The following is a 461,373-nucleotide window of genomic DNA, read 5'->3' as shown; positions in this document are numbered from 1 at the left end:
GGGGCAACTAATTTTAAATTAATGAAGACCCCTATATCGGATACTTCAATTGATAATTGGATTGAAGTAATACCACACAATGAGGAAATTTTATTGGAGGGTTTTGAGCTATTTAAAAATTATTTAGTAACCGAAGAACGAGAAAAAGGGTTGACTCATATAAAAATTAAGAGTTGGGATAATTCAATTAAATATGAGATACCTTTCGAAGAAGAAGTTTATACAGTAGGAACTTCTGTAAACAGAGATTTCGATACGGATACTATCAGATATCGTTATACTTCAATGACCACCCCATGGAGCGATATTGATTTTAATATGCGCACCAAAGAAAAAAAGGTTTTAAAAGAGCAAGAAGTATTGGGTAATTTTAATAAAGATAACTATGTTACTAAAAGAATTTGGGCTCAAGCACGAGACGGAGTACAAATCCCTTTATCTTTAGTAATGAAGAAAGACACTCAGCCATCTAAAAATACCCCTTTGTTATTGTATGCTTATGGATCCTATGGATATTCAATGGATGCAACATTTAGCTCCATACGGTTATCCTTGTTAGATCGAGGCTTTATTTATGTAATTGCCCACGTGAGAGGAGGAGAAGACTTAGGAAGGCCTTGGTATGAAAATGGAAAAATGTTAAAAAAGAAAAATACATTTTTCGATTTTATAGACTGTGCTGAATATTTAATCAAAAAGGAATATACATCGTCTAAACATTTATATGCCAATGGAGGTAGTGCCGGTGGATTATTAATAGGAGCAGTTATTAACTATGCCCCCAAACTATTTCATGGTGTAGTGGCAGATGTACCGTTTGTAGATGTAGTTACAACTATGTTAGATGACAGTATTCCTTTAACGACGGGAGAATACGATGAATGGGGTAATCCGAATCAATTAGAATACTATAATTATATGAAATCGTATTCACCCTATGATAATGTTGAAAATAAAGAATATCCCAATATGTTGGTAACAACCGGCTTACATGATTCTCAGGTACAATACTGGGAACCGGCCAAATGGGTGGCTAAACTCAGGGATATGAAAACAGATTCTAACCTTTTATTACTTCAAACTAATATGGATGCAGGGCATGGAGGATCTAGCGGACGTTTTGAATCCTTAAAAGAAGTAGCCTTGGAATATGCCTTTTATTTATATTTAGAAAATAAATTAAACTAGTAAATGACTTTAGGAAATTTGAAAAATGATTTAATTATTTTTTAAATTTCCTTAGCTTAATACCAATATAATTTTTTATAGATATTTATATTTATATATTGGCGAGTGGTAAATATAAGTTTACTTATAGGTTAAAAATAAATAATAAATAATTTTTTGGATTTTACTAATATGAAAATAATTGCAAATTGTAGAAATAAGTTGAGGTAATTTAGTGTTTTCTTTCAATAACGTATTTAAGCATCAATTCCAACGAATCTCTATTTTCATTTTTTGGAAAATTAACTAAAATATCGAGCGCTTTTTGCTTATACTCATTCATCTTATCAATCGTATAATTAATCCCCCCGTTTTCCTTTACAAATTTGATTATTTCAGCAACTCTTTTTTTATCTTTATTGTGATTTTTAATGGAATTTATCAACCATTTTTTATTCTCTTTACTTGCGTTGTTAAGCACATAAATTAATGGAAGCGTCATTTTTCTTTCTTGAATATCAATACCGACCGGTTTCCCGATTAAATTAGTACTTGTATAATCAAACAAATCATCTTTTATTTGAAATGCAATTCCGGTATATTCTCCAAAAAGGCGAAGTTTTTCGGCATTTTCATCCGAAGCATAGGTAGAACGTGCTCCGGATTCACAACACGCAGATATTAATACAGCTGTTTTTTGACGTATAATTTCGAAATAGACCTCTTCCGTAATATCAAGTTTTCTACTTTTTTCCAATTGCAGCAGCTCTCCCTCAGACATTTCTCGTATAGTTCTGGAAATAATAGATAATAAATCAAAATCTTGATTATCAGTAGCTAATAATACACTTTTAGATAGAAGATAATCGCCTACTAAAACAGCAATTTTATTTTTCCATAAAGCATTTATTGAAAAAAAACCTCGTCTCATGTAGCTTTCATCTACTACATCGTCATGAACAAGTGTGGCAGTATGGATAAGTTCGATCAATGAAGCTGCTCGATATGTTTTATCCGTTACAGTACCGGTAAGCTTAGCAGTTAAAAAAACAAACATAGGGCGCATTTGCTTACCTTTTCTTCTAACTATAAATTGGGTGATTCTATCCAATAAGGGAACTTTACTTTTCATGGATTCATAGAACCTTTTTTCGAAAAGCTTCATTTCATCAGCTATTGGAATTTTAATTTGTTCAGTAACTTTGGACATTAGGTTTCAAAAATAATCAAATTTTACATATTTTAATTTGAAATTTCCATTTTATTTTATAAAGAAGAGGTAAAAAGATAATTAAAATAAAGGTTATATACTAAAAATAAGTTAATAACAAAATAAAGAGTATAAACATAAAAAGAATTATTATCTTTGTTGCTTGAGAAGATACATAATATTGCAGAGGATAATGCAACAAAATGACTTTATTTCACGTTTAAAGCAATTATGCAATTACGTGAAATAATATTAAATTAAAATGAAAAAAGTTTTCTTACTGGTTATTCTGATTAGTACTTGTTGTTTAATGCATATAAAAGCTCAACGTAATGAAGTAGGAATATCTATTGGAAGAGCCAATATAATTGGTGATATAGGTAAAACTGATTATATTGAAATATTTCCTATGGATAGGTATAGAATTCCAATTTCTCTAGGAGTACTTTATAGGTATAATTTAGATAATAGACAAAGTTTACGTTTAAATTTAATTTATAACAGAGTCTATTTTGACGATGAGAAAGCAAGTGAAGATTATAGATTTAAAAGGAAAATATCAGGAAGTAATACCATTTTTGAAACCTCAGTTTTATTTGAATATTATTTCTTTGATATAAATGATATAAAATATTCAGGTTCTTCTCCATATATATTTGCCGGAGTTGGCGGATATGGGTTTTATGACAGGAAATATACAATCAATCATACGAGAGCTAAAAATTATGATGGTTCTTACAGGGATCCTTTAAATTTTCAGGATTTTGTAACAGAAGAAAATTATAAGAAATCTATGAAATTCGATTTTAATATTCCTTTTGGCGTGGGATATAAATTTAAAATTAAATACGATTGGTTATTATCTCTTGAAATAGGAGCAAGATATACATTCCAGGATAATCTTGATTATAGTTCTATAAAAAACAAAAATATAACTATAAACATAGATCCTCAATTAAACAATATAAGTACTGTAGACCCTAAACTTAAGGATGAGATAAATAGAAGAAATGCTAAAATCATAGGAAAACATCAAACAGGTAATACATATAAAAGTAACGATTGGTATTTAATATGGGGGATAAATCTTACTTACACATTTGGAAGACCTCCATGTTATTGTTATTAAATTATAATTATTAATGTCTAAAAAAGATATATTTATAGAAGAAAATAAAATGCCTAAACACGTTGCCATCATTATGGATGGTAATGGAAGATGGGCTAAAAAAAGAGGTATGATTCGTAGTCTTGGCCATCAAAATGCTATTAAAGCAGTTCGAGAGGCGATTGAATTTTGTGATGATGCAAATATTCCCTATCTTACCTTATATGCTTTTTCAACAGAAAATTGGAATAGACCTATTTTAGAAGTGAATTCTTTGATGAGTCTATTGATTAACACTATAAAAAAAGAAACAAAAAAATTAAAAGAAAAAGGTATTAGAGTTAAAGTTATCGGCAATATTGATAAATTTCCAACTAACGTCCGAGAGGAATTAATCCTGCTTACCAAAGATACATGCAATAATCAAAGGGGCACATTGACATTGGCATTAAGTTATGGTGCTAAAAATGAAATTCTCGATGCTGCCAAAAAAATTGCTCTGGATTATTCAAATAACGAAATATCTTTGGAACAATTAAATGAAGATACCTTTAATCAATATTTATATACAAACGATCTACCGGATGTAGATCTTCTCATTAGAACGAGTGGAGAGCAAAGAATAAGTAATTTTTTACTTTGGCAAATAGCATATGCGGAATTATATTTTACAGATACATTATGGCCTGATTTTAATAAAGAAGAATTTTTAAAAGCATTAGATTTTTATCAGAGCAGAGAAAGAAGATTCGGGAAAATAAGTGAACAATTAAAAGTAAAGTAAAAGAAGTAAAAAGTGTACATGAAGAAATTATTAGCGGCCGTTTTATTCTCAGTAAACATATTTATATTTGGTCAGGTTGCAGACAGTGTTCAAATATCACCACAAGAACCAAAGGCTGATGTTCAAAAAGATATAGACCCTATTAAAAAAGACGATTCTGCTTTACGTATTAAAGAAATCAAAATTACCGGAACCGATAAATATTCTAAGAATCAAATCATGAGGTATACGGGGTTGTATGAAGGAGATTTTGTGGAAATACCGGGTATGCAAATTAACACGGCAGTCAAAAAACTTTGGGATTCTAAGCTTTTCGCTAACGTAGAAATTTTTTTAACTAAAGTAATCAACAATGAGGTGTACCTTCGTATAAATTTGGTAGCACTTCCGGATTTAGGTACTGTAAAATTTCATGGAATCAGTAAATCTAAAGGCGAAAAGTTAATAAAAGACAATGGTCTTAAAACAAAGGCTAAAATTACCGATGATCTGCGTTCTAAACTTCAAAACTCCATAAGAAATGAATATACAGATAAAGGATTTCCGGATGCCAAAGCAATAATTAAAGAATCGACCAATCCAACAGATCCTAACTTAGTCAATTGGAATGTAACTATAGATAAAGGTCCTAGAGTTAAAGTTAAAACAATTAAAATAGAAGGAACTAAAGTATTAAAAGCTTCAACCGTCAGATCACGAGCTTTCAAAAATACTAAACAAAAAAGATTTTATCGCTTTTGGAAGAAATCAAAATATGTTCCTGAAAAATACCTGGAAGATTTAAATAGAGTTGTTGAAACTTTTCAATCGTATGGTTTTAGAGATGCAAAAATAACTTCAGATACTGTGCTCAGAGCCAATAAAAAGAATTTTGATATAGATGTTCATGTATCAGAAGGAAAAAGATATTATCTGGGAAATGTAACTTTCTCAGGAAATTCTGCATATTCTAGTGAGACACTTTCAAAAGTTATCGGATATAAAAAAGGAGAACCCTATGATGCGGTAGGTTTCAATAAAAAAGTATCAGGATCAGAAAAAAACGATGATATTTCAACACTATATTATAATAACGGGTATGTTTTTGCCAATGTAGTTCCCATTGAAAAAGCAGTTAGAAATGATACGATAGATATTGAAATTAAAATAAGAGAAGGAGAACAAGCTTATTGGGACAAAGTTACTTTCTCAGGAAATACCAAAACCCATGATCACGTGATCCAACGATCATTAAGCACAAGACCCGGAGATCTTTTCTCAAAAGAAGATATACAAAGGACCATTATGGAATTAGCCCAAATGGGATACTTTGAAGCACAGACTTTGCGCCCTGATATTACACCGAATGTTGAAACTCGTACGGTAGACGTTAATTATAAATTAGAAGAAAAGGGAACAAACAGTCAAATAGAATTACAAGGAGGTTATGGAGGAAATCGTTTTATTGGAACTTTAGGTTTAACTTTTGGAAATTTCTCATTTAATGATTTTTTCAAGAAAAAAGCTTGGAAACCTATTCCTTCCGGTGATGGACAAAGTATATCTTTAAGAGCTCAAGCAGGAAGTAATTATCAGAATTACAGTATTTCATTCACAGAGCCATGGATTACAGGTAAAAGGCCTACTTCCATGACTGTTTCTCTTTACAGCACCATATTGAATTACAATAACTATTATGCAGAAGGAAGAAACAAACTAAATATATATGGAGGTCAAGTGGGATTAACCACTCGTTTAAATTGGCCGGATAATTATTTCAGGCTTTCCTATGGTATCAATTATCAATTATACTCTTTTAGAAATTATCCGTTTAATATAGCTGATGAAAATGCCTTAGGATATACAACATGGGATAATGGAGAAAGTAACAATTTCAGTTTTTATGCAAGTTTAGGTAGATATTCAGCAGGATTTGATCCTATATTCCCTACAATGGGTTCTGAATTTGAGCTTTCAGTGAAATTTACTCCCCCATATTCCGCATTTAACAATGAAGATTACAGCAAAAAAACCGATAAGGAAAAATACAAATGGCTGGAATATTATAAAATAAAGATGAAAGCCTATTGGTATCAGGAATTAGTAGGTAAATTTGTTTTAAAAGCAGGTGGAGAATTCGGATTTTTAAGTAATTATAATTCCAAAGTAGGAATTCCTCCTTTTGAAAGATTCTATTTAGGAGGAACCGGGCTATATGGAAATAGATTTGATGGTAGAGAAATTATCCCTTTACGTGGGTATAGAGATGCTACATCCTTCGGAGGAGTTTCCGGTGAAGACATTACTCCATTAGGAGGGGGTACCTCATATTCAAGGTTTATGTTGGAATTGCGTTATCCGGTTTTATTAGGAGGAGCTACAAAAATTTATGCATTAACATTTGCGGAAGGAGGAAATACTTGGAGCAATAATAAATCATTTAATCCGTTTGAGCTAAAAAGATCTGCCGGTTTTGGTATTAGAATTTTTATGCCACAATTCGGAATGTTAGGTTTTGATTTTGCTAAAGGATTTGATTCAACCATTAATTCAAACAGTGCCAACGGATGGGAAACCCATTTCATATTTGGTCAACAATTTTAGATGATTTTTGCTTATATTGAATTATAATAATATATTTATAGCAAAATAAAGTTTATAAAAACTTGGTATGATTTTAGAAAAGCCTTATATATAGTTACCATGAAGAAAACATTGACATATGCTCTGCTCTTGCTTTTTAGTTTTGGCATTGCTCAAAAAATGGCTTACGTAGATACGCAGTATATTTTAAAACAATTGCCGCAATATCAACAATCAGAACAAAGACTTGACCATGAAGTTAAAAAATGGCAGGAAGAGATTGTTAATAGACAATCCATGTTAGAAAAACTTCGTATTGAGTATGAGAATGAAAAGGTTTTATTAACAGAGGATCAGCAAAAGTCAAGGTTGATGTCAATTGATAGCACAGATAAGGCGCTTCATGAATTTATTGAAAAAAAATTCGGATCAAAAGGAGAATCAGTCAATCTAAGAATTAATTTGGTTAAACCTATACAAGATCAAATTTGGAATGCAATAAATGCCATAGCTATAAAAGATAAATATAATTTAATCTTAGACAAATCGTCAGATTTAATTATGGTTTATACAGATTCCAAATATGACATCACAGATAAAGTGTTGAAACAATTAGGAATTGCAACCAAAAAGAAAGAGGATAAAAATGGTAAATCATCTTCTATGATATCCAATTCAGATGAAGTTGATGACAAAGAAGTTAAAATTAAAAATGCTAAGAATTCTGATGAATCTGCAATAGATAAAAAAGATAAAGAGTCTACTAAAAAGCAACAAAAATCAGGATGGGGAAGAAAGTATGTTCCTAAAAACAAACAAACTAAAAAGGAACAAATTAAAAAAGAGGAAGTAAATGAAGTTTCTTCTGAAAAAGTAGATGAAGTTTCAGAGGAAAAAAATATAAATAACTTAAAAAGTATAGATTATCCTAAGGAGGAAGATGTGCATGAAATAATTGCACCGGCTCCTAAGAATAAAGAAAGTAAAACAGTAAATAATAAAGAGTCTAAAACTACCATTAAATCGCAACCAAAATCAGGATATGGTAGTAAATATATACCTAAGAAAAAAACTCAAAATAATAATCAAACTAATGATAAAACAAGTAAATAATAAAATTAGAATAAAAATGAAGAAAATCACATTAGTATTCCTCTTAACTGCATTTGTTGGAGCTTTTCAATTAGTTAAAGCTCAGAATATAGCTCATGTTAATTCAATGGAATTATTAAGCCTGATGCCTGAAAAAAAAGCAGCTGATGATCAATTAAAAACATTAGCAGATCAAAAAAAGGCAGAAATTAAAAAACAAGAAGACAGTTTTTCTGCTAAGTATGAAAAAATTCAAAAAGATTTGCAAGGAAAATCACAAGCTGATCTTGAAAAAATGAAAGATCAACTTCAAAAATACGAAGAAGATTTCCAAAAAGATCAACAAAGTCTAGTAGCTTTACGAGAAGAAGCAGCAAAAGCTTTAGATAAAAAACAAGCAGATTTATATGAGCCTATCATGAAAAAAGCACAAGATGCAATTGATAGTGTTGCTAAATCTAAAGGTTACCTTTATGTTTTTGATACTTCTCAACCTTCTCTTTTATATGCTGAAGGACCAAATATTCTAAATGATGTTAAAGCTAAATTAGGAATAAAATAAGAATTAAGATAGAACAAAATAAAAGAGGCTTAATAGCCTCTTTTTTTATATATAAAAACAAAAAATTAGATTAAAACTTTAACATTTATGGTAAAGAATTTATGATGTAATAAACACCTTATATGATAATAATTTACCCAAGAAATTACACCTAAATAATTTTAAGGTAAAAAATCGATGAGTCTTTCTAAAGCCATGGCGCGAGAACCTTTCAATAAAATATTTTGCGTTGGTAGGGTATGGTTTTTAAGATATTCTCTCATGTCATTAGTTGTATGAAATTTTTGAACTCTGGTAGTCTTCGTGTTGGTAGAATAAAAATTTTCACCAACTAAATAAATAAAATCAAAATTTAACTTTTCTGCAAGATTTACAATCTTTTGATGTTCTAAAACCGATTCGCTGCCCAATTCATACATATCTCCAATAATTATAGATTTAGTTCCTTTGAAATGAGAAAAATTTTCTAAGGAGACTTCCATACTGCTCGGATTAGCGTTATAGGTGTCTAATACTAAAACTACATTTTCCTTTTCTACAACTTGTGAACGTTGATTTTGAGGGGAATAATTTTCTATTCCTTTTTTAATCGTATTTATATCTATACCAAAATAAAGCCCTAAGGAAAAAGCGGCGCAAATATTTGTAAAATTGTATTGACCGGTAAGTTGAGAATTAATTACAAGGTCTTTATATTGAATGCTAACCCGATGGTTATTTTCTAATAAAGAGAATGTATATGAGCCATGAGAACCGAAAGTTATTTTTTCTATTCCTTGACTCAAAGAAACTTGTAAAGGATCGTCGGTATTTATCAGAGCTGTTTTTTTATACTCTCTCAAGAAAGCATAAAGTTCTGATTTTCCTTTAATTACTCCTTCTTTGCCTCCAAAGCCTTCTAAATGAGCTTTACCAAAATTTGTTATATAGCCAATTGTTGGCTGTGAAATACCGCTTAATAATTCAATTTCTTTAAGATGATTGGCCCCCATTTCAATGATAGCAATTTCATGCTCAGTATTTATAGATAAGATGGTAAGCGGCACTCCAATATGGTTATTTAGATTACCCTGTGTGTATAAAACCTTAAATTTTTCATTTAAAACGGAAGCTATTAGTTCTTTAGAAGTAGTTTTACCATTACTTCCGGTTAAACCAATAACAGGAATGTTTATTTGATTTCTGTGATATCTTGCTAAATTTTGTAAAGCAACTAAAGAATTTTCAAAATAGAAAATGCCTTTTTCAGGATTTGATATATCAATATCATCTACAACGGCAGCAAAAGCGCCATTCTTTATTGCTTGTTCAGCAAATCTATTTCCATCAAAATTATTTCCTTTTAAAGCAAAAAATAAATTGCCATTTTCAATTTTTCTGGTGTCCGTTGCAATTCCTGAAGATTGCAAAAAAATGGAATATAATTCAATAATTGTCATATATAATCTTCCTGGTTTACTTTGAAATTTACTATACAAAAATAAATAATTGTTAGCTACATAGATCAATAATCAATCTTTAATAATTCAATCATATAAATATAGTCAGAACAAATAAAAGTCGTTTTTGATATATGTTTTATTTAAAAAAAATCAAAAATTTCAAATAAATAAATTTATGAAGTTAACGAACGGTTAATTAGATTGAAATTATTTCTTCTGATTTGTAGTAGAGAAACTGATTATAATATAGATGTTAAATTTATATGAAAAAAAAACAGCTTACTAATAAGCTGTTTTAAATTTATTTAGTTTTTACAACTTTATAGAACCTTCATTTCGTATAAAACATTATTCATATTCCTTACCGCATCAGCTGAAGCTTTAAATTTAGCTTTTTCAGTGTCATTGAGTTCCAGTTCAACAATTTTTTCAATACCGTTTTTACCTAAAACTACAGGTACTCCAATACAAATATCGGTTTCACCATATTCACCGTCTAGGTAAACGGAACAAGGAATTACTTTTTTCTCGTCTCTAATAATAGATTCAACCACTGCAGCTCCGGCAGCTCCGGGAGCATACCATGCTGAAGTTCCTAATAGTTTAGTTAATGTAGCACCACCAACCATTGTATCGGAAGCAACTTTTTCTAATTTATCTGCAGATAATATTTTTGAAAAAGGTACCCCTTGGCAAGAAGCAAAACGAGTTAAAGGAATCATCGTTGTATCTCCGTGTCCTCCTATAACAGTAGCTTGAATATCGTTTTGAGAAGCTCCACTAGCTAAAGATAAGTAGGTTTTGAATCGAGATGAATCCAATGCCCCTCCCATACCAATAACTCTAGATTTAGGTAATCCTAAAGATTTAAGAGCTAAATAGGTCATAGTATCCATAGGATTCGAAATAATTACCAATATAGCTTCCGGAGAATATTTTAATATGTTAGTTGCAACGTCTTTAACAATTCCTGCATTAGTACCAATAAGATCTTCACGACTCATTCCCGGTTTTCTGGGAATACCTGAAGTAATCACGGCAACGTGAGATCCGGCAGTTTTAGAATAATCGTTAGTACTTCCCGTAATAGTAGTGTCAAATCCTAAAAGTGATGTGGTTTGTGTTAAATCTAAAGCTTTACCTTCGGCAAAACCTTCTTTTATATCAACGATTACTAGTTCGTCAACTATTTCTTTCCTTGCAATGTTATCAGCACAAGTAGCCCCTACGGCTCCGGCGCCTACTACAGTTACTTTCATATTTTTATACTTAATTTATTGTTAATAATCTTCTCAAAGGTATAATAAGTTTAATTATAATAAAATGTCGTTTATCATCTTTTAAAACATAACTCTCCAATTTTAAATTCACTATTTTTTTAATAAATTTGATAATTATTTTACATCCCACATACATGGAATATGAATTAACGGTAATCATACCGGTTTTTAATGAAGAAGATAATCTTGAACGAGTTAAAGAAGAAATGTTAGCATTTCTACATGCTGCTAAGAAAAAGTCAAAAGTACTTTTTGTTAATGACGGTTCTAAAGATTCAAGTCTTTCGGTAATTCAAAAAATTTGCAACGAAAATCAAGAATTCTTTTATATATCATTCGATAAAAATTATGGGTTAAGTGCCGCAATTAAGGCAGGATTTGATTATGCCGATACACAATGGGTTGGATATATTGATGCAGATCTTCAAACATCTCCCATGGATTTCAACATTCTTTTAGATTATGCGGATCAATACCAATTGGTTACAGGAGTTCGATCCAACAGGAAAGACAGTAAAGTTAAGAATCTTTCATCGAAAATTGCGAATGGAATCCGACGTGCTTTTACTCATGACGGGATGGATGATACGGGGTGTCCTTTAAAAATTATTCAAACTGAATATGCGAAAAAAATTCCGATGTTTAAAGGATTGCATCGTTTTCTACCGGCAATGATATTACTTCAAAACGGGAAAATTAAACAACTTCCGGTTCAGCATTTCGAAAGAATAGCCGGTAAATCCAAATTTCATTTATGGAATCGTCTGATTGGGCCTCTAAGTGATTGCTTTGCTTACATTTGGATGAAAAATAAATATATCAATTATAAAGTAGCTGAGAAAAAAATATGAAAAATATCTTAGCTGAGAATCTTTTTTTTAATGATCTATTTGCAAAGTATTTTACCTTAAGTTTAGGTTTTCTTGCACAAATACTTTTTTCAAGTAGGATGATAATTCAATGGATTTCAGCAGAAAAAAATAAAAAGGTTACTTCTGATCTCATCTTTTGGCAGGTAAGTCTAGTTGCTTCATTCTTTTTATTCGTTTACGGATATTTGAGACATGATTTTTCAATCATGTTAGGGCAATTGATAACTTATTACATTTACATAAGGAATATTCAGCTTCATGATGCCTGGATGAAATATCATGTAGTTTTTAGATATATCTTATATTTATTTCCTGTTGTGGCAATTATATTTAGCCTTTGGAACAGTGCTTTTGATTTACATAAACTTTTTAGCAGGGAAAATATACCCTTATGGTTACTTATATGGGGAAGCCTCGGACAAGTTTTATTTACCATGCGATTTATCTATCAATGGATTTATTCGGAAAAAATTAAGAAATCTGAATTGCCTATGGGCTTTTGGATTTTAAGCCTTACCGGATCATTGATGATCTTTATTTATTCAATTATCAGAAAAGACCCTGTATTATTTGCCGGGCATATTATAGGAATTATTGTTTATACTAGAAACATAATTATCTTGAAGAAAAGTGATAGTTAAATAAAAGATAGTTAATAAAATATATTTGACTATTTTTCGATTATATAGTAATGAAAATTTTTTATTTAAAAATATCATTTTAAATAAAATAAAATATGCATGAAAAATAATAACACTAAGCATATAATAGTATTGTTTTGCACTTCTCTGATTATATTAGGGGTAAACTTAGGAGTTATGCCGGTTAATATAATGGAGGCACGAAACTTTATCACTGCAAGAGAAATGGTGCAAGACGGACATTGGTTTTTGACTACATTAAACGGAGAACCTAGGTATGAAAAACCGCCTCTTCCAACTTGGATGACTGCTTTTTTTGGGTATTTATTCGGATTTCATTCTGTGGCTATTTTACGTATATCCGTAGTTCTTGTGACTATGCTCCTCGTATTTTATATCTATAAATTTTCACTGAAATTAGGGCTTACGGGGCAAACCGGTTTTCAAAACGGATTGATTCTATTAACTTCTTTTTACGTTTATTTTGCGGGTAGAGATAATCAATGGGATATTTACTGTCACAGTTTTATGATTGTTTCCATATTTTATCTATGGAATTTATTACGTTTGAAAAACGGTGCAATAAAAAATTCAATACTGGGAGGAATTTTTCTTGCTTTTTCTATGCTTAGTAAAGGTCCTGTTTCATTATATGCATTGCTGCTTCCGTTTTTAATTTCTTACGGTTGTATTTATAAATTTAATTTTAAAAATAAAAAGATTCTAAAACCACTATGCATTTATATACTTATTGGTCTTATAGGAGGCCTTTCTTGGTCGGCTTATGTACATTGGATGGATCCGGAACATTTGAATTCAATGGCAAAAAAAGAAACGGCCCGATGGATTAATGATTATAACTCGAAATCCTTTTTTTATTATTGGAGTTTTTTTACTCAATCCGGAGTATGGACGATATCTTCCTTAGTAGCTCTCTTTTATCCTTATATGAAAAATAAGGTTTCCAACCTTAAAGCCTATCAATTTACCTTACTGTGGACACTATTTTCCTTGCTTTTACTCAGTTTTATTCCGGAAAAAAAAGTACGGTATATTTTGCCCACCTTAATTCCTCTTGCTTTGAATACAGGATTCTATATAGAATTCATTCTTAAGGGAATTAAAAATAAAAAAGATTCTGTATTGATTAAGATAAACTTTGGGTTATTAGGTTTAGTAGGAATTGTTTATCCTTTGGTACTATATTTATTTTTTAAAGAAAAAATTACGCGACAATCCGATTGGGCTTTATACTCATCCCTGGTTTTATTTATAGTAGGAATTAGTATTATGTATTTCCTTATTAAAAAATCTTGGCACCGTGTATTTAATTCAATTATACTATTACAATGTGTGGTTATCATTTTTGTTTTCCCTCTAGCCAAGAGTTTTTTATATAATCCTAATTATAAGTCTGTAAAAGATTTGCATAGATTTACTACGAATAAAATGACCTTGTATGATTATAAATACATGTCACCCGAAATTGTTTGGGATTATGAAGATAAGATTCCACCTATTGACAAGGTAGGAATTAGAGATCAATTGGAATTAAAAAATAAAAATTATGTCGGAGTCCTTTGCTTTCAAAAAGATACGGAAAATTTAATTAAAGAATTAAGCTCAATTTACAACGTTAAAAAAGTTTCGTATGTTGATTTAAATACTGTGGCTCCTTCCGGCAAATCATACAAAGAGAGATTAGCTCGTGACTTCCTAATTATTTATAAAAAATCAAGTTCAAATCAAAAATAAATGATAGCTACTTAAATATTTTTTTTAAAAAACGTTTAAATTTTGCTTTCGATTCAATTTTACGATTAAATTCTTTTTGATAATGAGCAATTTTAGATTTTACTTCATGTAAAGGATATCCGGAAACCTTAGAATATTCTTCAATTAATAGGTCTAAATAGGGTTGCTCTTTAATATTATTTGATAAACTTTTCATCTTAATATCAAAAGATAATTCTTCATGAAATTCCATTCTGTTTAAATCTACCAAATACATTTCGTAATCGTTATTTTTACGGATAATAAGAGTATTTCCGGGTGTATTATCTTTAATATAAACCCCTTTAGTATGAACATAGTAGGAAAACCGAGCAAAGGCTTTCACACATTCAAAACCATCCGGTTGATCATATAATTCACGCAAGGTAAAATCATAGGAAACATATTTTGATATGTAATAACTGGAAGTTAAACCCATGATATCAAAATTTTCAATATAAGCCAAAGGTTCAGGATTTAATATATCTAATTCCAAAAGTTTTGTTCCGTGCTCAAAAGATCTTCTAGCTTTGGATTTTCTAAAATATCGGTATACAAATTTATTTATTAAGTGAGGTTTTTTAAAACTTTTAATTGTAATATAATCTCCCTTAAAAGGAACTTTTTTTATAACATTTCTTTCCGGGTTTCCAAGTATTTCATCATAACTATCAAAATTATTGATAATCTTTAATAATTCATCTTTGCTATCCAGATATTTTTCGTTTAAAATGTATTTGCGCATTTAATATAAAAATTATAATTATTTTTAATAACAAATTTAGCTTATATTTAAGGTTTTATAAGATAAGAGATAATAAGTGAAATAGTAGGCTTTTAAAAACAACAAATTTAATAAATTTTCGTTTTTTTATTAGCTTTGTCAATTATAAGAAATAAATGAAGAAAATTATATATTCAATTCTGATTTTAAGCCTTTTGGGTGGCTGCTCAACCAAAAAAAACGGGATAACTCATCGTACATATCATCGGATTACTACTTGGAACAATACTTTATTCAACGGCCAAGAAGCATTAAATGAAGAATTGAAATCAAGAAACTCAAGATATAGAGATAATTTTTCTGCCATTTTGCCGGTAGAACCAGGTAATCCTTTTGTGGAGGAAAAAGAAAATTCTCTTGATAATTTCTTAGCAAGTTCAGATAATAACACTGCAAATCTATCAGGAGAACTTAAAGATAATCTAAAAAATTTAGATGCCCAAGGAGCCATAAATTCCTTATCTGACGCTTTTGGGAAGATGTTAGGTGCGGGTAATGATTCAAAAGCGCAAGGTTATGACAAAGCTATAGAAAAAGGAAAGAAAGCCATTGAAAAACATTCAATGCTTATAAAAGGAAAAGAATATAATTCCATGATGAGTGAGGCTTATCTTTTATTAGCCAGAGCTTATTATTATAAAAGAGATCCGTTTGAATCTCTTAACTATTTGAATTATATGAATTCAACCTTAGTAAAAAATACTAAAAAAGCTCAAGTTGAAGGTTATATGGCTTTAGCACAAGCACAATCAGGAAATTCTTTTCAAGCGAATGAGATTTATGAAAAACTCATCAATCAAAAATTAAAAAAAAGAGATGCAAAATTTATCTCTAAAATATATTCTCAATTTTTAATTGATGAAAAAAGATATTCTGAAGCTGTAAAAGCTTTAGACGTTGCAAAAAAATATAATAAATGCAATACAAACCAAGCTCGTTTTAGTTTTATTCAAGGTCAATTATCAGAAAAATTGAACGAAAAGGATTTGGCAAGAAACTATTATAATTTAGCTTTTAAGAAAAAATCTACTCCCGAGTTGGAGATCAAATCACAAATTGCTTTATCTAGATTGTATAAAAAAGAGGATAGCTTAGCCTATACGAATAGAATTAAATTTTTAAAAGCGTTAACCAAAAAAGGATTATACCAATCCAGAAAAAATGAAATATACTATGCAATGGGTCTAACTTCCCTAAAAGAAGAAAGAAATAAAGATGCGATGTACTATTTTTTTGCTTCTTTAAAAGAGGAAGAGAGTGATCCTCAAATACGAGCATTAGTTTATCAAGAAATAGGAGATAATTATTTTTCAAAACCTGACTATGTCTATGCAAGTGCCTATTATGATAGCGCAATTTCAAGATTTGTTGATCCGGCAATGAAAAGAAAATTAACAGCTAAAAATAAAGTTTTAGAAGAAGTAACCAAAAAATATTACTTAGTAAAAAAGAATGATAGTATTATAACGGTTGCTAAAATGTTACCTGAGCAAAGAAATAATTATTTTCAAAAATATATAAATCAACTAAAAGAAAAAGAAGAAAAAGAAAGATTACAACAAGAAAAGAATCAAAGAAAAGAAAATAATACCGAGTTTGCTACCGAATCTTTTGAAAATACAACATCTGCATTTACGATGATTACACCCAATACCAAAGGAAAATGGTATTTTTATAATAATAACCTGAAACAAGTAGGTCAATCAGAATTTAGAAAACAATGGGGAGATAGAATGTTGGAGGATAACTGGCGAATAAGCAATAAGATTTCTAATTTAGATGATGTTAAAACGCAATTATCGGGTCAATCGGATTCTAAGAATCCTAGACGATTTGAGGTTGAATATTATACAGAAAATTTACCTAAAAGTCAATCAGAAATAGATGTTTTAAAAAATCAGAGAGATTCTGTGGAATTATCATTAGGAATTTTATATTACGATCAGTTACATGATGTAAAATCAGCTACCTCCACTTTAGAACATTTATTATCAACTCAACCTTACAATGAGGAAATAAAAGTTTTGGCAATGTATAACTTGTATCGATTTAATCAAGGAGAAAATCAAGTGTTAGCAAAAAAATACTCAGATATAATAACTACCCTATATCCTGATACTAAATATGCTTACGCTATTTTGCATCCTCAAGTTAATGAGTTAAAAACTAATTCTTCAGATGCAATCTTGTTTTATGAAAATGCCTATCAAAAATATAAAAACGGTAACTATTCAGAAGTAAAAGACATGGCAAGTCAGGCACTTTCCAAATATCCCAAAGATGAGATAATAGCTAAATTTGCCTTACTTTCCGCTTTTTGTGATGCAAAATTAGGAAATAAAGAAGAGTTTGAACAATCGTTAGAACATATTGCTGTCTTATATAAAGATAAAGAAGAGGGAAAGAAGGCTGCAGATTTATTAAAATTCTTTAAAGATAAAGAAAAGGAAAACAACAATAAATCTGTAATAACCAATGATCCTGAAATCAAAGCTAATTTCCCGGTATTAGAAACAAACTCAATGAATTTGCCTACATTAGAAAATTGGCAAAACAATGACGTGGATATCGATAGTATAGATTAAACGGATTCGCTAAACTTAGTATGTATAACTTTTAAAAAGATGTATTTAGCTAACTAAATGCTATCTATTAGATTATATGATTTAAATCATATAATTATTTAAAATCATTCTAAATAAAAAACATAACTTTGAATTGATAAATGAAAAATTTACTTTATATAAATAAAGTAAAGGAGTAATTTTCACTGTGTGTTCTCACAAAATTGGTTTTATTTTATTTAGTTTATAAAGCAAAATTTTTGGTTACAAAAATTTTGCTTTTTATTTTTACTAGGGATATTATAAGAATTGATTTATTCTTTGGTTATTTTTAAGTTTAATTCCTCTAGTTGTTGCTCATGAATATAGGAAGGAGCATCTATCATAACATCTCTTCCCGAATTATTTTTGGGAAAAGCAATATAATCTCGGATTACTTCTTGTCCTCCTAAAATAGCTACAAAACGATCAAAGCCAAAAGCTATACCGCCATGAGGAGGAGCACCAAATTTAAAAGCATTCATTAAAAAACCAAATTGAGCTTCGGCCTCTTCTTGAGAAAATCCTAATAAAGAAAGCATTTTTCCTTGTAATTCTTTATTATAGATACGAACAGAACCTCCTCCAATTTCATTACCGTTTAAAACGAGGTCATAAGCATTGGCTCTAACTTCTCCGGGGTGGGTATCCAAAAGAGGAATATCTTCAGGTTTTGGAGAGGTAAACGGATGATGCATGGCAACATACCTGTTTTCTTCCTCATCCCATTCAAGTAACGGAAAATCGACAACCCATAAAGGAGCATAAACCTCAGGATCTCGTAAGCCTAAACGTTCAGCCAATTCCATACGTAGCGCGCTTAATTGAGGGCGCACTTTATGAGCTTGCCCCGATAAAATTAAGATCAAATCACCGGGTTGAGCATTTGCTTTTTGTATGACAATTTTTAGTTTTTCTTCAGAATAAAACTTATCTACAGAAGATTTAATACTTCCGTCTTCATTGTAACGTATATAAACCAATCCCGAAGCACCTATTTGAGGCCTTTTTACCCAATCGGTCAATTCGTCCAGCTGTTTTCTAGTATAAACAGCACATTTTTCAACGTTAATACCAACCACTAATTCCGCTTCATCAAATACTTTAAAACCGCTGTTCTGTAATTCTTCATTGAATTCAATAAATTCCATTCCGAATCGAATGTCCGGCTTATCATTACCGTATTTCTTCATTGCTTCCGCATAAGTCATTCTAGGAAATTTATCAAAAGAAAGATTTTTCAGCTCTTTTAAAAGATGTTTAGTCAAACCTTCAAATGTTCTGAGAATATCTTCTTGTTCAACAAAAGACATTTCGCAATCAATTTGAGTGAATTCGGGTTGGCGGTCTGCACGTAAATCTTCATCACGAAAACACTTAACTAATTGAAAATATTTATCTAGACCCCCAACCATAAGTAATTGTTTAAAAGTTTGAGGCGATTGAGGTAAGGCATAAAATTGTCCGGGATTCATACGAGACGGAACCACGAAGTCTCTTGCTCCTTCAGGTGTAGACTTTATTAAGACAGGGGTTTCCACTTCAATAAAACCTTCTTGAGATAAATAATTTCTTACCAGTTGAGCAACCTTACTTCTGAAAATTAATTTTTCTTTAACCGGATTACGTCTTATATCCAAATATCTGTATTTCATACGTAATTCTTCGCCTCCGTCCGTCTCATCTTCAATTGTAAATGGAGGAACCAACGATGGATTAAGTATGGATAATTCTTCAACTAAAATTTCAATAGCACCTGTAGGCAAATTAGGATTTTTGCTGGATCTTTCAATTACTGTTCCTGAGGCTTGAATAACAAATTCACGACCTAATTTTTTTGCTTTATCAATTAAATTCTTATCGGTTCGTTGTTCATCAAAAACAAGTTGAGTGATTCCATATCGATCGCGTAAATCTATCCAGGTAAGGAATCCTTTATCACGAATAGTTTGGATCCATCCGGCAAGAATTACTTTTTGTCCTATATTTGATTCATTAAGTTCTCCGCAGGTGTTGGTTCTATACATGTTGACAATTTTTATACAAAAATAATTATAATCTATTGAATAGGAATTAGAAATTTTACGTTAATGTAAATTTTAAAAGGTACTAGATTTCTCAACAATTATTTTTTGATTCAGTAGTTTTTTCAATTATTTACTAGGAAAAATAATTAGTTTAGATTTAACCTATAGAAAATTAAAAGAATAACTAATCATAGTTATTTGAGTCGTCAGCAATAAAAATCCTCTTGTATTATTTTATCTTATAGATAAAAAAATATTTAAAAACCTTAAATGATTATAAAAAAAGAGTTAAAAGTAAAATATCACGAATTGAAAATTGGTTTGAAATCGTAGTACTTAAGTCAAATTAATTGAAATTTTTTGAAAAAGTTTTAAAGCCATTTTTTTTTCTTCAACCAATAATAAATAATCAGGGTAATAATAAACATAATCAATAATATGATCGGATACCCCAATTTAAATTCCAGTTCAGGCATATAATGAAAATTCATCCCGTAAATACCCGCAATAAATGTCAAGGGCATAAAGAATATTGAGAAAATGGTAAGAGTTTTCATTATCTCATTGGTCTTTTGTGAAGATAGGGAAATATATAAATTGAGTAAATTATTGAGGTCGTCTATAACTTGCTCATAAAGAGTTGTTAACTTTAGATATAAATCTTTAGCATCTTGATGGGCAGCCTTTTCTTGCTTAGAGGGTTTAATAGAGTTAATCACCTCATCCGAAAGAATTAAAAGTTTAGTACAAAGATTGGTTTTTCTTTTTAAAGAATAAATGCTTTGCAAAACTTTGGAAGAGGGATCTTTTAAAAAAAGTTTATTTTCATAAGATTCCAATCTATTAATAATGTGTAATATGGAATCATTATAAGTTTGTAATACGCTTTTTAAAATTTTTATAATAACCATATTTGTTGAGAAAGTCTGTCCCATACTTTGACATTTGTTGGCAATATCATCGATAAAGGGCATTTCAATACGGTGTATAGTAATGAGTAAAGAATCATTAAAAAAAACGGCAATTTTGTTGGAAAGACTTTCAATATTGGTGTCTTTTTTATCGCCTTTATGTACTACTCTTAATATTAGGAAGTTAATGCCATTTTCAGTTTCAAATTTTGGTAAATGATTAGGCTCTAAACTATCTGCAAGATTATAGAAATTAAGATTGCATTTTTCCGCAATTTTTTGCATTTCTTCTTTCGTAGGATTGAGTAGGTCTATCCATTCATAATTGGACTGATTAATTATTTTTACTGCCATTAAATACCTTTTTTGTAAAAGTACTACTTTTAGAAATAAGAATATTCAAAAAATAAATTAAATCATTGCAATTTTAAAAGAATTTTATAAAATAAATTACTAAATAGATAAAACTAAAATACATTATTTACATTTATCTTAATTTTTGATAATTTGAAAAACAGATTTATATGGAATTTATTACGTATTTGTGGACAATAGATTTGTTTTAATAAATCATTGGTCTAGTAAAGTACTTGCGTAGCAAAACGTATATTAAATAATTTCCAATTCATATTTTTGTGCATGCCTAAGGAATGCTTCTTCAGATCTTGCAGAAAAATAAATATCCTCGATTCTTACATTCTCTTTATTGTAAACATACCAAAGTAAACAATCCGGTTTCCAATAAATTTGTAAACCGTTATACCTTACCACATCTTCCCATTCCGTATGGATGAAAATTTCAAAATCTTCTTCTGAAATGTTGGAAATTCCTAAATATTCATATCCACCTTGAGCGCATTGATAATACAACATTACTTTTAAAAATTCAACCAGCGGAATTTGTTCCTCATACCATTCATTTTCATTTAACAGTTGATATACTTTTGGATTAGTATTTTCCGGATCAATTTCAAATCCCCAATAGCATATATTTTGATTTTCTTCTAAAAAAACTATTTTATTATCATCTCTTTGAAGTTGCGTGGGTAAAGCAAAACGATTGAATGATTCCATCAACATTCCATTTTTTCCGGTCATCAAATAAAAATCACGTATAATATCAGGCAGTGCGAAACCCAATTTACTTTCAACTTTATCGAGTTCCGAAGGCTTAACTCCGTCACTTTTAGTTAATTTTCTACCCAATAATCGCTCTGCCAAAGAATTAATAGTATTCATTTAAATAATTTTTTTCAAAATTATATATAAAATTAAATTGATAAAATGATATTTGTAATTGACGGTTTGAAAAAACTAACGAATTGAAATAACCATCTTCTACTTCAAATTTATTTATTCAATTCATAAAATGGAATTTGAGTTAATTTCTAGTTATATTTGACTTTAAAATGTAACAATTTATTACTTGAATTATAACATTAATATAGCTAATAACGTTCTCATAATGATTTATTTTAAGTAATAAATAAAGAAAAATTATTTATTTTAATAATGATTGATAATAGTAAAAAAATGAAGCTTTTATTACTCAGTAATTCCACAAATGTTGGAGAAAAATATCTTGAATTTTCAAAAAAACAAGTACAATCATTCCTGGGTACTGAAAAAATAACTATTATATTTATACCTTTTGCAGCAGTAACTTTCTCGTATGAGGAATACGAAAATAAAGTTAATGAAGCCTGGAAAGAAATAGGTATAGAAGTGAAAAGTATACATCATTTTTCAGATACTAAAGAAGCGATAGAAAGGGCAGATGCAATTGTCGTAGGAGGGGGAAATACCTGGAATTTGGTAAAAAAATTACAACAAGAAAAATTACTTTCGCTTATCCAAGAAAGAGTTAAAGAAGGAATACCTTATATAGGTTGGAGTGCAGGATCCAATATTGCATGTCCCAGCTTAAGAACAACTAATGATATGCCAATAATCGAACCGGAAAATTTCCAAACCTTAAATTTGATCCCTTTTCAAATTAATCCCCATTATATAGATACACATTCTGACGATTTTGGTGGAGAAACCCGTGAACAAAGAATTAGAGAGTTTATAACCTTAAATCATAATTTATATGTAGTAGGATTAAGAGAAGGTACTATGTTGCATTATGAAAATGAAAAGTTAAAGTTGATAGGAGAAAAAACGGCAAGAATTTTTAAATACAATCAACCCATTAAAGAACTGGGCTCTGAAGAAGATTTTGACTTTCTATTTTCGTAAAGGTAAATTAAAAATAAGATAAATACAATTTTAAAATTGTATTTTTGCATATAAATTAACATAAGTATGTCACTATATCCATTGGTATTTCAACCTTCCTACCATTACAGAATATGGGGGGGAAATAAACTAAAACAATTCGGTAAAGAAAGTAAGGAAGAAAAACTGGGAGAAAGCTGGGAAATTTCAACAGTTCCGGGATATGTTAGTATAGTAAATAACGGAAGCCTAAAGGGAAAAAATTTAGACGATTTAATTAAAGAGTATAAAGACCGTTTAGTAGGGAAAAAAGTATATAAGAATTATGGAGATAAATTTCCCTTACTCATTAAATTCTTAGATGCAGCTCAACCCTTATCTGTTCAAGTTCATCCCAATGATGAGTATGCAGCAGCTCACCATCATTCTTTCGGGAAAACGGAAATGTGGTATGTATTGGATTCAGAGCCCAATTCAGAGATTATACTAGGATTTGAAAAAGGTACAAATAAGACTATTTTCACGGAAAATATTGAAAAAAATACTTTAGATACAATCCTCAGAAAAATACACCCTGACAACGGAAGTGTTATATATATACCGTCCGGTAGAGTTCATGCCTTGGGAAAAGGAATTTCAGTAGTTGAAATCCAACAAAATTCAGATGTTACGTATAGAATCTACGATTATGATCGTATTGATAAGGACGGAAAAAAAAGAGAATTACACCTCGATCAAGCGAAAGAGGTAATGGATTATACTTTTGTTGAAGATCCATTTTCACATTATGATAAAGATGCAAGAGAGACAACACTATTAGCATCTCCATATTTTACGGTTTCATCGATGGAAGTTACAGAAAATAAAATTTTAAATAACTTGTCCAATTCATTTCGTATACTGATTTGCTTAGAAGGAGAATGCACCCTATTGAATAAGACCTTACCCGTAACCCTTAAAAAAGGGGATACGGTGTTGCTTCCTGCGGAAGTTGAGAATGTTGAAGTAAAACCCCTTGTACAAACAAAACTCTTAGAAGTTCATATAGATTAAATATGAAATATCTTAGGACTGTAGCTACCATACTTTGGAGAATCTGGTTTTATATTTTAGCTGCCCTTTGCACACTTACCATTGGTGTGGTAATTTATCTGATGACTTATCAGAAAAATAATAAGCTAACCTACTTCTTTATGCGAATGTGGGGATGGGTGCTTTTCTATGGATCAGGATTTACCTATTCATTGCTATCGGAAGTAAATTTAGATCCTAAAGAAAATTACATATTTATTGCCAATCACACTTCCTTAATTGACGTGGTCTTAATGTATGTACTTCACCCTCATCATCCAATTATATTTGTAGGAAAAAAAGAGTTGGAAAAATATCCCGTATTCGGAAGAATTTATAAGAAAGTATCCATCCTGGTAGATAGATCCAGTAGACAAAGCAAACAAGCAGTTTTTTCTGCCGTAAAAAAAGAATTAACCCAACAAAATAAAAATGTGGTTATCTTTCCGGAAGGAGGAGTTCCCAAGAGAAAAATAAAATTGGAAAAATTTAAAGATGGAGCATTTATAGCTTCAATTTATTGTAATAGTCCTATTGTTGTATATGCATTTCATAATTTAAAAAATATGTTTCCATTTGTATTTAATTTAGGATATCCGGGTAAAGTTAAAGTAGAGCGTGTAGAAATATTGTATCCGAATGGAGAAACGAAAGAATCACTTAAAGAAAAAGCCTATCACCTAATTTATGAAAGGATAAAAGATGATAAGATAGATTTTATGAATGTAAAATAAGTAATTTTATATGTTAGACGGATTAGTAGACTATGGATATATAGGATTATTTATTGCTTCTTATCTCGCAGCAACCATTTTACCCTTTAGCTCCGAAGCTGTTCTTACAGGAATACTCATTATGGGCGGGAATCCATGGTTAAGTATTCTGATAGCTACCATTGGAAACTGGTTAGGAGGAATGACCGGTTACTACCTGGGAAGGCTGGGTAAAATTGAATGGATTGAAAAATATTTAAAAATAAATAAAACAAAAATTGATAAAGCCACTCAAAAATTAAATAAAAAAGGAGCATATATTTCCTTTTTTTCTTTTTTACCCATTATTGGAGATATCATACCTGTAGCCTTAGGATATATGAGATCCAATGTCTATATCGTATCCCTGTCTATGTTAGCCGGTAAACTATTTCGTTACCTTTTAATTATGTATGCTTATAAAGGTTTTGCAAATTTCATTAAATAGAAAAATCCCTTTTAGAATCTTTCCACTCCTGAAAATTATTAAGCTTATTTATATAGGAATAAATTTGCTGTGATAAAAGATTAATTTCCCGAAGCTGGTAAGAAATTAATGATTGATCATCTGCTAAAACATTTAATTCTTCCTCTTTTTCTTGACATTCCGTATCACAATCAAAGGAAGACCCTTTGATATTTAATAAACATTTATTTAAAGTATTTTCAATAGATGAGATCAACTGTTTATCTATATCTGATGCTTTACTGTTTTCATTAATATAGGATCTAAGGGATGATATTCTTGTAGAAAGTAGGTTTATAAAAGTTTGAATATTATATATATCGGATTTGTAATTTTTTGAAATTTTAGGTTCTGATACAATTCTTTGAAAAGTACTTGATAAATTGGAAGTTCCCAACAAAACGTCCTTTCTGGACAGTTTTATATCGGTATCAGAAAGCTTATCATCATTCAATAAATTATAAGTTATTTTTGTAAAATAATCTAAATTATATTTCAATAACTTTTCAATCAATACAGGAAGATTTTTATATTCCCAAGTAGGAAGAAAAGAAAAACTTAAAATAAAACTGATCACAACGGCAATCGTTGTTCCTCCCAAACGATGATAAATATTTGTCCAACCATCGCTTCCGCTGTGTTCCAGAAAAATCAGTAGTATAACAAATATGGTAACAAAAGCAACCCCCGTTCTATAACTGATAGGTATAAAACTATAAGCGCCCACAATACAAATAAAAGTTACTATAGAAATCACATAAATGTTATGTGTAACAAGAAGGAGACCCAACGTTAATACTCCTCCGATTAGAGTACCTTGCAACCTTTGAATAGAAGAGTTTTTCGTATTTCCATAAAAAGGTTTTAAAATTAAAATGATGGTTAAATAAACCCAAGCAAAATACTCAATTTTAAGTAAAGTACAAATTATATAAGAAACCGATATGGCGACACTTACTCGTAAAGCATGTTTAAAAATGTTGGATTTAAGATTTAAATTAGCTTTAAATGTAGAAAAGCTATAATTATATTGTCTGGTGAACTTTTCCAAATCCAAATCCTCATATTGTTTTCTCTCCGATCTAAACTCTCCGTTGATAAGTGATTTAATAAAACCGGTTTGTTTATAAAATGATTTAAAAATAAAACGAACATGTTTTAAAGCATTGATATCAATAACGGATTTCTCATTATTTTTTTCCTTTTCTTCAATCGAAAGTATTTTTTCTTTAAAACGATCCAGTGGAGCGGTATCAATAGTTACAGTGACCTTTTTATGAAAGTTTATAGACCAACTTAATTCATAGAGGATTTTTTCCATATTGGATAAATGAAACTCAAAATCCCTTTTTAGCCCACTTTTAACCAGAGATTGAATCAACTTGTCATCTTGACAATTTAATGATAAAAGTTGTTCATACAGATCGATTAATGCGCTGAAAATTAAAGTCATTTTTCTGCCCTTTGCAGAAAAACTTTTAGCATTAATCCGCAGTTTAAAAAGATTTTCTCGGATATCCTCGTGAGTACTGTGTATTTTTGTTTGTTTTTCAAAAAGCTTATTTAAAATCTCTGTTTGTTTTTGACTATTAGCAGGATTTTTAATTTTTAACAAAAAGTACTCATGTATTAGCTCAGTATACTCATTTAAAAGTTTAATATTTTCACTAATTTTTTGTTCAATCACCCTATACGGTTGAATTCTCCATAAAACCAAAGAAATAAATCCATACCATACAATACCCATCATCATTCCCAACGTATTAGTTATGATATGGTTAGCTTCAAAACTACATGCATAGACCACACATAATAAAGAAGAGGTGCTTACACTAACCGCACGGGAACCGTAAATAAAAAACATGGAAAAGAAAAAGCCGCACAAAGTAATCCAAATACCGAAAATAATTTCATGCGATATCAACAACTGACACACAAAAACCACTAAAAAGTAAAATAAAGCGGCAATAGATTGAGTATAAAATTTAACACGAATAGATCCGGGATTATCTCCCAGTCCGGCTACAAGAGCTCCGGAAGAAGCAACTATACCAATATCGGGTCTCTTAAAAAACCATCCGGCGAGTAGGGGGATTACAATAGCAAGAGCAATACGTAAGCCACGACTAAAATAAAAACCAAAAATAAAAAAGGTACTTTCGGAGACTATATGTTTAATTTTTTGCTGCATGAAAATCTGTAAGCAGTGATTAGTAAATTAGAATTTTCGGTTAGTTTTTATCCTTCCAAACCAAAAATCATATTTGATAAGATAATAGCTAAAACAATACAGGTTATAACAATATACATTCGATCTTTTTCAATAGCAAAAGCCACTATTGAAAAAGCAACCCGTAGAATAGGAGTGGCGATCAAAACGGCAACTCCCAGCTGTATGATTGCTAACCCGTCCAATTTTAAAACAGCGGGTAATAAAGTAGATAATTCCCTCAAATAATTTGGGGCCCCTACAAACGTTTTAAAATTGAGTTGTTGATCCGGATGTTGAGATATATAAATTACTCCGCCGGTAATAGTAATAATAGAAGAAAGAATTACTCCGTAGCGCAGCAATTTACCAATATAAAGCTCTACATCACGTTCTTCCCAAAATTTTCTCGAAAATAAATTACTCATAACACACTCAGCTTAAAGTTTAGGAAAATTAATATGTGGAAACCATTTAATCAATGAAGGTTCCAATCCTCTATAGATCATTTGAATTGCAAGAATAGCAATAACCAAACTGAAAATTTTACGTAACAACTGAACGTTTATAGCCATCAATATTTTTGAACCAAGAAAAGCTCCAAACAAAACCCCTACCACTATAGGCATGGCAAGAAAGGGATCAATTTGACCTCTTTGAAAGTAAATAACTGCACTGGCGGCTGCAGTAACCCCAACCATAAAATTAGAAGTAGTAGTTGAAACTTTAAAAGGTATTTTCATAGCCGTGTCCATAGCTAATACTTTAAGCGCTCCCGATCCAATACCTAAGATACCGGAAAGCACACCGGCTATCGTCATTAGAGAAAAACCCGCACCAATATTTCGAACATTATATTTTTTAATTCCGTCAGGAGTAGGATACGTTCCGTTTAATTTCAATGTAGTAGCTAATTTACTCCCCGGAGCAGTATAATCTATAGATGCATTTTTCTTTCTTAAAGTCATGACAGATGAAAAGATAAGAGTGAAACCTAAAATTATATAAATTGCGGAAGTAGGTAAAAAAACAGCAAGTAAGGCACCTAAAACCGCCCCAAGGGTGGTTGCAATTTCAAGAAACATTCCAATACGCACATTAGTCATTCCTTCTTTAATATAAGCAGCTGCAGCCCCCGAAGAAGTAGCTATCGAAGTAACCAATGCGGTTCCAACAGCATATTTAATATCAACACCAAAACCCAGAGTTAATAGAGGAATTATGACTACTCCGCCACCAAGTCCGGTAAGAGAACCCAGAGTACCCGCTGCAATTGCTCCAAAAAATAGAATAATTGTAAAAGTTATTATAGTCAAAATGAATTAAAATTAAGAAATTAAGTAACAAATTTAAAGATTCCTACTTTAATCTGTTACTATTAATTTAAATTTAATTCTATAGTCCAATAATTGAAAAATTAGGGTAAAAAAACAGCCTTTCGAATAGAGTTTTATTATACTGATGATCAAAGGGTTAATGGTAATATGTAATTACTTTCATTTATAATAGGTTACTATCCTTTAAAAGGAAATCATACCATACCTATCCGTTTAATTGAGAAAACATGTTCTCCCATTCATGAGTAATTTGGGCAAGCTTTTCCTTTAATTCAGAATACTCCTTAATATCTTCCTCTTTTGGGTTTTCTTTACTAAATAAATCTTCAAAAGCAGAAATTTTTTGTTCTGTTTTTTCAATGTCATTTTCAAGTTTAGACAATTTATTTTCTAACGATTTTTGTTCTTTCGATTTAAATTGCTTTTCCTGAGAAGCTTTATTAGGTGTATTTTCTGAAGTCACTTTACGGGTAGTTGATTTTTCGATATCAACTTCTCTCATATTTTCTTTTTTACGATACTCTAAATATTCATTGATATTACCTAAAAATTCTTTTACTTCTCCATTTCTGAATTCAAAAATCTTGTCGGCTAAGTCATCTAAGAATTCACGATCATGAGATACTAAAATCAGTGTCCCCGTAAAATTCTTTAAGGCGTTTTTTAATATCGCTTTAGATTGTATATCCAAGTGATTTGTAGGCTCGTCCATTATCAACGTATTGAAAGGTCGAAGAAGTAATTTACATAAAGCCAATCGATTTCGTTCCCCTCCGGAAAGTACAGACACTTTTTTATGAACATCATCTCCTTGAAAAAGAAATGAACCTAACAAGTCTCGAACTTTAGGACGAGATTCTTCTGTAGCCGAATCTTCAGCTTCTTCTAAGATAGTTTTAGAAGCATTTAGCTCTTCAGATTGATTTTGAGCAAAATATCCAATTTGAACGTTGTGGCCTATTTCAAGTTTACCCTGATAAGATAATAAGCCATCCATAATTCTAGCCATAGTAGTTTTCCCCTGACCGTTTTGACCGATGAAAGCTATTTTCTCTCCACGTTCGATGTAAAAATTGGCATTTTCAAAGATAGTATGAGTATCGAAAGATTTACCTAAATTTTCTGCTTTAAAAATTATTTTTCCGGGAGTAATACTCGGTTCGAAACGAATATTAAAACGAGTTATGTCTTCATCTTCCACCTCAATGCGTTCTACCTTATCTAATTTCTTCATAAGAGATTGAGCAAAAGAAGCTTTACTAGCTTTTGCACGGAACTTATTGATTAATTGTTCTGTACGCTTAATCTCTTGTTCTTGATTTTTTTGTTGCTGAAGAAGTTTTTCCTTTCTTTCTTGCCTTAAAATAAGGTATTTGGTATAATTAGCCTTATAGTCTTGAATGGATTTATTGGAAATTTCAATGGTTCGATTGGTAACATTGGTTAAAAATTGTTTATCGTGTGATACCAGCACCACCGCTCCGCTATAAGTAATTAAAAAACTTTCCAACCAAATGATGGATTCAATATCTAAATGGTTGGTAGGCTCGTCAAGAAGCAGCACATCATTTTCTTCCAATAAGAGTTTAGCTAACTCAATTCTCATTCTCCATCCTCCTGAAAAATCATCAGTAAGCCTATTAAAATCGGATTCTTTAAAACCTAACCCTTTTAAAATTTTTTCAATTTCTCCATCAATATTGTAGCCGCCTAAATGAGAAAATCGATCGGTTAGATCGGTTAAATCATGAATAAGCTTGTGATATTCCTCAGATTCATAGTCGGTCCTTGTAGCAAGAGCATGATTGATTGTATCAATTTTTTCATTGATTATATTTAATTCTTTGAAAGCCAGTTTTGCCTCATCCCATACGGTTCTTCCTTTCTCAAAATCTAAATCTTGTTTTAAGAATCCAATGCGAACTTCTCCTTCTTTTTCAACATTTCCTTCAGTTGAAGGTTGCTCACCGGACAAAATTTTTAATAAAGTTGATTTACCTGCACCATTTTTACCCGCTAATCCAATACGATCATTTTTATTAATTCTAAAATTTACATTTTCAAATAGATAAGATCCTGCAAAATGTAAACCTAGATTCTGGACTAATATCATTTTCTTGTTAAATTTTGAACATGCAAAGATACGATTTTAAACTTAATTCCTTCATTTTTGTCTTTGTTATAAGAAAAATATGTAAATTAGTTTTTTAATATAATTTTATGAAAAAAATAGTATCAATAGTAGTACTAACATTATGCTTTACTGTATTTTTAACTAGTTGCAGTGACGATGATGACAAAGGAAGTGTTGTAGTTAACACGGATACAATTTCAAGAGTATTTGAAATTGAAAGTTCTTTTAGATTTGACAGTCAATTGGGTTGGGTGATCAACGGAGAGCTTAGACCGGCCATAATAAACGGAGATCATTTATTAATATATAGGCTTTCTGCTGAAAATGCTTCCGGTAAAGATGTATGGCAACTTATACCTCGAACTTTTTATGTTGATTTGAATAATGATGGGATTACTGAAAGCGAATTTTCTTATGATTATGATTTTAGTATTGAAGATTTTAATATTTATGCCGGTGGAAGTTATGATTTGACTTTAACTCCTGGATTAATTAATAAACAAGTTTTTAGAATTGTTATTATTCCGGGAAGCTCTTCCGGTAATGCATTTAGTAGTAAAATGCCTATTGATTACAAAGATTATAACGCTGTAATTAAATACTATCATATTAATGATGACCAAGTAATTAAATTACAACCGAAACTGAAATAAAAGTATTTCTATAAAAAAGAGGCCTTAAAATAAGCCTCTTTTTTTTATAGAATTTTATTAACCAATTATTTTTCAAAACGTTTCATAACTCTTTCACTAACTCCAACATTGGAGAAGCCTCCATCATGGAAAAGATTTTGAAGAGTTACTTTTCTGGTTAGGTCGGAAAATAACGTAATGCAATAATTTGCACATTCCTCAGCGGTAGCATTACCAAGCGGAGAAATTTCTTCAGCAAATTCAATAAATCCACCAAAACCTTTTACACCGTTTCCTGCAGTAGTAGGAGTAGGCGATTGAGAAATTGTATTAACTCTAACTTTGTTACGGATTCCCCATTCGTAACCGAAACTTCTTGCAATACTTTCCAAATAAGCTTTATTATCAGCCATATCATTATAGCCGGGAAAAGTTCTTTGAGCGGCAATATAAGAAAGAGCTAAAATACTACCCCATTCATTCATAGCGTCTTTATCCCAAGCAGTTTTCATAACTTTATGGAAAGAAACAGCAGAAATATCCCAGCCTTTAGTTAACCATTCATAATTTATATCAGTATAATCTTTATTTTTTCTGACATTAATAGACATTCCTATAGAATGTAAAATAAAATCAAGCTTTCCGAATTTTTCAAGAGCATGATCGAAAAGTTTATTCAAATCTTCCATTGAAGTGGCATCAGCAGGAACCGTATCAGAGCCGGTTTTTTCAGCCAATGCGTTAAGTTCCCCTTTTCTAAGAGCGACTGGGGAATTAGTAAGGATAAATTCAGCTCCTTCTGCATGAGCTTGTTCTGCAACTTTCCATGCAATGGAGTTAGAATCTAGCGCCCCGAAAATAATTCCCTTTTTCCCCTTTAATAATCCGTGAGACATAGTATTTATTTAAAAATGTTAACAGAACAAATTTATGTAAATATTTTTATATGTAACCGAAAAGTTTAGTATCTAACCCGATTAATAAATCATTTCATAAAAACTAAAGAAATTATACGATGTATTTTGCATAATCCCTTATAAATGAAAATTGAGCATGATTTGTGTATTTTGGTATAATTTAATCTAAAATGCATCGATTTTTATTAAAATATAGATAAAAAATACTTAGTATACTAAATAGTATCCATTAGTATTTAACATATCAACCATTGTTTATAAATTTGAATAAATATTCTAAATATGAGTAATACTAAAGACAGAATTGAATTTTTAAGGAAGGAACTAACGGATTTAAATTACAAATACTATGTATTAGATCAATCTGATGTTTCGGATTATGAGTTTGATCAGATGATGAATGAGCTGAAGCAATTAGAAAAAGAAAATCCGGAATTAGACAGTCCCGGTTCACCTACCCATAGAGTAGGAGGGCAAATAACTAAGATTTTTCCTACCGTAAGACATGAAAGACGGATGTATTCGCTCGATAATAGTTACTCATTTGACGATATCAAAGATTGGGCAACAAGAGTAGCCAAATCTATAGATGAAAAAGTAGAATATGTATGTGAATTAAAATACGACGGATTATCCATCAGTATATTATATGAAAACGGACAGCTAGTTCAAGCAGTTACCCGAGGTGACGGTTTTCAAGGGGATGATGTTACCCATAATGTGAGAACTATTCGATCTGTTCCGCTTCATCTCAGAGGTAAATATCCGCAACGTTTTTATATAAGAGGAGAGATAATCATGCCCAAAAAATCTTTGGATAAACTCAATGTAGAAAGAAAAAAAGAAGGATTAGAACCCTATGCCAATCCAAGAAATACGGCTAGTGGAAGTTTAAAGCTTCAGGATAGCGAGGCGGTGGCAAAAAGAGGCCTCGATTGCTATTTGTATTATGTACTTACTGATGAAAGAGGATACAGTACCCAATGGGACTCTTTGCAACATGCTAAAGACATGGGATTTAAAGTAGGGAATTATGCCCGATTGTGTACCAATCTAGAAGAGGTAACGGCTTTTATTGAACATTGGAATACGGAAAGATATCATCTTCCCTTTGAGATTGACGGAGTCGTAATAAAAGTAAATTCCATTTCAGAACAAGAAGAACTAGGTTATACGGCTAAATCTCCTCGATGGGCCATCGCTTATAAATTCAAGGCCGAAAAAGTAGAAACACAATTATTAAGTGTTGACTATCAAGTAGGAAGAACGGGAGCAATAACTCCGGTAGCCAATTTGAAACCGGTGTTAGTTGCAGGAACCACAGTAAAAAGAGCCTCTCTTCACAATCAAGATTTTATCGCTAATATGGATTTACGAATCAATGATATGGTTTTTGTAGAAAAAGGGGGAGAAATTATCCCCAAGATTGTGGATGTGAATTACGATAAAAGAGAACCGGGCACGATTAAGCTGGAATTTATTAAGAATTGTCCGGCTTGTGGTACTCCTTTAGTTCGGGAACCGGGAGAAGCTGCTCATTTTTGCCCCAATGAAAAGTCTTGTCCGCCACAAGTGATGGGAAGAATGGAACATTTTGTTTCCAGAAGGGCCATGAACATAGACAGCGTAGGAGCAGAGACGGTTTCAATGCTTTATGAAAATGGGTTGATCAAAGATATCTCGGATTTCTATACCTTAAAAAAAGAACAATTAATCGGACTGGATAGAATGGCTGATAAATCGGCTCAAAATATAATTGACGGTATCGAAAATTCAAAACAAATCCCTTTTGAAAAAGTTTTATATGCGTTGGGAATTCGTCATATAGGAGAAACCATGGCCAAGAAACTGGCTAAAAGATTTAAATCAATAGAGGGATTACAAAATGCGACGTTAGAAGAACTGGAAAATACGGCTGATGTAGGAAATAAAATAGCCATAAGCATACAAGAATATTTTGCCAAACCCGAACATTTGGCACTCATTGACAGATTAAAAAAAGCAGGTTTACATTTCGAAACAGAAGATTCTCAAGAAGAAATCTCCCATATTTTAGAAGGAAAAACCTTTTTATTTACAGGGAAATTAACCGCTTTCACACGAGACCATGCCGAAGAATTGGTAGAAAAAAATGGAGGAAGAAATATTTCATCCGTAAGTAAAAATTTAGATTATTTGGTAGTAGGAGAAAAAGCCGGATCGAAACTTAAAAAGGCTGAACAATTGGGAACAGTAAATATATTGGATGAATATCAATTTTTAGACTTATTTGAAAAAGAAGGCATAAACCCGAAAGAAAATGAGTCAACGCGTTAAAAACAAATAGAAAAAATTAGAGTATGAACTGCAATTTTTAATTGCAGTTCATATATTTAATGGTTTCGATCAAATAATACTTTTTCAATATCTTCCAATTGAAAACCCTTTGCTTTCAAAAGGATAAGGTAATGGTATAGAAGATCTGCTGCTTCATTCTTAAACAAAACATCATCCGTATCCTTTGCTTCAATAACAACTTCAACAGCCTCTTCACCTACCTTTTGTGCTACTTTGTTAATTCCTTTTTGATAAAGTTGATAAGTATACGACCCATTTACTTTTTCGTCAATTCGTTGACTGATTATATTTTGTAATTTATATACAAATCCTTTTACATTTTGTTCCTCAAAACAAGAATAACTTCCCGTATGACAAGTAGGTCCTTCAGGAGAAACTTTAATTAAAAGAGTATCGTGATCACAATCTATATCAATTTTTTTTACCCATAAATAATTATGGGAGGTTTCTCCTTTCGTCCATAATCGATTTTTGGAGCGGCTGAAAAAAGTCACTTTTCCTTCCCTTTTTGTTTTTTCAAAGGCTTCTTCATTCATATAACCCAGCATGAGTACTTGCAGGGTAAGTTCATCCTGAATAATTACAGGAATCAATCCGTTACTTTTATCAAAATCTAATTTCATCGTATAGGAATATTTTTAGTTTTTAAAAATCTTTTTAATTCGGGAATGGGAATCTCATTAAAATGAAATACACTGGCAGCCAGAGCCGCCGATGCTTTAGTGTTTAAAAATACATCCGAAAAATGCTCTTTAGTACCGGCTCCTCCTGAAGCAATAACGGGAATATTTACGCTAGATGCAACATCATGCGTAATATCAAGAGAAAATCCGTTTTTTGTGCCGTCACTACTCATGGAAGTAAGTAAAATTTCACCAGCTCCCAGTTGTTCCGCCTTTTTTACCCAATCTAATGTTAAAATCGTAGTCGGGGTTCTTCCCCCATGAGTATACACTTTCCAACCTGTATTTTCTTTTTTGGTATCCACAGCAACTACCACGCATTGACTTCCGAAACGGGAAGCAATTTCTGAAATCAATTCCGGTCTTTTTACAGCTGAAGAATTTATGCTTACTTTATCTGCACCGGCTTGAGTTAAAGAAAATACATCTTCCACGGAATTTATTCCTCCTCCTACCGTAAATGGAATGTTAATTTCATTAGCAATTTTTTCTACTAAGTGAAGTAAGGTGGAACGGTTTTCAATAGTTGCGGTTATATCCAGAAAAACTAATTCATCCGCTCCTTGTTGCACATAAGCTTTAGCCAATTCTACCGGATCTCCGGCATCGGTGAGGCTCACAAAATTTACTCCTTTAACAGTTCTGCCGTTTTTTATATCCAAACAAGGAATTATACGTTTTTTTAGCACTTCTTTTTATATTTTTTTTAAAAAATTAAAATTTACATGGAAAGTGTAAAGCGATTGTTTAGTTATTATACAAAGTTTCTATAAAATTGCTTTACCCGTTATTTAAAAATTGTTTAAGTTCCTTCAATTTGATTTTTCCTTCATAAATAGCCTTTCCGATAATAGCGCCTTCACAACCCAGTTCTTTTAATTTAAGTAAATCTTCCAGGGAAGACATCCCCCCACTGGCTATTAAATGTATGGAAGCCGATTGAAGGATTTCTTCATACAATTCATTTGATGGGCCTTCTAAAGTTCCGTCTTTGGAAATATCTGTGCAAATTACATAACGAATGCCTTTTTTCTCATATTCTTTAATAAAATCAACTACATCTAAAGAGGAAGATTCTGTCCAACCTTGGGTGGCTATCATTCGATGATTACAATCTGCCCCTAAAATAATTTTATCATTTCCAAAAGTTGAAAGCCAAGAAAGAAATAATTCAGGATTTTTTACGGCAATACTTCCGCCCGTAATTTGTGAAGCTCCATTTTCAAATGCAATTTTCAAATCATCATCGCTTTTTAAGCCCCCTCCAAAATCAATTTTTAAATTAGTTTGGGAAGCTATTTTATAGAGTGTTTTATAATTGATGATTCGGTTGGATTTTGCGCCGTCTAAATCAACCACATGCAAATATTGAATTCCGATATCCTCAAATTCTTTAGCGGCATCCAAAGGATCTTCTCGATAAATTTTTTCCGTAGAATAATCTCCTTTAGTTAAACGTACACATTTTCCGTTAATAATATCTATGGCGGGTATAATTCTCATTTTTTTATTTCAGCTTTATTATTTTTTATTAAAGTTACGAGGGTTTTCTCGTAACATACCGTTGATTGAATGATAACTTTTTATCTGAATAGGAAATTACAGTTCAATAAAACTTTTTAATATTTGATCTCCCACATCTGCCGATTTTTCGGGATGAAATTGAGTAGTAAAAAAATTGTCTTTTTGTAAAGCGGCACTAAACGGTAAAATATAAGTACAGGTAGCAGAAGTATCTGCACATAAATCTGCATAGTAACTATGCAAAAAGTATACATCATCATGTTCAGTATTTTTTTTAAAAATTTCTCCCTTTAAATCATAGATTGTATTCCAACCCATATGAGGTACAATATCGGTAGAAGGAAATTTTCGAACGTTAACATCGAAAATATTCAGACAATGGGTGTTGCCTTCTTCCGAATGAGAACACATTAACTGCTGTCCTAAACAAATCCCCAAAAAAGGACGTGTAATCGATTTTATTAAAACATCCATACCTCTTTCCTGCAAATATGACATAGCACTTCCGGCTTCGCCTACTCCCGGAAAAATTACTTTATCGGCATGTATTATCGTGTTGGGATCATCGGTCACAACAGATTCAACCCCCAAGCGTGTTAGTGCGTTTTGTACTGATTTAATATTACCTGCATTGTATTTTATAATTGCTATCATTTTTCACAAGCCTTTTTATATTTTTTGAAAGTATGAATTTTTCTTAAATGTTTAAATTACTTAATTATTTAAAACTTTAAAAATAAACGGTAAAAAGTAAAAAATAAGTTTTTGTATTATAAACTGCCTTTTGTGCTTGGAATGGCAAAATTATCATCAGTTTGTTTAACAGCCATTTTGATAGCTTTTGCAAAGGCCTTAAAAATAGCTTCTATTTTATGATGTTCATTATTTCCTTCCGCTTTTATATTTAAGTTAGATTTAGAATTATCGCTAAAAGATTTAAAAAAATGATAAAACATTTCGGTTGGCATTTCTCCGATCTTTTCTCTTTTAAATTCTGCCTCCCAAACGATCCACGGACGTCCCCCAAAATCGATGCCTACTTGAGCCAAACAATCATCCATCGGCAACAGAAATCCATATCTTTCAATTCCTTTTTTACTTCCAAGTGCTTGTAAAATAGCTTCACCTAAAACAATTCCTGTATCTTCTATTGTGTGATGTTCATCTACATTCAAATCTCCGTCTACTTTAATATATAAATCCATAGAACCATGTTTAGCTATTTGTTCCAACATATGATCAAAAAAGCCTAAGCCTGTGGATATGGAGCTTTTTCCCGAACCGTCTAAATTTATTTCCACGGAAATTTTGGTTTCTTTAGTATTACGAATCACTTTAGCTTTTCGGGGTTGCTTTTTTAAATAGTGATAAATTTCGTCCCAGCTTTGCGTTTGTAATTCTGCACCGGAATTTTCTTCCGTTCCCATATATATAGAACGACAGCCTAAATTTTTTGCTAATTGTACATCGGTTAATCGATCACCAATTACATACGAATGGGAGAGATCATACTTTCCTTTTATATAATGAGTTAACATTCCCGTTCCGGGTTTTCGTGTAGGGAGATTTTCATGTTCAAAACTTCTGTCTATCAGAATTTCAGAAAACGTTATTCCTTCATTTTCAAAAGCTTTGATGATTTTATTTTGTGAAGGCCAAAAAGTTTCTTCAGGAAAGGATTCGGTACCCAATCCATCTTGATTGGTTACCATAACCAATTCGTAATCCATTTCACGGGATATTTTGGAAAGGCTTTGGAAAACCAGGGGATAAAATTCCAATTTTTCCAAGCTGTCCAATTGGTAATCTATCGGAGGCTCTTTAATTAAAGTGCCGTCACGGTCTATAAATAATACTTTTTTCATAAGGTATCGTTTAGCCTAGATAATGAATTAATTAATTTTAAATTTTCTTCCGGAGAGCCAACCGTAATACGAAGGCTGTTTTTAATTTTGGAAGATTGATCTCGTACAATGATACCTTCTTGCATTAATTGTTTGAAAACTTGATTGGAATCGGAGAATTCAACGAGCAAGAAGTTCGTATCGGAAGGGTAAATTTTAGTTACTAGCGATAGCTTTTCCAAAGCAGAACGCAATTTTTCTTTTTCTTCAAGAATAATTTTTTTTCTTTTTTCAAATTCACTGCTTTGATTCAGCGCTTCCAAAGCTGCCTTTTGATTCAATTCGCTGATGTTATATGGATGCTTTACTTTGTTAAGTAAATGAATAATTTCAGGTTGAGCATAGGCCATACCAATACGTACGCCCGCAATACCCCAAGCCTTACTGAGCGTTTGGAATAGTACAAGATGTGGGTACTGATCCATTTTTTCCAGATAGGAAGGTTGGTCGGTAAATTCTATATATGCTTCATCTATTGCAACAATTCCGTTAAAATTTTTTAGTATAAAATCAATATCTTTTGGATTAATTGCATTGCCGGTCGGATTGTTGGGAGTACAAATAACAATTACTTTTAGATTTTCATCGTTGAAATATTTTTGAGCTTCTTCGATATTGATTTGAAAATCGGATGTTAGAGGAATATCAACAATCGTAACATCGTTCAACTCTGCTGCTACCTGGTACATTCCGAAAGTTGGACTGAAAAACATAACTTTGTCTTTACCGGGATTGCAAAATACCCGATAAATATGATCTATTATTTCATCACTTCCGTTCCCAATAAAAATTTTTTCCGTGGCAATATTTTTAATTTCACTTAATTTTTGTTTTAAATCTTTTTGGTAGGGATCCGGATAACGGTTATTGTTTCCAAAAGGGTTTTCGTTGGCGTCTAAAAAAATACCTTCTATTCCTCCGGATTCATCTCTTGCGGAAGAATACGGATGCATGGCAAGCACATTGGGACGGGCCAGTTGATTTATATTTTTCATGGTTATTATTTTTATTGAATTAAAAGCGTTCATTCTACCCTATTTGTTTTTAAATAAAATATATAAATTAGTTTAATTGGATCGTAAACGTATGCTCACCGCATTTTTATGAGCTTGCAGCTCTTCAGCTTCAGCCATTAATTCTATAGTATTTCCGATCTTTTGCAATCCCTCTTTGGTTAGTTCTTGAAAAGTGATTTTTTTGTAAAAACTATCCAGAGAAACCCCGCTGTAATTTCGTGCATAGCCATTAGTAGGCAATGTGTGGTTCGTTCCGCTTGCATAATCTCCGGCACTTTCACAGCTGTAATTGCCTAGAAATACAGATCCTGCATTTTCAATAGAGTGTGTATAGTTTTTAGCATGATCAATAGCCAAGATCAGATGTTCCGGAGCATAAAGATTACTCAATTGAAAACATTCTTCTAAGGAATTCAATAAAACACCTAGACTATTTCGTAAAGCTTTTTTAGCAATTTCTTTTCGAGGAAGACTTTCAAGTTGAGTATTGATCTCGGCTAGGGTCTGATTTAAAATTTCTGAATCCGTGGTTAGGAAAACAACTTGACTGTCAGGGCCATGCTCTGCTTGTGAGAGCAAATCGGAAGCAACATACGCAGGATTAGCGGACGAATCGGCCACTACTAATACCTCACTGGGCCCTGCAGGTAAATCTATGCTGACTTTAAATTCTTGGGCGTATTGTTTAGCCGCGGTTACATATTGGTTTCCCGGACCGAAAATTTTATAGACAGGTGAAATGGATTCTGTACCTACAGTCATCGCTGCGATGGCTTGAACACCTCCTACCTTGTATATATTTTTGATGCCTATTGTTTTTGCTGCATATAAAATAGCCGGATGTATTTTGCCTTCTTTATTGGGAGGGGTGCATAATACAATTTCTTTACATTCTGCAATGGTAGCGGGTACTCCCAACATTAAAACGGTCGAAAAAAGCGGTGCAGACCCTCCGGGAATATATAATCCAACTTTTTCTATAGCTCTGGATTCCCTCCAACATTCGATACCGGGTTGTATTTCAATAATTTTTTTCTTTTCTTTTTGAGAAAAATGAAATTTTTCAATGTTGGATTTAGCTTGTATGATGGCTTGTTTCAATTCATCGGAAACTAATGATTCCGCCTCAAAAAGTTCTTGTTCGGAGACAGTAAAGCTAGTTAAAGACACATCATCAAATTGAAGAGTATATTTTTTTAAGGCTGCGTCGCCTTCATTTTTTACATCGGTAAATACATTTTTTACGGTTTCATATAACGAAACTTTTTCATTTTCAGGTCTTTTGACTATATGGTGCCAATCATTTACCGGAGGATATTTTATAATGTTCATTTTTGAGCTCTATTAATAGATAAAATGGTTGATTGTTAAGTAAACTGAATGGGTTATTCCTTTTATTATAAAAATTTAAAGAATCATTTTTTGTATAGGAATGACTAAAATTCCTTGCGCTCCAAATTCTTTTAATTGTTCAATGATGTCCCAAAACTTATCTTCTTTAATTACAGAATGTATGCTGCTCCATCCTTCTTTTGCCAGGGGTAAAATAGTAGGACTTTTAACTCCGGGTAATAAAGAAATAATATCTTTCAGGTTTTCATTAGGAGCATTTAACAAGATGTATTTATTTTCTCGTGAATATAGTACCGATTGAATTCTGAACAATAATTTATCTAGAATTTCTTGTTTGTCTTGAGAGAGTTTTTTTGATTTTATAAGGGCTGCTTCGCTTTTAGTAACGGTTTCCACTTCTTTTAGTCCGTTCATGAGAAGTGTACTTCCGGTGCTGACAATATCGAAAATGCAATTAGCCAAACCTATTCCCGGAGCTATTTCAACGCTTCCGCCGATTTCTTCAATTTCAACCTTTACATTGTTTTTTTTGCAAAATTTTTTTAAAATTTTAGGATAACTAGTTGCAATTCTTTTATTATTAAAATAAGCAATTCCGGTATATGTTTCTTCTTTAGGTATAGCTAAACACATTCGGCAATTACCGAAACCTAATTTCTTTATGATTTCAACATTTCGGTCTTTTTCCCAAACTTCGTTTTCACCTAAGATTCCAATATCGGCAACATTTTGTTCTACATATTGTGGAATATCATCATCTCTAAGAAATAAGATTTCAATAGGAAAATTGGTTGATACAGTTTTCAATTTTTGATTACCATTTGGAATTTTTATTCCGCATTCACTCAATAATTCCAGTGATTTTTGACTTAGCCGTCCGTTTTTTTGGATAGCAATTTTCAGTTTACTCATTAGCCATAGTTTTTAAATTTCTTTACTATTGAAGTGATCCTAAAAAAAAACCGCCCGAAAACTCAGGCGGCTATTATTTATTTTGACATTTTGCATAACAAAATTACTTACCTCACCTGATTGTAAGTGTGTAAATAATAATGATGATGTATATGTGTTTGAATCATTTTTGTTTATATTGATTGGTACAAATTTATAAAAAATATAATAAAGCACTAATAATAAATTACAATTATATTATCTATATAAATGAAGGGGTTACTATATAAATTAATAACATAATCTTATATGTCTAGTAAATTTGTTTGATGACATCAATATCTAACTCATCATATTTGCCATCAATGAATTTTATAAAATCTTTAAATAGCTTGGTATTATTATGAATATTAATAGCCTCTTGGGATTTCCATACTTCAATTATAGAAAGTTTTAAAGGATCTTTTATGCTTTCGTGTAAATCGTAAGATATATTACCTTCTTCTTTGCGGGAGCCATCTGCTAAGGAATACACTATTTTTTTTACATCATCAAGATAGTCAGGTTTTACTTGTATGGTTGCAATTATTTTTAATTCTGACATGGTATAAATAATTTAATACGTCAAAAGTAATTAATATAATTAAAACCCTATATATGTTGTTTAAATAAATTTTAATAGTATGTAATGAATATGTTTTGATTAATGAAGTATTTTATATAACATTTCCATTAAAATGTCTTTTGAAGTTGCATGAGATGACACATCCACTCCTTTGGATTTCATGTCTGCATCTCGCAAATAAGCAATACATGCAGTAGTTTTTTTTAAAGAATAATTTTTAATGGCGGTTAAATACTCATTAGCAAAGAAAGGGTTAATACGAAGTTCTTTAGCTATATTTTGTGGAGTTTTTATCGGTAAAGTGTGTACGATAAGAATATTGGAAAATAAACTTATTAATGTTCCAAAAGTCAAAACAATAGGATTTGCTTTTGGGTTTTTTTCAAAATAGTCAATTATTTTATAAGCCTGTTTCATATTTTTCTCAACGATGGCCTTTCTTAATTCGAAATTGTTGTACTCTTTACTAATTCCAATATTTCGTTCAATGATTTCAGGAGTTATCTTTTTGGAATTACCTACAATTAATTTAAGTTTTTGAATTTCGTTATCAATACGGGAGAGTTCAGTGCCTAAAAATTCGGCAAGTAAAATCCTGGATTTTTCGTCAATTTCCAAACCGTTAGACTGACATAATGAACCGATCCAAGTGGGTACTTGGTTGTCATATAGCTTTTCGCTTGTAAAAATATATCCTTGTTTACTGAGTAATTTAGTCACCGACTTTCTTTTATCTAAAGATTTGTATTTATAATTGATGACCAATACAGTCGAAGGCTGAGGATTTTTTATATAATTATCAAAGGCTTCGGATTTGTCAAAAGGCAATCCCTTTGCTTCTTTAATTATTATAAGCTGCTTATCGGCTCCCATTGGAAATTGCTTTGCCAAAGATATAATTTGATCCAAATCAGATTCTGTACCGTAAATAATATTTTGGTTAAAAGCCTTTTCTTCTTCCTTTAGGACATTTTCTTCCAGTAATTCGGTAAGTTTATCGATGTAAAAAGGCTCATCACCCTGTAAAAAATATACAGGCAGAAACTTTTTATTTTTAATATCTTTGACTAAATTATTATATTCTTTCATAATTAGAATAATGGAACTTCCGGTTTTAAATTTCCCAAAAAAATATAATTTTCATATAAAGGAGGAAAAATCTCTTTGGTATATTTTTGACGAAGTTAGAAAAAAATGGTTAATTCTAACACCTGAAGAATGGGTAAGGCAACATATTATTTTTTATTTAAAAACCGAAAAAAAAATTCCTCAATCAGCGTTTACAATAGAAAAAAAAATAAACCTCAATCAACAAACTAAACGTATGGATATCTTACTGTATAAAAAATCAGAACCCAGATTATTGGTTGAATGCAAAGCTCCTGAAATACCTATTACTCAAACTACCTTTGAACAGGCCGCTCGATATAATACGCAAATTAAATCCAAATATATTTTATTAACCAATGGATTTAAACACTTGTATTTCAGTTACGACCCTGTTTATAATCAGTATAAAATTGTTGCCGATTTTGATTGGTCCTAATAATTTTAACAACCTTAACACAAAAAACAATTAAATTAAATATTTGGAGCTTATTTATTTCTTTTCTTAGTTTCGGGTAGAAAAGATGCTACCAATCCCAATAAAGGCAAAAAAGAACAAAGATAGTATACGTATTGAATACCCGTCTTATCGGCAATTTTACCTAGAATAGCTGAAGCTATTCCGGCTATTCCAAAAGCCAAACCAAAAAAAAGTCCACTTATAAGTCCCACCTTTCCGGGTACTAATTCTTGAGCATAGATAAGAATGGCCGAAAAGGCTGATGACAAAATCAATCCTATGAAAATACTTAAAATGCATGTCCAAGTAAGATTCGCATAAGGCATTAAGAGAGCAAAAGGAGCAGTTCCGAGAATGGAAATCCAAATTACATATTTTCGACCTATTCGATCGCCAACAGGGCCACCAATAATTGTACCAGCTGCAATAGCAAATAAAAAAGCGAAAAGATAGATTTGAGCTTCATCAATACTAACACCAAATTTATTAATAAGATAAAAAGTATAATAACTGGTAAGACTTGCCATATAAACATATTTTGAAAAAACCAGTAGTAATAAAATACCTATAGCTAAAACTACCTTAGGTCGAGGCAATGAAGTATTATTTATGGAATTTTGATCTCCGATATTTTTTTCGGATTCTTTTTTGGTTTTTAAAAGAACTAAATTTTTTTTGTACCATTTGCTGATTACAAGCATTATTCCAATACCCAATAAAGCGATGATGGCTAGCCATCCCACATTTTTTTGTCCATAAGGAGTTATGATCCATAACGCAATTAAAGGACCTATGGAACTTCCGAAATTTCCGCCCACTTGAAAGATGGATTGAGCCAGACCGTGCTTACCTCCCGAAGCCAGATAGGCAAGACGAGAAGCTTCCGGATGAAATATGGACGATCCTAATCCTGTAAAAAAAACAGCTAATAGCACATGAGTGAAATTAGTGGCAAGGGCCAGGGATATAACGCCCATCATGCTGAAAGTCATTCCAACGGGTAAAGAATAGGGTTGAGGATGCTTATCGGTATAAATTCCGATTATGGGTTGGAATAAGGAGGAGGACATTTGATAAACAAGGGTTATCAAACCTATTTGAGTAAAAGTTAGAGCCAATGAATTTTTTAAAAGCGGATATATGGCAGGTATAACCGATTGCAATGTGTCATTAAACATATGAGATAGTGCTAATAACGACAACAAGGTGAATGCGGTACCGGTTGGTTGAGATGATTTTTCCATAGTTACAGGTATGGTGAAAAAAATAACTGCAAATATATTACTAATTGTACGAATTGGAATAAATTTGGATTATAAAAAGTTGACAAACTAACTTTTACGATGATTATAAGTATCGAACTATGGTAATTCACTTAATGGGACAAAAAAGAAAATGAATACAATTAATTCAGAAAAATACATAAGTTCGATATGGAAAATAAATCATGTTCATGGAAAAAAACAATAATAATCCTATTCTTAATTATCAGCGTTTTAGGGGTTGCAATATTTTATGTGTATTATTATGTGCCATACGGAGACAGCAGCGTAAAGTCCGGGCAATTAAATTATATCATGCATAAAGGGATTATTTTTAAAACTTATGAAGGAAAATTAATTCAAACCGGATTCAAATCAAGAACCACCGGAGGTATGCAATCCAATGAATTTGAATTTTCTGTGGATAATGAAGAATTGGCACATCAATTAATGAAGCTTACCGGAAAGGATGTTATCTTGCACTATAAGGAATATTTCGGAGCATTACCTTGGAGAGGATATACTAAATATATTGTTGACAGTATAATTTCTTCACAAAACCATGCGGAAACCATACCGTAAAAGTTGATTTAAAATCTGTTTTTTCAAATGTTCACATTATTTTTTCGGCTAAATCCTCAAAACGATTAAAGATTTTTTTAATTTAAATCCGGTATTTTTGCAGGCTTAAAAGAAATAATAAAATAATGCGATTTTATTCCTTACATGTACAAAAAGTGATACCGCTTACTTCAGGAAGTGTTCGATTAGACTTGTCAATTCCTGAAGAATTAAAATCTATATTCCGTTGGAAAGCGGGACAGTTTATTCGCTTTCAATTTGAGATCAATGGAGAAATCTTTGAAAGAGAATATTCGATATGCACTGCACCGTATGAAGGATATCTGTCTTTTGCTGTAAAAAAGGCTAAAAATGCGTTTGTATCTGAATTTGTGCAAAACCATGTGAAGGAAGGAGATCTTGTATCTATTTCTGCTCCCATGGGAACTTTCGGAATTCCCTCGCGACCCAATGAAAAAAGAACTTTGGCAGCATTTGCCTCCGGTAGCGGTATAGCTCCGATTATAAGCATTATCAAAGATACCTTATATCATGAGCCTAACGTTCAATTCTATCTTTTTTATGGTAATACGAATGAAAATGAAGCAATTTTTAAAGATGAATTGACTGAATTACAAAAACAAAATCCTACTAATTTTTTTCCTTATTTTTTTTATACCCGCCAAGAAATGCAAGATAAATTTTTTGAGGGAAAATTGGATGCTCACAAAATTAAATTAATCATCAATCAAATTATGGATTGGGATGAATTGGACGAAGCGCTAATTTGCGGTCCAAAAGATATGATTGTTACCCTGGCTAATGCTATTTATGAGCAAGGTATCCCTAAAAAAAATATACATTACGAATTGTATGAGCCGGTTGAAAAAGTTTTTTTTGATGATAAAGTCAAACGTTCTACTGTAAAAGAAGTAAAAGTGACCTATACATTTCGGAAAAACACAAAAACGATGAATTGGATAAATAACGGTTCTTCCTTACTTACTGCTTTACTGGATAGTGGAGTAGAGGCTCCTTATTCTTGTAAAGGAGGAGTTTGTGGAGCATGTATTTGTACTAAAACAGAAGGGGAAGTATATTTAGATGAAAACTTAGTTTTAACAGAAAATGATCTGAACAAAGGTAAAATACTGACCTGTATGGCTCATCCTAAAACAAAAACATTGACCATTAATTTAGACGAAGCATAAAAATTTTTTAAAACATTCTTGTGTGTACTATATTAATTTTCATCTTTCTTTAATGATAGGAATAGTAGCAAAATACCGTATGATAAAGTAAAAATAAGTATATTTACCACAAGTCAACAGTAAAAAATTAAAGATTAAAAATATACTACCATTAAAAAATGAAAGAACTAGTTATTGTTTCTGCTGCGAGAACACCCATAGGAAGTTTTTTAGGCAGTCTATCAAGCCTTTCAGCGGTGCAATTAGGATCAGCAGCCATTGAAGGGGCACTGAATAAAATTAAATTGGAAAAAACTTTGATCAATGAGGTTTTTATGGGTAATGTTTTACAGGCCAATGTAGGACAGGCACCGGCTAAACAAGCTTCATTGGGAGCCGGAATACCGAATAACGTCCCTTGTACTACCATAAACAAAGTATGTGCTTCAGGAATGAAAGCGGTAATTATTGGCGCACAATCCATTCAAGCAGGAGATAATGAAATAGTAGTGGCAGGAGGAATGGAATCCATGTCGCAAGTACCTTATTATCTAACAAAAGGAAGAATTGGAAACAAGTTGGGAGATCAAAAGTTAGTTGATGGTTTACTAAAAGACGGGTTGATAAATGTTTACGATCGCAATCACATGGGAATATGCGCAGATGCTTGTGCAGAAGAGTATAATATTTCCAGAGAAGAGCAAGATGCTTTCGCCATACAATCGTATACACGTTCGGAATTAGCATGGAAATCCGGTAAATTTAAAGATGAAGTTGTGCCTGTGACTGTTCCTCAAAGAAAAAAAGATCCGATAGTCATTTCAGAAGATGAAGAATTTAAAAATGTAAATTTCGATAAGCTGAAACAATTATCCCCTGTTTTCCAGAAAGAAGGAACTGTAACTGCAGCCAATGCATCCACTTTAAATGATGGAGCATCAGCACTAATACTAATGACAGCTGAGAAAGCTAAAGAATTAGGTTTACAACCGTTAGTAAAAATTATTTCCTATGCAGATGCTGCTTGTGAGCCTGAAAAATTTACCATAGCACCTTCCTTAGCTCTTCCCAAAGCCCTAAAAAAAGCAAATTTATCTTTAGATGATATTGATTTTTTTGAGTTCAATGAAGCATTTTCCGTAGTTGGATTAGCGAATGCTAAAATACTAAACATAGATAGTTCAAAAGTAAATGTAAATGGTGGCGCTGTTTCTTTAGGGCATCCTTTAGGTAATAGCGGTTCGAGAATTATAGTTACTTTAATCCATGTGTTGAAACAAAATAATGCAAAGTATGGAGCGGCAGCAATCTGTAATGGAGGAGGAGGAGCTAGTGCAATTATACTTGAAAATATATAAACTTTTATAAAATATAATAAAAAAGGCAGATTTGAAAAATCTGCCTTTTTTATTATCAATTCAATTAATAAGTTTGAAGAGTCTGTAAACTATTTAATATAATATGAATTTAAATTATATTAATATCCTAATAATATTTAATTGATTTATATATATTTGTTAGGTAAACAAAAATTATATTTTGAATTAAATAATATTAGAAATTATGAAGAATACATTAAATATTATCTTGCTTTCGTCAGCTTTTAATGGCTTGACTCAAAGGGTCTGGCTTTCATTGAAAGAAGCAGGATATCAGGTTAGTTTTTTACTTTTTACCACAGAACAAGAGGTTATAGGTTCAATTGAAACTGCCCATCCGGACCTTGTTATTTGTCCTTTTTTGAAAGATAGAGTGCCTGAAGTTCTTTGGAAAAATGAGACAAGACCTATCATAATTATCCATCCGGGTATTAGAGGAGATAGAGGAGCCTCTTCTTTAGACTGGGCAATTTTAAAAAATCTTGACACATGGGGAGTAACTGCATTACAAGCCGTAGAAGAAATGGACGCCGGACCTATTTGGGCAAGTCATGAATTTAAAAAACCTGCTTTAATAAGAAAATCAGAGCTTTATAACAATTTTGTAAGTGATGCCGCTATACAATGTATTTTTGAGGTTATTGATAAATTTATAAATAAAGAAAAACCCATCCCATTAGATTATAATAACGAAAACGTAAAGGGAAGGCTAGAACCTAATATGAAACAATCGGATCGTCATTTTGAATGGACTAGTTCGGCAAAAGATATTTTAAATATAGTAAATTCAGCAGAAGGAATACCCGGTGTATTAGCAGAAATAGAAGGTGAAAAATTTTATATATATGATGCATATTTGGATCATCGTGAAGGTGAAGCGGGAAAACTTTTAGCCCGCCGTGAAGATGCAGTTTTAATTGGAACAGGAGAAAAAAGCCTATGGATTGGTTCGTTAAAAAGAGCAGCTAAAGACCAATTGCCCTTTAAACTACCGGCTGTACAAGTTTTAAAAGAAAAAGCAGAAAGTCTAAAAGATTTAACCCTTTCATTGTACGATACGGTTTTATCTAATGAGGAATACAGTACAATACATTATTCCCAAAAAGGAAAAATAGGAGAGTTAACCTTTAATTTTTATAATGGTGCCATGAGTACCCAACAATGTGAAAGGATGATAAAAGCTATTCAATTTGCTAAAGAACAGGAAACGAATGTGTTGATAATTAAAGGAGGATACAATGCTTTTTCCAATGGTGTACACCTTAATACGATAGAAGCAGCAGAAAATCCGGCAGAAGAGGCCTGGAAAAATATACATGCTATAGACGATGTATGTTTAGAACTTTTAGATACGAAACAATGGGTAATTGCCGGTGTGACAGGTAGTGCCGGAGCGGGAGGAGTAATGTTAGCTTTAACAGCTGATTTTGTAGCTGCCAGAGATGGAATAATACTTAATCCTCATTATGCCACGATGGGATTATACGGTTCAGAATATTGGACATATACTTTACCTAAACGAGTGGGAGAGCAACAAGCTAGAAAATTAACCGAAGAATGTTTACCCGTAAGTGTAACCCGGGCATTGGAGATCGGATTAATTGATTCTATAGGTCCCAGAGAAATAAACAATTTCAATGAATGGTTATGGGTGCAAGCAAAAAAAGCAGAAGAAGTAAATAAAAAAGCCTCGAAAAAACCTTTTAATCCGGAAAAAGCAGCTGAGTGTAGAAAGAAAGAATTAGAAGAGATGAAAGAAGATATGCTTTACGACCGAAATTCTTTTTCTTTAAAAAGAAATTGTTTTGTGCTTAAAAAAAGAGCTTGTAAGACTCCGGATCGATTGATCGCCAAATGGGCGAGAGTTAAACAAAATAAGGAATAATAAAAAAACCATCTCATTTGAGATGGTTTTTATTGAGGCTTCGAGCGGATTCGAACCGCTGTACAAGGTTTTGCAGACCTCTGCCTAGCCACTCGGCCACGAAGCCGTTTTGTTGGATTGCAAATCTACAATTTTTTTTGAATTAAAATTAAAATCTAATAAAATTTCTTTTTAAAAGTTACTTTTACCTGATCTAAATTTACATGTACAGGAGGGTTTACCTTTGCAACAGAGACTTTTACAGCTTTTACCTTTTTACATTGAAATTTTATTTCTCTTATAATTCGATAGGCAACATGTTCTAAAAGATTGGAGCGAATAGCCATTTGATCTTTAACTATTTGTGCAACAATTCCGTAATTAACAGTGTCATTAAGCTCATCAGATCTTCCGGATTTTTCTAAGTTTAACCGTATTGTCACATTAACTATATAAAAAGAACCAATTTTAGCTTCTTCTTCTAAGCATCCATGATAGGCGTAAATTTTTATATTTTTTAATTTTATTTTTTGCATTTAAAAAAGTTGTTTAGCAATTTTTCTTATATTTTCAGATCTTCCCATAGAATAAAAATGAAGTACAGGAACTCCTTGCTTCATTAATTCCTTGCATTGATTAACCGTCCATTCTATTCCCACCTCATACACTGCTTTGTTATCCTTACATTTTTCTACGGCCATAACTAACTCTTGAGGCATATCTATGTGAAAAATGTTTGGAAGAATAGTGAGATGTTTTTTTATAGATACAGGCTTTATGCCGGGTATGATCGGTACAGTAATTCCGATATTCCTACACTTCTTTACAAACTCAAAATATTTAGTATTATCATAAAACAGTTGAGTAACAATGTAATCAGCTCCGGCATCAATTTTTTGCTTTAAATAATTTAAATCCGTATCTAAATTAGGGCTTTCAAAATGTTTTTCAGGATATCCGGCTATGCCAATACAAAAATCAGTAGCTCCATGAGCGTATTCTTCATGAAGATATTTACCTGAATTCATGTTTTGAACTTGAGACACCAGTTCATTAGCATATGAATGTCCTTGAGAGTGTGGTTTAAATATACCCTCACTTTTAATGGGGTCTCCTCGTAAAACTAAAATATTATCAATACCTAGAAAATTAAAATCGATAAGAATATTTTCAGTTTCTTCTTTATTAAACCCACCACATATTAAATGAGGCACTGCATCAACTTTATACTTTTGTTGAATTGCAGCACATATACCCACTGTACCGGGACGTTTTCTTGTAACAATTTTTTGTATCAATCCATTAGGTAACTCTCTATATTCGTATTCTTCTCTATGATAGGTTACATCAATGAAAGGAGGATTAAATTCCATTAAAGGATCAATATTGGAAAATATATTTTGTAAATCTTCTCCTTTTTTAGGCGGTAGTATTTCGAAGGAAAATAAAGTTTTTCCCTTTGCATTGGAAATATGTTCTGTAACTTTCATATTAATTATTTTTGTTCAAAACAGGCCATTTTATTGGGAGATGAAAAATATTTTTAGTTGTTATTATTATCATTTATAGTTTATTCATTATAATTATAAAGCACTTTCATTAAAAGAAAAGGGTAGTAAATCAGCACATTGGTTAAATTTAATTACTTTTCCTTTCAAACCGGTAAAAAGAAATTCAATAGGCATTTTTTGTCTGAATTCATATTCAATAAGTACTTGTCTACAGGCTCCGCAAGGAGAGACAGGAATGGAACTGTTATCATCTTTTCCGGCAACTACAGCCATTTTTATTATTTTAGCAGACGGATAATTTGCTATAGTATAAAAAATAGCGGTCCTTTCTGCACATAAACCACTGGGATAAGCGGCATTCTCTTGATTGTTACCTGTTAAGATTTTACCATTATCTAATAATAAGGCGGCTCCAACTTTAAAATTAGAATAATTGGCATAAGCAGAATTACGGGCTTCTTTAGCCTTATTAATTACTACTAAGTCTTGGTCGGAAAGATCTTCCCATTGGGAGTACTCTTCATATTTTAGATCTAAGACTTTAATCATGTTTAATACTTATTAAGTGCACCTAAGTTACTAATAAATTATAAAAACGGTTAAAATAATTATCCTGTATGATCTATTTGCTAAAACAAAAATTATTTATAAGAAAGAATAGATTTCTCTTTCTGCAAAATGAAAATGAGCTTCAATCGCTGCATTTTCGTCGCTGTCTGATCCATGAATAGCATTTCGTTGTGTGCTTTCAGCATATTTTTTGCGGATAGTACCTTCTTCTGCCTGATCGGGATTGGTAGCACCGATTAACTTTCTAAAATTTTCCACAGCATTTTCCTTTTTTAAAACAGCTGCAATTATAGGTCCGGAGGTCATAAAATTCACTAAGTCCTCAAAAAAAGGTTTGCCCTGATGTACTGAATAGAATCTTTGGGCATCTGCTAAGGTGAGGGAGGTTAGTTTTAAAGCAATGATACTAAAACCGGCTTCAGTAATATCTTTTAAAATAGTTCCCGTTAGCCCTTTAGAAACAGCATCGGGTTTTATCATAGTAAGAGTAAAATTAGACATAGGTTTATATATTAAAAAATTAAGCTAAGTAATAATAAAATAAAGTTAAAAAAAAACACTCAATTCTGTAAAGAATTGAGTGTTTTTTAATTAAATATTTTAATCTCTTAAGCCAATAATGAAACCGGATTCTCAAGATACATTTTAAGAGTTTGTAAAAACTGAGCTCCGGTAGCACCATCTACTACACGGTGATCACATGCCAATGATATTTGCATTGTGTTACCAACCACAATTTGTCCGTTTTTAACTACCGGTTTTTGTATGATAGCTCCTACGGATAAAATACATGAATTCGGTTGATTAATAATAGAATTGAAAGATTCCACTCCAAACATTCCTAAGTTAGAAATAGTGAAAGTAGATCCGTCCATTTCATTAGCTTTTAATTTTTTATCTCTAGCTCTTCCGGCTAAGTCTTTTACTGCTGATGAAATTTGAGTTAAAGATAAATAATCGGTGTTTTTAATTACCGGAACTACTAATCCATCTTCAACTGCTACGGCAACTCCTACATTTATGTTTCCACGGTGGATAATTTTAGTATCGGACCAAGTACTATTAATTTGCGGATGTTTTCTTAAAGCAATTGCAACGGCTTTAATTACAATATCGTTAAAAGATACTTTGGTATCAGGAAGGCTATTGATAGCTTTTCTAGCTTCCATAGCATTATCCATATTGATTTCAAATACCAAATTGTAATGAGGAGCAGTAAATAAACTGTGGCTAAGACTTTTAGCAATAGCATTTCTCATGGAAGAGTTTGGAGTTTCAGTGTCTACACCCGGAGTTATTTGCGGAGCAACCGGTGCAGATTTAGCTGAAGAGGAAGAAGCTGTAGTTGTGGAAGCTGTTGGAACAAAATTTTCAACATCTTTTCTAATAATTCTTCCGTTGTCTCCACTTCCTTTAATTTGATCTAGGCTAATTCCTTTTTCTTTAGCAATTTTCTTTGCTAAAGGAGAAGCGAATATTTTACCGTTGCCGGATGAAACTGTATTAACTTCAGAAGAAGGTTTAAAGTCATTGGATGCGACAGCTGTCGGCTCAGAAGCAGCAGGTTTAGAAGTTGTAGTAGAAGCAGCAGTGCCTCCGGCAATAATTCCGCTAACATCCGTACCTGCAGGTCCTACGATAGCCAATAAAGATTCAATCGGAGCAGAATCTCCTTCTTTTACTCCTTGGTATAATAAAACTCCGCCGTTACCATCGTATTCAAAATCTTGAACCGCTTTATCTGTTTCTATTTCAGCAATAACATCGCCTTCTTTAATGGTATCACCAACCTTAACATTCCATTTAGAAACTTTACCTTCAGTCATGGTATCACTAAGTCTAGGAACTTTGATAATTTCCACATCTTTAGGGATTTCTACAGAAGCAGAAGGGGTAGAAGTTGTATTCGTATTGCTAGAGTCGTTATTAGTTGTTGGTTCAGAAGATGAAGAATTGCTGTTAGCACCTCCAATTAATGCGCTGATGTCTTCCCCTGCTTTTCCGATAATAGCTAACAGAGAATCCACCGGTGCAGCATCACCTTCTTTAACTCCTTGATATAAAAGGATACCATCATCACCATCATAATCAAAATCCTGAACAGCTTTATCTGTTTCAATTTCTGCTAAGATATCGCCTTCTTTTACAGGATCTCCTACTTTTAGGTTCCATTTAGATACTTTTCCCTCAGTCATGGTATCACTCAGACGAGGCATTTTTATAACTTCAGCCATAATTTGGTTTTGATTCGTGTTTTTATTGGTTTTCTAATTTATCTAAAAAAGGATAATTCGGCTCAGAGTATATATATTTATATAATACGTCATCATCAGCGTAAGGAGCATCTTCTGCAAACTTACCAACTTCATTCATTTCATCCTTTATTCTTTTATCTATTGCATCTAATTCTTCGATGCTTGCCCAATTATTAGACAAAATTTTATGTTTTACGAATAGAATCGGGTCTTCTTTTTTGTGTTCTTCCACCTCTTCTTTCGTTCTGTAAGGCTCAGCATCAGACATAGAGTGTCCTCTAAAACGATATGTTCTTGCTTCAAGGAACGTAGGACCATCTCCTCTTCTTGCTCTTTCAATAGCTTCGTAAGCTGCTTCTGCAACTGTCTCAGGATTCATTGCATCCACCGGAGCGCATGGCATTTCATAACCTAGTCCTAATTGGTAAATATCCAAATTATTAGTAGTTCTTTCAACCGATGTACCCATAGCATATTGATTGTTTTCACAAACAAATACTACCGGTAATTTCCAGTTCATAGCCATATTGAAAGTTTCATGTAGAGTACCTTGTCTTACTGCACCGTCACCCATGTAGCAAATAGTAACCGCGTCGCGTTCAAAATATTTATCTGCGAAGGCTATACCGGCACCTAACGGGATATGACCACCTACAATACCATGTCCACCGTATACATTGTGCTCACGGCTGAAAAGGTGCATAGATCCACCCAATCCTTGAGACGAACCGGTGGCTTTACCGCATAATTCAGACATGGCTACTTTAGGATCCAGCCCCATGGCTAATGCATGAGCATGACAACGATAAGAGGTTATAATCTTGTCTTTGGTTATATCCATTGCATGAGTAAAACCTGCTGCAATTGCCTCTTGGCCATTATATAAATGCAAAAAACCTCTGATTTTATCTTTTAAATATAGAGAACGAGCTTTGTCCTCAAATCTTCTCCACATAGTCATATCCTCAAACCACTTGAGGTATACTTCTTTACTAAATTCTTTCATCCTTGTACAATTTGACACGCAAATTTACATCAAATACTATGAACTAACAAAATTTAGATTTTATAAGTTTAAATACTTATAACATGATTATTTATATTAAATTATTTATATAAGTAATTATTTATTTTTATTTAATGCTGATTTAATAATCGAGTATAATAATTTACTCATATTATTGTTTGTTTTATTTTTATTTGGTAGAAATATTATTTGTCTAATTTTTCAATTCATTAAATTTCATTTCGATATATATCTGATCATTTAAAAGAATTATTATAGAAGTTATAGTTATGAAAAAACTATTCATTAAATAAAATTTAATCATTTGATTAAATCAAAAATTTAAATATATTTGCATTAAAATATATTTAGTGGTATAAAAAATGCAATACGATTGCAATGAATAAGTTATAAAATTGGAAATGAAAATCAGGATATGGTCAGAGATGTGTCAACAGAGCAAAAAATTAAGGAGGCTGCAAAGCGCGTTTTTCAAAAAAAAGGTTTTGGTTTAACTCGTACCCGAGATATAGCAAAAGAGGCGGGTATCAATTTGGCTCTGCTAAATTATTATTACAGAAGTAAAGAAAATTTATTTGAAATAGTGATGCAGGAGAGCATAGAAGAAATGTTTTTTTATCTGGAACATATAATGAATAATAAGCAAACAACCTTGACCGAGAAAATAGATGCAGGAGTTTTAAGATACATAGAAGGAATGTCCAAAAATTCAAATTTGCCTCTTTTTTTATTCAGTGAATTACAGGCTAATCCTCAACATCTTTTTGATAGGGTTAAAATTCCTGAAGGTTTTATCCAAAAGACTTATATGTTCAAACAGATCAATGAGCAAATAAATAAAGAAAAGTTGAATTTTACAGCTATACATTTTTTTATAAATCTAGTTTCCATGTCTATTTTTCCGATAATAGGACAACCCTTTATAAAATATGTAACTAAAATGGATGAAAAAAGTTTTACAGATTTCATCGAACAACGAAAAACTTTAGTTCCAATCTGGTTAAAGTCAATGTTAAAGCTAGTATAATAATGAGATTATGAAAACTAAAACGTATATTTTTTTACAATTATGTTTACTTCCTTGTCTGTTGTTTTCACAGTTATCGGTAATAAACCTGGAAGAATGTCAGGAAAAAGCAAGAGAAAATTATCCGTTAATTAAACAATATGATTTAATTTCTCTAGCCGAAGACTATACTTTGGATAATTTGGCAAAAAATTACTTGCCGCAAATTTCTCTCGGTGGACAGGCTTCTTATCAAACTCAAGTAACTAAAATACCCATAAAGATTCCGGGTTACAATATTCCTGAAATGGACAAAGATCAATACAAAATAACTTTAGATGTTACACAATTGCTATGGGATGGAGGAGCAACACGATCTCAAAAAAAAATTACCCAAGCCAATTCAGATTTTGAAAAGCAAAAGCTTGAAGTAAACTTATATACTGTAAGGGAAAAAATTAATCAATTGTATTTTGGAATTCTAACGATTGACAAGCAATTGAATCAATTGGATGTTTTAACTTCCGATTTACAAACCAATTATAACCTGGTTAGTGCCATGCTAAAAAATGGTGTTGCCATGGTATCTGATTTAGATTTGGTTAAAGTGGAATTATTAAATACCGATCAAAAAAGAATTGAGCTTACCACTTTACGAATGGCTTATATAAAAATGCTTTCTTTATTTATACATGAAGAAATAAGTCAAGGAGTTGAATTGAAATTACCGGACAATAGTATCAATTTTGATCAAGAGATTTCTCGTCCGGAATTAAGGATGTATGATAAGCAAAATTTAGTATATGAAGCCAAAGAGAGTACGATAAAAGCTAAAAATATGCCTAAATTTTCACTTTTTGCTCAAGGAGGGTATGGAAAACCCGGTTTAAATATGTTGAACTCAGATTTTAAAACGTATGCTATTGGCGGGGTGCGTTTAAGTTGGAATTTTGGAAACTTATACACAAAGAAAAACGAATATCGATTACTAAAAAATGACAGGAATTCACTTCAATCTCAAAAAGAAACCTTTTTATTTAACACCCATGTTCAGCTAACCCAAATCCAGAATGAAATAAATAAATATGAACAATTGATGGTAAAAGATGATGAAATTATTCGGTTGAGGAATAGTGTTAAAAAGGCTGGAGAGAGTAAGTATAAAAATGGAATTTACAATATGAATGATTTAATCGGAGATATTAATGCAGAAAATCAGGCACGAGTAACACAGTCTATACATGAAATGCAATATTTACAAAGTATCTATAATTATAAATATACACAAGGAAATTAGAACTATGAGACAGTTAATAATATTTACCCTGGGAACGTTTATGTTCCTGTTATCTTGTAATCGAAATAAATTTGAGCATGATGCGTCGGGAACGTTTGAAGCAACTGAAGTAATTGTTTCATCGGAAGCTAACGGTAAATTGGAATCTTTTCAATTAACGGAAGGAGATCAATTGGCCAAAGGACAATACGTTGGATATGTTGACAGCATCCAGCTGTATTTAAAGAAAAGACAATTATTAGCTACCAATAAAGCCATACAGGTAAAAAGACCGGACATATCCGTCCAAGTTTCTTCCATAAAAGAACAGATTGCGAAAGCTGAATTTGAAAAAAGAAGAATTCAAAGATTATTGGCAGATAATGCAGCTACTCAAAAACAACTGGATGATGCGAATTCACAAATTGAAGTTCTTAAAAAATCTTTAAATGCGCAAGTAAATTCACTTTCAACATCGGTTAACAGTCTCAATGAAGAAAGTAACACCAATACAGTTCAAGTATCCCAAATAGAAGATCAATTAAAAAAATGTAAAATTATTAATCCAATTCAGGGTACTGTTTTAAACAAATTTGTAGAAGAAAAAGAAGTTGTTACCCAAGGTAAAGCACTCTATAAAATTGCAGATACTAAAAATTTATTTTTACGAGCATATATAGTTTCAGAACAATTAGAAAAAATTAAAATAGGACAGAAAGTAAAAGTATTTATAAATATTTCAGAAAATAAACAAAAATCCTATCCGGGCACTATTACATGGATATCCGATAAAGCCGAGTTTACTCCAAAAACTATTCAGACCCAAGATGAGCGTCAAAATTTAGTGTATGCGGTAAAAATCGCAGTAACAAATACTGACGGGCTTATTAAAATAGGTATGTATGGTGATGTAGATTTATGATAAGTTCTAGATTCATTTTCTAAAAGGAAACAAGAATAAATTCTAGTGAAGATATAATAAAGATAATGAGTGTTATTTCCATACAAAATATTTCAAAAACCTATACGGGTAAAGTTCCGGTTGAAGCTTTACAAGATATATCTATTGAAATTAATAAAGGAGAATTATTTGGTTTAATAGGTCCCGATGGAGCAGGAAAGACCACTCTATTTAGAATATTAACCACTTTGTTGTTGGCGGATAAAGGAGAGGCATTTGTAGATGGGTTTGATGTAAAGAAAAACTTTTTACAAATACGGGAAAGAGTCGGGTATATGCCCGGTAAATTTTCGCTTTATCAAGATTTAAGTATTGAAGAGAATCTTAATTTTTTTGCTCGGGTATTCAATACAACGGTAGAAAAAAATTATGATTTAATTAAAGATATATATGTTCAAATCGAACCCTTCAAGAAGAGAAGAGCAGGTAAACTTTCGGGAGGAATGAAACAAAAACTAGCCCTATGTTGTGCCTTAATACATAAGCCTTCGGTTTTATTTTTAGATGAGCCGACCACAGGAGTAGATCCCGTATCCAGGAAAGAATTTTGGGATATGTTAACCCGACTTAAACAACAGGGAATTACTATAATGGTTTCTACGCCTTATATGGATGAAGCAAGTTTATGTGATAAGATTGCGCTAATTCAAGAAGGAAAAATACTTTCTGTCAATACTCCTAAGCAGATTACGCAAGAATATCCGTATAAATTATATTCGGTGCGATCTGATAATAATTATAAACTTCTTCAGCAATTACGCAAACAAAAAGAAATAAACAGCTGTTATATATTCGGAGAATATTTACACGTGACATTTAAAAATGAAAAGGTTACGATAGAGGGAGCTGAAGTAAAAGAAATTGAACCGGGAATCGAAGATTGTTTTATTTATTTAATGAATAAAAATGAAAACCATAGTAACGAAAGGGTTAACTAAAAAATTTGGCGATTTTATTGCAGTCAATCATATAAGCTTTGAAGTATCCAAAGGTGAAATTTTTGGTTTTTTGGGAGCAAACGGTGCAGGAAAAACAACAGCCATACGAATGCTTTGTGGATTGTTATCTCCCACCTCAGGGGAAGGAATTGTTGCAGGATACGATATTTACAAAGAGTCGGATAAGATTAAAAAAAATATCGGATATATGAGCCAAAAATTTTCGTTATATGAAGATTTAACCATTAAAGAAAATATGCGATTATTTGGTGGTATTTATGGAATGAACACTAAAGATATTAAAGTAAAAACGGAACAATGTTTAGAGGAACTTTCCTTAGAAACAGAAAGGGATGTTTTGGTTAAATCCTTACCCTTGGGAATTAAGCAAAAAGTTTCTTTTGCAGTGTCAACCTTTCATTCTCCTGAAATTGTTTTTTTGGATGAACCCACCGGAGGAGTAGACCCCATAGCAAGACGTACTTTTTGGGAAATGATTTATCAGGCATCCAATAACGGGATAACAATTTTTGTTACAACTCACTATATGGATGAAGCAGAATATTGTAATCGGGTTTCAATTATGGTGGATGGTAAAATTGAAGCATTGGATACGCCTGCGGGACTTCGTCATAAATATCATGCGGAAACTATGGATGAAGTTTTTCAAATATTGGCAAGAGGAGCAAAAAGAGAATAGATTTTAACTAAATAAAGGAAAAAATAAGAATAGGGCATGAATCAATTTTTTAGTTTTATAAAGAAAGAAATCTTTCACATCACCCGTGATTTTAGAACTATGCTTATGCTTTTAATTATGCCTATAGCGCTTCTTATGATATTTGGGTTTGCTATTACGACAGAAATTAAAAATACCTCTTTCATTGTATTAGATAATTCTAAAACCATCCAATCCATACAACTTATAGAACAAATAAATGCCAGTAAATATTTTGACCTTACAGGCTACCTGGATAAATTAGAACAAGTTGAACAACGTTTTCGCCTAGGAAAAGCTAAATTGGCGGTGGTTATTCCTCAAGGATTTGATAAAGACTTGTATCATCAAGGAACTAGTGAAGTTCAACTTATTGTAGATGCATCAGATCCTAATGAAGCATCTACCATAGTTAGCTACTTGCAACAAATTATAGCGGAATATCAAAAACAACAAATGAATAAAGCGGGTTCAGGATCTTATGTAATTAAAAGTCAGGTTAAAATGCTCTATAATCCACAATTAAAAAGTGCGTATAATTTTGTGCCGGGAATTATGGGATTGGTTCTTATGTTAATTTGTTCAATGATGACATCTATTTCCATTGTAAAAGAAAAAGAACAAGGAACTATGGAAATATTATTAGTTTCTCCGCTAAAACCCATAAGCATTGTATTAGCGAAAGTGGTTCCTTATTTCCTGATCTCCATTATTGACGTTTTTTCTATATTAATTATATCTGTTACCATCTTGGAAGTGCCAATTGAAGGAAATTTACTTTTACTTCTTTTTCTATGTACAATTTTCATTCTATCAACCTTATCGTTAGGTATTTTAATTTCATCCATAACGGAAACCCAACAAGCTGCCATGTTAATTTCGGGTATGGGATTATTGCTTCCCACATTGTTGCTTTCAGGGTTAATATTTCCCGTAGAAAATATGCCCTTGCCGCTTAGAATAATATCAACCATTTTACCCGCTACCTGGTTTATTACTGCCGTTAAAGATGTAATGATTAAAGGGCTTGGTTTTTTTGCTATCTGGCAAGAGTGTCTGATACTTATTGGTATGACTCTTTTCTTATTAGTGGTAAGTATCAAAATGTTTAAAAACAGGTTATGAGAACATTAAAATTTTTATTAGAAAAAGAATTTCTTCAGATATTCAGGAATAAAACTATTTTGAGATTGGTATTTTTTATGCCTGTTTTTCAATTATTAGTATTGCCATGGGCAGCCACTTTTGAACAGAAAAATATCTTATTAAGCATAATAGATAACGATCACAGTTCGGCTTCCAGAGAATTGATACAAAAGGTAATTTCATCCGGATATTTTAAATTGGCCAATTATTCAACGTCTTATTCAGATGCATTGAAGATCGTCGAAAAAAATGAAGCAGACTTGATTTTAGAAATTCCCCATAATTTTGAAAATACCTTTATAAGAGAAAAATCAACCGATGTTATGCTATCGGTAAATGCCATAAACGGACAAAAAGCAGGATTGGGATCTTCGTATTTAGGACAAATCTTAGCAGCTTACAATCGGGAACTGGTTAGTCAGTCTCAAAGTTCGGGACAAATTATTGTTAAGCCCTATTATATGTATAATACAGAAATGAATTATCGAAATTTTATGGTGCCCGGTATTTTGGTTATGCTACTCAGTATTATAGGCGGGGCGCTTTCTTCCTTGAATATTGTTAAAGAAAAAGAAGCAGGAACCATTGAGCAAATCAATGTTACTCCTATTCCAAAATATATTTTTATTATAGGAAAATTGATTCCTTTCTGGGTTATGGGAATGTTTATACTAACTGTTGGTATGCTAATAGCCTGGTTGGTATACGGGTTAGTTCCGGCCGGTCATGCTCTAATAATTTATATATTTTGTTTTTTCTACCTTATTGCATTTACCGGATTTGGGTTAATAATTTCAAATTTTTCATCTACGCAACAACAGGCCATGTTTGTGTTGTTTTTTATTATAATTATATTTTTCTTATTGGGCGGACTTTATACTCCGATTAGCAGTATGCCCAGATGGGCGCAAATCGTTACCATGTTTAATCCGGTACGTTACTTTATTGAAGTGATGAGGCTGGTTTATATGAAAGGAAGTACCTTGGCTGATATCTCTCATCAATTATATATAATTATTATCTTTGCTGTAGTGTTAAATGTAGGTGCAATTGTAAGCTACAAAAAAACAAATTGAGAGTCTGAAAGAGTTATTTAAAGGCATAGAACATGTTCTTTATAAGTTTCTTAAGCATTATTTTTGACATTAATAAATTAATGAAACAACATATACTTTAAACTAAAAGTAATGAAATCTAAAATCATAAATTCTTTTTTTTGGGGAAATTCGGTTGCTCTTTCCTGGTTGTGGGGATTAGGACTGTTTTTTTCCGTGCAAATAACTTATTTATTCGGTTTAACAGGTCTATTGGGTTTTGCTTTGTTAAACTCAATCGGATTATTTTTATTTGGTTACGGTACTCAAAAGATTGCCAATCGGGATAAAGGACAAGAATCTTTAGAACGTTTTTATAAAAAATGGTATAAGCCGTTTCGCCTCAGTTTATATTTATATCAGTTATTGGCAATTACATTAACCGTTTTTGCGACTGTAAAATATTTATTCATTCCTTTGCTTACTTCTTATTGGCCGGGCTGGGATGATGGGGGAAGTATATTACAAATTTTTTCTTTATTACTTGTGGTATCATTGGTTATTTCGGCTTCCTGTTTACTGGGTGAAGAATTTTCGATTAAATCTATTAAATACTGGCATCTACTAATTGGAGCAGTTTTATTAATAATAATTGTTTCCTTATTATCTTATTTACAACCTAAAGAAATATACAATTATGAGGCATGGGTGAAAAGTGAAACTCAAAAACCTATTTTCATAGGCTATATGGTTGCCATTTTCGTAGGTTTTTTTGTAGGGCCTTGGCTGGATTTACAACAATGGCAGCGCGCTATACAAATGAGAAAAGAAGAAACCAATATATGTACCGGATATTTTTTCGGATCCGTTATATTTTTTTTCCTGCTTATTTTTCATGGATTACTGGCAAGTTTTGTATTCAACAGTAATTGGTTTAATCCGAATATGGCATCGGTTGGATTGGGAGGTATAAAATACGGTCATGAGCAAATTGTTAATTATATGATCCACTTTCGATCTACGCTTCCCGAATGGGTTCCGCTTTCCTATTATTTATTTTTAGTATTCGCAGTATTAACAACTTTAGATAGCGGATATGTTTCTACTCGGTGGTTTGTGAAAGAAGTTTCCAAATCCAGTAATAGTCCTGTATTATCCATAATACCTAAAGGAATTGCAGATTCTCCCATCCCTACCTATATTTTGGCGGGTTTAATTACGATATTCTCTGTATTGGCAAATTTTGAATTGGAATATTTTATGGTATTTTATGCCACTTTTTTTGTGGCTTATGCCTCATTAGGTATAGCGCGTTGTTTTGTACCCAATTCACAGCATTCTTTACCTCAAGTGAAACTTTTTTCGATTGGAGCACTTTCATTAGTAGTATTTGCCGGAGGTTATTTTATGCAAATGGCCGTATTGATGATAATAGGCTCAATACTTCCAATACTCTATGTGTTTTGGTTGGTTTTAAATACTGACTTACTACGAGTCGTGAAAGAGAAAGTTGAAGAAGTGATAGATGCTGCGTCCGAAATTCCTGTATTAAAAAATTTATCTAAAGCAACTCATACAGCTATTAACGGGAAAACCTTGGAAGTTAGCACGGGAAGTCATTTTGAAGGTAAATGGTTTGTGCATTCCTTTATGGCAACCTATGCAGACACCAACTCAGTTGGAAATGTTTATTTTGGAGTTTATGCTCTTTGGGTTGGAAAGACGCGCGAATTATTTTTTAATTACGTATTACCCGATTTTAATTTAAAAGATACTACCTATTTAATATTAACACGATCTTTTGAACATAAATACATTACTGAAACTCGAGAATTCGAACGGATAAGCGTAAAAATACGAGCTTCGGAATATAATCGAAAGATTGCCACTTTGGAACATCAAGTTTTCGATTCCGCCGGAAATTTATTGGGTAAAGGAAAACAACAATTAATATTTGTTTCTCCTAAAGATTACCGATTATTGGATATTCCTCCCGAAGTTATAAAAGCTTTTATGCCTTATATGTAATTTAATATTTCCAAGAATTTCTAAACTATTACAAGGTTGTGACTTATTTTAATTCGATCTTCAAAAGAATATAAATTAATTACTTAAAACAGTAGGACCTAAAAATACTGTAATAAAAAATGGTAAGTTAATATTAAAAAAAATTCACTCATCCTTATGCCGAAAATGTCTTTTTCAGTATTTACAAAATTTATCCTACATTCATTGAAAATGGATAATAATATTTAATATATTACAAGTTAATGAGACATTAATCGGTTGATTGTCAAAAACTAAATTTATATATTTAACGTTTTTGATAAATTTAAATGAAAATAATAGGTTATAGCAAAATTGTTTACTTAGGCTTTCTGAACATTTTCTTCTTCCAACAACTTTTTTTCTGCTCCTTCAGGATCAAACTCTCCTTCCCATCGGGCAATTACAGCAGTAGCTAAACAATTTCCAATAACATTTACCGTAGCACGAGCCATATCCATTAACGTATCAATTCCTAATATCATTAAAATGGGCCATTCTTGCAGATTAAAAGTACTTGCCGTACCCATTAAGATAACTAAAGAAGCACGAGGCACTCCGGCTACACCTTTGCTGGTTACGATTAAGGTAAGTATCATAATTAATTGGGTAGTAAAGGATACATGAACTCCCGTTGCTTGTGCTACAAATATAATAGCTAAAGATAAATATAAAGTAGTTCCATCTAAATTAAAGCTATACCCGGTCGGCATTACAAAAGCAATCACTTTTCGAGGAACGCCGAGTCTTTCCATCGCAATCATGGCTTTGGGTAGAGCAGCTTCTGAACTAGCCGTTGAAAAAGCTAAAAATGCCACATCTTTGATTTCTTTAATGAATCGTTTTATAGGCATTTTTATAAGTAAAGCTATCGGAAGGAATACGATGAGAACAAATACGATGAGAGCACCATATAGAGTTAATAACAACTTAATAAGTGGGATTAAGGCATCCAGTCCCATATGTGCAATAGTATAAGCCATAGCGCCCAAGACACCGAAAGGAGCAAAATACATGATGATATTAGTAAATTTAAACATCGTATCGGCAAGACTGTCTGTAAAATTTACTAAATACATTCGCTTTTCTTTGGTTACCATTATAAGGGCTACTCCAAATAAGATACTAAATATGACGATTTGTAATACTTGCCCTTCTGCGACAGACTTTGCTATATTTTCAGGGAAAATATGCAGTACAATATCCTCCCAAGATTGGGATGCTACTTGTGGTAATTGTTCATGGGCTATATTTATTTTTTTCGTTCCTACTCCTGCTTGAGTGAGGTTGATGGCTGCTAGTCCGATAAAAAGCGCAAAGGTAGTAACGATTTCAAAATAAACCAGAGATTTCCAACCCATTCTACCTACTTGTTTAATATCTGAATGACTGGCTATACCATGAACTAGGGTTGCAAAAATCAAAGGAGCAATAATCGTTTTTATCAGCTTAAGAAATACTTTACTTAATATATCGAGTTTTCCGCTAACTCCCGGAAAATCATACCCTAAACAAGCACCAACTAGTAACGCTACAAAAATCCATATGGTTAAATTTTTCTTTTTAAATGCAAAGATGATTATTGAAATCATAAATAACCAACGACAAGCGAAAAAAAGATTTTCCGGAATAACTCCAAAAAAGTAGTTAACCAGATACAGTGCGCCTGTAATAGTAATAAAAATAAAAGGGAGTATATTAAAAAAACGAGATATATTCATGTAAGTTTATGATTTTTTATAAAATTTTACGAAATTATTACCCATTTATAGATAATAATTTAACAAATATATTAAAATAAAATTTTTTATAAAAACTCTTACATGAATATTAGCATTTTATTTATCCTTTTTAACAATAAATTTATTACGTAAAATTTCTAAAATGGCAGGCAAAATAGATACTACAATAATTAAAATCATTAACAGAGGTAAATTATTTTTAACCCATCCAATGTTGCCTACAAAATATCCCAAGAATAAGAAAATAAACACCCATACAACCCCTCCAATAATATTATAAGAAATAAAATATTTATAACTCATACGTCCCATTCCGGCAACAAAAGGAGCAAAGGTTCTAACAATAGGAACAAAACGAGCTAATATAATGGTTTTGCCTCCGTGTTTTTCATAAAATTCATGAGTCTTTTGAAGATAGCTTTGCTTAAATATTTTAGAATTGGGATTACTGAATAGTTTATGTCCAAAATATTTTCCTATCTCAAAATTGACCGTATCTCCAATAATAGCTCCAACCACAAATAATAGGGCTAATAAATAGATGCTAAATTCATCACTGGAAGCAGCAAGAGCTCCAGCGGAAAATAATAAAGAATCACCGGGTAAGAAAGGGGTAATTACTAATCCGGTTTCACAAAAAATTATTAAAAAAAGAATGGCATAAACCCAATTTCCGTAGTTGCGCATTAATTCATCTAAATGAACATTTATATGAAGAATAAAATCAACTAAATAGTGTAAAGTTTCCATGAATAATATTGATACTGGTTATTTTAATAAAAACTAATAAAAAATAGTAAAATTTTTAAATTAAGATTGCAAATATAGTAAAAACGATCAGGGAAGTTAAATGAAATAAAAAATAAAACACTTTATCATAATTCTTTTTGTGTAATGACAAAATGTCGTTAATAAATATTATTTAATTCAAAAATAAGACAAAATGACGTTATTTAAAAATTTGCTTTTTATCTAAAAGGTTTTGTTTTAATAAATTACAATTTTTTTTAAGTATTTGGTCTGTAATTTGAAAATCATAAAACATAAAAATCTTAAAAAAATAAATAAAAGTTATGGCAGATTTAATTAAAAGCAACAACAAAAGTTTTGGAAATTTATTAGATGAATTTTTTACAAATGCTCCTGCATGGAATAGAGCAGAAGTAAAATTTCCACCTGTAAATATTTCTGAAGATAAAGCCAATTTTGAAGTGGATTTATACGCTCCGGGATTGAAAAAAGAAGATTTTAAAGTTAATTTAGAAAAAGGATTACTAACGATTAGTTATGATAAAAAAGCTGAAACGCATAATAAAAAATCTCACAGAACTGAATATTACCAGTCCAGCTTTAAACGTAGTTTTACTTTAGATGACAGTAATATAGATGCAGCCAAAATACATGCTACCTATCATGATGGAGTTTTAAAATTAGTTTTACCTAAGAAAGAACAAACAGAAATTGCACCTAAACAAATTGAAGTAAAATAAAATTTTACTTATATATTTACCTATCAATATTTATAGTTAGTTAAAGGGGTTAAAGTTTTATGCTTTAGCTCCTTTTTTATGGGTTATAGCACGGAAATAAATCTATATAAATAACACTCATAAAAACCCATTATTTGGTAAAAGATATTGTTCGAGGAGTATAGTTTGAAGCCAATTCACTAAAAAGCTTAATATGTTCAGGAGTCGTTCCACAACATCCACCCAAAATATTCACCAGTTGATTTTCCAAATATAATTGAACTTTTTCAGCCATCATTTCCGGCGTTTCATCATATCCGCCTAAAGGATTGGGTAATCCGGCATTAGGATAGGCGCTAAGGTAAAAAGGTGCTTTATCAGCCAATATTTCCAAATATTGAAAAAGTTGTTCAGCACCCAAAGCACAGTTTAATCCAATGGACAATAAAGGTAAATGTGATAAAGAAACTAAAAAGGCTTCCGTCGTTTGTCCGGATAATGTCCTTCCCGCCGCATCAGTAATTGTTCCTGAAGCCATTAGGGGAAGTTTTTTGCCGATTTTATCAAAAGCTTCCTCAATACCATAAAATGCAGCCTTAGCATTTAAAGTATCAAAGATAGTTTCAACTAAAAGAATATCGGCTCCGGCTTGAATAAGAGATACTGCTTGTTCTTTATAAATTTCCGCTAAATAATCAAAATCTACTTCACGGTAAGCAGGGTCATTAACATCAGGAGAAATAGAAGCGGTTTTTGAGGTCGGGCCCATGGAACCGGCAATAAAAAGAGGTTTTGTGCCATTTTTGTTCCAATATTCCTCTCGGGCCTGTTTAGCCACTTGAACAGAAGCAAAATTAAGCTCATGTACCCAATCCTGCATATCATAGTCAGTCATGGAAATTCGGTTCGAATTAAATGTATTCGTTTCGATAATATCAGCTCCCGCCTCAAAATATTCTAAATGAATATTTTTAATAATATTCGGTTGTGTAATGGACAACAAATCATTATTTCCCTTTAAATCTGTGTTCCAATCCCTAAATCTAGTGCCTCTATAATCTTCTTCATTTAATTTAAAACGTTGAATCATGGTTCCCATGGCTCCGTCCAAGATCAGAATCTTATGTTTAATTAGTTCTTCTATATTCATGTTACAAGTTACCTTCATACAAAAGTACATAAAACATTATAAGTTTCTTAAAATTAGAATTCTTATAAACTATTTGTGTGTACACTTGTAATTAAAACAGATAAATACAATTGAACAAATAAAAAGGATCGAAATGAGAAAATCAAGAGTAGTTTATGAGCAAAAAAAACAGACTGAATTTAAATTCAGTCTGTTTTTTACTATTATATTATTTATTGAGCGATAAACTCTAAATTTATTTGCAATTTAACTTCATTGCTCACTACCAAACCTCCGGCTTCAGTCATCTGGCTCCAGTTTAAACCGAAATCTTTACGATTTAATTTTCCGGTAAATTCAAATCCGGCTCGTTGATTATTCCATGGATCTTTGATGATTCCCCCAAAATCTGCATCTAAGGTAATTTCTTTACTAACGTCTCTGATAGTAAGGATGCCCGTGATTTTATTGTCTTTAATACCGGAATTGCTGGTAAAAGTCAGTTTAGGATAGTGAGAAACGTCAAAGAAATCTTCCGATTTTAAATGTGTATCTCGATCAGCAATTTTTGTATTGATAGAATCAACATCGATGGAAAAATCAAATTTTGCATTTGAGAAATCATCACTTTCAGATTCTATGGAACCTTGAAATTTGGTAAATTCTCCGGTTACGGTTGATATTACCATGTGCTTTACTTTAAAGAAGATCTCGGAGTGAGCGGGATCAGTTAACCATTTTGTTTTCATGTTACCTTTTTTTATTAGTAATGAATAATCTTTTAACTATTGATACTTATAGATCAGATATATTTAAAACATATACTGTACCATATATAAATAAATGATAAGGATAATGGTTATTATTTTTTAATCGATTTCTTGAAAAGAAATTAGTAGAAATTTTTTATCATTTTTCCAAAGTAGTTGTTTAGGATGTAATAAATAAATAATTTAAGATTCCGAAAACATTTACAATGATAATAAGTGATTAGACCTTATTTTCTCTTTTGATTTTTTTTTAAATTTTTCGGGGATGGGCACTATTTATTACTGATATTTTTATAAATAAGTAGGAGATCAAAGTAAAGAAAAATATTTTCCGGGTAGGGTTTCAATGATGTTTTTAAGTTCTAATTGTAACAAAATCGGCATGAGTTGAAACGTAGGTAAATTTAATTCTAAAGATAGAGCATCAATTTGCAATTTCCCTTTACGTTTTAACAATTCAATAATTTTTAATTCTTGATCTGTGAGATCTATCCATAATTCTTGTTGTAAATTTTTTATAGGAGCTTCTCCAAATAAGGATACCACATCTTCAGGTCGGGTGAGTATTTGAGCTTCCAAGTTTCTGATAAGCTGGTTGCATCCCTGGCTGCAAGTATCCGTAACTTTTCCGGGCAAAGCAAATACCTCACGATGATACGAATTAGCAAATTTCACAGTGGAAATGGCACCGCCTCCGTATCCTGATTCTACAATGACCGTTACAGAAGACAACCCGGCAATGATACGATTACGCTGTATAAAATTAGCTCTTTCGGGTTTAGTATTAGGTGCAAATTCGCTTAGGATACCCCCGTTTAGTATCATTCTTTCTGCTAATCCTTTGTGTTGTGGTGGGTAAAGAGTAGATAGGCCGTGAGCAAGTACTCCCAGAGTGGGAATGGCAAGTTCATTAGCTTTCTTATGAGCGCATCCATCCACTCCTAAAGCCAATCCGCTGACAATATTGATTTTTTTGTTTTGAAAGCATTCAACTAATTTTTTAGTAAAATTTTCGCCGTAAGAGGTCATTTTACGAGTCCCTACTATGCTTACTGCGGGTAGCTTCCAATTTATAGCACCTTTATAATAGAGCATTACAGGAGCGTCCGAACATTCCTTTAATAAGTTAGGATAGGAATCATCCCATAGATGCACTATCTGAATATTATTAGTAATGCAATAACCAAACTCTTTATAAGCTTGATCTAAAAGCGATTGATTACCTAAATGTTGAATGGTTTTATGACCTATATGATACACAGAAAGCAATTCTTGAGAAGTTGCAGACCAGACATTTTGTGCGCTTCCGAAATGGCTTATTAATTTCTTGATTGTCATATCGCCGATATGAGGACACATTCGTAAGGCAATAAGATGTACAATTTCCTGATTCATTAGTAGATAGCTTTATCAATAGTCTTGATAAAGATAAAGAAAAAATATCGATGAATAAGAATTTATGGAAAATGTGACGGCTATATTTTTATAAATCAGATTAAAAATTCAACCTTATCAACAGATTTTATAAATAGTAAATATTTACACAATCAGGTAAACCATCAATTCAAATAGGAATTTAAATTGCTTGATCAGCAAGGAGGTTGTCAAATATTTGGTTCAATTCTTCTAACGTTAAAGCAGAAAGCAATTGAGTTTTATAGATTTTAAAATTAGGAATTCCCCTAAAATAATTAGAATAATGTTGACGCATTTCTAAAAGGCCGGTGCGTTCGCCTTTCCATTCCACTGACCAAGTAGCATGATTTTTAACAGCTTCAATACGTTGTTGCAAATCGGGCGGTGGAAGCTCTTCTCCGTTTTTCAGATAATGTTTAATTTGGCTGAATATCCAAGGATTTCCAATAGCAGCTCTTCCAATCATGATACCGTCAACTCCATAGGTCTCTTTATATACCTTCGCTTTTTTAGCAGAGTTGATATCACCATTGCCAAAAATAGGAATTTTAATTCTTGGATTATTTTTAACCCGCGCAATATGAGACCAATCGGAGTGCCCTTTATACATTTGAGATCGTGTTCGGGCATGGATGGTCAGTGCTTGTATTCCTTCGTCTTGCAAACGTTCAGCAATTTCATCAATGGTAATGGAAGATTCATCCCATCCTAAACGGGTTTTTACGGTTACCGGAAGATGAGTGCTTCGTACAACAGCTCGAGTTAAACGAACCATCAAATCAATATCTTTCAGTACTCCCGCACCTGCTCCTTTGCAGGCTACTTTTTTAACCGGGCATCCAAAATTAATGTCAACTAAATCAGGTTGTACGGTTTCAACTATTTTGGAAGATAGAGACATAGCCTCTTCATCTCCGCCAAATATTTGTATTCCTATAGGACGTTCGTAATCAAATATATCAAGCTTTTTCTTACTTTTTATGGCATCTCGTATCAGACCCTCTGAGGAAATAAATTCGGAATACATGAGATCTGCTCCATGCATTTTACACAAACGACGGAAGGGTGGGTCACTCACATCTTCCATAGGTGCCAAAATAAAGGGAAAGTCTGGTAATTCTATGTTTCCTATTTTAACCAATTATTTAAAATTTTTGCAAAGATATAATCTACCATTTAAAATACCTAAGTTCTGTAAAAAATACAAGGATATTAAAAGATTATGGGTTGAAAATTAAAAATTTATATCCCAAATGCCTACAGTTCTTTCCAATCTTACTAATGCAGAACAGAAATTATATAAGGTTTGATAATAATTTTCCTGTACATCATTATACGTTCTTTGTGCGTCTAAGACTTCAAGAAGCGACGTATTACCTCTCTTATAGGAGTAGATTTTACCCTCAAGAATAGACTTGGACTCGGAAAGCAAACCATTGGAAAACTGCTGCATTTGTTTTTTGGTATTTACATAATTTTGATACGCCTGAGTAACTTCAGTTTGAATTTGAAGTTCCACTTGCTTATATTCTAAATCTGCTTGTTGAATGGTATAATGTGCTGTTTGCACTTCCCCTTTTCGGTTGTTTAAAAAACGAAGAGGTATGGAAAGTCCGGCTGTTACACCCGTATGATACGGAGAAGGCGCTTCTTCATTGGTAGCTTTTCCGTTAAATTGCATTCCGGCATTAATTCCTAAATCCATTACCCGATTGGCTTTCGCTAACTTCAGCATTTTTTGTGAAACTTCTTTATTTTGTAAAGCAGCTTGTAGATCGGCACGATTATTTTGTGCGGTTGTTATCAAATCAGCTAAATCAAAATCTCTGTTAAAGTCGGTAAAATTGCTGTTAGCCGTATATAAAGTATCTTTTTGAGATTTACCCATTACTAAATTTAAGGCATATAAAGAGTTTTTCCATTCCGACTCGGCTTTAAAGACTTCATTGAGCATGAATTGAGCTTCCAACTTACTTTGTTTAGAATCTGTTAGAGTAATATCTCCTAATTTATATCGAATGCTGTCGGATGCGGCTAAATTGGATAATGTTTTATAAGAATTGAATTGTACATCCAACAGGTTTTTATTTTGAATACATTCCAAAAACTGCAAAGAAGCATCCGCATATAAATTTCGCAAATAATCTTGTAACAAATAGCGATTTAAATCAACTTGACTTTTAGCTAAGTCGATACGGGCTTTTCGTTTTCCTCCCAGCTCGATAGTCCATCCTAAGCCGGTTTCCAAATTGTTACCCATATGTTTTTGGTTGCTGTTTCCTTCTATATTCCATTCAATATCAGGAATAATTTTTGCATTTTCAACCTCGGCTTCAGCGAGATTTACCGTATATTTTTGTGCTGCGTATTCCAAATTGTTATTCTTAACCTGCTGAATAAAATCAATATAGTTCAGTTGTTTTTTAGCAAAGGTGGTATCAACAACTTGAGCCGGTACTATTAACGGTCTAAACAGGAGGCATATGAATATCGATAGGATCTTATACATTGATTTCATAAATTTCAGGTTTTAAATTTCTTCTGTTTGTTCATCTTTTCCCCATTTGTTTTCAATAATATAATATAGAGCCGGTAAGGCAAACAGGGTAATAACAGTTGAAAATAATAGTCCATAAACAATTACGGTAGCCAAAGGTCGTTGTACATCCGAACCAATACCCGTAGCTAAAGAAGCCGGGAGCAAACCTAAAATAGCCACTGTTGCGGTCATTAGTACCGGTCTGAATCGATCTTTTGCACCCAATAGTACCGCCCGGAGAAGTGTTTGTCCTTGTTTTCGTAAAAAGTTTATATGCGAAATCATAATTACGCCATTTTGTATAGCTACTCCCGATAAAGCAATAAATCCAACTGCTGAAGAAACATTTAAAGTCATGCCCCTTACATTTAATGCTAACATTCCGCCAAATAAAGCCAGGGGAACAATGCTCATCAGCAAACCGGCTTGTCTGAAATTTCCGAAGGCGCTGTATAATAAGATAAACATAATTCCCAAAGACAAAGGAATGATAAAAGCCAAACGAGCATAAGCTCTGTTTTGGTTTTCAAATTGTCCTCCCCATTTAATATGGTATTTTTCGTGATTATATTTTACTTCTTTTTCTATTTTATGTTGTGCTTCTACTAAGAATTTACCTAAGTCTCGATCTCGCAAATTAAGTTTTACCGTTAAATGCCTTTTATTCATTTCTCTCGTAATAGTACTTTCTCCGGTACTTAACTTGATATCACAAACTTGTGATAATGGTATTTTGGCTCCTGTTTCAGAGGTAAGCATCAAATTTGAAATTTTATCAGGCGTATTTCTGCTGTTTTCATCGTAACGACAGATAATATCGTAAACTTTATTTCCTATAAAAATTTGAGAAATGGCTTTCCCGCCAATAGCTACTTCAATAAGTTCTGCAACATCTGCTACATTTAAACCATATTGAGCAATTTTGTCCCTGTTTGCAATTATTTGAAGTTGAGGTAAGGGCGGTTCTTGATCGATAGCTAAATCTACTGCTCCTTTAACGGTTTTTAAAGTTTTCATAACATCCTCGGCAATTCTACGGGTTTCCCCGAAATCATCTCCGTAAATTTTTACTACCAGCTCACTATGAGCTCCGGATATTTTATCCATTACCCCATCAATCATAGGTTGAGAAAACCCGACGGTAAAACCGGGAAGTTTTGAATATTCTTTTTCGAGTTCAGCGATAAGGTCGTATTTGGTTTTTCCTTTTTTCCATTCCTTGTAAGGCTTTAATCCAATAGAAACCTCAAAATGAGATGCCGTCCATGGGTCGGTACCGTCGTCATTTCTACCAGCTTGCACCGTGATATAAGTTACTTCATCATATTTCATGGTACGTGCGCGTAGCGTGTCGCTTAATTCTTTAGACTTTTCAACAGAAATACCCGGAGGAAGCTGAACTTGAAGCCATATGGATCCCTCATCCAAAGGAGGCAGAAAATCTTTTCCAACATAAAAAGCCAGTAGAAAAGTAACTCCCAGTAAAATTCCTAAAGGAAGAAATATTTTTTTTGGAGCTTTCATAATCCTTTGTATGTTTATAAAATAGCGATCGGTCAGTTTTTCCAGCCATTTATTATGATAGAGTTTTTGAGGCTTTTTGTATATAAAATAGGCCAATCCGGGAATCAGTAATAAGGCAACGAGCAGGGCACCGAATAAGGCATAGCTGACTGTAAATGCCATCGGAGTAAATAATTTTTTTTCAACTCTTTCGAATGCAAAAAGAGGCAGATAAGCAGTAATAATGATGATGGTGGAAAATAAAATAGGTTTTGCAACTTCGGCCGCCCTTTGTGCAATGGTTTTTTCTTGCAATTCTTCATTAGGTTCTTCTTCTCGTTTCCGCAATATGGTTTCCATCATAACGATGGCACCGTCTACAATGATGCCGAAATCTATAGCTCCCAAAGAAAGCAAATTTGCCGGAATATGTGTGAAGTACATCAAGATAAAAGCAATAAGAAGAGAAAGAGGAATGGTTACGGCAACCAATAAAGCACCTCTCCAACTTCCTAAAAAAACAATTAGTACAACAATAACCAGAGACATCCCTTCAAACAGGGTGTGCGAAACAGTATTCAAGGTGGTGTTCACCAATTCGGTTCTGTCTAAAAACGGATGTATTTTTACGCCTTCCGGTAAGATTTGAGTATTCAAATCGTTTACCGCTTCATGAACTCCTTCTAAAACCTTAGATGGATTTTGTCCTTTTAATAAAAGTACGATTCCTTCAATACTCTCAGAATAGTTTCTTATTTTATCTGTATAACCTAAAATTCCTTTTCGTTCAATGTTTCCGTATTTAAGCTTTCCTATGTCATTTAATAAAATAGGAACTCCATTTTCCGATTTGACTACTATTTTACCGATATCTTCCAGGTTTTTAACTAATCCGATTCCACGAATAACATATCCTAAATCTCCATGAGGCAAAATACTTCCACCTGCATTAACATTGTTATTTTCAATGGTTTTAATGACTTCTCCTAACGATAATTGATACTGATCGAGTTTTTTGGGATCCAGCTCAATTTGAAACTGGGTAGTAATTCCTCCGAAATTTGTTACATCGGCAACTCCTGCTACTTGCTTAATTCGTGGAATAATTACGAAATTTTGCAGATCGGTCAATTCGCGTAAATCGTGCGTTTTACTTTCTATAATGTATCGATAAATTTCTCCTATAGGAGAAGTTAAAGGGTCTAATTCGGGAGTTGCCTCATAAGGTAATTCTACATCATTTAATCGTTCCTGTATTCTCATCCTTGCCCAATAATCATCTACACCGTCTTCAAATACGATGGTAATAATGGAAAGTCCGAAGGTGCTTTTACTGCGCATTACATGCATTCCCGGAAGACCGTTTAGGGCCCGTTCCACCGGAATGGTTATTTGTTGTTCAATTTCTTCCGCCGCTAATCCGGGAACTTGGGTAACCACTTGAGACGTTACATCTGCGATATCCGGATAGGCTTCAATGGAAAGGTGTTTCCAGGAATAATATCCGAATAGGGCAAGCATAACAAAAAGGGCAACCAGTACCCAACGTTTGTGTATAGTTGTTTGAATAAGTTTATTCATGTTTTTCTTTTTGTTTTATTGGGCTTCCAGTAAATATATTCCTCCTTCGGTCACTATATTTTCTCCTGCTTTAATTCCCTTTTTTATTTCGGTTTTGTCTTTTGAAATATCTTTGGTTTCAACCTTTTTCTTGATGAATTTATTTTTATCTACTTGTACAAATACAAATTGATCATCGTTTACTTGATAGATTGCCCGGGTAGGTACTGTTAAAGTTTCTTCCGGTTCATTTTTAAAATGAACGTTTACATACATTCCCGGTTTCAGGGATCTGTCCGAATTGTCGCATTCTACCAAAACTTCAACACTTCGGGTGTCTTCATCCACCATTTCATTGACGTGAAATATTTTGCCGGTTATATTTTTATCGGGAAAAGCATCTGCCTGTATGGTAACTTCTTTTAGTTTATTAATGAATCCTAAGTCTTTTTCTTTTATTTGTCCGGCAATCCATACTTTATTTAATTCTGCTATGGTGGCTATAGGTTCAGCTTCTTCTTTGATATATTGACCGATAACTATTTTGCTGGTAATAATTTCCCCTTTGATTGGAGAGGTAACAACTAAGGGTTGCCCTAATTTTAAACTGCCGGGATTTATATTAAAAACTTTTAACGCAGCTTTTGCGTTTTCAAGTGCGGATCTTTTGGTTTCGTAATCGGTTTTAGCTTCTTCTACCACTCGTTGTATTCCTACTCCGTGCTCTAATAAGTCTTTTTGTCTTTTAAGATTTAAATTTGATAAGGAATATTCTTGTTGTGCTTCAAAATAATCTTTTTGTGCATTGAAATATTCGGGAGAGCTGATGGCGAAAAGAGGAGAACCCACGTCTACCTTTTGTCCAAGCTTTACAAAGGATTGGGTAATTCTGCCTGCAAACGGAGGTACTATTTCCGCATAACCGGTTGGTATGGCTCTGACGACTCCTACGGTCGCTAAGTCGGGGCTTAACCATTCACTTTTTACGGGTTCTATTTTTAAGTGATTATTTATGTTAGAATTATCCGGTAAAATAATTGTGTTTCCACTAACAGTAAATTCCGGTCTTTCTTCTTCTGTATTTTGTTTATGGCATGAAAAAGTTATAAAGCATAATCCTAAAATTAGTAAGTTGATGTTTCGGATTTTTATAGTTTTCATATTTTCCGCCTTTTTTAAAAATTCTTAATTTTTTTTGTATACAAAAATAAGGTAACTAATTGTTAATGAATATTAAAAAAGATTTAAAAAAAAATTAGAATTTTATTAGAAAAGAATGCAATACAAAGGTTATAATAGAATGGTAAGGGTAGTACCTTGATGCAATTGACTGGTTATGTTGATAGTTCCGGAATGCAGTTCAATAATTTTTTTAGTAAGAGAAAGGCCGATTCCGTTTCCGTAGCTAAAGCTTTTATTTTTTCCTCTGAAAAAAGGAGTGAAAATTTTGGGAATGTCTTCCGTTGGAATTCCAATTCCACTGTCTGAAAATTTCAGTTGAAGTTTTGAATTACTAGTTGAAATGGATATATGGCACAGGTGATCTTCGGAAAACTTACATCCGTTTTCAATAAGATTGATAAAGGCTACTTTTAACAAATATTCGTTGCCCATTAGTACTGTTTCATTATCGAGAATGAAATCATCTTCAAAAAATAATTTTGTTTGATAGGCAGCATTTGCTTGTTGTATTTGACTGCAGGCATCTATAAGGATTTCATCGATCCTTGTTGGCTTAAATGTTATTTTAGAGGGATCATAACTGGCTTTTGCCAGATCAAGCAAATTATTAGATAATTTGGTAATTTTTTTAGCATCTGATAAGGCGTTTTTCAAAATCCTTTGATATTCTTCCGATGTTTTTTGATGATGTAAAGAAAGTTCCAGTTCAGCAATAATGGCTGCTAACGGGGTTCGTAATTCATGGGAAATATTGGAAACAAAATGTTTTTGCGTTTCAAAAGAATTTTCCAACCGATTCAGCATTTGATTAAATGTAATTGCCAATTCGGAAAGCTCATCCTTATCAGGTTTGGTTTTCAATCTAACCGTTAAATGATTGGCTGATATTTTTTTCATTTCCGTGGTTAGATTTTTAATTGGTTGGAATACTTTTTTAGAAAAATAAAATCCGACAAGGATGATAAAAAGTATGGAAAATATAAAGATAATACATGAATTTCTTAATAAGGACTTGAGTTCATTGTATCCGTATTGGTCATAGGCAGCCGCAGTGATGATGTATTTATTGTTTTTATAGGAATAGATAAGTCCAATTACTTGCCAATCGCCCTGATGAAATTTGATCTCTCCTTTGGAATAAATTTCATGAATCATGTCAGGAGTTTCTTTCACAAAATCAATATCTACCGCATCATGATAGAGAAGATGAAATTCTTTATCGTATACAGCTACTTCAACTTCTTGAATTGTTTGATAATTGTTATGATAAATTTGTTGAAGAGTTTGTGAGGGTACTTTCGCTTTAAAATAAAGATTTGCTTTGGTTATGGCTTCTTTTTTTAATAAAGAATAAAATTCTTTGTCTCTGTTTTGTTTGGCTGAAATATAAATGATAGTGGCAAATATCAGCAATATGGATGCTGTAATCAAAGAAAACAATAGAGTGATCTGAGTACGAATTTTCATGTATCGGATTTTAATATAAATCCCATACCGGAGCGAGTATGAATAAGTTTTTTTTCAAAATCTTTATCTACTTTTTTTCGTAAGTAGTTAATATACACATCTATAAAATTAGTTCCCGTATCAAAATGAGTATTCCAGACTTTTTCGGCAATTTCCGTTCTGGAAATAATTCTGCCTTGATTTTGCAATAAAAATTCCAGGAGTTTAAATTCTTTTAGGGTAAGATTTAATTCTTTATTGCTTCTCTTCACAATTTTCGTCTGCAAATTCATTTCCAGATCACAAAATTTTAAGATAAATCCTAATTTATTTTTGGATGATCTTTTTAACAGAGCTTTTATTCTTGCAGTCAACTCTCTCATTTCAAAAGGCTTGACTAGATAATCGTCTGCTCCGGCATCAAAACCGTCAATTTTATCGTCGGTAGTTCCCAATGCGGTTAACATGATAATGGGAAGTTCCGGTTTTAACATTCTTATTTCTTTACAAAGAGCTATTCCATTAATTTCAGGCAATATAATATCCGTAATTATCAGGTCAAAATCATGGCAGAGAAACAAATTTTTTACCGATAAACCGTCATAAGCTAAGGTTACAGTAAATCCTTGTTCCTGAAGCCCCTTTTTTATCAGTTCCGAAACTCTTAAATCATCTTCAACTAATAGAATATTCATAATTGCAAATGTACCTTTTCTTTTTATATTAGATAAAGAATTATTGGCTTAGTAATGTTCTCTATAAAGAAAAGTAGTCTCTTGTTTAGCTTTTATAAATATTTAATTCATTCCTTTTTAAAACAAGAATAAAAGTGAAATAGTAAGATTCTTAGGCTAAATTAGGTTTAAGCCAATATTGTGCATCTTCAAGTTTTATTTCTTTACGTTTAGCATAATCTTTAACTTGTTCTTGCGTAATTTTCCCTAATCCGAAATAGTTAGATTGTGGATTGGCAAAATAATATCCCGTAATTGAAGAAGCCGGATACATTGCAAGACTCTCAGTTAATTGTACTCCAATACGATCCGTAACATCCAACAATTCCCAAATAGTGAGCTTTTCCAAATGATCCGGACAAGCAGGATAACCGGGAGCGGGACGTATGCCTTGATATTTTTCTTTAAATAGTGATTGTTTGTCCAAGATTTCATCGGGAGCATATCCCCAAATTTCTTTTCTTACCTTATGATGCATGTATTCAGCCAAGGCTTCCACAAATCTATCCGAAACAGCTTTTATCATAATAGCCGAATAATCGTCATGGTTTGTTTCGTAATGTTTGGCTAAGGCTTCTGCTCCAAAAATAGAAACAGCGAAACATCCTATATAGTCGTGTAAATTTTCTTTGTTTTTAGGTAAAATAAAGTCGGATAGGGCTAAATTCGGTTTGCCTTCGGACTTTACAGATTGCTGCCGTAAGGTTCGAAATGTATGAATTAGTTTATTGTCATTCGAGTAAATTTCAATATCGTCTTGTTCATTGGAATTGGCTTTAAATAATCCAATTACGGCTTTGGGTTGCAATAGTTTTTCAGCAATTACTTTTTCAATCATTTGTAACGCATCATGATATAATTTTGTGGCTTCTTCCCCGGTTACTTCATCTGAAAGCAAATCGGGATATTTTCCTGTCAGTTGCCAAGTTCTAAAAAAGGGTTGCCAATCGATATATTCCGTTAGATCTTCCAGGAGTATGGAAGAAAAAACCTGTACACCTAGCTGTTTGGGTTTACAGGGAATGTATTGATTCCAATCAATAGTTAGTTTATTTTTACGAGCTTGTTCTAGCGTAAGATATTCTTTTTCAGTACTTCTATTTAAATAGCCTTCTCTTAAATGGGCATATTCTTCTGATATTTTTTTCTTAAAATCCTCGCTTTGTGAAGAGAGTAAAGAAGATGCAACGGTAACAGATTTAGAGGCATCTAAGACATGAACAACTGTATGACTATATTTAGGGGCAATTTTTAAGGCGGTATGGATTTTTGAAGTAGTAGCTCCTCCAATCATTACCGGAAATGAAAGATTTCTTCTTTCGAGTTCTTCAACCACGTGGATCATTTCATCTAAAGAAGGAGTAATTAAACCGCTAAGTCCAATCAAATCCACCTTCTCACGGATGGCGGTTTCGATAATCGTTTCTTTAGGAACCATAACTCCTAAATCTATAATTTCATAGTTATTACAAGCCAATACGACTCCGACTATATTTTTACCGATATCATGAACATCACCTTTAACGGTAGCCATTAGTATTTTACCGTTAGATTGAGATTCTCCGTTTTTTTCTGCTTCAATGAAAGGTTGCAAGTATGCAACAGCCTTTTTCATTACTCGAGCAGTTTTAACCACTTGAGGAAGAAACATTTTACCTGCTCCAAATAACTCGCCAACCGTATTCATTCCATCCATTAAAGGGCCTTCAATTACATCCAAAGGTTTATTGGCTTGTAAACGGACTTCTTCAACATCTTGTTCAATGTAGTCCGCATTGCCCTTTATCAAAGCAAATTCCAATCTTTTTTCAATCGGCCACGACCTCCATTCTTCTATTTTTTGCTCTTTTGTATCTTTATTTTCAACAATAGTTTCTGCATATTCTATAAGCCTTTCGGTAGCCTCTTCATCTCTATCAAATAAGACGTCTTCAATCTTTTTTAGTAATTGCGGTTCAATCTCTTGATAAATGGCCAGTTGAGTGGGATTGACAATTCCCATATCCAATCCGTATTGGATGGCATGATATAGAAATGCTGCATTAATCGATTCCCGAACTTTATTATTCCCTCTAAACGAAAAGGATACATTACTTACTCCTCCCGAAACGAAACACCCCGGAAGATTTTCTTTCACCCATTGAGTTCCTTCAAAAAAATCAAGCGCATTTCTTCGGTGTTCTTTCATTCCGGTACCTACCGGGAAAATATTTAGGTCGAAGATGATATCAGAGGGGTTAATGTTTAATTGATGAACCAAAATATTATAGGAACGTTGGGATATAATTTTTCGTTTTTCCAAATTATCGGCTTGTCCTTCTTCATCAAATGCCATAACAATCATAGCCGCTCCGTATCGTTTGATAATTTTGGCTTTTTTTATAAATTCTTCTTCACCTTCTTTAAGGCTGATGGAATTAACTATTCCTTTTCCTTGAATGTTTTTTAATCCGGCTTCAATGACTTCCCAATTTGATGAATCGATAACGATAGGAACTCGTGCTATATCGGGTTCAGAAGCAATCAAACGTAAAAAGGTAGTCATAGCTTTCACGCCGTCAATTAAGCCTTCATCCATGCAAATATCAATGATCTGAGCTCCTCCTTCCACTTGATCTCGGGCAATTGAAAGAGCTTCATCGAATTTTTCATTTTTTATCAGATTTAAAAATTTACGCGATCCGGTAACATTGGTCCTTTCACCGATGTTTATAAAATTGCTTCCAGGATAAACAGTAAAAACTTCTAATCCTGATAATTTTAATGTATTCTGCATTGGGTAATTCAAAGAATAAACAAAGTTACGATTTTTGTAACTTATCTTGTTGAATGTTTTATGCTATTCGTTATTACTTATATTATGAAGAAAGTATTGTTTAATTTAATGTATGTTATTCTTGTAAATCTTATTTTTTATTAAAAAATCAATAAAGTTTCTTTAAGTCCACTGAATGTGAGTTTCCATAGAAAATTAAAAAATGATTTGTCTTTAGTTCTTTCTACTTTTTTAATTTTCGACATTTTTAGGGAGTCTTTTGAATTTTTTATTAAGGCAAGATTTGCAAGAGAAGAAAGGAATTTTTTTTCTCTTTCACCATCCTTTTTATATAGGGTAATTTTTAAATTTTTATAATTCATACCGAATGTACCGTTTCCAACTGTATTATCGCCATCAAAATTAAATGAAACTTTTTGGATATTTCCGTTTGCCGATATATGTAAATAAGGTTTTATAAATGGATTCAATTTATCGGCAGGAAGTCCGTATAAATTTCCTTTAACGGTAAAATTATCCGATTTATTTAATGTATTAAATTTCCAACTGGCAGATAGTTTTCCGGATTTCATGAAAGTACTTTTAAAATCTATGACTACATCGGGTAAATGAGAAACATTATATCCACCGGAAATATTTTTGATTTTTGCATTGATGTTGGTAAAGAAAATTTTTCCAATATTGTTAGTAAGGGATTCTTCTTCATACGTTAAGGAAGAATTATAAAAATGGACTTCTTTAATATTTAACTTAAATTTTAATTTTCTAAGTTTTTCGCTGAAAAAAGGTTTGTAAACTGGTTTGTAAACATTGTCAGGAATGTCGTATTGATGGATAGTGGTTTGCATATTTTCAACGATGACTTTAGGAGCAATAAAATCTATTTGATTATCTAATGAACCCCAATTTAATTTGGGTATTGTAATTTTGGAAAGATTCACCGTATAAGCATCAATACCCTTTTTTTTCATAAAATTCAATTGACTTTTTTTGGGCCGTATATTTATTGTGTTTGCATATAGGGAAGTATGGGTGAGTAACAGATGGTTCATTTGTAACGTATGAGATCCCATATCATGGAAAATATTTTTACCTGTTATATTGAATTTTGAAAAAGAAAAAGGGAAACCGAAGGTATGGGTATCGGATGAGTCTTTTACCTTAATGTCGTATAGTGAAAGCTTTAAATCTTTTATTGATGTAGTGAGTGTTGTATTAGCCGCATTATATTGATGGATGGAGGATTTGCCGATTAAAAATGTATCTAAACGAATTTCTGTATCCAGGTCGTACGTGTTGAAATGTATATTTTTTGATTTGACTTTAACTTTTGGATTTTGAAATATTGAAGCTTTCATTTCATTTATAATCAGAGAAGAAGCTTGTAAACTGAATTTATTGTTATTCAAATCCCACTTTATTTTCGGGAGTAGTATATGATCCATATGGATTTTATAGAGGTTTTTGCTTACTTTTTGTGCTGCAAATTTTTGTGGAGATATAGTAGGAATAATGTTTAAATTCTTTGCTTCAAATTTATTGTCAGATAAAATCATTTTATCTATTTTGAAATTATAAAATTTAAATCCTGTATAAAATATATGGTTTGCTTCCAATTGAAAATTTGAGTAGGAGAAAGGAATATATTTTTTTGTATTAGTAAATATCGTATTGATATTAATATCATGAATCGAATAATTAATGTTTCCCATTTCCAATAATGAGTTATTAGCCCGATTGAAATATTGTATATGTGAATTAGCTATGATGAAATTTTTTATTTCAAGAACATCGTCGAATAAATAGGTAAATTTACCTCCATTGTTTTTAGCTGATTTAGTTTCATAAGGTTGTTTTATAATTAAAGAATTATCATATAATTTTAAACGTTCCAGGGTGATTTTATCATTAACTTTGTTGATTATTTTTAGAATTTCGATATTAACATTATTGCTTGTTAAATGATTATTGAAATTTAATTTCGATTTAAGTATTTGGAAAGTATCAATACTCAAATTAAAAGGGATTATACGGTCTATATGCTCCGTAATGTTTTTAGGTTTTGAATTTGAATTTTTTTCAATGATTGAGATATGAGTGGAATCAACTTCAATTTTAGAGGTTTTAAGATAAAAGTAACCGTTTTTATCATATCCCCAATCTAAATTTTTGACCTTTGCGGTCGGGACCTCTATAGAAAGTAAGGTTTTTTGAAAATAATTTCCGGTTTTAAAATACTCTTCGGATATATTCGGATATAAAAGTATTTGATTGGTTTCAAGAAATCCGTTGGTAAACTTAAACTTTTTTAATTGTAAATGATGAATTTCATCGAGCTGATAAAATATATCTGACACATCCAATTTTACTTTATCGTAAGTAAGCGGTATACGTTTTTCATTATCCACCATATCCCATAATACCCCGGAAAGGTGAAGGTTTAGATTTCGTAAAGAAGCTCTTTTAGCTCCGTCTGCCTTGTCGTAAAGAGCTAAATTTCCTTTATTAATTTCAAATTTTCCAATTTGAATTGAATTTCCCAGCTTGTATTTTACTAAATCATTTTTGTGATTTAATGAATCGGCATATTGTTTACAAATGATATCCGGTTGGTCAATTTCGATGAGATCTGCCGCTAAATCTTTAAATAGTAAAAATCGTATAAATTTTACCCCGTGTATTACTATTTTCTTTACTTTGATGGTATAAATGCCCTTTTTGTTGGACTTGGGAGCAATATTGATATCACTTATGTTCATTTCTCCCTGGAGTAGCGAATAAGTAACATCAGAATAATTAAATTTATATGGTGTATCATTTCTTTTAGAAATGAAATCAGGTAAACTGTTTTTAATCCAACTATTAATTCCGAAGTTAAGTACAACTCCTAGAATAAAGAGAAAAATTAATCCTAATGAAATTTTTTTCCATTTCATACAATTGGATTCTTTTTTATCAAATATATATAAAAAATAAATCCAAGAATAATAAAATAAAAATAAAAGTGAATTATTGGGTTGGAAAAGTAAATGATAAGAGAATTTTAATTTTGAAAAAATTTAAATCCTAGATAATATTTTATCCAATATTACTATCTTTAACCCATTAATAATTAAAAAGATGATCTATGAAAAAAATTTTATTAGTTTTATGGGTAAGTGTTCTTACTTTACAAAATTTTAATGCGCAAAATTCAAAAGCAGTTTGGGAGAAAAAATTAGATGAGGGAAATCTTTGTTATCCTGGCATTAATGATATGGCCAAAACCCGATCTAGGGGAGTTGCGCTAATTGGAGATTGTTCATTAAGATTAGGGATATTATCTAAAATATTTTTTCTAAACCCAAACGGTGAATTAATCAAGGAAAATTTCTTAGATACTGATTTAAATGGTGGAATTAGAATAGCTAATAAGATAATTCCCAATTCTGACGGTTATGTTATTTTTGGTATAGATGAAAAGAAATTTTCAGATAAATCAAAAAATAAATTGGATAATTTATGGATGATGCAGACCGATTGCAATGGTGGTGTAATAGAAACAAAAATTATTTGGAGTAAGAAATCTTTTGATAAGAATAATAGTGGATATGGAACGATTGAAATTCTATCTGTTAAAACAATTAGTGACGGCTACTTACTTACAGCAAAAATATACGATGAAAACAATCAATTTGTTAAAGTTGTTTACAAACTTGATAAGAATGGTCAAGTTTTATGGGAAATTAATTTTGATGAAAAGTTAAGTTTTGAAAATCTTGAGGTACTAAAAGAAACTGTTCATAACGAGTACTGTATAATAGGGTATATTAAAGAAAGTTATAGATCATCCAATAAAAATTTTTATGTCAAGTTAGACAAGGAAGGAAAGATTTTGACTCAACATGAAATAGTTGAGTTGGGTGATTTTAAAATGAAACCCATCACAAATAAAAAAAATAAGCTCTTATTTTCAGTTAAAAATGAAGAAAATAAATTTATGGTAGTTGAGCTAAATGAAGATGGAAAAGTGATATCTAAGATTATCTATGATAAGGTTATGGAAAATGATTCCACTTGGATGGAAACTGATGATGATTGCTATCTTATCGGAGGAAATGAATTTGTTAAAATAAATAAAAAAGGAGAAATCTTATGGAAAGAAAAAGTAAATAATAATTACGGTTATAATAATCTATTTAATTTAGGAAATAATGAATATATAGCTTTTAATAATTTTAATATTTTAAAACTTAAGGATCAGCAGCCATTCTTAGGAATAGATGATGTTACTGAAAAAAGAGAGAACGTATTTTTATATCCTAATCCGGTTGACAGCTATTTATATATAAATGTTCCAAAAGGAGAAAAAATCAAAAAAATATTGGTAACCGATATTAGTGGGAAAAAGGTGTTTGAACACAATACATATCAGGATAAATTAGATGTTTCAATGTGTCTGCCTGGTGTATACTTTTTAAAAATTGAAACCGAATATAAAGTATATGTTCAAAAAATACTTAAAAAGTAAAAAATTATTTTTTATTTAATAATTCACCAAAAAATAGAGACAATGAAAAATATAATTATACTACTAAGCATATTATCTTTTACAACTGTATATGCGCAAAACCCTAAGATTAATACCTTAAATACTTTTGAAGGTCCGAGTCAAGTAAAAACTATTATAAAGAATACGAAAGGCAATTATGTGCTATTAGAAAATATATGGTGTTTTGAGCCTGAATTTGGGAATGTTTATTCCATAATAATAAATGAATTAAATGATGAAGGCAAGGTTATATGGTCAAGAAATTTAGAAAAAGTAAATTCAGATGAAAAAGGTATTTTTTTAATAGAGAATGATAAAGGGTATTCAATTTTTACAGAGGATGGTCAATTGATCAAAATTGATAATTCAGGAATTATTTATTTTAGAAAGAAAACAGGTTTTATGATGCCTCGAAATATATTGGCATCAAATAAAGGAGGTTTTTTTATTTCAAACACTTTTAATAAAGAGGATATATGGATATCAAAGCTAAATTCACAAGGTGAAATAGAATGGGAAATAACTAAAGAACAGTATAAGGCAGTATATGTTTCAATCAGACAAAAATCTGTAAACGGAAATTATTTGGCGTTAGTAAAAAAGAAAGATAAATCAGATGTTTCAAATTTCTATATAATGGAATTTACTGATTATGGTGAAATAATATCAGAAAAACAAATACCTAATCATATCATTTATCAATCTAATAAAAATCTAGGTTTTTATCAAGACAGGTCCGGTAATTATTTAGTTTCCAGTACAGAAGATACTTCTGATCATGAAGTCAAATATGATTTTAGTTCAGAAGATATCAGATTAGTGAAATTAGATAAAGATTTTAATGTAATATTTAATAAATTATATGGTTATGCAATAGGTAATGACTTTTATTCAACCTATTTAGGAAAAATTATTGAATCGGAAGAAGGAGGATATCTTTTTAGCTGTAGGGAAACATTTAATACAACAACTTATTTTGAAAGTAGTATATTTAAGATTGATGAGAATGGAAATTTACAATGGTATGAATCTTTTAATCTTAATAAGGCTACTTTTATCGGATCTTTAATTCCAATGGGTAAAAATACCTATATGGTTTCTGTCTACTCAGAGTTTAATCCAATGGATTATTTTTCAGAAACAAATATTTTTAAAATTACAGATAATTTAAATTCTAACTTTAATCCGTTGTTATGTCCGGCAGAAGATTAAAGATTAAAAAAAGTGATTTAAAATTTTATTAATTATAAAGCTAGATTATTTGAAAAATAATCTAGTTTTTTTATGAAATATAAAAATTAATGAAAAATTTATTATACCAAACAACATAGTTTCCATTTGTTCATACTCGGGTAATACTTTTTTAAAATAAATATTAAAATCCCGTAGAGTATTTTATCCAAGATTACTACTTTTATGCACTAAAAAATAAAAGTGATTTATGAAAAAAATTTTACTAGTTCTATGGGCAAGTGTTCTTACCTTGCAAGAAAGCAATGCGCAAAGTGCAGAGGTACTTTGGGAAAATAATTTAAACTATTCTATTGCTGATGTCGCTAAAACATTATCCGGGTATGCTTTAGCTGTTAATGAAGAAATATACTTTTATGGAAGGAATAGAACAAGTTCAAAGTTAATTTTTACTGATATAGATGGAAAAGTTGGTAAAGAAATGCATTTAAGTGAAGATATTTATGGAGTAGACAGAGAAGTATATCGGTTAATGGGAGAAAAAGACGGTTATATTATTTTTGGAATAGACAAATATGATTATTTTGATTTTCCTAAAAAAGGAGAAAATGGTGTATGGATAATGAAAACCGATTGTAACGGATATGAGATTTCAACAAAATTTATAGATTTTAATCAGAGATTGGATAGAAGAAATAAATTAATTTCTTACAGTTTCAAAGATTTGCAAATTATGTCTGTACTACCAGTTAGTGATGGTTATCTTATTACGGTAAAAAAAACAGACCCACACATAGATAAATATGAAGGAATAATAATTAAAGTTAATAAATCCGGAGAAGAACAATGGCGTACTATTTTAGATAAATCATTGGGTGGGTATTGTATAGCTATTAGGGAAGATCTCGATCAAAACTATATTTTTATAACACAATATGAGGAATATATGTCAGGCAAATTCGGTAGTTCCTATTTATTGAAGGTAAATAAAGACGGCATTAACATTGAAAATAAAGAAATCAAGGAAATGTATAATGCTTTATCTGAAATAAATTATGTAAGAAATAAAAGTAAAAAATTATTATTTTCCTATAAAATTGCAAATAATAAGTTGAATATAATTGAAATAAATGAAGAGGGGGAAAAGATTTCTAATTTAACTATTATTGGTGAAAATAACGATAAATCGATTTTAAATTCACTTGAAACAGCAGACGGTTTTTATTTATTGTCGGAAAACACAACTTTAACTAAAATTAATAAGCAAAAGAAAATTATTTGGAAAAAAACTTTTACTAATGATGATAATAATACAATCTCATTCATTAAAGATTTGGGAAGTAATGAATATATATTAGTAAATAAATATAAAATTAGTAAAATAAAAGATAGTAAATTTTTAGGAATAGAAAATCAGACTAATAAAGAAGAGCAAATTATTTTATATCCAAATCCGGTAGATGCTTATCTAAATATAAAAATACCTACTGATCAAAAAGTAAAGAAAATATTTATTACAGATATCACAGGAAAAATTATTTTACAAGAATACAAATATCTGGATAAAATAGATATGTCTATGTTTATACCGGGAATTTATATACTAAAAATAGAGAGTGAGTCAGATGTATATGTTCAAAAAATACTTAAAAACTAAGTAAAAATATTTTTAGTTAATTAATTCATAAATATAATAAATAGATAATGAAAAATATAATTATATTAATAGGAATTTTGATTTATGCAACCCTGTCTGCACAAGATCCAACTGTGGAATTGAAAAAAACTTTAAATACTTATCAAATGTCATCTATGATAAAAACTAAGGATGGAAATTTTATGTTTACAGGCTATTCTAAAGATTTATATCTGAAAGATTCTTTGACTGGGGTTATTTTCATGCCATGTAAAGCAGTTTATATAACGAAATTAGATAAAGAAGGTGATCTTTTATGGACAAAATTTTTATCAGATGGAAAGTCTGAACAATCCGGACAATTCATTGCGGAAGGTGATTCAGGTTTTTTAATTCTGATCAATGGATCCCAATTGATTAAAGTTGACTATTTTGGAAACAAAATTTGGGAAAAAAATGTGGGTGAAGTATCAAAATTAATATCATCAGACGATGGAGGTTATATAGTCAGTGGAAGTTTTGAAGGGGGTAAAGTATGGCTTTATAAATTGTCAGATGCAGGAGAAATCCAATGGAAGATTTCTCAAGATCAATATAAAATAAAAAATATAACTAATCTCATAAGGACAATTGATAATCAATTTATTTTGTTAGATAACAGAAAAGATGATAAGGGAAATAATAAATTTTACCTCGTTAAATTTAAAGATGGAGGTAGTATAACATGGGAAAAAGAACTATCTCCCGAGATTTTTTCAAAGTCAAGATATAATCAGATACTTATTCAGGATAAATTTGGAAATTATATTATAGCAAGTGATGAAACATATGAAACAAGTTCTGATTATAGAATAACTAAATGGGATGAACAAGGGAATTTAGTTTTTAGTAAGATATATGGATTAATGAAAGGAGATTACTATTCTAAATCAATAAAGTTGTATGAAATAGTAAATACACTTATTGAAGCAGAAAATGGAGGATATATTATTGGAGGAAAATTTTTTAAAATCGGAACTAGAGGTTTAAGCTATGGATACTTATTTAGAATTGATGATCAAGGTAGATTTTTATGGAGTACGCAATTAGACATAGATAAATTTACAAGTTTAGATATATTAAAACCTATTGAAAAAAATAAATTTTTAATAGGAATAAATAATAATCATTCAAAAAGTCAAGAGAATATATCAATACTTACGATAACAGATAATTTTGATGCTAAATACGATCCAATGCTTTGTCCATTAGTCGAATAATTAGTTAATCGGCATTTGATGTCTAAAAAAATTAAAACATATGTAAACTAGATTATTTTTTGAATAATCTAGTTTTTTTTGTGAAATATAAGAAATACATTTGCAGCAAATTTTGCACTAAAAATGAGGGCAGCAAGGTATATATTATTACGCTTACCAAGAAAGTCAAAAGCACTGGTTGGAAAATATGGAAAAGGATCCTTTTTTAAAGGATCATTGAGCGCAATTATTTCATCCATGACCTATGGATTAATTCCTTTATTTAGCATTCCTTTAATGAAAAAAGGATTGAATTTTGATACTGTTTTGTTTTATCGATTTTTATTGGCGTGTATTGCTGTCGCAATACTGATGAAAATAAAAAAAGTACATTTTTCAGTTTCCTTGAAAGAATTTAAAGCATTAACAGTTCTAAGTTTACTTTGCAATACTTGTTCACTCTTTTTCTTTCTATCCTATACGTATTTAGGAGGAGGAGTTACCACTACCGTCCATTTTTTATATCCTGTTTTTGTTACCATCATTATGGGAATCTTTTTTCGTGAAAAAATTTCCGTTAAAGGTTTTATATCAATACTATTGGCTGTTGTTGGTGTTGCCCTTTTATCTTTGGGGGAAGGAATAGGTCACATCAATTTCAAAGGAATAGTGTTTGCTCTTTCAGCTGCAATATTTTATGCATTTTTTCTGGTATTATCCGTTAAATCAACCGTAAAAGATATGCCAGTGCTTAGATATACCTTTTATATTCAAGTTATTGGCGTGGTTTATCTTCTTATATTTTGTTTATTGACCGGTTCTTTTCAATGGTTTCCGGTAAAAGATACTTCATGTGTTCTAAATATAACATTATTAGCTTTAATTCCAACCATAGTATCAATTATAACTTTAGTTGAGGCGGTTAGAAGAATAGGATCTACTCTCACCTCAGTTTTAGGCGCATTTGAGCCCATTACCGCTGTTATTATAGGAGTAGTAGTGTTTTCAGAACCCTTTTCTTCAATGATGTTAGTTGGTATTCTCCTCATAATAGTGGGTGTTTTTGGGATTATAGTATCCCAAAAAAAGTAATGATATGATTTAATTTATTCTTACTATATTAAACAATACAAGTAGCAAGCTTCAATTTTATTTAGCATTTGTCTGTTAAATTTAATATAAAAATCTATTTTCTGTAATCATCATATAAAAGAATCCAATCGGAATGTTTAAAATAGTCCCAGCTTACTTCTGCTAAATCAATTTTTGGGTCAATAAATCTCTTATAGGGATGATCATTTACGGATACTTGAGTATCGGCATAAATTTCTACATCTTTATGACGCAATTTGGAATCCTCTTTTATATATTGAGCCGCTTGCCATATAAAGTCAGGGTAACAATTGATTCTAAGTATTTGTTTATCAGTAAATATATCCTGCATACGAAACGGCAGAATTTTTTTAGTTTTTTTATCAATAACAGTAAAATGTGTAGACCCATTACGCTGTCTCAGCATCATTCTCCAACTTAACCGATGCCCCTCTTCAGTCCAAAATACATTTCCTTTAATGAAATAATGACGTATAGGTAAAATCAATTGAATGGTGAAATAAATTACTAAAAGAAAATACACTGTTTTTTTATTAGAGTAATTATATTTATTTTCTTCAAAAGAAATATGTGGACGCTTTTTGAAAAATATTTTACGGATAGTTTCCGGAGGATAGAAAAAAACGGTAAAGCTTAAGGCAAAATAGGGGAAAATTCCTACGTTTAGAATAAACGAATTAGCAAGATGAAATATTAAACAGGCAAGTAAGGCTAACGTTCGAGTTTTTTTCCAAAGCATTAAAGGAACAACCAATCCGTCAAATATAATTCCAAGATAAGCTATAGAAATATAAAACCATTTTTGGGTGAAAAATTGACCGATTAAAGGGATATTAGTTTTATTGGAATATAATAAACGCGTAAAAGTTCCATCTAACCAATCAGGATAAAGTTTAGCAATACATGCAAAAAAATATAAAATGGATATTTGAAATAATAAAACGAATGAGCACCATTGAGGCATGGTCAAAGATCTTATATTTTTATTTCTTTTTGAGTCCAAAGAATAATAAGCATTCGCAGGTAAAAAGAGCATAATAATGCATATTAGAATTAAAAAATAATAATGATTATTATAAGCTGTTTTTTGCATTAAATATTGAGCCGTCCATAATATAGTAAAACATAAAAGACTTAAACGATATCTATAACCCATCATAACCAAAAGTCCCAATATACCTAAACAAATAAAATAAATATACATACCATATCCCGGTAGAGGGTGGAGCCATGTAAAACCAATAAACGGGAAAAAGACTTTAGGAGTAATTAAATTGATGTTTACCCAACCTGTTAAAATTGCCCCCCAAGTTTCCGCCAATAGCAAAAATCCAAATAGTATACGGAATACAATCAATGGTGAATTATCTATTTTGCGAAATAAACTTTGTCTTGATAGTACCATGCTATATTTATTTGTTATACAATAAAGATAATAAATAAAAAATAATTCATAATAAATGATTTCGGGTAAATTGAATAATGATATAAGTTCTATTGCTGAATGGATTTTTAAAATAAGAAAACATATTTAGGATTAATTCCCTTTGAATTTCCAAATATTGATGATCAAGTAAGACTATTAGTACAAAGAAAAAATTTAACTGTTACCATTGATGACCTGGTAAGGAAATTTAATTTTGATTAGATCTTATTATAATACACATAATTTATTACAATTGAGTACAGCATTAAACTTTTTAAAAATTTAAAGCGGCCATACAATGACCGCTTTATTTGTTTTCACAGCATAAATAAGAATATCTATCTGTGAATGCTCAAAATTATAATTATAAGATAAAATAAATATTAATGCAAATATAGTAAATTTATTTTAATATGCTATTATAAATATTTATTTATATATTTAATTATTATAATTAATAGAATAAATAAATATATTTATTTAAATATTCTATGGTTAAAGTACGTTAAACAAGCGGTTAAACAATAAATGTAAATTATATATTTATTTTATAAAATTTTAATTATCAATCATAATGATATAAAATAATAAAATTGAATTTTTTAATTTAAAATTGTTTGTCTTTTAAAAAAGTATCATTAACAATCAAGGTTGTTCTTGGTTATATGTAAGAGATAGTAGGGCTATAGATTGATAAATGTTTAATAACGAAGATATCTATTATGATAGAAAAAAATTGAATGTAGTAAATACTACTGGAAATTAGTTCTTTTTGTGTTTTTTCAGTTGTACGAGTTTTTTTCTAAAAATTTGGACATCCTTATATTCAATTTTTAATGTCAGGTATAAGAAAATAAAAAATAAAATATTACCAACCCCAATTCTCACGGCTATTCGATTGCTGCAATAATAGGCAATAAAGCTTAACAAAGAACTTCCTCCTATATAAAAAATCAGTTTTCGGTAATTGTAGGGTATAGGATATTCTTTTTGTCCCCAAAAATAGGATATAAGCATCATGGTTAAATATGACACAAAAGTTGCAATCGCACACGCCCAATAGCCAAGGTCTGTATATTTCAATCCAATAAAATTTAAAACAACAGTTATGAATGCGCCAATTCCTGATATAATAGCACCATAATGAGTATTGTCAGATAATTTATACCAAATGGATAAATTGAGATATATTCCCAGAAACGTAGAGCCTATTAATAAAACAGGCACAACCTGGAAGCCGCTCCAGTAGTCGGTGTTTCTAATATAAAGACGACCGATCCAATCTAAGTTGGCTACTAAAAATAATAAAATGAAGGCACTAAATATAGCATAATACTTCATTAAAGTAGCATACGTTTTTCCTGAATTTTTGTCGTCAGCGTGAGAAAAAAAGAAAGGCTCAACACCCAACAGGTAAGCAGTCTTAAACAGCGTTATAAAAGTAGCAATTTTGTATACAGCGCTGTAAATACCCATTTGAACTTCGGCAATACCTTCCGGAAGGAGATATTTAATAAATTGTCGATCCATGGTTTCATTAACAATCCCGGCTAGACCGGCAATGGTAATTGGCCACGCATATTTTAACATCTTTTTCCATAAAGAAAATTCAAAAGCATATTTACCATCAAGCATGGTAGGAATTAAAGCAAGGAATGTAATAATACTTGCAAATAAGTTTGCAGCAAAAGCATAACCTATTCCATAATCAAAATTGTAAATCTTACTAAAAAAAACAGCGCCAATTCCACCATTTTCAATTTGTTTAGGAATCCAAAATATTAATATAATTGTGGAAAAGAACATGGTTACTGAATTCAGTATTTTTAAAGAAGCAAAATATAAAGATCTGTTTTGAATCCTGAGTTTTGCAAAAGGAACAGCTGAAATAGCATCAGCAGCAAGAATAAATAGAAACCATACTAAAAAAATTACCTCATCAGGGTGCTTAAATGCTGAGGCTAAGGGGTGTCTGGCAAGTATGCCAAACACTAAGAATAAGAGAGAAACAATGCAAACAGAGGTAAATGAAGTAAAATAAACTGCATTCTGTCTTTTTTCGTGGTCTTTAAATTTTTGAAAAAAACGAAAGAAAGTAGTTTCCATTCCATGGGTAAGTAAAACAGAAAGTATACCCGCGGCTGAATAAAAATCAGCATATATTGAATATTTAGACGGACCGAAAGCTCGCACTAACATTGGAGTAAGGATAAATGGAAATACTCGGACTAAAACATTGCTTAATCCATATATTAATGTCTGACTAAATAACTTCTTATACAATGAGTTCTTTTTAAATTATTTCTGTTTCAGTTACGATAAATGTAATAATATAATTTTTAATTTTATATTATTGACAAATTTAATAATTTTGATTAGGTTTACAGATGTCAATTTTAAAATAGGGTAAAAGCTTAATGAAATTTATAATGAACTAACAGAGAGGTTTATAAGATTATTAAGTTCGCAATTGATATTGCATAGGCCTATATAAATATAATTATCTAAATAGCTACTAGGCAAGCTAAAATTACAAATGAAAAAAATATATTTTCTTCACGGATATCAAACTTCAGGAAAAAAATTCAATTGCTTACAAAATTTTTATCGCAATAGTAAAGAATTTAGCCTTATATATTGGGAATGGGATGAATTTATGGACATTCCCAAATTTTTAGAAGAAAAAGCAAAAATTTTCGAGGAAGATAAAGGGGATAAAATTATTATGGCAGACAGTATGGGGGCAAATCTTGCTTGGAATTTGGTAAATTTCTTCAAAGATATTCATTATGTTATGACTAATCCTGTTTTCTCTTCGGAACAAATTAAAGATCAAAAACGAATTCCTCCCGAAATGAAAGAAAAAATATTTTCGGCTACTTCTGAAAATATTTTAAACAAAAATATACATCTTATTATCTCTAAAAATGATGAGGTTCTTTATCCGGAATATTATAAAAAAGTATTTGGTGAGTCATTAAAGGTGTTGGAGTTGGATGATTTACATGCCATTTCTCATATGGCTGAGTATATGCCTTTAATTCATCAAGTAATTTGTGAAGCATTTGAAAAATTCAAACAGTAAAAATTAATATTTATACTAGCTTCATAGAATTTTATTAAAAATAAATATTTGCATTATCGTCCAATAAAGATCTTGTTTAAAATTTATCAATATTAGTATGCTATTTAATTGAAAATACACATATAAATGTTAACTGTCTTTTATAAAAGTATACATATGATTAGTTAATCTTACTTATGAAGTAGTTAACAAAAGATAATTATTTAAAATCTATAAAATGATCTCTATAAGTTTTGTAAATCTTTTAGCATGATTACTAAAAGTTTCTAAAACGGATTTATAAACTACATTATGTTTAATATAGATATGTGTTTTAAAATTATTTCTTACTAGAATTCATAGAGCTATTTATTAATAAAGAACACCACTTTAAAATTATAAAAAACAATACCTGGCTATACAATAATTAACATTTTGTATAGTTAAAAATTAGCAAAATAAAATTTTAAGAATGTATTATAATACATTCTGAATAAACAAGATATTAAAATTTTATGATTCTTATAGCAATGAAATTTGAAATGGTAAGAACTTAAAATTAATATCAGTTAGTTTTTAATTAAATTTAATTAAGCATGTACCGCAAGAATAGCCGCCTCCAAAAACGGAAAGACATACAAGATCACCTTCTTTAAAAATATCATAATTCTGAGCAAAAACCAAAGGGGCACTTGCACACCCTGTATTGCCTAATTCTTCCACATTTGTAAGCGATTTATTTTCAGCTAACCCTAATTCATGACATACATTATTTAAAATTCTTTTATTTGCTTGATGACCGATAAAATAAGTTAGATCAGATATCGTATAACCATTTTTCTTGATTATAGCATCTGTTAGCTTTGTTAAATATATACACGCTTGAGTAAATACATCTTTACCATAAGGCATATGTAAACCATTTTTAGGCTCCATAGTAACCGCTTTAGGTCCATAGCCTATATTACCAAGACCAAGTGTATTAATATCTAAAACTTCAGCTTCATTTGGACGCATAGGTTCTGAGGAAAAAAATAGAGCAACGGCAGCATCCCCCCATAAATGTCCGGATTGAATGTCTTTGTCATCTGAATAGCTGGAGTTTCTATCAGCGCTTATTAATAATGCTTTTGAAGATATTTTGCTTTTAAAAAAAGAATTAATAATTTCCATACCATTGATGGCAGAAGAACAAGCAGAAGATATATAAAAAGCTTTGGCATTGTTGATGTTAAACTCTTTTTGAATAATATGAGCTGTAGTCCCCACCGTATCATTGGGTGTATAAGAAGCAAATACAATTAAATCTACTTCACTAATGTCGTAAGGTAAATTTTTAACAGCATCTTCAACGGCTTTAATGCTCATGTAGTCTATAGTTTCTTCTTCTGAAGCTCTGGCTCGGGTCAAAATCCCGGTCCTCTTAAAATACCAATCTTCTGATAAATCATTAAGTTTTGCAAAATAACTATTAGTAACTCTCTTAGTAGGTATATAACATCCTTTAGAATTTATAAACATTTTAAAATATTTAATTATTAAAATTTTTGCAAATATAGTCTTCTAATAAGTTATTTTTTAATTTATTTAGCTGAGTTTTATTAAAAGAACGCATATATTAACATATTATTAAGGGTAATTTAACATCAAATTTTATGCCATTGCAAATTATTTGTAAAAAAAATTCAAAAAAAATAATTATAATTTAACTAATTGGTTAAATTTATATTTATAATGTATTTTTTGTTTTTAAGAAAATATTGAATCATATGCGAATATTTTTTTTAATAATAAGATTAAATTATCTTTATTATTGCGAAAAAATATGGGTTTATATCCTATATATATTCGGAAAAATTATTATAATTGTAGCCTAAAATACCTAATAATAGTATAATTATTTGTGAGTCAATACCTAACTACAAATTTTAACATATAAATGAAATATTTAGACTTGTTTAATTATTTAAAGAAAATTGAAAATTATACAACGGATGAAATTGAAATAGACGAGAATTTGGTTATAAGAAATTTTTCATTTAAATCAAATTATCGATTTATACTTCCAGGTGGTTTAGGTAATAATGATGATTATGAGTTCTTAAGTAATCCAATTAACGATCTTGATCCGGATGTCATACAAAAGATGCTTAATAAAAAAGATGCAGATATATCCGAGAATATTGAGTTTCGTTATCATATAATAATGCCTAAAAAAGAAAAAAAGGCAAAAGAAATAATTATTCTATTTCATGGGTTTAATGAAAAGTATTGGAGTAAGTATTTACCCTGGGCAACCTATTTAGCAGAAAAAACCGGAAAAGCTATTGTTTTATTTCCAATGGCATTTCATATGAATAGGGCTCCCTTGTTGTGGAGTAATTCCAGAGAAATGTATCGGGTAAGTGAGGAACGAAAAAAAAGAATTCCCATACTTATATGTTCCAGCCTTTCAAATGTAGCAATAAGTACACGTATAAATAATAAACCTCAACGGTTTATTTGGTCGGGTTTACAATCCTATTACGATGTTATTGATTTTGTTGAAGATATTAAAGAAGATCTACATCCGGCAATTGATAAAGATGCTAAAATTGACTTTTTTGCCTATTCCATTGGTGCTTTTTTAGCTGAAGTTTTAAAAATGAGCAACAGAAATGGTTATTTTTCAGATACCAAATGTGCTATTTTTTGTGGAGGTGCCGTATTTAACCGATTAACACCCGTTTCTAAATTTATTTTGGATAGTGAAGCCGGAGTTGGGTTATATTCCTTTATTGTTGAACATATGGAAAGTCATATGAAAAGAGACGAGATTCTTCGACACTATATGTATACTGAACCGGAGGGGCCTAATTTCAGAAGTATGCTTTGTTATAAAAACCTAATTAAAGAAAGGGAAGAAACATTTAGAAAAATCAGCGATCAATTTTATGTAATCACTTTGGCTAAAGATGAAGTGATTCCTTCCTACGAAATTATGAATACATTGCAAGGAACGGCTAGAGATATTCCTGTAAAAATTGAATTAATGGATTATCCATACACATATATTCACGAAGACCCATTTCCTTGTGGAAAAGAAATCTCAGATGAAGTTGATGAATGTTTTACCTATACATTTGATAAAATTTGTAATTTCTTAATGGAAAAATAAATTATTGTTCTTCCATCTGTTTAAAAATATCCTTTTTACTTGGTATAAAAAATACAAACTATTTTAAATTTAGTAGCAGATTATCCGGGTTTAGCTTGATGTATACTAAATTAGAATTTTGAATTTTTTATATTAAATCATATAATGCTTAAAAAACATAATATATTCTGCAAATTGAAATCAATAGATGATAAGTTTTAAAAATTTTCTGACTAAATCTAATAGTTTATTATATATAGAGTAGATTTAAAAAAATTCATCAATTTTAAATAACCGATAAATAGTCTATTGATTATTAATTACACATTTTTGTTCTTTTTTGTTCTTTATAAATTTTAATTACATAAATTATTTTATGGTTCTTATTTAAATATTTAACGTTTTAGCTATCAAGAAGTAAAGGGTAAAAATTTTTACGAACCTAATTAATAATTTATAATTTTTATATAAGAATTTTAATAAATATTCAAAATTTTATGTATAAAAGGCTAATTAATTGTGAAAAATTTTATAATTTTAAAAAATACAATTAATAATAATACTATAACTACTAAAATTTGATTATGAGCAAGCCTAACTATTTGATTATTTTCTTATTATTTATTTACACACTTAATGCGCAAGTAGGAATTGGAAATGAATTTCCGGATCCACAAACGATGTTAGATATCTCTTCCCCTGAAAATAACAAGGGAATTTTAATACCAAGACTAAGTCAGAAACAAAGAGATTCTATTGAAACCACTGTTAGCAAAAATGGTTTGTTGATATTTAATACAACTGAAAACTGCTTTAATTACTGGAATAAGATCGAAGCGAGATGGATTAGTATTTGCGGTAATAAGTTAAGTGCTGATTTCAGCATAGATTGTTCCACTATTAAAGTATTAGGAAATTATGTTAACGATGAAGCTCTTACCGTGGAAAATAAAATCGCTGTAACGGTGCATGTTACTAAACCGGGGCCCTATACAATTAATGCTGTTTCTTCTCCGGATAACAGGTATTTTTTTTCTAAATCAGGAGAATTTCTTTCAACAGGGACTTACACAATTGAAATTCCGGGATATGGTACTCCTATAGATTTTACCCCTGAAAATAATTCAGGAGATGAATTTACTTTAACAACTCAGGAAATAAATGAAGTTAATTCATGTAAATTTAATGTCATTGTAAAACAGCGGGTAATGAAATCGGCATATAATTTAGATTGTTCTTCTATATCCGTTAAGGGATCTTATACAAGTGGATCTCAATTATCGCCAAATAATTATATTGAAGTAACCATAAGTTTTAATCCGATTAACATTGGAGCTCCATTATCTTTATATACAAATATTGTTGATGGTATTGGTTTTAAGACTGAAAATTTAACATTAGAAGGAGATCAGCAGAACAATAATAATATAATAACTCAAACGGTAAAGCTGCAAGGATATGGAATTCCGGAAGGTTATTCACCCAAAGAGTTAACTATATATTCTAACAGTGAATTATCAACCAGTTGTTCAGCATCGGTACCCATGACTTATTATTATGATTATGTGAAATTATATGCTACCGGTGCGGGAGTATATAATGCTTTGTCAACCGGTCCATATGGTGGTAATTTATCTTTAATGGTAAACAGTTCCGAAAATTTTGGTCCTTCACCAAACAGTATAGTTAAATTTAAAGGATGGATTGATAATAAAAATATATTAGATTCTCCCAAAGAAACAGAGTTAGAAAATTTGTTGCTGGGGGATAATCCACCGGATATACTTATTACCGGGCAAACATCTGAAATCACGCTTAAATCAGCTCCAATTTATGTAGAGTATCTTAAAAGAAAAGGGATTGTGCTTCTTTTTATAGAAGATCAAAATCGTGTAGAACGTTTTTTTAAAGCTTTATATCCTGATTTGCCGATCAAAGGCTCATTGTATACTGATCAAAAAGGAAATGGTATTGTATGGGATTTTACAGATGCGGATAGTTCTGTTTTAAATGGTCCTTTTGGAGACATACGAGGAAAAAAATGGGGAGATGATACTAGTCAAACAGCAGTTTTAGAATCATTGCCTATAGAAGATCTTGAAATATTTTCAGGAACTGAAGATGGAAGAATTTCTGCATTTAAACATAAAAAATATAATTTAATCTTTGTTGGAGATGGAGGATTTAATTCGTCACTTACTAATTATCCTAATAAAATGAATGGAAATGATGCAAGTTCTTATAAATATCCTATGTTAATAGATAAAGTTACAATTAACGATTATACATATCCTTATTATCCAATACCCAAGCCTAATTATGGAAATGTTAATATAGGAGGGCCTATTCATGCTATATATAATTCAATTTTTACCGCAAATGCAATTGCTTGGGCTATTGAAACAGCTCAAACCAACGGAATTAATTCTCAGTCGAGAAAATAAATTGTTTGAAACCATGTAAAACATTATAGTTTTTTAAGTTTCCGTTTGATTAACTAAAATAATATTTTTAGTAAAAGGTTACTGAATTATTGTAATAGCTTTATGTATTCAAACTTAATAAAAAATTAAAATTTAGAAAGAAATTCTGATTTAAAAGAAAATTAATATAATTCTTAAATTAGATAATTACTCTTTAGGGTACTTTTACTTTTGATTCTAAGTTTGCAATTTCAACAATTTTAAGAGTAGTTTTTAATCACATCTGATGTTTCCATAGATGTTCACTAGGAATCGTGCGATAATGTGTGATATTAATAATATTAACATATATTAGATCAATATTTATATTTATTATTTAATAAATTTCACTTGATGATAATAATTAATTATATATTCAGTTAATTAAAAGTAATTATAATTACACATTTTATTTTATTTGTAATTTTGAGTAAGTTTATAGGTTAAGATTAAGCTGTTAGCTTTTTATTTTGTTATCTGAATTCTACCAAATTTAAATATATATGATAATAAGTAGAAACGATGGCAAATATCCAATGGAGGAAAAATACTTGTTCATTTATTTTAGGTTCTTTCAGATTGCAATTAAGAGACTACAAACTCACAGCTTATTTTTATTAAAAAAATTGACTTTTGAGTTTGAAGTCCTTAAATAATTATAATCATGAAAAAATTATTAATTATTACATCTTTTACTTTAACAGCTGTGAGCTTTCTAACTTCATTTACAAATTCAGAAAAGGTATCACAAGAAAGAAATTGCCAGTACGGTCAATGTATTAAAATAAAAAAAAGACGGGTACCAATGCCGAAATTGTGCACAACAAGGAAGCTATTATTGTTGGTCACACCGTTAAGATATTTACATTGGAAAAATAAGAAATCAATAGATTAATAAGAAAATTTTTATTGTGATATTTCCAAATCTAAAATTATAAAAAAGGTACTTGATTTTTAAATCTCAATATTTTTATATTTTAAAATTTGAATTAAATAAGTTTAGATATAAATGTATTGAGATTTTTTTAATTAAATAATTATCAATTCAAAGAAAATAAAATGAATGATAAATATATATTCGATTTATACATTTATTTAAATGGTCCCCAAAAAGGTTATGATTTAAAAAGATTTAGGAAACAAATCTCAACTGATCCGGAGTATAATAAACGTGTTTATAAATATATTGGAGGTAAAAAAGCAGGAATTGATTACGATGCCTTTGCTGCTGCTACCGGGCTAACCGATTATTTGAAAAGAAAAAAAAATAAATTCAAAGAAAGTTATCAACCCGATGATCCTAATGACTCCGCTGATCAAATTTATGAGGCAGATTATGCATATGTCGAAAAAAGTAAACCAATAAAAGAAACTAAAGTTAAACAGGTTAATTCACAACGAGGGGAACATATACAATATGTATTCTCAAATTATGGAATAATTATATCTATATTAGTTATTGTAATAGGTTTTACATGTAAAAGACTACTGTTGAATAAGAAAATAAATAAGAAAAATCAAGAATAAACATATCAATAGTATATATTTTTAATTTCATTTAAAATTAATATAACGATTGTTTTATGATGGAATAATCTTATGCATTAAAATAATTTATTTAAAAATATATTTTATTGTAAAATAAACCCGTAAAATTTAGATAATAATATACTTTTGGTTGAAAATCTTACTAGTATAAAGCTAATATATTTAAGGATTTATGACTGACTTTAATAGTGTTAATAAATGTATAGATATAGTTTTTAGCGCTTTAAAAGGAAAATATAACTCTGTAAATGACATTTTTTTGTAACTAATATGAGTTAAATCTATTTTATATTCAAAAAGTATCAAAAGATTTGATACTTTCTTTAAAAAAGGTATCAAAAAATTGGCAGAATATGGCACAGGTAAAAAAACGTAAAAAAGGGCTATAAACCGCGTAAAAACAAGAAAACCCGCTATTTAAGCGGGTTTATTAGCGGAGAGAGAGGGATTCGAACCCCCGGACCTGTTACAGTCAACGGTTTTCAAGACCGCCGCAATCGACCACTCTGCCATCTCTCCGGCTACCTTATAGGTAGGTTATTTTTAACGGTTGCAAATATACAAACCTTTTTTCTTTTTCCAAATTTTTTAAATAGAAATTTCCTCCGTAGTAGTTAATAAATCGTCTAAATTTTCTCTTCGTCTGATTAAGTGAGGTTTACCGTTTATTAATAAAACCTCAGCAGGTTTCAATCTTGAGTTATAATTGGAGGACATGGAGAAACAATAAGCCCCTGCATTTTGAAAACAAAGCAAATCACCTTCGTGTATTTCGCTTATCTTTCGATTCGTTCCAAAAGTATCGGTTTCACAAATATAGCCTACCACAGTATAAAATCGGTGTCTTCCTTCAGGATTGGAAAGATTAGTTATGGTATGGTGAGCATTATAAAACATAGGGCGTATCAAATGATTAAACCCGCTGTCAACTTCAGCAAAAACAGTTGAAGTAGTTTGCTTGATTACATTTACTGAAACAATAAAAAATCCGGATTGACTAACTAAAAATTTACCCGGCTCAAACATAAGGGTCAATTCATGCGGATATGTTTTTTGAAACTCATTAAAACGCTCTCCCAATTTTTTACCCAAATAATTAATATCGGTTTCATGATCTCCTTCCTTATAAGCAACTTTAAATCCGCTTCCGAAATCAATATAATCTAGATCATGAAATTCCTTAGCAACATTAAAAAGTATTTCAGCTCCTTTAAGAAAAACTTCCACATCAAGTATATCGGAACCTGTGTGCATGTGTACTCCTTCCACTTTGATTCCCGTATTATTTACGATTCGCAAAACATGAGGAAGCTGATGAATAGAAATTCCAAATTTCGAATCAATATGGCCGGTTGAAATTTTAGTGTTGCCACCTGCCATAATGTGAGGATTAATTCGAATGCAAACAGGATAATTTTTTATTTCATGACCAAAAGTTTCTAAAATCGAAAGATTATCAATATTGATACGAACGCCTAACTGAACGGCTTGTTTAATCTCTTGAAAAGAAACCCCGTTGGGAGTGTAAATAATTTCTTTTGGTTCGAATCCGGCTCTTAAACCCAACTGAACTTCTTGTATGGATACAGTGTCCAATCCGGAACCAATACTTTTAATGAATTTTAAAATATTAAGATTGGTATTAGCTTTACACGCATAATTTAACTTGACTTTTTTAACGCTTTTAAATGCTTTAACTAGCCTGTTATATTGATTTTTAATTATATCGGCATCATAAACATAAAGAGGAGTGCCAAATTCTTTGGCTAAATTTTCAAGTTGTTGTATTCTTGCTAATTCCATAGTTTTATAAATATAAACAGTTTGTAAAGTTATAAAAAAGTAGATAGCTAAATAAATTAATAAGAATTTATTTTAAGCGCGTGTATGTATTCCTTTTTTCAACAAAGTATTGAAATATAATGTATTTTTTGTTATAATATTTTTTAATTCCGGCTTTACGTTTTTTTAAAAATTTAGGCAACATTCGATAAACAGCAAAATGAGCCCGAACGATGGCCCAACAATGTTTCCAACCATTTGAAAAAAGAAATCTAATTCCTGCCAATCCATCTAATAACAACCGGAATAAAATAATCCATACTACTTGATCGGACGGTAAATTCTTAATAAGCATCAAAAGATTATTCCTGAAATTAAGATAAGTCTTTTCAGGATTGTAAACATCCAAAGTGCCACCTCCCACATGATATACCGTAGACTCTGAACAATAATAAATAATTTTACCTTTATTTTTTAATCTCCAGCAAAGATCAATCTCTTCCATATGAGCAAAAAAATCGGAATCGAATCCTTCATTTTCCCAAAAATCCACCTTTCTTATAAATAAACAAGCTCCGGTTGCCCAAAATATTTCGCAGTTGTCATTATATTGTCCCGTATCTTTTTCGAGACTGAAAAAAACTCTACCGCGACAAAACAGATAACCTAAATTATCTATAAAACCACCTGCAGCTCCTGCAAATTCAAAATAATCTTTTTCCTTATAACTTCTAATTTTAGGCTGAATAGCTGAAATATTCGAATTGTCTTGAAATAATTTTAAAATGGGTACTGTCCAGTTTTCAGTAACTTGCACATCAGAATTTAATAAACAATAAATATCTTCCGAAATAAATTTTAAACCTTCATTATATCCACCCGCATAACCATAATTTTTATTGTTTTGTATGATTTTTACCGAAGGAAAATTTTTTTGCAAGTAATATATAGAATCATCCGTTGAGGCATTATCAATTACATATATAGATGAGCCCGGACTGTAATCGATTACCTTTTGTAAAAATTTCTCAAACCAGCCAATTCCGTTATAGTTAAGTATAGCAATTGCTAAAGTTGATAATCTATTCCGCTTGTGTATTTCCATCTTTTATGAGACCAAAGCCAAAGACTTGGATTGGATTTTATATTTTGTTCTAATTCAGAGTAAAATTTTTCGACAATTTCGTTTTCCCTGAATTGGTCGCCATCAGGAAGAATACGTTTCAAATGAGCTTCATATTTTCCTCTTTTCACCTTAACCATATCAACATACACAATCGCATAATCTTTTTTTCGAGCAATTTTATCATATCCATTAAAAGCGGGAGTTATTCGATTAAAAAAATTTAATTCATAATGAATTCTACTTTTAAATGGGCTTTGATCCGCAACAAACAAAAATACATGAGAACCGTCATTAGGCAATTTAATCATGGATCTTACCACCTCTTTAACCGAAAGAGGAACAGTTCCAAACCTGGCGCGAGATTCATGTACTTCCTGATCAAAAAAATTATTTGCCACTTTTTTATATACAGCATATGAATGCTTCTGACTTAAATCCATGGAAATTCCTGTTAACCATTCCCAATTGAACATATGTCCGATAAGCATAATGATATCTTTTTTTTCTTTATGGCATTGTTGCGAAACTTCCAAATTTACAAATTTGATTCTCTCATCATAATCTTCTTCCTTCATCGAAAATGTTTTAATCAGTTCAACCATAAAATCCATAAAATTTCTGTAAAACTGTTTTTGAATTTTCAATCTTTCCTCCTTGGTTTTATCAGGAAAAGCAATTAAGAGATTATTTCTGACAATTTTTTTTCTATAACCAATGATATAATATATAATAAAATACAAAAAAGTTGAGATACCATATAGAACGGGAAAAGATACTTTGGATATCTGAAGTAATATATTCTTTATTAACCTTTTCAAAACAATTGAATATTAAAACAAAAGTAATAAAGAATTTTATAATTTAAATTTTCTGTTGGATAAACCATTAACTAAGATTGATATAAATAAGTATTAATTTTTTCTTGTAACCAGTTTATCCAATTCTCATCTTCATTCAGGCATTTTATATAATGAAATTCTTTGCCTCCGCAATCCATAAATAATTTTTTGTCCGTTATCGCAAGTTCTTCCAAAGTTTCAAGACAATCGGATACAAAAGCAGGTGCCACAACCGCTATTTTAGATACCCCTTCAGAAGGAAGAGATTCCAAAGTTTTATCAGTATAAGGTTTTAACCAGGGATCTCTGCCTAATCTGGATTGAAAGGTTTGCCTGATTTTAGATGTATCTAAACCTAATTTTTGGCGAACTTTTTCGGTAACGTAATAGCATTGATGTCGGTAGCAGTAGGGATGAGATGCCAATCCTTTTTCAAAACAACAAGTATCGTCAATTCGACATTGCTTAGTCGGATCGGTTTTGTAAATATGACGTTCAGGTAGACCGTGATAACTGAATAAAATCAAATCGTAGGATTCGGGCAGCTGTTTTTTTATAGAATTGCTTAAAACCTCTAAATATTCTTCATCATTATAAAAAGGAGGTAGAAAGCTTATTGATATATCCGGGTAATACTTTTTTTGAATTTCTTTAGTCTTTTCTACTACAGTTTCAGTTGTGCTCATTGCATATTGAGGGTATAATGGAATAACCAAAACTTCTGAAACTCCTTGATTTTTTAATTCGAGCAGACCATTTTGAATGGAAGGTTCTTGATATCTCATCGCTAATGCAATGGGATATTTTAACTTTTTTTGCAATAGTTGAGTAATTCTTTTTGAAATTACAACTAAAGGAGAGCCTTCCTTCCACCAAATATTTTGATAGGCATGAGCAGATTCTTTAGGTCTTTTAGGTAAGATCATGCATTCCACAATGAATTTACGAATTAACCACGGCGCATCAATTACCCGTTTGTCCATTAGGAACTCACGCAAATAAACTCGAACATCTTGTTCTGATGGAGTTTTTGGTGATCCCAGATTGACCAAAAGTATCCCTTTCATCTTTTTTTAGTATATATAATTACAAAAATAAGAATCTATTGGTAAAAAATTTCTTTTTCTCATAATAAGAACTGATTATATTATAAAATAATTAATTAATTCATAATACACACCTTATAGAAAAATAGAATGATATACTTTTTTAAAAAAAATGTTTAAATTGAATTTAACTGAAGAGGTTGGGTTCTGAAATAATAATTTTTTGTAACTTATTTGAAATGAAAAATTTATTACGTATTTGAAGTAAAATTTCAGCATTTATGGTGGATTGAACCATTATTTTTTTTATCTGTTCTACATTTTTTATTTGTGTGTGCAGGGAATAAAAACCGTATCCTTTAAAATGACCGTTTTCAAAAAACAAAAAAGATTTTTCACCGAATGTTCTTCCCTTATCTGTTAATAAAATATATGGATCTGTTTGAAAATTTATTTCTGAAAGTATATTTACACCATTGTCTATTTTTTTTTGTAAAGAAAGTAATGCATCTTCAGCTTTATCTAAGGTTTCAAAAGCGAATAAAGCATATTTTTTATTTTTAGAATTGATAAAATCAATGCTTAAAGTGGGTGGCGTAAAGAAAATACCGAATATAGTAGTATAATTTTCTTTAGTAGGCTTATAAAGGGGGCGATTAATTTTAATTTCATTTAAAGCCTTTATGTTCGCAATAATTTCATTTCCGGTAAGCTCAAAACTGATTTCTTTGGTTTTAACTTGTAAAATTCTTGACCTTTTACTTTTTGAAGTTAAAATCTGTCTGGCTTTAGTAGAAATATCTAAACCTTTATCGATGTATATAATTTTGTCATTTTCATCATGAAAATAAAAAACTCCGGTTTCAAGGGGAAGCTTTTCTAAAAAAGAAAGTATTTTTTTATTTAAAGATTGGTAGTTGCTATGTTTTATGGATGATCCAATAATATTTTTATGTAAATCTTTAGCTAATAAAAGCTGAAACAATTTAACGGTAGCGCGAGCATCTCCATGAGCTCTATGTCTATCACTTACAGGAATTCCCAGCGAATCACAAAGTTTACCTAAAGAATAGGAGGTCATACCCGGAATTAGATTTCGGCTTAATGTGATAGTATCCAGGGTGGGTCGTTGATAATCATATCCTAAACGAGAGAATTCACTGCGTATTACACGATAATCGAAACTAATATTATGTCCAACAAGAATGGCATCATCCGTGATTTCAACAATTCGCTTTGCCAATTCATAAAATTTGGGTGAAGTTTTTACCATTTTTTGCGTAATGCCCGTGAGCTTTTGAACATAAAAATGTATATCCTTTTCAGGGTTGACTAAAGAGCTAAAAGAATCTGTAATTTTTTCTCCATCGAATCTATATATGGCGATTTCAATTAAACTTTCTTCATTAAATTTACCACCGCTGGTTTCCACATCTAAAATTGCATAGTCCATATAAAAATATCTATACTCGTCAAAAATTAATTTTTTCTTCTTGTATTTTTTTTAACCCCTAAAGCTCCGAAAAACATTTTTGACCCTTCTCGTACAAATGTTCTTCCAATATCTCTAACAAATGGTGAATTCATTATTTTTTCAAATAAAGAGGGTTCGGATTTTTGAGTAGTTGTGTTTCCTTTTTTGTTCGTTTGAGTTTCTGTAGTTGTAGAATTTTTATCATTAGAAACGGCATTCATTCTTTCACTAAGAATTTCATAAGCACTTTCTTTATTAATATCTTCCGCATATTTTTTAACCAAGTCAGAATTATTTACAATCTCATCAATTTCATCGGAAGTAAGTACATCCATACGAGAACTTGGTGAGATCATGAATGTATCTGCCAAAGGAGTAGGGATTCCTTTTTCATCTAATGAAGTTACAAATGCTTCTCCTATACCTAATTGTTGTATCAGATCATTAGCCTTATAATATGTAGAAGTCGGATAATTTTCAACCGCTTTGTTTATCTCTTTTTTGTCCTTTGCGGTAAAGCCTCGCAATGCATGTTGTATCTTTAATCCTAACTGACTTAAAACACCTTCGGGAACATCTCCCGGAACCTGGGTGCAGAAATATAATCCAATACCTTTGGAACGTATAAGCTTAACCATAGTTTCAATCTGATTAAGTAAAGCTTTAGAAGCCTCATTAAATATAAGATGGGCCTCGTCTATAAAAATGGCAAGTTTGGGTTTATCAAGATCACCTACCTCAGGAAAGGTCTGATATATTTCAGACAATAAGCTCAACATAAAAGTTGAAAAAAATTGGGGTTGATTTTGAATATCTGTTAAACGAATAATACTCACAACTCCCAACCCGTTTCTAACTTCCAATAAATCGTCTGTATTAAAGCTGGGTTCTCCAAAAAAACGACCGGCGCCTTGTTGTTCCAAAGAAACAATCTTTCTTAAAATTGAACCTAAAGAGCTGGGAGCAATTGAACCGTAGTTTTGAGCCAATTCCGATTTGCCTTGATCATTGTCGGTTACAAATTGTAAAACATTTCGTAAATCGTCAAGATCAAGTAAGGGAAGTTTCTTATCATCACAATATTTAAAAAGTATTGACATGATACTGGTTTGAACATCATTAAGTTCAAGGATTTTACTTAATAATATAGGTCCAAATTCAGTAATCGTAGCTCTGAGTCTGACTCCCTTTTCTTGTGAAATAGTTAATAATTCCACCGGGAATCCTTGTGTATGGTAAGATAAATCTAATTTTTTATAACGTTCCAGTATTTTGGGGTTATTAGGATCACCGGCTTTTGCAATTCCACTTAAATCACCTTTGATATCCATTAATAAGGTTGGAACACCTTTAAGGGAAAGTTGCTCGGCCAATACCTGAAGAGTTTTGGTTTTTCCGGTACCCGTAGCACCCGCAATTAAACCGTGTCTGTTTATCATTTTTAAAGGAACCGATATTTCAACTTCCGGTACTATTTGGCCATCTAACATAGCTTTTCCAAGCATTATTTTTTCTCCCTTATAGTTATAACGAGAAGTAAGGTCTTTAATAAACATTTCTTTCATTATAAGAAAATTATAATTATTATAAAGTTGTAAAGTTAGTATTTTTAAATAGTATGTAAGAGGATATCTTCGCTAAATGTATATTATTATATTACATTTTTATATGTAAATTTAAAATGGCTATCCTTTAAATAAGTAATTAGATAATTTAAGTTATTTTTTGTAATTTGTGAATTTTATTATTATTTTGTAAAGTAATAAAAATAGGGATAATTATAATGAAAATTAAAGTTATAAATAAATCAAAGCATGAGCTTCCCGAATACAAAACGGCCTTTTCCGCAGGAATGGATCTAAGAGCAAACTTGGAAGCTTCTGTATTATTAAAGCCTTTGGAAAGAAAAATAATACCTACAGGACTATATATTGAAATACCTCCCGGATATGAAGGGCAAATCCGTCCAAGAAGTGGATTAGCCATTAAACACGGAATAGGTTGTCCTAATTCTCCGGGAACTATAGATGCTGATTATAGAGGTGAATTAGGGGTAATTTTAGTAAATCTTTCTAAAGAAGATTTTACTATAAATGATGGAGAGAGGATAGCGCAATTAGTGATAGCAAAACATGAAACAATAGTTTGGGAAGAAGTGGAAGAATTGAGTGAAACGGTGAGAGGTACAGGGGGATATGGAAGTTCAGGTATCAAATAAAATTAGTAATACTAAAAAAACTTTTTAAGAACATTTTAATTAGATAAATTATGAGAATTATTGTTCCAATGGCTGGTAAAGGGTCAAGGTTGAGGCCGCATACATTGACTATTCCAAAACCGTTGATACCTATTGCAGGAAAACCCATCGTTCAAAGATTAGTTGAAGACATCGCTAAAGTAGTGGATGATAAAATAGAAGAAATAGCATTTATAATAGGCGATTTTGGACAAGAAACGGAAAATCAATTAATTGATATTGCTGAAAAACTAGGAGCTAAAGGTACTATCTATCATCAATTATGTCCCTTAGGTACGGCACATGCCATTCATTGTGCTAAAGAAAGTATGAAAGGCCCCATTATAATTGCATTTGCGGATACGTTATTTAAAGCAGATTTTCAATTAGATAAAAATTCAGATGGAGTAATTTGGGTTAAAAAAGTGGAAGATCCGAGTGCTTTTGGAGTGGTGAAATTAGATGAATACGGTATTATAAAAGGAATCGTTGAAAAACCCAAAGAGTTTGTCTCTGATTTAGCAATTATTGGTATTTATTATTTCAAGGATGCAGATAAATTAATGAATGAAATAAATTATCTGATTGATAATGATATTAAAGTAGCTAATGAATATCAGCTGACCAATGCTTTAGATATTCTAAGAGATAAAGGTGCTAAATTTACACTTGGAAAAGTAGATGACTGGATGGATTGTGGAAACAAGGATGTAACGGTAGAAACTAATTCTAAAATTTTAAATTATGAAAAAGATGAATTAGCTTTATATCCTGAAAGTGCTAAAATTGAAAACAGTTTAATTATTCCACCGTGTTTCATCGGTGAAAATGTAGAAATAATTAACTCAAAAATAGGTCCCAATGTTTCTTTAGGCAATGGAACTAAAATTAATAAAAGTAATATAGAAAATTCGTTGATACAAGAAAACACTCAGATAAGTCACGGAAATCTTACCAATTCAATGATTGGTAATTCTGCTAAGTATATTGGGGTCTCTCGATCATTAAGCTTAGGTGACTTTAGTGTATTGGAAACTAAATAAAAGATATGAAAAAATTACTGATTCTATTCTTGGCTTCTGCATTGATATTTTCATGTAAAACCCAAAAAGGAATATCCATCAATGAAAAAGAAATTAAGTATGAAAATGCAAGTGTTGAAAATTTAGTTAAAACTATTGCTCAACCTGTCGATTTTACTACTTTAAAGATAAAAGCCAATGCAGATATAGAATCGGGGAATTCATATCCTTCGGTAGCCTTAACCCTATATATTGATAAAGGAAATCAAATTTGGGCTAACGCATCTTTAATTCTTCCTTTAGCAAGAGCTTCTATTTATCCGGGAGGATTTAAGATGTACGAAAGATTAGGAAAAACATATGTTGATTCAAATTTTGATTATCTAAATAATCTCTTAAAAGTAGATTTTTTAACCTATAAAAATATTGAAGATTTATTGATAGGTAAATTATTTTTTCCTCTAGATATCAACGATTTTAATTTTTCAATTGAGAATAATTACTACATACTTACTTCCAAAAAAACTATGAAAGTAGGCAGTGGTAAAGATGCAAGAAATTTTTCAAGAAGACTTACCTTCGATTCCAATTCTAATTTAAGACAGATACGTATGGATGATCCATCAAAAAATACGTATTTACAGATAGATTATGATGATTATATAAATATTGAGAATAAAATTTTGCCAAGAAATATTAAAATTTTCATAAAAGGAGAAAAAGAGATTAAAATTACATTGAATTATAATAAATTTGAGTTCGTTAATATGGAAACGCCTTTTGAAATTCCAAAGGGATATTCGCAAAGAAAAATTAATTAATGGCTATTAATAAAAAAATATATACATTTTTCTTTCTTTTACTAACTATATTTATCTATAGTCAGTTACCCTATAAGAAAGAAGACCTTCAAAAACAGAGTGCTCAGTTAAAACAAGAGATTGCCGAACTAAACAAGGCTTTGATTTCAAGTAAAAATGAATCGAAAACATCTATTACATATATTGCGAATCTTAATAAAAAAATCAGCGTACGGGCAAAATTGATCAACACCACACGGAAAGAAGCCAGAGTATTAGATGAAGAAATATATTTAAATCAATTAGCAGTTAATAAATTACGAAGAGAATTAAAAAAGCTCAGAGAAGATTATGCAGATGTATTGATACGATCCTATAAAAATAAATCCGTTCAAAATAAGATTTTATTCATATTATCGTCAGAAAACATATCCCAAGCTTTTCGACGTATAAAATATTTACAGAAATATTCGGAATTTCAAGATGAAAAAGTTGCTGAAATTAATGAAAAACAACAGCAAATTTTGCATACCATCGAATTGAGAGAAGCCGCAAAAAAAGAAAAATTAGAGGTTTTGGCTCAACAACAAGCCCAAATCAATCAACTAAACACAGAAAAGAAAGAAAAAGAAATTTTAGTTGAGCGATATATGAAGGAGCAAGGTGATTTAGCTGAAAAAATAAAGCAAAAACAATCACAAAGAAAGGCATTGGAAAGACAGGTTCAAGCGATTATTGCAGAAGAGCTTAGAGTTGTTAAGGCGAAAGAGGCAGAAGAAAGAAGAAAGGCAGAAGAAGCGGAAAGATTACGAAAAAAAACAATAGAAGAAGAACGAGCTAAAAAAGCAATGGAGGCTCATATGGCGGCAGAAAAAATGGCTGCGCAAAAAGCGGCTGCAGCTAAAAAAGCAGCAGAACAAGCCTTAGCCGCTAAATTAGCCGCTGAAAAAGAGGCTAATGATAAAGCAGCAGCAAAAAGGGCGGATGACGCTAGAAAAGCTGCTGAAAAGGCAGCTGCTGAAAAGTCGGCAGCCGAAAAATTAGCATCCCAAAAAGCACAAGATGCAAAAATTGCAGAAGAAAAAGCAGTTGCAAAGAAGAAGTCCTTAGATATTCCTAACATAAATACGAGTGCTTCAGAAACACTTTCTAGAAATTTTGAAGCCAATAAAAACTCACTTCCTTGGCCGGTTGCAGGAACAGTGGTTTCGGGATTTGGTAGAACGCCACATCCGGTAGTACCGAATATTTATGTAGAGCATCAAGGCGTTGAGATAGCTGCTGCACCGGGTAGTTTGGCTAAATCCGTATTTAACGGATCAGTAAGCAGAATTTTGATAGTTCCCGGAGGAGGGAAAGCAGTATTGATTAGTCATGGAAATTATTTTACCTTATATTCTAACCTTTCAACCGTTATTGTTTCCGTAGGAGACAAAGTAAAAACAGGTCAAGCGTTAGGTAAAATTTACACAGACGATACGAATACCACCCTTTTAGGGTTCCAGGTATGGAAAGGTACTGTTCCTCAAAATCCATCCAACTGGTTATCCGGTATGTAAGTTATTTATAGAAAATGTATTATTGAAGTTAAGAATTTTCAAAAATTCATTAACTTTGAAACAAATCAAAAAAATTATGAGATTATTTGAACATCCTATGTCTATAGTAATAATATTGATTGTAGTATTATTATTGTTTGGTGGGAAAAAAATTCCTGAATTGATGAGAGGTTTGGGAACAGGTTTGAAGGAGTTTAAAGATGCTACTAAGTCAGATGATGAAAAGAAAAAAGATTCTCAATCATCATCCAATTCTAAAGACGAAAACTAATCACAAATTAATTATTAGTAAAATAATAAATAACAACATGAAATTTACAGAAAAAGCCTGGGAAATATTTAACCAAAGTATTCAGGATTATCATGTAAAAGATGATGTAAACCAGAGAATTAACAACCCATATCCTCAAGATAGCCTTGAACATTTATTGTATTTAAAAAATTGGATTGATACCGTTCAATGGCATTTGGAAGACCTAATTAGAGATGAAAATATTGATCCGATTGAAGCCTTACGATTAAAAAGGTGGATTGACAAATCTAATCAAGAAAGGACTGATCGGGTAGAAAATTTGGATAGCTGGTTTTTAAATAAATATAAGGACGTTCAAATTCTTCCCGATGCAAAAATAAATACGGAAAGTCCGGCTTGGGCTATAGATCGTTTATCGATTTTATCTTTAAAGATTTATCATATGAAAGCTGAGGTTGAACGTCCGGATGCAGGCCAAGAACACAAAGAAAGCTGTCAGAAAAAATTAGATGTTTTACAACAACAGTATGTGGATCTGTCTACTGCAATAGAAGAACTTTTAGAAGACTACTCAGCCGGGAAAAAGTATATGAAAGTATATAAACAAATGAAGATGTACAATGATGACGAATTAAATCCGGTTCTTTATAAAAGCAAAAAATAAAATTTATCTTTTAGTTAATATAAATTAGTTACATCATATATAGCTGAATAATAACAACAGCTATATATGATATTGCTCTTATAGTTATTTTTATTTTTTTTGCATTCATGTTCATTTTGATTTTACCTCACTATAAAACACTCTCCATTTATATTTCTATGAAGTATTTTGCGACCAATAAATAATTAAAAATTCTCATTTTTTAATAAATAATTAGTAAGGTTATCAACAATACGCATATTTAATTTTGAATTTAGATAATATACGAATATATTCGTATATTATTTATTTCATTAAACAAGAAACTTACATAACACAAGAAAAACAATATCAATTCAATCCTTTAATTGATAAATAAAAGTAAACTAATGCGTAAATTGAATACTTGCTATATTTAACTTTTTTTTAAAACCAATAAATCGATCAAGAATGATGAAGAAAATTTTATTATTTTTATTTGTATCCATCCTTTCACATTTTATTTATGCTCAACAATTAGGTACAGAAAATCCTGTTACAGATACGGTAACCGTTCCCAAGAAAACTAAAAATTGGAAAATTAGTGGAGACCATTCACTTATAGTAAATCAAAGTTCATTTTCACATTGGATAGCCGGAGGAACAAATTCTTTTGGAGGATCAGCAAGAATAAAATATTCCTTAGATTACAAAAAAGGAAAAAATATTTTTAAAAATACAATAACTATCGGTTATGGTCAAGTTAACAACAAAAACGATAAGATGAGAAAAACAGATGATATTTTGTTACTTGAGTCGATGTATGGACGGAGCATATCTAAGAATTGGTATGCAAGTATAGATATGTCTTTTAAAACACAAATGTTTAACGGATATGATTATTCTGCCCATCCTGATTACACTTCCAAAGACAGAATTTCCTCTTTTATGTCTCCGGGCTATTTAACGTTGGGGGTTGGTTTTGATTATAAGCCGGATGGAAATTTTCAATTATCATTATTACCTATAACCTCTAAAAATACATTTGTTCTGGACAGAAAGTTGCAGAAAAAAGATAATTACGGATTAAAACATGACGGAGACTGTATGTTTATGGAACTTGGGGCAATGGTTACCGCTAAATATAAAGTTGAAATCATGAAAAATGTTGTTTGGGATAATGCTTTGTCTTTATTTACCAATTACTTATCTCATACCGAAAGGGTTGATGTGAATTTTGGAAGTGTTATAGATATGAAAGTCAATAACCACATATCCACGAAACTAACCTTTGACTTAATTTATGATCACGATCAAATAGAAAGAGTTCAAACAAGACAAACATTTGGTATAGGCTTATCCTACGGATTTAAGTCAAAAAATAAATAGCCGTAAGGAGAATAGAATTAGTTGTCGAAAATAAAAATCAACCTGAATGAATTTAAATATATATTTAATAAATATTGAAGTATAGGTATTTAAGTAAAAAATTTTTTATAAAACAGGTTATATTTTTCGGTAAAACTTTTCTTATCTTTTACAATAGGTTTATCTTTGTAGACACACAATTTTAATTAAAATAAATGAAATTACTAGCAGTGGGTACCGTAGCATACGATGCCATAGAAACCCCATTTGGGAAAACTGATAAAATTTTAGGTGGAGCTGCCACTTATATAGGTTTGGCTGCTTCCAAGCTGGGAGCAGAAGTTAACCTTGTTTCTGTAATAGGCGGTGATTTTAAACCTGAATATATAGAGGTATTTCATAAAAATTCCATAGGTATTGAAGGAATAAAAAAAATAGAAGACGGAAAAACTTTTTTTTGGTCAGGAAAATATCATATAGATATGAATAATCGAGATACATTAATCACCGAATTAAATGCGTTGGAAAATTTTGAGCCCAAAATACCCGAATCTCAGAAAAATTCTGAAATTGTAATGTTAGGAAATTTACATCCCGCCATACAATTATCTGTTTTAGAACAAATGACTGATAAACCAAAATTGGTAATCTTAGATACTATGGATTTCTGGATGAATACCGCTTGGGATTCATTGCTTCAAATTATTTCCAAAGTAGATGTATTAACAGTAAACGATGCAGAAGCCCGACAATTATCGGGGGAATTCAGCTTAGTTAAAGCAGCAAAAAAAATTCAAAGCATGGGTCCTAAGGTAGTGATTATAAAAAAAGGTGAACATGGTGCCTTATTGTTTAATGAAAATAAAATATTTTTTGCTCCCGCTCTGCCTTTAGAAGATGTTTTTGATCCAACGGGTGCCGGAGATACTTTTGCCGGGGGATTTGCAGGCTATATAACCCAAACGGCAGATTTATCCTATGAAAACATGAAAAAAGCTATTATCGTGGGAAGTGCATTAGCTTCTTTCACGGTTGAAAAATTCGGTACAGAGAAATTGCAAGAGTTATCTTCCTTGGAGTATGAAAATAGACTTAATGAATTCAAAAATTTGACCGAATATAATTACAGCTTTTAATATTTTTAACATCCATAATTTTATCTAACCTTTAATTTGTTAATTAAAGGTTTTTTTTAATTTTATAATTATTAATTAGTTTTTATGATAAAACCAAAAATAATTACGTTAAGTTTAGTCTCATGCTTAACCGTAAATGCACAACACATGAAATATCCTAGTACAGAAAAACAATCGGTGTTTGACGAATATTTTGGAGAAAAAGTTCCGGCTCCTTATAGATGGTTGGAAGATGATCAATCTCCTAAAACTCAACAATGGATAAAAACTCAAAATGAGTTGACATTTGAGTATTTACAAAACATACCGTTTAGAAATCAACTAAAAGACCAGCTTAAAAAGCTGTGGAATTATGAAAGAATTTCAGCACCTTTTGAGGAAGGAAACTATACCTATTATTATAAGAATAATGGTTTGCAATCTCAATCGGTGCTTTATAGAAAATTAACTTCCGGAGGAAAAGAAGAGGTATTTTTAGATCCCAATACCTTTTCTAAAGACGGTACATCTTCTTTAGGTGATATTTCTTTCAGTAAAGACGGAAGCCTAGCCGCTTATCAAATATCGGAAGGTGGTTCAGATTGGAGGAAAGTAGTAGTAATAGAAACCCAAACTAAAAAACAGATTGGAGATACATTAACTCACGTTAAATTTTCAAACATAGCTTGGAAATCCAATGAAGGATTTTATTATTCGAGTTATCAAAAGCCGAAAGAAGGAAGTCAATTATCGGGGAAAACAGAGCATCATATCTTGTATTTTCATTCCTTAAAGGAATCTCAATCCAAAGACCCGATAATTTTCGGGGGAGAAGAAACACCAAGAAGATATATCAATGCAAAGGTTTCCGAAGATCAACGATATATAATAATCACGGCAGCAAATTCAACATCGGGTAATGAACTATATATTCTGGACACCCAAAATAAAAATAAAATACAACCCATCGTAACCGGTTTTACCAATAATTACGAAGTAATCACTACCGATGGAGATTGGTTATATATTGAAACCAATGAACAGGCACCCAATAAAAAATTGGTAAGATTGAATGTAACACAATTAGGGCAGAAAGAGCCGAAATGGGAAACGATCATACCGGAGTCTGAATCAGTCTTACATGTGACCGGTGCTAATAAATATTTTTTTGCTAACTATATTGTTGATGTACATTCTGAAGTGAAGCAATTCGATTTAAATGGTAACTTAATACGAACCTTACCATTACCCGGATTAGGTCAGGCAACAGGCTTTACAGGAAAATCTCATCAAAAAGAAATATATTATTCCTTTACCAGCTACATATATCCATCAACCGTTTTTAAGTTAGATACGGAAAACGGAAAATCAGAGCTGTACAAAAAACCTGAGATAAACTTTGATCCGAATCAATTTGAGAGTAAACAAATTTTTTATACTTCATCAGACGGAACGAAAATACCGATGACAATTACTTATAAAAAAGGGACACAGTTCAATGGGAAAAATCCAACCCTTTTATATGGATATGGAGGATTCGAAATTAGTCTGCTTCCCGTATTTTCTGTAGCGACTGCCGTGTGGTTACAAAATGGAGGAGTCTATGCAGTTGCTAACCTTCGAGGAGGAGGGGAATACGGTAGAAAGTGGCATGACGCTGGAACTCAATTAAAGAAAAAAAATGTCTTTGAAGATTTTATAGCCGCCGGTGAATATTTAATATCCAACAAATATACATCTTCAGAATACTTAGCCTTATCGGGAGGATCCAATGGGGGATTGTTAGTAGGAGCAGTAATGACCATGCGGCCAAATTTAGCCAAAGTTGCCTTACCGGCTGTGGGTGTTCTTGATATGTTACGATATCATACGTTTACCGCCGGAGCCGGGTGGGCGTATGATTATGGAACAGCAGAAGATAATGAAGAAATGTTTACTTATCTTAAATCCTATTCTCCGGTACATAATGTTAATAAAGGAATTTGCTATCCTGCAACATTAATTACAACCGGAGATCATGATGACCGAGTAGTTCCTTCTCATTCCTATAAATTTGCTGCAGAATTACAAGATAAACAAAATTGCAAAAATCCGGTTTTAATAAGAATTGAAACCAGGGCCGGACATGGAGCCGGAAAACCTATTGATTTACTTATTGAAGAAACTGCAGATAAATTTGCTTTTGCTTTTAAAAATTTCGGAATTAAAGAGTTAAAATAGATAAAAAAAACCAAAAATAACCCCGAGGGATTGCTTTATTTTATAGCAATCCCTTATTTTTTTAAATAAAAATATAATTACATAGTATTGACTTAATTTTATTTTATATCTTTGGGGGATAATAACTATTTTAAATTCATTACTATGAAATATTTTTTCTTATTTTTATTCTGTTTGTTGACAGGAATAATCTCTTTAACTGCCCAGAGTCTTTACTTTGATTATGATATTTCCGGAAATCAAGAGTTAAGAATATTGCAATATGATGATGATTCGCAGTCCATTCCCTTGCCGCTAAATCCTGAGCCAGTCATTATTATTCCCGTTCCTGATGGACCTATAATGTATACTGCCACAAATGGATTAGAGATATATCCTAATCCGGTGGAAACTGAATTAATCATCAAGTGGGATACTCAAATAGCTAACTTACTAGTTAAGATAGAATTGTCTGCTTATAATGCTAAACTGATAGAAGAAGTTAAATTTAGGGCTTCGGATCAAAAAGCAGTTCTTTCAATGAGTCAAAGGCCTTCAGGAGTATATTATGTTAAAATATATTGTTCAGATGGAAGAATAATTAATCACTCCATTATTAAAAAATAAGCCACAACCCTCAAACTAATTACATAAAAATGAAATTTATATATACCCTAGGTATGTCTGTCTTTCTCTCTATGACACTACCGATGACAGCCCAATCGCTTTTATCTGAAAATAATGATTTAGATAAAAACGTAAATGGAATTAAAAATAAAATGGATAAGAAAGATCTAGAGAACCCTGATAACCCTTTGCTTCGTGTAATAGGTGATTTCATCGAAGAAGATCGCAACGAATTGTACCCTCCGGAAAAAGGACCATTATCTCATTTTGCAGATTCTAAAGGAGAATTAAATGTTTCCACTTTCGGGTCAACTAATTATAAAGTTCCCATAGCTTTACCGCCCGGAATAAAAAATGTTGCACCCCAAATAGCATTAACTTACAACAGCTCTTCAGATAATGGAATAGCCGGGTATGGGTGGAATATAGCCGGAATTTCTTCTATTTCATTAGTTTCTACCCGAATAGATATTGATGGATTTGTGGATGGAGTTAATTTTAATGAAAATGATAAGTATTCCTTAGATGGACAACGTTTAGTTATTAGAGAAGGAGACTACGGAAAAGAAAATACAGTATATCAAACTGAAATTTATTCGAATCTTTATATTGTGTCTGTGGGTATGGTATCAATGCCGGGAATAGATGGGAAAAGGCCAAAATATTTTAAAGTACTTTTTCCGGATGGGACCATGGCTTTATACGGTTCATCAGACGATTCCCGAGGTGTAACCGAATGGCTTATAAAAAAATGGGTTGATTTACAAGGTAATTATATTGAGTACTTTTATGACAGGAATCAAAATACAACCTATATTAATAAAATAGTATGGGGAAAAAATGAAAAGAAAGATACCGGATACAGTAACACTATTCAATTTTATTATAAAAAAAGAGAGCGTCCGGAGTTTGCTTATGTACATGGAATAAAAATGGTCAATAACCGTATATTGGATAAAATAGAGGTAACTGCAGGTAATCAATTATTTAGAAAATATCAAATTAATCATAAGGCAATCACAGGCAATTACCAACGAGTGGTTTCAGTACAAGAATTTAATGGAAATGGAGACCCGTCCAATCCAATTAATTTTTCTTATAATACAACCAATAATACATTTGATTCATATATAAAAGATAAATCCGATGCTTTATGGGATTTAAAGTATATAAATATGATCGGAGATTTCAGTGGAAACGGACAAGTAGATGTAATAGCCGGAGGGAAGTTGTATAAAGATTTATTTCAAAATCTTGGAAAAGAAAGTGGTAGTGTAATTCAGATAAATACAGAAAAGCTTTTAAATTATCCAATTTCAACCTTAACTCGGGGTAAAATGAATAATTTTCAATCTATAGTAACTTATAAGAATAACGATTTGAGTTATTTGGCACCTTCAGATTTCAAAAATCATACAGATAATGAATTAATTTTGACTGTATCTAACTTTAATAAGGAACAAAATAAATTTGAACAAAACTATACTAGAAAAATTAAGTATCCGCACGGAGGTTTCCATGCAGATGAATGTGCCGGTGATCCGAGTAAAAAATTTACTTACACCAATAAAGTATATTATGATTTCATCGAAGGCGATTTTAATGGAGACGGAATATCTGAGATCATAGTTTTGGGGAGTGCTGATAAAAGTATAAAAAGATTACGTGATATAGACGGTACAGATTACTGGAGAAATGGAGACTATCTACATTCAAGAAGGCCGAACCTCCATTGTATAACCAGCCCAAGTAAAGAATATATTTTACCGTATTATGTTGATATGAATCCCTTATTGCCTGATAAGGAAAGTTATCGAGTTTTAAATAAAGCTGATTTTTTAATGTATACAAACAATTATGTGATTGATTTTGATGGAGACGGAAAATCAGATATTATCAGTTTTAATAAAAAAGCCGGTTATGGAAAAGTTGGCGATTTTAGTATTTCGACACTAACCAAAGACAAAGAGTTGAAAATTATAGTAAGTGGTAATATACCGGAATATGATGGTATAAAACCCGTTCTTTTTGGCGATTTCAATGGAGACGGAAAAACAGACCTTTTGATTCCTGAAAAGGAAGGATCTTCTAACTGGTATTTATATTTATCCAAAGGAAACGATTTTGAAAAAGTCTTTTATCAAAATTTAGCAGAATATCTTCCCTTATGGAAAGGTAAAAGTCACACCAAAAGAAGAAGATATAAAACCTATAGGGTAGCAGATCTCAATAAAGACGGTAAATCGGATTTTATAATTTCAATATATGAATCATATGGAAACGGATGGGACGGATCGAGAAACGGAAAAGCAAGTTTGCAATACTATGAGAATTTGGGAGGAGAACAAAAACCGATGTTTGCCTCACCCATTGATACCGGCATATGGTCTAAATATGGATATAGTGATCCAATTACCTTGCTTCTTGCGGATTATAGTAATAATCAAAAAACAGGAAATTTAGTTTTTGTACAAGGAAACGAAATTTGGAAAGGCGCTTTTAATAAAGATTTGAGAAAAGATATATTATTGACAGGCATTTCAGAATCTGATGGAAATATTGTTACTCAAATTGAATATGCTCCTTTGGAATCTAATTCAAAAAATAACGGATTAGGAAATATAGAAGGAGTTTATCATTCTTCTTTAACAGAAAAATATCCCTTTAAAGAAATTTCACAAGCATCTAATTTGGATGTTGTCAAAAAACTCTCTATAACAGCCGGAGGAAAAAAACGCGAAAAAGAGTACAAATATTTCGGGTTAGTATCTCATGCTCAAGGATTGGGATTACTAGGTTTTAAAAAAGTTGCAGAATCAAGTTGGAAATCTCAAAATATTTCTTCAATTAACTGGAATGTTACTCAATATTCACCTCAATATCGTGGTCTCCCGCTATCCAACTGGATAACTCGAGGAAATAATCTTAATTTGATTATGAATGAGCAGAAAGAAGACTATTTAATAAGTAAAAAAGATTTTAAATATTCAATCATGAGATCGAGTGATAAAAAGTGGACAAAATTACTTGATGAACAAAATGAAAAAGATTACTTAACAGGTGTTGAAACTAAAACAATATATAGTTATGATGGATTTTATAATATAAAAGAAAAAACCATCGATAACGGAGTAGAAATAAAAACTATAAATTATACGTACGATGATTTTCCGTATGCCTATGATACCAGATATTATGTAGGAAGATTAATTCAAACCAATAGCCAAATATCAGCATATGGAGATGAATATACTTCGGAAGAGAAATATTCCTATTCAGGTAACTTAGTTTCCAAGGTAATGAAAAAAGGGCACCGTACCGATTATATAACCGAGGATATGAAGTATGATGTTTTTGGCAATTTGATTGAAAAAACAGTATCTGCTCCGGGAGTATCTCCTCGAACAACTAAAGAAGAATATGATTCTACCGGAAGATTTGTTGTTAAAAAAACAGATATAAATAATCTAACCGAATATTTCACTTATAATAATTTGGGGCAGGTATTGAGTCATACCAGTCCACAGGGTGTACTTACAGAATCACGATATGATAATTGGGGGAAAGTTGAAGATGTAAGAATAATAGGTTCTACAATTGATCCACTATTTAATATTACCCTATATGAAAGAACAGAAGGGGGAGGGATAAAAATAACCACTTTCAATGAAGATACCCATGAATATTCCCGGATACATAAAGATATATTTGGAAATGAAATAAAATCCACGATCAAAGGAGATCAACCTGAAATGTATATATCCAAACAAACCGTATATGATGAATTAGGAAGAAAAATAAAAGAAAGTGAACCATACATTGAAGGGCAAGGACCCTTAAGATGGAATACCATAGAATACGACGAATTCAGCCGACCTGTAAAACAAAAACTTTTTACAGGTAAAACCATAACGACTACTTATAAAGGATTGTCCGTTACTACTGATGATGAAGTTAAAAAACAAACATTAACTCGAGATGCAAATGGAAATATACGTATGCTTGACGATAATGGTGAGATAATTCACTATACCTACTTTGCCAACGGAAATCAAAAAACAGCTAAATATGGTGACCACACTCTGTCTTATTTATATGACGGATGGGGTAGAAGAATATCTTTTAAGGATCCTTCGGTCAGCACCAAACCTTATACTCAAGAATATAATAATTATGGAGAATTGTTGAAAGGATCCACTCCGGAAGGAACTACTACTTATACTTATTCACCCACCGGAAGACTACTCTCTAAAAAAATGGATGATATAGGTAATTATCTAAATGTTAATTATGAATATTCCAACACAGGTTTATTGAAAAAAGAATACGGATGTTATAACAATCAACGTTTTACGTATAATTATACTTATAACAACAATAACCTATTGGCAGGAACAGAAGAAATTACGCAGGATGTGACATATTTAAATAAATATAAATATGATTTTTATGGAAAAATAGTAAACGAAGAAAAAATAGTTTACTATGGTAATTTATATTCTTCTGTTATAGTTACTTACGGCTATAATGAAAACAACGGAATGTTGGAAAAAATAGATCGTTTAGAAAATGGAAAATATGTACCTGTTTGGCAAATAACAGGAGTCAATGAAAGAATGCAAGCCCTTTCGATTAAGTTGGGTAATGGTATAAATATTCATAATACTATTGATAAGGCTGGATATATAACAAGAATGAGGCATTCATCAAGACGGTCTCATCTCCTTGATATTGAATATGAATTTAATTGGAGAAACGGGAACTTAAATACTCGAATCAATAATTACTCCAATTGGAATGAAGAGTTTGATTATGACCGATTTGAGCGATTAGTTACCTGGTACGATGCCAATGGAATTCATACACTTCGCTATGCAAACGATGGGAGAATTACCGATAATTCGCATGTAGGAGAATATCAATATCAAACATTGGCACATTATAAAAAATCCGATATATATCTTAATTCAAAGGGTAGAAATTATTACGAAACTGCCCCACTTCAACAAATCAGATATAACGCATTTAAAAAACCATCATCAATTAAAGCAGTAGAAAAATTATCTTATGGCTCTAATAAGGAATTTAAGAATATTCATGACTTAAAATTTATCTACAATATACATGGTAACCGCAGTTCGGTTTCCTTTCAATTAAATTCAAAGGAAGTACAAAAAAAATATTATTCAAATGCCCAAGATGTAGAAATTGTTACCGATAAGAATTCAACCACAATTATAACCTATATAGGGGGGAATCCCTACGAATCACCGGCTGCCAATATCACTAATTTCAAAAAAGGGAATTATCAGAAAACGGATGAATCTTTAGTTTATTTTCATAGAGATTATCAAGGTTCCATACTGGCTATAACAAATGAAAAAGGAGGTATTATTGAAAAAAGATTGTATGATCCTTGGGGGAAACTTATTCAAGTAACCGATAGACAAGGAAATATAGAAACTAAAAATCCGAAACTTATATTTATGGACCGCGGATATACCGGTCATGAACATTTTAGCCAAGTAGGGTTGATTCATATGAACGGACGTATGTACGATCCGGTTTTAAAACAATTTTTATCTCCCGATAATAATATCCAAGATCCTTACAATTCACAGAATTACAATCGCTATGGATATGTATTGAATAATCCTTTAAAATATACTGACCCGAGCGGAGAGTTATTTACTCTAGCAGGATCAGCCTGGTTAGGTGCGACAGTATTAGGAGCTGCTATAGGAACCGTAACTTATACCACTTATGCATTATGCACCGACTCTTTTCTATGGGGAGGCTTTTTAAAAGGTTTAGCCTTGGGCAGTGCCGGTGGAGTTGCTGCTTATGGTGTAGGAAGTCTGGCGGGTGTAATACGAACCGGAATATGCACTTCTACGCAAACCTTGACAAATTTACAGGTTGATATTTTAGCCTCAGGCATAGAGGGAGTTATGAATGGATTGACACAAGGAATTATACAGGGAATAAGCGGGGGAGATATACAACAAGGGATAAGCAGCGGAGGCATAAGTAGTCTGGTATCTTCAACAGTAGGAATTGGAGGTATGCTTGCAGGAATGGACGAAAATACAATAGGCGGAACCCTATTTTTTGGAACTTTAAGCGGAGGCTTTGGAGCGGTATTGTCCGACGGAAATTTCTGGCAAGGTGCGGCTACAGGATTAATTGTAAGTGGATTAAATCATGTGGCACATAAAATGCAGGATCCTAAGCGAGGAGAGCTGTATATATTTGAAAATACAAAATCTGTTAATGGATATGGTCATTCAGCAATAGGAGGAAAATTAAAAGATTCCGGAGAAGAATCTTATCGCTTTATATCTAAAGATGGGCGTAATCAATTGGATGGAGATGAAATAATTGGGGGGAAATCAAGGTTCACCAATGAATATTTTTCTTCATATGAATCCATGATGAATTATGAAAAAATAACCAAAGAATATAATAAGATGATGACTATAAAAAAATTAAGTTATAGGGAAGTTGCCCAAGCATTGAATGTAGCGTTTCAGAGTGCCACGTCCAAATATCATTTTATATTATCCAACTGTTTTCATGTAGTTAAAAATGCGTTAAACTCTATAGGAATCTATGGAGGAGGAGTAGGAACCTTTATTCCTAATAATGGATTTTACAATATATATTATCATTATAACCCAAAAAAATGGTATGAATAAAAAGATACAAATAGCTTTTAGTAGTTTTTTCCTAATAATTATAATAGGATGTGGTATAGATGCTGAAGATAAAACAAGAGTAATTCAGATAAGTGAGACGATAGAAGAATCGAAGGCAAGAGGAGTTTTTTTGTCCGAATATAGACCGAACAGAGAACTAATAAAAAAAGCATGGGCAGAAATCCCTTGGGTATATGATACTCTTGGAAATACAGTAAAATATGAAGGACAAATACTATATATAAATGCAAAAGACAGTATAGGTCTCTCACGAACATGGGAAAGATGCATGAATGGTGATACTTCCAATGGTTCTATGCGCAGGAATATGGATTATCTTACCTTTAGAATAACAGAAGAAGAATTATCTAAAGACACTTTAATTTATTATATATACGGAGGAAAAAAAAGAAAATGTATGGGAGAATTGTTGTTGATAAAGAAGAAATAGTTTTTTATACGGATCCGAAGAATAGCATGAATAAAAAAACACGAAATATTTTAGCATATGTATTCCTATTAGGTATGGTAGGGTGCAATATCGATGTTGCCGACAGAACATTATTTACCCAGATAAGTGAGACAATAGAGGAATCGAAGGCCAATGGAGTTTTTTTGGCTGAATATAGATCGAACAGAGAACTAATAAAGAAAGCATGGGTAGAAATCCACTGGGTATATGATACCCTTGGAAATATCAAAAAACAAAAAGGACATGAGTTATACATAGAAGCCAAAGACAGTATAGGTCTTAGCGATAGTTAGTCAGAATGCGAACAAGGAGATACTTCCAATGGAAATATGGTTGATGGGGCGAGATATCTTACTTATAGATTAACAGAAGAAGAATTATCCAAAGACACTTTAATTTATTATATATACGGAGGAAAAAAGAGAAAATGTATGGGAGAATTGTTATTGATAAAGAAGAAATAGTTTTTTTTATACGGATCAGAATAATGGTATGAATAAAAAAATACAAATAGTTTTAACAAGTGTATCTCTATTAAGTATGATAGGGTGCGATTTCGATGTACCCGATAGAACAAAGATTACACAAATAAGTGAGACAATAGAAGAATCGAAGGCTAATGGAGTTTTTTTGGCTGAATATAGGCCAAATAGAAAAATAATAAAAAAAGCATGGGTAGAAATCCCCTGGGTATATGATACTCTTGGAAATATCAAAAAACAAGGAGGAAATGAGTTATACATAGAAGCCATAGATAGTATAGGTCTTAGCGATAGTTGGTCAGAATGCGAACAAGGAGATACTTCCAATGGTAATATGGGTGTTAAGGGGAAATATCTTACCTATGAATTAACAGAAGAAGAATTATCCAAAGACACTTTAATTTATTATATATACGGAGGAAAAAAAAGAAAATGTATGGGAGAATTGTTATTGATCAAGAAGAAATAGTTTTTTTATACGGATCCGAAGAATGGTATGAATAAAAAAATACAAATAGTTTTAACAAGTGTATCCCTACTAAGTATGATAGGATGCAATATCGATGTACCCGATAGAACATTATTTACCCAGATAAGTGAGACAATAGAGGAATCGAAGGCTAATGGAGTTTTTTTGGCCGAATATAGGCCAAATAGAGAAATAATAAAAAAAGCATGGGCAGAAATCCACTGGGTATATGATACCCTTGGAAATATCAAAAAACAAAGAGGACATGAGTTATACATAGAAGCCATAGATAGTATAGGTCTCTCCCGAACATGGGAAAGATGCATGAATGGAGATACTTCCAATGGTAATATGGGTGTTAAGGGGAAATATCTTACCTTTATATTAACAGAAGAAGAATTATCCAAAGACACTTTAATTTATTATATATACGGAGGAAAAAAGAGAAAATGTATGGGAGAATTGCAATTGATAAAGAAGAAATAGTTTTTTTATACGGATCCGAAGAATGGTATGAATAAAAAAACACAAATAGTTTTAATAGGTGTATCTCTACTAAGTATGATAGGATGCGGTTTCGATGTACCCGATAGAACAAAGATTACACAAATAAGTGAGACAATAGAGGAATCGAAGGCCAAAGGAGTTTTTTTGGCCGAATATAAGCCGAATAGAGAAATAATAAAAAAAGCATGGGCAGAAAACCCCTGGGTATATGATACTCTTGGAAATATCAAAAGACAAAGAGGAAACGAGTTATACATAGAAGCCAAAGACAGTATAGGTCTCTCGCGAACATGGGAAAGATGTATGAATGGAGATACTTCCAATAATAATATTAGTATGGGAGCCGAGTATTTATTTTTTGATTTAACAGAAGAAGAATTATCTAAAGACACTTTAATTTATTATATATATGGAGGAAAAAAGAGAAAATGTATGGGAGAGTTGTTATTGATAAAGAAGAGATAGTTTTTTTTATACGGATCAGAATAATCGTATGAATAAAAAAACACGAAATATTTTAGCATGTGTATTCCTATTAGGTATGGTAGGGTGCAATATCGATATTCCCGACAGGACTTTATCTACCCAGATAAGTGAGACAATAGAAGAATCGAAGGCTAATGGAGTTTTTTTGGCTGAATATAGGCCAAATAGAGAAATAATAAAAAAAGCATGGGTAGAAATCCCCTGGGTATATGATACTCTTGGAAATATCAAAAAACAAGGAGGAAACGAGTTATACATAGAAGCCATAGATAGTATAGGTCTCTCCCGAACATGGGAAAGATGCATGAATGGTGATACTTCCAATGGTAATTTTAGTATGGGAGCCGACTATTTAATTTTTGAATTAACAGAAGAAGAATTATCCAAAGACACTTTAATTTATTATATATACGGAGGAAAAAAGAGAAAATGTATGGGAGAATTGCAATTGATTAAGAAGAAATAGTTTTTTTTTATACGGATCAGAATATGGTATGAATAAAAAAATACAAATAGTTTTAATAGGTGTATCCCTACTAAGTATGATAGGATGCAATATCGATATTCCAGATAAGACAAGCTCTGTTCAGGTAAGTGAGACGATAGAAGAATCGAAGGCAAGAGGAGTTTTTTTGGCCGAATATAAGCCGAATAGAGAAATAATAAAAAAAGCATGGGCAGAAAACCCCTGGGTATATGATACACTTGTAAATATAAGAAAATCAAAGGGGTTTAGATTATATATTCTATCAAAAGACAGTATAGGTCTTAGCGATAGTTGGTTAGAATGCGAACAAGGAGATACTTCCAATGGTACTATTAGTATGGGAATTGAGTATTTAATTTTTGAATTAACAGAAGAAGAATTATCCAAAGACACTTTAATTTATTATATATACGGAGGAAAAAAGAGAAAATGTATGGGAGAATTGCAATTGATAAAAAAGAAATAGTTTTTTTTTATACGGATCCGAAGAATGGTATGAATAAAAAAATACAAATAGTTTTAACAAGTGTATTCCTACTAAGTTTGATGGGATGCAATATCGATGTACCTGATAGAACATTATTTACTCAGATAAGTGAGACAATAGAGGAATCGAAGGCTAATGGAGTTTTTTTGGCTGAATATAGGCCAAATAGAAAAATAATAAAAAAAGCATGGGTAGAAATTCCCTGGGTATATGATACTCTTGGAAATATCAAAAAACGAGGAGGAAATGAGTTATACATAGAAGTCGAAGACAGTATAGGTCTCTCCCGAACAAGGGAAAGATGCATGAATGGAGATACTTCCAATGGTACTATGATTGTTGGGGCGAAATATCTTACCTTTAGATTAACAGAAGAAGAATTATCCAAAGACACTTTAATTTATTATATATACGGAGGAAAAAAAAGAAAATGGATGGGAGAGTTGCAATTGATAAAGAAGAAATAGTTTTTTTATAACCACCCTTTAAATGTCTTTATAAAGATTAAAAAAATGGTATGAATAAAAAAATACAAATAGTTTTAACAAGTGTATCTCTATTAAGTATGATAGGGTGCGGTTTCGATGTACCCGATAGAACAAAGATTACACAAATAAGTGAGACAATAGAAGAATCGAAGGCTAATGGAGTTTTTTTGGCCGAATATAGGCCGAATAGAGAAATAATAAAAAAAGCATGGGCAGAAATCCACTGGGTATATGATACCCTTGGAAATATCAAAAAACAAAGAGGACATGAGTTATACATAGAAGCCAAAGACAGTATAGGTCTTAGCGATAGTTGGTCAGAATGCGAACAAGGAGATACTTCCAATGGTAATGTGGGTGTTAAGGGGAAATATCTTACATTTATATTAACAGAAGAAGAATTATCTAAAGACACTTTAATTTATTATATATATGGAGGAAAAAAAAGAAAATGTATGGGAGAGTTGTTATTGATAAAGAAGAGATAGTTTTTTTTATACGGATCAGAATAATCGTATGAATAAAAAAACACGAAATATTTTAGCATGTGTATTCCTATTAGGTATGGTAGGGTGCAATATCGATATTCCCGACAGGACTTTATCTACCCAGATAAGTGAGACAATAGAGGAATCGAAGGCTAATGGAGTTTTTTTGGCTGAATATAGGCCGAACAGAGAACTAATAAAAAAAGCATGGGTAGAAATCCCCTGGGTATATGATACTCTTGGAAATATCAAAAAACAAAGAGGAAACGAGTTATACATAGAAGCCATAGATAGTATAGGTCTCTCCCGAACATGGGAAAGATGCATGAATGGTGATACTTCCAATGGTAATATGGGTGTTAAGGGGAAATATCTTATTTTTACATTAACAGAAGAAGAATTATCCAAAGACACTTTAATTTATTATATATACGGAGGAAAAAAAAGAAAATGTATGGGAGAGTTGCAATTGATAAAGAAGAAATAGTTTTTTTATATAAAAAACCGGAAATATAACTTTAGATATGCTAAAGATTATTTGATAAAAAAAACTGAATTATGAAGTGAAGTATAACAAATAGTAAAAAGATAAGAATATAAGTAATTTGTTCTAAATAGATTTACCAAAAATTGGATGGAATAATGATAAATTTTAAATTAAAATTTTAATCAAGTTAAAACCATTGAAATCAAAATAAAAACTAATTATAAAAAATTTTGAATCAGAATGTTAAATTGTGAAAAAAATTTTTTAATTTTGCAGTCCGAAAAAATATATAAATAGAACAAATGTCAGGTATTATTGGAAAAAAAATTGGCATGACCAGCTTGTTTGACGAGGAAGGTAAAAACATTCCTTGTACTGTTATAGAAGCGGGTCCATGTACAGTTTTACAGGTCAGAACCGAAGAAAAGGACGGCTATTATGCGGTTCAACTAGGTTTCGATGACAGAAGTGAAAAAAATGTCGGCAAAGCCCTTTTAGGTCACTTCAAAAAAGCAGGTTCAACACCAAAAAGAAAAATGGTGGAGTTTCGTCATGGATTTGACGGATTGAAAATTGGAGAAGAAGTAAAAGTTGATTTATTTTCAGAAGGAGAATATGTTGACGTTACCGGAACTTCAAAAGGTAAAGGATTCCAAGGGGTGGTTAAAAGACACGGCTTTGGAGGGGTTATGCAAGCAACACATGGTCAGCATAACAGATTAAGAGCTCCGGGTTCTATTGGAGCAGGATCAGATCCATCCAGAGTATTTAAAGGAATGAGAATGGCTGGAAGAATGGGTGGAAATCAAGTGACAGTGCAAAATTTACAGGTTATAAAAGTGGACAATGAAAAAAATCTTTTAATTGTAAAAGGTGCAGTTCCGGGTCCTAAAAATTCATATGTAATTGTAAGAAGATGGAATTAGTAGTACTAGATAGAAGCGGAAAAGAAACCGGAAGAAAGGTTGCTTTAGACGAAACAATATTTGGAGTTGAACCAAATACACATGCTGTTTACTTAGAAGTAAAGCAATATTTGGCATCACAGAGACAAGGAACTCATAAATCTAAAGAAAGATCCGAATTAAGTGGGTCAACTCGTAAACTTCATCGTCAAAAAGGAACAGGAGGTTCTCGAAAAGGGGATATCAACAACCCTTTGTTCAGAGGTGGAGCAAGAGTATTTGGACCTAGACCAAGAGATTACAGGTTCAAATTAAATAAATCATTAAAAAGAATAGCAAAAAAATCAGTTTTTAGCCAAAAATTAAAAGAAAACAACTTAAAAGTAGTTGAAGACTTAAATTTTGAAGCACCAAAAACAAAAGATTTTACTAAAGTTTTACAAGATTTAGGACTAGCTAACAAAAAAGCTTTGTTTATTTTAGGGCAGTCTAATAAAAATGTATACTTGTCATCACGAAATTTACAAGACGCTAAAGTATTAGGATATAACGAGATAAGTAGTTATGATGTCTTAAAAGCGAATGAAGTGGTTTTGTTTGAAAGCTCAGTAGAAAAAATACAAGAAAATTTAAGAAAATAGAATTATGTCTGTACTCATAAAACCTATTATATCAGAAAAAGCTAACGAAATCGCTGAAAAAAGAAATCGTTATACTTTTTTAGTAAATACTAAAGCGAATAAGTCAGAGATTAGATATGCTGTAGAACAAGCTTACGGAGTTAATGTAGTTGCAGTAAGAACATTAATTTCTGCACCTGTTGTTAAATCAAAATATACAAAAACAGGTCTTCAAGTTGGAAAAACTAATAAATTGAAAAAAGCAATGGTTGACATAAAAGAAGGTCAAACCATTGATGTATTTGGAAATATATAATTTATAAAGAATCATGTCGGTAAGAAAATTAAAACCTATCACCCCCGGACAAAGATTCAGAATTGTTAACAATTTTGAAGAAATCACTACTTCAAAACCGGAAAAATCCTTACTAAGAGGAATTTCTAAATCAGGAGGTAGAAATAATTCCGGAAAAATGACCATGCGTTATACCGGAGGTGGACACAAGAAACGATACAGAGAGATCGATTTCAAGAGAAATAAGTTTGGCATTCCGGCTACTGTAAAATCAGTAGAATATGATCCAAACAGAACTGCATTTATCGCATTATTGGTTTATGCAGACGGTGAAAAACGCTACATTGTGTCTCCTCACGGTATTAAGGTAGGACAAAAAGTCGTTTCAGGAGAGAGTGTTGCTCCTGAAATTGGAAACGCAATGAAATTAAAAAGCATACCTTTAGGTACTGTTATTTCATGTATTGAGTTACGTCCCGGACAAGGAGCGAAAATGGCAAGAAGTGCCGGAACCAGCGCACAACTTATAGCCAGAGACGGTAAATATGCCGTTCTTAAAATGCCTTCCGGAGAAACTCGTATGATTTTAGTTGAATGTATGGCAACAATTGGTTCAGTTTCCAATTCAGATCATCAGCTAATCGTATCTGGTAAAGCAGGTAGAAGCAGATGGTTAGGAAGAAGACCAAGAACAAGGCCGGTAGCAATGAACCCTGTAGATCACCCAATGGGAGGTGGTGAAGGTAGATCAACCGGAGGACATCCAAGATCTAGAAAAGGTATGCCTGCAAAAGGATACAAGACTCGTTCAAAGAAGAAAGAATCGAATCGTTATATTTTACAAAAAAGAAAATAATCTAGTATGGCACGTTCGTTAAAAAAAGGACCTTATATTCACTATAAATTAAACAAGAAAGTTCAAGCAAATATAGAGTCAGGAAAAAAAGTCGTGATTAAAACATGGTCTAGAGCATCAATGATATCTCCGGATTTCGTTGGTCAAACGTTTGCAGTACATAACGGAAAACAATTTGTACCGGTATATGTAACTGAAAATATGGTTGGACATAAGCTAGGAGAATTTTCACCTACTCGTGTGTTTAGAGGTCATGCAGGAAATAAAAATAAAGGTAACAGATAATAAGCAATGGGTAACAGAAAACAAAATAGTGCAACAGCACGTAAAGAAGCTAAGAAAAATTTAGCAATTGCTCGCTTGAATAATTGTCCTACCTCGCCTAGAAAGATGAGATTAGTAGCAGATATCATTAGAGGCGTTGATGTTGATAAAGCATTATACATATTAAAATATTCAAAAAAAGAAGCTTCAATCAGATTAGAAAAACTTTTATTAAGTGCCATAGCTAATTGGCAAGTTAAAAATGAAGGTAAAGACATCGAAGAAGCTAAACTTTATGTAAAAGAAATTTTTGTTGACGGTGGATCTATGTTAAAAAGATTACGTCCTGCTCCTCAAGGGAGAGGATATAGGATTAGAAAAAGATCTAATCATGTAACAATTATTCTAGGAAACAAAAACGAAGTAAATTAAGTATGGGACAGAAAACAAATCCAATAGGTAATAGATTAGGAATCATTCGAGGATGGGATTCTAATTGGTATGGTGGAAAAAACTTTGGAGATAAAATAGCAGAAGATTACAAAATCAGAAGATATTTAGAAGCAAGATTATCCAAAGCAGGTGTTTCCAGAATTTACATCGAAAGAACTTTGAAATTAGTTACTATTACCATCACCACAGCAAGACCTGGAATTATCATAGGAAAAGGTGGTCAGGAAGTAGATAAATTAAAAGAAGAGTTAAAAAAGATTACTAAAAAGGAAATTCAAATAAATATTTTTGAAATTAAAAGACCTGAACTGGATGCAAAATTAGTTGCAGAAAGTGTAGCTCGTCAAATTGAAAGCCGTATCTCATATAGAAGAGCTGTTAAAATGGCTATCGCATCTACAATGAGAATGAACGCTGAAGGAATTAAAATTATGATTTCCGGACGTTTAAACGGTGCTGAAATGGCAAGATCAGAGTCTTTTAAAGAAGGAAGAATTCCTTTGTCAACTTTCCGTGCTGATATCGATTATTATATTGCTGAAGCTCATACAACTTATGGTCGCTTAGGGGTAAAAGTATGGATTATGAAAGGCGAAGTGTATGGTAAAAGAGAGTTATCTCCGTTAGTAGGTCTTCAGAAAAAGACTCAGAAAAGAAAAGTTAAAGAAAGAAGATAAAAAAATATCTTAGGTAATTATGTTACAACCAAAAAGAACAAAATTCCGTAAACAGCAAAAAGGACGTATGAAAGGTCTTTCTTACAGAGGAAGTAAATTAGCATACGGTACTTTTGGAATTAAAGCGTTAGATTCAGTATTTATTACTGCAAGACAGATAGAAGCTGCACGTATTGCTGCCACTCGATATATGAAAAGAGAAGGACAATTATGGATTAAAATATTCCCGGATAAGCCTATTACCAAAAAACCTGCTGAGGTTCGTATGGGTAAAGGAAAAGGTGCTGTGGAATATTGGGTAGCAAGAGTATCACCAGGAAGAATTTTATTTGAAATAGGGGGAGTTCCTTATGATGTTGCAAAAGAAGCATTACGACTTGCAGCTCAAAAATTACCGGTGAAAACTAAATTTGTTGTTGCTAACGATTTTGTGCAATCATAAATAATAAAATCGATGAAAGCAGTTGATATAAGAAATTTAAGTCAAGAAGAAGTTAAAGCAAAATTAGCTGAAACAAAAGCTGAGTATGCTAAACTAAGATTATCACATAAAGTGTCTCCAATTGGAAATCCGATTCAATTAAGAGAGATGAGAAAAACAATAGCAAGGTTGTTAACAGCCTTAAAGTAATTTAAAATCCGAAAAAGAATTTAATTTCAATTATGGAAAGAAATTTAAGAAAAGAAAGAATCGGAGTAGTATCTAGCAATAAGATGGATAAAACTATCGTTGTTAGTGAGACAAGCAGAATGAAACATCCCATGTATGGGAAATTCGTTTTAAAAACTAAAAAATATACTGCTCACGATGAGAAAAACGAATGCAATGAAGGAGATACCGTTCGCATTATGGAAACTCGTCCATTGAGTAAGAGTAAAAGATGGAGATTAGTAGAAATATTAGAAAGAGCTAAATAATTTAGAGATGCTACAAACAGAATCAAGATTAAAAGTTGCAGATAATACTGGAGCAAAAGAGGCTTTAGTTATCAGAGTGTTAGGAGGTTCAAAAAGAAGATATGCATCTGTAGGTGATAAAATAGTTGTTACTATTAAAGATGCTACTCCATCAGGAAACGCTAAAAAAGGTCAAGTATCTAAAGCAGTAGTGGTTAGAACTAAAAAACCTGTAAGAAGGAAAGACGGTTCTTATATTAGTTTTGAAGATAATGCATGTGTATTGTTAAATGCAGCAGGAGAAATGAGAGGAACTCGTGTTTTTGGACCGGTAGCCAGAGAATTACGTGATAAAGAGTATATGAAAATTATATCATTAGCTCCTGAGGTATTATAAGGTAAATTAAAAAAAATGGCAAAAGTTAAAATAAAAAAAGGAGATAAAGTTCAAGTTCTTGCCGGATCTTACAGAGGAAAGCAAGGACAAGTTTTAGTAATTTATCCTGAAAAAAACAGAGCGATAGTTGAAGGAGTTAATATAGTTAAAAAACATAGAAAACCTTCAGCAGAAAATCCTCAAGGAAGTATTATTGAAAAAGAAGCTTCTATACATATTTCTAACTTAGCTCTATTGGATCCAAAATCTGGAAAACCAACAAGAGTAAGTTATAAAATGGATGGTGAGAAAAAAGTTAGAGTTGCAACCAAATCAGGAGAAGTGATTTAATTAAATTTGAAAGATTATGCAATACATAGCAAGACCGAAACAATTATATAAAGATAAAATCATCTCTGCTCTAAAAGAGGAATTTGGTTATACATCTGTGATGCAAGTTCCAAAACTAGAAAAGATTGTGATAAGCCAAGGATTAGGGGCAGCAACAGCAGATAAAAAAATTGTTGATTATGCAGTTGAAGAAATTTCTTTAATTGCAGGACAAAAAGCAATACCATGTCTATCTAAAAAAGATGAAGCCGGTTTCAAACTAAGAAAAGGAATGCCAATCGGCGCAATGGTTACCTTACGTGGTGATAGAATGTATGAGTTTTTAGATAGATTAATTACTGCTGCTCTACCTCGTGTTAGAGATTTTAATGGAATAAAATCAGATGGTTTTGACGGTAGAGGTAACTATACATTAGGAATTACTGAACAAATCATATTTCCAGAAATAAATATTGATAAAGTGAAGAAAATTCAAGGTATGGATATTACCTTTGTAACTAATGCAAAAACCGATAAGGAAGCAAAAGCATTATTAACCCACTTTGGATTACCATTTAAAAAGAATTAATTAATAGTATGGCTAAAGAATCAATGAAAGCGCGTGAGCGCAAAAGAGAAGCACTTTCAGCTAAATATGCCGCTAAAAGAAAAGCTTTAAAAGAAGCCGGAGACTACGAAGCACTTCAAAAGCTTCCTAAAAACTCTTCTCCGGTAAGATTACACAATAGATGTAAGCTTACAGGAAGACCAAGAGGATATATGAGAGTTTTTGGAATTTCCAGAGTAACTTTTAGAGAAATGGCTAACGAAGGATTAATACCGGGAGTTAAAAAAGCTAGTTGGTAAAAATTAAAAAATAACAGATTTTAAAAGTAGAATTTAAATTCTATACTCTAAAATTAAATAAATATGGTTACAGACCCAATTGCAGATTACTTAACAAGAGTAAGAAATGCCATGAGAGCAGGACACAAAGTTGTTGAAATTCCTGCATCAAAAATTAAAAAAGAGATTACTAAAATTCTCTTCGATCAAGGATATATCCTTAACTACAAATTTGAAGAAGGTAGTGTACAAGGAGTTATTAAAATTGCTTTAAAATACGATAAAGTAACTAATCTTCCGGCTATCAAAAAAATTCAAAGAGCATCTAAACCGGGCTTAAGAAAATATTCCGGTTGTAAAGAACTTCCAAGAGTTTTAAATGGATTAGGTATCGCTATTATCTCAACTTCAAAAGGAGTAATGACAGATAAGAAAGCTAGACAAGAAAATGTTGGTGGAGAGGTAATTTGTTATGTTTATTAAAAAATTGAAGAAATGTCAAGAATAGGAAAAGCAATAATAAATATTCCAACAGGTACTACCATTGATTATAAAGATAATGTAGTTACAGTTAAAGGAAAAAACGGTGAGTTAAAACAAGAACTTACCGGAGGAATAACTATAAATATTGAAAATTCTGAATTAGCAGTTCAACGTCCATCCGACAGTAAAGAACATAAATCTTTGCATGGATTATACAGAGCCCTTATTAATAACATGATAGTTGGTGTATCTGAAGGATTCACCAAAAAATTGGAATTAGCGGGGGTAGGTTATAGAGCATCTAATCAAGGCCAAAAATTAGAATTGGCTTTAGGATTTTCGCATTTAGTAGTTATAGAGTTACCTCAAGAGGTAAAAGTGGAAACTTTAACTGAAAAAGGTAAAAATCCAATAATTACTTTATCTTCGTATGATAAACATTTATTAGGGATGGTTTGTGCAAAAATAAGATCACTTCGTAAACCTGAACCTTATAAAGGTAAAGGAGTTAAATTTGTAGGAGAACAAATCAGAAGAAAAGCAGGTAAATCTGCATAAAAAATTAAGTTATGGCATTAACTAAAAGAGAAAAAAGAATAAGAGTTAAAAGGAGAGTACGTAAAAATATATTCGGTACAGCTGAAAAACCTCGTTTGTCAGTTTTTAGAAGTAATAAAGAAATTTACGCTCAACTTATAGATGATAATTCTGGCAAAACTTTAGCTTACGCATCTTCGCGTCAAAAAGAAATTGCCGGAGAAAAAGGAACAAAAACTGAAATTTCTGCTTTAGTAGGTAAAAAATTAGCTGAAAATGCTAAAGTAGCCGGTATTGAAACTGTGGTTTTTGATAGAAATGGCTTCATATATCACGGAAGAGTGAAAGCCTTAGCTGATGGTGCTAGAGAAGGAGGTTTAAAATTTTAATACATTAAAAAATTATGTTAGGAATAAATAATATTGAAAGAGTAAAACCAGGTGGGTTAGAACTTGTAGATCGTTTAGTAGGTGTACAAAGAGTAACAAAAGTAACCAAAGGTGGTAGAGCATTCGGATTTTCAGCTATTGTGGTTGTAGGTGATGAAAAAGGAGTTGTAGGATTTGGTTTAGGTAAATCAAAAGAAGTAGCTAGCGCTATTTCAAAAGCTGTAGAAGATGCTAAGAAAAATTTAGTTAGAGTACCGATATTAAACGGTTCACTTCCACATGAACAATCTGCAAAATATGGCGGTGCTGATGTATTTATACGTCCGGCATCTCATGGTACAGGTTTGATTGCTGGGGGAGCAGTTCGTGCCGTATTGGAATCTGCAGGAGTTAAAGATGTACTTTCAAAATCTAAAGGATCTTCAAATCCACATAACGTAGTAAAAGCAACAGTAAAAGCACTATTAAACTTAAGAAGTGCTGAAACTATTGCACAACAAAGAGGAGTTTCACTTTCTAAAGTATTTAAAGGATAAGAACATGGCAACGATAAAAATAACTTTAAAAAGAAGTTCAATTAAAAGACCGAAAAATCAAAAGCTTACTTTAGAAGCATTAGGTTTAACTAAATTGAATAAGACCGTTGAACATGAAGCAACCCCACAAATATTAGGTATGGTTGCAGTAGTAAAACATTTAGTAACTGTTGAAGAATAATAAGATATGAATTTACATACTTTAAAACCTGCACAAGGTTCAACACATAATAGCAAGAGACTAGGTAGAGGTCAAGGAAGTGGTAAAGGAGGTACTTCTACTAAAGGTCACAAAGGAGATAAATCTCGTTCAGGACATAAAGATAAAGTAGGATTTGAAGGAGGTCAAATGCCTTTACAAAGAAGGATTCCTAAATTTGGCTTTAAGAATATCAATAGAAAAGAATATGTGGGTATTAATTTAGACACAATTCAAGGTTTAATTGATAGTAATAAAATTTCTACTGAAATCACCAAAGAAACTTTAATCCAAAATGGATTAATTTCTAAAAATGATTTAGTTAAAATTCTTGGTAGAGGAGAATTAAAATCAACCGTTAATATAACTGTTGATAAATATACTAAATCAGCAAAAGAGGCTATAGAAAAAGCCGGAGGGAAAGCTAACATCTTATAAAATAGCATGAAAGGATTTATACAGACATTAAAGAATATCTGGAGTATAAAAGAGTTAAGAGATAAACTTATTTTCACTTTTGTTCTAGTATTGGTATACAGATTTGGTACGCATGTTTCACTTCCTGCTATCAATATGGTAGAAGTAGATAATATTCTTGAAATCTACAAAAACAATGGTGGAAACCAACAGGCTACCGGTCTGTTAGGGTTATTATCTTCATTTACGGGAGGTGCATTCAGTAAAGCATCAATTTTTGCTTTAGGTATTATGCCGTATATATCTGCTTCTATTGTGGTGCAATTAATGGGATTAGCTATACCTTATATACAAAAACTACAAAAAGAGGGAGAAAGCGGTCGTAAGACGGTTAATCAGATTACTAGGTGGTTGACAATTTTAATATGTTTAATACAAGCTCCTGCCTATTTGACATCTATTACACAAGTCTTTCTACCTATTGAGCAATTTAGAACAGCCTATTTAGTAGATCCCAATAATATTTTCTTATTTTGGGTGCCAAGTATTATAATCTTAATTTCAGGCACAATTTTTGCTATGTGGATGGGGGAAAAGATAACTGACAAAGGAATCGGTAATGGGATATCTATTTTAATTATGGTTGGTATTTTAGCAGGTTTTCCAACAGCATTTGTTCAAGAAGTTGGTGTACAAATGGGAGATACCGGAAAAGGACTTATCATGATGTTTATAGAAGTAATTGCTTGGTTGTTAGTTATCATATTATGTATTATGTTGACTGTAGCCGTAAGAAAAGTTCCTGTACAATACGTGAGTAGAACAAAATCTGGATCATTACGTTCCATAACAAATGCGGCTAGGCAATATATACCATTAAAAGTTAATGCAGCCGGTGTAATGCCTATCATTTTTGCACAAGCACTAATGTTCATACCGGGTTTATTGGTACGTTCTGAAACAACTACTAATACTTTTTGGGCAGGATTTAGTCAAGTATTTAGTTGGCAATATAATTTATTATTTGCCCTGTTAATAATAGTCTTTACCTTTTTCTACACAGCTATTACAATTCCTATAAATCAAATGGCTGATGATTTAAAAAGAAATGGAGGATTAATTCCACGTGTAAAACCAGGTAAAGAAACAGCTGATTATTTAGATGATGTTTTATCTAAAATTACACTACCTGGAGCTATTTATTTAGCTCTTATAGCAGTTCTTCCTGCAATAGTTAAAATTATCGGTCTCACCGCAACCGATAAATTTGCTTTATTTTTTGGTGGAACTTCTTTATTAATTATGGTAGGTGTATTATTAGATACTGTACAACAAATTAATACTTATTTATTAAACCACCATTATGATGGTTTAATGCAGTCAAGATTAAGTAGAAATCCGAATTAATATATGGCAAAACAAAAACATATAGAACAAGACGGAACTATTATTGAAGCATTGTCTAATGCAATGTTCAGAGTAGAATTAGAAAATGGCCACATTTTAACCGCACATATTTCTGGTAAAATGAGGATGCATTATATTAAACTATTACCTGGAGATAAAGTACGGTTGGAAATGTCACCCTATGATTTATCAAAAGGAAGAATAACTTTCAGATATTAAAATAGAAAGAAAAATGAAAATTAGAGCATCACTTAAAAAAAGAAGTTCAGATGATATTGTTGTAAGACGTAAAGGTCGTCTATACATTATAAACAAAAAAAATCCTAAATTTAAACAAAGACAAGGTTAATACTATGGCTAGAATTTCCGGTGTAGATTTACCAAAAAATAAAAGAGGAGTTATAGGCCTTACCTATATTTACGGTGTTGGTAAAAGTACTGCAGCTAAAGTTTTAAAAGATGCAGGAATTAGTGAGGATAAAAAAGTTTCTGAATGGAATGACGATGAAGTTAATGCTATCAGAAAATTCATTTCCGAAAACGTTAAAGTAGAAGGAGAATTACGTTCTGAAATTCAATTAAATATTAAACGTTTAATGGATATTGGATGTCAGAGAGGTATCAGACATCGTCTAGGTTTACCACTTAGAGGTCAAAGAACCAAAAATAATTCTCGTACAAGAAAAGGTAAAAGAAAAACTGTAGCTAATAAGAAAAAAGCCACTAAATAATAAATAGAAACATGGCAAAAACAGCATCAAAAACAGCTAAAAAAAGAAAAGTTAAAATTGAAGCAGTAGGAGAAGCTCATATCCAAGCCTCATTTAATAATATTATTATCTCTTTAACAAATAAAAACGGAGAAGTAATATCATGGGCATCTGCTGGAAAAATGGGTTTTAAAGGCTCTAAAAAAAATACCCCTTATGCAGCACAAATGGCAGCTGAAAATTGTGCGCAAGTTGCGTATGAATTAGGATTAAGAAGGGTAAAAGTTTTTGTGAAAGGTCCGGGAGCTGGAAGAGAATCCGCTATTCGAACTATTCATAATGCTGGTATTGAAGTTAGTGAAATCATTGATGTAACTCCTATACCACATAATGGATGTAGACCACCAAAAAGAAGAAGAGTTTAATACTATTAATATCATTCAAATTTTATAATGGCAAGATATATTGGTCCAAAAACGAAAATAGCTAGAAAATTCGGACAAGCTATTTATGGGGAAGATAAGTATTTTGAAAGAAGAAAATACCCTCCAGGACAACACGGTCCGAACAAGAGAAGAGGTGCTAAAAAATCTGAATATGCAGTTCAGTTGGCTGAAAAACAAAAAGCAAAATATACTTACGGTATATTAGAAAGACAATTTGCAAATTTGTTTGACAAGGCACAAAGAAGTAAAGGGATTACCGGTGAAGTATTATTACAATTATGTGAATCTAGACTAGATAACGTAGTTTATAGATTCGGTTTGTCTAATACTAGAGCAGGATCTCGTCAATTAGTATCACACAAACATATCACAGTTAATGGAGAGATTGTAAATATACCTTCTTATCTATTAAAACCGGGTGATGTGATTGGAGTTAGAGAAAAATCTAAATCATTACAAGTAATTAAAGATGCTTTAGCTAATAATTCTCATAAAACTTATGAATGGTTAGTATGGAATGATGAAAAACTATCAGGAGATTTTAAAGTAGTTCCTGAAAGAATTCAAATTCCAGAAGATATCAAAGAACAATTGATAGTCGAATTATATTCTAAATAAAACAAAAAATTAGCTAAGATTTATATGGCAATTTTAAACTTTATAAAACCTGATAAGGTAATTTTAGTTGAATCAGATGATTTTAAAGGTCAATTTGAATTCAGACCCTTAGAGCCTGGATTTGGATTAACCGTTGGAAATGCTTTAAGAAGAGTTTTATTATCTTCGTTGGAAGGGTATGCTATTACATCAATAAGAATTGAAGGAGTTGAACATGAATTTTCAACTATTCCGGGTGTAATAGAAGATGTGACTGAAATCATATTGAATCTTAAAAAAGTTAGATTTAATAATCAAATCAATAAAGGTGGAAATGAAATTGTAACAGCTCAAATATCCGGAAAATCAGAATTGACAGCCGGAGATTTAGGTAAATTTATTTCTTCTTATCAAGTTTTAAATCCTGATTTAGTGATTTGTCATATGGATAAATCAGTTAAATTTAATATAACTTTTAATATAGATAAAGGAAGAGGGTACGTACCTGCAGAACAAAATAAATCTAATCACGCTCCAATAGGAACTATAGCAATTGACTCTATTTATACTCCAATTAGAAATGTTAGTTATAGTATTGAAGATTATCGTGTAGAACAGAGAACTGATTATGAAAAGCTTATTTTAGATATTCAAACAGATGGTTCAATAACTCCTCAAGAAGCTTTAACAGAAGCAGCTAAAATATTAATTCATCATTTTATGTTATTTTCTGATGAGAGAATAACATTAGAAGCAGATGTTGTTTCATCCGCAGACACTTATGACGAGGAAGCTCTTCATATGAGACAGTTATTAAAAACTAAACTAGTTGATATGGATTTATCTGTTAGAGCTCTTAATTGTCTTAAGGCTGCAGAAGTTGAAACTTTGGGAGAATTAGTTTCCTTTACAAAATCAGATTTAATGAAGTTTAGGAATTTTGGTAAAAAATCTCTGACCGAATTGGAAGATTTAGTTTATTCTAAGAATCTGACTTTTGGTTTGGATGTTTCAAAGTATAAATTAGAAGCAGAATAATAAGAAATCATGAGACACGGAAAAAAGTTTAATCATTTAGGGAGAACTGCATCACATCGTAAAGCTATGCTTTCCAATATGGCTACTTCCCTTATTCTTCATAAAAGAATTAACACAACTGTTGCTAAGGCTAAAGCATTAAGAACGTATATAGAACCATTATTAACTAAATCTAAAGAAGACACTACTCATAATAGAAGAACGGTTTTTAGTTATCTTCAGAGTAAAGAGGCGGTTACTGAATTATTTAGAACAGTAGCAACCAAAATTTCTTCTAGAAATGGTGGGTATTGTAGAATAATTAAAACTGGTTTTAGGCTAGGAGATGGTGCAGATACAGCTCTTATTGAATTAGTGGATTTTAATGAAACCTATAATTCAGGAGAATCTAATAAAAAAGTAACTAGAAGAAGTCGTCGTTCAACTAAAAAGGCGGATTCTGCAGAATCAACATCTGAAGCTGTAGTTAATGAAACTAGTGAAGTTGAATCTGAGAATAAATCAGATGAAACAAAAGAATAAAAAATAAATTCAATTTAAAAAAAAGCAGGTTTTTAAACCTGCTTTTTTATTTTATACTTATCGCTTTTTACTTACATAGATTTACAAATCGATTAATTATAGATCAACATATTAGTATCTATTCATTAAAGACTTATATATAATAGATAAAATAATTAATTGAAACTATATTATTATTTATAAACGTTTAAATATGACAGTATTTCAATAAAATAGATTAAAAGGTCTTTTACATTAATAATAAATTAAATTTTATTAAAATAAAATACTCTATGCAGGTCCAAACTGAATGTTTAATGTAATATTTTTATTTATTTAAATAATTTCACTTATAAATAATAAAATCATGCTTTATATGTGGTTTTTAAAGTTTTAAAAATTGTTTTAAAAATTGTTTTAAAAATTGTTTTAAATACTTAAAAACAACTAATTATTTTATATAAATAGTAAATAAATATAACTTTGAAGTAGTAGGTTTTAAATATTATTAAATAAAAAAAGCCTCTTATATAAGAGGCTTTTTTTATATCATTAGTTTTTTTATTCTGCAGAATCAAGTAATTTGAAAACCACTCTTCTGTTTTCTTTATTTTTCCATTCAGGACATTTAGAAGCAGGTTTACATTCAGGATATTTAGGGTTAGTGAATCCCATACCTTTACCTGTTAATTGATAAGGAGGCACACCTTTAGAAACTAAATATTTAATCACAGAAGTTACTCTTCTTTTTGATAGATTAAGATTGTAAGCATCTGTTCCTCTAGCATCAGTGTGTCCTTCAACTAAAAATCTTGTACCTTGACCGTATTTAATTATAATATCTGCTACTTGATCTAAAATAGGTTGCGATTCTAAGAGAATTTTGTCTGAATCAAGATTAAATTGGATACCTCCCATTGTAGCAATTAATGGATTAATAGCATCCTCAGCAAGTTTTTGCGGTTCAGGACATCCATCGTTTGATGCAGGACCAGGGAAAGTAGGACATTTATCATATAAGTCTATAATGCCATCCATATCTACGTCTAATGCTCTACCGGAACCATCAACACGAGCACCTTTAGGAGTGTCTAATTCTCTATCCCAATCATCACAAACACCGTCATCATCTTTATCACCAAATACGCAAACTTCTAATTGTTGTTGACTTGCTACATCATTGATTTTTGTAAACATTTCACGTAATGGATCAACCCAACCTAAATATTCATTATGTTTTCCTATTTTATAGGTAACACCTAAAGATGTTGTTAAAAAATTATCGGATTTACCACCTTTATGCAATTCGGCATAGTGTCCGTTATTACCGGACCCATCAAATAGTTCATCACCGGTGATTACATACATAGCTCTTAAAGATGCATCCCATCTTTTATTAATTTTATATGTTAATCCGGTACCTACCTGAGCAAATATAGACTTAAGTCCCATATCTTCATCAGCCATAGTTTCATAAACGGTTGAACCTTTTTCAATAAATTTAGTTTTAGCTTTATATTGTATTGTTCCTAAACCGGCATATGTATGTAGTGCCCATCTGTAAGGAGATCTGTTATCAATTCTTCTAAATAAAGAAGAAACGTTTAAATCTCCTAAAACGCTTAATGCGAAATAATTAGTTTTAGCATCTACTTTATTTGAACCATATCCTTGCTTAGTTTCACCAAACTGACCTAATAAACTTAATCCAAAGACATGTGAAATTTGTTTATTTATCGAAGCTTGAAAATCATATCCAACTCTCCATTTGCTAGATGCCCCGTTATCTATAGAGGTAAAGTCAGATGTAATTAACCACGGAACACCTCCATATATAGATACAGACCAGTCATTAAATTGCTTTTGATCATTAGTAAATTTTACATAATCATCAGTGAAATTACTACTATCTACATTTTGAGCTTGTACATTTAAGCATGTACAAATAACTGCAAGTAAAAATAGAATACATTTTTTATTCATAACTATAATTAATTAGTAAGTATATTAAGTCTTCTCCTATACAAAATGATTGAAGGTTGTAAAATTATCAAAATTTTTTAAATAAAAAAATATATTAAACCAGTTCATATAAAATTTTTTTAGAAAAATTTCTTTTTGAAATATGATTAATATGAGGTATATTTAAAGAAGTGGAGTAATATGTTATAGAATTAAAATATATTATATCAATATCTATAGTTCTATCCTCATATTTTCCGCTAAAATAACTGTCATTAATTCTACCTAATGATCTTTCAATTTCTTTAATAGATTTTAAAAGTTTAATAGGGGACAAATCGGTACTAACGATAATTCCAATATTTAGATAAGTATTTGACGAATAATAATCTTCAGGTTCAGATTCAATTAATTTGGTTTTTTTCAAAATTGAACCAATTTTGGAATCTATTAAATTTATAGCTGATGATATATTATTTTTTTTATTTCCTAAATTGCTGCCTAGTAACAAAGTAACCTTATTCATCTACTAATTAATTATTTGTTAATAGAAAGAAATGAAAAAATTTATCATTCAAGTATTGGCAACCGTTGTTGGTATTGTGTTGTTAACCAGTATAGTTGTATTTAGCTTGATTTTAATAAATATTATAGCATTTATTCCATCTAAATTTGTTGTTAAAGATAAATCAATTTTAGAAATAAATCTAAGCAATTCCATTTTGGAATCCTCAAATGATCGAGAAGTACCAATTTCACTATTAAATAATGTTAAGCATGTTTATTTAAAAGATATTTTAGATGTAATAAATCATGCTAAAACAGATGATAAAATAGAAGGAATAAGTCTTAAATTATCCAATATAAATGCCGGATACTCTCAAATAGCAGAAATTCGTCAAGCCTTGCTAAATTTTAAAGAAAGTAAAAAGTTTATATACTCATATAGTAATGAATGTGATCAAAGATCATATTATTTATCTTCTGTGGCCGATTCTCTATACGTTAATCCAAATGCAAGTATAGAATTGGCAGGTTTATCTGCAGAAGTTTTATTTTATAAAAATTTAGGACAAAAGTTTGGAGTAAATTTTGAAGTTATAAGACACGGTAAATATAAATCAGCCGTTGAACCGTATCTTAGAGATAATCTTTCAGAAGAAAATAGATATCAGTTAAAAAATTTGTTACAGAATTTTTGGAATAAAATATCATCTGATATAATCTCTTCAAGAAAAATTACTAACGAGAGTTTAAATAATTCTGTAGATAGTTTATATGGTTTTATTCCGGAATTAGCATATAAAAATAGATTAGTAGATAGGTTGATCTATGAATCCCAATATGATAATTTAATTAAGAAGAGATTAGGTTTGACAGATGAGGATTCCATTAATAAAATATCTTTGGAACAATATAAAGAATTTACCGAAGATGTTTCATTTATTAATGATAAAATAGCCATATTATATGCATCAGGACAAATATATACAGGTAAAGGAGACACAGAGGTTTACTCCAAAACGTTTATCAATCTTATTAATGAAATAAAAAATGATGATGATATTAAAGCAGTAGTTTTACGAGTAAATTCACCTGGTGGAAGCGCTAATGCTTCTGCTGAAATTTTGTATGAATTATATGAGCTAAAAAAGAAAAAAGCTTTAATAGTATCATTTAGTGATATAGCAGCCTCTGGAGGATATTATATTTCTATGGCTGCTGATAAAATTTATGCCCAAGATAACACACTAACAGGATCCATAGGCGTTTTAGGCATGATCCCGGATGTTAAAAAATTAGCCAATACTATTGGCATTACTTCAGACTATGTTTCCACAAATACAAACTCAAAATATTACTCAATTACTCAGGGAACATCTCAAGGATTTAAAGAAATAATGAATAAGGGGATTAATATAACATATAATAAATTTGTTAATGAAGTAATGAAGGGTAGACATATGACCTATGCTCAAGTAGATTCGGTGGGACAAGGTAGAATATGGAGCGGAAGGGATGCATTAGAAAAGGGTTTGGTAGATGAAATTGGCGGATTCAATGAGGCAATTGAATATGCTGCAAAAAAAGCAGGGGTCACATCCTATAATTTAGTTTCCTATCCCGAAGAAAAAACCAATTGGGATCTTATAGTAAATATGTTTACCTCTGATGACAATGATTTGAATCAATCGGGTATAATAGAAAACCTTATTAAATATGAATTAGGTAAGGATCATTATAAATTATATCAAAAAATAAAAAATATAGAAAGTAATCAAGGAATAATGTACTTAATGCCGTATGATGTAGAAATTAAATAACGGATAAAAAGTCTTGAATAAAAATATTCTAACTAATATATCATTTTCAATAAAGATGTTATATCTTTGCAAAACTTAAAAGTTTGAGAAAAGTATTTTTATAATTTTTTCGAGAATTTATTCAACCAAATAGTACAATTATTTAAAAGTTAAATGGGATTATTTGATTTTCTTACACAAGAAATAGCAATTGATTTGGGTACAGCAAATACCCTAATCATTCATAATAATAAAGTAGTAGTAGACAGTCCTTCTATAGTAGCTATAGATAGAAGGACCATGAAGCCTATTGCAGTCGGAGAGATAGCTAAGCAAATGCAGGGGAAAACGCATGATGATATAAAAACTATTAGGCCTCTAAAAGATGGTGTAATAGCTGATTTTGGCGCGTCCGAGCATATGATCAGGGAATTTATAAAACAAATTCCGGGAATAAAAGGAAAAATTTTTAATCCTTCATTGAGGATGGTTATTTGTATTCCTTCAGGTATTACAGAAGTTGAAAAAAGAGCAGTAAAAGATTCTGCAGCTAAAGTAAATGCTAAGGATGTAAAATTAATTTATGAGCCTATGGCTGCAGCCATAGGGGTTGGTATTGATGTTACACAGCCTAAAGGTAATATGATTATAGACATAGGGGGAGGAACTACTGAAATAGCAGTTATAGCTTTGGGAGGAATTGTTTGTGATAACTCTATTAAAATTGCAGGAGACGTATTTAATAATGATATCTTATATTATTTAAGAACTCATCATAATTTGTTTATCGGAGAAAAAACAGCAGAACACATTAAAATGGAGGTAGGTTCAGGACTTGAAGAACTGGATAATCCGCCTGAAGATCTACCAGTTCAAGGTAGAGATTTAATTACCGGTAAACCTAAAGAAATTATGGTTAATTATAAAGAAATGGCCAGAGCTCTAGATAAATCAATTTTAAGAATCGAAGATGCTATCATGGAAACTTTATCAAGAACACCTCCTGAATTGTCTGCAGATATCTATAATACCGGTATATATTTAGCAGGAGGAGGGGCTTTACTTAGAGGTCTCGATCAAAGAATAGGAAGGAAAACAGGATTACCTGTTTTCATAGCTGACGATCCATTGAGAGCAGTTGTGAGAGGTACTGGAATTGCACTAAAAAATATTGAAAAATTTGAGAATTTTTTAATCAAATAATAAATTATTCTTAAGATAAAACTTATTAATGTCTGTATTGATAAATTTTCTATCAAAAAATAGTAGATTTCTGCTATTTCTATTTTTGCAGATATTAGCTCTTTTTTTTACGTTTAACAGAAATGTTTATCATAATTCGATACTAGAAGAAAAAATAATTTCATTCACCGGTTATGTAGATTCTAAAATATCTTATTTAACGTACTATATAAATCTCAAAAAGGAAAATGAACGTCTAATAGAAGAGAATAAAGAATATAGAAATAAATTTCTAGGAAAAACGGGAAAAATTAAGCCTGAGTTTTTTGCTATGTTAGATTCTACAAAATATAAGCAAAAATATTATTATACAACTGCTGATATAATATCAAACTCAATTACAAGGTCAAATAATTATTTAATTATAGATCGAGGGACAGATCAAGGTGTGAGTCCGGAAATGGGCGTTGTTACCTCAACCGGAGTTGTAGGAATGATTATCAATTGTACGAAAAATTATTCCAAAGTTATTTCCATTCTTAATAGGAATACCAGGATAAATGCCAGATTAAAATCAAGTAAATATTACGGTACATTATTATGGCAGGGAGAAGATCCCAGAATCATGCATTTATCAGATATACCTAAATATGTAGGTGTAAAGATAGGAGATACTATTGAAACGGATGGAAAATCTAAAATATATCCGGAAGGTATATTAATTGGAAGAGTGAGCAGTAAATCCATAGATGAGGAGACCGGTAATTGGAATATTTCAGTTGAATTATTTCAAGATATGGGAAATATACAAAAAGTATATGTAGTGGATAAACTGGATAGAGAAGAAATTAAAAGTTTGAAAGATTCTATAAATTAATAATGCTTAACAGATACACATTAATAAATCTCATCTTAATTCCCACCTTACTATTATTGCAAGTTTTTGTATTTAATAACATCTATTTTTTCCATAAATATAATCCTATCATATATATTATTTGGATCATTTTTTATCCATATGACAAATCTTTTAATTATCTGTTTCTAATTTTTTCATTCCTTTTGGGATTTGGAATTGATTGTTTTATGGACACCGGAGGCGTTAATGCTTTCTCATCCGTATTAATTTCTTTTATAAGAAATACAGTACTTCGATATATCTCAGATTTAGATCGAGAAATGAAAATATTAAACTTTTCAGATTTAAATTTCCTTCAATTACTATCGTATATAATAATAATTATATTAATTCACCATTTAAGTCTTTTTATTTTAGAAAGTTTTAAAATATCTATGATATTAGATGTAGTAGAAGACGCTCTTATAACATCAGTATTTTCATTTTTATTTATCATTATAATTTACGCTTTCTTTAAAAATAAGATTGGATAGTGAAAAAATTTCAGATTATAATAGGGGTGTTGATTTTCTTAGCGTTACTGTTTATCGCGCGTATATCCTACCTACAATTATTTACAGAAAAATATAAGCTTAACGCAGCAAATACTTCAATAAAAGCAGAATATCAAATTCCATTACGGGGATATATAATGGACAGAAACGGTAAAATATTAGTAGGAAATACTCCTTCCTATGAGTTGACTTTTACCCAATCCCAGATGGAAAAAAATTTTGATACTTTAGGTTTTTGCAAATTAGTTAATATTTCGAAAGCTGATTTTATAAAAAAAATCAAAAGTATTAAATCAAATAAGAAAATTTACAATAACCTGGTTCCTATGACCTTTATGAAAGGTCTGACTAGTGAAGATTTAGCCAGAATACAAGAAAAACTTTTTAAATATAATGCATTTTCAATTGTTCGAACTCCTGAAAGAAATTACTTGGTCCATTCTGCAGGAAACATATTGGGTTATATTAATGAAGTTAATGAAAAGTATATAAAATCTGATTCATCCTATTACATGCCCGGTAATTTAGCTGGTATGACAGGAGTAGAAAAATCGTATGAAAAATATTTACGAGGAATAAAAGGAATTAAATATATACAAAAAGACAGAAGATTAAGAAGTATAGGCTCATATAAGGATGGAGAGTATGACCAGCAAATGCATAGTGGTAAAGATATAACACTCTCAATTGACTATGATTTACAAAATCTGGCAGAAAAATTGTTAGTTAATAAAAGAGGCGGTATAGTAGCTTTGGATCCCAATAATGGAGAAATATTGGTTATGGCCTCAGCTCCTGTTATTGATCCGTCAGTATTTGTAGGAAGAGATAAGAATAAACATATATATGCTCTTCAAATGGATTCAATGAATAAGCCAATGTTTGATCGAGCGGCTCAAGCAGCATATCCTCCAGGATCTACTTTTAAATTGATAAATGGTTTAGCTGCTTTACAAATGGGAGTAATAGATGAAAAAACAACCTTTATATGTAAACATGGTTTTCATTATGGAAACAGGAAGATAGGTTGCCACTGTGGGTATTTTTACACTCCTATTGCTATGGATAAAGCTATTCAAAAATCATGTAATAATTTCTTTGCAGAGGCTTACGTAAGAATACTTAACAAGTATCCGGGTAACATTGAAAAAAGTATTGATGAATGGAGTGATATAGTTAAAAGTTTTGCCGTCGGCGAATTTATGCATAATGATTTAGCAGTGGGAAGTAAAGGAAATATTCCGGATGCTAATTATTATAATAGACGTTACGGAAAGGATAAATGGAATATCTATACTATAATTTCGAATTCAATAGGGCAAGGTGAAGTTTTGGCCACTCCATTACAAATCGCAAATTATACGGCTGTTATTGCCAACAGAGGATTTTTTTACACCCCTCATATTGTAAAAGCTATAGATGGAAAACCGATAACAGACCCTCAATTTACTGTACCCAAACAAGTAAAAGTCGAGAAAAAATATTTCGATATTGTTAATAAGGGAATGAGTATGGTAGTTTTGTCGGGTACGGGTCATAGGATTTTTACCAATACATTTAGTCAGGAAGGAAAAACAGGTACTTCGCAAAATCCTCATGGAAAAGATCATTCCATATTTGTCTTAATAGCTCCCGTAGATAAACCAAAAATAGCAATTGCTGTAGTCGTTGAAAATGGAGGTTTTGGAGCAACTTATGCCGGACCCATGGCCTCTCTACTTGCAGAAAAATATCTTACCGGAACCATTGAAAGAAAATCAATGGAGGAAAGCATCATAAAATCTGATTTCAGTAATGAATATTTGAGACAATGGAACGATTATTTAAAAAGAACAGGAAAATATGTTCCAAATAATTTACCTCAAGCTTTAAAAGATAGTATAAATAAGATTAATTCGAATAAAAAACTATCCTTAAAAGAAAAGCAACGATTAATACAACATATAATTAATCAGGGAGAAGCAGCAAAAAAATTAGATAATTTTATTGGTGATTAAAAATGAATAAAATTTTTAGGGGAGTAGATGGTTTAATGTTATTTTTATATTTGCTTATAGCCTTATTTGGTATCGCAAATATATACAGCGTTGATAGTTCTAGTGGTACTAAACAATTCATCTGGCTGTTAATATCTTTAACAGTAGGAACTTCAACCTTTCTTGTTCGTCCTAAATTTTTTGAGAATTTTGCGGGCTTATTTTACTTATTTGGCTTATGTCTACTTACCGGTGTTTTATTGTTTGGAAGCTATGTTAACGGAGCTAAAGCCTGGTATCGAATTGGAGGTTTCAGTTTACAACCGGTAGAATTAGCTAAAATTTCTACAGCATTAATGTTAGCTAATTACGTAGATTCTCCTAATTTTAATATTAAAAATAATCAATCATTAGGAATTGCATTTCTAATTATATTTATTCCCATAGTATTAATTTTGCTGCAACCCGATGTTGGATCCATTTTAGTGTTTACTGCTTATTTTATCGCATTATATAGAGAAGGAATGACGGGCTGGTTGTTTATCATTGGTTTTTATTTTGCTATTTTATTTCTGACTTCCATCTGGATTCCATCATGGATCGTTATTTTAATATTAACACTTTTACTGTTTCTATTATTATTCTTGCTTAGAAAGAAAATTAAATGGAATCAACACTTTAACATTCTATTTATCATAGTATTTGTTCTAATATCAAGTGTTATAAGCATATCCTCACCGTTTATATTCGAGCATTTACCAAAGCATCAAAAAGAAAGAATATTAGTACTATACGAAGGAGAAAAAAAATACAGAGATACCGCAGGATATAATTTGCTTTATTCTAAAACAGCCATAGGATCGGGAGGTTTCTGGGGTAAAGGATATAAACAAGGTAGTGTTACAGCAGGTAAATTTGTACCGGAGCAACAGACTGACTATATATTTTGTACAGTGGGCGAAGAATGGGGATTTGTAGGATGTACCCTATTGATCGGGCTTTATACTTGTTTAATAGCAAGAATATATTATTTGGCAGAAACACAGAAAAGCGCATTCTCCAGAGTTATGGGATATTCATTAGCGTCCATATTATTTATGCATTTTTTAATTAATATAGGAATGGTAATCGGATTGTTTCCAACCGTAGGAATCCCATTACCTTTCTTTAGTTATGGGGGCAGTTCACTATTAGGATTTTCTTTATTTATTTTTATATTCTTGCGCTTGAATTATTCTGACAAAAATAGTCTTATCTAGATATCCAGTAGTATTAACTAATTTTTGACCATTTAATTTTATTCTTATGATATTTTAAGAAGAATTTTCTTATAGCTTGATTTTTTTCCTTTGTAAGATCAGGATCATCTTGTAATAAATGATCTACACAGGATTTAGATAATGATACTATTACCTTATCATGAATCAAATCTGTTTTTTTAAAATCAATGGTACCGCTTTGCTGAGTTCCTAAAATATTACCGGGCCCTCTTAATTCCAAATCCACTTCAGATATTCTAAATCCGTCGTTTGTTTCACACATTGTTTTAATCCTTTTCTGTGCATCATTCGATAGCTCTGATTTGGTCATCAAAATGCAATATGATTGTTCAGCACCTCTACCCACTCTTCCTCTTAATTGATGCAATTGAGATAATCCGAATTTCTCTGCACTTTCAATAACCATGACACTTGCATTCGGAACATTTACGCCCACCTCAATAACAGTAGTGGCAATCATAATTTGCGTCTGATTATTGACAAATCGTTGCATCTCATATTCTTTATCCGCTGCTTTCATTTTCCCGTGTACGATGCTTATTTGATAATCAGGCATTGGGAAATCTCTGACTATACTTTCATATCCATCCATAAGATCTTTATAATCAAGACTTTCACTTTCTTCTATAAGGGGATATACAATATATACTTGTCTGCCTTTTTTAATTTCATTTTTAAGAAAACCAAAAACGGATAGCCTGTTTGAATCTGTTCTATGATAGGTTTTAATTTCTTTCCTTCCACTTGGTAATTCATCAATTATAGATACATCCAAATCACTATAATAACTCATGGCCAATGTTCTCGGTATAGGAGTAGCTGTCATCACTAATATATGAGGAGGTATCGAATTTTTTCCCCACAATCGAGAGCGTTGTTCAACTCCAAACCGATGTTGTTCATCAATTATAGCTAAACCTAAATTTTTAAATTGTACTTTTTCTTCAAGTAAAGCATGTGTACCCACCAATATATTTATTTTTCCCGACAGTAATTCTTGATGAATTAGTTTTCTTTCCGAGGTTGAAGTTGATCCCGTTAATAGATGGACAGAAATATTCATTTCATCAACCAATTCACAAATGCTTTTATAATGTTGAACGGCTAAAATTTCGGTGGGAGCAATCATACAAGCTTGAAATCCATTATCAATAGCTAAAAGCATGGATAAGAGAGCGACCATCGTCTTTCCACTGCCTACATCACCTTGCAATAACCTATTCATTTGAATATTTCGGCTAAGGTCTTTACGAATTTCTTTAATTACTTTTTTTTGAGCATTTGTTAATTGGAACGGAAGATGAAAATTATAAAATTCATTAAAATGATGTCCGACATTAGAAAAAGGATTTCCTAAATTTATACGTTGTCTATGAATTTTTTGTAATCCAAAACCAAGTTGAAAAAAAAACATTTCTTCAAATTTCAACCTGTATTCGGCCTGTTGTAATTCAACGTAAGAATTTGGAAAATGAATTTGTTGATAAGCTTTTTTACGAGAAATTAATTTATAATTTACTAAAATTTCTTGCGATAAGTTTTCCTCTATTTGATCATCAATAGCGACTAAAATTTCCCTAATTGATTTTTTAAAAAAACGTTGATTGATCCCTCTTTTTTGTAATTTTTCCGAGTTTGAATAAATTGGTTCTAAAACTATAGGAGCTAGTTTTGCATCATTCATTTTTTCAATTTCCGGATGCGCAAGGGTTAATTTTCCATTAAAAGCATTTACTTTACCAAATATTAAAACTTCTTCATGTAAGGGAATGCTTTTTACTAACCAATTCGTTACATTGAACCAAATAAGTTCTAATTTTCCGGTACTATCTTCAAATATACCGGACAATCTGCTTTTCTTATTTAAAGTTGTTTCTTTTAAAGATATTATTTTACCTCTTAATTGAATTTCAGCTGAAGAAGAGCCTAGTTGATTTACTTTATAAATTTTACTTTTATCTACATATCTAAAAGGAAAATAATTAAGTAAATCCTCGCATGAGTGAATATTAAGCTGCTTTTTTAATAAGTTCGCTTTTTCAGTTCCTATACCTTTAACATATTCAATAGAAGATTGAAGATATAATGCACTCATATTACAAAATTAAGAAACTGATCTTACTATAACTAGCAATAGAGATATAAATTAAATGAAATTTACTATTTAAAGAAAACACATAAGAAGGGAATTATTCCCTTCTTACGTGAAAGAATATATTTGAGTATCTTATTTAATTAAATTATTGATATCAGATATTTTAGAAGTAATTTTTAAAATTTTATTTTTTTGATCTACTAAAATTAGAGTAGGGGTACCGGTTATATTTAGTTCTTTTACAAATTTACTATCCCAGTATATTAAATCTGAATCGTTTAACCATGAAGTTTCTTTAATAGCATTTTGCCAATCCTCTTTGTTATAATCAACAGAAAGGGCTATAATTTCTCCACCCGATTTTTTAAAATTTTCGTAAAACTGTTTAACATATGGCATTTCTTGTTGGCAATGACTACACCAAGAAGCCCATACCATAATTAATTTATATTTAGTTTTAATGTCATATAAATACGTATACTTATCGTTTAATTTATGCGTAAATTTTATGTTTGGAATTATTTTTCCTTCCTTTATAGAATTATTGTCTTGAATTGTTTTTTTAAGTTCCGCACTTATTTCGCATGTTAGTGATTCAGCTCTTTTCATATATTTATCAGTAAGATTTACTAAACCATATCCATTTAGAAAATTGATAGTTGCGGATAATATCTCTTGTCCCCTGCTTGTTTCTTCACCAACTTCATCCAATAAAACTTCTATAGCTTTATCAATTTTATTTTCCCAATCTTTTTGAGAAGTGGCTCCCATTGCAGACAGTTTAAAATAATTATATAAAAGAGATTTACCTACACCGGAAGTTTCAAATTGTTGTCCGGCATTTTTAAAATGATCTAAAATTAAATTTTTATTAGAAATAGCATCGCCGTTTCCTATTTCAGTGTTTTTAATTAGATCTGAAGTTTTTAAATAATAGGATAAAAATGGAAATTCTGAAATATCAGGTTCATTCATTTCAGATATTCTTTGAATTTCATTATTTAAGGGTAAATAAAAATCGTCTTTAGAATTATAATAAAAATTTATATTTTGTAATTGAGGAAGAATAGAATTTTTTTTAATGTCATAGTTTAAATAATTTTGATAACGTTCATTAATTTGATTACCCGGTATATTTATAATAAATTCATCATTTGTAGTAATTGATGCGCTAAAATCTATATCGGTATTATCAGAAATGAATATGTAATTCTTCTTGGCATCCAGTAATGAAATTTCAATTATACCGGTATAATTATCTTTAACAGGAATTGAAAAAGATCCATTTGAATTTGTAGTTATGTTTCCTATTAAAATATCATCAAATGCTCTATCTATTTTTACTAATATTCTTTTATTAGAATAATTGGCAATAGTACCTTTAAAAGTAAATTGAGCTTGAGCTATTAAGCTTATTAGAGCTAATAAGAATGTAATTGAAATTTTTTTCATAAAAAAAGCCTTGTTATTTATTTAACAAGGCTAATTTATGAAATTTAAATCTTTATATAGATTTAATTCTTTTCTTTTTAAAGATATAAAACATTATAAAAATAGCACTTATTAATAAAAAAGGCACTATAAAATTAATTGGAGTTGAGTTTGGTTCCATTATACCTATCCCACCACCATAAGCGACTACCTCACCTTCGGCGTTTGGAATCGGAGGTACTTCTTCCGTTTCAACTACAACTTGCAAAATATTGTAAGCAAAAGATTGACTATAAACTAAAGCTATAAATATTATGGAAAACAATTTTTTCATTTCAATTTTACTTTATTATTTAACTATTTTTTTAGTTACTTTCTCACCAGTAATTTGATTAGTCACTACTATAACGTACAAAGATGACGATGTAGTATGAACGGGTAGCAAATAATCATTTTGGGTATCGATATTTGTTTCTGTGGAAATTAACTGACCTAAAACGTTAAATATAGTTACTTCTGCTTTTTTCCAATTTTGATCAAAGTGAATTTTATATTCATTTCCGGTCTTATAAATAGTTGTTAAACCATTTAAAGTAGTAATGTCTTCATTTCCTAAAGTTCCAGGCTCTTTCCAGAAAATTTCAAATCTGTCGTTAGTTGATTCATTAAGAGTTACAGAATAGGAAAAATTGGAATCTATTTCTTTAATAACTTTTAATTGTTTATCATGAAAATAAAATTTTGCATTAGGATTATCAAAGTTAGATTTTCCTTCTTCTTTTATAGGATTCATGTTATACTTAAGTTCTGATTTAAAGGTAAATTCTTTTCCTTTATCCATAGTATTAACAGTTACTCCTACTGGAACAGCAACTTTAGAAGAATTATCCGAGTTAATTACATTAATATATAATTCAGTATCTTCATATCCGGGGTATTTTCCACCATTTATAGATTCCGGTATGGTATAGATATTGGTAGTTACATCATTATCATTTTCTGTATTGGATTTGATTTTGGCTTCAAATTCATTTAATTCTCCGGTGATCAAATTTGGACCGGCTGCAAGATATGTATTACCATAGAAAGTTTTACCGGAAACTAATTCAAGATTTAATTGATATAGATCTTGTGAATTAGATTTTGATCGTGTACCCCATACTTTCCCCTTATTAAATTCATATTTGGATTGTTCAAATGTTTGAGGTTTACTATCTTTATATAAATCAACTTTTACGTAGTCACTTTTCGCTTTGATGAAAAAATTAGTCATTGGAGGGATAATTCTTATATCATCACCAATTAATTTTCCATCATTATCAAATGTAAACATTTGTGTTTTTCCTTCATATCGGGTAGTTCCATCTACAATTTTATTAGTGATTGGTCCATCACTTGCGCCTCCTATTATATTTGGAATTTGATCTTTAAGTAATATAGTTAAGTCAATATTCGAAGTATAAGGATTTACCATACGTAACATCCTATCCCAATATCGGTTTGAATTTAACACTTCATTGGTAGTAGTTTTAGTAAATTTAATAGTGGCAGCAAATGGATCATCCAAATAAGTCCAGTAATATAATCCATAACCATTTTTGGCATTATTCCCAATATTATAGCCTGAAGCAACTCTACTACCTACAGGTATAGATAAGTCTGCTACAGACGCTGTACTTCCGTCAGTAGGTTTAGTGCCCGCAACATAAGGAGTTCCTTGAAATGAAATTATACCATCAAAATTTGATCCGGTATTATACATTTCTTTTCTGAAAGAGTAATATTTTCCGGGAACAAAATTTTCATTTTTTTGAAATGGATCGTATCTAAATCGATCTTCTCTCCATGTAAATAATGGATGACGATTCCATCTAGAGCTATTTCTACAATTATTACCTTCTGAAAATAGAGTACAAATAAGCTCTGGTCTTAGTCTATTGCTAGTTAAATCACCTGAGAAATTATCATAAGTATATTTGATAAAAGGCACACCAAAAAGAACCTCTCCGGAACCATAATCATATAGATGTTTTTGCATAGTAACACCTCCAACAGTACTTTTATTGTTTACGATTATTAATTGACCATAGTTTTTTTCATCGTCATAAGTTATAACAAACTTATTTGGACTTCCATTATTTTTTAGAGTACCTTCTGATATTTTAACATTACCTTTATTAGTAAATACATCAGAACTGTTGTCTATGGTTATATCTCCAGTACTAAATAAAGTCGTACCTGGACTCACAAAGAACTTAGCACCGTTAGTGGTGGTTATTTGTGAATTGCTTGCAATACAACCCAGTACAAAAAGCAAGGGTATAAATTTCATTTTCATTTATTAAGCATTTATTAGTTAAATTTATTTATTAAATATAATATATACTAGTAGTGCAAATATAAATAAAAATATTATTCGCAAGTCTTTTTTTTTTATTTTATTGATTTGTGTTTCGTTAACGCAACAAATTTATCCATATCTATAAGTAAATCTCCGTTATAATTGTCAATATCATAACTAATTTTAGAAAATATGTTTTCTGAGATACTTCGCAACCCTCTTGCCCCTAAACCTAAAATTCTGGTTTCTTTTACAATTTCTTTTAATACTTCATCGGTAATGGAAAGATTGATTCCATCTAATTTAAATAGTGCCTGATATTGTTTGATTATTGCATTTTTAGGCTTAGTAAGAATTTGTAACATAGCCTCATCATCCAATGGCTCTAAATTAGTTATTACAGGGAATCTTCCTAATAGTTCGGGAATAAGTCCGAAAGTTTTTAAATCGGTAACATTTACCTGAGATAAAATGTGTTCTTCTTCAAGTGTCTTTTCATCCGTTTTGCTGAAACCTATCGTGTTTTTATTTAGTCTGTTTGAAATAATTTTATCAATACCTGAAAAAGCTCCTCCTGCAATAAATAAAATATTTTGTGTATTTACTTGAATGTATTTTTGATCGGGGTGTTTTCTGCCGCCTTGAGGAGGAACATTAATAATACTTCCTTCTAAAAGTTTTAATAAAGCTTGTTGCACTCCTTCCCCGGAAACGTCGCGGGTTATACTTGGATTATCGCTTTTTCGACTAATTTTATCTATTTCATCTATAAAGACTATACCTTGTTCAGCCTTTTCAACGTTATAATCAGCAGCTTGTAATAATCGACTTAATATACTTTCAACATCTTCACCCACGTATCCGGCTTCTGTTAAAACAGTTGCATCAACTATAGTAAAAGGAACATCCAAAAGTTTAGCAATTGATTTGGCAATTAGAGTTTTTCCGGTTCCTGTTTCACCAACCATCAATATGTTGGATTTTTCAATTTCAACCTCCCTGTCAACTTCTAAAGAATGTGCTAACCTTTTATAATGATTGTAAACAGCAACAGATAACGTTTTTTTTGCGTTTTCTTGACCTATTACGTATTGATCTAAAAATTCTTTTATTTCTTTAGGTTTTTTTACTTGCAATTCAAAATTGCTGTCGTCTTTAAAATTTTCTTCCTGTACAACAATGTTATGTGCTTGTTCAATACAATCATTGCATATATGTCCGTGAAGTCCGGCAATTAATAGTTGAACTTCAGATTTTTTTCTTCCGCAAAAAGTACATTTTTGTTCCATAAGCTTTAATAAAGCTGATATTAATTTAAAATTCAGGTTTCAAAATTAATTTATTAATTAAAATTGAAACCTGAAAAAATATTTTTTAGTTTATATTATTAAAGAAAATAACTACGATTACTTTTTATATAAAGTATTTTTAACTGCGGTTATTACTTGGTTCACATTCGGATACCATTTAGAAAATAAAGAAGAAGAATAAGGGGCTGAAGTATCAGCAGTTGTAATTCTTTTTATAGGTGCATCCAAATAATCAAAAGCTTTTTGTTGTACCATATAAGCAATTTCACTAGCAACAGATGCAAAAGGCCATTCTTCAATTAATAATACCAAACGATTGGTTTTCTTAACGGAATTAATAACAGTGTCATAATCTAAAGGTCGAACAGTTCTTAAATCAATAACTTCTGCATTTATGCCTTCTTTTTCAAGTTCAGCAGCAGCTTGTAAAGCAACTTTCATTATTTTACCAAAAGAGACAATAGTAACATCGGATCCTGGTTTCTTGATGTCTGCAACACCTATAGGGATAAGATATTCATCTTCAGGAATCTCCATTTTGTCGCCATACATTTGCTCAGATTCCATGAAAATAACAGGGTCATTATCTCTAATAGCGGATTTCAATAATCCTTTGGCATCATAAGGATTAGAAGGTACGATAACCTTTAATCCGGGACAATTCGCAAACCAACTTTCAAATGCCTGAGAGTGAGTAGCTCCTAATTGTCCGGCTGAAGCGGTTGGACCACGAAATACGATTGGTACATTCCATTGACCACCGGTCATTTGATAAATTTTAGCTGCATTATTTATGATTTGGTCGATTGCAACCAAGGAAAAATTAAATGTCATAAATTCTACAATAGGACGGCATCCATTCATGGCTGCGCCAACACTAATTCCGGTAAAACCACTTTCTGCAATAGGGGAATCAATGACTCTTTTGGCACCGAATTCGTCTACCATTCCTTTGGAAGCTTTATAAGCTCCATTATAATTAGCAACTTCTTCGCCAATCAGATAAATGGAAGGATCTCTTCTCATTTCTTCGCTCATAGCTTCACAAATTGCTTGTCTAAATTGAACTTCCTTCATTGTACTTAAAATTATTACGGCAAAAGTACAAATTTTTTGAACAATCAAATTCTTTTATGTTTAAAAAGAAAAGAAAATTTGTATAAAAATTAAGAAATAATTTTATATAAAATAAATTGACTATAGGTTTTGGTAGTATTTTATATTGTTAATATGTTAATTTATCGAACGTTATCAATTTTTGATATACTGTAAGTTTTTAATCTAAGTAATTAGAGATGTTGTGATTATGAAGTAATTTTAGGTATATAGACAGTATAAAAATACTAATTATAAAATAGTTTGACTTTTTATTTTATTTAAGATATAGGAACATTCCAAATTTCTTGTACATGCCCAATCATTTCTATAACAAGGTTTATTTCCAAAAATCGAGCAAGGTCGACAAGGAAGATCATTTATTTGTATCACATCATTTAATTGTTGACCATAACCTAAAAAACCGGCGAAAGGATGAGTAGCTCCCCAAATGGAAATAACTTTGGTTCCCACTAAAGAAGATATGTGCATATTGGCAGAATCCATAGTTATCATTAAAGGCAATTGGCTAATTAAGTTCATTTGTTCCTTTAAGGTAATTTGCCCTGATAAAGAATGAATATTTGGATGCATTTTCTGCCAAGAATCAAGAATTTCAGTTTCTTCCTTTCCGCCTCCAAATAAATATATTTGATAATCATCTTTTGCAAGATGTATGCAAATATCTTTCATTTTATCTAAAGGTAGCATTTTTTCCTTGTAATTTGCAAAAGGTGCTACGCCTATGGAGTTTTTCTTCTTTATAGGGTTTGATGATAATTTATGAGATAATTTTAAATCAAATCCCAATCTTCTGAAAACATCGGCGTAATATTCGGATACAGGGCGAAGTGGATAAAGTTTTTTATTTTTTCTTCGAGTTAATAATTTTTTTTCTTTACGATTTTTATCGAGGGTAGCAATTTTTTTTACATGTTTAGATAAAAATAATTTTAAAATTTTAGTTCTTAAGACATTGTGTAAATCAGCTACCATAGTAGGTTCGTAAACCTTTAATTCATCGGCAAGTTTTTTTAAACCTAAAATTCCATTATAGTTTTCTATATCCACTCCTATAAAGGTTATATTAGGAATTGATTGAAAAAAGGGAGCAAAAAAATGGCGGGTAACTATCAGCAACTCAACATCTTTATTTTGCTCGATAAATTCTCTTATAACGGGTACAGTCATTGCGACATCTCCCATTGCAGAAAAACGAAAGACTAAAATTTTTTCTTTGATCTTACTCACTTTTTTTACTAATTATTTTTTTGCAGAGTAAGCAATTGCGTAATATTTAATTTGTTTAATCATTGCCAATAACCCATTAGCTCGAGTAGGAGTTAAAAATTCTTGAAGACCTATTTCTTCAATAAAATTTTCATCCGATTTTAAAATGTCTTCAATGGGTTGTCCTGAATAGATGCGTACTAACATGGCTGCTATTCCTCTCGGTAAAATGGCATCAGAATCTGCTTCAAAAAATAATTTACCATTTTCCGAACGAGTAGTAAGCCAAACCTGTGACTGACATCCTTTGATTAATTTATCTTGAGTTTTGTCTTTTTCAGGCATTTCGGGCAGAGATTTACCTAATTCAATAACATATTCATACCGTTGTTCCCAAGAATCAAATAAATTAAATTCATTTATAAGTCCTTGTTGTATTTCAGAAATTGTCATGGAAAAAATATTTAATTAATTAAGTCGAAACCGGTATAAGGAACTAATACCTTCGGAATTTTAATTCCTTCTTCTGATTGGTGATTTTCAAGTAGAGCAGCTAAAACTCTAGGTAATGCAAGAGATGAACCATTAAGTGTATGGCAAAGCTGATTTTTTCCTTCTGATTTATATCGTAATTTTAATCGGTTTGCTTGAAAGGTTTCAAAATTTGATACTGAGCTAACTTCCAACCATCTTTCTTGTGCAGCCGACCAAACTTCAAAATCATAAGTAATTGCTGAGGTAAAGCCTAAATCCCCGCCACATAGTCGTAGTATTCGGTAAGTGAGTTGTAGTGACTCCAATAAAGATTTTACATGTTCAACCATTTCATCCAATGCCTCATAAGAATTTTCTGATCTTTCGATTCGAACGATTTCAACTTTTTCAAATTGATGTAATCTGTTAAGCCCTCTAACATCTTTACCATAAGAACCAGCTTCTCTTCTAAAACAAGGAGAATAAGCAGTTAATTTAATTGGTAGTTGATTTTCGTTTAGCAATACATCCCTGTACATATTGGTTACCGGAACTTCTGAGGTAGGAATCAAATATAATTTGTCTTCATTAATATAATACATTTGACCTTCTTTGTCAGGAAGTTGTCCGGTGCCGTATCCGGAAGCTTCATTTACTACAAATGGCGGAACAATTTCCATATAACCGGCTTCAGCATTTTTATCTAAAAAATATTGAACCAAAGAGCGTTGTAATCGAGCTCCTTTTCCTTTATAAACGGGAAAACCGGCACCGGTTATTTTTACTCCTAATTCAAAATCTATTAAATCGTATTTTTTAGTAAGTTCCCAATGAGGTAAAGCATCATTTATGATATTTTCATGTGCAGTATGCTTAAATACCTCTAGATTATCCTCTTCATTTGTTCCTACAGGAACTAAATCGTTTGGAATATTGGGTACTTCATATAAAGTTAATTTTAACTTTTCCTCTGTTTCAGATAAATTTTGTTGCAATTTTTTAGTGGATTCTTTTAAAGAAAGAGTTTGTGATTTAGCTTTTTCGGCTTCATCTTTTTTACCTTCTTTCATTAGAATTCCAATATCTTTTGAAATTTTATTCATTTCCGAAAGCTGGGAGTCCAAATCAAATTGAATCTTTTTTCTGGATTCATCCAGTGAAATAATTTCATCGATAAGCTCTAATTTGCCGAAATTTCTTTTTTTTAATCCGGCTAAGACCTTTTCTTTATTATCTTTAATATATGCAACCTGTAACATATCAATGTAAACTTTAAATGGCAAATTTAGTGTAAAAAAATAAATATCTAATAAGGAATAGAAAAGCTCAGTTAAATATACGTTCAGACATTAAAAAATATCTGATGAATAAAAATCATTTAAAGAATTAATAAGATGGAAAAAGAACGAAAAATCTTTTCAAATAAGAAACGATCGATTTATTTAAAGTCTAAAGTGACTCATCTAGTATGTATTGTTTAGGTGTTTTTCCAAACATTTTTTTGAAGGAGGTTATAAAATGAGAAGTGCTTTTATAACCTGTTGCCAATGCAATTTCGTTTATTGGGTAATGGTTATTCAACATTTGAAGTGCCTTTTTCATGCGTAATTGTATAATATAATAATGAATGGTACAACTATAAGCCTGTTTAAATCCCGTTTTTAATTTTAGTTCATTTAAATGAATAATTTTAGATAGCTGGTTAATGGTAGGCGGTTCTTCGTAATGGGTAGTTAGATAGGCATTAGCTTGTTCAATTTTTTTGAAATCTTCCTCTTTTATAGACTTTATTTCTTTCTTGTTGGTTGATAATTTTATAAAGATTTTTAAAAATAACTCTTTTAACTTAATTTGATAATAACTGTGACCGAATACTCCCGTATCTTTAATTTCAATTAATTCATTTATAACGGTAAGCATATTGAAATCTATCGGTAAAACTATATTGTTGAAATCAGAATAAGTATTCCGTTGAATATCTTTACAAAAAATACTATCCAAAAACCATTTTTCATTTTTTAAGATTGAAAAAATAAAAGGTTTAGATATGAAAATACTAATAGAATAAAATGTCTTTTCATAAGAATCTATCTTAATTTTTATATTATTTTTATTTTGATAAGTCATTTGTAAAATACCGGGCTTAATACCATAAATGGTTTTATTTTTAGAAGATTCAATAGTTGCTTTTCCTTGTAATAATAATGATACTTGAATGTAATCCTTTTCAATATTTAATGTTTGAATACAATTATGCGCTACAGTAAATTTTTGAATAAGAATACATAAGCCACCGGTATATATACTTTTTTGAATACCACTGGCAAAATGTCTTTTAAAATGGTTTTTCTTAGTAATTATAGGTGAATTAATATTTAATCTGTCTTCCAATTCAATAGTCAGTAAAAGATCTTGATTTATTTCCGAATAAATATTCATGATACTGTTTATATTATTTTTTATACCAAATATGATATTATTATATGGTTCTAAAATTATACTTTCGCAAATAATATTTATTTAGTCTAAACAAAAATAAGAAATAAAAAATTGTTGTGGTCTTAAACTTACTGCTCCATGAAAGTAATTATCAATATTCTAATTATATGCTCATTTTCAACCTGTTTATATTCTCAAATGGCAGTAGTAGAAGGAATAGTTACCTCTAATAATCAAGTGTTGGAAAATTGTTCTGTTCATGTAGACAATATAGATTATATAACTAAAACCGATCAAAAAGGATATTATAAGATAATTCTTCCTGAGGGAAGCTATGGGTTAACGTTTTCAAATCCTAAATTTGAAACCCAACGTATTCCTGTTTATTTAAAAAAAGGAGAAAAGAAAAATATATCCATTAAACTTAAACCTATCACTTATACCGATATCGATAATGTTGTAATTATCGGAAAATCAGCCTTACAAAAAACTAAAGAAACTCCGTATAATGTAACAGTTTTAGATGCTAAATCATTTTATAATAGCTCATTAGATTTAGCTCATATGCTTGAGAAAGCACCCGGAGTAAAAATAAGAGAAGCCGGAGGTGTAGGTTCGGATCTGTCAATTTCTTTAAATGGTTTTACGGGAAAACATGTTAAAATATTCATGGATGGTGTTCCTATGCAGGGTTTCGGTTCTGCTTTTCAATTAAATAATATTCCGGTAAATATAGCGGATCGAATCGAGATATATAAAGGAGTGGTGCCTATTGAATTTGGCACTGATGCAATAGGTGGAGTGATCAACATTGTGACGGCTCAAAGTACTAAAACCTATATGGATTTATCGTATTCTTCCGGCTCATTTAATACCTACCGAACCGATTTAAATATGGGCCATACCTCAAAATCAGGATTTACGATTCAACTTAATGCTTTTCAAAATTATTCAGATAATAATTACAAAGTAAAGACTTCTATATTGGATTTGAAAACAAATGTCTTTTCATCCGAAAAATTTTGGGTCAAAAGATTTCATGGAAAATATCACAATGAAACAGGTATTTTAAAATTAGGCTTTATTAAGAAACGATGGGCAGATAAATTTCTAATTGGGATTACATTTGGACAAGAATTTTCCGATATACAAAATGCCAATTTAATGGAAATTGTTTACGGAATGAAAAAAAGAATGGGTACAACTGTTATGCCTTCTTTAGTTTACGGAAAAAATAATTTTTTGATCAATAAATTAAATCTTAAACTTACAGCAAATTATAATAGAAATTATAATAAAAATACGGATACGGCAGCCAGACAATACAATTGGTTAGGAGACTATGTACCCAAAAAAACCAGAGGTGAAGGCATTTATTCTCTTTCAAAATTTTATAATGATAACTATTCATCAACAGCAAATTTAACGTATCGATGGAATGATATGCATTCCTTTGCTATAAATGATGTTCTATCCGGCTACAAAAGAAAGAAATCCGATCGAGTTTCTATAGTGGAAATCGGTTCCGTGCGCGATACTATGAGAAGAACCAATTTGAAAAATATTTTGGGAGGTTCTTATAGTTTTAATTATAAAAATATATTGAATGCGAATGTTTTTGGTAAATATTACTATCAAAAAGTGAGAGGTCCTAAAAATATTTCTACCATAACCAATAGTACAAAATATATTGAGAACACGGAAAAATTTAACACCAACGGGTATGGCTTAGCCGTCACTTATTTTTTGAAAGATTTTCAGTTTAAGGGATCATTAGAAAAGGCATACCGTCTACCCACAGATAATGAACTCTTTGGGGATGAAGTATTAGAATTGGGAAATTCAGTTTTAAAAGCAGAAAATTCCATGAATTACAATTTAGGAATCCTTTTAAATAAACAATTTAAAAATAATAATGTTATCTATTTTGATGTCAATGGTTATATAAGAGATACTAAAGATTATATCCGAAGAATTATTGAACAACATTATGGAACAGCAACATATGTCAACCACGGAAAAGTAAAAAATATTGGAATAGATGCTGAAATAAAATTCTATTACAGAAATAAATTTTCGTTAGGAGGAAATGTAACTTACCAAAATTTAAGGAATAAAGAGCGATATTCTTCCGTAAGTGGAAATAGGAAAGATATCACCTATAATGACAGAATACCCAATGTACCTTATTTTTTCGGAGCAATTGATGCAGCATATTTTATTAACGATCGGGTAAAAAGAAGAAATAATTTAAGTATTGGTTATACATTCAACTTTATTGAGAAATTTTATCTTAATTGGGAAAGTTTGGGAAATAAAAAGTCGAAATACACTTTACCCCAACAACTATCACATGATCTAATTATAAATTACACTCTCAACGAAAGTGCATTGAGTGTTTCATTGGAACTTAAAAATATCACCAATGAATTTCTTTATGACAACTACAGTTTACAAAAGCCCGGTAGGGCTTACTATATCAAGCTAAGATATTCATTTTCAAAATCACATAAAAAGTAAATTAAATCAATAATATGAGAAATAGATCATTTAAAAGAAAATTCCTTTTAATAGCAGCACTATCAGTTTTCATAATCGGATGTGGAAGCGATGACAATAATAACCTATCAGAAAATCCGGGAACAGATTCTGCTACACAAAAATTTGTTATAGCTGCAACTATGGGCAGTTCCAGCTATATGTTAACTTCCGATAATCTGGATATAGGCAGAACCTCGCTATCGGGAAATGGCGTGGAAGTAGGAAGAGTATTTACACATTTTATAAATAACCACTATAAATCATTAGTGGGGCTGGTATACGGACAAGGAGGGGCATACGTTGGATATTGTTTCATTTTGACTCCAAACGGCAAAATTCAAAAATTAAAAGGAGATCAGGATATGGGATTTCAAGTAAACAGTTATAATACCGTTGGAAATTTCGGAAATTATATGATTTCTGCACGAGGATCACAGGCTTTAGCAGACGGAACGACAGGAGCCATCTTCAGTTTTATTGAACAAGAAGGAACAACTATGTCTATAACTCAAAAAACATTACATACCGATAATATAGTTGGAAACGGTTATAATCCAACGATTAGCGGAATTGTTGATACCGAAAATGGAGAATTTCTTACCTCAGCCGTTAGTCCCAATGATCCCGATAAAGTGCATGTGTTAGCTTTAGACGCAAATTTAAATGTTAAACGAATTTATTCGGATGATAGAATCAGTTATTCTGCAGGAAGATGGAGATCTGCCATGTATTCTCAAATAGGAAAAGATGATAACGGAAATACCTATGTATTTTCAGGTTCATACGAAAGCGCTACCACAAAACCAGCGGGTGCGTTATGTATAAAAAAAGGAAGTACTGCCTTCGATAAAGATTACTATTTTAATATTGAACAAGCATCAGGGGGCTACCGATTTCGTAAAGTATTTCATATAACGGAAGACTATTTTCTGTTAGAATTTTATAACGAATTGGACTATAACATTATAAGCCCTGCCTCTCAATATGCAATTCTAAAAATGAGCACCAAAAATTTTAATTGGTTAAGAGATGGTTTCCCATCTAAAGAACAAATTACGGCAACGGGATGGCCATTAAGTTATGACGGTAAAATATATATGCCGGTTACCACTTCTAATGAGCAGCCTACCGTATACGTGATCGATCCTAAAACTACTTCAGCTAAAGCAGGATTAGTGGTTGAAGCAGATGGCATTACGGGATTATCCCTGTTAAAAAAACAATAAAATTCAATAAACTCTTAAATAAAATATAGTATGAAAAAAACAAATTTTATCCAAAAAGTATTAGTAAGCTTTTTGGCCGGATGCATGACTATATCATGTAGTAGCGATGATGATAATACGATAGCCACACAACCCATTCCTACTAAAGCAGATAAGTTTGTAATAGCTGCTGCTCCCGGGAGTGGAAAATTAGGTACAGGAACTTATTTTTTGACTGTCAATCATTTAGACAGCGGTAGAGATAGTATTTCAGGAAATTCTAATTCAGTGAAAACAACCAGTTCATTTACACAGATCGTAGTAAACAATGCAAGCACATTGGTTGGATTTATTTATCCCAACGGATCAGATTTAGGGCAAGGAAAATCGGGCTGTAGAGCATTTAAATATGACACAGATGATAAAATGAAAGAATTACAAGGAAGTCCGATAATTATTGGTAGATTTTCAGTAACAGGAAATTTTGGAAAATATATTTATGCCATATCCAATAAAGACAACAGCTTCCTGTATGAAAGAAATGGAGATAATATTTCCATGATAGATAAACCTATCGATTTAAGTTCGCATATGATTGATGACAAAAAACCAACCATTACAGGAATTGCAGATAGAGGAAATAATGAAATAGCTGCTGCATTTAAATATACAAATTCAGATAATGTTTATGTAGCCTTGATGGATTATAATATGACTATTAAATCAGTCATTAACGATTCGCGTCTAAGCTTTTCAGGAGGCCAATGGAAAGGTGCTGTATATTCTCAAATTTGGCCGGATGGATCAGGAAACGTATACGTATTTTCAGGAGCTGGATCCGGAAATACCACTGCTAAAAAAGCAGGAGCTTTAAAAATTAATAAAGGTTCTCAAACATTCGATTCAAATTATTATTTTGATATTGAAACTGCTTCAGGAGGATATAAATTCAGAAAAGTTTTTCCGATTACTAAAGATTACTATTTACTTGAATTTTACAATGAAACAACAAGTTCCGGAAACGGTTCCAAAGCAACACGTTTTGCAGTCGTTAAAATGGAATCTAAATCTTTTAAATGGGTAGAAGGAATTCCGGACTATACCCAAGTGTCAAGTAACGGATGGCCGTTAGCACATAAAGGTAAAATATATTTACCTTTAAATCCGGTTAGCGGAAATTCAGCAATATATGCCATAGATCCGGTAACGGCAACAGCCAATAAAGGATTTGAACTTTCCAATGATAAGGAGCATATTAGAGCAGTCACTTTCTTGAAAAATTAATTAATTTTACTCAGATAATTTTTTAATAAAAGCAGTTGATTTATTCAACTGCTTTAAACTATTTTGTTTTTATTTAGTCTATATAAGTATTATTGAAAAAAAATTACTATTATAGTACTCTCATTTAAATTATAAAAAAAATGAAAAGAAGTTTCGTAACTCTCCTTTGCATGGCATCCATTTGGATGAATGCTCAAATAAATAATACCTTGTTAGATAATAACTTTTGGAAAAATAAACCCGATTTACAAGCAGTTGAAACAGAAATTAAAAAAGGTAACAGTCCGAATGAGTTTAATGATAACAAATTTGACGCAGTTACAGTTGCCATACTAAATGAAGCCCCTTTAGAAACCATTAAATACCTGTTAATACAAAAAGGAAATGACATAAATAAATTAACTCATGATAACAGAATTTATTTACATTGGGCAGCTTTAAAAGGAAATACTGAATTAATAAAATATTTAATCGATAAAAAGAGTAATATCAATTTAGAAGATTCCCACGGGCTCACTCCTTTAGTATTTGCAGCAAATGCAGGACAAACCAATGTTGAAATCTATCGCTTGTTTTTTGATGCCGGATTAAATCCTAAGCAAAAATATAAAAACGGGACAACCATTTTGCTTTTAGCTATTCCCTATGATTCTGATCTTCACCTTACCGAATATTTACAATCCAAAGGTCTTTCATTATCGGACACAGACGATAAAGGAAGCACAGCATTTGATTATGCGGCCAGAAAAGGCGATATAGAATTATTAAAAAAATTGAAAACAAGAGGAGTAAAAAGCACCAACAATGCTCTTTTACTGGCAGCTGAAGCTACACGGAGAACAGCCAATACCTTAGATGTTTTTAAATATTTGGTAGAGGATATAAAATTAAATCCTTTAGTTGTCAATGACGATCAACAAACCGTACTTCATATAGTCGCAACAAAACCGGATCAGGCAGAAATTATCAACTATTTTATTTCTAAAAAGGTTGATCCACAAAAAAAAGATAAAGAAGGAAATACAGCATTTATAAAAAGTGCTTCAGGAAAAGATATTAAAAATACACAAGTATTTTTACCTTTAGTTAAAAATATCAATGAAGTTAACAACAAGGGAGAAAGTGTTCTAATGTTAGCAGTAAAATCTAGTACACCGGAAATGATTGCTTTGTTACTTGCTAATGGAGCTAATATAAATCAGAAAGATAACAAAGGAAACAGTTTGGTTTATTATCTTATCCAATCCTATCATCCTAGAAATAAAGATTTTGATGCAAATTTAGAATTACTAAAAGATAAAGGAGTTGATTTTAATACAAAACAAGAAGAAGGCAATACCCTCTATCATTTAGCAGTCGGTAAAAATGATATCAATTTGATTAAAAAAATTTCAGGATTAAAAGTAGACGTTAATACAGCTAATAACGAGGGTATAACTCCTTTACAAAGAGCCGCAATGATTGCTAAAGACGATACTATTTTGAAATATCTGCTATCTTTAGGTGCAAAAAAAGACCTAAAAACAGAGTTTGGAGAAACAGCCTATGATTTAGCAAAAGAAAACAAAATCTTAACTCAAAATAAAGTATCCATTGATTTCTTAAAATAATCTATTATGAAGATGAATATTAAAATAGCAGCTTACAGTTTACTTCTAATGTTATTGCCTTTTATGGGCCATGCACAGACTCATAAATATAAATGTTTACTTCAAATGAATAATTATATAGGAGAAGGTGCCTACATAGTAGTATCATTAATTTCTCCGCAAGGTCAGTATGAAAAGACATTATACATAATGGGAGAAGATAAAAGATGGTATAATACCTTAAAAGAGTGGCATAAATACAATTCAAAAAAGAAAACTATAGATGCTAAAACCGGAGCATCCGTAACTGGCGGAGACCGTAGCATAACCACGTTGGAAATTGAAGATTCTAAAATTGATAAGGGATATAAACTCCGATTTGAAACCGCTGTTGAAGATCAAAATTATTATGTAAAAGATCTGGAAATCCCTTTAAATTCTCAAGCCTTTACGGGTAAAATATCCGGAACGGGATATATAAATTATGTGAGACTAAGTAAGATTCAATAATTCAATGACGCTTTCCATTTGGAGATATGCTCACTTAACTTTAGCATTAGTTTCTTTCATATTTTTGAGTATGGCTTCCATAACGGGATCCATACTTGCTTTTTATGCCATTGAAGAAAATACGTCACCATATTGCATTCATGATTTAAATCGTATTAGTATCGCGCAGACTCTTTCAGCATTACAATCTACTGTTCAGGAAATTTCTGAATTGGAAATTAATGAAAAATCGTTTGTAAAATTACAAGGTACCGATACGAGTGGGGAGGAGGTAGTAGGATATATAAACCCTAAAACGGGAACTATCATAGGAAAACCACAAAAAAACAATTCTTTTATCTTGTGGGTTACCTCATTACATAGATCCCTGTTTATGCATGAAACCGGACGCATACTTGTGGGTATCAATTCATTTTTACTTTTTTTAATAGCAACTTCGGGAAGCATGCTTATAATAAAAAGACAGAAAAAATTCAGCAACTTTTTTTCAAAAATAAAAAAAGCATCTTTTTCTCAATATTATCATACTTTGTTTGGACGTATACTGCTTATACCTATTGGTATAATTTCATTAACCGGAAGTTATCTATGTTTAGAAAGGTTTCATTTTTTTTCCAAAGAAGGTGAGAAAATTATTTTTCATTCCCCTCAAGATCAAACTACAACAAAGAAACTATTATATAAAGATATCCCTCTTTTTTCACGAATTAAACTTTCAGAAGTTCGTAAAATAGAATTTCCGTTTTCCGATGATCCCGACGAATATTTTATTTTAAAATTAAAAGATAAAGAATTAACCGTCAGTCCTTTAACAGGTGAGGTTGTCTCTCAAGTTAATGATCCGATTTCAAAAAAGTTAGCAACTCTAAGTTTAGACCTTCATACCGGCAGAACTCATGTAGTTTGGGCTGTCATACTTTTTATAGCCGGGGTATATATATTGTTTTTTATAGTTTCAGGATTTACCATAACATGGAAAAGAGGAAAACGTAATTTTAAAAATAAATACCTACCTGAAGATAGTCAAATTATACTATTGGTAGGATCAGAAAATGGAAGTACGTTCAACTTGGCTCATTCAATTCATCAACAAATGGTTTCGCAAAATTATCGATCCTATTTAACAGAGCTTAATAAGTACCAAATATATCCAAAAGCGGAATATATACTAGTTTTAACTTCAACCTATGGACTGGGAGAAGCTCCTTCAAATGCGCGTAAATTCGGAACACTTCTAAAAGAAAATCCACAAAACCAAAACGTTAAGTTCAGTGTAGTTGGGTTTGGATCAAAATCCTATGAAGATTACTGTTTGTTTGCTAAAACTGTAGACGAACAAATCAAAAAAGAGGCATGGAGCGAATCGATAGTAGATTTACACACAGTAAACGACCAATCAATAGATGAGTTTACAACATGGATAAAAGAATGGAATAATAAAACGGGTATCAAACTATATGCTGATGCCAAATTTTATACAAGTAAACCCAAAAATCGTATAAAAATGAAGATAGAGGAGGTTTACATACCTAATGATTCTAAAGAAACTTTTATAGTACAAATACATCCCGGTAAACAAAAATTTACTTCAGGAGATATCCTTGCTGTTTATCCCTGTAAAGACAATAAGGAAAGATATTATTCCATAGCTAAAGTCAATCATAACATACAGTTATCAATAAAATATTATCCGAGCGGCTTGGCGTCAGAATATTTAATAAATCGGAAAAAAGGAGATACCATATACGGGAAAATCTTAACTAACACTCCTTTTCATTTTCCCGAAAAAGCAAATAAAGTAGTTATGATTGCCAATGGAACAGGAATAGGTCCCTTTTTAGGAATGATCGATCAAAATTTAAGCAAAGTTAAAACTTATTTGTATTGCGGATTCAGACAGCGAAGTGAAATGGTAGATCAATATATTTGTTTTTTGAAGGAACAAATGAATAAAGGATATTTAGAACAATATAATTTTTCGTATTCATCAGATACAGAAAATAAATATGTGATGGATTTAATTCAAAATGACAGAAATTTTTTTGTTAATTTATTGGAAGAGGGAGGAGTAATCATGATTTGTGGAGCCTTGCAAATGCAACTGGAGGTAGAAAAAGTCTTGGATGAGGTAGTTTTTGTAGATAGCCTAAAAAAATGTAATGATTACAAAAGAAAAGGACTAATTGTAACCGATTGTTATTAATGAATTTCAAGAAAAATAGTAAATATATGAGAGGGAAATATGTACTATTGGCAGCATTATTTGTATTATCTTACATAAACATTAATTCGCAAGTACAACGAAACCGCACAGCAACATTAATGGGTTGTAAATTTGACTTTTCAATACTAGCAGAAGATTCCCTACAAGCAGAAAAATACATAGATAAGGCTATCGATGAAATAGTACGGATTGAAAATTTAATATCGGATTGGAAGCCTGATTCGCAAGTATCAAAGGTTAACCAAAATGCGGGTATACAACCCGTAAAAGTAGATCGAGAAGTATTGGAACTTACCCGAAGAGCAATTAAAATTTCAGAGATTACAGAAGGAGCATTTGATATAAGTTTTGCAGCTATGGATAAAATTTGGAAATTTGACGGTTCTATGAAAAAAGTGCCCTCAGAGGAGCAAATCAAAGAATCCATAAAGAAAATAAGCTATAAAAATATCATTATAGATACTTTAAACTCTACTCTCTTTTTAAAGCTCCCCGGAATGAAAATAGGATTTGGATCCATTGGAAAAGGATATGCAGCTGATAAAGCAAAAGAACTAATGGTAAAAAATAATGTAAAAGCGGGAATAATCAATGCATCAGGAGATATAAGTGTTTGGGGGCATAAAATTAATGGAGAATATTGGAACATTGGAATAATTAATCCCTTTGAGCCTTCGGATATTACAGGTTTTTTTACACTTAAAGATGAATGCGTTACAACATCCGGTTCCTATGAAAAATATGTCGAATTAGAAGGTAAAAAATATTCTCATATTATCGATCCCCGCACGGGATATCCCGTAAAAGGAATTAAAAGTGTCAGTGTGATAGGTCCGAATGCAGAAACGGCCAATGGATTCAGTACCTCAATAATGGTACTCGGAGTAAAAGCCGGACGCAAACTCATTAACCACTATCCGGATTATAGTTGCCTCATTATTACAGATGCGGGGAAAATTCGTAAATCAAAGTATTTTAAAACAAAAGTAGAATTTTATAATAAAAAGATAAAGTCTGCACCCCGACTTTAACTTTCTACTAATCGCTGAAACAAATTCATCCATTTTTGCATGATTATATCCTGTGAATAACGCAGAATATTTTCAGAAGCCGCTTTTCCCATTTGTTTTCTTATAGTTTCATTTTCTATTAAGTAGGAGAGTTTTTGAGCAAAAATTTCTTTATCATTAAAAGGAACTAATAATCCGTCTACTTCATCATGGATAATTTCTTTAGGTCCGCATTTGCAGGTATAGGAAACAGGAGGGACCCCATGAACCATAGATTCAATTAATGTCAATGGAAATCCTTCATATTTTGAAGTCATAGCATAAATGGAACTATTTAGCAAAACTGAACTTATATCTGAAGTCGCCGGATGTAATTCAATGTTGGAATTTAAATTTAATCGATCAATCATTTCTTCTAGCTCTCTTTTTTTCTCACCATTACCATATAGTAACAATTTCCAATCCGGATGTTTTTGAACAATAGTGTTCCATATTTCAATAAGATGATCAAACTGTTTTTGCTGGTTTAATCGGCCTAAGCTAATTACTATTTTATTTTCAAGAGATGCATGAGTTTTAGGTAATATAGTAAGTGGATTTTCAATTACCTCAAGGTTGGGAAGAGTATTTCCCCAGGATTCTCTATCTTCATTCGTTAAAACTATAAATCGGTCAAAATTCTTACCAATATCATAATCTGTTTTACGGTATAAATACGTTATGATTCTTCCTAGAAAATAATTATCCAATTTTGAATAATATTGCGCACGTTTGTATTTAGCGAAATGTCGTTCAATAATTTTTTTACTTCCATCATTTAACTCAAAAATATATTTCGAGTACTTACAAAAAGTGGAAATAGCTATATCGGGCTTAATTTCCTGAAAAAGATTTCCGATTGTTTGAAGAAAAATTTTTTTATTTTTTTTAAAATTAATATGTTTTTTCAATCCCCTATCTTTTTCAAAATCCAAATTCAAATAATGAAATTTAATACGGGAATCAAAGTTGAAAAAAGGCTTTTGAGAAGATGGGTAAATAACGACAATATGAACTTCATAGCCTTTGTCAACTAAATAATTGGCCTTAATTGAAATCACACGTTCTATTCCTCCGGAATTATGAATGTTACCTATACAGTATGCAATTTTCATTTAGGAATTGGTTTTTAATTACGATAACGTCTAAAAAATTTTTACAATATTATGTAAATATTTTTTAGCTGTAACTAGTTGAATTTTAACTTAGGAAAGTTTACTCTTACATTAAGTATATACTTTTTGTCTATAAAGCAAATTCAAAGTTATATGAAATAGTATTTATAAAAAAGAATTAATAAATATTTCAATATGTATAATTAAATTCCAAAAAAATGATATATTTTTTTGAATTTAAATGAATCGTTCTTTAAAAAATGAGTTATATGATAGTTGGATTATTTGATTCCCTTTTTAGCAAAATATTCCAAAAAATGATCGGGATGAGCTCCGGTTCGATCATTGGAATCTAAAGAATCTATTTTTTTTACATCTTCATCACTTAATTGAAAATCGAAAACATCTGCATTAGAAATAATTCTTTCTTTTTTTGTACTTTTTGGAATAGTAACTACCCCTTTTTGCAAATCCCATCGAATAATAATTTGTGCTACATTTTTATTATACTTATGAGCTAATTCTAAAAGTAAAGGATCGTTAAACAAAGCCCCTCTTTTTAAAGGAGACCAAGCTTCGTATTGAATTTGATTTTTTTTGCAAAAATCCAATAAATCCTGTTGCACTAAATTGGGGTGGAATTCCATTTGATTAACCATAGGAACGGTTTGTCCCAAATCTTTAATTTTTTGGATATGATGCTGCAAAGAATTACATAAACCTATTGCACGTATTCTACCCGCCTTATATAATTCTTCCATTGCTTTCCATGCTTCCAAATAGAAATCCGGATGAGGCCAATGGATTAAATATAGATCAAGATAATCAAGACCAAGTTTTTCCATAGATTCATCAAATGCTTTAAAAGTGTCCTCATATCTTTGTCTGCTGAACCATATTTTGGTAGTTACAAAAATTTCTTCACGAGGAATTGAAGCAGATTGGATGGCTTTTCCAACTCCTTCTTCATTATAATAATAAGCAGCCGTATCAATATGACGATATCCTGCATCTAAGGCATCATGTATAGCAGTGATTACTTCTTGTCCTCCGTCAGCTTTATACACGCCTAAACCCAAATAAGGCATTTTTACACCGTTGGAAAGAGTAGTTGTTCCTGAAATATCTGTTATATTCATGATTCCTGTATTATAATTTAATCAAATATACGATAAATATTTTTTTGCCGGAAACTGCGGAATAAGGAATAATTTCCTATAATTTTGTTTAGTAAACAGGCAGTTAAAAAATATGAAAAAATCTACCATAGCGTTAGCTTTAGGTACTTTAGGATTAGGAATGTCTGAATTTGGCATGATGGGCATACTTCCGGATATTGCAAGAGATATGTCTATAAGCATACCAAAAGCAGGGCATTTTATATCGGCATATGCTCTCGGGGTAGCTATCGGAGCCCCCTTACTGGTTTTAATATCCGGTAAACTTCCCTTAAAAAGAATATTGTTGATTCTTATTTTAATCTTCATATTAGGTAATTTATTTTTTTCTTTGACTTCGTATTATGAATTGAATGTATTGTTCAGATTTATTTCAGGTCTTCCACACGGCGCTTATTTTGGTGTCGGTTCCATTGTTGCCAGTAAACTGGCACCTAAGGGAAAAGGAACTTCTGCCGTTTCGGGAATGATTTCAGGAATGACGATTGCTAACCTCTTAGGGGTTCCCTTAGGTACATTCATAAGCCATCATTTTTCGTGGAAAATTACATACTTTCTTATAGCTTTATTAGGAATCATAATTTTCATATCCATTAAAAAATTTGTTCCTGAATTGAAACCGCTTCCCTATACTAGATTTAAAGATCAATTTCATTTTTTGAAGAACTTGAATCCATGGCTGATTGTCGTAACAACCATTGTAGGAAATGGAGGTATATTTTGTTGGTATAGTTATATAAATCCAATTATGACCCATTCGGTTGGCTTTTCAGAAGAATCTATGACAGGAGTAATGATGTTTGCAGGTTTGGGAATGGTAGTTGGAAATCTGTTGAGTGGGAAATTGTCGGATAAATATTCTCCGGAAAAGGTAGCTACAGTTACCCAAGGGTTGGCAATGCTATCTTTATTATTTTTCTTTTTTTTTAGCAAATCTCAAATCCTTTCGTTACTACTTATGTTCCTTTGCACGGGTTGTCTTTTTGCCGTATCAGCTCCTCAACAAATTTTATTGTTGCATAACTCAAGAGGAGGAGAGATGTTAGGTTCTGCAATGGCACAGGTAGCTTTTAACATAGGAAATGCTTTAGGCGCTTATTTAGGAGGTATTCCTATCAGTAAAAATTATCCCTATGAATATAGTGCTTTGCCGGGTGTTGTATTAACATTCATTGGGTTTCTAGTGTTTATATATTACACCCATTTCAGAGCCAAGCTGAGTAACTGAGTAATTGTACTATTATCTAATTGATTCAAAAATCAACTTAAAAACTTCAAATTTTACTTATAGACTGTCGGTTTTAAAATTTCAAAACGAAAAGTAGTAACGTTGAAAAATGTCGTTACGATCTAATATAATTTTTATAAATATTTTAATAAATGATTGATTAATTGTGGATAATGGATCTATTTTTTTTCTAAACGTGATAAAGCTGATTTGATTTTATAGATGATTTCCTCCATTTCTTCTGTGGTAAAACTTCCAAATCCCAATCTCATAGCAGATAAATTGTGCGTTTGATAAAGCAAGGACTTAGGAATGAGCAAATCTTCCTTTAGACAATACTCTCGTAATTTCATCAAATTTACCGATGAATTCCATTGTGTCCAAAAAGCCAATCCACCGGTTGGCAAAGAAAAATTTAAATAATTCTTCAAATGAGTGTTTAATAAAGATGCCAGAAAATTTCTTCTTTCTTTATAAATAGCAGAGGTTCGTCTTAGGTGTCTGTTAAATTCACCTTCTTCAATAAGTTCGCCCAAAGCATATTCCATAAAAATATCTCCTTGCCTGTCAAGCATATTCGATAATTTTTGCATTTCTAAAATTAAATCCTCAGGTGCGATCACAAAGCCTTTACGGAATCCCGGGGCTAAAGATCTTCCAAACGAACCGATATAAACGACCATTCCCGAGGTATCTGCACTGGCAAGAGGCAGAATCCGATTGTTTTCGTAATGAAAATCATAATCATAATCATCCTCTAAAATAATGAATCCGTACTGTTGAGATAATTCCAACAATTCCATGCGACGTTTTACACTTAATGAAACCGTTGTTGGGTAATGATGGTGTGGAGTTATATATAACATACGAATCTTTCTTTTTTGACAAATTTTTTTAACAGCATCCGGAGAAATGCCTTCTTCATCAACCGGGATGGTTATTATATCTGCACCGACTTTTTGCAGAATCATATTGATCAGAAAATAACTAGGTTCTCCGACCAATACAATATCTTTTGGGGTAATAAGTAATTCTGCCGCGATATAACCTCCCATTTCGATGCTTCGCGTGATAAGAAGATTTTTTGGTGAAATATGTAACCCCCGAGATAGATTTAAAAAATTAGATAAGTTTTTTTTTAGATATTCACTTTTTTCAGGAACTTCATTATTTCCTTTGGTAAAATGTCTTTTTCTTTTAAGGTTTGATGAATAGAGGCTCGATAAGGTATTCATTTGTAAAAGTCGAGTATCGGGTCCACCATCGTTTAACATCCATGAGCAAGTTGAAGATTCAAAAGGGTTATCCAATAAATTGGAAGTTCTATATGAAAATCCCGTTTTAGAAGGATAATGAGTCAGAGAATCTTTAGATATGGATTTAATTTTTTTATTAGTCACATTTTCTTTTTGAATGATAAAACTGCCCTTATTGGGATGTACTTCAATCCATCCTTGTGCATGCAATTCATCATATACTTTAACGATCGTGTTGCGATTTACTTGAATAAGATTACTTAAAATACGCGTTCCGGGAAGTTTCGTACCTATACTTAAATAACCTCTTTGAATAGCATTGATGATCTGAGTGGTAATTTGAAGATATACAGAAACTTTAGCGTTTCGGTCGATATGTATCAAGCTATAATAAGGTAGTAAATCCGGACTAGTCATAATAATAAAACTGGTATAGTTTAATCATCCGGAAAGTTACTACTTTTGTATAAACTAACTAGTATAAAAATAAATTTTAACTAATTACTGCGAAAATTTGCTGTGAACAATAGATTATGAAACTATTTTATTCAATTATTGCCTTGTTTATATGTTTAGTACTGGTTGCGCAGGAGAGTAAAGAACTTGAAGGAGTTGTAATTCAAGGGAAAACACTTTCCTTACCTTTTAACAAAACTTCACAAAATGTTCAGATAATTACGAAAGAACAAATCAAAGCTATGCCTGCCTCCAGTATTGAAGAAGTTCTTTCTTATTATTCAGGAATAGATATAAGACAAAAGGGAGCGCATGGAGTACAAGCCGATGTTAGTATAAGAGGAAGTTCTTTTGAACAAGTATTAATTCTTATCAATGGAATACGCATGAATGATAGCCAAACCGGACATAATACCATGAATCTTCCGGTAGATTTAGCTTCCATTGAACGAATTGAAATAGTTAAAGGTCCTGCAGCTCGTCGTTTTGGACAAAATGCATATGCCGGTGCTATTAATATTGTTACTCGTCCGTCTACCAAGAATGATATAACAATTTCAGGATCTTTAGGTGATTTTAATACGACATCTTTAGGTGCTTCATTAAATGTTTCAGGAAAAAAGTTTTCTCACTTTATTCAAGCAGAAACTTCACAATCTGATGGATATCGTTACAATACAGACTATCAAGTTAAAAATGTATGGTATCAGAATCAGTATAAATTAAACGGGGGAGAACTTCGTTTACAAGGAGGATTTATTGATAAAAAATTTGGAGCTAACGGATTTTATTCCTCCCCTTTAGCAAAAGATCAGTATGAAGCAATTCAAACTTCTTTGGTTAGCATTGGTTGGAATCAAAAATCAGGTAAATTCAAATGGGAATCCAATGCATATTGGAGAAGGTCTCAAGACGAATATATTTTCGAAAGACATAATCCCTCAAAATATAGAAACCTTCATATAGGTAATAATGCAGGAATCGAAGCCAATACAAACTATTCATCTTCTTTAGGAATCACCGGCGTTGGATTGGACTTTAGAAAGGAATATTTATCTTCCAATAATTTAGGAAAAAATCATCGGACGGTTTATTTTGCATTTTTGGAACATCGATTTATGTTTTTTAAAAACAGATTGGATATTACTCCGGGAATTAGCTTTTCCGACTATTCGGATTTTGGGAATTTTTGGTATCCGGGAATTGATATTGGATACAGTATAAACCAACAAAATAAATTATTTGCTAATTTAGGAAAAACCTATAGAGTTCCTACGTATACAGATCTTAATTATACAGACCCGGTCACCGAAGGAAATTCCAATTTAAAACCGGAGAATGCTTTGTCTTATGAATTGGGATATCGATTGAATCATAAAAACATAAAAACTACCATCAGCTTTTTTAGAAGGGAATCAAGAAAAAGTATAGATTGGACAAAAGATAGTGAAGAAGGTAAATGGAAACCCGAAAATATTTCAAGAATAAATACGGATGGTGTAGAAGTTGATTTTAATTATTCTTTTACGGCACTCTTCATAAAATCAATCAATTTAGGTTATACCTATTTGGATAAAAATTTAAAATATTCTGACCGATCGTACTCTAGATATTCATTAGATAATTTAAGACATCAGTTGGTTGTAAAAGTAGAGCATAAACTTCTCAAGAATATATCCAATCAAATAATTTATAGATACAATGACAGAGTAAACTTAGATGATTACCATTTATTGGATGATCGTCTTATGTATCAAACCAATCATTTGCAGTTATACATCCAAATGACCAATATTCTAAATACTAAATATACAGAATCAAATTTGGTACCCATGCCGGGTAGATGGATACAAGGAGGAGTAATTTTTAAGAATTTTTTATAAAGTTTGTACATATATGTTAATAGCCATACATTTTTAAAATGTATGGCTATTATATTACTAAAGCTAAATTAAATTTTTAAATAACAGAATATTTTTATTTATTCATAAAATTCAAGCCTGTTTTTAAGTTCGGTCATTTCAAGTTGGAGTTTACGTATTTTAAAAAGTAAATTTTTTACAGCATCAATTCCTGCAAGGTTTATATCCATGTCATAAAACATTCTGGAATAAGATTCCAAATCGGAAAGAGTATCAAAAGGAATGTATTTTATTTCCTCCTTTTGAACGGTATGGATAATACCCAAATTTTCTAAATCCTCAATAAATGATACATCTACATTATAATGTATGGAATATTCTTCTATAGTTATCAAATCATTTTTCATGTATCAGATAATTTTATGATTCTGCTAATTGTTTAAATAAATTTTTTTGCTTTTCAGAAAGGTGAGTAGGTATTTTTACTTGGTAAATCACGAATAAATCTCCATGTTCTCCTTCTTTTTTATACACAGGAAATCCTTTACCTTTCAATCGCACTTTAGTTCCATTTTGAGTACCCGGACTCACTTTGAGTTTAACTTTGCCATCCAGAGTATCAACGGTTATTTCTCCCCCTAAAACAGCTGTATAAAGGTCTACTTCTGCAGTAGTGGTTAAATCATTATGTAATCTTTTAAATTTAGGATCTTCCAAAAGAGTAAAAGTAATATATAAATCTCCGTTAGGCCCTCCGTTTGCACCCGGGCCCCCTTGACCTTTCAATTTTATTTGCTGACCATTAGAGATGCCTGCAGGAATGGTAATACGTATTTGTTTACCGTTGACGTTAAGAGTCTGTTTATGTGTGGTTGCTGCGTCTCGCAAGGAAAGACGTAATTCTGTGGTATAATCTTGCCCTTTAAATTGAGAACTTCTTCGATGAGTTCTACCGGTTCTTCCACCAAAAAGATCACTAAAAAAATCAGAAAAACCTTCCGTACCAAAACCTTGGGAAAAACCTTCAAAAGGGTTACCGGAATTGTCATAATAGTATTGACCGCCACCGCCTCCTTGTTGTTGACGTGCTTGTTCAAATTGTTCTGCATGTTTCCAATTTTCGCCGTATTGATCATACTTCTTACGTTTTTCGGGATCGCCCAAAACTTCATTAGCTTCATTAATCTGCTGAAATTTTACATTAGCTTCTTTATCATTAGGATTTAAATCCGGATGATATTTTCGGGCTAATTTTCGGTATGCCTTTTTGATATCATCCTGAGAAGCATTTTTACTTAATCCTAAAACTTTATAATAATCAATATATGCCATATAGTGTAAGTCAAATTTTTTATATTCGTGGATATTTCGTGTATAATGTATCGGTACAAATTCTAAACCAAAGTACACTTTGTCATATATTTATCTGATATATGCAGTTTAACTTCACTATTGAAAACTTTTACTAAACTTATTATAAATCTAACAGAATAAAAAATATTGTTAACTAAAACGGAGTCCCGCATTTGAAAAGATAAATAAGAAGTAAGAGGAAATGATCGATTAATGATATAAATTTTTAAATGTATGAATTTCCCTTTTTAATAAAGCTTAGCATATTAAAAAAAAATAAAACCATCTATACGAAGATAGATGGTTCCATTTTATAAAATAATTGATATTATAAGATAAAAAACCTCAAATTAGCTTAATCTTGAAGATTTACCACTCTTTATAACAGAGTCAATCAAATTGTCATTTGATTTAGTATCCTTGGTAGCTACAACAGAGTCGATAGATAGGGCATATAAAGCATCAATGGTTGATAGAGTACCTAAAGCTGAATTTTTTCTACCGTTAAAAGGAAGCGTATCAGGTCCACGTTGACATTGAGCATTAATATTGATTCTACCTACTTGACAACATAGGGCATCAACAAGATAAGATACAGTATCTTCATCATTACTGAAGATGGCTGCTTGTTGTCCTTTAGTTGAATTGGTAATATAGCTAATCGGAGATTCAAGATCGTCAAAAGGAACTATCGGAATGATAGGAGCAAATTGCTCATTATTATATAATAGATTCATTTTCTCATTAGCCGGATAAATTACAGTTGGGCTAACTAATGAATTTAAAATTTGTCCTCCTCCATTTTCTTTATTGATAATTTCACCGTTGTTTTCTAAAGCTTCATCAATACATTTTTGAACATATTGAGGTTTGTCCGGTTCAGCTAACGGAGTAATGGTTACATTATCTTCCCATGGCATTCCCACTTTCAATTTAGATATTTCCTCAGTGAATTTTTTATTGAATTCATCAGCAATTGAAGAATGTACAAATAGTATTTTTAAAGCCGTACATCTTTGTCCGTTGAAAGAAAAAGTACCCAAAATAGCTTCTTTAACTGCCAAATCGATATCAGCAGTTTTGTCGATAATAGCCGCATTTTTGGCGTCTAATCCTAATACGGAATGAAGACTGTTTGCATTAGGATGTTCTTTAATCATTCCATTTACTACCTTACTGGATCCGATAAATGCTAATACATTAATTTTACCTGATTGCATTAAAGTAGGAATAACATCTTTACCTCTGCCGTATAAAGTATTGATAACCCCTGCAGGAAAACATTCTTTAAATGCATTTAATAAAGGTTCAAACAATAATGTCCCACGACGCGGTGGTTTGAACAATACGGTGTTACCCATTAATAAAGCAGGTATCAAAGTCGCAAAAGTCTCATTTAAAGGATAATTGTAAGGGCCCATACAAAGGACAACTCCGTAAGGAGATTTTTTAACCTGAGCAACCACCCCTTCATCTGTTTTTGTACGAGATGAATTTATATCTAATTCTTTCAGAGCTTCAATAGAACATTTTATCGCATCAACCGTTCTGTCGAATTCTTTTTCGGAGTCTTTATAGCTTTTACAAATTTCCCAAACTAGTAATTTTACTACTTTTTCTCTTTGCTCAACCATTTTAACGATGAAATTTTCCATCGCAGAGATTCTTTGAGAAACAGACATAGACGGCCATTCTCCTCTTCCTCCGTTAAAAGCTTTTAAAGCAGCCTGTAAGGCTTTTTCAGCTTCTTTAGAAGTACAGATTGGATAGCTCCCTAATTTAGTTTGTACTAACTCATCTGTAGAGTTTGAACGGGTATAAATAGGAGAATAAACTTCTTGAAATGGACCTTCCCATTCAATAAATTCTCCATCGATCAATACTCTTTTCTGAGAGATTTCGTTTTGAAGTCGAAAATGTTCAGGAATTTCATTTTCTTTTGGAAAAAAATTTATTAAGTTCTGATTCATAATACTTAATTATATTTATTGAGCAAGAAAAAATTTACTTTCAAGCTAATTAGCGTTTGCAAAGATAATAAGTTTATTTTTTTTCGTCATGATTATTTTTAGATTCATATGAAAGAAATAAAATAAATATTGAAATTAAAAGAAACTTTATTTTCTAAAGTATTGATGGATAATTATATATAGTTAATTGTAACAAAAATATCTTTTAGCATATTTTAATTGTTTGTATCCAAAATTTATATTGGAAAGACGCAAAATTTTATGAAAGTGAAAATATTTAAGATTAATGTAATTTATTTAATACAAAATTATTTGAAGATAAAATTACTATAGTATAAATAATTTAAAATAATTAATGATTATGAGAAGTTTGAATTAATTTTTCGAGTTTACTGTTTTTCCTTCCATATAAGAAGTAAATTGATAATCCGATCAATAGCCATAATATAAACATTCCCCAATTAGACCATCCTAATTCCGTCATTAAATATAAATTAAACAAAATACCGAGAATAGGTATTAGCGAAAATTTATATTTGAATGCACCTAAAGATAAACCGAACCAGATAATCCAAAAAATAGCTAATAAAGGTTTATCTGCAAGGATTTCCTTATAATTGGTTTGGGTTAAGAACAAAATGATAGCCATACAAAAAGACAAAGGAATTAAATATTGACCGTTGATATAAATTAATTTAAATTTGGCTTGATGAGAAAGACCTTTGTTATCTAAATATAAAACTCCGGAACAAACTAAAATAAAAGCAAAAAAAGTTCCCACACTTGTCAAATCCACAACCAACTGCATATCCAGGAACATAGCAGGTATTCCCACAAAGAAACCGGCAATAATAGTTGCAAATCCGGGGGTATGATATTTTTTATGAATAGTACCAAAAGGCTTCCATAATAAACCGTCTCGACTCATGGTCATCCATATTCTCGGTTGTCCGATCTGGTAAACAAGAATGGCTCCTGTCATGGCGATTACTGCACTCACGGAAATGATTCCGGCTATAAAATTTATTCCTATTTTATTGAAAACATACGCCAACGGGTCATCAACACGTAATTCTTTATAATTAACCATACCGGTCAATATTAATGCAATTGAAGCATATAAAACGGTACAAATTATAATACAATATAGCATGGCGCGAGGCAAATCCCTTTGTGGATTTTTAGCTTCTTCAGCTGTAGTCGATATAGAATCAAACCCGATAAAAGAAAAAAATACGGCAGCCACTCCTCCCATAACTCCTCCTAAACCATTAGGAAAGAAAGGCGACCAATTATCCGGTTTTATATAAAATACACCAATTAAAATAATGCCTATGATTACAGATAATTTAATCCAAACTAAAGCATTACTTACACGGGTAGATTCTTTAATTCCTACGTACGCCAGGGTGGTAACTAATAAGGTAATTAATCCCGCCGGTAAATTAAATATTATTTTTATGTTGGCAATTTCCGGAGCAGATTGATATATTTCCGATAATCTAAGATCATTTTGGGATAGACTTTGAGGATGTGCAAGATATTCAAGATAAGCTCTGTGAGCATTCCAATAATCAATGGAAAGCCAATCAGGCCAATGAATGCCAAAACCTTGCAACATAGAGACAAAATATCCCGACCAAGAGATTGCGATCACCATGTTTGATACAGCATATTCAAGTATTAAAGCCCACCCGATAGTCCAAGCAAATATTTCACCTAAAGAAACATAAGCATAAGTATAAGCGCTGCCGCTCACCGGAATCATAGAAGCAAATTGCGCATAACATAATGCGGTAAAAATACAAGCAACAGCCACTAAGATAAAAAGTAATGAAATGGCGGGTCCTCCTTCATAAGAGGCTCTTCCGATGGTACTGAAAATGCCGGCGCCTATAATCGCAGCAATTCCAAAAAAAGTTAAATCCTTTACAGTTAATACTCTGCTTAATTCAGATTTTTGTGTTGTATCCTGTAAATCAGAAATATTTTTTTTACGAAAAAATGTGTTAAAATTCATTCCGGCTTTTTTGAATTTTTAAATAAGGGAAATGATATCAAGTGCAAAAGTATAAATATCTTTTAATTCTTGTTTAAATATTGAAAAGTTTTTACAAATGTTCATAAAAAAATAATGATTTAGCTAGTTTAAAATTATCTCATTTATTATTAAAATAAATAGTAAATGAAACACATAGTAAATCCTCAGAAGTATATTTTTTTTAAAGAAATTATGAACAAATAATGAGTCGATACTTTGGAAGAAGTCTTACAATTGTTACCGTAAAGCATCAATATTGTACTAAATTTTGTGGCAAAAAGAGTAGCGTTCTTACTTATAGTGAGAGGTTTTCATATCCCTATTGACTTAGATAAACCCTTTTTTATTCATTATGTCACTTTGGCAGATAGGGTAAATATTTAAAAACTTGAAAAGAGTAAAGATTTTTTGGGAAATTTATTTGGGTACTTAATTTCCTACAAAAGTTTTATGGATTAAATTACTAAAAAGTCTCATTAATAAATTTAGAAGAAAAATTTTTTTGCAACAGATTTAAGAGGTTGATCTCATTTAGCAATGAGACGTTAATATCTAGATAATAGATATCATAAAACATAAATTATTAGTAAAAAAAAAGTTTAGATTAGATAAATTAAAACCTCAAAATTTAAATTTTGAGGCTTTAGATGTGTTTATTTTTTTAATAATATGAGTTATTTTTCTTTTTAGGCGGATAATAATTAAATATTTTTTGAATGGCTTTATTTATTTGTTCCTCTTTATTTTTGATATTACCAACATCAAAACCATCAACCATACCCTCCCAAACTAGAATATTTTTTTTAGAATCCACTAAATGAAACGTTAGTTTTCCTTCACGAGTTTCATAAACTGTGCTGGAAGGAGCCCAATAATATCCCCATCCCCACGGGCCGTTCCAATATGGATCATTATCAACATTAATTACTTTTTTTGATGAAGCAAGAACATTTACGATCAAATCTCCGTCGGCACTTTCGGTTAATCCCTTGCTTTTTAATTGATTCTCTAAAGCACGGATGATACGACTTTTGTCAATATCATTCAATTTTAATTTATCGATACCCTGCTGATAAATGGTAAAAGATTTATAATTTGAAAAATCAACCGTTTTGTCAAAATCATAGGAAGTAGTTAATGCACAGCTGGAAAGTAAGATGCAAAAAGCAGTCATAACTAAAAGTTTTAATTTCATAGACCTTTATTTTTTTAATTAATATTTCAGAACTAAAAATTTTCTCATCTAATATTATACCAAAAATTATAAAAATTATAACCGAATTTGATATAAAAGATTTCTTAAATTATTTCAGGCTAATATCCAAGTGGATAACAAAAAATTTATTGATTAAAAACTTGTAAATTTGGAAAATTAATGACAATTTAGAACACTAATTTGAACACTAAACTTAAAAGAGTAAACAGAACTAACTTGTAGTATATTTATATGAATAATAAGATAATAGCTATTGATTTTGATGGGACAATTGTAGAAGATAAATATCCGGAAATTGGTAAACCGATGATTTTTGCTTTTGAAACTATGAAAAGACTTCAGAGCAGAGGTTTTCGTTTAATCCTTTGGACTTATAGACATGGTAAGAGATTAGAAGAAGCCGTAGAATTTTGTTATAAAAACGGAATTGAATTTTATGCAGTGAATTCAAGTTTTGAAGGGGAAATATTTGATAGAGAGACCCAAAGTAGAAAAATAAATGCCGATTATTTCATTGATGACAGGAATTTAGGTGGATTTCCCGGATGGGGAGAAGTTTATGAAATTATAAAAGAAAAGATAGAATTTGGCGTAGAGGGAAGACAAGTGTTGGCTTATTCAAAAAGAAAACATAAAAATAAGAGAGGTTTTTTTTCAAGAATTTTTAAATTATGATACAATTAAAAACAAAAGAAGAAATTGAATTGATGTACGAAAGCGCTCAATTGGTTTCTAAAACTTTGGGAGTACTGGCTAAAGAAGTTAAACCCGGAGTGACTACCTTACATTTAGATAAAATTGCTGAAGAATATATACGAGATCACGGTGCTATTCCCGGTTTTTTAGGATTGTATGACTTTCCTAATACTTTATGTATGTCTCCTAATGAACAAGTGGTTCACGGTATACCTAATAATAAACCGCTCGAAGATGGAGATATAATTTCCATTGATTGTGGAGCATTAAAAAATGGATTTTACGGAGATCAAGCGTATACATTTTCTGTAGGAAGCATTGATCCTGAAGTTGATAAAATGATGCGAATTACTAAACAAAGCTTATATGCAGGAATAAAAAAATGCAAAGCAGGAAATAGAATAGGGGACATAAGTTTTGCGATACAATTAATTTGTGAAAATGCAGGATATGGAGTAGTACGCGAATTAGTAGGTCATGGTTTGGGTAAAGAAATGCATGAAGATCCGCATGTTCCTAATTATGGAAGAAAAGGCAATGGTCCAAAAATAGAAGAAGGATTAGTAATAGCAATTGAACCGATGGTCAATTTAGGTACATATAAAGTTAAATTCCATAACGACGGATGGACTGTAACCACGCGGGATAACAAACCCTCTTGTCATTTTGAACATGATGTTGCAGTAGTAAATGGAGAGCCAAAACTACTTTCTACTTATAAATACATATATGATGCTTTAGGCATTACTTCCAATGAAGAAGATGAATTTTTATACCAACCCGCGCAGGATTAATTTAGTTAATGAAGCAAGTATTTAAGTTTTTTTTGAATTTAATACCCAGACCGATTCTTATTAAATTCAGCTATTTCTTTGCTCCTTTTTTTGCGTGGTTTTACAAAGGAGATCAATTTGTAGACCCAATAGACGGTAAAAAATACCGAAAATTTTTGCCGTATGGTTACGGTAAACCTAGAAATAATGCTTTAGCACCGGGGACATTATCTCTTGAAAGACATAGGTTAATGTGGTTGTATTTGCTAAAAGATACTGATTTTTTTTCAGCTAATTTAAAAGTTTTAAGTATTGCTCCGGAGCAATGCTTCCTAAAAAGGTTTAAAAAATTAAAAAATTTAGAGTATATAACCGCTGATCTTTATTCTCCTATTGTAGATGTTAAAGCGGATATTTTGAACCTGCCTTTTAAAGATAATGAATTTGATGTGATTTTTTGCAATCATGTATTGGAACATATAGAAGATGATCGTAAAGGAATGTCAGAATTATACAGGGTGATGAAACCTGGAGGATGGGGAATTTTTCAAGTACCCATGAGATATGGATCTAACAAAACATACGAAGATTTCTCCATCACAGACAAAGAAGAAAGAAAAAAACATTTCGGACAATATGATCATGTGAGATGGTATGGGTTGGATTATTTTGAACGTTTAGAAAACGCAGGGTTTCAAGTAGAGCAAGTAAAGTATTATGAAACTTTACCCGAAAGTGAAATGGAAAAATACGCATTATCGAAAAATGAAATTTTACCGGTAGTAAGGAAAAGGTAAAAAAATATATGTAACTCCTAAAAATCAATCAACATTACTGAAAATATGCAGCAACAGGAAAAAGTAGAGAAATTAAAATTAGAATCGTTAAACAGAAAATCCCTTGAAGATTATAAAGAAAGTGAGAAAATTCCCGTGATAGTATTGCTGGATCAAGTTCGTTCCATGCATAATGTAGGATCAGTTTTCAGAACCTCAGATGCTTTTGCTATAGAGAAAATTTATTTATGCGGAATTACGCCGTGCCCTCCTCATCGTGAAATCCAAAAAACAGCCTTGGGAGCTACGGAAAGCGTTGAATGGGAGCATCAGGAAAATATAAGTGAATTAATAATTAACTTAAAAAACGAAGGGTATATTATTGTAGGAGTAGAACAAGTGAAAGGAAGCATTTTATTACAAGATTATCCAATAAACAAGGAACAAAAGTATGTCTTAATTTTCGGAAATGAAGTTGAAGGGATCAGTGATTCAATTCTCCATTTAATTGATATTTTTATTGAGATCCCTCAATCTGGAACAAAACACTCTTTAAACGTAAGCGTTTGTGCCGGAATAGTTCTTTGGGAATGGTATCGTAATCTTTTAAGATAGTATTAAAAAAAGTTCGGAACTAAAATTCCGAACTTTTTTATAGTATAAATTAATAATTTTATCTTACTACATTTCTAGAATATAAGCAAAGACTAACGGAGCTACAATAGTTGCATCACTCTCAATAATAAATTTAGGAGTATCAATATCTAACTTTCCCCAGGTTATTTTTTCATTGGGAACAGCCCCCGAATAAGAGCCATAGCTGGTGGTTGAGTCGGATATCTGACAGAAATAGCTCCAGAATGGAACATCTTCCCATTCTAAATCTTGATACATCATAGGAACTACACAAATAGGAAAATCTCCGGATATTCCTCCGGCTATTTGGAAAAATCCTACACCTTTACCTTCCGAATTGTTTCGATACCATTCGGTTAAATATATCATATATTCAATACCGCTTTTCATGGTTGAAGCTTTCAAATTTCCTTTAATCACATTAGCAGCAAAAATATTTCCCATAGTACTGTCTTCCCAACCCGGAACTACAATAGGTAAATTTTTTTCAGCAGCGGCCAACATCCAACTGTCTTTAGGGTCTATTTCGTAATATTGTTCCAATACTCCCGAACGAAGCATTTGATACATATATTCATGAGGGAAATATCTTTCACCTTTATCGTCTGCATCTTTCCATATTTTTTCAATATGTTGTTGGATACGTCGAAAAGCTTCTTCTTCCGGAATACACGTATCTGTAACGCGATTTAAATGATTTTCAAGTAATTCCCATTCTTGTTGAGGAGTCAGGTCGCGATATTCAGGAATTCTCTTGTAGTGGGAATGAGCCACCAAATTCATGATGTCTTCCTCTAAATTAGCTCCCGTACAAGAAATAATGGATACCTTATCTTGGCGAATCATCTCAGCCAAAATTTTTCCTAATTCAGCGGTACTCATGGCACCTCCCATAGTAATCATCATCTTACCCCCATCTTTAAGATGAGCTACATAACCTTTAGCAGCATCTACTAAGGTTGCAGAATTGAAATGTAAAAAATATTTTTCAATAAATTCCGAAATAGGTTTATTCATTGTAAATTCTAATTTTTATTTTAAATTATTAAACATTTTTTTCTTTTTTTTCAGGAAAAGTTAATGAAAGCAATACTGAAATTACAAGTACTCCTGCCACAACTCCTAAAGAAACTATAGATGAAATATGTATAAAAGGAGCTACCAACATTTTAACTCCTATAAAACTTAAGATCACAGCCAATCCATATTTTAATTTACTGAACATATACATAAAATTAGCCAGTAAAAAGTAAAGAGATCGCAAACCTAAAATGGCAAATATATTAGAGGTATATAATATAAACGGGTCATTAGGTGCAATAGCGAAGATAGCAGGTATGGAGTCCACGGCAAAAATTAAATCAGTAAATTCAATGATAACTAGAGCAGTAAATAAAGGGGTTGCCATTTTAATCCCATTTTTGACTGTAAAAAATTTACTTCCGTCTAATTCATCAGATACTTTAAAAAATCGTTTTACAAAACGAGCACCGAAACTCTCATTTAGATTTTTTTTGTCGGAGTTGTCATCATCTTTGGATGTCCAAGAATGGATACCGGCATAAATAAGGAAGAATCCAAAAATAGTTAAAATTATATTAGGCCTGAAAAACAGCATTTGACTATAATCGGCATGTTCCGCACTTTGTTGGTCTAAAATAAAATGAAAATTTCCGATGGAAAAAGGAGGAAGATAGGTTTTATTAATCATTTCTACACCTAAGAAAATAAATACGGCGCGGAAAGCCAAGGCACCAATAATACCCCAAAATAAAATTTTATGTTGATATTCTTTCGGGATTTTAAAAAATCCAAAAACCATTATAAATACAAAAAGATTGTCAACGGATAGTGCTTTTTCTATCCAATAAGCAGATTGAAATTGAGAGAATTTTTCAAGGGCGAATTTTGATCCATCAGCCCCTTTAAAAACAAAATAAATAATCCCACTGAAAATCATGGCTAATGATATCCAAACTACCGACCATATCGCAGCTTCCTTATTAGAAACAGCATGAGATTTTTTATTGAGAATTCCTAAGTCAAGAAGTAGCATAATAATAATCGAAACCGCGAATATGGTAATTAATCCGGGATGATTAAGCATATTGTCCTGCATGTACAGCTATTTAAAATTATTAATCCCAAAGGTACTTATTTTTAAATACAAGGGCAAAAAGTAAAAATAATTTAAATCTTGTAGAAATTGTTAAAAATATAAAAGATAAAATATAAAATTGTATAATATTAATTTAGTATTTGTAATTTTACCGAAAAATGAGAATATCAGATATACATACAGTAGAATTAGACGGTATCGATAAAATCATTTTAAAAGCATTAATGGAGAATTCGAAAATACCGGTTTCAACAATAGCAAAACAGGTAGGAGTTTCATCCACAGCAATTCATCAACGAATTAAGAAACTGGAAGCAGCAAAAATCATAGAAGATCCGGTTACCCCTTTGAATTATAAATTATTAGGATATAAAACTACCGCTTATGTGGGTATTTTTCTTGAAAAATCGGCCCAGTACAAAGAAGCCATTAAAAGCATGTTGCAAATTCCTGAAATTATCGAAGCACATTTTACAACAGGAAATTATGCAATTTTCATCAAAATATTATGTAAAGATAATGATCATCTCATGTCGGTTTTAAGAAATGAGATACAAAATATCAAGGGAATTGAAAGGACTGAAACCATTATTTCTTTAGAACAAAGTATTTCACGACAGATTATACCCTAAAAACACAATTAAAAATTATAAGATAAATGGATATAACAAAGTATTTAGATTCAACTTACCTTAAGCTACCTTCTCAAAGTGGATTAACCGAAGAACAAACTTGGGAAGAAGTTAAAAAACTTACTGAAGAAGCAATTGAAAATCATTTTTATTTAGTAATGATTCGTCCCGAATACATTAAAAAAGTGAAAGAAATGATTCAAAAAGTTGATTCTGAGGTAAAAGTAGGTACCGTCATTGGGTTTCATGAAGGTACCTATTCATTAACTGAAAAAATCGCAGAGGCACAGAAAGCTATTGAAGATGGAGTGGATGAGTTGGATTATGTAATCAACTACGAGGCTTTTAAAAAGGGAGATATCGATTTAATTAAACAAGAATTTATTACCGGAACGTCATTAGGTTTAAAAGCATCCAAAGTAGTTAAATGGATTATTGAGATTGCGGCATTAACTGACGAACAAATCCAATCCATTTGCTCTTATTTTTCCACCTGGGCTCAAGAAAACTTTGAAAAGAATGAATTTGGTAACATTTTTGTGAAATCTTCCACCGGTTTTTACCAAGCAGAAGAGGGAAAACCAAATGGAGCGACGTTCCATGCAATGGAAATTATGCTTAAATATTCTCAACCCTTGCCGGTAAAAGCAGCTGGTGGAGTTAGAACCTACGATGAAGCAGTGAAAATGATTGAAATGGGAGTAAAAAGAATAGGAACTTCTTCGGCAAAAGCCTTATCTCAAAAAGGTAATACAAATGATTCATACTAATGAAAAAACTAATTAATATAGCGCTAAAAGCTGCTATAGAAGCTTCTCAAGAAGTCCATAAAATATATGAGGATGGCTTTTCAGTTTCCTTAAAAAAAGACCAATCACCCGTAACAACGGGTGATCTTAAGTCAAATGAAATTATTACCACTTATTTAAAACAAACATCAATTCCTATTTTAAGTGAAGAAACCGAGCACGAATCGGAAAAGGTAATGGAAAATTGGGAAAAATATTGGTGTGTAGATCCAATTGACGGAACTAAAGAATATGTGAATAAAACCGGAGAATATTGTATTTCAATTGGCTTACTGACTCCCGAAACTTCTTTGCTCGGAGTTTTAGCTGCTCCCTCTATGGGATTGTTTTATTTTGCTGCGGAAGGATTAGGTAGTTATAAATGGAATGGAAAGTATGAAAATTTATATGCGTTACTGAATGAAGATGATCTTACGGACAAACTACTGGAACAATCCGTTACATTACCTTTTAAACCCGATTTAAAAAAATATACCGTTTTAACAAGTCGTTCCCACTATAGTCATGTGGATGAAGAATATATAAAAAACTTAAAATTACAACATTCAGAAATTGTTGTTTTACAGATGGGCAGCGCCATTAAAATCGGCCTGGTAGCAGAAGGAAAAGCAAACGAATATGCACGATTAAGTCCCATTAATTTTTGGGATATTGCCGGTGGACACGCCATTGCTAAATATGCCGGATTGAATATCATAGATTATGAAACCAAAGCACTAATTACTTATAAAAATCTTTCATCATTAAAAATATCGGGGTATATCGTTAAAAATAATTAATGTATTTTTACCTGTGACAAACATACTTTTATGAGAAAAATATTTTTGATAGGGTTAACCTTTATTTTCTTATGTTCTTCTTGTGAAAAAGAATATAAGGTAATTGACGGGACATCAAAGGAAACCTTTACTAAAAGTGTAAAATCTATATCGTCCAAATTGACTATCCTACAACAGGATAAAATTCAAGAAGCGGTTAAACTGATTTATAAGTTTAAAACAGAAGGATCCGATGAAAATAAGAGATGGGAACAACTCTATACATTACTTAATGGTAAAAATGCCGAACAAATTTTCGATATTGCAGAGGATATAGCAAAGAAAAACAAGATTCCTTGGTCCAGCACTTCCATGAACTCAGTAGATCCTTCTGTTTTCGATAATGATTTAAAACCATTAACTGAAGCTGAGCAAAAACTAAAACAAATAGAAAAAGCAACACGGATCAATATTCGTTATTCTGCGATTAGCAAAGATGAAACCATCAATGATGGATTTTATTTATACCCCGAATTAATTGATGATTCAGGATCAGAAATTTTTTATGCTGATTTACCATTGACTTTATCCATATCATTTATAAACAATGGTACCATAGTATATGTAATCCAAAGAGAAATTAATTCTTCGGCAGTGGGAGATCCCTCATTAAATAAAGGTATTAAAATTCCTTTTTTCATGTTTGATAACAAAAAATTGGCGACATCCTCCCTGGATGTTGAAATAAAGATTAATGCCGAAGATAAATATCTATACGGTAAACTGTCGGGTATTCCTATTGATTTATCCAAAACAAGAGATGCATCCACACCTATAGAGGATGAAATAAATAAACAAGTTGCGTTGGACAATGTTAAAAAATTTATACAATTAATTGGTGATAAGCAATATTCTGAAGCTTATAATTTAGCACAGAATCCTAAATGGACTTCTTTAGATCAATTTTCGTCTACTACCAATGGATTTGGAACTATTGCTGCTACTAACTTAATAAACGCACAATTAGAAGAAAAGAATGATGATAAACAAACTGTTAATGTACAATATCAGATCAAAGACATTAATGGAAAAATAAAAACTTTAACTCAAAATTTTATACTAAAAAAAGTTAAAGATAATTGGTTAATAACAAATACAGAAACTAAAGAAATAAAAGAAGATACTTGGAAATAAGATATTTTAAGTAAAATTAAAAATGAATTGAATGAAAGAATTAAGTTTAAGCCAAGAAATAGATTTACATATTGATAGAGTTCAAGATTTTCCAAAAGAAGGCATTCAATATAAAGATATTTCTCCCATATTTTTAAATGCAGATTTGTGTACCAAAATTGTAAAAGCTTTTGCTGATTTAAGTAGAGGTAAAATTGATGCAGTTTGTGGTATTGAGAGTAGGGGGTATTTATTTGGAGTTCAAATTGCCAGGGAGCTTGGTTTGCCGTTTATATTGGTACGTAAAGCAGGAAAATTGCCTCCTCCGATAATTTCCCAAGAATATGATTTAGAATATGGTTCAGCAATTATTGAAGTTAAAAAAGGACACATTAAGCCGGGACAAAGAATTTTAATTCATGATGACGTTCTAGCAACAGGAGGAACAGCTTCTGCATGTGCTAAATTGGTACAAAATTGTGATGCAGTAGTCTCTCAATTCAGCTTTATATTGGGACTTTCCTTTTTAGGAGGTCTAGATGAGTTAAAAAAGTATACACAGGATATTGAATTACTGGTAGAATATTAAATTTAAAAAATCGCTTTATAAATATAACAACGCTCTGTTTATAATTAAACAGAGCGTTATTTATATATGAAATTTTAACTAAGTATCAATTTACATCCCAAACTAATTTTGTTTTCATATCATCAGGTCCTCCCAATCCTTTAACAGCTTCATAATAATTTTTTGAATTCTGTGTAGAAAGATGAGAAGGATAAGGAATACGAGTCGGTAGATCAGTCATATTATTGACTAAAGGCATAAAAGTATACGTAGTTCCTTCGGGAGTTTTATTATACGCCGGAAGAGTATGCGATTGATTAGGTAATAATAAAGTTTTAGGAAACCCTGTTCTTCTATATTCTGCCCATGCCTCATGGGGTTGCATATAAAGTGCAATATATTTCTGTGTTAGTACATTTTCTTCATTTGCCGGCGGTAAAGTGCTTAAAAAGGCTGTTTGTTCTGCAGCAGATACATTCCACTTATCAAACGAAGCTTTTACACCACTTTCATAATGTGCTTGATCCCAATTATTTAATTCGGATAATATAAATTCAATTTCAGCGTATTCCATAAGTACTTCACCTCTGTTAATATGTAAAACGTCATAACTAGGGAAAGAAATAGTGCTGGAGGTGAACACTTCAGATGCCATTTCGCTTTTAACACCATAAGGCATCCCCTCATAATCATCTAAATTAGTGGATGATATATACGTATTATTTTTTACATCGTCTATACTTGCTTTTTTAGGAGAAGAGAATTTATAAAGTCTTGGATCAGCAGAAAAATTACCTGTTTTTCCTTTTAATAATTCAATAAAAGTATTGGTTACTGCAAAATCAGTTCTATTTTTAACAAAATAAGCCATCCACATTGGATTAGCATCTGATGTAGTATTTCCATACGCAAATACTGCATTATCATCATTAGATGTAAATACACCCATTGAAATCGCATCATTAGCTTCGGCTAATGCTTCAGGTAAAACGCTTTTTAAACGATTAGCTAATCTTAGACGTAAAGAATTGGCAAATTTTTTCCATTTTATCGCATTACCTTCATACATGTGATCTCCTGTAGTGACTTTTTCAGAAAGATCAAGTTGGCCGGAAGCTTCTTTTAATTCTTTTAAAATGTCTTTATATATGGTTATTTGTGAAGCAAATTTTGGAGTTTTATATTTTTCAACCTGTAAAGCCTGAAAATCCGGATTGGATTGCCCTCCGTAAGACCAATAAGGAACATTTCCGTAGGTATCTGTAAGTTGCATAAATAAATAACTTAACATTATTCTTGCGACAGCTATTTGATTACTTATAGCACCAAATTGCACATTGCTTATCGGATCGGCTTCTACTAATTCAATGGAGGTTTTAAGATTTTCTGCAGCGCGATAATAATCTTTCCATAAGTTTTGATTAGCTCCGTCTCTATACTGATATCGATCTTCTTCCGTATAATTTACCTGACACCAATACTGTATCCAAGGAAGAACCATTCTTCCGGATCCCCATTCATCTCGAGTGTTATCAATAAAATATCGGCTACCGTATCTAAAAGTAGTATAACCGGGAACCTTCTCCGGATTGTTGGGATTGGTATTGATGTTTTCAAAATCATTGTCGCAAGAAACGGTGGCAGATAGAAAAATTAGAGAAGCTATATAAATGGTTATTTTTTTCATATTGAATATTTTAATTTAGAACTTAACTTGCACATTAACTCCAAATGATCTGGTAGTAGGCATCGATCCCCCTTCAATTCCTGAAGCATTTCCACTACCATAATTAGCAACCTCAGGATCCATGGATTTCCAATCTAATCCCCATACAAATAAATTTCTTGCAAAGGCAGAAAATGTTATGGAATTAATAAAATCTCCTAAATATTGAGAGGGAAGAGAATAAGCTATTGACAATTCGCGCAGTTTGATGTAATCCGCGTCGAATACATTTTGTGCACTAGGTCCACTAAAAAAATGCTTAGAATATTCTGTTGCCGAAACTCTAATATCATTAGGTTTTCCATTTTCTTTAACGCCGTCTACGATAATACCGTTTTCTCTAATTCCATTTGCAGCAGTTTCAGGTAATATTCCGGAGCTCATACCCCACATATGAGTAGTTGAAAAATATTTACCGCCTTTTTGCCAATCAATTTGAAATCCTAAATTCCAATTTTTGTAAGTGAAGGAATTTCTAAAGCTCATGTTAAAATCGGGAAGTATTGATCCTAAGGGTACGTTTTTATCGGTTTTCAGATATAACCCATTACTACCCACTACTTTTTTTCCATCTTTATAAATAAAATCTGTCCCGTATATTTGTCCGTATCTATACCCGGGTAGTGCAACGACAAAAGCATTAAATGGAGCTTTAGCTATGGTTAGTGAACTTAAATCCTCACTCAAAGATTTGATTTCATTATCAGATTTTGAAAAATTATAATTAAAATCCCATCTAAAATTCTCTTGTCTAATTGGAACTATATTCAATGAAACTTCTATTCCTTTATTAACTAATTTTCCGGCATTCATCATTGCATATTTGAAACCAGCAGAACCGTCTAAAGGTACTTTAGTTATTAAGTCTTTGGTGGTAGTTTGATATAATGAAATATCCCCATTTAATCTTCTTTGGAACATTTGAAACTCAACCCCTAATTCAAAAGATTCCAATTTTTCGGGTTTTAATTTATCTGTTTTAGCAACAGTTGTTAACCAAAACCAAGGATCTTTTAAATACAAGCTGCCATAATTCGGATCCTCATCCTCATCTATATTGTAAAATGTATTGATGAGTTGATAAGGATCAGTATCATTTCTAACTTCAGAATATCCCCCTCTAATTTTTAAAAATTCCAACCAATTGCTGGTAAGATATCTAGTAACTACAAAACTGGTTGCTACTGATGGATAGAAAAAAGAATTGTTTTTAGAAGGTAATGAAGAAGACCAGTCATTTCTACCGGTAGTTTCTAAGAATACAAAATTGTCATATCCTAAGCTAAATGAATAAAACAAACTGTTTACTCTTTTCTTCTCTTTTTCATTCATAACTAAAGACGGCTCTAATGAATTATTTAGATTATACCAGTCTCTTATAATTAGCCCTCCTTTAGTTTTTCCATTCATTCTTCTATATGTATATTCCCTTCGGTTAGTTCCGGCAAAAGAGTTAAGTGAAAAGTTCCCTATATTTTTGTCATAATGTAAAGTTGCTTCATAATTTAGATCAGTATATTTTCTCTCTGAAATTTTAAATTGAGAAAGAGCATGTGATCCAACAGCTGTTCTGTTTTCTGTATGAAGAGTATAGGTATCAAGCATTACCTTTCCATTAACATACATATCTTTTGTTATGTTATAAATTAATCCGGCAGTACCATATAAACGATCTCTATTGTCTTTATTGGTATTTTTGTTTATTGTCCAATAGGGATTATCTGAATAAGCGGGTTTTGGATTATCCCAAGATTCTCTATTCCAAGTTCTTTGAGTACCGTCTGCTAACTCATATTTTTGTAGATCATTATAGTCTAATGAGGTTTGACCAAAATGAAACATTTTTTGAATAATGTTGTTATTGTCATATCCCACTTCAGGTCTGTTGAAACCTCTTGTAGAAGTATAAGCTGCAGAAGCATTTATTTTTAAATCATCAGATAATTTAGAATTCAGATTCATGGATAATGAATTTTTGGTTAAGTCTGAATTTGGGGTTATTCCGGATGATTTAGTATTATTATATCCCACTCTGATATTAGTATTTTCAACACTTCTGCTAAAAGAAATACCATTATTGTATGTTACACCGGTTTTGAAAAATTTCTTGTAATCATTTTTAGGATATATCCACGGTTTTGCAACTAAATAATCATTTGGAAATTCTGGATCGAATGCATTCCAATGTAAGACTTTAACATTCGGATCGTATTTTGGCCCCCAAGATTCATCGGTTCTATAGTCAACCACCAGATAATCCACACCATTAATATTTTTTGTTGCAAATGTTTTGCTTCCGCCACCACCATATAATTTTTGCTGATGAGGCATTTTATAAACTTTGTCAAATACAACACCTGAATTAAAGACAATCTCAGTTTTACCTCTTTTTGCTTTTTTTGTGGTAATCATTATAGCTCCATTCATGGCTCTGGATCCGTATAATGCCGCGGCAGTAGCTCCTTTAAGTACGGAAATATTTGCTATATCGTCGGGATTAATGTCACCGAATGAATCACCATAATCAATACCACCGGCTCCTCGTTCAGTGTTTTTATCATTGATATTTTGATCAATTAAAGGAATACCGTCTACAACAATAAGAGGTTTGTTGGATTGAGATAGAGACCTCATTCCTCTTAATCTGATTTGTGTTGAACCTCCCATGGTCCCACTATTATTAACGATTTGCAATCCCGATACTTTTCCCGAAAGTGAATTAATTGGATTACTTTCCCTGGTAACGGAAAGATCGTCGCCATTTACTGATTGAGTCGCATAACCCAACGACTTTTTTTCTCTTGTGATACCTAAAGCAGTTACTACGACTCCTTCAATTACTGTTTCCTTTTTTTCAGCAGGTTCTTTGCTTTCTGTAACTGGAGACTGTAGAACCACATCATAGAAACTTTGATCATTAACAATAAAACTTGCAGTTTCGTCATCAAATGATAAAATTTCGATGGTTTGTCCGGGTTCAGCATCAATTGAAAAATTTCCTGAGTCGTCAGTATACGTTTTTTTGGTAGATCCTTGTATCGTAACAGAAACATCAGCTTGTGGCTGACCGTCACTCCCAAGAACTTTCCCGCTAATCGTTTTCATCTGAGCCCAGGCAAAAGCCGAACCCAAGAAGATAAACGAAAATCCTAAGAAAATTCGGTTTACTCTCATATCTAATACATTAATTTATCGTTTCAAATATATAATATATTTTTTAATTATCGTAAAATAATTGTTAAATAATTACATAATTCACAAATTAATTCCTTTATTTAGTTGTCTATATTATAAAAATATCGGCCTTTTATGATGTAAACTATTAAACCATTAATAAAAAAAGCCGAGGGTTTACCTCGGCTTCATTATTATTATAAATAATTTGTTGACTTTTAGACTATTTAAGCTTGACCTTTAGGACCAAAATTTAAATGGTAGGTATCATCTTTAACTGCACCAAATTGTTGTTCGAATTTTTGAATATTATCAGTTAAAGCTGTTAATAATCGTTTCGCATGTTCAGGAGTTAAAATGATTCTTGATTTAACTTTAGCCTTAGGGACCCCCGGCATTATTTGTATAAAATCTACTACGAACTCAGTCGGAGAATGATTTATTAATGCCAAATTTGAAAATACCCCGGAAGCTACTTCATCCGTCAATTCAATATTTAAGTCTTGTTGATTCTGATTTTGATTTTCCATTTCGAATTAGTTTTTGGTTAAATTTTTTCGGTTATCATTTCCTCAAATTCCTTATTCGAACCTACAACTACGTGTTGATATTCAGTTAAACCGGTACCGGCAGGGATTCTGTGTCCTACGATAACATTTTCTTTCAATCCGTTTAGATAATCAACTTTACCGGCAACAGCAGCTTCATTTAAAACTTTAGTTGTTTCTTGGAAAGATGCTGCAGAGATAAATGATTTGGTTTGTAAAGAGGCTCTTGTAATACCTTGTAGTACAGGACTGGCAGTAGCCGGAAGCGCTTCTCTAGCTTCAACCAATTTCTTATCTTCACGTTTCAATTTAGAATTTTCATCTCGAAGTTCCCTTGAAGTAATAATTTGTCCGGCTTTTAATTCCAAACTGTCTCCGGGATCAGTAATAACTTTCATTCCGAAAATACGATCATTTTCCTCAATAAAGTCAATTTTATGTTCAAGATTACCTTCTAAGAATTTAGTATCACCGCAATCAACAATTTCTACTTTAGTCATCATTTGACGAACAATAATTTCGAAATGTTTATCATCGATTTTTACCCCTTGTAATCGGTATACTTCTTGAATTTCATTTACTAAATATTCCTGAACGGCAGTAGGCCCTTTGATGTTAAGAATATCGTTAGGAGTTATAGCACCGTCAGATAAGGCATCTCCAGCATGAACGAAGTCATTTTCCTGTACAAGAATCTGATTAGATAATTTAACCAAATATCTTTTAATTTCACCGGTTTTAGACTCAATAACTATTTCTCGATTACCTCTCTTAATTTTACCGTAACTAACTACACCGTCAATTTCTGAAACAACAGCCGGGTTGGAAGGATTTCGTGCTTCAAACAGCTCGGTAACACGTGGTAAACCACCTGTAATATCCCCGGCTTTAGCTGATCTTCTTGGTATCTTTACTAAGATTCTTCCTGCCTTAATTTTTTCACCATCATTTACGATAAGGTGTGCACCAACCGGTAAGTTAATTGATTTTAACTCATTCCCTTTAGTATCTAATATTTTTAAGGTAGGAATTAATTTTTTATTTCTAGATTCTGAAATTACTTTTTCTTCAAATCCGGTTTGTTCGTCTATTTCTAGTTGATAAGTGGAACCTTGCTCAATTTGTTCGTATTCGATCTTACCGGCAGTTTCAGAAAGTATAATTGCGTTATACGGATCCCATTTACAAATGATATCTCCTTTCTTAACTTCATCACCTGATTCAACTAATAAAGTAGAACCATACGGGATGTTGGTAAGCATTTGAATGTTACCTTCCGCATTCAATAATTTAAATTCTGTGGAACGAGAAACAACGATTGAAACTTTATTTCCGTTTTCGTCTTCACTTTCAACAGTCCTAATATCATCAAATTCAACTTTTCCGTCTCTTTTAGCAACAATGCTGCTAACTTCTGCAACGTTTCCTGCAGTACCTCCCACGTGGAAGGTTCTTAAGGTAAGCTGTGTACCCGGTTCACCGATAGATTGAGCTGCAATAACTCCAACCGCTTCCCCTTTGTTGATTAATTTATTGGTTGAAAGGTTTACACCATAACATTTAGCACAAATACCTTTTTTAGATTCACAAGTTAAAGGCGAACGAACTTCTACTGATTCAATTCCGGATTGTTGAATTAATTTAGCTATTTCGGAAGTTATCATTTGATCTGCTTCAATTAATAGCTCATCTGTATCAGGATGGTATACATCATGAAGAGATACACGTCCTAAAATTCTTTCAGATAATGGTTCAACAATTTCGTCATTTTTCTTCAACGGAGAAATTTCGATACCTCTTAAAGTTCCACAATCTTGTTCATTAATAATAACATCTTGTGCCACATCCACTAAACGACGAGTCAAATAACCTGCGTCAGCGGTTTTTAATGCGGTATCTGCAAGACCCTTACGAGCCCCGTGAGTAGAAATAAAGTACTCAAGGATGGAAAGTCCTTCACGGAAATTAGAGATAATAGGGTTTTCAATAATTTCACCTCCGGAAGATCCCGCTTTTTGAGGTTTTGCCATCAATCCACGCATACCTGCTAACTGACGAATCTGTTCTTTAGATCCCCGTGCACCGGAGTCAAGCATCATATATACAGAGTTGAATCCACCTTTGTCGGTTTTCATTCGTTGCATGATTAAATCTGTTAATCGTGCATTGGTATTAGTCCAAACATCAATTACCTGATTATATCTTTCATTATTGGTAATTAATCCCATATTATAGTTAGCTCTGATCCCATCCACTTGTTCATTCGCTTCCTGAATCATAATTTTCTTTTCTTCAGGAGTTTTAATATCACCTAAGCTAAATGATAATCCACCTTTAAATGCAGTTGCATAACCTAAAGTTTTCATATCATCCAAAAACTTAGCTGTGGTAGGGAAATCGGTTCTTTGTAATATGGTACCGATAATGTTACGTAATGATTTTTTAGTCAATACTTCATTGATGAAACCTACTTTTTTAGGTACGATTTTGTTAAATAACACGCGCCCTACAGTAGTTTCAATCATTTTTTCAACTAATTCTTCACCTTCTACAACTGTTGCTTTTACTTTAATGATAGCATTTAAATCTACTGCTTTTTCATTATAAGCAATATCTACCTCTTCAGAAGAATAGAAAATAGATCCGTGTCCTTTAACTTTAATTTCGTCCGTAGGTGTTAATGGTTTAGTCATATAATATAAACCTAAAACCATGTCTTGTGAAGGTACTTGAATAGGAGATCCGTTAGCCGGATTTAAAATGTTTTGAGAAGCCAACATCAATAATTGAGCTTCCAAAATAGCTTCCGGTCCTAAAGGTAAATGCACCGCCATTTGGTCACCGTCAAAGTCTGCATTAAACGCAGTACAAACTAACGGGTGAAGACGAATAGCTTTTCCTTCAATCATTCTAGGTTGAAATGCTTGAATACCTAAACGGTGAAGAGTAGGGGCACGGTTCAACAATACCGGATGTCCTTTCATTACATTTTCCAGGATATCGTAAACTACCGGTTCTTTTCTTTCAATAATTCTCTTGGCGGATTTTACAGTTTTTACAATTCCTCTTTCAATTAATTTACGAATGATAAAAGGCTTATAAAGTTCTGCAGCCATATCTTTAGGAAGTCCGCACTCATGAAGTTGAAGGGAAGGACCTACAACAATTACCGAACGAGCAGAATAATCCACACGTTTACCTAATAAGTTTTGACGGAAACGTCCTTGTTTTCCTTTTAAGGAATCAGACAGAGATTTTAAAGGTCTGTTAGATTCAGATTTAACCGCAGATGATTTTCTTGTATTATCAAATAAAGAATCAACAGCTTCCTGAAGCATACGCTTCTCATTACGTAAAATTACTTCAGGGGCTTTAATTTCAATTAATCGTTTTAAACGATTGTTTCTGATAATAACCCTACGATATAAATCATTTAAGTCAGAAGTAGCAAAACGCCCTCCATCTAAGGGAACTAACGGACGTAAGTCCGGAGGAATTACAGGTATTACTCTCATGATCATCCATTCCGGTCTGTTAATACGACCATTGGAATTAGCATCTCTGAAAGATTCAACTACTTGTAATCGTTTTAACGCTTCTGTTCTTCTTTGTTTGGAAGATTCATTATTGGCTTTATGTCTTAATTCATAAGATAAAGCATCTAAATCTGTTCTCTTTAAAAGTTCTTCCAAACATTCTGCTCCCATTTTGGCAACAAATTTATTCGGATCAGAATCATCTAAATATTGATTTTCAATAGGAAGAGTTTCTAATATATCTAAATATTCTTCTTCCGTTAAAAATTCAAGATGTTCTAATTCTTCACCATTTAATTTTTTAGCTATTCCGGCTTGAATTACTACAAAACGTTCGTTGTAGATAATCATATCCAGTTTTTTGGATGGAATACCTAATAAATATCCAATTTTATTGGGTAAAGAACGGAAATACCAGATATGTGCCACAGGCACTACCAAGTTGATATGTCCGATTCTTTCACGTCTAACTTTTTTTTCCGTTACTTCAACTCCACATCGATCACAAACAATTCCTTTGTAACGTATTCTTTTATATTTCCCACAAGCACATTCGTAGTCCTTTACCGGACCGAATATTCTTTCACAAAACAAACCGTCTCGTTCAGGTTTATGAGTCCGATAATTGATTGTTTCAGGTTTTAAAACCTCTCCTCTAGATTGTTGTAATATACTTTCCGGAGAAGCTAATCCGATTATAATTTTACTAAATTTGCTAGTTCTTTGTTTAACTGCCATTATTTTGTAATCAATTAAATTGAAAAAAATTTAAATTTATTAAGAGTTAAGAAAGAAATATTTATTCTTCCAATCTTACATCCAACCCTAAACCTTGTAATTCATGTAAGAATACATTAAATGATTCAGGTATACCCGGTTCAGGCATTGGTTCACCTTTAACAATTGATTCATAGGCTTTAGCTCTACCTATTACATCATCAGATTTAATTGTTATAATTTCTCTTAGAATGTTTGATGCTCCGAAAGCTTCTAAAGCCCAAACCTCCATTTCTCCGAATCTCTGACCTCCAAATTGAGCTTTACCTCCTAATGGTTGTTGAGTAATTAATGAGTATGGTCCGATTGAACGTGCGTGCATTTTGTCATCAACCATATGTCCTAATTTCAACATATAGATAACTCCCACAGTTGCTTTTTGCTCAAAACGTTCTCCGGTTCCTCCATCATATAAATAAGTAGTTCCCCATTGAGGTACTCCTGCTTCTTTTGTAAGTTCATCGATTTGCTCGGAAGTAGCTCCATCGAAGATAGGAGTTGCGAATTTTTTACCTAATTTTTTACCGCACCATCCTAAAATTGTTTCGTAAATCTGTCCAATGTTCATACGGGAAGGTACCCCTAATGGGTTAAGGACAATATCTACCGGTGTTCCGTCTTCTAGGAATGGCATATCTTCATCACGTACTATTCTAGCAACAATACCTTTGTTACCGTGACGACCTGCCATTTTATCTCCAACATTTAGTTTACGTTTTTTAGCAATATAAACTTTTGCCAATTTAACGATACCGGCCGGTAATTCATCTCCAACAGAAATAGTATGTCTTTCTCTATTTAGAGAACCTAGTAAATCGTTATGTTTTATTTTATAGTTGTGAAGCAATTCTTTAATAGAATTGTTTTTATTATCATCTAAAGTCCAATTTTCTCCGGCTAAATTAAAATAGTCATCAATACTAGATAAAAGCTTTTGAGTGAATTTAACTCCTTTTGGTATTACTTCTTCATTTAAATCATTATAGATTCCTTGAGAAGTTTTACCATTTAGAAGGACATATAATTTCTCTAATAGTTGATTTTTTAAATCATTAAGCTTTACTTTAAATTCAGCTTCTAATTGTTCAATTTTTAATTTTTCGTCTCCTCTTTTACGTTTGTCTTTAATGTTACGTGTAAATAATTTTTTATTAATTACCACACCTTTTAAAGAAGGTTCTGCTTTTAGAGAAGCATCTTTTACATCTCCGGCTTTATCCCCGAATATGGCACGAAGTAATTTTTCTTCTGAAGTTGGGTCAGATTCTCCTTTAGGAGTAATTTTTCCTACTAAAATATCTCCGGGTTTAACTTCTGCTCCAATACGGATCATCCCATTTTCATCAAGGTCTTTAGTAGCTTCTTCACTTACGTTTGGAATATCCGGTGTAAGTTCTTCCATACCTAATTTGGTATCACGAACTTCTAAAGAATATTCGTCTACGTGAATAGAAGTAAACCAGTCTTCGCTAACTGCTCTTTGATTAATAACAATCGCATCCTCAAAGTTATATCCTTTCCAAGGCATAAAAGCTACTAGAAGGTTTCTACCTAAAGCAAGTTCTCCATCTTCGGTAGCATAACCTTCAGTTAAAACTTGACCTTTAGAAACTCTATCACCTGCTTTAACGATTGGTTTAAGCGTTATAGAAGTACTTTGATTGGTTTTTCTGAATTTCGTTAATTTATATGTTTTACTTGCAGAATCAAAGCTAACTAATTCTTCTTCTTCGGTTCTGTCGTATTTAATAGTAATAATGTTAGCATCCACATATTCTACTACTCCTTCACCTTCTGCATTAATTAAGATACGCGAATCTTTAGCTACTTGAAATTCTAAACCGGTTCCGACAATTGGAGCTTGAGGTTTCAATAAGGGTACTGCTTGACGCATCATGTTTGAACCCATCAAAGCACGGTTCGCATCATCGTGCTCAAGGAAAGGAATTAATGAAGCGGAAATACCTGTAATTTGATTAGGTGCAACATCCATCAGATCCACCTTATCAGGCTCAACAACCGGATAATCAGCTTCCTCTCTGGCAACGATTCTCTCATCAAGAATTTTACCGTCGCTGTCCATATTGATGTTCGCTTGAGCAATAATTTTTCCTTCTTCCTCTTCCGCAGTTAAATATTGAGGCTCGGATTCTAAATCTACTTTACCGTCAACAACCTTTCTGTATGGGGTTTCCATAAATCCTAAGTCATTGATTCTAGCGTAACAGCCTAAAGAAGATATCAAACCGATGTTCGGTCCTTCCGGAGTTTCGATAGGACAAATTCTACCGTAGTGAGTGTAGTGAACGTCTCGCACTTCAAATCCGGCTCTTTCTCTTGATAAACCACCGGGACCTAATGCAGACATACGTCTTTTATGGGTAACCTCAGATAGTGGATTGGTTTGATCCATGAATTGAGATAACTGATTAGTTCCAAAGAAAGAGTTGATAACTGAAGTTAAGGTTTTAGCATTGATCAAGTCAATAGGAGTGAACACTTCGTTATCACGGACGTTCATTCTTTCTTTAATGGTTCGAGCCATACGAGCTAAACCTACACCAAATTGACCGGCTAATTGTTCACCAACAGTTTTAACACGACGGTTAGATAAGTGATCGATGTCATCAACTTCAGCTTTTGAGTTGATTAGTTCAATTAAATATTTAACAATTGCGATAATATCGTCTTTTGTTAAAACTTGAATATCTTCTGATATATTTAATCCTAACTTTTTATTAATACGATAACGACCTACTTCACCTAAAGAGTATCGAGCATCAGAGAAGAATAATTTATCGATAATTCCTCTAGCCGTTTCTTCATCAGGTGGTTCAGCATTACGTAATTGACGATAGATATATTCTACAGCTTCTTTTTCAGAATTGGTAGAGTCTTTTTGTAATGTGTTGTGAATTATTGAGAATTCATTACTGTTTTCTTTATGAACTAAAATAGTTTTAATTCCGGAATCTATGATTAAATCAAGATGTTCCTTTTCTAAAACAGTTTCACGGTCAAGGATAATTTCATTTCTTTCAATAGAAACCACCTCACCGGTGTCTTCATCAACAAAGTCCTCGAACCAAGTATTTAAAACCCTTGCAGCTAGAGTCCTTCCTAACATCTTTTTTAGGTTGGATTTATTAACTTTTACTTCTTCTGCAAGATCAAATATTTCTAATATATCTTTATCACTTTGATAACCGATTGCACGAAGCAAGGTTGTCATCGGAAGTTTTTTCTTTCTGTCAATGTAAGCATACATCACGCCATTGATATCGGTAGCAAATTCCATCCAAGATCCTTTAAATGGAATAATTCTGGAAGAATATAATTTAGCACCGTTGGCATGATAAGATTGTCCAAAAAATACACCAGGTGAACGATGTAATTGGGATACCATAACTCTTTCAGCACCGTTTATAATAAACGAACCGCTTGGTGTCATATAAGGAATAGGCCCTAAATATACATCTTGAACTACTGTTTCAAAATCTTCATGTTCGGGGTCGGTACAATATAATTTAAGACGTGCTTTAAGTGGTACACTATAAGTTAATCCTCTTTCAATGCATTCTTCAATAGAGTATTTTGGAGGATCAACAAAATAATCTAAAAATTCTAAAACGAACTGATTCCTAGTATCGGAAATAGGGAAATTTTCAGTAAACGTTTTAAAAAGTCCTTCGTTTTTTCTTTGATCAGGACGAGTTTCTAATTGAAAAAAATCCTGAAATGATTTAACCTGTATATCCAGGAAATCAGGAAATTCAATTTGTCCTTTAGAGTGAGAGAAACTAAATCTCTTAGGGTTTTGAGTTTTTGACGCCAATGATTTACTCATATGATATATTAAAATCTTTAAAACACAAATAGGCTTAGACCTTACCAATGTTAAATTGGAGGCCTAAACCTTTATTTTTAGGTAGAATGAATTATTTCAATTCAACTTCAGCTCCAGCTTCTTCAAGCTGTTTTTTAAGACTTTCTGCTTCGTCTTTAGCTACTCCTTCTTTAATTGGAGTAGGAGCTCCATCTACAGCATCTTTAGCTTCTTTTAGACCTTTACCTGTAAGATCTTTAACTAATTTAACAACAGCTAATTTGTTAGCTCCTGCAGCTTTAAGAATAACATCGAATTCTGTTTTTTCTTCAGCAGCACCGGCATCAGCACCAGCAACAGGTGCAGCCATAGCTACAGCAGCAGCAGCAGGTTCAATACCGTATTCTTCTTTTAATATTTCAGCTAATTCATTAACTTCTTTTACTGTTAAATTTACTAGAGTTTCAGCTAATTGTTTTAAATCTGCCATTTTTAATTTTGTTTTAATTTTTGTTTAACAACTATTTATTATGAGTGTGAAATTATTCTTCTTTTTCAGATAAGGTTTTAACCAAACCGGCAATGGTATTCCCACCGGATTTAAGGGCAGAAACAACATTTTTAATTGGAGATTGAAGTAATCCAATAATTTCTCCAATAAGCTCTTCTCTGGATTTAAGATTTGCCAATGTTTCTAATTGAGCATCTCCTACAAATACTGCAGAATCAATCCAAGCAGCTTTTAATAATGGTTTTTCGGTTTTCTTTCTGAAATTTTGTATTAATTTAGCCGGAGCATTTCCTTTTTCTGAAATGAAAATAGTAGAGTTTCCTTTTAGACTTTCAAAAACACCTGAAAAATCTTTATCTTCTACATTTTCCATTGCTTTTCTAAGAAGGGTGTTTTTAACAACTTTCATTGAAATTTCACCTTTGAAACAAGCTCTTCTTAGTTCTGAAGTTTGTTGTGCATTTAATCCATCAGTATCAGCTATATATAATACATTTGTACTTTCAAGTACTTCCTGTAATTCTTTAATTACCTCTGTTTTTTCTTGTTTTGTCATGTTTTGGTAAAATTAAAATTAGTTAATACCTTTAGGATCAATAGCAATACCCGGACTCATAGTAGAGGATAGGTATATACTTTTCACATAAACTCCTTTTGCTGCCTGAGGTTTTAATTTTATTAAAGTAGAAATAATTTCTTGTGCATTCTCTTGAATGTTTTTTGCATCGAAAGATACTTTACCTATTGCAGCATGTACAATTCCGTATTTATCTACTTTAAAATCTATTTTACCTGCTTTCACTTCTGAAATTGCTTTTCCTATTTCAGTGGTAACTGTTCCGGTTTTAGGATTGGGCATTAATCCACGAGGACCTAAAACTCTTCCTAAAGGACCTAATTTACCCATTACTTGAGGTTGAGTAACAATTACATCAACATCTGTCCATCCATCTTTTATTTTTTGTAGATAATCATCCAAACCTACATAATCAGCACCTGCGTTTTTAGCTTCTTCTTCCTTATCGGGAGTAACTAAAGCTAAAACACGAGTTTCTTTACCTGTACCATGAGGTAAAGATACAACTCCACGCACCATTTGATTAGCCTTACGTGGATCTACTCCTAAACGTACAGCTATATCAACGGATGCATCAAATTTAGTGTAATTAACTTCTTTAACTAAATTGGAAGCTTCCTCTAATGTATAAAGTTTTGATTTATCTACTTTAGCAACTACTGCTTTTTGTTTTTTCGTTAAAACTGCCATGATTCCTACAATTAATTATTAAAGGGATTTTGCCCAGTTACTCTAATACCCATAGATCTTGCTGTACCTGCAACCATGCTAACTGCTGATTCTATAGTAAAGCAATTTAAATCTACCATTTTATCTTCAGCAATTTGTTGTACTTGGCTCCAAGTAACGGATGCTACCTTATCTCTGTTTGGTTCGCCGGAACCTTTTTTAGCTTTAGAAGCTGCTAAAAGTTGAACGGTTACAGGAGGAGTTTTAACTACAAAGTCAAAAGATTTATCCTCATATACAGTAATGATAACCGGTAATACTTGTCCTTGCTTTTCTTGTGTTCGGGCATTAAATTGTTTACAAAACTCCATAATGTTAACCCCGGCAGCACCTAATGCAGGTCCTACTGGTGGTGAAGGATTTGCTTGACCTCCTTTCACCTGGAGTTTTACCATTTTAAAAATTTTTTTTGCCATTTTAATTTTTACTTAAAAATGTTTTATTTATATCTGTGGAAGCAGCCTATATTTTTTCTACTTGAGAGAAACTTAATTCAATGGGGGTTTTTCTTCCGAAAATCAACACCATCACATCTAATTTTCTTTTCTCTTCATTTATTTTTTCGATGGTTCCATTAAAACCATTAAATGGTCCATCAATAACTTTCACGGTTTCACCAAATACAAAAGGAATGTTTACGGTATCTTCAGATTCTGATAATTCATCCATTTTACCGAACATTCTACTCACTTCGCTTCGTCTCATTGGAAGTGGATCTCCTCCTTTAGTAGCACTTAAAAAACTAATTACGCCGGGTATATTCTTTATAGTATGTGGTAATTCGCCAATTAAATTAGCTTCAACCATAACATAGCCGGGATAATAGACTTTTTCTTTACGAATTTTTTTTCCGTTTCTAATTTGTACTACTTTTTCCATAGGTACAACTACTTGGCCAAGATTTTTTTTAAGATGTTCGTATCTTAAAACTTCATTTTCAATATACATTTTCACCTTAGATTCTTGCCCACTGATCGTTTTCAGTACATACCATTTCATTTCATCCATCGCTTCCTAATATTAAGATTTTAATCCTATTAATATAGAATAAATATTCTGAAGCGCTTTAGCAAAAATCCAATCTACACCAAAGCAGAACATAGCCAAAATGATCGATGTAATCGCTACAACAGTTGTTGAGGATTGCAGATCGGACCATTTAGGCCACTCGACGTGATCTTTAAATTCTTCTATTGCGCCCTTTAAATACTTAATGAGTCCGTTCATTTATTATTATTTTGCGCGGGCGGAAAGATTCGAACTCACGACCTTTGGTTTTGGAGACCACTGCTCTACCAGCTGAGCTACACCCGCTTAAAAAAGAAAGAACTTTAAGTTCTTTCTTTTGTTATGATTTTATTTAAATTAATCTAAAATCTCAGTTACCTGACCTGCACCAACAGTTCTACCACCTTCACGGATAGCGAATCTTAAACCGTTGTTAAGTGCGATTGGTTGGTGTAATTCAACTGTAATAGTTAAGTTATCACCAGGCATTACCATTTCAGTTCCTTCCGGTAAAGTAATTGTACCGGTTACGTCAGTAGTTCTAACGTAGAATTGAGGACGGTAGTTATTGTGGAATGGAGTGTGACGTCCACCTTCTTCTTTAGTTAAGATATAAACCTCTGCTTTGAATTTTTTGTGAGGAGTGATTGAACCCGGTTTAGCGATAACCATACCACGACGGATATCAGTTTTTTCAATACCTCTTAATAATAATCCAACATTATCTCCGGCTTCACCTCTATCTAATATTTTTCTAAACATTTCAACTCCGGTTACAGTAGATGTTAATTTTTCATCTCCCATACCAACGATATCTACAGCTTCACCTGAGTTAATAACTCCGGCTTCAATACGTCCTGTAGCTACAGTTCCACGACCTGTAATAGAGAAAACGTCTTCGATTGGCATTAAGAATGGTTTATCTTGATCACGAACCGGTAAATCAATCCAGTTATCAACTGCTGCCATTAATTCATCAACAGTAGCAACCCATTTTGGATCTCCGTTAAGTGCACCTAAAGCAGAACCTTGGATAACAGGAGTGTTATCTCCGTCATAATCGTAAGAAGATAATAATTCTCTTACTTCCATTTCAACTAAGTCTAATAATTCAGGATCGTCAACCATATCCACTTTGTTCATGAATACAACGATTTTAGGTACGTTTACCTGACGACATAACAAGATGTGCTCTCTTGTTTGAGGCATAGGTCCATCTGTTGCAGCAACTACTAGAATAGCTCCGTCCATTTGAGCAGCACCGGTAACCATGTTTTTTACATAGTCAGCATGCCCCGGACAGTCAACGTGTGCATAGTGACGGTTTTCTGTTTGATATTCTACGTGTGCAGTATTGATTGTGATCCCTCTTTCTTTTTCTTCAGGAGCTGCATCAATTTGAGAGAAATCTCTTTTTTCTGCTAACCCTTTTTCTGCTAATACTTTTGTAATAGCAGCTGTTAAAGTCGTTTTTCCGTGGTCTACGTGACCGATTGTACCTATATTAAGATGTGGTTTGGTACGCTGAAAAGTTTCTTTTGCCATGATAAATATGTTTGTTTATATTTCCAAAAATGAGTGCAAATATACTCAATTTTTTTTAAATAACAATAGCTTATAAAAAATAAATACTTTTTTATAAACAACTGTTTTGTAAATATGTCTTTAAGAAAGTTTAGGCTTATTAATAAAATTTGTGATTGTATGTTTGGGTAATTGAGAGCCAATGACGGGAATTGAACCCGTGACCTCGTCCTTACCAAGGAAGCGCTCTACCCCTGAGCTACATCGGCTGTTAAAAAATTGAGCGGAAGACGAGGGTCGAACTCGCGACATTCAGCTTGGAAGGCTGACGCTCTACCAACTGAGCTACTTCCGCTTATTTTTTGATTACCTTTGTAATTCGGTTGCAAAGGTAGAAATTTTTTTTGAATTACAAAAATTTTTTTTAATTTTTTTGTGGGGAGAGGAGGATTCGAACCTCCGAAGGTAAAAACCAACAGATTTACAGTCTGTCCTCGTTGGCCGCTTGAGTATCTCCCCTTCAAAAACGAGCCGGTAGAGGGATTCGAACCCACGACCCCGAGATTACAAATCACGTGCTCTGGCCAACTGAGCTATACCGGCGTTAAATTTTTTATTTCAAAGAAAATATTTCGTTATTTTTCTAAGATCATTATCTTCGTCTAACGGATTGCAAAGGTAGATAAATTTTTAATATTTCCAAATTTTTATGAAAAAAAAATATGATTTTTTACCTACATTTTTTCTTTCCTTTTGAGTATCATCTTTTTAGCGGCTTCACAGGCTAAGTCAATACTTTCTTCAAATGTAGGGGACGTTTTTTTAGCTACTAATTCATCACCGGGAACTTCTAAAACGATTTCCGTAGTTTTATTTTCTTTATTTCCAACGTTTTCCAATTTTAGGAATATATTAGCATTGATTATTTTGTCATAATATTGATCTAATTTTAAAACTTTTTTATTTAAAAATGCCAATAGGGTGTCTTGTGCATTAAAATTTACTGCTTGTACGTTAATTTTCATCTTTTTTATTTTTAAGCCCAAAAGGATGGGACCGGTTGAATACTTTTTTTAAATCTTCTATAGTATTATGAGTATATACTTGTGTAGCTGCTAAACTACTGTGACCCAGTAATTCTTTTATGGAATTGATTTCGGCTCCGTTGTGTAAGAGATGACTTGCAAAGGTATGACGGAGCATATGCGGACTTTTTTTATCCTTAGTAGTTACCATGCTAACATATCTATGAATCAGGTTATATACATACTTTTCACTTAAAATTTTACCGTTTTTATTGGTAAATAGATATTCATAAGGTATACCAAAATTGATTTTATAGGCTAGAAATGCATTTATTTGCTCTGATAATTTTTGAGTTATAGGAATTAATCTTTCTTTATTTCTTTTTCCTGTAATTCTAATCGTGTGATTCTTTAAATCGATTGTTGAAGTTTTAAGTTGCAGAAGCTCCATTCTTCTGATACCTGTTTGATAAAATATCTCAAATATGAGATGGTTTCTAAGAGTATCAAAGGAATCCGAGTTATCTTTTCCTGCCTCACAAGAATTTATATAAGTTTCGATGGAATAAATTTCATCTTCAGTGTAAGGAAGTAAAACTTTTTTCTTTTGTTTAAGATTTTTTAAGTAGATGGTTGGATTTATATCCAAATAATCAATTTTAAGCAAAAATTTAAAAAAGCTTCTTATAGAAGAAATTTTTCTATTGATGGATTTTTCCGATAAATTTTTATTGGATAGATAAATAATAAAATTCCTTAGTTGTTTGGCAGTAGCATGTTCTGCATCAGAAATGCTTTCAGATTCTAAAAGAAAGCTTTGAAGATCCAGCAAATCTCTTTCATAACTTTGTATGGTAAGAGGAGAATAATGTTTCTCTAAGGTAAGGTATTCAAGAAATTTTTGTAACATATAAAAAGCCTACTTTTCAAAATTAAAAATAATTTCGAAAAATAGGCTAATATTTTATAGAAAAAGTTTCTTATGCTTCTTCTTGACTTTGCAATCTTTGTTTGTAAGCTGCTCTAATAACCTGTTGTCTTTTAGTAACAGAAGGCTTAATAAACTGTTGTCTTTTTCTTAATTCTTTAACAACACCGGTTTTATCGTATTTTCTTTTATATTTTTTTAGAGCTTTATCAATAGACTCTCCATCTTTTACTGGAATAATTAACATAATAACATCTCTTTTTTGTTCTTCATTTATTTTCGAAGTGCAAATATATGAAGATAATTTGCAAACGCAAATTTATTTTTAATATCAACGAAAGATTCGGTTGAATTATAAGATATATTTTGTTTTCCCTGATAGAGGTATATAACAGTTATAGGGTAATATCTCATTTTTTATAGTAAATTTGAACGTTGAATATAAATATCTAACCAAGTATATATATGAAATCTCAAGAAGATGTTTTAAAAAAGGTAGTTGCCCATGCCAAGGAATATGGGTTTGTTTTTCCTTCCAGTGAAGTTTATGACGGATTATCAGCCATTTACGATTACGGTCAAAATGGTGTTGAATTAAAAAACAATATTAAACAGTATTGGTGGAAAGCAATGGTGCAGTTGAATGAAAATATTTTGGGATTGGATTCTGCTATATTTATGCATCCTACTATCTGGAAGGCTTCCGGGCATGTTGATGCGTTTAATGATCCGTTAATTGACAATAAAGACAGTAAAAAGAGATTTCGTGCGGATGTTTTAGTGGAAGATTTTGCGGAGAAATTTGAAGATAAAGCTAAAAAAGAAGTTGAAAAAGCAAGAAAACGATTTGGAAAAGCTTTTGATTTGGAACAGTTTGAGACTACTAATCCTAAAGTTTTAGAATATAGAAAGCAAAAAGCAGATATCTTACAAAGATTAGCTAAGTCTTTGGAAACTAATTTAGCAGATACTAAAGCTTTAATCGAAGAACTGGAAATTGGTGATCCCGAAACAGGTTCTAAAAACTGGACAGAAGTTCGTCAGTTTAATTTAATGTTTGGGACAAAATTAGGCTCTACTGCTGATTCTGCTACCGATTTATATTTAAGACCTGAAACGGCACAAGGAATTTTTGTAAATTACTTAAATGTCCAAAAGACAGGAAGAAAAAAATTACCTTTTGGAATTGCACAAATTGGTAAAGCGTTTAGAAATGAAATTGTGGCAAGACAATTCATTTTTAGGATGAGAGAGTTTGAACAGATGGAAATGCAATTTTTTGTTCCTCCGGGCACAGAATTGTCTTATTTTAAAGAATGGAAAGAAAAACGTTTAAATTGGCATTTAGCTTTAGGATTGGGTAAAGATAACTATAGATTTCACGATCATGAAAAGTTAGCCCATTATGCAAACGCTGCCACCGATATTGAATTTAATTTTCCATTCGGATTTAAAGAATTGGAAGGTATCCATTCCAGAACTGATTTTGATTTATCGGCACATGAAAAATATTCCGGTAAAAAACTTCAATATTTCGATCCGGAACAAAATAAAAGTTATGTTCCTTATGTAGTGGAAACATCTATTGGATTAGACCGAATGTTTTTAGCTCTTTTATCTAAATGTTTAAAAGACGAAACATTGGAAGATGGGTCATCAAGAGTTGTTTTAAGTTTGCCTCCTGCTTTAGCGCCTAATAAAGTTGCTATATTTCCATTACTTAAAAAAGATGGATTGCCGGAATATGCAGAAAAGATTTTCAATGATTTGAAATTTGATTATAATGTAATGTATGAAGATAAAGATGCCATTGGTAAACGATATAGAAGACAAGATGCTATCGGTACTCCTTACTGTATTACCGTTGACCATGACACGCTTTCCGATCATACTGTTACTATAAGAAACAGAGATACTATGAAACAGGAAAGAGTTTCAGTAGATTCCTTACGCACTATTTTAGGAGAGAATGTTGAATTAAAATCTCTTTTAAAGAAAATATAACCAAAATATGCTTCCGTTACTAACGGGGCATATACTTATTCCTATCTTTACTAGTTACAATTATAAATTAATTTTATAATATAGGGAGATAGGAATATTTATTTATACATATCTAATTCTTACTTATTAAATCACTAACATAAATTCGACGGATTTCATACATTTACAATTATGAAAGATTATACATATACTTATAAAATTTCAGCAGATGATTATCTTACTCATCAGCTTTTTAGTGCTTCGATGAATGAAATAGTAAAACAACAAAGGAAAAAAGGGCTACTTTTATGGACCTTTGCCTTTTTTGTACTTGCTGTAATTTTTGTTTTTTTAAAAAACTATGCATTAGCTGCTTATTTTGGAGTATTTGGAATTGGTTTTATATTTATTTATCCGATTTATTCCCGTTGGATATATAAAAGATTTTATAAACGTTTTGTTTATCGAAATTTTAATAAAACGCAATTAGAAACCATTGGACTTACTTTTTCAACGGATGATATAATCCTTTCCAACGGTGAAAATGAAGGAAAAATTCCTATTTCCAATATAGAACTAATCTATGAAATTCCCTCGCATTTTTTTATAAAATTAGACAGGGGAAGAAATATTATTATTCCTAAATCTCAAATTGAAGCTATAGACTCACTTACTAAAACTCTTACTGATTTAGCAGAATCAAAATCGATTCCGTATAAAAGAATGTTGGATTGGAAATGGAAATAATTTCGATTAAGACCTTTTACTGTTTAACTATATTTAATACATTATGTAAAGATATAGGCTAAGTAATTTTAAATTTATAAAATTGTTTAGGTGAGATGTATAAATTGAACGTATATTTTTTATCTTTGAATTCCAACCTAGTAGAAAAATAAATCATGAGTAATTTCGATATAGTAATCATTGGATCGGGGCCCGGGGGGTATGTCTCAGCCATTCGTTGTGCACAATTAGGATTTAAAACCGCATTGGTAGAAAAATATTCCCATTTAGGAGGCACCTGTTTACATGTGGGATGTATTCCTTCCAAATCCTTGTTAGATGCTTCCGAGCTTTATGATAAAGCTTTACACCAATTTAAAGACTTCGGAATTGAAATTACTAAGCCAACGATTGATTTTAGCAGAATGATTCAACGGAAAAATGAAGTCGTTGAACAAACAAGTAAGGGAATCGATTATTTAATGGATAAAAATAAGATTACGGTTTTTCATGGTATGGGTACTTTTAAGTCTTCCAATCAATTGGAAGTTAAAGATGAGAAAGGAAATATAAAAAACCTGGAAGCTAGATATTTCATCATAGCCACCGGTTCCAAACCTGCAAACCTTCCGTTTGCTCCCGCAGATAAAGAACGTTTGATCACTTCGACAGAGGCATTAAATCTTAAAGAAATACCTAAGCATTTATTAGTTATCGGGGGAGGAGTTATCGGATTAGAACTAGGATCTGTATATAAAAGGTTAGGAGCAGAAGTGACCGTCATAGAATTTTTAGACCGGTTAATTCCTACTATGGATGGCGGTTTATCTAAGGAATTACTGAAAGTGTTAAAAAAACAAGGAATGAAATTTTCTTTATCCACTAAAGTTACCAAGATAGAACGTAAGGGAGATAAAATATTTGTTCAAGCTGTGGAAAAGAACGGCAAGGAAATCACGTTTGAGGGTGATTATTGTTTAGTTGCTGTCGGAAGAAAACCCTATACTGAAAATCTTGGATTGGAAAAGGCAGGTATTGAATTGGATGATCAAGGAAGAATAAAAGTAAATGAACATTTGCAAACGAATATTCCAAATATATATGCTATAGGAGATGTGGTTCGTGGACCTATGTTGGCACATAAGGCGGAAGAAGAAGGAGTTTTAGTTGCCGAACAGTTAGCAGGACAAAAACCTCATATAGATTATAATCTTATACCCGCTGTGGTATATACCTGGCCGGAAGTTGCGGGAGTTGGAAAAACAGAAGAACAATTATTAGAGGAGGGGCGTAGTTTCAAAATAGGACAATTTCCCATTCGAGCTTTAGGAAGGGCTCGAGCCAGTGGCGATACGGACGGATTTGTAAAAATATTGGCTGATGAGGCAACCGATGAAGTATTGGGAATTCATATGATAGCCGCTCGTGCCGCCGATTTAATTGCGGATGCCGTGACTTTATTAGAATATCGAGCATCTGCTGAAGATATCGCTAGAATGAGCCATGCACATCCTACCTATGCTGAAGCCATAAAAGAGGCTGCTTTAGAAGCTACCGAAAAAAGAGCAATTCACAGTTAAAATAGTTATAACATTAGATTAAAAAAACACTTTCAATATTTGAGAGTGTTTTTTTATTTTTTATCAATTCAGTTAAATAAAACAAATGATTTGAATAAAATCAGTAAAATAAAAAAAGAGATTTTAACACTAAAACCTCTTTAAACTTTTATCTAAATTGAAATCCTTTATTTATTCAATAACTTTTCCAATAATTCATCTTTTTCTTTCAGCATGCGCTCATATAAAGCCTCCTTTTCGTTATAGAGCTCTACAATTTTATCAATAGGATTGAAAGTACAATTTATTGGATTATTTAAAAATGAACTTTCTACTTTATCATTAAAAGTGTTGATATAATTAAAAGTAGCTTCATCATTCATGTTTTTAATAGCATCAATCGGAACATTAAGAGTTTTGGCTACTTTTTTTAGTGTAGAATCATCGATAAATTCTTTTTGCTCAAGTTCAGAAACGGATTGTTGGGTAATATCCAAATCAATAGCGATCGCCTCTTGTTTTATTCCTAACATTTCGCGCAATCGTTTGATATTTCTACCATGATGTGTTTTTTGAGGAGCAATATCTAATTTCATTCTGTGTTACTATTTATTTATGTATACAAAAATACTAAAAATACGGCTAAAAGCGACGAATTTGTGAAATACATCTCAATAATTGTATTATACAAGTAAGTACTTGTAAAATACCATCTCAATAATGAGCTAATTTTGACAATATAATAACAAATGAGAATGACAAATACTAAAGATTTTTGGCTTGATAAAGCGCGTCATTATTTACAATCTTCTCGGGCAACAGAGGATCTTGAATCGGGATTTGTGTTTGAAAATTATGTGCAGTTGGGAGCTTTGCTTTACTCCATTATTCATATTTCACAAAAATCGTTGTTTTTTAAAGAAGAAAAATTAGAAGAAGAGGTGCGTACAGATATATATAATCTATTGGATATAGCTAAAAAATTAATTCCACGTTCCGAATTGGAATTTTTGGATGAAATTAGAAAGGAAATAGCGTAATATCTAGTTATTGTTAGTTTTAAAAAACCGGAATGATTTTTAAAATCATTCCGGTTTGATATATGTAACATTTCAAAATGAAAAATTATTTATTTTTATAAAAGTTATATACTACCTGAGAAATATCGGCAATCATTCGAGCATTGGTTTTGTCGTCTTCTTTGGAATCTTTAATAAATACTGCAATAGAATATTGTTTCCCATTGGGTAAATAAACAAAACCGATGTCGTTATCGGCGGCTTTTAAACCTTCCAAATTTCGGGAAGAACTGCCGGATTTATGTCCAATTAAAACTTTTTTAGGTAAAAGAGCTTTTAACTTATCCGAACCTGTTTCAGATTCTGTCATTGCTTGGAATAAGAAATCTTTATAGTTTTTACAAAAGATATCTTTATTTATAAAAATATCCAATAAACGGGCAGCTTCTAACGGAGTCGTCCAATTTATATATTGGTTATTAAAATCTTTGCTCATTTCCTCTTCAGTTGCTTGAATGGAAAAATTTTTACTTCCTAGTGTACGTAAATACAGATCTGTCATTTTAGTACCGTTCATATAATAATATAAAGCATCAGAGGCGTTGTTGTCACTTTTGGAAACCGTATAATTTAACAAATCGCCAATAGGAATAGTAAAATTACCTTCCGGGTACTCTTTTGCTAAAGGACTGTAAGTATCTTTTTTTATGTCTGATTTTTTCAGATATAAATTAGATTCCAAAGAAAGTAAATTTTTGTTCATGTAGTCCAACAAAGCAAGTGCTTGATGAAATTTAAAAACGCTCATCGCCGGATACTCCATATCGTTATTGACTGTTAAGGTATCTTTTCCGTCGAAAATTACGGCCACTCCCACAGTGGCTTTCTTATTCTTAGTAATGGAATGAATTTTTTTTTCTAAACTTTGCATTTGCGCTTGTAGAACACAAAAAGGCATTGAAAGAAAAAATAGTAATTTAAAATATTTCATAAGATAAAGTTAAATGCAATTTTTTAAATAAAGAAATTATTTTTTATTTCATTAATAAAATTTATTTCTTAATTGCTTTCTTTTCTCTAACTAATGCATTTTTTTTATCTTTATATGTTCTTTCAAGTTCGTTTTTTTGAATTTTTATTTCATTTTTGCTTAATTGACGGTTATTTTCAATTCTTTCTTTATCTCTTTTATATCTTTCTTCTAATTGATCAATTTGAGCGTCTAATTCTTTTTTCTTTTTGTCGGCAAGCTCTGAGTGGTGATCGTATGCATGATCATGAGAGTTCGAGTAATTTAAATTATCTTGTTTTTGTTTAAGTGAAAGTTCACGTTTTTTTTGTGCTTTTTCATATCCGGATAAATTTTGATTTTTGCCTATCTCTTTATATTGTCTGCCGTATTCTTTATTCATTTCTTTTCTTCCGGTTTGAGCAAAGGCAGAAGTAGACAGCATTAATAGAAATGCTAAGGTTAAAAACTTGTTCATTATTATTTTGGTTTTATTAAATTAATTAACAAAGAAAAACCAATCTAAAAATATGCCAATTTTAAAAGCTTTTATGTGATTAATTACTAGTTACATAACTGTAATTTCGTGAATCATTTGAGATAAAATCCATTAAAGTTAAGATAAAAATTCTTCAATTTCATCAATAGATAAATTTTTCTGATCGCCTGTTTTTATATTTTTAAGTGTTACTGTATTCGTATTAATTTCATCTTCTCCATAAAAGGCTACGAAAGATATTTCCTTTTTTTCTGCGTAGGTAAATTGTTTTTGAAGTTTAGATTTTTCAGGATATAAATCACAAGCAATGTTTTTACTTCTAAGTTCTTTAATTAGTTTCAATGCTTGAAGACATTCATTCTCACCGAAATTGAAAAAGAGAATTTGTTTTTGATGTAATGTAGCCTCAGGGAAAAGATTAAGTTCTTCCATAACCAAATATATTCGGTCTAATCCGAAAGAAATACCTACTCCCGGCATGTTTTTAACGCCGAATATTTCGGTGAGGTTGTCATATCGTCCACCTCCGCCAATTGATCCCATGGAGATATTTTTAGCTTTCACCTCATAAATAGTTCCGGTATAATAATCCAAACCTCGCGCAAGGGTGAGGTTGAAGATCAGTTCTGCAGAGGTAAGACCAATTTCTTTTACCCGATTGTAGATAAATTCCATTTCTTGTATACCTTCTTGCCCTATTTCAATATCTGTGAGTATATCTTTAAGTTGAGAAATTTTTTCTTCAAAAGTTCCTGAAAGTTCAATAATCGGAATAAGTTTTTGTAAAGAATCTTGTCCAATACCTTTAGTTGACATTTCTTCTAAAACTTTATCCAAACCAATTTTGTCCAATTTATCCAAAGCAACGGTAAAATCGATTAATTGATTTTCGATAGATGCATATTGAGCAATAGCTGCCAATAACTTTCGGTTGTTTATATGAATTTCAATAGGGATATGTAAATCCGAAAAAGCCGAATCGTATAATAAAGTAAGATTTACTTCATGCCATAAACTGGCTGAACCAACGATATCGGCATCGCACTGATAAAATTCACGATATCGTCCTTTTTGAGGTCGATCTGCTCTCCACACCGGTTGAATTTGATATCGTTTGAAAGGTAGGGGAAGTTGCCCGTGATTCATAGCGACGTAACGCGCAAAAGGTACGGTAAGATCATACCGCAAAGCTTTTTCTGAAATAGAACCGATTATATTTTTGGAACTCCATTGAGACATATCCGGATTCTTTTTTTTCGCTTCAGCTAGAAAATCACCGCTGTTTAATATTTTAAAAATTAAACGATCTCCTTCTTCTCCATATTTACCGGTTAATGTATCTAAATTTTCAAAAGAAGGAGTTTCCAACGGTTGAAAGCAAAATTTTTCAAAATTGGATTGTAACTTAGTAATTATGTATCTTCTCTTTTGTAATTCTTTAGCGGTAAAATCTCTGGTGCCTTTAGGAATTCCGGGTTTCATTTCTTTATGTCTTATTTTGAAAACAAAGGTATAGAAATGTTTTGATTTTTTTTTAGGTAAATAAGGTAAAAAAAGAGCATAAAACATATGCTCCTTTTTACATGTATGTTGAAATATAAAATTTTTATCTGAAAGGAGAAGTAAGAGGGATTTCGGAATCCGGTTGTTTCGTAATTCGGTTTCGTAAATCTCTACGCGTAATTTCAATTATCCAGGTCCAGAACGCATGTCCGAAAAATTCAGAGAAATGTTCTGCAAAAGGCTGATCCCACGGGGCAGGTACCGTTCCCAGTATTGGCATTATAATAATATGGAACATTATGTAAATAAATATTCCATAGGCAGTTCCCTGCCATAATTTAATTTTAGGATAATATTCTGCAACTAAGCAATAGATTATTGCACAGATAATTGAGAAGGAAAAATGAATAATAAAGCTCATGATCGGTCGCGGATTATCATTAAAATAATACATGAGATGAGAGAGGTCATGAGACATTCCCAGTTGTTCCAGGAGGTGTTGTGGTGGATTGGTCATATCTCTTTCAGGAGTACGGGGAGGAAATGGAACTTCCCAACCGAATTTGATAAAACCTGAAATGATTCCTGAAATGATTCCTACCCATACGGCAACATTTTTCTTAGGATGTAAAGCATTTTTCATAAACAGAATTATATAAATGATTGATTAATTGAAATAATAACACAATTTTTTAATACTAATGTATGCTATCTAAATACATATGTTTAAAGTTATTTTCAAAAAAAATGCCTAAAATTTTACATTTATTCAGTATAATGCTAATTTTATTACAATTTTATTTGTAAAATTGATAGGATGGTTAAGCAATATTTACTTATTTTTTTATTACCAAAAGTTATATCAATTATTCAAATATTCAAAGAACTATAATTTTAGCTTAAATATATATGGTGTGTATATATAACCTGTTCACAGGGTTATATATTAAAGTATTGATAATATTAAATTTATTAAATTCGCATTCAAAATTGATTGTATAATGCATATTCCTGATATTCCCAGTTATTTTGCCTTAAAAGCGATTCACATTATTTTTATGGTAAGCTATTTTGCGGGGATTTTTTACTTAATACGTTTATTTGTTTATTTTATAGATACCAATGAAAAACCGGAGCTTGAGCGTGAGATTCTTAGAAAGCAATACATATATATGATTTCTCGTTTATGGGATATCATAACGGTTCCGGCAGGAATTATAATGCTTATTACCGGAACATTAATGATGATTAATACTCGCGGGGATATTACTTTTTACATTTTAAGAGAACCTTGGTTCCATATTAAGCTGGTATTTGTTGGAGCGTTGGCTCTATATCATTACTGGAGTTGGAGGTGTATTAGGAGAATAAAGGCCGGAAAATTCAATACAACTTCTATTAAGCTCCGTATGATGAATGAAGTTGCTACTATTATTTTATTTGCCGTAATATTTATAGTTATTTTCAAACAATATTTTATGGGAATGTGGCTAAGCTTATTGATCAGTTTTATTGTTCTAGTTCTTGTAATTATGTTGGTTGTAAAATTAGTTAACAGAAAAAAGAAAAAGTAAGAATCGTATGTTTTCAATTTTTAAAAAAGAACTTTGGGCATATTTTGGAACATTAGGCGCATATATTGTTTCGGCTGCTTTCTTGTTAATCTGTTCTTTATTTTTATGGTTTTTCGATAATGATTTTAATGTTTTCAATGTAGGATTGGCTACATTAAATAACTTTTTTATACTTGCTCCCTGGGTATTGATGTTCCTATTACCTGCCTTGACAATGAAAAGCATTGCGGAAGAAGAGCAAAACGGTACTTTGGTCTGGTTATTTTCTCAACCATTGTCTGTTTCATCTATTGTTTTAGGTAAATATTGGGCGATTCTAGTTCTAGTCTTATTTTCTTTACTTCCTACTTTTACCTATGTTTATACGATTAATTATTTAAGTTTACCGAAAGGAAATATAGATTCAGGAATCATTGTTAGCGGATATATCGGATTACTCTTTTTGTCCATGACCTTTGCTTCAATTGGTATTTTTTGTTCTTCCTTAGTAAAAAATCAGGTATTAGCGTTTGTAACGGGTGTCTTTTTTTGTTTTATTTGTTTTTATGGATTTGAAAATTTGGCATCGTATAATCTGCTAGGAAATTTAGATTATACCTTGCAAAAAATAGGATTTTTTCAACATTATACCAGTTTTACAAAAGGGATCGTTGATACAAGAGATATAGGTTATTTTATCTTTGTAATAGTTGGATTTCTTTTATTATCGATTCGAATAATCAACAGCAAAAAGTAATGAGATATTTAAAAAAGATAAATATTAGCTTAGTATTACTACTTATTGCAGGGCTTATATTGGCTAGTGGTTTTTTTTATAAAAGGTTTGACTTAACTTCGGATAAACGATATACGTTAACTGAAAGTACTCGTCAAATATTAAAAAAAATTGATGAGCCGATGCAGATTGATGTATATTTAGAAGGAGATTTTCCTGCAGATTTTAAACAACTGCAGTCTGAAACTCTCAGTCTGCTGGATGAATTTAAAAGGTTAAATTCCAATATTAATTTTCAATTAATAGATCCAATAAAGGAAAAATTATCACAAGAGACATTAGAAGCTATGGGTATGGCTCCTTCGGCTTTACGGGTTGAAAAAGATGGAGCATCATCTCAACTAATTTTATTTCCTTATTCAACTATAAAATATAAAGGCAATGGGCAAACAGTACCGTTAATAATTTCACAAGCAGGAATAACAGGAGATGAGCAAATGGCTAAATCTATCGAAAATTTGGAATACGGTTTTATAAGTGCTATTGATAAGTTATCCAATAAACGTTTGAAAAGTGTAGGCATTTTAGTAAATCAAAAAGAACTGAACCGATTGGAAATGTTCAGCCTGGCTAATAGGATTCATCAAAGTTATAACTTCGGACCTATTTTTCCTAAAGATAGTCAGACACTGTCACTTCATGATTTACCAACTCTTAAGAAATTTGACGCCATACTGATTGCTAAACCAAGAAAGGCTTTTACTGATAAGGAAAAATTAACAATTGACCAATATATCATGAGTGGAGGTAAAACACTATGGGCAATTGATCAAGTTAATGCCGAAATGGATACTTTGCTTAAGTCCAGTAAAATATTGGCTTATCCGTATGATCTTAATTTAACTGATTTATTATTTTCTTACGGAGTAAGGATAAATTCCGGAATTGTTAAGGATATAAAAAATCCTACTTATATAAATTTACAGGTTGGAGAAATACAAGGAAATGTACAAAATGCAAGAGTACCTTGGGTATATTTTCCTATGGGATTTTCCTTGAATAATCATCCGATAACCAAAAATATTAATCCGGTATCCTTTCAGTTTCCTACTTCCATTGATACTTTAGATACTCCCGGAGTTAAAAAAACAATTCTCTATCAAAGTTCTTCCTATACCGCGCTTCAAGGAGTACCCTCCTATATATCACTTGAGGAAGCAAAGTTATTTGAAAGAGACAACGTAAATTGGAACGAATATAATAAAGGGCCTAAAATATTGGGAGTTTTGCTTGAAGGGAAATTTACCTCTGCATACAAGGATAGGATAGAGTCTAGTGGAATTAAAAATTTTGTGGACCGGTCAAACAATAATAAGATGATCGTTATATCCGATGGTGACATAGCAAGAAATCAGGTGATAAAAGGTCAACCTTTGCCTTTAGGTTTTGATTATTCAACAGGTATTACTTATGGAAACGAAGAATTTTTAATAAACGCCCTGGACTATTTATTAGATGATCACGGTTTAATGCTTTTAAGAAACAGGACGGTACAAATGAGAATGTTGAATAAGCCTCTAATTGTTCAGGAAAAATCGTATTGGCAATGGTTAAATTTAGGGGTTCCTATCGTTTTAGTCAGTATCGTAGGAGGTTCTTTTATATTTGTAAGAAGAAAAAAGTTTAGTAAAAAATAATTATGGCTGTATTATATTTACTTCCTGCCTATTTAGGTGAAACTTCACCCAAAGATATATTTTCTCCGAGAGAAATCGAATTATTACATACGTTAAAATTTTTTGTTGCTGAAAATCAAAAATCGGCCAGAAAATTTATTAAATTTTTATGTCCGGATATAACTCAAAGCGAATTAAGTATTTCAATATTGGATAAAAGAACCACGGAAGAGGAATTGGAATATCTTTCACAGCCTTTGAAAAACGGGGAGGATGTTGGATTAATTTCAGAAGCGGGATTACCTTGCATAGCAGATCCGGGTAATATTTTAGTTTCTTGGTGTCACAGACACGATATTCGAGTAGTTCCTATTACAGGTCCTTCTTCCATTATATTGGCGTTAATAGCCAGTGGCTTAAATGGTCAAAATTTTGCTTTTAACGGTTATCTTCCCATAGATTCTAATGAAAGGAAAAAGACAATAGTAAATCTTGAAAAGGTGAGCAGAAATCAAGGATCAGCGCAAATATTTATGGAAACTCCGTATCGAAATCAAGCGTTATTTGATGACTTGATTAAATACTTAAATCCAAAAACTTCTTTATGTATTGCCACGAATGTTACTCTTCCCAACGAATCTATTAAAACTTTATATTGCAAAGATTGGAAAGCTAAAAAACCAAATTTTCACAAAGAACCCACCATTTTTATAGTACAAGCTTAAATTTTATTTTACACTTTAGCGTGTTTATCTATCTAAAATTGAGGGGTAATAAAAAACGTACTATTTACACTATAAAATAATTTTATTGATAAAACCCTTTATAGAACCATAATTAGATTATTTTTGCATCAAGAAAGTAAGAGATATCTTTAAAAAGATTTTTAATGATCTTTCAAGACATGATTACTTAAATGTAATCGCTTTCTCATTTTTTTGTGGTTTTAGTTTGAGGTCGCTTATGCGACCTTTTTTTATTTAAAACAAAAACAGATGTTTTGAGTTACCAACTATTCTAAAGAATAACCGATAAATTTTTTTGTCAATAAACGAGTTTGATCTTTTTTAAAAACTTTTTTTCTCAACCGGGTAACGGGCAGTAATCCATTTTCATCACTAAGTATAAAAAATTCATCTGCAGATTGAGCTTCGAAAGGAGATATTGGTGCTTCTTTAAAGATGTAATTTGTTTTTTCTCGTAGAAAAAGGATGTAATTTTTCTTTAAAACAGATTGGATGGCACCTTCCGTAGTGGGAGGGGAAACTATCATATTATCTTGAATTAAAAATATATTACCTAATACAGATCTAGCTATTCTTTTTTCACTATTCAGTAAAATAACGTCCTGTAACTCATTTTCTCTTGCATATTGTTCTGCTATGCTATTAAGAGGCTGATAAATTAATAAATCTGACAATAAATTGGGATATATAAGAATTTCTTTATAAACATCAACTTCATTTTCAGTAGTTACAAAGAAATTTTTATGGGGTAAAATTTGTATTATAAATGAAGGGGGATGATTTTGGATATTTCTATAGATTGTTATTTTTACTCTACCTTCTGTGGTGTTTAATTTCTCAGAGAGTATTTTAATTTGATCTTCAAATAATTCCGGAGTAAAAGCTAGAGGTATATCTATCCTCATTTTTCTCATGGATGCCATCAATTGGAAATATACATATTCCCAATAGAGGAGTTTATTTTGAAATAGCCAACAGAAACCATTTACAAAATCCCCGGAAAAATAATTGTTTTCAGTGTAATTAATTACTAATTGATTTTCTTCAATACATTTTTGATTGAAAATAATTTTCATACTAAATCATTAGTATTTTTTGTGTTAGTGGTTTTTTTTATTGGCCCTAATACGGGGAGTAATTATATTATTTAAGAACCTATAATCTTTTTTAGGTCTTCAATTAAATTTTCCCAATATAATTTTGAGTGTTCTAAGTCGCTTTCTTCGGCAAAATCAGTAATTACAAGAGCAACGTCACTGGTTACATCATCAACATGTATGGCAAGTTCCCAAAAATATTTCGTTCCTTCATCTTCTTCCCATCTGAAACGCACAAAAGATTCTTCTTTATATCGTATTAAGTTGGCTGATTCTTCTTGATCACCCCAAACAAAAGTAAATTTATCTCCTCTTTCAATTACGTCATCTGCTAACCACTCACTCATACCTGAAGAAGTTCCAATATATTCAAACAAAAGAGTAGTGGAACATTTCATAGCAAATTCTAATTGGTATTTTATCTTATTCATATTAATATTTAGATTTCAAGTTGCAATATATAAATTTGTTCTATATTTTAAAAATTATATTGCTTAATGAAAAAGTTTTGATTTTATTTCATGGTATTTAAGTTTTGATAGTAATAGTAGAATTTTGAAGTATAAATAAGAAAAAAATAAATCAATTTTATGTTGCATGAATAAAATATTATAATTTCATTAACATTTTTTAGGTTTTTTTAAAATTTTATATATACATTTGTTCCCTAAGAAGTTGTCTTGTTAGAAAATTGAAATTATTAGATATATAGAATAAAATTTTACTCTATTAACTAACAAATATCATAAGTAATGATAAAAAGAACTGACTGTGAATTAGTTCATTCTTATATTAATGGAAATGAAAATGCTCTTAAAACATTGTTGGATAGGCATAAGTTAAAGATATATAATTATATCAATCGAAAGGTTAATAACCCGGAGTTAGCTGAAGATCTATTTCAAGATGTTTTTATAAAAGTTATATTAACTCTTAAGGAGAAAAAATATAACGAAGAAGGGAAGTTTCTACCATGGGTTTTGAGAATTTCACATAATTTAATTATCGATCATTTTAGGGTTTCGAATAAAACGAAAATAATTAATGAATCCAGTGGGCAGAATGAGGATTATAATATATTTGATTTTGTAAAAGTATCCGAACTATCCATAGAGGATTTAATAATAAATGAGCAAATTAACCTGGATCTTAAAAGACTTATAAATGAGCTGTCTGAAGATCAAAAAGAAGTTTTAGAATTACGCTTTTATAAAGGTTTAAGCTTCAAAGAAATTGCAGAAGAAACAAATGTCGGAATTAATACGGCATTAGGTAGAATGAGATATGCAATTTTAAATCTAAGAAAACTAATTGAGACCAAAAATTTAACATTCATTTATAATAATAAAATTTAATTTAATATCGTTATCTATACTATAATAACTAGTAAAGAACAATATTCAATGTATAAAAAATCTATTAATTTGTCAAATGAAAGGAGAGGTCCTTCCGAATATACTATAAATTTAATTCTAAACTTTTCAAAAAGTATAAAAATTATTGAATTAAGTAAAATTAAACAGTCAATAATTTATTGCAATTAAAAGCAGCTGGTAGATATATATAATTTCAAAAATTATATATATCTATTAGTTTTTTACATTAATTTTCTGAAATATCATTATTTTTTTGGAAAAATAACTTAACTACAACAGGAGCGGTGGTTACTATTACCATTACTAATACAATAGTTTCAATATGACGTTTCAAATCAAAATTAAATTCCTTAAGGAATATTTGATAAAGGTAATGTCCTGCAAATAATAAGGAAAAAGACCAAGCCGTTGATCCTAAAACATTATAAAATAAGTATTTACCCTTGTTCATTTGAACAATTCCGGCAATTATAGGTGCAAATGTCCTTAAAATAGGTAAAAACCGAGCAAGAATAATTGCTCTTCCCCCATGTTTTTCATAAAATTCTTTTGCTTGGAAAAGATATTTTTTTTTGAATAAAAAGGTATCTTTTTTATTATAAAGATAAGTTCCGCTTTTTTTTCCAAACCAATAACCTATTTCGTTACCAATTATACCGGCAATTGAAATTAAGCACGATAATAAAAAAACACTTAAAAAATCTGATTCAATATAAAAAATTTCTCGTATTAATTCCTTACTGTATATACCTGAGAGGAATAATAAACTATCTCCGGGAAGGAAAAATCCGGCAAAGAGACCTGTTTCAGCAAAAACTATAAATAAAACTAAATAAATACCGCCTAACTTTATATAAAACTCCGGATTAACTAATTGGCCCCAACTAAAATCATTCATAGGAACAAAGAAAAATTAAATATTAACAGGTGCAAAGATATTAATATTTAATTAAGAAAAATATTGTTATAGGAGTTCGATGATGTGTTAAAAAAATTAACATATTTATAGTTAATGGCTACCCAAAAAAATAATAGGTAATAAAAATGGCTGTGATTACGCCTAATAAATCGGTCAGCAAACCTGCAGAAAGAGAATATCTAATTCTTTTAATACCAACACTTCCAAAATAAAGAGCAACTATATAGAAAGTAGTATCTGCACTTCCCTGAAATATACAAGTAAGTCTTCCTACAAAAGAATCAGCACCATAATTTTGCATGGCCTCAATCATTAATGCACGGCTACCACTCCCACTAAGGGGCTTCATTAAAGCAGTAGGCAGTGCAGGTAAAAAATCGGTATTGATATGTAACGAGGATAAGCAATAAGAAATAGAATTAATTAGATAATCCATTATCCCGCTGGTTCTCAATAAACTGATAGCAGCCAACATGGCAACTAAATAAGGAATTATTTTTACAGATACTCCGAAACCTTCTTTAGCACCATCAATAAAACTATCAAAAACATTTATTTTTTTTATAAAAGCGCCTGTAATAAATACAATGGGAATTAGTAATAAAAGTACGTTGCTAATCACTCGAGAGGCTGTACCACGCTCAAAATTTATATATTCTTGGTTAGTTTTACTGATCAACTCAGGAGTTATTTTTTTATCTTTTATGTTAATCTCTTTCTGAAATGAATCAGGATATAATTTAACGAAATCTTCTACAGTTACATTTTTACCAGATACAGTTTGAGGGGTGATATGAGATACATACTCGACAGCATATTTTGTCCGAGAATCTGTGGAATATTTTATGAAATAGGAAAGCCCAAAAATCATTACTAGAGCCCCTAGTAGACCGATCAATATTTGGCGACTAAATAAGTTTAAGCGTTGTTTAATTCCTACTATAATTATACCGAATAAAGTTGTGCAAAAAGTTCCAACAATACACGGTACGAATATATCGGTAGGATCTTGTGCACCATTTAAATAACGGTAGAGCATAATGGAAGTCGGGATTAAAGTTAGTCCAGAAGTATGCAAAACTAAAAACATGATCTGTGCATCCGTTGCAGTATCTTTTTTAGTATTCAGCGTTTGCAAACTGTCCATTGCTTTTAATCCTAAAGGAGTGGCGGCATTATCTAATCCAAGAAGATTTGCACTAAAATTCATCATCATATTTCCTATTGCAGGATGACCTTTGGGAATGGAAGGAAATAATTTGGAAAAAAAAGGAGAAACCAGTTTAGAGAGAAAACGTATAGCACCTGCATTTTCACCAATTTTCATGATTCCTAACCAGAAAGTCATCATTCCTGCCAAAGGCAAAGCTATATCCATTACTGCAACTTTGGTAGTACTAAACAACCCGTCAACCATATGTTTAAAGATTACCGTATCTCCTAAAAACAGGAACTTAAGAATACCTACAAAAAAAGATAAGATAATAAAGGCAATCCAAATATAATTAAGGGTCATTTATTTGAGGAGATTATAAATTTTTAGGTAATGGATTAAAAAAAGAAAAGCTAATAATTATTAGCTTTTTCTTTGTTTTTTATATTTTATTTAACTTCTTTATTCATTAACATGTCAACACAATGTGAAATGGTATTTTTTAAATCTTTTCTGTGTGCGATAATGTCTATAAAGCCTTTTTCTAATAGAAATTCAGAAGATTGGAAACCAGGAGGTAAATCTTTTCCGATTGTTTCTTTAATTACTCTTGGTCCTGCAAATCCGATTAATGCGCCGGGTTCAGCAATTATAATATCACCGGTAGAACCATATGAAGCGGTTATCCCTCCAAAGGTTGGATCTGTTAATACAGATATATAAGGAAGTCCGGCATCACTTAATTGAGCTAATTTAGCTTCAACCTTTGCCAATTGCATCAAAGATAGCCCTGCTTCTTGCATTCTAGCACCTCCGGATTGACTTATAATTACATATGGTAATTTATTTTTAATACAGTAATCGATGGCTCTTCTAATTTTTTCTCCAACCGCAGATCCCACAGACCCTCCGATGAAACTAAAGTCCATACAAGAAATATAAATTTCTTTTCCATTTACTTTACCTACGGCATTTCTTATGGCTTCAGTTAAATTAGTTTTAGATTGTGCTTCCTTTAATCGATCTTTATACGGTTTGGAATCGACGAAATTTAATGAATCTTTGCTGTGAACTTTTACATCAAGTTCTTTAAATTTACCATTATCAAATAAAATCTGGAAATATTGGGAACTACCAATTCTAACATGAAAATCATCTTCCGGACTTACATAGAAATTAGCTGTTAATTGATCAGTTTCAATAATTTTCCCGGATGGAGTTTTATAGTATAATCCCTCAGGAACCTCCCTCTTTTCGCTAATGTCAGTACTGATGTTTTTTTTCTGTCTAGTAAACCATCTCATATATTCTGTTTTACATTTAGATTGTAAATATAGGAAAAAATTGTACAAACGGAATTTTATGTTAAAAAATCCTTAATAGGATTAATCAATCGTGTTTATGACTACCGTGTCTTTGCATTTAGTAAATGTAACTTTTAAGCTTTCATAATGAAGGACATAATGAGGACAAGGCAATGCTTGAGCATTACTCATCTTAAAATTTATTTTACCTTTACTAAGAACTGTATCTTTTATAAAATTGAGAGATATATTTTTTAGTTTAAGACTTTCCAGACTTTGATTTGAAAATTTTAAAGGTTTGGTTTGTATTTCAGCTAAAACCCTGTCATTGGGCAAATATGACCAAGAAAATACCTTATTACCAAATACAAATAATATAAATATAAGACCCATAAAAAAACCCGTAAGATAGAGTCTTAATCTTTTAGAAAATGACATGCTTAAATAATTAGTAAATGAATGTCTTGATACGGCAGGTCATACCAAGAAGCTATCTGTCTATTAGTAATTCTGCCTTTGTACATATAAATGCCCTGACAAATTCCACGGTTTTTTCTAAACATAGCTTCAAATCCACCTTGATTGTTCAGATTAAGAAAATAACTTAAAAAGAAATTACTTAAAGCTTTAGAAGCGGTTCTTGCAAATTTAGAAGTGATGTTGGGAACACAATAATGTAGGACTTCATGTTTAATAAAAGCTTCATTTTTAGCATTTATTTCTGAGGTTTCAAAAACTCCTCCGTTATCAATGCTTATATCAATGACAACAGATCCCGGTTTCATTCTTTTAACAGTATTTTCAGGTACAATAATCGGCGCCCTAAGTTCTCCCTTTAAACAACCAATGGCAACATCGCAGCGAATTAACGCTTTGCTGAGCTCTTTCGGGTCTATCGTAGATGTATACAACCGTCGTCCCAGTAATTCTTGAAATCTTCTAAGTCGAGTAATAGAATTGTCAAACACTTTTACGGTGGCTCCTAAACCTAAAGCCGAACGTGCGGCGCTTTCTCCCACATTTCCTGCTCCTATAATTACTACGTTGGACGGTCTAACACCGGTTATTCCTCCTAGTAAAAGACCATTTCCCCCATGAGTAGAAGACAGTAATTCAGCGGCAATAAGTATGCTGGAAACTCCGGCTATTTCACCAATAAGTCGTACAATGGATAATTCATTATGGCTGTCTCGTATATATTCAAATCCTAAAGCCGTAATCTTTTTTTTAGAAAGTTCTTCGAAATATTCTTTGCATTGAGTATTTATTTGTACAGCAGAAATCAAATAGGAATTTGGCTGCAAGTGCTTTATTTGATCTATGGATAAAGGTTCAACTTTTAAAATGATGGGTTGAGACAGAACCTCTTTAGGGTCGTATGAAATTGTTGCCCCTGCTTCGGAATATAAAGCATCGGAATAATGAGCCCCTAAACCGGCTCCACTTTCCATTATGATATCAATACCATTAGAGCTTAGAACCGATACAGCATCGGGAGTGAGAGCAATCCTGCTTTCAATCAAATGATCTTCTTTAGGAATACCAATACTGCATTTTCCTCCTTTTTTTATCACTTCAATTCGTTCCTCCAGGGGAATCAGCTCTTCTTCGGAAAAAGGTGTATAAATACCCATATTAGTTAAATGTTAAGTGCCTGGTTTGATCCATCAAATTTAATAAAATTTTATGATGTTCAGGTAATTCATTTTCACATATATCCGGCCATTCTATAAAACAATAATTATCGGAATCTATGTATTCATAAAAACCAATATTTATTAATTCTTCCATATATTTAATTCGATATAAATCAAAATGATAAATTCTACCTGCAGGACACAGGTATTCATTTACTAATGAAAAAGTTGGACTGGTTATGGTATCATGGCATTCAAGTGTTTTGCATAAATATTTTACTAAAGTGGTTTTTCCGGCACCTAGATTTCCCTTAAGTGTAAAAATTTTATATTTTGAATTTGAAATTATTTCTTTAGCAACATCTTCTAAGTCTGAAAATGTATTGATAACATAATCCATATAATTTATTTTTTAAAAAGATTATAAGAATAGTAACTGCAAAAATAAGTAAATAAATATTTTTATATTTGTTATTTAGAATTCTTCAAAAAAAGAAGTATGAAGCTAAGTTATAAATCACTTTCCATATTTATTGGAATTGGGTATTTTATAATAGGAATATTAATTATTGTTTATAAAAAGTTTTTTATTGAATTAGAACCTGAATACTCTTGGATTTTAGGGGGATTATTAATAGTTTACGGATTTTTTAGAGCTTATCGAGCGACTAAATATATTAGACAAAATGAACAATAGATTAATAATCAGCCCCATAGTATTTTTAGCTTTTTTAATTATATGTATTTCGTGCCAAGAAGATATAAAAAAGAAACAAGCGTATAGGCAAGGGAATATAACTTTAGCTATTGATCCGTCACTTATGAATTTAGGCTCTGCTTTAGTTGAAGTTTTTCAATCCTCTTATCCCGAAACAAAAATTTTATTCAAGCCGGAAGTTGAAGATTTAGTGATCGCTGATCTTTTGAACGGTAAGGTTTCCTTAGCAATGACTACCAGAGATTTATCTTCAGAAGAAGCCGGAATTTTATACAATCATACCAACGTTACTTATATTTCAACACAAATAGCATGTGATGCAACCATTTTTGTTGTGTCAAAAGAAAGTTCCATTAAAGAAATTGACCAAACTTCTTTAAAATCAAATATTATTTCAAATGATAGTAAATTTGTATTTGATGGAGGAAATTCAAGTAATTTTAATAATTTAAAAAAAAAATTAGGGTTTAAACTTACTAAAAATCAAAAAATTAACTCATTTTCAAATGGAAAAGAGGTAATCCAATTTATTAGTAAAAATAGCTCTCATATAGGAATTATTGGTTTGGATGTATTAAGTGAAGAAAATAGTAATGAAGTTAAGGAGTTCCTTTCAAAAGTGAGAATTTTGCCTATAAGAAGAGCGGATGGTAAATTAATAGATCCAACGGTGCCAAATTTACGTGAAGGAATATATCCTTTCACCAAAAGAGTTTTTCTATTAAATGCTGAAAACAGTTTTAAAATAGGGAGCAGTTTTTCAAGATTCTGTGGATCTCAGAGAGGACAGCTTATTGTTAAAAGGGCAGGACTTCAACCCTATTATTTGTATGAAAGAAGGATTGAGCTTCATGGAAGATAAATTTTAAAAAATAAATAATTTTAATACTATTAGAATACAAATAATAGATAAAAATAAAATAAAAAGAAAAATAAATAAAAATTTAGAATGAATTACGCGAAAAAAGAAATAGGTGCAACATTTGTAATCTCTGCTATGATGTTATCAGGATTTATGAATGCACAAAGTATTCAAGAGGGTATTAAGTATTTAGGAAATGATCAATATAGCAAGGCCAAAAATACTTTTGAAAAATTAGCAGCTCAATCACCATCAGCAGACAATTATTATTATTTAGGGGCATATTATTTATCAATTTCTAAACCTGATCTAGAAATGGCTTCACAATATTTTAATAAAGGTTTGGCTTTAGATCCAAAATCTGATTTAAACAAAATTGGATTGGCGACAATAAAATTATATCAAGGAAAAAAATCGGAAGTAAATGCAGATTTTGAATCCATCGCCAAAGGATCTAAGTACAAAAATGCGGATGTATTATTTCAAATATCAAAAGCCTATCAATTATTTACTAATAAGCCGGAAAGTACAGATTATGATAAAAGTATCGAATATGGCCAAAAGCTATTAGACTTGGTTAAAAATAAAGATAAGTCCGAATACTATATAGTTTTAGGAAATGCCTATTTTGAAAAAAAAGATCCGGGTAAGGCGGTTTCCAATTATACCAAAGCCTTAGGAATTGCCGAAGATAAATCCATACCTTATGCATTAATAGGAAACATATGGGGGCGAACCAATGGGCAAGGGAAATTAGCTGCAGAAAATTTTGACAAGGCCATAGCAGCTAATCCTAATTATCCATTAACATACAAATATTTGTCAGACTTTAATGTGAGAAGTGGTAATTATAATGAAGCTTTTAAAAACTTACAAAAATATATTTCTTTGTCAGGGAACAATGATGCCGAGACTCAATTTGAATTAGCTAAAGTTTTCTATTTTATTAAAGATTATGCAAAGTCTTTAGATTTACTGACTAAAAATTGGAATGATATATCCGATCCGTTAAAATTTAAGCTAAAAGCATTGGATTTAATTGAAAATTCTGATTTTTCCGAAGCCTATAAAAATATAAATCAATATTTACAAACCATTCCAGAATCAAAAAGAGAAGGTTCGGATTATGGAGTTTTAGGAAAAATACAATCCTCATTAATTAAAACTGCGAGCGGTCAAGAAAAAGAGGAATTAACTAAAACCGCGATATTAAATCTAACCAAAGCCATCGGTCAAGGAGATAAAACCTATGATTATCAATCTATTCTTTTATCCTTACAACCGGGAGCTAAAACAGAAGCATCTATAACTAATCCTAAAATTGAGGCTTTGAAAAAATCGGTTGCCGCTGATGCTAACGATACAACTTCTTGGTATAATTTAGCTTTAGAACAATACGAGGCTAAAGATTACTTAGGCTCTGTTGCTTCATGGGATCAATTGATTTCTCTAATTCCTACCTGGGAAGTAGCTTATGCCGGAAAAGGTATGGCATTATACGCGTATGATTCGAGTGATAAAAGCGGTATTACAGCTCAAGCCTTCCAAAAATATATTGATATGGTTGAACCGAAGAAAGAATATTCAGCCAATGAAAAAGCATATTTAGCTATTGCCTATACATTTTTCGCTTATAAAGAATATCATGAAGGAAATAAAGATAAAGCAGAAACTTATTTGAACAAAACATTATCTGTGGATCCTCAAAATGCAGATGCTTTAAATCTACAAAAACTTTTACAATAATTTTTACAATTAATAAGATTAAACAGCTATTTCATTTAAATGGAATAGCTTTTTTTATTGCTAAACTTTATAAGTTGTAAAGTTTAAAAAAATTAGAAAATATAAGATTAGAATTAATATCTGAAAAGTAGAGTTTGAATACTTGGTTAGGGTTTAAAATTGACGAATATGAATTAATATTTAATTAAAAAATTCTAACTCAATCTGAGTTAGAATTTAAATATTTTAAAATTATACTAGATTATACTAGTTATAATTGAGTGATTTTCTCGTAATTATCTTCAGGTAAATTCCATGAACAGGATGTAGCCTTATCATTTAAGATGGCTATTTTTCTATTTTCAATATCAAAAATTCTAACACCTTTTAAAGAAGTTTGAGGAGTGTGATAGATATGTAAGCTAACAGATATTTCCGAAGAATTATTAACTACCGAATGAATACCTCCTAAATCTTCAGGAAAAATAGCACCTTCAGGAGCTACGCCTTCTCCTTCGTATACTATGAAATTTTTATCTTCAATGTAACTAACTTCTGTAAGATTCCCTTTTAAAACTTTTATTAATCCGTCATAGTTTAAGTGGTCATGAATGGCAGTTTTATTATTTATTCCCCAAAGCATTAAAATCGCACAACATTTATTAGCATAAATAGGTAAACGAACATAACTGCCTTCCGGAACATTTACTTTATTAATAGAAAAAGCTGCATCGTAATCATTAAAATTATATTTAAATAATTCTGATGCAACTTGTTCGTAATCAGAATTACTTAATTTTAGATTTTCAATACTGCTAAGTAATTCTTGACTTTTATTTTTAAATATGGTTTCCATAATCATTTATTTATTTTGATTTTAAACAAAGATAATAAATATGAATTTAATATCATCCAATCCCTATAGATTTAGTAGATAATAAAAACATTTTTTTAATTCATTTTTAAATTTAATTTTAATTTAAAAAGGCTATCTAAAAAAGATAGCCTTAAATATTGTATTTTTTAAAAATTTTATTTTAAGAAATTAATTCAACTGTTTTATTTTCATTTGTAACAGTAACAGTAATCAATGAATGTTTAGAAAGCGATTTCATGGCTTTGTCCCATTTTTTTCCACTTAGTCCGGCCAAAGATTTTAATTCACATAATTCCATAGAAGAATTATTATCTTGTAATAATTTGATGATAATCTTTTCTTCCTCAGAATGTTCAATAGAAAATGCTTTTTGCTCGGGTTTCATTTGCGGGAAAAATAATACTTCTTGTATAGACGGATTATTAGTAAGGAACATGATTAATCGATCCATTCCTATACCTAAACCTGCAGTAGGAGGCATACCGAACTCCAATGCACGTAAAAAATCCTGATCAATAAACATCGCTTCATCATCTCCTTTTTCAGACAATTTTAATTGTTCTTCAAAACGTTCTCTTTGATCTATGGGATCATTTAATTCTGAATAAGAATTAGCAATTTCTTTTCCGCAAACCATTAATTCAAAACGTTCGGTTAATTCAGGATTATCTCGGTGCTGTTTAGTTAATGGAGACATTTCTTTGGGATAATCAGTAATAAAGGTTGGTTGTATAAAATTACCTTCACATTTTTCTCCGAATATTTCATCGATGATTTTTCCTTTACCCATAGTTTCATCCACCTCAACACCCATTTCTTTTGCTGCATTTCTCAATTCCTCCTCAGATTTTCCTGTTATATCAAAACCCGTAAATTTTTTAATGGCGTCAGTCATGGAAATTCGGGCATATGGAGCTTTAAAATCAATTTCATGCTCGCCAAATGTTGCTCGGGTTGTTCCATTAACTGCTAGGGCGCAATGTTCCAATAATTGTTCAGTAAACTTCATCATCCAATTATAATCCTTATAAGCAACGTAAATTTCCATTGCAGTAAATTCAGGATTATGCGTTCTGTCCATTCCTTCATTTCTGAAGTTTTTAGAGAATTCGTAAACACCTTCAAAACCGGCAACAATAAGACGTTTTAAATATAACTCATTTGCAATTCGTAAATATAATGGAATATTTAAGGCGTTATGATGGGTTATAAACGGTCGAGCCGCAGCTCCTCCGGGAATGGATTGAAGTATAGGGGTTTCAACCTCAAAATATCCTTTATCATTAAAAAAGGATCTCATAGCATTAAACAGACGAGTCCGTTTAATAAAAATTTCTTTTATATGAGGATTGACTACTAAGTCAACATATCTCATTCTATATCTTAATTCAGGATCATTAAATGCATCATGGACATTTCCTTCTTCATCAACTTTAGGTAGAGGAAGCGGTCGCAATACCTTTGAAAGAAGTTTAAAATCGTTAACCATTACGGTTTTTTCGCCCATTTTAGTAACAAATAATTCTCCTTCAACTCCTATAAAATCACCTAAATCGAGCAATTTTTTATAAAAATCGTTATATTTAAATTTATCATCGTCGGGACAAATTACATCTCTGTTAAAATACAGCTGAATACGCCCGGTGGTGTCTTGCAGCTCAGAAAAACCCGCTTTTCCCTGAATACGATTAGACATAAGTCTTCCGGCAATCACAACCTTCTCTCCTTCTTTAAATTGATTTTTTATTTCTTGGGCAGTATGCGTAACTTTATATTCTGCAGCGGGATATGGATCGATACCCGCATCCTTAAGTTTTTGTAATTTTTCTCTTCGAATTAGTTCCTGTTCTGAAAGTTGCATAATAACAATTTTATCGTGCAAATTTAGTAATAATCTGTAAGTCCTTTAAAATGTTTACCGTATTTATTTACTATTCTTTTTAAAAATTCTTCACGATAACTTATAGTTCTTAAGAAAAATTTAAAAATTGATAAATTTAATGTTATACATTTTGATTTTTTTGAGGAAATATTAGTTCTATAAAAAAAGGTAGACAATGAGCGTCTACCTTTACTAATATATTACTAAGAAAAATTACCTTACAAATGCAATTTCAGTAACCGGGCTTCCGGTCAATGGGTCTAATATTCCATTCGCTATATAACCGTTAGCATCTTTAATAGTTATATTTTTAACATAACTAATTTTAGATATATTGAAGAAATTGATTTTTCTGAAAGGAATACACATGTTAAATTTAAATGAGTTAGAGGTTATATTATATGGTAATACTTTGACTGTTTTATTGGACTCAAGAAGAGTACCATTATCAGCATATACATCATAAGTTATTTCTAAATCACCGGAAATTGTTTTACCTGGTAAGCTGTATTTATAATCTAACAAAACATCATATCCAAAAGAGGTCAAACCGCTACATGGTACAATGGTAGCTTTACCCACTTTAAAATTTGAAAAAGAAACAGAATTAATATATTCTCCTTTTTTCCATATATTTATAGATTTTTTGAAAATATCGGTGGTAAAGGCTGGTAAGCCTAAACTTGAAAAAGTAAATGCCGCAGAAGTATAAACTGTTCCTTGTGAAAAACTTTTAGAGTCATCTGAAGAAGTTCCATTACCTATATTAGAAGTTTTAAGTCCTACAGTTATTTTACCTTTAACATCAATTAATTTAGATTGGAAAACTTGAACTTGAGGTATGATGATAAATTTCATGTCGGTTAAAACTTCTCCGTATAAATTGTTATTAAATCCGTCTATTTTTTGAATTCCATTTTCATAGATATAATCCGGATTATTATCAAGTGTAAATTTAACACCTAATTTTATATTACCTTCGGCTTTAAAGCTCACGCTAGATCCTCTGTAAACGTTTGCTTCAATTTCAGTTGGAAAATTAATTTGGTTTACACTTATTTTAACCGGAACGTCTCCTAAATATTTGCCGGTAGGAATTTTTATTTCTACACTATATTTTTTTAAATAATCGATCAGGATTTGTGGAACATTATCGATAAAATCATGAGAAAATTTACCCTTAAAGTCTTTATCTAAAGTTAAAGTCGGATTATATTCTGTATGGCTGTTATAATACATCTCAATTACGCTAGGTATAACGCGTGATTTATCAAAACCTAATTTTACAGCGATAGAAGGGGTTAATTTACTGTCCGGATTAAAAATTAGCCCTTTTACACGAAATTCTTTATTAAAAATCAAAGGATGAAAAACGTATTCTTTATCGTATGCATTTTTAAGCGCAAGTAAAGAACTATTCTTATTAGTATCATCAATATTTATAGATAAGCTTAAAGTACCGTTTTCAAAAACATCGCCTATATTGGCATCCGTTGTTTCTAAATTATAAATATCATTTTTCTGATTAATTGAGGTAATATTTCTTATATACGTCGAATCTTGGGTAATTAAATAAACCGTATTACCCGGGATTAATTCTTTACCGATTTTTTCAGATATGTTTTGTAAACTAATAAATCCTCTTGATAACTCCTCTTTAGTACTAAGAATAGAACTATTTTCTGTATTCAAGGTTACTAAATTAGGATTTACTTCCACATTATCAAATGAATAGGTAACTCCTTGTATAGAGCCGGACTGATTGATAATTTTCTTATCATTCAAAGAATGAGAGGGGGATGAACCATCATGTAAGTCTTCATTATTACATGAATATAGCGCTAAAATAGTGCTAAGTGTTAAAAGAATTTTTTTCATAAAAATTGTTATTAAAAAATTAGTAATTCATTTAAAATCAGTTGTTTATAACTTCCATTAATATAGTTTTTAATTTCGGATAAATATATATTATTTTTTAATATATAGAAATAAAATACATTAATATTTATCTAAATACTTTTAACGTATAATTATATAGTAGTTTATATGTAATAATTTTTATAGAATTGGTGTTTGCATAAGAAATGTTTAATACTAAGTACATTTTTAAAAGAATTTTGCAAGTCAAGTTTGAAAAGAACTTGTGGGTTTTATTTTTAAAATATTATTGAATGAATCGCAAATATTATAAAAATTTTTTAAAAAAATTATATAAAATAAATTTAATTTGAGTACTTACAGATGTTTATAGATATATTTTTATAGTTTTTCTAAGTTGAATAATTCATAGTGTAACGAATTACTTTCTTTTAAGAAAGTACACAAAGAGTTCTTTAAATAAGAGATAAATATATTAAACGATTTAAATAATCGAATGTTTAGTTTAAATTTTTATCCAATATAATATATAAATTAAATGCAATAAAAATAAATTTTAGTATTAAAAAATAGGGTTTTGTCTTATAATTTATTAATATTTGTAATTTATACCCATTAAAAAACATGGGTATATTTTGTTTTTAATTAAAAAATTATATTTTTGCTGTATAAAATATTGGGTATGCGTAAATATATTTTAATTCTAATTTTAATATTTGTAGGTTTAGTAAGCCTTTTTTCAAATACATTATTTTCAGCAGAGTCTTCAAAAGCAGTTGCAGAAGGCATAAATTTTAATTCTGCTGATGTAGCTTGGATGTTAGTAGCTTCAGTGCTTGTTTTTTTAATGACTCCCGGAGTAGGTTTTTTTTATGGAGGAATGGTTAACAGTAAAAATATAATAAGCACTATATTTCAGAGCTTTATAGCTATGGTGACAATAACCGTTTTATGGTTTATCTTTGAGTTTGGATTGGCATTCGGACCGGATATAGGGGGTATCATAGGAAATCCATTACCTCATATGTTTATGCAAGGAATTGGAACAACTTCTGCCTGGGTAGGAGCTCCTACCATACCCATACTTTTATTTGCCCTCTTTCAATTAAAATTTGCCATTATAACTCCCGCATTAATTTCGGGAGGTGTAGCAGAGCGTATAAAATTCTGGGGTTATTTATTATTTATAGTTATGTTTTCAATTTTTATTTACTCCCCCCTGGCACATGCTACATGGCATCCGGAAGGAATATTGGCAAAGGCAGGAATATTGGATTTTGCCGGAGGCACGGTGGTTCATATGAGTTCCGGTTGGGCTGCTTTAGCAGGAGCTATTTTTTTGAAAAAAAGAAGAGATACAACTCTAGCAGCTGCACAAATACCTTATGTAATTTTAGGCGCCAGTTTGCTTTGGATTGGTTGGTTTGGATTTAATGCGGGATCATCGTTTGCGGCTAATGAGTTAGGTGTACTAGCTTTTGCAAATACAACGGCAGCCTCTGCTTTAAGTGCTCTAACCTGGGGATTTTTAGAAAAAATTAATGGAAAAAAATTATCTTCAGTAGGAGTTTGTGTAGGAGCAGTAGTGGGTTTAGTAGCTATAACCCCGGGCGCAGGATTTGTTTCTTTAGGGCATTCGTTGTTTATCGGATTAATTGCCAGCGTGATTAGTTTTTACATGGTTAAATTTTTCCATACTAACGGTGTAGATGATACCTTAGACGTTTTTCCTTGTCATGGAGTGGGAGGTATGGTAGGAATGCTCTTAACCGGAGTTTTCGCGGATAAGTCTATAAATGAAGATATTCCTTCAAACGGATTGTTTTTTGGAGAGACCACATTGTTTGTTAATCACTTTATAGCAATGATTGCCGTTTCCATATTTGTTTTTTTTGGAACGTTGTTATTATTATTTATTGTAAATAAAATTATTCCATTAAGAGTTGACCCTGATAAAGAAGAATTAGGTTTAGATATATCACAACACGGTGAAAAAGTTTTTTAATAGTTATTAGAATATTTATTCAATGTTTATTTTAAAAGGTGCTTAATAGGAAAAGGATTTCGTAAGGAATCCTTTTTCTTTTATAATTTTGTATAATAAATAGTATGAAGAAAAATAAAATTATAGCAGATTATTTATTAGCATTAATATGCTTTATTATTTTTCTTGTACCCATGATAATTATATTTATTGCGGTTACATTTGACACAGGTATGATTGGAATCTTTACTCAAAATAGAATAGGTAAAAATGGTAAACATTTCAATTTGTTCAAATTTAGAACGATGAAGGGTGTATATACATCAACGGTCACTACAGATAAAATGCAAATCACCCAATTAGGTAAATTTTTAAGAAAATATAAATTGGATGAATTACCCCAAATTTTAAATATTCTTATGGGTGATATGTCTTGGGTGGGTCCCAGGCCCGATGTTCCGGGTTATGCGGACAAATTAGAAGGGGAAGATAAAATTATTCTTTCCGTAAAGCCTGGGATTACAGGTCCGGCTCAACTAAAATACAGAAATGAAGAGGAAATTTTATCTAAAGTTGAAGATCCACAATTATATAATGATACGATCATTTGGAAGGATAAAATTAATATAAATAAAGATTATGTAAAAAATTGGTCATTAACAGGAGACTTTAACTATCTGTTTAAAACTATATTTGTAAAATAAAAAATTAAAATTATGATTAAGTTGGCTATTTTTGATTTAGACGGAACTTTACTTAACACGCTAAATGATTTAGCTGATTCATGTAATTATATTTTAGAAAAAAATCATTTACCGGTACATGCTTTAGATTCATACAAAAATTTTGTTGGTAATGGAATGACTCAATTGATTGAAAGAGCTTTGCCATCCGAATTAAAAAGTGATCTTGAGGTAATTGAAAAAATTAAAGATGAATTCATTGAATACTATACTAAGCATTCAGCTATAAAGACAGCACCCTATGACGGAGTAATTGAAATGTTAAAATCACTGAGTTCCATGAATATAAAAATGGCAGTAGCATCCAATAAATTTATGGTAGGTGCTCAAGAATTAGTAAAAAAATATTTTAGTGAAATAAAATTTTCATCTGTTTTTGGACAAAGAACTAACGTTCCCATGAAGCCGAATCCACAGATTGTTTACGATATTATGAATGAATTAGGTATAACAAATAAAGAAGAAATAATTTATGTTGGAGATACCGGAACAGATATGCAAACAGCTGTAAATGCAGGCATAACAAGTATAGGGGTTCTATGGGGATTTAGATATGAAGAAGAACTTAAAAAATATGGAGCCGAATACATAGTAAAAAGACCTGAAGAAATTTTAAGGTTGGTAAAAAATAATTAAAATCTAACTGCCATAAGTAAATTAAATTATGAAAAATTCAAGAGTGCCTATATTAGATGGACTTAGAGTGTTAGCTATAGGAATGGTTGTTTTAGGACATTATTATAATTTTTCAAAAAATGAAATAGTTAAATTTTTAGCTTATCAAGGATATTTAGGGGTTCAAATCTTTTTCATTATATCCGGTTTTGTTATTTCTATCTCATTGGAAAATTCTAAAAATTATCTACAATTCTTAAAAAAAAGATATATTCGGCTAGCTCCGGGGATGTTTATTTGTTCAACATGTACTTTCTTATTTTTTAGTTATATATACAAAGGCGAAGGATATTACAGTTCTAAAAATATAATTAATTATTACATAGCTAATACATTTATAGATCCAAACTTCGTAGATATATTCGTCGGTTATACCAAATATTACTATATAGATAATGCGTATTGGAGCTTATGGGTTGAGGTGAATTTTTATTTTTTAATAGGATTTTTATATTTTCTATCGCCTAAAAAAATGATAAGAAATTATATATTGACTTGTATAATAGGTATCCCGATTTTTCTTTTATTTTCAAGTGAAATAGGACATGAAATTTTGAAAAATTTTATATCCCCGGAAAAAATTAAATACTATAAATTTGTCAGTAGAGGATTTATTTTTTTTCATGAATGTTTATGGTTTCTTGTGGGGCTTTTTTTATATAAATTATACAACAATAAAAAAGAATATAAGAACTTAAGCATAATGATTATATTGATAGTTATTTTAACAATTTGGGGGAAAGATATAAAGCTATTGTTTATTTACCTTTCCATTTTGTTATTGTTTTTAATTTTCGTTTATTTTCCAAAATATCTTTCTTTTTTAAATAATAAATGGGTTTGTAGATTGGGCGTTGCCTCATATTCTTTATATTTAATTCACTATCATATTGGAGTGGCTGCTATAAATAGTATCTATAATTTTTTAGGAAAGGAAATACTTCTCATACCTTTACTTATTGCTTCATTAGCTTGCATTTTTTCATTACTAAGCTATAAATATTTAGAAACCCCTATAACTAGAGTTTTAAAAAAAGTATTATTAAATAAAAAGAATTGAAAGAATAATAAAAATTCATTGAAAAATTCAAAAAGATTTTAATAGAAAAAAAAATTTTATTAGCTTTGCACGCAAAATAAATGGCCGCGTAGCTCAATTGGATAGAGCGTCAGATTACGGCTCTGAAGGTTGAGGGTTCGACTCCTTCCGCGGTCACTAAAGTAAGTCATTTTAAACGAGTTAAATTGCTTGTTTTTAATGACTTTTTTTATTGAAATTAGAATTTAACAGTGTTATTTAATGTATAAAGCTTAATCAAATTTCATCAAAATAGTAAATAGGGATTTACTAAAAGAAATTAACTACATAGTAAGTAATTTGACCTCAAATGTGAAATACGATTAAATTAGAGTGAAGTTCATTAGTGACTAAAATTTTTTTACCAATACGTATAATAAACCTTTCATTGTTATAAAACTATTTTTACAATAATTAAAATAAAGTACAAGATACTTATATCCTATACGTTCTTTTATATAATTAATTTTAGCAAATAATTCCATCGTTAAAGTATTCTTTATGAAATCTTTTAAATTTCAACACGTTATATTTTTATTCTTCCCACTAATTTTTGTTGCTCAAGAAAGAGCTTTATTTATATTTAAAGATTCGATAGAGAGTAATAAAAATAAGTATATAGAACATTGGGATGTAAAACATTATGACCTAATCATTGAACCGGACTTTAAAGCAAAATTTCTAAAAGGTTCAAACAAAATTAAATTCCAAAATAAAGGATCTGAAATAATTCAAATAGACCTTCAAAATCCAATGAATATTGATAGTATTTTGACTGTAAAAAATAACCGTATACCATATGTAAAAAAAGGAAATTTTTATTATTTAGACATAAGTCGCAATGCAGAAAAAGAAAATGTTGATCAGGAACTCATTATTTATTTTAGCGGAAAACCCAAAATTGCAGAAAATGCTCCCTGGGATGGAGGTTGGATATTTTCTAAAGATAGAAATGGTAAAGATTGGATGACCGTTGCTTGTGAAGGCATTGGAGCTAGTGTGTGGTTTCCATGCAAGGGCTATTTGGGAGATGAGCCGGATGAAGGAATGACCTTAACTATTGTTACCAATAACCATTTAAAAGGTATAGGCAATGGGAAACTTAAAGATAACTGGAATGAATCACAAAAAAATTATTTTAAATGGCAGGTGATTAATCCCATAAATTCATACAATATAATTCCCTATATAGGAGATTATGTAAATTTTAAAGATGAATATAAGGGAGAAAAAGGAAATTTAGAATTAAGTTATTGGGTTATGCCTGAAAATTTAAATAAAGCTAAATTTCAATTTTCACAAGTAAAAAAGATGCTTGAAGCGTTTGAATATTGGTTCGGCCCGTATCCTTTTTATGAGGATGGTTATAAGATCGTTGAAGCGCCTTATTTAGGCATGGAACATCAAAGTGCAATTGCTTATGGCAATAATTATAAAAATGGCTATTTAGGTCAAGACAGAAGTGACACGGGTATAGGGTTGGATTGGGATTTTATTATAGTTCACGAATCTGGACACGAATGGTTTGGCAACAATATTTCTAATGCGGATATTGCGGACATGTGGATACATGAAGCATTCACTACCTATTCGGAAACGTTATTTGTTGAATATTTTTATGGAAAGGAAAAAGCAAATAGGTATATAATAGGACAAAGAAAGAATATTAAAAATGATATTCCCATTATAGGAACGTATTCTAAAAATAAAAAAGGAAGTACAGATATGTATGATAAAGGAGCCAATATGATACATACCATAAGACAAATTATCGGAAATGATGAACTATTCAGAAATATACTCAGAGGTTTAAACCAAGATTTTTATCATCAAACTGTTACTTCGAGTCAAATAGAAAATTATATATCAGAAAAATCAGGAATTAATTTTTCTAAAATTTTTGACCAATATTTAAGAACTGTAGATATACCCGTATTAAATTATTATATAAAAGATAATACCTTATTTTATAAATGGTCAAACGTTGTTAATGGCTTTTCAATGGAAATAAACACGTCTATAGGTAAAATTAAACCTACAGAAAATTGGAAATCCTTCAAATCTAAGAATTTAATCAATAAATTTTATGTTGATGAAAATTTTTATGTTAAAGTCTATAAATCAAATGAATAACTCATTTCTTTTTCAACTTTTTAATGGTAATAATTGAAATACTTATAAATCCAATCATTGTAGCAAAAAGATAGGTTAAGAACATAAAATTTAAATACTTAGCAGGTATGGGATCATACCAATAGATAATAATCATTTCTGCTGCCTGAAAAAATAGTAATATACCGACTATGTATAAAATAATGAAAAACATATACTTCATTATATCGGTAGTTTTTAGTAAAAACCGATAAAGCATAAATGAAATAATAATAAATCCAATAAAGAGCAAACTATAAATAAAGTAAATCATAAAAAATAGTATTAATCAGTAATTTCATCTTCAGCGGAACTCTCCTCGTTTTCTTCCGTAGAATTAAGTTTTTCCATTAATACTTTATCTATTCTATTTGCATCTTTATCTACAATTTCAAATGAAAATCCGTTATAATTGAATTTTTCGGCAACTTCAGGAATATACTCCATATGATAAATAATAAATCCGGCTAACGTAACATATTCATCATCGTCTAATTCAATAATGGTATCATCAAAAAAAGAATTTAAATCTCTAATTCCTATATTACCGTTAACTAAATATGAACCATCTTCACGTTGCACAATTTCTGTCTCCTCTTCATCGCTCTCAGGCATGTCACCCACAATACCTTCAATAAGGTCTTGCAAAGTAATAATACCTTGAAATGTACCATATTCATCAACAACAAAACCCATATGTTGTTTATTTTTACGGAATTCCTGTAAAATATCAACAGAATGCATATTTTCATGAATGAAGATCGGAGTTTTTATAATGGATTTTATATCAAAATTTGGCGTGTTTATATTTTCATAAAATTCTTTTATAGCCAAATAGGCATTAGCTTCATCTAAATTACCGTTACACACGGGAAATTTGGTAAAATTGCTGTCTTTAATTTGCTTTTCAATTTCTTCGAAACTATCTTTTAAATTAATCCATTCAACTCTTTTGCGGTATGTCATTAAACTTTTAGCTTTTTGTTCTGAAAAAGCAAAAACATTCTGATGCAATTCACTTTCCTCTTTTTCTAAAACCCCTTGTAAACTTGCTGTCTTAAGCATATAAATTAGTTCGTCCTCAGAAATTTTTTCACCTTCCACATTTGAAATTTTAAATATCTTGTTAAATATATGGGTTGAAAATGAAAGGATTTTAACAAACGGATACAAAGCCATTGAAAAAACTTTGATAATTGGAGCAACAGTCAAAGCTATTTTTTCAGGATTTCTCATGCCGAAAGTCTTAGGGATTAACTCTCCCAAAACTATGGATACATAAGTAATCAATGCTATAATGACCATATAAGACAGTTCATTAGCATGGGTTGCTGTCAATGAGAAATGCTCAAAAAATGGAGTAACGTATTTTACTAAGGTAGCGCCTCCATAAGCACCCGATACAATACCGATCAAAGTTATACCCACTTGAATAGAAGATAAAAAATCTTCCGGTTTTTCTAAAAGATTGAGTACTATTTGAGCCTTTTTATTTCCTTTTTTAACTTTGTTTTCAATTTTTTGCCTTTTAACCGATACTAAGGCAATCTCAGATATAGCGAAAAAGGCATTTAAAAGAGTCAATAATAAAAGAATTCCTATTTCTAACATTTTAATATAAAAAAATTAAGTTTATTCCCAGGTAGTTGTTTCAATCATTTTAATAATATCTTTTTCAATATATTCAACAGCAGGTTGTAAAGAATCAGGCCGAGGCTGAACTTTAAAATATAAATTTCCTGAAAGGAAATGTTTAATACTGTCTGTTACATAAAATTGAATATTTGAAGCAGATTCGCCTCCCAATCGATAAAGATTCCCAAATACCTTTTTTTCCGGATAAGAAAATGATTTGGTTTTTATAGAATTGGCTTTTATGGTATGTTCATATACAAGTCTCTGAGCTTCTTTTAATAGCGAATTTAAATTTCCGTTTACCTCAGAATAAGTTAAATATAGAGTTGCTTTCATGAATGGATAACTAAAATTGTACCAACAATTTTTGTGTTTATCCTCTACTTTAGTGAGGTCTGAATACTGAAATTCAAAAGGACATTTTTCTTTTTTAAAAAGTATGTAATTGGGTGCAGGGTATTCTAATCTTACCTGGCCGATTGGCTTAGGTAAATATTCCTCTTTCTTACAACTAAGTAATAAAAAAGAAAATAGAATAATAAAATATAAAATATATAATTTTTTTAATGATTTATTCATCTAAATAAATAAATTTAGTATTTAATTAAATAATATATATAACGAATTTTTAGATACAATATGTATATTATCCCATCTATTACCTATAAATAGAAACTTTTTATATAAATATTTTATCTTGTAATAAAAATATTTTTGAGGGGATAAAGTATATGCAAAAGCAGTCAATGCACATACTTGTAGAATTTTACTAAATAACTTAAAGAAAGTTTTTCTCTTAAAACTATAGGAGAAGAGAAAATTATAAAATAAGAGGATATAAATTAATGAAATACTCGTGGGCCCGGGCTCGTCCATATAAATTGAAATTTTATTATAAGTATTTTTGAAGTTTAAAAATCATGCTGAATTATGTCTTCATTTTCAGGTTGTTTACCCAATAAGTTGGATAAAAATAAAATATTATCTGCAATAACTTCGGTAATATGTTTAGTAATACCGTTATCATCAAATTTACGAGTTTTAAGTTTTCCTTCAATGTAAACTTTACTTCCTTTTTTCAAAAATTTTTCACAAAGTTCTGCCAGTTTATTTCTTGCAGTTATATTATGCCAATCAGTTACATCTACTTTTTCTCCGGTTTCTTTATTCATATAACTTTCAGATGTGGCAACCGGAAAGTTAACAACAATATTTCCATCACTAAACCTATAAGATTTTACGTCAGTACCTAAATTCCCAACTAAAATTACTTTATTAATAGATGTACTCATTTTTATATATAAATTGATCGCATTGATGAGCAAAAATAATAAAAAATTTAATTATAAAATAAAAAATTTTCCATGGGTTTTGGAAAAGCGTAGCTTTTTAAGTTGTTTTTATTCAAAATTATAGCATTTATTTTATGGGCGACTTGATAAAAATCATTTTCATCAATTTCAATTTCTGAAATGGTAATAGTTAACAATCTATGACTAAGCTTATGTTTAATCTGATGGTTATGGATAATTTGGTAATTCTTGAAATTTTGGTCAAATAAGGGGAATTCATATAACCCTTTCCAAATCGAATTGTTATTTCTTTTTTTTATTAATGTTAAGTCTTTACAAAAAAGATAGGCATAATGTATACTTTCTTCTTTAATTTTAACCGAGGAAGATTTAATAGGAAGAACGTTTTGTAAATTATTAGTATAGGCCAAACATTCCTCCTGAATAATACATTGATCACATTTTGGATGTAACGGTGTGCAGACCATCGAACCGAAATCCATGATCGCTTGATTGAAATCACCTGGATTTTCCGGCATTAAAGGTTTAATTAAATCAAAAAAGTAGGTAAAAGTGCTACTTTTACTTATATCCTTTTCTGAGCCAAAAACTCTGGAATATACTCGAAATGCATTACCGTCCAGAGCGGGCACTTTTTCATTAAAAGATATTGAAGCTATGGCAGCGGCAGTATATTTTCCAATTCCTTTAAGTTTAATTATTTCATGATAAGAATTAGGGAAAATACCATATAATTCATTTACAATGTATTTTGCGGTAAAGTGTAAATTGTGCGCTCTAGAATAATATCCCAATCCCTGCCAGGAATTTAATACTTCATCTTGGGAGGCATTTGCCAGAACTTCAACATTAGGAAACCGTTGAATAAAATTTAAATAATATTCATATCCTTGATTAATACGAGTTTGCTGAAAAATAATTTCCGAAATCCAAATGTTATAAGGAGAAAGAGTTTCCCTCCATGGCAGTAAGCGTTTATTAATTTTATACCATTTCTGTAAAAGACTAATAAAATTCACACTTTTAAATGTTTATAAGTTTTACTTTCCAAAAATAATATTATATTTGCAAACTCAAAATTTAATTAGAAGTATAATAATATAATATTAAAAGTATGACAAAAGCAGATATCGTAAATTCGATTTCAAGTAAACTGGGTCTTGAAAAAGTTGAAACTCAAAAAGTCGTGGAAGTTTTTATGGATGAGATTAAAACTGCTATGGCTAAGGGTGATAATGTTTATTTAAGAGGTTTTGGAACTTTTTTAATTAAAAAAAGAGCAGCTAAAACAGGAAGAAACATTTCTAAAAATACAACTATTAAGATTCCGGCTCACAATGTACCTGCTTTTAAACCAGCTAAGTCTTTTGTTGAAGACGTAAAAACAAATGTTAAAGTCAAAAATTAGTAATAATTAATAAATAAAAGAACACTATGCCAAGCGGAAAAAAAAGAAAACGTCATAAGGTAGCGACCCATAAACGTAAAAAAAGAAGAAGATTAAACCGTCATAAAAAGAAAAATAAATAATTTTCTTCTAACATAAAACTAAGGTTTTTTTACTTAAGATATTTGTACATTCTTTACCAAAGTTTAAACTCAAAAACAATAGGTAAAGAATGTTTTTGTTCAAAAATGAATGTGTATAAGGGTGGATAATTAATGTAAAAGATGAGTAAAGAATTAATAGTATCATACGAACATTCAAAGGTTAGAATTATAATATTAGAAGGAGGAAGGATTCAAGAACTTCATGAAGAAGAAATAGGAAATAATTTTACGGTTGGAGATATTATTATGGGCAAAGTAAAAAAACTTGCCCCAAGTCTTAATGCTTGTTTCGTAAACATCGGATACGAAAAAGATGCTTTTTTACATTATCTTGATTTAGGTCCACAAATTAAATCTTCATTAAAATACTGTAAAGGAGTATCTTCCGGTAAAATAAATTCACCCAAATTAACTTCGTTCCCTTTTGAAGAAGATATAAACAAGGATGGAGTTATACAAGATGTTCTAACTCCTAATCAGGATATACTCGTACAAATTACCAAAGAGCCTATTTCAACCAAAGGTCCTCGATTATCTTCCGAAATTTCTTTAGCCGGAAGGTATCTTGTATTGATTCCTTTTGCATCCAAGACATCAGTTTCAAGAAATGTATCTACTGCTGAAGAAAAAGACAGGTTGAAACAAATCGGAGAACAAATACGCCCTAATGGTTTCGGACTTATTATTAGAACGGTAGCAGAAGGTAAATCCGCTCAAGAATTACAATCGGAATTAACTAATCTTTTAAATAAATGGAACAATGTGTGCTTTCGTAATATAAAAAAAAGCAAAGCACCTGCCAAAATTTTGGGAGAATTAGATAAAGCTTCATCAATTCTTAGGGATAATTTAAATGAAGATTTTGTTAGTATCGTTTGTGATAATGAGGAATTGGCCGGAGAGATGAAAGAATACCTTAATATTATTGCTCCCGAAAAATCTAAGTTAGTTAAATATTACGATTCCCATATTCCCATCTTTGAATATTACAATATAGATAAGCAAATAAAACAATTGTTTGGTAAGCATGTTAATATTTATCAATCGAAAGGCGCGTATTTGATAATTGAACATACTGAAGCCATGCATGTTATAGATGTTAATTCAGGGAACGTTACAGCCAATCAAAAATCCCAAGAAGATGCAGCCTTACATATCAACAAATTAGCTGCAGCAGAAATTGCTCGTCAATTGCGTTTACGGGATATCGGAGGGATCATCGTTATAGATTTTATTGATCTTACTTCATCTCAGCACAAAAAAGATCTTTATGAGTATCTAAAAAAGGTAATGAAAGATGATAAAGCAAAACATAAAATCTTACCTCCAAGTAAATTTGGAATAGTTCAAATCACCAGACAAAGAGTACGTCCTCAAAAACAGTTGAATACAACAGAGGAAAATCCTAATATTAATGGAAAAGTAGAATCTCCTATTGTATTAGTAGATAAAATTCAACAACAAATCTTAAATGCCATAGTTTCAAATAAAGGCAAATTGTATTTGCATACACATCCATTTGTTGCGGCATATTTAACTAAAGGTATTAAAAGCATACGTAATGAATGGTTTCTAAATTACAAACGATGGATTAGGGTAATTCCTAGAGACAGCTTTAAATATCTTGAATTTCAAATACAAAACGAAGAGAAGGAAGTCATTTATAAATTTTCAAATTAAACTCTATACTTATTTTTCATCCCTTACAAGCTCTATCTATCCTTCATTTTGAGGAGAGGAATTTAATTGAATAGTAGATATGAGCTTAAAGATCCGGTTTCTTAACATTTTTAGAAACAATAATCATAGTTCGACTTTTACTCTAAAATTTATTGGTATATCAGATTTTAGAAATAAAATTTCCTATCCAAACACCCAAAATTCCTATCAAGATGCTGATACCTATATATAAAGCTAAAGTGAAGAATTGATGATTTTGATATAATTGCAAATTTTCAGCTGAAAAAGTTGAAAAAGTAGTATATCCACCACAAAAACCGGTTATTAATAGTAATTTTATTTCATTGTTTATAAAATTAAATCGTTCTGATAATCCCAAAAATAATCCGATGACAATACATCCGCTACAATTTATAAGAAAAGTAGCTAAAGGAAATATTCCTCCATAATATTTTTGGATATAAAGAGATAATAGATAACGAATGATTGAACCTATAGATCCACCTAATCCTACTAAAAAAATATTATAAATCATAAAATAAAATTATCTTTATCTAAATCTTTACTATTGACAAAAAGTGTAATCAAGTTAATAAATTTCTTGCATCGAATCCTTAAATGCCGTTGTCATCATCATCTTCTTCATTACTATACCATTTGCTGTATTTAATATAATTGGAAGCCGTCTGGTGTATTTTATTTTTCATTAAATCTTCTGAAACCATACCTATTTTTTTTGCCGGAATTCCTGCCCAAATTTCACCACGTGATATAAACGTACCTTGAGTGACTACAGCTCCGGCAGCAATAATTGCATTACTTTCTACGGTTACCTCATCCATGACTATAGCTCCCATACCAACCAGAACATCATCGTGAATGGAACATCCATGGACAATTGCATTATGACCTATAGATACGTTATTTCCAATAAGGGTAGGATGTTTCATATAGGTACAATGAATGACTGCATTGTCTTGAATATTAACTCTGCTGCCAATTTTTATAAAATTAACATCACCACGGATTACAGCATTAAACCAAACAGAACTTTGGCTTCCTATAGTCACATCTCCGATGATTACGCATGTTTCTGATAAATAACAATCATTTTCAATTGAGGGAAATTTATCTAATACTTTTTTAAGTAGCGCCATATTTTTAAATAATATTATAAGAATCTGTTTATAGATACTAGCAAGTTATGTAATTTTGAAGAATTAAACTAAATGACATGAAATTAAAAATTGAAAAAACTCCCAATAAAAATATAGTTAAATTCGTTGCCCCCTCAACATTAGTAGAAGGCAGTTATGAAATATCGGATATAAAAAAAGCGGGTGATATTCCTATAGCACAAGAATTACTTCAATTGCCATTTGTTACTCATATTTTTATTACAGCAAATTTTATTGCTGTTCAAAAAAATGATATGGTAGAATGGGATATGGTCTTAGATGAAGTAAAAGAACTAATTGAAGACGAATTACTGGCGAATCCTTCAGTTGTTTTACAGCCACGTAATACTCCCATATCTGTGTATGTAGAAATGACGCCTAATGCCTCTGTGATGAAATTTGTTACCAACAAAATTTTAGTTGAAGGAATAATTGAATTAAAAAATGAGAGCGAAGCTAAAGAAGTCCCTTTAGCACAATATTTATTTAGTTTTCCTTATGTAAAAGAAGTGTTTATATCGGATAATTTCGTTTCCATAACTAAAGCCGATGATTATCAATGGGAAGATATCTCTATGGAACTAAGGTATACTATTTCTGAATATTTAAGAGAAGAAAAAGAGATCAGCAACATAAAAAATTTTTCCACCTATAAAACTACAGATCATACGGGAAGAGAATTTTCAGAAATTGAAATTAAAATTAAAAATATTTTGGATGAATATGTGTTACCTGCAATTGCCGGAGACGGAGGTAATATAGAACTTATTTCTTTCGATGAAGAAACGAAGGTAGCTAAAATGCTTTTACAAGGCGCATGCAATGGTTGTCCATCCTCAACATTTACTTTAAAAAATGGAATTGAGGAACTTTTAAAACAAATGTTACCTAATGAAATTGAAGCAGTAGAAGCGATTAATGGGTAAATAACTTATCCATTAATCCTTTGAAAGTTTTTCAGCAATACAAGTACAAGCTTCATTCAATAGGTTGAAAACATTTTCAAAATCTTCTATATCACCGTAATAAGGGTCCGGAACACTTTGTTTAACAGCAGTAGGAGATTCAGACATAATTAGTTTAACCTTTTTCTTATCTGCTTCTTTTTTTGCTTTGAAGATTATATCGCTGTAGTTGGCATGATCCATAACATATATAGCATCAAACTCGTCGAAATCAGAAGTAATAAATTTTCTGCCTCTTAGCTGAGAAATATCAATATTGTTTTTTTTACAAACCTGAATCGCACGTTTATCAGGTTTTTCATTTACGTGATAATCGGTTATCCCGGCACTATCTACAGTAAAACTATCAGGAAGTTTTGAACGTAAAATTCCTTCTGCCATAGGGGAACGACAAACATTACCTAAACAAACCATTAATATTTTCATATATCAGAAGTCAATTTTTTATTTAAATCGTCAACATAAGATTTGAATAACTTATCTGTTTCAAATAAGTTGTCAACCGTTTTACAAGCATGTAATACAGTTGCGTGATCTCTTTTACCAATTTGAATACCAATAGAAGAAAGAGAGGCATTGGTATATTTTTTAGCGAAATACATAGCTAATTGTCTCGCCTGAACAATATCTCTTTTTCTGGTTTTTGATTGTAAAGCATCAATTGATACTTTAAAATAATCGCAAACCAAGTTTTGAATATAATCTATGGTAATATCTTTTTTGGAATTAGTAATAAGATTAGATAGTGTTTTTTCAACAAGATCTAAGGTTATTTCCTTTTTATTGAAAGTTGCCTGAGCAATTATGGAATTTAGAGATCCTTCCAGTTCTCTAATATTGGTTTTAATATTTTTAGCAATATATCCTAAAACTTCATCAGAAAGCGCAATACCATCAAATTCCATTTTTTGTTGGAGAATTGCTAACCTCGTAGTATAATCAGGGGATTGTATTTCAGTTGAAAGCCCCCATTTGAATCGAGAGATTAATCGTTGCTCAACATCTTGAATGTCTACCGGCGATTTATCCGAGGTTAATATAATCTGTTTTCCGTTTTGATGTAAATGATTAAAAATATGGAAAAATACTTCTTGTGTACCTTTTTTACCCGATATGAAATGAATATCATCTACTATCAACACATCAATCATTTGATAAAAATGAATAAAATCATTTCTATTGTTTGATTTTGTAGCTTCCTGGAATTGTTGACAAAATTTTTCCATGGAAACATACAAGACAGTTTTTTCAGATTGAATTCTTTTAACTTCTAAGCCGATAGCATGAGCCAAATGGGTTTTTCCTAAACCTACACTACTATAAATAAATAAAGGATTAAAAGAAGTACCGCCGGGTCTTTTAGCAATTTGTTTTCCCGCAGAACGGGCAAGACGATTAGAATCTCCTTCAATAAAATTATCAAATGTATAATTTGTGTTGAGTTGACTATCAATCTTTAATTTTTGTAATCCGGGAATAATAAATGGATTTTTAACTCCTCTTTCAATAAATAGGGGAGCTTCTACTTCCTGAACCTTTATTTGTGCTTTTTGGGAACTTGGAATGTTAACAGTATAGGAATTTTCAGATTGTTGGTTTTTTTCCATCATAATGGAATAAACCAATTTGGCATCTTTTCCCAAATTTTTGGTTAAGGCACTTTTTATTATCTTTATGTAATTTTCTTCAAGATATTCATAGTAAAACTTACTGGGTACCTGTATGGTTAATATTTTATCTTGAAGCTTTACGGCCTTGATAGGTTGGAACCATGTAAAATAGGATTTCTCAGAGATATTATCTTTGATATATTGTAGACAGGCTTCCCATATTGAAATCGCAGAATTTAACATTTTTTTAAATTTGTATAAAAAATAAAGGATAAAATTTTACCCACCTTTTAGATCACAAAATTGTTAATTTATTTTAGAAAAAAAAAGAGGATTACCTGTTGTATTTTTAGAAATTTATTAGTAAGTAAATATATATTCTATCTTGGATGAAATAAAGCGTAAAAATAAGAATAAGATAGGATAAATTGGATAAAAAACAATTGTTTAAAAATATTAATTATTAATAATAATTTGGATTGTATAAAATCGATCTATATAGGGCCAATAAAGGGATTGCAGAATATGAGCCAATAGTTGTGAAAAACAATTTATTCATCAAATAGGCAAAAATAGAATTGAAATGTTGTTGAACAAATTATTTATTTTAATATCCATCATTTTTCTAAAGAAATAGGTATATTTTTGGTCTGTGAAATCAAAAAAACAAGATGATTTTTTATGGCTTTTAAAGAAGGAAAATTAGTGTTATTTTGGATTAATAAATCGGTAGAAAATTTGTTGCTCAGTACGATAAGTGAGCTATAAAATTTTTTTTATGACAATAAAATTTTGAGCCAAATAAGAATCGAATTTTTCAAAAAATAATTCTTTATTTTTCATGGGAACTTCAACTACAAGATAACATTTATCGGAAAAAGTGCTTGATACTATTTCAATCGATAATTTTTTTAAAAGAGTCATAACAGAAGATTGAAACGCATAATCAAATAAGAGCTCATAGTTCTCACTTAATTCCTTAAAAATGATTTTTGCGCATTCAATAGTATATTGAGCACTTTCTTTATAAGCTTTTATCAATCCCCCAACCCCAAGTTTAGTTCCTCCAAAATATCGTACTACAATTAAAAGTACATTGGTTAGTCCTGAAGAAAGCAATTGATTATAGATTGGTAATCCGGCTGTACCCGAAGGTTCTCCATCATCATTGGCTCTGTATAGCTCTCCCGAAATGCCCATTCGAAAAGCATAACAATAATGCGTTGCATTGGGATATAGTGTTTCACTAAATTTTAGATAATCCTTTACTTCTTGTTCATTATTGACATTAAATATTAGCCCGTAAAATTTACTTCCTTTAATTTTTAAAAGAGCATCCGTTATTTCAGTATCAACAGTTTTATAAATAAATTTATCATCCATGTAAATTTAAGATATTGATTTGTAGATAATTGATTAAAATAACGTTGATGGATTTTTAAGATATGAAATAAGATTGTCTCCCACTAATTCTTGATAACTAATATCTCCGAAAAGAATAGGAGCACTAGTGCCATTTTTTAATATATTTGGAGACGTGATGATCATTGCTTCGTCCCACATTCCTTTATCAATAAAATGTTGTAAGGTTTGTTTACCGCCTTCGATGATTACCGATTGAATATTTTTGTCGTATAAAACATTTATAATTTGGGGAACTAAATCCTTGTCAAAATCTAATTGAAAATAGTTTAAATGGGTAGTTGATTGAGATTTTTTTTCCGTAAAGATAAAAGTCTCAGCTTGGTCATCGAAAATAGAATAACTGAGGGGAATTTCTAAATTTTTATCGATGAGTAATCTTATTGGGTTATTACCATAAACAGATCGGGTAGTTAAACTAGGATTGTCTATTAAAGCAGTATTTTTTCCGACTAATATAGATTGTTCTTCATTTCTTAACACATGTGTTTTTTGTATTGAAAACGGATTGCTGATCCAGAACGGATGGTTTCTATCTCTGCCGTTATCTATTTTCTTATTTAAAGTTTCTGCCCATTTTAAAATAATATACGGTCGTTTTTTCAAATGATAAGTAAAAAATCTTTTATTTAATCTTTTACATTCTTTTTCCATAACACCGGTAACTACTTCTATACCTGAATTGCGAATTATTTCAATTCCTTTACCGTTAACTTTACTCGTTGGATCCTGAGTACCGATCACCACTTTTTTAAACTTTAAATCCTTAATTTTTAAAGCGCAAGGAGGAGTTTTTCCGTAATGAGCGCAAGGCTCTAAGGAAACATAAATGGTACTTTTTTTAAGTAAACTTTGATCTTTAACCGAGGAAATGGCATTAATTTCAGCATGAGCTTCACCTGATTTTCTATGCCAGCCTTCTCCAATTATTGTATTGTTGTAAACTATAACAGAACCTACTAAAGGATTAGGATAAGTGGTTCCCAAACCATTTTGAGCAAGATCTATACAACGCCGCATGTAGACTTCATCGACAGTATTACCCATAAATTCTTTTTATAAGCGGTGAAATAGATTATTCTTCCTCAGTTTCTTCAGAAATACCTTCACCATCTTCATAATTTGAATCGCTTTCAGACAAATTTAAATTAACCAGTTTTGAATAAGTCTGTTTTAATTCATCCAATTTAGTTTTTTTGGATTCAATATTGTTTAATGTATTCTGTAAAAGCGGATTGTCTTGATTGGCATTTGAAAAGTATGATAAATTATTCTCCAATTGAACAATTTCATGTCCCAAATCTTGAATTTGCTTTCTCATTTTTCGTAGATCTTCATCCAGCTTTTTATCATCCTTAGATTGCTTATAATTTTCTACTTTAATATTTAACTGAATTTCATCAATGATGTTTTTATCAATATCGAATTTTTTAATAAGATTTTTAATAGCTGAATTAAATTCTTTATTGATGTTCATATTCTCTCTGGGAACTTTTCCAATAGAATTCCATTGAATGCTGTAATCATTGATTTTAGCAAGGGCATCTTCTTTATCAGTAGCAGAAATGGAGGATATTTCGTCCAAAAGACTTTGCTTTCTTTTTAAATTTTCGATCCATTCTTCATTAACTTTATTATTTCTTAATTTATATCGGTTAAAGAAATAATTGCAATTTTCTCTGAATTCATCCCAAAGTTTATCAGAATATTTTCTTGGAACATGACCAATATTTTTCCATTCATTCTGAATCTTTTTATAAAGATTTAAAGCAACTTCCCAATCTTCGCTGTCTTTATTTGCTTTAGCGATTTCCAATAAGTCGTTTTTCTTTTTAAGATTTTCTTGTTGGATCTTTTTTAAATCTTTATAAAATGTATTTTTCTTATTGTTGATTTCATGAAGCAAACTTTTAAATTTACTCCAAGTGTCACTACTGGTTTCTTTAGGAATTCTTCCTGTAGTAAAGAAAGCTTCTCTTAAATTTTCTATTTTCTTAACATTATTTTGCCAGAAGGAATGATCGGGATTTTCAGCGGATGCTATAGTTTCAAGTTGAGAAATAATGGCTTGTTTTTTCTCCAAATTCGCTTGTTGTTCTTCTTTAATTTTTTCAAATAATTCAGATTTGCGTTCGTGAATTTTTTGGGTTATTGCTTTAAATTCTTGCCACGTACTTTCTCTAAACTCTTCCGCCACAGGTTCTGCTTGTTCTTTCCATAGCTTGTGCAAATATTGCAGTTCATTTAATGCTTTTTGCACACTAGGCTCAGTTGTCAATTCTTCGGCTCTGCTAATAATAGCCCTTCTTTGTTCCAAATTATGAGCATAGTCCAATTCTTCAAGTTCCTTATTTAATTTGATGAATTCATGTGTATTATCTAAATGATGAAAATAGGTTCTGAAAACATCACCGGCTCTTGATTTAGGAATCTTACCTGCATTATGCCATCTTTCTTTTATATCTCTGAATTTTTTAAAAAAAGAACTGATCGATTCCATAGGGGTTGTATACAGCTCTTTTAATTCTTCAATTATCTGAAGTCTTTTATTGAGATTATTTTGCTCGTTTTGTTCTTGTTCTTTATAATATGAGTTTAGTTTTGTTTTATAGTCGTGGTAGGCTGAATTGAATTTGTTTTTTAAGAATTGATCGGGTTGATAACTTAGCTCGTCTCCACCTTCATTAAGGAACTTTTGTTTTCGTTCCGTTTCATGTTCATCAAATTTTTTTAAAAATATATCCCTTATGGAATTAATATTTTCTCCAATTAATTGAACTGGATAATGATTGTGAAGATATTTAAGCTCATCAATGAGTTTTTCTAATGAAAAAGATTCATAATCTTTTTCAGGAATGGTTGTTTCTTCAACGGATTGATCCTCCTTGTTGTTTTCAGAATTTAGCTCATCAATAGAATCTTCCTTAGAAGAATTTTTATTATATGTTGATTCTAAATTTTGAGTTGATTCAACCTTTTTTTCATTTCCTTCTGCATTATGCAGGTTATCCGATTCAGTACCCATATTTTTGATATTTTTCCAAACAAAAATATAAAAAATATTGCAAATGTGCTATATAAGTGATAATAAAATGTAAATGGATTAAATATTCAAAAAAACATGATTTTTATGTTGTTAAATAAATAAATCAAAAAAAAATATTAGAGTTAAATAAATCACAAAAAGTGTTAAATAAAGTAGAAATTAAATTTTTTTAGTTTTTAAATATTTAAAATCTAAAAATTATATTAACAAATTCTTAAAGATATAAAGCACAATGTAAAAATTAATAATAAAAATTTTTATCTTTTTTTACTATATTGAATTTTAAGATGAAGAATTAAATTGGTGAAGAATTTAATTTATGGAAGATGAAATAGTAATTATAATTAAAAATTATAGAATATAAATATTAAATCCATTCAAGATCAAATATTTCGGAAAAGTATTTTTTAATAACTTTTTTCACCTCATCCGGGTTTACGGATATACCTAATTCTTTTTCTAAAGAAGTAACATATTTGTTTTGTATGCCGCAAGGAACGATATAGTCAAAATAGGAAAGGTTGGGGGATAGATTAAGGGCAAAACCGTGCATAGTGACCCATTGGGAGGCCTTTACGCCAATAGCACATATTTTTCTGGCCATAGGTTTATTTACATCAATCCATACGCCTGTTTCCCCGTTAGATCTTTCTCCTTTAATTCCATAAAAATTTATGGTTTTTATAATTACTTCTTCCAACAAGCGCATGTATTTATGGATATCATTAAAAAAATTATCGAGATCAAATATAGGATATCCAACAATTTGTCCGGGACCGTGATACGTAATATCTCCGCCTCGATTGGTTTTAATGAACTGAGCATTAATTTCTTGAAGTTTGATATTGCTGATAAGAAGATGATCTAAATTACCATTTTTACCTAAGGTAAATATATGCGGATGAGAAACAAATAAAAAATAATTGGGAGTAAGATTTATTTCGTTAGTTATTGATTTTTTGTTTTTTAATTTGATTGAAACAATATATTGGAGTAATTTTTCTTGCAACTTCCAAGTTTTAAGATAATCAGCATGAAGTAAATCTTTATATATTACTTTTTTATTTTGGATTTTATTCATTAAACTAAAATAATTGTATAAATATAAAAAAGATAATATTTATATATGTTATAAATGAAATATTAAGATTAATAACTTGTTAAAATATAGCAGGGGATTGGGATAAGGAAAAAAATTTTAACATTAATGTAACATTATTATATGTAAAACCCTTTCAATAGAAACTATGAAAGGGTTCATTAACACTAAAAAACTTTATTAAAGAACAACTAATTATTGATGCAAATATACATCATTTTTCTTAAATACAAAATTATTTAATAGATTTAAGTAAAAATTGTTAATAAAACGTTTAAACTTGTTACTATAATGTTAAGGCTAAAGTTTGAGGTAAAAAAATAATTTGCGCTCATTTTATTTTCAAGAATTAATATATATTAATTTTTTATTCACATAAATCATTAAAAATGCAATTTCTTTACTAGTGCAAAATGAAATTTTTAAATTAATTTTGCTTTAACAATTAGTGAAGATATAGATATAAATAATACAAATATGAGTTTAGAAATTAGTGATCAAACATTCAAAGATGAGGTATTAAGTTCCAAAGAACCGGTTTTGGTTGATTTTTGGGCTGAATGGTGTGGACCATGCAGAAGTTTAAAACCTATAGTTGATGAATTGTCTGAAGAATTTAAAGGAAAAGTAAAAGTTGTTAAAATTGATATTGATGCCAATCAAGAAGTTTCAGTAGAATATGGAATCAGAAATATTCCTACGCTTTTATTCTTTAAAAATGGACAAGTTGTTGACAAAGTAGTAGGGGTTCAGCCAAAAGAAAAGCTAGCAGAAAAAATGAATGCATTATTGGATTAATCCAATTATCTGATGAAAATAAAAATATCCTGAAATATTCAGGATATTTTTATTTATATAAAATGCTATTTAAAAGTATACTAAATTTTACGCATACGTAAGCTCTTAGGAGTTATTTCAAGATATTCGTCATCTTTAATATATTCCATAGCTTCTTCTAATGAAAATTCAACTTTAGGGAAAATTTTAGCTGCTTGGTCAGATCCGGAAGCTCTCACGTTAGTTAACTTTTTACCTTTTATAAGATTAACTTCCAAATCATTATCACGACTATGTTCTCCGACTACTTGACCTTTATATATTTGATCTCCCGGTTCAACAAAAAATTTACCTCTATCCTGAAGTCGGTCGATTGCATAAGCCAAAGCCTGTCCCGTTTCAGATGAAATCATAGATCCGTTTTGTCTTTGCGGAATAATGTCTTTTACAGGTTCAAAATCTTTAAAACGATGATTAATAATGGCTTCTCCGGAAGTTGCTGTTAGAAGAAGGTTACGTAATCCAATAAGACCTCGAGAAGAAATATCAAATTCCAAATGTTGTAAATCACCTTTAGGTTCCATCACTTTTAATTCTCCTTTTCTTTGAGTAACCAATTCTATAGCTTTGCCGGATACAGCATCTGGAACATCAATTACTAAATGTTCATAGGGCTCATGTTTAACACCGTCAATCTCTTTAATAGTTACCTTTGGTCTACCTACTTGCAATTCATATCCTTCACGTCTCATAGTTTCGATAAGGACAGATAAGTGAAGAATACCTCTACCAAAAACATTGAACTTATCTTCGGAATCAGTTTCTTCCACTCGAAGGGCTAAGTTGATTTCAGTTTCCTTCATTAATCGATCTCTAAGGTGTCTTGAAGTAACGTATTTACCTTCTTTACCGAAAAACGGTGAAGTATTGATAGTAAACAACATACTCATCGTAGGCTCATCAACCGCAATACGAGGTAAAGCTTCCGGTTCGTTCAAGTCAGCAATGGTATCTCCAATTTCAAAATCATCGATACCGATTACAGCACATAAATCACCGCTTCTAACAGATTCAACAGGTTTTCTTCCTAAACCTTCAAAGACTTGTAATTCTTTTATGCGTATTTTTTTATTTTTACCGTCTTCCTGGCAAAGAGTATAATCTTTTCCGGAAATTAAATCTCCACGATACACACGACCTATGGCAATTTTTCCCACAAAACTTGAGAAATCAAGAGAGGTAATTTGCATTTGAGGCGTTCCTTCTACATAAGGTGCTTCCGGTATTAATTCAATAATTTTATCTAATAAATATGTAATGTTATCAGTAGGTTGTTTATAATCTCCGGACATCCAACCTTGTTTAGAAGAACCGTATACCGTTTCAAAATCCAATTGTTCTTCAGTAGCATCTAAATTAAACATCAATTCAAATACCTGATCATGTACATGTTCCGGTTGGCAGTTTTCTTTATCAACTTTATTAATAACTACGATGGGCTTTAATCCCAATTCAATTGCTTTACTAAGAACAAAGCGAGTTTGAGGCATTGGTCCCTCAAACGCATCCACAAGCAATAATACACCGTCAGCCATTTTAAGAACACGTTCAACCTCTCCACCAAAATCCGCGTGTCCGGGAGTGTCAATGATATTAATTTTGACACCTTTATAGTTAACCGATACATTCTTGGATAAAATGGTTATTCCTCGTTCACGTTCCAGATCATTATTATCCAGAATCAAATCCCCGTCATTTTTTTCAACAACATTACAAGACTGAATAATTTTATCTACTAATGTTGTTTTTCCATGATCGACATGAGCAATAATTGCTATATTTCTAATTGATTGCATATATGATATTAAAATTCAGGTGCAAATGTAAGATATTATTGCTAAATATATGGTTTTGTGTTAGTAAATAAAAGCATACTATTATTCATAATTTAAGGCTTTATTAATAGAAACTTAAAAACACTATTAAAATGAATAATTTAATTGTACTTTTGATTAGTATTTAAAAATAAGAAAATGAAAATATCTTATATCGTATTTTTTTTAGGTATTGCTTTAAGCATAAGTTCATGTAACAATTCTAAAAAATCAGAGAAGGATCCAAATACTAACCAATCAAAGGATAGTACTCTAGTGGTACAGCCTACGTCATTAGATACGATAAGTTTATCTCCAATTAAAAAAGTACCGAAATTTGAAAATAAAGAGGTGGACAACTTTGTTCAGGAAACTAAATTATATTTTGAGCAAATAGCAGAAGCTACTCAAGCAGGTAATGATAGTAAAATTTTAGAATTGCAACTTAAAGCCAATGATATAGATGAAAATTACAAAAGTGTCTTGAAAAAATTAGATACCGAACAACAAAAAAATCTTAGAAATTGGTATATGCAATTAGTCGATGCTGCATCCAAATAATAACTGCATATTTTTTTATCGTCTTTGAACGTATTAAAAAATAATGAAAGTAGTATTTTAAGTATAAAACAGATATTCATCATCATACATTATCTAAAATAAACTAAAATAGTTTTATATTTATACGGATAAAACTATTTTTTATGCTAATTAAAACGTATGGAAGTTCTGTCTATGGAGTCAATGCTCAATTAATAACCGTTGAAGTAAATGTAGATAAAGGAGTAGGGTATCAGTTGGTAGGTATGCCGGATATGGCAATAAAAGAAAGTGCACATCGAATTTCGGCAGCCTTAAAAAACTGTGGATATAAAATGCCGGGTAAAAAAATCACAGTAAACATGGCACCTGCAGATCTAAGGAAAGAAGGATCAGCTTATGATTTAACAATTGCTATGGGAATATTGGCGGCATCCGAGCAAATAAAAGGAGATCATCTCGATCAATATTTAATTATGGGCGAATTATCTTTAGATGGTTCTTTACAACCCATAAAAGGTGTTTTACCTATTGCAATACAAGCAAGAGAAGATGGTTTTAAAGGCTTTTTTCTTCCTAAACAAAACGCTAAAGAAGCTGCTATAGTCAATGATCTCGAAGTTTATGGAGTTGACAATATAAAAGAAGTCATTGATTTTTTTGATAAAAACATTCAATTAAATCCAACCATAGTAAATACAAGAGAAGAGTTTTTTGAGAATAATAATAAATTTCAATTTGATTTTTCAGAAGTCAAAGGTCAGGAAAATGTAAAAAGAGCTTTGGAAATTGCTGCTGCCGGAGGTCACAATGTACTTTTAATCGGTCCGCCGGGAAGTGGAAAAACCATGTTGGCAAAAAGAATTCCTTCCATCTTACCTCCATTGACCTTATCGGAAGCACTAGAGACAACCAAAATACATTCCGTTGCCGGAAAATTAGGATCAGAATCTTCTTTAATGACAGTAAGACCTTATCGTAATCCTCATCATACCATATCGGGAGTAGCATTAGTTGGAGGAGGAAGCTATCCGCAACCCGGAGAAATTTCTCTTTCTCATAACGGCGTACTTTTTCTGGATGAACTGCCTGAATTTAATCGCCAAGTATTGGAAGTCATGAGACAACCTTTAGAAGACAGAATTGTTACTATTTCAAGAGCAAAATTTACGATCACCTATCCGGCTAGTTTTATGTTGATTGCTTCCATGAATCCTTCTCCTTCCGGATATTTTCCAAATGACCCTAAAAATACGAGCACTATACAAGAAATGCAAAGATATATGAATAAAATATCCGGGCCGTTACTCGATCGAATCGATATTCATGTGGAAGTTTCACCCGTTCCTTTTGATGATTTGTCGGATAAAAGGAAAGGAGAGTCAAGTTCAGAAATAAGGGCAAGAGTGGTAGAAGCAAGGAAAATACAAACTCAAAGATATAAAACAGCGGAAGGAATCCATTATAATGCTCAAATAGGTCCTAAACAATTAGATGAATTTTGTTTGTTGGATGACATCTCTAAAAATTTATTAAAATCTGCCATTGAAAAATTGGGTTTATCTGCCCGAGCTTATGATCGAATCTTAAGAGTGGGCAGAACGATAGCAGATTTAGATAAATCTGAAGTTATCCAAGCACACCATATTGGAGAAGCTATACAATATCGTAGTCTTGATCGGGAAGGATGGTGTAAATAAATGTATATTTTTGAAAAATTATTATTAATTTAAACAAAGAAAATAATAATAAATTATGATAAGAAATGTTCAACTATCCGATGCATTAAGAATAGCTGAAATTTATAATTATTATATAGAAAATACAGTCATTACCTTTGAAGAAAAAAAAGTTAGTGCCCGGGAAATTGAAAACAGAATTCAAAAAATATCGGCAAAAGGTTATCCTTATATAGTATATGAAAAAGAAGGAATCTTACTAGGATATGCGTATTTGAATACTTGGCGAGAACGTTCGGCTTATGATATAACATTAGAAAACAGTATTTACCTGGATTATAATCAAACCCATCAAGGAATAGGTAATGAATTGCTTACAGCCCTGATTGAAGAATCAAAAAAGATAGATATACATTCCATTATAGGAGTAATATCTTTACCGAATGAGCCCAGTAGAAAATTGCATCGAAAAACAGGATTTAATCTGATAGGAAATTTTAAAGAATCAGGAAAAAAATTTAATCAATTGATAGATGTTGAATTTTGGCAATTACTATTGGATTGAATAAATTAAAATCTATATTAAAAATTCAAAATAATTTAAAAACAATAAAAATGATACATCATATTGTAATGTGGAAGCTTAAAGAAAGCGATAAAAAAAATAACGCTTTAAAAATAAAAAATGATTTAGAAGCCTTAAAAGATCGAATTAAGGAGTTACAATATATCCAAGTAAATACCAATATGGAGATTGCTCCACAGTCAAATTTTGATATACTTTTAGATTCCCGATTTAAAAATTTTGAAGATTTAACTCTATATGCAAATCATCCGGAACATCTTAAAGTGGTGGAGTTTATAAAAACAGTGGTTGATCAAAGAGTAGCTATCGATTACGAAATATAGTTACATAGTAATTGATTATTAAAAAGGATGTTTACTTACACTACACATCCTTTTTTTATTTTTGCTTTATGGATAATATAAACTCATACTACCAATTTAACTTCAACAACTAAATAAAATATCTGATTATTCCTTCCCCTAATACGATCAATTTATGGGTAAAATGATGGATGGTGAAATGCGAATAATGTAATTTTTTAGAATATTTATCTATAAAAATTACAAATTATTTATTAAATGACTCTTTTTTTTAGAATTTAAACAAAGATGATTAAATTTGCATCCACTATTTAACAAATTAATTATTCATGAAATTACCGGCAATAGTTCAATTGCATATTATCGTATTTATTTGGGGATTTACCGGTGTAATTGGTAAGCTTATCTCTCTTAATGCTATACCTTTGGTATGGGGTAGGACCTTGGTTGCAGCTTTTATTTTATTTTGTTATTTATATTTTTCAAAAGGAAAAAATTTTAAAATTTCCGAAAAGCTGATGTTCCAACTTTTGGGGTGTGGAGTAATTGTAGGTACTCATTGGTCATTGTTTTATGGATCCATTAAAATATCCAACATTTCTATTGCCACTTCAACCCTATCAACAGGAACTTTATTTGTGGCTTTTTTAGAGCCCTTTTTTTTCAAACGAAAAATCAAAATTTCTGAAATAATTTTAAGCTTAGTTATTATAATATGTATACTTTTTATCTTTAATACAGAAATGAGTTATTGGAAAGGTATACTACTTGGTATCGGATGTGCATTTTTGTCGGCCTTGTTTTCTGTAGTAAACGGAATAATGCATTCAAAAGAAAGTCCAGAAATAATAACTTTCTATGAAATGGCAGGAGCTTTTGTAACCTTGACGGTTTTTATGTTTTTGTTCAATGATTGGGAAGCCATAGCTACCATAAAAGCTTGGGATATCCTATGGCTTTTAGTGTTGGGCGGACTTTTAACCAGTTTTCCTTTAGTTATGACCATGAAGCTGATGAAACACATTACGCCTTTTACACTCATGCTTTCCATAAACTTAGAGCCTGTATATGCTATTTTAATAGCCTTTTTAATTTGGAAAGATTCGGAAAAAATGAGTCCAGTATTTTATATTTCAACAGCTGTCATGATTGCTGCCATCTGTTTTAACGGTTATTTAAAATCTAAAAATAAAAAGATCCAAAATCAATAAAGTTAGCATTTGCATTATTTTTGAGTTTACATAAGATTAATATTAGACATATGCGTACTGTCCCTAAAATTCTTATGATATTCAGACTCTTACTAGCTCCCCTAAGCATTATTTTATCTTGTCACTATGGAGAAGCATGTGTTCACATGCTTGTTTTAATACTATGCCTGGGGTTGACTTCCGATATATTGGATGGAATTATTGCCAGAAAATATCAGGTAGCAACTGAAAATTTAAGAAGAATGGATAGTTTTATAGATATTATATTTTGGTTATCTCTTGCAACCTCAACAGGAATAGTTCGACCCGGGATCATTGAAGCCAATTTGATATTTATTGTAGGTTTAGTAATATTAGAAGGAATAAGTGCGCTAATTAGTTTCTTGCGATTCAGAAAAGAAGCTAGTACCCATGCGTATTCTTCAAAATTTTGGGGAATAACGTTATTTTTAGCACTTATATCAATACTGGGTTTTAATTACGGTGGATTCTTTTTATATCTGACTATAATTGTGGGATATATTTCCTATGTTGATGTTTTGCTTATACTTATACTATTACCTCATTGGATGCATGATATACCGAGTTTTTTTCATGCTTATTTAATTAGAAAAAAAATTAATTTAAAGAAGAGTACTTTGGGTTCAGTTACTAATTAAATATTTTAGAAAGTTTAAATAAAATAGTTCATACCAATCGGAAACAACTTATTTTAAAAAATTTAAAATTTTAATTTTAAATGTTGAAAGATTACAAAAAAGACCTAATTATAGCGCTATATTCCTTACCGGGTATATTAATAATCTATTGTTTCGGATTTATCTTCAATAATATCATTTTTGCAAGTATTGCTGCAGGAGGTGCTGTGACGGCGGGATATGGAGCAAATAAAAAAATATTAAAATATCCCTTCGCGCCCATGATCATAGCCGTTTTAGGAATGAGTATATGTGCTGCATTGGGATCATTAATAGGACATTTCTATTTTTGGTATATAATCTGTTGTGTATTATTAGCCTGTTTAGCAACTTGTGTAGGAACTATCGATCAAAATGCTTGGTGGATTGTTTTACAATGGTCTATTGCTTTTTTTGTAGGAGGCTATTATGTGGGAGATGTCTATGCCGCTCTGCATAGAGGTGTTTTAATTCTTGCAGGAGGTTTATTTCAATCTATTTGTATTATTTTTCTCATTGAGAAATCATCATTTGAAAGAAATATCAGTAACCCTGAGGAGCTTCTGATCATTTTTAAAAACATATATGAAGATATTGATAAAAAAATACGCTTTCATATGACCATCATCTATACCGCATTAACCATATTAGTTTGCTTTTTCTTCATTACTGTTTTCGATATCAAATATTATTACTGGGCTGTTATGACTGCCTTAGTTATTTTGAAACCTGATTTTATTGATACCCTGAAAAAGGCAAGTATAAGGTTGATGGGAACACTTCTGGGTATTGTCATAGCTACTTTTTTAATATGGTGGTTTCCATCAAGATATATCATGGCATTGGAAATTCTGATTTCTTTATATGTTTGCTATGTATTTGCTAACCACAGATATGCAATTTTGTCAACCTTTTTAACCATTACAACCGTATTAATGTTTGCAATTAATGGGTCATCGGGTAATGAAATAGCTATGGACAGATTAATTGCCACCTCAATTGGAGGAGTATCGGCCATATTAATTATGAGTTTAAGTTTATTGCATATTCGATTTTTAAAAAGTAAAAACTAATAATGATCTTTTAGAATTAGTGGTTTTTATTATTTTTTAAAACTTCTTCAAAATGGTTTTCAGCCCAAGTGATCATCATCTGAATGGAAGGCATTAAACTAATACCTGTTTCCGTAAGACTATATTCAACTCGAGGAGGGATTTCAGCATAGGCTTTTCTTTTAATTAAATTATATTTTTCCAAATTTTTTAGCGTGTTGGTAAGCATCTTTTGAGAAATATCAGGAAGTTCATTTTTTATTTCTCCGTAACGCATCGTTTTGCCGGAATATAAAACAGCTAATAGTAATAAAGACCATTTATCGCTAAATCGGCTTAATATATTTCTTATGGGACAGATGGGATATTTTAAATCGAGTTTATGAGCTTTCATTTTTCTATCAAATATACATATTACTCTCCAATAGAGTACAACTATAAATAATAAAGTAATAATTTATAGTTAAATAAATGTTAAAATTAAACATATAATTAGCTGATAATCAATAATTCTAACTTTAACGGTTCGTTACGATCCTGCTTGTGAACATAAGTTGTTCGGGCTAAATTCGAATCATAAATTTATTTAAAAATATATAAAAATGAAAATATCAATACTAGGAACAGGAAATGTTGCACAAGCGTTAATTAACGGATTAATTAATGAAAAGTATAATGTGGTAGTTGGTTCAAGAAATTTCGAAAAAGGAAGTGAAAATATAGAAAAACTAAAACAAGTTAATAAAACCCTATCCATTGTTTCCTACCAAGATGCTGTAACATTAAGTGAAATTATCCTTCTTTCAATTCCCGGATTTGCGCTTATAGAAACCATAAAGGATATTGGAATTAAAAATTTTGAAGGTAAAATACTTTGGGATATTACAAATGCATTATCATCGGAAGCTCCGGCTAATGGAGTAATTAAATTAATTTCATCTCCGGAAGAATCTCTGTCAGAAAGTGTACAAAAGCTTTTGCCATTATCGCATGTTGTTAAAGGAATGAATACCATAGGTGCGCATCTAATGTATCAACCTTCACTGAAAGAAAACGGTACCGCATTTATTGCCGGAAATAATGAAGAGATTAAAAATACAATTTCTACAATAATTAAATCTTTAGGTTGGAATACCTATGATGCTGGTAAACTAGAATCTTCACGAGCATTAGAGTATATGGGACAATTATATGTAGCTCAAGGTATTTTATATAATAAATGGAATTCAACTTTTAAGTATATAGATTAAATTTTATCATGTAATAAAACATATATAAATCAAGTAAATTGAAAATCGATGAAAATAAATATTATAAAAAATGCATATTTTCTACTTTTTGTTGTGATTATAAACATTTCTGAAATAAAAGCACAAAAAGTTATAGATTTAACGGAGACTCATTTGAAAGCGATAAATACATTTATGACATTTGAAAAAATGGATGGCGATAAAGTAGTAAGAGTCATTAAGGATCCATCAATCAAGAAATTTGATGAACCTACTTATGTACGAATCAATAATGTAAATTTTGCCAATGGGATCATAGAAGTAAAAGTGTTAAGTCGAATTTTGGATGATGCTCCGAATTTTGCCCGAGGATTTATTGGTATAGCCTTTCACATAAATGATTCAAACACTAAGTTTGAAAGTATATATGTTCGCCCTTTAAACGGAAGATCCGAGAATCAGGAACACAGAAACAGGACCATACAATATTTTTCTTATCCGAATTATAAGTATCAACGATTGAGAAATGAATCTCAAAATAAATACGAGTCCTATGCAGATATGGCACTAAACGAATGGATACAATTAAGAATTGAAGTTCAAGGGCAAAAAGCTCAATTGTATATAAATGATAATAAACAACCCTCACTCATCGTAAATGATTTAAAATTAGGAGGAAATGCGACAGGAGCTATCGGACTCTTTGTTGATGTAGGCACTGAAGGATATTTTAAAGATTTGAAGGTTTATCTACAATAATAAAACCTAAAATAAAATTCCGACTCTATTTTAAAGTCGGAATTTTTATTAATTCAACCTGAAATCTAAAAACAGATCGTTTCTTAATACATCTAAAATTTGTTTATTTATATTTACTCTTCGGTTCATTGATTGTGATTCTAAATATACATTGTTCTTTTTATCGATAATTTCAAAGTGTATATCTTTTGAACCTGCATTTTCATCACATACTTTATTTAAAGTAGTAATGGTATTTTCATCTAAATTTTCCAAGTTTATCTTAATGGTTAATTTTTTAGCATGTTTTCCGATTACATCGCTAAGTTCTTCGATATTCAGCACATTTATATATACAAAGCCGTTATCTTTAATCATTCCTACCGTGATTTTTACTAAAACAAATAAATTAGGAATAAGATATTTTTGTAAATCCAGATAATTCTTTTTAAGCTTAAGAGAAATAGTACCTGTTTTATCTTCCAAATCAAAATAGGCGATTCTTGTTCTGCCATCGTTTATTTCCTTGTGCTCAAAACGTGAGATCATACCGGCGATATACACTTCCTTATTAATATAATTTTCTTTATTTTCATTAATTTCGGAAATATCAACAGGTTTAATCAGAGCAATTTCGTATTTGTAATTATCCATTGGATGAGCGGATATATAGATACCTACTACTTCTTTTTCTCTGCCCAATTTATACATGGTACTCCATTCTTCCGTTTCAGGAATTACCGGTTTCATAACATCAAATCCTTCATCCCCCAAGTCTCCAAATAAAGAATTTTGAGCAGAATTCTTATTATCCTGATAGGCAATCCCGTATCTTACCAGCTTTTCAATAGTGCTGGTACCATTTTCTTCTTTAAAAAATTGAGCACGATTATTATTGGCTAGTCCATCAAAAGCTCCTGCCAATACTAAATTTTCCAGAACTTTTTTATTTATATTTTTTAAATCTGTCCTTTCAAAAAATTCAAACAGATTTTTATATTTTCCCTTAGTTTGTCTTTCACTTACTACAGCTTCAACAGCATTTTCACCGATTCCCTTAATAGCTCCCATTCCAAAACGGATAGCACCTTTTTCATTTACAGTGAATTCATAATCACTTTCATTAACATCAGGTCCTAGCACTTCCAATCCCATATTTTTACATTCTTCCATAAAGAAACTCAAAGTGGTAAGATTGTTAAGGTTATTGCTAAGCAATGCGGCCATAAATTCTGCAGGAAAATGAGCTTTTAAATAAGCGGTTTGAAAGGCAATAAATGCATAACAAGTGGAGTGAGATTTGTTAAAAGCGTATTGAGCAAAAGCTTTCCAGTCTTCCCATATTTTTTTTAATTTATCTTCAGGATGACCTCTTTCGATAGCTCCCTCAAGAAAACGAGCTTCCATTTTATTTAAGACTTGAATTTGCTTCTTACCCATAGCTTTTCTAAGCACGTCCGCATCACCTTTACTAAATCCGGCTAATTTTTGAGAAAGAAGCATTACTTGTTCTTGATAAACAGTAATACCGTAAGTATCCGCAAGATACTCTTCCATATCTTCTAAATCGTAAGATATTTCTTCCTTTCCATGTTTACGATTGATAAAGTTCGGAATATATTGTAAAGGTCCGGGACGATACAAGGCATTCATGGCAATCAAGTCCTCAAACTTATCGGGTTGCAATGCTTTGAGGTGCTTTTGCATTCCGGGGGACTCATATTGGAAGATACCTACTGTATTTCCATTTTTGAATATCTCATAGGTTTTATCATCATCCAAAGGAAAATCATCGGGATTTAAAACTTCTCCGGTCCTTTTTCTAATAATTTCAATGGTATCGGCAATAATCGTCAAGGTACGTAAACCTAGAAAATCCATTTTTAACAATCCGGCACTTTCTACCACGGAGTTATCAAATTGGGATACCAACAAAGAGGAATCTTTGGCAACGGCAACAGGTATTAAATTAGTAATATCTTCCGGAGTAATAATTACTCCACACGCATGAACTCCCGTGTTCCGTAAGCTACCTTCCAGTTGGTAAGCATTTTGTATTACCCGCCCTTCCAGGTCATATTCATTAAATTTTTGTTTTAGTTGAAGCACAGGAACAGACTCCTCTTTACCGAAATCTTTAATTAACTCACTTTCTGTTTTATTTTTTAGCTTGGTTAAATTTAAGGTAGAGGGTAGGTTTTTTGATAAGCGGTCTGTATCGCTTAAGGGCAATTCAAGCACTCTTCCTGCATCCCTTATCGCGGAACGTCCGGCTAACGTACCGTAAGTAATTATTTGAGCAACCTGATTTTCTCCGTATTTATCTACCACCCATTGAATGATTTTTTCACGTCCTCTATCGTCAAAATCGATGTCTATGTCGGGTAAGGATACCCGATCCGGATTTAAGAAACGCTCAAAAAGTAAATCATATTTAATAGGATCTATATTAGTAATCCCTATGCAATAAGCAACGGCTGATCCGGCTGCAGAACCTCGACCCGGACCAACAGATACACCCATTTTACGCGCTTGTGAGGTGAAATCCTGTACAATGAGAAAATAGCCGGGATATCCCGTTTTGGCTATGGTTTCCAACTCAAATTGTAAACGATCTTTAGTATCTTCGGATAATTGGTCACCATATCTTTTTTTAGCTCCTTCCCAGGTAAGATATGCTAAGTAGGCATTTTCTCCTCGCTTACCTCCGTCCACTTCATCTTGAGGGTCTTTAAATTCATCAGGTATATCAAATTTAGGAAGTAAAACATCTCGGGTTAATTGATAAGGTTCAAATTTTTTGATAAAATCTTCAAAATTTTCAATTGCTTCCGGTATATCTGCAAACAATTGAGCCATTTCTGTTTGAGATTTAAAATTATATTCATCATTAGGAAGACCGTATCTTCTTCCAAAACCTCTGCCCTTAGGGGTAGATTGTTTTTCTCCGTCTTTTATACATAAAAGGATATCCTGGGTTTCTGCTTCTTTTTTACTAATATAAAATGTATCGTTTTGAGCTAAAACCTTGACTCCGTATTTTTTGGCAAATTTTATTAAAACTTTGTTGAGGTGTTCCTCTTCATCTAAATGGTGTCTTAATAACTCTACATAAAAATCATCACCAAATAATCCATGCCAATAGATAAAGGCCTCTTCTGCCTGCTTTTCTCCCACATTTAAAATTAGACTGGGAATTTCTGAAGATAAACTTCCGGTAGTTGCAATTAAATTTTCTTTATATTGTTCAATAAGTTCTTTTCCAATTCTGGGATAGCCTGCATACAAACCTAGTTTATATCCTAAAGTTGATAATTTAGAAAGATTTTTAAATCCTTCATGATTTTTAGCAAGTAATATCTGAGTATATCTACGATCCGGATTATCTTTTGTAAATTTATTTTGTAAATAAGTTTCAGATATATACAGTTCACAACCGATAATTGGTAAAATCTCATTTTTTAAAGGTTCAGAACCATCGCCTTCTAAAATTTTAGCATTATGATCTTTAATAGATCCATTAGCTTTTTTTATTTCATTGAGAAAAGCAAATGCACCCATCAAGTTGCCCGTATCCGTTACACCTAAAGCGGGCATGTTATATTCTAAGGTTTTTTTTATTAAATCAGAATGTTTACTGGTAGAAGTAAGTATTGAATAAACCGAATGATTGTGAAAGTGGAAAAAAGATGAATAATTTATTTCATCTACAGATTTTTTAGTACTTTCTGATATCCCTTTTAGTTGCTTATTAAAATCTTTGACCTGTTCACGAATAACAATATCAAAAGGTTGAAAAGGTTCAGGATGAGTTTCAACAAAAGCACTTAATTCTTCTTCTGTAAAATTCAGCTTATTTGCACTTATTTGGTTTCGTCTAACCAACTCCCAAAATGCCTGAGCAGTAGCATTAACGTCTGCCGCAGCATTGTGTGCCTCATCAAAACCATGCCCAAATAATTTTTCATATAATTCGGAAAGTTTAGGAAATTTAAATCCACCTCCCATACCTCCGGGCAAAGCACAAAAATTAGTTCCCTCACGGGCTGTATCTATTAACGGAAGATCCGCAATATGGTTTTCTATTGATTTTCGATAAAATTCAGCTCCAACAATCGGGATATCGAATGCTATATTTTGTCCGACTAAAATCGGATTATCTGCCAGTACCGCATTAAATTGATCCAATACGGTTTTAAGATCATGACCTTCCGCTAATGCTTTTTCGGTACTTATACCGTGAATTTTTTGAGCATTGAAAGGGATGTCGTATCCTTCGGGTTTAATTATATAGTCATAGTTTTCAATTAAATCACCATTTTCATCATGTAACTGCCAGGCAATTTGAACCATTCTAGGCCAATTGTCTGAATCGGAAACAGGTGCATTTGCATTGGCAGGAAGACCTGTGGTTTCAGTATCAAAAACTAGGAATTTCATAATACAAAGTTAGGGATTTCTTTATGAATGTAACTTTTAAATCTTAAGTTCCTTCAATATTTCATTTCTTAAAAATAACTTTGAAAGATATTGGAATTGAATAAAATAGAGTGAATTTTTACATTAAAAAAATTACAGGGTAAAGAAAGATTGGTTTCCATTTAAACAGAATGTAAAATATAATTTAACAGCCTGAAATTTTACATGTATTACATATAAAATATTTATAAGCAAATCATTTATTAGGTCTAATTTTTGATTTTTTATTTTACTAAAACAATAAAAAAACATAGTGTATGGAAAATATTATTGAAAAACTTCAAAAAGAAGTAGGTCTCAGTGAAGATCAAGCGGTGAAATCTTTAAATGTAATAAAAGAATATATGGATAAAGAAGATTTACATGTTGATTGGGAAAAATTCTTTAAAGGGAAATACGAACATTTTAAAGATTCAGTATCTAATTTTTTTAGTAAAATATCTAATAAGGCAGAAGATTGGGGTGATAAAATAGGAGATAAGGTAGAGGATTTAACCACAGATGCTAAACGAAAAATTAGAGATGCATCTAAAAAAGAATAGATTAAGTTTTTAACTTATATAAATTTGTGCAAGAAGCTTATCAATTAAGCTTCTTTTTTTATTTAAAAAAATCATTTTTTGATTTAGAAATTAGTATTTCGGCTATAAAAATAAGAAAGATTTTTAATAAATTAATTTAATTAGAACTGAAATTGAAATCTAGTTTAAAAACCTATTATTTGTTTTAAATTCATGATAAAAAATTACTAATGTTTTTAATATAAAAATAGTTGATAAACCATAAAATATGTATTTTTGTATCTCTTCTATAATAGGATAAAAATGTTAGTATTAAAATTTGGAGGCACCAGCGTAGGAAGTGCAGAACGTATAAAAAATTTAGCTGAATTAACTAAAGGTAAAAAACCGAAGATTGTTGTTTTGTCTGCCATGAGTGGAACAACTAATGCCTTAGTAGAAATATCCCAAGCTCTTTATGAAAAAAATACATCTAAGGCAAAAGAATTAATACAATCTTTAGAAGACAAATACAGAAAGGAAATAAAAGACTTATACAATAATGAAACCATTGCCAAGAAAGGGAACGAACTTTTGGATGATTATTTCAATTATATAGCATCATTCTTGGATTTTCCTATATTTACTTCCAAAGAAGAAAAAATAATTTTGGCTCAAGGTGAACTTTTGAGTACTCATATGTTCCATTTTTACATGAGTGAAATCGGAGAAAAAACGATATTGCTTCCGGCGTTAGAATTTATGAGAATAAACAAAGACGGTGAACCGGATTTTCCTTATATAGAAGAACGTATTAAAGAAGAAATTAAAAAGTATCCTGATATAGATTTTTTTATTACTCAAGGATATATTTGTAAAAATGCTCAAGGAGACATAGACAATTTGCAAAGAGGGGGGAGTGATTATACAGCTTGTATAATTGGTGCCGTAATTGATGCTGAAGAAATACAAATATGGACCGATATCGACGGGATGCATAATAACGATCCTAGATTTGTTAATAAAACTCATCCCATAAATGAATTAAGTTTTGATGAAGCTGCAGAATTAGCCTATTTCGGAGCAAAGATTTTACATCCAACCTGTATTCTACCTGCACAGAAAAGAGGAATACCCGTAGCTTTGAAAAATACAATGCAACCTGAAGCTAAAGGTACTTTAATAGGAAATATTAATACTCCGGAAGGAATTCGTGCCGTAGCAGCAAAGGACGGTATTTACGCCATAACCATAAAAAGTGGTAGAATGCTATTGGCGTATGGATTTCTAAAGACAATTTTTGAAATTTTCGATAAATATAAAACCTCTATAGATATGATTACCACTTCAGAGGTTGCTGTATCATTAACCATTGACAATCCTTCTAATTTAGAATATATATTAAAGGAATTAAGAGAAATAGCCAATGTAGAATATGAAAAAGATCAAACCATTATTGCCATCGTAGGAAATATTGCAAAAAATGAATCAGGTTATGCTGTTAAAATTTTGGAAGCTCTTAAAAATATTCCTCTGCATATGATATCTTATGGAGGAAGTGAGCATAATATATCTGTAGTAATTGACAGCAAAAGTAAAAAAGAAGCATTACAAGCTTTGAATACAACTCTTTTTGGATATTAAAAATATAAGATAATTTAGTTAAATTTAAATAATAAATATATCATTACTCAAATTACCTTTAAGTTAATTACTTAAAGGTATTTTTTATATCGTAATTATGCTGTAAATCTAAATTGTAAATGCAATTTTATCGATGTAATGATTCTAATTGATTTTTGAAAATAGATAACATGTAAGATAATTATATTTTTTCAATATTAGAATCTATAACTACTAATTTTTACTTTAAAATACCTACTAAAAATAAGTGCAAGTAATATAAAATTTACCCTAAAAAAACATTAAATAAACTTGAACAGATGAAATAAAATAAAGGAAATGAATTTTACGGTTACGGTACTGTAAGAAAAATACAATGCTATGAGTATTAATTATTTATATCTGGATAAATTTGTTTATTAGAAAATAAAAAATCAAAGTTGAACTATAATATTGATAAAAAATTTCTAATTTCGCAAAAAAATCTTAGCATGAATTTGGTAATTGTTGAATCGCCCGCAAAGGCCAAAACAATAAAAAAATTTTTAGGAAATGACTTTGAAGTTGAATCTAGTTATGGTCATATAACTGATTTGGCAAAAAAAGATATGGGTATAGATATGAAAACTCTAGAGCCCATATATCAAGTCTCCTCAGATAAAAAAGAAGTCGTTAAAAAACTAAAATCATTAGTAAAAAAAGCAGATACTGTATGGTTGGCTTCCGATGAAGACCGTGAAGGGGAAGCCATTGCTTGGCATTTATTTAATGAATTACAACTTAAATCAGAAAATACTAAAAGAATTGTTTTTCATGAAATAACCAAAAATGCCATACAAAAAGCCATTCAAAACCCTAGAAATATAGATATTAATCTGGTTAATGCACAACAGGCCCGAAGAGTGTTGGACCGATTGGTAGGATTTGAAATGTCACCTATTCTTTGGTCTAAAATAAAAGCCGGATTATCTGCAGGAAGAGTACAATCTGTGGCTGTACGTTTGATCTGTGAAAGAGAAAAGGAAATTGAAAAATTTATTCCGGTTCCTACGTATAAAGTTGAAGCAGATTTTTACAATAAATCTCATAATTTATTAAAAAGTAAATTAAATACTGATTTTCAAGACTATTCTAAGGCATTAGATTTTATACAAAGAGCCCAAGGGAAAACATTCACTATATCCAATGTTGAGACTCGTCCAAGTAAAAGAAGTCCATCAGCCCCTTTCACTACATCTACTTTACAACAAGAAGCTGCCAAATTAGGATTTTCAGTTAGTAGAACAATGATGTTAGCTCAACAACTCTACGAATCGGGGTACATTACCTACATGAGAACCGATAGCGTCAATTTATCAGAAGAAGCGTTGAATTCTGCAAAAGATGTAATTATTGGACAATATGGAAAAGAATATTTAAACACACGACAATATACCACAAAAAATAAGTCTGCTCAAGAAGCTCACGAAGCAATTCGTCCAACCAATTTATCAGTACAAGAAGCAGGGGCAGATGATTCACAAAAGAAACTATATCATTTAATTTGGAGAAGAACTTTAGCCTCACAAATGGCCGATGCTAAATTAGAAAGAACAATTGTCGATATATCAAATCCGGAATTAAAAGAGAAGTTCGTAACAAAAGGAGAAGTTATTGTTTTTGACGGATTTTTAAAAGTATACCAAATTCAAAAAGAAGAAGATTCAGCCGATGAAGACAATAATGAAGGACTCTTACCTGTCGTAGAAAAAGGAGAAGAAGTACAATTATCTCAAATTATTGGTGAAGAAAAATTCAGTAGGCCGGCAGCTAGATATAATGAAGCCTCTTTAGTAAGGAAATTAGAAGAATTAGGAATCGGGCGTCCTTCCACATATGCTCCTACTATTTCTACAATTCAAAAAAGACAATATGTGGAAATCAGAGACTTAGATCCCAAACAAAGGGAGGTTAAGAAGATTCTTTTAAAAGATGATACTATAAAAGAAAGTGTTGAAATTGAAAATTATGGAGCGGATCGAAGAAAATTAATGCCGACAGATATAGGATTAGTTGTAAATGAATTTTTAACGGAACATTTTCCAACCATATTAGATTATGGCTTCACAGCAAAGGTTGAAGAAGACTTTGACAATATAGCCGGAGGAAATGAAAACTGGAAAGAAATGTTGACTGGTTTTTATGATGATTTTCACCCCCATGTAGAAGAAGTAAAAGAAACGGCAGAAAGAGCTACAGGAGAAAGATTATTAGGTCAAGATCCTATAAGCGGTAAAAATATTTATGCTCGCATAGGCAGATTCGGTCCAATGATTCAAATGGGTGAAACCGAAGATGAAGAAAAGCCTAAATTCGCCGGTTTAATGAAAGGGCAACACATAAATTCAATAACTTTAGAAGAAGCGCTTAAATTATTTGAATTGCCTAAGTATTTAGGAGATTATGAAGATAAAAAAGTTGAAGTAAATACGGGAAGATTTGGTCCTTATGTAAAACATAACAGCAAGTTTTTTTCTTTGAAACCTAAAGAAGGAGATGAAATTTCAACCATTACTTTAGAAAGAGCTATCGAATTAATAGAAGCGAAAAGGGAGGCAGACAGAAATAAATTTATTAAAGCATTTGAATCAGAAGATCCAATTATTGAAATTTTAAATGGAAGATGGGGACCTTATATTAAACAAGGAAAAGAAAATTATAAAATCCCTAAAGACACGGAAGCCGATAAATTAACTCTCGAAGATGTCAAAAAATTAATCTCGGAATCAGGTAGTAAAACCAAGCCTAAATCCAAAACCAAATCAAAAAAGAAATAAGTGGAAGCATTGCGAGATTTTTTGCATCCGGTAGATGAATCTTTGATATATGCACAACCGGATTCAGTAGGAAGCAAGATACAATTTTACTGGGATAAAAAACTTGAAGAGAATAGTGTTGTAATTATTGGTTGTCCCGATTTAAGAGGTACCGGCCATAAAAAAGAGTTTTCCAATTTAAGGTTGATCCGTGAAGAATTCTATCAATTAGTATGGAATGATTGGAATTTAAAGTTGTATGATTTGGGAGATATAATTCCTGGAAATGAATGGGAGGATACAGATTTTGCTCTCAAAAAAGTATTGGAAGAATTATTGGAAATGAAGGTACAGCCCATTATCTTAGGTGGAAATATGGGACTGAATTATACCGCCTATAAAGCACTTTCTATACTAAAAAAGCCTTTAAATTATACCGCAGTTGATACGAAAATTGAAATTGGAAATACAGAAGGAAAGCTAACGGATAAAAATTATCTTTCCAAGATGATAGTTGAAGATTTTAATTTACTTTTCAATTTTACCAATATAGGATATCAAAGTTACTACGTACCGCAATCAACATTAAAAAAATTTAACACTTTAGATTTTGAAGGCATACGTTTAGGGAATATAACAACGAATATAAAAGATTCAGAGCCTATATTCAGAAGTTCTGATTTTGTAGGGATCAATTTGGACTCTGTAGAGTCTTATGATGGTACTCTCTCAACCGGAAGTACGGTAAACGGATTCACCAATCGTGAAATTTGTGGTTTATCAAGGTATATAGGTTTGTCTAAACAGGTAAAAATAATAGGGATCTATAATTTTTTAGGATATTCATACAATAAAATGAATGAAAAATTAGTTTCTCAAATTTTGTGGTATCTGATAGAAGGTAAAAATCAGCAAGAATATTATGAAAATGATGAATACATTAAATATACTGTCTTACATGAAGATAAAGAGTTGGTCTTTTTAAAAGATAAATATGTCGATAGGTGGTGGTTGGCTATCGATTTTGAGGACAATGAAAATCTTCCTTTCTTAGTACCTTGCTCATTAAATGATTACAAAGAAGCTTTAGAAGGAAATGTTCCCGAGCGATATTGGAAAACTTTCAAAAAGTTTTTATAAACGGCCACAGATAAAATTAACGCTGATTTAAATAGAAGAATAAAAAAATTTTTAAATAAAATAAAAAAATAGTAGTTTTACAATTTTTAAAAGAAACTTTGGTTATAATGAGAAAAGTATTATTACTCTTATTGGCAACGTCAACAATAATTTCTTGTAATTCATCCAAAAAAGGAAGAGCAGGAAAACCGGGATCACAAGGAGAGATTGTAGTTACGCAAAAGAGTCAGCAATGGAATAACAAAAAACCGTATGGTATGGTTCCTATTCCAGGTGGAGCTTTTGTTTTAGGGCAATCTGACATGGATTTCACCGGAACAAACACAAAAGCCCCTTTAACTACTGTTACCGTATCAGCATTTTATATGGATGATACTGAAGTAACCAATGCTGAATATAGAGTATTTGTAAACTATGTTAAAGATTCCATTGTTCGTTCCCTATTAGCAGAAAGAGGAGGTGAAGAAGGAGGAGAAGGAATAGGAAGATATTCTTATTTAAACAAAAAATCAGAAAAAGAACAGACTGCATATCAGCAAATGTTGGAAGAACAGGGAGGTAGAGAAGGATATGACGAATCTAAAAAGTTAGATTGGTCGGTGCCTTTAGAATGGAATACTTCCAGATACCCTGATGTTGCTTATGCAGAAGTATTAGAATCATTATATTACCCGCCGGAAGAAAGATTCAACAATGAAAGAGTTATAGATGCTAGAAAATTAATTTACCAATTTACATGGATTGATCAACTGGAGGCAGTTAAAAATAAAGGTAGAGGTAAAGATTTTCTTAGAAGAGAAGAAATAGCTATTTATCCGGATACGACTGTATGGCTGAGAGATTTTAATTATTCTTTTAATGAGCCCTTATTTGAACAGTATTTTTGGCATAAAGCTTATTCTAAATATCCTGTAGTAGGGGTAACCTGGGATCAAGCAAGAGCTTTTTGTGCTTATAGTACAAAATCCAAAAACGATTATAACCAAAGCCGAAAAAGAAAAATAGATAAAGTATTTCCGTATAGATTACCTTCAGAAGTTGAATGGGAATATGCTGCACGAGGAGGTTTAGAAAATGCTCCTTATCCATGGGGAGGACCTTATCTAATAGATGATAGAGGTTGCTATTTAGCCAATTTTAAACCTAAAAGAGGGGATTACATGGAAAATGAAAATGGTTATTTATACACAGCCCCAGTTAAATCTTTCCGTAAAAACGGATTTGGATTATATGATATGGCCGGTAATGTTTCTGAATGGACTGTTTCCGCATATAATAATAGTTCTTATATAATATCATCCACCTTAAATCCTTATTTAGGAAATAGAATTGAAGACCCTCGAAAAGTTATAAAAGGAGGATCATGGAAAGACATAGGTTACATGCTTATGGTGAGTGAAAGAGATTGGGAACATAAAGATTCAGCAAGAAGTTTTATTGGTTTTAGACGTGTTCAAACCATACCGGAAGGATCTAAGGGTAAATATCCGGCTGTTAAAAAGCATGCTCCGGTAAGATAATTAGTACTGATAATTAAATAATACATAGATAATAATTTAGAAAATTTAGAAAAATGGCAAATCAAACGAAATCAAAGGATAAAGTGTTAAATATGGTGTACTCTTTAGGTGCAGCAGTAGTTATCATTGGTGCTTTATTTAAAATTAATCACTGGGGATTAGGTCCTATAACCGGTAGTACCATATTAGCAATAGGTTTAATTGTTGAAGCTTTTATATTTGTGGTATTTGCGTTTGATCCACCTCCTGCTGAATATGAATGGGAAAAAGCATATCCGGAATTATTAGACGGTTCATCAGCACAGAGAAAATCAAAATCTCAAATACAGGACTCATCCATACAAGAAGCTGAAATATCTTTGTCAACTAAATTAGACCAAATGCTTTCTCAAGCTAAATTAGATGCAGGATTGTTGGAAAGATTACGAGGTGGTATAGAAAACTTTGGACAAGCAGTTGAAGGAATTAACAAAACCGTAGAAGCTAGTTCTGTTACAGAAAAATATAAAAACCAATTAAGTATAGCTTCCTCTCATTTAGAAAATTTAAATGCTTTATACCAATTGCAGTTAGACAATGGTAAAAAATATTCAGAAGCAAATCAAAAATTTGTGGATGATTTATCCAAAGCAGGAGAGTATTCTCATACATTCCAAAAACAATTGGCTGAATTAACAGCAAATCTAAACAACTTAAATAAGGTATATGGTGGTATGCTTAATGCCATGAAAGCTTAATAATTTTAAATTTAAAAATTAAATAAGTAAAAATGGCAGCAGGAAAACAGACACCACGCCAGAAGATGATAAACCTAATGTATTTAGTGTTTATTGCTATGTTGGCAATGAATGTAGACAGAGAGGTTTTACGTTCTTTCGAAGGTATAAATGAATCTTTACAATTATCCACAAAATTAACGGATGAAAACAATAAGACCTTTTATGAACAAATCGATGCTAAAAAAGCCGATGGAAATGAAGGATATGTAGAGATAGCAAAAAAATCAGATGAAGTTAAAAGACAAGCGCAGACAGCTGTAGATGCGATTGAAGAAGTAAAAAATCGTTTAGCGACAGCTGCAGAATATACTCCTCCTTCAGCAGGTGAAGAAACTAATTACAACTCGCTTCAAAATACAGATGTAGTTAATAAAGTGTTCTTTGCAAATGATAACACAGCTACAAAAGATGTGCAAGATATGATTGCAAAGGTTAAAGCATTTACCCAATTTATTTTGCAAGGAGCAAATGAGAATGCAAAGAAAAGAATTGATCAATTATTTGATTTTACAGATAAACAAAATAAACCGTGGATTGTTAATCAATTTTATGATCAACCTATGATTTCAGCTCTAACTAATTTAACAAGATTACAATCAAATATTAGAACTGAAGAAGGGAACAGAGTTAGAGATTTATTAGCTAACAAACTGCAAGATGAAATCGAATTGAAAGCCTTTGTTCCAATTGTTTCTGCACCAAAATTTGTTAGAGCAGGAGAGAAATTTAATGTTACAATTGGTTTCGGTGCATACGATAACACATTAAAAGGATCTATAACTCTGAACGGACGAAATATTCCTTTATCTGAAGGAAAAGCTATAGTTAATATGGTTGCTTCCGGAGTAGGAAAACAACGTTTGTCAGGTAATATCTCATACCAAACAGCAAATGGTATTAAAACAGAATCGTTCGACGAAACATACGAAGTTGTACAAGATGTTGTTAAGGATTTACCAACGGGAGGAACTGTAGTAGCAGATAAGATGAATGTAGTTTATAGAGGTGTAGATAACCCTATGAGCGGATCGGTTACAGGAGTTGATGCATCTACTATCAGTATGAGTACTTCAAACGGTAGTCTTTCAAGATCAGGAAAAGGTTGGATATATAAAGCAGGTTCAGGAACAACTACAAACTTTACCATTTCAGGAAAAACTTCTTCTGGAAAAACTGTTTCTACGACTGTTGCGTTTAGAATTAAGAATGTACCAAAAGCACAAGGTACCATACGAGGTGCGAATGTAGTAAGTATGCCGCCTAGCTCCGTATCTAATCAAACAGTATCAGCAGCTATACCGGATTTTGAATTCCCTGTTACCTTTAATGTTACCGGATTTAAATTGAAGAGACCGGGAGCTGCAGCAAGACCTTATTCCGGAAATTCGCTAAGACCGGCTGCAGATTATTTAAAAGGATTAAAATCAGGTGATCAAGTATTAATATTTGATATTTCTGCTACAGCATCCGGAATATCTCAACAAAGTATTTCACCTATTCTTATAAATGTTCAATAAAAAAGAAATTAATAATACTATTTTTAACATGAAATCTTTATTACTTAGCTTAACAGTCTTAATAAGTTCAGGAGCATTTGCACAAAATATCTTAAATGCAAAGTCCCCTGTTGAATTAAGAGAAATGAGAGAAGAGAGATATGATATTGTAAATGGAACAGATACAATTTCTACAGCTCCGACTGTCTTACCTTATGGGTATATTGAAGATAAAGATATTTTATGGTCTAAAGTAGTATGGGAGATTATAGATTTAAATGAAAAATTAAATCAACCTTATTACTATTCTTATGAAGATGTTTCAGCTACTTATGTCTCCCTATACGATGCTCTTTTTAAGGGTATTGATTCAGGTAATATAACTGAAGTTTATGATGATGATAACTTTACATCAAGAATTTCACCCGAAAATCTTCAAAATAAAATCCAGGCAATAAGAGAATCTGAGTGGCTTCAAGATAAAAGAGCTTCCGGGGAAGAAATTACTGCTCAAGATTTGGTTGAAGGAGTAGATCATTTTAAAACGGATACACGTAGCGTGAAATTAATTAAGATTAAAGGAATGTGGTATATAGATAAACGATTAGGTCAAATGAAATATCGTTTGTTGGGAATTGCACCTATGGGACCGGATCCTCAAGTAATGGGGCTTTCAGAAGCTGCTATGCTTGGATATCAAGGAGATGAAGAGTTGATCGACTTATTTTGGATATTTTATCCTGGAGCCAGAGAGGTTTTATCCAGTTGTACAGTGTATAATCCTAAAAACGGTTCATCATCAATTACCTATGATGATGTACTTAACGCAAGACGATTCAGTTCCATTATTTATAAATCACAATCTGAATATGGTGACGGGTTGATATCAAATTATATACCCGGAGATGCAAAATCTCAGCTTGAAGAAAGTAATAGAATTAAAAATGAAATTCTACAGAAAGAAAACAATATGTGGAATTATTAATTAAATGAATTTTAATAAAATACAGTCCTGAATCACACAAATTGATTCAGGACTTTTTTTTTAACTTTACAAATAAAATACACTACTTCCGATAATATAAAAAAGTATGCTAGATTATCTTATTATAGGTCAAGGATTGGCAGGTTCCTGTTTGGCTCATAAATTATATAAAGAAAACAAATCATTTAAAATAATAGATATAGTTTCCAATTCGGCTTCATTTGTTTCATCGGGAATGTATAATCCCGTGGTATTAAAACGATTTACGCCCGTTTGGAACGCAGAAATTGAAATTGACAAATTACGTAAGGAATTTACAGAATTTGAAGATTTATTACAGGTAAAACTAGTTTATAATTCAAATTTATACAGAATTTTTGCAAATGAGGACGAAGTTAAAACTTGGAAAAAAAAGTCTGTAAAGAATGAAAATTTAAAACCTTTTTTAGATCCTGAAATTTATGATTCGATCAATCCAAATATTATAGCAAATTTTGGAATGGGAAGAGTTGATAAGGCAGGGAAGATATTTGTTAGAGAACTTTTAAGGGAATTTAGAAAATTTTTACTTAATGAAAATAGGATAATTGACGATATATTTGATTTTAATCAATTAACTAATGAGATAAATCATTATGAATATAAAGGAATCAAAGCTAAAAAAGTCGTATTTTGTGATGGTTATGCTTTAAAGTATAACCCTTTTTTTAGCTATCTTCCTATGGAAGGTGTCAAAGGGGAAACCATGGTAATTCATGCCAATGGATTAGGCCTTACTGATATCGTAAAAGCTAAGGTTTTTATTATGCCTATGGAAAAAGACTATTATTATATAGGAGCTACTTATCATTATCGTGAAGTAAATGATGAAATATCTGAAGAAGGACAGAGCGAACTAATTAATAATTTGAATAAGTTTTTAACTATAGATTATAAAATTATTAAAAAATTTGCAGGAATACGACCTACAGTTGTTGATCGTCGGCCCTTATTAGGAGAGCATTCTGAACATAAAAATATGTTTATATTTAATGGTTTGGGCAGTAGGGGAGTTATGTTAGCCCCTATTATGGCAGAAGAGTTATTTGATTATATGGAAAATGGAAAAGAATTAATGTCAGAAGTAAATATTAATAGATTTAGTTTATAAAATGGAAAATTCAAATATTATTGTAATAGGTATTATTATAATTACCAGTGTACTTAGTTTTAAAGGATTTAAAGATCAGAATTTTTTTAACCGTTATAAGTTTAATATCGATGCTATTTTAAAAGGAAAACAATGGGAAAGGATGATTACTTCAGCATTTTTACACGGAGATATTGCTCATTTGTTTTTCAATATGTATACTTTTTATTTTTTTTCAGTCTTTTTACTAAATTATGGAAATCTGTTTTTTCTTATAACATACTTCGGATCCATTATAAGCGGTAATTTATTGGCATTATGGATGCATAAAAATAATCCACAATATAGTGCAATAGGAGCTTCGGGCGGTGTATCCGGGATCTTATTTGCTACAATTATTATAAATTCAGAAATTTCAATAGGAATTTTTCCTTTACCATTTTCTATTCCGGGATGGATATTTGGTGTTGTTTATTTAACCTATTCTTTATATGGGATGAAGACTCAATTGGGTAATATTGGACATGATGCTCATTTAGGAGGAGCACTTTTTGGTATTCTTTGCGGACTCTTGTTTGTTAGTGAGTATCCCTATTATCCTTTTACTAATTTTAGACCCATTTATTTATTATTAATGCTAATTCCTATCGCATATTTAATTTACTTAATTGTTAATAAACGCAAAGAATAAGCACTTTTAATCAACTATAATTTTTAAATGTTTTTTATTTTAAGTAATAGTGATTGTATTATAATTAAAATTTAAGATATAACTTAATTGGTTAAAATAATCATAGATACAATTACTTATTTACTTTAAAATATTATATCCTATTTTACAGCTTAAACATTGTTTTTTTAAACATTTATTTTTATATAAATATAGAAATGCTTGAGAGTCTAAAGCAGAATTAATTTTAATACCTAATTGATTATAACTTTTTATAATCGAATTATTTTCAGCTTTAATTTCAGAAAGTATTTCAAAAATTTCTTCTTCCATAGGTTTTCCGATACTTAAAGAATAAGCATATTTTATGGGAAGAAATGCATTTAGTATTAGCAAATCTTTTTGTGAATTAGATAATTTTTTTTCAAAGGCTGACGATGTTTTTTTATCAAAAACATAATGATCATTCCAATAGCCGGATGCTTTGACATCATCTAATAGCCGATAATACTGATTTACAGATTTGATACCTATGATATAAGAAAATAAATTTTGATAAGTAGAGATAATGTTTGCAAGTTGGGATAATCTAATGGTAGGAAAATTTGAAGGCCTTAATCTCAAATATTTTACATCAGTAATTTTTTCCGGTAGATTAAATTTTGATTGCAAGAATTTAAATTCTTTATATAAATCTTGAGGATACGTATCAACGCTATTTTCCAGTTTATGAGTTGTTCCAAATAATAAAGATTCGGTTTGAAAAAGATTTTTTGAAATTTTTCTGATAATCCCATACTCTAAATATAAAAATATATATTCAAATGCATAAGCATTTATTTTGAGACCTAATGTATACCCTAAAACAGTAGTTAGGGTGGCTTCCCAATCATTCTTTTTTCTTTTCAAAATTTCATAGATACGTTCACATTTATTTTTTAATTTATCCAAGTATAAATTTTCTGAGAAAGAAAAAATATCAGAAATTAATGAGGTGTTAATTAAATTTTCGCAAGGGATAAATTTGAATGTTTGATGATCCAAAAATTCATAATTATTATAAATCTCATTGGAAATATAGGATTTTAATTCGAGAATAGGAAAAGATAAATTTTGGATTTTATCTTTATTATCATCAATTTCGTATACAACGTGAAGAATTATATTTTTGTAATAATTATTGAGATCATGTTTATGCTTAAACCAATCCGATGATTTTACATGAATTTCAACACTACCGTTCCATTCAATATCATCTATTTTTAACTTAGCAAAAATAAAATCCGGGCCTTCATTCGTATTATAAGTTCCCGCTTGAATTATTTCAACTTTTTTGCCATCATTAGTATACAGATCTAAAGTGTTAAATTTTTTAAATTGCCAAATATAATGCAGTAACTTTTCTTTCATAATTTAGTCTTATTCAAGTAATTAATAAGATAAATTTAATGAAAATAAAAAAAAGTTTTAGCTAATTACTAAAACTTTTTCTACAATGAATTGATATTTTATCTTTTATCTATATCGATATAATCTCTTTTAGGACTACCGATATAGATTTGTCTTGGTCTGTTAATAGGCTCATTATTCATTCTCATTTCTTTCCATTGTGCAATCCACCCGGGCAATCTGCCTAAAGCAAACATAATTGTAAACATTTCTGTAGGAATGCCTAGAGCTCTGTAGATAATTCCGGAATAAAAATCGACATTAGGATAAAGCTTTTTCTCAATAAAATAAGGGTCATTTAAAGCTACCTCTTCTAATTTCTTAGCAATTTCAAGGGTTTCATCTTCAACACCTAATCTATTGAATACATCGTCTGCCACCTTTTTTATTACCTTAGCTCTAGGATCAAAATTTCTGTATACCCGATGTCCAAATCCCATAAGACGGAAACTATCATCTTTTGATTTTGCTTTATCGATCCATTTTTGAAGATCACCACCGTCATTTTTAATCATTTCGAGCATTTCGATTACTGCTTGATTAGCTCCTCCGTGTAAAGGTCCCCAAAGGGCTGAAACTCCTGCAGATATTGAAGCAAATAGTCCGGTCTGAGCTGAACCTACCATTCGGACAGTCGACGCAGAGCAATTTTGTTCATGATCAGCATGAAGTATAAGCAATTTGTTGATGGCATCAACAACTACTTCATCAATTTCTAGATCCTCAGTTGGCATTCTGAACATCATTTGATAAAAGTTGTGAGGATAATCCAGTCTGTTGTTAGAATAATTCAAAGGTAAACCCAATTTTAATCGGTATGTCCAAGCGCATAATACAGGAAATTTACCCAATAATAAGGTATATGCGTTATATAGATCTCTTTCAGATTTAACATTAACAGCGTGAGGATTGAAAGCTGTTAAGGAACTGGTAAGGGTAGACAAAACACCCATTGGATGAGCAGAACGAGGAAATGCTTTTAAAATTTGTTTCATTTCTTCACTCACCAAACTATTCTTTTTTATATCTGCCTCAAATCTGTTTAATTGTTCCAGAGTAGGTAGTTCCCCTTCTAACAATAAATACATAACCTCGGTGAAGGTTGATTTTTTAGCAATTTGTTCAATGGGATATCCTCGATAATATAATTGACCTAAATCTCCATCAAGATATGTAATTTTACTTTTAGTTGAACCTGTATTTTTGAAGCCGACATCTAAAGTAATTAGTCCGGTTTCATCTCGTAATTTAGATATATTTATGCCTCTGTCGCCAATAACACTCTCAACAATGGGATATTCATATTCTTTGCCTTCATAGGATAATTTTACTGTGTCTGACATATTATGTTCTTTCTTATTTTATTAGTTGTTTTATGCTTTGAATATATGAAATTAAAATTAGTAGAAAAAAAATTATAAAAGAAATATTGAAAAAAAACATTCAAAAACAGTAAATTAGAAGAAAAAGTTAAAATAAATATCGAGTATTTTTATAATTTTTTGGATGTATGGATAGTACTTATCAAACAGGGGGGGAAATCACAAAAAATTCTTATTCTTTCCATATAAGTTAATAATTTTTAATGGGTATAATGCAGTCGAGAATTTATGCAATAAAAAAACGGAAAGAGTTAACTAATCTTTCCGTTTATCTTTATTTATAAAATAAATTATCTTTTAACTTTAAAAGCTTTGAATTGAGGATAAACAGCAACTTCTCCTAAGTTCTCTTCAATTCTTAGTAATTGATTGTATTTAGCCATACGATCTGATCTAGAAGCAGAACCTGTTTTAATTTGACCACAGTTCAATGCAACGGCAAGATCTGCAATCGTATTATCTTCTGTTTCACCGGAACGGTGAGACATTACTGCAGTATATCCGGCATTTTGAGCCATTTGTACAGCATCAATAGTTTCAGTAAGAGTTCCGATTTGGTTAACTTTAATTAAGATTGAGTTACCCACTCCTTGTTTAATACCGTCTTCAAGTCTTTTAACATTGGTAACAAATAAATCATCACCTACTAATTGAACTCTTTTACCGATTTTATCAGTAAGTATTTTCCAACCTTCCCAATCGTTTTGATCCATACCGTCTTCAATAGAAATAATTGGATATTTTTCAGTTAATTCAGCTAAATAAGAAGCCTGTTCTTCACTGGTTCTTACTTTACCTCCTTGACCTTCAAAAATAGAATAATCATATTTATTGTCTTTGAAGAATTCAGATGAAGCACAATCTAGAGCTAGCATAACATCTTGCCCCGGAGTGTATCCTGCTTTTTTGGTAGCATCTAAAATGGTATCTAAAGCATCTTCAATATTTTTAAAGTTAGGAGCAAAACCACCTTCATCACCTACAGCAGTACTTAAACCTCTGTCATGTAAAACTTTTTTAAGAGAGTGGAAAATTTCAGTTCCCATACGAATAGCAGTAGAATAACAATCTGCAGCAACCGGCATAATCATAAATTCCTGAAACGCAATAGGAGCATCAGAATGTGCACCTGCGTTGATAATATTCATCATTGGAACAGGTAGAACTTTACCGTTTACACCTCCAACGTATCGATATAATGGTAATCCTAATTCTTTAGCAGCAGCTTGAGCAACAGCTAAAGATACGCCTAAAATAGCATTAGCACCTAATTTACCTTTATTAGGTGTACCATCCAGGTCAATCATTGTTTTATCTATTAAAGCTTGTTCAAAGACATCAACTCCAACTAATTCAGGTGCAATAACATCATTTACATTTTCAACAGCTTTTAAAACTCCTTTACCTAAATATTCTTTTCCTCCATCTCTTAATTCAACAGCTTCATATTCACCGGTTGATGCTCCAGATGGAACAGCTGCTCTACCCAAAGTACCGTATTCGGTGATTACATCAACTTCAACTGTTGGATTTCCTCTGGAATCCAAGATTTGTCTTGCATGAATTTGTGCTATTAGACTCATAATATTATAAAATTTGTTTGTTAAAATTTTATACAAAAATACTCATTTATTAATATATAGAGGATATGAAAAGTTTATTTTTTATTGTATTGTTGATGCTATAAAATATAAAATTATTTATGGAGAAATAAATTTTAAACAGACCGGCATATCAATTTTTATATTTTGATTGGTGTCTTGTAAAAATCCTGTATTTTGATCAATGGAAAATATTTGAATGGTATCACTATCTTGATTAGCTACTATCAAAAATTTACCATTAGGAGATATAACGAAATTTCTGGGATTAATGTTAGTTCTTTCATAATCAATGGGAGTTAATTTACCTGTATTCTGATCGATACTGAAAATTGATATTCCATCCTTTTTTAATCTGTTGGAAGAATATAAAAACTTGCCATTAGGATGTATATGAATATCTGCACTTCCCTCGGCCTTGTATTCATCGGAAACTGTCGTCTGAATTTCTTCTAAATTTCCATCTTCGTATTTAAAAACAACTACAGTTCCACCCAATTCATTAATTAGATAAGCAAATTTTTTATTTTGATGAAATACGAGGTGTCGAGGACCTGAACCGGGTGCAACATTTATATAAGCCGGATCAAAAAACGTAAGAAAATTCTTTTCTGTAGAATAATTTACATTGAACTTATAAATTCTATCACTTCCTAAATCCGTAGCAAAAAGATATTTATAATCGGGAGAGAACACCACGCAATGAAGATGCGATTGATTTTGCCGTACATCGTGTACGCTGCTCCCCGAAAAATTAACCTGTTGAATCATGGGACTTAAACTTCCGTCAGGTTCAGTTTTAAAAACAGAAATACTTCCTCCTATATAATTAGCCGTAACTATGTATTTATCTTGATATTCAATAGTAATATAACAAGGTGCAGCGCCATAGGCTGCCTGTGAGTTTTGAAAGGAAATTTTTCCGGAAGCTTTATCAAATAAAAAGGAATTTACTATGGAACTTTCTTTATCATCATTTTCACTAACTGAATATATATGATTTTTTTTATGGTTTATAACCAAATAGGATGGATTGTTAACTGAAACATTATCAATAAATGTAGTACTTCCGGTTTCTGAATCAAAATCATATATATAGATACCGTTGCTTTCTCCATCAGTATAAGTACCTATAACTAAATAAAATTTCATTTTGTTTTTTAGTATTAAAATAATTATTTAAAATTATTAAAAAATATTTATATAAAATTATTTTTATTTTTAAAATTTTGAAATATAAATAAAGTATAAATGCTTTATAATATATATAATATCCTGTTTCATATAATGAATATTTATTTCTGTTTTTTTCAGTTAAGTACAATATTTGATATACCATTAAAAAACATATATTTTATAGCTACTTTTTTGAGTTTTTCGAAATTAAGACTTAAAAATATTGTTTTTATATCTTATAACTTAACTACTCTATAACAATTACTTACTACTACATAATTTTTGGCAAAGAAATCTAAATAAGTGCTATTTAAACTATAAATAAATAGAATTTATTTAAGGAACAAAAAGGGAAAACAAAGAATTTAAAAATTTAATTCTTTACTTAGTTAATATAGTAATGTGATAAATGATTTATATAATAAATAAAAATAAAGTTATCAATTTATAAATAAAATAATTTAAACAATAAGACATGGGAATTTTACAAAATAAAACAGCATTAGTTACAGGTTCAAGTTCAGGTATTGGAAAGTCGATTGCGGAAAAATTTGCGCATGAAGGTGCTAATGTTATTATAACTTACCATTCGGGAAAGGAAAGAGCAGAAAATTTGGTGCAAGAATTATCAGGATTGAACGTAAAAGTTAAAGCATATCAGGTAAATGTTTCAGACTATAATGAAACTCAAAGTTTTTTCAATTTGGTTAATCAAGATTTTACCGATATAGACATTTTAGTTAACAATGCGGGAATAAATGGTAAAAATACATATGTGGAGGATATGAACTTGGAAGATTGGGATAGAACTATAAAAACCAATTTATATGGACCGTTCTATTGTATCAAAGAATTTTTAAAACTAAAGAAAAAAAACAATTCATATAAAGGATCAAGAATTATTAATGTGACTTCTATACATGAATATATTTGCAGACCGGGAGATGCTGATTATAATACAGCTAAAGCCGGAATGAGGAATTTGGCCAGAACTTTGGCTATTGAATTGGCATCAAGAGAATTAACGGTTAACAATATTGCTCCGGGAATGATACTTACTCCTATCAACAAACAATTTACGGATGAAGCGAAGTTATTAAAAGAAAAAGAAGATATTATCCCTATGAAAAGAGGCGGTACACCGGAAGAAGTTGCTAATGTAGCCTTATTTTTAGCTTCCGATGCAAGTTCTTATGTTACGGGTTCAACATATACAGTAGATGGAGCATTGTCAATATTAGGGCAAAATGCCTAATTGATTTTACACTATATCTTTAAAATATGAATATTACAGACTTTTTAATAGCCTGTATTCCTATTTTATCTTGGGGTTTTGTTCCCGTTATTGCTACCCTTATAGGTGGAAAGGTTATAGAACAATCATTTGGTATTGCAATAGGGAGTTTTATATTTGCTTGCATTATATATGCCATTAAACATCCTGCTTTAAATCTTCATATTATAGGAATTGGAATCGTATCGGGATTATTTTGGACAATCGGATCGGTAGGTCAATTTATGGGATTGAAATATTTGGGAGTTTCAAAGTCAATGCCCATATCCAATGGAACTCAGATCATTGGAACTTCTATTTTAGGTGTATTTTTAGGAGATTGGTCTACTCTTAATTCAAAAATATTTGGTTTTACTGCATTAGTGTTAATTATTGTAGGAATTATTTTTACTTCATATAAGGAAGTAATCGAAAATGATGATGCTAAAAAAATAAATTGGAGTAAAGGAATTTCAGTTAATTTATTATCTTCCTTAGGTTTTACATTGTATGTTGGTATTTTAAAATACTATAATATTGATAGTTGGTCGAGTCTTTTGCCTCAATCTGTTGGCCAACTAATTGGTATTAATATTATAGCATTTTTATATTTCAAAGTAAATCCCTATAGTCTTAATTCTTTGAAAAATAGTGTTGTAGGGGTGGTGTGGGCTATAGGTAATTTAGCTATATTGATTTCTCAAATGAAATTAGGATTATCAGTAGCCTATCCGGTTGGTCAAGCATCCATTATTGTTTCGGTAATTGCGGGAGTTTATTTTAATGAAGAAAGAAAAACCAAAAAAGAGTGGATATCATCTATAATTGGTATGACTGTAATCGTGGTAGGATTATTTTTTATTTATTTGTCCGGCGTATTCGATAAATCCTAAGTTAGGAATAGATGTATTAGTCTTTTTTGAGGCTTATAAGAAATAATTTATCAATTCTGTAATATTGTAATCATGAATTTTTAAATATATTAGTTTTTCAAATGTAATATAATATACTACTCGTAACGAATTTATACTATATAAAATATATAATTTAATAATATATGAAATTTAATTAGATAGAAATTTCAATCATATATTTTCATTTAAACCTAAGGACAATTTGCTGAAATTGATTTCATTTTCGTCTCCTGTATTTTTACCTAAAACATCAGATAACTTTACAGCATTTAAATAATCATCAGAAGGTTTTTCTTTTACATGAGTTAATTTAATTACCATATTAAGAGGCTTAACACCCACATCATTAGATAAGTATGTTCCGATGCCATAAGTGTCATGGATTCTATCTTTGACATGTTCTTTTATTTTTTTAACCTCATTTAAATTTAATGAATCACTAAACACTATAGTTTTTGAAGAAGGATCGATTCTATTTTTCTTATAAAAATCGATAGTTTTTTCTGTAAACTCTAGTGGATCTCCACTGTCACAACGCACTCCGTCAAATAATTTTGCCAATTTTAAATTAAAAGATTTAAAAAATGATTGTGTTGTATAGGTATCCGTTAAGGTAATACCCAGACTTCCCTGGAAAACATCCACCCAAGCTTCCAGAGCTTTAATGTTAGCTGAGCGATAACCGAATAAAGCTCCATGGTACATAAACCATTCATGAGGCATAGTGCCGATTGGAGTTGTATTATATTTCATGGCAAGATATACATTGCTGGTCCCTTTAAAATATTTATCGGAATTTTCCTTTAATACTCCTACAACTTTATCTTGAACGTCGAATGAATACCTTCTACGAGTACCAAATTCAGAATAATCGGCTTTTAAATTTTTAAGTCCAATCGCTTTTTCTTTAGCTTTAATTTCAATATCTTTTGGCTTTGTGCCGATCATTTCAAAATACAATTCCGATATCAAAGCCATAAGCGGAACTTCCCATAAGACAGTTCTATACCAATATCCTTCAACATACAAGTTTAATTTACCACCTTCTTGGGAAATATGAACTTCATCAGGATTGTATCTGTACCCTTCTAAAAAATCTACAAAAAACGGATCTAAAAAATAGCATCTTTTTAAAATAAAATTTTTTTCATCATTAGTTAATTTCAAACTAATCATTTTATTTATTTCTTCTTTCAGCCTTTCTGCAAAACCTTTTGGAAAATCATCTTTTCCTCGATTTATAAAGTCATATCTAACATATGCCCAAGGATATAATTTTTGAATGGCATGCATTACTGAAAATTTATATAAATCGTTGTCTGTAAAATGCTTAATTATCATAATTAAAATATGTTTTCTAAAAAGGTATTTGTCAAAGTTACAATTTTTATGATTAAAACTATTATTAATAAGCCTTTTAATTAATAAAACCTTTTGTTTTTATCGAATATAAGATAAAAATAAAAAGATTATATTTATCGGATCAAAAACAATATAGGGTTAAAATGAAAGCATTAATAGTAGTTGATATTCAAAACGATTTTCTTCAAGGAGGAAGCTTAGCCGTACAAGGGGGTAATGAAATAATCCCCATTATTAATTCCATTCAGGAAAAATTTGATTTGGTCGTTGCTACTCAAGATTGGCATCCCAAAGGACATAAAAGTTTTGCTTCGCAACATAGTAATAAAAGCGTATATGACAAAATAGATTTAAATGGTATAGAGCAGGTTCTATGGCCGGATCATTGCGTTCAAGGCACTGTTGGAGCCGAAATATCTTCGGAACTGAATCAAAATAAAATAGAAGCGATCTTTAGAAAAGGAATGAATACTACTATTGACAGTTATAGTGGTTTTTATGATAATGGAAAATTAAAATGTACGGGTTTAGGAGATTTTTTAAAGGGGAGAGGGGTGAAAGAAATTTTTGTCTGTGGAATAGCGGCTGATTATTGTGTATACTTTACAGCCAAAGATGCTCTGGAATTAGGATTTACATCCACTATAATCGAAAATGCTACAAAAGCCATTGATGTATCAAATTTTGAAAATATTAAAAGAAATTTTATACAAAACGGAGGTAATATTATAGAAAAAATATAATAATAATATTTTTAGAGTTATTTTAAATTAAATACTAGTAAAAGTATATATACTATTTATTTTATTGTTTTTATTTAATCATAATAAAAAACCCCGTTATAGAACGGGGTTAAAACTAACTACTATGAAAATTCACTGCCTTATGAACATTTATAATAAGACAAATTCCATGCCATAAAATTTCAACTAGTTAAATTATTATAAATTATATGGGTTTATATAATTTTTAAGATAATTTATAGTGAATACATTATTTTTATTTTTAAAAATAAATATGAATTAACGTTTTTTGATCTAATATGTTATAAAATCTTACATTATAAATTATTTCAAAAAATAAATATTGAAAAAAATAATATGAAGCATATATTGGAAAAATACTAATATTTTGTATTTAATTTATTAATAAAGTTATTATCAATTTAAAAAGAACGGGATTTAAAAAAAACTTATCTTAAATCAAACTTATTATTCAAATGTATTTTTTTAGCTGACTAATTCGATAATGAATTTAGTTAAAAATAATTTTTCTGGTAATAAAAAAGCCCCGTAATACGGGGCTTAAAACTAACTACTATGAAAATTCACTGCCTTATGAACATTTATATTAAGACAAATTTCATGCCATAATATATATGTTTTGTTTATTTAATTGTAATAATTTATTGATAATAAATTTGTAATTGAAATAATATAGTTTAAATAAAGTACTAAATAAAGAAAGTCCCACTAATGATAGTGGGACTTAAAACTAACTACTATGAAAATTCACTGCCTTATGAACATTTATATAAAAACAAAATTCATGCCATAAAAATTATATTTAATATAATTAAATACGATAATATACTTAATGTTGTGTATTATATGAAATAATAATCTTTTAAATTATGTCAAATAAAAAAAGTCTCACTAATTAAAGTGAGACTTAAAACTAACTACTATGAAAATTCACTGCCTTATGAACAATTGTTTACAGGCAAATTCTATGCCATAATAGTTATATTTAATTTATTTATATATTATAAATATGGTAAAATTTTATACGTTATGAAATAATATATCTTATTGATTACTTTAAATAAAAAAGTCTCACTACTTAAAGTGAGACTTAAAACTAACTACTATGAAAATTCACTGCCTTATGAATAATTATTTAAAAACAAATTTCATGCCATAATATAAAATCATATAGTAGTAATATATTATAATTTTACTAATATTATTATATAATTAAAATAATATATTGATAAAATGTATTAAATAAAAAAAAGTCCCGCAAATGAATGCGGGACTTAAAACTAACTACTATGAAAATTCACTGCCTTATGAACAATTATTTTAAAACAAAATTCATGCCATAATTTTATGAAATTATTATTTGTATATAATATTTATTTTAGAGTAATTAAATATTATAAAATTATGGTAATGATATAATTATATAAGATAAAATTTTAATTAAGATAATAAAAAAGCCCTATTAATAATAACAGGGCTTAAAACTAACTACTACGAAAATTCACTGCCTTATGAACATTTATAGTAAAACAATATTTGTGCCATTGAGTTGTGCAAGTAATTTATAAATTTTAAAATTTAATGTTTACTACTATGAAAATAGTAAAAATTATATCATAAGGTGTTTTGTAAAATAAATACTATCAATATTTTAAATGTATAAATAAAAAAACCCCATAATTAATGGGGTTTAAAACTAACTACTACGAAAATTCACTGCCTTATGAACATTTATAATAAAACAATATTTGTGCCATTTAGTTGCGCAAGTGAATTAAATATTTTAAATATAAGGTTTAAAATATCCTTAAAAAATTATAATTGAATGATGAGTATTGTTAAAATATAGAATTAATGTTTTGTATTAAATAAAAAAAAGCCCTATTAAAATTAAAGGGTTTAAAACTAACTACAACAAAAATTCACTGTCTTATGAACATTGGACTTGCGCACTCAATAGTGCCGGTTAAGCCTATTGATTTAAAAATTGAAGCAAAAGCCTGCCAAAAACTTCTCCAAACACTAAAGAAACAGTACCTTAACGCACTGATGTAGGACTTGGGCAACTGAATATTGGCTATTTTGGACAACGAGTTAAATCTACTTGCCAATTACTTGAGCCGTATACCCATTTGGATATTGCTGCCAGTTTATTAAGACATCACTATAAACCCGCTAAAAACTGGTTAATGGTTGTTGGTTGTTATTATTATCGTCCGGCCGGAGGTAAGCAGCATTATATTATCAACAGCAAGTAAAAAAAACATCGGAATTGTCTCTTATATCAAGATATTAATACTATTTCCGAGAAATTATAGACAGGAGAATAGATATTATCTTTATTTTGTTTATATGCAACATGATTTGTTTTGTAAACAATAATAATTGAAAAAGTAACTTATTTCAGCTGTTCACTAAAAGAGGGTTTGAAGCGAATACTAATTAAGTAATGTTACTAACTCTTGTTTTCCATAAGATAAATATGGATATACCTAGTAATGGAATACATATTAAATTAACTAGTTGCCAGCCATATAGGTACATTAAAGCGCCGGCTGAAAATGAAGCAACGATATTCCCTGTATATACAAACAATGAGTTTAATCCTTGAGCTTTTGTTTTCATGGCTGGACTGTATGTTTTGGTCAATAGAAGTGTTCCGCCATTGAACATAAAATTCCATCCTATACCGGATAAGCCGAGTTCAATCATATAAATTTCTAGAGCTTGGTTAGGTAATAAAGTTAATAAGCAACCTAATGCACTACTTAAAACTCCGATGGTAACTAGCCCCTTAAGCCCAATGATTTTCACTAAGCTAGGATTAAAAAAGGACGGCAAATACATCATAATAAAATGTACCTGCAAGACATTAGATGCTGTCGTTAAAGCAAAGCAAGATTTATGCAATGATAATGGTGCGGCATTCATGGTTAGAGTCATTACAGCAAAAGCAATAGTACAAATAATACTAATCTGAATAAAATTCGAGCTTAATAACTTATGATTGTGATCTGATGTTTTATTTACATCTGGAGTACGGCCAACCTTACGTCCTAAATCACTGGAAAGGAATAACTGTGATAAGGCTAAACAAACACAAACAGCTATGATAGCTACAAAAGAACCAGCATAGGGTACCGGTGAAAATAACTCGGAAAAGTGACTACTGAGAAAAGGACCGGCAATACCACCTATCACTCCGGCCCCCATTACAACAGATATCGCAGAAGCATGCTCCTTCGGGTTTTTAGCAGCATCGATTGCAGCGAACCGATAATATTGACCAAAAGCACTAAAAATACCTAATAACAAAGCTCCTAAGACGAGTACATAAAAATGATTCAACAACAAGGCTATACAGCATATTATTCCACCTAAGATTCCTACACCGGCTTTAAACATAAAACCACCTTTACGACCGAGTATTCCCATCAACCATGAAGCAGGATATATCATCAATAAAGTACCAATAACTGTAGCAGTTACTGGAAGTGTACTAAGTGAAGGATTCGGTGATAAATATGAACCGGAAAGGCTTGAAACTGTAGTTAGCATCGAAACAACAGTTGTAGTTAATGCCTGACCCACAGCCAACACAATAATATCTTTCGATGGTAGATGCATAACATTCACTCCTTTTATATGAAATTGATTTAATAAATTGATAATGTTTATTCAATTATTCACATTATTTAAAGGCTTCATTTATTAACTCTTCAGTTGGTATTACTCCAAGCTCAACCGTACATAATGGCTATTTCCTCCCACAACACTTGAATATGGTACAAATTTGATAATGTTTTGGCCGCATAAATCAGACAAAATTTATGCCATTTTACCTTTATAAATACTTAATATAATATAAATTAAAGTGAATTGAAAATGTAAAAGACAACTATTAATTGTCTTTCAATATAAATCAATATAATAAATTTATTATGTTGCTATGATTCAATATAATATTTTTAATTATAATTTTTATTTAAGTTTTTAATTAAATAATTATATTAAGAGTAACAATTAAAATATTAAATAAAAACACTTTAAATATTCTTGTATTATTAGCTATTTCTATGGTGATTGGTAAATTATTTAATAGTTTAAAATTTAGGTTAATAAATTTAATTGTAAGATTATTTTAAAATAAAAATTATTTATTATCCCAATTTTTATAAGGATTTTTCATAAGCATTGAATTGTAATATCTGGGATCATCTGTGACTTCTTTTCCTAACCAATCCGGTTTCTCAATAGTTTCATTTTCATCATCTAATTCAATTTCTGCAAGGATTAGTCCTTCATTCTCCCCGTAAAATTCATCTACTTCAATTATTTTGTTTCCAAAGGGAACAATATATCTTTTTTTATCTATAATACCTACTTCACATAATTGTATGAGTTCATTAGCCTCTTCTTTTGTGATTTCCTTTTCCCACTCAAATCTGCTTATACTATTTTTTTTATTAGAACCTTTAATGGTTAAAAAACCTTGATCGTCTTGGATTCTAACACGTACAGTTCTTTCAGGTATTGAAGATAGATATCCTTGTTTAATTTGTAAACTTTTGATGGCCTTCGATTTAAATTCTCCTGTAATTAAATATTTCCTTTCAATTTCTTGTCCCATAGGATGTAATAAACAATTTTATTGAATATATCATTTGTAAATTTTAAAAAAATACAAATTTTTGAAGTTAATTTTTATTCTTTTTAGCTTTCCAAAGTTGATCTAAATATTTATATCTGTCTGAAACATATTGAGAATACATTTTAGAAATAATATATCCCTCTTTTCCATCTAAAAAACCAAATTGAATAATATAATGATGGAGAAAACGATATATAGGTTTAATATGGTGATGTAGAAAATTTGATTTTTTACCCTTTTCAAATAATTCTTTTGCCTTAAGTCGAGAATATTTATCTAACTTATCTAAATATTTTTTTTCAGAATTAAAAGAATAATGGTCCAATCTGTTTTTTAAATATCCCGGTTCAGTTTTACATTCTATTTCTTCATGAACAAGTTTACTGCTTTTATATAAAGATTTATCTTTTTTAAATAAACGTATTACTTTATCATTCTTCCATCCGCTATGTTTTAGGAGTTTGTCTTTAAAGTAAAAATTTCTTTTTATCCAATAGGCGTCTTTAGGGTTAAGGGAATTTACAGTATTTAAAATTTCATTAATTAAAGGAGTGGGGATATGTTCGTCTAAATCAAAAAAGACGATCCATTCATGTGTTGCGCGTTCAATGGCAAAATTCTTTTGATTAGTGAAATTATCAAATACTCTTTCAATGAAAATTACATTAGGATATTTTTTGAAAAGTTCCTTAGTTTTATCTGTGCTAAATGAATCCACTACAATTATCTCATCGGCAAAAGAAATATCTTTCATAAAACGATCTACATTATCTTCTTCATTATAGGTAATACATAAAGCGGTAATTTTTGGTTTTTTGCATTCAATATCTTGCGGTAAATTAGAATTCGTTTTATCTATACTTAAAATATTTTGTAAATAATGATCAATTTTACTAAGTAACATTTTCGGTTTCATTAGTTTATAAAAAGGTTCAGGCTTACGTAAGATTTCTTTAAGAGGATATTCCGTATAAATTTCAGGATAAATATCCATAAGATGAAAACTTTTATGAATAAGTAAATTTTCATAGCATCCCCAATCTTTTCTGAACTTGTGCGGGGAAAAAATTGAAAATGTGGGCTTTTGTATAGCCTTTGCAATATTAACAGCTCCTCCCTCATTGGCTATCAGTGCATTGCAATTAGATAGTATGGAAGCAAATTCTCGAATATTATTTCCAAGAATGGAAGTAAATATTTTTTCTTTATGTTCAATTTCTTTTAAAAGATCATCCGCTTCTTTTTGTTGCTTAGGAATATAATTGAATAAAATATCTATATCATAATGTTTTAATAAGTAATTGATTAACTCCGCCATATACGATAGAGGCCAAGATTTTTTTAAACTGCTTCCCAATATACCAACCATTAGGACCGGTTTCGTAAAACTGACTCCGGAGCTGATCATTAATTTTTTAGCATTATTAATTTCTTGCTCGGTTAAAAATATTTCGGTTTGAAAATCAATTTTAGTAATATTATTTATAAAAGGAGAAAGTAAAAGGCATCTATTTTCAATGGAAGTACAATGGATAAATTTTGGAAATTTTTCCTCTACAAAAACATCCGTATAAAAATATTTAAAAAAAGGTTTATCAAAACTAATTCTCCTCTTAGCTTTAGAAAACAACGTTATGAAGCGACTTTGTAATTTAGCGTAAGGATCTAAAAGTATATCATATTTCTCATTTTTAATATATTTTGTATACTTCCATAAAACAGAAAGCTTTTTTAACTCAATATCATCAAACTCTATTATTTTGTCTATATAAGGATTGTTTTGAAGGATATATATAGCATTGTTGTAACAAAAAAAATGAACTTCGATATTTGGAAATATTTTTTTTAAATTTTTAGCAAGTACACTGGCTACTAAAACATCCCCGATAAATTTGTTTTGTATAATTAATGCTTTCTTCAAAAATATAATATTTAATAAAATAGTTCGGCAAAATTAGAAAAAAAATCATTCATAATTAAGAACATAGGTCATATAATAATTATTTATTTTCTTATAGTAGGCATAATATTTAACACTCGCTTTTTCATCAATAATCCAACATACAATAGGTTTATCACTTTTCAATTGAAAGGGTTCTACTCTATAGTGATTTAAAAAAGACCATAAGTTTCCATGGTGTATTTTATACAGGGCTTCTTTTAATCCCCATAAAATATGATAATAGTCCTTTTCTTCACCTTTTGGTATGAATTCAAATTCATCCTTTCGAATAAACTTGTATTTTATGGTATTAATTTTTTCATCTCTTTCCAATTCAATATCAACTCCAATATTAAAAGACGAAGCACCAACACAGACTACTCCGTGTGAATGAGATACGGAAATATTGTAAGTTCCTTCAACATAGGGTTTACCTTCTTTAGTGTATTTTACGGTACTATCTAAACCTAAAGCCATTAAACAAGCTCGTAATCCCAAATATTCTCGTTTTCTTTTAGGGGTTAACGAATCATATTTACCTTGTCTTATGTTATCTAATTTTAATATCCGTAACAATTCTTCATTAGTTTCACTGACTTTCCAAGTAACTATTCTCGTAAAATAATCAGGTATAATAAAATCTACAATAGGCATTTAAGATAATTTAAATAGATTAGTAAGTAAATATATAAAATTATAATAATTCTCTTATAACTCTGAATTGTAAAATACTTTGTAGTAAAACATTTTCTTTTCTTCATCATACCCTTGCTCTAGAAAATCTTCGGAAGCTTCGGGTCTGTTAATATCCAATTTAATTTGAATATATGTATCTAATTTGATATCAGTTTTAATTTTTCTTTTTTCCCTTGCTAAAGCATTGGTGGAAACATCAAAAATTTCCGAAAATTGAACCCCTGAATTTTCTGAATAATCTTTTTTATATGATTTGAATTCATCAATCATATCATAATTTTCCAATAATTCCTTCTCTAAAATTTCTTCAGTTATCGTTTCATTTTCATTAAATACTTGAAGACAATTACTGATAAATTCAGTTTGAATTTTCTTTCCTTTTTCCTCAAAAATTACTTGTTGTGAAAAATCAGATAATAAATTAATGTAATTTTTAGTCTGATACGAATCATCTTTAATATAATCTACTTCCAGAAATGACTTTTTCCAATATTCGGATTCTACATGAGCATCATCATGTACCAATATTTTATAACCACTTTCTTTATGTGTATTAAGTATTAAACAACTCTTATCAATGGATGAGTCTAATCTAAAACCTTTCTGTATGGCGCATTCAACAATGTCAGAATGTTTAAATCGAAGAAATTTGTTTTTATTTTCTAATTTAAATATTCCGATGCCGGAAATTTTAGACTCCTGTCCAATATCAATATCATTGAATAAAGCAATAAAAATTTCGCCTTTTTTAATTTGTGGGTGATTGGATCTTTCATAAAGATGATCTAAAACTTTGTCTGAAAAACTTACAAAATCGATGGCATCTTCAAAAACATCTTTACATAAAGAATATAAAATATTAAAATTTATGTCTTGGGTATAATGAGTAAATTCATAGTATTCCAAATTTTTTTTAAAAGGTGAAAGGAAATAGGGTTGCATAGCCTCTTCTTCTTTTTCATTTAAATGAAATAAATCACCGGCATAAATGTTTTTTTCTTCACGTAGTTTATTACCGGAAAATTGTAAAGTTAATTTAGAAATTACAGCATGTTTTAAATTAATCGTCATAAATTTGCCTGATAAGAATTACAAAAGTAATTCATTTAAAAATATCAGTAAATAATATTCATTACTAATTTATTTTGATTAATGAAATAATGTAATTTACACAAAACAAACTCCTTGTTCTAAAATAAATTAGTGAAATCCAAAATCTAAAAATCTTATATTCATTTAAAATGATATCAATATATTTTTAGAATTCAGTTAAAACTAGTTTAAATAAAAATATTTATGAATAAACTTTAATATTCTTCTAAAAAATTTGAATTGGATTTTTATTAATTATTTATCTTATTCATTACAGAAATTCTACAAAAAACTAATCAGTTACATTAAAATTAGAAATTTTAAATAGTTTATATTTGCAAACATTTAATAATATATGGGAACCACTCTAGAAAAAGAAATTAAAAGAAGGAAAACTTTTGGAATTATATCCCATCCGGATGCTGGTAAAACAACCTTAACAGAAAAATTACTTTTATTTGGTGGAGCGATTCAAGAAGCAGGAGCTGTAAAAAGCAATAAAATCAAAAAAGGAGCAACCTCAGATTTTATGGAGATTGAAAGACAAAGAGGTATTTCGGTTGCTACTTCCGTATTAGCCTTTGAATATAAAGGAAAAAAAATAAACATATTAGATACACCCGGGCATAAAGATTTTGCCGAAGATACCTATAGAACACTAACTGCCGTAGATTCAGTAATTGTAGTTATAGATGTAGCCAAAGGAGTTGAAGAACAAACCGAAAAATTGGTTCAAGTTTGTAGAATGAGGAATATTCCTATGTTGGTATTTATCAATAAACTCGATCGCGAGGGTAAAGATGCATTTGATTTATTAGATGAAGTTGAACAAAAGTTACAATTAAGGGTTACACCATTATCTTGGCCCATCGGTATGGGATTAGATTTTCAAGGAATCTTTAATATGTGGGAGAATAATTTTAAATTCTTCACCGAAGAAAAAAAACAAAAAGTAGGAGAGAGTATTGAGATTAAAGATATAAATGATCCAATAGTAAATGAACTTATTGGCGACCAAGCAGCAGAAAATCTAAGGAATGAACAAGAATTAATACACTCGGTTTATCCAAAATTTTCAAAAGAAGAATATTTGAACGGAACCTTACAGCCGGTTTTTTTCGGTTCCGCATTAAATAATTTTGGAGTTCAGGAATTATTAGATGCATTCGTTGAAATTGCACCCAATCCGCTACCTAAAATGAGCGATATACGATTAGTTAAACCGGAAGAAACGAGTTTTACGGGATTTGTATTTAAAATTCATGCCAATATGGATCCTAAACACCGAGATCGTTTAGCTTTTGTGAAAATTGTATCCGGAACTTTTAAACGAAATACCAATTACCTTCATGTTCGGCAAAATAAAACTATGAAATTTAGCAGTCCTGCAGCCTTTTTTGCCGATAAAAAAGAGGTTGTGGAAGAAAGTTTTCCAGGAGATATTGTTGGTTTGCACGATACCGGTAATTTCAGGATCGGGGACACCTTAACAGAAGGAGAAAAATTAAATTTCAAGGGAATTCCATCGTTTTCACCGGAACATTTCCGTTATATAAATAATGAAGACCCTATGAAAACTAAGCAGTTGGCAAAAGGAATTGATCAATTAATGGATGAAGGAGTTGCACAATTATTCACGCTGGAAATGAATAACAGGAAAATCATAGGAACAGTGGGTGCGCTGCAATTTGAAGTAATACAATATCGTTTAGAACATGAATATTCAGCAAAATGCAGTTATGAACCAATTCATATACATAAAGCATGTTGGGTGGAAACAGAGGATGAAAAATCATCGGAATTTTTAGAATTTAAGCGGGTGAAACAAAAATTCTTAGCTAAAGATAAGTTTGGGCAATTAGTCTTCTTAGCTGATTCTGCATTTAGTATAACCATGACTCAAGAAAAATTTCCATCGGTAAAACTTCATTTTACGAATGAATTTTAGGTAAAATATATAAAAAACATTGTAAAAGAGAGCTAAAAAAAATTTAGCTCTCTTTTTTTAACGAACAATAGTATCTGTTACTATTATCTTAAAATATAAAATGCTATGCCTTCATATCTATATATATTAATGGGAATATAACTTTTACCTTTACCTAAAACTAACGAACCATCTTCGGATATCCAGATTTTAAGTTCATTTTTGTTGGTAGTGAGCAAATGATCCGATTTCTTTTTATATGATTTGTAAAAACGATAAACCGGAATTGTATTAGGTTTTTGAGTATTGAATGCATAACCAGATATGCCTTCAAAAATCCATCCTCCTTGTCCACCGTTTTTTAATTCGTTCCAATCAAGTGTAGATAAACGATCACCGTTTAGAAAATTATAATATCTGTATATAGGATAAGATCCTTCCACTTGATTAGCATAAATTTTTCCTAATATCCCCTCAAAATGTTTATTTCCTAATTCATTATAATTTGATGTATAAAAATGCTGTCCGTTTATATTATATCTGTAGAAATTTTTTGTTTCCACATATGTATACCTGCCGGGATACTGTTCAGATATAAATCTTTTATCCATTTCGGAAAGTGCGGTATTCCAACCGCTTGACCACCCATTTAAAGTTAAAGATGCAGGAATAGAATAAAGCATGATTGATTGACTGTCAAAGGAAGAATAATTAGTTGTAGTTGAATTATATTTATTTAAAACATTACTATCAACATACGCTTGGTTCCAATAATTAGGTTCTCCGGCATAATATTCATATACTTTCTGTCTATTCCACTGAATATTAGCAGCGGGGCTTTGATGCTCATGTTGTAAACCTAGTGCATGTCCGAATTCGTGAATTATTGTCCTTGAAAACTCGTAATCAGGAGTTGAATCTGTAAACCACCCGAAATTCATGGTAGGAATACGTTGGGTAATAGATCTAGCATCAGTTCCAATATAAGACCAAGACTGACCACTATTATCAAAATTTATTTTTATATCAGCATATTGATAAGCAGGAACATATTCAAAGTTTAAATTAGCATATTTCAACCATTCACCGGCAAATTGTTTTACTTTATTCTGTAAATAAGAGTTTCCGTTTAAAAATTTAATTTTTATAGTTTGTCCTGTATTCCATTTATTAAATTTATTAATTACTCCATTAGCAATAACTTCTTGAGTTGAATCTTGGGATTGAATAATGTCATCAGGTAAATAAGCATCTAAACAAAAATGTTCTTTTTGAGCTGTACTTTTGTCCGGTACAATATCAGAATTTAAAGAATCTTCAGTACAGGAAACCATATATACCAATAGGCTTACGTTTAATAAAAATATGTAGGAAAATTTTTTCATATTCAAGATTTTTTAAGGTTTTATAAATCCAGGATAAATGTTTAAGAATATTACTTTATATAAAATAATTAAAGTTATATAAAGTGATTTTAACATTTATTTACTTTTTGGATATTGCTTAGCAATAAATTTCTTGTCAGTAGAAGATAATTTATAATTGGGTTGACTATGCCAATGATTTAAAGTGAATGAAGCAGGAAATGAAATAAGCATGATAGAATGTTTATCAAAAGCCGAATAATTAGTTAATGCCTTGCTGTATTTATAAAAAATTTCAAAATCCACTTGGTCCTTATTCCAATAATTAGGTGCACCTTCAAAATAAGCATATACTACCGGTTTATTCCATTTTATATTTGAATTAGGGTTTTGATGTTCATGATGTAATCCAAGAACATGACCGAATTCATGAAGAATTGTTTTAGATAATTCATTTTCAGGAGTAAAATCCGTAAACCAACCAAAGTTCAAAGAAGGACTTTGTTGAGAAATGTATTTTGAATCGGTGCCCACATAAGACCATGATTTTCCGCTGTTATCAAAATTGATTTTAATATCGGCATATTGATCCGCAGTAACATATTTGAATGTTAAATTAGCGAATTGAAGCCATTCACTTGCATATGTTCTGACTTTATCTTGCAAATACGATGAACCATTTAAAAATTTGATTTTAATGGTATCTCCGGGATTCCATTTTTTTATAAGGGTGGTTACACCATAACCGGAAACTTCTTTATCCAATTCTGAGGTCTGAAAATTATCTCCGGGTAAAAAGGCATCCACACAAAATTTTTCATTTTCTGAAGATTTGTTTTCAGGATAAATGTCTGAAGTTAATGATTCCTCATTACAAGAAACCAGAAAAGCAGATGAAAATAATAGTAAAAAAAAAGTAAAATTTTTCATAATCATAACATTTATAAATTTATCAAATATAGGAAAAAATATTTAATTTTATATTCTGAATTATAATTTAAAGTGTATATAATATTATGATTATGTGATATAATTGTATTTTTAAATTATTATATGGTAATTATATTTGATTAACCAATTGTCTTTTATAAAATTTTAAATACTGCAAAAAGCAGAAGTTTAATAAAAATTTAATTATTTATATTTTATAAAAAAGATAAAAAAATAAGTTTATTATAATTCAAATAATAAGTAAGTTTGCCTATCAGTTTAATAGGAATTAAACTTTGTTGTTTTTTATATTGAATAAAATAATATTGCTTGTGAATAACCAATTATTTAAAATAGATCTTCGAAATTACACTTTGCTTTCTAAATATGTATACGTGCTAATCTTTCTATTTAGTACAACGATTTATCATTCACAAACTCTAAAAAAAGGCGAATTAGCGGTTGGTATTGACCTAACTTATGCTCCCTATGCTTATTTAGAAGGAATTCCCAGTGGTTTTGACCCTGACTTAATGAGATTAATAGGGGAAAAATTAAATCTTAAAGTAGTCTTTAAAGATACCAGAATAGAAAATATAATTATGGGCTTAAATGCAGGACATTATGATCTTATAGCATCTGCATTGTATATTAATCCGCAACGTGCTCAACAAGTTTCATTTTTACCCTATCTGCAAACCGGAGGTGTATTAGTTGTTAGAAAAGACGAATCCTACCGACCGTTATCTTTACAAGACTTATGCGGAAAGAAAATTTCTTCCATGAAAGGGGCGGCATGGATTCCTAAATTAAATGATGTTACCAAGAATTTCTGTTTTAAGAATAATAAACAAGCAATTGAAGTTAAAGAATACCCCAGTGCTCCCGAGGCTTCACAGGCGCTATTATCCAAAGGCGTGGATGTACAATATGAAGATGCGGCAGTTGCTAAAATGTTAATTGACAGATTAGGAGATAAATTGGTAATTTCTACACACGAAATGATAGATCCCGTATTAATAGGTTTAGCATTTAAAAATGAAAACATAGCCTTAAAAAATAAAATCGCACAAGTTATCCAAGAACTAAGAAAATCGGGAGAATATCAACAGTTATTGGATAAATATAATTTGGCTTATCCAAGTCAAGAATTAGTACATAAATATAAGATAGAAGAAGAATCGATTTCATCTCAAAAAAAGAATACAATTTTCAATTGGAAATATTTAAAAAATCAATTTATTAACACAGATTTTTGGAAAGCTTGTTTAACTGTAATCGAGTTAAGTACATTAACTTGGTGTATAGGAGTAGTTTTAGGCTTTTTAGTAGCATTAATGGGACAGAGTTCTCATTCATTTATAAGAACTATTTCCAAAGGTTATATTTGGTTTTTTAGGAGTTTACCTTTATTGGTATTATTAATATTTATATATAATCTACCTCAAATTTGGCCTCAAAGCTCGATAATACTATCCAATCCCTTCATATCCGGTTTAATAGCCTTAGTTTTAAGTGAAACAGCCTATATAGCGGAAATACATAGAGGAGCATTACAAGCGATACCCAAAGGACAATATGAGGCGGGAAAAGCACTGGGGTTATCCTACTGGGGAATCATGAGATTGATTGTTGCCCCGCAAACATTTAGGATAGCCTTACCGTCACTCGCTAATCAATACGTAACCATAGTTAAGTTAACCTCACTGGTATCGGTGATTTCCTTGACCGAAATATTGATGGTTGGACAGCAATTGTATACACGTAACTTTCTGGTTATGGAAACCCTGTTAGCAGTTGCTATCTATTATATACTAATAGTTACTTTGGTAACATGGAATATTAACAAATTTGAAGCAAAATTTGATGTCCATAAAAAAAGCACAGACATTGATAGTTCAATACAAGTTGATTTTGAAAAATTAAGAGAATATTCGAACATAAAAAATACGAATAAAGGTTCAACCGCTTTAGAATTAAAAAATATAACAAAAACATTTGGAACAACATTGGTATTAAATAATATATGTTTAAGCGTTCCTTGGGGAAAAGTAATCAGTATTATAGGTCCATCAGGATCAGGGAAAAGTACCTTAATAAGATCCATAAATGGTTTAGAAACAATAGATGAAGGAAATATTGAAATGGGAGAAGTTTCTCTTATAGCTAAAAATAAAAGTAAATTTCATAAATCAAAAAAGAAACTTCAGGAAATGAGGATAGGTATGGTTTTTCAATCGTATAATCTTTTTCCACACAAAACGGTATTAGAAAATGTTATGTTGGCTCCTTTATATCATAAAAAAAACAATGATAAACAGCTGCTGCGTATGTATGCATTGGCAATGTTAGATAAAGTAGGTATGTTGGTTCATGCCAATAAATACCCTCACCAATTATCAGGAGGGCAGCAACAGCGGGTAGCCATAGCAAGGGCATTGGCTATACAGCCCGACATTATGTTATTTGATGAACCGACATCCGCTTTAGATCCCGAATTAGTTCAAGAAGTATTGAAAGTTATTAAAGAATTATCTAATGAAGGCATGACTATGATAATTGTTACTCATGAAATGAAATTCGCATTTGAAGTATCAGATAGAATTGTTTTTATGGAATCAGGAAAAATTTTATACAATGAAGAACCTCAACAAATGAAAAAATCCAAGGATGAAAGATTGCTAAAATTCATTGGAAATGTTGCTCCCATCGATTATACTATTTAAAATAAACATAAGTAAATACAAATATGAAGAATCTAAAAGAAGAAATAGGTATTTTACAAAGACGAAAAATTGAAGCAGAAATAATAAAACCTATATACGATATTTTAAAGAGAAAGTATGGACTTGAACAGGCAAAATCGATTATTGAAGAAGCCGTAGCTAATGCAGCCATTCAGGCCGGAAAAGATTTTGCCCAAAAAGAAGATGGGCCAACCTCAGTACAAAGCTTTGTAGCTCTCCAATATTTATGGGAAAAAGATGATGCATTAGAAACAGAAGTGGTTGTTAATAATGAGAACCAATATGATTATAACGTGAAAAGATGTCGATATGCAGAAATGTATCATGAAATGGGATTGGGCGAAATTGGATTTTTACTCTCCTGCAATAGAGATGCTAAATTTATTGAAGGATATGCTCCAAATGTAAAATTAACCCGCCCCCATACTATAATGAACGGAGACGGTTTTTGTGATTTTCATTATAAACTAGAAAAAGGGAAAACAGATATTTCCAATGAATGATAACTTACATATAAATTCAAAGAGACTACAAACGTGGTTAGCCGATTTCGCTACCATAGGAGGTACGCCAAATGGAGGGGTACATCGTTTAACGCTCACAGATTTAGATAAACAAGCTCGTGATTTGTTTGTATCTCTGGCGAAGAAAGCCGGGTGTTCAATAAAAATAGATGCAATGGGGAACATTTTCGCCAGACGATCCGGTGAAGATAACCGTTTGAGTCCTGTACTTATAGGTTCTCACATAGATAGTCAGCCCTTAGGAGGTAAATACGACGGGATCTATGGGGTTTTAGCAGCCCTGGAAGTTGTTTACTCATTGAATGACCATGATATAAAGACTGATCGCCCCATAGATGTTGTAAGCTGGACCAATGAAGAAGGTTCACGTTTCGCTCCTGCCATGATAGGTTCGGCCGTTTTTTCAGGGTTAACTACTTTACAAGATGGTTGGTCGTGTAGAGATAGTGAAGGAAATACCATTAAACAAGAATTAGAAAGAATCGGATATGCTGGAAATGATAATTTTTCAAATTATAAAATCCATGCTTCACTGGAAGTGCATATTGAACAAGGTCCGATATTAGAAAACCATAATGAATTAATAGGAATAGTTACCGGAGCTTTAGGTCAAAAATGGTACGATGTTGAATTCACCGGGATGGCCTCTCATGCCGGAACAACTCCTATGGAAGTACGCCAAGATGCCTTACTAGGTCTCGCCGAGGCAGTGCTTGAAGTCAACACAATAGGAAAAAATGAAAAACCGGAGGGCAGGGCAACTGTTGGAATGGTAAAAATTACACCCAATTCAAGAAATGTAATTTCCGATAAAGCTTGGTTTTCAGTTGAATTTAGACATCCTTCAGAAAAAGGACTACAAAGGATGGATCAACAATTGTCTGAAAAAGTACATCAAATAGCTGAGAAATTAAATCTAACTTATAGCATCCGTCCTATATTATCCTTTCCTCCCTTACCCTTTGATAAAACCTGCATTGAAGTGGTACGCAAAATAGCTCAGAATTTAAATTATCCCCATAGAACAATGGTTTCAGGAGCCGGACATGACTCGTGTAATATTTCTAAAATAGCCCCAACTTCCATGATTTTTATACCTTGTATTAAAGGAATAAGTCATAATGAAAAGGAAGAAATTAAACCGGAATGGATGAGTGCCGGTGCTAATGTTTTATTAAATGCAGTAAAACATTTATCTAAAAGATAAAGAATAAACCAATTTATAGATTAAATAGATTAAGTGGGTAAGGTAGAGCATTAAAGTTCTACCTTTTTAATTATCATTATAGATGAAATTAGATGAAATCCTAAGGTGAAATAAAAATGCTTAGACAATATGTCAGCTTGCAAAAAATTAATTATGACAAATGTTTATATAATGCTTCATGGCATAATCATTGAAATTGCATAAGCAATTATATAAGTAATAGTAGTATTTAGTATAATTAATAACCATAAGTAATTAAAGAAAAAATATAAACATGAGTAAAATTATAGGAATTGATTTAGGAACAACGAATTCTTGTGTAGCCGTAATGGAAGGTAGCGATCCTACCGTTATTACTAATGCTGAAGGAAAAAGAACTACTCCATCCGTAGTTGCTTTTATGGAAGATGGAGAAATAAAAGTGGGGGACCCTGCTAAAAGACAAGCAGTAACCAATCCACACAATACCGTATATTCCATAAAAAGATTTATGGGTACTAGATTTTCATCAGATGCAGGTGAAATTTCAAGAGTTCCTTATAAAGTAGTAAAAGGTGATTCCGATACTCCAAGAGTAGATATTAACGGAAGATTATATACTCCGCAAGAAATTTCAGCTATGATTCTTCAAAAAATGAAGAAAACAGCAGAAGATTTCCTAGGAGAAACTGTAGATCGAGCAGTAATTACAGTTCCTGCTTATTTTAATGACGCGCAAAGACAAGCAACGAAAGAAGCAGGTGAAATTGCTGGTTTAAAAGTAGAAAGAATTATAAATGAGCCTACCGCGGCAGCCTTGGCTTATGGATTAGATAAAGCTCATAAAGACCAAAAAGTAGCAGTATATGACCTAGGAGGAGGTACTTTTGATATTTCTATTCTTGACTTAGGAGACGGAGTATTTGAAGTATTATCAACTAATGGAGATACACACTTAGGAGGAGATGATTTTGATGATGTAATAATTAATTGGTTGGCAGAAGAATTCAAATCTGCAGAAGGTGTTGATTTAAAAGCAGATCCAATTGCATTACAAAGATTGAAAGAAGCCGCTGAAAAAGCGAAAGTAGAATTATCTTCATCTACTCAAACAGAGATTAATTTACCTTATATAACCGCTACAGCTTCCGGTCCAAAACACTTGGTAAAAACGTTAACAAGAGCAAAATTTGAACAATTAGCAGCTGATCTTGTTAAAAGATCTATGGAACCTTGTAAAAAAGCGTTAGAAGATGCAGGATTAAAAACTTCAGATATTGATGAAGTATTATTAGTCGGAGGTTCAACACGTATACCGGTGATCCAAGAAGAAGTTGAAAAATTTTTCGGTAAAAAACCTTCCAAAGGAGTGAATCCTGATGAAGTGGTTGCTATTGGAGCTGCAATTCAAGGAGGTGTATTAACAGGAGATGTAAAAGATGTTTTATTATTAGATGTTACTCCACTTTCCTTAGGAATTGAAACTTACGGAGGTGTATTTACTAAATTAATTGATGCTAATACCACTATTCCAACAAAAAAATCTGAAACATTTTCAACTGCAGCAGATAATCAACCGGCAGTTACTATTAGAGTAGGGCAAGGAGAAAGACCGATGTTCAACGATAATAAAGAAATCGGAAAATTCGATTTAGTGGATATACCACCGGCACCAAGAGGAGTTCCACAAATTGAAGTAACCTTCGATATTGATGCTAACGGTATTTTAAGCGTATCGGCTAAAGATAAAGGAACCGGAAAAGAACAATCCATAAAAATTCAAGCATCTTCCGGATTAAGTGAAGCAGAAATTGAAAAAATGAAGAAAGAAGCAGAAGCTAACGCTGAAGCAGATAAAAAGAGAAAAGAAGAAGTTGAGAAATTAAACTCTGCGGATGCAATGATTTTCCAAACAGAAAAGCAATTAAAAGAATTTGGAGAAAAATTACCGGCAGAGAAAAAACAACCAATTGAAGATGCATTGGCAGACTTGAAAAAAGCACATGAAAGCAAAGACATTCCGGCAATTGAAACAGTAATGGAAAAAATTAATGCTGTATGGGCTTCCGCTTCAGAAGATTTATATAAGTCCGGTCAAACAGCTGAAGGAGCAAATCCGGGAGCTCAAGGCGGAGAAGAAGGATCATCAAGTGGTTCCAATCAAGGAGGAGATAATGTTGAAGATGTAGATTTCGAAGAAGTGAAATAAAAATAATACACAGTATAATTGGAAAACCTCAGAATTAAAATTCTGAGGTTTTTTTATTAGAAAATGTATGTAAAATTTATTCTTATTCCAAATGAAATTTTAATTCAAGAAAATTCATTTAATTAAGCATATATACCAATCTCTATATTACTAATGAAATTATTGATATAAATAATATTTTATATACCGAACATTTTATTGATCACGTAGAAAATGTAATTTTAAAGTTCACTAATACTTTACTATTATAATTATATCCAAGATTAAAACGTACTAAGATCCATATGCCTAGACTCATGGCATGTAGATGCCTTTATTTAGTTAAATGCAAATTATTTTAATCAATAGCCTTATTATTAATGAATCATTAGAAATGTTAGATTAAATTATAGATTTATTTAATAAGCCAAATAAAAATTATTTATAGCATATATAAAAAAACAAAATTTATGAGTCTCAACGTGCTTAACTATTACTTATATTTATGAACGAATAGGTTTAAATTAAACACATAGTTCACATAGCGGTTACGTGAATTGAATGCTAATTTGTGTTATCTACCTAATAATATGGTATGTTATTTTAGCTTATCGTACGTTTAAAAAAATTGAATAGTTATAAGATTGTATATAATTTCGAAAGAATTCTTAAAAATTAATGATTATAAAATAAATTGATAGTAAATAAAAGGTATGAGAAGTTAAGAATATAAATTATCAAAGTAATTAAAACCTGTTTATTATTAAATCAATCAAATAAATAAAAAAAAATGTTAAAATTTGAATTTGATATATAATCAATGAATAAGGTGGTAGTATTTGTTAAAAAAAATTAATTTGAATTTTTATTTATTAATATTTTTAATTAAAAAATTAAGATTTTTTTAAAAGAAATCATAAAATTTGCATGAAAAAAAAAATAAATTAAGTATCAAATTACTTTATAAGTGAGTATTTATTTATATTTGCATGCTAAATTTAGATATCGTTTATAAAAATATAACCGAATAATTATGCAAAGTTAATTTATTTGTATATTGATCCGACATAAATCAATAGAAAAAAAGATGTTATTTTAACATAATATTAACTTTGGCACGGTATTTAGTATAATTTTAACACGAAATTAGATAAATTTAGATTCTACTACGTTTTAAGTGGAAGAATGAAAATTAAATAAATTTTTGAATTAAATTATTTTACAAAAAAGAAAATTATGAAAAAGTTAGTGTTGTTTGCAGCAGTAGTTTTTGGATTATCAACTATGAATGCACAAAAAAACAGTATTTTATTAGGAGGTAATGTAGGTTACAATCATACCGAAAACAAAACTGGAGGAACTTCAGGAAAACAAAAATTGGACACTTACGAATGGGCTCCTTATTTAGGATATCAATTTACTGATAATTTAACTATTGGTGCAAAAGTAGCTTTTACAAAAGCGGATTTAGATAGTGAAACACTTAAAGCATTACAACTACTTGATGGAGATACTAAAACTTCAAGAATCGGAGGTTTTATACGTTACTCACAACCATTAAGTGAAACCTTTGCAGTTTATGCTGATTTAGGTGCAGGTTGGCAAGAGCAAAAAACCAAAGGACACAATGCTATATCAAAATTTGAAGATAAATCAAATGGATTTTACATCGGATTCAACCCGGCATTATTCATTAACTTCAAAAATAATTTTGGATTGAACTTTAGCATTGGTGGAGTTGAGTACAACCACTTAAAACAAAAAGGAACTAAATACAAATCAAACGGGGTTGATATAACTTTTGGAAATGCTTTCAATATTGGTATTTCTAAAAACTTTTCTCTATAATTAAATAATTATAGAAAATTATTTAATGCAAGTTATCTAACTAATTAAAAAGAAAAAGCATGAAAAAAATTATAATAGCAACCCTTACTCTTTTTAGCGTGTTGTCAGCTCAAGCTCAAAAGAATTCTATCCTTTTGGGTACAGATTTTAGCTTTAAAAGAGTAACAGGTTTTGATAACGAAAAAACCAATAATGTAACATTTACTCCCATAATTGCTTATGAAGTAGCTGAAAATTGGTTTGTAGGGGCTAAAACCAGTTTATCTTATGATAAACATACCTACAATGATGGAAATCATATTACAAAAATCCAAGATAAATCATACGAAAGTAGAATTGGTGGATTTGTTCGTTATTATAAACCTTTTAATGAAACTTTTGGTATATATGCAGATTTAGGGGCCGGATATCAACAATATCGTTCTGATAGCAGATTAGCTCCAAAAAATGCAATTTATGATGAGTCTGAAATGATCCTGGCTAATAGAGTTAGAGGTTATGGATATTACATCGATTTTGCCCCTGCTTTATTTATAAACTTTAAAAATAATTTTGGTTTAAATGTTTCTTTTGGAGGAGTTGAATGGAGCGACACAAAAGAAAACGTGAAATTTGATTATAAAAATTATAACAAAAGCAAAGATTTTGACTTAACTTTTGGAAAATCAATTCACGTAGGAGTTACTAAAAAATTCAGTTTTTAATTTTATAAATTAAAAAAAATAATATAAAAACCTCTGATTTATTTCAGAGGTTTTTTTGTTGATTACATGTGATAAATAAGTAAATTTGCTAGTATTTACTAATTAATAAAAGTATTATGGCATTATCTAAGATTAATCCAACAGAAACCCGCGCATGGCAATTATTAAAAGAACATTACGAACAAATAAAAGATAAACACCTTCGTCAATGGTTTAAAGAAAATCCTCAAAGATTTGATAAATTTTCAATACAATTTAATGATATTCTTTTTGATTATTCTAAGAACAGAATAGAAGAAAAAACATTGAAATTATTAATTCAACTAGCTGAGGAAACCCAAGTTAAAGAAGCTATTGAAAAGCAGTTTAGTGGCGATAAAATTAATGAGACAGAAAATAGAGCAGTTTTACACACAGCATTAAGAAATCGAAAAAATACACCGGTTATAGTTGACGGAGAAGATGTAATGCCTAAGATAAACAAAGTTCTTTCGCAAATGCAAAAATTTTCTGAATCAGTAATTTCAGGCGAATGGAAAGGGTATACAGGAAAAGCAATTACTGATGTGGTTAATATTGGTATTGGTGGTTCTGACTTAGGACCTTTAATGGTTGTAGAAGGGCTAAAATATTATAAAACCAGACTCAATTTACATTTTGTATCCAATATTGATGGAACTCACATAGTAGAAACATTGAAACCGTTAAATCCGGAAACAACAATGTTTATTGTAGCATCTAAAACATTTACTACTCAAGAAACTATGACCAATGCTCAAACAGCAAAAGATTGGTTCTTAAAATCAGCAAAATTAGAATCTGAAGTAGCTAAACATTTTGTCGCCCTATCAACCAATCAAGAAGCCGTAACAAAATTTGGAATCAACCAAGACAATATGTTTGAATTTTGGGATTGGGTAGGTGGAAGATATTCTATTTGGTCAGCTATTGGACTGAGCATATGTTTAGCTGTCGGATATGACAATTTTACCGAATTATTAGAAGGAGGAAATGAAATTGATTTACATTTTAGAAATACGGAACTAAATAAAAACATACCGGTAATTTTAGCCCTATTGGGTATTTGGTATAATAACTTTTTTGGCGCGGAAGATGTTGCTTTACTTCCCTATGAACAATATTTACACCGGTTTGCAGCCTATTTTCAACAAGGAGATATGGAATCCAATGGTAAATATATAGACCGAAGCGGTAAAAAAGTTGATTATCAGACCGGACCAATAATTTTCGGAGAACCGGGAACCAATGGACAACATGCATTTTATCAATTGATACATCAAGGAACAAAACTTATTCCTTGTGATTTTTTTGCAGGTGCCCAAACACTAAATAAAGTCTCAGATCATCATGAAAAACTTATATCCAACTTTTTCGCACAAACGGAAGCTTTAGCTTTTGGTAAAACGGAAGAAGTAGTTTATAAAGAATTAAAAGATCAGGGCAAAAATGAAGAGGAAATTAATAAATTAAAACCATATAAAATATTTGAAGGAAATCGTCCAACCAATTCCTTTTTGTATAAAATTCTAACACCTAAATTACTAGGAAAACTAATTGCTATATATGAGCAAAAAATATTTGTACAAGGAGTTATCTGGAATATTTTCAGTTTCGATCAATGGGGCGTGGAATTAGGCAAACAATTGGCCAACAAAGTGCTGCCTGAATTATCAGGAGATCAAGAAATAACCACACATGATTCATCAACTAATGGGCTGATAAATGCCTATAAAAAAATGAGATAATTTTATATCTGTTTAAATAAAAAAAGATCGTCTCATCAGACGATCTTTTTTTTATTCATAAAATTCAAAAGTTTACAGTTTACTATAAAAAAAATTACAGCTTTATCATAGGTTTTTAAAATAATATAGAGTTAAACGCTTTAGGTCTGATATTTGCATTTTATAAGTACAAATCAAATATTAATAAATAGAAGACTAAAAATTTAAAATTATGATCAAAGAACAAAACGTAGTGAAAAGCACTTACAACGACTCTTCAAAAAACAAAAAATTAGGTAAATTTTTTGGTGAAATTTTTTCATATAACAGCAGTTTAAAACTATATCATTGGCAAGTAACCGGCAAAGGAAGTTATGCAACACATATTGCTTTAGATCAGGCTATTGATTCAGTATTAGATGTAATTGACCGCTTGGTTGAAACAGCCTATGCTCAATTTGGAGATATTGAAGTAACTATCAAAGAAACTCCTACGCCTAAAGATATTATTAAACATTGTGAGAATTTTTACCTGTTACTTCAAGACGGTAGAGAATTATTTGTTGATGACTATGCATTATCCATTTTTGATGATTATCAAGAAGCCATTCAACAATTATTGTTTAGATTGAAAAGGTTACAATAATCAATTATTTATTATAGAGTACGAAAAACCTATATAACATAAATTTATTTTGAAAACAAAAACCAAAAAACCTGTGTCTGAAAAAGTAAGGCACATAGAAGCCAACATAGGGCTTAGTGAAGAAAATAAACAATTAGTGTCCGATGCACTAAACAGATTGTTAGCCAATGAATATTTTCTTTATACGAAAACCAGAAAATTTCATTGGAATGTAGAAGGTCCACATTTCAGATCTATACATTTATTATTAGAAGAGCAATATAAAGAAATTGCGGAAATTATTGACGAAGTGGCAGAAAGGATAAGGAAATTAGGTCATTATGCGCTGGGATCATTTAAACAATTCAGTGCAGTAGTAGACTTACTGGAACATGACGGGGAAGAAGTGGATGACGAAAAGACTATATTGGTAGAATTATGTCAGGATCATGAAACGATCATCCGTTTGATCCGAGCAGAATTCATACCAACTGCTGACAAAAATAAAGATGATGGAACCAGTGATTTTTTAACCGGAGTTATGGAACAGCACGAATCTATGGCATGGATGCTACGTGCTTCAGCTAAATAATTATAAATTGAGTACAAAAAACCTCTTTTAAAGAGGTTTTTTTTGTTATAAACCCGAATATTTAGCTATAATTTTTTCAAACCACAATTGTGGAATTATGGTTTTAACCCAAATAGATAATTTTTGGATAGTTGTACCAAAATAATAATGGGGTTTTAATTTATTTTTTTGAGTAAATAATTTTTCAATAAAGGGAGCAATAGTTTCGGGGGCTAGACCATTTGAAACATCCGCATTCATATGATCATATACCTTATCAAAAACTTTAACATAGTCAACCGAAATATCACTTTTAATCCTATGAGCTGCTATATCTGTTCGTATATCACCTAAATTTACTGTACAAACTTCAATACCCGAATTTTTTAATTCATAACGTAACGATTCTGTAATCATGTCTAATGCAGATTTAGAACCGGAGTAAAAACCTCTGAATGGTAAACCCATTTCACTTCCAATCGATGATATATTAAAAATTTTGCCTTTATTACTTTTACGCATAATTGGTAAAACCTTTGAAATCAGATAAGAGGGTGCTACAATATTTAGGGTAAATAAATCTATAATTTCATTTTTTTTAGCGTTTTCAACAGGCCCGACCATACCTTTTCCTGCATTATTGATTAACAGATCAATGGTTGAATTTTTAGCAAGAATTTGATCTAATGCATCATCAACTTCTTTTTCATTAGTTATATCAGTTGGAATAGTAGTAAATTTAGCATTTTTAGGTATTGAACGACTCAAACCGTATACGTTGTAACCCTTCTGAAATAAATAATTTCCCAATGCCAATCCCACGCCGGATGAGGTTCCTGTAATTATAATTGTTTTAGACATTTTTATAGTTTAATACTAAACAAAAATAAAATTAATTTTAAAATCTAGCTACCCAAAAAGAAAAAAGGAATGACATACTCATTCCTTTTAAACCAAATAAAATTCAAATTTTAAGTAAGTCTATGAGTACAGATATAGTCAATCAGACCATCAATAGGTCTTCGTAAAGCTATACCTAATTTCATTCCATTTTCAGATAATTTTTTCTCTAATTCATCTTTTAAATAAAAACCGATAGAACCATTAAAATTGATTGGGACTTGAGTACAATTATCGTATTGTTTTATATATAAATCGATAAAGGTTTGAATTTGTTTATCAATGATTTGCTGAATAAATTCATGATCTTTGTTTTGAATAATAAATTTAGCAAATGTGGCTAGATAAGCATTGGGATTAGGTTTTTTGTATAGATTTTCTTTTATAAAATCTATATCCATATTATATTCTTTCGACAATTTTATTGATAATTCATGAGGAAGAGTTTTGAAATTATAGGCACGAATCAAATCTGCTCCTAATTTATTACCGCTGCAATCATCCATTAAAAGATATCCTAGAGATAAAACTTTTTGATGTAAAAGTTCACCGTCATAATAACTGCAATTGGATCCCGTACCTAAAATACATACTATGGCTTGAGTTCCCGGAGGTGTGGTTGCATAAACGGCTCCATAGGTATCTTCTTCAACCACAATTTCTTCAGCATTAGGAAAAGATTCTGTTAAAGCATTTCTTACAATATCTTTCATATTATCAGTTCCACATCCTGCCCCATAAAAAAATATTTTTTTTACAGCGGGTTTATTTTGGTAAATGTCAAAACGTTCATTTAATCTTTTGATCATTTCCTCTTTATTTATGGCTTCGGGACTTAAACCTTTAGTTTGTGTTGAGAATATACGATTGCCATTATTATCAATGGCTATCCAATCGGCTTTAGTAGCACCTGAATCTGCTAGAAGAATCATATTTTTTGTTTTTAATTTTAGTTATGTTTCAAAAGTACAAAATAAAAATATTTATAATAAAAATAAATATTCAATAAATGTTGGTAAAATTATCTTATTAGTAATGGTTAATGTGCTCAATTTATTACAACTAATAAGTATATATACTAATGTTTGAAATAGTTTAACTATCTCTTTACAGACTAAAATTAATAAAAGATATCATTGAAACAGTAAATATTTATCAATAGTTGATTTAAATCATACGATTAGGTATAAAAAATAAAATAAATTTAATTTATACGTATTAAATTTATGGATACCCTGTTCTGCCAATAGAATATAGAGAAATTAAAATTTTGTTAAAAAATTAACATTTACTTCAAATAAGTCAATGAAATGGTAAGATATCCTAGTATCAAAATCACCATTTTAACCTTAATATTAGATAAAATTAGTCATTTCTAAATATGATATTAATCAATTATAATATTGTTAATTATATGATAATGATATATTTAAATATATAATTATTTAAGGTGAGCTTACGTCTCTTTGATAATTTATACTATAATAGGATATTTAATTTATATTTGTATAAACACGTTAAACTTACATGTTTATAGTAATTTTTATAAAAAATAAATTAAAAACTACATATATGAGAAGAAAGATTTTTACTACTTTAACAATCTTGTCTCTTTTTTTTTCAAAAGCGCAGCAAAAAGAATTTATTTTAATCGATAATGGAAATGGAGTCAATTTAGGATATTCCCCATTATCAGGTGTAAAAATTATAACTGTTGACGGTTTGAAATTCAAAGACCTTAATAGAAACGGAAAACTTGATAAATATGAAGATTGGAGATTATCCGCAGATGAAAGGGCTAAAGATTTAGTTCAAAAAATGTCCTTGGAACAGATCGCAGGATTAATGCTTTATAGTAATCATCAAGCTATACCTTCAAACGATAGTGGATTTGCATCTGGAACCTATAATGGAAAAATCTTTTCTGCCAGTGGAGCACAACCTTGGGAACTATCAGACGCACAGAAAAAATTTCTGCAAAAGGATAATTTAAGACATATATTAATAACTTCGGTTCAAAGCCCTGAAGTTGCAGCACGATGGAATAATCAAATGCAAGCATACGTGGAAGGGTTGGGATTAGGAATTCCGGGAAATACAAGTTCAGATCCCCGACATTCTGACCAAGTTACCGGAAATATAAAATCTGAATTTAATGCAGGAGCAGGAGGCGCCATATCACTTTGGCCGGATGGGTTAGGCTTAGGAGCAACATTTGATCCGTCACTTGTACAAAAATTTGGTAATATAGCAGCACAAGAATATAGAGCTTTAGGAATAACTACAGCTTTATCTCCTCAAATAGATTTAGGTACAGAACCCCGATGGTATAGAATCTACATGACATTTGGAGAAAGCCCGGAACTAACTACAGATATGGCCAGGGCCTATATAGATGGTTTCCAAACTTCTTTTGGTAAAGATGAAATTGCAGACGGATGGGGATATAAAAGTGTTAATACAATGGTTAAACACTGGCCGGGTGGAGGACCGGAAGAGGGCGGAAGAGATGCGCATTGGGCGTTTGGAAAATATGCGGTATATCCCGGAAATAATTTTGATACACACATGAGCCCTTTTGTTAACGGAGCTTTTAATCTCAATGGAAAAACTTCCAAAGCTTCAGCAGTTATGCCTTATTACACCATTTCATATAATCAATCAAAAGACGGAAGTAACTATGCAAATGGCTTCAATAAATATATCATTACCGATTTACTTAGAGATAAATTTGGGTATGATGGGGTATTATGTACAGATTGGCTGATAACAGCCAATGAGGGTAAAACTCCGGATGAATTTAAAGGTAAGCCTTGGGGAGTGGAAAATAAAACGATAGCTCAAAGACATTATATTGCCTTAATGGCCGGAATGGATCAATTTGGAGGCAACAATATTATGCAACCCATATTAGAAGCCTACAAAATGGGAGTAAAGGAATACGGGAATAAATATATGAGAAATCGTTTTGAGCAATCAGGAATTCGATTATTAAAAAATATTTTCAGGCTGGGATTGTTTGAAAATCCGTATTTAAACGTTGAGCAAAGCGTTAAAACAGTTGGAAATCCTGAATTTATGCAAGCGGGTTATGAAGCACAAATAAAATCAGTGGTATTGCTTAAAAATAAAAAACATATACTACCTATAAAAGATAAAAAAACGGTATATATACCAAAAAACTATCAACCTTCCATAAAAGATTGGTGGGGAAAATGGTCTGAACCAAAATTAGATTATTCGGTTAATATCGAGTTAGTTAAGAAATATTATCATGTTACAGAAGATCCTGAAAAAGCAGATTTTTCCATAGTCTTTGTTTCAAGCCCTCAAACTAACAACGATGGAGGGGGATATGATATAGCCGATAGAAATAATGGAGGGAATGGATACGTTCCCATCTCCTTACAATATAACAGCTATACGGCTACAAATGCTCGTGAGCACAGTATAGCAGCAGGAGACCCCGTAATAGACCCTTCAATTAAAGATCGAAGTTATAAAGATAAAACAGTGACCGTTTCCAATTCATCAGATCTATCTACCATATTAACTACTAAAAGTCAAATGGGAAATAAACCGGTCATAGTAGTAGTAAATATCAGTCGTCCTATGATTTTTAATGAATTTGAATCTAGAGTGGATGGGATAATAGCAAGATTTGGAATTGGAGAACAAGCCATAATGGATATTATTTCCGGGAAGTACGAACCCTCCGGATTATTACCCCTTCAAATGCCTGCAAATATGAACACGGTTGAAAAACAGAAAGAAGATATTCCTTTTGACATGGAATGTCATCAAGACAGCGAAGGGAATGTCTATAATTTTGGTTTTGGTTTAGATTGGAAAGGTGTTATCAAAGATTCTAGGACAGCAAAATACGTAATAAAAAAATAAATATAAGTTTTGATTAATGATATGCTATAAATAAAAAAACAAAATTATAATGATATAAAATATAAAGTCATAATTAAACTAAAACCACAAAAAGATTAATTAAGTATGAGAAGAGCAGTTAAGTCTCTTAGTGCTTTTATGATTGTTTCTACTATGAATTTGATACAGGCACAAGAGAATAAATCTGATAGTTTAAAAACTAAAACAGATTTGAAAAAAGATCAGAACACATCCGTGATGTTAAATGCCTCAGCCGATAACGGGCCAAGAAATGTAAACATTGGTTTACCGGCAAGTGTGGGAGGAACTACTATTTTAGAAAATGGGTTACCGGTTGTGATGGACTACGTCGTACAAATGCCCGTGAGGGCCTGGAGGTCAGATTCCAGTTTTGAAAAGATGGACGTATTAGATGTTGCAAAGACCGCTATAAGCGTAGGGGATGTGGGAGTATCAGTAAATACTTATACCAATAAAGGAACAGATAAATTACAAGGTAAAGGTGAATTTGTCACCAATTCTTACGGATTATTAAGAGGAAGCTTTAATGTAAGCGGACCGATGAAAAACGGATTTTATTATTCGGTTAGTGCTTATGCTAACATGGATCCCGGAACATTTACATCAGCCTTTTCTCAATTTTTAGATAAAACTCAAATTTATAAAGTATTTATAAATAAAAAATATAATGACGGAAAAGGTGAAATTGGAGTACAATATAAATTTATCAGCTCACAAGCAATAACAACTAAACAAAATCCTTATTACTATCGTTCCAATGGAAAAGTAGATGCTGTAGAAGGATTCAAATTAGGAAGAGATTCCTATCTGGAAAAATCCGGATTGGTGCATTATATAGATCCGCTTTCAGGAGAATATACTACTCGAGATATAATGAAAGGAAGTGGAGGAGAAAATCATATTTTCGATATCATCGGAAAAAATAGCCTTACAAATGGAATGAAGCTGGATTATATTTTTAGATATCAATATGCTGAATCCGGATATTTTAATCCGTACTATTCATCAATAAGTAACCCGGTTGAAGGTAAGACACGTTTCCGTTATATAGGTTCCGATAACATTTATAATGGAAAAGTACAATCGGTTTTAATGCTTTTCACCCCCCGAGCTCCATTCAATACTTATATGAGCCGCGTGGAATTAAGCAAAAAAACGTCTAAACACAATTGGAATATCGGATTTAATGAATGGTATTACCACATAAACAATTATAATACGGCTTCTTATTCCTATTACCATGAAGTGACTCCAAATCCGTCACTGTTAATTCAAGAAAATTACGATCCACTTACCGGCACTTGGACGCCAAGAAAAGGTTCAGACGAATTCGGAGGATATAATCATAACGGCGCTATGCAATACTATACCGGTGGAGAAAACAAAATGGCTGTGTATGGTACTGAAAAATGGACGCCTTCCGATAAAATACAAGTGGGAGGAGGTGTAAGATTAGAATGGCAAAATATTAACGGAGAATGGTATAAAGGGGAAGACAGAAAATTAGCCGGAACAAATTGGGTATCCGGAAATAAAACAAAAGTTAAAAAAGATTGGATTAATAAAACTTTTACAGTCAATGCACTATGGAAAATCTTCCCTTCATTTGGACTTCAAGGAGAAGCAACCTATGGTGAATTAGGTGGAAAGTTAAGTAGTTATGCAGGTGCAGACGACCCGGGAATTAAAAAGTCAAAAATACCCGGAGCTTCTTTCGGAGTATACTTTAACCATGCTTTGGTAAGAGTAGTATCTAAAGTTACCTACATTCAAAGAAGTAATTTTACGAATAATTCCACTTTTACCAATCCAAAAGATCCAACCGATTACATGAAAAAAACTATTAGCTATGATGTTAAAACCATAGGATGGACAACCGATGCTTTGGTTACACCATTTAAAAATTTTCAATTTCATATGTTACTTACCCTACAAAATCCCGAATACAAAAATTACAAATTTGAAGCGTATGATGTAAAATATGATTACGATGGGAATATAGCAAGAAGCGTATCAAAAACCATAATAGAATTAGATCCAAGCTATAATTGGAAGAAATTTAAATTTTGGGGAAGTGCGCGATATTTCAGTAAAGAATATGCAAATTATACCAATTCATTGTTTTTTGCAGGAAGATGGGAAACATTTGCGGGTATAGATTTTAAATACAACAGTAACCTGAGTTTTGGAGTAAGTGCGGTTAACTTATTAAACCAAAGTGGAGCACAAGGCTCTATATCTGGAACTAATACAGCTATAGATCCTACTCCTTATTATAATAAACCGGTAGCAGGAACTTACATCCGACCTTTTACCCTGGAATTTAAAACTAAGTTTAAATTTTAAAAAATAAAAAATGAGCAAGTATTGGATTCATTTTAAATATAGGTTGGTTTTCTTTTTATTCCTTCTAATTCCTTTAAGCCATATTCATGCACAAGGCATTACCAAAAAGAAAATAATAAAGTTGATTAGCTATAATGTATACTGGGGAATGAAACAGGACTCAACCAAAGATAAATCCAAATTTTCTGAATGGATTCGTAAACAAGATCCGGATATTTTGGCCTTGCAGGAAATGAATGGATTTACTGCAGGAATTTATGAGTTTGCCCCTGAAGGAGCGAATCCAAAAAATTTAAGAAAATTAGCTGAAAGTTATGGTCACCCTTATTGTGTTATTGTCAGAGAACCTTCTACCGATGGCTCTGTAACTTTTCCGGTGGCTATAACTTCAAAATATCCGATTGTAAATGTTCATCGGGTATTAGATAATAATATTCATGGATATATAGAAGCTGAAATTGAAGGATATCATTTTATAGTTACTCATTTTCACCCATTTTCATCTGAGAAAAGAGGTTATGAAGTGGATCAAATTTTAGCTACCATCCAATCCAAACCATCTAATGATAAATGGTTGTTTATGGGGGATTTAAATTCAGTTTCTCCATTGGATAAAAGTGCATATAAAGATAATAAACTCAGAAATTTTATACGGGAAGACAGAAAGAAAAGACCGTATAATTTGAATTTAGGTAAAGACAACGAGTTAGATTATACTATCCAGCAAAAAATACTTGATTTTGGATTTATAGATGCACTTCGTTTATTCCATCCTGAATTTGAAGCGACCGCGCCAACAAAATTATTTTATGATCAATCTAAATCTCCGGTAAGATATGATTATCTCTATGTTAGCGGAAATATGAAAAAAGATCTTATAAAATGTGATGTAATTAAAGATGAATTTACTGATCTCTATTCAGATCATTATCCGGTGGTGTTGTATTTTAATAATTAAATAAATAAAATGTAAATAAATGAAAAACTCTGTACTACTAAACGTTAAGTTGATAGTTTTCATACTATTGACCGTATCAATTAACCCACAAGTTTATGGGCAAAATAAAAAAGCATCGAAACAAGATAAGACGGTAATCTTATATGTTACCCGCCATGGTAAGACTATATTGAATACCATGGATAGAGTGCAAGGTTGGGCAGACACCCCTTTAACACCCGAAGGAGTGGAAGTGGCTAAGTTTCTAGGGGAAGGAATTAAAGATGTAAATTTTAAAGCAGCTTATTCCAGTGACTTAGGACGGGCCAGACAAACAGCTCGTATAGTCTTAGATACTAAAGGTCAAGAAAAATTAGCAATAACAGAAGTACCTCAACTAAGGGAAACCAATTTTGGTAGCTACGAAGGTGATTTAAACTCGAAAATGTGGGGGGATGCGGCTCTCTACTTACACTATAAATCATCAAAAGAACTTTTTGCCGATATGGCAAAAAATCCTGAAATATTAAAGAAAGCCATGAACACATTTAAAACGTTAGAAACCTTAGGAATAGGAGAAAATTATGAAGATGTTAAAGCGAGAGGACAGAAAGCCATTCGTGAAATAGCAGAAAAAGAGGCTTTATCAGGAGGAGGAAACATATTATTAGTCGCTCATGGAATGGCAATTAGCGTTTTTCTTTCAGATTTAGACAGTAGCGGTAAAAAAATAACAGGTACACATATGGGAAATGCAGCAGTTTCCAAGGTAATCTACAAAGACGGAAAGTTTACGATTGAATCTTTTGGAGATATGAGTTATGTGGAAAAAGGAAAAAAGGTATTAGGCAAATAAAAATAAATCAAATAAGAAGTTAAAGATCAATTAAAATTTACTGCATTCTAAATAATTGAATAAGATGTTTTATACGCATACGCATTTACATAATAGTATAAATACTTTAATTTATTTGTAATATATGGTTTTCATGAAAAAACTATCATTAAGTCGGCTTAAAAATTTTTAGTGTTTGATACTGTTATAATTCATCAATTTCAAAGAACATAAAACTCTGTGTATATAAAAAAGAGCAGAGCACGAAACCACTGAAATAAAATTTATAAAAGATGAGAAATAAAAAAAGTATATATTCATTATCAGTACTTTTATTACTGATAAGTACCAATGAAATATATAGTCAAAATCAAACAAAAAATGATACGATAAAAGTAGACATAGAACAGAAAAATGATAGGAATGTCATGTTAAATGCAGCAAATAGTACCGGTCCCAGGGATGTAAATATCGGTCTACCCGCTTCAGTAGGAGGTACTACTATTCTTGAGAATGGTCTGCCGGTAGTATGCCACTATTGGCCGGAACTACCTACTAAAGCATGGAGATCCGATGTTACCCTTAATCGTACGGGTTTATTTGACTTAGGACAAACCTTTATCAATATTGGAGATGTAGGTTTTTCCTTAAATACGTTTGATAATCTAGGCACAGATAAGCTTCAAGGTATAATTAACCTGGAATCCAATCATTTTGGATTAATGAGAGGAAGTGCAAATGTGAGCGGACCTATAAATACTAAGGGACTTAAATATTCAGCCGGTGCTTATCTGAGCTTTGATCCGGGAACTTTTAAACCATCAATTATAGATAAATATTATGCCGATAAAACTCAAATGTATAAAATGGCCTTAACTCAAGACTATAAATACAGAGGAGGAGAAGGATCTGTTTCAGTATTATATAAATATGTTAATGTTAAAAATCTAACGTATAATTACAGCCCTTTTATGTATGGAAAAGATGGGGATGTAAGTGAAATATCGGGATTTAAAATTGGGCGGAAATCGTATCATGAAAGATCCGGAAAAATAACATTAATGGATGCTTTTACCGGAAATTTGGTGGAAAAAGATATATTAGACGATTTCGGAACAGAATCCCATACAGTTGATTTACTGGGTAATAACAAATTTGATAATGGATTTTATTTAAATTACATGGTTCGTTACCATTCATCCAAAGTGGGAATTTACATACCCATTATGGCAGGAGTTTCCGAAGCAAAACCGGGAGAGTATGTATATGCTGATACGGGAGAAGCTTATATGGGAAATAACGCACAAGGGGTATTAATATTAGCAACCAGAAAAACTCCTGTTAAATCTATAACGGGTACTGTTGAATTAGGTAAAAAGATAGGAAACCACGATTTGAAAGTTGGTTTAAACGAATGGCATTATAAAGTGGATAAATATGCTACAGAATCTGCTATGTATTTTCAAGAGGTGGCACCGAATCCAAGAAAATTAATTCAAGTAGGAGGTACGGCAAATGCCAATGGAGATTTTAATTTAAATCAAGGATTAGAATATCATAATGGAAATGAAAATAAATTAGCATTATATATATTAGATAAATGGTTATTGGCCGATAAATTAGAATTAAATTTGGGTGGACGTATTGAGTATCAAGCATTACGGGGAGATTACCAGGACAGAAATTTAGGATTGCAAACATTAACAGGACCTAAAATTGATATTGATAAAGATTGGGTTAATCAATCCTATATGTTAAATGCGGTATATAAAATGACCCCTAAATTTGGTTTACTAGGTGAGGTTAATTACAATGAACAAGCCGGACACTTAGAATACTATAACATTGGAGTTGATCCTAAAATTAAAAAATCTAAAATACCTACTGCAGGGTTTGGAGTATATTTCAATCATCCGTTAGCAAGTATAGTTTCTAAGGCAACCTATATCACCCGTAATGAATATCGTTCAACAGTAAATTTTTCCAATCCCAATAATCCGGGAGAAGTGAAAAGAGAAACTACTAATTATGATATTGAAACCATAGGATGGACTACAGATATCATATCAAAACCCATAAAAAACTTTGAATTACACTTTTTGATCACTTTACAAAGTCCAAAATATAAAAATTTTGTCGGAGAAGTTAAATTTAAAGACGGTGCAGCAGCTAAATATGATTTCACAGACAAATATGTAACGGGTATTTCTAAAGTTTTATTAGAGATTGATCCGAGCTATGTTTGGAAAGATTTAAGGATTTGGGCGAGTGCAAGATATTTCAGTAAACAATATGCGAACAGACCGAATACAATATATTTTGCAAGTCGTTGGGAAACTTTTGCCGGGTTACAATATGCTATTACCAAAAACTTAAGTTTTTCTTCAACTGTGATAAATTTATTCAATCAAAGGGGAGCTAAAGGAGATATGGGAGATTCTGATTTGATTTTAACTTCCGAAGAAGCTAAAAAGAAGGAAGGAACTATTCTTTCAGGAACATACATCCGTCCTTTTACAGTTGAGTTTGGTCTTAAATACTCATTTTAACCTATAATAATAATTAAAAAATAATACTAAATATGACTAATAAAGAAAAAAATTACGCATTACCTATAGCAATGATGTTTGCCCTGTTTTTTATGATTTCATTTGTAACAGGCTTACAAAATCCGATGGGAATAATTGTCAAAAATCAATTTGGGGCATCCAACTTTATGTCTCAACTGGGTAATGCCGCAAACTTTATAGCCTATGCATTTATGGGTATTCCGGCGGGTATGCTGTTACAAAAAATAGGATATAAAAAAACAGCCTTAGTAGCCATTGTGGTTGGATTTTTAGGCGTTGGAATTCAATACTTATCCGGAGGAATGGAAAGTTTTGTTGCCTATTTAATCGGAGCTTTTGTTTCCGGTTTCTCTATGTGTATGTTAAATACCGTTGTAAATCCTATGTTAAATACGTTAGGAGGAGGTGGTAAAAAAGGGAATATTTTGCTACAATTAGGCGGTTCAATAAATTCAATGGGAGCAACTATTGTACCTGTGTTAGTAGGATATTTAATCGGAAATGCATCTCGAGCAACCATAAAAGAAGCAAATCCCGCTCTTTTCTTGGCTATGGGGATTTTTATCCTTGCCTTTATCGTGTTGTTGTTGGTAAATATACCGGAACCTTTTTTAGATAAAAAAGAAAAAATTGAAGGAAAATATAGCGCATTTTCATTTAGACATTTTTGTTTAGGAGTAGTAGCCATATTTATATATGTAGGTATTGAAGTAGGAATTCCCAATACCGCCAATTTATTTATGACTTCTGCACCAGACAAAGGAGGTTTAGGTATTGATACAACTGTGGCTGGAACGGTGGTAGGAACCTATTGGTTTTTAATGCTCATTGGTCGATTAATAGGAGCATCATTAGGAGCTCGAATTTCCAGTAAGGCTATGTTGGCCTTTACTTCACTTCTCGGTTTAATATTCATAATTTTAGCAATTATTAGTCCTATTTCTTCTACGGTAAGTATGCCAGTATTTAAATCGGATATATCTATAGGTTTTGCAGAATTACCTATTACCATCGTATTTTTTGTATTGTGTGGTTTGTGTACTTCCGTAATGTGGGGAGGTATATTTAATTTAGCGGTAGAAGGATTAGGAAAATACACATCAGCAGCATCCGGAATTTTTATGATGATGGTATGTGGAGGAGGAATTTTGCCCCTCATACAAAATTATTTTGCTGATTTATTTGGCTTTTTATCCAGTTATTGGTTAATTATCATAGAATTTGCTTATATCCTTTATTATGCATTAATCGGAAGTAAAAATGTAAATAAAGATATACCCGTCAACTAATCATATTTTTATATAAAGATCTATTCCCCTAACATTTTAGGGGAATTTTTTTATAGGTAAAACCGCATATTTTAAACTACAGAAATTAAAAAACCTACGAACATTCCACTAAATACTAAAAGTAATTTTTGCCAATTTAAAGAATGCTTCTCATTACTTTCAAATATAATCACAGAAGAAATATGTAAAAAAATTCCGGCTACGATACCCAATAATTTAGGATAAATATGAGGATCTAAGAATGAACCAAAGAAAGCCCCAATAGGAGCTGAAACGGCAAACAAAACGAGAATAGAGAAAGAATATATCCTTTTAATAGGTAAAGAAAATAAAAAAGTAGATAAAACAATGGATTCCGAAACTTTATGGATGCTTAGCGCCCATAAAATATTTGATGAATGCATGGAATGATCATGAGCACCATGATTATGTATATGATGAACTTCCAATGGAGTTCCTTCTAAAAATGAATGAATAAACAAACCCAGCATTACACTAATCGGAATAACGCTGTCCGTATGATGTTCCGAGCTGTGTAAGTGACCGTGTTCGATTCCCTTAGATAATCCTTCTAAGATTAATTGTATGGAAACCCCGATAATAATCCATATTCCTGCATTTATTCCTCCATCTATATACAAGGAAGGAAACATGTCTAATACAGTAATTGCTAAAAGCAATCCCGCACTAAACATTAAAAGTTGTTTATTAAATTTTGAATTATTTTGGAAAAAATAAGCTATTCCTGCTCCGATGATTACAGCAGAAATCAATACGATATAATCCATTTATTTTTTAAAAATTAAAATTAGACGGGGAGAATTTTTTTCTTCAAATGGGAGAAGTTGATAATCACCGAATACATTTTTTAAAGTAAATCCTACTTTTTTGGCCAGACTTTCAAAATAATTCAGTTTAAAAGTTCTTACTCTTTCTTGAAAATGAAAATTTTTACCTTTATCTTGAAATGTAATATCTTTTATAATAAATCCATCTTCAATTTTCCTCTGCAGATGAAATAAAATACCGTCTACTTCTTTGTCCTCTTGTTTAACTAGTGTATCCATTGCTAAGGAAACATTCATAAAATCCATCACAAATATTCCTTTACTTAACAATTGTTCAAAAACAGATTGAAAAACTTTTAAATTATCTTCATCATCACTAAAATAGCCAAAACTGGTAAATAAATTGAAAATGGCATTAAAATGGTTCGGGAAATTACTTCTTCTCATATCTGCAACAAAGAATTTAAGATGTTCATTTTCAAAACTCTTTGCATAAGCAATGCTTTCCGGTGCAAGGTCAACGCCGATAACATCGTATCCCAATTTATTTAAAAAAATACTATGTCTACCTTTACCACAAGCCAAATCTAAAATTTTACTTTCCTTACGTAAGGCAAGATATTTTAATAAATTCGTTATAAATTCTTGAGCTTCCTGATCATCACGATTTTTATATAATATATGATAATAAGGAGTATTAAACCATTCTGCAAACCAATCCATACCTCAAATTTAATACAATTTTTTTACCTATTAATAACATTATTCCTAGAATTAGTAAGATTTTTTATTTATAATAGATAAGTCTTATTTTAACTTATTTTAATTTTAAAAACTGAAAGATCACTACTAGTAGTAATTTATATTGTATTATAATTTAATAATTGAACCGGGAATATAAATTTATACGGCTTTGTGTTCATGATACTCGAATTCATAGGGGAACAAAAAATTATTTGGATTTAACATTTGATTTTATTTTAATTGTTAATATTTTTTACTTAGGATTTTTGAAAAGAAAATTAGTTTTTTTGATAGTAGTCAATTGAAATATAGTTGGTTAATAAATTAAATAAAGGTATAATAAACTATTTTTTTAATTATTTATATTTCTATGAGCTAAAAGGTAATAATTTTTAATAAATATTGATTAACTTAAAGTAAATCAGTAAAAAAGAAGATAAAAATTAAGTTTAATTAAAATTTTTTTAGTATATTTGCGCCTCGATTTGGCGAAAGTAAGAAAATCGTAATAACATCAAGTATAACCACTTCCTAAGCATCAATTTCGCCTTTATCTTACATTGAAAAGCAAAGGAATACAATGTTTATAAAAATATGTCCGAAGAGACTAAAAATTTAGTAGAAGAGCAAGAAACTCTTAAAAATGCAAATGTTGCTCCTGAGCAATTTGACTGGGATTCTTTTGAATCCGGATTAAATGCTGAGGATAGAAAAGAAAAGTCTGAGTTAGAAAAAATGTATGATACTTCTTTGAGAGAGCTTGACGAAAATCAAGTTTTCAAAGGTAAAGTTGTTCGTATTACTGACAAAGAAGCAATCGTTGATATAAACTTTAAATCAGAAGGAGTTATCTCTTTGAATGAGTTCCGTTACAATCCTAATCTTAAAGTTGGAGATGAGGTTGAAGTTATGGTTGCTCAAAGAGAAGATAAAACCGGTCAATTACAACTTTCTCATAGAAAAGCAAGAATGCTTAAAGCATGGGATAGAGTTAATGAGCTTCATGAGACCGGCGAAATCGTTGAAGGTTATGTAAAATCAAGAACTAAAGGAGGAATGATTGTAGATGTATTTGGCATAGAAGCTTTCTTACCGGGTTCACAAATTGATGTAAAACCAATCCGCGATTACGATCAATACGTAGGAAAAACTATGGAATTTAAAATCGTTAAAATTAACCACGAATTTAAAAATGTAGTTGTTTCTCATAAAGCATTGATCGAAGCAGATATTGAAGATCAGAAAAAAGAAATTATCGGACAACTTGAAAAAGGTCAGGTATTAGAAGGAGTTGTTAAAAATATAACTTCTTACGGAGTATTTATTGATTTAGGAGGTGTAGACGGATTAATCCACATTACAGACCTATCTTGGAGCAGAATAAATCATCCATCTGAAGTAGTTCAATTAGATCAAAAAGTTAATGTGGTAATTCTTGATTTTGATGATCAAAAATCTAGAATCCAATTAGGAATGAAACAATTAGAACCACACCCTTGGGATGCATTAGATCCAAACTTACAAGTTGGAGATAAAATCAAAGGTAAAGTAGTTGTTTTAGCAGACTATGGAGCTTTTGTAGAAGTTGCACCGGGAGTAGAAGGATTAATACATGTTTCTGAAATGTCTTGGTCTACTCATTTAAGATCAGCTCAAGATTTTGTTAAAATCGGAGATGAAGTAGAATGTGTTATTCTTACCTTAGATAAAGAAGAAAGAAAAATGTCTTTAGGTATGAAACAATTAACTCCGGATCCATGGACTGATATAACAGCAAAATATCCAATTGGTTCTAAACACAAAGGAACAGTAAGAAACTTTACCAATTTTGGAGTATTTGTTGAATTAGAAGCTGGAGTAGACGGGTTAATTTACATTTCAGATCTATCTTGGACTAAGAAAATTAAACATCCCTCCGAATTCTGTTCAGTTGGTGACGTACTAGATGTAGTAGTATTAGAATTAGATACTGATGCTAGAAGATTGAGCTTAGGTCACAAACAATTAACAGAAAACCCTTGGGAAAAATACGAAGTTAAATATGCTGAAGGAACTGTACACACAGGTAAAGTAGTTCAGCTATTCGACAAAGGAGCTACTGTTCAATTTGAAGATGCTGAAGTAGAAGGTTTCTGTCCATCTAGATTATTAGAAAAAGAAGACGGTTCCAAAATTAAAAAAGGAGATGAAACTGAATTCAAAGTAATTGAATTTAATAAAGAATTCAAAAGAATTGTAGTTTCTCATACCGGAACTTTCCGTGAAGAAGAAAATAGAGAAGAAACTGAAAAACAAGTTAAATCACAAAATCAAACTGTTGAAAAATCTACTTTAGGTGATTTAGACGAATTACAAGAATTAAAAAGAAAAATGGAAGAAGGACAATAATCCTTATAATACAACCATTTCCTAAAATAATTCATAAAGAACCGTATTTATTTACGGTTCTTTTTTTATTTAATATAACCAATATGTAAATTTGTTATTTAGATTAACTTATTGAATATAAATTTATTACCTATTATACCGCCTCTTTATATTTTATCTTTAAAAAAATAAACTTTATACCGGAAAAAATTTATATATAATTTTGTACAATATTTGTAATTATATAAAAATTAAGTTTAATGATAAAAGTTTAAATATGAAGGTATCATTTTTTTCAACACAGCCCTATGATATAAAATTCTTTAATGAATGTAACAAAAATTTTAATTTTGATTTAGAATATTTTGAACCCAATTTGGATGAACATACAGTCAATATAATTGAAGAAGGAACCGATGCCATTTGCGTTTTTGTAAATGATAAATTAAACGAAGGGGTAATTAAAAAACTAAAAAAAAGAGGAATTAAATATATAGCATTAAGAAATGCAGGATTCAACAATGTAGATTTAGAAGCTGCAAAAAAATATGAAATAAAAGTATGCAGAGTTCCTGCATATTCTCCTCAAGCAGTAGCAGAGCATACATTGGCGATGCTTTTAACCTTAAACAGAAAAACACATAAGGCATATAATAGAGTTAGAGAACAAAATTTTTCCCTTAATGGATTATTGGGTACCAACATCTATAAAAAAACGGTGGGTGTTATAGGAACAGGTAATATTGGTAAAGTATTTTGTAAAACAATAAAAGCCTTAGGGACAAACGTATTAGCTTACGATGTCTATCCCAATGAAGAACTAAAAAAAGAAGGATTTCAATACGTTACCTTAGAAGAGTTATTAAAACAATCCGATATAATTTCTTTACATTGCCCTTTAACCCCTGAAACACATCACATAATAAACAAACGTACGATAAGCTTAATGAAAAACGGCGTGTATTTAATTAATACCAGTAGAGGAGGTTTAATTAATACACAAGATATTATTGACGGATTAAAATCTAAAAAAATTGGTGCATTAGGGATTGATGTTTATGAACAAGAAGATAAATTATTCTTTAGGGATTTATCTGAAACCATCATTGAAGATGACAAAATACAATTATTACTTTCGTTCCCTAACGTTTTAGTAACGGCGCATCAGGCATTTTTCACAGAAGAAGCATTAACACAAATAGCATTAGTAACATTAGATAACTTAAGACAGTTAAGCAATAACAACAGTATTGAAAATAAAGCGGCAGAATTAGTATAGGTAGCGAAACTTTATTTTCATTTTTGAAAGCTTAAAAGAAAATAAAATCGAATTTCAACTTCCTAAAGAGTAAAAAATAAATTCAATATATATTATATTTCTTTATAAAATAAAATATATTTTAAGTATTTTTTTTAAAATTATAAATAATTTGATAAATGTTTGATATATAAATAAAAAAAACGTGATTTTATCAGGTGATTTTAGATAAATAAAATAAAATGTTATTTTTATTAATCAAATTTTGTTTTAATAACTTATAATTCAAAAAAAGTACTTATTTTTACCGATGTGAAGATAAAATGAGAATCGATACTAAATTTTTTCAAAAAGAAGCATTTTTTGTAGCGCAGGAATTATTAGGGAAAAAAATCGTAAGAGCTTATGATTCCGGAGAAATAGTAAAATATACTATTACGGAAACAGAAGCATACGGAGGAGAAGAAGATTTAGCCTGTCATGCAAGTAAAGGTAGAACCAAAAGAACAGAGATTATGTACCATGAAGGAGGAAAAGTATATGTTTATCTGATATATGGAATATATTGGATGCTAAACTTTGTTACGGGTAAAAAGAACGAACCTCAAGCAGTATTAATAAGAGGCGTTGAGGAATGTTCCGGTCCGGGACGAGTTGGCAAATTATTACAGTTAAATAAAGATTTTTATGGAGAAGATTTAGCTTCTTCTAAAAAAATTTGGGTTGAAGATTCTCAAATTAAACCAAATTTTATTACCACCGTACGAGTAGGAATAGACTATGCAGGAGAAATTTGGAAGAATAAACTTTGGAGATTTATAATAACTTGAAACTAACAATACTTATGAAGATATTAACATCAACGCAAATAAAAGAATGTGCAAGTCAATTCATTGAAAGTGAAATGACAACATCCTTAGATTTAATGGAAAAATCAGCTTTAGCTTGTTTTGAATGGCTAAAAAGCAGATACTCGAACGAATATACCTATTACATTTTTTGTGGAAAAGGAAATAATGGAGGAGATGGTTTAGCTTTAGCTAGATTGTTGAATAATGAAAATTATAATGTCGAAGCTTTTATTATACAATCCTCTTCTGACTTTACAGAAGATACTCAGATCAATTTTGATAAATTTCCAAAATCAGTAGATTTTATTGAAGGAGACGATTTTGAAGTTAATGAAGAAAAAGCGATTATTATTGATGCTTTATTTGGTATAGGATTAAATAACAAATTGAAAGGAGAAGCAGAAAAAATAGTTTCAAAATTAAATGAAATCAATGCTATAAAAATTTCAATTGATATACCTTCAGGATTATTTACAGATTCACTTCCTGAAGAAAACCAAACGGTGTTTAGGGCAGATGAAACCTTGACTTTTGAATTTTATAAAAGATCTTTTTTACATCCTGAAGCAGCACAATACGCCGGGAAAATACATGTACTGGATATAGGTTTGGATAAAAAATTCATTGAAAATGAACAAACCGATAATTACCTTATAGAAAATGATTTTTTTGAAAAAAATTATAAAAGAAGAAGTCCGTTCAGTAATAAAGGAACTTTCGGAAAAGCCATAATAATAGGGGGAAGCTATGGAAGAATGGGATCTATAACCTTCTCCACCTTGTCTGCTTTACGCGTGGGTACCGGATTAGTATTTACCGGAGCTCCTGAATACGGCAGTTTAGTACTTCAAACCGTTGCTCCCGAAGCTATGTTTTTCTCATGCGGAGATAAATACATAGAAGATATACAAATTCCATTTAAAAATTATACCATTGGTATAGGCCCGGGGCTAGGCACAGAGGTTTTAACAAAAATGGCATTTGAAAAAATGCTGCAAAATGAAAAAAATCCGATGGTTCTGGATGCTGACGCACTCAATATAATTTCAGAAAGCAAAGATTTATTAAATTTAGTTCCTAAAAATTCTATAATCACTCCACACCCTAAAGAATTTGAGCGATTGTTTGGTAAAACTAACTCTACTTTAGAGCAATGCGAACTTGCCAGGAAAAAAGCAAAAGAGCATGAAATTGTTATAGTCATTAAAGGACATAACACAGCAATTTTATTACCGGATGGTCTTTGTTATTATAATGCCACAGGTAATGCCGGAATGGCAAAAGGGGGAAGTGGAGACGTATTAACAGGTATTATCACCGGATTATTGGCACAAGGTTATGACTCGAAATTGGCAGCTATTTTAGGGGTTTACATTCACGGCAAAGCAGGAGATTATGCCTCAGAGAAATTTTCTCAAGAAGCTATGACAGCTCAAAGTATAATACAGTGTCTTTCCGATGTTTTCTTGGAATTAAATAAGTAAACACAAATAAAAATAATTTTTTAGTAAACATTACCGGCATTACACTTAATACTTAGCGACATAAGAAATCTATTATTCCAATAGTTTTTAATTCCGGTAATGTATTATTAAATAAATAACTTAATCTTCTGAAAAATCTACGATTAATTTTCGGTATTTATCCAATAATTTAGATTTAGAAAGCATTCCGATAAATTGATCATTTTCAACAACCGGTAGATACAAAGATTTTGACTTATCGAAAACTCTAAAAATAGTTTCATTATCATCAAGTAAAGAAATACACTCAGACGGTTGGGTTATAAGATCAACAATATGTAAACTTTCATAACGTTCCTTATGGAGCAAAATATTAATAAGATCATCCAAAATGATATATCCTTTAAATTTCTGATCCGAATCTTCAACGATAAAAAACTTTTTACTTGAAGAAGGAATTACCTCATTTATAAACTCAGAAAAGGATAAAGATAAAGAAATTTTAACGAAATTCTTTTCTATAAGATTTTTAATATTCATTCTACGAATAGCCTCTTTGTCTTTATTATGAGTAATCATCTCATTATTTCTTTTTAAATTATAGGTATACACAGAATGTTTATCAAAATGATATTTCACAAGATAAGCAATGGTAGAAGTAATAATTAAAGGAAATAATAAACTATATCCGCCTGTAATTTCAGCAATAAGGAAAATTGAGGTCATGGGAGCATGCATGATACCTGCCATTACACCCGCCATTCCCACTAAAGTAAAGTTATGTTCAGAAAGCTTGGTGAAGCTAGTAAGATTAATAATTTTTGTAAATACAAAACCTAAAATTCCACCGGTAAAAAGAGCAGGAGCGAATACCCCTCCAATACCCCCGGACGAAGTAGTAAAGCTACTGGCAACCACTTTTATAAACAAAATGCCTACTAAAAAAAGAATAAGAAAATAATCATTTTCTCTCAATATATAAAAGAAAGAATTTTTTGCTATACTTTCCGGGTGAGAACTCATTAAATGTTGCAGCCCGATATACCCTTCACCAAAAAGCGGAGGAAAAATAAAGATAAGGATACCTACTGCTAAACCGCCCAAAATAGCTTTTAAATAGATGCTTTTACTGGTAGAAAACTTCTTCTCAATTAAACGACCGATTTTTATAAAATACAATGAAAAAAAACCACAAATAACACCTAAAATTATATAGTAAGGAATTTTTGATTTATCGAATGGCTCAAAAATTGCAAAATAAAACGATATATTATCACCTAATAAAAAATAAGAAATTAAAGCCCCTGTGGTTGAAGAAATTAAAATAGGTATTAATGACCACATACTTAAATCGATCATAATAACTTCAAGCGAAAAAATAATGGCAGCTATCGGAGCCTTAAAAATACCAGCAATGGCTGCGGAACATCCACAAGCAATGAATAAAGTTCTTAATTTTAAGTTAAGCTTAAATTCCTGGGCTATATTAGATCCAATGGCTGCTCCTGTATATACAATGGGAGCTTCGGTACCTACAGATCCTCCAAAACCGATGGTTAAACAACTGGCTATAATCGAACTGTATGTATTTTTTTTATCTATTATACTACGTTTCTTGGAAATAGCAAATAAGACTTTTTCAACTCCATGACTTATATCCATCTTAACCCAATATTTAATAAAAATAACGGTCAAAATAATACCGATGGTAGGGAAAAAAATAGTCCAATAATTGAAATTAAAATTTTTATTATGATAAATCAGTTCTTCAGTTAAACTAACTAAATTTTTTAAAATTACCGCACTTATTCCTCCAATTATTCCAATTAATGTACTTGCTAAGTAAATAAATGCTTGAGGATTTTGATTCCTGAATTTTCGTATTACGATGTTATATTTTACTCGTAATTTTTTAATTGAATCCCAATAGGACTCAAAATGTTTTTTTATAATAGATTGATTAATTTTCATTTATTTCATCATCAACATCTATTGAGCCAACAGTGTTTTTATACAAAGAATAAACTATGGCTTGAGAAAAAGAATATGTGAAAATAATACCTACAACACACAAAAAGATTCCTAAAACTTTACTAATCAAACAAGATATTACTAATAATAAAAATACTTTTCCAAATTTCTTATTTACGATTCTAAAACTATAAGTAATAGCTTGAATTAAGGGGACATCATCAATAATTATAAAAGCTCCGGCTAAAATAAAAGCAGGCGTAAAATAAAGAGAAGGAATAAACAAAAAGAAAGTACTAATGAAATGCAAAATTAGTACAATGAAAGCTAATCCAATAAGTTTAAAAAACTTAGTACCTTGATAGCCACTTATAAACTCTTTAAAACTTGCTTTTCCGTTTCTATCTGTTTGATAAGCACAATAAACAACGCCTGCAGTTAAGGGATATAAAAGAATGCCAATAACTGAAGATAATAAATTTTTTACAATTATTAAAGGATTAGATATATAGTTTTGAACTAATGGGATAATTTTGTTGAACGCTTGAGGATTATTTAATTTATTAATCGCTTTAATAAATTCCAGATCAATTATATTAGTTCCTAGATAGCGACCCAATAAATTATTAATTAAGTTAGTAAAAATATAGGTAAACAAAATACTAAATACTCCATAAAAAATAATATTTTTCCAAGCGGTAAACCCATCCATAATTACTTGATTAACAGATAAATTATAACCATTCTCCTTTAATTTATCTAATTTACTTTGTAGAGTACTATTCATAAATAATTTATTAGCTTACAAAATTAAACAAATATTACCTATAATATATATATTTAGGCGCATTTCGTAAGGGTAAGCCCGTTAAAAATAAACACCTGAAAAATAAAATATAAAAACCATTGGAAAAGCTAAGTAACTATATTATTACGATATAATTAATAGGATTATATATTTTAAAAAAATATAAATTTATGGATCTGTAACATTTAATTTAAAAATATACTAATTAAGTGATTGTCTATAAGTTAATAAATTAGTAACCCTATATATTTTTATCATATAAACTATAGGTGAAAAATAGTATCTATGTTATAAAATAAAAATATTTACTTTTGTATGTCAAAATATTATTAAAACAATGTCACGAGAAAAAAATTTAAGAGAAGCTGCTTTAGAATATCATAGTTCCAAACCAGAAGGTAAAATAGAAGTTATACCTACCAAACCACATTCAACTCAAACAGATTTATCATTAGCCTATTCTCCGGGAGTGGCGGAACCCTGTTTAGAAATACAAAAAAATAGTGCAGATAGTTACAAATACACCTCAAAAGGAAATTTGGTAGCAGTAATTTCCAACGGAACCGCCGTGTTAGGGTTGGGAGATATTGGTGCAGATGCCTCTAAACCGGTTATGGAAGGTAAAGGTTTATTATTTAAAATTTTTGCCGGAATCAATGTTTTTGATATTGAAGTAAATGAAAAAGATCCGGACAAATTTATTGAAATAGTTAAATCGTTAGCTCCAACCTTTGGAGGTATTAATTTAGAAGATATAAAAGCTCCTGAAGCTTTTGAAATCGAAAAACGATTAAAAGCGGAATTAAATATTCCGGTAATGCATGATGACCAGCATGGAACAGCAATTATATCAGCCGCTGCCTTATTAAATGCATTGGAAATTTCCAAAAAAAATATAGCAGAGGTAAAAATTGTAGTCAGTGGCGCGGGTGCAGCGGCCATTTCTTGTACCCGATTATATAAAGCTTTAGGAGCCAGCCCACAAAATATATTAATGTGCGACAGTAAAGGGGTGATATATAAAGGACGAACCGGATTGAATGAAGAAAAGCTTGAGTTTGCTGTAGATACTCCGGATAGAACTTTGGAAGATGCTATGAAAAACAGCGATGTATTTATTGGATTATCTAAAGGAAACTTGGTTTCTCCTAAAATGCTTTTGTCTATGAATGAAAATCCGATTGTTTTCGCCATGGCTAATCCAACTCCCGAAATTGATTATAATTTGGCGGTTGAAACTAGAAAAGATGTTATTATGGCTACCGGTAGAAGTGATTATCCTAATCAGGTAAACAATGTTTTAGGTTTCCCATATATTTTCAGAGGAGCATTAGATGTTAGAGCAACTGACATAAATCAAGAAATGCAATTAGCTGCAGTAAAAGCCTTAGCTGATTTGGCTAAACAAAACGTCCCTGAGCAGGTGATACAAGCCTACAATGTTAAAAATATGAAGTTTGGAAGAGATTATATCATCCCTAAGCCATTTGATAAGCGATTAATAACTAAAGTTTCGATGGCAGTGGCTAAAGCTGCAATTGATAGTGGGGTAGCACAACACATTATTACTGATTGGAATGCGTATGAGGAAGAATTATTAGATCGGATGGGAAGTAACGATGAAAAAATTATAAGACAATTTAAGGCAAAGGCCAAAAGTAATCCAAAAAGAATAATTTTCGACAATGCTGAAGAATACAATGTATTAAAAGCTGCGCAAATCATTGCTGAGGAAAAGATCGCTCAACCAATTTTGTTAGGTAAAAAAGATCTTATTGAAAAAACAAAGCAATACTATAATTTAGAAATTGAGGCAGAAATATTGGATATAGATACGGTTTCGTCTACTCATAAATTTGACAAATATGTAGAGTATCTTTATGATATAAAACAAAAAAATGGAAAAGGAATAACCTCTCAACAACAAGCCGCTCAATTATTAAATAACAGTGAATATTTAGGAGCCATTGCTGTTGAAATGGGTGAAGCAGATTCATTTTTAACCGGATTTACTAAAGATTATACAGAAGCTTTAAATCAAATTATAAAAGTTGTAGATTATTCTGAATCATCAAATATAAAAGTAGCATCTGCCATGGTTCTTCTTTCTAAAAATGGACCGATATTTATTTCGGACACTTCATTAAGCAGAAATCCTTGCAGTAATGACTTAGATTTAACAGTTCAAATTACAGCCGATTTTGTAAAGAAAATGGGTATTGAACCTAGAATAGCTATGGTATCTAATGAAAATTTTGCTGGAAATTCAGTAGCATCTAAAAGTGCTGATGCAGTGGTTAAGAAACTTAACCAAACAAATCCTGATTTGCTGATTGACGGAGAAATTCAGCCCGAATATGCATTAAATGATCAATTAATCAGTGAATTTCCTTTTAGCAAGTTAGGAGGTAAATCGGCAAATGTTTTAATATTTCCTGACATAACTTCGGCTAATTTAAGTGCAAGTTTAGCAAAAGGTATTGGGTCTATAAAATCTATTGGTCCGGTTCTATTAGGATTAGATAAATCTATTCAAATAATTACAGAAAATTCTAAGGTAGAAGATATAGTAAATCTGGCAACCCTTGCTGCCCTTGCTGCTCAAGAAAGAAAATAATTACTATTTCCGTAAAATAAACAAAAATGATAACCCATTTGTCAGGAATTATTTTTGAAATATCCCCTTCCAGTGTAGTTATAGACTGCAATGGAGTGGGGTATTTTGCCACTATAAGTTTACAAACCTATAAAGACATTCAAAACGAAAAAAAAGCCCTAGTATATATTCAAGAAATTATACGGGAAGATTCCCATTCGTTATATGGATTTTCAACTAAAACCGAGCGATCCTTGTTTAATCTTTTAATAAGTGTTAATGGAGTAGGTCCGGCTTCCTCCATTATGATGTTGTCCTCAATGTCTGTATCGGAAATAACCTCGGCTATTTCCGGCGGCAACAACCTGGCACTTCAAAAAATTAAAGGAATAGGAGCTAAAACCGCTCAAAGAATAATAGTTGATTTGCGGGATAAAATTTCTATATTTGAAACGTCTGAAATATTAGATTATAATTTAGGCAATAAAAACAAATCTGAAGCGTTAAGTGCATTGGAGGTGTTAGGTATTTCTAAAAAAATTACCGAAAAAATAATTGATAAAATTTTAAAGGATAATCCGGATATCGAAGTAGAAGAGCTTATCAAGGATACTTTAAAAAAACTATAAACGTTGAAAGTGTTAAGGTATATTCGTGACTATTTGCTATTGGCAACCATATTTTGTTTAAGTGGTAGTGTTTTATTTGCTCAGGAAAATGATGATGAACAAGTTTTGCAATTGGATGACCCTGTAAAATATGAGGCGTATTATGATTATAAAAGTGGAAATTACATATTATATCCCAAGCTGGGAGGTGTAGTTGTCGGTACTCCGATAACTATGACAGCCGAGGACTATACTAAATATGTAATGCAACAAAAGTTTGATGAATATTACAAAGAACGTTCACGTTTACAAGATGAAATAGGAAGAGCGAAAAAAGAAGGAAGAGAAGTAGAAAAAAAAGGTTTTATTCCGGGAATTACGGTTAAATCCAAATTATTTGAGCAAATATTCGGAGGTAATAAAATTGAACTAAAACCTTCAGGATTTGCATCCTTTGATTTAGGAATATTGCATCAAAAAATAGACAATCCGCAAATTTTACCACAAAACAGAAAGAACTTTACCATCGATTTAAGGCAAAGAATACAAATGAGTCTTATAGGAAATGTTGGTAATAATGTACATTTAGGGGTAAACTATGATACTCAGGCAGGTTTCAACTTCGAAAATAAATTAAATTTAGCATGGATTCCGGGCTCGGGAAGTGGGGCGAATTTACCCAATGGGACAAGCGGTGGAGAGGATAATATAATTAAGAAAATCGAATTTGGTAATGTAAATATGCCCCTTAGCACCAGTTTAATTACAGGTGCTGAATCACTTTTTGGAATCAAAGGGGAATTTCAATTCGGGAGAACATTTTTGACTACCGTATTTTCAGAACAACAATCCGAAGCACGAAATATAACAGTTCAAGGAGGAGGAGTAATCAATACATTTAAAATTAAAGCAATTGATTACGATGAAAATCAACATTATTTCTTAACGCACTATTTCAGAAATAATTACGATAAAGCTCTGGAGAATTATCCGGTAATAGGTTCAACCATTAATATCACTAAGATGGAAGTGTGGAGGATCGATTTAGGAAACTCAAACCTTCAAGAGCAGCATCCCGTTATAGCATTAAGAGACTTAGGAGAAAGTACCACGGGACAACTTCCCGATAATTCAAATTTAAATTTATATAGTACCATTTCAAATCTATCGGGAATCAGGGACGCTTCCACAGCATACAATAGCGTGAATGGTGTTTCTTTACCGGTTGTACCCACCTCAAGTTCTTCAGCAACTATGAAGAATTATGAAAGTGGAAAAGAATTTGTTGTTCATAAAAGAGTAAAAAAACTTTCTGAATCAGAATATACTTATAATCCACAATTAGGATATATATCATTAAATCAAAAACTAAATAATGATCAACTTTTAGCGGTAGCATTTCAATATACAGATTCTAAAAATCCGGGCAAAATATATAAAGTTGGGGAATTTTCCAATGAAGTGACCGGAGTATTGATCTTAAAATTACTAAAACCTAATCAAATCGTTTCTCCCGAATCACCTATGTGGGATTTGATGATGAAAAACATCTATTCAATGGATGCATCTCAAATTTCTCCTGATGGTTTTATGGTTAATGTTATGTACCAAGACGCCTCTCAAGGAAAAATCAATTATTTACCGGATCCCAATGTAAGAAATTTACAGTTATTGCAATTATTAAATTGGGACAGGTTAAATCAAAATAACGATGCTACCAGTAGTGGTAAAGGAGATGGTATATTTGACTTTGTAGAAGGAATTACCATAAACTCAGAGAAAGGTAAATTGATATTTACTAAAGTAGAACCATTCGGGGAATTCTTAAAAAGTAAATCAGTAGACGAAAAATTTATATTTGAAAATTTATACAAAAATCTAAAAGGAGGTAATATAGTCACATCAGATCCTCTAGCCAATCGATACACCATTGAAGGTAGATTCAAAGGAAGTATAGGTAACGGCATATCCCTGGGAGCATTTAACGTTCCGAGAGGGTCAGTTAAAGTTACGGCAAATGGTCAAACATTAAATGAAGGAATTGATTATGTAGTAGACTATCAAATGGGAATGGTAACCATTATTAATGAAACCTACAAAAATTCAGGAGTTCCAATCAATATAAGCCTGGAGAATCAATTTGCATTCAATATGCAGAAAAAAAGGTTCATGGGATTAAATGTGGAACATAAATTCAGTGATGAATTTATAGTGGGAGCGACCTTTCTTAATTATAAAGAAAGACCGTTAACGCAAAAAGTACAATTTGGTTCTGAACCGGTTAATAATTCAATGATCGGATTTAATATGATGCTGAATAAAGAATTTCCTTTTTTAACAAAGCTTACCAACTGGATTCCGGGAATTAAAACGGAAGCAGAATCCAATGTAAGTTTTAAAGTAGAAGGAGCAGCTTTATTACCGGGTGAGAATAAAACAATCAATGATAACTCTTACATTGATGATTTTGAAACAACTGCATCAAAAATAAGTCTTAAAGAACCCGGCTATTGGGGAATCGCAAGTAAACCCGAAAAAGGTGGATTTGGTAATACTTATATGAATGATATAAGAAATGGCGATGGAAGGGCATTGATTAGTTGGTATAATATTGACCCTAGATTTTTTGGAATTGGTGGAGGTCAACCATCGGGTATAGATAATAATGCATTATCCTTACACTTACAACGAAGAGTTAAATATCAAGAAATTTTTACGGATAGAGATTACATTGCCGGTGAACAATTATACATGAATACGTTTGATGTTTCTTTTTATCCCAAAGAAAGAGGACCGTATAATTTTAATACACGTAATGAAGATCCTGAATCAGAACGATGGGGAGGTTTAATGAGACCCATATCGGTAACAAATTTTGCTGAAGCGAATATAGAATATCTTGAATTTTGGATGATGGACCCGTATGCTGACAGTAAAACACCAGGATCTAATCCGTTAGGAAATAAGCCTGAACTAATTCTTCAGTTAGGAAATGTGTCTGAAGATGTGTTAAAGGACGGCTTTATGCAATATGAAAATGGTATCACTGAAGACATAAGTCAAATGACAACCACTAATCTTGGGAAACAACCTAAAAATTATCCGTTAGTATATGCTTTTGATACAGAAGGAGAAGCCAGGAGAAAACAAGACGTTGGATATGACGGATTAACAAGTTTTGAAGAAGCAGATTACTATAAAAATAAAGGATACGATATAGGTAGTAACGCCAATTATGTAAATCCTATAACGGGTGAAGTTGACCCGTCTGCAGACGATTACGTATTTTATTTACATGGCGCATGGGATTCTTCCAATGAAAAAAATTCAATCATAGGAAGATATAAATATTACAGGAATTTAGAAGGCAACTCACCTTCAAACTCTATGGATGCTTCTTCAGCGTCTCCGGATACAGAAGACTTGAATAAAGATTTTAACTTAGATGAAACAGAAAATTATACACAATATCGTCTTTCTTTACTAGATTCCGATTTAAGAAATAATCAAAATCCATTGGTTGTTGATAAAAAAGAGGTTGAAGTATCACTACCCAACGGAAAAAAAGGAAATACAACTTGGTATTTGGTTCGAATTCCGGTAAATGCATATGAATTTGGTTCCGCTGAAATTTTAAATAACGTACGATATATACGTATGTTAATGAAAGGATTTTCCAATACTGCAACGTTACGTTTTGCAACTCTAGATTTAGTTAGAAGTGATTGGAGAAAATACGAAAAAAATATTTCCTCAGTTAGTGGAGAAAGCAAACAAGATACAGACGAAGGAAATGCAACCCTATTACCGGTATCAAATGTCATCATCAGCGCTGTAAACTTAGAAGAAAATTCTACATCGCGTCCACCGTATGTATTGCCTCCGGGAATAAGCAGAGAGATTTTAGGTAATACTACCGGAACTCAAATGCAAAATGAATCCTCTTTAAAGTTAGAAATAAAAGATTTAAAAAATTCAGAACCTAGAGGTATTTATAAAAATATTGCATTAGACATGAGACGTTACAAAACATTAAAAATGTTTGTACACGCTGAAAATATGCAAGATGCCTCAAGTAATATTGTAGATAAAGAAGCTAAGTTTTTCATCCGTATCGGTAGTGATTTGTCAGATAATTACTACGAATACGAATTCCCATTAAAATACACACCGAATACTGCTACGTCTGCTGTTGATATATGGCCGATTGAAAATACGATTGAATTAAAATTAAAAGATTTAGTAGCTGCAAAAAATGAAAAAGATAAGAATAACTTATATAATAGTACTGTTCGATATCGCAGTTATGTAACCGGTAGTGATGATAAAATCATCTACGTTAAAGGTAGACCTTCCATAGGAAATGTTAACTCAATAATGATGGGGGTAAGAAATACTTCCAGCATAGACAAGCATGTAGTTTTATGGCTGGATGAACTTCGTTTATCTGATATTGATAACGAAGGAGGATATGCAGCCAATGCAAGTATTAATTTTAATTTGGCTGATTTTGCTCAAGTATCCGCATCCGGAACGTATCAATCGGTTGGTTTTGGAGCAATCGATAGTAAACCGAGTGAAAGAAGCCAAGACGAAACCAAACAATATATGGTAAGTGCTGCCGTAAATGTAGATAGAGTTCTTCCGGATAAATGGGGAATGAAAATACCGGTTAGCATTAGTATGTCTGAAACTTTTATAGATCCAAAATATAATCCGTTGGATAATGATGTGAAGTTAAAAAATGATCCAAGAAAAAATGAACTTAAAAAAGTGGTGAGAAGCTATTCCTCACAAAAAAATATTTCTATTTCGAATTTAAGAAAAGACAGAACCACCGGTAAAACGCCTAGATTTTATGATGTAGAAAACTTATCGGCTTCTTTTTCTTATTCCACTGACTATTTTAGAGATATATATACAACTTATAACATATACCAAAATTTACAAGCCTATATTGATTATAACTTCTCGCCTAAAGGTGTTTATTATCAACCATTTAAAAAAATGAGAGCGGTGCAAGATACCAGCCGATTTGCTAAATATTTAAAATGGTTAAAAGAAGTTAACTTTAATCCGGTTCCTTCTCGTTTATCTTTTAAAGCTGATATTGCGAGAACCTATAATGAATTCCAATACAGAGATATCAATGCTTATCTCAATAATAATCCTAACAGTTATACTCCTATTTTTGCCAATAATTTCTTGTTCGGTTGGCAATACAATATAGGATTTAATCTAACACGTTCGCTTAAATTAGATTTCTCTTCAGGAACAAGAACCATATTAGATGATATAGGAAACGGAGTACCGGATGACGGAATGATCTGGAATGGATTGTTTACTGCAGGAAGACCTATCAATTTTAATCAAAGATTCCAATTAAATTATAGAGTACCTATACATTTACTTCCTTATTTAGATTTCACTTCTATGGAAGTAGGATATACAGGTCAATACGATTGGCAAGCGGGTTCTAATTTCCAAACTTCATACGATCCTACAAATGCCGATCCAAGAAAAAGAAGTTTGGGAAATACCGCACAAAATGCTCAAACTATAACAGTCATAGGAAATGTTGATTTCAGTAAATTCTATAATTATTTCTCAAACTATAAAAAATTTGAAGAAAAAAAACGTAAGAGACAAAGAGAAATAGATTCTTTAAATAGGGCTTACGAAACAAATTTTGCCTTAAAAAAAACTAAATCCTTTAAAAAGTATACTATTAAAAATAAGTATAAGGCTACAGATTATTTATGGATGATTGCAAGTAGTTTTAAAAGAGGTCAAATTCAGGTAAACGAGAATAAAGGAACAATTTTGCCGGGATTCTTGCCTGAACCAAGTTTTTTTGGAGTAGGTAGATATGCCGGATCAACAAGTGGTCCTACATTCGGGTTTTTATTTGGTTCTCAATTCGATTTAAGGAATAAAGCAGTAACAGAAGGCTGGGTTTCGTTAAATGAATATATGACCAGTCCATATGTGAAAACAAATAATTCGCAATTGTCTGCTACCCTGCAATTAGAACCGATTAACCATTTACAAATTGATTTAAATATCATGCGTAATCATCAAAAGACATTATCTCATTCAGGGTTTAATTCTATAGATCCATTAACAGGACAAATTGCTAATACATTCGTCAATCGATCTGCAATGTTCAGTTCTTCAGTTATATCTTTTGCGACTGCATTCAAATCAGGAGATTATGTATATAATAAAATGATTAGCAATTCAATGATTTTATCACAAAGAGTGGCTGCAAAACAAGGGCAACCTTTAGTCGATACTAATAATGACGGATATGTTGATGGTTATGGGTTAACCAATTCAGAAGTTTTATTACCTTCATTTGTATCTGCATTTTCAGGAAGAAGTGCAGGAAGTCAAAAGTTAGGTTATAAACGCAGTATGCCGGTTCCAAATTGGAAAATTACCTATGGAGGATTAAAAAATATTCCATTTATTAATTATTGGTTCAAAGAATTTAGAATTAATCATAGTTATATTTCAAACTATACCGTTAATGGGGTACAAACCAATCCCGATTATTATTTGGCACAAAACGATTCAACAGCACCTGAACGAGATTTAAACGGGAACAGATACAACTATTACACCTACGGAACAGTAGTCATGTCTGAAGGGTTCAGTCCACTTGCGGGAGTAGATGTCACTATGAGAAATAATATCCAAATTAGGATAGCTTACAATAAAGATAGAATCTATTCTTTAGGATTAACAAATTACACCTTACAAGAGGATTATGGTAATGAAGTAGTTTTCGGTCTGGGATATATTGTAAAAGATGTTAAGTTAAAATTGCGTTATCGAGGAGCTACAAAACCGATAACGGGCGATTTAAATATTAGAGGAGATGTTTCTATTAGAGATAACAAAACTACCATTAGACGATTGGTAGAGTTGGATTCTCAAGTAACGGGTGGACAAAACTTAGTTTCATTGAAATTTTCAACAGATTATAACTTTACTAAGAATTTTAATCTTAAATTTTTCTATGAGCAAATGATTACTAAATATAAGGTTTCAACTGCATATCCACTTTCAACGATAAGAGCGGGATTAAGTGCTACATTTACCTTTGGAAATTAATTATATATGTAAAGATAAAACATTCATATGAAGACTCCATCGGATTTACTTTATAGTTCTAAACATGTTTGGATAAAAATTGAAGGTAACACAGCACTTATCGGTATAACTGATTACGCACAACAACAATTGGGAGATGTTATTTATATAGATGTAAATAGTCTCGGTAATCAACTAAAGTTGGATGAAATTTTTGGAACTGTGGAAGCTATAAAGACCGTATCAGACCTTTTTATGCCTGTTGATGGAAAAGTGCTTGAAATGAATCTTGAGCTTGAAAATTTGCCGACTTTAGTAAACACCGATCCTTATGGAAAAGGTTGGATTATAAAAGTTCAAATACAAAATAATACTTTACTAGATCAACTATTGAATGCTGAAGACTATAAAAAACTGCTTACTTAAACAGTATAAAAAAGTACGTATTATACTTTTCTTATATTTTGGGATATTGACATGGTTATTATTACGAGCCCCCCAAGGAAATAAAAATTTATTAAACTATTTTCCTCATTTCAGTGATAAGTTAATCCATACCCTAACATTTTTAGGATTAGCTTTTTTAGCTAAAATTTCATTTCCTAAAAAAAATCAATTGCTAATAATAGGAATAGGTACTCTCTATGGAATTTTGATTGAATTTTTACAAGAATATATGAAATTGGGAAGAACCTTTGAATATTCTGATATGGTGGCGGATTTTATAGGTTGTATAATTGGTTATTATATGGCAAAAAAAATGATTGAAATATTATAAATAATTCTTTTATTTGAAATCAATGATTATTCGAAAATATAATTTCAATCAAAGTTAAAATTTCATAAATCAAAAGAAATTTTAGAAATTTAAAAATACACCCGTTCGCAACATATCGCAGATTTACTTCTAAATTAGATAAAATAAAAATATTTTGCATTTAAATTTTATAATAAAATACTCTTAAAATTTAAGATAAGTGTAAAAACTAAGTATGAAAAGCATTTTTTTATTCTTATAAAAAATAAAAAATAAAATTAGAGTTTATTGATAAAATTGTGTAAATTAGCACGTTGAGATTGTTATTATACTTCCTTCTACTTTTTAATTTGAATAGCTAGTTTTTAGTCTGATTTCTTCTCAATTAATTTTTTACCAATTTTTTAAAATTTTTATATGAACATTTTTATTTCAAACCTGAATTACAGGTTGACCAACGAAGATTTACATGACTTATTTTCAGAGTACGGAGAAGTTGAATCAGCAAAAATAATACAAGATCGTGAAACCGGAAGATCCAGAGGTTTTGGATTTGTTGAAATGGCAGATGCAGAAGCTAAAACGGCTATTCAGGAATTAAATCAAAAAGAATTTGACGGTAAAGTTATTAATGTCTCAGAAGCTAGACCAAGAGATGAAAAACCAAGAAATAACTTTAGAAGAAGTTATTAATTATGGGTTTACTAATTAATAAGTAAAATAAAAAACGACTGAATAGAATTCAGTCGTTTTTTGTTTACAGGTCAATGTAAATAATTTTTATAATTTAAAATCAAATCCCAAATAAAACATTGAAGATACAATAGGGGCATAAATTAAAGAAGTATCGAAATAAGAACTAAAAGGGTTTTCCGGATTTATAATAGGATTTTTTTGTTTATAGCCTCCCAAATTTTCCACTCCTAGATAAGATCTAAACTTATCTGTAAAATATCTGGATAATTGAGCATTCATTAAAGTATAATTAGGCGAAAACGATTTTCGCTGATATTCTATCGGATTTTTAGAGGTGTCCGGAAGTCTTTGTTTTCCTATATATTGCAATGTAAAGTCCAATGCCCATTTACTTTTGTTTTCAGTTTCTAGAGTAGAATATGATATAGAAAATAAGCCTCTGTTTTTAGAAGTAAAGGGAACTTGTCGCCTGCCATCCACATAATCGGCTTTAATATCATACCATTTATAAGCAAAATGCAATTCCAGATTGGAAATAGGAATAATATCCCATACTGCCTGAAAAGTATTTGAAAAAGATTTTCCATCTAAATTATAAAACCAAAGCGCTTGAGACGATCGATCCAAGTCTATGAGAACTTGTTTTTTAAAATCCGTTCGGTAAAAATCGATCGTAAACGTATTCTTGATAGCTCCAATTTTAAAATCCTGAATTAAACTACCTCCATAGTTCCATGCAATTTCAGGTTTTAAACCATAAATATCGCCATGGTTTGATTGAATATGTACCTTACGAGAAGAGGCAAAATACTGCATATTTTCAGAAAATATATTGGCTGTTCTCATGCCTTTTCCCGCAGCTAATCGAAGGGTTGTTTTAGGCAAGAAAGAATATTTAATATTAATTCTTGGTAACACTTGGTTTCCCGCCAAATTGTGAAAATCAGTTCTGGCGCCCAATACTAAAGTTACATTTTTAATTGCAGTAGTAGTATATTCGGCAAAAATCCCGGGTACATTTTCAGTTCTTTTATAATTGGAATTTTCAAAATCCTCATTGAAAGCATCATGAAGATAACTTGCACCTAAGGTATATTTGTGATTTGTGTTACCAATGATATTTTCAAATAATAAATTGGTGAAAAATGAATTTTCATTACCATTATATACTCTTTGACCGAAATAACTATCAATAGTATGATGGATAAATTTAGTTTGTAAACCTATGCTTTGATAAGGTTTAGTAAGAAAGACAAATCCGGTTTTATTCCAAATTTCAAAATGTGTATTTTCAATACCTAGTCCATAATGATTTTGAGTCAAACGGTCAGTAGATTCTCTAAATTTTTTTTGACCTCCGATTTGTTTATCATAAAGCGCCTGAATACCTATTTGAGAACCCCATCCGTTTTTTTTAATACCGTCATAATGGATGATATCCATAACATTTAGTTGTTTGGAAAGAGGACTATCAAGATATCCGTCATGATTCATAACTTCTTTAGCAAACCTTCCGCTCAAATGAGTTAATGTGGTATTACTCCAATTATTGGAAATAGAAGATGCATTGACAACATTAAATTCCAAACGAGCATTATGATTTGCAAAAAAATTGATAGTGGTAAAATTTTTATCTTTATACTTCATCAATTCAGTATTTATTTGACCGGTTATAGCCTCGTAGCCATTAGTAACAGTGCTGCCTCCTTTGGTAAGTTGAATACTGTTTATCCATGTGCCGGGTATAAAATTTATACCATTGGCTGTGGACAATCCTCTAACCTCCAGCATATTATCAACGGTTAAGGAAGTATATTTTTGATCTAGTCCTAACATTTTAATTTGTTTAGATCCCGTTACTGCATTGGTTGTAGAAATATCCACAGTAGGATTTGTTTCAAAACTTTCAGCCAAATTACAACAGGCGGCTTTCAACAATTCCGTTTTATTAATTGTATAGGTAAGAGAAGCAGAATTTGCTTTTATACTTACCGCCTTGGCTTTTTGTCGGACAACAACCTCATCCAATACTTTCTCTGAAGAAGAAGGTTTGGGTTCTAAAAAAATATCTAGGGGATGATCGACATCATCAATTTTAATTTCTTGAGAAATAAAGCCGTCCTTTGCAGCTTCAATAGTATAGAGACCGTCGTGGTACATCAGCTCAAAATTGCCTAAGCTGTCGGTAACAGTTTTCATAATCGCGTGTTCTTTCCAATTTACATCAGCTCCCTGAACTGGTATATTTTCTCCGTTTTCCAAAGTAGTTAGTATACGACCTTTTAATGTTTTATGCTGGGCTACAGCCAATAGACCGTAAACGAGCAAAAACATACTTATATATTTTTTCATTTTTTGTTATTTAGTTATAAAAAATTGATTTTTAAACCGGCATTACTGAACATGGATTACATACAATAATGCATCTTATCCTATCTTATATAAAATAGAATAAACTGAACTATGAAAAAATATACATTATCCGTAGTAGGTATAACGACAATAAAATTTATATAATTGATAAACAGGGGGAGGAGGGTTACAATAAAGTTGTGCTATACCCTCTTGTTGAGAAGATGCCCAATTAAATAGATTCCAATTTACATTGGGAATAATTCCTAAAACTGTAAAAATTAAATGTTGAAAATTGGAATCAAATGAAAAAAAGCTGTTTTCGTTCGATTTTATTAGAACGTCCTTACAGCAAAAATCTCTTTCAAAAGAAGGATAATCCTTTTTCTCAGAATGTTTTAATTCGTTGGAAAATTTTTTGAAATTAATGGTATAGCCAATATTTTCTCCGTGACACCAATTTTGGTATATGAAGAGATTAAGATTTGCAAATAAAACTAAGCAAATCAAAAGTATAGACTGAATTAATTTCATCAAGTAAAGATAAAAAAATTATTTGGATTGGCCGGTTGAAATTAATTGCATGATATAAAAATCAATGATACTAATGCTTAAAATGACGTATTCCCGTAAATATCATAGGAATATTGTATTCATTACAAGCCTCAATGCTTTCTTTATCACGTATGGAACCTCCGGGCTGAATAATAGCAGTTATACCATTCTTTGCTGCGGTATCTACTACATCTCGAAAGGGAAAGAATGCATCAGAAGCCAAAACCAAATGATCGGTTCTTTTTTCTTTGGCGCGTTCAATTGCTTCTTGAGCCGCCCATATTCTATTAGTTTGTCCCGAACCAATACCCAGGGCTTGGAAATCAGAAGCAACCACAATAGCATTGGATTTGGCATGTTTTACTATTTTTTGAGCAAAAATCAAATCTTCCAATTGTTTTTTGTCAGGAGCTGAATTTGTTACTTGTGTAAAATCAGTAGCTGAAGCATGATCCACGTCCTGAACTAATAAACCGCCATCGACCTTAACGAATTCAACTGAATCCGATACAGGGTTGTTTACTTTTATAACGCGCAAACTTTTTTTAGAAGATAATACTTGTAAAGCTTCACCCGTAAATGATGGAGCAATAACTATTTCTATAAAAACGGTTACCAATAAACGAGCTGTTTCCTCATCAACAGTTCGATTAAAAGCGATGATCCCTCCAAAAATTGAAATTGGATCACATTCAAATGCTTTTTGATAAGCTTCAACTATAGTATTTCCCAGAGCTACTCCACAGGGAGTAGAATGTTTTACCGCACAACAGGAAATTTCTGAAAATTCATTAACAACTTTATACGCCATATCCATATCTCGGAAATTATTAAATGAAAGTTCTTTACCTTGTAATTGTTCAAAGTCCTTCATAGCTCCGTTTTTGGATTTATCTATATAAAAGGCTGCTTTTTGATGCGGATTTTCTCCATACCTTAAATTTTCGACTTTTTCAAAAGAAGTGTTCAAATACTGAGGATAATCATCCTGCAAAAGATATCCGGATATGGCTGCATCATAAGAAGATGTCAGGTTAAACACTTTACCGGCCAATTTCTTTCGTGTAGCTAAAGAAGTATCTCCATCTTTTTTTAACTCTTCTATTACTAAACTATAATCTTCAATTTGAGATATAACCGTTACAGAGTGAAAATTTTTTGCAGCTGATCGTAGCATAGTAGGTCCGCCTATATCAATAAATTCTATCATTTCCTGCTCTGATAATCCTTTATTTAGTTTATCGAAAAACGGATATAGGTTCACAATAACCAGATCTATAGTTTTTATTTTAAGATCATGAATGGATTGTAAATGTTCTTCTTTTGTCCTGGAAGCCAGTATACCCCCATGAATAGAAGGATGTAACGTTTTAACTCTTCCATCCAATATTTCAGGAAAACCGGTATATTCACTAACTTCGGTGACATTAAGGCCATTGGTTTTAAGATGCTTATAAGTTCCACCGGTTGAAATAATTTCATACCCTTGAGATTGTAAAAAAATTGAAAAATCAATTATATTGGTTTTGTCTGAAACACTTATTAAAGCTCTTTTCATTACTATGATTTTACATTTATTCGGTAATTAAATAAAAGGCTTTTCCTTTTACATCATCATCTACAGATTGAGGGATATCCTGATATTCTTCCCAGTAACTATTTTTAAGTTTAACTCCATTTTCTTTAGCATATTTATCTAAAGTGTAACGGGTTTTAAAAAGGTTATGAACGTTTTCATTTATAGGAGTAGTGATTGCTTTTCCGGCAGGTAGAGTTATCAAGCTCATAACAGAATTAGGAGGGTTTATATTAGATTCCACGGGATAACCTGTATAAAAAATGGTACTTTTAGCCAATGTGTCAAAAGTACTGTAATAAATAATAGGATTTTCAATATCTTTATAAGAATATTTTAAACTATCTGTTAAATAATTTGATATTTCATGTAAAGACTTATACATAGCTTTATAAACTTCCTCAGCATTTGTGGAAGTTTCATTTTTAATGGCTATCATTTGAATTCCTTTAAAATCAATATATTCAGCATCACCTTCGTGGAGTTGTTTATTGGATCGCCCATTCTGTAATAGTATAGAAAGTTTATCAAGACTTTTAATTAAGCTTTCTTCCAATTTATGAGAATATAAATAAGCAAAAATGCGAGTAAAATAAGTAAAATTTTCTGTTGTGAGGTGGATGGTTACATCGGTCACTCCTCCATTTGATTGAAAATCTATATCCTCGATACAAACTACACCGTTTTCAACAAAAATTATTTGAGATTTTATGGTGTTGTTTACTTTGCTTTTTAAAATTTTATATTCTCCTTTACCTATGGAATGGTCCTTAGCATTATTCCAAGTTAAACTGCTTCCTGTACCTTTATAAGGGGCAAAGTAATTTATCCGAGTATTAACAGAATCTTCATTAATTAATAATCCCCAAGAAGCGTAATTTTCAAGATCATTAAATTCCGCAAAGACTTCACTGATTGGATTGTTAAACTCTTTAGTAGCTATAATTTCTATTTTTTTGGGAAGAAAAGATGGCATTATGCATCCGGCAACAATTATCAAAAAAACTAAAAAAAGAAAAATATTAACAATCTTTTTCATGTAAATAAGAAGTTATTAGACGTAAATAATGAATTTAGTGTGAAAACACAAAGCTACAAAAAACATATATACAGACGTATAAAAAGACTATTAATTTTAAAAAGAAAGGACACTGAACTATGCAATGTCCTTACTTTAAGTATTATAAATTATTACAATTATTTATCGGTGCCAGGATTGGTTTCAGGAGCTAAAACAACACCTTCTATTCTTACCGGTAAATTTGGTTTTTTCTCATCATTAGAAGATATAGTAATGGTTCTGCTGAATCTTCCTACATTAGAAGTATTGTAGGTAACCGTAATTTCACCTTTTTTTCCCGGTGCGATAGGTTCTGTAGTCCATTGAGGTACCGTACATCCGCAAGAAGTGTTTATATTGGAAATAATTAACGGTTTATCTCCCACATTTTGAATTTTTATAATTCTTTTGCCATTAGATCCTTTGTTTACATTCCCATAATCTACCGTATTATTTTCATAATTGGTAATTTTAATTTCCTGAGCATTGCTGAAAATGAATGCTCCCAATAGGAATGCCGAACTTAAAACGAACTTTTTCATGTTTGATATATATTTAACTATTTTTTTAACTATTGAACTTCCCCTTTAATTTTTAAAAGCTTTCTTGAAATTTTTGGATCATTACTGAATACCTCAATTGATTTGGAAAATTTACCAAGATTCTTTGTATTATACTTAACGTTTATCTCACCTGATTTACCCGGTAAAATAGGAGTTCTGGTCCATGAAGGTACAGAACAATCACATGATGATTTAACATTGGAAATAATCAAAGGTTTGTCACCTGTATTGGTAAATTTGAAAATTTGATTACCATCAGAATTTTTTTTAATTATTCCATAATCTATTTGATCTTGACTGAATGTTATAGATTGAGCGGAAATGAAACTTCCTAAAAATAGGAGAAAAACTAATATAGCAGTTTTTTTCATACTTGTAAAGATATAAAATTTTAAATTCACTTTAGCTTAATTTTATTTTCAAAAATAATACCATCTAATAATATAATTGGTAATAAAAATGAATTTTTTGAAATCATAAACAGAAGGTCTTATCTAAATTTAGCTCTTTCATAGGGTAGGGGCCATAAGGTGTCTTTTTCTAAAATATGGGCGGCTTCTAAAGCAAAGTATGGATTACGTAACAGCTCTCTACCCAGGAAAATTAAATCAGCTTCGTTATTTTCGAGTATTTCTTCTGCTTGAACAGCTTGGGTTATCAATCCAACCGTTCCGGTTATTATGGCAGAATTATTTTTTATTTTATTGGCAAAAGGCACTTGGTAATTAGGTTTATTGGGTATTTTAGCATGGGGAGTTAAACCACCGGATGAGACATCTAAAACCTCTACACCTAAATTTTTTACTATTTCGGCCAATTCTACAGATTCATCTACACTCCAACCGCCTTCTATCCAATCGGTGGCAGAAATTCTAACCCATAGAGAAATTCTTTTAGGAAGTATTTGTTTAATTGCTTCTATAATTCTAACCAGCAATCGAATTCTATTTTGAAAATTACCTCCGTAATCATCTTTTCTTACATTACTTAGAGGAGATAAAAATTCATGAATAAGATATCCATGAGCAGCGTGTATTTCAATAATATCATAACCTGCTTTCACAGCTCTTTCTGCTCCTTCTTTAAAATCATTGATAATGATATTTATTTCATCAATAGATAGTTCTCTTGGTTTTTGGGAATTACCGTCGAAAGGAACAGGAGAAGGCGCTACTATAGCCCATTTCTTATATCCTTCATCCAGTTTTTCATTAGGAAGCCAAGGAATAGGAGTACTGGCCTTTCGTCCTGCATGAGCTAATTGGATACCCGCTAAACAGTTATTATCGTGAATTGATTGTACAATTTCACTTAATTTAAGAATATGTTCGTCTTTCCAGATACCCAAATCTTTATAGGTAATTCTACCTTGAGGGGAAACGGCAGTGGCCTCTTGAATAATTGCCGCAACTCCTCCCACCGCACGGGTTCCATAGTGTATTAAGTGCCAATTATTGGCAAAACCATCATGAGCAGAATATTGACACATGGGAGACATTATGATCCTGTTTTTTAGCGTGTTACCTTCTAAAGGTAAAGGTTTAAATAATTTTGACATACTATTTTTAGGTTTTTATTGTTTTTTTAGATAATATATAATAACTATGATGTTGTTTTTAAAATATATACAAATCAAAGTTAATAACTTTACAATGGATACCCCAATTAAAAATAAATTATATTAAAAAATATTATATTTTTGTAATTATAATATTTATAAAAGTATGATAGGATATATCAGAAATTCCTTGACATTAGTGTTAGCTTTTAGCATATCTTTAAGACTCTGTTCTCAATCACTATCATTTTCAGAATCTCAGATTATTATGTATAAAGAAAATAATCTGATTAAAGCAGCCGAGAAGCAAGAAGAAGCCTATCAATTTGACTTAAAATCTTACAAAGGATTACGTTTTCCTCAATTAGACATTTTTGGAGCCGGTATATACCGAGATAAAAAAATTGGAACCAATTTAAATGGTGCCAGATCAGAAGTTGCGGATGCTTTAAATATTTCTGATCCTGAGGAATTAGGAAATTGGGATGTAAATCTCCTCAAAAGAGATATAGCCTTAGGAGGAGTTAAATTTACTTGGCCATTGTTCACAGGAGGAAAAATTAATGCCGCAATTGAAGCTTCAAAATTAAAGGCAGAAATAGGAAATAAAGAGTTAGTAAGTACTAAAAATAAGCTGATTTCGGAATTAGCCGAAAGATATTTTCAAGTTAAATTAGCTGAAGATGCACTTTTAGTAAGAAAACAAGTGTTGGACGGAATGAATCAACATTTGTATAATGCAACTAAAATGGAACAACAAGGGTTGATAGCACCTGTTGAAAAACTTCAAGCAGATGTTGCCGTATCAGAAGCTAATCGACAATATCTTGCCGCTCAAAAAGATGCTGAATTGGCAAGGGTAGCATTGGCAAATACCTTAGGAATAGATCAAGTTAATGAAGAATTAACAACTCCATTTTTTATTGTTCCTTATTTACATCCGTTAGATTATTATCAGGATTTCGCCGTTGAAAATTATCCGGAATTACAAAAGCTTCAACTTCAAGTTGAATTAACCGAACAATCAATTAAATCCAAAAAATCAACCTATTATCCAACCATATCAGCCTTAGGAAATTCAATTTTAATTCATAATAACCCGATAGGGGGTATGAAAAAAAATAGAAAACCCTGGTCTTTGGGAGTGGGAATGACCTATACTATTTTTAACGGTCTGCAATACAAAAATGAAATAAAATCAGCAAAAGCAACCAAAGAAAGTGTATTATATTCTCAAGATAAAGCTAAAAAAGACATTCGGACTCTGATTGAAAAAATATTTCAAGACATACAAAAACAAGAAGAACAAATACAAAACTTAGATGTTCAAATAGTTCAAGCAGAAGAATTACTTCGAGTGAGAGTAAAAGGATTTTCAGAAGGGGTTCAAACCTCAACAGATGTGGTCGATGCTGAAGTTAATTTATCGGGTATAAAGTTGCAAAAAATACAAGCCAGTTATAATTATGTGGTCGATTTAGCATCTTTATTAGAATATAGCGGATTAAGTCAAGATTTTATAAAATATACGAATCAATAATCATTTTATATGAAAAGTAAACTTATAAGTTCCATCATAAGTATCATAATAATTATAGCCATAATAGGCCTTTCTATATGGTTTATGAATAAGCCGACTCAAGTAACCATTCAAGGTCAAGTAGATGCTACTCAAATTAATGTATCACCTAAAATTGCAGGAAGACTCGAACAGGTACTAATCAAGGAAGGAGACATGGTAAAAGAAGGTGATTTGTTGGCTGTCTTAAGTACGCCGGAATTAGATGCTAAATTAATACAAGCAGAATCTGCAAAAGCTGCAGCAGAAGCTCAAGATAAAAAAGCCAAAAAAGGAACTCGAACAGAACAAATACAAGGAGCTTACAATCAATGGCAACAAGCAAAAGCATCAGCAGAGCTGGCAGATAAGACTTATGAAAGAATGCAGAATTTATATAACGATAAAGTAATATCTGCGCAAAAAAGAGATGAAGCGTACACTCAAAGTAAGGCTTCCAGAGAATTAGAGAAAGCAGCCTATGCAAATTATAAAATGGCAATAAATGGGTCAAGAAGTGAGGATAAAGAAGCAGCATCTGCACAAGTTAATCAGGCGCAAGGAGCAATAGAAGAGGTATTAGCTTATAAAAAAGAAGCTAAAGTACTTTCACCTTCAAATGCCGAAGTATTAAAAATAATTCCGAATAGAGGAGAGGTTGTAAGTGCGGGATATCCAATTGTAAATCTGGTTGATTTAAATGATGTTTGGGTGGTGTTTAACATCAAAGAGAATTTAATGTCAAGTTTTAAAAAAGGTTCCACTTTCGAAGCACAAATTCCCGCGTTAAACAATAAAAAAATTAAATTACAAGTTCGATATATTGCAGCACAAGGAGACTTTGCTACATGGAGTGCTACCAAAACTCAAGGCGATTTTGATATGAAAACCTTTGAGATTAAAGCATATCCCATGGAAAAAGTGGAAGGCTTAAGACCCGGTATGAGTGCATTAGTTGATGAAAAATCATTGAAAAAAGATTAATGCAAAAAGGCTTTTTTTCCATATTTTTAAATGAGGTTCAAAGGCTTTTGACCAGTCCAAGATTAATGTTTTTGGCTGTAATTTTGCCTTGTGGATTGTTTTTATATTATGCTAGTCTTTTGCAGGAAGGAGTACCACGAAAATTTCCCGTTGTTTTATTAGATCAAGACAAATCGAATACATCCAGAGAATTGGGAAGGATGCTGAATGCAACATCTTCTATGGATATCGTAGCTGAAGTGGAGAATCAACAAGATGGGGAGAAAATGATACGAACGGATAAGGCTTTTGCCTTAATAATTATTCCGGCAAATTTTGAAAATGATATTTATAGAAATATCGATACTCAGGTAGCTTGTTATTACAATAATAACTATCTCTTAGCCGGAGGATTGATTAATAAAGCCTTTCAATCAACGGTAGGATCTTTTGCTGCCGGAGCTCACATCAGTGGCTTAACACAAAAAGGACTTACTCAAAAACAAGCTTTAGCAGCTACATCTCCCATAAATTCAAAACAACATATACTGTTTAATCCTTACACAAACTATTCCTATTATCTTACTATTGCTTTAATGCCTATGGCCTTGCAAATAATAGTGATGGTAGTATCAATCTATGTGTTAGGATCAGTTCTGAAAGACCGAAAAGGCAGAGAACTTTATGTAAAAAGTAGAGGAAATGTCTGGGTTTCATTTTGGGCCAAAACTTTACCCTATACCCTTTTGTTTTCTTTAATCGGTTTTTTTATGAATAGTTTATTGTACTATAAAATAGGAATTCCTTTAAGAGGTAATTTTCTTATTGTGAATATTTATTTTATAGTATTTGTAATCGTTTGTCAGTTATTTGGATTATTTTACGTCAGCTTTAATAAAGATTTGCGTTCGGCCTTGACTTTAGGCGGTTCCTATTCAGCCATAGCATTTTCATTTACCGGATATACTTTTCCTAAGGAAGGCTTACCGGATGTGATACAATATTTAAGTTATACGTTTCCATTTACTTCTTATTTGCGGTTTATTATTGATTATGCCGTTAGAGGAATTGCGATAGGTAGTCTTAACTTCGGTTATTTAATAGCTTTTATGATATTTTGTCTGATAGGATTTGCTTCCATGCCCGGCTATAATCGATTATTAAAAAAAGGAGGATATTATGTTTAAAGATCTAGTAGAATATATATCGGTAATAGGCAAAACATTTGTAAAAGAAATTCGTCTTATATTTTCAGATGCAGCCGTAAAATCATCCTATCTTATTAGTCCCATAATAGTTGGCTTTTTATATTCATATATTTATTCTAATGAAATAGTTACTAAAATACCTATAGCTGTTGTAGACCAGGACCAGTCACAGATGACTCATACCATTACACGAATGTTAAATTCATCTCAACAGGTAAAAATAGATCATTCTGCTACCAGCTTATTAGAAGCTGAAAATCTTTTTAATTTAGGAAAGGTTAAAGGTATTATTCTTTTACCTAAAGATTTTACCAGAAAAATACAAAGAGGGGAAGTACCTTCTATTTCTGTATATTGTGATGCATCATACATGCTTTATTACAAACAGTTTTTAACTTCTGTAACCGCTTCTATAGGAACTTATAGTGCTCAAATTGAAGTTAATAAATTGATGGCGGGTGGAACGCCTCAAAAACAAGCAGTTGCCTCAAGAAGACCTATTGATACGGTATCTGTTCCGTTATTTAACATAGATTCGGGATACGCAACTTTTGTTATGCCGGTTGTATTTTTAATTGCCATACAAACGCTGCAAATTTCTGCTATGGGAGTTTTGGGAGGAACACAAAGAGAACGAAAATCATATACAAAATTATACCCTTTTATTAAAAAGCCATTGGGAACTATTCCGGTATTGTTGGGTAGATCAGGTGCTTATTTGTTAATATCAATGATTTTGATGGTAATTCAAGTAGGATTGGTTATGGGACTTTTTAAGTTTCCACAACGGGGTAATCCATTTGAGGTATTTGTATTTTTAATTCCCTTTATCTTCTCCGTTACATTTTTAGGAATATTTTTGATGAACTTTTTTAAAAAACGAGAAGATGCCATTATGATCGTCACTATATTTTCTATCCCCTCATTATTTCTATGCGGGGTATCTTGGCCAACATTGGCATTTCCTGAATGGATAAAAGTAATATCCTATATATTTCCGACAACGTTAGCCGTAAAAGGCTTTTTGGAAATAACCCAATCGGGAGCTTCACTTATAGAAATAAAAGAACTGTGGTTGCAAATGTGGATCATGTGTCTGATTTATTTCGTAATTGCTGCGTTAACATTAAAAAGATTAGCTTATGTGAATTTAAGCAAATAAGATAAAAATAAGCCACTTTAGAACATAATACTCAAATTAAGAAGGGATCTGTTATTTTAATATTCTGATAATTTGCCATAAATTTTAATTTTTTAATAATTACATTTTTTCGACTAGTGAGTTATATCATATATAAGAGAAAAAAATATGTAGATTTATATTGTTAGATTTGTATATACAAAAAAAAGAAATTAATTTATTTTAAATTATGGAAAACTTAATAAAATCACTAGAGAAACATGGGATCTCAGGTATTAAAGAAATTGTTCACAATCCAACCTATGAACAACTATATCAAGCGGAAATGGATCCTAAAAATGATGGGTATGAAAAAGGAGAATTAACTACTTCAGGAGCCGTAGCCGTAAAAACAGGAGTTTTCACCGGACGTTCGCCAAAGGACCGATATATTGTAAAAGATTCAGTAACAGAAAATACTATATGGTGGGATGGTAAAATTAATGTACCAACAACCCCACAAACTTTCGATAATCTAAAAGGTTTAGTAGCTAAACAACTATCTAACAAAAAATTGTACGTGGTTGATACTTTTTGTGGAACCAATAAAGATACAAGAATGAAAGTCAGATTTGTTATGGAAGTAGCATGGCAGGCACATTTTGTTACCAATATGTTTATACGTCCATCTCAATACGAACTTGAACACTATGGAGAGCCTGATTTCTTTATTATGAACGGATCTAAGGTTACCAATCCAAACTGGAAAGAACAAGGGTTGAATTCAGAAAACTTTGTTATGTTTAACCTTACCCAAAAAGTACAAATTATTGGAGGAACTTGGTATGGAGGAGAGATGAAAAAAGGTATGTTCTCCATGATGAATTACTATTTACCATTAAAAGGAATGGCCTCTATGCACTGTTCAGCAAACGTTGGAGAAGCCGGAGATGTAGCCATTTACTTTGGTTTATCAGGTACAGGAAAAACCACTCTATCTGCTGATCCGAAACGTTATCTAATCGGTGATGATGAACACGGATGGGATGATAACGGAGTATTTAACTATGAAGGAGGTTGCTACGCAAAAGTAATTGACCTTTCCGAGGAAAAAGAACCGGATATTTGGAGAGCTATCAGACGAGATGCTTTATTAGAAAATGTTGTTGTAAAATCAAATGGAGAAGTAGATTTCAAAGATAAATCTATTACAGAAAATACTCGTGTATCTTATCCTATATACTATATAAATAAAATTGTTCTTCCATCTAAAGCCGGACATGCTAAAAAAATAATTTATTTATCAGCAGATGCTTTTGGAGTATTGCCTCCGGTTTCCATTTTAGATGAAGAACAAGCACAATATCACTTCCTATGTGGGTATACTTCCAAATTAGCAGGAACTGAAAGAGGAATTACAGAACCTCTACCATCTTTCTCACCGGCTTTTGGTGAAGCATTCCTTTCGTTACACCCAACCATGTATTCAAAAACATTGGTTTCTAAAATGAAAAAACATGGAGCTAAAGCATATTTAGTAAATACCGGATGGAACGGAACTGGAAAACGTATATCTTTAAAAGATACTCGTGCTATTGTAGATGCTATAATTGATGGATCTATTGAGAAAGCTGCTACTAATACAATCCCATATTTAAATCTGACTTTCCCTACTAAATTACCAAACGTATCCGACATATTAGACCCAAGAACTACCTATTCTAATGTATCAGAGTGGGAAACAAAAGCTAAAGACTTAGCAGCTAAATATATTGCGAACTTTAAGCAATATACGGATACTGAAGAAGGTAAAAAATTAGTAGCAGCAGGACCGAAATTATAAATAACAAACATAATCACATTATTAAATTCTCTGATTAGTTAAAATCAGAGAATTTTTTTTGAATTAAAATTGTTAACACTATAAATTGAAAAACTTTGAAATTTGATTTACCATCAAAATCACTATATAGAAATTTAATGAATAATTCCTAACTTTGACTTCGTATGAAAGATTTATTTGCAGATTTAAACGAAGTTCAAAAACAGGCAGTTAGTACAACAGAAGGCCCCTTAATGATAATAGCAGGTGCAGGTTCAGGAAAGACCAGGGTTTTAACTTACAGGATTGCCCATTTAATAGATAAAGGAGTAGATTCCTTTAATATTCTTGCGCTTACATTTACGAATAAAGCAGCACGAGAAATGAAAGAAAGAATAGCTGCATTAATTGGAGGAACTGAAGCTAAAAATTTATGGATGGGAACATTTCATTCCGTTTTTGCGAGAATTTTACGTGCAGAAGCAAATAAATTAGGGTTTCCTTCTAATTTTACTATTTATGATCAACAGGATTGTCTTAATGTTATAAAAAAAATAATAAATGAACTACAGCTTGATACTGATATTTATAAACCTAAACAGGTTTTAGGACGCATATCAAGTTACAAAAATAATTTAATCACGGTTCGGGCATATTTTAATAACCCGGAATTAATTGAAGCAGATACTGCCGCTATGCGACCAAAAATTGGTCACATATATCAAGCCTATGTAGATCGTTGTTTCAAATCGGGAGCAATGGATTTTGATGACCTTTTGCTTAGAACCAATGAATTGCTTACCCGTTTTCCTGAATCCTTGGCCAAATACCAAGACCGTTTTCGCTATATTATGGTGGATGAGTATCAAGATACGAATCATTCACAATATTTAATTGTAAAAGCACTTGCATCCAGATTTGAAAATATATGTGTAGTTGGAGATGATGCACAATCTATATATGCATTTAGGGGAGCAAATATTAGAAATATCCTAAATTTCAAAAAAGATTATCCGGATGCCAAAATAATTCCTCTGGAACAAAATTATCGATCCACACAAATTATTGTGGAAGCAGCGAATGAGGTGATTGCTAAAAATAGGGATCAACTTGAAAAAAATGTATGGACGCAAAACCCTTCAGGAGATAAAATTCCTGTTTATAGAGCTCTTTCGGATGCAGATGAAGCAAATTATGTAGCATCAGAGATATTTTCATTGAAAATGTCTCAACAGAAAAAAAATAAAAATTTTGCCGTACTTTATCGCACCAATGCCCAATCAAGAGCTATAGAAGAAGCCTTACGAAAGAAAAATATATCGTATAAAGTATTTGGAGGGCTTTCCTTCTATCAAAGAAAAGAAATTAAGGATCTCTTAGCCTATTTAAGAATATTAGTGAATCCAAAAGATCAGGAGGCCCTATTAAGAATTATAAATTATCCTGCCAGAGGTATAGGAGATACAACTGTCAATAAGCTAATTGTAGGAGCAGATCAGCAGCAAAAGTCTTTGGATGAAATTCTGGAACAGATTGAGTTTTTAGGAAATTCTTTAGGTTTAAACAAACCAACCATTGATAAATTAGTCAACTTTTGGACTATGATTAAAAGTTTTCAGGTTTTACTGAAGACGGAAGACGTATATGAAGTTGCCATGAAAGTTGCCGTTACCTCAGGAATTCTAAAAACATTAAAAGAAGACGACACACCTGAAGGAATTTCAAGAGTAGAAAATATACAAGAATTATTAAACAGTTTACAAGGATTTGTAGATGAACAAAGACAGCTGGATGAAGGAGATCCTAGTTTAAATTTTTTCCTGGAAAATATAGCTTTAGCTTCAGATTTAGATTCAGGTGAAGAAGACGATGATAAAGTTTCATTAATGACGATCCATTTAGCCAAAGGGTTGGAATTTCCGGTGGTTTTTATAGTTGGTTTAGAAGAAAATTTATTTCCTTCTCAAATGTCATTAAACACCCGTCAGGAATTAGAAGAAGAAAGAAGATTATTTTATGTAGCATTAACCAGAGCTGAAGAAAAAGCCTATTTCACGTACGCTACCACACGTTTCAGATGGGGTAAAATAGTGGATGGAGAGCCGAGTAGATTTTTGGAAGAAATCAGTGAAAAGCATTTGGAAGTTTTAAATATCAGTTTTACGAATTCGATAAGAAATAATTCGGGATTGAACTCGGATATCTTTGCCGATGATTTCGCACCTAGATATCCTAAAGGACCCAATCCTATTTATCAGAAGTCGAAAGATCCGATTAAATCACCACAAAACTTAAAGCCCATATCTAATGCAAAATTAGCAAATCCGGTAGGAGGTTCGGTTGCCAATTTAAAGATAGGAGATCATGTCTTGCATGACCGTTTCGGAAAAGGTACTGTAGTATCAATTGAAGGAGATCCCGAAAATGCTAAAGCACTTATAAATTTTGAAAATGAGGGAGATAAAAAATTATTGTTAAAATTTGCTAAACTCAAGGTTTTAGAATAAATAACTATTTTCAAAAATATATTTAATCTTTTTGCAAAAAAAATTCACACCATAAAGAAAGAAAAATTAATAATAATATGTAGTTAAAGAAAACGGTTGATAAAACCGTTTTTTTTTGTTTAATCGTTTTGAATTATTTTCACTCTATTTAAAGTTGCGGATTTCAATAAAATATCTATGAATGTTGACTTACCTAATTTTAAAATTTAATATCTAAATAATTCAAATTACCTATTCTTATGCCTTTATAAAATATTAAAAATGAAATATCTAATATAAAAATGGGTAAGATTGTAAAAATTATTTTTTTAATTTTTAAAGAAAATTGAAAAATTGATTTATTTAAACGTTAAAATTTTATATTACTAACAAAAATCATATAATTTTTACTAATTACTATAATATCATGTTTTATTATTATAATCAATATAATATTTGTTATATGTGTTTTAATATGTTAATTATACTGTTAATATTTTTTTATATACACAATGTTAAAATTTAAAAGTGAAAATAATATTGGATAATAATTTGTAATTTGGCATAGTAATAGCTATATTGCATATAAATATTATAATATGAGGAATATTTATACTATATTAAAATCAATCAATTGATTTGATGTAAAGGTTTATTAAACACTCAAAAAAAACTTTATTAACACTTAAAGAGCAATTCAAATGAGCAACGAGAAGTTGACTACTACTGCTGGAAATCCGATAGCTAATAATCAAAAATCATTGACGGCAGGCTTAAGAGGTCCGGTTCTAATACAAGATTATCAACTAATTGAAAAATTAGCCAATCAAAATAGAGAACGTATACCGGAGCGAGTAGTTCACGCTAAAGGTTGGGGGGCTTTCGGGACCTTTACGGTGACTCATGACATTACCCGCTACACACGCGCAAAAATCTTTTCAGAAATCGGGAAAAAGACCAGGATGTTGGCACGTTTTTCTGTAGTTGCAGGTGAATCTGGAGCATCAGACTTAGATAGGGATGTTAGAGGTTTCGCATTGAAATTTTATACAGAAGAAGGAAATTGGGATATGGTTGGAAATAACACACCGGTATTCTTTATTAGAGACGGTTATAAATTTCCTGATTTTATACACACACAAAAAAGACACCCTAAAACAAATTTAAGATCAAGTGAAGCCATGTGGGACTTCTGGTCATTGACTCCGGAAAGCTTACATCAAGTTACCATATTGATGTCAGACCGAGGTATACCAAAAAGCCCGATGCATATGCATGGATTCAGTTCACATACTTTTTCGTTTTGGAATAATAATGGAGAACGTTTTTGGTTTAAACTTCATTTCAAAACACAACAAGAGATACAAAACTTAACCAATCAAGAAGCACAAGATATTACCGGTAAAACCAGAGAATATTATCAAGAACAATTATTCGGGGCAATCGAAAAAGGAGACTTTCCCAGATGGACCGTTTATGCTCAAATCATGCCGGAAGAAGACGCCTTAAAAACTCCTTATAATCCTTTTGATTTAACAAAAGTATGGCCTCATTCAGACTATCCGTTAATCGAAATTGGAGTTATGGAATTAAATGAAAATCCGAGCAATTATTTTCAATACATTGAAAATGCAGCATTTTCACCATCTAATATAGTTCCCGGAATATCCTTTTCACCGGACAAAGTTTTACAAGCCAGAATATTCTCTTATGCTGATGCGCACCGTTATAGATTAGGAACTCATTATGAGTTTTTACCGGCAAATCATCCTTTATCAGAGAACAATCCCTATTATAAAGACGGACAAATGCGTTTTTTTGAAAATTTAAACGAAAATCCGGATGCCTATTATGAGCCAAATTCCAAAAATGGGCCGGTTGAAGATCGCTCGTTTCAAGAACCGCCTTATAAAATCCATGGTGATATAAATCGTTTCGAGGAAAATGATACTTATGGTGATTTTAAGCAACCCGGAGACTTATTTAGATTATTTACGGAAGAAGAAAAACAGAGGCTTTTTAATAATATCAAAGATGCTATGCAAGGAGTATCCAGAGAAATAATCGAAAGACAATTAAAATTATTTGATCAAGCAGATCCTGAATACGGAAATGGTGTTAGAAAAGCACTTGGAATTTAAAAAAATACACTAAAAATTAATATTCACTAATAAACTTTTACTCTGCCGAAATACTATTCGGCAGATTTTTTTTAATATTTTTTATATGGGAAATCCAGAAGTATTATTTCAAGCAATAAGAGATAACAATTTAGATCTTGTAACTGAAATTTTGAAAAATGATTTATCTCTATTAACTTATAAAGACAGACGCGGTTATAATCCTTTACTTTTAGCTACTTATTATGGTCATGAGGAAATCGTTGATTATTTATTGGAATTTGATTCTAGGGTAGATGAAAAAGATGCTTCGGGTAATACCGCATTAATGGGAGTATGTTTTAAGGGGTTTGATACCATTGCAGATAAATTAATAAATGCTGGCGCAAACGTTAATGAAACTAATTACAGCGGAGCTACTGCATTAATATATGCTGCATCGTTTAATCGGCCTTCTATAGTTAAATTATTATTAGAAAGTGGGGCTGATCCATCGATCGCAGATTTAAGAGGAAATACTCCGGCCATTCATGCAAAAATTCAAGGTTTAAAAGAAATATCCGCTTTATTGGAAAAGATATATTAACTTTATAGATTCAATATATTTATTTTTACTTGTATATCGTTATAATTAATTTATGACGATATGCACTTGTTCATAGAGTATACAGATAAAAATACAATATATAAAATGAGATATTAAAGTTAGTCGGAAGATAAAGATGGAAGAAAAATTAATTAAGATTTTAAATAATAGAGAAGAGCGTAATTTTTTACTGAGTTTATTAAAATACGGTAGAAAAAATTTTGATAATTCTATTGATTTTATAGACTATATTACCAACTTATTACATACTAATGATTCCATAAAAGAAAAATTTATCGGGCGTCTTATTCCTTTATTCAGGAATATATACATGCAGAAATTTTTAACGGATTTTGGAATATTTACTAATGATAAACTGATATCATTATTTTTCAGACAAATAGGTAATAAAATTTTACCTCAAATTTCTGATGACCAAACGCTGCTCTCATTAGCTAATGAAGTTCTTTATTCTAATGTAAACCATAATTTCATGAAATTGATTCCGCTGGACCGATGGGAAAAATTTTATGAAGTTTTATTTAACGATGATGTAATTATTTGTAATAGGGGATATGTAATTAAACAAATCAGAGAAGGAGCACTCATATTAATTGACAGGGTTATAGGAGGAGCTGCGGATACTGAAGTTTTTAAAATGAGTTACATAAGGAATATTGAAGAAAACCCATTTCAAAAATTAACCAGCAGTCTTATAAAGATATTACAAGATCATGAAATTATAAATCGAGAAAAAATAGATACTTTATCCGATCAAATCAAATTATGTAAAATTTATTTAGATAATATCATTGATCAAAAAGAAAGTAAAGGTATATCTTTACCGATTACGATTAAAGTAACTTGTTTAAGACAACAATTGGATCGTATACTTATACTTTTAAATGCTCTCTATCTACTGGATAATAAATCTTTATCCCTTGCAATGGCTAACATTACTAAAAAATTATTGGGTATATACTCAACAAAAAGTAGTGTTACGAACTCATTTCAAAGTACACTTTATGTAGTCGCTTCTTTAGTTACATGGCACAATAGACAAGCGGGTAAAAAATACATAACCAATACATCAAAAGAATACATCCAAATGCTTTATTCTGCAATGGGAGGAGGTTTTTTGGTGGCTATCTTGTGTTTTATAAAAGCTCAAATAGGTATGCGTACTTATACGCCTTTTATCCAAGCCTTATTTTACAGTCTAAATTATTCCTGGGGATTTGTTTCTATATATTTAATTCATTGGACCTTAGCAACCAAACAACCCGCCATGACAGCGGCTACATTGGCTCATGCTCTAAATCAAGATGAAAAATCTGCCAATGATTATACAGAGTTCGGATTGTTATTTTCAAGAATATTCAGAAGCCAGTTTATCGCTTTTATAGGTAATGTTTTTGCAGCTTTTATTGTTGGCGTAGGATTATATTACTTTTTGTCGTATTTTACAGGAATTCAGCTATTAAACTTGCATAAAGCAACCGATTTTAGAGATGAAGTGGTTCACCTTGATTTTAAAATTTTTTGGTTTGCTTCCATTGCCGGTCTATTTTTGTTTATATCCGGTTTAATATCAGGAATCACAGAAAATTATACCCGTTATCACAATATACCGGAAAGGCTTTATAATCATCCTTTACTAAAACGTTTTGTCAAAGAAAAAAGAAGAAGGAGCTGGGCCAATTGGTATAATAAAAAAATAGGAGGTATTTCGGGAAATGTTTTTTTAGGTTTTTGTTTGGGCAGCGCATTTCTGATCGGTAACTTTTTAGGCGTACCTTTCGATATTCGCCATATTACATTTTCAGGAGGTAATTATGCAATGGCATTATCATTTTTTAACTTTGATATTTCATGTGGAGACTTTATTTTAGGATTTGTAGGAATTTTCGGGATAGGATTATTTAATTTTCTGGTAAGCTTTTCGTTATCATTATGGGTCGCTATGAAATCCGTTAATGTGCCGACTAAAGAAATGGGGAAAATACTTTATTCTGCTTTAAAATTATTTATAAAAAATCCGGCTCGTTTTTTCTTACCAATAGAATAAAAAAACAACTTTCAGTGATCTTCTGAAAGTTGTTTTTAAATTCATTATCTCTTAAGATTTATTTTATAATACTTATTTTCTTAGAAATTTTTTTACCGTCATCTAATTGAAAATGTATAAAATATATTCCCGGTTGTGAAATATAAAAGCTATCACTAGTCAATCCGTTAATAGTTTTAGATTGAATAATCTGTCCCAAATTAGTAAAAATGGTAATTTGTGTAGTATTTGAAGGAAAATCACAAGTAAATTTATATTTAGCCGGATTGGGATATATTTTTACACTTTTATTATTTAAATCATTATTTTCATCAATAATTTTTTCTGAAAGAGCACGATAAGCATTGATTCTTCCATATCCGTAATACTTATCCCAACCGGGGGTATCCTCTAAAGGATTACCCATTTGATCGTCAGCTGTTTTTTCAATAATAGCTTTAATATCGGCGGGAGTTCTGCGTGAATCTTGAGCCAAAAGTAGAGAAGCTAATCCCACAACATGAGGAGTAGCCTGAGAAGTGCCACTCAAGCAATTATTTAGATTAAATATTGAATTATCATATATACTGCAAATAACATCTCCGGGAGCTACTACAGAAATATGATTTCCATAATTACTTCCGGTATTCGATGTGCGAAAAAATGGATTAGAACGATTAGATTCAGCATTTATAGATCCAACCGCAATAACACCGGGATAGGCTGCGGGATAATTCTCCTGAATGCTATTTTCATTTCCCATAGCTGCTACTACGACCACATTATTTTTTATGGCTTTTTCAATTGCCGTACTCATTAATTGGGAATAATTTCTACTTCCCAATGACAAATTAATTACTCTTGCGCCATTATCAACGGCGTAATGTATTGCATTGGCAATAGCAGTTGTATACCCGGAACCGTCGTTATCCAAAGTTTTTAGAATCATTAGCTTACAATACCAATCAATTCCGGCAAACCCCATACCATCATTAGCATTTGCTGCGATAATACCTGCTATATTGGTTGCATGGTCATTGGTGGAAGATAAGTCGTTTGGGTTTTGATTCTCGATAAAATTTTTACCTATATTAGACCAGAATCGGTTTTTAAGTTCCGGATGATTTACATTTAATCCTGTATCAATTATTGCCACAATTATAGAATCGCTCCCTTTTTCAATTTCCCATGCTTTTTCCATATTTATATCCGCTCCTATTTTGGAAGGATAATTATTTATAGCGGTTGAAATCGATCCGTCATTATGTAATCCCCATTGATATTTATAATACGGATCATTTGGGTGAACAGTTGCAGATTGAACTTGAGTAGTATAAATATAGTCCGGTTCGGCGTATTCAATTTCTCCGGTTTTATAATATTCTTCAATAATTTTTTTTAAATCAGAATGTTCCGGAAATTCTACGGTGTAAATGGTATTATGGTCTTTTTCGCTCAGTACGATTTTCTCTGCTTTACTCGACGAAAATAATCTATTTATGCCGGATACTTTATTCGCGCGATTCAATTCTCCATGAGAACTATCTTTCAGCTTAACAATAATTTTGTTACCTGTTTGAGCATTTATAAAAAGTAGAGAAAAAAGGTAAAAAAGAACAGCATATTTTTTTTTCATACGGAGTGAATTTTAATTTTTACTTTATATTTTGAGAAATCTCTATTATTACTTGAGTTGCTTTAATCATAGATTCTAATGGTACAAATTCATAAGGTCCGTGAAAATTAAGACCTCCGGCAAATATATTCGGACAAGGCAATCCCATATAGGAAAGTTTCGAACCATCTGTGCCTCCTCTGATTGCTTTAATGTTAGGGGTAACTCCAACCTTTTCCATTGCGGTTTTTGCAATGTCAATGATGTACATTTTATCTTCAATTTTTTCCTTCATATTGAAATATTGATCTTCTATTTCAATTTTAAAAGTTCCCTCGCCGTATTTGGAATTAAGTTTCGTGCTAACATCCTTCATAAAGGCTTTTCTTAATTCATATTTTTTGAAATCATGATCTCGAATGATATATTGCAATTGAGCTTTTTCCACGTTACCGGTAATTTTTGTCAAATGATAAAATCCTTCATAGCCATCGGTATTTGCCGGTGTTTCATCTGAAGGCATGGCACTTGCAAATTCAACAGCCAGTAAGCCCGCGTTAATCATTTTTCCTTTAGCAGATCCGGGATGAACACTTTTACCGATAATTGATATGACAGCTCCTCCGGCATTAAAATTTTCAAATTCCAGCTCGCCAACTTCACCGCCATCTACAGTATATGCCCATTTAGCACCAAATTTTTTTACATCGAATAAATCGGCACCCTTTCCTACTTCTTCATCGGGAGTAAATCCAATGGCTATTCTTCCATGTTTAATTTCGGGATGCTGTAATAAATATTCCGCAGCGGTTACTATTTCTGCAATTCCGGCTTTATCGTCAGCTCCTAGTAAGGTGGTTCCATCGGTAGTAATCAAAGTTTCTCCCATGTGATCTTTAAGCTCAGGAAATTCAGTAACTTTTAATGTAAAACCGGTGGCTTCATTTAAAAGTAAATTATTACCATCATAATTCTTCCAAATTTTAGGTTTTACGTTTTCTCCTGAAAAATCAGGTGAAGTATCATAATGAGATATAAATCCCACGGTTGGTAATTCTTGAGAACTGTTTGAAGGAATAAAACCCATAACATAACCGTTTTCATCAATGGAAACATTTTCCAATCCTATGGATTTTAATTCATTGAAAATGTAGTTGGCTATATTCCATTGTCTTTCAGTACTGGGTATTTTTTCTATACCTGCTTCGCTGGTAGAATGAAAGCTAACATATTTTAAAAAACGATTAAGAAGTTTATCTTCCCAATGTGAGGTTAAATTTGTTGACATTATTTAATAGATAGTGATAATTTCATCAAATTTATAAAAAAATATATTTGTTATTAAAAGATTTAATAAATGATATAGATGAACTCTAAACTTTTTATTGGGTCTAATGGAATTAAATAATTTAATTAGTTACATTTTTAATTAAAATCTTTGGATTTTAATTTGAATGAAAACCCATATTCCCTAAAATTTAGTATAAAATATAAAAAATAATATAAATACTCACGTTGAAAATAATTTTCCTTTAATGGAGTAAATATATTTTTTTAAGAAATATTATTCAGAAAATGACCGAAGAAATCCTTTTTAGTTTTTAAATATTCTAAATTTTCTTTTTCCGGATTAATTTCAAGAGGGATTCTATGGATTAATTTAATCGAACTATCTTTTATAAACGATATCTTTTCCGGATTATTAGTTAATAAATTTACAGATTGGATACCCAAGTCCTCCAAAATTTCCACGGCAATTTTAAAATCTCTTGCATCGGCAGGAAATCCTAATTCAATATTAGCTTCAGCAGTATTGAGACCTTTGTCTTGAAGATTGTATGCTTTAAGTTTGTTAATAATTCCGATATTTCTACCTTCCTGTCTTAAATAAAGGAGAACCCCACCATTTTCATGGATATATTTCATGGCTGCATCTAATTGCTTTCCACAATCACATCGTTTCGAATGAAATAAGTCCCCTGTAATGCATTCAGAATGTATACGAATATTTACGGTTTTTTTTAAATCTGTATTTTTACTGATCATTGCCAGATGAGGCATCCAATCGTTTTCATTTTCCGAATATGCTATTATTTCGAATTCTCCCCATTCGGTGGGTAAATTAGCTTCCGCTTGTCTTTTCATCTTCATTATTTACAAATAGCAAAATTAATACAATTATTGATATGTGAAATTGGCAGTATTCATTAACTTTATTTAGGATAAATCTAAATGAGTAACTATATAGCAATCAATTTTTAACCTAAAAGCAGTATCTTTGTATGTACAAATAAATTAATTTATGACAAAAATTTTAATTGTTGAAGATGAGGAAACTATACGAAGAGTTTTAAAAAACATACTGCTTGATGAAAATAAAAAATTTGAGATTGATGAAGCTAAAGAAGGATTGGAAGCTAAGCAATTAATTGACAAGAATGAATATGACCTCGTAATTTGTGATATCAAAATGCCAAAGATGGACGGTGAGGAATTATTATGTCAGGTCATGAAAGAAAAACCTTTATTGCCCTTTATTATGATTTCGGGACACGGTACTATTGAAATTGCAGTTGATTGTATTAAAAAAGGGGCTTTTGATTATATTCCTAAACCCCCGGATTTAGGCAGGTTATTAAGTGCAGTAAGAAACGCATTGGATAAGAAAAATTTGATCACTGAAAACCAAAAGCTATTTTCTCAGAATAAAATACTAAAGAAGAAAGTAAGCAAGAAGTATGAAATGATCGGAAATTCTAAAAAGCTAAACGAAATTAAAGAAATAATTGATAAAATAGCTGCAAAAGATGCCAAGGTATTAATTACCGGTCCCAATGGTACAGGTAAAGAATTGGTAGCTCATTCCATACATGAAAAAAGTGATCGAGCCGCAATGACTATCGTCGAAGTAAATTGCGCTGCTATCCCTTCTGAATTAATCGAAAGCGAACTTTTCGGTCATATGAAAGGATCTTTTACGGGAGCAGTAAAAGATAAGCAAGGTAAATTTGAATTAGCTGACAAAGGAACCCTGTTTTTGGATGAAATAGGTGATATGAGTTTATCAGCTCAGGCAAAAGTTTTAAGAGCTTTACAAGAGGGAAAAGTTAGCAGAGTCGGTAGTGATAATGAAATTTCTGTAGATGTTCGTGTAATTGCTGCAACGAACAAAAATTTAAAAGAAGAAATTAAACAAGGCAGATTCAGAGAAGATTTATATCATAGATTGTCTGTTATTGAACTAAAAGTTCCTGCATTGAAAGACAGAATTGAAGACATCCCTCTGTTAATTGAACATTTTTCAGGAATTATTGCAGAAGAACAGGGTTCTAAAGTTAAAAAGTTTGATAAAGAAGCTATTGAATTATTAAAAACTTTTGAATGGACCGGAAATATCCGAGAATTAAGGAATGTTGTGGAGAGATTAATTATTTTGGGCGGAGATACAATCACTAAACAAGATGTTATAAATTTTTGTTAATACTAATCAAGCTAAAAAGACTTTTATTTTATAAAATCTATAATTTTATTTTCTTTTACTAATTTTAAATTGTATAATATAAATTAAAATTTATTCATATAAATATATTTAATAGGGCTAATTAATCAATTATTTATGTTATTTTAAATAATTATTTGGTTTTAATTAATTGTAGTCAATAGTGCTATAAATTAATTGCATTTTACCATAATTTAACATATATTTATTATATGGGGTAAATATGTTATAAAGCCGTAAATGCTGAATGTAGAGATCTATTATAAATTTTTTAAATTTGCAAAATTTTAAAAATAAAACTCTGTTTAATTTAAAATTCAGCCGAAACTCATTTTGAAATATTTAAACCAATGATTCAAAAATATATACATTAATTTCAGTTTAGTAAAAACTGATTTTAAGTACACATACATATCATAAGGTTTTTAATTTAAATAAAGTTCATCGGTGGCATTAAAAATATATTTATACGATACTTAATGAAAAATGGAATTATCATTTTGGATTTCGGTTCCCAATATAATCAATTGATTGGACGTCGAATCCGCGAATTTGGTGTATACTCTGAAATTTTACCCTACTATACTCCATTAGAAGAAATATTATCACACCGGCCTAAAGGAATTATACTTTCCGGAGGACCTTCGTCCGTTAATTCAAAGGATGCTCATCTGGTTGAAAAGGAATTATACGAGCAAAATATACCCGTTTTGGGAATTTGCTACGGTATGCAGGTTACGGCTAAAATTTTAGGAGGCGAAGTATCGGAAGGAATAAAAGGAGAGTATGGGAAGTCTGATTTTAAAATTGTTAAGAATACTCCGTTACTGACTAATTTACCTGAAAACTCTACAGTATGGATGAGTCATTTTGATGAAGTAACTAAATTACCTGAAGGTTTTGAACTTATTGGAACATCCACTAATTCTATAGCATGTATTGCTCATGAAAATAAAAAAATATATGCTGTTCAATTTCATCCTGAGGTTTCCCACAGTGACTATGGAGAGCATATATTAAGAAATTTTGTTTTTGATATTTGTCAATGCAGTAAAAACTGGGAGATTTCTGATTTTATAGAAACAGAAGTCAGAAAGATCAGAGAGAAAGTTGGCAGCAAAAAAGTAATGCTCGGACTTTCCGGAGGGGTAGATTCTTCCGTTGCAGCTGTTTTAATACATAAAGCCATAGGAAATCAGCTTACCTGTATTTTTGTAGATACGGGCTTATTGCGTAAAAATGAAGGAGACAAGGTGATGAAAGTTTACGGAGAGCATTTTCATATGAATATAAAAAGAGTAAATGCAGAAGAAAGGTTTTTCTTTAAACTTAAAGGTGTAGATGAGCCGGAAAGAAAAAGAAAAATTATAGGTAATGAATTTATACGAGTTTTCGAAGAAGAAGCATTTAAAATGGAAAATATAGATTTCCTTGCTCAAGGAACTATATATCCCGATGTAATAGAATCTAAATCTATAAAAGGACCTTCAGCAGTAATTAAATCACATCATAATGTAGGCGGTCTACCCGATGAACTTAATCTCCAATTATTAGAACCTTTGCGAGAATTATTTAAAGATGAAGTTAGAAAAGTGGGTATTGAATTAGGCATTCCAAAAGAATTGGTATACCGTCATCCATTCCCCGGACCCGGTTTGGGAATACGCGTGATAGGTGAAGTTGATGAAGAAAAAGTAAAAATTTTACAGGAAGCAGATGATATATTTATTGAGGAATTAAATAAACACGATTTATATGATAAAGTAAGTCAGGCATTTGTAGTTCTTTTGCCCGTGAAATCGGTTGGAGTTATGGGGGATGAAAGGACTTATGAATATACAGCAGTGATACGCTCAGCCAATACTGTAGACTTTATGACGGCTACTTGGTCAAAATTCCCTTACGAATTTTTAGAATTAGTTTCTAATCGTATTATCAATGAAGTTAAAGGTATAAATCGCGTGGCCTATGATATTTCTTCTAAACCACCGGCTACTATTGAATGGGAATAATAAAATAGTATATATAAAAAAACGTCCTGAATTAATTCAATTCAGGACGTTTTTTTATTTTAACATTTCATGCATAAATGGACAAGATAACTAAATGTTCATATTTTTATAATTAAATATAATGTTTATTGATATATTTGTATATAGTAAATAAAATGGCATGTTACATAAAGAATCTATAAATTTCTTATCAGAATTAACTAAAAATAATAATAGAGAATGGTTCACTGAAAATAAAGACCGGTATGAAAATTCACGAAAAGATTTTGAGCAATTAGTGACTGAGCTGCTTCAATCAATTTCTCAATTTGATATCCAAACTAGATATTTAAATCCTAAAAAATGTATATTCAGGATTTATAGAGATATACGATTTTCAAAAGACAAAACTCCTTATAAAACTCATTTTGGAGCGGTATTCAATGAAAAAAAAGGATCAGGATTTTATATACACATACAACCGAATAATAATTTTCTAAGCTGTGGATTTTATGACTTAACTCCGAAACAAGTAAAGAACGTTCGAAAAGGTATTGAAGAAAATTTTGAAGAATTTAAATCGATTCTATCTGAAAGCAAATTCAAAAAAGAAATCGGCGATTTATCCAGAGATTCCGATGTTTTAAAAAGAGTACCTGTAGGATTTGATATAGAAAGCCCGGCAGTTGAATATTTGAAATTAAAACGATTTTATGTAACCAAACCCTTCGCCCAAGAAAAATTATTTTCTAATAGCTTTATAGAATATACTACGAATCTATATAAAATTATGCATCCGATTTATGAATTTTTAGAAGAATTCGCTCACGAATAAATCTAATTAAGGTATAATGATTGATGATTACTTCATTATGATGGAAAAAAAATCTTATACCTCAGAAAAACATTATGTTCATAAGATCGGTTGGTTGCGTGCAGCAGTTTTAGGAGCAAATGACGGAATACTTTCTACAACCAGTTTAGTAATAGGAGTTGCAGCAGCTAGTACCAATAGAGAATTTATTATTTTATCTGCTGTATCGGGGATAATTGCCGGAGCCATGTCTATGGCTTCAGGAGAATATGTTTCGGTAAGTTCTCAGGAGGATATTGAAAAATCAGATTTAATCAGAGAGCAAAGAGAATTAGATGCGACACCTGAGGTAGAATTACAAGAACTAGCTAAAATTTATCAAAAACGGGGATTAGATAAGGAATTATCAATTAAAGTAGCTGAACAACTTACGAATCATAATGCGTTAGCAGCCCACGCGAGGGATGAGCTGGGAATTAATGAAATATCTAAAGCTCGTCCTTTGCAAGCAGCTTTAGCATCCTTATTTTCTTTTTTATCGGGTGGAATTTTACCATTACTTCTTTCGATTTTTGCACCTCTCAATCATATGGTATTAATGCAATATTTGTTTTCAATTATCTTTCTTATTATACTTGGAGCCATATCTGCAAAGACCGGAGGGTATAGCATGCTAAAAGGTATGTTCAAAATTGCTTTTTGGGGTACTCTTTCGATGGGATTAGCAGCCTTCGTTGGGCATCTTTTTGGCGTTCAAGTCGGATAGTATAAATTTTATAAGAATTAATCTGTTAAATTGTTTTTATCTAATGGAATGTTTCTAAAATTAAGTGTATTATCTATATTTTAGTTAAGCTACGATTAAACCTTTAAATCATTAATGATTACAAAAAATACTACTAAAAATACTATGGAACGATTCAATTTATAGAAAATATCTATACACATAAATTTAAAATCCTCGATTATATAACGAAATAGGCTAAAAAAGATTAAAATAGTAAACAATTATTTATATTTGAAAAAAATTTCCGAGTTGAATTTTACCTGGTTTATATCCAAAAAAATAGCTTTATCAAAAAGTAATAAAAATAATCTTTCGCAAACCATCATTCGTATCGGTCAAACGGCTATTGCAATAGGTATCGTAGTGTCTGTTTTAACTATGGCTATAGGGCTTGGATCTAAAAAAGCCATTAAACAAAAAATGGCCGATTTCAACGGTCATATCACCATTAGAAGTTACGACAGTAACAATTCATTCAACAGTTCCAAACTAAATAGAAAAAATGTACAGCTTGAAAAAATAAAAAATAATCCTGAGGTTTCCAATATTCAAGAATATGCTACCCGAAGCGGCGTAATTAGAACAAATATAAGTTTTGCCGGAGTTATTTTAAAAGGAGTTTCGGAAGATTTTGACCGCAAACGATTTAAAGAGTTCATGATTAAAGGGGAAATTCCCTATTATTCTAAAAATTCGATAAGTAATGAGGTGATTTTGTCCGAAAAAATTGCCAAAGAAATGAAGCTGGATATTGATTCAACCTTTGTCATGTTTTTTGTAAGAGAAAATCAAACACCTATTTACAGACGATTTACATTGAAGGGAATTTTCAGGACAGATATAAAACAAATTGATGATGTCTTTTTGATAGGAGATATTCAGCATATCCAAAAATTAAATCATTGGAACGAAGATGATATAGGAGGATATGATATTTTTATAAAAGATATTGAAGATTTAGACACGGTTTTCCCTAGAATTGAAGAATGTGCCGGATTTAATAATTATGCAGAAAAGGCAACAACAACATTTTCACAAATCAATGATTGGATACGTATTTTTGATACCAATATTTTCATAATCATGTCGATTATGATGGTTGTAGTTGTCATCAATATTATTATGGTTCTTCTTATTTTGATAATTGAGCGAACCAATTCAATAGGAATGTTAAAAACGTTGGGAGCATCAAATAAACAAATAAGAAAAATTTTTATAAATTATACTCTTTTCATAATGATTCCGGGATTGTTGGTGGGAAATTGTATTGCTATTGCATTGTTATATATTCAAAAGTATTTTGAGGTTATAAAATTGAATCCTGATAATTACTATGTAAGTTCAGTACCGGTTTACATAAATTTCTTTTATATTTTTATTATATCTTTGGTTTCTTTAGTTATTAGCGGAATAGTATTACTTTTACCTTCTTATTTAATAACTAAAATATCTCCTATAAAAGCTATAAAATTTCAATAAATATGTTAAATAAGAAGAAAATAAAAGTAAGTATAAGCGGTTTATTATCTTCACTTTTGTTGCAATTTTTCATATTTCAAGTTATAAAATTGAGTTTAAATCCGACGGATAGTTGGTACTATCGATTTATAATAAAAGTAAAGTTTTTTTTAAATTCAGTATTCGGAAATATTTCAATTTCAATAGGAGATATATTTTATATAATTTTAGCCGTATTTATCTTAGCATGTTTGATACAAGCATTCGTTTTTTTTATTAAAAAGAAGAAAGAAAAAATAGCAACATGTTTTATAAAGATCTTACTTCTTTTAAACATTTTATACGGATGGTTTATGTTGTCGTTTGGGCTTTTATACAACTATAGAAATTTCTCCCAATATGAAAATTCTCAAGAAAAATTATTTCTAATTGATTATAAAATTGTTGCGGGTCATTTGTTGAATGAATGTGTTAAATTAAAGGAGGAAGTTTCCAACAATAAAAAAGGAGAATTTACGGTCAACCGTGAAAAAATGATTCAAATAATTAATCAAGAACAAAGTGCTTTTTATGGTATTCCGAGGCAAAATGAAAACGTTAAAAAATCAATCTTTAATCCCATTTTAATTAAGTTGGGAATACTAGGATATTATAATCCATTTACAGGAGAAGCTCAAGTAGCTAAAGGAATTCCCGATACATCGATCCCCTTTACCATAGCACATGAAATGGGACATCAGGTAGGAGTGGCTAGAGAAGATGAAGCAAACTTTTATTCCTTTTATATGGGAGAATCTTCACCTAATAAAGATTTTCAATATAGTGTTAAATATAAAGCTTTAAATTATCTATTGCGAGAAATCTATGTAAATGATTCTGCATTTGTGCATTTACTTTTACGAAATTATTCGGAAGGAATGAAATTAGATCGAGAAAAAGAAAAAAAATATTATCTGGGAATGTCAGGGTTAGGATCAGATGTATTTTCTTATATGAATAATATATACCTTAAATCAAATTCGCAAAAAGAGGGAATTATTGCTTATAATCTTGTATCTCAAATGATTGTCAGCTATTACAAAAAACAATATCCTTCCTTGTTTTTAAAAGAAAACCCTTTAATTCAATAAAATAAAAATTAAGAGAAGCAATAGTTTATAGTTATATAAATTTATATCTTCACTAAACTCATAAACTTTGTATATAATCAACCGGTTATAGTTGAATCATATCCGGTTCATCCCTTTACTTTATTGACCGGTCATACATCAGATTATCCTGATTTATTGAATCAATAAAATCAGGTATTTTCAAGTATAAAACAAAAATTTACATCGATGAAGATAAATTAAGAATTAAATACTTGACAATGGGACACAATAAGTATATTTGTAAACACTATACTAAACTTTGTATATGTATAAAATAATTAAAATTCTTGTAGTAAGCAGCCTAATAATTTCATGTGCACGTGTTGGGAGTCCAAGCGGAGGTCCTAAAGATATTACACCTCCTAAATTTTTAGGCTCTAAACCGGATACATTAGCTACAAATGTTAATCCTAATACTAAAGAAATTGTATTAAATTTTGATGAATATGTGATTTTGAAAGATATAGCACAGCAGGTCATCATTTCACCACCTCCCGCAATTACCCCAACCATTTCTCCGGTTGGTACAGCAAGGAAATACGTAACCGTTCGTTTTTATGAACCGTTACTTCCGAATACTACCTATACTATCAATTTTGGATCGAGTATTCAAGATAATAACGAAGGAAATAAATTAAACAATTTTTCCTATACATTTTCTACGGGAAATACAATTGATAGTCTACAAGTTAATGGTACGGTTAGGCAAAGTTTAAAAAAAGAATTGGCAAACCCGACGATCGTATCCTTGTATAAGATTGAAAAAGATAAATCAGGTAAAGATTCCGTAAATTTAAAAAATAAACCCTATTACATTTCAAGAGTAGATTCTGCAGGAAATTTCAAATTAAAACATTTACATGAAGGAAAATATAGATTATTGGCATTTAATGATCTAAATTCAAATTTAATTCCTGACACGGATAAAGAAATGGTAGGATTTGCAGCAAAAGATATAAATCCCTTGTATCCGGAAACTTATTCATTAGTATTGTCTCCTGTAAAGCAATCGTACAAATTTTTAAAAGCAGAACAAGAGGGTCAAGGCATAATAAAAGTAAAATTTAAAGGACACCCCGATAAATTAAGTATAACTCCTGTTGATCGTGATTTTCCTTCTTATAAAATAGAACATCAGCCCTTTGCTGACAGTTTATATGTATATTTTAACAATGCAGAATTCAAAAAAACAGAGAAGAAATTTAGAATAAAATTACTTTTAAAATACCTTCAAAAAGTTGATACGCTTAATTTATTATATGATAATACCTTAAAATCTGAGTTGTCAATTACACCCATTGAAAAAGAAGTTTCACCCACTGCCTGTTTTATGTTAAAAGCATCCAATTACATTAATCGGATTGACAAAAACAGAATTGAAGTAAGTAAAAATAATGAACCCATAAATTTTAATGCGGAAATAGATTCTTTAAATGCTAAAAATATTGCTATTATATTTCCTGTAGCTTATGATACGGAATACAAGGTAACCATCAAAGATCAATCATTTAAAGATTTTTTAAATCAAACTAATAAAGATACGTTGTCATATGTTATTAAAACCAAAAAGCAGAATGAATTTGGAAATTTAAGTATCAGATTACAAAATAAGCCTGATTCAAAATTTTTCTTTCAACTGGTAAATGAAAAATACGAAGTATTGGAAAATATTTATGGATCACAAGATACTTTTGTATTTCAAAACATGAAACCGGGAAAATATTTGATTCGTATATTGGTAGATCAGAATAATAGCGGAATTTGGGATCCGGCAGATCTGGAAAATTTCAAACCGGCAGAACCAACCTATTTATATCCCAATGTTATCGATGTCAGGCCCTTATGGGATATTAATGAAGTTTGGATTTTATAAATTCAGTATCCATATTTAAACTATAAACGATAATTCATTACTGATGAAAAAAATATTGCTTTATGGAATTATCATTTTTTTATCTTTCCAATTAATTCAAATAGATAAAGAAAATCCATCGGTTAACAAAAAAATAGACTATAACCGGGTAACACATGCAACTCCGGAAATACAAAAAATTTTAAAAAAAGCCTGCTACGATTGTCATTCTAATGAAGTAAATTATCCATGGTATTCTTCCATTGCTCCTATATCTTGGTTTATTAAAGAACATGTAAATCAAGGAAAAGAATATGTTAATTTTTCAGAATATGGAAAATATAATCGTTATCAGAAAGAACATATTAATTCATCCCTATACCGAGTAATTGAAAATAAAACCATGCCCCTCAACAGTTATCTTTGGATGCACAAAGAGGCAAATTTATCGGAAAAAGATTATATCCTTTTACTCAATTGGTTTCAGACACAATGTAGCATAAAAAATTAAAAATGCATACATTTTGTAGATACCTGTTAGATGGAAAATGTAAAAGGAAAATTAAATCAATCAACAGAACAGGATAGTAATGAGTTTATATCATAATTTTATGAAACCTATTAAAAAAGGAGATACTATTTTAATTGTAGCACCGGCAGGAGCAGTTAAAAAAGAGGACATTCAACCGGCGATAGATATAATTACAAAACAAGGCTGGAAGTATGAAATAGGTAAAAATACATTCAATCATTATTATTTCGGATATAATTATTCGGGAACAGTAAAAGAAAGGTTGGAAGATTTGCAATGGGCATTAGATCATCCCCGTGCTAAGGCTATATGGTTTGCCCGAGGCGGCTATGGAGGTGTACAACTAGTGGATTTTTTAAAATTGAATAAATTTAAAGAAAATCCTAAATGGTTAATCGGATATTCGGATAATACGGTTTTTCATCAGCATTTTAATAGAAGAGGAATTCCTACTTTACATGCAACCGTTTGTAAATCATTACCGCAAGGACAGTCAAATGAAACCTATACAACCCTTGTGGATGCCTTAGAGAATAGAAAACTTGAATATGAAATAGAAAGCACTTCTTTTAATAAACCAGGAAAAGTTGAAGGAATTTTGACAGGAGGCAACCTATCGATTTTATACAGTCTGTTAGGAAGTAGATCCTTAGATCATTGGGAAGATAAAATTATATTTATGGAGGATTGGTATGAAAATTATTATCATATTGATCGAATGCTGATCGGATTGAAAAGAGCGGGAGTACTTAATAAAATTAAAGGATTACTGGTAGGAGCTTTTACCAAAATGGATTCAAAAGATGAAAATAAATTCTATGATGAACCGTTTGATCAAGAAGCCTATAAAATTATTGCTTTACGATTTCAAAAATACAATATTCCCATGGCATTTGGTTTTCCCGGGGGACATATTTTCGATACACGCGCCTTAATGATGGGAGGAAACATAATTCTAGATATACAAAAAGATAAGGTTTTTCTTAGAAATACAATTTAATCAATAGATATAGTTAATAGAAAATAAATATATCAGATCGAAATACGATCTTTTTTCAATATATATAGGCAGTATTAAAACTAACCTCAAAGCATGAAAATCCTAAATACAGTAAATATTATACTGTATTTAGATTATAAGATTATAAATTTTTATTAATTAGAAAATACTATTTTCTTTTTTGCGATATAATTGATTATAGATACTGCGAAAATAGCGGCAGCTTTACAAAATACTATGTCTCCTATAGTATAAAAGTAAAAATTAATGGGTTTGTTAACGAAAAAATGAAAAAACGCAAATGCTCCCCAGCTCATAAACATAGTAATTATAGAAAGGCTAAAAAATAATACAAATTCCTTTCTTCTGGAATGTTTACCTCGTTCAAAAACATAGCGAATGCTAAAAAAATAATTGCTCAAAATACCCGCTCCGGTAGATAAAAGATTGGATAATGGGTAAGCGTTGGACTTGTTTTCAAAAGAAAAAAAATGAGGCAGCATATTAGGCAAGCTTAGTAATTTCATACAAAAAATTTCAATTACGGCACTTAAGGCTCCTGCTAGAAAAAACAAAACTAATTGTTTTTTGTGCTTATTTATGGAAGTGATCACTTAATAGAAATTATTAAAAATTTTTACAAAAATAGATTAATTTTTTTTATTTCTGTAATTTTGGATTAAATAAATAATAATTTAAAACATAGACTGAATATGTCAAGCAAAGATTATATGAAATATACTCCGCAAGAATTTTTAAATAAAACTCCTAAAGAATTGGGATTCTTTTTTCCGGCTGAATTTTATCCTCATAAATCTACTTGGTTATCTTGGCCGCATAAAGAATTATCATGGCCGGGTAAAATAGAAAAAATCTATGCCCCGTATGCGCAATTTATAGCAGAAGTATCTAAAGGGGAAGAAGTTAATATAAATGTGGTTAGTGTTGAGATGAAAGACTTTGCCATGAGTTATATAGAAAAAACAAATGCTAATTTGGATATGATCAATTTTTATATTCATCCTACTAATGATGCTTGGTGTCGCGACCATGGTCCCGCGTTTGTAATTAATCCCCATTCATTAGAACATAAAAAAGCCATTGTAAATTGGAATTATAATGCCTGGGGTGATAAATATCCTCCTTATGATTTGGATAATGAAATACCTCTTCATATAGCCAAAGAAGAAAGATTACCTGTTTTTAATCCGGGCATAGTGATGGAAGGTGGTTCCGTTGAATTTAACGGTAAAGGAACGGTCCTAACATCTAAGTCATGTCTACTTAATAAAAACAGAAATCCTCATTTAAATCAAAGTCAAATCGAAGAATATCTGAAAAATTATTATGGAGTAAATCAAGTCCTTTGGATCGATGAGGGAATTGTTGGAGATGATACAGATGGTCATATAGATGATACCGTACGTTTTATAAATGAAAATACCGTACTTGCTGTGGTAGAAAATAATAAAAATGATGAAAACTATCACATATTACAACAAAATCTAAAACAATTAAAAGCTATGAAACTTTCCGATGGTTCTCCTTTACAAGTTATAGAATTACCTATGCCGGAACCGGTATATTACGATGGATGTCGTTTACCTGCTTCTTATGCAAATTTTTACATAGCTAATAAATCAGTGATTGTACCAATTTTTAATGGTGAAAATGATAAACGAGCGTTGGATATCATAAAAAAATGTTTTCCGAATAGGAATGTAATAGGAATAGATTCCACTGATATAATTTGGGGATTAGGAAGTTTTCATTGTTTGAGTCAACAGGAACCGGCGATTTAATAGCTATATTTAATAAGTGGAATGGATGTGTTTAACGATTTAATTATAACCCAAATTATCTGAAACAAAGAACACTTTGTAATTTACAAATGAAGAGATAAAAAATACTAGTTTCTAGCAAATTTAAGTAAATAAAAAAGTCGCAAGCAATTATATTGCGACTTTTTTATTTGTATGATATATTATTATACGTATTTTTTTTAAATGATATTGTTGATCTAATCTTATAATGCTCAACATTGAAAACTGTTTATTTCTTAATTAGCTAAAGCTAAACAAGAAAACACAGGTTCAGGATATATTCCCAAAAGGATTATTAAAATTACCAATATAACAGCAATAACATTGTAAATAATTGGAGCTTTTTTAGCTTCATTTAATTCTTTATAACCCGGTTTAAAATACATGGCAATGATAAGCTTAAGATAGTATCCAATACTGATTGCAGATCCTATAATAGCTATAATGACTAATATCGGTTGAGTATATAATGCTTGTGAAAACAACGTAAATTTAGCAATAAATCCGGAAGTTAACGGAATACCTGCCATTGATAATAGAGAGATTGTAGTTACCAAAGCTAAGATGGGTTGTTTCTTGGCCAGCCCGTTGAAAGCATTTATATCGGTAATACCATTTGAAATTCTTTCGATGTAAATAAGGCTGATAAAAGCACCTATAGTTGAAAGTGAATAAGCTAATAAATAGAACGCTAACGTATAGATAGAATTAGCATCTGTATTAAAATAAATTAGCAATAAATAACCGGCATGCGAAATACTGGAATATGCCAACATTCTTTTAGCATTTTTTTGCAATACACCTACAATATTGGCAGATAGTAATGTTAAAATTGCTGCATAGAAAATTATATATTGCCATTGGTTTAGTTGACCGATAAAAGCTGTTTCAACTAATTTATATAAAGCAACAAAACCTGATATTTTTACCACGGAAGCCATAAAAGCCGTGATTAGGGAAGGAGAGCCTTCGTATACGTCCGGAGCCCAAAAATGAAAAGGAACTATGGATATTTTAAACAGTAACCCGACTAACAATAAAATTATTCCGGTTATGTACATAGTAGGGTAGTGAGTCGCTTGTATGCTGTATAAACGAATAGTTTGTAAATCAAAAGATCCGGTTATACCGTATATTAATGCAATTCCGAAAAGTAAAAATCCGGTTGCAAATGCTCCTAATAGGAAATATTTGATGGAAGCTTCATTGGAACGTAAGTCATTCTTATTGCTTCCTGCTAATACATATAAAGGAATAGATAAAATTTCTATACCTAGAAATAAAGTAATTAAATTTTGGTAGGAGAAAAGGACTATACCGCCACAAAGTGCAAAAAGCATTAAGCTATATACCTCTGCCTGATGATGATCTATGAGACGAAATGCATATTTTCCTAAGAATACGATTAGCAAAGTGGTCAAAATAGATATTTGAGTAAATATTTTGGCTGTTTGATCAAAAGCAAACATGGAGGCATATCGTGTGAAAAAAGGACTATCTCCATAAAAAGAGACGATCAAAGCGATAAGTAATCCTAAAATTGCAAATGGTTGAGAGTATTTTCCTTGCCCGAAAACACCTGAATATAAACTCAGAATGGCTGCTGCGAAAATAATGATGATGATGCTCATTATATTTTTAGTATTTTTTGTAAAGTTTTGCTGCCAAAGTTACAATTTTTGATTAAACTGTGAAATTAAAAAATGAAAATAGTATCGTATTATAATAATGCCGATATATTTGATAAATTTATGAAATATAATAAGTTGTTTTAAATTTCAGATGCCTTGCCAATTTATAGATTTTATCTTAACACTTAGTAATAGTATTATTTATTAATCCATTTTTCATCAATTTTCCGACAATATTTTTATGCTATATAATAGGTAGGATATTAAGATATAGTACCAAAAAGTAAAAAGATTGTTGAAAAACAATCTTTTTACTTTTTTTAAAGCTATAGTAGTTTAAAAAATTTATTTACTTACTAAGGCAAAATGTCCGGGAGATACGCCGGTTGATTTCCACCATTGTAAGTCGCCATTTTTTGAGAAATAATATATTTTTCCATTGGAAACAAAATCCATAGCATCTCCAATATAAAAGCTGCCATCTTCAGGATCGGTAATTATCCCATATGGAGACATAATTTCAGACTTTGAACCCTCTTTGATTAATTGGGAACTTATCACTTTTTGCGTATCTATATTTATAATACCATAATTATTTATAGTTTTTCCTGAAGAATATTCCGATCCATAAAAATAAAGTTTTTCTTTATAAAAACTGAAGTCTGAAACCGCTAAATCCAGTTTATTAATGACATGATCAGTCGATGGATCAATAACAGCAACGAAAGGCTTTAAATTAGCATAATCGCCTCTTGAAGTAACCCATATATGATTATTCTTATCTTTTCGTATTCTATGTAAGTTCTTACCGACTTCGATATCGTTAATTTTTGTAAAACTGTTCATGTCAATTACAGAAACCGTTGTGTCATAATCCGGAGAATAATATCCTCCTGAATTAGCAACATAAAGCTTATTATTTACAATAGTCATTTCTTCCGGATTACGTCCGACAGTAACTTCATTTACAATGGTGCCGTTAGTAAGATCAACTTTGGCAACATATCCTTGTCCGTTGGGAGTAGAACCGGCATATGAAGATACATATGCATAGTCATCGTTAAATGTGATGTATCTGCAATTTGGAATAGTTATTTTTCCTATATGCTTGGCTGTTTTAGCGTCCATAATTTCAACATAATTGGAACCGTTAATTACGGCATACATTTTATCCTTATAAATTTTTAAATCATTACCGGTATCGCCCAATCCACCTTGATCAGGGTTGATTTTAGTAAAATAGTTATTAAAAAAATCGGCTGTATCATAATCAAAATAGGATAGAGAAGAGTTGTTTTGTTGATAATTACCTTCATTCAAAATATATAACCCTTTTTTGGCATCCGGTTGGGATATAATGTTTGAATCATCTTCAGACCATGAATCGTCATTACTACAAGAAACAATGAACCCTGTAATAATTACTAAAATTGGTACTAAAAATTTCCTTGCTACCATAGTTTCTAGTTTTTTCATATGTTTAATTTAATGATGATCGTATAGTTTCTACCCGGCATGGGGTAATTGGCTACTATGTCGTAATATTTATTAAAAATATTATTAATTTGTAAAGATGCTTCGCATTTGATATGAGTGAAAAATAATTCTCTTGAAAGTTGTATATCATGAGTATACCAAGCTTTTACATGATTTTCAGAAGTATTAGAAGGAGAATTGTACCGTTCTCCCGTATACATAAAGCTGTAATTTAGATTCCAATCTCTGTAAGCAGCTTCTAGAGTAAGTGTCCCACTGTGCCAAGGTATATAAGGAAGTTGATTTTTATAATTTAAAATAGGAGAAGATAAATTTTGCGCATCTTCATAAGTATAGGTTATCAGGGTTGAAACTAAAACGTTTTTTATTACTATTGAAGTCTTAGAAGATAAGTCTAACCCTTTTATGCGTGCTTTACCAAAATTTAACATGGTCCAACGAAATTGTTGTCCTTTAGGATAAGCTATAATTTTATCTTTGACCGTATTATAATAGGCATCAATAGTTAAATCAAAATGAGTAAAACTACCGGAAGTAAAGTTTTTATTTATACGAATACCCGCATCGAACTGATTAGTATATTCCGGTTTTAAGTTTGAATTTCCAAAATCCGTATAGTATAAATCATTAAATGTTGGCATTCTAAAAATTCTCTTGTAAAAACCATGAATGCTAATATCTTTAGAATGTGAAGGTTGGTAATTTAAGAAAACAGCAGGAGTAAATTCATTTCTGTCTGAAGCTGTACCCATACTGTTCGTATGTTTCGTTTTTTCTTGCACAAATGTACCTAAAACACTTGTTTGAATTTTAAGTTTATCCCAATGAAAAGCAGTAGCTAAAGCGATCATTTCTGTATTTCTCGAAGGAGAAGAGAAATTTTTTAAATCGGCATTCATTCCGTTATGTTGGTAATCTGCAGATAAAGAAATATCCCAAAAAGAAAATAAAGTAACCAGTTGTGAGGATGAAATATATAGTTCATCTTGCTTATAAGTATTATTAATGCGATTGGAATATTTATTTCCCCAAATAGGGTCATTAAAAACTTCTAAATTTTTATAATGGGTAAAATCATGAGCATATTTAGCATTTAATGCTATTTTGTATTTTGTGCTGATTATTTTTTCAAAAGATCCCTGCAAAAAGAAATTACGATCCCATTGTTGAGCAAACTGATACCTTTTATACGAATTTTTTAAAACGGCACCGGGTATTCCTCTGCTTGAATCATAATAATATCCTTTCAGATTCCATTTACCATGAGGTAGGGTACCAAATAAATTTCCTTCTGTTCTAAAAGCACTTATGTTACCATTTTGTCTTACAGCGATGGTATCCCAATTACCTTTCTTTTGTTGAAATTTATATTTTCCATCTGAATTAATATATTCCATAGTAAGAGAAGATGAAATTAATGTGGATAATTTCTGTTCCCATAGGAGGGAGGGGTTAATTAAATGAAACGATCCGGAACGATAAGTGGCACCTATATTAGTTTTTTTTTCACCCGTAAAAACAGGGCGTTTGGTAGTTAAATAGATACTTCCGGCAGAGCCGAAATCTTTAGCGGGTTGGAATATTTGACTTTTTTGTCCGTTGTATACTGATATAGATTCTAAATTATCCATGGAAAATTTTCCTAAATCAACCATTCCATTTTGAGCATTTCCAACTGCTATTCCATCATAAAATACACCCACATGTTCGCTTCCCATTCCTCGAATGTTAACTGTTTTCATTCCTCCTACACCTCCATAATCTTTAAGTTGAATTCCTGAAAATAATCGTACGGCATCAGCTACCGAAGAGCTGTTTCGATTTTCTAATTCTTTTCCTTTCAATTCTTGGAAAGGAATTATTCCCTTATCATTTCTTTTTCCCGTTGCCAGTATTTCCTGTAATTCTGTTACAGTAATGCTGTCTTTTTTTTCTTGGGAATAAGATAATGGACTCATCAGGCTTAATAAAAAAGCAAATACACTATATTTATGATTGATGTTCATCATCATGGAGTCGAATATCTTAAATTACAGATATAGTAAACTAGTTTCCGGAAAAGTAAACAGGAAAAGTGAATATGAAATGCTTTTAATGTTTCAGCCTTGTTCCACGAAAGCTTGTAAAACTATAGTTAAATTTGGCAGGTATTCTGACTTACTTCATTTTAAGAACCTTCCCAAGAAAACAACTCCTCAGTGGTATATCTCTTAAAACGTACTAGAAGATTACAGCAGCGGGCCTGTTTCGGATTTTCACCGAATTCCCTTTTAAGATTGCATATTTACCGGTAAATAGCAATCACCAAATTTAGGCAAATATAAATAAATATTTTTAGGGCATCTGTATTGATTATTTGGGTAGTACTAATAATTCTAAAAAAAGATTAATTTTTTAAACGAACAATAGTAAGTTGAATTAAAAAATCATTAGATTTGAATAATGAACGTACAACTTCCTGAAAAATTATATTATTCTATAGGCGAAGTAGCACAAGCTTTTAATGTTAATACTTCACTTATAAGGTTTTGGGAAAAAGAATTTGATAGTATTTCACCCAAAAAGAATAAAAAAGGAGACCGTTTTTTTACCCCAAAAGATATTGAAAATTTTAAAATAATTTTTCATTTAGTAAAAGAAAAAGGATATACCTTAGAAGGAGCAAAAGTTGTTTTACAATCACAAAAAAATTTATCCAAAAAAGTTGAAATCATTGCTCGTTTAGAGTTAGTGAAGGCAGAATTAATTAAGTTAAAAGAATTATTAGACGAATAAAAATTTAAATAAAGACAATATGAAATTACCTAAGTTTTTAATGGCAGACAATTCGGATTTTCCTGAAGATTTATTTGTTGTGCATACAGAGTATCCTAGATTTATACTAAATGTAGAAGAAGAGGAGGTTGAATGGTTCGACGATTTGGAAGGAGAAGAAGAAGAGGTAGCTAATGAAGTAAATTCATTGATTCAACAAGCATTCGATTTTTGCGATGCTGAAATCGAAAAATACGAAGATGATGAAGAGGAGTAATGACTTCTTAGATTAAATTATGATATTAAAAAAGTAAGCAGTAAATCACTGCTTATTTTTTTTGCTCTTTGATTCGATTGGATTAATTTAATAAATAATATATTTTTTTTAATCATCAACAGCACACCCCTGAATCCTATATTGATTTTTAAATTTTTCTGACCATTTTTTCCATTCTTCCGGTTTTATTTTTTGATTATTTTCATTTTTCAAAAATGATAAAATGTAATCTTCTGAGAAATCCTTAGGAAAATTTTGCATGGAATCAAATGCATCATTATACCATTTTTCATTAATTAAATAATTAAGTTGATTTACATCAAAATCGAATCCATAATTATGATAGGAATTGGTAGCAGAAGAATTAAACGTAGTTTTCATAACTTCATGATTTAATTGAGCGATCATGTTTTTGTGTTTATGTTTTCTAAAATACAGGGTAGCATTGTATAATTGTTTTTTTTCATCAACTTTTCCATTAATATTTTCCCAAGTTTTAAGCCAAAATTCTTTTTTATGAACACCCATAAGTATTGAAATTAAAATCCAATATTTAGTTTTAGTAGTGTTAGATACTAAACCCAATTTATATAAAATACTAAAAAACTTATATTTATTATAAAAAAAACATTTCAGAATGAAAGGAGGGGCAGTAAAAAGATCCGGATATACGGAAATTATATCGGAATTGATTTTATCATGTTTAAACTGATCAACAAAATTATTATTTCCCGACCAACCTAATTTGAGTAAGGATATATTTTCTTTTTCCATTACTTCATTGATTTCATTCACATTAATTTTTCTCGTAAACCAAACATCATCTTCCGTTATAATGAAATAATCTGAAGCTTCTTTTACTGAATTGACCCAAAGTTGAGTAGGAATTTTAAAGCCATTAATATCTTTTCCTGACTTAAAATTTTCTTTAATTGCTTCTTCCTTTTCTATATAATTTTCAGATTTTATAATTTTAATGGACGGGTATTTTAATTTAATTTTATTTAGATATTTTTCAGGAGTTCCATCATCTAAAACTTTAATTGAATAAGTACCCACTACATATTTTTGGATACTTGCTAAGCATCTGTCCAAATAAAAGGGGCGGTTAAAAGATTTAATTAAAATATCCATAGTTTAAAGTTTAGAATAAATTTTACAAATGAGATTAAAAGTATTTTTATTTTTTGAAAATAGAGAATAAAGTAAATAATCTAATGATATAGGATAATAGTTACGATATTTTTTTACTAAAAATTTTAATTGATTTGCATCTTTTCTGTAAAAACAAATTTTCATGGCATATAACAAATCATTTTTATTAATTGGGTAATGAATATCTTCTATATTAATAAATGATTGTGGATTAAACGTATCATAACTGTCTTTACCATTACCGAGCCTTTCTTTATAAAATTCACGGGCTTTATTGATAAACAACCATTGCACTAGTCTGTTTTTGGTTTTAGAAAGTGAATGATTGGTTTGTCTATATGAAATTAAATTATCAGGTAGATTTACAATTTTTTTACCTTCTGAAAATAACCGTAAAATGAGATCATAGTCTTCCGAATAAATCATTTTTTCTCGATAAAAAACTTTATCATTTCTTAATAGTATAGAAGAATGATAGAATAAATTGTTTTTGAGAATATTTCTTTTTAATTCATGATAATCGGTTAAAGCTATAAAATTATTACAAATAGTATTGTTTTCATCAATTATATGAGCACTGCTGCCTATTAAAAATACATCCGGATTATTCTCCAGAAATTCAACTTGTTTTTCCAATCGATTGGGTAATGCAAGATCATCAGCATCTAATATGGCCAAATATTTACCTTTAGCATTTTCAATTCCGATATTACGGGATTTTATAACAAACAAGTTTTTATCGTTGTTAATAAGCTTGATTCGGGAATCTCTTTTACTAAATTCTTCTATAATTGATTGAGTTCTATCGGATGAGCCATCATTAATAACCAGCAATTCAAAATTAGCATACGTTTGTTTGATTACCGATTCAATTGATGCAGATATATGTTTTTCTGCATTGTAAGCAGCCATAATAACCGATACCAAGGGAGTCATAAGTAAGATATATAAATACAAAAGTAAAATATTTTTAATTAAACTGTGTAAATCGGCTTTTTTAAGATAAAAAATTTTAGGAAGTGAGTTTTACGTCAACTTATAGGTATCCGCAACGAAAAAATGTATGGAAATAATTAAAAATATAAATAAAATTCCATTAAGATATTTATAATTAATTTGAGTTAAATTCAAAGAAAATTTTTAATTTAGCAAAAAATTTAGGGCGTTCATATATATAGTAGAGATTCTGATAATTAAAGCTCAGGTTTTTATAACAGTATGTAGAGCACCTGAATATAACTTTTTTTAGTTTAGTGTTTTAATTAATTCAGAAAAAAAATAAATAGATCATGGTACAAATTCTCTTTAAGATGGTGTTAGTTATTATGGATTACATAATGTCAATGTTAAGTTAATTAGAAAATTATATACATGTGAAAAGTTCAGTTAATGTAAATTAACTGAACTTTTTAATTATTTTTAATAAGTAATCAAATTATGAAAAAATTACTAGGAAGGTTAATGCTGTTCGTTATGGGATGGAGATTTAAAAATGAAGTGCCTGTTAATGAATTAAGAAAATGCGTATTAATTTGTGCTCCTCATACCTCTAATTGGGATTTATATTATTGTTTAGCCAGTTTTTGGTGTTTAAAAATTCCTTATAAAGTAATGATAAAAGATGCTTATACCAAACCATGGTATGGATTCTTTTTCAAAGCACTCGGATGTTTAGGAGTCGATCGAAGTCAATGGAATAATTTGGTTCAATATTCATCGGAACTAATTAAAAATTCCGATTCGATGGCTTTAATAAATACTCCGGAAGCCACTCGCTCCCGTGCCTTACGATGGAAAAAAGGTTTTTACTATATAGCTAAGCAAGCGAACGTTCCTATTGCTCTAGCCTATGCCGATTATAAAAATAAAGTAACCGGTGTTTCCAAATTAATTTATATTGGCGATCAAACGATTGAAGAGATATTTGATCAAATAGAAGACTTTTATAAACCGGAAATGGCTAAATTTCCTGAAAACTATAATCCTAAGATTTATTAAATTAGATTATCTAAATTCTTAGGTATAAAAATATTTTTTGATTTCTTATATTGCCGAAACAAGTCGGCAACTTTAAGATTTTATTTGTAAAAATCAGATTTCAGGCAAGAATATTCTGTTTATAACTATTGCCTACAATTTTGATGGATATTTAACATATATCAATGTTATGGATGATCGTAATAAGACTCATGATCTGGATAATTACACTGCATTAAAAGTTATTAATTTCAATGTCTTTCCGCATTATATAGAAGATCCTTTTACTGATTTTATCCAGCAAATCTATTTGATGTTTAGAGATAACTTAAATTTAATCCCCGTCAATGATCAACAGAGCTTAATTGTTGATAACAATAATTATACGATTGTCTGAACGATACATTCAAACAATATATAAATTTAATTACATGTTTGATCTTGAGGACAGACTTTATACAATTCAAAATTTAAAATGAACGTAGCATCTTTACTGTTTATATAATTGGATTCTCTACCGTATGCCAATCGAGAAGGCACGATAATTAAACCTTGTAATACATGGTAAAGGTCATTTTTAGATTTATTAGTTGGCTTAAAATCCTTTAAACCGTCAACAATACCTTTAATCACATAATAGTTTTCACTTTGAATTGTATCGTTTTTGGGCTTTTTGTAAAAGAAAGGGTCTTCTTGTGCAACCCCTGAATTATCAATTGTGCTTGATGAAGTATTCAAGGTTGAATATCCATTACCTCCTTCAGTAGCAACAAAATATTTTAATGAATAATGAATAAGTATATTGTTTTTACCGTCAGCTATATTGGAGGTGTTTATACCCTGATCTGCCTTCGGATTTTTAACTACCCAGTATCCTAAAGGAGATTTTATTGCATTTTTGCTCAAAGGCTCTTTATCATTTGGAGTAACCGTATCAGAAAATTTGGTTACTTTCCCAAGATCATCAAAATAATAGTTATTTAAAAAATTAACAATAGCCATATCATCAGCTGTATTTTGCTCGTCAACGGATAAGGTTGAGGCGTTATTATCATCGCTCCCACACGAAACAAAAAATAAAAGTGAAAAGATACAGGCGGCTAAAAGGGATTTTTTAATCATGTAAATAAAATATGTTAATTTAGTTGCTAATTTACGATTAAATTTAATTTTAAAGACCAATTTTTTCAACCAATGAGAATAGATAAATTTTTATGGTGTGTGCGTTTCTATAAAACGCGGGCAATTGCCACCGAAGAATGTAAGAAAAATCGAGTATTTTTAGATGATGCTCCCTTGAAGCCTTCAAAAGAAATATTAGTTGGTGAAACGTATAAAATTAGAAAAAATCAGATTGACTATACGATTCAAGTTATACAAATTCCTCCCAATCGGGTAGGAGCAAAATTGGTTCCTTTATATATAAAAGACCTGACAGATCCTGAGCAGATTGAAATGATGAAATCAAGAACACAAACGCAAAACTATTACAGGCAAAAAGGATTAGGCAGGCCTACCAAAAAGGATAGGAGAGAATTAGACGATTATACTCTTGAATGGGAAGATGAATAAATACACTAAAAGTTTATTTTGTATTTTTTAGAACTTCAATAATTTCATTGCTTATTTCTTCCGGAGTTTTTTGGTTAACCGCTATCTTATAAGCAGCCGACTCATAAAATGTTGAACGTTCAAATAAATGCTTGGCAATAAATTCCGGTAAAGATTCGTCTTCTAAATGTGCAATAAGAGGGCGGTGTTCTTTTTCTTTACTTAACCTTTTTGCCAATTCTGAGACATTCATTTTTAAATAGAAGGAGTAGCTTTTTTCTTTAATTTTATCCATGTTGCGATGATAAATAGGAGTACCTCCTCCTAAACTCAACACTATATTGTCACCGTTCAATAATTCATTCAGATAAAAATTTTCTTTTTTACGAAAATAAATTTCTCCAAGGATTGAAAAAATTTCTTGAATAGACTTATTTTCTTGAGCTGAAATATACTCATCTAAATCAATAAAAGTTATGTTGAGAGATTTCGCAAGATATTTGCCAACAGTAGATTTTCCACTTCCCATATAACCCAATAAAGAAATAATCATACGATCAGATTTTTTACAAATATCATATTTTTTTATCAAATATATTTGCATACCCAAAAAAAGTCATTATATTTGCACTCGCTAAACGAAAATGCTTAGCAAACACTAAATAAAGACCTGGTAGCTCAGTTGGTAGAGCACAACACTTTTAATGTTGGGGTCCTGGGTTCGAGCCCCAGCCAGGTCACAATCTATTCAAAGAATAGATTATATATACATTTAGGGAGACCTGGTAGCTCAGTTGGTAGAGCACAACACTTTTAATGTTGGGGTCCTGGGTTCGAGCCCCAGCCAGGTCACATTTTGAAAATTCGCGCTTGAGATTCTCAAGCTTTTCTTGTTTATGACTCCGTAGCTCAGTTGGTAGAGCAATTGACTCTTAATCAATGGGTCGAGAGTTCGAGCCTCTCCGGGGTCACCTAAAAATCAATGAGTTACAAATTTTTTGTAGCTCTTTTTATTTCACGTACGTAAACAAACTAGAAACAACAACAGAAAAAAAAGTTCGACTTCAGTTCTAGTATTTATTTTATTCATTTATACTATTTCAATATTTTTTTAAATTAACGGCTAATAGTTATTAAAAATATTGTTGGAAGTTTTTGTGCAAAAATTTTTGTCTTACTATTATCTAAAAATTTAACTTTATATTGTAAAAATTTATTGTTTGAATTATCTTCTGGTTTCTTGATCTAATAATTTAAGGAGGGTGGGAATTCTATAATTACCATGCATATTTTGAATACATTGAGAAGCTCCATTAAGTGAAATTCCGACAGAACTAATATATAAGGGCTTTTTACTTTCGCCTCTTGTTATTTCCTGAACAATAGACTTGCCGGTAGAAAAAGGATTTTTAGCTACCCCTATAATTGGAATTTTCTCTTCCAATGCATCAAATAAGTATTTACCCAAGCCCGGCCGATGGGTGTCATCTAAATATACGAAGCCATCAACTATAATCTGACTCATATCTTTTAAATTTATTTGCTTCAATAACTCTAAAATACAAGGAAGCTCTCTTTTATAAAACATTCCCGATTCATATTCAGATACTTCATAAATATAAGTAGTAATTAAGTCATTAGGAATGGGTTGATTCCAGTTTTTAAATAGTAAACCCACAACTTTTGCTCGGTTCGGATAGTAATAAACATCAATAGCAAGTTTCATTTTTATTTAATTTTAATTTATTCCAAAAGTGATAAATTTTTTTAATTGAAAATAGAGGGTAAAATAATTCATAAAATAAATATTTATTTTTAAATAAGGTTAAAATAAAAATAAATATACTAAATTAGCATAATTAATATAAAATAATTAAAAATGTTATGAAAAAAAATCTACTTTTTATTTTATTTTGGTGTATCATAACTACACCACTGTTGGCAACCGTTGATATTTCAAAACAAGAAAATTACTTGAGAGGACATTTTGTAATATCCACAACCACCAATTACGACGCGATGGATGTATATGGAATATTGAATTTTTTTATGCAATATTCGGAAAGTGAAAAAAAATGGAATTATGAACTGGCGGGGTTAACCTGGGAAGAAATGGCTAAGGCTATTAATGGAAATCCGGAGGTTATTTTTACAAAATTATCCGGAAAATTTGGTTGGAAAAATATCAATAGTTTAAAAGTTTTAACTCAATTAAATTTAAACTACAAAAATTATAATGGAGTTTTCAATGGCAATTATTTTAAGAACTTAGAAACATTATATTGTACTGGCAATCGATTAACAACAATAGATGTAACTAAAAATGTTAATTTGAAGGGTTTATATTGTAATTCGAATCAATTAAAAATCTTAGATCTATCCAAAAATCTTAATTTAATTTATTTGAATTGTTCATCCAATCAGCTAATAACCTTGGATATATCTAAAAACGTTAATTTGAAAGAATTATATGGTTATTCCAATAAGCTAAAGACCTTGGATGTGTCTAAAAATGTTAATTTAATGCTTTTAAATATTTATTCCAATCAACTAACCACCTTGGATGTATCTAAAAATGTTAATTTATTTGTTTTAAAGTGTTTTTCGAATCAATTAACCACCTTGGATGTCTCTAAAAATGTTAATTTGTATAGTTTAAATTGTAATTCCAATCAATTAACAACTTTAGATGTATCTAAAAATAGTAAACTAACATTTTTAGATTGTTATTCCAATAAGCTAAAAGCCTTAGATGTTTCTAAAAATGTTAATTTGACAGAATTATATTGTAATTCCAATCAATTAACCACCTTGGATGTCTCTAAAAATGTTAATTTAAAAATTTTAAATTGTAATTTGAATCAATTAACAACCTTAGATGTATCTAAAAATGTTAATTTAACAACATTAAATTGTTATTCGAATCAATTTACAAATTTAGATGTCTCTAAAAATGTTAATTTAATATACTTATATTTTAGTGATAATAAGATAGCTCAATTGCTGGTTCCAAAAGTTCATAAGATAAGTGAATTAAGTGGAATTAATAACAATTTAAAGTTATCCACCTTAAAAGGAAATTTTCTTACAATTAAATCTTTAACATTAAACCCACAAGCAACGCTTCAAGGAGGAGTTAAAGGTATTTTTGAAGTGTTGGATTTATCATCAGAATATACTATCGATGGAAAATATACTACTTATACCTGGTATGATAAAACAACTCAACAAGAAGTCGGCGCCTATGCACTAAAAGGTAAATTTTATGCCGGTCCGGAAAATGCAGGCAAAACTTTGATCTGTAAGATGAAAAATGAATTATTTCCAAACTTTGTTTTAGAATATGAAGTAAAGATAAAAAATACCGTATCATTTGCATCAAGAAATATAAAAGAAAACATACCGGAAGAATTTGTATGGGTAGGTCCTCAAGAAAATGAAACAGAATCAATACAACTATTTCCAAATCCGGTAATAGATGAATTAAAAATAGAAACTACAGCAAAAGTAACATCAGTGAGTGTTTACAATTATGCAGGAAAAGAAGTTAAAAGATATCCAAGGATAATAAATAATGAATTGGATTTACAAGATTTATCTGCGGGAATTTATATCGTAAATATAGATACCGAAATAGGAACATTATCCAAAAAAATTATAAAAAAATAATTTAAACAAAAATAAAGTAAAAAAACCTGCTTTTTTAGCAGGTTTTTTTTTGTACGAATTAAAATATCATTTATATAAAAAAAACTATATTCAAATTTGCTCCAATCAGTTGAAAGTTTTTTTTATGAATCTAATATTAACAGTTATGCTATGCGTTATTCATATTTTGATTCAATGAATAATTATGGGATAAATTGATTTTTAACGTTTAAATAATTGTAATAGTTTATTGTAAAAAAATAATATTTTATTTTTTAATAAATTGTAAATTCATTTAAATATATTATATTAGCATAAAATATAAAAATTAACAATATTATGAAAAAAAATCTATTATTTATTTTGGCGTTCATGTTTGTAAGTGCCACTATACCGGCTAAAGAATTATTTTTGGATAAAAAAGATTATATTGTAAATAACAATATGGTTTCTTCAGTTACAAAATATAATCCAATAGATGTCTATGGAATATTAAATTTCTTAATGCAATATTCTCAAGAAACAAAAAAATGGAATTATGAGAAACTAGGGTTGAACTGGAAAGATATTTATAACACTTTAATGGGTAGACCTGAAATTTTGATTAATAAATTATCATCAAAATTCATATGGGAAGAGCGCAATGGTCATAAAGTTGTAACTAGAATTCATTTAGATAATAATGTTGATGAAGAAAAGAAATTAACAGGAGATTTTAACGGAAAATATTTTAAGTATCTAGAGTATTTTTTTATTGGGGGTAATAAATTAACCTCCTTAGATGTATCAAAAAATTCATTTCTTATAGTTTTAGATTGTGGATATAATCAAATTAATACGTTAAAAGTATGTAATAATGGTAAACTAAGTTATATTGATTGTAATAATAATAAACTTACATTTTTAGATGTATCTAATAATAAAAATTTATCAACATTACACTGCTATAATAATAAACTTACCAATTTAAATTTATCAAACACAAAAGGATTAGAATATTTATATTGTCACGAAAATAATTTAAAAGCTTTAGATGTGTCCGATTGTTTAAATTTAGGTGTACTTAATTGTAATGAAAATCAATTAACTTCAATAGATGTATCTAAAAATTTTTATTTATCTAGATTATATTGTTCCAACAATAGTATATCAACTTTGGATTTATCTAATAATTCAAATTTATATGAATTAAGCTGTGATAACAATCAATTGCCTAAACTAGATTTATTCAATAATTATCGTTTAAGAGATTTAAATTGCTCTTATAATAAATTAACTAGTTTAGATGTAACAATGGATAATATAGAAAGAGTATCTTGTTCTCATAATCTATTGAAGTATTCAACATTTGATATTAATACTAAAGGCTTAATATATCTTAATATAACACCTCAGGAAACAACCCAAGGAGGAAGTAAAAGTTTTTATGAGATTATAGATTTATCTTCGGACTTCAAGTCTAAAAATGGGGGACAAACCTATTATTCCTGGTATGATAAAGCAACCGGTTTGCCGGTAACTATGTATGCCTATAATGGGCGATTTATAGCGGGTTCGAAAAATGCGGGAAAAACATTGATATGTAAGATGATAGGAGGTCCCAGATTCGGGACTTTTGAATTAGAATATGAAGTAACGATACAAAAAATTTCACCTTTTTCAGCCAAAAGTTCATTAAGTACCCTACCGGAAAATTTTAAACTCATAGGAGGGCAAGAAAATGAAACAGAATCAATACAACTAACACCAAATCCGGTAATAGATATATTAAAAATAAATACAGCAGCAAAAGTAACATCAGTGAGTGTTTACAATTATGCAGGAAAAGAAGTTAAAAGATATCCAAGGGTAATAAATAATGAATTGGATTTACAAGATTTGCCTTCAGGAATTTATATCGTAAATATAGATACCGAAATAGGAACATTATCCAAAAAAATTATAAAAAAATAATTTAAACAAAAATAAAGTAAAAAAAACCTGCTAAAAAAGCAGGTTTTTTTTATGTGAAAAATAGTGGGTTTGATATTGAAAGCGATAAATTTATTATTAAAAATAGGATTTAGTAAAATAATATATAGAATAAATAATTAACTATTTATTTTTAAATAAGGTTAAAATAAAAATAAATATATTAAATTAGCATATATAAATAATAAAAAAATTAAAAAATGTTATGAAAAAAAAATTACTTTCTATTTTATTGTGGTGTTTTATTGCAACACCACTGTTGGCAACCGTTGATATTTCTAAACAAGAAAATTACTTGAGAGAACATTTTGTAGCATCCACCACCACCAATTATGATGCGATGGATGTATACGGAATATTGAATTTTTTTATGCAATATTCGGAAAGTAATAAAAAATGGAATTATGAACTGGCGGGGTTAACCTGGGAAGAAATGGCTAAAGCTATTAATGGAAATCCGGAGGTTATTTTTACAAAATTATCCGGAGTATTTACATGGAAAGCTAGCAATAATATTAAAGTTTTAACTCAATTAAATTTAAACTATAAAAATTATAGTGGAGTTTTTGATGGAAGATATTTTAAGAACTTAGAATATTTAAATTGTTATTACAATCGATTGAAAGCTATAGATTTATCTAAAAATGTTAATTTAACAAATTTAAGTTGTGATAACAATCAATTAGCAACTTTGGATGTGTCTAAAAATGTTAATTTGAATAAATTATATTGTTATTCCAATCAGTTAACAACCTTGGATATCTCTAAAAATGTTAATTTGAAGGGTTTATGGTGTTATTCGAATAAATTAACTGCCTTGGATGTCTCTAAAAATGTTAATTTAACAAATTTAAGTTGTGATAACAATCAATTAAGAACCTTAGATGTCTCTAAAAATGTTAATTTGAATAATTTATATTGTAGTTCCAATCAGTTAACAACCTTGGATATCTCTAAAAATCTTGATTTAATATATTTAAATTGTTATTCCAATCAATTAACAACCTTGGATATCTCTAAAAATGTTAATTTAACATATTTAAATTGTTATTCCAATCAATTAACAACTTTGGATGTATCTAAAAATGTTTATTTAGTATATTTATATTTTTATAACAATAAAATAGCTCAATTGCTAGTTCCGAAAGTTCATAAGATAAGTGAATTAAATGGAATTAATAATAATTTAAAATTATCCACTTTAAAAGGAAATTTTCTTACAATTAAATCTTTAAAATTAAACCCACAAGCAACACTTAAAGGAGGGGTTAAAGGTATTTTTGAAGTGTTGGATTTATCATCAGAATATAGTATTGATGGAAAATATACCACCTATACCTGGTATGATAAAACAACTCAACAAGAAGTCGGCACGTATGCATTAAAAGGTAAATTTTATGCCGGTCCGGAAAATGCAGGCAAAACTTTGATCTGTAAGATGAAAAATGAATTAATTCCCAACTTTGTTTTAGAATATGAAGTAACGATAAAAAATACCGTATCATTTGCTTCAAGAGATATAAATGAAAACATACCGGAAGGATTTGTACGGATAGGTCCTCAAAAAAATGAAACAGAATCGATACAACTATTTCCTAATCCGGTAATAGATATATTAAAAATAAATACTACAGCAAAAGTAACATCAGCAAGTGTTTACAATTATGCGGGAAAAGAAGTTAAAAGATATCCAAGGGTAATAAATAATGAATTGGATTTACAAGATTTACCTGCAGGAATTTATATCGTGAATCTTGCAACCGATCAGGGAATACTTTCTAAGAAAATTATTAAAAAGTAAATTATAATAATTAAAAAACCTGCTAAAGAGCAGGTTTTTTTTATTTATGAGTTGATAAAATTACAAACGTTTAATAAAAAAAACACTTCATTAAAGACCGATTTAAAATAAAGTTTATAGTTCAATTGCTTATATAATTCCCTGCTTATTACGTATGTTTTTTTGCTAAAAATTAGCTGTGCCATATTCTATATATAAATGTGGAATTAATTGATTCTTAAAATTAAACAGAATCCATGTTAGAATCTACAAAAAAAAAAATATTTTATTTTTAATAGCTAATTATTTAAATTATTATTGATATATTAGTATATTAAAATTTATAAAATAATAATATTATGAAAAAAAATTTATTTTTTATGTTGTTATGCGTCTTATTAAGCGTAACAATGATGGCTAAAGATCCTGTTTTGGAAAAAAGACAATATTTAGTAAGTAATTTTGATGTTTCAAAAATCTCTGTTTATGATCCAAGGGATGTTTTAGGAATTTTGAATTTTTTAATGCAATATTCTGAAGAGGATAACGAATGGAATTATGAGCAGTTAGGATTGACCTGGAAAGATATGGTTGATGCCATAAATGGTAAGACTAGCAGTGTCATTTTAAAATTATTTCGCAGATTTGAGTGGGAAGATAAAAATGGAGTTAAAGTTTTAACTTTTTTAGATTTGAGTAATTACGATAGTTTAAGTAAAAATAAATTTTATGGAGAATTTGATGGAAAATATTTTAAAAATTTAAAAGAATTGTATATAAATTCAACACAATTAACTTCAATTGATTTATCTAAGAATTTAAATTTAACAAAATTTGTTTCTAGAAAAAATAATTTAACTTCATTAGATGTATCAAAGAATATTAATTTAAAATTTTTAGATTGTAGCCAGAATTCACTAAATAAATTGGACTTATCACAAAATGTGAATTTAGTAAGTTTGAATTGTTCATATAATCAATTTACCACTTTAGATGTATCTAAGTATATTAATTTAAAATTTTTAGATTGTAGCCAGAATTCACTAAATAAATTGGACTTATCACAAAATGTGAATTTAGTAAGTTTGAATTGTTCATATAATCAATTTACCACTTTAGATGTATCAAAAAATGTGGAATTAGTAAATTTGTGTGGTTCTAATAATCAACTTATCACTTTAGATTTATCACAAAATGTGGAATTAGAAGAATTATACTGTGATAATAATCAATTAACATCATTGGATTTATCAAATAATTTTAAATTAAAAGAATTAAATTGTTCTAAAAATAAATTAAATACTTTAGATGTATCGAATAATAAACTTGAATATTTATTCTGTTATAAAAATGAACTAATAACTTTAAATGTTTCCAATGCTATTAATTTAAAAAATTTAAATTGTTCTGAAAATAAACTAACTAATTTAGATGTATCAAATAGTACAGAGCTAAAAGAATTAGATTGCAGTTTAAATAAGCTTACTTCTTTAAATACATCTAAAAATAGTAAATTAAGTATACTCACTTGTAACTATAATCAATTAGGCTCATTAGACTTAACGGCTAATAAATTATTTGTATTAATTGCAAATAATAATCAATTTAAAATTTCAACTCTTAAAGGTGATTTCGCTAAAATAGAATTTATCGGATTTACTCCTCAATCAACTCTACAAGGAGGTACAAAGGGTTACTTAGACATATTGGATCTTTCTTCTGAATATAATTTCCGAGGAAAGAAAACAACCTATGTTTGGTATGATAAAGCCACCCAAAAAGAGGTAAAAGTGAATGGAAGTAGAGGTAAGTTTTACGCAAGTCGAAAAAATGCAGGAAAAACATTAATTTGTGAAATGAAAAATGATTTAATTACCAATTTAACTTTAAAGTACGAAGTAACCATAGCCAATTCAGCAAGATTTGTTGAAAATAATACGAATGCGTTTGCTATTGAAGAAATTAAATCAGAAAATCCTTCTGTGAATTGGGTAGAGTCAATTAAACTATATCCTAATCCGGTTACTGATATTGTAAATATCACTTCACCTTTTAAAACTTTATCGGTTGATGTATATAATTATTCCGGAAAATTAGTAAAAACTTTTCCATCTCTTAAAAACAACGAAATAAATGTGCAAGACCTGGCTCCGGGAATATACATAGTAACACTTACAACCGATCAAGGTATAGTAACTAAGAAAATCATAAAAAAATAATTTAAAAAATGTAAAAAAACCTGCATCAAGTGCAGGTTTTTTTATTTTGAAATATTATTTAAAACTATATAATAGATAACTTATACTACTGTTTAAAATCCTTTTTACTCAATGAATAAATTTAGAATTTACCGTTTTTATTTTTATGTTCAGCATTTGCAGGTATGGTTTCCACAATATCCCAATGTTCAGCAATTTTGCCATTTTCAATTCTGAATAAATCATAGAATGAAGTGGGTTTATTGGCCATAACGCCTTCAGAAACTACTAATACAAAATTTCCTTCTCCTAGAATTTTATGAATTTGAGTATATTTGAAAGTAAGTCCCATTTTATTCAATTTCTCTAAGCCGGCTTTTAATCCGTCTAACCCGTCACCAATGAGTGGGTGGTGTTGAATGTAATTATTTCCGTTAAAATAATTTTCCAAGTTGGAAGGATTTTTACCCATCAAGACATCCGTAACAAAACCTTCGGCTACCGCTTTGTTTGCTTTCAATCCGGCCTCATCAGTTTCTTTGATTGTAGTATCCCCATCTATTAACGTATGTCCGCTTGGATTCTTCGGTTGTTCAGCTTGTAAATTGTCCCAATGTTCTACAATTAATCCGTTTTCAAAACGGAAAATATCAAATCCAACGGTTGGAGTTTTATACCCATATTCCGTTTGGGCAACAACATAATCCCCGTCACTCAACATACGTACAATGTTAACACTCGGTTTAGAAGCTGATAAACTTTTCACAAGGGTCTTAAAACCTTCAACGCCGTCAGCTGCTCCCAAATTGTGTTGAATATACTTATTTGGATTAATGTATTTCAACGGTGCTTCATTTCCTGTGTTAAATGAAGAAAGTAACTCCCTAACTTTTTCTTTATTAGAGGGTTCTTCGTTTTCCGCGGTAGAATCTTCCACCTTTTCAGTGTTCGTTTGATCCGTAGCTTCAACAGGTTCTTTTTTAGTTTGGTTGCAAGAAACTGCTAACAAAGCTATTCCGACAACCGCTGCTAGATAACTTATTTTTTTCATATTATTAAAAATTTATTATTTATTATTCATCAATTCACTTATAGGCATTTTTAATTTTTTATGTTTATAAAAACAGGCGTATTCAGTGTTTTTCAACTGTTGTAAGAATTTTATTCGTGTAAAGGTAAGTGTGGATTTTATGAGTGTAATGATAAAAAGTATGCCAAAGCTGATAAATTTAGGACAGGTGTTGCTTTTTAAAATCGATAGGGCTAATACCTACCCACTTTCTAAAAAATTTGCTGAAATTGGTGGGTTCGTCAAATCCCAGTTCAAATGAAATTTCCTTTATATTGAGTTCACTGTAAACCAAAAGTCTTTTTGCTTCTAATAAAATTCGTTCATCAATATATTCTTTGGGACTTTTACCGACAGTGTTTTTAAGAGCTTTTGATAAAACTTTGGGCGATATACCCAAACTGGAGACATAATCATTTACTTTTCTCAGGATCTTGTAATTTTTTTCTACAGCGAGTGAAAACTCTAAAGTAACAGAATAACACGAAGAAGAAAGAATATTTAACGAATGACTAGTAATTTTTTTTGAATAAATAAGAAAACTACTCAGTAAATGATGTAAAATATCGGGAATATAAGGATCTTGTTCAGGAGAATAGATTTTTTTCATCAATTCCCAAATGGAAACTAAATATTCATGCGTTTCAATAGGAATATTTTTGGTAAAAGGGTTGAAAAGCTCTGATTGCTTAATTAAACGCCTTTCGTATTCATTACGAATATAAAAATCATCGGTAAACAAAATAATTTCACCCGTATAGGCAGATTCCACATCAAAAGATAAAACTTGATCTTTGCCGATAAATAAAATTTGTCCTTCCCTGACTTCAATCGGACTAAAATCTACTTTTTGAATTGTTTTACCGCTTGTAATCCGTATAATTTGATAAAAATTTGTTCTATGCGGCTTACTGGTTATAGAACATGCCCTTTGATTCATCTGAGTCAAATTTTTTATTTCAAAACCAAAAGGTAAAAGTTCATTAAAGGTATAAGATATCAAAAGAAAATTTTATACAAAGATAAAAAAATCAAAGTCATATAAACAAAGCATTATTTTATACACATTTTTATGATACTGTTTATGCTTTTGCATAAAAAATATCTATGTTTCGAAATACTAATTGATTATTTTTTATAATTTAAAAATCGTTTACGTAGCCATTCTCGAATCGGCATATCATAAAATTTCATGGACAAATAAGCAACAATGATGGAAATTAAAACGACCAGCAATCCATATTGCCATGATTGCTCCAAGGAAAGTTGATGATTGGCAATATAAGCCATATAAATATTAATAAATGGAAAATGGGTAATATAAATAGGGTAGGAGATGTCTCCCAGAAATTTACATACTGTCATTGCTTTCGGATTTTTTATTTTTCCTCCTGCGCCCAACCATATAATCAAAGGAAAGAAAATCATTAAACATATGCATTCATACCAGCGATTCCATAAGTTATTTTCACCTCCTAAATGAGGTACGGATAGAAGTATGATCAACAAAAGAGAAGTTATCAAAAAAGCATGATTAATAAAACGAAGTTTTCCAATCCTGGCTAACAATAATCCGGCTAAAAAAGGAAAAGCCAAACGAGTAAAACCGATTCTTAACTGAATAGGGTCATCGATAGACCATCCCCCGATGATGTCACCTATCGGATTTGTAAACGCATATTGAATCGTAACTCCGGCAGCAACAAGTACCAAAATAGAGAGCATTAATTTGCTGATTCTTCGTAAAATAAGGGCATAAATGATATTGGCTATATATTCAAGAAATAGAGACCAGGCAGGGCCATTCAGAGGATACATTTCATTCCAACCGCGAATGTCTAAGCCTTTTCCGACAGGAATTAAAAACATGCCGATAATCATCAATAGAAGTAATTTCAAAAGAGAAACATCAGAAGTTGCCTTCCATCCCAATGCAGGAGCATCCTGGAAATAATATAATAAAGCCCCTAAAAGCATTCCGGCAATAATCATAGGATGAAGTCGAATGATACGGCGTTTAAAAAAATCTTTTAAAGTCATACTTCCCCAGCGATCATCGTATGCATATCCCAAGACAAATCCGGATAACATAAAGAAAAAATCTACAGCCAAGTATCCATGATTTATAATTTGTAAGCTATGATCACCGCCCGTATAAATTTCAAGAACATGGAATAAAACCACCATAATAGCAGCAACTCCTCGTAAACCGTCAAGAATTACATAATGTGGCTTGGAAGCTTTTAAATCCGTTATATTTTTCATCATTGGAAGATATTGATTTCTTATTTGAATAACAAAAGTAAACTAATGATTAGTTGAACTATTGAAATATATTCTATTATTATTGTCTTATATTTGTATACAAATAATGCGTAATATTAGTAAGTGTATAAAAACATCAAATACATTCACTTGCCAACATTTGAAAATCAATCTTTTCGATTTGATCATGTAAAAATATATTGGAATGAACAGGTAACTTTCCATGAACAAAAAACATGGGAATTATCCTACATAATAACCGGCAGTGGAACCAGAAAAATGGGGGATCGGCTCGAACCCTTTCAATGCAACGAAATCGTTCTTATCCCCCCTCATATCCCTCATTGTTGGCTTTTTGAAGAATCCGATTATAATGCAGAAGGTAAGATAGAGAACATTACCCTTACATTTTCTGATCGATTTCTTGATAATTGTAAATTAACTTTTAACGAATTGCACCCATACATCCAAAAAATACAAAATTATAAACAAGCAATATCATTTATAGGAGCTCATCTGGCGAAACTTCAAAACATTTTGAAACAGATGATTGATCAATCGGAGATTGAAAGGATTTCATCTTTCATTCAAATATTAACATTACTAGGTAATTCCGATCATAGAATATTAGCAGGTAACCGAATAGAGGAAGATAAACAAATCCTTCGGTTACAAAAAATACAGCTTTATATAATGAACAATTATCAAAATACCATCACTTTAGAAGAAATGTCACAATTAGTAAATATGAACAAATCGTCATTTTGTATTTTCTTTAAAAAGATGATGGGTAAATCTTTAATGACTTACTTAAATGAATTTAGAGTGGAATCTTCCTGTCAAATGATTCAAAAAACCAATATGACCATTGCAGAAGTATGTTATTACTCAGGTTTCAAGGATGTGCCTTATTACAATAGAATTTTTAAGAAAATTAAAAATTGCACACCCAATGAATATCGAAAAAGATTTTTTCAAACGGGAAGATAAGTAACTATCGAAAGATTACACTATAAAAAAAATGCTTATCTAAGTGTGGAAAAATTTAAAATTATCTTAGAGGTGAAATACTAATATTAGTATATTTGCAAAGCTAAAAATAAACAACTTTTAAACTCACGTGGTGGAATTGGTAGACACGCCATCTTGAGGGGGTGGTGTCCATAGGATGTGCCGGTTCGAATCCGGTCGTGAGTACTTATTTTGAAATCTTTTATTTACTGTTATAATTTGATTATTCATATTATTTATTATGAATATATTTAAGGTATTAGATAAAAAGTTGATTAAAGTAAAAACGAATTTTTAAATTTTAATTTCTTTAATTAAATTAAAAAGTAATTTTATACAAATTTTTTATTTCTAGAATTTAGATAAATTTTTTGGTTGGTTGTAATCAAGGGAAGATGTGTAAATATATTATTACTAAGTTTATCTCTATACTTGTAAAAATACTATTGAATATTTTTTATACTTTATAACTAACTTGAACTTTTATTTAAACCTTTACCATAATTTCGCTTATAACAATAAAAAATTTACATTCAAATCCTAAAATCAGAAATCTATATAAAACTTATTATTTTAATAATGCAATATATTTTCCATTCATAATAATTTATTATTTTTCAAGTATTTTATTTATAGCATCTCTTTTCTCTATATTAGTTAAATATTCCTGCATCAATTTATACAAATCATATTTTCCTAAAGATCCTCCATTTAAATTTAAAACTTCAGTAAATATTAAAACAGCATTATTAATATCATTGATATCTAAAAACTCAAAATCTCTAGAAAATTTTTGGTCTTTGAATTTTTTAAATCCTTTATTATAGATTTTATTTAATATATCAATTAATTGACAATGGTTATTAAAATTATTCATAATTTACTATATTTTTTTGTTATTTATTTATTTTTATTTTTTCAATATGTTGTAGAATATTATTCTTTTTCAATTACATTTATTAATATAACTTTATATTGAATTATTTTATTATTTATACTGATTTTTAAACAATTTATAGACGAATATTTTATTTTAAAATATTAAAATTATATAATTAAATACAAAGACGAGTAAATCATTTATTAATAATGTTCTATTAAAAAATTATTGGAATTATTAAGAAATAGTACGTATTAGCTTATATTTATTAATAGAATTCATATTTCCAAAAAAGAGTTATTTATTATATTTAAAGGAATTGTTTATACTTAATCTAAGAATTGATTAAAAAAGAATTATTAAACAATAACACTTTTGCTATTGAATTTTTAATTAATTTAAAGAATATATTAAATATATAAATACATTTTATTATAAATTTACGTGAATAAAAATTTGACTTGAAAATGAACGAGGCTCAACTTTGGAGTAAAATTGAACAATTTTTCAAAGAGAAGTTTGCACATGAGGATATTCCCGATTTAAATACGATGATATTTTTAATTGGTTTGCAAGAATTAGGACTAGGATATAAAAAGTATAAAAAAGACGAAAAAATGAACCTGATACATATAGCCGTATGCAGGTTGTTGGAACCTTTCGGATATTATAAACTCGATGGATATGATAAAGACAACTGGCCGCATTATAAATTAATTGAAAAGCTGCCCGATTTAAAGCCCAATGAGCAAACTTTGCTTATGAAAAAAGCGATCATCCAATATTTTATGGATGAAAAATTACTGGATATTTAAAATAAAAAAAGACAAACTTTCGTCTGTCTTTCTATTCAAAATTATATAAAGTATAAAATATATTAATTAGTTGGATTCAGCTTTTGCATCACGAATCATTTTTTCGTTGGCAGTAATAGAAAATTCAACTCTTCTATTTAAAGCTCTACCGGCTTCAGTGCTGTTATCTCCAATTGGATCCGCTTTACCAAAACCTTTAATAGTAAATCGGCTGGAGCTGATACCGTTACTGGATAAATAATTAGCAACACTTTTTGCTCTGTTTTCAGATAAATTTAAATTATATTGATCTGCACCTTTTGCGTCAGTATATCCGAAAATACCAATATTAGTATCCGGGTATTGTTTAAAAACAGATACAATTTTATCTAAATTTTGTTGAGCAGTTGGAGTTAAAGTAGCTTTATCAAAATCAAAACGAATAGCATTTTCATTAAGTACAACTTTAATTCCTTCCCCTACACGTTCAACAGAAGCACCCGGTACACTTTCTTGTATTTGACGTGCTTGTTGATCCATTTTGTGTCCAATTAAACCTCCGGTGGTTCCACCCACGGCAGCACCAATAACGGCTCCTAAAGCAGCATTGTTTTTATTACCTACATTATTTCCAATTACAGCACCTAAAACACCTCCTGCAACAGCTCCTAATCCGGCACCTTTTTGGGTATCGTTGGTGTTACAAGACATTAGAATGCTAACAGATAATAAGATTAAAGTTAATCTTGTAAATATTGATTTCATAATTATAATTATATAGTGTATTTCAAGTTATTTATTTTAATTTACCGGATGATAATTTACTGAAATGATAAGTAATAGTAACCCCGCTGATAACCTGACTTAATTTAAATTCATTTTCAGAAAGAATTTCATATAAATACGTAGTTCCTGTAGTTACTTTTCTTGCTTTATCACCTTCATTAAGCAATTTTAAAACAAGCATATTTTGTTTGTCGATATACCAAGTAAAGTTTTGAGTTAAAGCCGGACAAGTATTGCCTCCCTGCAAAGTAAAATTGCCTCTGTTATTATTAGCGATAAAATACCACACACTGTTTTTTAAACACTGAGCATCATATTCATCAAAAGCTTTTACTTTTACCATGTTTTCAGAATATGAAACGCGGTCAAGATTCCATGTACCTCTTACATCTCTTTGAGAAGATCTGTCAAGAGCAACAGAATTTGAAGAAGAGCAAGAATAAAAAATAAACATGCTCAAAATTCCTAAAATCATTAATTTTTTCATAAAAGAAATTTATTTTAATTTATAATTATCATTTAAAAAACGTAGTTAAATCAAACGATTAAAACGTTAGCTTTCCGCTTTCAGAACCTTTTTTACACACTAAAGATTTCTTTTGTCCATTGACGATAAAATTTATAAAATTCTGCTGATCAGGAAATTTATCCAATAACAAAGAATTCTTTATAGTGATTGATGAAACCGAATTGATACCCGATACTTCATAATAAATCCAAACTACATTTCCATCCGGATTTTTAGAAGAAAAAGTAAAATTTACGGGAGTATCATCTATACTTATTTTAACGTTATTTTGAAGATATTTATTAAGTGTAATATCAAAATCGTTGGAATTTACTTTTTTACCAATGGTTTGTTCAATATGTTCAAGGTTAACTTTTGAAGAAACTTTTAATGTTTTGCTGCTGGAAACATATTCCACTTTAGTTATCGAAGTAAAAAAATCCGAAGAATAAAAATTATAGAAACCTAAACATATAAAAGATAAAACAAAAAAAAGAATAAACTTTTTCATTATAGGTTGAATTATATTATCACTCATTCTGCAACTGCAAACAAATTTAATGCCAAATAGTTTTAAAAATTTTGTTTAATACTGTATTTATTATAAAAAGCATGGATGTGTCCTACAGCTTCATCAGCAGTATCAACAAGTCGGAACAAACTAAAATCAATTTCCTTAATATAATTATCTTCAAGCATAGACTTTCGCATCCATTCCAATAATCCGGTCCAATAGTCCGTACCCACCAATACAATCGGGAATTTACTAGTTTTTTTTGTTTGAATTAAAGTTAACGCTTCAAACAGCTCATCCATGGTACCCAAACCGCCTGGCATAACAATAAAACCTTGCGAATATTTGAGAAACATAACTTTCCTGACAAAAAAATAATTGAAATTCATACTTAATTTATGATCAACATACGGATTACTTCCTGTTTCAAAAGGTAATTCAATATTTAAACCAATTGATTTTCCTCCCGCAGCCTGTGCTCCTTTATTTCCCGCTTCCATAATTCCGGGTCCTCCTCCCGTAATAATACCAAAACCTATTTTAGTAAGCTTATAAGAAATTTCTTCCGTTAATTGGTAATATTTATTTTCAGGATTAGTTCGAGCAGAACCGAATATGGATACACAAGGGCCTATTTTAGTCATTGTTTCAAAACCGTTGGTAAACTCAGCCATAAGTTTAAAAAGCATCCAACTGTCCCGCGTTTTTATTTCATTCCAATTTTTTTGATTAAAATTCTGAGCTATAAACTCTTTATTTTCTGAATTATGCATTTTTTAATATTTAAATTACATGTACAGCAAAATTACTGTTTATTACGATTTCTACATCATAAAATTGTTAATCATTTTATTAAAATTTTACTATTTTCACGAGGAAGTATCAATTTTTTTAGCAAAATATTTTAGATTTTTTAAAATAAGAAAATAATATATCAATTTCTTGATGAAAAAGGGTAGAAAATAAAAAAGGAAACTTAGGGAATGTAACCATATATTATACTATTTTTGTATTTATAATTAAGATAAAATTTGAGTATGGAAAACAACAGATACGAATTAAATAAAAATTTAGCGCAAATGTTGAAAGGAGGAGTCATTATGGATGTTTCCACTCCGCAACAAGCAGAGATAGCTGAAGCAGCAGGAGCTGTTGCAGTAATGGCCTTGGAGAGGATTCCAGCTGATATACGCGCTGTAGGAGGTGTTTCGCGGATGAGTGATCCCAAAATGATTAAAGGAATACAATCGGCAGTAAGTATACCGGTTATGGCTAAAATCAGAATCGGACATTTTGTGGAAGCACAAATACTGGAAGCCTTAGAAATCGATTATATTGATGAAAGCGAAGTTTTAACACCCGCCGATGATACCTATCATGTAAATAAAACCAAATTTAAAGTTCCTTTTGTATGCGGGGCTAAGAATTTAGGTGAAGCCCTGCGAAGAATCCAAGAAGGGGCATCCATGATTCGCTCCAAAGGTGAACCGGGAACCGGTGATGTAGTTCAAGCCGTAAGACATTTACGCGCAATGAATGAAGCCATACGTAAGATACAAGGTATGCAGGAAGATGAACTTTTCAATGAGGCAAAGGATCTTCGAGTGCCTTATGAATTAGTAAAATACGTACACGAAAACGGAAAATTACCGGTAGTTAATTTTGCGGCCGGAGGTGTGGCAACTCCTGCCGATGCGGCATTAATGATGCAATTGGGAGCAGAAGGAGTTTTTGTTGGATCAGGTATTTTCAAATCCGGTGATCCGATAAAGAGAGCTCAGGCCATTGTTAAAGCAGTTACTAATTTTAACGATCCTACTATTTTATTGGAAGTATCTGAAGACTTAGGAGAAGCGATGGTTGGAATAAATGAAGCAGAAATTGAATTACTAATGGCAGAAAGAGGAAAATAATTTTTTTATAAAACAAATGAATATAAGGTCATTTGAAAAGTGTAAACTTTCCAAATGACTTTTTTAATTCTAAATATAATAGTATGAAAATAGGGGTATTAGCAGTACAAGGAGCATTTATAGAGCATATTCGAAAACTACAAGAATTGAAGGTAGAAACCTTTGAAATAAGACAAAAAAAAGACATGGATCAATCTATGGATGGATTAATCATTCCGGGAGGGGAGAGTACTGCCATAGGTAAACTTTTGAGAGATTTAGACTTACTCGAGATAATCAGAAACAAAATACAAACAGGATTACCGGTATTCGGTACGTGTGCCGGATTAATTTTACTGGCTAAACGGGTAGAAGAAAGTACGGTACATCTGGGAGTTATGGATATTACCGCAAAAAGAAATGCATATGGTCGGCAGTTAGGCAGCTTTTCAATTGAAGAAAATTTTGAAGGAATCGGTTCTATTCCCATGACATTTATACGAGCGCCCTATATAACCGAAGTAGGAAAAAATGTTAAAATTTTATCCCGTGTGAACGGTCACATAGTTGCAGCTCAAGAAAAAAACATGCTAGTTACTTCTTTTCATCCGGAATTAACGGAGTCTGCTAAAGTTCATCACTATTTTATAGAAGAATTATGTAACAAGAAATGATAAATTAATCTTATGGCTAAAGATTGATCAATAATCCTAAGAATTAAATTAAGATAACTAATAACTAATACATAAGAAAATTCTTATCTTGTTTGTCTTAAAATGAATATCCAACTATGGACACTTCGAAAACTATAAATTATTCAGGAATTTTTCTAACCTATTATGCCAATAACAATACTAGTTGTGTACATTCCGCTCAAGACCACTGTTTGATCTATATATATTCAGGGAAATTAATCATTGAAGAAAAAGGAAAAAAAGAAAAAGTATTAAAAGCAGGAACTTGTGCATTTGTACGGAGAAATCATAATATAAAAATGACTAAATTTTATTCCGGCGATCAGCAATATAAAGGAATAACCATGACATTGAAACGTTCGTTTTTAAGAGATTTTTATTATAAAAAGGTAAGTAAAGAGAAACCCGAAGAGGTTAGTCTTCCCAAAGAAAATGTTTTTACTTTACCTTTACGTCCTGAAATTATAAGTCTTTTTCAATCTTTAAATCCCTATTTCGACACAACGCTTCAACCTTCTGATGAAATCATTAAATTAAAAGAACAAGAAGCCGTACTAGCATTGTTAAACATCAATAAGAATTTTTATTCGATACTATTTGATTTTACAGAACCTTGGAAAATCGATATTCTAGATTTTCTCAATGAAAATTATATGTATGACCTTTCCATGAATGAAATAGCTGCTTATACCGGAAGAAGTTTAGCAACTTTCAAACGAGACTTTGCAAAAATCAGCGATATACCTCCCCAAAAATGGTTAATACGTAAACGACTCGAAGTTGCCTTTGAAATGCTCAAAGACAGAAAAAAGTGGAAAGTAAAAGATGTTTGTTGGGAAGTAGGTTTTAAAAACATATCTCATTTTTATACAGCTTTTAAAAAATTATACGGATTTTCTCCTTCGGAAGAACTATGACCGTTCCTCAGAACAAAAAAAATTGATCTTCCCGACAAAAGCCCAATATTGAACTGGCATTAACTTTGTTTATAAATGACTATAAACTTAAAAAATCTTAATTTAAAAAGTTATGAAAGAAAAAGTAATAGTTGTGATGGGGGCTTCCAGTGGAATTGGTGAAGCTACCGTAAGGAAAATTGCCGAAAGGGGAGCTAAATTGGTTATTTCTGCCAGAAGAGAAGAAAAATTAAAAGCAATAAAAGATTCTCTTCCAAATGCTCAAATTGAGTATAAAGTAGCCGATGTTGCCAAATTCGAAGAAGTGAAAGCGGTAGTAGATTTAGCTATAAGCAAGTTTGGAAAAATAGATGTTATCTACAATAATGCCGGAACTATGCCTTCATCCTATCTTATAGATTGTAAACTTCAAGATTGGCATGATATGCTTCATGTAAATGTATTGGGCGTTTTACATGGAATAGCCGCGGTTCTTCCTCATTTTGTAAAACAAAAATCCGGTCATATCATCACTACCGATTCCGTTGCAGGACATTATGTATATCCGGGGTCTGTAGTATATTGTGCTACTAAATCAGCCATCCGTGCTGTAATGGAAGGGCTACGTCAAGAGCAGAGAGAAAATAACATAAAATCTTCCATGGTTTCTCCGGGTGCTGTTCGTACAGATCTGTACAAAACAATGAAAGATGAAAAATTATTAGAAGATCAACGTAAAATGCAGGATACAGAGGGTTATGGCTTGAATCCGGAAGATATAGCAGAAGCAGTAGTTTATGCGATAAACACTCCACAACATGTATCTGTAAGTGAAGTTATAGTTCGTCCTACTAAGCAATCTCTCTAATTTATTGTAATAAAAAATTTCAGAAAAAATATAAAAATTTAATTTTTTAAACTATTTATCCGACAAAAGATTTTATTTTATTGCAAATTTTCTAAAATTTAAATAAAAATTATTTTTTAGTTAATCATTTGTCGGATAATTAGTTCTATATAAAAGAATTATAGTAGTTCATTATCCAAATTAAAACCTACTAATTTCTACACGCTAAATGAAATACAAGCATGATTGATTTCACCGAACAAGCTAATAAGTCATTATTTAAACAAAATAACTAGTTAACAAATGAATAATTCAGAAATACCTAAAATCAGTGAATTTCCAATTGGAAATGAAAATAAAGAATATCAACAATATTTTTCCGGAAAATCATGGCTGCAACCTCTTACCAACCATAAGGAATTAAATATTCCCTTATTCAACGTTACATTTGAACCCGGTTGTAGAAACAATTGGCATACGCACTCCGGGGGTCAAATACTAATTGCTGTAGGTGGTGTTGGATTATATCAGGAAGAAGGCAAAAAAGCCATACGTATGAAACCGGGAGATGTTATTGAAATAGACTCTAATGTTAAGCATTGGCACGGTGCAGCTCCTGATGAATGGTTTTCTCATTTAGCTATTACCTGTAATCCTCAAACCAATGAAAATACTTGGTTGAAACCGGTATCAGACGAAGAATATCATACGGCCGCTGAACAAGCAATTAATCTGAAATAAATAACAACTTTATATATAAATAAAAAATCATATTCAAATGGATTATATTAAATTAAACAACGGAAATGAAATGCCAATCTTAGGGTTTGGAGTTTATCAAATACCCCCTCAAGATTGCGAACGAGTGGTGTCAGAAGCCATAGAGGTGGGGTATCGCTCCATAGATACAGCACAAGCCTATTATAACGAGGAAGAAGTGGGTAAGGCGGTAAAATCCAGTAATATAGATCGCTCTAAATTTTTTATAACCACAAAAATTTGGGTTTCAAATGCAGGATATGAAAGAGCAAAAAAATCTTTTGAAGAATCATTAAAAAAATTGCAAACCGAATATGTGGACCTTTTGTTAATACATCAACCTTTTGGAGATTATTACGGTACGTATCGAGCCCTGGAAGAAATGTACAAATCGGGAAAAGCAAAAGCTATCGGGGTAAGTAATTTTTATCCGGATAGATTGGTAGACCTTTGCGAACATGTAGAAATAAAACCGGCAGTAAATCAGGTTGAAACCCATATTTTCAATCAACAGAAAATAGCTAAAGAAGTAATGAAAGAATACGGCACTCAAATTGAATCCTGGGGTCCGTTCGCAGAAGGAAAAAATAATTTCTTTACGAATGAAACTTTAGTTTCCATCAGTAAAAAATATAATAAAACACCCGCCCAAATTGCACTCAGATTTTTAATACAACAACAGGTAATTGTAATTCCAAAATCTACACATAAAGAACGCATGATTGAAAATTTTAATATTTTTGATTTTAAACTTTCAGAGGAGGATATCCATTCGTTAGAATCTTTAGATCAAGAAAAATCCTTGTTCTTTTCACATAACGACCATGAAACCGTACGATTTATTTTAGATTTTAAAAAGAAACATCATCTATCCTAAGATGTTAAGGCAATTGATAAGTAAAAATCAATCATATGAATAGAACAGAGATTTGTAAAGATAACTTTAAAAAGCTGTTTAAAGGAAAAGCCTTAAATGGAGAAGGTAATGATCCCGAAATGATGGAAATTCTTCAAAAATTCATTTTTGGTCAAGTTTTTACGGTTGGAAAATTAACTATAAAAACCCGAGAATTGATAACTTGTGTAGTTCTTGCCTCGTTGCAGCAATTGCCTCAATTAAAATCTCATGTACATGCCGCATTGAACGTTCAGGTAACTCCGATAGAGTTAAGAGAAGCTATTTATCAATGTGCTCCGATTATTGGTTTTCCAAAAACTCTAAATGCTATTGCTAGTATGAATGAAGCTTTTACCGAAAATAATATCTCTCTCCCTTTAGAAAAACAAAGTACCGTAGAAGAGGAAACCAGATTTGAAGAAGGACAAAAAATTCAGATTCCTCTATATGGAAATCATATAAAAGAGTTAATGTCTGCTTTGCCGGATGGTATGGGTGAAGAGGTTGCCAAATTTCTTACTGAAGTTTATTTTGGAGATTTTTATACAAGAAAAGGACTTGACCTTGCCATACGTGAGTTATTAAGTTATTGCGTGTTAGTTTCACTGGGAGCGGAAGATCAACTTACTTCTCATTACTTTGCAAATCTTAAACAGGGCAATAATAAAGAACTGATTGTAGCAGCTATCATTCAGACATTGCCTTATATTGGATTTCCACTTGCAATTAATGCATTGAAAATCATCAGAGATTTACCTGAGAAATGGCAATAATACCTTTTTTTAAAAATCTTTAAAAGCTTATTAAAAACGATTAAATAAAATTGATTTTCCGGCATTTTTGCTTACATCTTAGTAAGGTTATAGTCAATCAATAGAAATTAATAGTTAAAATGCCGAATAACGTTTGATAAAGATAAATAAAGTTGCATGAGGAATTTATTAATTTAATCCTCTGCTTTCTCACCTGTTTTTTCATAAAAAATTATTTCCGATTTTTTTTAGATAATTAGTCTTTGATTTACAAATAATAGTCGATTCTATCATTAAAATACACTACATTTGTTAGGTAAATATGATAAAGAATACAAGTACAGCTAAGTTTTCTTAACTAAAAACTTTAAAATAATTGTAGTTGTTCCATCATTTAATTTTCCAATAGCAAACTATAAAAAATAGATTGTTGAAATTAAACAACAACGATGTATCATTTTTACTATTGTAAATTAATATAACGGATTCTTACCTATCATCTGATGAATTGATTTAATAAGTTATCCGTAAATAATGTTGGAAAAAAGAAATAGATAATTTAATACTAAGATATTATGCTAAAAGCAGGTTTAGTCGGAGCCGGACATTTAGGAAAAATACATTTAAAATTATTACAACAATCTGAAAAATATAATCTAATTGGTTTTTACGATAATGATGAAGAAAACGGGAAAAAATTAGAGAAAGAATTTGGATATAAATTTTTCACAAATTTTGATGAATTATTACATCAGATTGATTTATTGGATATAGTAACGCCCACTTTTGCACATTTTGAATATGCTAAAAAAGCCATACAAGCAGGTAAGCATTTTTTTATTGAAAAGCCTATCGCGGGTACATTACAAGAAGCAGATGAAATAATTCGGTTAGCCCAAGAACATAACGTGCAGGGGCAAGTTGGACACGTGGAACGTTTTAATCCTGCTTTCACAGCGGCTAAACCCTATATAGTAAATCCCATGTTTTTGGAGATACATCGCTTGGCTGAGTTTAATCCGAGGGGTACAGATGTTCCGGTAGTATTAGACTTAATGATCCATGACTTAGATATTGTTTTATCCATAGTTGAATCAAAAGTAAAGGAGATTCATGCCAGCGGAGTAGCTGTGGTCAGTAATACACCGGATATTGCCAATGCTCGGATTGAATTTGAAAATGGATGTGTAGCCAATGTTACAACCAGCAGAATTTCCATGAAAAATATGAGGAAAAGTAGGTTTTTCCAGAAAGATGCCTACATTTCAATAGATTTTTTAGAGAAAAAATCCGAAATCATAAGAATCAAGGAAGTACCGGAAAAAATACAACCTTTTGATATGATTATTGAAAATGCAGAAGGCGAAAAAAAACAAATTATATTTCAATATCCTGAAATTGAAAGTAATAATTCTATTTTGGATGAATTAGAATCTTTAGCCGATTCCATTGAAAATAAACAACCGATCAAGGTAACTTTAATGCAAGGTAGAGAGGCTTTACGTGTAGCTTTGGAAGTGATGAGACAAATAGAAGGTAAAAAATAGAATTAGAATTAATTTGAATGAAAAAATTTTGGGCATGGAAAAAGCAGAATTAAATTTTTTTTACATGATTATTCTATATGCCAAAATTAATAGGTTATGAGTAATGAAACCATAGACCAAGAAGAGGAAGAAGTTTTTAAAGAGGATGCTCCGGATAACTATCTGGCATTTGCTATTATTTGTACTGTAGCTTGTTTTGCCCCGGTGGGTATATTTGCCTTATTTTATTCTTTACGGGTTAATCAATATTGGGAACAAAAAATGTATGATAAAGCAAGACGATCATCCATCATTACTCGCATTCTTTGTATTTGGACAATTATTGCAGGAATAGTCTTTTGGCTCGGTATTTTATCGGGGGCTATTTATAACATCTTTGGACAAAAATTCCAACATTGACATAAGCTAACAGTGAAATGCATGATTTTTGATTGATTATTCATTTTATTGTTAAAATCAGTATGAATACCACGTATATTAATTTAAAAAATTTATTATGGAAAGCTGCTTTCCTTTTTATAATAAGTTTGAGTTTTACAGCTTGTGGAGATAAAGCAAGCTTATCAGAAGATGTCGCTTTAAATTCAATTGAAGCCTATTTAAAATCCAATCCCATTTATGAAACAGTGGAGATTAACATAGGTGAAGTAAAATTTAGTCTTAAAAAAGATAAAAACGACCTTAAGGCCTATAAAGAATTAGAAGAGAAAGGATATGTAAACCTAAATTTGGTTAAACAAAAAAAGAAATTTCTCAGTAAAGACAGTGTCTTTACCTATGAAGTGAAGCTTACCGAAAAAGCTCGTCCTTTTGTGCTAAAACAAAAAAAAGAAACAGTTGAAGTAAAGTCTTTGGAATATCAATTAGGTGACAAAGAACAAGCTCGAATCGAATTGACCGGTAAAAAAACAGCTAAAGCTGTACTTACCCTTAAAAAGGTAGCAAATGACTTTTCCATATTGGGATATGATAAAAATCCTCATACCGATTTTATAGTAAAAACGTTTAACTTAAATTATAAAAAAGATAAAGGTTGGATAGTTACTAAAAGTAAATAACTTATATTTTCCTTTGGTAAGTTACAAAGCGGAAATCATACAGGTGTTTATCATCTTTTGGATGAAATTCATCAAATGTTTTATTCCATTCTGAAAAGTCAATTTCAGGAAAATAAGTATCGGCCTTATCCATTTGTGTATGTACTAACGTAAGTTCTAACGTATCGGCATATTTTAAAGCTTGTGAATAGATCGTTCCACCTCCAATAATATACGGATTGGAATCTTTACTACGTGCAGCTTCGATGGCTTCAGGTAAAGAAGAAAACAAATATACGTTATCCGGAACCGGGTAATCTGCTTTAGAAGATATTACCATATTTTGACGATTGGGAAGAGGCCGTCTTAACGATTCAAAAGTCTTCCTACCCATAAGGATCACATGATTTTGTGTGAGTGATTTAAATCTTTTTAAATCCAAAGGAAGATGCCAAAGTAATTGATTGTTATTTCCTATCGCGTTATTTTCATCTAGAGCTGCAATAATTGTCATGTAAATGGATGTTAAATGAAATTTAAATATATAAAAAAAAGAGTAAAGGTGAAATCTTTACTCTTTTTTAATGCAACTTTAAAATGGTTGTTTATTTCATTTTATTCAATCCGTTGGTAATATAGTTTACTTGATCTTTAAGACTTTTATTAAGAGGTGATGCATTCGAAGCCTGTTGTTTCATTTGTAAAGAACCTTGCATAATTTGAAGCATCACTTCACCAAAGCTGTATTTTTTAGCTTGCGGGTAAATTTTTAAAATCGAATCAACAACAGTTTGTGTTTCATTAGGATAATCTCCCGTCATAATAGTTTGCAGACCTTCAAAATAAGTGTCTGCTTCCTCCTGCGATTCAGCCGAAAGTAAAAGATTCAGGAAATTTTTTGAAATAACGGATAATTTAGAATTATCTTTTGTTACAATTGCTGTTTTGGCAATAGCTAGGGATAAATCACTTCCCGGGTTTTTGTCATCTATTTTGGAAACCAACTCAGATGCCGCGTTTTTATCCACTTTTAAAACTCCAAGTATAGAGGCCGCTTTCACACTATAAGAGGGACTATTAAAAGATTTTATAAATAAGTCCTTATATTTTGAAGCATCAATTGATGCTAACTGTTTAATAGCTTTAGCCTGAACTAATGTCTTTGCGTCTGAAGTTGCAATTTTTTCCAGTACTGATGCCGACTTTTGCTTAACCGTTGGATTAGTTTCATCCAATTTTGAAATGGCAAATGTTCGCAATCCTTCAAATTTATCAGAAGAAGCCGCTTTCAATAACGTTTCCAACGCTTCAGCATTTGAAGTTTGAGCATCCGCTAATTTACTTACAGCTTCTTTTCTTGAACTGTATTCAGGAGCATATTTATATTGAATTATATATTGTTCAGTAGTTTTATCGTCATTCAATTCGCAAAGTAGAATTTTATCAGGATTTATATTTATCAATTGAGGTTTAGATTTATAAGGAAGCTCAAAAGAATTAGTTTCGGCAGCTTTAGCCCAAACATGATGCCTCGTAGGTTTTCCGTTTTCATAAACATCAATATCCAAAGGAAACTGAAATTTCGGTTCTTGACTTTGAGTTAAAGTTACAGTTACAGTTTTTTTAGCTTCATTGTACGCATAGGCTGCTTTTAATTTAGGATGTCCATTGCCAAAAAACCATTGGTTGAAAAACCAGTTAAGATCTTTTCCGCTAACTTCTTCCCATGCCAAACGGAGTTGATGGGCTTCGGTTGCCTTGTATTCATTGGTTTTAAGATATAAGCTCATACCGGCAAAAAATGCATCATCGCCCAAATAATTTCTCAACATATGTAAAATTAATCCCCCTTTATTATAACTTACGGCATCCATCATATCTTCTCGATCTTTATATTTAAAGCGAATTAAATCCTTGTCAAAATTTTCACCACCGTACATATACCCGTCTCTTTCATTATCCCTGTGTTCTTCCGCATAATCTTTTCCGTATTTATGTTCCAGCCATAAATATTCCGAATAATTCGCAAAGGATTCATTTACCGGAAGGTTAGACCAACTTTCCGTAGTAGCCAAATCTCCAAACCAATGATGAAATAATTCGTGGGCAATAACCGGTTCCCAGATGTTTTTATCCACAAGCTGTCCGGGTTTTTGTAAGGCACTTTCCTCATGAAGTGTACAAGTGGTATTTTCCATGGCACCGCTTATATAATCTCTTGCCACCATTTGACTGTATTTTTCCCACGGATACGGATATTGTAACAGGGTTGAAAAATATTCAATCATCGAAGGAGTATCTCCAAAAATCTGCTTTGCATAGGGCTCATATTCCTTATCTACATAATAGTCTACCGATATATTTTTCCATTTGTCTTTAACAATTGAAAATTCACCAATACCCATAAAAAATAAATAAGGGGCATGTTTTTTATCAAATTTCCAATAATCGGTACGAGTACCGTCATTATTTTTGGTTTGATTTTTTAAAGTTCCATTGGATAAAGTCACGTATTTATCAGGAACCGTAATATATATTTCTTCTGAAGTTTTCTGATTGGGTTTATCTATAGTCGGAAACCAACAACTGTTGGATTCAGTTTCACCTTGTGTCCAAATTTGTGTGGGCTTGTCTTTGTTTTCTCCTCGCGGATTAATAAAATACAGACCTCTGGCATCTTGAATTGCTTCACTTCCTTTTTGTTTAATAGAACCGGGAATGGCTACGTATTTAATGTAAACCGTGTAATTTTCGTTTTTAGTGTAACTTTTGTCTAATTTTATTTTTAACTGATCGTTAGTATACGTATACTTTAATGCTTTAGTTCCATTCAAAGTTAGCGAGGAAATTTCCATACCTTTTGCATCTAAAGTCAAAGAGTCGGTAGGGTAGAAGTGAGGTTTTAAAGTTATCCAGGCTTCACCGAATAGCTTTTCGTTGGGAATGTCAAAACCCACTTTAAGCTTCGTATGAACTAAATCATTAACCATAGTAGCAGAAGGATGATACGTTGAATAATCCTGAGCTCTAGTATAACCAATGGTTAATATGGAAATCAGAATAATAATACCTTTTTTCATTAAAATTTATTTAAATTAATTATGTATTAAGAAAACATACAGTAAGAAAAATCTAAATTTTTATTCGAACCTTATGTTTCTATCCCATTAAAGGAGTTTTATAAGTATGATAAAAAATACTATCGGCTAATTTAACTAATTATCTTAATAAGTTAAGTTAAGAAAGTATTAATACTTGTCAATTAAGTACGTTGGTGAAATTTTATATTTTCTTAAAAAAAGTGAAAGTTGGAACTTTTAAGATTTTCTACACTAACTTACTAACCACTTGTTAATTTTTAAATAAAGATCCCTATAAATCTTACTTCTATAAAAATAAAAAGTTTGTATAGATGCTTGTTATAGTTAAAAAGTAAGATAAAAAGACTAGATAAATTTAATTTTAGTAAAAAAAGTTTGTGAACAATCTTTAGTTAATTCAGCAAGAATTTTGTTTTGACTGTAATTTAACTCATGTCGTAAAGCAGACGAGTCCAATTGTATGTATAAAGTTTCATTGTCTATAAAAATTCGTTGAGTATGCTTAGCGATAGGGTTACCCATCATCGTTCTCCATTTTTCTTCCATTTCAAGAATAAGAAGTTTTTCTTCCATTCCTAATTTTTTTATGAGGATTTTAATGGCAGAATTGCTCGTTTGCTCTTTTCTTCTCAGACTCATATATATAGCATTGTTGGTTAGAAAAAATTACAGTTCAAAAATCAGATAATCCGAGCTGATTTGTCGGACTATTTTTTCCGTTCGGTCTTTATGCGTATCGGAAAGAAATATTTGTCCAAATTGTTCTTCATGAGCCAATTTTACCAATTGCGCCACTCGATGATCATCCAATTTATCGAATATGTCATCCATTAATAAAACCGGACTTTTAGACGAATATTCTTTGATAGTTTGTAACTGTGCTAATTTTAATGCAACTAAAAAAGATTTTTGTTGCCCTTGAGATCCAAATTTTTTTATAGGGTATTGAAATAATTTAAAAATGAGGTCATCTTTGTGTATCCCTCGAGTAGTATAAGCAGCAGCTCGATCTTTGTCTAAATTTTCTTTTAAGAGACTGCTTAATTCTTTTTGTTCTAAATCCGATGTATAGTCAATGGTTACTTCCTCTTCACCTTGGGAAAGTGCAGAGTAAAAACTACAAAATTTAGGCACATAAGACGAGATAAATTCTTTTCTGATTTGATATATTTTTGTTCCGTGTTCAATCAATTCGGAATCATACATTTCTAAGCTGATGGCATCAAAATAATTGTTTGCTGAAAACAATTTCAATAAAGCATTTCTTTGGGCTAGAGTTTTTTGATACCTAAGAATCAGATGGAGATAATCAGGGTTAATTTGACTGATCATTCCATCCATAAATTTTCGTCTAAACTCACTGCCTTCACTAATTAAGTTTCGATCATAGGGGGAAATCATCACACAAGGATATTTACCAATATGATCGGAAAGCTTTTCGTACGTCTTAGAATTCCTTTTAATAACTTTTTTTTGTCCCGCTTGAACTACAATCCTGATCGAATCTTCTGTTTTTTCATCCGAAAAATTGCCTTCCACCGAAAAAAAGTTTTCATGAAAACGTATATTGTTTTGATCTGAATAATTTAAGTAACTTTTAGTCAATGAAAGATAGTGAATAGCGTCTAATACATTTGTTTTTCCAACTCCGTTATTTCCTACAAAACAATTTATTTTTTCGGAAAAAGTGAAATTTTTTTCAGAAAAGTTTTTAAAATTAAATAATCTAAGATTTTTAAGATACATGTACGGTTTAACTTATTTTCGGGTATTCGGTGGGATTTACTTCATGCATAACCTCATATATTTTTTCAACCACATCATCCACAGAAGGTTTTGAAAAATAATCTCCGTCAGAACCGTAAGCCGGTCGATGATCCTTAGCCGTGATAGTTTTAGGAGCTGAGTCTAAATATTGAAAACCGTTTTGTTCTTCAATTATTTTTTGCAAAATATACGAACTTGCCCCTCCGGAAACGTCTTCATCAGCAATAACCAAACGGTTAGTTTTTTTAAGACTTTCCACAATTTCATGGCTTAGGTCAAACGGTATTAAAGATTGAATATCAATAATTTCAATATCTATGCCTAATGTCTGTAATTCTTTTGCAGCTTCCGAAACAATTTTCCAAGTTGCTCCATAGGTCACCACAGTGATGTCTTTACCTTCTCGGGTAATTTCAATCTTTCCAACCGGAGTTGTAAATTCACCTAAATTAATCGGCAAGTTTTCTTTCAGTCGATAACCGTTTAAACATTCAATAATCAGGCACGGTTCATCAGCTTGTAGCATGGTGTTGTAAAATCCGGCTGCCTGCACAAAATTTCTGGGAACCAAAACATAAATTCCCCGTATATAATTAATGATTCCGCCCATAGGAGATCCCGAATGCCAAATGCCTTCCAATCTGTGTCCTCGAGTACGGATAATTAACGGAGCTTTTTGCCTTCCTTTCGTACGATAACTTAAAGAAGCCAGATCATCGCTTAAAGTTTGAATACCATACAACACATAATCCAGATATTGAATTTCAGCAATGGGACGCAGTCCTCTCATAGCCATTCCTAATCCTTGCCCTATAATAGTACTCTCTCGAATTCCGGTATCGGATATTCGATAGGATCCGTATTTATCTTGCAATCCTTCAAATCCTTGATTCACATCGCCAATCTTTCCTACATCTTCACCAAAGGCTATTATTTCAGGATATTTTTCAAAAAGTTTATCGAAATTGTCTCTAATTACTATTCTTCCATCCACTGATTCCGGATTTTCACCATAAACAGGGGCAATATACGGAACATGAAGTGCTGAATATCGGGTATCTGTATATAATTTGGAATTGTAATTAAGGCTTTCATTATCAGAAATTTGACTATACCAAGTAAGCAAATTCGTTTTGGCCTGTGTATTTTCTTCTCTGACTATTCGAAGAACTTTACGTATAAAATGGAAAATATCTTTTTTATAAGGCAAAGACAGCTGTTGAAAGTTTTCTTTTTCCAAATTTATAAAAGCCTTTTTAACACTTTCATCAGCTAGGGCGGAGATTAAAGAAACCGTTTGATTACTTAGAGCATCCATATCTGTACGGAATTTATTCCATTCATTTTTTTGATGTTCCTTAACCAATTGTTTAATTTCTTTTTCTAAACTCAATAATTCTTCTTCGGTTGCAACTTGTATCTTTTGATTGTTCGTTTGGTCGTACGCTTCATAATCAATGATCCATTCTCTGAATTTCTTAATACAATCGTGTTCTTTTTCCCATTCCAAACGTTCGGCAGATTTATATCTTTCATGAGACCCCGAACTGGAATGTCCTTGAGGTTGAGTAAGTTCACTTACGTGTATAATAACGGGGATATGTTTTTCACGAGCTATTTTTTCTGCACGCGCATAGGCTTCAATTAATTCGGCATAATCCCATCCGCGCGCCGTAATGATTTCACATCCTCTGGAATTTTTTTCCTTGGTTCTTTTAAATCCTTCCAAAAGCTCAGAAAAATCGTCTTTGGCTCTTTGTTTAGACGATTCAACGGAGATGCCATAACCGTCATCCCAGATGGATAGAACCATAGGGATTTGCAAAGCACAAGCAGCATTTAATGCTTCCCAAAAATGTCCTTCCGATGTACTCGCATCCCCGATAGTACCAAAAGCTATTTCATTGCCTTGATGGGAAAATTGTATTTTATCTTCAAGTCCGGGACAATTTCTGTAAATTTTAGAAGCGTAAGCTAATCCGAATAAACGTGGAATTTGTCCGGCTGTGGGAGATAAATCTGCAGCATTATTTTTTTGTTCCGTAAGAACTTTCCAATTACCTTCTTCATCAATTAAATGAGTAGCATAGTGACAATTCATCATTCTGCCCCCTGATTCCGGTTCTCTTTGGTCATCGGTATCAGCATATAACTGTGCAAAATAATTTTCAATAGTAATTTCACCTACTGCAAATGCTAGGGTTTGATCGCGATAATACCCCGAACGAAAATCTCCATTCTTAAAAACTTTAGACATGGCTATTTGCGGAAGTTCTTTTCCGTCTCCTAAAATGGCAAATTTTGCTTTTCCCGAAAGAACTTCCTTTCTTGCCAATAAACTGGAATAACGGCTGATTAAGCACAATCTATAATCATTTAATACTTCTTTTTTAAATTCTTGGAAGCTTAAATTAGCATCTGAGATAGTAGAATTTATATCTTTAATCACTCCTATAAATATTTTTAGCAGAAACAAAGTTACAGATTTTATTCGAACCTAAACCTATTGAAAAAAGCAATGTATTTAAAAGTTTAAGTTATAAAATTACTCGCCTTTTAACAGATATAATTTCAAGTATTTGTAAAATTAAATGGAATGAAATGGTTTTATTTTAAGATCATGGAGAGATTTCATTACATACATATTTTCGAAAAATAGCTATCTATCAAAGCATTTTAAATAAAAAAATAGCTATCAAATAAAATAAAACACTTAAGCAATGTAAAGTTAAATTTTTGTAGCCTAAGTATATAATTTTCAATCGAAATAGATAGCGGATTAAAATATTTAATATAATTGTTAAATATTAGGAAGAATAGTTAGTCATTTATAAATATAATTATTCGTTGACTTGAACTGATTTTTGATAAGGAGTTACAAGAAAGTATAAATTAGAAGCAATCCAACCGATCCAAAATAAATAACCACCTAAATGAAAACGTTCTTTCATGATTTTATGTTCATAAACCGTTGAAAAATCATGATATGTATAGGCAAGTCCTAAACAACCGAGTAATAAAAATAAAAAAAAGAAAAGCCGAGAGACCGTCAAATTGCATATACGCTTGATGAGGTATTGAACAAGCATTAGTATGAATAAAATACTAAAAACAAGAAGAGCGGTTTTCCACCATATTTTTAATATTTTATATTCACCTCGAAATAAATTAATTCCCATTCGACCAATCCAAGACATTTTAGACATTAATATGCCAATGGAAACGGATACTATCGCTTCGAAAAGTACTAATAAAGATAATCTTTTCATTACATAAAATTTTATAAAGAGGAAATATAATTTAAATCCAACAAAGTAAAAATACTAAGAAATCATGAAATAATAAAGCAGATATTTGAAGGAATCTAAAAATTAAAAGAGGTTTTAAAATGATTGAATTTTAATATAACAGAAATATAAATATCTAACTTTGAGAAAGCAACCTAAAATTTACTATTTAATAAATTTATTAAATTTAATATAACAATGTTTTCTAAAAACTTAACTTAGAATTGTAGATTGAAATAGTATTTAAGGCTACATTTTTTTATTTTATATACGATTGAATACTATTTTATATAAGTATAAAGTGTTTAAATTTAATTAGATAATTTATTAAAAAAAAATTTTAAAATTTTTTATGGAAAAATAGTAAGAAAAACATCTATAAGAATAAATCAAAAATTGAAAGATAATATAATGAAAACAATTAGAAAAATTTTAACAGGAATTATTTTAGGCAGTATTTTAGTATCTTTTACTCAATTAAGTGGAGAATCAATGCATCAAAAAGAAGTAGAAAATGATCCCGGAAAAGAATTAGTAAATTTTCCAGAGGCAAAATCCGGCATGATGCGTCATGTGATTATTTTAGATAAGAAAAATAATGAAGAATTTTATAAAGTAGAACTTATTCCCGGAAAAATAATGAAAGTAGATTGCAATAAACATACTTTACTGGGAAAAATAGAAGAAAAAGAGTTGGAAGGCTGGGGATATAACTTTTACGAGTTTTCTTCAGAAGGAAAGACTATTTCTACCCGAATGGCTTGTCCACAGATAGTAAATAAAGAAAAATTTATTTCTTCTGAATCAATCATTATTACATATAACAGTAAACTTCCTATAGTAATTTATACCCCAAAGGGATATATTGTGAAATACAAAATTTGGGAAGCCGGAAAAGAAAAAACTGCTTCAGTGAAATAATTAATAGGGTTAAAAAAAAGGAATTCTTTTCAATTTGAAAAGAATTCCCTACTATATAAAAGTTTAACTTTTAAATATCTTTAGTAAAAAATTATTAGTAATTCAACATATACGATTTAATATAATCTTTGAATTGAAATATAAAACCTTCTTAGGTTATCTGAAACAGTACTGGTATCCATATTATCTATATATCCAAAAAAATAAATTTTATACCATTTATCATCCAGAGAAACATCTGCGGTTAATATCTCAGTCTGATTATAGTTAGGATTAATACTCAAACTTCCTCCACTAGCCATGACCATATTTTCACCCAAGTTAGCCCAAATACCGTCATCTAAACTCACATACCCTCCCCTGGGAGCTAAAATTATGTTGGCATTACTTTTAAACGTTGCACTAGCTGTCGCTCCAAACCATAATTTAACAGGGGAAGAGGTGATGTTTACTAATCTGGGATTATAGGAAACAGTAGCTAATGTATTAGCCCCATTCAATAAATAAGCATCTAATCTCAGTTTGCCACCTAAAATAGGTAGATCATTAACGTATTTGCTTAACCAATATTCGGGAACATTATTATATGGATTAGTTATTATATCACCAAAACCGGCATTAACATACGGAGATTGATAGTAAACACGTTCCCCGGGTGCAAGCCCTAAACCCGCACCAATGGTAGCTTCACAGTTTTGCATAGCTACGCTAAGCGGAAATGTTGTTGTCTGAGGACTTGAAACCGTTGGAATTCCATCTACCACATAACGTAAAGCACCGTTTCCAACATTAAATTGTCCGGCTTCAAGTGTTGCTGTAAGACCGTTTACAGGTCCAATTGATTGAGCAGGATAGGTACCACCGTCACCACCGGTATAAGGAACCGTCATAACTCCATGATACCTTTCGTTGGCAGTATAAAAACTTGGAATTGCCATAGCGGCATTACAGGTCAAATTTTGGATGATCCCCGGAATAATGGGACGACCATCTAATGTCTTCCATTGTTTTCCATTCCAAAAAACATATCCATTAAAAACAAAGTTTGGATTATCTCCCAGATTATAAACTAATAATCCTACAGCGGGATTCGGAATTGTGAGAGTGTCTATATTTGATGTTAAAGATACACGTGGTCCTAAAAAACCTTTTTTACTGCCGGAACTAAGTCCTTCTACATTTAATTCCAAGATGGAAGAAGCATCTGGATACGCGGTACCAACACCTACATTACCATCTGAAGTAACAATAAAATCGTTCGCTCCTTGAAACGGGGTAGGTGCACCAATTTCCGCATTATCCTTCATGCCGTCAACATGAAAGGTACCTTGTGGGTTATTTGTATTTACGCCAATTTGGCTAAATGATAATATGGGAACTAATAACATCCCTAAAAAAATAAACTTAGTTTTCATAAATTAAGTTGTTTTTAATGATTAGTATATTAATAAATATGTATTTAGAAGAGATCTTACTTGTTATAAGGTTATTTTAAATAATGTTAAACATTTATTTTAGAATTTATTTTAAAATATATTTCTAAAAGTGTTTACATAAGTTTTTTAGTGAAAGTAGTATTTATTATGTTATAATAATATTGAATACAAATGTAAATATTTATTTTAAATTTAGCATTATAATTTTAATAATTATATAATTTTTTAAAATAGTTGATAGTTGGCATAAATTATTTTTATGCTAAAACTAATATTCACATCCTAGTATAGTAATAGGTTTGCTGTACGTATTGCTAAGTAAACATCTAATCTGAATTTAAAATTTACTATTTAAAAATTCAATAGTTTTTTCTAATATAATTCTAATGTCCCTTTAATATAAAAATAACGCAGGTCAAATTTCAATCTAATATTTGGTAAATAAATTTGTCTTAAGACAAAAAATAATGCTTATATAATGCGTAAATACGTTTTTTTACTGGTTTGTACCTTCCTTACAAGTCTGGTTTTTGCACAAAAAGCAGAAGTAATTCAATTAACAAAAGAACAAGCAGAAGGTTTGTTTCTCAAACAAAATTTACAGCTGTTGGCAGAAAAAATGAATATAGATGCTGCCGAAGCTGCTGTTGTACAAGCAAAACTATGGGACAATCCTAACTTTTCGTTAGGTGATGTTAATTTATGGAGTACGAAATCTCAGCGAGAACAAGAGCAAATTCCGGCACTCTTTGGAAAGTTTGCTAAAAATACGGAGTTTACGATGGAACTTAGCCAAATGGTTAAAACAGCCAGAAAAAGAGGTAAACTAATAAATAGAGAAAAGGTATCGAAAGAAATCGCTGTTCAGGAATTTGAGGAGACATTACGGGGCTTAAAACTAGAAGTACGAAAATCGCTGCAAGAGCTCATCTATTTACAATCCTATCAAAAAATATTAAATCACCAGCAAGAAGCGCTTTCAAAGCTGATTACGGCCTACAAAAATCAGGTTGCCGAAGGAAATATAGCAAAAAAAGATTTAATTCGTTTGCAATCCTCACAACTAGAGCTTAGTGGAGAAATTTATGAGGTTAAAAATAATTATAACGAACAACAGAAAATTATAAAATCTTTATTGAATATTCCTCCTCTGAATACGGTTGAAATACTCGAGGGAGACAATGAAGTAAAAAATCCGGATGATATCTTATTACCAAAAATTTTAGAAGAAGCATCTGAAAGCAGACCTGATATCAAAATTGCTAACCTTCAAATTGATTATTTTGATAAAGATTTATTATATGAAAAAGCACAAAAAGTTCCTGATTTAACCTTTGCTGTCAATTATGATCGTATAAGTGCCCCATGGAAAGATTTTATAGGGTTCGGCGTAAGCTTTGATTTGCCCTTTTTCAATAGAAATCAAGGAAATATAAAGTTAGCCCAAGTTAACAAAGAGCAAAGCAAATATCAAGCAAAACAAGCAGTAACTACCGCACAGCATGAAATTACCGAAGCTTATACTAACTATTCCGACACCTACCACCTGTTTAAAGATATACAAAAAGAAAATATTTCCGAAGATTTGGACTATATGTTAGATGCTTATACCAGAAACCTGATGAAAAGAAACATTAGCATGTTGGAATTTATAGATTTCATGGATGCCTATAAAACCAATAAAGAGACCCTATTAAATACCCAAAAAAATCTTTATACACAATTTGAAGAGTTACAATATACTGTTGGAAAAGAAATAAGATAAATCCCATGAAAAAAAATATATACATACTTTCCGTTCTGGCACTTGCCCTATCCTGCACCCATATAAAAGATAACCAATCAAAAACTCAGGAAGAAACTGCAATAAACCGGTCGTTTTTTAAACATGTAAAAACCATAAAAGCGGAATTAAAGCCACAAGAAGAGGAGTTAACACTTACAGGTAAAGTAGAATATGATCCGGATAAGATCGTTAATTATGTTCCGTTAATTAATGGGGTGGTAACAAAAACCTATTTTTCATTAGGAGACCAAGTAAAACAAGGTCAAGTATTGGCAAATGTTCGAAGTTTAGAAGTAAATTCTTTACATTCCGAAAAATTCGGGTTACAATCTGAATTGGAAGTCGCTAGAAGAGAACTAAAAAGTGCGGAATCCATGTATAAAGACAACATGCTATCCGAAAGCGAATTGGTTGAAGCAAGAGCTAAAGTAAAACAAGCTCAGGCTTCTTTAGCAAGGGTACATACGGATATGTCTGTGGTAGGATCCAACGGAAGCGGCAGTTCTTCCATCGTTTCTCCTATGACCGGGTATATTATAAACAAAAATATAACATCAGGCAGTACCATATCTCCGGATGCTGAGCCTATATTTACGGTTGCAGACCTAAGTAAAGTATGGGTGATAGCCAATGTATACGCGAGTAATTTACAATTTGTAAAAGTAGGAATGCCCGTAGAAATGAGTTCTTTATCCTATCCGGGTGAAATATTTAACGGAACCATACAATCCATCTCTCAAGTTTTTGATTCTGAAGAAAGAGTTTTGAAAGCAAGAATAGTTATGGAAAATGCAGATTTGAAATTTAAGCCCGAAATGTCCATGACCATCAAACTAAAAAACAATACAGAAAATACCCATGTGTCAATTCCGGTAAACGCACTCATTTTCGATGACGATAAATACTATGTAATCGTTGAAGAATCCAAAGAAAATTTCAAAGTAAAAGAAGTTCAACTTCAAGGTCACAACGAAGAAACCGCATATATCCTTTCCGGTCTTTCCGAAGGAGAAAATGTTGTGGTTAACAATCAATTACTAATTTATTCAGCTTTAAAAAACAAATAACAAAACATGCATAAGTTTGTTGAAAAATGTATTGCCTTTTCATTAAGGAATCACATACTAATACTATTTCTTAGCGTACTCTTATTTATCGGCGGAATTGTATGTTATCTAAACACACCTATTGAGGCCTATCCCGACGTAACTAACACAAGAGTACGAATTATAACCCAATGGCCGGGAAGAAGTGCGGAAGAAATTGAAAAATTTGTTACACTTCCTATAATGAAGGAAATGAATACCATTCCCAGAAAAACGGAAGTACGTTCTACTTCTCTTTTTGGTCTTTCGGTGGTAACCGTAATTTTTGAAGATGGAGTAGATGATTTCTTTGCTCAGCAATATGCTTCAAATCGTATGCAGGATATGGATCTTCCGGAAGGAGCCGATCCATCTATAGAACCGCCTTCCGGTGCTACCGGTGAAATATACCGTTATACTATTAAAAGTGACCTTCCTGTTCGCGAAATATCTGCTCTTAACGAATGGGTAGTAGAGCGTGAGCTATTATCGGTTCCCGGAGTAGCCAGTATTGTAAGTTTCGGTGGAGAAGAAAAATGCTATGAAATAAAAGTAAATCCTACAGAATTAGCTAATTACGGACTTTCGCCTTTGGAGGTTTATGAAGCTATTTCAAAAAGTAATATAAATGTAGGCGGAGATGTCATACAAAAAGGAAGTCAAGCCTATGTAGTACGCGGAGTTGGCTTACTGGACAATATCAAAGACATTGAAAATATACTTATTGAAGTAAAAGGTAGCACTCCTATACGAGTAAAACAAGTTGCCAACGTTTCTGTTTCTTCAAAACCACGTTTGGGACAAGTAGGGTTGGATGATAGAGATGATGTCGTTCAGGGTATTGTGG

396 protein-coding genes, 12 tRNA genes and 1 riboswitch (2 of these 409 cut by a window edge) are annotated in these 461,373 nt (G+C 30.9%); of the genes, 230 read left to right on the top strand and 178 right to left on the bottom strand.

Going from position 1 to position 461,373, the window contains the following annotated elements:
* Nucleotides 1-1,188 carry the 3' portion of a S9 family peptidase gene (locus GYM73_RS08105; protein ID WP_220233532.1) on the top strand. The gene continues 858 nt to the left of window position 1, outside the view, so only the last 1,188 of its 2,046 coding nucleotides appear in the window; its start codon lies off the left edge, out of view; it ends in the stop codon at nt 1,186-1,188.
* A 211-nt stretch (nt 1,189-1,399) separates the two neighbouring features.
* Here the strand turns inward: GYM73_RS08105 and GYM73_RS08100 are convergent, their stop codons facing one another.
* On the bottom strand, nt 1,400-2,377 hold the full coding sequence (locus GYM73_RS08100; RefSeq protein WP_105296706.1) for a polyprenyl synthetase family protein: 978 nt from the start codon (nt 2,375-2,377) through the stop codon (nt 1,400-1,402).
* A gap of 262 nt (nt 2,378-2,639) precedes the next feature.
* Here GYM73_RS08100 and GYM73_RS08095 point away from each other — a divergent pair, with 262 nt between their 5' ends.
* The 5 genes from GYM73_RS08095 to GYM73_RS08075 all read left to right on the top strand — a co-directional run bounded on the left by GYM73_RS08095 (nt 2,640) and on the right by GYM73_RS08075 (nt 8,485).
* Nucleotides 2,640-3,506 carry a DUF6089 family protein gene (locus tag GYM73_RS08095; RefSeq protein WP_220233531.1) on the top strand — a complete coding sequence of 289 codons (867 nt, stop codon included), beginning with the start codon at nt 2,640-2,642 and terminating at the stop codon, nt 3,504-3,506.
* 13 nt (nt 3,507-3,519) lie between these two features.
* A complete protein-coding gene (locus GYM73_RS08090; RefSeq protein WP_160556989.1) occupies nt 3,520-4,269 on the top strand; it encodes an isoprenyl transferase in 750 nt (249 codons plus the stop codon).
* 18 nt (nt 4,270-4,287) lie between these two features.
* A complete protein-coding gene (gene bamA, locus GYM73_RS08085; RefSeq protein ID WP_160541770.1) occupies nt 4,288-6,852 on the top strand; it encodes an outer membrane protein assembly factor BamA in 2,565 nt (854 codons plus the stop codon).
* Nucleotides 6,853-6,951: 99 nt separating this feature from the next.
* Nucleotides 6,952-7,944 (top strand): OmpH family outer membrane protein, encoded by a 993-nt coding sequence (locus GYM73_RS08080; protein ID WP_220233530.1) that lies wholly within the window; start codon nt 6,952-6,954, stop codon nt 7,942-7,944.
* A 16-nt stretch (nt 7,945-7,960) separates the two neighbouring features.
* A complete protein-coding gene (locus GYM73_RS08075; protein ID WP_160541772.1) occupies nt 7,961-8,485 on the top strand; it encodes an OmpH family outer membrane protein in 525 nt (174 codons plus the stop codon).
* A 161-nt stretch (nt 8,486-8,646) separates the two neighbouring features.
* On the opposite strand, the gene murF is transcribed toward GYM73_RS08075, so the two are convergent.
* Complete coding sequence (gene murF / locus GYM73_RS08070) at nt 8,647-9,924, bottom strand: UDP-N-acetylmuramoyl-tripeptide--D-alanyl-D-alanine ligase (RefSeq protein WP_220233529.1); 1,278 nt, start codon at nt 9,922-9,924, stop codon at nt 8,647-8,649.
* 323 nt (nt 9,925-10,247) lie between these two features.
* A complete protein-coding gene (gene mdh / locus GYM73_RS08065) occupies nt 10,248-11,186 on the bottom strand; it encodes a malate dehydrogenase (protein WP_105296699.1) in 939 nt (312 codons plus the stop codon).
* A gap of 155 nt (nt 11,187-11,341) precedes the next feature.
* On the opposite strand from mdh, the gene GYM73_RS08060 reads away from it, so the two are divergent.
* The 3 genes from GYM73_RS08060 (at nt 11,342) to GYM73_RS08050 (ending at nt 14,475) form a co-directional block, all read left to right on the top strand.
* Nucleotides 11,342-12,058, top strand: a complete 717-nt coding sequence (locus GYM73_RS08060; RefSeq protein ID WP_166005799.1) for a glycosyltransferase — start codon at nt 11,342-11,344, stop codon at nt 12,056-12,058.
* Entirely contained in the window at nt 12,055-12,720 is a 666-nt protein-coding gene (locus GYM73_RS08055) for a lipid-A-disaccharide synthase N-terminal domain-containing protein (RefSeq protein WP_105296697.1), read from the top strand. Before GYM73_RS08060 ends, GYM73_RS08055 begins: the two co-directional genes overlap by 4 nt.
* A gap of 99 nt (nt 12,721-12,819) precedes the next feature.
* Nucleotides 12,820-14,475, top strand: a complete 1,656-nt coding sequence (locus GYM73_RS08050) for a glycosyltransferase family 39 protein (protein ID WP_220233528.1) — start codon at nt 12,820-12,822, stop codon at nt 14,473-14,475.
* A gap of 7 nt (nt 14,476-14,482) precedes the next feature.
* Here GYM73_RS08050 and GYM73_RS08045 read toward each other — a convergent pair whose 3' ends face one another.
* Nucleotides 14,483-15,238, bottom strand: a complete 756-nt coding sequence (locus GYM73_RS08045; RefSeq protein WP_220233527.1) for a Kdo domain containing protein — start codon at nt 15,236-15,238, stop codon at nt 14,483-14,485.
* 155 nt (nt 15,239-15,393) lie between these two features.
* Between GYM73_RS08045 and GYM73_RS08040 the strand changes: the two genes are divergently transcribed.
* Nucleotides 15,394-17,862 carry a lipopolysaccharide assembly protein LapB gene (locus GYM73_RS08040; RefSeq protein WP_220233526.1) on the top strand — a complete coding sequence of 823 codons (2,469 nt, stop codon included), beginning with the start codon at nt 15,394-15,396 and terminating at the stop codon, nt 17,860-17,862.
* Between the two features lie 293 nt (nt 17,863-18,155).
* On the opposite strand, the gene aspS is transcribed toward GYM73_RS08040, so the two are convergent.
* The 3 genes from aspS to GYM73_RS08025 all read right to left on the bottom strand — a co-directional run bounded on the left by aspS (nt 18,156) and on the right by GYM73_RS08025 (nt 22,057).
* A complete protein-coding gene (gene aspS / locus GYM73_RS08035) occupies nt 18,156-19,907 on the bottom strand; it encodes an aspartate--tRNA ligase (protein ID WP_220233525.1) in 1,752 nt (583 codons plus the stop codon).
* Between the two features lie 371 nt (nt 19,908-20,278).
* Nucleotides 20,279-21,172: a CorA family divalent cation transporter gene (locus tag GYM73_RS08030; RefSeq protein WP_160564539.1), complete on the bottom strand. Its 894-nt coding sequence runs from the start codon at nt 21,170-21,172 to the stop codon at nt 20,279-20,281.
* A 255-nt stretch (nt 21,173-21,427) separates the two neighbouring features.
* Nucleotides 21,428-22,057 carry an SMI1/KNR4 family protein gene (locus GYM73_RS08025; RefSeq protein WP_220233524.1) on the bottom strand — a complete coding sequence of 210 codons (630 nt, stop codon included), beginning with the start codon at nt 22,055-22,057 and terminating at the stop codon, nt 21,428-21,430.
* A gap of 294 nt (nt 22,058-22,351) precedes the next feature.
* Here GYM73_RS08025 and pepE point away from each other — a divergent pair, with 294 nt between their 5' ends.
* The 4 genes from pepE to GYM73_RS08005 all read left to right on the top strand — a co-directional run bounded on the left by pepE (nt 22,352) and on the right by GYM73_RS08005 (nt 25,309).
* Nucleotides 22,352-23,059 (top strand): dipeptidase PepE, encoded by a 708-nt coding sequence (gene pepE, locus GYM73_RS08020; protein ID WP_220233523.1) that lies wholly within the window; start codon nt 22,352-22,354, stop codon nt 23,057-23,059.
* A gap of 66 nt (nt 23,060-23,125) precedes the next feature.
* Nucleotides 23,126-24,091 carry a type I phosphomannose isomerase catalytic subunit gene (locus GYM73_RS08015; protein WP_220233522.1) on the top strand — a complete coding sequence of 322 codons (966 nt, stop codon included), beginning with the start codon at nt 23,126-23,128 and terminating at the stop codon, nt 24,089-24,091.
* Nucleotides 24,092-24,093: 2 nt separating this feature from the next.
* Nucleotides 24,094-24,843 (top strand): 1-acyl-sn-glycerol-3-phosphate acyltransferase, encoded by a 750-nt coding sequence (locus GYM73_RS08010; RefSeq protein WP_255570958.1) that lies wholly within the window; start codon nt 24,094-24,096, stop codon nt 24,841-24,843.
* Between the two features lie 10 nt (nt 24,844-24,853).
* Nucleotides 24,854-25,309: a YqaA family protein gene (locus GYM73_RS08005; RefSeq protein WP_166004579.1), complete on the top strand. Its 456-nt coding sequence runs from the start codon at nt 24,854-24,856 to the stop codon at nt 25,307-25,309.
* Here GYM73_RS08005 and GYM73_RS08000 read toward each other — a convergent pair.
* From GYM73_RS08000 to GYM73_RS07985, 4 genes are all read right to left on the bottom strand, one after another.
* A complete protein-coding gene (locus tag GYM73_RS08000) occupies nt 25,302-27,518 on the bottom strand; it encodes an FUSC family membrane protein (RefSeq protein ID WP_220233521.1) in 2,217 nt (738 codons plus the stop codon). The two genes, GYM73_RS08005 and GYM73_RS08000, sit on opposite strands and share 8 nt — an antisense overlap.
* 47 nt (nt 27,519-27,565) lie before the next feature.
* The gene (locus GYM73_RS07995) at nt 27,566-27,964 is read right to left on the bottom strand and encodes a DUF1634 domain-containing protein (RefSeq protein ID WP_160541787.1); all 399 of its coding nucleotides are present in this window, start codon (nt 27,962-27,964) and stop codon (nt 27,566-27,568) included.
* A gap of 12 nt (nt 27,965-27,976) precedes the next feature.
* On the bottom strand, nt 27,977-28,852 hold the full coding sequence (locus GYM73_RS07990; protein ID WP_160569020.1) for a sulfite exporter TauE/SafE family protein: 876 nt from the start codon (nt 28,850-28,852) through the stop codon (nt 27,977-27,979).
* Nucleotides 28,853-29,078: 226 nt separating this feature from the next.
* Nucleotides 29,079-30,986 carry an ATP-binding cassette domain-containing protein gene (locus GYM73_RS07985; RefSeq protein WP_220233520.1) on the bottom strand — a complete coding sequence of 636 codons (1,908 nt, stop codon included), beginning with the start codon at nt 30,984-30,986 and terminating at the stop codon, nt 29,079-29,081.
* A gap of 107 nt (nt 30,987-31,093) precedes the next feature.
* On the opposite strand from GYM73_RS07985, the gene GYM73_RS07980 reads away from it, so the two are divergent.
* Nucleotides 31,094-31,660 carry a hypothetical protein gene (locus GYM73_RS07980; RefSeq protein WP_160541790.1) on the top strand — a complete coding sequence of 189 codons (567 nt, stop codon included), beginning with the start codon at nt 31,094-31,096 and terminating at the stop codon, nt 31,658-31,660.
* 65 nt (nt 31,661-31,725) lie between these two features.
* On the opposite strand, the gene GYM73_RS07975 is transcribed toward GYM73_RS07980, so the two are convergent.
* Nucleotides 31,726-32,535, bottom strand: coding sequence for an enoyl-ACP reductase (locus GYM73_RS07975; RefSeq protein ID WP_105296681.1), 810 nt, complete (start codon nt 32,533-32,535; stop codon nt 31,726-31,728).
* A 303-nt stretch (nt 32,536-32,838) separates the two neighbouring features.
* On the opposite strand from GYM73_RS07975, the gene ligA reads away from it, so the two are divergent.
* Entirely contained in the window at nt 32,839-34,872 is a 2,034-nt protein-coding gene (ligA, locus tag GYM73_RS07970) for an NAD-dependent DNA ligase LigA (protein ID WP_220233519.1), read from the top strand.
* A gap of 56 nt (nt 34,873-34,928) precedes the next feature.
* Here ligA and hisIE read toward each other — a convergent pair whose 3' ends face one another.
* The 10 genes from hisIE to holA all read right to left on the bottom strand — a co-directional run bounded on the left by hisIE (nt 34,929) and on the right by holA (nt 43,978).
* A complete protein-coding gene (hisIE, locus tag GYM73_RS07965) occupies nt 34,929-35,516 on the bottom strand; it encodes a bifunctional phosphoribosyl-AMP cyclohydrolase/phosphoribosyl-ATP diphosphatase HisIE (RefSeq protein WP_160541792.1) in 588 nt (195 codons plus the stop codon).
* Nucleotides 35,513-36,265 (bottom strand): imidazole glycerol phosphate synthase subunit HisF, encoded by a 753-nt coding sequence (hisF, locus tag GYM73_RS07960; protein ID WP_220233518.1) that lies wholly within the window; start codon nt 36,263-36,265, stop codon nt 35,513-35,515. The genes hisIE and hisF overlap by 4 nt, the downstream gene beginning before the upstream one ends.
* Nucleotides 36,266-36,356: 91 nt before the next feature.
* Nucleotides 36,357-37,079, bottom strand: a complete 723-nt coding sequence (gene hisA, locus GYM73_RS07955) for a 1-(5-phosphoribosyl)-5-[(5-phosphoribosylamino)methylideneamino]imidazole-4-carboxamide isomerase (protein ID WP_220233517.1) — start codon at nt 37,077-37,079, stop codon at nt 36,357-36,359.
* Between the two features lie 96 nt (nt 37,080-37,175).
* Nucleotides 37,176-37,754, bottom strand: a complete 579-nt coding sequence (gene hisH / locus GYM73_RS07950; RefSeq protein WP_220233516.1) for an imidazole glycerol phosphate synthase subunit HisH — start codon at nt 37,752-37,754, stop codon at nt 37,176-37,178.
* Nucleotides 37,755-37,870: 116 nt separating this feature from the next.
* Entirely contained in the window at nt 37,871-38,965 is a 1,095-nt protein-coding gene (gene hisB, locus GYM73_RS07945; RefSeq protein ID WP_220233515.1) for a bifunctional histidinol-phosphatase/imidazoleglycerol-phosphate dehydratase HisB, read from the bottom strand.
* Nucleotides 38,962-39,999, bottom strand: coding sequence for a histidinol-phosphate transaminase (gene hisC / locus GYM73_RS07940; protein ID WP_220233514.1), 1,038 nt, complete (start codon nt 39,997-39,999; stop codon nt 38,962-38,964). The genes hisB and hisC overlap by 4 nt, the downstream gene beginning before the upstream one ends.
* A 72-nt stretch (nt 40,000-40,071) precedes the next feature.
* Nucleotides 40,072-41,352 carry a histidinol dehydrogenase gene (hisD, locus tag GYM73_RS07935; protein ID WP_220233513.1) on the bottom strand — a complete coding sequence of 427 codons (1,281 nt, stop codon included), beginning with the start codon at nt 41,350-41,352 and terminating at the stop codon, nt 40,072-40,074.
* 75 nt (nt 41,353-41,427) lie between these two features.
* Nucleotides 41,428-42,285, bottom strand: coding sequence for an ATP phosphoribosyltransferase (gene hisG / locus GYM73_RS07930; protein WP_105296672.1), 858 nt, complete (start codon nt 42,283-42,285; stop codon nt 41,428-41,430).
* Between the two features lie 292 nt (nt 42,286-42,577).
* The gene (locus GYM73_RS07925; protein WP_160541799.1) at nt 42,578-42,868 is read right to left on the bottom strand and encodes a putative quinol monooxygenase; all 291 of its coding nucleotides are present in this window, start codon (nt 42,866-42,868) and stop codon (nt 42,578-42,580) included.
* 99 nt (nt 42,869-42,967) lie between these two features.
* Nucleotides 42,968-43,978, bottom strand: a complete 1,011-nt coding sequence (gene holA, locus GYM73_RS07920; RefSeq protein WP_220233512.1) for a DNA polymerase III subunit delta — start codon at nt 43,976-43,978, stop codon at nt 42,968-42,970.
* A gap of 10 nt (nt 43,979-43,988) precedes the next feature.
* On the opposite strand from holA, the gene GYM73_RS07915 reads away from it, so the two are divergent.
* On the top strand, nt 43,989-44,435 hold the full coding sequence (locus GYM73_RS07915) for a type I restriction enzyme HsdR N-terminal domain-containing protein (protein WP_220233511.1): 447 nt from the start codon (nt 43,989-43,991) through the stop codon (nt 44,433-44,435).
* Nucleotides 44,436-44,485: 50 nt separating this feature from the next.
* Here the strand turns inward: GYM73_RS07915 and GYM73_RS07910 are convergent, their stop codons facing one another.
* Nucleotides 44,486-45,700, bottom strand: a complete 1,215-nt coding sequence (locus GYM73_RS07910) for an MFS transporter (RefSeq protein WP_220233510.1) — start codon at nt 45,698-45,700, stop codon at nt 44,486-44,488.
* Nucleotides 45,701-45,889: 189 nt separating this feature from the next.
* Between GYM73_RS07910 and GYM73_RS07905 the strand changes: the two genes are divergently transcribed.
* The 4 genes from GYM73_RS07905 to GYM73_RS07890 all read left to right on the top strand — a co-directional run bounded on the left by GYM73_RS07905 (nt 45,890) and on the right by GYM73_RS07890 (nt 50,733).
* Nucleotides 45,890-46,300 carry a hypothetical protein gene (locus tag GYM73_RS07905; RefSeq protein ID WP_220233509.1) on the top strand — a complete coding sequence of 137 codons (411 nt, stop codon included), beginning with the start codon at nt 45,890-45,892 and terminating at the stop codon, nt 46,298-46,300.
* A 125-nt stretch (nt 46,301-46,425) separates the two neighbouring features.
* Entirely contained in the window at nt 46,426-47,490 is a 1,065-nt protein-coding gene (locus tag GYM73_RS07900; protein ID WP_220233508.1) for a 2Fe-2S iron-sulfur cluster-binding protein, read from the top strand.
* A 158-nt stretch (nt 47,491-47,648) separates the two neighbouring features.
* A complete protein-coding gene (locus tag GYM73_RS07895) occupies nt 47,649-48,827 on the top strand; it encodes an acetyl-CoA C-acyltransferase (RefSeq protein ID WP_160557021.1) in 1,179 nt (392 codons plus the stop codon).
* 205 nt (nt 48,828-49,032) lie between these two features.
* Nucleotides 49,033-50,733 (top strand): enoyl-CoA hydratase-related protein, encoded by a 1,701-nt coding sequence (locus GYM73_RS07890; protein ID WP_220233507.1) that lies wholly within the window; start codon nt 49,033-49,035, stop codon nt 50,731-50,733.
* Nucleotides 50,734-50,768: 35 nt separating this feature from the next.
* Here GYM73_RS07890 and GYM73_RS07885 read toward each other — a convergent pair.
* The 7 genes from GYM73_RS07885 to pdhA all read right to left on the bottom strand — a co-directional run bounded on the left by GYM73_RS07885 (nt 50,769) and on the right by pdhA (nt 56,054).
* Nucleotides 50,769-50,839: transfer RNA gene (locus GYM73_RS07885), tRNA-Cys, on the bottom strand.
* Between the two features lie 49 nt (nt 50,840-50,888).
* Entirely contained in the window at nt 50,889-51,248 is a 360-nt protein-coding gene (folB, locus tag GYM73_RS07880) for a dihydroneopterin aldolase (RefSeq protein WP_220233506.1), read from the bottom strand.
* Nucleotides 51,249-52,202 carry a methylenetetrahydrofolate reductase [NAD(P)H] gene (gene metF / locus GYM73_RS07875; protein WP_166004547.1) on the bottom strand — a complete coding sequence of 318 codons (954 nt, stop codon included), beginning with the start codon at nt 52,200-52,202 and terminating at the stop codon, nt 51,249-51,251. It lies immediately after the preceding gene.
* Nucleotides 52,203-52,295: 93 nt separating this feature from the next.
* A complete protein-coding gene (gene cdd / locus GYM73_RS07870; protein ID WP_166004545.1) occupies nt 52,296-52,772 on the bottom strand; it encodes a cytidine deaminase in 477 nt (158 codons plus the stop codon).
* Between the two features lie 96 nt (nt 52,773-52,868).
* Nucleotides 52,869-53,294, bottom strand: a complete 426-nt coding sequence (locus GYM73_RS07865) for a nucleoside-diphosphate kinase (RefSeq protein WP_160557025.1) — start codon at nt 53,292-53,294, stop codon at nt 52,869-52,871.
* Between the two features lie 107 nt (nt 53,295-53,401).
* A complete protein-coding gene (locus GYM73_RS07860; RefSeq protein WP_220233505.1) occupies nt 53,402-55,027 on the bottom strand; it encodes a 2-oxo acid dehydrogenase subunit E2 in 1,626 nt (541 codons plus the stop codon).
* Between the two features lie 22 nt (nt 55,028-55,049).
* Nucleotides 55,050-56,054: a pyruvate dehydrogenase (acetyl-transferring) E1 component subunit alpha gene (gene pdhA, locus GYM73_RS07855; protein ID WP_220233504.1), complete on the bottom strand. Its 1,005-nt coding sequence runs from the start codon at nt 56,052-56,054 to the stop codon at nt 55,050-55,052.
* Nucleotides 56,055-56,490: 436 nt separating this feature from the next.
* Here pdhA and GYM73_RS07850 point away from each other — a divergent pair, with 436 nt between their 5' ends.
* From GYM73_RS07850 to GYM73_RS07815, 8 genes are all read left to right on the top strand, one after another.
* Nucleotides 56,491-57,102 (top strand): TetR/AcrR family transcriptional regulator, encoded by a 612-nt coding sequence (locus GYM73_RS07850; RefSeq protein WP_220233503.1) that lies wholly within the window; start codon nt 56,491-56,493, stop codon nt 57,100-57,102.
* 10 nt (nt 57,103-57,112) lie between these two features.
* Entirely contained in the window at nt 57,113-58,378 is a 1,266-nt protein-coding gene (locus GYM73_RS07845) for a TolC family protein (protein WP_220233502.1), read from the top strand.
* A 4-nt stretch (nt 58,379-58,382) separates the two neighbouring features.
* Complete coding sequence (locus tag GYM73_RS07840; RefSeq protein WP_255570957.1) at nt 58,383-59,279, top strand: HlyD family secretion protein; 897 nt, start codon at nt 58,383-58,385, stop codon at nt 59,277-59,279.
* 65 nt (nt 59,280-59,344) lie between these two features.
* On the top strand, nt 59,345-60,256 hold the full coding sequence (locus tag GYM73_RS07835) for an ABC transporter ATP-binding protein (protein WP_220233500.1): 912 nt from the start codon (nt 59,345-59,347) through the stop codon (nt 60,254-60,256).
* Nucleotides 60,225-60,956 carry an ABC transporter ATP-binding protein gene (locus tag GYM73_RS07830; protein ID WP_220233499.1) on the top strand — a complete coding sequence of 244 codons (732 nt, stop codon included), beginning with the start codon at nt 60,225-60,227 and terminating at the stop codon, nt 60,954-60,956. The genes GYM73_RS07835 and GYM73_RS07830 overlap by 32 nt, the downstream gene beginning before the upstream one ends.
* 36 nt (nt 60,957-60,992) lie before the next feature.
* Nucleotides 60,993-62,099: an ABC transporter permease gene (locus tag GYM73_RS07825; protein WP_220233498.1), complete on the top strand. Its 1,107-nt coding sequence runs from the start codon at nt 60,993-60,995 to the stop codon at nt 62,097-62,099.
* Nucleotides 62,096-63,196, top strand: a complete 1,101-nt coding sequence (locus tag GYM73_RS07820) for an ABC transporter permease (protein ID WP_160557032.1) — start codon at nt 62,096-62,098, stop codon at nt 63,194-63,196. The genes GYM73_RS07825 and GYM73_RS07820 overlap by 4 nt, the downstream gene beginning before the upstream one ends.
* 111 nt (nt 63,197-63,307) lie before the next feature.
* Nucleotides 63,308-65,182, top strand: coding sequence for a thioesterase family protein (locus GYM73_RS07815; protein ID WP_220233497.1), 1,875 nt, complete (start codon nt 63,308-63,310; stop codon nt 65,180-65,182).
* Nucleotides 65,183-65,523: 341 nt separating this feature from the next.
* On the opposite strand, the gene GYM73_RS07810 is transcribed toward GYM73_RS07815, so the two are convergent.
* Together GYM73_RS07810 and GYM73_RS07805 are read right to left on the bottom strand one after the other, a co-directional pair.
* Nucleotides 65,524-66,921 (bottom strand): dicarboxylate/amino acid:cation symporter, encoded by a 1,398-nt coding sequence (locus GYM73_RS07810; protein ID WP_220233496.1) that lies wholly within the window; start codon nt 66,919-66,921, stop codon nt 65,524-65,526.
* 117 nt (nt 66,922-67,038) lie between these two features.
* Nucleotides 67,039-67,692 (bottom strand): DedA family protein, encoded by a 654-nt coding sequence (locus GYM73_RS07805; RefSeq protein WP_105296649.1) that lies wholly within the window; start codon nt 67,690-67,692, stop codon nt 67,039-67,041.
* A 323-nt stretch (nt 67,693-68,015) separates the two neighbouring features.
* On the opposite strand from GYM73_RS07805, the gene GYM73_RS07800 reads away from it, so the two are divergent.
* Complete coding sequence (locus tag GYM73_RS07800; protein WP_160564476.1) at nt 68,016-68,432, top strand: Hsp20/alpha crystallin family protein; 417 nt, start codon at nt 68,016-68,018, stop codon at nt 68,430-68,432.
* A 130-nt stretch (nt 68,433-68,562) separates the two neighbouring features.
* On the opposite strand, the gene GYM73_RS07795 is transcribed toward GYM73_RS07800, so the two are convergent.
* The 11 genes from GYM73_RS07795 to GYM73_RS07745 form a co-directional block, all read right to left on the bottom strand.
* Complete coding sequence (locus tag GYM73_RS07795; RefSeq protein WP_255570956.1) at nt 68,563-69,561, bottom strand: homocysteine S-methyltransferase family protein; 999 nt, start codon at nt 69,559-69,561, stop codon at nt 68,563-68,565.
* A gap of 212 nt (nt 69,562-69,773) precedes the next feature.
* Nucleotides 69,774-70,289: a YceI family protein gene (locus tag GYM73_RS07790; RefSeq protein WP_160541823.1), complete on the bottom strand. Its 516-nt coding sequence runs from the start codon at nt 70,287-70,289 to the stop codon at nt 69,774-69,776.
* Nucleotides 70,290-70,619: 330 nt separating this feature from the next.
* Entirely contained in the window at nt 70,620-71,705 is a 1,086-nt protein-coding gene (gene dprA, locus GYM73_RS07785) for a DNA-processing protein DprA (protein ID WP_220233494.1), read from the bottom strand.
* A 181-nt stretch (nt 71,706-71,886) separates the two neighbouring features.
* The gene (gene dusB, locus GYM73_RS07780; RefSeq protein ID WP_220233493.1) at nt 71,887-72,867 is read right to left on the bottom strand and encodes a tRNA dihydrouridine synthase DusB; all 981 of its coding nucleotides are present in this window, start codon (nt 72,865-72,867) and stop codon (nt 71,887-71,889) included.
* Nucleotides 72,868-72,960: 93 nt separating this feature from the next.
* The gene (locus GYM73_RS07775; protein WP_220233492.1) at nt 72,961-74,244 is read right to left on the bottom strand and encodes a TolC family protein; all 1,284 of its coding nucleotides are present in this window, start codon (nt 74,242-74,244) and stop codon (nt 72,961-72,963) included.
* Nucleotides 74,245-74,256: 12 nt separating this feature from the next.
* Nucleotides 74,257-77,349 (bottom strand): efflux RND transporter permease subunit, encoded by a 3,093-nt coding sequence (locus GYM73_RS07770; protein WP_220233491.1) that lies wholly within the window; start codon nt 77,347-77,349, stop codon nt 74,257-74,259.
* A 15-nt stretch (nt 77,350-77,364) separates the two neighbouring features.
* Complete coding sequence (locus GYM73_RS07765) at nt 77,365-78,489, bottom strand: efflux RND transporter periplasmic adaptor subunit (protein ID WP_220233490.1); 1,125 nt, start codon at nt 78,487-78,489, stop codon at nt 77,365-77,367.
* A gap of 129 nt (nt 78,490-78,618) precedes the next feature.
* The gene (locus tag GYM73_RS07760; protein WP_220233489.1) at nt 78,619-79,977 is read right to left on the bottom strand and encodes a HAMP domain-containing sensor histidine kinase; all 1,359 of its coding nucleotides are present in this window, start codon (nt 79,975-79,977) and stop codon (nt 78,619-78,621) included.
* Complete coding sequence (locus GYM73_RS07755; RefSeq protein ID WP_220233488.1) at nt 79,974-80,651, bottom strand: response regulator transcription factor; 678 nt, start codon at nt 80,649-80,651, stop codon at nt 79,974-79,976. Before GYM73_RS07755 ends, GYM73_RS07760 begins: the two co-directional genes overlap by 4 nt.
* A gap of 151 nt (nt 80,652-80,802) precedes the next feature.
* Nucleotides 80,803-83,466 carry a methionine synthase gene (gene metH / locus GYM73_RS07750; RefSeq protein ID WP_220233487.1) on the bottom strand — a complete coding sequence of 888 codons (2,664 nt, stop codon included), beginning with the start codon at nt 83,464-83,466 and terminating at the stop codon, nt 80,803-80,805.
* 140 nt (nt 83,467-83,606) lie between these two features.
* Entirely contained in the window at nt 83,607-86,402 is a 2,796-nt protein-coding gene (locus tag GYM73_RS07745; RefSeq protein ID WP_220233486.1) for a hypothetical protein, read from the bottom strand.
* A 191-nt stretch (nt 86,403-86,593) separates the two neighbouring features.
* On the opposite strand from GYM73_RS07745, the gene GYM73_RS07740 reads away from it, so the two are divergent.
* The 5 genes from GYM73_RS07740 to GYM73_RS07720 all read left to right on the top strand — a co-directional run bounded on the left by GYM73_RS07740 (nt 86,594) and on the right by GYM73_RS07720 (nt 93,154).
* Nucleotides 86,594-87,976 (top strand): T9SS type A sorting domain-containing protein, encoded by a 1,383-nt coding sequence (locus tag GYM73_RS07740; RefSeq protein ID WP_220233485.1) that lies wholly within the window; start codon nt 86,594-86,596, stop codon nt 87,974-87,976.
* 42 nt (nt 87,977-88,018) lie between these two features.
* A complete protein-coding gene (locus GYM73_RS07735) occupies nt 88,019-89,209 on the top strand; it encodes a hypothetical protein (RefSeq protein WP_220233484.1) in 1,191 nt (396 codons plus the stop codon).
* Between the two features lie 229 nt (nt 89,210-89,438).
* The gene (locus GYM73_RS07730) at nt 89,439-90,845 is read left to right on the top strand and encodes a T9SS type A sorting domain-containing protein (protein WP_220233483.1); all 1,407 of its coding nucleotides are present in this window, start codon (nt 89,439-89,441) and stop codon (nt 90,843-90,845) included.
* A gap of 47 nt (nt 90,846-90,892) precedes the next feature.
* Entirely contained in the window at nt 90,893-92,083 is a 1,191-nt protein-coding gene (locus tag GYM73_RS07725; RefSeq protein ID WP_220233482.1) for a hypothetical protein, read from the top strand.
* A gap of 123 nt (nt 92,084-92,206) precedes the next feature.
* Nucleotides 92,207-93,154 carry a DMT family transporter gene (locus tag GYM73_RS07720; RefSeq protein ID WP_220233481.1) on the top strand — a complete coding sequence of 316 codons (948 nt, stop codon included), beginning with the start codon at nt 92,207-92,209 and terminating at the stop codon, nt 93,152-93,154.
* A 94-nt stretch (nt 93,155-93,248) separates the two neighbouring features.
* On the opposite strand, the gene GYM73_RS07715 is transcribed toward GYM73_RS07720, so the two are convergent.
* The gene (locus tag GYM73_RS07715) at nt 93,249-94,580 is read right to left on the bottom strand and encodes an HTTM domain-containing protein (RefSeq protein ID WP_160541837.1); all 1,332 of its coding nucleotides are present in this window, start codon (nt 94,578-94,580) and stop codon (nt 93,249-93,251) included.
* A 783-nt stretch (nt 94,581-95,363) separates the two neighbouring features.
* Nucleotides 95,364-96,884 (bottom strand): lipopolysaccharide biosynthesis protein, encoded by a 1,521-nt coding sequence (locus GYM73_RS07710; protein ID WP_220233480.1) that lies wholly within the window; start codon nt 96,882-96,884, stop codon nt 95,364-95,366.
* Nucleotides 96,885-97,137: 253 nt separating this feature from the next.
* Between GYM73_RS07710 and GYM73_RS07705 the strand changes: the two genes are divergently transcribed.
* Nucleotides 97,138-97,686 carry a hypothetical protein gene (locus GYM73_RS07705; protein ID WP_220233479.1) on the top strand — a complete coding sequence of 183 codons (549 nt, stop codon included), beginning with the start codon at nt 97,138-97,140 and terminating at the stop codon, nt 97,684-97,686.
* A 555-nt stretch (nt 97,687-98,241) separates the two neighbouring features.
* Here the strand turns inward: GYM73_RS07705 and GYM73_RS07700 are convergent.
* Nucleotides 98,242-99,186 (bottom strand): 3-oxoacyl-ACP synthase III family protein, encoded by a 945-nt coding sequence (locus GYM73_RS07700; RefSeq protein ID WP_160569102.1) that lies wholly within the window; start codon nt 99,184-99,186, stop codon nt 98,242-98,244.
* 418 nt (nt 99,187-99,604) lie between these two features.
* On the opposite strand from GYM73_RS07700, the gene GYM73_RS07695 reads away from it, so the two are divergent.
* The 3 genes from GYM73_RS07695 (at nt 99,605) to GYM73_RS07685 (ending at nt 104,790) form a co-directional block, all read left to right on the top strand.
* On the top strand, nt 99,605-100,822 hold the full coding sequence (locus tag GYM73_RS07695; RefSeq protein ID WP_220233478.1) for a DUF6051 family protein: 1,218 nt from the start codon (nt 99,605-99,607) through the stop codon (nt 100,820-100,822).
* A 563-nt stretch (nt 100,823-101,385) separates the two neighbouring features.
* Entirely contained in the window at nt 101,386-103,245 is a 1,860-nt protein-coding gene (locus GYM73_RS07690; RefSeq protein WP_220233477.1) for a hypothetical protein, read from the top strand.
* A 1,077-nt stretch (nt 103,246-104,322) separates the two neighbouring features.
* Nucleotides 104,323-104,790, top strand: coding sequence for a hypothetical protein (locus GYM73_RS07685; protein ID WP_220233476.1), 468 nt, complete (start codon nt 104,323-104,325; stop codon nt 104,788-104,790).
* Nucleotides 104,791-105,245: 455 nt separating this feature from the next.
* Here the strand turns inward: GYM73_RS07685 and GYM73_RS07680 are convergent.
* The 7 genes from GYM73_RS07680 to GYM73_RS07650 form a co-directional block, all read right to left on the bottom strand.
* Nucleotides 105,246-105,330 (bottom strand) — tRNA-Ser (locus GYM73_RS07680).
* Between the two features lie 69 nt (nt 105,331-105,399).
* On the bottom strand, nt 105,400-106,614 hold the full coding sequence (lysA, locus tag GYM73_RS07675) for a diaminopimelate decarboxylase (RefSeq protein WP_160569110.1): 1,215 nt from the start codon (nt 106,612-106,614) through the stop codon (nt 105,400-105,402).
* A gap of 67 nt (nt 106,615-106,681) precedes the next feature.
* On the bottom strand, nt 106,682-107,698 hold the full coding sequence (locus GYM73_RS07670) for a glycosyltransferase family 2 protein (protein WP_220233475.1): 1,017 nt from the start codon (nt 107,696-107,698) through the stop codon (nt 106,682-106,684).
* Nucleotides 107,662-108,537: a lysophospholipid acyltransferase family protein gene (locus GYM73_RS07665; protein WP_166004477.1), complete on the bottom strand. Its 876-nt coding sequence runs from the start codon at nt 108,535-108,537 to the stop codon at nt 107,662-107,664. Before GYM73_RS07665 ends, GYM73_RS07670 begins: the two co-directional genes overlap by 37 nt.
* 71 nt (nt 108,538-108,608) lie before the next feature.
* Nucleotides 108,609-109,625, bottom strand: a complete 1,017-nt coding sequence (gene hemH, locus GYM73_RS07660; protein ID WP_220233474.1) for a ferrochelatase — start codon at nt 109,623-109,625, stop codon at nt 108,609-108,611.
* 166 nt (nt 109,626-109,791) lie between these two features.
* On the bottom strand, nt 109,792-111,057 hold the full coding sequence (locus GYM73_RS07655) for an exonuclease domain-containing protein (protein ID WP_220233473.1): 1,266 nt from the start codon (nt 111,055-111,057) through the stop codon (nt 109,792-109,794).
* Nucleotides 111,058-111,083: 26 nt separating this feature from the next.
* Nucleotides 111,084-112,643 (bottom strand): helicase HerA-like domain-containing protein, encoded by a 1,560-nt coding sequence (locus tag GYM73_RS07650; RefSeq protein WP_220233472.1) that lies wholly within the window; start codon nt 112,641-112,643, stop codon nt 111,084-111,086.
* 218 nt (nt 112,644-112,861) lie between these two features.
* On the opposite strand from GYM73_RS07650, the gene dut reads away from it, so the two are divergent.
* From dut to rplQ, 50 genes are all read left to right on the top strand, one after another.
* Nucleotides 112,862-113,296 (top strand): dUTP diphosphatase, encoded by a 435-nt coding sequence (gene dut, locus GYM73_RS07645; protein ID WP_105296616.1) that lies wholly within the window; start codon nt 112,862-112,864, stop codon nt 113,294-113,296.
* A 50-nt stretch (nt 113,297-113,346) separates the two neighbouring features.
* Nucleotides 113,347-114,357 (top strand): sugar phosphate nucleotidyltransferase, encoded by a 1,011-nt coding sequence (locus tag GYM73_RS07640; protein ID WP_160557065.1) that lies wholly within the window; start codon nt 113,347-113,349, stop codon nt 114,355-114,357.
* A 5-nt stretch (nt 114,358-114,362) separates the two neighbouring features.
* Entirely contained in the window at nt 114,363-115,157 is a 795-nt protein-coding gene (locus GYM73_RS07635) for a DUF4292 domain-containing protein (RefSeq protein WP_220233471.1), read from the top strand.
* Nucleotides 115,157-116,695: a murein hydrolase activator EnvC gene (locus GYM73_RS07630; RefSeq protein ID WP_160541854.1), complete on the top strand. Its 1,539-nt coding sequence runs from the start codon at nt 115,157-115,159 to the stop codon at nt 116,693-116,695. Before GYM73_RS07635 ends, GYM73_RS07630 begins: the two co-directional genes overlap by 1 nt.
* A gap of 76 nt (nt 116,696-116,771) precedes the next feature.
* Nucleotides 116,772-116,966, top strand: coding sequence for a twin-arginine translocase TatA/TatE family subunit (gene tatA, locus GYM73_RS07625; RefSeq protein ID WP_160541855.1), 195 nt, complete (start codon nt 116,772-116,774; stop codon nt 116,964-116,966).
* Nucleotides 116,967-117,003: 37 nt separating this feature from the next.
* Complete coding sequence (locus GYM73_RS07620) at nt 117,004-117,612, top strand: DUF4254 domain-containing protein (RefSeq protein ID WP_220233470.1); 609 nt, start codon at nt 117,004-117,006, stop codon at nt 117,610-117,612.
* A gap of 429 nt (nt 117,613-118,041) precedes the next feature.
* Nucleotides 118,042-118,959, top strand: a complete 918-nt coding sequence (locus GYM73_RS07615; protein ID WP_220233469.1) for a DUF3078 domain-containing protein — start codon at nt 118,042-118,044, stop codon at nt 118,957-118,959.
* A gap of 194 nt (nt 118,960-119,153) precedes the next feature.
* The gene (locus GYM73_RS07610; protein WP_220233468.1) at nt 119,154-120,074 is read left to right on the top strand and encodes a PfkB family carbohydrate kinase; all 921 of its coding nucleotides are present in this window, start codon (nt 119,154-119,156) and stop codon (nt 120,072-120,074) included.
* 84 nt (nt 120,075-120,158) lie between these two features.
* Entirely contained in the window at nt 120,159-122,273 is a 2,115-nt protein-coding gene (locus GYM73_RS07605; protein ID WP_220233467.1) for a prolyl oligopeptidase family protein, read from the top strand.
* A gap of 144 nt (nt 122,274-122,417) precedes the next feature.
* Nucleotides 122,418-122,879, top strand: coding sequence for a T9SS type A sorting domain-containing protein (locus tag GYM73_RS07600; RefSeq protein WP_220233466.1), 462 nt, complete (start codon nt 122,418-122,420; stop codon nt 122,877-122,879).
* A 29-nt stretch (nt 122,880-122,908) separates the two neighbouring features.
* Complete coding sequence (locus GYM73_RS07595) at nt 122,909-129,577, top strand: RHS repeat-associated core domain-containing protein (RefSeq protein ID WP_220233465.1); 6,669 nt, start codon at nt 122,909-122,911, stop codon at nt 129,575-129,577.
* Nucleotides 129,570-130,028, top strand: a complete 459-nt coding sequence (locus GYM73_RS07590) for a hypothetical protein (protein ID WP_220233464.1) — start codon at nt 129,570-129,572, stop codon at nt 130,026-130,028. The genes GYM73_RS07595 and GYM73_RS07590 overlap by 8 nt, the downstream gene beginning before the upstream one ends.
* Nucleotides 129,992-130,342 carry a hypothetical protein gene (locus GYM73_RS07585; RefSeq protein ID WP_220233463.1) on the top strand — a complete coding sequence of 117 codons (351 nt, stop codon included), beginning with the start codon at nt 129,992-129,994 and terminating at the stop codon, nt 130,340-130,342. Before GYM73_RS07590 ends, GYM73_RS07585 begins: the two co-directional genes overlap by 37 nt.
* Before the next feature lie 36 nt (nt 130,343-130,378).
* A complete protein-coding gene (locus GYM73_RS09970; RefSeq protein ID WP_255570955.1) occupies nt 130,379-130,513 on the top strand; it encodes a hypothetical protein in 135 nt (44 codons plus the stop codon).
* Between the two features lie 28 nt (nt 130,514-130,541).
* Nucleotides 130,542-131,000 carry a hypothetical protein gene (locus GYM73_RS07580; protein WP_220233462.1) on the top strand — a complete coding sequence of 153 codons (459 nt, stop codon included), beginning with the start codon at nt 130,542-130,544 and terminating at the stop codon, nt 130,998-131,000.
* Between the two features lie 27 nt (nt 131,001-131,027).
* The gene (locus GYM73_RS07575) at nt 131,028-131,486 is read left to right on the top strand and encodes a hypothetical protein (RefSeq protein WP_220233461.1); all 459 of its coding nucleotides are present in this window, start codon (nt 131,028-131,030) and stop codon (nt 131,484-131,486) included.
* Between the two features lie 27 nt (nt 131,487-131,513).
* Nucleotides 131,514-131,972, top strand: a complete 459-nt coding sequence (locus tag GYM73_RS07570) for a hypothetical protein (RefSeq protein ID WP_220233460.1) — start codon at nt 131,514-131,516, stop codon at nt 131,970-131,972.
* A gap of 28 nt (nt 131,973-132,000) precedes the next feature.
* A complete protein-coding gene (locus GYM73_RS07565; protein ID WP_220233459.1) occupies nt 132,001-132,459 on the top strand; it encodes a hypothetical protein in 459 nt (152 codons plus the stop codon).
* 28 nt (nt 132,460-132,487) lie between these two features.
* Nucleotides 132,488-132,946, top strand: a complete 459-nt coding sequence (locus GYM73_RS07560) for a hypothetical protein (RefSeq protein ID WP_220233458.1) — start codon at nt 132,488-132,490, stop codon at nt 132,944-132,946.
* The gene (locus GYM73_RS07555; protein WP_220233457.1) at nt 132,910-133,434 is read left to right on the top strand and encodes a hypothetical protein; all 525 of its coding nucleotides are present in this window, start codon (nt 132,910-132,912) and stop codon (nt 133,432-133,434) included. The genes GYM73_RS07560 and GYM73_RS07555 overlap by 37 nt, the downstream gene beginning before the upstream one ends.
* 50 nt (nt 133,435-133,484) lie before the next feature.
* Nucleotides 133,485-133,943: a hypothetical protein gene (locus tag GYM73_RS07550; protein ID WP_220233456.1), complete on the top strand. Its 459-nt coding sequence runs from the start codon at nt 133,485-133,487 to the stop codon at nt 133,941-133,943.
* 28 nt (nt 133,944-133,971) lie between these two features.
* Nucleotides 133,972-134,430 carry a hypothetical protein gene (locus tag GYM73_RS07545; RefSeq protein ID WP_220233455.1) on the top strand — a complete coding sequence of 153 codons (459 nt, stop codon included), beginning with the start codon at nt 133,972-133,974 and terminating at the stop codon, nt 134,428-134,430.
* Nucleotides 134,431-134,732: 302 nt separating this feature from the next.
* A complete protein-coding gene (gene rplC, locus GYM73_RS07540; protein ID WP_055425373.1) occupies nt 134,733-135,356 on the top strand; it encodes a 50S ribosomal protein L3 in 624 nt (207 codons plus the stop codon).
* Complete coding sequence (rplD, locus tag GYM73_RS07535; RefSeq protein WP_220233454.1) at nt 135,347-135,976, top strand: 50S ribosomal protein L4; 630 nt, start codon at nt 135,347-135,349, stop codon at nt 135,974-135,976. The genes rplC and rplD overlap by 10 nt, the downstream gene beginning before the upstream one ends.
* A gap of 4 nt (nt 135,977-135,980) precedes the next feature.
* Entirely contained in the window at nt 135,981-136,271 is a 291-nt protein-coding gene (gene rplW / locus GYM73_RS07530; protein WP_220233453.1) for a 50S ribosomal protein L23, read from the top strand.
* Nucleotides 136,272-136,284: 13 nt separating this feature from the next.
* Complete coding sequence (gene rplB / locus GYM73_RS07525) at nt 136,285-137,106, top strand: 50S ribosomal protein L2 (protein WP_105298127.1); 822 nt, start codon at nt 136,285-136,287, stop codon at nt 137,104-137,106.
* A gap of 6 nt (nt 137,107-137,112) precedes the next feature.
* Nucleotides 137,113-137,391 carry a 30S ribosomal protein S19 gene (gene rpsS / locus GYM73_RS07520; RefSeq protein ID WP_055425369.1) on the top strand — a complete coding sequence of 93 codons (279 nt, stop codon included), beginning with the start codon at nt 137,113-137,115 and terminating at the stop codon, nt 137,389-137,391.
* Between the two features lie 6 nt (nt 137,392-137,397).
* The gene (rplV, locus tag GYM73_RS07515; protein ID WP_055425368.1) at nt 137,398-137,802 is read left to right on the top strand and encodes a 50S ribosomal protein L22; all 405 of its coding nucleotides are present in this window, start codon (nt 137,398-137,400) and stop codon (nt 137,800-137,802) included.
* A 2-nt stretch (nt 137,803-137,804) separates the two neighbouring features.
* Nucleotides 137,805-138,500: a 30S ribosomal protein S3 gene (gene rpsC / locus GYM73_RS07510; protein WP_055425367.1), complete on the top strand. Its 696-nt coding sequence runs from the start codon at nt 137,805-137,807 to the stop codon at nt 138,498-138,500.
* A 19-nt stretch (nt 138,501-138,519) separates the two neighbouring features.
* The gene (gene rplP, locus GYM73_RS07505) at nt 138,520-138,942 is read left to right on the top strand and encodes a 50S ribosomal protein L16 (protein WP_055425366.1); all 423 of its coding nucleotides are present in this window, start codon (nt 138,520-138,522) and stop codon (nt 138,940-138,942) included.
* 12 nt (nt 138,943-138,954) lie between these two features.
* The gene (gene rpmC / locus GYM73_RS07500) at nt 138,955-139,131 is read left to right on the top strand and encodes a 50S ribosomal protein L29 (RefSeq protein ID WP_105298126.1); all 177 of its coding nucleotides are present in this window, start codon (nt 138,955-138,957) and stop codon (nt 139,129-139,131) included.
* Nucleotides 139,132-139,163: 32 nt separating this feature from the next.
* A complete protein-coding gene (gene rpsQ / locus GYM73_RS07495) occupies nt 139,164-139,418 on the top strand; it encodes a 30S ribosomal protein S17 (RefSeq protein WP_055425364.1) in 255 nt (84 codons plus the stop codon).
* 7 nt (nt 139,419-139,425) lie between these two features.
* Nucleotides 139,426-139,794: a 50S ribosomal protein L14 gene (gene rplN / locus GYM73_RS07490; protein WP_055425363.1), complete on the top strand. Its 369-nt coding sequence runs from the start codon at nt 139,426-139,428 to the stop codon at nt 139,792-139,794.
* A 15-nt stretch (nt 139,795-139,809) separates the two neighbouring features.
* Entirely contained in the window at nt 139,810-140,124 is a 315-nt protein-coding gene (gene rplX, locus GYM73_RS07485; RefSeq protein WP_105298124.1) for a 50S ribosomal protein L24, read from the top strand.
* 16 nt (nt 140,125-140,140) lie between these two features.
* Nucleotides 140,141-140,692, top strand: coding sequence for a 50S ribosomal protein L5 (rplE, locus tag GYM73_RS07480; protein ID WP_105298123.1), 552 nt, complete (start codon nt 140,141-140,143; stop codon nt 140,690-140,692).
* Between the two features lie 8 nt (nt 140,693-140,700).
* Nucleotides 140,701-140,970 (top strand): 30S ribosomal protein S14, encoded by a 270-nt coding sequence (rpsN, locus tag GYM73_RS07475; RefSeq protein WP_055425360.1) that lies wholly within the window; start codon nt 140,701-140,703, stop codon nt 140,968-140,970.
* Nucleotides 140,971-141,033: 63 nt separating this feature from the next.
* Nucleotides 141,034-141,432: a 30S ribosomal protein S8 gene (gene rpsH, locus GYM73_RS07470; RefSeq protein ID WP_220233452.1), complete on the top strand. Its 399-nt coding sequence runs from the start codon at nt 141,034-141,036 to the stop codon at nt 141,430-141,432.
* Nucleotides 141,433-141,444: 12 nt separating this feature from the next.
* Nucleotides 141,445-141,990 (top strand): 50S ribosomal protein L6, encoded by a 546-nt coding sequence (gene rplF, locus GYM73_RS07465; RefSeq protein ID WP_105298121.1) that lies wholly within the window; start codon nt 141,445-141,447, stop codon nt 141,988-141,990.
* A gap of 11 nt (nt 141,991-142,001) precedes the next feature.
* On the top strand, nt 142,002-142,358 hold the full coding sequence (gene rplR / locus GYM73_RS07460) for a 50S ribosomal protein L18 (protein WP_105298120.1): 357 nt from the start codon (nt 142,002-142,004) through the stop codon (nt 142,356-142,358).
* A gap of 14 nt (nt 142,359-142,372) precedes the next feature.
* Complete coding sequence (rpsE, locus tag GYM73_RS07455; protein WP_055425356.1) at nt 142,373-142,894, top strand: 30S ribosomal protein S5; 522 nt, start codon at nt 142,373-142,375, stop codon at nt 142,892-142,894.
* A 4-nt stretch (nt 142,895-142,898) separates the two neighbouring features.
* A complete protein-coding gene (rpmD, locus tag GYM73_RS07450) occupies nt 142,899-143,075 on the top strand; it encodes a 50S ribosomal protein L30 (protein ID WP_055425355.1) in 177 nt (58 codons plus the stop codon).
* A gap of 6 nt (nt 143,076-143,081) precedes the next feature.
* Complete coding sequence (rplO, locus tag GYM73_RS07445; protein ID WP_160541868.1) at nt 143,082-143,531, top strand: 50S ribosomal protein L15; 450 nt, start codon at nt 143,082-143,084, stop codon at nt 143,529-143,531.
* A gap of 6 nt (nt 143,532-143,537) precedes the next feature.
* A complete protein-coding gene (gene secY, locus GYM73_RS07440) occupies nt 143,538-144,917 on the top strand; it encodes a preprotein translocase subunit SecY (protein WP_105298118.1) in 1,380 nt (459 codons plus the stop codon).
* 3 nt (nt 144,918-144,920) lie between these two features.
* Complete coding sequence (gene infA, locus GYM73_RS07435) at nt 144,921-145,136, top strand: translation initiation factor IF-1 (RefSeq protein WP_055425352.1); 216 nt, start codon at nt 144,921-144,923, stop codon at nt 145,134-145,136.
* Between the two features lie 13 nt (nt 145,137-145,149).
* Complete coding sequence (ykgO, locus tag GYM73_RS07430) at nt 145,150-145,266, top strand: type B 50S ribosomal protein L36 (RefSeq protein ID WP_073961215.1); 117 nt, start codon at nt 145,150-145,152, stop codon at nt 145,264-145,266.
* 4 nt (nt 145,267-145,270) lie between these two features.
* Entirely contained in the window at nt 145,271-145,648 is a 378-nt protein-coding gene (gene rpsM, locus GYM73_RS07425; protein ID WP_105298117.1) for a 30S ribosomal protein S13, read from the top strand.
* Between the two features lie 11 nt (nt 145,649-145,659).
* A complete protein-coding gene (gene rpsK, locus GYM73_RS07420; protein WP_160541869.1) occupies nt 145,660-146,052 on the top strand; it encodes a 30S ribosomal protein S11 in 393 nt (130 codons plus the stop codon).
* A gap of 27 nt (nt 146,053-146,079) precedes the next feature.
* Nucleotides 146,080-146,691 carry a 30S ribosomal protein S4 gene (rpsD, locus tag GYM73_RS07415; RefSeq protein WP_105298115.1) on the top strand — a complete coding sequence of 204 codons (612 nt, stop codon included), beginning with the start codon at nt 146,080-146,082 and terminating at the stop codon, nt 146,689-146,691.
* 24 nt (nt 146,692-146,715) lie between these two features.
* The gene (locus GYM73_RS07410) at nt 146,716-147,708 is read left to right on the top strand and encodes a DNA-directed RNA polymerase subunit alpha (RefSeq protein ID WP_220233451.1); all 993 of its coding nucleotides are present in this window, start codon (nt 146,716-146,718) and stop codon (nt 147,706-147,708) included.
* Between the two features lie 9 nt (nt 147,709-147,717).
* Complete coding sequence (rplQ, locus tag GYM73_RS07405) at nt 147,718-148,230, top strand: 50S ribosomal protein L17 (protein ID WP_160541871.1); 513 nt, start codon at nt 147,718-147,720, stop codon at nt 148,228-148,230.
* A 540-nt stretch (nt 148,231-148,770) separates the two neighbouring features.
* Here rplQ and GYM73_RS07400 read toward each other — a convergent pair.
* Together GYM73_RS07400 and folK are read right to left on the bottom strand one after the other, a co-directional pair.
* Nucleotides 148,771-150,192 carry an OmpA family protein gene (locus tag GYM73_RS07400; RefSeq protein WP_160541872.1) on the bottom strand — a complete coding sequence of 474 codons (1,422 nt, stop codon included), beginning with the start codon at nt 150,190-150,192 and terminating at the stop codon, nt 148,771-148,773.
* A 94-nt stretch (nt 150,193-150,286) separates the two neighbouring features.
* The gene (folK, locus tag GYM73_RS07395) at nt 150,287-150,697 is read right to left on the bottom strand and encodes a 2-amino-4-hydroxy-6-hydroxymethyldihydropteridine diphosphokinase (RefSeq protein ID WP_160541873.1); all 411 of its coding nucleotides are present in this window, start codon (nt 150,695-150,697) and stop codon (nt 150,287-150,289) included.
* 31 nt (nt 150,698-150,728) lie between these two features.
* Between folK and sppA the strand changes: the two genes are divergently transcribed.
* The 5 genes from sppA to GYM73_RS07370 all read left to right on the top strand — a co-directional run bounded on the left by sppA (nt 150,729) and on the right by GYM73_RS07370 (nt 158,304).
* Nucleotides 150,729-152,495 carry a signal peptide peptidase SppA gene (gene sppA / locus GYM73_RS07390; protein ID WP_220233450.1) on the top strand — a complete coding sequence of 589 codons (1,767 nt, stop codon included), beginning with the start codon at nt 150,729-150,731 and terminating at the stop codon, nt 152,493-152,495.
* A gap of 153 nt (nt 152,496-152,648) precedes the next feature.
* The gene (locus tag GYM73_RS07385; RefSeq protein WP_055425343.1) at nt 152,649-153,677 is read left to right on the top strand and encodes a rod shape-determining protein; all 1,029 of its coding nucleotides are present in this window, start codon (nt 152,649-152,651) and stop codon (nt 153,675-153,677) included.
* Nucleotides 153,678-153,705: 28 nt separating this feature from the next.
* On the top strand, nt 153,706-154,533 hold the full coding sequence (gene mreC, locus GYM73_RS07380) for a rod shape-determining protein MreC (RefSeq protein ID WP_105298110.1): 828 nt from the start codon (nt 153,706-153,708) through the stop codon (nt 154,531-154,533).
* A 514-nt stretch (nt 154,534-155,047) separates the two neighbouring features.
* Nucleotides 155,048-157,066 (top strand): penicillin-binding transpeptidase domain-containing protein, encoded by a 2,019-nt coding sequence (locus tag GYM73_RS07375; protein ID WP_255570954.1) that lies wholly within the window; start codon nt 155,048-155,050, stop codon nt 157,064-157,066.
* Between the two features lie 2 nt (nt 157,067-157,068).
* Nucleotides 157,069-158,304, top strand: coding sequence for a M50 family metallopeptidase (locus tag GYM73_RS07370; RefSeq protein ID WP_220233449.1), 1,236 nt, complete (start codon nt 157,069-157,071; stop codon nt 158,302-158,304).
* Between the two features lie 13 nt (nt 158,305-158,317).
* Here GYM73_RS07370 and recG read toward each other — a convergent pair whose 3' ends face one another.
* The 10 genes from recG to GYM73_RS07320 all read right to left on the bottom strand — a co-directional run bounded on the left by recG (nt 158,318) and on the right by GYM73_RS07320 (nt 170,740).
* Entirely contained in the window at nt 158,318-160,420 is a 2,103-nt protein-coding gene (gene recG / locus GYM73_RS07365) for an ATP-dependent DNA helicase RecG (RefSeq protein ID WP_220233448.1), read from the bottom strand.
* Between the two features lie 132 nt (nt 160,421-160,552).
* On the bottom strand, nt 160,553-161,872 hold the full coding sequence (locus GYM73_RS07360; protein WP_220233447.1) for a TlpA disulfide reductase family protein: 1,320 nt from the start codon (nt 161,870-161,872) through the stop codon (nt 160,553-160,555).
* A 52-nt stretch (nt 161,873-161,924) separates the two neighbouring features.
* Nucleotides 161,925-162,185 (bottom strand): hypothetical protein, encoded by a 261-nt coding sequence (locus GYM73_RS07355; RefSeq protein WP_160541878.1) that lies wholly within the window; start codon nt 162,183-162,185, stop codon nt 161,925-161,927.
* A 15-nt stretch (nt 162,186-162,200) separates the two neighbouring features.
* Nucleotides 162,201-164,183 (bottom strand): T9SS type A sorting domain-containing protein, encoded by a 1,983-nt coding sequence (locus GYM73_RS07350; RefSeq protein WP_220233446.1) that lies wholly within the window; start codon nt 164,181-164,183, stop codon nt 162,201-162,203.
* Nucleotides 164,184-164,284: 101 nt separating this feature from the next.
* Nucleotides 164,285-165,481, bottom strand: coding sequence for an ATP-dependent Clp protease ATP-binding subunit ClpX (gene clpX, locus GYM73_RS07345; RefSeq protein ID WP_220233445.1), 1,197 nt, complete (start codon nt 165,479-165,481; stop codon nt 164,285-164,287).
* A gap of 117 nt (nt 165,482-165,598) precedes the next feature.
* Nucleotides 165,599-166,579 carry a pyruvate dehydrogenase complex E1 component subunit beta gene (locus GYM73_RS07340; RefSeq protein ID WP_160541881.1) on the bottom strand — a complete coding sequence of 327 codons (981 nt, stop codon included), beginning with the start codon at nt 166,577-166,579 and terminating at the stop codon, nt 165,599-165,601.
* 270 nt (nt 166,580-166,849) lie between these two features.
* The gene (locus GYM73_RS07335) at nt 166,850-167,848 is read right to left on the bottom strand and encodes a glycosyltransferase family 9 protein (protein ID WP_369681532.1); all 999 of its coding nucleotides are present in this window, start codon (nt 167,846-167,848) and stop codon (nt 166,850-166,852) included.
* Between the two features lie 12 nt (nt 167,849-167,860).
* Complete coding sequence (locus GYM73_RS07330; RefSeq protein WP_160541882.1) at nt 167,861-168,280, bottom strand: SufE family protein; 420 nt, start codon at nt 168,278-168,280, stop codon at nt 167,861-167,863.
* Between the two features lie 11 nt (nt 168,281-168,291).
* Nucleotides 168,292-169,560, bottom strand: a complete 1,269-nt coding sequence (serS, locus tag GYM73_RS07325) for a serine--tRNA ligase (protein ID WP_220233444.1) — start codon at nt 169,558-169,560, stop codon at nt 168,292-168,294.
* A 190-nt stretch (nt 169,561-169,750) separates the two neighbouring features.
* On the bottom strand, nt 169,751-170,740 hold the full coding sequence (locus GYM73_RS07320; RefSeq protein WP_220233443.1) for a helix-turn-helix transcriptional regulator: 990 nt from the start codon (nt 170,738-170,740) through the stop codon (nt 169,751-169,753).
* A gap of 138 nt (nt 170,741-170,878) precedes the next feature.
* On the opposite strand from GYM73_RS07320, the gene GYM73_RS07315 reads away from it, so the two are divergent.
* The 7 genes from GYM73_RS07315 to GYM73_RS07285 all read left to right on the top strand — a co-directional run bounded on the left by GYM73_RS07315 (nt 170,879) and on the right by GYM73_RS07285 (nt 181,124).
* The gene (locus GYM73_RS07315; RefSeq protein ID WP_220233442.1) at nt 170,879-173,260 is read left to right on the top strand and encodes a TonB-dependent receptor plug domain-containing protein; all 2,382 of its coding nucleotides are present in this window, start codon (nt 170,879-170,881) and stop codon (nt 173,258-173,260) included.
* A 14-nt stretch (nt 173,261-173,274) separates the two neighbouring features.
* The gene (locus GYM73_RS07310) at nt 173,275-174,507 is read left to right on the top strand and encodes a DUF4374 domain-containing protein (RefSeq protein WP_220233441.1); all 1,233 of its coding nucleotides are present in this window, start codon (nt 173,275-173,277) and stop codon (nt 174,505-174,507) included.
* A gap of 30 nt (nt 174,508-174,537) precedes the next feature.
* Complete coding sequence (locus GYM73_RS07305; RefSeq protein ID WP_220233440.1) at nt 174,538-175,770, top strand: DUF4374 domain-containing protein; 1,233 nt, start codon at nt 174,538-174,540, stop codon at nt 175,768-175,770.
* Between the two features lie 140 nt (nt 175,771-175,910).
* On the top strand, nt 175,911-177,380 hold the full coding sequence (locus tag GYM73_RS07300) for an ankyrin repeat domain-containing protein (protein WP_220233439.1): 1,470 nt from the start codon (nt 175,911-175,913) through the stop codon (nt 177,378-177,380).
* A 6-nt stretch (nt 177,381-177,386) separates the two neighbouring features.
* Nucleotides 177,387-177,869 (top strand): DUF2271 domain-containing protein, encoded by a 483-nt coding sequence (locus GYM73_RS07295; protein ID WP_160541889.1) that lies wholly within the window; start codon nt 177,387-177,389, stop codon nt 177,867-177,869.
* A 4-nt stretch (nt 177,870-177,873) separates the two neighbouring features.
* Nucleotides 177,874-180,072 carry a PepSY domain-containing protein gene (locus GYM73_RS07290; protein WP_220233438.1) on the top strand — a complete coding sequence of 733 codons (2,199 nt, stop codon included), beginning with the start codon at nt 177,874-177,876 and terminating at the stop codon, nt 180,070-180,072.
* A gap of 26 nt (nt 180,073-180,098) precedes the next feature.
* Complete coding sequence (locus GYM73_RS07285) at nt 180,099-181,124, top strand: FAD:protein FMN transferase (RefSeq protein ID WP_255570953.1); 1,026 nt, start codon at nt 180,099-180,101, stop codon at nt 181,122-181,124.
* On the opposite strand, the gene GYM73_RS07280 is transcribed toward GYM73_RS07285, so the two are convergent.
* The gene (locus tag GYM73_RS07280; RefSeq protein WP_220233436.1) at nt 181,121-182,257 is read right to left on the bottom strand and encodes a glycosyltransferase family 4 protein; all 1,137 of its coding nucleotides are present in this window, start codon (nt 182,255-182,257) and stop codon (nt 181,121-181,123) included. The genes GYM73_RS07285 and GYM73_RS07280 overlap by 4 nt on opposite strands.
* Before the next feature lie 281 nt (nt 182,258-182,538).
* Nucleotides 182,539-183,396: an aldo/keto reductase gene (locus tag GYM73_RS07275; protein ID WP_220233435.1), complete on the bottom strand. Its 858-nt coding sequence runs from the start codon at nt 183,394-183,396 to the stop codon at nt 182,539-182,541.
* A 112-nt stretch (nt 183,397-183,508) separates the two neighbouring features.
* On the opposite strand from GYM73_RS07275, the gene araJ reads away from it, so the two are divergent.
* On the top strand, nt 183,509-184,663 hold the full coding sequence (araJ, locus tag GYM73_RS07270; RefSeq protein WP_220233434.1) for an MFS transporter AraJ: 1,155 nt from the start codon (nt 183,509-183,511) through the stop codon (nt 184,661-184,663).
* A 179-nt stretch (nt 184,664-184,842) separates the two neighbouring features.
* On the opposite strand, the gene GYM73_RS07265 is transcribed toward araJ, so the two are convergent.
* Nucleotides 184,843-186,336 carry a PLP-dependent aminotransferase family protein gene (locus tag GYM73_RS07265; RefSeq protein ID WP_220233433.1) on the bottom strand — a complete coding sequence of 498 codons (1,494 nt, stop codon included), beginning with the start codon at nt 186,334-186,336 and terminating at the stop codon, nt 184,843-184,845.
* 116 nt (nt 186,337-186,452) lie between these two features.
* Between GYM73_RS07265 and GYM73_RS07260 the strand changes: the two genes are divergently transcribed.
* Nucleotides 186,453-188,258 carry a TonB-dependent siderophore receptor gene (locus GYM73_RS07260; RefSeq protein ID WP_220233432.1) on the top strand — a complete coding sequence of 602 codons (1,806 nt, stop codon included), beginning with the start codon at nt 186,453-186,455 and terminating at the stop codon, nt 188,256-188,258.
* A gap of 98 nt (nt 188,259-188,356) precedes the next feature.
* On the opposite strand, the gene GYM73_RS07255 is transcribed toward GYM73_RS07260, so the two are convergent.
* The 5 genes from GYM73_RS07255 to GYM73_RS07235 all read right to left on the bottom strand — a co-directional run bounded on the left by GYM73_RS07255 (nt 188,357) and on the right by GYM73_RS07235 (nt 194,796).
* Nucleotides 188,357-188,644, bottom strand: a complete 288-nt coding sequence (locus GYM73_RS07255; RefSeq protein ID WP_220233431.1) for a chaperone modulator CbpM — start codon at nt 188,642-188,644, stop codon at nt 188,357-188,359.
* 13 nt (nt 188,645-188,657) lie between these two features.
* On the bottom strand, nt 188,658-189,569 hold the full coding sequence (locus GYM73_RS07250; RefSeq protein WP_160541897.1) for a DnaJ C-terminal domain-containing protein: 912 nt from the start codon (nt 189,567-189,569) through the stop codon (nt 188,658-188,660).
* A gap of 371 nt (nt 189,570-189,940) precedes the next feature.
* Entirely contained in the window at nt 189,941-191,560 is a 1,620-nt protein-coding gene (locus tag GYM73_RS07245; RefSeq protein ID WP_166004426.1) for an aldehyde dehydrogenase family protein, read from the bottom strand.
* Nucleotides 191,561-191,912: 352 nt separating this feature from the next.
* Nucleotides 191,913-193,580, bottom strand: coding sequence for an amino acid permease (locus tag GYM73_RS07240; protein WP_220233430.1), 1,668 nt, complete (start codon nt 193,578-193,580; stop codon nt 191,913-191,915).
* Nucleotides 193,581-194,262: 682 nt separating this feature from the next.
* The gene (locus GYM73_RS07235; RefSeq protein WP_220233429.1) at nt 194,263-194,796 is read right to left on the bottom strand and encodes a DUF4136 domain-containing protein; all 534 of its coding nucleotides are present in this window, start codon (nt 194,794-194,796) and stop codon (nt 194,263-194,265) included.
* 252 nt (nt 194,797-195,048) lie between these two features.
* Between GYM73_RS07235 and GYM73_RS07230 the strand changes: the two genes are divergently transcribed.
* Genes GYM73_RS07230 through GYM73_RS07215 form a run of 4 tightly spaced genes read left to right on the top strand, consistent with a single transcriptional unit; the run spans nt 195,049 to nt 197,677 of the window.
* Nucleotides 195,049-195,492 (top strand): BT0820 family HAD-type phosphatase, encoded by a 444-nt coding sequence (locus GYM73_RS07230; RefSeq protein ID WP_160541901.1) that lies wholly within the window; start codon nt 195,049-195,051, stop codon nt 195,490-195,492.
* Entirely contained in the window at nt 195,489-196,307 is an 819-nt protein-coding gene (gene map / locus GYM73_RS07225) for a type I methionyl aminopeptidase (RefSeq protein ID WP_220233428.1), read from the top strand. The genes GYM73_RS07230 and map overlap by 4 nt, the downstream gene beginning before the upstream one ends.
* An 8-nt stretch (nt 196,308-196,315) precedes the next feature.
* A complete protein-coding gene (locus GYM73_RS07220) occupies nt 196,316-197,083 on the top strand; it encodes a methyltransferase domain-containing protein (protein WP_220233427.1) in 768 nt (255 codons plus the stop codon).
* 45 nt (nt 197,084-197,128) lie between these two features.
* On the top strand, nt 197,129-197,677 hold the full coding sequence (locus GYM73_RS07215; protein ID WP_220233426.1) for an RNA methyltransferase: 549 nt from the start codon (nt 197,129-197,131) through the stop codon (nt 197,675-197,677).
* A 66-nt stretch (nt 197,678-197,743) separates the two neighbouring features.
* On the opposite strand, the gene GYM73_RS07210 is transcribed toward GYM73_RS07215, so the two are convergent.
* Nucleotides 197,744-198,715 (bottom strand): deoxyhypusine synthase family protein, encoded by a 972-nt coding sequence (locus tag GYM73_RS07210; RefSeq protein ID WP_105298079.1) that lies wholly within the window; start codon nt 198,713-198,715, stop codon nt 197,744-197,746.
* 28 nt (nt 198,716-198,743) lie between these two features.
* Nucleotides 198,744-199,817 carry a TerC family protein gene (locus GYM73_RS07205; protein WP_160564228.1) on the bottom strand — a complete coding sequence of 358 codons (1,074 nt, stop codon included), beginning with the start codon at nt 199,815-199,817 and terminating at the stop codon, nt 198,744-198,746.
* A gap of 158 nt (nt 199,818-199,975) precedes the next feature.
* On the opposite strand from GYM73_RS07205, the gene GYM73_RS07200 reads away from it, so the two are divergent.
* The 5 genes from GYM73_RS07200 to GYM73_RS07180 are packed head-to-tail and all read left to right on the top strand — an operon-like array spanning nt 199,976 to nt 203,778.
* A complete protein-coding gene (locus tag GYM73_RS07200) occupies nt 199,976-200,449 on the top strand; it encodes an Lrp/AsnC ligand binding domain-containing protein (protein ID WP_220233425.1) in 474 nt (157 codons plus the stop codon).
* A 26-nt stretch (nt 200,450-200,475) separates the two neighbouring features.
* Nucleotides 200,476-201,219, top strand: a complete 744-nt coding sequence (deoC, locus tag GYM73_RS07195; RefSeq protein WP_160567067.1) for a deoxyribose-phosphate aldolase — start codon at nt 200,476-200,478, stop codon at nt 201,217-201,219.
* Nucleotides 201,219-202,037 (top strand): 3'(2'),5'-bisphosphate nucleotidase CysQ, encoded by an 819-nt coding sequence (locus GYM73_RS07190; protein ID WP_220233424.1) that lies wholly within the window; start codon nt 201,219-201,221, stop codon nt 202,035-202,037. The genes deoC and GYM73_RS07190 overlap by 1 nt, the downstream gene beginning before the upstream one ends.
* A 30-nt stretch (nt 202,038-202,067) precedes the next feature.
* Nucleotides 202,068-203,210: a hypothetical protein gene (locus GYM73_RS07185; protein WP_220233423.1), complete on the top strand. Its 1,143-nt coding sequence runs from the start codon at nt 202,068-202,070 to the stop codon at nt 203,208-203,210.
* A gap of 31 nt (nt 203,211-203,241) precedes the next feature.
* Nucleotides 203,242-203,778 (top strand): adenine phosphoribosyltransferase, encoded by a 537-nt coding sequence (locus tag GYM73_RS07180; protein WP_220233422.1) that lies wholly within the window; start codon nt 203,242-203,244, stop codon nt 203,776-203,778.
* Nucleotides 203,779-203,863: 85 nt separating this feature from the next.
* Here the strand turns inward: GYM73_RS07180 and GYM73_RS07175 are convergent, their stop codons facing one another.
* The 20 genes from GYM73_RS07175 to rpsU all read right to left on the bottom strand — a co-directional run bounded on the left by GYM73_RS07175 (nt 203,864) and on the right by rpsU (nt 223,893).
* Complete coding sequence (locus GYM73_RS07175; protein WP_220233421.1) at nt 203,864-205,444, bottom strand: SusD/RagB family nutrient-binding outer membrane lipoprotein; 1,581 nt, start codon at nt 205,442-205,444, stop codon at nt 203,864-203,866.
* Nucleotides 205,445-205,459: 15 nt separating this feature from the next.
* The gene (locus GYM73_RS07170; protein WP_220233420.1) at nt 205,460-208,657 is read right to left on the bottom strand and encodes a SusC/RagA family TonB-linked outer membrane protein; all 3,198 of its coding nucleotides are present in this window, start codon (nt 208,655-208,657) and stop codon (nt 205,460-205,462) included.
* A gap of 227 nt (nt 208,658-208,884) precedes the next feature.
* Nucleotides 208,885-209,187 (bottom strand): DUF3467 domain-containing protein, encoded by a 303-nt coding sequence (locus GYM73_RS07165; RefSeq protein ID WP_105298070.1) that lies wholly within the window; start codon nt 209,185-209,187, stop codon nt 208,885-208,887.
* Between the two features lie 17 nt (nt 209,188-209,204).
* A complete protein-coding gene (rpoC, locus tag GYM73_RS07160; protein ID WP_160557118.1) occupies nt 209,205-213,479 on the bottom strand; it encodes a DNA-directed RNA polymerase subunit beta' in 4,275 nt (1,424 codons plus the stop codon).
* A gap of 61 nt (nt 213,480-213,540) precedes the next feature.
* Entirely contained in the window at nt 213,541-217,365 is a 3,825-nt protein-coding gene (gene rpoB, locus GYM73_RS07155; protein ID WP_105298068.1) for a DNA-directed RNA polymerase subunit beta, read from the bottom strand.
* A 91-nt stretch (nt 217,366-217,456) separates the two neighbouring features.
* Complete coding sequence (gene rplL / locus GYM73_RS07150) at nt 217,457-217,834, bottom strand: 50S ribosomal protein L7/L12 (protein WP_105298067.1); 378 nt, start codon at nt 217,832-217,834, stop codon at nt 217,457-217,459.
* A gap of 52 nt (nt 217,835-217,886) precedes the next feature.
* Entirely contained in the window at nt 217,887-218,411 is a 525-nt protein-coding gene (gene rplJ / locus GYM73_RS07145) for a 50S ribosomal protein L10 (protein WP_105298066.1), read from the bottom strand.
* Between the two features lie 18 nt (nt 218,412-218,429).
* Nucleotides 218,430-219,122, bottom strand: coding sequence for a 50S ribosomal protein L1 (rplA, locus tag GYM73_RS07140; protein WP_105298065.1), 693 nt, complete (start codon nt 219,120-219,122; stop codon nt 218,430-218,432).
* Nucleotides 219,123-219,133: 11 nt separating this feature from the next.
* Complete coding sequence (rplK, locus tag GYM73_RS07135) at nt 219,134-219,577, bottom strand: 50S ribosomal protein L11 (protein ID WP_105298064.1); 444 nt, start codon at nt 219,575-219,577, stop codon at nt 219,134-219,136.
* 46 nt (nt 219,578-219,623) lie between these two features.
* On the bottom strand, nt 219,624-220,169 hold the full coding sequence (gene nusG, locus GYM73_RS07130; RefSeq protein WP_105298063.1) for a transcription termination/antitermination protein NusG: 546 nt from the start codon (nt 220,167-220,169) through the stop codon (nt 219,624-219,626).
* A 12-nt stretch (nt 220,170-220,181) separates the two neighbouring features.
* Nucleotides 220,182-220,388, bottom strand: coding sequence for a preprotein translocase subunit SecE (gene secE / locus GYM73_RS07125; RefSeq protein WP_105298062.1), 207 nt, complete (start codon nt 220,386-220,388; stop codon nt 220,182-220,184).
* A gap of 14 nt (nt 220,389-220,402) precedes the next feature.
* Nucleotides 220,403-220,475: transfer RNA gene (locus GYM73_RS07120), tRNA-Trp, on the bottom strand.
* Nucleotides 220,476-220,526: 51 nt separating this feature from the next.
* Nucleotides 220,527-221,714, bottom strand: coding sequence for an elongation factor Tu (tuf, locus tag GYM73_RS07115; protein WP_105298061.1), 1,188 nt, complete (start codon nt 221,712-221,714; stop codon nt 220,527-220,529).
* A 176-nt stretch (nt 221,715-221,890) separates the two neighbouring features.
* Nucleotides 221,891-221,962 (bottom strand) — tRNA-Thr (locus GYM73_RS07110).
* A gap of 13 nt (nt 221,963-221,975) precedes the next feature.
* Nucleotides 221,976-222,048: transfer RNA gene (locus tag GYM73_RS07105), tRNA-Gly, on the bottom strand.
* An 81-nt stretch (nt 222,049-222,129) separates the two neighbouring features.
* Nucleotides 222,130-222,212: transfer RNA gene (locus GYM73_RS07100), tRNA-Tyr, on the bottom strand.
* Nucleotides 222,213-222,222: 10 nt separating this feature from the next.
* A tRNA-Thr gene (locus GYM73_RS07095) sits at nt 222,223-222,296 on the bottom strand.
* Between the two features lie 131 nt (nt 222,297-222,427).
* On the bottom strand, nt 222,428-222,718 hold the full coding sequence (gene hpf / locus GYM73_RS07090; protein WP_105298060.1) for a ribosome hibernation-promoting factor, HPF/YfiA family: 291 nt from the start codon (nt 222,716-222,718) through the stop codon (nt 222,428-222,430).
* Nucleotides 222,708-223,628 carry a tyrosine-type recombinase/integrase gene (locus GYM73_RS07085; RefSeq protein WP_220233419.1) on the bottom strand — a complete coding sequence of 307 codons (921 nt, stop codon included), beginning with the start codon at nt 223,626-223,628 and terminating at the stop codon, nt 222,708-222,710. The genes hpf and GYM73_RS07085 overlap by 11 nt, the downstream gene beginning before the upstream one ends.
* 70 nt (nt 223,629-223,698) lie before the next feature.
* Entirely contained in the window at nt 223,699-223,893 is a 195-nt protein-coding gene (rpsU, locus tag GYM73_RS07080; RefSeq protein ID WP_055425292.1) for a 30S ribosomal protein S21, read from the bottom strand.
* 218 nt (nt 223,894-224,111) lie between these two features.
* Here rpsU and GYM73_RS07075 point away from each other — a divergent pair, with 218 nt between their 5' ends.
* From GYM73_RS07075 to lpdA, 3 genes are all read left to right on the top strand, one after another.
* Nucleotides 224,112-225,650 (top strand): glycine--tRNA ligase, encoded by a 1,539-nt coding sequence (locus GYM73_RS07075; RefSeq protein WP_220233418.1) that lies wholly within the window; start codon nt 224,112-224,114, stop codon nt 225,648-225,650.
* 171 nt (nt 225,651-225,821) lie between these two features.
* Entirely contained in the window at nt 225,822-226,376 is a 555-nt protein-coding gene (locus tag GYM73_RS07070) for a YcxB family protein (protein WP_220233417.1), read from the top strand.
* Between the two features lie 155 nt (nt 226,377-226,531).
* Entirely contained in the window at nt 226,532-227,935 is a 1,404-nt protein-coding gene (gene lpdA / locus GYM73_RS07065) for a dihydrolipoyl dehydrogenase (protein WP_220233416.1), read from the top strand.
* A 167-nt stretch (nt 227,936-228,102) separates the two neighbouring features.
* Here lpdA and GYM73_RS07060 read toward each other — a convergent pair whose 3' ends face one another.
* On the bottom strand, nt 228,103-228,510 hold the full coding sequence (locus GYM73_RS07060; RefSeq protein ID WP_105298055.1) for a helix-turn-helix domain-containing protein: 408 nt from the start codon (nt 228,508-228,510) through the stop codon (nt 228,103-228,105).
* A gap of 159 nt (nt 228,511-228,669) precedes the next feature.
* On the opposite strand from GYM73_RS07060, the gene GYM73_RS07055 reads away from it, so the two are divergent.
* Complete coding sequence (locus GYM73_RS07055) at nt 228,670-228,954, top strand: hypothetical protein (protein ID WP_220233415.1); 285 nt, start codon at nt 228,670-228,672, stop codon at nt 228,952-228,954.
* A gap of 85 nt (nt 228,955-229,039) precedes the next feature.
* On the opposite strand, the gene bla is transcribed toward GYM73_RS07055, so the two are convergent.
* The 4 genes from bla to GYM73_RS07035 all read right to left on the bottom strand — a co-directional run bounded on the left by bla (nt 229,040) and on the right by GYM73_RS07035 (nt 232,587).
* On the bottom strand, nt 229,040-229,924 hold the full coding sequence (gene bla, locus GYM73_RS07050; protein ID WP_220233414.1) for a class A beta-lactamase, subclass A2: 885 nt from the start codon (nt 229,922-229,924) through the stop codon (nt 229,040-229,042).
* 61 nt (nt 229,925-229,985) lie between these two features.
* Nucleotides 229,986-230,420, bottom strand: a complete 435-nt coding sequence (locus tag GYM73_RS07045; protein WP_220233413.1) for a hypothetical protein — start codon at nt 230,418-230,420, stop codon at nt 229,986-229,988.
* A gap of 138 nt (nt 230,421-230,558) precedes the next feature.
* Entirely contained in the window at nt 230,559-231,923 is a 1,365-nt protein-coding gene (gene hisS, locus GYM73_RS07040) for a histidine--tRNA ligase (protein WP_220234371.1), read from the bottom strand.
* Between the two features lie 124 nt (nt 231,924-232,047).
* Entirely contained in the window at nt 232,048-232,587 is a 540-nt protein-coding gene (locus tag GYM73_RS07035) for a DUF1440 domain-containing protein (protein ID WP_220233412.1), read from the bottom strand.
* A gap of 358 nt (nt 232,588-232,945) precedes the next feature.
* Here GYM73_RS07035 and GYM73_RS07030 point away from each other — a divergent pair, with 358 nt between their 5' ends.
* The 4 genes from GYM73_RS07030 to GYM73_RS07015 are packed head-to-tail and all read left to right on the top strand — an operon-like array spanning nt 232,946 to nt 236,634.
* Nucleotides 232,946-233,518 (top strand): CopD family protein, encoded by a 573-nt coding sequence (locus GYM73_RS07030; RefSeq protein WP_105298050.1) that lies wholly within the window; start codon nt 232,946-232,948, stop codon nt 233,516-233,518.
* Nucleotides 233,519-233,525: 7 nt separating this feature from the next.
* Nucleotides 233,526-234,254: an ABC transporter permease subunit gene (locus GYM73_RS07025; protein ID WP_220233411.1), complete on the top strand. Its 729-nt coding sequence runs from the start codon at nt 233,526-233,528 to the stop codon at nt 234,252-234,254.
* A complete protein-coding gene (gene gldG / locus GYM73_RS07020) occupies nt 234,254-235,930 on the top strand; it encodes a gliding motility-associated ABC transporter substrate-binding protein GldG (RefSeq protein WP_220233410.1) in 1,677 nt (558 codons plus the stop codon). Before GYM73_RS07025 ends, gldG begins: the two co-directional genes overlap by 1 nt.
* A gap of 2 nt (nt 235,931-235,932) precedes the next feature.
* Nucleotides 235,933-236,634, top strand: coding sequence for an SAM-dependent methyltransferase (locus GYM73_RS07015; protein ID WP_220233409.1), 702 nt, complete (start codon nt 235,933-235,935; stop codon nt 236,632-236,634).
* Between the two features lie 287 nt (nt 236,635-236,921).
* Here the strand turns inward: GYM73_RS07015 and GYM73_RS07010 are convergent, their stop codons facing one another.
* Nucleotides 236,922-237,731: an aminotransferase class IV gene (locus tag GYM73_RS07010; RefSeq protein WP_220233408.1), complete on the bottom strand. Its 810-nt coding sequence runs from the start codon at nt 237,729-237,731 to the stop codon at nt 236,922-236,924.
* A 71-nt stretch (nt 237,732-237,802) separates the two neighbouring features.
* The gene (locus GYM73_RS07005) at nt 237,803-238,183 is read right to left on the bottom strand and encodes an START-like domain-containing protein (RefSeq protein WP_105298045.1); all 381 of its coding nucleotides are present in this window, start codon (nt 238,181-238,183) and stop codon (nt 237,803-237,805) included.
* Between the two features lie 321 nt (nt 238,184-238,504).
* Here GYM73_RS07005 and GYM73_RS07000 point away from each other — a divergent pair, with 321 nt between their 5' ends.
* On the top strand, nt 238,505-239,107 hold the full coding sequence (locus GYM73_RS07000; protein ID WP_105298044.1) for an RNA polymerase sigma factor: 603 nt from the start codon (nt 238,505-238,507) through the stop codon (nt 239,105-239,107).
* Nucleotides 239,108-239,354: 247 nt separating this feature from the next.
* On the opposite strand, the gene GYM73_RS06995 is transcribed toward GYM73_RS07000, so the two are convergent.
* From GYM73_RS06995 to tsaE, 6 genes are all read right to left on the bottom strand, one after another.
* The gene (locus tag GYM73_RS06995) at nt 239,355-240,026 is read right to left on the bottom strand and encodes a DedA family protein (protein ID WP_160541930.1); all 672 of its coding nucleotides are present in this window, start codon (nt 240,024-240,026) and stop codon (nt 239,355-239,357) included.
* A 118-nt stretch (nt 240,027-240,144) separates the two neighbouring features.
* The gene (locus tag GYM73_RS06990) at nt 240,145-241,563 is read right to left on the bottom strand and encodes a nucleoside recognition domain-containing protein (RefSeq protein WP_220233407.1); all 1,419 of its coding nucleotides are present in this window, start codon (nt 241,561-241,563) and stop codon (nt 240,145-240,147) included.
* 86 nt (nt 241,564-241,649) lie between these two features.
* The gene (accD, locus tag GYM73_RS06985; protein WP_105298041.1) at nt 241,650-242,504 is read right to left on the bottom strand and encodes an acetyl-CoA carboxylase, carboxyltransferase subunit beta; all 855 of its coding nucleotides are present in this window, start codon (nt 242,502-242,504) and stop codon (nt 241,650-241,652) included.
* An 81-nt stretch (nt 242,505-242,585) separates the two neighbouring features.
* Entirely contained in the window at nt 242,586-242,942 is a 357-nt protein-coding gene (locus GYM73_RS06980) for a hypothetical protein (protein ID WP_220233406.1), read from the bottom strand.
* A 2-nt stretch (nt 242,943-242,944) separates the two neighbouring features.
* Nucleotides 242,945-244,138: an alanine dehydrogenase gene (locus GYM73_RS06975; RefSeq protein ID WP_220233405.1), complete on the bottom strand. Its 1,194-nt coding sequence runs from the start codon at nt 244,136-244,138 to the stop codon at nt 242,945-242,947.
* Between the two features lies 1 nt (nt 244,139).
* On the bottom strand, nt 244,140-244,541 hold the full coding sequence (gene tsaE, locus GYM73_RS06970) for a tRNA (adenosine(37)-N6)-threonylcarbamoyltransferase complex ATPase subunit type 1 TsaE (protein ID WP_160541933.1): 402 nt from the start codon (nt 244,539-244,541) through the stop codon (nt 244,140-244,142).
* Between the two features lie 99 nt (nt 244,542-244,640).
* Between tsaE and GYM73_RS06965 the strand changes: the two genes are divergently transcribed.
* The 3 genes from GYM73_RS06965 to GYM73_RS06955 all read left to right on the top strand — a co-directional run bounded on the left by GYM73_RS06965 (nt 244,641) and on the right by GYM73_RS06955 (nt 247,467).
* Entirely contained in the window at nt 244,641-244,838 is a 198-nt protein-coding gene (locus GYM73_RS06965; RefSeq protein ID WP_105298037.1) for a C4-dicarboxylate ABC transporter, read from the top strand.
* Entirely contained in the window at nt 244,828-245,721 is an 894-nt protein-coding gene (locus GYM73_RS06960; RefSeq protein WP_220233404.1) for a PstS family phosphate ABC transporter substrate-binding protein, read from the top strand. The genes GYM73_RS06965 and GYM73_RS06960 overlap by 11 nt, the downstream gene beginning before the upstream one ends.
* An 87-nt stretch (nt 245,722-245,808) precedes the next feature.
* Nucleotides 245,809-247,467, top strand: coding sequence for a hypothetical protein (locus GYM73_RS06955; RefSeq protein WP_220233403.1), 1,659 nt, complete (start codon nt 245,809-245,811; stop codon nt 247,465-247,467).
* Between the two features lie 250 nt (nt 247,468-247,717).
* On the opposite strand, the gene GYM73_RS06950 is transcribed toward GYM73_RS06955, so the two are convergent.
* From GYM73_RS06950 to GYM73_RS06940, 3 genes are all read right to left on the bottom strand, one after another.
* Nucleotides 247,718-248,302, bottom strand: coding sequence for a cysteine dioxygenase family protein (locus GYM73_RS06950; protein WP_160557144.1), 585 nt, complete (start codon nt 248,300-248,302; stop codon nt 247,718-247,720).
* A 181-nt stretch (nt 248,303-248,483) separates the two neighbouring features.
* Entirely contained in the window at nt 248,484-250,184 is a 1,701-nt protein-coding gene (gene lysS / locus GYM73_RS06945; protein WP_220233402.1) for a lysine--tRNA ligase, read from the bottom strand.
* A gap of 234 nt (nt 250,185-250,418) precedes the next feature.
* On the bottom strand, nt 250,419-252,083 hold the full coding sequence (locus tag GYM73_RS06940) for a hypothetical protein (protein WP_220233401.1): 1,665 nt from the start codon (nt 252,081-252,083) through the stop codon (nt 250,419-250,421).
* 682 nt (nt 252,084-252,765) lie between these two features.
* Between GYM73_RS06940 and GYM73_RS06935 the strand changes: the two genes are divergently transcribed.
* From GYM73_RS06935 to GYM73_RS06910, 6 genes are all read left to right on the top strand, one after another.
* Nucleotides 252,766-254,088 carry an ammonium transporter gene (locus GYM73_RS06935; RefSeq protein ID WP_160564173.1) on the top strand — a complete coding sequence of 441 codons (1,323 nt, stop codon included), beginning with the start codon at nt 252,766-252,768 and terminating at the stop codon, nt 254,086-254,088.
* A 104-nt stretch (nt 254,089-254,192) separates the two neighbouring features.
* On the top strand, nt 254,193-254,771 hold the full coding sequence (locus GYM73_RS06930) for a sugar transferase (RefSeq protein ID WP_220233400.1): 579 nt from the start codon (nt 254,193-254,195) through the stop codon (nt 254,769-254,771).
* 12 nt (nt 254,772-254,783) lie between these two features.
* Complete coding sequence (locus tag GYM73_RS06925; protein WP_220233399.1) at nt 254,784-255,446, top strand: HAD family hydrolase; 663 nt, start codon at nt 254,784-254,786, stop codon at nt 255,444-255,446.
* Between the two features lie 28 nt (nt 255,447-255,474).
* Entirely contained in the window at nt 255,475-256,545 is a 1,071-nt protein-coding gene (locus tag GYM73_RS06920) for an acyltransferase (RefSeq protein ID WP_220233398.1), read from the top strand.
* 82 nt (nt 256,546-256,627) lie between these two features.
* Nucleotides 256,628-256,701: transfer RNA gene (locus GYM73_RS06915), tRNA-Arg, on the top strand.
* A 363-nt stretch (nt 256,702-257,064) separates the two neighbouring features.
* On the top strand, nt 257,065-258,696 hold the full coding sequence (locus GYM73_RS06910; RefSeq protein WP_220233397.1) for a M1 family metallopeptidase: 1,632 nt from the start codon (nt 257,065-257,067) through the stop codon (nt 258,694-258,696).
* Nucleotides 258,697-258,999: 303 nt separating this feature from the next.
* On the opposite strand, the gene GYM73_RS06905 is transcribed toward GYM73_RS06910, so the two are convergent.
* From GYM73_RS06905 to mutY, 4 genes are all read right to left on the bottom strand, one after another.
* Nucleotides 259,000-260,325, bottom strand: a complete 1,326-nt coding sequence (locus GYM73_RS06905) for a hemolysin family protein (protein WP_220233396.1) — start codon at nt 260,323-260,325, stop codon at nt 259,000-259,002.
* 21 nt (nt 260,326-260,346) lie between these two features.
* The gene (gene gldD, locus GYM73_RS06900; RefSeq protein WP_220233395.1) at nt 260,347-260,928 is read right to left on the bottom strand and encodes a gliding motility lipoprotein GldD; all 582 of its coding nucleotides are present in this window, start codon (nt 260,926-260,928) and stop codon (nt 260,347-260,349) included.
* A 332-nt stretch (nt 260,929-261,260) separates the two neighbouring features.
* Nucleotides 261,261-261,641, bottom strand: coding sequence for a single-stranded DNA-binding protein (locus GYM73_RS06895; RefSeq protein ID WP_105298023.1), 381 nt, complete (start codon nt 261,639-261,641; stop codon nt 261,261-261,263).
* A gap of 47 nt (nt 261,642-261,688) precedes the next feature.
* Nucleotides 261,689-262,681, bottom strand: coding sequence for an A/G-specific adenine glycosylase (gene mutY / locus GYM73_RS06890; RefSeq protein WP_220233394.1), 993 nt, complete (start codon nt 262,679-262,681; stop codon nt 261,689-261,691).
* Nucleotides 262,682-262,776: 95 nt separating this feature from the next.
* Here mutY and GYM73_RS06885 point away from each other — a divergent pair, with 95 nt between their 5' ends.
* Together GYM73_RS06885 and GYM73_RS06880 are read left to right on the top strand one after the other, a co-directional pair.
* Nucleotides 262,777-263,070, top strand: a complete 294-nt coding sequence (locus GYM73_RS06885) for an HU family DNA-binding protein (RefSeq protein ID WP_105298021.1) — start codon at nt 262,777-262,779, stop codon at nt 263,068-263,070.
* Between the two features lie 263 nt (nt 263,071-263,333).
* Entirely contained in the window at nt 263,334-264,893 is a 1,560-nt protein-coding gene (locus GYM73_RS06880; RefSeq protein ID WP_160564159.1) for an Rne/Rng family ribonuclease, read from the top strand.
* Between the two features lie 160 nt (nt 264,894-265,053).
* On the opposite strand, the gene crcB is transcribed toward GYM73_RS06880, so the two are convergent.
* Both crcB and GYM73_RS06870 read right to left on the bottom strand, forming a co-directional pair.
* Complete coding sequence (gene crcB, locus GYM73_RS06875) at nt 265,054-265,428, bottom strand: fluoride efflux transporter CrcB (protein ID WP_160566951.1); 375 nt, start codon at nt 265,426-265,428, stop codon at nt 265,054-265,056.
* 79 nt (nt 265,429-265,507) lie between these two features.
* Nucleotides 265,508-266,050 (bottom strand): gamma carbonic anhydrase family protein, encoded by a 543-nt coding sequence (locus GYM73_RS06870; protein ID WP_166004327.1) that lies wholly within the window; start codon nt 266,048-266,050, stop codon nt 265,508-265,510.
* A gap of 77 nt (nt 266,051-266,127) precedes the next feature.
* Here GYM73_RS06870 and GYM73_RS06865 point away from each other — a divergent pair, with 77 nt between their 5' ends.
* Entirely contained in the window at nt 266,128-266,997 is an 870-nt protein-coding gene (locus GYM73_RS06865; RefSeq protein WP_220233393.1) for a NifU family protein, read from the top strand.
* Nucleotides 266,998-267,009: 12 nt separating this feature from the next.
* Here GYM73_RS06865 and GYM73_RS06860 read toward each other — a convergent pair whose 3' ends face one another.
* The 6 genes from GYM73_RS06860 to lipB all read right to left on the bottom strand — a co-directional run bounded on the left by GYM73_RS06860 (nt 267,010) and on the right by lipB (nt 274,195).
* Nucleotides 267,010-267,462 carry a low molecular weight protein-tyrosine-phosphatase gene (locus GYM73_RS06860; RefSeq protein ID WP_255448927.1) on the bottom strand — a complete coding sequence of 151 codons (453 nt, stop codon included), beginning with the start codon at nt 267,460-267,462 and terminating at the stop codon, nt 267,010-267,012.
* Entirely contained in the window at nt 267,459-268,889 is a 1,431-nt protein-coding gene (gene dnaA, locus GYM73_RS06855) for a chromosomal replication initiator protein DnaA (protein WP_105298016.1), read from the bottom strand. Before dnaA ends, GYM73_RS06860 begins: the two co-directional genes overlap by 4 nt.
* Before the next feature lie 519 nt (nt 268,890-269,408).
* Nucleotides 269,409-270,029, bottom strand: coding sequence for a YigZ family protein (locus tag GYM73_RS06850; RefSeq protein ID WP_220233392.1), 621 nt, complete (start codon nt 270,027-270,029; stop codon nt 269,409-269,411).
* Nucleotides 270,030-270,062: 33 nt separating this feature from the next.
* On the bottom strand, nt 270,063-271,115 hold the full coding sequence (ribD, locus tag GYM73_RS06845; protein ID WP_255570951.1) for a bifunctional diaminohydroxyphosphoribosylaminopyrimidine deaminase/5-amino-6-(5-phosphoribosylamino)uracil reductase RibD: 1,053 nt from the start codon (nt 271,113-271,115) through the stop codon (nt 270,063-270,065).
* Between the two features lie 28 nt (nt 271,116-271,143).
* On the bottom strand, nt 271,144-273,093 hold the full coding sequence (locus GYM73_RS06840; RefSeq protein ID WP_220233391.1) for a DUF349 domain-containing protein: 1,950 nt from the start codon (nt 273,091-273,093) through the stop codon (nt 271,144-271,146).
* A 388-nt stretch (nt 273,094-273,481) separates the two neighbouring features.
* A complete protein-coding gene (lipB, locus tag GYM73_RS06835; protein ID WP_160564151.1) occupies nt 273,482-274,195 on the bottom strand; it encodes a lipoyl(octanoyl) transferase LipB in 714 nt (237 codons plus the stop codon).
* Nucleotides 274,196-274,690: 495 nt separating this feature from the next.
* On the opposite strand from lipB, the gene trxA reads away from it, so the two are divergent.
* Nucleotides 274,691-275,011, top strand: a complete 321-nt coding sequence (trxA, locus tag GYM73_RS06830; protein ID WP_220233390.1) for a thioredoxin — start codon at nt 274,691-274,693, stop codon at nt 275,009-275,011.
* Between the two features lie 80 nt (nt 275,012-275,091).
* On the opposite strand, the gene typA is transcribed toward trxA, so the two are convergent.
* Nucleotides 275,092-276,846: a translational GTPase TypA gene (typA, locus tag GYM73_RS06825; protein ID WP_160557163.1), complete on the bottom strand. Its 1,755-nt coding sequence runs from the start codon at nt 276,844-276,846 to the stop codon at nt 275,092-275,094.
* Between the two features lie 177 nt (nt 276,847-277,023).
* Between typA and GYM73_RS06820 the strand changes: the two genes are divergently transcribed.
* The 7 genes from GYM73_RS06820 (at nt 277,024) to GYM73_RS06790 (ending at nt 282,932) form a co-directional block, all read left to right on the top strand.
* Nucleotides 277,024-277,425, top strand: coding sequence for a hypothetical protein (locus GYM73_RS06820; RefSeq protein WP_220233389.1), 402 nt, complete (start codon nt 277,024-277,026; stop codon nt 277,423-277,425).
* Between the two features lie 143 nt (nt 277,426-277,568).
* Nucleotides 277,569-279,104 carry a YifB family Mg chelatase-like AAA ATPase gene (locus GYM73_RS06815; protein ID WP_220233388.1) on the top strand — a complete coding sequence of 512 codons (1,536 nt, stop codon included), beginning with the start codon at nt 277,569-277,571 and terminating at the stop codon, nt 279,102-279,104.
* Nucleotides 279,105-279,159: 55 nt separating this feature from the next.
* Nucleotides 279,160-279,648 (top strand): GNAT family N-acetyltransferase, encoded by a 489-nt coding sequence (locus tag GYM73_RS06810; RefSeq protein WP_220233387.1) that lies wholly within the window; start codon nt 279,160-279,162, stop codon nt 279,646-279,648.
* 50 nt (nt 279,649-279,698) lie between these two features.
* Nucleotides 279,699-279,992, top strand: coding sequence for a Dabb family protein (locus GYM73_RS06805; protein ID WP_105298006.1), 294 nt, complete (start codon nt 279,699-279,701; stop codon nt 279,990-279,992).
* Nucleotides 279,993-280,300: 308 nt separating this feature from the next.
* The gene (locus GYM73_RS06800) at nt 280,301-281,182 is read left to right on the top strand and encodes a DMT family transporter (RefSeq protein ID WP_220233386.1); all 882 of its coding nucleotides are present in this window, start codon (nt 280,301-280,303) and stop codon (nt 281,180-281,182) included.
* 50 nt (nt 281,183-281,232) lie between these two features.
* Nucleotides 281,233-281,841 (top strand): CDP-alcohol phosphatidyltransferase family protein, encoded by a 609-nt coding sequence (locus GYM73_RS06795; protein ID WP_220233385.1) that lies wholly within the window; start codon nt 281,233-281,235, stop codon nt 281,839-281,841.
* Between the two features lie 80 nt (nt 281,842-281,921).
* Nucleotides 281,922-282,932 carry an FUSC family protein gene (locus GYM73_RS06790; protein ID WP_220233384.1) on the top strand — a complete coding sequence of 337 codons (1,011 nt, stop codon included), beginning with the start codon at nt 281,922-281,924 and terminating at the stop codon, nt 282,930-282,932.
* A gap of 16 nt (nt 282,933-282,948) precedes the next feature.
* On the opposite strand, the gene GYM73_RS06785 is transcribed toward GYM73_RS06790, so the two are convergent.
* Nucleotides 282,949-283,305 (bottom strand): helix-turn-helix domain-containing protein, encoded by a 357-nt coding sequence (locus tag GYM73_RS06785; RefSeq protein WP_160557169.1) that lies wholly within the window; start codon nt 283,303-283,305, stop codon nt 282,949-282,951.
* A 208-nt stretch (nt 283,306-283,513) separates the two neighbouring features.
* Here GYM73_RS06785 and GYM73_RS06780 point away from each other — a divergent pair, with 208 nt between their 5' ends.
* Together GYM73_RS06780 and GYM73_RS06775 are read left to right on the top strand one after the other, a co-directional pair.
* Nucleotides 283,514-284,161, top strand: coding sequence for an NADPH-dependent F420 reductase (locus tag GYM73_RS06780; protein ID WP_220233383.1), 648 nt, complete (start codon nt 283,514-283,516; stop codon nt 284,159-284,161).
* Nucleotides 284,162-284,209: 48 nt separating this feature from the next.
* Nucleotides 284,210-284,899: a DUF1080 domain-containing protein gene (locus tag GYM73_RS06775; RefSeq protein WP_220233382.1), complete on the top strand. Its 690-nt coding sequence runs from the start codon at nt 284,210-284,212 to the stop codon at nt 284,897-284,899.
* A gap of 48 nt (nt 284,900-284,947) precedes the next feature.
* Here the strand turns inward: GYM73_RS06775 and dnaE are convergent, their stop codons facing one another.
* The gene (gene dnaE, locus GYM73_RS06770) at nt 284,948-289,318 is read right to left on the bottom strand and encodes a DNA polymerase III subunit alpha (RefSeq protein ID WP_220233381.1); all 4,371 of its coding nucleotides are present in this window, start codon (nt 289,316-289,318) and stop codon (nt 284,948-284,950) included.
* A 296-nt stretch (nt 289,319-289,614) separates the two neighbouring features.
* On the opposite strand from dnaE, the gene GYM73_RS06765 reads away from it, so the two are divergent.
* From GYM73_RS06765 to GYM73_RS06720, 10 genes are all read left to right on the top strand, one after another.
* Complete coding sequence (locus tag GYM73_RS06765) at nt 289,615-289,899, top strand: hypothetical protein (protein WP_160541966.1); 285 nt, start codon at nt 289,615-289,617, stop codon at nt 289,897-289,899.
* Nucleotides 289,900-290,181: 282 nt separating this feature from the next.
* Complete coding sequence (locus GYM73_RS06760; protein WP_220233380.1) at nt 290,182-291,501, top strand: aspartate kinase; 1,320 nt, start codon at nt 290,182-290,184, stop codon at nt 291,499-291,501.
* Nucleotides 291,502-291,971: 470 nt separating this feature from the next.
* Nucleotides 291,972-294,296, top strand: a complete 2,325-nt coding sequence (topA, locus tag GYM73_RS06755; protein WP_220233379.1) for a type I DNA topoisomerase — start codon at nt 291,972-291,974, stop codon at nt 294,294-294,296.
* Nucleotides 294,297-295,415: a hypothetical protein gene (locus GYM73_RS06750; protein WP_166005949.1), complete on the top strand. Its 1,119-nt coding sequence runs from the start codon at nt 294,297-294,299 to the stop codon at nt 295,413-295,415.
* A 107-nt stretch (nt 295,416-295,522) separates the two neighbouring features.
* The gene (gene gldK / locus GYM73_RS06745; protein ID WP_160541970.1) at nt 295,523-296,935 is read left to right on the top strand and encodes a gliding motility lipoprotein GldK; all 1,413 of its coding nucleotides are present in this window, start codon (nt 295,523-295,525) and stop codon (nt 296,933-296,935) included.
* Between the two features lie 53 nt (nt 296,936-296,988).
* Complete coding sequence (gene gldL, locus GYM73_RS06740; protein ID WP_160541971.1) at nt 296,989-297,672, top strand: gliding motility protein GldL; 684 nt, start codon at nt 296,989-296,991, stop codon at nt 297,670-297,672.
* Between the two features lie 32 nt (nt 297,673-297,704).
* Entirely contained in the window at nt 297,705-299,231 is a 1,527-nt protein-coding gene (gldM, locus tag GYM73_RS06735; RefSeq protein WP_220233378.1) for a gliding motility protein GldM, read from the top strand.
* A gap of 28 nt (nt 299,232-299,259) precedes the next feature.
* Nucleotides 299,260-300,195 (top strand): gliding motility protein GldN, encoded by a 936-nt coding sequence (gene gldN, locus GYM73_RS06730; protein WP_160541973.1) that lies wholly within the window; start codon nt 299,260-299,262, stop codon nt 300,193-300,195.
* A gap of 106 nt (nt 300,196-300,301) precedes the next feature.
* The gene (locus GYM73_RS06725; RefSeq protein ID WP_220233377.1) at nt 300,302-301,345 is read left to right on the top strand and encodes an FAD-binding oxidoreductase; all 1,044 of its coding nucleotides are present in this window, start codon (nt 300,302-300,304) and stop codon (nt 301,343-301,345) included.
* A 1-nt stretch (nt 301,346) separates the two neighbouring features.
* On the top strand, nt 301,347-302,015 hold the full coding sequence (locus GYM73_RS06720) for a rhomboid family intramembrane serine protease (protein WP_160541975.1): 669 nt from the start codon (nt 301,347-301,349) through the stop codon (nt 302,013-302,015).
* Nucleotides 302,016-302,135: 120 nt separating this feature from the next.
* On the opposite strand, the gene GYM73_RS06715 is transcribed toward GYM73_RS06720, so the two are convergent.
* The 4 genes from GYM73_RS06715 to GYM73_RS06700 all read right to left on the bottom strand — a co-directional run bounded on the left by GYM73_RS06715 (nt 302,136) and on the right by GYM73_RS06700 (nt 307,578).
* Nucleotides 302,136-303,404 carry a DUF2851 family protein gene (locus GYM73_RS06715; protein ID WP_220233376.1) on the bottom strand — a complete coding sequence of 423 codons (1,269 nt, stop codon included), beginning with the start codon at nt 303,402-303,404 and terminating at the stop codon, nt 302,136-302,138.
* A gap of 98 nt (nt 303,405-303,502) precedes the next feature.
* Complete coding sequence (locus GYM73_RS06710) at nt 303,503-304,786, bottom strand: citrate synthase (RefSeq protein WP_105297990.1); 1,284 nt, start codon at nt 304,784-304,786, stop codon at nt 303,503-303,505.
* Between the two features lie 329 nt (nt 304,787-305,115).
* Nucleotides 305,116-306,408: a phosphopyruvate hydratase gene (gene eno, locus GYM73_RS06705; RefSeq protein WP_160564093.1), complete on the bottom strand. Its 1,293-nt coding sequence runs from the start codon at nt 306,406-306,408 to the stop codon at nt 305,116-305,118.
* A gap of 117 nt (nt 306,409-306,525) precedes the next feature.
* The gene (locus tag GYM73_RS06700; RefSeq protein WP_220233375.1) at nt 306,526-307,578 is read right to left on the bottom strand and encodes a lactonase family protein; all 1,053 of its coding nucleotides are present in this window, start codon (nt 307,576-307,578) and stop codon (nt 306,526-306,528) included.
* A 499-nt stretch (nt 307,579-308,077) separates the two neighbouring features.
* Between GYM73_RS06700 and GYM73_RS06695 the strand changes: the two genes are divergently transcribed.
* Together GYM73_RS06695 and GYM73_RS06690 are read left to right on the top strand one after the other, a co-directional pair.
* Entirely contained in the window at nt 308,078-308,857 is a 780-nt protein-coding gene (locus GYM73_RS06695) for an SDR family NAD(P)-dependent oxidoreductase (RefSeq protein WP_160564089.1), read from the top strand.
* Nucleotides 308,858-308,883: 26 nt separating this feature from the next.
* Nucleotides 308,884-309,768 (top strand): GRP family sugar transporter, encoded by an 885-nt coding sequence (locus GYM73_RS06690; RefSeq protein ID WP_220233374.1) that lies wholly within the window; start codon nt 308,884-308,886, stop codon nt 309,766-309,768.
* 192 nt (nt 309,769-309,960) lie between these two features.
* Here GYM73_RS06690 and pncB read toward each other — a convergent pair whose 3' ends face one another.
* Nucleotides 309,961-311,130: a nicotinate phosphoribosyltransferase gene (pncB, locus tag GYM73_RS06685; protein ID WP_220233373.1), complete on the bottom strand. Its 1,170-nt coding sequence runs from the start codon at nt 311,128-311,130 to the stop codon at nt 309,961-309,963.
* Between the two features lie 164 nt (nt 311,131-311,294).
* On the opposite strand from pncB, the gene pncA reads away from it, so the two are divergent.
* On the top strand, nt 311,295-311,894 hold the full coding sequence (gene pncA, locus GYM73_RS06680; protein ID WP_220233372.1) for a bifunctional nicotinamidase/pyrazinamidase: 600 nt from the start codon (nt 311,295-311,297) through the stop codon (nt 311,892-311,894).
* Between the two features lie 2,463 nt (nt 311,895-314,357).
* Here the strand turns inward: pncA and GYM73_RS06675 are convergent.
* From GYM73_RS06675 to GYM73_RS06655, 5 genes are all read right to left on the bottom strand, one after another.
* Nucleotides 314,358-315,542, bottom strand: a complete 1,185-nt coding sequence (locus GYM73_RS06675) for an MFS transporter (RefSeq protein ID WP_220233371.1) — start codon at nt 315,540-315,542, stop codon at nt 314,358-314,360.
* Between the two features lie 526 nt (nt 315,543-316,068).
* A complete protein-coding gene (locus GYM73_RS06670; protein WP_220233370.1) occupies nt 316,069-316,545 on the bottom strand; it encodes a CYTH domain-containing protein in 477 nt (158 codons plus the stop codon).
* A 67-nt stretch (nt 316,546-316,612) separates the two neighbouring features.
* Complete coding sequence (locus GYM73_RS06665; RefSeq protein ID WP_220233369.1) at nt 316,613-318,487, bottom strand: glycosyltransferase family 9 protein; 1,875 nt, start codon at nt 318,485-318,487, stop codon at nt 316,613-316,615.
* Nucleotides 318,488-318,532: 45 nt separating this feature from the next.
* Nucleotides 318,533-319,162 (bottom strand): 4'-phosphopantetheinyl transferase superfamily protein, encoded by a 630-nt coding sequence (locus tag GYM73_RS06660; protein ID WP_160541985.1) that lies wholly within the window; start codon nt 319,160-319,162, stop codon nt 318,533-318,535.
* Nucleotides 319,163-319,216: 54 nt separating this feature from the next.
* Nucleotides 319,217-320,275 (bottom strand): nucleoid-associated protein, encoded by a 1,059-nt coding sequence (locus tag GYM73_RS06655; RefSeq protein WP_220233368.1) that lies wholly within the window; start codon nt 320,273-320,275, stop codon nt 319,217-319,219.
* Nucleotides 320,276-320,651: 376 nt separating this feature from the next.
* Between GYM73_RS06655 and GYM73_RS06650 the strand changes: the two genes are divergently transcribed.
* Nucleotides 320,652-322,244: a peptide chain release factor 3 gene (locus GYM73_RS06650; RefSeq protein WP_105297977.1), complete on the top strand. Its 1,593-nt coding sequence runs from the start codon at nt 320,652-320,654 to the stop codon at nt 322,242-322,244.
* A gap of 83 nt (nt 322,245-322,327) precedes the next feature.
* On the opposite strand, the gene GYM73_RS06645 is transcribed toward GYM73_RS06650, so the two are convergent.
* Nucleotides 322,328-323,608, bottom strand: a complete 1,281-nt coding sequence (locus GYM73_RS06645) for a matrixin family metalloprotease (protein ID WP_220233367.1) — start codon at nt 323,606-323,608, stop codon at nt 322,328-322,330.
* A gap of 96 nt (nt 323,609-323,704) precedes the next feature.
* Complete coding sequence (locus GYM73_RS06640; protein WP_220233366.1) at nt 323,705-324,517, bottom strand: M12 family metallopeptidase; 813 nt, start codon at nt 324,515-324,517, stop codon at nt 323,705-323,707.
* A 332-nt stretch (nt 324,518-324,849) separates the two neighbouring features.
* Between GYM73_RS06640 and GYM73_RS09995 the strand changes: the two genes are divergently transcribed.
* The 9 genes from GYM73_RS09995 to GYM73_RS06595 all read left to right on the top strand — a co-directional run bounded on the left by GYM73_RS09995 (nt 324,850) and on the right by GYM73_RS06595 (nt 336,676).
* Nucleotides 324,850-327,243 carry an ABC transporter permease subunit gene (locus GYM73_RS09995; protein ID WP_220233365.1) on the top strand — a complete coding sequence of 798 codons (2,394 nt, stop codon included), beginning with the start codon at nt 324,850-324,852 and terminating at the stop codon, nt 327,241-327,243.
* Nucleotides 327,244-327,266: 23 nt separating this feature from the next.
* The gene (locus GYM73_RS06630) at nt 327,267-327,767 is read left to right on the top strand and encodes an L-2-amino-thiazoline-4-carboxylic acid hydrolase (RefSeq protein WP_220233364.1); all 501 of its coding nucleotides are present in this window, start codon (nt 327,267-327,269) and stop codon (nt 327,765-327,767) included.
* Nucleotides 327,760-328,995 carry a M20 family metallo-hydrolase gene (locus GYM73_RS06625; protein WP_220233363.1) on the top strand — a complete coding sequence of 412 codons (1,236 nt, stop codon included), beginning with the start codon at nt 327,760-327,762 and terminating at the stop codon, nt 328,993-328,995. The genes GYM73_RS06630 and GYM73_RS06625 overlap by 8 nt, the downstream gene beginning before the upstream one ends.
* A 274-nt stretch (nt 328,996-329,269) precedes the next feature.
* The gene (gene dnaK, locus GYM73_RS06620) at nt 329,270-331,183 is read left to right on the top strand and encodes a molecular chaperone DnaK (protein WP_220233362.1); all 1,914 of its coding nucleotides are present in this window, start codon (nt 329,270-329,272) and stop codon (nt 331,181-331,183) included.
* A gap of 1,215 nt (nt 331,184-332,398) precedes the next feature.
* Entirely contained in the window at nt 332,399-333,010 is a 612-nt protein-coding gene (locus GYM73_RS06615; RefSeq protein WP_166004274.1) for an outer membrane beta-barrel protein, read from the top strand.
* A gap of 59 nt (nt 333,011-333,069) precedes the next feature.
* Nucleotides 333,070-333,714 (top strand): hypothetical protein, encoded by a 645-nt coding sequence (locus GYM73_RS06610; protein WP_220233361.1) that lies wholly within the window; start codon nt 333,070-333,072, stop codon nt 333,712-333,714.
* Between the two features lie 116 nt (nt 333,715-333,830).
* Nucleotides 333,831-335,480, top strand: a complete 1,650-nt coding sequence (gene pgi, locus GYM73_RS06605) for a glucose-6-phosphate isomerase (protein ID WP_220233360.1) — start codon at nt 333,831-333,833, stop codon at nt 335,478-335,480.
* Between the two features lie 211 nt (nt 335,481-335,691).
* Nucleotides 335,692-336,105, top strand: a complete 414-nt coding sequence (locus GYM73_RS06600) for a hypothetical protein (RefSeq protein ID WP_185150282.1) — start codon at nt 335,692-335,694, stop codon at nt 336,103-336,105.
* A 49-nt stretch (nt 336,106-336,154) separates the two neighbouring features.
* Nucleotides 336,155-336,676, top strand: coding sequence for a Dps family protein (locus tag GYM73_RS06595; RefSeq protein WP_185149979.1), 522 nt, complete (start codon nt 336,155-336,157; stop codon nt 336,674-336,676).
* Between the two features lie 45 nt (nt 336,677-336,721).
* On the opposite strand, the gene GYM73_RS06590 is transcribed toward GYM73_RS06595, so the two are convergent.
* Nucleotides 336,722-337,516 (bottom strand): SDR family NAD(P)-dependent oxidoreductase, encoded by a 795-nt coding sequence (locus tag GYM73_RS06590; protein WP_166004270.1) that lies wholly within the window; start codon nt 337,514-337,516, stop codon nt 336,722-336,724.
* Nucleotides 337,517-337,626: 110 nt separating this feature from the next.
* Nucleotides 337,627-338,487 carry an N-acetylglucosamine kinase gene (locus GYM73_RS06585; RefSeq protein WP_160541998.1) on the bottom strand — a complete coding sequence of 287 codons (861 nt, stop codon included), beginning with the start codon at nt 338,485-338,487 and terminating at the stop codon, nt 337,627-337,629.
* Between the two features lie 640 nt (nt 338,488-339,127).
* On the opposite strand from GYM73_RS06585, the gene GYM73_RS06580 reads away from it, so the two are divergent.
* The 6 genes from GYM73_RS06580 (at nt 339,128) to GYM73_RS06555 (ending at nt 349,453) form a co-directional block, all read left to right on the top strand.
* Nucleotides 339,128-341,455, top strand: a complete 2,328-nt coding sequence (locus GYM73_RS06580; RefSeq protein ID WP_220233359.1) for a glycoside hydrolase family 3 N-terminal domain-containing protein — start codon at nt 339,128-339,130, stop codon at nt 341,453-341,455.
* Nucleotides 341,456-341,560: 105 nt separating this feature from the next.
* Nucleotides 341,561-343,822, top strand: a complete 2,262-nt coding sequence (locus tag GYM73_RS06575) for a hypothetical protein (protein ID WP_220233358.1) — start codon at nt 341,561-341,563, stop codon at nt 343,820-343,822.
* A gap of 10 nt (nt 343,823-343,832) precedes the next feature.
* Nucleotides 343,833-344,780 (top strand): endonuclease/exonuclease/phosphatase family protein, encoded by a 948-nt coding sequence (locus tag GYM73_RS06570; RefSeq protein ID WP_220233357.1) that lies wholly within the window; start codon nt 343,833-343,835, stop codon nt 344,778-344,780.
* A 19-nt stretch (nt 344,781-344,799) separates the two neighbouring features.
* Nucleotides 344,800-345,615, top strand: coding sequence for a histidine phosphatase family protein (locus GYM73_RS06565; protein WP_220233356.1), 816 nt, complete (start codon nt 344,800-344,802; stop codon nt 345,613-345,615).
* Between the two features lie 272 nt (nt 345,616-345,887).
* On the top strand, nt 345,888-348,143 hold the full coding sequence (locus tag GYM73_RS06560; protein ID WP_220233355.1) for a TonB-dependent receptor: 2,256 nt from the start codon (nt 345,888-345,890) through the stop codon (nt 348,141-348,143).
* A 32-nt stretch (nt 348,144-348,175) separates the two neighbouring features.
* Complete coding sequence (locus tag GYM73_RS06555) at nt 348,176-349,453, top strand: MFS transporter (RefSeq protein ID WP_220233354.1); 1,278 nt, start codon at nt 348,176-348,178, stop codon at nt 349,451-349,453.
* 71 nt (nt 349,454-349,524) lie between these two features.
* Here the strand turns inward: GYM73_RS06555 and GYM73_RS06550 are convergent, their stop codons facing one another.
* Entirely contained in the window at nt 349,525-350,241 is a 717-nt protein-coding gene (locus GYM73_RS06550) for a ZIP family metal transporter (protein WP_160542004.1), read from the bottom strand.
* Nucleotides 350,242-350,964, bottom strand: a complete 723-nt coding sequence (locus GYM73_RS06545; RefSeq protein ID WP_220233353.1) for a bifunctional 2-polyprenyl-6-hydroxyphenol methylase/3-demethylubiquinol 3-O-methyltransferase UbiG — start codon at nt 350,962-350,964, stop codon at nt 350,242-350,244.
* 615 nt (nt 350,965-351,579) lie between these two features.
* Between GYM73_RS06545 and rpsA the strand changes: the two genes are divergently transcribed.
* The 4 genes from rpsA to GYM73_RS06525 all read left to right on the top strand — a co-directional run bounded on the left by rpsA (nt 351,580) and on the right by GYM73_RS06525 (nt 356,945).
* On the top strand, nt 351,580-353,373 hold the full coding sequence (gene rpsA / locus GYM73_RS06540) for a 30S ribosomal protein S1 (protein ID WP_105297958.1): 1,794 nt from the start codon (nt 351,580-351,582) through the stop codon (nt 353,371-353,373).
* Nucleotides 353,374-353,629: 256 nt separating this feature from the next.
* On the top strand, nt 353,630-354,631 hold the full coding sequence (locus GYM73_RS06535; RefSeq protein WP_220233352.1) for a 2-hydroxyacid dehydrogenase: 1,002 nt from the start codon (nt 353,630-353,632) through the stop codon (nt 354,629-354,631).
* 302 nt (nt 354,632-354,933) lie between these two features.
* Nucleotides 354,934-355,440 carry a DNA-3-methyladenine glycosylase gene (locus GYM73_RS06530; RefSeq protein ID WP_160566823.1) on the top strand — a complete coding sequence of 169 codons (507 nt, stop codon included), beginning with the start codon at nt 354,934-354,936 and terminating at the stop codon, nt 355,438-355,440.
* 14 nt (nt 355,441-355,454) lie between these two features.
* Entirely contained in the window at nt 355,455-356,945 is a 1,491-nt protein-coding gene (locus GYM73_RS06525) for an NAD(P)H-hydrate dehydratase (protein WP_160542008.1), read from the top strand.
* 120 nt (nt 356,946-357,065) lie between these two features.
* Here the strand turns inward: GYM73_RS06525 and GYM73_RS06520 are convergent, their stop codons facing one another.
* Both GYM73_RS06520 and GYM73_RS06515 read right to left on the bottom strand, forming a co-directional pair.
* The gene (locus GYM73_RS06520) at nt 357,066-358,895 is read right to left on the bottom strand and encodes a chloride channel protein (RefSeq protein WP_160564036.1); all 1,830 of its coding nucleotides are present in this window, start codon (nt 358,893-358,895) and stop codon (nt 357,066-357,068) included.
* Nucleotides 358,885-359,682, bottom strand: coding sequence for a hypothetical protein (locus GYM73_RS06515; RefSeq protein WP_220233351.1), 798 nt, complete (start codon nt 359,680-359,682; stop codon nt 358,885-358,887). The genes GYM73_RS06520 and GYM73_RS06515 overlap by 11 nt, the downstream gene beginning before the upstream one ends.
* 358 nt (nt 359,683-360,040) lie before the next feature.
* Here GYM73_RS06515 and GYM73_RS06510 point away from each other — a divergent pair, with 358 nt between their 5' ends.
* From GYM73_RS06510 to GYM73_RS06485, 6 genes are all read left to right on the top strand, one after another.
* Nucleotides 360,041-362,320 (top strand): NADP-dependent malic enzyme, encoded by a 2,280-nt coding sequence (locus GYM73_RS06510; protein ID WP_220233350.1) that lies wholly within the window; start codon nt 360,041-360,043, stop codon nt 362,318-362,320.
* Between the two features lie 26 nt (nt 362,321-362,346).
* Nucleotides 362,347-362,928 carry a Holliday junction branch migration protein RuvA gene (ruvA, locus tag GYM73_RS06505; RefSeq protein WP_105297951.1) on the top strand — a complete coding sequence of 194 codons (582 nt, stop codon included), beginning with the start codon at nt 362,347-362,349 and terminating at the stop codon, nt 362,926-362,928.
* A gap of 9 nt (nt 362,929-362,937) precedes the next feature.
* The gene (gene sprA / locus GYM73_RS06500; RefSeq protein WP_255571037.1) at nt 362,938-370,026 is read left to right on the top strand and encodes a cell surface protein SprA; all 7,089 of its coding nucleotides are present in this window, start codon (nt 362,938-362,940) and stop codon (nt 370,024-370,026) included.
* 27 nt (nt 370,027-370,053) lie between these two features.
* Nucleotides 370,054-370,431 (top strand): glycine cleavage system protein GcvH, encoded by a 378-nt coding sequence (gcvH, locus tag GYM73_RS06495; RefSeq protein WP_220233348.1) that lies wholly within the window; start codon nt 370,054-370,056, stop codon nt 370,429-370,431.
* Between the two features lie 46 nt (nt 370,432-370,477).
* Nucleotides 370,478-370,783 (top strand): VanZ family protein, encoded by a 306-nt coding sequence (locus GYM73_RS06490; protein ID WP_160566804.1) that lies wholly within the window; start codon nt 370,478-370,480, stop codon nt 370,781-370,783.
* Between the two features lie 396 nt (nt 370,784-371,179).
* Nucleotides 371,180-371,455: an RNA-binding protein gene (locus GYM73_RS06485; protein ID WP_105297947.1), complete on the top strand. Its 276-nt coding sequence runs from the start codon at nt 371,180-371,182 to the stop codon at nt 371,453-371,455.
* 87 nt (nt 371,456-371,542) lie between these two features.
* Here the strand turns inward: GYM73_RS06485 and GYM73_RS06480 are convergent, their stop codons facing one another.
* From GYM73_RS06480 to GYM73_RS06450, 7 genes are all read right to left on the bottom strand, one after another.
* Nucleotides 371,543-373,810 (bottom strand): TonB-dependent receptor plug domain-containing protein, encoded by a 2,268-nt coding sequence (locus tag GYM73_RS06480; protein WP_220233347.1) that lies wholly within the window; start codon nt 373,808-373,810, stop codon nt 371,543-371,545.
* 126 nt (nt 373,811-373,936) lie between these two features.
* Entirely contained in the window at nt 373,937-374,344 is a 408-nt protein-coding gene (locus GYM73_RS06475) for a hypothetical protein (protein WP_160566798.1), read from the bottom strand.
* Nucleotides 374,345-374,414: 70 nt separating this feature from the next.
* Entirely contained in the window at nt 374,415-375,923 is a 1,509-nt protein-coding gene (purH, locus tag GYM73_RS06470) for a bifunctional phosphoribosylaminoimidazolecarboxamide formyltransferase/IMP cyclohydrolase (protein ID WP_220233346.1), read from the bottom strand.
* Nucleotides 375,924-375,939: 16 nt separating this feature from the next.
* On the bottom strand, nt 375,940-376,980 hold the full coding sequence (locus tag GYM73_RS06465; RefSeq protein WP_166004232.1) for a hypothetical protein: 1,041 nt from the start codon (nt 376,978-376,980) through the stop codon (nt 375,940-375,942).
* 158 nt (nt 376,981-377,138) lie between these two features.
* Nucleotides 377,139-377,543, bottom strand: a complete 405-nt coding sequence (locus tag GYM73_RS06460; RefSeq protein WP_160566789.1) for a DUF1573 domain-containing protein — start codon at nt 377,541-377,543, stop codon at nt 377,139-377,141.
* Nucleotides 377,544-377,572: 29 nt separating this feature from the next.
* Nucleotides 377,573-377,935: a DUF1573 domain-containing protein gene (locus GYM73_RS06455; RefSeq protein ID WP_105297941.1), complete on the bottom strand. Its 363-nt coding sequence runs from the start codon at nt 377,933-377,935 to the stop codon at nt 377,573-377,575.
* 119 nt (nt 377,936-378,054) lie between these two features.
* Nucleotides 378,055-379,122: an NADH:flavin oxidoreductase/NADH oxidase gene (locus GYM73_RS06450; protein ID WP_160542021.1), complete on the bottom strand. Its 1,068-nt coding sequence runs from the start codon at nt 379,120-379,122 to the stop codon at nt 378,055-378,057.
* Between the two features lie 166 nt (nt 379,123-379,288).
* Here GYM73_RS06450 and GYM73_RS06445 point away from each other — a divergent pair, with 166 nt between their 5' ends.
* From GYM73_RS06445 to GYM73_RS06405, 9 genes are all read left to right on the top strand, one after another.
* Nucleotides 379,289-380,662 (top strand): TolC family protein, encoded by a 1,374-nt coding sequence (locus GYM73_RS06445; protein WP_160542022.1) that lies wholly within the window; start codon nt 379,289-379,291, stop codon nt 380,660-380,662.
* Between the two features lie 9 nt (nt 380,663-380,671).
* A complete protein-coding gene (locus GYM73_RS06440) occupies nt 380,672-381,664 on the top strand; it encodes an HlyD family secretion protein (protein ID WP_220233345.1) in 993 nt (330 codons plus the stop codon).
* Nucleotides 381,664-382,830, top strand: coding sequence for an ABC transporter permease (locus GYM73_RS06435; protein WP_220233344.1), 1,167 nt, complete (start codon nt 381,664-381,666; stop codon nt 382,828-382,830). The genes GYM73_RS06440 and GYM73_RS06435 overlap by 1 nt, the downstream gene beginning before the upstream one ends.
* On the top strand, nt 382,823-384,013 hold the full coding sequence (locus GYM73_RS06430; protein ID WP_220233343.1) for an ABC transporter permease: 1,191 nt from the start codon (nt 382,823-382,825) through the stop codon (nt 384,011-384,013). Before GYM73_RS06435 ends, GYM73_RS06430 begins: the two co-directional genes overlap by 8 nt.
* 208 nt (nt 384,014-384,221) lie before the next feature.
* A complete protein-coding gene (gene pckA / locus GYM73_RS06425; protein WP_220233342.1) occupies nt 384,222-385,814 on the top strand; it encodes a phosphoenolpyruvate carboxykinase (ATP) in 1,593 nt (530 codons plus the stop codon).
* Between the two features lie 164 nt (nt 385,815-385,978).
* On the top strand, nt 385,979-388,300 hold the full coding sequence (locus GYM73_RS06420; RefSeq protein WP_160564005.1) for an ATP-dependent helicase: 2,322 nt from the start codon (nt 385,979-385,981) through the stop codon (nt 388,298-388,300).
* A gap of 680 nt (nt 388,301-388,980) precedes the next feature.
* Complete coding sequence (locus GYM73_RS06415; RefSeq protein WP_160564003.1) at nt 388,981-390,420, top strand: catalase; 1,440 nt, start codon at nt 388,981-388,983, stop codon at nt 390,418-390,420.
* 85 nt (nt 390,421-390,505) lie between these two features.
* Entirely contained in the window at nt 390,506-390,985 is a 480-nt protein-coding gene (locus tag GYM73_RS06410) for an ankyrin repeat domain-containing protein (protein WP_220233341.1), read from the top strand.
* 136 nt (nt 390,986-391,121) lie between these two features.
* Nucleotides 391,122-393,053: a site-specific recombinase gene (locus GYM73_RS06405; RefSeq protein WP_220233340.1), complete on the top strand. Its 1,932-nt coding sequence runs from the start codon at nt 391,122-391,124 to the stop codon at nt 393,051-393,053.
* Nucleotides 393,054-393,111: 58 nt separating this feature from the next.
* On the opposite strand, the gene GYM73_RS06400 is transcribed toward GYM73_RS06405, so the two are convergent.
* The 3 genes from GYM73_RS06400 to ribA all read right to left on the bottom strand — a co-directional run bounded on the left by GYM73_RS06400 (nt 393,112) and on the right by ribA (nt 396,792).
* Nucleotides 393,112-394,668, bottom strand: a complete 1,557-nt coding sequence (locus GYM73_RS06400) for a S8 family serine peptidase (protein ID WP_220233339.1) — start codon at nt 394,666-394,668, stop codon at nt 393,112-393,114.
* A gap of 19 nt (nt 394,669-394,687) precedes the next feature.
* On the bottom strand, nt 394,688-395,935 hold the full coding sequence (gene pepT / locus GYM73_RS06395) for a peptidase T (protein WP_220233338.1): 1,248 nt from the start codon (nt 395,933-395,935) through the stop codon (nt 394,688-394,690).
* 266 nt (nt 395,936-396,201) lie between these two features.
* A complete protein-coding gene (ribA, locus tag GYM73_RS06390; protein WP_220233337.1) occupies nt 396,202-396,792 on the bottom strand; it encodes a GTP cyclohydrolase II in 591 nt (196 codons plus the stop codon).
* A gap of 157 nt (nt 396,793-396,949) precedes the next feature.
* Between ribA and GYM73_RS06385 the strand changes: the two genes are divergently transcribed.
* The 9 genes from GYM73_RS06385 to GYM73_RS06345 all read left to right on the top strand — a co-directional run bounded on the left by GYM73_RS06385 (nt 396,950) and on the right by GYM73_RS06345 (nt 407,731).
* A complete protein-coding gene (locus tag GYM73_RS06385; protein WP_220233336.1) occupies nt 396,950-398,128 on the top strand; it encodes a sigma-54 dependent transcriptional regulator in 1,179 nt (392 codons plus the stop codon).
* 497 nt (nt 398,129-398,625) lie between these two features.
* A complete protein-coding gene (gene guaA / locus GYM73_RS06380) occupies nt 398,626-400,158 on the top strand; it encodes a glutamine-hydrolyzing GMP synthase (protein WP_166005991.1) in 1,533 nt (510 codons plus the stop codon).
* A gap of 160 nt (nt 400,159-400,318) precedes the next feature.
* Nucleotides 400,319-400,972 (top strand): DUF2461 domain-containing protein, encoded by a 654-nt coding sequence (locus GYM73_RS06375; RefSeq protein ID WP_220233335.1) that lies wholly within the window; start codon nt 400,319-400,321, stop codon nt 400,970-400,972.
* Between the two features lie 16 nt (nt 400,973-400,988).
* Entirely contained in the window at nt 400,989-401,717 is a 729-nt protein-coding gene (locus GYM73_RS06370; protein ID WP_255570950.1) for a VIT family protein, read from the top strand.
* Between the two features lie 270 nt (nt 401,718-401,987).
* Nucleotides 401,988-403,217, top strand: coding sequence for an FtsX-like permease family protein (locus GYM73_RS06365; RefSeq protein ID WP_220234369.1), 1,230 nt, complete (start codon nt 401,988-401,990; stop codon nt 403,215-403,217).
* Between the two features lie 2 nt (nt 403,218-403,219).
* Complete coding sequence (locus tag GYM73_RS06360) at nt 403,220-404,326, top strand: DUF3810 family protein (protein WP_220233334.1); 1,107 nt, start codon at nt 403,220-403,222, stop codon at nt 404,324-404,326.
* Between the two features lie 286 nt (nt 404,327-404,612).
* A complete protein-coding gene (locus GYM73_RS06355; protein ID WP_220233333.1) occupies nt 404,613-406,220 on the top strand; it encodes an Ig-like domain-containing protein in 1,608 nt (535 codons plus the stop codon).
* A 43-nt stretch (nt 406,221-406,263) separates the two neighbouring features.
* Complete coding sequence (locus GYM73_RS06350) at nt 406,264-406,710, top strand: heme-binding domain-containing protein (RefSeq protein ID WP_160557237.1); 447 nt, start codon at nt 406,264-406,266, stop codon at nt 406,708-406,710.
* A gap of 100 nt (nt 406,711-406,810) precedes the next feature.
* Nucleotides 406,811-407,731: an LD-carboxypeptidase gene (locus GYM73_RS06345; RefSeq protein ID WP_220233332.1), complete on the top strand. Its 921-nt coding sequence runs from the start codon at nt 406,811-406,813 to the stop codon at nt 407,729-407,731.
* A 155-nt stretch (nt 407,732-407,886) separates the two neighbouring features.
* Here GYM73_RS06345 and GYM73_RS06340 read toward each other — a convergent pair whose 3' ends face one another.
* Nucleotides 407,887-408,345, bottom strand: a complete 459-nt coding sequence (locus tag GYM73_RS06340; protein ID WP_255410613.1) for a GtrA family protein — start codon at nt 408,343-408,345, stop codon at nt 407,887-407,889.
* Between the two features lie 99 nt (nt 408,346-408,444).
* On the opposite strand from GYM73_RS06340, the gene GYM73_RS06335 reads away from it, so the two are divergent.
* Nucleotides 408,445-409,533: an agmatine/peptidylarginine deiminase gene (locus GYM73_RS06335; protein ID WP_255570949.1), complete on the top strand. Its 1,089-nt coding sequence runs from the start codon at nt 408,445-408,447 to the stop codon at nt 409,531-409,533.
* 257 nt (nt 409,534-409,790) lie between these two features.
* Here GYM73_RS06335 and GYM73_RS06330 read toward each other — a convergent pair whose 3' ends face one another.
* From GYM73_RS06330 to GYM73_RS06320, 3 genes are all read right to left on the bottom strand, one after another.
* The gene (locus GYM73_RS06330; RefSeq protein WP_220233331.1) at nt 409,791-411,185 is read right to left on the bottom strand and encodes an NADH-quinone oxidoreductase subunit N; all 1,395 of its coding nucleotides are present in this window, start codon (nt 411,183-411,185) and stop codon (nt 409,791-409,793) included.
* Between the two features lie 345 nt (nt 411,186-411,530).
* Nucleotides 411,531-412,661: a YncE family protein gene (locus GYM73_RS06325; RefSeq protein ID WP_220233330.1), complete on the bottom strand. Its 1,131-nt coding sequence runs from the start codon at nt 412,659-412,661 to the stop codon at nt 411,531-411,533.
* A complete protein-coding gene (locus tag GYM73_RS06320) occupies nt 412,658-414,694 on the bottom strand; it encodes a TonB-dependent receptor (RefSeq protein WP_220233329.1) in 2,037 nt (678 codons plus the stop codon). Before GYM73_RS06320 ends, GYM73_RS06325 begins: the two co-directional genes overlap by 4 nt.
* Nucleotides 414,695-414,806: 112 nt before the next feature.
* Nucleotides 414,807-415,006: riboswitch (cobalamin riboswitch) on the bottom strand.
* Between the two features lie 118 nt (nt 415,007-415,124).
* On the opposite strand from GYM73_RS06320, the gene GYM73_RS06315 reads away from it, so the two are divergent.
* Both GYM73_RS06315 and GYM73_RS06310 read left to right on the top strand, forming a co-directional pair.
* Nucleotides 415,125-415,457 carry a MerR family transcriptional regulator gene (locus GYM73_RS06315; protein ID WP_105297915.1) on the top strand — a complete coding sequence of 111 codons (333 nt, stop codon included), beginning with the start codon at nt 415,125-415,127 and terminating at the stop codon, nt 415,455-415,457.
* Nucleotides 415,458-415,476: 19 nt separating this feature from the next.
* Complete coding sequence (locus GYM73_RS06310; RefSeq protein ID WP_105297914.1) at nt 415,477-415,713, top strand: hypothetical protein; 237 nt, start codon at nt 415,477-415,479, stop codon at nt 415,711-415,713.
* Between the two features lie 108 nt (nt 415,714-415,821).
* Here GYM73_RS06310 and GYM73_RS06305 read toward each other — a convergent pair whose 3' ends face one another.
* Entirely contained in the window at nt 415,822-416,847 is a 1,026-nt protein-coding gene (locus GYM73_RS06305; RefSeq protein ID WP_220233328.1) for a glycosyltransferase family 2 protein, read from the bottom strand.
* 3 nt (nt 416,848-416,850) lie between these two features.
* Nucleotides 416,851-417,804 (bottom strand): glycosyltransferase family 2 protein, encoded by a 954-nt coding sequence (locus GYM73_RS06300; protein WP_220233327.1) that lies wholly within the window; start codon nt 417,802-417,804, stop codon nt 416,851-416,853.
* A 501-nt stretch (nt 417,805-418,305) separates the two neighbouring features.
* Between GYM73_RS06300 and GYM73_RS06295 the strand changes: the two genes are divergently transcribed.
* Complete coding sequence (locus GYM73_RS06295) at nt 418,306-418,866, top strand: 1-acyl-sn-glycerol-3-phosphate acyltransferase (protein ID WP_220233326.1); 561 nt, start codon at nt 418,306-418,308, stop codon at nt 418,864-418,866.
* 82 nt (nt 418,867-418,948) lie between these two features.
* Nucleotides 418,949-419,242, top strand: coding sequence for a Type 1 glutamine amidotransferase-like domain-containing protein (locus GYM73_RS10020; RefSeq protein WP_370625986.1), 294 nt, complete (start codon nt 418,949-418,951; stop codon nt 419,240-419,242).
* Between the two features lie 26 nt (nt 419,243-419,268).
* Here the strand turns inward: GYM73_RS10020 and GYM73_RS06285 are convergent, their stop codons facing one another.
* Complete coding sequence (locus GYM73_RS06285) at nt 419,269-419,967, bottom strand: hypothetical protein (protein ID WP_220233324.1); 699 nt, start codon at nt 419,965-419,967, stop codon at nt 419,269-419,271.
* A 72-nt stretch (nt 419,968-420,039) separates the two neighbouring features.
* On the opposite strand from GYM73_RS06285, the gene GYM73_RS06280 reads away from it, so the two are divergent.
* Entirely contained in the window at nt 420,040-420,417 is a 378-nt protein-coding gene (locus GYM73_RS06280; RefSeq protein ID WP_105297909.1) for an RNA-binding S4 domain-containing protein, read from the top strand.
* 13 nt (nt 420,418-420,430) lie between these two features.
* On the opposite strand, the gene GYM73_RS06275 is transcribed toward GYM73_RS06280, so the two are convergent.
* Nucleotides 420,431-420,949: a shikimate kinase gene (locus tag GYM73_RS06275; protein WP_220233322.1), complete on the bottom strand. Its 519-nt coding sequence runs from the start codon at nt 420,947-420,949 to the stop codon at nt 420,431-420,433.
* Between the two features lie 114 nt (nt 420,950-421,063).
* On the opposite strand from GYM73_RS06275, the gene GYM73_RS06270 reads away from it, so the two are divergent.
* From GYM73_RS06270 to GYM73_RS06260, 3 genes are all read left to right on the top strand, one after another.
* A tRNA-Lys gene (locus GYM73_RS06270) sits at nt 421,064-421,136 on the top strand.
* 39 nt (nt 421,137-421,175) lie between these two features.
* Nucleotides 421,176-421,248 (top strand) — tRNA-Lys (locus GYM73_RS06265).
* Between the two features lie 46 nt (nt 421,249-421,294).
* A tRNA-Lys gene (locus tag GYM73_RS06260) sits at nt 421,295-421,367 on the top strand.
* 254 nt (nt 421,368-421,621) lie between these two features.
* Here GYM73_RS06260 and GYM73_RS06255 read toward each other — a convergent pair.
* Nucleotides 421,622-422,122 (bottom strand): endonuclease V, encoded by a 501-nt coding sequence (locus tag GYM73_RS06255; RefSeq protein ID WP_220233321.1) that lies wholly within the window; start codon nt 422,120-422,122, stop codon nt 421,622-421,624.
* Nucleotides 422,123-422,280: 158 nt separating this feature from the next.
* On the opposite strand from GYM73_RS06255, the gene GYM73_RS06250 reads away from it, so the two are divergent.
* The 4 genes from GYM73_RS06250 (at nt 422,281) to GYM73_RS06235 (ending at nt 430,014) form a co-directional block, all read left to right on the top strand.
* The gene (locus GYM73_RS06250) at nt 422,281-424,065 is read left to right on the top strand and encodes a T9SS type A sorting domain-containing protein (protein WP_220233320.1); all 1,785 of its coding nucleotides are present in this window, start codon (nt 422,281-422,283) and stop codon (nt 424,063-424,065) included.
* Nucleotides 424,066-424,383: 318 nt separating this feature from the next.
* A complete protein-coding gene (locus GYM73_RS06245; protein ID WP_220233319.1) occupies nt 424,384-425,997 on the top strand; it encodes a T9SS type A sorting domain-containing protein in 1,614 nt (537 codons plus the stop codon).
* Nucleotides 425,998-426,220: 223 nt separating this feature from the next.
* Nucleotides 426,221-427,816, top strand: a complete 1,596-nt coding sequence (locus GYM73_RS06240; RefSeq protein WP_220233318.1) for a T9SS type A sorting domain-containing protein — start codon at nt 426,221-426,223, stop codon at nt 427,814-427,816.
* Nucleotides 427,817-428,154: 338 nt separating this feature from the next.
* The gene (locus tag GYM73_RS06235) at nt 428,155-430,014 is read left to right on the top strand and encodes a T9SS type A sorting domain-containing protein (RefSeq protein ID WP_220233317.1); all 1,860 of its coding nucleotides are present in this window, start codon (nt 428,155-428,157) and stop codon (nt 430,012-430,014) included.
* Between the two features lie 121 nt (nt 430,015-430,135).
* Here the strand turns inward: GYM73_RS06235 and GYM73_RS06230 are convergent, their stop codons facing one another.
* From GYM73_RS06230 to GYM73_RS06220, 3 genes are all read right to left on the bottom strand, one after another.
* Nucleotides 430,136-431,044, bottom strand: coding sequence for a nuclear transport factor 2 family protein (locus tag GYM73_RS06230; protein ID WP_220233316.1), 909 nt, complete (start codon nt 431,042-431,044; stop codon nt 430,136-430,138).
* Between the two features lie 178 nt (nt 431,045-431,222).
* Complete coding sequence (locus GYM73_RS06225; RefSeq protein ID WP_220233315.1) at nt 431,223-432,002, bottom strand: AraC family transcriptional regulator; 780 nt, start codon at nt 432,000-432,002, stop codon at nt 431,223-431,225.
* Between the two features lie 188 nt (nt 432,003-432,190).
* Nucleotides 432,191-433,330, bottom strand: coding sequence for an acyltransferase family protein (locus GYM73_RS06220; RefSeq protein WP_370625921.1), 1,140 nt, complete (start codon nt 433,328-433,330; stop codon nt 432,191-432,193).
* Between the two features lie 147 nt (nt 433,331-433,477).
* On the opposite strand from GYM73_RS06220, the gene GYM73_RS06215 reads away from it, so the two are divergent.
* Both GYM73_RS06215 and GYM73_RS06210 read left to right on the top strand, forming a co-directional pair.
* A complete protein-coding gene (locus GYM73_RS06215; RefSeq protein WP_220233314.1) occupies nt 433,478-434,317 on the top strand; it encodes an AraC family transcriptional regulator in 840 nt (279 codons plus the stop codon).
* Between the two features lie 124 nt (nt 434,318-434,441).
* A tRNA-Leu gene (locus GYM73_RS06210) sits at nt 434,442-434,524 on the top strand.
* A gap of 424 nt (nt 434,525-434,948) precedes the next feature.
* Here the strand turns inward: GYM73_RS06210 and GYM73_RS06205 are convergent.
* A complete protein-coding gene (locus GYM73_RS06205) occupies nt 434,949-435,215 on the bottom strand; it encodes a hypothetical protein (RefSeq protein ID WP_166004151.1) in 267 nt (88 codons plus the stop codon).
* A 470-nt stretch (nt 435,216-435,685) separates the two neighbouring features.
* Between GYM73_RS06205 and GYM73_RS06200 the strand changes: the two genes are divergently transcribed.
* Nucleotides 435,686-436,033: a hypothetical protein gene (locus GYM73_RS06200; protein WP_160557258.1), complete on the top strand. Its 348-nt coding sequence runs from the start codon at nt 435,686-435,688 to the stop codon at nt 436,031-436,033.
* A gap of 66 nt (nt 436,034-436,099) precedes the next feature.
* On the opposite strand, the gene GYM73_RS06195 is transcribed toward GYM73_RS06200, so the two are convergent.
* The 4 genes from GYM73_RS06195 to GYM73_RS06180 all read right to left on the bottom strand — a co-directional run bounded on the left by GYM73_RS06195 (nt 436,100) and on the right by GYM73_RS06180 (nt 438,593).
* Nucleotides 436,100-436,777, bottom strand: a complete 678-nt coding sequence (locus tag GYM73_RS06195; protein WP_105297898.1) for an OmpA family protein — start codon at nt 436,775-436,777, stop codon at nt 436,100-436,102.
* Nucleotides 436,778-436,808: 31 nt separating this feature from the next.
* Nucleotides 436,809-437,285, bottom strand: a complete 477-nt coding sequence (locus GYM73_RS06190) for a lipocalin family protein (RefSeq protein WP_160563934.1) — start codon at nt 437,283-437,285, stop codon at nt 436,809-436,811.
* Nucleotides 437,286-437,343: 58 nt separating this feature from the next.
* The gene (locus GYM73_RS06185; protein ID WP_220233312.1) at nt 437,344-437,817 is read right to left on the bottom strand and encodes a DUF6702 family protein; all 474 of its coding nucleotides are present in this window, start codon (nt 437,815-437,817) and stop codon (nt 437,344-437,346) included.
* A 62-nt stretch (nt 437,818-437,879) separates the two neighbouring features.
* Entirely contained in the window at nt 437,880-438,593 is a 714-nt protein-coding gene (locus tag GYM73_RS06180; protein ID WP_160543341.1) for a TIGR00730 family Rossman fold protein, read from the bottom strand.
* Between the two features lie 264 nt (nt 438,594-438,857).
* Here GYM73_RS06180 and pdxS point away from each other — a divergent pair, with 264 nt between their 5' ends.
* The 10 genes from pdxS (at nt 438,858) to GYM73_RS06130 (ending at nt 447,164) form a co-directional block, all read left to right on the top strand.
* Complete coding sequence (gene pdxS / locus GYM73_RS06175) at nt 438,858-439,733, top strand: pyridoxal 5'-phosphate synthase lyase subunit PdxS (protein WP_166004146.1); 876 nt, start codon at nt 438,858-438,860, stop codon at nt 439,731-439,733.
* A gap of 83 nt (nt 439,734-439,816) precedes the next feature.
* A complete protein-coding gene (gene pdxT / locus GYM73_RS06170; protein ID WP_220233311.1) occupies nt 439,817-440,386 on the top strand; it encodes a pyridoxal 5'-phosphate synthase glutaminase subunit PdxT in 570 nt (189 codons plus the stop codon).
* 116 nt (nt 440,387-440,502) lie between these two features.
* On the top strand, nt 440,503-441,324 hold the full coding sequence (locus tag GYM73_RS06165; RefSeq protein WP_160563928.1) for an AraC family transcriptional regulator: 822 nt from the start codon (nt 440,503-440,505) through the stop codon (nt 441,322-441,324).
* A 112-nt stretch (nt 441,325-441,436) separates the two neighbouring features.
* On the top strand, nt 441,437-442,171 hold the full coding sequence (locus tag GYM73_RS06160; protein ID WP_160543345.1) for an SDR family oxidoreductase: 735 nt from the start codon (nt 441,437-441,439) through the stop codon (nt 442,169-442,171).
* 282 nt (nt 442,172-442,453) lie between these two features.
* On the top strand, nt 442,454-442,891 hold the full coding sequence (locus tag GYM73_RS06155) for a cupin domain-containing protein (protein ID WP_220233310.1): 438 nt from the start codon (nt 442,454-442,456) through the stop codon (nt 442,889-442,891).
* Between the two features lie 37 nt (nt 442,892-442,928).
* Nucleotides 442,929-443,786, top strand: coding sequence for an aldo/keto reductase (locus tag GYM73_RS06150; protein ID WP_220233309.1), 858 nt, complete (start codon nt 442,929-442,931; stop codon nt 443,784-443,786).
* 35 nt (nt 443,787-443,821) lie between these two features.
* Nucleotides 443,822-444,580 carry a carboxymuconolactone decarboxylase family protein gene (locus GYM73_RS06145; protein WP_220233308.1) on the top strand — a complete coding sequence of 253 codons (759 nt, stop codon included), beginning with the start codon at nt 443,822-443,824 and terminating at the stop codon, nt 444,578-444,580.
* A 554-nt stretch (nt 444,581-445,134) separates the two neighbouring features.
* The gene (locus tag GYM73_RS06140; protein WP_160566665.1) at nt 445,135-446,106 is read left to right on the top strand and encodes a Gfo/Idh/MocA family protein; all 972 of its coding nucleotides are present in this window, start codon (nt 445,135-445,137) and stop codon (nt 446,104-446,106) included.
* Between the two features lie 96 nt (nt 446,107-446,202).
* On the top strand, nt 446,203-446,505 hold the full coding sequence (locus GYM73_RS06135) for a CD225/dispanin family protein (protein WP_160563918.1): 303 nt from the start codon (nt 446,203-446,205) through the stop codon (nt 446,503-446,505).
* Between the two features lie 62 nt (nt 446,506-446,567).
* The gene (locus GYM73_RS06130; RefSeq protein ID WP_105297885.1) at nt 446,568-447,164 is read left to right on the top strand and encodes a hypothetical protein; all 597 of its coding nucleotides are present in this window, start codon (nt 446,568-446,570) and stop codon (nt 447,162-447,164) included.
* 1 nt (nt 447,165) lies between these two features.
* On the opposite strand, the gene GYM73_RS06125 is transcribed toward GYM73_RS06130, so the two are convergent.
* The 6 genes from GYM73_RS06125 to GYM73_RS06100 form a co-directional block, all read right to left on the bottom strand.
* Nucleotides 447,166-447,657 (bottom strand): dihydrofolate reductase, encoded by a 492-nt coding sequence (locus tag GYM73_RS06125; RefSeq protein WP_220233307.1) that lies wholly within the window; start codon nt 447,655-447,657, stop codon nt 447,166-447,168.
* 91 nt (nt 447,658-447,748) lie between these two features.
* A complete protein-coding gene (locus GYM73_RS06120) occupies nt 447,749-450,223 on the bottom strand; it encodes a M1 family metallopeptidase (protein WP_220233306.1) in 2,475 nt (824 codons plus the stop codon).
* A 366-nt stretch (nt 450,224-450,589) separates the two neighbouring features.
* Nucleotides 450,590-450,883: a DUF721 domain-containing protein gene (locus tag GYM73_RS06115; RefSeq protein WP_220233305.1), complete on the bottom strand. Its 294-nt coding sequence runs from the start codon at nt 450,881-450,883 to the stop codon at nt 450,590-450,592.
* Nucleotides 450,884-450,910: 27 nt separating this feature from the next.
* Nucleotides 450,911-451,990, bottom strand: a complete 1,080-nt coding sequence (locus tag GYM73_RS06110; RefSeq protein WP_220233304.1) for a DNA replication/repair protein RecF — start codon at nt 451,988-451,990, stop codon at nt 450,911-450,913.
* 7 nt (nt 451,991-451,997) lie between these two features.
* Complete coding sequence (locus GYM73_RS06105) at nt 451,998-454,448, bottom strand: thiamine pyrophosphate-dependent enzyme (RefSeq protein ID WP_220234366.1); 2,451 nt, start codon at nt 454,446-454,448, stop codon at nt 451,998-452,000.
* 403 nt (nt 454,449-454,851) lie between these two features.
* A complete protein-coding gene (locus GYM73_RS06100; protein ID WP_160543356.1) occupies nt 454,852-455,280 on the bottom strand; it encodes a hypothetical protein in 429 nt (142 codons plus the stop codon).
* A gap of 429 nt (nt 455,281-455,709) precedes the next feature.
* Here GYM73_RS06100 and eco point away from each other — a divergent pair, with 429 nt between their 5' ends.
* The gene (eco, locus tag GYM73_RS06095; RefSeq protein ID WP_220233303.1) at nt 455,710-456,219 is read left to right on the top strand and encodes a serine protease inhibitor ecotin; all 510 of its coding nucleotides are present in this window, start codon (nt 455,710-455,712) and stop codon (nt 456,217-456,219) included.
* A 116-nt stretch (nt 456,220-456,335) separates the two neighbouring features.
* Here the strand turns inward: eco and GYM73_RS06090 are convergent, their stop codons facing one another.
* Nucleotides 456,336-457,634 carry a hypothetical protein gene (locus tag GYM73_RS06090; protein WP_220233302.1) on the bottom strand — a complete coding sequence of 433 codons (1,299 nt, stop codon included), beginning with the start codon at nt 457,632-457,634 and terminating at the stop codon, nt 456,336-456,338.
* Between the two features lie 499 nt (nt 457,635-458,133).
* Here GYM73_RS06090 and GYM73_RS06085 point away from each other — a divergent pair, with 499 nt between their 5' ends.
* The 3 genes in view from GYM73_RS06085 to GYM73_RS06075 are tightly spaced (at most 6 nt apart) and all read left to right on the top strand, a layout consistent with a single transcriptional unit that may run on beyond the window.
* A complete protein-coding gene (locus GYM73_RS06085) occupies nt 458,134-459,420 on the top strand; it encodes a TolC family protein (protein WP_220233301.1) in 1,287 nt (428 codons plus the stop codon).
* A gap of 5 nt (nt 459,421-459,425) precedes the next feature.
* Entirely contained in the window at nt 459,426-460,508 is a 1,083-nt protein-coding gene (locus GYM73_RS06080) for an efflux RND transporter periplasmic adaptor subunit (RefSeq protein ID WP_220233300.1), read from the top strand.
* 6 nt (nt 460,509-460,514) lie between these two features.
* Nucleotides 460,515-461,373, top strand: partial view of an efflux RND transporter permease subunit gene (locus tag GYM73_RS06075; protein WP_220233299.1) — the beginning only. The gene runs 2,240 nt beyond the window's last position; 859 of the gene's 3,099 nt are visible here — the first part of the coding sequence; its start codon is at nt 460,515-460,517; its stop codon lies beyond the right edge, outside the window.

This window comes from Apibacter sp. ESL0432 (genome assembly GCF_019469225.1).
Lineage (GTDB): Bacteria > Bacteroidota > Bacteroidia > Flavobacteriales > Weeksellaceae > Apibacter.
This window is presented reverse-complemented; position numbering and strand designations above follow the sequence as displayed.

Coding starts and splice junctions, on each gene's coding strand:
- GYM73_RS07650 (WP_220233472.1), bottom strand. CDS start 112,643: ATGAAAGAAATGTTTATTAAAGACCTTACTTCTCGTTATAACTATAAG.
- GYM73_RS07850 (WP_220233503.1), top strand. CDS start 56,491: ATGGTCAGAGATGTGTCAACAGAGCAAAAAATTAAGGAGGCTGCAAAG.
- GYM73_RS08015 (WP_220233522.1), top strand. CDS start 23,126: ATGTCACTATATCCATTGGTATTTCAACCTTCCTACCATTACAGAATA.
- GYM73_RS06330 (WP_220233331.1), bottom strand. CDS start 411,185: ATGAGCATCATCATCATTATTTTCGCAGCAGCCATTCTGAGTTTATAT.
- GYM73_RS08040 (WP_220233526.1), top strand. CDS start 15,394: ATGAAGAAAATTATATATTCAATTCTGATTTTAAGCCTTTTGGGTGGC.
- holA (WP_220233512.1), bottom strand. CDS start 43,978: ATGAAAGAATATAATAATTTAGTCAAAGATATTAAAAATAAAAAGTTT.
- GYM73_RS06785 (WP_160557169.1), bottom strand. CDS start 283,305: ATGAAAGCTCATAAACTCGATTTAAAATATCCCATCTGTCCCATAAGA.
- GYM73_RS07640 (WP_160557065.1), top strand. CDS start 113,347: ATGAGAATTATTGTTCCAATGGCTGGTAAAGGGTCAAGGTTGAGGCCG.
- GYM73_RS06640 (WP_220233366.1), bottom strand. CDS start 324,517: ATGAAAAATTTTACTTTTTTTTTACTATTATTTTCATCTGCTTTTCTG.
- GYM73_RS06450 (WP_160542021.1), bottom strand. CDS start 379,122: ATGTCAAAATTATTTAAACCTTTACCTTTAGAAGGTAACACGCTAAAA.
- GYM73_RS06520 (WP_160564036.1), bottom strand. CDS start 358,895: ATGAAAATTAATCAATCTATTATAAAAAAACATTTTGAGTCCTATTGG.
- GYM73_RS07820 (WP_160557032.1), top strand. CDS start 62,096: ATGAGAACATTAAAATTTTTATTAGAAAAAGAATTTCTTCAGATATTC.
- GYM73_RS06200 (WP_160557258.1), top strand. CDS start 435,686: ATGAACGAGGCTCAACTTTGGAGTAAAATTGAACAATTTTTCAAAGAG.
- rplN (WP_055425363.1), top strand. CDS start 139,426: ATGCTACAAACAGAATCAAGATTAAAAGTTGCAGATAATACTGGAGCA.
- GYM73_RS06695 (WP_160564089.1), top strand. CDS start 308,078: ATGGGAATTTTACAAAATAAAACAGCATTAGTTACAGGTTCAAGTTCA.
- GYM73_RS07985 (WP_220233520.1), bottom strand. CDS start 30,986: ATGATATTAGTCCAGAATCTAGGTTTACATTTTGCAGGATCTTATCTA.
- ribD (WP_255570951.1), bottom strand. CDS start 271,115: ATGGGTAATACTGTCGATGAAGTCTACATGCGGCGTTGTATAGATCTT.
- GYM73_RS06160 (WP_160543345.1), top strand. CDS start 441,437: ATGAAAGAAAAAGTAATAGTTGTGATGGGGGCTTCCAGTGGAATTGGT.
- GYM73_RS06550 (WP_160542004.1), bottom strand. CDS start 350,241: ATGGATTATATCGTATTGATTTCTGCTGTAATCATCGGAGCAGGAATA.
- GYM73_RS07760 (WP_220233489.1), bottom strand. CDS start 79,977: ATGAAAATTCGTACTCAGATCACTCTATTGTTTTCTTTGATTACAGCA.
- GYM73_RS06375 (WP_220233335.1), top strand. CDS start 400,319: ATGTTACATAAAGAATCTATAAATTTCTTATCAGAATTAACTAAAAAT.
- GYM73_RS06820 (WP_220233389.1), top strand. CDS start 277,024: ATGAAAATATCTTATATCGTATTTTTTTTAGGTATTGCTTTAAGCATA.
- GYM73_RS06765 (WP_160541966.1), top strand. CDS start 289,615: ATGGAAAATATTATTGAAAAACTTCAAAAAGAAGTAGGTCTCAGTGAA.
- GYM73_RS07775 (WP_220233492.1), bottom strand. CDS start 74,244: ATGAAATCAATGTATAAGATCCTATCGATATTCATATGCCTCCTGTTT.
- GYM73_RS06310 (WP_105297914.1), top strand. CDS start 415,477: ATGAAATTACCTAAGTTTTTAATGGCAGACAATTCGGATTTTCCTGAA.
- rpsK (WP_160541869.1), top strand. CDS start 145,660: ATGGCAAAAACAGCATCAAAAACAGCTAAAAAAAGAAAAGTTAAAATT.
- GYM73_RS07715 (WP_160541837.1), bottom strand. CDS start 94,580: ATGGTACTATCAAGACAAAGTTTATTTCGCAAAATAGATAATTCACCA.
- rplF (WP_105298121.1), top strand. CDS start 141,445: ATGTCAAGAATAGGAAAAGCAATAATAAATATTCCAACAGGTACTACC.
- GYM73_RS06565 (WP_220233356.1), top strand. CDS start 344,800: ATGAAAAACTCTGTACTACTAAACGTTAAGTTGATAGTTTTCATACTA.
- rplO (WP_160541868.1), top strand. CDS start 143,082: ATGAATTTACATACTTTAAAACCTGCACAAGGTTCAACACATAATAGC.
- gldM (WP_220233378.1), top strand. CDS start 297,705: ATGGCAGCAGGAAAACAGACACCACGCCAGAAGATGATAAACCTAATG.
- GYM73_RS07815 (WP_220233497.1), top strand. CDS start 63,308: ATGAAATCTAAAATCATAAATTCTTTTTTTTGGGGAAATTCGGTTGCT.
- GYM73_RS07215 (WP_220233426.1), top strand. CDS start 197,129: ATGCAGCAACAGGAAAAAGTAGAGAAATTAAAATTAGAATCGTTAAAC.
- gldG (WP_220233410.1), top strand. CDS start 234,254: ATGAGATATTTAAAAAAGATAAATATTAGCTTAGTATTACTACTTATT.
- cdd (WP_166004545.1), bottom strand. CDS start 52,772: ATGATTAAAGTCTTAGATCTAAAATATGAAGAGTACTCCCAATGGGAA.
- hisA (WP_220233517.1), bottom strand. CDS start 37,079: ATGAGAATTATACCCGCCATAGATATTATTAACGGAAAATGTGTACGT.
- GYM73_RS06080 (WP_220233300.1), top strand. CDS start 459,426: ATGAAAAAAAATATATACATACTTTCCGTTCTGGCACTTGCCCTATCC.
- GYM73_RS06220 (WP_370625921.1), bottom strand. CDS start 433,330: ATGATGAAAAATATAACGGATTTAAAAGCTTCCAAGCCACATTATGTA.
- GYM73_RS07010 (WP_220233408.1), bottom strand. CDS start 237,731: ATGAAAATTATTTTCAATCAAAAATGTATTGAAGAAAATCAATTAGTA.
- GYM73_RS06235 (WP_220233317.1), top strand. CDS start 428,155: ATGAAAAAAAATTTATTTTTTATGTTGTTATGCGTCTTATTAAGCGTA.
- GYM73_RS07000 (WP_105298044.1), top strand. CDS start 238,505: ATGATAAAAAGAACTGACTGTGAATTAGTTCATTCTTATATTAATGGA.
- GYM73_RS06575 (WP_220233358.1), top strand. CDS start 341,561: ATGAGAAGAGCAGTTAAGTCTCTTAGTGCTTTTATGATTGTTTCTACT.
- GYM73_RS07840 (WP_255570957.1), top strand. CDS start 58,383: ATGAGACAGTTAATAATATTTACCCTGGGAACGTTTATGTTCCTGTTA.
- GYM73_RS08095 (WP_220233531.1), top strand. CDS start 2,640: ATGAAAAAAGTTTTCTTACTGGTTATTCTGATTAGTACTTGTTGTTTA.
- pdhA (WP_220233504.1), bottom strand. CDS start 56,054: ATGAAAGAATTTAGTAAAGAAGTATACCTCAAGTGGTTTGAGGATATG.
- GYM73_RS06350 (WP_160557237.1), top strand. CDS start 406,264: ATGAAAAAAATATTGCTTTATGGAATTATCATTTTTTTATCTTTCCAA.
- GYM73_RS06460 (WP_160566789.1), bottom strand. CDS start 377,543: ATGAAAAAGTTCGTTTTAAGTTCGGCATTCCTATTGGGAGCATTCATT.
- GYM73_RS07370 (WP_220233449.1), top strand. CDS start 157,069: ATGAATAAAATTTTTAGGGGAGTAGATGGTTTAATGTTATTTTTATAT.
- GYM73_RS07060 (WP_105298055.1), bottom strand. CDS start 228,510: ATGAAATTAGATATTGCTCCTCAAAAAACACATCATGGTAGAAATATC.
- GYM73_RS08030 (WP_160564539.1), bottom strand. CDS start 21,172: ATGGCAGTAAAAATAATTAATCAGTCCAATTATGAATGGATAGACCTA.
- GYM73_RS07220 (WP_220233427.1), top strand. CDS start 196,316: ATGAAGCAAGTATTTAAGTTTTTTTTGAATTTAATACCCAGACCGATT.
- map (WP_220233428.1), top strand. CDS start 195,489: ATGATACAATTAAAAACAAAAGAAGAAATTGAATTGATGTACGAAAGC.
- araJ (WP_220233434.1), top strand. CDS start 183,509: ATGAAAAAATCTACCATAGCGTTAGCTTTAGGTACTTTAGGATTAGGA.
- GYM73_RS07165 (WP_105298070.1), bottom strand. CDS start 209,187: ATGGAAAATCAAAATCAGAATCAACAAGACTTAAATATTGAATTGACG.
- GYM73_RS06190 (WP_160563934.1), bottom strand. CDS start 437,285: ATGAAAAAATTAATGATTTTAGGAATTTTGAGCATGTTTATTTTTTAT.
- GYM73_RS06320 (WP_220233329.1), bottom strand. CDS start 414,694: ATGATGATGAACATCAATCATAAATATAGTGTATTTGCTTTTTTATTA.
- pgi (WP_220233360.1), top strand. CDS start 333,831: ATGGCATTATCTAAGATTAATCCAACAGAAACCCGCGCATGGCAATTA.
- GYM73_RS06280 (WP_105297909.1), top strand. CDS start 420,040: ATGAGAATAGATAAATTTTTATGGTGTGTGCGTTTCTATAAAACGCGG.
- guaA (WP_166005991.1), top strand. CDS start 398,626: ATGAAAAATGGAATTATCATTTTGGATTTCGGTTCCCAATATAATCAA.
- GYM73_RS06125 (WP_220233307.1), bottom strand. CDS start 447,657: ATGACAATTATTGCAGCTCTAGATGAAAATAACGCGATAGGAAATAAC.
- GYM73_RS06630 (WP_220233364.1), top strand. CDS start 327,267: ATGAAGAATCTAAAAGAAGAAATAGGTATTTTACAAAGACGAAAAATT.
- GYM73_RS08080 (WP_220233530.1), top strand. CDS start 6,952: ATGAAGAAAACATTGACATATGCTCTGCTCTTGCTTTTTAGTTTTGGC.
- GYM73_RS06935 (WP_160564173.1), top strand. CDS start 252,766: ATGCGTAAATATATTTTAATTCTAATTTTAATATTTGTAGGTTTAGTA.
- GYM73_RS06510 (WP_220233350.1), top strand. CDS start 360,041: ATGTCACGAGAAAAAAATTTAAGAGAAGCTGCTTTAGAATATCATAGT.
- GYM73_RS06960 (WP_220233404.1), top strand. CDS start 244,828: ATGAACAATAGATTAATAATCAGCCCCATAGTATTTTTAGCTTTTTTA.
- GYM73_RS06090 (WP_220233302.1), bottom strand. CDS start 457,634: ATGAAAACTAAGTTTATTTTTTTAGGGATGTTATTAGTTCCCATATTA.
- GYM73_RS07340 (WP_160541881.1), bottom strand. CDS start 166,579: ATGAAGGAAGTTCAATTTAGACAAGCAATTTGTGAAGCTATGAGCGAA.
- GYM73_RS07735 (WP_220233484.1), top strand. CDS start 88,019: ATGAAAAATATAATTATACTACTAAGCATATTATCTTTTACAACTGTA.
- GYM73_RS07565 (WP_220233459.1), top strand. CDS start 132,001: ATGAATAAAAAAACACGAAATATTTTAGCATGTGTATTCCTATTAGGT.
- hisD (WP_220233513.1), bottom strand. CDS start 41,352: ATGAACATTATAAAATATCCTCCGGTAAATGATTGGCACCATATAGTC.
- GYM73_RS06370 (WP_255570950.1), top strand. CDS start 400,989: ATGATTGATGATTACTTCATTATGATGGAAAAAAAATCTTATACCTCA.
- GYM73_RS07575 (WP_220233461.1), top strand. CDS start 131,028: ATGAATAAAAAAATACAAATAGTTTTAACAAGTGTATCCCTACTAAGT.
- GYM73_RS07300 (WP_220233439.1), top strand. CDS start 175,911: ATGAAAAGAAGTTTCGTAACTCTCCTTTGCATGGCATCCATTTGGATG.
- GYM73_RS06240 (WP_220233318.1), top strand. CDS start 426,221: ATGAAAAAAAAATTACTTTCTATTTTATTGTGGTGTTTTATTGCAACA.
- GYM73_RS07695 (WP_220233478.1), top strand. CDS start 99,605: ATGAAATATTTAGACTTGTTTAATTATTTAAAGAAAATTGAAAATTAT.
- GYM73_RS06865 (WP_220233393.1), top strand. CDS start 266,128: ATGAAATTAAAAATTGAAAAAACTCCCAATAAAAATATAGTTAAATTC.
- GYM73_RS06720 (WP_160541975.1), top strand. CDS start 301,347: ATGGAAAATTCAAATATTATTGTAATAGGTATTATTATAATTACCAGT.
- ligA (WP_220233519.1), top strand. CDS start 32,839: ATGAGTAATACTAAAGACAGAATTGAATTTTTAAGGAAGGAACTAACG.
- dnaA (WP_105298016.1), bottom strand. CDS start 268,889: ATGTTAAATTCTGCGATTTCAATATGGGAAGCCTGTCTACAATATATC.
- GYM73_RS07555 (WP_220233457.1), top strand. CDS start 132,910: ATGTATGGGAGAATTGCAATTGATAAAAAAGAAATAGTTTTTTTTTAT.
- rplX (WP_105298124.1), top strand. CDS start 139,810: ATGGCAAAAGTTAAAATAAAAAAAGGAGATAAAGTTCAAGTTCTTGCC.
- GYM73_RS06925 (WP_220233399.1), top strand. CDS start 254,784: ATGATTAAGTTGGCTATTTTTGATTTAGACGGAACTTTACTTAACACG.
- GYM73_RS07190 (WP_220233424.1), top strand. CDS start 201,219: ATGAAAAAACTAATTAATATAGCGCTAAAAGCTGCTATAGAAGCTTCT.
- GYM73_RS07600 (WP_220233466.1), top strand. CDS start 122,418: ATGAAATATTTTTTCTTATTTTTATTCTGTTTGTTGACAGGAATAATC.
- GYM73_RS06815 (WP_220233388.1), top strand. CDS start 277,569: ATGCTAATTAAAACGTATGGAAGTTCTGTCTATGGAGTCAATGCTCAA.
- rplL (WP_105298067.1), bottom strand. CDS start 217,834: ATGGCAGATTTAAAACAATTAGCTGAAACTCTAGTAAATTTAACAGTA.
- accD (WP_105298041.1), bottom strand. CDS start 242,504: ATGAGATGGTTTACTAGACAGAAAAAAAACATCAGTACTGACATTAGC.
- rpsQ (WP_055425364.1), top strand. CDS start 139,164: ATGGAAAGAAATTTAAGAAAAGAAAGAATCGGAGTAGTATCTAGCAAT.
- recG (WP_220233448.1), bottom strand. CDS start 160,420: ATGAGTGCATTATATCTTCAATCTTCTATTGAATATGTTAAAGGTATA.
- GYM73_RS07290 (WP_220233438.1), top strand. CDS start 177,874: ATGACGCTTTCCATTTGGAGATATGCTCACTTAACTTTAGCATTAGTT.
- GYM73_RS06225 (WP_220233315.1), bottom strand. CDS start 432,002: ATGAATCAAAGGGCATGTTCTATAACCAGTAAGCCGCATAGAACAAAT.
- hisS (WP_220234371.1), bottom strand. CDS start 231,923: ATGAAACCCGGAATTCCTAAAGGCACCAGAGATTTTACCGCTAAAGAA.
- GYM73_RS06930 (WP_220233400.1), top strand. CDS start 254,193: ATGAAGAAAAATAAAATTATAGCAGATTATTTATTAGCATTAATATGC.
- GYM73_RS06610 (WP_220233361.1), top strand. CDS start 333,070: ATGAAAAAAATTATAATAGCAACCCTTACTCTTTTTAGCGTGTTGTCA.
- GYM73_RS07690 (WP_220233477.1), top strand. CDS start 101,386: ATGAGCAAGCCTAACTATTTGATTATTTTCTTATTATTTATTTACACA.
- GYM73_RS07720 (WP_220233481.1), top strand. CDS start 92,207: ATGAGGGCAGCAAGGTATATATTATTACGCTTACCAAGAAAGTCAAAA.
- GYM73_RS07865 (WP_160557025.1), bottom strand. CDS start 53,294: ATGTCTAATTTTACTCTTACTATGATAAAACCCGATGCTGTTTCTAAA.
- GYM73_RS06140 (WP_160566665.1), top strand. CDS start 445,135: ATGCTAAAAGCAGGTTTAGTCGGAGCCGGACATTTAGGAAAAATACAT.
- GYM73_RS07830 (WP_220233499.1), top strand. CDS start 60,225: ATGAAAACCATAGTAACGAAAGGGTTAACTAAAAAATTTGGCGATTTT.
- GYM73_RS06910 (WP_220233397.1), top strand. CDS start 257,065: ATGAAATCTTTTAAATTTCAACACGTTATATTTTTATTCTTCCCACTA.
- dnaK (WP_220233362.1), top strand. CDS start 329,270: ATGAGTAAAATTATAGGAATTGATTTAGGAACAACGAATTCTTGTGTA.
- GYM73_RS06445 (WP_160542022.1), top strand. CDS start 379,289: ATGATAGGATATATCAGAAATTCCTTGACATTAGTGTTAGCTTTTAGC.
- GYM73_RS07975 (WP_105296681.1), bottom strand. CDS start 32,535: ATGTCTCACGGATTATTAAAGGGGAAAAAGGGAATTATTTTCGGGGCG.
- secE (WP_105298062.1), bottom strand. CDS start 220,388: ATGAACGGACTCATTAAGTATTTAAAGGGCGCAATAGAAGAATTTAAA.
- GYM73_RS06645 (WP_220233367.1), bottom strand. CDS start 323,608: ATGAAAAAATTTTCCTACATATTTTTATTAAACGTAAGCCTATTGGTA.
- GYM73_RS07860 (WP_220233505.1), bottom strand. CDS start 55,027: ATGGCTGAAGTTATAAAAATGCCTCGTCTGAGTGATACCATGACTGAG.
- GYM73_RS07275 (WP_220233435.1), bottom strand. CDS start 183,396: ATGAATATAACAGATATTTCAGGAACAACTACTCTTTCCAACGGTGTA.
- GYM73_RS06150 (WP_220233309.1), top strand. CDS start 442,929: ATGGATTATATTAAATTAAACAACGGAAATGAAATGCCAATCTTAGGG.
- hisG (WP_105296672.1), bottom strand. CDS start 42,285: ATGAGTAAACTGAAAATTGCTATCCAAAAAAACGGACGGCTAAGTCAA.
- GYM73_RS07585 (WP_220233463.1), top strand. CDS start 129,992: ATGTATGGGAGAATTGTTGTTGATAAAGAAGAAATAGTTTTTTATACG.
- GYM73_RS07175 (WP_220233421.1), bottom strand. CDS start 205,444: ATGAAAAAAATAACCATTTATATAGCTTCTCTAATTTTTCTATCTGCC.
- nusG (WP_105298063.1), bottom strand. CDS start 220,169: ATGGATGAAATGAAATGGTATGTACTGAAAACGATCAGTGGGCAAGAA.
- GYM73_RS07670 (WP_220233475.1), bottom strand. CDS start 107,698: ATGGAAATACACAAGCGGAATAGATTATCAACTTTAGCAATTGCTATA.
- GYM73_RS06455 (WP_105297941.1), bottom strand. CDS start 377,935: ATGAAAAAAACTGCTATATTAGTTTTTCTCCTATTTTTAGGAAGTTTC.
- GYM73_RS08075 (WP_160541772.1), top strand. CDS start 7,961: ATGAAGAAAATCACATTAGTATTCCTCTTAACTGCATTTGTTGGAGCT.
- bamA (WP_160541770.1), top strand. CDS start 4,288: ATGAAGAAATTATTAGCGGCCGTTTTATTCTCAGTAAACATATTTATA.
- rpmC (WP_105298126.1), top strand. CDS start 138,955: ATGAAAGCAGTTGATATAAGAAATTTAAGTCAAGAAGAAGTTAAAGCA.
- GYM73_RS07305 (WP_220233440.1), top strand. CDS start 174,538: ATGAAAAAAACAAATTTTATCCAAAAAGTATTAGTAAGCTTTTTGGCC.
- GYM73_RS06255 (WP_220233321.1), bottom strand. CDS start 422,122: ATGAAACTTGCTATTGATGTTTATTACTATCCGAACCGAGCAAAAGTT.
- trxA (WP_220233390.1), top strand. CDS start 274,691: ATGAGTTTAGAAATTAGTGATCAAACATTCAAAGATGAGGTATTAAGT.
- rplR (WP_105298120.1), top strand. CDS start 142,002: ATGGCATTAACTAAAAGAGAAAAAAGAATAAGAGTTAAAAGGAGAGTA.
- GYM73_RS07315 (WP_220233442.1), top strand. CDS start 170,879: ATGAAAGTAATTATCAATATTCTAATTATATGCTCATTTTCAACCTGT.
- GYM73_RS07265 (WP_220233433.1), bottom strand. CDS start 186,336: ATGACTAGTCCGGATTTACTACCTTATTATAGCTTGATACATATCGAC.
- GYM73_RS06205 (WP_166004151.1), bottom strand. CDS start 435,215: ATGAATAATTTTAATAACCATTGTCAATTAATTGATATATTAAATAAA.
- hisIE (WP_160541792.1), bottom strand. CDS start 35,516: ATGAAATTAGATTTTGATAAAAGTAACGGATTGATTCCTGTAATTATT.
- rpsD (WP_105298115.1), top strand. CDS start 146,080: ATGGCAAGATATATTGGTCCAAAAACGAAAATAGCTAGAAAATTCGGA.
- GYM73_RS07030 (WP_105298050.1), top strand. CDS start 232,946: ATGCATATTCCTGATATTCCCAGTTATTTTGCCTTAAAAGCGATTCAC.
- GYM73_RS07790 (WP_160541823.1), bottom strand. CDS start 70,289: ATGAAAACAAAATGGTTAACTGATCCCGCTCACTCCGAGATCTTCTTT.
- GYM73_RS06965 (WP_105298037.1), top strand. CDS start 244,641: ATGAAGCTAAGTTATAAATCACTTTCCATATTTATTGGAATTGGGTAT.
- murF (WP_220233529.1), bottom strand. CDS start 9,924: ATGACAATTATTGAATTATATTCCATTTTTTTGCAATCTTCAGGAATT.
- GYM73_RS06180 (WP_160543341.1), bottom strand. CDS start 438,593: ATGCATAATTCAGAAAATAAAGAGTTTATAGCTCAGAATTTTAATCAA.
- GYM73_RS07170 (WP_220233420.1), bottom strand. CDS start 208,657: ATGAGAGTAAACCGAATTTTCTTAGGATTTTCGTTTATCTTCTTGGGT.
- rpsH (WP_220233452.1), top strand. CDS start 141,034: ATGGTTACAGACCCAATTGCAGATTACTTAACAAGAGTAAGAAATGCC.
- GYM73_RS06775 (WP_220233382.1), top strand. CDS start 284,210: ATGAAAATAAATATTATAAAAAATGCATATTTTCTACTTTTTGTTGTG.
- GYM73_RS06415 (WP_160564003.1), top strand. CDS start 388,981: ATGAGCAACGAGAAGTTGACTACTACTGCTGGAAATCCGATAGCTAAT.
- GYM73_RS06325 (WP_220233330.1), bottom strand. CDS start 412,661: ATGAAAAAACTAGAAACTATGGTAGCAAGGAAATTTTTAGTACCAATT.
- GYM73_RS07800 (WP_160564476.1), top strand. CDS start 68,016: ATGGCAGATTTAATTAAAAGCAACAACAAAAGTTTTGGAAATTTATTA.
- GYM73_RS07740 (WP_220233485.1), top strand. CDS start 86,594: ATGAAAAAAATTTTATTAGTTTTATGGGTAAGTGTTCTTACTTTACAA.
- rplV (WP_055425368.1), top strand. CDS start 137,398: ATGGGTAACAGAAAACAAAATAGTGCAACAGCACGTAAAGAAGCTAAG.
- GYM73_RS06700 (WP_220233375.1), bottom strand. CDS start 307,578: ATGAAATTTTATTTAGTTATAGGTACTTATACTGATGGAGAAAGCAAC.
- GYM73_RS07245 (WP_166004426.1), bottom strand. CDS start 191,560: ATGAATCAGAACTTAATAAATTTTTTTCCAAAAGAAAATGAAATTCCT.
- rpsM (WP_105298117.1), top strand. CDS start 145,271: ATGGCTAGAATTTCCGGTGTAGATTTACCAAAAAATAAAAGAGGAGTT.
- GYM73_RS07355 (WP_160541878.1), bottom strand. CDS start 162,185: ATGAAAAAATTGTTTTCCATAATATTTATAGCTTTAGTTTATAGTCAA.
- ruvA (WP_105297951.1), top strand. CDS start 362,347: ATGATAACCCATTTGTCAGGAATTATTTTTGAAATATCCCCTTCCAGT.
- GYM73_RS06860 (WP_255448927.1), bottom strand. CDS start 267,462: ATGAAAATATTAATGGTTTGTTTAGGTAATGTTTGTCGTTCCCCTATG.
- GYM73_RS06615 (WP_166004274.1), top strand. CDS start 332,399: ATGAAAAAGTTAGTGTTGTTTGCAGCAGTAGTTTTTGGATTATCAACT.
- pepT (WP_220233338.1), bottom strand. CDS start 395,935: ATGTCAACAAATTTAACCTCACATTGGGAAGATAAACTTCTTAATCGT.
- GYM73_RS06905 (WP_220233396.1), bottom strand. CDS start 260,325: ATGTTAGAAATAGGAATTCTTTTATTATTGACTCTTTTAAATGCCTTT.
- GYM73_RS06345 (WP_220233332.1), top strand. CDS start 406,811: ATGAAACCTATTAAAAAAGGAGATACTATTTTAATTGTAGCACCGGCA.
- GYM73_RS06660 (WP_160541985.1), bottom strand. CDS start 319,162: ATGCCTATTGTAGATTTTATTATACCTGATTATTTTACGAGAATAGTT.
- GYM73_RS06545 (WP_220233353.1), bottom strand. CDS start 350,964: ATGGATTGGTTTGCAGAATGGTTTAATACTCCTTATTATCATATATTA.
- rpoC (WP_160557118.1), bottom strand. CDS start 213,479: ATGGCAGTTAAACAAAGAACTAGCAAATTTAGTAAAATTATAATCGGA.
- GYM73_RS07610 (WP_220233468.1), top strand. CDS start 119,154: ATGAAATTACTAGCAGTGGGTACCGTAGCATACGATGCCATAGAAACC.
- GYM73_RS06360 (WP_220233334.1), top strand. CDS start 403,220: ATGTTAAATAAGAAGAAAATAAAAGTAAGTATAAGCGGTTTATTATCT.
- mreC (WP_105298110.1), top strand. CDS start 153,706: ATGTCTGTATTGATAAATTTTCTATCAAAAAATAGTAGATTTCTGCTA.
- topA (WP_220233379.1), top strand. CDS start 291,972: ATGAATTTGGTAATTGTTGAATCGCCCGCAAAGGCCAAAACAATAAAA.
- rplW (WP_220233453.1), top strand. CDS start 135,981: ATGTCTGTACTCATAAAACCTATTATATCAGAAAAAGCTAACGAAATC.
- GYM73_RS08100 (WP_105296706.1), bottom strand. CDS start 2,377: ATGTCCAAAGTTACTGAACAAATTAAAATTCCAATAGCTGATGAAATG.
- bla (WP_220233414.1), bottom strand. CDS start 229,924: ATGAAATATTTTAAATTACTATTTTTTCTTTCAATGCCTTTTTGTGTT.
- GYM73_RS06515 (WP_220233351.1), bottom strand. CDS start 359,682: ATGAATAGTACTCTACAAAGTAAATTAGATAAATTAAAGGAGAATGGT.
- GYM73_RS08005 (WP_166004579.1), top strand. CDS start 24,854: ATGTTAGACGGATTAGTAGACTATGGATATATAGGATTATTTATTGCT.
- rpsN (WP_055425360.1), top strand. CDS start 140,701: ATGGCTAAAGAATCAATGAAAGCGCGTGAGCGCAAAAGAGAAGCACTT.
- GYM73_RS06715 (WP_220233376.1), bottom strand. CDS start 303,404: ATGAAAGAAAAGTTACTGCATTATATTTGGCAATTTAAAAAATTTAAC.
- GYM73_RS07025 (WP_220233411.1), top strand. CDS start 233,526: ATGTTTTCAATTTTTAAAAAAGAACTTTGGGCATATTTTGGAACATTA.
- GYM73_RS07825 (WP_220233498.1), top strand. CDS start 60,993: ATGAATCAATTTTTTAGTTTTATAAAGAAAGAAATCTTTCACATCACC.
- GYM73_RS06880 (WP_160564159.1), top strand. CDS start 263,334: ATGAGTAAAGAATTAATAGTATCATACGAACATTCAAAGGTTAGAATT.
- GYM73_RS06480 (WP_220233347.1), bottom strand. CDS start 373,810: ATGAAAAAATATATAAGTATGTTTTTGCTCGTTTACGGTCTATTGGCT.
- lysA (WP_160569110.1), bottom strand. CDS start 106,614: ATGGAATTAGCAAGAATACAACAACTTGAAAATTTAGCCAAAGAATTT.
- rplK (WP_105298064.1), bottom strand. CDS start 219,577: ATGGCAAAAAAAATTTTTAAAATGGTAAAACTCCAGGTGAAAGGAGGT.
- GYM73_RS06650 (WP_105297977.1), top strand. CDS start 320,652: ATGGGAACCACTCTAGAAAAAGAAATTAAAAGAAGGAAAACTTTTGGA.
- rplE (WP_105298123.1), top strand. CDS start 140,141: ATGCAATACATAGCAAGACCGAAACAATTATATAAAGATAAAATCATC.
- GYM73_RS07580 (WP_220233462.1), top strand. CDS start 130,542: ATGAATAAAAAAATACAAATAGTTTTAACAAGTGTATCTCTATTAAGT.
- GYM73_RS07085 (WP_220233419.1), bottom strand. CDS start 223,628: ATGTTACAAAAATTTCTTGAATACCTTACCTTAGAGAAACATTATTCT.
- GYM73_RS07360 (WP_220233447.1), bottom strand. CDS start 161,872: ATGAAAAAAATTTCAATTACATTCTTATTAGCTCTAATAAGCTTAATA.
- serS (WP_220233444.1), bottom strand. CDS start 169,560: ATGTTACAGGTTGCATATATTAAAGATAATAAAGAAAAGGTCTTAGCC.
- rpsA (WP_105297958.1), top strand. CDS start 351,580: ATGTCCGAAGAGACTAAAAATTTAGTAGAAGAGCAAGAAACTCTTAAA.
- rplP (WP_055425366.1), top strand. CDS start 138,520: ATGTTACAACCAAAAAGAACAAAATTCCGTAAACAGCAAAAAGGACGT.
- GYM73_RS06405 (WP_220233340.1), top strand. CDS start 391,122: ATGGAAGAAAAATTAATTAAGATTTTAAATAATAGAGAAGAGCGTAAT.
- GYM73_RS07285 (WP_255570953.1), top strand. CDS start 180,099: ATGAGAGGGAAATATGTACTATTGGCAGCATTATTTGTATTATCTTAC.
- GYM73_RS07005 (WP_105298045.1), bottom strand. CDS start 238,183: ATGAATAAGATAAAATACCAATTAGAATTTGCTATGAAATGTTCCACT.
- GYM73_RS07350 (WP_220233446.1), bottom strand. CDS start 164,183: ATGAAATTTATACCCTTGCTTTTTGTACTGGGTTGTATTGCAAGCAAT.
- GYM73_RS07240 (WP_220233430.1), bottom strand. CDS start 193,580: ATGAATTTTAACACATTTTTTCGTAAAAAAAATATTTCTGATTTACAG.
- lipB (WP_160564151.1), bottom strand. CDS start 274,195: ATGAATAAAATCCAAAATAAAAAAGTAATATATAAAGATTTACTTCAT.
- GYM73_RS06585 (WP_160541998.1), bottom strand. CDS start 338,487: ATGATTCTTCTAGCAGATTCAGGTGCTACTAAAGCCGATTGGATAGCC.
- GYM73_RS06430 (WP_220233343.1), top strand. CDS start 382,823: ATGTTTAAAGATCTAGTAGAATATATATCGGTAATAGGCAAAACATTT.
- gcvH (WP_220233348.1), top strand. CDS start 370,054: ATGAAGACTCCATCGGATTTACTTTATAGTTCTAAACATGTTTGGATA.
- GYM73_RS06795 (WP_220233385.1), top strand. CDS start 281,233: ATGCGTACTGTCCCTAAAATTCTTATGATATTCAGACTCTTACTAGCT.
- rplJ (WP_105298066.1), bottom strand. CDS start 218,411: ATGACAAAACAAGAAAAAACAGAGGTAATTAAAGAATTACAGGAAGTA.
- GYM73_RS07805 (WP_105296649.1), bottom strand. CDS start 67,692: ATGGAAACTTTACACTATTTAGTTGATTTTATTCTTCATATAAATGTT.
- GYM73_RS06165 (WP_160563928.1), top strand. CDS start 440,503: ATGGACACTTCGAAAACTATAAATTATTCAGGAATTTTTCTAACCTAT.
- GYM73_RS07320 (WP_220233443.1), bottom strand. CDS start 170,740: ATGAATATTTATTCGGAAATAAATCAAGATCTTTTACTGACTATTGAA.
- GYM73_RS06530 (WP_160566823.1), top strand. CDS start 354,934: ATGAGAATCGATACTAAATTTTTTCAAAAAGAAGCATTTTTTGTAGCG.
- GYM73_RS06135 (WP_160563918.1), top strand. CDS start 446,203: ATGAGTAATGAAACCATAGACCAAGAAGAGGAAGAAGTTTTTAAAGAG.
- GYM73_RS07755 (WP_220233488.1), bottom strand. CDS start 80,651: ATGAATATTCTATTAGTTGAAGATGATTTAAGAGTTTCGGAACTGATA.
- GYM73_RS06410 (WP_220233341.1), top strand. CDS start 390,506: ATGGGAAATCCAGAAGTATTATTTCAAGCAATAAGAGATAACAATTTA.
- GYM73_RS06560 (WP_220233355.1), top strand. CDS start 345,888: ATGAGAAATAAAAAAAGTATATATTCATTATCAGTACTTTTATTACTG.
- GYM73_RS06305 (WP_220233328.1), bottom strand. CDS start 416,847: ATGGATATTTTAATTAAATCTTTTAACCGCCCCTTTTATTTGGACAGA.
- GYM73_RS08050 (WP_220233528.1), top strand. CDS start 12,820: ATGAAAAATAATAACACTAAGCATATAATAGTATTGTTTTGCACTTCT.
- metF (WP_166004547.1), bottom strand. CDS start 52,202: ATGAAAGTTACAGAACATATTTCCAATGCAAAGGGAAAAACTTTATTT.
- GYM73_RS06805 (WP_105298006.1), top strand. CDS start 279,699: ATGATACATCATATTGTAATGTGGAAGCTTAAAGAAAGCGATAAAAAA.
- GYM73_RS07915 (WP_220233511.1), top strand. CDS start 43,989: ATGGAACTTCCGGTTTTAAATTTCCCAAAAAAATATAATTTTCATATA.
- GYM73_RS07560 (WP_220233458.1), top strand. CDS start 132,488: ATGAATAAAAAAATACAAATAGTTTTAATAGGTGTATCCCTACTAAGT.
- rplQ (WP_160541871.1), top strand. CDS start 147,718: ATGAGACACGGAAAAAAGTTTAATCATTTAGGGAGAACTGCATCACAT.
- GYM73_RS07570 (WP_220233460.1), top strand. CDS start 131,514: ATGAATAAAAAAACACAAATAGTTTTAATAGGTGTATCTCTACTAAGT.
- GYM73_RS07795 (WP_255570956.1), bottom strand. CDS start 69,561: ATGAATATAGAAGAACTAATTAAACATAAGATTCTGATCTTGGACGGA.
- purH (WP_220233346.1), bottom strand. CDS start 375,923: ATGAAAAGAGCTTTAATAAGTGTTTCAGACAAAACCAATATAATTGAT.
- GYM73_RS06990 (WP_220233407.1), bottom strand. CDS start 241,563: ATGACCCTTAATTATATTTGGATTGCCTTTATTATCTTATCTTTTTTT.
- folK (WP_160541873.1), bottom strand. CDS start 150,697: ATGAATAAGGTTACTTTGTTACTAGGCAGCAATTTAGGAAATAAAAAA.
- GYM73_RS07310 (WP_220233441.1), top strand. CDS start 173,275: ATGAGAAATAGATCATTTAAAAGAAAATTCCTTTTAATAGCAGCACTA.
- GYM73_RS07410 (WP_220233451.1), top strand. CDS start 146,716: ATGGCAATTTTAAACTTTATAAAACCTGATAAGGTAATTTTAGTTGAA.
- GYM73_RS06940 (WP_220233401.1), bottom strand. CDS start 252,083: ATGAAAAAAATTCTTTTAACACTTAGCACTATTTTAGCGCTATATTCA.
- GYM73_RS08000 (WP_220233521.1), bottom strand. CDS start 27,518: ATGCAGCAAAAAATTAAACATATAGTCTCCGAAAGTACCTTTTTTATT.
- gldL (WP_160541971.1), top strand. CDS start 296,989: ATGGCAAATCAAACGAAATCAAAGGATAAAGTGTTAAATATGGTGTAC.
- GYM73_RS08055 (WP_105296697.1), top strand. CDS start 12,055: ATGAAAAATATCTTAGCTGAGAATCTTTTTTTTAATGATCTATTTGCA.
- GYM73_RS06435 (WP_220233344.1), top strand. CDS start 381,664: ATGCAAAAAGGCTTTTTTTCCATATTTTTAAATGAGGTTCAAAGGCTT.
- GYM73_RS07925 (WP_160541799.1), bottom strand. CDS start 42,868: ATGTCAGAATTAAAAATAATTGCAACCATACAAGTAAAACCTGACTAT.
- GYM73_RS07745 (WP_220233486.1), bottom strand. CDS start 86,402: ATGAAATGGAAAAAAATTTCATTAGGATTAATTTTTCTCTTTATTCTA.
- GYM73_RS06440 (WP_220233345.1), top strand. CDS start 380,672: ATGAAAAGTAAACTTATAAGTTCCATCATAAGTATCATAATAATTATA.
- GYM73_RS06670 (WP_220233370.1), bottom strand. CDS start 316,545: ATGGGACAAGAAATTGAAAGGAAATATTTAATTACAGGAGAATTTAAA.
- GYM73_RS06295 (WP_220233326.1), top strand. CDS start 418,306: ATGAAAAAATTACTAGGAAGGTTAATGCTGTTCGTTATGGGATGGAGA.
- gldD (WP_220233395.1), bottom strand. CDS start 260,928: ATGAATAAATCATTAAAAAAATTATATATTTTATATTTTATTATTCTA.
- GYM73_RS06580 (WP_220233359.1), top strand. CDS start 339,128: ATGAGAAGAAAGATTTTTACTACTTTAACAATCTTGTCTCTTTTTTTT.
- GYM73_RS08025 (WP_220233524.1), bottom strand. CDS start 22,057: ATGAATACTATTAATTCTTTGGCAGAGCGATTATTGGGTAGAAAATTA.
- GYM73_RS06810 (WP_220233387.1), top strand. CDS start 279,160: ATGATAAGAAATGTTCAACTATCCGATGCATTAAGAATAGCTGAAATT.
- GYM73_RS08010 (WP_255570958.1), top strand. CDS start 24,094: ATGAAATATCTTAGGACTGTAGCTACCATACTTTGGAGAATCTGGTTT.
- rplC (WP_055425373.1), top strand. CDS start 134,733: ATGTCAGGTATTATTGGAAAAAAAATTGGCATGACCAGCTTGTTTGAC.
- GYM73_RS07890 (WP_220233507.1), top strand. CDS start 49,033: ATGAAGAATACATTAAATATTATCTTGCTTTCGTCAGCTTTTAATGGC.
- pdxS (WP_166004146.1), top strand. CDS start 438,858: ATGGAAAACAACAGATACGAATTAAATAAAAATTTAGCGCAAATGTTG.
- GYM73_RS07400 (WP_160541872.1), bottom strand. CDS start 150,192: ATGAATAAAAAATGTATTCTATTTTTACTTGCAGTTATTTGTACATGC.
- GYM73_RS07550 (WP_220233456.1), top strand. CDS start 133,485: ATGAATAAAAAAATACAAATAGTTTTAACAAGTGTATCTCTATTAAGT.
- GYM73_RS07590 (WP_220233464.1), top strand. CDS start 129,570: ATGAATAAAAAGATACAAATAGCTTTTAGTAGTTTTTTCCTAATAATT.
- hpf (WP_105298060.1), bottom strand. CDS start 222,718: ATGAAAATTAACGTACAAGCAGTAAATTTTAATGCACAAGACACCCTA.
- GYM73_RS06230 (WP_220233316.1), bottom strand. CDS start 431,044: ATGAAAAAAATAAGTTATCTAGCAGCGGTTGTCGGAATAGCTTTGTTA.
- GYM73_RS06400 (WP_220233339.1), bottom strand. CDS start 394,668: ATGAAAAAAAAATATGCTGTTCTTTTTTACCTTTTTTCTCTACTTTTT.
- pepE (WP_220233523.1), top strand. CDS start 22,352: ATGAAGCTTTTATTACTCAGTAATTCCACAAATGTTGGAGAAAAATAT.
- ykgO (WP_073961215.1), top strand. CDS start 145,150: ATGAAAATTAGAGCATCACTTAAAAAAAGAAGTTCAGATGATATTGTT.
- GYM73_RS06800 (WP_220233386.1), top strand. CDS start 280,301: ATGAAATTACCGGCAATAGTTCAATTGCATATTATCGTATTTATTTGG.
- gldN (WP_160541973.1), top strand. CDS start 299,260: ATGAAATCTTTATTACTTAGCTTAACAGTCTTAATAAGTTCAGGAGCA.
- GYM73_RS06675 (WP_220233371.1), bottom strand. CDS start 315,542: ATGCATCTACCATCGAAAGATATTATTGTGTTGGCTGTGGGTCAGGCA.
- GYM73_RS07255 (WP_220233431.1), bottom strand. CDS start 188,644: ATGAAAAATGATTTGATAACTATAGAAGAATATTCCATACATTATAAT.
- GYM73_RS06710 (WP_105297990.1), bottom strand. CDS start 304,786: ATGTCAGACACAGTAAAATTATCCTATGAAGGCAAAGAATATGAATAT.
- pdxT (WP_220233311.1), top strand. CDS start 439,817: ATGAAAATAGGGGTATTAGCAGTACAAGGAGCATTTATAGAGCATATT.
- hisH (WP_220233516.1), bottom strand. CDS start 37,754: ATGATAGCAATTATAAAATACAATGCAGGTAATATTAAATCAGTACAA.
- metH (WP_220233487.1), bottom strand. CDS start 83,466: ATGCAGAATACATTAAAATTATCAGGATTAGAAGTTTTTACTGTTTAT.
- GYM73_RS06690 (WP_220233374.1), top strand. CDS start 308,884: ATGAATATTACAGACTTTTTAATAGCCTGTATTCCTATTTTATCTTGG.
- GYM73_RS06655 (WP_220233368.1), bottom strand. CDS start 320,275: ATGACGATTAATTTAAAACATGCTGTAATTTCTAAATTAACTTTACAA.
- GYM73_RS06185 (WP_220233312.1), bottom strand. CDS start 437,817: ATGAAAAAGTTTATTCTTTTTTTTGTTTTATCTTTTATATGTTTAGGT.
- GYM73_RS07845 (WP_220233502.1), top strand. CDS start 57,113: ATGAAAACTAAAACGTATATTTTTTTACAATTATGTTTACTTCCTTGT.
- GYM73_RS07705 (WP_220233479.1), top strand. CDS start 97,138: ATGAAAAAAATATATTTTCTTCACGGATATCAAACTTCAGGAAAAAAA.
- GYM73_RS07995 (WP_160541787.1), bottom strand. CDS start 27,964: ATGAGTAATTTATTTTCGAGAAAATTTTGGGAAGAACGTGATGTAGAG.
- GYM73_RS06085 (WP_220233301.1), top strand. CDS start 458,134: ATGCGTAAATACGTTTTTTTACTGGTTTGTACCTTCCTTACAAGTCTG.
- GYM73_RS06725 (WP_220233377.1), top strand. CDS start 300,302: ATGCTAGATTATCTTATTATAGGTCAAGGATTGGCAGGTTCCTGTTTG.
- GYM73_RS06870 (WP_166004327.1), bottom strand. CDS start 266,050: ATGGCGCTACTTAAAAAAGTATTAGATAAATTTCCCTCAATTGAAAAT.
- hisB (WP_220233515.1), bottom strand. CDS start 38,965: ATGAAAAAAGTATTATTTATAGACCGTGACGGCACTTTAATTAAAGAG.
- GYM73_RS07545 (WP_220233455.1), top strand. CDS start 133,972: ATGAATAAAAAAACACGAAATATTTTAGCATGTGTATTCCTATTAGGT.
- crcB (WP_160566951.1), bottom strand. CDS start 265,428: ATGATTTATAATATTTTTTTAGTAGGATTAGGTGGATCTATAGGTTCA.
- GYM73_RS07180 (WP_220233422.1), top strand. CDS start 203,242: ATGAAAGAATTAAGTTTAAGCCAAGAAATAGATTTACATATTGATAGA.
- GYM73_RS07330 (WP_160541882.1), bottom strand. CDS start 168,280: ATGACAATTTCTGAAATACAACAAGGACTTATAAATGAATTTAATTTA.
- GYM73_RS06130 (WP_105297885.1), top strand. CDS start 446,568: ATGAATACCACGTATATTAATTTAAAAAATTTATTATGGAAAGCTGCT.
- GYM73_RS06840 (WP_220233391.1), bottom strand. CDS start 273,093: ATGGGTACTGAATCGGATAACCTGCATAATGCAGAAGGAAATGAAAAA.
- GYM73_RS07015 (WP_220233409.1), top strand. CDS start 235,933: ATGGCTGTATTATATTTACTTCCTGCCTATTTAGGTGAAACTTCACCC.
- GYM73_RS06600 (WP_185150282.1), top strand. CDS start 335,692: ATGATCAAAGAACAAAACGTAGTGAAAAGCACTTACAACGACTCTTCA.
- GYM73_RS07635 (WP_220233471.1), top strand. CDS start 114,363: ATGAAAAAATTACTGATTCTATTCTTGGCTTCTGCATTGATATTTTCA.
- GYM73_RS07075 (WP_220233418.1), top strand. CDS start 224,112: ATGAAATCTCAAGAAGATGTTTTAAAAAAGGTAGTTGCCCATGCCAAG.
- GYM73_RS06145 (WP_220233308.1), top strand. CDS start 443,822: ATGAATAGAACAGAGATTTGTAAAGATAACTTTAAAAAGCTGTTTAAA.
- GYM73_RS07725 (WP_220233482.1), top strand. CDS start 90,893: ATGAAAAATATAATTATATTAATAGGAATTTTGATTTATGCAACCCTG.
- GYM73_RS07035 (WP_220233412.1), bottom strand. CDS start 232,587: ATGAAAAATGCTTTACATCCTAAGAAAAATGTTGCCGTATGGGTAGGA.
- mdh (WP_105296699.1), bottom strand. CDS start 11,186: ATGAAAGTAACTGTAGTAGGCGCCGGAGCCGTAGGGGCTACTTGTGCT.
- GYM73_RS07045 (WP_220233413.1), bottom strand. CDS start 230,420: ATGAACAAGTTTTTAACCTTAGCATTTCTATTAATGCTGTCTACTTCT.
- GYM73_RS08045 (WP_220233527.1), bottom strand. CDS start 15,238: ATGCGCAAATACATTTTAAACGAAAAATATCTGGATAGCAAAGATGAA.
- GYM73_RS06120 (WP_220233306.1), bottom strand. CDS start 450,223: ATGAAAAAAGGTATTATTATTCTGATTTCCATATTAACCATTGGTTAT.
- GYM73_RS06355 (WP_220233333.1), top strand. CDS start 404,613: ATGTATAAAATAATTAAAATTCTTGTAGTAAGCAGCCTAATAATTTCA.
- GYM73_RS07595 (WP_220233465.1), top strand. CDS start 122,909: ATGAAATTTATATATACCCTAGGTATGTCTGTCTTTCTCTCTATGACA.
- GYM73_RS06950 (WP_160557144.1), bottom strand. CDS start 248,302: ATGGAAACCATATTTAAAAATAAAAGTCAAGAATTACTTAGCAGTATT.
- sppA (WP_220233450.1), top strand. CDS start 150,729: ATGAAAAAATTTATCATTCAAGTATTGGCAACCGTTGTTGGTATTGTG.
- tuf (WP_105298061.1), bottom strand. CDS start 221,714: ATGGCAAAAGAAACTTTTCAGCGTACCAAACCACATCTTAATATAGGT.
- folB (WP_220233506.1), bottom strand. CDS start 51,248: ATGCAAAAAATAAAATTAAAAAATATAAAAATTTACGCCTATCATGGA.
- GYM73_RS07910 (WP_220233510.1), bottom strand. CDS start 45,700: ATGGAAAAATCATCTCAACCAACCGGTACCGCATTCACCTTGTTGTCG.
- GYM73_RS06955 (WP_220233403.1), top strand. CDS start 245,809: ATGAATTACGCGAAAAAAGAAATAGGTGCAACATTTGTAATCTCTGCT.
- GYM73_RS06285 (WP_220233324.1), bottom strand. CDS start 419,967: ATGATTAAAAAATCCCTTTTAGCCGCCTGTATCTTTTCACTTTTATTT.
- GYM73_RS06995 (WP_160541930.1), bottom strand. CDS start 240,026: ATGAATGATTTTAGTTGGGGCCAATTAGTTAATCCGGAGTTTTATATA.
- rpsS (WP_055425369.1), top strand. CDS start 137,113: ATGGCACGTTCGTTAAAAAAAGGACCTTATATTCACTATAAATTAAAC.
- gldK (WP_160541970.1), top strand. CDS start 295,523: ATGAGAAAAGTATTATTACTCTTATTGGCAACGTCAACAATAATTTCT.
- GYM73_RS07980 (WP_160541790.1), top strand. CDS start 31,094: ATGAAAAAAATAGTATCAATAGTAGTACTAACATTATGCTTTACTGTA.
- ribA (WP_220233337.1), bottom strand. CDS start 396,792: ATGAAAAGACAAGCGGAAGCTAATTTACCCACCGAATGGGGAGAATTC.
- GYM73_RS07260 (WP_220233432.1), top strand. CDS start 186,453: ATGAAACTATTTTATTCAATTATTGCCTTGTTTATATGTTTAGTACTG.
- GYM73_RS07615 (WP_220233469.1), top strand. CDS start 118,042: ATGATGAAGAAAATTTTATTATTTTTATTTGTATCCATCCTTTCACAT.
- GYM73_RS06885 (WP_105298021.1), top strand. CDS start 262,777: ATGACAAAAGCAGATATCGTAAATTCGATTTCAAGTAAACTGGGTCTT.
- lysS (WP_220233402.1), bottom strand. CDS start 250,184: ATGCAACTTTCAGAACAGGAACTAATTCGAAGAGAAAAATTACAAAAA.
- GYM73_RS06100 (WP_160543356.1), bottom strand. CDS start 455,280: ATGAAAAGATTATCTTTATTAGTACTTTTCGAAGCGATAGTATCCGTT.
- GYM73_RS06475 (WP_160566798.1), bottom strand. CDS start 374,344: ATGAAATTAATTCAGTCTATACTTTTGATTTGCTTAGTTTTATTTGCA.
- rplA (WP_105298065.1), bottom strand. CDS start 219,122: ATGGCAGTTTTAACGAAAAAACAAAAAGCAGTAGTTGCTAAAGTAGAT.
- GYM73_RS08090 (WP_160556989.1), top strand. CDS start 3,520: ATGTCTAAAAAAGATATATTTATAGAAGAAAATAAAATGCCTAAACAC.
- GYM73_RS06420 (WP_160564005.1), top strand. CDS start 385,979: ATGAAAGATTTATTTGCAGATTTAAACGAAGTTCAAAAACAGGCAGTT.
- GYM73_RS07230 (WP_160541901.1), top strand. CDS start 195,049: ATGAATAATAAGATAATAGCTATTGATTTTGATGGGACAATTGTAGAA.
- GYM73_RS06850 (WP_220233392.1), bottom strand. CDS start 270,029: ATGGATGATAAATTTATTTATAAAACTGTTGATACTGAAATAACGGAT.
- aspS (WP_220233525.1), bottom strand. CDS start 19,907: ATGTATAGAACCAACACCTGCGGAGAACTTAATGAATCAAATATAGGA.
- GYM73_RS06535 (WP_220233352.1), top strand. CDS start 353,630: ATGAAGGTATCATTTTTTTCAACACAGCCCTATGATATAAAATTCTTT.
- GYM73_RS07765 (WP_220233490.1), bottom strand. CDS start 78,489: ATGAAAACTATAAAAATCCGAAACATCAACTTACTAATTTTAGGATTA.
- GYM73_RS07730 (WP_220233483.1), top strand. CDS start 89,439: ATGAAAAAAATTTTACTAGTTCTATGGGCAAGTGTTCTTACCTTGCAA.
- GYM73_RS07055 (WP_220233415.1), top strand. CDS start 228,670: ATGACAAATACTAAAGATTTTTGGCTTGATAAAGCGCGTCATTATTTA.
- GYM73_RS06115 (WP_220233305.1), bottom strand. CDS start 450,883: ATGAGTCTGAGAAGAAAAGAGCAAACGAGCAATTCTGCCATTAAAATC.
- tsaE (WP_160541933.1), bottom strand. CDS start 244,541: ATGGATTATGTTATCAATACATTTTCAGACTTAGAAGATGTTGCTAAA.
- GYM73_RS07385 (WP_055425343.1), top strand. CDS start 152,649: ATGGGATTATTTGATTTTCTTACACAAGAAATAGCAATTGATTTGGGT.
- GYM73_RS07685 (WP_220233476.1), top strand. CDS start 104,323: ATGAATGATAAATATATATTCGATTTATACATTTATTTAAATGGTCCC.
- GYM73_RS07905 (WP_220233509.1), top strand. CDS start 45,890: ATGGAAAATAAATCATGTTCATGGAAAAAAACAATAATAATCCTATTC.
- rpmD (WP_055425355.1), top strand. CDS start 142,899: ATGGCAACGATAAAAATAACTTTAAAAAGAAGTTCAATTAAAAGACCG.
- rpsE (WP_055425356.1), top strand. CDS start 142,373: ATGTTAGGAATAAATAATATTGAAAGAGTAAAACCAGGTGGGTTAGAA.
- GYM73_RS06110 (WP_220233304.1), bottom strand. CDS start 451,990: ATGTATCTTAAAAATCTTAGATTATTTAATTTTAAAAACTTTTCTGAA.
- GYM73_RS07210 (WP_105298079.1), bottom strand. CDS start 198,715: ATGAATAAACCTATTTCGGAATTTATTGAAAAATATTTTTTACATTTC.
- GYM73_RS07770 (WP_220233491.1), bottom strand. CDS start 77,349: ATGAATAAACTTATTCAAACAACTATACACAAACGTTGGGTACTGGTT.
- GYM73_RS06570 (WP_220233357.1), top strand. CDS start 343,833: ATGAGCAAGTATTGGATTCATTTTAAATATAGGTTGGTTTTCTTTTTA.
- GYM73_RS07070 (WP_220233417.1), top strand. CDS start 225,822: ATGAAAGATTATACATATACTTATAAAATTTCAGCAGATGATTATCTT.
- GYM73_RS06250 (WP_220233320.1), top strand. CDS start 422,281: ATGAAAAAAAATCTACTTTTTATTTTATTTTGGTGTATCATAACTACA.
- GYM73_RS06975 (WP_220233405.1), bottom strand. CDS start 244,138: ATGGGTATTTATACACCTTTTTCCGAAGAAGAGCTGATTCCCCTGGAG.
- GYM73_RS07900 (WP_220233508.1), top strand. CDS start 46,426: ATGCGATTTTATTCCTTACATGTACAAAAAGTGATACCGCTTACTTCA.
- GYM73_RS06275 (WP_220233322.1), bottom strand. CDS start 420,949: ATGATTATTTCTTTATTGGGTTATATGGGAAGTGGAAAATCTACTGTT.
- typA (WP_160557163.1), bottom strand. CDS start 276,846: ATGCAATCAATTAGAAATATAGCAATTATTGCTCATGTCGATCATGGA.
- GYM73_RS07620 (WP_220233470.1), top strand. CDS start 117,004: ATGAAATTTACAGAAAAAGCCTGGGAAATATTTAACCAAAGTATTCAG.
- secY (WP_105298118.1), top strand. CDS start 143,538: ATGAAAGGATTTATACAGACATTAAAGAATATCTGGAGTATAAAAGAG.
- GYM73_RS06245 (WP_220233319.1), top strand. CDS start 424,384: ATGAAAAAAAATCTATTATTTATTTTGGCGTTCATGTTTGTAAGTGCC.
- GYM73_RS07295 (WP_160541889.1), top strand. CDS start 177,387: ATGAAGATGAATATTAAAATAGCAGCTTACAGTTTACTTCTAATGTTA.
- GYM73_RS07810 (WP_220233496.1), bottom strand. CDS start 66,921: ATGAATATATCTCGTTTTTTTAATATACTCCCTTTTATTTTTATTACT.
- GYM73_RS06590 (WP_166004270.1), bottom strand. CDS start 337,516: ATGTCTAAAACAATTATAATTACAGGAACCTCATCCGGCGTGGGATTG.
- dprA (WP_220233494.1), bottom strand. CDS start 71,705: ATGAATCAGGAAATTGTACATCTTATTGCCTTACGAATGTGTCCTCAT.
- GYM73_RS07630 (WP_160541854.1), top strand. CDS start 115,157: ATGGCTATTAATAAAAAAATATATACATTTTTCTTTCTTTTACTAACT.
- rpoB (WP_105298068.1), bottom strand. CDS start 217,365: ATGAGTAAATCATTGGCGTCAAAAACTCAAAACCCTAAGAGATTTAGT.
- eco (WP_220233303.1), top strand. CDS start 455,710: ATGAAAACAATTAGAAAAATTTTAACAGGAATTATTTTAGGCAGTATT.
- GYM73_RS07655 (WP_220233473.1), bottom strand. CDS start 111,057: ATGGACTATGCAATTTTAGATGTGGAAACCAGCGGTGGTAAATTTAAT.
- GYM73_RS06555 (WP_220233354.1), top strand. CDS start 348,176: ATGACTAATAAAGAAAAAAATTACGCATTACCTATAGCAATGATGTTT.
- GYM73_RS07835 (WP_220233500.1), top strand. CDS start 59,345: ATGAGTGTTATTTCCATACAAAATATTTCAAAAACCTATACGGGTAAA.
- GYM73_RS07200 (WP_220233425.1), top strand. CDS start 199,976: ATGAGAATATCAGATATACATACAGTAGAATTAGACGGTATCGATAAA.
- GYM73_RS07235 (WP_220233429.1), bottom strand. CDS start 194,796: ATGAAATTAAAACTTTTAGTTATGACTGCTTTTTGCATCTTACTTTCC.
- GYM73_RS06790 (WP_220233384.1), top strand. CDS start 281,922: ATGTTGAAAGATTACAAAAAAGACCTAATTATAGCGCTATATTCCTTA.
- GYM73_RS07700 (WP_160569102.1), bottom strand. CDS start 99,186: ATGTTTATAAATTCTAAAGGATGTTATATACCTACTAAGAGAGTTACT.
- GYM73_RS06385 (WP_220233336.1), top strand. CDS start 396,950: ATGACAAAAATTTTAATTGTTGAAGATGAGGAAACTATACGAAGAGTT.
- rpsC (WP_055425367.1), top strand. CDS start 137,805: ATGGGACAGAAAACAAATCCAATAGGTAATAGATTAGGAATCATTCGA.
- rpsU (WP_055425292.1), bottom strand. CDS start 223,893: ATGTTAATTATTCCAGTAAAAGATGGAGAGTCTATTGATAAAGCTCTA.
- GYM73_RS06920 (WP_220233398.1), top strand. CDS start 255,475: ATGAAAAATTCAAGAGTGCCTATATTAGATGGACTTAGAGTGTTAGCT.
- GYM73_RS06300 (WP_220233327.1), bottom strand. CDS start 417,804: ATGACTCCCTTGGTATCGGTTATTATGGCTGCTTACAATGCAGAAAAA.
- GYM73_RS07205 (WP_160564228.1), bottom strand. CDS start 199,817: ATGCAGGACAATATGCTTAATCATCCCGGATTAATTACCATATTCGCG.
- GYM73_RS07895 (WP_160557021.1), top strand. CDS start 47,649: ATGAAAGAACTAGTTATTGTTTCTGCTGCGAGAACACCCATAGGAAGT.
- GYM73_RS06980 (WP_220233406.1), bottom strand. CDS start 242,942: ATGTCATTTTCTAAAAGATTAAGACTCTATCTTACGGGTTTTTTTATG.
- GYM73_RS07280 (WP_220233436.1), bottom strand. CDS start 182,257: ATGAAAATTGCATACTGTATAGGTAACATTCATAATTCCGGAGGAATA.
- hemH (WP_220233474.1), bottom strand. CDS start 109,625: ATGAAAGGGATACTTTTGGTCAATCTGGGATCACCAAAAACTCCATCA.
- GYM73_RS06525 (WP_160542008.1), top strand. CDS start 355,455: ATGAAGATATTAACATCAACGCAAATAAAAGAATGTGCAAGTCAATTC.
- GYM73_RS06315 (WP_105297915.1), top strand. CDS start 415,125: ATGAACGTACAACTTCCTGAAAAATTATATTATTCTATAGGCGAAGTA.
- dnaE (WP_220233381.1), bottom strand. CDS start 289,318: ATGAAATTCCTAGTTTTTGATACTGAAACCACAGGTCTTCCTGCCAAT.
- GYM73_RS06780 (WP_220233383.1), top strand. CDS start 283,514: ATGAAAATATCAATACTAGGAACAGGAAATGTTGCACAAGCGTTAATT.
- GYM73_RS07605 (WP_220233467.1), top strand. CDS start 120,159: ATGATAAAACCAAAAATAATTACGTTAAGTTTAGTCTCATGCTTAACC.
- dut (WP_105296616.1), top strand. CDS start 112,862: ATGAAAATTAAAGTTATAAATAAATCAAAGCATGAGCTTCCCGAATAC.
- hisC (WP_220233514.1), bottom strand. CDS start 39,999: ATGAAAAATATAAATCAACTGGCCCGTCCCAATGTGCTTGCCATGCAT.
- GYM73_RS06485 (WP_105297947.1), top strand. CDS start 371,180: ATGAACATTTTTATTTCAAACCTGAATTACAGGTTGACCAACGAAGAT.
- infA (WP_055425352.1), top strand. CDS start 144,921: ATGGCAAAACAAAAACATATAGAACAAGACGGAACTATTATTGAAGCA.
- GYM73_RS06760 (WP_220233380.1), top strand. CDS start 290,182: ATGTTAGTATTAAAATTTGGAGGCACCAGCGTAGGAAGTGCAGAACGT.
- GYM73_RS07250 (WP_160541897.1), bottom strand. CDS start 189,569: ATGGCATATATTGATTATTATAAAGTTTTAGGATTAAGTAAAAATGCT.
- tatA (WP_160541855.1), top strand. CDS start 116,772: ATGAGATTATTTGAACATCCTATGTCTATAGTAATAATATTGATTGTA.
- GYM73_RS08060 (WP_166005799.1), top strand. CDS start 11,342: ATGGAATATGAATTAACGGTAATCATACCGGTTTTTAATGAAGAAGAT.
- GYM73_RS07185 (WP_220233423.1), top strand. CDS start 202,068: ATGAGAAAAATATTTTTGATAGGGTTAACCTTTATTTTCTTATGTTCT.
- lpdA (WP_220233416.1), top strand. CDS start 226,532: ATGAGTAATTTCGATATAGTAATCATTGGATCGGGGCCCGGGGGGTAT.
- GYM73_RS06625 (WP_220233363.1), top strand. CDS start 327,760: ATGAATGATAACTTACATATAAATTCAAAGAGACTACAAACGTGGTTA.
- rplD (WP_220233454.1), top strand. CDS start 135,347: ATGGAATTAGTAGTACTAGATAGAAGCGGAAAAGAAACCGGAAGAAAG.
- GYM73_RS09970 (WP_255570955.1), top strand. CDS start 130,379: ATGGTTGATGGGGCGAGATATCTTACTTATAGATTAACAGAAGAAGAA.
- pckA (WP_220233342.1), top strand. CDS start 384,222: ATGGAAAACTTAATAAAATCACTAGAGAAACATGGGATCTCAGGTATT.
- GYM73_RS06195 (WP_105297898.1), bottom strand. CDS start 436,777: ATGAAATCAATATTTACAAGATTAACTTTAATCTTATTATCTGTTAGC.
- GYM73_RS06465 (WP_166004232.1), bottom strand. CDS start 376,980: ATGAAAAAGATTGTTAATATTTTTCTTTTTTTAGTTTTTTTGATAATT.
- GYM73_RS06895 (WP_105298023.1), bottom strand. CDS start 261,641: ATGAGTACATCTATTAATAAAGTAATTTTAGTTGGGAATTTAGGTACT.
- pncB (WP_220233373.1), bottom strand. CDS start 311,130: ATGATAATTAAGCATTTTACAGACAACGATTTATATAAATTTTCAGTA.
- eno (WP_160564093.1), bottom strand. CDS start 306,408: ATGAGTCTAATAGCACAAATTCATGCAAGACAAATCTTGGATTCCAGA.
- deoC (WP_160567067.1), top strand. CDS start 200,476: ATGGATATAACAAAGTATTTAGATTCAACTTACCTTAAGCTACCTTCT.
- clpX (WP_220233445.1), bottom strand. CDS start 165,481: ATGGAACAAAAATGTACTTTTTGCGGAAGAAAAAAATCTGAAGTTCAA.
- rplB (WP_105298127.1), top strand. CDS start 136,285: ATGTCGGTAAGAAAATTAAAACCTATCACCCCCGGACAAAGATTCAGA.
- pncA (WP_220233372.1), top strand. CDS start 311,295: ATGAAAGCATTAATAGTAGTTGATATTCAAAACGATTTTCTTCAAGGA.
- GYM73_RS06335 (WP_255570949.1), top strand. CDS start 408,445: ATGTCAAGCAAAGATTATATGAAATATACTCCGCAAGAATTTTTAAAT.
- GYM73_RS06155 (WP_220233310.1), top strand. CDS start 442,454: ATGAATAATTCAGAAATACCTAAAATCAGTGAATTTCCAATTGGAAAT.